This is a genomic window from Pseudomonas arcuscaelestis (assembly GCF_016881005.1).
GTDB lineage: Bacteria > Pseudomonadota > Gammaproteobacteria > Pseudomonadales > Pseudomonadaceae > Aquipseudomonas > Aquipseudomonas arcuscaelestis.
In genome coordinates this window covers 1-461,373 of the sequence record NZ_JACOPV010000002.1, presented here as the reverse complement: position 1 = coordinate 461,373, position 461,373 = coordinate 1, and the positions used below count along the sequence as shown (strand labels likewise).

Genomic DNA, 461,373 nt, shown 5'->3' with positions numbered 1-461,373 from the left:
CCCCATTCTGGCCTGGATAAACGTGATCAGCGTGGCCATGTATGTGAGCGCCTATCGTGCGCTTACCCAGCGGCGCAATCGGCTTGGCTTCGTGTTGATTCAAACCGAAGTGCTTGTGCATGCAGGCCTGGGCACGGTGCTGATTGGTTGGGAAAGTGGCTTTCACTATTATTTGCTGATGTTCATTCCAGCGCTGTTCGTCAGCACGCGCGCCCGCATCGCATGGATCCTCGCTGGATGTTTGTGGGTCTACTACGCGGGACTGCATGTACTCATGTGGTATGTGCAACCGTTGCAACCCATCCCCTCGAACGCCTTGTTGGGTGTGAATATTTTCAACCTGACCGTGGTGTTCTTCATGTTCAGCTATCTTGCGTTGTTCTATGTGATCACGGTAAATCGCGCGCACACAAAACTGTCGCGGATGGCAACGACAGACTCGTTGACCGGCTTGCTCAATCGCCGGCAGATCATTGCCCTGACCGAGAAGGTGCTGGCACGCCACCATAGGCACCCCACAGACCTCACCTTGATGTTGTTGGATATTGATCACTTCAAACAGATCAATGATGAGCACGGACACGATATCGGTGATCGAGTACTCATCGCTGTAAGCCAACACTTGCAAAGCGCAATGCGCGAACAGGACTTTATTGGTCGCTGGGGCGGTGAAGAGTTTCTTGGGGTGCTGCCGGACACTGATCTTGAGCAGGCGGCGGAAAGCGCTGAGCGCCTGCGCAAGGCAATCCAGGTGCTGGAGATTGACAGCCACGGCAAGAAAATCCAGGTGACACTGTCTATCGGCATCACCCAATACCGTGCAGACGAGGCGCTGAGCAATACCATTGCACGGGCCGATCACGCGCTTTACAAAGGCAAGTCGTCGGGGCGAAACAGGGTAGAAGCAATTCATGTTTGAACGCTCACTTTTGGCCGCGTCCGACTCATAGCGACCTATCGTGGAGGGGCGCTAATGGCCAGCGACAGTCGCTCGGTAGGTCTGCACGGCTGACTGCTCGGGACTAAAGTGGATTACTGATAGGGACCTGAGGGCTATTGTGTATGTCCGATGTGAGCGAGTTTATCAATGACAGTGAGGTGTACAGAGCCTTGCTGGAGTCGACCAAGGCGATTCCGTGGAAGATTGATTGGGCCTCGATGAAATTCGCTTATATCGGCCCTCAGATCGAAACGTTGCTGGGCTGGAGTCCTGAAAGTTGGGTGAGCGTGGAAGACTGGGCTATGCGCATGCATCCAGAAGATCGCGAATATGTGGTGAATTTCTGCGTGACACAATCCCAGGCTGGTATTGACCATGAGGCAGACTACCGAGCGCTGACCAAGGACAATGGCTATGTGTGGATTCGCGACGTTGTGCACGTGGTACGCAATGACAGGGGCGAGGTCGAAGCACTGATCGGTTTTATGTTCGACATCAGCGAACGCAAGAAGACCGAGGACCAATTGCTGAGCTTGCAGAAAGAGCTAGAGGTACTTTCGTTCAAGGACGGGTTGACCAACATTGCCAACCGCCGCCGCTTCGATAGCTGTTTCGAATTGGAGTGGGAGCGTGCGCGTCGCGAGCGCCAACCACTGTCTCTGCTGTTGTTGGACGTCGATTTTTTCAAGCAGTACAACGATTTGTACGGGCATATTCAAGGCGACAAATGTTTGATAGCGATTGCCCAGACGCTGAGTTTGGCATTGGACGGCCCTCGCGATTTAGTGGCTCGCTTTGGCGGCGAAGAGTTTATCGTGCTGCTGCCCGAAGCCGATGCCGAGGTGGCGCGTAAAGTGGCTGACCGCTGCCAGCGGTTGATTCAGAAGCAGTCCATCGTGCATGCGCTATCTCCACATGGCCACCGCGTCACTGTCAGCATAGGCGCGGGCTCGGTCGTGCCAGGAGAGCGGGAAAAGCCTACAGACTTCATCAAAGCCGTAGACCAGCAGCTTTATGCCGCTAAAAACAATGGACGGCACCGCATTGAATATGTGGAGTTGGAGGGGTTGGCGGGTCTGCAGTTGTAATATGAGATTAAGTTATAACGTTATTGTGTACTGATTGTAATAAAGTTAAATTAAAAAACATGCGTTGGATTGATTCATGAAAAGTATTTTGATTGCAGCTGTCTTGTTTGGTTCTGCGCTTTCCTTGAAGGTTTCCGCGAACGCATTGGAAGTCGAGCATACGCTAATTGAGCAGCGCTGGTATGCTTTCAATGAAGTGGTAGAAAAGCGAAATAGATATGAGCGGGTAGATCTTTCCCGCGGGTACATCGAATATTACTTCGAGGGTGATAAGTACGACCGAAAATATCCAGAAGAGAACGTGTCGTCGCGTGCAAAGTTTTATGCTAATCATGGGGCCGTTGGAACCTATGCGGCTGCTGATTATGAGACTGCATTAGACAAGGCGTGCGTGGATGTTGTGTCTGGCTCTCTAGAATCATTTAGAGGTAGCTACGAAAACTCCAAAAGATCTGACAGGCAACAATATAAGCGTATGGTTGTGGGCATAAGGTCTTTAACGTATAAAGGCCCTGAGTATAATTTCAAGAGCCCTTCGTCCTGGTCGCCCGTAGCGTTGCCGAAGGACAAAAGAAGCCTTCTGTGTGAGATTTATGAAGTCAAGAGTGAAGCGAGCGATGTGAAATACATTGTTTATGCGGCTTCAGTAGCAACCGCTATGTTTGACGAGATTCATACGGCGCCACTGCCCGATAAAAAGCTCAAGTAATAAACGTTTTTTGCGCTGCTGCTGCGGCAATCATTGCTGTGGCATTAGCTGAATCAACCCTGAGGCTGTGAGCTGCATAGTGGAAGCCTTTCTGGCGATAGCCCTTGGCGCTGATCCTTCCTTCGATCATGAACGCGTCTAATGTTCCGTTGAAATCAATTCGTTTTTGTTCATGCAGGTACACCCCATAAAATACGGGCTGCTCTTCACGATAGGTAACCTAAAGGCTGCCACGGGAGAAAACAGAACGTTGGCCACATCTGAAATGCAACCGGCTCATTCAGATCTGGCACGAAGAATAGGGTGGCGCACACGATGAACAAGGAATTCACCTTCTCTATCAAGAGCATCTGCTTTGATGAGAACTACGCTCCCTCGGACAGTACCCGAATCACGACTAACTTTGCCAATTTGGCCAGAGGGGCGAGCCGTGAAAATAATCTGCGCAATACGCTGAAGATGATAGACAACCGCTTCAATGCTCTGGCGCACTGGGACAACCCCAAAGGTGATCGTTACACGGTCGAGCTGGACATCATTTCCGCTGAAATGAAAATCGATGCGCAAAGCCGAGGCCATGCTATCCCTCTGATCGAAGTGTTGAAGACAACGGTTGTTGATCGAAAAACCGGGGAGCGTATCAACGGCATCGTTGGTAATAATTTCTCTTCCTACGTACGAGACTATGATTTCAGTGTGCGGTTGATGGAGCACAACAAGAACCAGGCCGGGTTCAGCACGCCAGACGACTTTGGCGATTTGCACGGGAAGCTATTCAAGTGCTTTGTCAATTCAAGTGCCTACAAGGCGCACTTTAACAAACCGGCTGTTATCTGCCTGAGCGTTTCGAGCGCCAGAACTTACCATCGAACCGAGAATCAGCATCCTGTGTTGGGCTTTGAGTACCAGCAGGACGCGTACTCGTTGACGGATGAGTATTTCAAGAAGATGGGTTTGAAGGTTCGCTATTTCATGCCGCCGAACAGCGCTGCGCCGCTGGCCTTTTATTTTTCAGGCGATCTGCTGGGTGACTACTCCAACCTAGAGCTGATTGGCACCATCAGCACGATGGATACCTTCCAGAAGATCTACCGGCCGGAGATCTATAACGCTAACTCGGCGGCTGGAAAAGTCTATCAGCCGAGCTTGAAGAACCAGGACTACTCGTTGACGCTGATCGTGTATGACCGAGAGGAGCGTAGTCGGCTGGCTACAGAGCAAGGAAAGTTTGCGGAAGAACAATTTATTAAGCCCTATCAAGCCGCACTTGAGCAGTGGTCTGTTAGCTGCGCTCATTGATTAATTGAAAGCTAAGGTCATCCTTCATGAAGAAACTGTTGCCCACTTCTACCGCTGGCAGCTTGCCCAAGTCGTCCTGGCTTGCTCAACCTGAGACCCTTTGGTCACCTTGGAAATTACAAGGTGATGAGCTGGTTGAGGGCAAGCAAGATGCACTGCGCCTGTCGCTGCATGAACAACAGCTGGCCGGAATCGATATCGTCAGCGACGGTGAGCAGACTCGTCAGCATTTCGTAACGACCTTTATCGAACACCTGGACGGCGTTGATTTCGAAAAACGTGAGACGGTAAGGATTCGTGATCGTTACGATGCGAGCGTGCCGACTGTGGTGGGTGCCGTCGCTCGGAAAAAGCCGGTCTTTGTTGAAGACGCCAAATTTTTGCGGCAGCAAACCGGACAGCCTATCAAGTGGGCCCTACCAGGGCCGATGACGATGATCGATACCCTTTACGATGCGCATTACAAGAGCCGTGAAAAACTGGCCTGGGAGTTTGCCAAGGTTCTCAACCAGGAAGCCAAAGAGCTGGAGGCTGCCGGGGTCGACATCATTCAGTTCGATGAGCCTGCATTTAACGTGTTTTTCGATGAGGTCAATGACTGGGGTGTTGCCACGCTGGAAAGAGCGATTGAAGGGCTTAAATGCGAAACCGCTGTGCATATCTGCTACGGCTATGGCATCAAAGCAAATACCGACTGGAAGAAGTCGCTGGGCTCGGAGTGGCGGCAGTATGAAGAAGCCTTTCCCAAGCTGCAAAAATCCAACATCGACATCGTCTCGCTGGAGTGTCACAACTCCCATGTTCCCATGGATCTGATCGAACTCATTCGAGGTAAGAAGGTGATGGTCGGTGCCATTGACGTGGCCAACCATGCCATCGAAACGCCCGAAGAAGTCGCCAATACCCTGCGAAAAGCACTTCAGTTCGTGGACGCCGACAAGCTCTACCCATGCACCAACTGCGGTATGGCGCCTCTGCCTCGTCGAGTCGCCAGCGGCAAGCTGAACGCCTTGAGTGCCGGCGCAGAGATCATTCGCCAAGAGCTTCTGAACGGGCGCTGAGCCGCTTTCACAATTGGAGAAGGCTGCAGACAGCCAGGTTGAATATTGGGCGGCTTCCAGCCTTTCTTCACGTTATCCGTACTTTTTAGGATCTGTCATGTCACTCCCTAGTAATGCCATCGAGCCTTTGAGCTTTCGCGAAGCGCTCGGGCACTACGCATCCGGTATTACAGTCATCTCGTCACACGTTGATGGCGAGGCGATAGGCTTCACCTGCCAATCGTTCTTTAGCGTGTCGATGAATCCGCCATTGGTGTCATTCAGCGTGATGTCCACCTCGGCCAGCTACCCCAAAATTCGCCAGGCAGGTCGATTCGCGGTCAATATCCTGTCGGGCGAGCAGGTCAATATCTCCAATCAGTTCGCTCGGCGAGGCACGGACAAATGGCACGGCGTCGACTGGCAGGAATCACCGCTGGGTAATCCGGTCATTGTTGGCAGTCTGCACTGGCTGGATTGCGAAATTCACGCCGAGCACGCTGCAGGTGATCACTTGATCGTGATTGGGGAAGTCAAGGCGTTAAAACTGCAAACAGCAGCTGCAAGGCAGCCATTGTTGTATTTCAAAGGGCAGTATCGAAACCTCGCCGTACTTGATGCGGTGTGAGCGTTAAATTTCGTGAGCTCAGGGATAGCAACCCCTTCGACATTGTCGCTTCGAGGGCGCTTCCCAACTTAGAAGCGGTCGCGGGCGCGATAAAAGCCCTTCGTATTCCTGCTATTCATTTGCCTTGTTGGTTAGACCTCCAGCCACTTCCTTGGCCAGCGCCATAAACGCCCGCGCAGCCGCGGATTGATAGACATTCTTGCGCTGCATCAGTACCGCTGTGCGTTCTAACCGATGCGGCCCTAACTCAACAGACACCAACTCTGGGTGCTCTCGCGCTATGGCGGCCGGCAGCAAGGTCGACAGCGTGGTTCTGCGAACCACCTCAATCAACGCACCAATCACATTGGCCTCCATCACCACCCGCGGGCGGATGCCGTGTTGGTTACAGTAACGGTCGATCTGCTCGCGGGTGGCGAACGCGTTGCTGAGTAGAATCAGCGATTGCGCATTCAGCGTCTCCAGATCGATAGCCCGCGCGCCGGCCAACGGATGTTGGCTACCAACGACCAAGGCAAGCGTTTCAACCAGCAGGGGATAGGCCTCGATGTCTGGCGCATGCCCCTCATCAAACGCAATCCCCACATCCAGTTCGTCTTTCAGCAGTAGGCTCTCCATGAGTTCCTGGGCGAGTTCATGCACGTTCAGCGTGATGTTGGGGTAGCGGCAGTGAAAGGCTTCCACCAACGGCCCAATCAGGTAGGTCGTGAAGGTTGGCGTCACCGCTATACGCAGCGTTCCTCGACTTAAATCGCCCACATCATGGATCGCGCGCTTGCCTTCGCGCAGCTCCTGCGCCGCCCGCAATGCATAACGCAGGTAAACCTCCCCAGCATCAGTCAGGCGTGTTTTGCGCCCTGAGCGATCAAACAACTGCGCGCCGAGGCTTTCCTCCAGCTGGCGTACTTGCTGCGACAGCGCCGGCTGCGAAACATGCAGTGCCGCCGCCGCACTGGTAAAGCCCTGATGTTCCGCGACCGCTAGAAAATACTGAATATGGCGCGCAAGCATGGTTGTGCCTATAAGATTATCTAATGTGCTTGATCATATATCAGACTTTTACCTTATTACACGCACTCCGTAACCTTTGCCTCATCGCAAAGCGAGCCAACGGAGTCAACCATGCAAGACATCATCGACGGTTTCCTTAAATTTCAGCGCAAAGCCTTTCCTGAACGCGCCGGTCTGTTCAAAGACCTGGCCAACCAGCAGAGCCCACGGGCGTTATTCATCTCTTGCTCTGACAGCCGGTTGGTGCCGGAGCTGGTCACGCAGCGTGAACCGGGCGACCTGTTCGTCATCCGCAACGCGGGCAACATCGTGCCGTCCTACGGCCCTGAGCCGGGCGGTGTGTCCGCTTCGGTGGAGTACGCCGTCGCAGCCTTGAAAGTCAGCGACATCGTGATCTGCGGGCATTCCGACTGCGGCGCCATGACCGCCATCGCCACTTGTAATTGCCTGGATCACATGCCCGCCGTGGCCGGCTGGTTGCGCTACGCCGATTCCGGTCGGGTGGTCAACGAGGCCCGTAATCATGTTGACCAGCAGGCCAGAGTCGCCTCGATGGTGCGTGAAAACGTCATCGCGCAGTTAGCCAATATTCAAACACATCCCTCGGTACGCCTCGCACTGGAAGAAAAACGCGTGACGTTACATGGCTGGGTCTACGACATCGAAAGCGGCTGCATCCAGGCCTTCGATAGCCGCACCAAAAAATTCGTGCCGCTGGCCGAAAACCCTATCGCTTGCGCTACTGCGCACTAACCCTGATTTCTACCCACGGAGATATCACCATGATCCAGTCACAAAATAGTCAAAACGCTCGCCTTGCCCTGACCGAAGTCATCCTTTTGGCCAAGGCCCGCAAAGACCTGTCGTTCGCTCAGATTGCCGAAGGCACCGGCCTGCACGAAGCCTTTGTCACCGCCGCCTTGCTCGGCCAACACCCACTGCCGGCCAACGCTGCCCACGTGGTTGCCGAAATCCTGGGTCTCGACGCAGATGCCGCGCTCCTGCTGCAGAGCATCCCGCTACGCGGCAGCATCGGCAACGGCATTCCCACCGACCCTACCGTTTACCGCTTCTACGAAATGATTCAGGTATACGGCACCACGCTCAAGGCTCTGGTTCACGAGAAATTTGGCGACGGCATCATCAGCGCCATCAACTTCAAACTGGATGTCAAGAAGGTCGATGATCCAGATGGCGGCTCCCGCGCGGTGATCACCTTGGATGGCAAGTACTTGCCGACCAAACCGTTCTGATCGCTCGCCCCATGGGCCCGGCGCTGCATAGCTGCCGGGCTTCATCTTAGAAGTCTGGAAGAAGGCATCTGAACTTGAAAGCGTTACTTGTAATGATATTCGGCGTTTTTTGTGCTGCGGCGATGGCCGATGAGCCGCTACCGATTGAGCAATACAGCTATTCCCAGCATCTGGACATCGACCACGTCATTTCCATCAGTGAAGTCCCGAACGTCTGCGCCGTGGTACCCGTGCGTATGACCTATGAAGACTCCAAGGGCCAGAAGCACATTCTTGAATACCGAGTGATGGGTAACGGCTGTTCCAACGGTTGAGCTGCCCATAGTTTTTTTTCGATGCGCCTGAGGGCAACAATATAGAGAGCTAACGTCATGGATTTAATCTTTCGCAATGTACGCATCGACGATACAAAACCACTGATGGACGTAGCGGTGCACAACGGCAAAATTATTGAAGTTGCGCCGACAATTTCAGCGCAAGCTAAGCAGGAAATCCAGGGGCACGGCAAGGTGCTGATCCCGGGTTTTGTCGAAGGGCACCTGCACCTGGAAAAAGCCAATATCATGCACCGCAAGGCCAATCGCTCCGGCACATTGAAAGAGGCGATAGCGGTTACCGCCCAGCTTAAACCCACTTTGACTCGCGACGACATTTTCGAGCGTTCGACTCAAGCACTACGTGCATTGGTGCAGGCCGGCACCACCCACGTCCGAGCCCACGCTGAATTCGATCCGGTACAAGGCTTCACTGGCTTTGATGTGGTACTGGAGTTGCGCGATAAGCTGCGTGATGTAATCGACATCCAAGTGGTGGCTTTCCCGCAGGAAGGGATTCTGAAACTACCGGGCATGCAAGCAATGATGGTTGAGGCCATGGAGAAAGGCGCAGATGTAGTGGGCGGTATTCCTTACAACGATGACTCGGCCCATGAACACATCGACTACGTATTCAACCTGGCCAAGCGCTACGGCAAGGACATCGACTTCCATCAGGATTTCGCCGACAACGCCGAGCACATGACCATTGAATACCTCGCGCGCAAGACTATCGAGGAAGGCTATCAAGGGCGTGTGTGTGTTGGTCACCTGACTAGCCTCAGCGCAGTGCCACCGCCCAAACAGCGGGAGATTATTGCCTTGATTCGTGAGGCCGGCATCAGCGTCATGTGCCTGCCCGCCACCGACTTGCACCTCGGTGCGCGCGGCGACGGCCACAACGTACGCCGCACCCTGACGCCGGTGCGGGCACTGCGTGACGGCGGCGTGAATGTGTGCCTTGCCACCAACAATATCCGCAATGCGTTTACCCCGTTTGGCACCGGTGATTTGCTCAACATCGCGCAATTGGCGATACCGGCCTGCCACCTTGGCGGGGCGGATGACCAGGCCACGGTGTTGTCGATGCTCACCACCCATCCGGCGAAAGCGCTGAGGCTAAAGGATTATGGATTGGAGCCGGGTGCCTTTGCTGACTTGGTGTTGCTGGATACACATTCGGTTAGTGATGTAATTCTCGACCTGCCCACACGGTTGATGGTGCTTAAGCACGGGAAGATCGTGGCGACGTCGGTCTGTCAGCGCTCGGTGGTTTTCTGATCACGCGTGCTTGCCTGAAGCAGTGGATACAACGTCAACGTGCGCACCTTCGTTCGCCAGCTTGCTCAAATTGTGCTGGGCCGCTATGGGGCCATCGCGGCCGACCCGTACAGGTCGTAAATTGAATATCTGCGACCTGAGCACCCGCTCCTGGGCGCATGCTCAGGCCTGTTACGCCGGGTTTAACGGAATTCGAAAAGTTCGAAGTGCAGGTTTTCTTTCGGGATCCGGTTGATATCCATTAGCTCCTGTACCTTTTCCAGTAAACCTTTGGGGCCGCAAAAACTTACGTGAAGCTTGTGTGGTTTGGTTTGAGCTACCGCTTGGCGCAGCGTTTCGGCCAACTGTTCGACACCCCCGGCATTACCAACAAATTGAGCCCCACGCATCTCTGCCATGGCTTGCAACTCTTCGGGCGGAGGGAAGGCGCGTGAAGGCGTGAAGCAATAAACCAGCGTCGCTTTTTCGAAGTCTGTTGCGTCTGGGTCTTGCAACCAGGAAATGAAGGGCGAAATGCCCACACCTGCGCCGACCCATATTTCCCGCTCGGCTTGAAAGGCGCGCTTAAAACGACCGTAAGGGGCGTAAATAGTGGCGCACATGCCGACTTTGGCGCACTCGCAGAGCTTTTTGGTGTAATCCCCCAGCCCTCTGATCACGAACGAAATTTGCCCATTCGGACCGTTGGCGCTAGCGATCGTGAAGGGGTGTGGCTCGCGCAGGCCCTTTTGCTGCATGGCCAGAAATGCGAACTGCCCAGCGTTGAAGTCAAATCCTTTATGGATCGGCTCCAGCGTCAAATGCAGTGCATTTTTTTCTCTCTTTACAGCGGTCACCCGGTACTCGCCCGCGCGCGCAACAAATGGGTATAGCACCAGCTTGTAGAGGGCGGCGAGCACACCCAGCCCGCAGAGCAGCGTCAACCAGATACCCGAAGGGCTGAGCAGGGTGATCGGTGATTTGAAACTGAGCCAATGCAAAATCACAATCAGGAACAATGGGCCGGAAAGCTTGTGCCACCACCGCCATACGCGGTAAGGAATGTTGCGGTTCAGCGCCAGCAGCACGATTAGGCCCAGTGCAACATAGCTCAACTGGCGTACCAGTCGCGTCCAATATTTGGGTAGTTCCAGGATAGGCACACTGTTCCAAACATCCAGATTCGCTTTGAACACGAAATGATACGAGGCAAACACGAGCGCCCATATACCGAGCCACTTGTGGGACTCATAGACGCGATCCAGGCCACCAAAGAGACTCTCAACTACTCCCCAGCGACTGGCAAGTACGCAGGAAGCTGCCATGTAAACCAGGGCGGTAGCCCCGAGTACCAGGCTAAGGGTTGCTGACGTTAGCCAAGTATCGACAGGTACTTCTATCAGCACCGTGAGTGCCGTAATCAGTAAAATTCCGAGTATGCAATGCGAGGTTCTCAACGCGAATACTCCAACTACAAAACCGTTGTTACAAGACTGAAGTCTCACCCTACTTGGACGTTTCGGGAGCTTCAAACCTAGCAGCGCGCTGAAATTGTGATATGACCTCAGTCATAGCCTGGGCAAAAAATCGAGAAATACGTTTCTACACGCCAGGCTCCTGCACGGCGTACCAGCTTTTTTCCTGCGTACCTAAACCTGCATGTCCTCGTTGCTTTTGGCTAGACAATTGCGATGCCTCGAATATCCCAGTGGCTCCTGTTGGCCGATTGATACTCGTTACGAATGGCTGCTAATGGTCGATAGTGGTCAATTGCGGCGGGCGCCTTAGCCGAGTTGCCATAGGCAAGCTCAGGAGCTCTTTAGCGGGAGATGATGGTAAGTGCTCGGTTACAGTCACCATAATCTCCTGATGATTACATGACCCGTGTCTGGCGTTCCGCAGCACGCCACTAGCGGTCCGACGACCAACTCTCAAGTATGCTTCCACTCTTTCATCCGTAATTTTTTATTGACGCCCCAAATGCCTCCCCGTATTGTCCTTCCTCCCTCCTTTGCGGCTACCTCTGCCGTGAACCGCTCAGGCGTTAACTCGCGAAGCGGTCATACAAGTTGCCGACACTTATACGGTCGCTATCTACTGGCGTGCCTCATTTCCGATATCAAGTGTAAAGGGTGATTCTATGATCATTCGTCAGGCTACTCATGCCGACCATCCGCAACTGCTTAACATTTGGCTGCGCTCCGTTCGCGCCACTCATCACTTCCTGCAAGAATCCGATATTGAGGCACTGCTTCCGCAGCTTCGCGATATCTACCTGCCTGCTGTTGAATTATGGGTTGCAGTAGATGCCGAGGACTGCCCGCTAGGGTTTATTGGGCTCAATGAAAACCACGTTGAGATGCTCTTCATCGAACCCGATCTGCGAGGGAAAGGGATTGGCCGCGCGCTGCTGGATCATGCCCGCAGTTCGCGCAGTCAGATGAGTGTTGATGTGAATGAACAGAACCCCGACGCGGTAGGGTTCTATTTACATTACGGGTTTGTTCAAACAGGTCGCTCTCCGCTGGATGGCGAGGGCCGCCCATTCCCCTTGCTCCACCTGAGTCTACCCGGCTAGAGCTATAGTCGTGAGTCGCTCCTAAGCTTCTGCTTCGGGGCGATTCAAAATCAGCTAGCCCGCTGTTTGCGACCGGTAGTTATCGACCCAAAGCGGACAATCACCAGAGGCTTCACTCAAGCTCCGAATCACAAGCAACTGTCTGCCCCAATCAATCGCAAGCTCATGAAATGGAAGTCACGCAAATGGATATACGTTGCACCTCCCTGGAGGAAGTCCGTCAAGGGATTGATGAAATCGACCGCAGCCTGGTTTCGCTTCTCGCCAAACGGGGGCGGCTGGTGACGCAAGCGGCAGCCTTCAAGAAAACCACCGATGATGTGCGTGCACCGGCCCGGGTCGAGCAGGTGATCAGGAAGGTGCGTGAATTGGCTAACGAAGCCGGTGGCTCGGCTGAGGTGGTGGAGCAGGTCTACCGGGCGATGATTTCGGCGTTCATTACGGAAGAACTGGCCACCCATGCGAAGCTGGCCAACGCACCTTCAGCCCCTTGAAGACAACGCGGGGGTTCATCCGAGGCCCCGCCGCTTTCCCCCACCCACTACCTCTGACTCAAAGCTGCAATCGAAACACCGGATGCCAAGAAGGTGAACCCTGCGCCTACATTTAGCCCATTTACCAGCCGTGGCCGCTGGTATAGGTAGCAAGGAGATTGAGCCATGGACACGGCGTTGGTGCTAATCGCTATTTTGCTTTGGACATGGATGAGCGGGTTGTACTACCTGAAGGTGTCCCTACAAGAGCGGCGCCGTAGACAGGTTCTTTACAAAACCTTCCTTCGGACAGGAACAGCAAAGGGCCGGCTTCGGGAAGTCAGGACTCAGGATGCCCCTTAGCGATCTTACCCTGCGTACACGGATTATAAATCTCGTTGATACTCGCGCTGGTTCCTACATAGCTGTGGGTACCTGGGACCGCCACAGCCGAGTAATTTTTACGATCGGTGGGCCGAATAAAACTTCCTTGCGCAGCCGTGAAGCTTTCAGTGCCTGGGGGCACCAGCACGCTCAGGAACTGGGCTTTCTTGTCGAGGGCCAGGGCGCCCCCCACGGTAACTGGCACGAGCATGGCGGACCAATGTTCGCTGAACACGTAAAAGGTATCGGCTGCATCTCTGCCACTTTGCAGGTGGGCACATTGCACATCGCTTGATTTGATAACTCCGGCTTGCTGATAGACGCCGCTCTTGTACAAGGCCAGCACTAGCGTGCTTTTGGTCAGCACACCCAGGCCTTGCGTGGCTCTGCACAGGTGCAAGTCACCATAGGGAAATATGCACCAGTTGGTTTCGGTGATAGTGACGATTTCGTCTTCGCTGAGCTTCAGATCGCGTTCAATGTTGGCACGGGCTTCAGGGGTCTCGTAAGGGATGGCGCATGCGCTCAGTAACGATGCGAGGGTCAGGGCGAGTAGTGGGGTTCTCATCAAGCATCCTTTGCTTATGGAGGGTATAGGTAAATGACGTACATCTTCTGCTAGAGCAGGAGAAAATTGCCGTCGTTGAGATTGGGATTTAAGACAAGAACATCAAAGCGGACGATGCTATCTACAAACGCTGACCGCCTGATGACGACTTGGCAAATGCTCCACCGGTCTACGCACCGGGAGAATTATACAGATCGCGCTGTGAGAGTCTGCTTTGGGTCGAAACCAGTCACTCGCGAACGGCTGCTTTCGACCCAAAGCAGCCCTTTAACACAACGCATTCAGAGCGAAGGGATAGCCAGTTACATATTTTTCTTGATGGCACTAATGGCTGCCAAATAAGCGTCATTGCCGATTCCAACCTGACCCCATACCTCGCGGGTCTCCCCTCCTTGGCGGTCATACTGTTCATCAGCGTCCCACAGTGTGAGGATCTGGTTTGGAAAGCAGTATTCATATGAAGTGAAACCATGTGGGCCGGAATCGTCCGAAGCAGCCATCAGGGAAAACACTTCGGTTGCAGAGAGCGCGAAAACATCGACCCCGTTAAACATGAACGTGAAATGCAGGTTTCCGGAGACACCAATGAACCAGACATCATCGCTTGGTCCGCAAGAAAGCTGCATGCAGGATTCGCAGAAATAATCAACGCCATCATGGGAATGCTCGAGTGGGAATCCAATCGCAGACATTGCTTGTCTTGCCATAGTGCGAGATACGCCAAGCCGCACAGGGCCAATTGCTTCGAGCGGTGAGATTTCAAAAACAGGCATCTACAGTGCTCCATGAAATCGAACAGCGTAGCTGCTAGCTAAGCGCCGGTACAAACTGTTAAAGCGACATTCTCAATGACTGCTTCTGGCCGGATTCTGCCTTACGTTACCGGCCAAAATTAGTTCGGTTCCCGCCGTGGATTGACGCGTGGCAAGCGTCGGCGATTGAGGAACTAAACGGTTCGGGCTGCCAAAGTTTTTTGCCGACGATACAGAATGGTCGTCGCCGTGAACCCGCACATCGCCGCGAACATCAGCCAGTAGGCAGGTGATGCCTTGTCGCCCGTGGCCTGGACAAGCAGCGTCGAGATTGCTGGGGTAAAACCGCCAAAAACTGCAGTGGCCAAACTGAAGGCCAGAGAAAACCCGACTACCCGCACGTTTTGTGGCATGACTTCGGTCAATGCCGCGACCATGGCGCCGTTGTAAATGCCAAAGAAGAATGAGAAGTACAGGAGAACAGCGAGCAGTCGTTCGAAACTCGCCGCCTCTGCTAGCCAGTGCATAGCGGGATAGGCGGTGAAGATGCACAGCAACGATATCGCCAGCAACAGTGGCCGACGGCCAATGCGGTCGGAGAGGGCGCCGCCGATAGGCAGCCAGATAAAGTTACTGATACCGACCAGCAGTGTGACCACCAGGCTGTCGGTGGTGCTCAGGTTCAGTACTGTCCTGCCAAACGTAGGTGTGTAGACCGTAATCAGGTAGAACGTGGTGGTGGTCATGGACGCCAGCAAGCCGCCCGCCAGGACGGTGCGCCAGTTGTCACTCATCGAGCGAAAAACTTCGCGAGTGGTTGGACGATGGCTGCGAGCAGTGAAGGCGGCGGTTTCTTCCAGTGAGCGGCGAATAATGAAAATGAACGGGATGATCACGCAGCCAATGAAGAACGGAATACGCCAGCCCCAATCGGCGATTTCAGCGGCTTGCATCGTGGCATTGATCGTGTAGCCCAACGCGGCCGCGACGACGATCGCCACCTGTTGGCTAGCCGATTGCCAACTGGTGTAGAAACCGGTGTGGCCGGGGGTGGAAATTTCCGCCAGATACACGGAAACACCGCCCATTTCCGCGCCGGCGGAGAAGCCCTGGAGCAGCCTGCCCAACAACACCAGAGTCGGTGCTGCCACGCCGATGGCGGCATAGCCCGGAACCAGGGCGATTAAGACGGTACCGGCGGCCATGATCGACAGCGTCACGATCAGCCCCTTGCGACGGCCCACCTTGTCGATGTACGCCCCCAGCACAATGGCGCCTAACGGACGCATCAGGAATCCGGAGCCGAATACCGCGAAGGTCATCATCAGCGAGGCAAACTCGCTGGTGGCTGGAAAGAAAGTTTGGGAGATGTAGGTCGCGTAGAACCCGAACAGAAAGAAGTCGAACTGCTCGAGAAAGTTACCGCTGGTGACCCGCAAAATGGCGCCCAATTTGGACCCCTTGGCTCGGGTTGTTGCCGTTGTCGTTTTCATCATGGCTACCGTTCTGCTCACTATTGTTTTTGGAATGAGTGTTTTAACCGTCAGTCGCTGCCAGCGTTGATCGGGTTGGGTTGACGCTTCTCGATGGCGTGTTTGAGCAGCGCTGCGCTGCGGAATATTCCGTGGGCGAATTTGCTGTAGGGCATGGTCAGGAAAAACGCCATGACTAGGCCGAGATGGATAGCCAACATCAAGCCCAAGGTGCTGGTTTCACGCAAAGCCAGTAGCGCCAGGCCGCTTGCGCTGACCAGAAACAGCAGCGCGATGAAGCCGCGATCCATGGGTTTTTGGTTCTCATCGCCGTGCGCAGGGTTGCGGCGCAGGTTCAGCCAAAGAAGCCCCGCCGGGCCGATCAGCAGGCCGATGCCACCGGCAATACCCAGCATCACCGGCAAGCTGATGATCGGATAAGGCGCCGACCACTTCAGCAGATAGTGAAAGAGCGTGGCGACGCCGGTGGCGGCGAAGCACAGCATGAAGCCGTAGAAGGTGAGGTGGTGGAATCGGCGTCGCCACAAGGTGAATTGATCGTCGGCGTTGTTGCAGCCTTCGCCATGGCCGCCGTCCAGGTACTTAAGCTTGGCGACGTTGGCCGTAGCCTCCAATGCAGCGGACGTTTTCAACGGCAGCGGCGCTGCGACCGGTGAAACGTTGCGCCAGAAGCGCCGTACACCCAGGGTCAGCGCAAGTACCGCCAAGCCGAACACTGAGCCGAACATCAGCGCCAGGGTGTTATGCGGGAAAATCTTGTAGAAGTTGCCCCCGGGAATGGCCGTGAACAAGTTGCCCATGAGCATCAGTGTTAGGCATAAAAACAACGCCAGTCCCCCACCGGAAGCCAGCGCCAGGGTCAGGCCGTTGCGCTGATACAACTTGCCCATCACTTGCGGCCAGGCATATTCGGCGTAAGTATCCAGGCGCACTTTGGCCATGGCTTTGGGTATGTTGACGTCGAATTCGTGTGGGGCGGCGTACTGACAGGCGTGCAGGCACGCGCCGCAGTTATGGCACAAGTTCGCCAGGTAATGGATGTCGGCCTGAGTGAATTCCAAGCGCCGGGTCATCGCCGGAAATACCGCGCAAAAGCCTTCGCAATAACGGCAGGCATTGCAGATGGTCATCTGCCGCTGGACTTCACTTTCGTCAAGATTCAACACCGGGATCAACCCGCCCGACGCTTGGGGATCAAACAGTTGCATGTCGTGACTCCGTGTTTGCAGATGAAACGCCAAAGCCCACCGAAGCGGCCGCCTGCACACCGGCGATGCGGCCAAACGCGGTACCGATGGCCATGCCGATGCCGGCGGTGTAGCCCTTGCCCAGAACATTGCCGGCCATCATTTCTCCCGCGACGAACAGGTTGGGGCTTGCTTTGCCGTTGAAATGCACGGCAGCGGTTTCGTCGGTGGCGAGGCCGAGGTAGGTGAACGTGACACCCGGTTTAAGCGGGTAGGCGTAGAAAGGTGGTTTCACCAATGGCCGCGCCCAATGGGTTTTGGCGGGCAACAGTCCTTGGGTGTGGCAGTCGTCCAACGCCGTGTGATCGAACGTGCCAACGCGGCAGGCGCTGTTGTAGTCCTCGACAGTCTTGACAAATTTTTCTTGAGGCAGCTTCAACTGGCGGGCGAGGTCTTGCAGAGTATTTGCGGTGGTTCCGGGAAAGACCGGCGGCATGAAGCGGCCGATGGCTTGTTGATCGATGATCGAATACGCCTGCTGACCGGGTTGTCCGGCCACCAGACGCCCCCAGATCGCATAACGTTTTGGCCAGAAATCCTCACCTTCGTCGTAGAAGCGTTCGCCATCACGATTGACCACCACACCCAGCGATACGCAGTCGATTCGGGTGCAGATGCCGCCGTCGTAGAGTGGCGCGCGGGCATCAATCGCGACCATGTGTGCTTGCGTCGGATCGCCGATCACATCTGCGCCAAGGTCGAGCATGCGCCGTAGCAAAATGCCAGTGTTGAATCGGGTGCCCCGGATCAGGAAATTGTCCGATGGCCATTCACCGCGTTCGTTCTGGCCCCAGGCTTCGCGCAGCCATTCACGGTTGGATTCAAAGCCGCCGGCTGCCAACACGCAGGCCCGGGCTTCAATGCGTTCGGCGGCGAAACGCTGACCATCGACCTCATGTTCACCCACATGGGCGGCGACGAATTTCCCCTCATCCAACTCAATGTCGGTCACTTGCGTGTTGTAGCGAACTTTTACACCCAGTCGCTCGGCGCTGCGAAAATACGCATTGACCAGCGCTTTGCCGCCGCCCATGAAAAAAGCGTTGGTCCGCGCCACGTGCAGCGCGCCGGACAGCGGTGGCTGGAAATGCACGCCGTGCGAACGCATCCAATCGCGGCAAGAGGACGATGCCCGAATGGCAATGCGTGCAAGCTTTTCATTCGTAAGGCCACCGGTGACCTTCAGCAGATCTTGCCAGTATTCTTCTTCCGGATAGGCATCGATCAGCACGTCCTGCGGTTCGTCGTGCATGCACCGCAGGTTACGGGTGTGTTGGGAGTTGCCACCGCGCCAGATTTTCGGAGAGGCTTCCAGCAGCATCACGCTGGCGCCCGCTTCTCGCGCCATCAGAGCGGCGCACAAGGCAGCGTTGCCACCCCCTATGATTAAGACATCGATCATTATCGCTCCTCGATTTGCAAGGAAGCGGGAACGAAGTGCTCCTTGCGAGTGGGGAGAACGATAGAGCGACGAAGGAATGGCCGAAAGGCTGCGTTTGACGGGGGGTGTTTAGTTTTTCTAAACGCTTTGTCTTGTCGTCAGGAGAGACTTACGTGTCCGGGGTGAAGGAGGATTACGCGTCTACCCTTCTATCCATGTAGCTCCAGGCCACTGTTTGTCAACGACCAACTGTCGCGCCACATCGACGATGACCAACCGCGTTGCCAGCGCCGCCGGAGAGAGTTCGTCGTCAGCCAGCGTCGCCAGTAGATTACGCCGGCCCACATGGGGATCGGCAATCCTGATCAGTGAAAGTCCGGAGCCGTCTTTCAATGCAGCGGCCGCCCCCGGTTGTATCGTTGCCGCATGACCTGCCCGAACGGCGTTCATTAAAACAGCGAGACCGTCGACTTCCATAATGACATTGGGTGTTAGCCCAACCCGCTCGAACGCGCTCATCAATGCCGAGCGCAATCCATGTTGCGCGCTGGGCATCACCAGCGGCAGACCGCCGAGGTCGGCTAACTGCACGCTGTCACCAGAAGGCGCTTGAGGCAGGCTGGGCGAGGCAATGACAAACAGCTTTTCATCCAGCAGCGGAGTCACGCTCCAGCGTTTACCCCCTTCGAGCTGAAACAGGATGGCCAGATCAATTTGCCGTGCGTTGAGCTGCGCCGCCAAGTGGCCAGAAAGCATTTCCACCAAATGCAGTTGTATGTCCGGATAACGCGCACGCATTGCGTTGATCAACGGTAACGCCAGCACCGTCGCGGTAGTCGGCGGTAAGCCGACGCTGACATAACCGCTCATTCGCCCGCGATGGGCGGCCATGATTGCGTTTTCCGCCTGGCGTAGCGTCAATTGGGCATGGTGTAAAAACGCAAATCCGGCGCTAGTGGGCGTCACCCCGGTGGAGGTTCGATTCAGGAGGCGGGTGCACAGTTCGCTTTCCAACTTGGAGATTTGCTGACTGAGGGCTGACACACCAACGTCCAGTTCAAGTGCCGCACGCCCCAGGCTGCCAAGCTCGATGATTTTTACGAAATAGCGCAGTTGTCTCAATTCCAATGTGGCTGCTCCCCGCAAATTTGTTATTCAAATACCTGAACGTTTGCCACGCAAGTTACGAAGCCCGAAGAGGCAGCATTGTTGCAGGTTTGGGTTGACCGTTGAGCGCGTGCGCTTTGTCGAGGACTGGTAGCAGTTGAACCGAAGGCTTCGCGACCAGAACAGCGACGAATCGCACTGGTCGCAGAACTGACGAAGCACTGATTCGGAAGAGCGGTAAGTCCTGATGCACTCCGCGCCCTGGATGATATGCAGGTCAGTTCGCAGCACGCTGCCATAGCGGGCAAACGCGGCCCCATGACTTTTACGGCATTGGTTGCAATGGCGATGTGAAAGCGCTTTGGGGCGTGATTTGATTTCGTAACTGACGGCGCCACAGAGATAGCTGCCTTGGAAAGTGCCGATCATTTTTTTAGGCAACCTGGTAACTAAATGGGTCAAATTATACGGTTGGCACGAGGAGTGTCGAATGACTGCTTCTGGCCGCTAGCTGCCGTCCATGAAGGGCAGCTATGGGTCGAGAGCAGCCACCCGGCTTCCTTCGACCCATAACAGCCAGCTTGTCGCAACTCGCAGCTTTAGAACGTCTTGCTGGCCGAGACCACCACTGTGGCCGAGCAGATATCCTTGAAGCCGAGGTAACTGGCGCATTCGCTCTTGGAGAGGTCAGTGTCGATGTAGCTGACCGACCAGTCGAGCGACAGCATCGTGCGGGTTAGCTTCACTTCCCATTCGTGGTAGTCGTCGCGGCTGGCGCCATCATTGGCAAACCAGCTCGGGTCCTTATAGTCGTTGCGCCCGTAGCGCACCAGCAAGCCGGTGTCGTACGGCAGCAGCGTGGTGTAGCCCACGTAGCTATAGAACATCAATTGGTCGCCGTTGAAGTTGTCCGAATAGTTGCCGCCCAGCAGCACGCCCCAGGCGCGCAGTTCGGCATGATACTCGCCGTAGTTGAAGTCGCCCTGGCGCGGGTACGCGTACTTGATGTACGAGGTGTCGAGGGTGACGTCGTCGTTGATCTGCCACAAGTAGCCGGCGTAGTAGTCCAGCTCCTGGCGCGTACTGCTGCCGAAGCCGAAGTCGACGTTCGAGCTCCATACGCCTGCGTATAGGCCGCTGGCGTGAGTCAGGGTCAACGAGCCCTGTAGGGCGGGATCGTTCTGGGTCTGGGAGATGCCGCGGGTGCGGTAGTCGCTGAAAATGCCAGCCTTAGCCTCGAGGCTGAAATCGTCGTTGAGGTCGATGGCATGGGCCAGCGGGGCGCAGGCGAGCAGGCCACCTGCGATTAGGTTGCGTACGGTCATTCGGTGCTTTTTCCATTTATTGTTGTTGTGCACGGTGCAACGGGGGGGCGTTTAGCGGCTGCAGCTGCTCCCACAGGGACTCGTGTCGAGTCCGTGCAAGCGGGTTTCTCTGCGATGCGATCAGCGCTGGTAGATCTGCTTGCCGGCGAACCATGTCTGCAGCACCTGGGTGTCACGTAGCCCGTCGGGATCGACGTTGAACACGTCTCGGTCGAGGACGATCATGTCGGCCTGCTTGCCCACCTTCAGTGAGCCGACCTGCTGCTCTAGGCGCATGGCGCGGGCGGCATTGAGGGTGTAGGCCTGGAACATGGTTTCGCGGGCGATGGCTTCGTCGGCATTGAGCACGCCTTTGGCGCCCTTGCGGCTGACGGCTTGGTAGATCGCCTTCCACGGCTCCGGGGTCGTGATCGGCCAGTCGCTTGCGCCGGCGATGGTCGCACCGGCCTTGTAAAGCGAGTGGGCCGGGTAGCTGTGGGCGAAGGCATGCTCATCGACATACGGCTTGACCAGGTCGACGTTAGTTTCGTCGGCACTGGCCCAGTACAATTGCATGGAAGCAATCACATCGAGCTGTTTGAAGCGCGGATAGTCCTGGGCACTGACCATCTGCAAGTGTGTGATCGAGTGCGGGACACCACTGAGTCGCGCGCGTCGGGCCTGTTCCACGCCGTTGAGTGCCTCGCGCACGGCACGATCGCCGATGGCATGCACATGAACCAGCCAGCCACGGGCATCGGCGGCATCGACCAGTTCACCGAAGTGCTTCGGGTCCAGCAGCAGTTCACCGCGTTGGCCGGAGTTTTTGTAGGGCTCAAGCATCGCCGCGCTTTGCGCTGGCATTTCGGCAACGCCGTCGGCGAACACTTTGATGCCGGGCAGGGTGAGATTGCGTACACCAAAGAACTGCTGGCGTACCTTGTCCAGCTCATCCAGGTCGGCTGGGCGGGCCTTGGAGTCAGCCATCAGCAGTGCGGCGATGTGCGCTGTCAGCTCACCTCGTTCGGAGAGATCCTTGTAGACCGGCAGCACGCCCAGCGAGTCGTTCTTCACATCCGCGCCGGGCAGCTCGTTGGCCAGCGGGTCCATCCAGCCGGTGATGCCCAGCTGCTTGGAGTAATCCAGGGCCATGCGCCCGGCGGTCATTAGGGTGCCGTGGGACAGCGGCGGCAGCAGGTCGGTCACCGGGTAGTAGCTGGCGTCGGCCAGAAACCCGTTGGGCGTGCCGTCCTGATGCTGGCCAATGGTGCTGCGTGCTTCGGCGGGCAACGCCGCGATGGTCTTGGCGTCGATCTTGGCGCGCTTGAGCAGGGCCTGGTTGGCCCAGCCGGTGTGCATGTCGTTGGCGGCCAGCAGGATCGGCTGGTCAGCCCATTCGCCATGGTTGAAACGCTGCTCCAGGGCCGGGATGTCATCCCAGTAGGTGCTCGGTACGCCACCGACGGCCAGGAACTCGCCACGCACGGCTTTGCCATCTTTGTGCCACTCGCGCAGGCGTTGCTCCAGTTCCTCGAGGGGGATCTGCTCGCCCATCAGGTTGGCCAGCTCCAGTTGCAGGCCACCTTTGATGGCATGGGAGTGGGAGTCGAGCATGCCTGGCATCAGCACCTTGCCGCCCAGGTCGATGACCTGAGTGCCCTTGGCCTTCAGGCCCAGAACGGCCTGGTCGGATCCCACGGCAACGATCTTCTCGCCCTCGACCGCCACCGCTTGCTGCAGCGGTTGGCCTGGCTCGGCGGTGTAGACCTTGGCGTTGTGAAAGATCACGTCCACTGCCGCGAAGCTGTGCAGGGAGGTGCAGGCCAGGCCCGCGCCGATCGCCATCTTCAGGAGGTGCTTCATTCGGTGCCTCGTTCTTGTTGTGATTGTGCCGCAGCCTAGCCAACGCGCAAGGCCGGTTAAATGCGGCGACAGGCACAACTTTTTTCGCGATCGGGAAACAATCCCTTGCCTATGATTGCCATGGTGCAAGCCACACGCCTTCTCGACGCCTATTCAAATCCGCGCTGTTTGCGGGCTTGATGGAAAGGCGTGGATACTTGCGCGCTTTCTCCATTGCCTCGCTTTGCCGAACAGGAAGAAACCATGGACAAAATGACGGCCCTGACCATCTTCGTGGCCGCCGCCGAACACGGCAGCTTCAGTCGTGCGGCCGAGCAGTTGGGCAAGACGCCTTCGGCCATCACCAAGGCCGTCGCCCACCTGGAGGCCGAGCTTGGGGTGCGCCTGTTCGAGCGCACCACCCGGCGCATGGCGCTCACCGAGGCCGGCAGCCTGTACCTGGAAGGAGCGCGCCAGGCCTTGATGCACCTGCAACTGGTGACCGAGGAAGTGGAGCAGTTGCAGCACGAACTACGTGGCACCTTGCGCATCACCGCGCCGCCGTCGTTCGGCCCGGCGTTTCTCAACCAGGTGTGCTTTCGCTTCATGCGCGAACACCCGCAGGTGCGCCTGGAGGTGAACCTCAACGACGCCAACGAAGACCTGATCGACGGCGGTTACGACCTGTCGCTGCGCGACGGCCCCACAGACCAGCCCGAGCTGATCGCCCAGCCGCTGATCGAAAACCGTGTGATCCTCTGCGCCAGCCCCGACTATCTGGCCCAGCGTGGCGAGGCCATCACCTTGGAGAATTACGCCCAGCACGACTGGTTGCTGCTGCGCCATCCTCTGCTCAATCGCAGCTTCTGGTGGGTCGAGCACGAGGGCCAGACCTTGCGCGTGCGCCAGCCCACGCCTCGACTGGTGAGCGACAACTTCGACTTCCTGCTTGCCTGCCTGCTCGATGGTCATGGCCTGCAGTTCGTGCCCACGTGGTGCGCCGCGCCCTATTTGGCCAAGGGGCAACTGGTGGAAGTGCTGCCCGACTACTGGCGGGCGTTGAGTGCCTTCGGGCCCTGGGTGCACGTGCTGTACCTGCCCCATCGGCGCAACACGCGCAAGGTGCAGGCCTTCATCGCCTTGCTGCACGAGCAACTGCGCAGCCAAGGGCTGTAACCAGACTGCGGGGTTCAATTGTTCCACTCAGGCACAAAAGTTGTGCGGGTTGTAGCGATGATCGGCCGGGCGTGGCTCGCTAGGCTAGCGGTGGTTGCTTGAACACAGCTGCCACTTCGTGCCCGGTCCATTACCCTGTCACTCTCACGGCAGGTACATGCAACAGGGGGGCGAGGCGGCCTCACTCTTTCCAGAACAGCAACGATGCCTCGAGCCTGCTGTACCAGGAGTTCCCCGCAGTGAAGATCCACACCCTAGTCACCGATATCCGCACGCCCGCCGAACGTGGTCGTCAGATCGGCGAGCGCTTCGCCGAGCAGATCCGCCATACCACCCAGCTGTACCTGGACTTCTTCCCGCGGGTGGGCGTGTCCCTGCGCGAGACGCAGCGCATCGGTGAAAACAGCCTGGCCGCCCTGGAAGCCTGGAGCCCGAACCTGGCGGCCGAGGTGATCGGTATGGCCAGCGGCGCCGACCTGCCGTTGTGGCAGCTGGCAAGCCTGAACGCCCGTACCGAGGTGCTGGCGGCGCGCACCCGTCACAGCGAATGTTCCACCACTGTGCATGCGCCGCGCGGCCCGCGTGCGCCGCAGACCCTGCAGACCTGGGACTGGCACGACAGCCTCTGCCCCCACGGCCTGATGCTGGCGCTGCACACCGAGCGTGGCATGACCGTCAAGCTGTTCTGCGAATTCGGCATGCTCGCCAAGCTGGGGGTGAACAGCGCAGGTCTGGGCCTGCATTTCAACATCCTCCATCACACCAGCGACAACGACAGCGGGGGTGTGCCAGTGCACGCGATTGCCCGCCGTCTGCTCGAAGACGCCAGCAGTGTCGAGGAAGCCATCGAACTGGCCCGTTCGGCGCGGGTCAGCGCCTCCACCGTGCTCACCGTGTTCTCCCGCGAGGACAGCAGCCCGCGCGCCGTCAGCATTGAGCTAAGCCCTGCGTGCACGGCGCTGGTGCTGCCGCGTGAAGACGGCTGGTTGCTGCACACCAACCACTTCCTCGACCCGCAGCTGAGCCTGGGCGAACAGGTCGCCGACCGCGCCGACACTCAGTGTCGTCTGGGGCACCTGGAGCAGGTGATCGGCCAGATGGGCCGCGCCGATCTGCGCGCCCGTGCCGAAGCCATGTGTGGCGCGCAAGGCGACAGCGCACCGATCTGCTTCCACCCGGACTTGGCCATGCCCGATACCGAGCGTTGGGAAACCCTGCTGAGCGTCGGGATCGATACCGAGCGCTGCGCGCTGGACTACGTAGCGGGCACGCCGCTGCAACTGGCCAAGGCTGGCTTCGAACGTTTCTGAGCCCACCCGGTGCCGCTTGAACAGGGCGGCACCCGCTGACAACGAGAATAACAACAATGCATGCGGAATATTCCAACCCTGCGTCGTCCCGGTCTGCGCTGCGGACCTTCTGCGTCTCCGGCATGGGCACTGCGCTGGAGTTCTATGACTTCATCATCTATGGCACCGCGGCTGCGCTGGTGTTTCCCCAAGTGTTCTTCCCGCAAATGGACCACCTGACCGCGACCTTGGTGGCCTTCAGCGCTTTTGGCGCCGGCTTCTTCGCCCGTCCGCTGGGCGGTTTGGTGTTCGGCCACTACGGTGACCGAATCGGTCGCCAAAAGGTGCTGGTCGCGACCTTGCTGCTCATGGGCCTGAGTACCTTCCTCATCGGTTGCTTGCCAAGCCATGCCAGTATCGGCGTCGCTGCCCCGATCCTTCTTGTGCTGTTGCGCCTGATCCAAGGCTTTGCCGCCGGTGGTGAATGGGGCGGTGCCGCGCTGTTCGGCGTCGAGTCGGCGCCGCCGGGCAGGCGAGGGTTGTGGGGCAGCTTCACGAGCATGGGCATCGGCGTCGGTGGCATCCTCGGCGCTGCGGTGTTCGCCATCGTCAGTGCCGCCTTCAACGACAACCTGGTGGACTTTGCCTGGCGCATCCCGTTCTGGCTCGGTGGCACGCTGGTGCTGATCGGCCTGTATGCGCGCCTGAAAGCTGCGGTACCGGTCGCCGCCCCCACGCTGAAGGGGGGCCGCGCACCGTTGGCCGATGCCTTGCGGCAGCGTCCACGCCAGCTGCTGCTGTGCACTGGGATCGCCTTCGGCTACTGCACCATCGCCTATATCGGCAGCACCTTCTTCCTGACCTACGCTACCCAGGTGGGCTTCGGCAGCACCCAGGCGTTGATGTTCGACCTTAGCTTGTCGATCGCAATCGTGTTCTCCGCGCCGATGTTCGGCTACCTGTCTGACCGACTGGGCCGGCGCACGGTGATGGTGTTCGGTGCTGTGGTTATGGCGCTCGGGCTGTTCATCTTCTTCGAACTGGTAGGCATGATGAGCTTCGGTATTGCCCTGTTCGCCTACAGCTTGATCGGTCTGCTGATGGGCGCAACTCAAGGTCCCATACCATCATTTCTGGGGGAGCAGTTCCCGCGCAATATGCGGTACTCCGGAATCTCGGCCAGCTATCAGATTGGTGCAGCACTGGGCGGCGGCACGGCATCTAGCATCGCCACTGCAATCCTTATCTTTACTAACCACAATCCGCTAGGCGTGGCGTTGTATGGAGCTGGCGCGCTGGCATTAGTCGCGTTGTGCTCGTTGTTGTTGCCCGAAACATCGCGACTGAGCATGGCGGAAATCGACGATGAACCTGATAGTGTTGCAAGGGAAGCGAGCTGGAGCGGAACCAGTACGCGTTGGCGAAAAAATAGTTGAATGTGTATTTCTGGATAGGAGGTGTCCGAGTTGAAGTTGATCGTGAGCTACAGAAGCTGCCTTCGCCCTTTACTCGCGTAATGCTTAAGGCAGCCCTCCCGACATGCGTGCCGGCCAGGTGTAAGCTTGGTCTACCCATCGTCCTGGCTCTGCGAGTGTCCGCAATGGGTCGAAAGCGGCCTGTCGTGTAGGATGGCAACCGGCCCAAAGCTGCCGATCGCGGAAGACAACAAGCGGTCAATAGCAGTCAGTCGACTGATTGGATGAGGGCGATTAAGCTGGCGTTATTTTGCGTGCATGGATGGGATATGGCTGGGATTTATCAGGGAAGTTGCTTGTGCGCGGCGGTCAGGTATGCGCTAACTCAGCCACCTAAAGCAGTCAGTCACTGCCACTGCAGTCAGTGTCGCAAAGGGCACGGGGCATTGTTCGCGTCCTACGGCAGTGTTCCTCGCAGCGCGCTTCGCATACTAGCGGGTTCGAGCTGCATCAAAGCCTATGCCTCATCAGAGACGGTTGTGCGCGAGTTCTGCATGGAGTGTGGTTCGACCTTGTTCTGGTCACGATCACAAGGGGCGTTTGCCGACTGGGTTTCGATAGCCTTGGGCACGCTCGACACTCCGTTCATAGCGGATACGCAAAAACATGTTCATGCTGATGCCGCAGTCCAATGGTACACGCCAGCAGGCGACTGACAGTGTTTGCTCGAACAGACCGCTGACCCATAATTGCCTTGGAGATGAGAGACTCATTCATTTCAATCACGGAAGATGGCCATGCAGATACGCAAAATGACTCACGACGACTTGCCTAGCGTTAATGCCCTTTGCCTGGAGTCTTTCACGTTGGCGGTTGCGCCTTCACTGTCGGCGCAGGGCGTGGAGACGTTCGCCAAGGTGGCTGCACAGCAGGCGTTTGCCGAGCGAATGATGGGCGACAACCTGATGCTGGTGTGTGTGGCAGACGGAGCCCTGACGGGGCTGATTGAACTCAAGGAAGGGCGCCATGTGGCGATGCTGTTCGTTGCGCCTGGCTGGCAACGTCGCGGCGTCGGGAAGCGTCTGGTGAATGCGGCGCTGGAGCAGGCCAGCGCCCATGTGGTGACGGTCAGGGCGTCGTTGCCCTCAGTGCCCGCTTATGAACGTTACGGGTTTGCGATGGCGGGGGAGGTGGGCGAGTTTGCCGGGCTGGTCTATCAACCGATGGAGAGGCAGTTGACTGATTGAGGGGCTAACGTCGCGACAGTTCGATATCCGCTTCTGGCCGGTTTCTGCTTGCCGTCGAGGGCTGCAATCGGCCGAAAACAGCCAGTTGTGAGTAACCCTATAGCCTTCCATCCGGCGTTACCGCACCGAGAACAAAAGAACGTTCAGCTTCGGTACCTCAGCGCCTCTACCAATGCAGAAAATGCGGGAGAGGACTGGCGCCTGTTGGGGTAATACAAATGGTAGCCCTGAAATTCGGGACACCAATCGGCCAGGACTTCTTTGAGTTGGCCGTCGGCCAGGTACGGTGCGACCAGTTCCTCTGGTACGTAGGCCAGGCCAATGCCATCAACGGCAGCATTGAGAACATGCATGATGCTGTTGAAAACGAGTTGGCCATCTGCCTTAACCGTAAACGCCTGGCCATCGCGTTCAAACTCCCAGGCGTAAATCGCCCCTGACGGTCTGTGTCGAATATTGACGCAGTCGTGGGCCGTCAGCTCATGGGGTGTCGAGGGTGCAGGTTTGCGCTCGAAATACGCCGCAGAGCCCACTACCGCCAACCGCCAATCCGGTCCTATGCGAACTGCAATCATGTCCTTGCTGATTGATTCGCCCATGCGAATTCCAGCATCGAAGCGTTCCTCGACTACGTTGGTGAATCCATAGTCGACGTAGAACTCCAATGTGATATCTGGGTAGTTCTTCAGGAAGTCTGCAAGCATCGGCCGAATGCACAACTCGATCTGATCGTCAGTGCAGGAAATACGGATCGTGCCGCTGGGCTTGTCCCGCAATTCGCTCAAGGCATCCAGCTCAATGGCGATCTGATCAAAAAGCGGAGCGATCGAGCGCATCAACCTTTCTCCAGCCTCTGTTGGTGACACATTTCGTGTCGTGCGGGCCAGCAGGCGTATGCCCAGTCTTTGCTCAAGTGCCCGGATTGTATGACTTAGCGCAGAAGGCGTAACACCCAGTTTGGCGGCCGCTTTTGTGAAACTTTGATCGCGCGCCACAGCGAGAAAAGCCTGTAGGTCATTGACTTTGGTGGTGGCCATTAATGAATTTTTCTCAAAACCGCATGAAGATTATGCCTACTAATCAGAGTATCTCTAATCCGTCAAGCTCTGCCACCTATCTGCAACGGAGTACCGATGATGAGCGAGACACCTGTAACTCTGCCTGTACCTACGGAAGCCTCGGTCTGTGCGGGGCTTGACCGACGCGAGTTCTTAAAGGTTACCGGCGTCGGTATTGCGGCTCTGGGCGTCATTTCGGCCGCGGGCGGGTCAGCCTTCGCAGCTGAAGTGAAAAACGCTGTAGGCGCGCCGAAAGATGCCGACAATTTCTATAAAAGCGACAAGGTCACTGTGAGCAAGGTGACCTTCAAGAACTCATACAATCTTCAGATCGTGGGTAATCTTGTTACCCCCTTAAGTCTGGCCCGAAACGCTAACGTGGCTGCAATTATCGTCGGTCATCCCATGGGCGCTGTTAAAGAGCAAAGCTCCATGCTCTATGCGCAAAAGCTGGCAGAGCAAGGCTTCATCACGCTAGCGATTGACTTGCCTTTCTGGGGTGAGAGTGAGGGCCAGCCTCGTAACCAGGTGGCCCCCGAAATATATGCCGATGCATTCAGTGCCGCTGTTGACTACTTGGGCTCGCAGGACTTTATCGACCGCAACCGTATAGGCGTGCTGGGTATCTGTGGCAGCGGTGGCTTTGCCATCAGTGCGGCCAAGATGGATCCGCGTCTAAAAGCCGTGGCCACCGTCAGCCTTTATGACATGGGCGCCGTCACCCGTAATGGCCTGGGGCACTCGGTGACTATCGCGCAGCGCCAGGCCATGCTCGCAAAAGCCGCCGAGCAACGCCACGACGAGTTCCCTGGCGGGCAACTGCAATTTCTGAACTATCTGCCGTTGCAGCTTGCTAAAGACGCAGACCCGGTAACGCGTGAGTTCTGGGACTTCTACCGCACGCCTCGTGGCATTCATATCCCTCCTGGCAGAACACTGGAACTGACGCAAAACCGCGCGTTGAGCAGTGAAGTCAGGTTCGTGAATTTCTATCCATTTAACGATATTGAGACGATTTCCCCGCGTCCCCTGCTGTTCATCGCGGGCACTCAGGCGCACTCCAGAGAATTCAGCGAGGACGCCTATCAGCGCGCCGCCGAACCCAAGGAGCTGGCCTGGGTTTCAGGCGCGGGTCATGTGGATCTGTACGACCGCGTGAACTTGATTCCCTGGGCCAAACTCACCGCCTTTTTTAACCGGCACCTGGCGGTGTTTAGTTAAAAGGCCAGTGCTCCAGTCAACAACGATAGGAATAGAGGTTTATTTATGACGGCTCAAGTGCACGATGTCTCGGATGTCTCGGATGTCTCGGATGTCTCGGATGTCTCGGATGTCCTCGGTACGCTGGAGGCTGGGGAGATGCCGGCTTACTGGAGTAGCATCTTTGCGATGTCACTGTGTGTATTCGCGCTGATCGCCTCGGAATTCATGCCGGTCAGCTTGCTCACGCCGATTGCGTCGGATCTGCACGTCAGTGAAGGGCTGGCCGGGTACGGGATCGCCATCTCCGGCAGCTTCGCGGTGCTGACAAGCCTGGCGATTTCCAGACTTGCGGGCTCAATGGATCGCAAGTTGCTGCTGCTGATGCTTACCGGGATTATGTGCGTATCCGGCCTGGTGGTCGGTGTGGCGCCAAACTATACGGTGTACATGATTGGGCGGGCGTTGATCGGCGTGGTGATCGGCGGATTCTGGTCGATGTCGGCGGCAATGGCCGTTCGCCTGGTACCGCCGCACAGCGTGCCCAAGGCGTTGGCGATCTTCAACGGCGGCAACGCTTTGGCAACCGTAGTGGCCGCACCACTGGGGAGTTATCTGGGGAGTGTCATCGGTTGGCGGGGCGCGTTTTTTTGCCTGATCCCGGTAGCGATCATTGCCTTGATCTGGCAGTGGGTCAGCTTGCCAGCCATGCCCGCTGCGCCGCGTAAAGCGGGCGCTGGCAATGTCTTTCGATTGCTCAAGAGCCCATTGATCGGTTTCGGCATGTTGAGTGTGGGCATTTTCTTCATGGGGCAGTTTGTCTTGTTCACTTTTCTGCGCCCGTTCCTGGAAACCGTCACGGGTGTAGATGTGTCCATGTTGTCGATGATTCTGCTGGTCATCGGTGTGGCGGGTTTTGTCGGGACCATCCTGATCGGCACTGTGCTGAAAACCGGCATGTACCGCGTCCTGATTGGTATTCCTCTGCTGATGGCCGCCCTTGCACTTTCCTTGATCGTCCTTGGCGGCGAAGTTGTGGCGGCTTTTGTGCTGCTGGGGTTGTGGGGCCTGATCGCGACGGCGGCACCGGTGGGCTGGTGGTCATGGTTGGCCAAGTCGGTGCCAAGGGATGCTGAAGCCGGTGGTGGCCTGATGGTGGCAGTCATTCAACTGTCCATAGCGTTGGGATCTACTCTCGGTGGATTGCTGTTCGACGGGAGCGGCTATCGCATCACATTTCTTGCAAGCGCCATTTTGCTGACACTCGCCGCAGTAATGGCCTTTTTTACGTCCCGAAACCAGATGGGCAGGCTGGAGGCTGCGACCTAACCGCCACGCGATCTCAATACATCGACAACACCAGCGCTGCCGACGTCGCGAGATTTGTGGATTTGGGCGTGAAGTTGCACCAGCGCTACGCCGGCCAAGATAAGCCCCGCCGCAATCCAGGAGCCCGTCGTTATGGGCTCACCAATCGCTGCGCCAATCAGCAGCGCCACAACGGGTGGGATATAGGTCACGGCTGAGGCGGTCAATGCGCCAAATGCCTCGACAATGTAGTAATAGGCAAGGTAGGCAGCGCCGGTGCCCAGCAGTCCTAAACCGACCACCAGGCCAACCCCGGCACGCGGGTTCAAGAAGACCACTTCGATGCCATCAAGAGGCGTAACGAGCAACAGCAGGAAAAGCGCAACGCCAATCTGGTAGGTGGTGAGGGCTGCAGCGGGTAGGCCCAGCGGGCTCAAGAACCGTTTCGCGTAGACGAAAGAGCCACCCACGCTCAACGCACCGAAAATCATGTAGCAAATGCCAGCCGGACTAATCACCCCTTGTGAGGACCACGGCCTGGCCACGATTAGAATGCCAGCAAAGCCTAGCGCGATGCCCAGTGTCTTCACTGTATTGATCTGCTCGCTGCGCAGAAACAACCAGGCGCACAGGAAAGTGAACAGGGGTATCGCACCCCCCAACATCCCGGCAATGCCCGTATCGAGTAATGCGGTGCCTTTGGCGAAAGCAAAGTAGTACACAGCGGTTGCCAGCAGTGACATCGCTAGAAAATGGTGAGCATGCCGCCAGTGACTGCGCTTCAGGGCTCCGGTGCTGACGGCATAAGCCAGCACGGGCAAGAAGCCGAACAACACCCGCAACAAGGTGATTTGCAATGGCGAAATAAGCTGCGCAGCCCATTTGACGAAGATGAAATTACTGCCCCACACCACGCCGAGGAAGATGAAGGCAGCGACAGCGGTCTTTTTCATGAGAGAACCCGTTAGTGGATATCGGTTTTCTACTGGCACGGGTTTTTTTAATTATTCTCAGAGGGTAGCCTCGGCACAGTGACTCTTTTGAGCCCGGTCAGGTTAACAACCTTGCCCAGGCGTGAGAGAGGCATGAAAATTTTCATAACCCGATAGAAATTCCATTGCCATGTCAGACGGTTTTCCTCAATTGCCATCGCTTAACGCGCTGCGTGTTTTTGAAGTAGTGGCTCGCCATTTGAACTTCCGCCTAGCGGCCGAGGAGCTGGGCGTTACCCAGGCAGCGGTTGCTCAGCAGATACGCGGGCTGGAGGCGAGTCTGGATCTGCGTTTGTTTGAACGTATGCCCCGGGGCCTTGCGTTGACCGACGCGGGCCTGGGCTACAGCGGCAACATTCGCAGTGCGTTGGCCATGATCAATGAGGCAACACGCCTGCTCAGGCCCCAGGCGGCTCACCTGACGGTTAGCGTGACACCTACCTTTGCTTCTAAATGGCTCATTCCCAGGCTTGGCAGTTTTGCACTGAGTTATCCGGATATCGACTTGCGCGTGCTGGCTACCGATCGTCTTTCCCACTTCAGCACCGATGGCGTAGATATTGCCGTGCGCTATGGCAATTCAGCATTCGGGGCGGGCCTCAATAGCGAGTTGCTGATGGAGCAGCGCATCGTTGCGGTAGCCAGCCCAACGTTGTTTGAAGGCGTCGCAGCCACCGTCAGCTTTGAGCAGCTTCAAGATTTCATCATGCTTCATGATGCCCATAACTTCTGGCCGCAGTTCCTTGCAGAACTATTCCCGCAACATGCACAGCCAACGGCCAAAAACCTGCGATTCAACCAGACCTCGTTAGCCATTGAAGCGGCCATTAGTGGGCAGGGCATCGCGTTGGCCAGTGCGGCCTTCGTCCACGATGACATCGTCGCCGGCAGGCTTGTGCAGGTGTTTGCCCAGCAACTCACCGTCGAGAAGTCGTTTTATCTGGTCCGGCCACGGAAGATTCAGCAGCCCGAATCATTAAGTATTGTGAAGGATTGGCTCAAGATCCAAGCTGGCGATAGTTAATCTACTGAAAGCGTAAAGTTTCGCTGTCTCCCTCCTGGTGAAGGCTGCTGCTAAGGTTAAGGCACTTAAGCAATCAGCATTTCAATATCTGGAGGCAGTATGTCAGTAGAAAAAGTTGCGATCATCACGGCCGGCGGCAGCGGTATGGGCGCGGCAGCAGCACGACGTTTGGCCGCCGATGGTTTCAAGGTCGGCATTCTGTCTTCTTCGGGCAAGGGTGAGGCGTTGGCTGCCGAACTCGGCGGCATTGGTGTAACCGGCAGCAACCAGTCAATTGCAGACCTGCAACGCCTTGTCGATGCTGTGGTGGATAAGTGGGGCCGTATCGATGTGCTGGTCAACAGCGCCGGCCATGGCCCGCGCGCACCGATTCTGGAAATCAGCGACGAAGACTGGCACAAAGGCATGGACACGTATCTGCTCAATGTCATTCGTCCAACGCGCCTGGTGACCCCCTACATGCAACGTCAGAAGGGCGGAGTGATCATCAACATTTCCACCGCCTGGGCGTTCGAACCCAGTGAGCTGTTCCCGACGTCCGCTGTATTGCGCGCAGGCTTGGCCGCGTTCAGCAAAATTTTCGCCGATACCTTCGCTGGGGATAATGTACGTATCAATAATGTGCTCCCTGGATGGATCGATAGCCTGCCGGGCACTGAGCAACGTCGCGACAGCGTGCCGCTCAAGCGCTATGGCACCAGCGAGGAAATCGCGGCCACCATTGCGTTTCTCGCCAGTGACGGCGCTGCCTACATCACTGGGCAGAACATCAAGGTCGATGGCGGCGTGACCCGCAGCGTTTGATCCGCCGTGGCCGCAGCACGTCCCGCAGCCAAGTTACAAGGCCGGTTACAAGGGGTATAACTACCAGAACATAAGGTGGGCCAGCCGGCATGGGCCATCCCAAGATAGCCCCCGGGCGTGGTGCCCAGGGCTGAGCACCACCTGTGGTGTGGAGCGATGTGATGAGTTGCAGGGCATGGCGATGGGTTCGCAGGAGCGTTGTGGGCTGCATCCAGCTGACATTGGTGGTTGCTCCACTCTGCGCCAGCGCCATGTTCAAGTGCCAAACCACGGACGGCGCCATCCACTACACCCGCCAAGCCATTGCCAGCGCTCATTGTACCCAGGTCAATGACGCTGCCGGCACCAAGGTCCCAGTCTTGCCACGCCAGGTGCGGGCCGACGACTCCGGTGCGGTGCGGGTCAGGGTGTTCACCTTCATCCACAGGGGCGTTCGACAATATGTGAGCCGGCGCCCTGTCGGGATCTCCGCACGGGTCGATGTTCTTGAGCTTTATTACATCAAGGACTGCTATCTGTGCATGGCGCCGAAGGACTTCAAGGTGGCTTCACTGCGCCTGGACACCCAATCCTATCGGCGGGAAATCGAAGCTGCTGCGGGTCAGTATGGGGTCGACACGGCGCTGGTCCGCGCAGTGATACACGCCGAGTCAGCGTTTCGTCCCAACGCCATTTCAGTCGCCGGTGCCCAGGGACTGATGCAATTGATGCCCGCCACCGCCGCGCGCTTCGCTGTGGGCGATCCGTTCGATGCACAACAGAATATTCATGGCGGCGTGCGCTACTTGGCCTGGCTGCTCAAGCGCTTCAACGGCAACCAAATGCTGGCGTTGGCGGGTTACAACGCAGGCGAGGCGTCCGTGGTCGAGTACAACGGGATACCGCCCTATGCCGAGACGCAATCCTACGTCACCCTCGTGCAGTCCTTGGCCGAACGCTATCGCCAGCGGCGCTAGCCGCATAAGGCGGGTTCAGGCGATGGAGCACAAGTCGGTCTCCTCATTACCGCATTGCTGCGGCACAGCGGAAAGATCGCGCCCAAGCGCCCGGGCAGTGTCCATATGACGGCTAGGGTCCTGGGTTTCTGAGTCGAGCAGGAGTTGGGACGTTACAACGTGTGCGCCGCAATAATCGAATATACCGTGGTCAATTTGCGTCTTCATGGCGTCGGCATAGCGGTGTCGCTCATAGGTTTTGCCATCGGCGCCGCCGACACCGACAAGATGAACCTGCAAGTGGCCAAGCTTCTTCACAAGCTTTGCATCCAGACTGAAATCGAATGCCCAGCCATTGGCAAACACGCGATCGATCCATCCTTTGAGGAGCGCAGGCATTGTCCACCAGTACACCGGGTAAACCAACACCAGGGTATCGGCTCGATCGATCCGAGCTTGTTCGGCGGCAACATCTGCAGGCGCAGGGGCTTCCCTGTGATGCACCGCTAGATCATCTGTGGTGAACCTCGGATCGAACCCTTGCGCCGAGAGATCCACGATTTCGAAAGAATTGCTTGGATCTGCCAGGCATAAGCCCTGGGCGATTTGCCCTGCGAGGCTATGGGTGAGGGAGCGGGGGTCAGGATGGGCGACAACGATGAGTGCGTGCATATTGAAAGCTCCTGCTGCGGATTGAACGCGCAAAGGCGAATCTTATATACTCTTGGTAAGTTACGATCAGTAAGTTACCTTTGGTATATAGCCATGTCAAGCATCGACAAAAGCGAGCAAGATCCGCGTCCACGGCGACGCATGTCCAGAGAGGAACGGCAGCGCCAATTGCTCGACGTCGCCTGGCGGATCATCCGCGAGGACGGCACCGAAGCTTTGACGCTTGGACGCCTTGCCGAGCAAGCGGGGGTGACGAAGCCGGTGGTGTATGACCACTTCAGCACGCGGCCCGGCTTATTGGCGGCGCTGTATCAAGACTTCGATGCACGACAGACTGCCCTGATGGACGCCGCGCTTCGGACCAGCGCGCGCACCTTGCAGAGCACGGCGGCGGTTATTGCATCGTCTTATGTGGACTGTGTGCTTCTCCAGGGAAACGAAATTCCCGGCGTCATCGCGGCGTTGGCCAGTTCCCCTGAACTGGAAAAGATCAAGCGCGAATACGAAGCTATCTTCATGAACAAGTGCCTGATGGCGCTCTCCCCATTCACAAGAGGGGCTACTGTTTCCCCGGCCAGCCTACGGGCGATGCTCGGCGCGGCCGAGGCGCTGTCCCATGCGGCAGCTATCGGAGAAATCACAGCCAGGCAGGCGCAGGACGAATTGTTCGAGACGATTATCGCAATGGTCGAGCGCAGTGCGCGGGGCGGCACATAGTGCCCAGAAGGGGCGGTGTTACTGATTAACAAAGGCTTTACTGGAGCGGGTGAAGGAAACCATTTTCGGATAAACAGCCTTTGCGAGGTTTCCTAAAGACTCTCAGGATCGCCAAAAAACATCTGAATCCTCGACCGCAACCAGCGCTCACCTGGATCATTATCCTGAGACCCACGCCACGCCATGTGCAGCTCAAAGCTCTGCACCTCAAGTGGCGGATCCTCCGCTCTTAGCCCACCCGCTGCAGTCAGCGCTTCGGCGGTGTAGTCGGGCACGGTGGCGAGGATGTCGGTGCCCGACAGCAGGCTGCCCAGGCCATTGAATTGGGGCACGGCCAGCACGACATGGCGCTTGCGGCCGAGTTTTTCCAGGATTTCGTCCATGAAGCCACCCAGGTCGCCCGCGAACGACACCAAGGCGTGGGGGCGGGCGCAGAAGTCGTCCAGGCTCAGGCTGCCAGGCATGCTGTCGGCGCGCAGTACTTTGGGTTTGCTACGGCGCAGTACTTTGCGCTTGGCGTTGGCAGGCAGGTCGTTGGTCCAGCTCACGCCCACCGAAATTTCACCGCTGGCAAGCAAGGCCGGCATCAGCAGGTAATTAACCCGGCGTACCACCAGAACGATGCCCGGGGCTTCGGCACGTATGCGCTTGAGTAGCTGCGGCAGCAGGGCGAACTCGGCGTCGTCCGACAGGCCGATGCGAAACACAGTGGTGCTGGTGGCTGGGTCGAAGTCGGCCGCGCGGCTGACGGCGGTAGAGATCGAGTCCAGGGCGGGCGAAAGCAGGGCGAAAATTTCTACCGCGCGCGCCGATGGCTCCATGCTGCGGCCGGTGCGCACGAACAATGGGTCGTCGAACAGGCTGCGCAAGCGTGACAATGCTGCACTGATCGCCGGCTGGCCGAGAAACAGTTTTTCGGCTGCGCGGGTTACGCTGCGTTCATGCATCAGCGTCTCGAAGACGATCAGCAGGTTCAGGTCGACGCGACGCAAGTCGTTACGGTTCATCGGCTCGGCTTCACTGGACGGTTGGGGCAGGGGTGAATCTTAAGGGTAAAGGCTGCTACCCTGCACCGCATAATTTGCCCAAAGCGGCATATCCTTAATCAATGACAAGCATGTCGACTATTAATGGCCACAGATGGTCTAACCGTGAAAGCCCGGATAGAGTTCAGGGTATTAGAGGTTCACTAGGCGAGGTTTGCGATGTCCCGCATGATCCGTTTCCACAAGTTCGGCCCGGCCGAGGTGCTCAAGATCGAAGAGCAGGTCGCGGCGCAGCCAGCTGCCGGCGAGGTGCAGATCCGCGTTGAAGCGATCGGTATCAGTTGGTACGACGTGCTCTGGCGGCAGAACCTGGCACCATCCCAGGCACGCTTGCCCGCAGGTATCGGGCATGAGATGGCGGGTGTGGTTGTGGCCGTGGGTGAGGGCGTCGATGACCTGGAAGTGGGCGACAAGGTCGCCAGTTTTCCGGCCTGCAGTGCCAACGAGCATCCGGTGTACGGCGAGGTCATCGTGCTGCCACGCACGGCGTTGACCCGCTACCCAGAGATACTTTCGCCCATTGAGGCCAGTGTCCACTACACGCCGTTGCTGATGGCCTATTTTGCCTACGTCGATCTGGCCCGTGCCAAGGCCGGGCAAACCGCGTTGGTTACAGATGCCAGCCATTGCGCCGGTCCTGCCTTTGTGCAACTGGGCAAGGCACTGGGGCTCAAGGTATTTGCCGCCACCAAGGACGCGGATCAACGCGACAACCTGGTCAAGCTGGGTGCCGACAAGGTGATCGTCACCGAAGAACAAGACCTGCTCATGCAGATCAACAAGTACACCGACAACCGCGGCGTCGACATGGTTCTCGATGGCCTGGGTGGCCCGCAAATGTCGTTGCTGGGTGATGTGCTGGCGCCGCGTGGCAGCTTGGTGCTCTACGGTTTGCAGGGTGGCAACCAGACGCCTTTCCCGGCCTGCGCCGCGTTTCAGAAGAACATCCAGTTCTTTGTGCATTGCATCGGCAATTTCACTGGCAAGCCGGAGCTTGGCATTACTCAGGACCAGGTGGCGTTGCACCGGGCCCTGCGGGACATCAACCAGTTCACCGCTGACAAGCTGCTGACGCCGCAGATCATCAAGGTTTACCCTTTCGAACGAGTTGTCGAGGCCCATCGCTACATGGACGAATGCCCATGTGGTGGACGCCTGGTGTTGGAGATAGCTGAAGCCTGAGGCCTTGCTTGAGGTTTTTATCAGTAAAAAGCCCGAGCATTGCTTGGGTTTTTTTTGGAATGTTATTCTGTATTTCGCCTTGGTCGACAACTACGCTGACGACTTAGTTGAGTCGAACCGTTGTAGTCTTGCTGGGGCCATATTCAATGGCTTGTCACAGGGTTGCTATCAAATCGCTGTTCGGTGCTGAACGGTTTTTTTTGCTTATTCTGTATCTTTTATTCATTGGCCAACACCCGATAATGAGCTGTACTTATTACACTCAGGGAGTGAGTCGATATGAATGAGAATTCCATGATTCAGGCTGCTTTTCAGGTGGCGGCGGGGGCTGCTGCCTGGGTTGGTTGGCGCGTGTTTAAATTGCTATAAGTGCTTGTAGGAACTTGTGGGAAGTTTCCTAGGAAGTTGCATGGCTTTTTGTTTCTGCTGCTGGGGTTGTGTGCAGAGGCGTAATTTGGATGGCCGGAATTGATATTCAGGTGGGCGTAATGGGCAGTATTCACGATCAAGCCATGCAGTATATATATCAGCAAGTATTGCAGCGTGTGCTTGAGCATTTGTCGCAAGCGCAAAAGGCTTCGCTACAGTTATTGATTCAACGATTGATTGTGGCAGCTGGCGGCCTGGAACGGATCAAGGGATTGCGCTTGATGTTCGTGTTTGATGCCAGCCTGCGCTGCGCTCAAGCCTTGGCCTGTGTGCGCGCTGCGCAGTTGAGCATTGCTGCTCGCGCCCCTCATACCTTTCACCTGCGTATTGCCACGGCGTGGCAAGCAGGGATGAGTACCACCACGCAAGCGAATATCGATAACACCTTCTCAAGATTGTTCATGCACGACGATCCGCGCATCGAGTTATTGGTGCTCGATGCCGACGAACTGCTGCCCTACGATATCCGTCGCGCTCCATCTGAAGCGCAACAGCTGGCGGAGCGACAGGAGTGGCTGTTGTGTGGGCACCTTGGCGGCGGTTCGCCGCGGATGGCGAACTTCGCCAGCCACGGTTATTTGCACCTGGCTGAGCTGGCCCGCCAGGCGATTACCTGGCAGGGGCGAGTGGATGCTGTGATCAATGCGGACTCACTGGCCGATCGCAAGCGTTATCTGGCCTGGAGTAGACGTTCGCTGCGTTACGCCGACTTGCTCGGTGTACGGCCTATTCATAGCTGCGCTGCGGCGCTGCTCGAAGGAATGAGTGAGCTGCGCAGGCGCTACGTGGACTTACTGCAAGGGCGGGAGCAAGCATACCTGCCGACGCCTGCCAACCCCGACCTTGGCGAGCAACCGGCACTGCGGTTTATCACAATTCACGATCTGGTGGCTGACCATGAATCGCTCCATGCCGAACGGCTGAGCCGCTTTCTGGGCTTCAACTACGACCAGCAGGCGGACCCCTGTGGCCACAGCGGAATTGCCAACCCTATGCTTCTGGCACATCTACAAGGGTTGAAAGCCGAGTTTGTCGACAATACTCACTACTGCCATGGCATCGAACTGTATCTGCAGCAAACCCGTGAGCAAATGCAGCGCAGCAATATTTTTGCCGCCGTCGAAACGTGCATCTTCGACTATTGGCAGTCCGGTGAGCTGGAGCAACGGCGTGCCGAGGCTAATGATTTTGCCTTGCAGGCCTATGGTCTGAGCGAAGCTCAGTTGGTTTGCCAGTTATTCAGTCCTTTCGTGGGGCGCGGCGCGCAGCTTGAGACATTCCTGTGCCGCTGCCATCCCGGCATGCTGGTGGCCATGCCTTACTTGCACAAGGCATTGCAGGGACAGTCGGCTCCAGAACCCGTAGTGCAGTGGTTGGTTGACACCGGTGGTTTGCCAATGCCGATACTACAGAAGTTGTATGGCCGTGATGCGTTGGCTGGCGCCTCGGAACAATGCCTGTTGACCCGCTTGCGCGTGCGCGGTGCCGACCTGCGACATCTCAATTATCGTGCTGCCAATAGCGTGCTGGGCAAGGGCGAGCAGGCTGGCAGTTGCTGATGAAGGACAAAACAAATAACAACAGGTTTGCCTATCAGGCGGTGCATCGCTACCTGATTGAACTGATTACCCAACTGGCTCCAGGGACCTGCAACAAGTTGCCCTCGTTGCGAGATCTGGCACGCCGATTGGATGTTTCAATCTCGACCATCCAGCATGCCTACTCGATGCTTGAACATGAAGGGCGTGTGCAGTCGGTGCCCAAATCCGGTTACTTCGCCAGAGGCAGCGAGATCATCCTGCAAGCACACGATGGCGAAGATCTGTTGCAAGACTTGCAGGCGCACGCCAGTAGTTCGCAGATGCTGGTGTTCAATGGCGCGCAGTCACTGTCTTCACTCGAGGCCAATCTGCTGGGTATCGAGCGCCAGTTGCTTCGCCAGCATCCCAAGTTCACGGGGCTTGTGCACAGCAATGGCGATCTGGAGCTGCGAACTGCACTGGCGGCGCACTACACCCAGTCGGTGCAACTGTATTGGAGTGCCGACGATGTCTATTTGTCGTCGGACCTGTACTCGCTGTTCGAAACTTTGCTGGCAGCATTGGAACTGCAGGGTTGTACGATTCTGGTGACATCCCCCTGTTCCTGGCGATTGCTGCGTATTTTGCAAGCGTGCGGGCTACGGGTAATCGAAATGCCGCTGAACAGTGATGGCAGCTTGAACCTTGAGCATTTCGCCTACCTGCTTCAGCGTGAGCCGGTGCGTATTGTCATGCTGGCCTCACGCTTGAACAGCCCGCATGGTAGCCTGGTGTCTCCCGCGCAGTACCAGGCCATTAGTGAACTGCTAGACCAATACGGTGTGTGGCTGCTGGAAAACGACCTGGATGCCGAGTACTGCTTCGCCGCACATCCTCAGGTTTGCTTGCGAGAAATGGTCGATCCGCAGCGCCTGCTGGTGTTCTCCTCGCTGGAGCGCACTGTGGGGGCCGAAGCGCCTTTCGCCTATCTGTTGTCGCGCCATTGCCCACAGCAACTCCAGCGCCAGTTCCTGGCCAGGGGCTTTCACTTGCCGCCGTTGCGCCAACAAGCAGTAGCACGGCTGTATGGCAAGGGGCGCATCGATATTCATTTGCAAAAGGTACGCCTTCATCTGTTCGAGCGAGTTACCCATCTTTATCAGCAAATGCAGATTTACCTGGGCGCGCACATGCACTTCAAGATGCCTGCCGGCGGCACAACAATCTGGGCGCACACGCGGGCACTGGTGGACATGCGGGAGCTATTCCAGCGCCTGCTCAAGCAGGGCCTGGTAATCGCCCCGGGTGAGTTGTTCAGCTTGCAGGGTGACTACCGTCAGCACCTGCGCCTGGGCTGTCCGTCCAGACAGCCACAAGACTTGCAGGTCGGGTTGAAAGTGTTGCGCGAGGAACTGCAGCGGGCTCAAAAGGCCAAGAAGTAGCCCACGTTCAATTGGTCACCCTCGCTTCGATTGCGCGCCTTGGAATCGCTGTGATAGTGGATGAGCGCGGCTTGGGTCTGCACCCTGTGAGAATAGGGTTGTTGTTATCCACGCAACCGCCGATCGACTCTACTTGCCGATCAGTGGCGCTTCAGCAGGTTGCCAAAGGTGATGGTCTGTATGTATAACCAGTGTCATTGATGCCTGCCAGTAGCCTTGCCGTGATTGCTCATTCTGTCGATGACCCGTTTTACTACCTGTACAACTTCCAGCAAGTGCTGCACTGGATCGGTCTGCGCTACGCCGATTTGCTGAACGAAACCGAGCAAACCTTCATTGGCCAGTTCGCCGAGCAGCCGCGTCCCTCCCAGGCGTTGCTGGTGCGCATGGTAATGCGCAAGGGTGAACTGTTTCGTCCAAGTAAGCTCGCCTACGCAGAAATCGGTGAACCCTTGCCGGCACTGCAACCTTTGCTGGAACACGGCTGGGTTACCGATGACAGCCCTTTGAGTCTCGAGCAGCTGTTTCAAGTGTTGCGCAAGGATGAAATCGCCAGCGGATTTTGCGCCCACCTGCCTCGTCCGCGGGCGGCCAAGACTGAGCTTTTTGCCCAATTGCAGGCGCTTGAGCTTACGCCGCGACCTTTGCACGACTGGTTGCCAGACTTTGCCGAACCCATCCTTACGTTGCAGTTGCAAGCGCTGTGCGACCGTTTTCGCCTGTTGTTCTTCGGCAATCTCTATCAGGATTGGTCGGAGTTCGTTCTCGCGGACTTGGGGTTGATGCGTTATGAACAGGTGGCGTTCAGTGAGCAATCAAGGGCGTTGAGGCACCGCGGGGATGTTGACCTGGCCCTGGCCTTGCACCGCTGCGCCGAGATGCTGGAACAGGGCTTTACGGCGCAGCAAGTGCTGACTCAACTAGAGACCTTGCAGAGCGACAATCCATGGCTGCTACGGCGACGTTCCCGGCTGCTGTACCAGTTGGGCCAGTACAGCGAACGCCTGGGCGACTGGAACCTGGCTTTGCAGATCTACCCGCGCAGCCAGCACCTCCAGGCGCGAATTCGCCGTATCCGAGTATTTGAACGCTGTGAGCAATGGTCAGAGGCGCATGTGTTGGCCATGCAAGTTGCCGCGCAACCGGCAGGCCCAATCGAGGTTCAAGCGCTGGCGCGGATTCTGCCGCGATTGCAGCGCAAACTCGGTGGTCCGCCGCAGCCGCGACGAGCAAAGCCCTCAACCGCTTTGATCGAGCTGCAATTACCGGTCGAGCAGGCATTGTTGGGCGTCGAGCGGGCAGTGCAAGTGCACCTGGAGCAGGAGGGTGGCCAGGTGCATTACGTCGAAAACACGCTGTTCAACAGCCTGTTCGGCCTGCTGTGTTGGGAAGCCATTTTTGCGCCGCTGCCCGGCGCCTTCTTTCACCCGTTCCAGAGTGCACCGCAGGACTTGCACGACCCTGAATTTCAGGTGCGTCGCATGGCTTTGTTCAGCGATTGCCTGGAGCAACTGGACGATGGCCGCTACCGGCAGACCATCCGCCGGAACTTTATTGCCAAGCAGGGTTTGCAATCGCCTTTTGTGTTTTGGCAGGGACTTGACCAGGTCTTGCTCGATCAGGCGCTGGCTTGCCTGCCGGCACTGCATTTGAAGCGCTGTTTCGAACGTTTGCTGGAGGATATTCAGGCCAATCGTGCCGGCATGCCCGACCTGATCCAGTTCTGGCCCGAGCAGCAGCGCTACCGCATGATCGAAGTAAAGGGGCCGGGTGATCGCCTTCAGGACAACCAACTGCGCTGGATCGATTTCTGCACTGAACATGGCTTGCCCATCGAGGTATGCCATGTGCGCTGGATTGCGCAGACACCATGAGTTATCGCGTGGCGGTAAGGGCGCTGTGTGAGTTCAGCGCCAAGGTTGGCGACCTCGACCTGCGCTTCACCCCTTCACCCACCGCGCAGGAGGGGATCAGCGGCCATCAACGCGTCGTGGCGCGACGCGGGCCGGACTATGAGGCTGAGGTCAGTCTGCAAGGGCAGTTCGGTGCGTTGCAGGTGCGTGGCCGGGCAGATGGTTATGATCCGCAGCTCAACCGTCTGGAGGAGATAAAAACCTACCGCGGTGAGCTGGCGCGCCAGCCGGACAACCATCGTCAGTTGCATTGGGCCCAGGCAAAGATCTATGCCTGGTTGCTCTGTCAGCAACGTCAGCTTGGCGAAATCAATGTGGCCCTGGTGTACCTGAATGTCGACAGCGACAGCCAGACGCTGATCGAACAGCATTGCACAGCCCCTGAACTTGAACAGTTCTTCAATGCCCAGTGCGAGTTGTTTTTGCAATGGGCCGAGCAACAACTGCAGCGTCTGGCGTTGCGTGATACTGGCCTGCACAACCTGGGGTTTCCCCATGGTCAATTCCGTCGAGGCCAGCGTGAACTCGCTGAAACCGTCTACAAGGCAGTCAGTACCGGACGCTGCCTGATGGCGCAGGCGACCACCGGCATCGGCAAGACCCTTGGCACCTTGTTCCCGTTGCTCAAGGCCATGGTCCCGCAGCAGTTGGATAAAATCTTCTTCCTGACCGCCAAAACCCCCGGCCGCGCGCTCGCTCTGGAAGCCTTGCATCAGGTCCATGACAGCGCGCCTGGTATTGCCCTGCGCAGCCTGGAACTGGTGGCTCGCGACAAGGCGTGCGAATACCCCGGCACTGCATGCCACGGTGAGGCCTGCCCGCTGGCCAAGGGTTTCTACGACCGCTTGCCGGCTGCTCGACAGGCTGCCCTGGCGCTGTCCATTCTCGACAAGGCTGCACTGCGCGAAGTCGCCTTGGCGCATCAGGTCTGCCCCTATTACCTGGGACAGGAAATGGCACGATGGGTTGACGTGGTGGTGGCCGACTACAACTACTACTTCGACCAAAGCGCCTTGCTGCACGGCCTTGCCCAGGTCAATCAGTGGCGCGTGGCGTTGCTGGTGGATGAAGCGCACAACCTGGTGGAGCGTGCGCGGCAGATGTACAGCGCCAGCTTCGACCAGTGGCAATTGCAGGCCTTGCGTAAAAGCAAACCCGCCGGCATGGGCAGCGCCCTGGATCGTCTCAATCGTCAATGGAACGCCTTGCACAATACACAGCTGATGCCGTATCGGGTGGTCGATGAACTACCAGAGGCGTTCCTCAAGGTGCTGCAGCATTGTGTCGGTTTGATTCAGGAGCAACTGAATCAGCAACCCACTGGGGTCGATCCGGCGCTGTTGCAGTTTCTCTTCGATGCCTTGCAGTTCATCCGCATCAGCGAGCTGTACGACGGCCATTTCATTTTTGATATCAGTAAGCGCCAAGGGCCGGGCAAGCGCAGCCTTTCGACCTTGTGCCTGCGCAATGTGGTCCCCGCGGCACAGATAGGCCCGCGTATGGCCAGCGCTCGCAGTGCAACGTTGTTTTCCGCAACCCTGAGCCCCAGACATTACTACACCGACTTGCTCGGTATGCCGGTAGACACCGCCTGGCTGGACGTAGCGTCGCCCTTTGCCGCCGAGCAATTGCGCGTGCAGGTGGTAAGCAATGTTTCTACCCGCTATCAGCATCGCGCCGCCTCGATTGCGCCGATCGTCGAGCTGATTGCGGCGCAATATGCCTTGGAACCCGGCAATTACCTGGCATTTTTCAGCAGTTTCGAATACCTGCAACAGGTAGCCGCGCTGCTCGCTGCCGAGCATCCGCAGATTGTCCAGTGGCGTCAGGCACCGGGCATGGATGAAAGCCAGCGCCAGGGTTTCCTGCAACGTTTCCAGGCCCAAGGGCGCGGGGTCGGCTTTGCCGTGCTCGGCGGAGCCTTCGGTGAGGGGGTGGACTTGCCGGGTACGCGGTTGATCGGGGCGTTTGTCGCCACCCTTGGATTGCCCCAGGTGAATCCAGTCAATGAGCAAATCAAACAGCGTATGGCTCGATTGTTCGACGCAGGCTTCGACTACACCTACCTGTATCCCGGCGTACAGAAAGTCATTCAAGCGGCGGGTCGGGTGATCCGCGGTACTGACGATAAGGGCATGGTCATGCTCATCGATGACCGCTTCGCCGAACCCCGTGTGCAAGGCATGTTTCCGACCTGGTGGGCGCCGCAACATAAATAATCATGGGGTAGGGGAGCATTGCCATCGCGTGCTTGTCAAAGTGCCAGTAAACTCTGCATTTTTGACCCCCGAACATCTTTCTTGAGGTTTTGCATGAAGCTCAGTCCTTTGGCAGGCAAACCGGCTCCAGCGTCCGTGCTGGTAGATATCCCGCGCCTGTTGACCGCCTACTATACCGGCCAGCCCGATGCCAGCATCGCTACTCAGCGCGTTGCATTCGGCACCTCCGGGCACCGGGGCAGCTCGTTGGACCTGAGCTTCAACGAACACCATGTGTTGGCCATCAGCCAGGCTATTTGCCTGTACCGTCAGGCCAAGGGTATCGATGGCCCATTGTTCGTAGGCGCCGATACGCATGCGCTGTCGACCCCGGCAACGGCCAGTGCCTTGCAGGTGCTGGCAGCCAATGGGGTTGAAGTCATGTTGTCCAAGGATGACGAGTACACGCCGACCCCGGCAGTGTCCCACGCCATCATCTGCTACAACCGTGGGCGCAGCAGTGGCCTTGCCGATGGCATCGTCATCACGCCTTCGCACAACCCGCCACAAAGCGGTGGTTTCAAATACAACCCACCCAACGGTGGCCCGGCCGACAGCGACGTGACCAAATGGATTGAATCCAAGGCCAATGAGTTGCTCGCCGCCGGCCTCAAAGACATTAAGTGCATCGACCACGAACAGGCGCTGCAGGCGAGCACCACACATCGTCACGATTACGTCAGCAGCTATGTCGCCGACTTGGAAAACGTGATCGATTTCGACGTTATCCGCAACGCCAACCTGCGACTGGGCGTCGATCCGCTGGGCGGTGCTGGTGTGCGCTACTGGTCGGCGATTGCCGAGCACTACAAGCTGAATCTGGAAGTGGTCAACACCGAAGTCGACCCAACCTTCCGCTTCATGTGCGTGGATTGGGATGGTCAGATCCGCATGGACCCTTCCTCACCTCACGCCATGCAAGGCCTGATCGGCCTGCGTGAGCGCTTTGATGTCGCGTTTGCCTGCGACCCGGACCATGACCGCCACGGCATCGTGACGCCGAACGGCCTATTGGCGCCGAACAATTACCTGGCGGTGGCCATCGACTACCTGTATCAGCATCGTCCGCAGTGGCGCCCGGATGCTGCAGTCGGCAAAACCGTGGTGAGCAGCGGCCTTATCGACCGCGTTACTGCGCGCCTGGGCCGTCGCTTGTACGAAGTGCCAGTAGGGTTCAAGTTCTTTGCCGACGGCCTGTTCGACGGCAGCCTGGGCTTTGGCGGTGAAGAAAGTGCGGGTGCCTCGTTCCTGCGCAAAGATGGCAGCGTCTGGACCACCGATAAGGACGGCCTGATCCCGGCGCTGCTGGCCGCGGAAATCACTGCACGTACCGGGCGCGATCCGAGCCAGGCGTATGCTGAATTGACCGCTGAACTGGGTGAGCCCTTCGCCACCCGCGTTGAAGCCAAGGCCAACCCACAGCAGAAGGCGCTGCTGAGCAAACTGGCACCGGAGCAGGTGAAGTCGACAGTGCTTGCCGGTGAGCCAATCGAGCAGATTCTCAGCCATGCGCCAGGCAACAATCAGGCTATTGGTGGCTTGAAGGTAATGACCGCCAATGGCTGGTTTGCGGCGCGCCCATCGGGTACTGAAGACATCTACAAGATCTATGCAGAAAGCTTCATCGACGAAGCGCATCTGCAGCGCCTGGTAGCCGAAGCCCAGGAGCTGGTAGACGCTGCCATCGCTTGATATCTGCTTCATTCGACTGGCGGGGCGGGTAGATCAAAATCAAAAGTAGGCTGAACTCCCGCTCTAGAAGGCTTGCCGCGGGTAATAACTACTGCAGTTCAAGTTGCAGTTGCAGGCCTCCATCATCGCACTGTCGATGGTAGTGGACGATCCCGCGATACGTGCGCCCCTCCCAGATAAACGCAACACTGTGCGAGCGTTCGAGCTTGGCTGGGACCGGGGCGCGCACCTGCATTTGCAAGCCGGGTTGGCCATTGAGGTTCAGTGGCGCCAGTTGCACTTCGCACTCCGCGCTATGGGCGATCGGGCCGAACAGCGTGTCCTGGACGAAATCGATCTGCAGGCAGGTCTGACACGCCCGGCTTACGTTTCTCATACCGAAGCTCTCCGTGTATCCAAAACAATGTGGGGGGATTAGTTTTTCGAGGGGAAAGCGCCAGTAGAGTTCAGCTTTTTTACACCCACGACCACTGGTCGGACATCGCCGAAGATTTAGCAAACCTTGGCGCTGGAGTTACTTCCAAAGATAAGCAGCGCCACGCTGGCGCTGAATGCGATTTGGGAGTTAAACAATGGCCAGCGACAAGTCCCGCAATCAGTACCAGATGCAGAATCCGCTTACCCAGTACCCGCAACCGCCGTTTCCGGCGCAGTCGCAAGCAGCGCCGGGCCTGGATCAGCACATGAAGCCCAAGCCCGACCATGGTGAGCAAAGCTATCAGGGCTTCGGTCGACTCAAGGGGCGCAAGGCTTTGATCACTGGCGCCGACTCCGGTATCGGCCGCGCGGTAGCAATCGCGTTTGCCCGCGAAGGCGCCGATATCGTTCTCAACTACTTACCGGTCGAACAACCAGATGCCCGCGAGGTGATTGCGCTCATCGAGGCCGAGGGCCGTCACGCGATTGCCCTGCCCGGTGATTTGAAAGACGAGGCATTTTGCCGTGAACTGGTCGATCAGGCCCATGAACAGCTTGGCGGATTGGATATTCTGGTCAACGTCGCTGGCAAACAGGTCGCGCGCAAGGAGGTAGGGCAGATCAGCAGCGAGCAATTTGACGCGACCATGAAGACCAACGTCTATGCGCTGTTCTGGCTTTGCCAGGCGGCAGTGCCGCTGATGCCGGCGGGGGCGACCATTATCATTACCGCCTCGATCCAGTCCTACGATCCTTCGGCGACCTTGCTCGACTACGCCACCACCAAAGCGGCCATCGTCGCCTTTACCAAGGCGCTGGCCAAGCAGGTTATCGAGCGCGGAATTCGCGTTAACGCCGTAGCACCAGGACCGATCTGGACCGTGCTGCAGCCCAGTGGTGGCCAACCGGACGAGAAAATCCCCAAGTTTGGTGGCCATACGCCGATGAAGCGTCCTGGGCAACCGGCGGAATGCGCACCGCTTTATGTGCTGTTGGCGTGCCAGGAGTCGAGCTACATCACCGGTGAAATATTCGGGGTCACAGGGGGCAATCCGCTGCCCTGATCGTCGGCGCAGAAAAACCTTCACGCAGCGTCGTAGTCAGACAGACAAGCACTATTCAATTGCCGGAGGGAGAACATCATGGCCAGAGCTATCTGGAAAGGCGCGATCAGTTTTGGTCTGGTGCATATCCCGGTGTCATTGAGCACGGCGATCAGTAGCGACCGGGTCGATTTCGACTGGCTCGACGAGCGCAGTATGGACCCGGTTGGCTATAAGCGGGTGAACAAGGTGACAGGCAAGGAAATTTCCCGCGAGCATATCGTCAAGGGCGTGGAGTACGAGAAAGGGCGCTACGTGGTGATCAGTGAAGACGAAATCCGTAAGGCGCGCCCGGAGGCTACCCAGACCATTGATATCTTCTCGTTTGTCGACAGTGCCGAGATTCCCTTGCAGCAGTTCGATACACCTTACTACCTGAGCCCGGATCGGCGCGGTGGCAAGGTGTATGCATTGTTGCGCGAAACCTTGCAGAGTACGGGCAAAGTCGCTTTGGCCAAGGTCGTGCTGCACACCCAGCAGCATCTGGCGCTGTTGCGCCCGCTCGAAGATGCACTGGTCATGATCACGCTGCGTTGGCCGCAGGAAGTGCGCAGCCTGGACAGCCTGGAGTTGGACGCCAGCGTACGTGACTCAAGCCTCGACAAACGCGAGTTACAAATGGCTAAACGCTTGGTCGAGGACATGAGCGGTACCTGGAGCCCGGACGAATACCGCAACGACTTCAAGGAAACCATCATGGCCCTGGTCGAAGAGAAAGCCAATCAGGGCAAGATCGCCACGGTGGCCCCATTGGAAGGCGAAGGCGAGCAGAAAAGCGCAGATATCATCGATCTTACCGAACTGCTCAAACGCAGCCTGGGCGGGCGCAAGGCTCCGGCAAAAAAAGCCCCCGCAAGTAAGAAGACTTCACCCCCAAGCAAACCACGGAAAAAAGCCTGATCAGTTGGCCCACGCCGTCTCATGCCGAGGCCGCCAGCGCAGCACGCCATTGGTGTCGGTGAACACTGTTTCTTAAATGTCTGGCTGGCTACACCGCAGGCGCATTGCCCAGGCTGTTGAGAAAGTCGCCAAAGCCACCACGGACCTTGCAATCACGTCGGCTGCTGGTCGCCACACTGTTACGGGCGGTCCAGACGATGTGGGCGCCGCTCTGTTGCAGGTCGCTGACCAGTTGCACGTCTTCATCGAGTGCCATAGCTTGAAAGCCGCCCACTCGTTGGTAGGCGCGAGCGCAGATACCGAGGTTGGCGCCGTGGATGTGGCGGTGACCCTCGCGCGCCTGATAGTGGGCCAGATAGCGCTCGCGCAGCAGCATGTCCTGGTGCGGTTGCCAGGTGTCGACATGTACGGTGCCGCACACAGCGTCGGCGGAAAATGCCAACTGACACAGCAGCCAGTGCGCGGGCACGCAGCTGTCGGCATCGGTGAAGGACAGCCAGCGGGCGCCTCTCTCTAGCATCAATGCTGCGCCCGCGCGGCGGGCGTGACCAACATTGCGCGCAGTCACCTTGAGACTTTCTACGCCATGGCGGAGCACGATGGTTTCACTGGCGTCGCTGCAATCGTCCAGCACCACCAGTATTTGTACCGGCTCTCCCAGCGCCGAAACCGCCCGGGCGGCCTGGGTCAGCGCCTGTAGACAGGCCCCGAGCAGTTGTTCTTCGTTATGGGCGGGAACGATCACGGCAATCATTGGCAAGGCTCGTCGAGGTCGATGATGTGGGGGGTTACGCACCAGAGTTCGAGTAGAAAGTCTGCCTCTTCATGGCGCAACTGACGGTGCAGGGTCAGGTGTTCGGCCAGCGGCTCATGCGCCTGCCGGCCGGTTTGAGGACAGCCCTCGATTGGGTGTAGCCAGTGGCACAGCAACAGGACGCCATCGCTGCTCAAGCTCGCCCGCGCTCGCTGCAATACTTCCAGCCACTGATGCGAATCGAGGTAGTAGCCGATCTCGCTAAGTACGATGAGATCGAACTCACCACTCGGCCAGTCCTCAGGCAGGCAGCCTTTGCTTACATGTGCATTGCGCCATGGGCGCAAGCGTTCGCTCGCCAAGTGGACGGCGGTGCTATCAAGGTCCTGGCACAGCAGGCTTGTCGTGCGCTCGGCCAATGCGGCACTGAGTTCACCATTGGCGCATGCCGGTTCGAATATTCGTCGGTAATGCTGGCGTGGCAGACTCGCGAGCAGCACCTCGCGTTTGCGCTTCTCGTACCAGCGGGTGCGGAATGCCCATGGGTCATCGTTGCCGGCAAATAATTGTTCGAAGTAGCTCGCAGGTACGCTCATGTGAACACCAGTTCAAAAGGTTGCAGAAGACGCGCTAAAGCCTCGCTATCCAAAATGGGGGGATGTTCGCCATCTGCTTGCAGTTGGCTGGTGTGAGCGGCGATAGCCTGGCGCTTGAGCGCCAGCACGGCCGGGTCGAGAAACAGCTTTTGTGCGCGCTGCCAGGGCAGGCGTGGGTCGTTTGGTCGCGCCCAGTGCCAGGCCCAGATCGGCATTTCAATCAACTGCGCCCCCACGTGTTCGCAAGCCCTGGCACATGCCCGTCCCACCGCTTCGTGATCGCAGTGGCCATCAAGGCGCCAGGTGGTCAGCACCCGATCGCCAGGGCGCAACAGCTGAACCAGCCGTTGGGCCAGGCCCCGTTCATGGTTGGCTACAGCGCTGTCTGCCAGGCCCAGGCGCAGCCAGGTCAGGTTTTCCATGACCAACCCGAGGCGTCGCAGCGCTTCGGCGCTTTCTCGGGGACGCTGCTGGCGCAAGCGTTCGCTGGTCCAGTGTCGGGAGCGCGGGTGACTGGCTTCGCCATCGCTGACCGATACCACTACCAGGTCATGTTCCCGACCACGCAGGCCCGCCAGCACGCCACCACAACCCAATACTTCGTCATCCGGGTGGGGCGCAACCACTACCAGCCGCGAGCCGACAGGAACCAGTTGGTCGAGATGGATGGCCGGGACCGCCTGAAGGGTAGGCGAGGCTTGCCATTGTGACAGCGGGGTCCCGGGTGCCTGGATCGGGTTTTCGGGGGGACGCAGCGTCATAGTTGCCATCCTCCGTCGCCATCGTTGCCCAGTTGCCGACCTAATTCGGCAAGGTCGCGTTCGGCATGACTTTGGCGCATGAACACCGGGAGATCGGCGCTCAAGCGAGCAAAGTGACTGTCGCGACAGAACGGCGTGGCGCCTAGCGCGCGACCGACGTGATGCAGCACAGCGGCCGCGGCTGACTCGACCTGGGCGCGCAGACGCCGCACCTCACGCTCGGCATTGCTGCCAGGGTGGCTGTCGATCCAGTGCGCGGTTTCTCGCAGCGCCGCCCGTGCGCCCACGAGCGCGGCGTCGACTGCGCCCAGGTGAGCCAGGGCGTGAGGATCTTCACGGCTGTTACAATGCTCCAGCAAGAATCCGCCAAGGGCCTGGGCGGCACCGTACCAGCAGGCTGCAATACCGCCACCGCCGTGCCAGAAACCCGGGCGTGAAAGGTACTGGCCGCTGCTGCCAACCCTATGCGCCGGGGTGTCGGTGAACTCCACATCGACACTGGCAGTGTTGGCCATGCCTACCGCGTGCCAACCCTCGTTGAAGATCCTCAATGAAGGTTGATTCAAATCTACTGCCACCAGGTAAGGTCGTTGCTGTTCGTCCCAAGCTGTTAGCAGCGCACGATCTATCTGCAGCGCCCCGGAGCACCACGCCTTGCGGCCATGCAAACGCACTTCGTTGCCGCTGCGCTCGCTGATTCGCACGCGCGCCGTTGGCGGCTCGGCAGCCCAGACACCCCAGGCGCCGGAGGTGTCCAGATAACTGGCGCCGCACTCGTGAATGATTGCCAGCGCGTCGGTGTGCCCTTCGAACAATTTGGCCAGGCCCAGGTCGGCGCCAGCAACCTGGGCCAGGATTTGCCAGCGTTGCAGGGTGCGGCCTTGGCCCGGCAGGGGCAGTTGGTCCAGGCCATTATCGCGGCATTGCTGCAGGCAGTGCTGCAGTTGCCGGTCAATGCTCAAGGCCTGCGGCCGCTGGGCAAACTGCTGCAGAAAAGCGGCAGGGACAGGTGCGTTCATCACGTCGACTCCCGTGCAGTTTGGTGGTTGTCTGCGCTGTTCTTTTTCAGCCCACGCAGGTTCATTGCGCAAAGACAAAACTGCAGCACGATCAGCGCCCAGGCCTGGGTATGCCAGCCCCAGATTGCCCATAACAGGTTGCTGGCAATGAAACAGGCAAAACCGACTCGACGCCGACGTGGCTGCCGGGAACCGATCCACCAGGCGGCGAGCACTGTCGCCAGCATTGCCGGCCATTGCAGCCAGTCGATCACATCCAGGTCGGCCATCAATCAAGTCCTATGCGACGGCGCACGTCTTTACTGATCGATTGACGGACCTGGTCATAGCCGGCCCAAGGGTCTGAGCCTTCTGCCAGGCGTTCGCCGAGGTTAAGCAGATTCCACTGATTGGCGCCTTTGAGTTCGGTCAGTTCACCACGGGCAATGGGCACGGACACCGGCAAACCTTCGCGCGCGCGGATCGAATAGGCGCACACGGTAGTAGCGCCTTTGCTGTTGCGCAGGTAGTCGATGAAGATCCGGCCGACGCGATTTTTTGGCCCGGACACTGCCGACAGCCGTTCCGGGAACAGCCCGGCCAAGTGCTGGACGATGGCCTGGCTGAAGCTTTTCACCGCGTCCCAGCCGGCACGGCGAGTCAACGGCACGACGATGTGCATACCCTTGCCGCCACTGGTTTTCAAAAATGATTGCAGGCCCAGTTCATCAAGCAGCGCCAGGGTCAATTGGGTGGCTTCAAGCATGGCTTTCCACGGCAGGGCCGGGTCTGGGTCCAGATCGAGCACGAAGCGGTCAGGCTTGTCGAAGTTCTTTGCCGTAGCGTTCCAGGTATGCAATTCGAGGGTGTTCATCTGCACCGCCCCAAGCAGCGTTTGCGCCTTGTCGATGATCATCAGCGCTTGGCCGGCTTCGGCCTTGTCGTGGCTTTCCAGGTCGGGAATGTTCAATTGCGCGGCGTTTTTCTGGAAAAACAGCTCACCGGACAAACCCTCCGGGGCGCGCACCAGCGCCACCGGCCGGCGCTGCAGATGCGGCAGCATCCAGGGCGCTACCTGCGCGTAGTACTCCGCCACCTGGCGCTTGGTAATACCCGTGCTGGCATCGATGATGCGCTCAGGATGGGTGAGGTGCAGGGTGCCGGGTAGGGCTGGGTGTTTCGACGGGTGTTTCGACGGTTTTTTCACAGGTTGCTCCAGGGCAATGTCGCGCGCTGGTTTGTCATCGCGCAGGCCATGGAACACCGAATGGCGGACCACGCCGTCGCGGGTCATTTGCGCGAAGGCTACTTCGGCCAATAGCTGTGGCTTGAGCCAGTGCACGCCCCTGGCCTCGGCGCCGGTGGGCGCCCTGACAAATTGCGCCTTGCTGGTGTGCAGCGGCACCAGGCGCTGGTGAATATGGGTGAGGGTCTGACTGTTGAAACCGGTGCCGACTTTACCGGCGTAGCGCAGTTCGCCGCTGTCGGCATCGTGCAGGGCCAGCAGCAGGGCACCGAAGGCCTGGCGTGAACCTTTCGGATCGGTGTAACCGACAATCACGAACTCTTGGCGCTGCTTGCATTTGAGTTTGATCCAGTCGCTGCTGCGGCGGCTCATGTACGTGCTGCCCAGGCGTTTGCCAATCAGGCCTTCGATCTCCATCTTGCAGGCGCTGTCGAGTAGCGATTGCACCGGTTCGGTAAAGGCGGCGCTAAAGCGCAGGCGCTGTTCGTCGGCATCTTCCAGTGCTGCGGCAAGCGCCGCTCGGCGTTGCTCCAATGGGCATTGGCGCAGGTCCATGCCATTGAGAAATGGTGCATCGAACAAGTAGTAGATGATCTGCTCGTCTTGAGCGTCGTCAAAGGCATTTTGCAAGGCTTGAAAGTCGGCAATACCTTCAGCGTTGTTCACCACCATTTCGCCATCGAGCCAGGCTGATTGCAGCCCGAGCTTGGCCAGGGCCTTGGCTTGCCTGGGCAGTTTGCGGGTCCAGTCGTGGCCGTTACGGGTAAACAGGTGCACCTCGTCGCCGTCGATACGGGCGAGGATTCGGTAGCCGTCGAATTTCACCTCGTAGCACCAGTCACCCTGCGGGGGGGACTCAACCAGCGTCGCCAATTGAGGTTTGAGTTCAGCCGGCAGGGCGCTTACCTTCGCGGCTGTGAGTACTGTGTTCGCAGGCTTGGTCTGTGTCTTTTTTCGGGTTCTGGTCTTGGTGACTGGCTTGGGCGTGCGATCGATCAGGGTGCGCTCACTGAGCACACTGTCCGGTTCGGCGGCGAGAATGTCATAGTCTGCTTGCGAGCGTGCCTGGGCGTCGTTGGACTTGACCAGCAGCCACTGCTCTTTCTTGCCGGCCAGGTGAGTGCGAAAAAGATTCCAGATGCCCGAGAGCTTTTCGCCTTGCAGACGAAAGCGCAGCTTGCCTTTGGCATAGGCCTTGTGCGGATCCTCTTGCGGGATCCACACCCCGCGATCCCAGACGATGACATCCCCGGCGCCATAGTGGCCTTCGGGGATACTGCCCTCGAAGTCGGCATAGTCCAGCGGATGGTCTTCGACGTGTACCGCCAGGCGCCGGACCTTGGGGTCCAGCGACGGACCCTTGGGGATCGCCCAGCTTTTCAGGGTGCCGTCAAGCTCCAGGCGAAAGTCGTAATGCAGATGGCTGGCATCGTGTTTTTGAATGCAGTACTGCAAGGCATGCGCAGGCTTTTTACTCGCAGTACGCTTGCCGGCGGGTTCCGGGGTGGCGTCGAAATTACGCTTGCGCGCGTACTCCTGCAGCGGTTTGGCCATGTCGGTGTCCTGCGACTTTTGTGCATTCACATAGCATTGGGAAAGGCCGCGGGGATGGGAGTTCAATCGGCGTGCACCGGCAAGGTCAATGCTGAGGCAAATCCGCCAGGCGCCACCGTGGCGTCGCTCTGCTTTAATCAGTCAGACCTTTGTTGCCGTCTCACGGAGTACGCGCCCATGGAACGTCTAAGTGCCAAAGACTTTGCCCCGGAACTGCTGGAACTCTACGACTTTTACGCCCATGGCCAAATCAACCGTCGTGAGTTCCTTGATCGTGCCGCGGCCTTTACCCTGGCCGGGATGACAGCCAGTGCGCTGCTGGCATCCTTGAGTCCCGACTATGCGCTGGCCGATCAGGTTTCTTTCACCGACCCGCAGATCGTCGCCGAGTACGTCAGCTACCCGTCGCCCAACGGTCATGGCCAGGTGCGTGGCTATCTGGTGCGTCCCGCCAATGCCGAGGGCAAGGTGCCCGGCGTTGTGGTGGTGCATGAGAATCGTGGCTTGAACCCTTATATCGAAGACGTCGCCAGGCGTTTGGCCAAGGCCGGCTTCGTTGCCCTGGCACCTGACGGCCTGAGCTCGGTGGGTGGCTATCCGGGGAATGACGACAAAGGACGCGAGTTACAGGCCAAGGTCGACCCGCAAAAGCTCATGAACGACTTCTTCGCGGCTGTCGACTGGTTGATCAATAACGACAGCACCACCGGCAAGGTCGGCATTACCGGCTTTTGCTATGGCGGTGGCGTGGCGAACGCGGCGGCCGTGGCGTATCCGGAGTTGGGTGCGGCCGTGCCGTTCTACGGCCGTCAAGCCGATGCCAAGGACGTACCGAAAATCAAAGCGCCGTTGCTCCTGCATTATGGTGAACTCGATACTCGCATCAATGAGGGATGGCCGGCTTATGAGCAAGCCTTGAAGGCAGCCGGCAAGACCTATGAAGCGTATTTTTATCCCGGCGCCAATCACGGCTTTCACAACGACACCACCCCGCGTTATGACGAAGCAGCAGCCAATCTGGCGTGGGAGCGTACGCTGGCGTGGTTCCGGCGCTACCTGGCTTAGCGGCCAGGACTGCTCCATACACATCTGGAAATGGCGCCCCGGCTCGGGGTCTGTGCCCCTGAGCAACCGCTGATCTGCAGCGGCGCCATGCATTTTGATCATGACATAGACTAATCCGTTGCAATGCAACCGCAGAGCAGGCCGAAATCCGCCCGATGTTGCAGTCTTCCGTAGGCGTATGACCCGCTCATCGCCCCTTTTCGGGAGACTCAGTCATGAAAATCGTCGTGATCGGTGGTACGGGCCTGATCGGTGCACAGCTGTGTGCGATCTTGCGAACCAAGGGCCACAAAGTGCTAGCCGCCTCGCCAAGCACCGGGGTCAATGCCCTGACCGCAGAGGGATTGGAGCAGGCATTGGAAGGCGCGGCGGTGGTCGTTGATGTAGCGAACTCGCCGTCCTTTGAAGACGCTGCGGCGCTGGCATTCTTCGAAACCAGTGGGCGCAATCTGTTTGCCGCCGAGAAGGCCTGTGGGGTTGGCCATCACATTGCGCTTTCGGTAGTGGGCACTGAGCGCATGCTCGAAAGCGGCTACTTTCGCGCCAAGATGGCGCAGGAGCACCTGATCAAGCAATCGGGAGAGCCCTATACCATTTTGCGTGCCACCCAGTTTTACGAATTCATGGGCGCCATTGCCTATTCAGGCATCGATGGCAATCGTGTGTGCCTGACCACCGCTGCGTTGCAGCCGGTCGCTTCAGCCGATGTCGCGCAGGCGCTGGCTGACCTTGTCGAGCAGGCGCCAGGCAACCGCACGGTGGAGGTCGCCGGCCCTGAGCGCAAACCGTTGGTGGAGTTTGTGCGCAGCTACCTGGAACACAACCACGATTCTCGTGAAGTGATCGCCGACCCGCAGGCTACCTACTTCGGGGCGCCGATCGATGATCGCTCATTGACCCCGGAGGACGGCGCTCGAATCGGTGCCATCCGCTTCCAGTCATGGCTTCAGCGTGTGCCTGTTCAAGGCTGAAAAAGGCGTCGAGGAGATCAACATGCGCACCCGCTATCTGTTTGGCTTTTTTACCTTGGCGTGCACTACACCTGTTCACGCCCAGTCTCCGAGTGTAAACGCACCGCCGCCCGATGTTACGCCAGTAATGACCCAGGCGTTGCCTGAGTATCCTGGCAAGGAGGTGCTGATTCTGGAGGTGCAATATCCTCCTGGAGGTGCTGACCCGGTACACCGCCATGATGCCCACGGCTTTGTTTATGTGCTCGAAGGCTCGGTGGTGATGGGAGTAAAGGGCGGGAAGGAGGTGACTTTAGTGCCTGGCCAGAGCTTTTATGAAGGACCGCAGGATGTGCACACCGTCGGTCGCAACGCGAGCCAGGAGAAACCGGCCAAATTTGTGGTGTTCCTGCTCAAAGATGCCGATAAGCCAGCGCTGTTGCCTGCGCAGTGAAGCAGTGGGGCAGTTGCTGGCGCACCGGCACGCAGCAACTGCTCGGTGAAACCACCTGGCGATCAGGACAGGAAGCCACCGTCCACATTCAGCGCTACGCCTGTGGTGTAGCTTGAGGCATCGCTGGCCAGGTACAGCACGGCACCTGCCATTTCTTTCGGATCGGCGACGCGCTTGAGCGGGATTTGCTGCAGGGCAGTGTTGAGGATGGCGTCGTTCTTGACCAGTGCCGAGGCGAACTTGGTGTCGGTCAGGCCCGGCAGCAAGGCGTTGCAGCGAATACCGAAGGGCGCGCACTCTTTGGCGAACACCTTGGTCATGTTGATCACCGCCGCCTTGGTTACCGAGTAGATGCCCTGGAATACCCCAGGCGACACACCATTGATCGACGCGACGTTGATGATGCTGCCGCCGCCGTTCTTACGCATCAATTTGCCAGCCTCGACCGACATGAAGAAATACCCGCGAATGTTCACATCGACGGTTTTCTGAAAGGCGCCAAGATCAGTGTCCAGCACGTTGCAGAATTGCGGGTTGGTTGCAGCGTTGTTGACCAGAATATCCAAGCGACCGAACTGCTCGCCAATTGCGCCGAACACAGCGTTGATCTGTTCCATTTCACCAATATGGCAAGCCACCGCAGTGGCTTTGCCCCCAGCCGCCACGATGGCATCGGCGACTTGCTGGCAGCCGTCGAGCTTGCGGCTGGAAACAATCACATGGGCGCCTTGTTGCGCCAGCAGGTGGGCAATCGCTTCGCCGATGCCACGACTGGCGCCGGAAACAAATGCAATCTTGCCGTCGAGGTCGAACAGTTGGGTCTTGGACATGGTGTTTTCCTTGTTGTAGTCGTCAAAGGCTGGACTTGGCAATGACCTGCAGGCTCATGTGTTCCAGTAACGTGTTCATATGGATGAACTGGGCAAAGCGCTTGTCCTGGGTCTGGCCATGGAAGTAGCGGAAGTAGATCTGTTGAACGATGCCGGCAAGTCGGAACAGGCCATAGGTGTAGTAGAAGTCGTAGTTGTCGATGCTGATTCCGGCGCGCTGGGCGTAGTAGTCGACGAACTGCTGGCGGGTAAGCATGCCTGGCGCGTTGCTCGGCTGGCGTCGCATCAGTTGCACAGGTGCCGGATCATCGGCTTCGATCCAGTAAGCCAGGGTGTTGCCCAGGTCCATCAAGGGGTCGCCGAGGGTGGTCATTTCCCAGTCGAGCACACCAATGATGCGCATAGGGTTTTCGGCGTCGAGAATGACGTTATCGAAGCGGTAGTCGTTATGCACGATGGCAGGCTGGGGGTGATCGGCCGGCATCTTCTCGCGCAGCCAGGCGATGACTTTTTCCCAACGCGGCGCATCCGGGGTCAGGGCCTTCTCGTAACGGCTGCTCCAGCCTTCGATCTGGCGTTGCACGTAGCCTTCGGGCTTGCCCAGATCGCCCAGGCCGCAAGCGTTGTAGTCCACCTGATGGAGTTCGACCAGACGATCGATGAAGCTCTTGCACAGCATTGCGCTGCGCTCGGCATCAAGGCCCAGCTCCGGCGGCAGGTCTGAGCGCAGGATGATGCCCTTGACCCGATCCATGACGTAGAACTCGCCACCAATCAAGGCTTCGTCGGTGCAGTGCACGTAGGCTTTAGGGCAGTAGGGAAAACCGCTGTTGAGTTGATTGAGGATGCGAAATTCGCGGCCCATGTCATGGGCCGATTTGGCCTTGTGGCCGAACGGCGGGCGGCGCAGGACGAACTCACGCTCGGGGTATTGCACCAGGTAGGTAAGGTTCGAGGCGCCGCCGGGAAACTGGCTGACCTGCGGGGTGCCGGTCAAACCTGCAATGTGGGCCTTCAGATAAGGGTCGATGATTGCAGCATCGAGTTCTTCGCCGGGGCGGACCTGGGTGGACTGGTCGGTGAGCGTCATACTTTTCCCTTATGATTGAAGCCAGTGACTATTGGCTAATCTAATTCTCGCGACAGACCTGGACAAGTCTGGCGCGGCCTTATAGGTCAGCGTGTTGCTGGTCGATCAACGCCCCTGATGGCGGCGGTGAAACCATCAGGCGAAAAAAAACCGAAGCCGTTCAAGGCTTCGGTTTGCTTGGCATCAGCGCAGGGCTCAGGCTGGGAACAGCTCGCTCAGTTTCATCGACAGCATCATGTCGCCTTCGACGCGCAGCTTGCCGCCCATGAACGCTTGCATGCCATCGGTTTCACCGCTGACGATGTCCTTGAGGGTTTCACTGTCCAGCACCAGGGTGCAGTTGGCATCGGCATTTTCGCCTTCCTGGATTTCGCAGGTGCCATCCTTGACGATCAGGGCGTAGTGCTTGTCTTCGTCGGTGATGTTGAAACCGAACACCAGGTCAAGACCGGCAGCAGCGGCTGGGTTGAACTTGGCTTTCATCGCTTCGACGGCTTTTGCTACATCGCTCATGGTGCGTTCCTTATTAAGTGATTACGGCAACCGGTAAAGATTGCCACGGGCCGGCGCTCAACGGTAGGTAATGAGCTCCGGCACCTTCAACAACTGCACATGGGCTTGGTTATTGAAGGAAGCCAGGGCCACCTCGCTGCCACGAAACTTCAATTGGCTGAGCGAGGTGTTGATGATCTGCCAGTTCAGCTCGAAAGCCTGGCTGGCAGTAATACGGATAACCCGGTGGAGCAGGGCGGTGATGGTGCCGCCAGAGGTGAAAATTGCAATGTTGTCGCCGTGGCTGGCCTGACTCAGTACGCGCTGCAGGCCGGCCTCGACACGCTGGACGAACACTTGCCAGGACTCACAGCCTTCGCACGCATGTTCGCCACCGTGCCAGCGCTGGATCAGCAGCGCAAACAAGCGCTGGAACTCTCTGCGATTCTGCGCACCGTTGCGCAGAATGTGGCGGGCTTCAGGTTCGTCCGGCAACAGGCCCGGCAGCAGGCTGCGAATGACCGCGTCAGCGTCGAATTCATTGAAGGCACCGTCGGTTTCCAGCTGGGGTACCTGAACGCCGCTATCGTGCATGCTTTGCAGGGTCAGGCGAGCGGTGTCCTGTTGACGGCGCAAGTTACCCGCCAGGCAGCGATCAAGGCGTACACCCAACTGGGCCAGATGCTGACCCAGCGCTTCGCTCTGGCGCATGCCCACGGGGGAGAGGACGTCATAGTCGTCTGCACCGAATGAGGCCTGGCCATGTCGAATAAGGTAAATACTGCCCACGTCGTACGCCTGCGGTAAGAATGAGCCCGAGGTTAGGTTGCCTCCGGCAGGCTGTCAACGAAAAAACATACAAGCGTTTGAAAAGAGCGTTTGAACTGCGTTGCTGGACGTTTCCTACGCTGGTAGGGGCAAGGCGGCGCCGGTATGCTTGACTATCGGTTCGCGCCGTTCGGGCGCTGGCATGTTAAGGAGTTACTGTGGAGTTTCTTGCAGAGTACGCAAGCTTTCTCGCCAAGACCGCGACCTTGGTGATCGCGATTCTTATTGTCCTCTCGGCGATTGCCGGGCTGCGCGGCAAAGGCCGGCGCAAAGCGGGCGGGCAATTGCAGGTCAACAAGCTCAACGAGTTCTACAAGGACTTGCGGGATCGCCTGGAAAGCAGCCTGTTGGATAAAGCCCAGCTCAAGGCGCTGCGCAAGCAGCAGGCCAAGGCGCAAAAGCAGCAGAAGAAAACACCGGAAGATAAACCGCGGGTGTTCGTGCTCGATTTTGATGGCGATATCAAGGCATCGGCCACCGAAAGCCTGCGTCATGAAATCACCGCCGTGCTCAGCCTCGCCACCCCGCGCGACGAAGTGGTGCTGCGCCTGGAAAGCGGCGGCGGCATGGTTCACAGTTACGGTCTGGCCTCTTCGCAGTTGGCGCGCATTCGCCAGGCAGGCGTTCCGTTGACGATATGTATCGACAAGGTCGCTGCCAGCGGCGGCTACATGATGGCGTGCATTGGGGACAAGATCATCAGCGCCCCGTTTGCCATCCTCGGCTCGATCGGGGTGGTCGCGCAGCTACCCAACGTCAACCGTTTGTTAAAAAAACACGACGTGGATTTTGAGGTGTTTACGGCGGGTGAATACAAACGTACGGTGACAGTGTTCGGTGAAAATACCGAAAAGGGCCGGGAGAAGTTCCAGGAAGATCTGGACGTTACCCACCAACTGTTCAAGGACTTTGTATCGCGCTATCGCCCGCAGTTGCACATTGACGATGTGGCCACCGGCGAAGTCTGGCTGGGTGTGGCTGCGCTCAATAAGCAACTTGTCGACGAGCTCAAAACCAGTGATGAATACCTGGGTGAGCGTGCTCGGGATTCGAATCTCTACCATCTGCATTATGCCGAGCGTAAAAGCCTGCAAGAGCGGGTAGGCCTGGCTGCGAGTGGTTCGATCGAAAACACCCTGCTCGGGCTGTGGAGCAAGCTTGGGCAATGGCGCTGAGCAATATGTAACGCCAATGCATGCATACTTTGGCTTTTCCTGTGGTGCCACTCTCCACAGGAAAAGCCAACATGCTCAACTCCCCAAGTGCTTCTATTTCAGGTCTCCATGACCGCTTTCTGAAAGAGCGTTTGCCTGACTGGCTCAAGCACGCTACGCCTACCGATCTGAAGCGCTGGCGCAACGGTCTGCTTCCCGCCCAATTTACCTCGAACGGTCCAGCCTTGTGGTTCACACAGGCAAGTGAGGCGGAACGTAGGGCGCTGCTCAACGCGCAAAAACTTGCCCGAACCTCCAGCCAGGCCCTGGCCCTTGCACTTAAAAACCTCCAGCCGTTGAGTGCTTTCGCTGAGCCTTTGCTGGTGGACAAACTGACGGCTGAGTTGGACGAGGTGTTTGATGTAAACACCACGCAGTTGGTGGAGATCCACTACGAGGCTGTCCTGCTCGGTTCCATGCTTCGACTCAAGCCGCGCCGACAAACCCTTTTACAGGCCGCCTTGCAGAACTTTGCCGCTGATACCGAGTTTGAAAAAGGCAGTGCATTGGCACCCCAAGGAGCCTTCGAACTGGAACTGAAGCCCGACTCCACAGGTGCCAAGCCTGAATTCCATTACCGTTACACCAGTAAGCTGAAAACCGAGCCTGAGTTATTTGCCAAGTGGTGCCATGAGCTGGATCTGGGGGGCAAATATCAAGCGCATCTGAGCGAGGTGTTCGAGTCTGCGGCGACTGCCGAAGCAGTGCGAACTCTGTCGATGAATGCCTACAAGGATAATTTGCGTCTACTGGCCCAGACGGCGTTCATGAAGGGCGAGATTACGTCCTCGGCGCGACAGATGTTCAACGAATTGCTCGAAGGAAATCAGGCAGCGCTTTTCCATGGAAAACCTGTCAGCTGTCAAACCCTGACGATGTATCAATCGTCCTTGGGTGGTGTGTTGACGTTCAGTGCCAATCGTATTACCAGCAATCGCCAAGAGCCTATTGTCGTGTATTTCCCAGGTGCACCCTTGTACCCGCTCAAGGAGTACGCTTCGGTGAGGGCGCTCAAGCAAGACCTTCGGATAAACCTGCTTTCACCGACCTATCGACAGTTGTTTCGCAGCTTCGTACCTAAGCATGAGCAAGCCCGTTTCTTCAAATTGCTCGACGAAAAACTGCTCGACAATAGCGCAGAGCTCGACCCAGGCGCCAACCTTCACCTGCGGGATGAGGTGATCGAAGGTGAGCTGTTTGGCTATGTCCAGGACCAGCAACTGGCGCGCCTCAAGGCCAGCGCCCTTGAACTGGCTGTGCCCAGTGCGCAGGTCGATGAGGAGGCCAGAAACAAACGCTTGGCATACTGGGAAAGCATTGGCTTCAACGCGCTCAATGCCGCTGCGTTCATTGTGCCGGGTCTGGGTGGAGTAATGGCTGTTGTCGCCGGCTATCAGCTGCTAAACGAGGTCGTCGATGGCGCTCATGCTTGGGAGGCGGGTGATATCGATGAAGCGGTAGCCCATTTCGAGTCGGTTGCATTGAACCTTTCATTGGCGATAGCAGGGGGTGTTGCCGGCAGCTCAGGCAGGCTGATAAACGCGAGTGAGCGTGTGGATGGGTTGCTGCGCGTTACGCTGCCGGGAGGGGAGGTGCGTTTGTGGAAGCCTGACCTTGAGCCCTACGCTCGCGACATAGTGTTGACGGGTAATGCTGCCGATGCCGAGGGTGTCCATCATCTTGCCGGCAAGCAATACATACGCATCGATGAGCGGGTGTTCGAAGTGTCCAAGGACGCAGAGGGCCAATGGTCGATACGTCACCCTGAAGATGATCAAGCCTATCAGCCCGCACTCAAGCACAACGGTGAGGGCGCCTGGCAGGCGGTTGGCGAGCAACCCTTGCTATGGTCCCATGAGCAACTGCTCAAACGTATCGGTTTTGCTGTGCATGGCTTGACTGAGGAAGAGCTTGAACAGGCGGTGAAAATCAGCGGCGTTAATGATGATGTACTACGCCGTATGCATCAGGATCACTTGAAGGTTGCGCCGCTGCTCAAGGAAGCCTTGCGTCGTTATCAGATCGATCGCCGGGTAAGCAAGCTGATCAAATGTCTACAGGAGGGGGCGCCCAATGCGGAAGGGTTGGGGTTGGAGCCAACCCTGACTCAGGACTTGACGCGCTGGCCACAGCGAGTGTTTGAAGTCTATGACGAGACCAACTTGAATCGCCAGCCCATACGCTACGGGGTGCACCGCTGGCCCAGCGGGCGCATCATTCGATTATCAGTGCAGGAAATCTTTGCCAACAAACTGGCCGAAAAAGTACTCGCAGACCTGACTGAAAGCGAAGCCCTGGACCTGTTCGGCTCAAGTGTCGAAACCGACAAGCGCCTGGAAGTACTGCGCGCCAGGGTGGCCGAGCGAGCGACAGCGCGCCGTGGCGAAATTTTCAAGGTGATGTATGAGCATGGCGGGCAGTCGCATTCCCCTGAGCAGCTGCGCCTTATACGCGACTTCCCAGCGCTGACCGATGCCGCTGCCCTGGAAATAGCACACGCTGCTGACGCTGCCGAGCTTAAGCAGTTGCAGGCAAATGAAGGTCGCGTCCCGATGCGCCTGGCTGAAGAGGCGCGTATCTATCAACGCCAGATTGTCCTGGGTCGAGCGATACAAGGTTTGCATCGCCCAACGCTGGCCAGCTTAGACAGCGACCGGCTGGCATTGGGCTTATTGGGCACGTTGCCAGGCTGGTCCGATACGGTACGTGTGGAAATGCGTGAGAACGGCTTGTCTGGTCGCTTGCTGGCCAGCGTAGGCAGCGCCGGGGGCGAACTCAAGTCGTTGGTGCGTCAAGAGCGGCTTTTTAGCGTGTTTGATGCCCAGGGGTTGGAGCTGGCCAGAGGCGAAGAGATTGGCGCTTCATTACTCAAGGCCTTACCCGACAGTGAGCGCCAAGCCATGGGCCTGGAAGTAAATGATAGCCACAGACTGTGTCAGGCCTTGTATGCGCAGGCAATCGGCGACCAGGCGGTGGCGGCAAAATTGCTTGGTCAGCAATCGATAAAACCTTGGTTTCGAGCACCTATGCGCCTTGCCGATGGCCGCGTCGGTTATCCCCTTGGCGGAACCGTAGGTAGTCTGGCAGTCAGCGCCAAGCTCCAGGCGCTGTATCCAGAGTTGACCGCTGGCGAGCTTGAGGCGATGAAAGCGCGGCTGTTGGTCGAGAATCAGACCTTGGGCGATGCTCTGTTCAAGTTGGACGCCGAGCGTACAGCACTGAACCAAACGCTTGCGCAGTGGGTCCGGGCGGGCACTAGCGACTTTCAGCGCAGTGCGCGCATGCGGCTAAGAGAGCGGCTGGTAAACGCCTGGCATCGAAAAGGCAGGCGCCGCCGCGCAGATCTGATTCTCGATGAACCGGACGCCGGTGCGCTGCCTGTTCTATCGGCGCGCTACGAACATATTCGCAGGTTGATCGTGCAACCTATGCACCAACAACAGCTCCCGGACGGCTTCTTGCGCTGTTTCCCCAAGCTTCAGGTGTTGTCGTTGACGGGCAACCCGCTTGGCGCCATTCCTGCGGATGTCGCTGCATTGACCGAATTGCGACATTTGACTGTGACTGAGGCCAGGTTGGAAAGCAATGACGGCATGTTCGAGGTGTTCAAGTCTTTACTCAGGCTGCAAACGCTGGAACTGCAGAACAATCATCTGGAGAGTATGCCCGTCTTGGCAGCGCAAGCCTTGGCAGCATTGCCGGTGCTGGGGAGGTTGAACCTGAGTGGCAACGCGATGGCCCTGAGCAGTGCAGCATTAGAGGTACTGAGTGCATTACCTCTGCGTGTTCTGGACTTGAGCAACACTGAGCTGGTGCTCGACGAAGTCAGCGTCCACGCTTTCGCGAGTTTTACCCACCTGCAGCGCTTGAATTTGAACGGTAACCCGCTGGGCCGCGTGGTGGAGCTGTCAGGTTTGTCGCACCTGCAGCATCTGAACCTCAGCAATTGTCAGTTGACTGAGTGGCCAGAGGGACTGACCACGCTGATGAATCAGGACCCCTATGCGTTGCGTACGATTGACTTGAGCCGCAACCAGTTGACGCAAATTCCCGATCTGTCAGGGACTCATTTTGGTGCTGGCCTGGCACGCAACGCTGATGGTCTGCACGAGCTGGATGTGTATTTCAATCCGCTCAATGCACAGAGCATCGCGCATTTGAGCACTGTTGTAGCGGCGTTTCACCCGGAGGTGGAAGTGCGCGTGCAGCCAGGGTTTTCCTGGGTGGAGGGAGCAAGCCAAAGCCAGCGTGACCTGTGGCATGAGCTGTTTCAGGGGCAGCGGCACCGGGCGCTGAACGATGTGCTTTCCCGACTTGCCTTGTCCAGTGAGTTCGAGCGCAACGCCGCCGACCTGCGTGCCCGGGTCTGGTCGATGCTGCAACTGGCCTCTGAACACACTCAGCTCAGGGAGGATCTGGTCGATATCGCTGGGGCGTTCCCTGTTACGTGCGGCGATGCCGGAGCCGACGCCTTCAGCGCCTTGGAAATTGCGGTGCTGGTATTTCAGCGCAGTCTCGAGGCCAATACCGGCGAGCGGGCAGGGGAGTTGCTCAAACTGTACGCCCAGCTGTTTCGCCGTCATGAGGTTGAGCGTATGGCCGATGCGCTGTCGCTGGCGCGTACGTTGCGACGCCAGGCGCTGGTGGCCGAAAGCACACTCCCGGCATTGGATCCGCTGGATGATATCAGCGATACCTTACTGCGTCGCCAAGGTGTCGATGACATCGAGATACGGCTGGCGCTGCGCCAGGCGCTGGCTGGGGAACTGGACTATCCGGAGCCTTCGAACGGCATGCTTTTTCAGGCCACTGCCAACGTCTCGCCACAGATGATCACAAGGGTCGCGGTGGCCGTCAGGTTGCGCGATACGGTTGCCAATTGCCAGGCGTGGATGGTGGATGAAAGCAGTTGGCAGCGTTACCTCAAACAGCGCTATGGCGATCAGTTTGATCAGGTGTCGACGGTCTGGGCTGAAGGATTGGAATACTTGGGTTACTGCGATGAATCATCCACGGAGGTGCCAGACTCGCTCGATAGTGAGGTGCTGGCGGTGCTGCGCACAGTGCTCGAGGGAGAACCCCTGGATGAGGGGGGTACCTTGCGCCGACTTGACATCGGCGTTGGGTATCTAGCAGCTGTCGATACCTTGGCTAGCGCCCGTAACCGTGCCGAGGAAGCTCTGATCAAGCGATTGACTCAGGCGTTGTATGCGTCGTAACAAACCGATGGTGTAAAAAGTGGGAGCGAATTCATTCGTACATGAACTCGCTCCCACCGATCAGCGCCGAGGCTTAACGGCGACGGAACAACGGTTGCGGTTCGTCAGTGGAAGCCTGGTAGGTCACCGAGAAGTCCTTGAGGCTTTCCAGTGCTTCTACCGGGTCCTTGTCGGCACGCAGGGCGAAGGCGTCGAAGCCGCAGCGCTTCATGTAGAACAATTGGTCGCGCAGCACATCGCCAATGGCGCGCAGCTCGCCGGTGAACTTGTAGCGATCACGAAGCAGGCGCGCATTGGAGTAGTTGCGCCCGTCAGTGAACGCCGGAAAGTTCAGTGCGATGACCTGGAAGTTGTCGACGAACTCGCCGATTTCCTCGGCCTCTTCGTCCGCGTCCAGCCATACACCCAGGCCGCCATCACGGGCTTTGAGGGCATGGCCGTGATCACGCCACAGCTGCAGCGGCACAATGTAGTCGTCGCAATTGGTCAGCTCGTCAAAATTGGCGTCCTTGGGCAGCAGGTGCCAGGTTTCATCGACGATCTCGTTGTTTTTAATTATTCGCTGCATAGACGCGCTCCTTGAAAGGGTCGATGCCAATACGTTGGTAGGTGTCGATGAAGCGCTCGTCTTCGGTACGTTTTTCAACGTAGACGTCGATCAGCTTCTCGATCACATCTGCCATGGCGTCCTGGGCGAAAGACGGGCCGAGAATCTTGCCCAGGCTGGCGTCGCGGCTGGCGCTGCCACCGAGGGAGACCTGATAGAACTCTTCACCTTTCTTGTCCACCCCAAGAATGCCGATGTGGCCGACGTGGTGGTGACCACAGGCGTTCATGCAGCCAGAGATGTTCAGGTCCAGTTCGCCGATATCGAACAGATAGTCCAGGTCGTCGAAGCGGCGCTGGATGGACTCGGCAATCGGAATCGACTTCGCGTTGGCCAGGGAGCAGAAGTCACCCCCGGGGCAGCAGATGATGTCGGTCAGCAGACCTATGTTCGGTGTGGCGAAGCCACCTTCACGCAATTCCAGCCACAGGGCGTGCAGTTGGCTCTGCTCGACATCGGCAAGAATGATGTTCTGCTCGTGGGAGGTGCGCAATTGACCGAAGCTGTAGCGATCGGCCAGATCGGCAACCGCATCGAGCTGCTTGTCGGTCAGGTCGCCAGGCGCTACACCGGTGGGCTTGAGCGACAAGGTCACGGCAACGTAGCCCGGCTTCTTGTGCGCCAGCACGTTGCGAGTGCGCCAGCGCGCAAAGCCTGGGTTCTGCTGTTCGAGTTCGCTGAAGTCGAGGTTGTCGAGCAGCTTGTAGTCCGGGTCGACGAAGTGCTTGGCCACACGGTGCACTTCGGCTTCGGTCAGCGTGGTGCTGCCGCCGCGCAGGTGAACCATTTCGGCATCGACTTTCTCGGCAAAGACTTCAGGGGTCAGTGCTTTGACCAGGATCTTGATCCGCGCCTTGTACTTGTTGTCGCGACGGCCGTAGCGGTTGTAGACCCGCAGGATCGCATCCAAGTAGCTGAGCAGGTCCTGCCAGGGCAGGAACTCGTTGATGAAGGCGCCAACTACCGGGGTACGGCCCAGGCCGCCACCGACCAATACGCGGAAGCCCAGCTCACCGGCAGCGTTGTACACCGGCTCCAGGCCGATGTCGTGCACTTCGATGGCGGCGCGGTCGCTGCTCGAGCCGTTGATCGCGATTTTGAATTTGCGCGGCAGGTAGGCGAACTCGGGGTGGAACGTGGTCCATTGACGGACGATTTCACACCATGGGCGTGGATCGATCACTTCGTCGGCGGCGACACCAGCAAACTGGTCGGTGGTGACGTTGCGCAGGCAGTTGCCGCTGGTCTGGATCGCGTGCATCTGCACGGTAGCCAGTTCGGCCAGAATTTCCGGGATGTCTTCCAGGGCTGGCCAGTTGTACTGCACGTTCTGCCGGGTGCTGATGTGGGCATAGCCCTTGTCGTAGTCGCGCGCGATTTTCGCCAGCATCCGAGTTTGTCGCGACGTCAGTTGGCCATAAGGCACGGCGACCCGCAACATCGGGGCAAAACGTTGAATATAGAGGCCATTTTGCAGGCGCAATGGGCGGAACTCTTCTTCGCTCAGCTCTCCGGCCAGGTAGCGGCGGGTCTGATCACGGAACTGCTTGACGCGGTCCTCGATGATCCGCTGATCGTACTCGTCATATACGTACATAGGGGTCCTGTTCTCAAGCTGCTTGCAGCTAATCGCGCGCACGGCCGCGCACTCCCAAAGCGGAGCGGGAGGAACGATAGCAGTTTGCGGTTATACGCAAAAGTGATGTTTTAGCATATGAAAAGAACCATTTGGACTAAGTGAGATTGACTGCCATTTGGCCGTTTGACCCGTCACGGTGTTTATAATTGACGGTTTTGAATAGCAGGAGAGCTCCACATGCTCAAGGCCTTGTGCCAAAGCCTTTGCCTGAGTCTGCCGCTGGCAGCCGGGGCACAGGCTGCATCGGTGGTTTTTCTCAATCCGGGCTATTCCAATGAAACCTTTTGGGTCAGCTATTCGAACTTCATGCAGGCTGCGGCAAAAGACCTGGGCATGCAGTTGCGCATCGAATACAGCGAGCGACAGCCGGAACTAGCCCTTATTCAGGCACGCCAGGTGCTTGAGGGTAAGCAGCGTCCAGACTATCTGGTGCTGGTCAATGAGCAGTATGTGGCCCCGGAAATAATTCGGCTTTCGCGCGACAGTGGGGTCAAGCTGTTTCTGGTCAACAACGGCCTCAGCGCCGACCAGGCGCGCTTGATTGAGCAAAATCCTGACAAGTACCCGCCACTGCTCGGCACCCTGGTGAGCAATGATGAGCAGGCCGGGTATCAGATGCTCAAGGAGTTGATAGCCCTGCACACGCGCAAGGCTGGTAAGCAGCCCGTGGAGTTGCTGGCGTTTTCCGGCCTGAAGACGACCCCGGCCGCGTATTTGCGCGAGCAGGGTATGCGCCGGGCCTTGGCCGAACACCCGGAGATTCGCTTGCGTCATGTGGTGCGCAGTGGTTGGGGCCAGCAGCGCGCTTACGAGCAGGCGCAGCAACTGCTCAAGCGCTATCCGAACATTGATCTGGTCTGGTCGGCGAATGACGAAATGGCCTTTGGTGTCATGCAGGCATTTGTCGAAACAGGTCGCACGCCAGGCAAGGATGTCTTGTTCAGTGCCGTCAATAGCTCCGTGGAAGCGTTGCAGGCGCGCATTGACGGCACCCTCAGCGTGTTGATGGGCGGGCACTTTTCCATGGGCGGTTGGGCAATGGTATTACTGCACGATGATGCGCTGAATCTGCCAATCGATCGAGACGGCAAAAGGTTTCACCAAGTGCCAGTGTTGCAGATGATCGACCCCATGCAGGCCAGGCGTTGGCTGAAATTGCAGGGCCAGGCCGACTACGGGCTGGACTTCAATCGCTTCAGTGCCCAGAACCGCCCCCAGGACTATAGGTATCCGTTCCTCAACGCGCCGGTCAACTATTGAAAAGTCCCTGCTTGAGCAAAGGTCATTACTGAACTTAACTGCTACGGGTGACATGCATTCCCATAACCACTACAAGAGGCGATGCAATGGGAAACTCGACCAAAGCGGGTAAGGCAGACAGTAGTGTGGATGCCTGGGCAATTCTCTGTCTGATCATCCTGGTTGTTGTGACCGCCGTGTATTGGGTCAGCCACCAGTGACAACACGCCAAGCGTAAGCATTGACCGCCCGCAGAATGGACATCTGTGGGCGGATTGCATTGTCAGTGGGTCAGCGCGCGGTCAAGTGCATGGCCAGTTGTACCAACCCCACCAATACCAGAATGAAGATCAAGGTGAAGACGGTGCCCAGCGCAATAAAATGGCTGGCCTTGCCGTAGGTAAAATCGCGGGCGCGATTCTTGCCGCTCTGCACGCCGAACGCCGCTGCCAGAATGCTCTGCAGCATCTGCCAGAGGGTGGGTGGTTTGCCTTGCACTGGATCGTCCATGAGAGGCTCCTCGGAATAGGCATCCCCCTCATTGTAGGTGACAGCTACAGGCTTTCAATTTCAAGCTGCAAGAAGCTACCGGGCTTCTTGCAGCTTGCAGCTTTTAGTTTTCATATCCCAGGTTAGGTGCCAGCCAGCGCTCGGTCACGCTCAGGTCCTGGGCTTTGCGGACGGTGTAGCTTTCAATCTGGTCCTTGTCGACTTTACCGACCGCGAAGTATTGCGCCTGTGGGTGAGCGAAGTACCAGCCGCTTACTGCCGCAGCCGGGAACATGGCGAAGTGTTCGGTAAGGAACACGCCGCTAGGGCCCGTCTCGCCAATCGCGGTGCCGTCGAGCAGCTTGAACAGGGTTTCTTTTTCGGTGTGATCCGGGCAGGCCGGGTAGCCCGGGGCAGGGCGGATACCGGAGTACTGTTCCTTGATCAGCGCTTCGTTGTCCAGGTGCTCGTCCTTGGCGTAACCCCAATAGTCTTTGCGCACTTGCTCGTGTAGCCACTCGGCACAGGCTTCGGCCAGGCGGTCGGCAAGCGCCTTGACCATGATCGAGTTGTAGTCGTCGCCTTTATCCTGATATGCCTTGGCCACTTCCTCGGCACCGATACCTGCGGTGGTGATGAAGCCGCCGACGTAGTCGGTGATACCGGATTCTTTCGGGGCGACGAAGTCGGCCAGGGAGAAGTTCGGCTTGTTGTCCGGTTTGATGGTCTGTTGGCGCAGGTGGTGGAGTTTGGCCAACGGTTGGCCGTCTTCGCCATACACTTCGATGTCGTCGTGATCGACCTGGTTGGCCGGCCAGAAGCCGAACACCGCACGGGCGCTGATCAGCTTCTCGTCGATCAGCTTGGCGAGCATCTCCTGGGCATCCTTGAACAGCGCAGTGGCCGCTTCACCGACCACTTCGTCGGTGAGAATGCGTGGGTACTTGCCTGCCAGGTCCCAGGAAATGAAGAACGGCGTCCAGTCGATGTACTCGGCGAGCACGTTGAGATCGATATTCTCCAGCACTTTGACACCGGTGAAGCTTGGCTTCGCGGGTGTGTAGCCTGCCCAGTCGTATGCCGGCTTGGCAGCGATCGATTTCTCGTAGCTCAAGCGTTCGGTGCGGGCACTGCGGTTGGCGGTACGCTCGCGTACTTCGATGTAGTCCAGGCGGGTCTTTTCGACGAAACCGGGCTTGAGTTCTTTGGACAGCAGTTGCGTGGCGACGCCCACGGCACGCGAGGCGTCGGTCACGTAGACCACCGCATCGTTGCTGTACTTGGGTTCGATCTTCACTGCCGTGTGCGCCTTGGAGGTGGTCGCACCACCGATCATCAGCGGCAGGTGGAAGTCCTGGCGCTGCATTTCCCGGGCGACATGGACCATTTCATCCAGCGACGGGGTGATCAAGCCGGAAAGACCGATGATGTCGCACTTCTGCTCGCGGGCAGTCTGCAGAATCTTTTCGGCCGGAACCATTACGCCCAGGTCTACGATGTCGTAGCCGTTGCAGCCGAGGACCACGCCGACGATGTTCTTGCCAATGTCGTGTACGTCACCCTTGACTGTGGCCATGAGGATCTTGCCCTTGGCTTCAGGTTTGTCGCCTTTTTCCAGTTCGATGAACGGGATCAGGTGGGCTACCGCCTGTTTCATCACCCGCGCCGATTTAACGACCTGCGGCAGGAACATCTTGCCCGCGCCAAACAAGTCACCCACCACGTTCATGCCACTCATCAGAGGGCCTTCGATGACCTCGATAGGCCGTGCGCATTGCTGGCGGCACAGTTCGGTGTCTTCGACGATAAAGGCAGTGATGCCTTTGACCAGCGCGTGTTCAAGGCGCTTGTCGACGGGCAGCGAACGCCATTCTTCATTCTCGACTTCCTTGACCGCGCCGCCACCTTTGTAGTCGTCGGCGATGGCCAGCAGGGCGTCGGTGCCTTCCGGGGTGCGGTTGAGCACCACGTCTTCGACTTTCTCGCGCAGCACCGCCGGAATCTCGTCGTAGATCTCCAACTGGCCGGCGTTGACGATCCCCATGGTCAGGCCGTTCTGGATCGCATGGTAGAGGAACACCGAGTGGATCGCCTCGCGCACCGGGTTGTTGCCGCGGAACGAGAACGACACGTTGGACACTCCGCCGCTGGTCAGGGCGTAGGGCAGGTGATCGCGAATGTAGGCGCAGGCTTCAATGAAGTCGACGGCATAGTTGTTGTGCTCTTCGATGCCGGTGGCCACGGCAAAGATGTTCGGGTCGAAGATGATGTCTTCTGGGGGGAAGCCCACCTCATTGACCAGGATGTCGTAGCTGCGTTTACAGATTTCACGCTTGCGCGCGGCGGTATCGGCCTGGCCAACCTCGTCGAACGCCATCACTACCACGGCTGCGCCGTAGCGTTTGCACAGTTTGGCGTGATGCTTGAAGGCCTCGACGCCTTCTTTCATCGAGATCGAGTTGACGATGCCCTTGCCCTGGATGCACTTGAGACCCGCCTCGATCACCTCCCACTTGGAGGAGTCGATCATGATCGGTACACGGGAGATGTCGGGTTCACCGGCGATCAGGTTGAGGAACTTGACCATGGCCGCCTGGGAATCAAGCATCCCTTCGTCCATGTTGATGTCAATTACCTGGGCGCCAGCCTCGACCTGCTGCAGCGCGACTTCCAGGGCTTCGGTGTAGTTCTCTTCACGAATCAGGCGGGCGAACTTGGCAGAACCGGTGATGTTGGTCCGTTCGCCGACGTTGACGAACAGCGAGCTGCGATCAATGGTGAACGGCTCCAGGCCCGACAGCCGACAAGCCTTGGGAATGTCTGGAATGGCGCGTGGTGGGTACTTGGCCACTGCCTCGGCAATCGCCTGGATATGGCCTGGCGTGGTACCGCAGCAACCGCCAATGATGTTGAGGAAACCACTGGCAGCGAATTCTTCAACCACTGCGGCCATTTCGGCCGGTGTTTCGTCGTATTCACCAAAAGCGTTGGGCAGGCCGGCATTAGGGTGCGCGGACACATGGGTGCCAGCCTTGGTCGACAGCTCTTCCAGGTACGGACGCAGGTCCTTGGCACCCAGTGCGCAGTTCAGGCCTACCGAGATCGGGTTGGCGTGCCGCACCGAGTTCCAGAAGGCTTCGGTGGTCTGTCCCGACAGCGTGCGCCCGGAGGCGTCGGTAATGGTTCCGGAAATCATGATCGGCAGTTCCAGGCCGTCTTCTTCGAACACCTGCTGCACGGCGAAGATTGCCGCCTTGGCGTTAAGGGTGTCAAAGATCGTCTCGATCAGGATCAGGTCGGCGCCGCCTTCGATCAGGCCGCGGGTCGCTTCGGTGTAGTTCTCTACCAACAGGTCGAAGGTAACGTTGCGATAGCCTGGGTCGTTGACGTCTGGAGAAATCGAGCAGGTGCGGCTGGTAGGGCCGAGCACCCCGGCAACGAAGCGCGGCTTTTCCGGTGTTTCCAGTGTTTTCGCATCGGCAACCTGACGCGCGATGCGGGCGCCCTCGACGTTCAATTCGTAGACCAGCGATTCCATGCCGTAGTCAGCCTGGGAAACCTGCGTGGCGTTGAAGGTGTTGGTCTCGAGAATATCGGCGCCCGCGTCCAGGTACGCCTTCTCGATCGCCGCAATTACATCGGGGCGCGAGAGCAACAACAGGTCGTTGTTGCCTTTGACATCGCTTGGCCAATCGGCGAAGCGCGTGCCACGATAGTCGTGTTCCTCCAGGCGGTAGCTTTGGATCATAGTACCCATGCCGCCATCGAGAATCAGAATGCGCTCTTTGAGTGCTTGCTGGAGTGCTTGGAGACGAGCGCTGCGGTCAGACATTAGGACTACCTGGTCGGGCAAAGACAAAAGTTGCGGAATAATAACAAAGCTGCGCGGTTTTTAGACGTGTCGAGGATTTACATGAATTTCATTCATGTTGGCACGCCGCCAGCACCGGTAGAATCGTGAAGCTTTCAATACCCAGGACTCTTGGCACATGGTGCATCGTTTACTTGCCGGCGCATTCGCCCTGCTCATCAGCGGCGTAGCGTTTGGGCAAGCCCCACAATCGAGCTCGGCTATTTCATATACCCGGGATGTTCAACCGATCTTCACGCAAAAGTGCGTTGCCTGCCATGCCTGCAACGATGCGGCCTGCCAACTGAACCTGGGCAGTGCCGAAGGCGCTTCGCGCGGCGCTTCAAAGGTGCCGGTCTATCAGGGCGATCGCAGTACCGCCGTCGCGCCAACACGGCTGTTCTACGACGCCCATAACACCGAGGCCTGGCAACGCAAGGGTTTCTATTCGGTGCTCGACAATCAGGGCAGCCAGGCTGCGCTGATGGCGCGAATGCTCGAATTGGGCCACAAGACCCCGTTGACGCCCAATGCCAAGCTGCCCGAAGACATTGTGTTAGGCCTTAACCGCAACAATATGTGCCCGCAGCCCGGTGAATTCGACGCTTATGCTGGCGCCCATCCAAAAGAAGGTATGCCGCTGGCCGTCACAGGCCTCACCGACGCCGAGTACCAGACCCTCCAGCGTTGGTTGGCAGCCGGTGCGCCAGTGGAGAGCAACCCGATTCAAGCCAGTGGCACTGAAGCTGCGCAGATCGCGGATTGGGAAGCACTGCTCAACCGTCCGGGGTCTACCGAGGCGCTGGTTGGGCGCTGGCTATACGAACATTTGTTCCTTGCCCACATCTATTTTGTTGGTGGGGAGCCGGGGCATTTCTTTCAGTGGGTGCGTTCGCGTACGCCTAGTGGCCAGCCGATCGACTTGATTGCAACGCGCCGTCCCAATGATCCGCCGGGCACCGATTTTTATTACCGGCTGATGCCGGTGCAGGGTGTGATTGTGCACAAGACTCACATCACCTACCCGATGGGCCCGCAAAAGCTCAAACGCGTCAAACAGCTGTTTTATAGCGGCGACTGGCATGCCACCGCGCTGCCAGGCTACGGCCCGCGCCACCGCGCCAACCCGTTTGAAACCTTCGAAGCGATCCCGGCCGTGGCGCGCTACCAGTTCATGCTCGATAACGCCGAGTATTTCGTCCGAACGTTCATCCGCGGCCCGGTTTGCCGTGGCCAGATTGCCACCGACGTTATCCGCGACCAATTCTGGGCCCTGTTCCAGGAGCCGGTGCATGATCGCTACGTAACTGATGCCGAGTACCGGGGCCAGGCGACACCATTGCTGGCCATGCCGGGCCAGATTGACGACGTAGGCAGCATCATCAGCCTGTGGCATGCCTACCGCGACAAGCGCAACGAGTACGAGAAGTTACGTCGCGACACCTACGCGGATATGCCTGCGCCAAGCTGGTCGACGTTGTGGGCCGGTAACGACAATGCCTTATTGACGATTTTCCGCCACTTCGACAGCGCTTCGGTTACCAAGGGCCTGATCGGCGATGTTCCGAAGACTATCTGGCTGTTCGACTATCCGTTGCTTGAGCGCACCTACTATCAATTGGCGGTCAATTTCGACGTCTATGGCAACGTCTCGCATCAAGCCCAGACGCGCTTGTACTTCGATTTGATCCGCAACGGTGCCGAGGTCAACTTCCTGCGCCTGATGCCCGCCGACGCGCGTAGCGCGATTCTCGGCGATTGGTACCAGAACAGTGGCAAGGTGAAGATGTGGATGGACTATGAGGACATCGATACCGACACCCCAACTGCATTAAAGCTTGACGCAACCGATCCCAAGCGTGATTTCGGCTTGAAGCTGATCCAGCGCACCGGCAGCCTCAACGCTGCGCCTGATCCGATCAACCGTTGTCAGGGCGCGTATTGCTCACGGCCACAGATGAACGAAGAGTTTCGTGGCGTCGAGCAAACCCTGAGTCGCCTGGTGTCACGTCCGGCAGCCGGGCTCAAGGTCATTGGCCAACTGCCCGAGGCGACCCTGTTGCGCATCGAAGGCAAGGATGGTCAGCGTCTGGTCTACAGCCTGCTGCGCAACCGTGCGCACAGCAACGTTGCCTTCATGCTGGGTGAGGCTTACCGCTATCAACCGGGCCTCGATACCTTGACGCTGTACCCCGGTGTGCTTAGCAGCTATCCGAATTTTATGTTCAACGTGCCAGCCGCCGACGTGCCGGAGTTTGTCGAGGACCTGGAAGCCGCTCGTGACGACACTGGCAAATTCGAGCGCGTGGTCATGCGCTGGGGGGTGCGTCGTAGCCACCCGCAGTTCTGGCAATACTTTCACGACCTCAGCCGTTACATCAAAGAGACTGATGCGGTGGAAGAGGGCGTTCTGGATATGAACCGCTACGAGAACCTCTGAAAGCGACCGCCGGGAAGGTCACCTGACCTTTCCCGGCTGCCTGCGGTCCGAACCCTTACACGGCCCCGCCCTCAAGCGGGGCTTGAGTAGGATTCAGGCGCAGGTATCCGGATGTTGTTTTCGCTTCAGGCCTTAAGGGCACTTGCTGCCTGGGTGGTGGTTTGCCATCACTTCATGCAAATCTTTTTCGACTTCCACGCCAGTGGGCCGATCGGTCGCTTTCTGGTAGAGCGCGGCGCGGTGGGGGTGGATGTTTTCTTTGTTATCAGCGGGCTGGTGATCTACCTCTCGACCTGCGACAAAGCCATTGAACCCACGCGATTTTTGCTCAATAGAGCATTGCGCATTGTCCCGGCCTATTGGTTTTACACGGCATTGATGGGCTTGCTGTTGCTCACTGCCCGGCAGTGGATGCCGCACCAGGCCCTTGATCTTGAGCATTTTATCTTGTCGCTGTTGTTCATTCCTGCGCAAAACCCCGGAGGGTATGGGCAGTACCCAACCTTGAACGTCGGCTGGACGCTGAACTACGAGATGTTCTTCTACTTGCTGTTCTCACTGGTGTTTCTGGTGCGTCAGCAGCACCGGTTGTTGCTGGTGGCAGCTGCGCTATTGCTGGTCAGTGAAGTGCTGACCCGTGTCGGTTTGCTCAATCACTTCTACCGCAACAACATTGTCTATGAGTTTCTGCTGGGCATCGGTGTTGGCGTGCTCTATCGCCGGGGCTGGATCGCCCAGGGGGTGTGGTTGCCAATGGCAATCCTGTTGGCGGCGGGCGTGGCGATTCACTTTCTCGACGCCTCGCAGCGCTTGCTGCATTGGGGCTTGCCGAGTGCGTTGATAGTGCTGGCGTGTGTATCGCTGGAACCTTATTTCAAGGACAACCGCGTGCTCAAGGCCCTGGGCGATTGCTCGTATTCGGTGTACCTGGTGCATGTGCTGGTGCTTTACGCCGGTTGGTTTGCCAGCCAACGGTTGCACTTGAATCCCTACGCGGTATTCAGCGTGTGCGTGCCGTTGATTGCGCTGTGGTCCTGGGCCAGCTATCAGTTGCTGGAAAAGCGCCTTTATCGGCGTATGCGCGACTGGTTTGCGCCGTCGACCGGGACGCAGGCCCCTGTATTGCTTTCCCGACATAATTACTAGGACTTTGTTCGGCGGCCAGGTTGGCGTAAACTGCTGGCAAGTCTGTGAGGAACTTCCATGAGCGCCATAACTATTACCGACGCCGCGCATGATTACCTGGCCGATCTGCTCTCAAAGCAGAACACTCCAGGTATTGGCATTCGCATTTTTATCACCCAGCCAGGCACCACTTACGCTGAAACTTGCATTGCCTACTGCAAGCCAGGCGAAGAAAAGCCAGAAGATACTGCCGTGGGTCTGGCCAGTTTTACGGCTTACCTCGATGCGGTCAGCGTGCCGTTTCTTGAAGATGCAGTAGTCGACTACGCGACTGATCGCATGGGTGGCCAACTGACCATCAAGGCGCCAAACGCCAAGGTGCCGATGGTCAACGAAGACAGCCCGATCAACGAGCGAATCAACTACTACCTGCAAACCGAGATCAATCCGGGGCTGGCCAGTCACGGCGGTCAGGTGAGCCTGATCGAAGTGGTTGAAGACGGCATTGCCGTGCTGCAGTTTGGCGGCGGCTGCCAGGGTTGTGGCCAGGCTGATGTGACCTTGAAGGAAGGCATCGAACGTACCTTGCTTGAGCGTATTCCAGAGCTCAAGGGCGTACGTGACGTCACCGACCACAGCCAGAAAGAGAACGCCTACTACTAAGGCTGTCTGTCTCTGCTCCTACCGCGAAGATGCATTCCCGGTAGGAGCGGGCTAACGGCAGGCGCGCCAGGGTGCACCATTGGCAAACTTGCTCTCGATCCATTGCTTGAACGCAGTGGTTGCGGCAGTGTTGAAGCGTGCACCAGGGCGAACCAGATAGACGCCAGCGTCATCGTCCAGTTGCCACTGCGGCAGTACCCGCTGCAGCGTGCCGCCGTCCAAATCCTTCTTCATCAGCCAGTCGCCACCGGCGAAAATCCCGACCCCTGCTCGCGCCACGCCAAGCAGCGCTTCGTTGTCGTTGCTGTGCATCGAGCCCTGCACTTTTACGCTTTGCAATTCACCCCGGCGATAAAGGTGCCACTGTGGGTAGGAGCGTAGTTCGGTGAATCCCAGACAGTTGTGGCTCACCAGATCAGCGGGTGACTGCGGCTGCCCGTGGCGCTCCAGGTAGGCGGGTGAGGCGCAGAGGATGCGCTGGTGATCGCAGAGCTTGCGGGCCACCAGTCGGCTGTCAGTCAGCTCGCCAATGCGGATCGCTGCATCAAAACCTTCGCCGATCAGATCGACAAAACGCTCCGAGTAGAAGGTTTCGACGGTGACCTGAGGAAAGGCCAGGGCAAATTCGGCCAGCATTGGACTGAGCCAGATTCTTCCCATGGATGACGGCAGTGCCAGGCGCAAGCGTCCCCTGACTTCGGTGGCACCCTTGGCGGCTTCTCGTTCAGCATCACTGATCAGGCTGGCTGCGTGTTGCAAGCGCTCCACCAGTCGCAGCCCTTCATCGGTAAAGCGCAACTGGCGGGTAGTGCGCTCCACCAGGCGTATGCCCAGGCGCTGTTCCATTGCGCCCAGGCGTTTGGACAACACCGATGGGTGGCGCTGCAGTTGTCGGCCAGCGGCAGCAAAGGAGCCTTGGGCGAAGAGCGCCAGAAGCGTACTGAGTTCGTCGGCGTGGCGGCTGTCGAACGGGTCCATGTCGGTGCTGTGCCTCGCTCAATTTACGCTCAGGTAGTAAGAATGATCGCGCCTTGGCTGCGCCCCTGTTGCAGATCGTCGTGAGCCGCGGCCACGTCGGCCAGCGGGTAGCGCTTCCAGATCCGCGGCTTGATGATACCTGCGGCCACCGCTGCCAGCACGTCTTGCGCACGGTCTTGATATTCCTGCGCCGTAGCGGTGTGCGCAGCCAGGGAAGGGCGGGTTACGTACAGCGAGCCCTTGCTGTTCAGCGTACTCATGGCCAGCGGCTCCGGGGCACCTGAAGTCGCGCCAAACGACACCAGTACACCGCGTGGGCGCAGGCTGTCGAGCGAAGCTTGAAGCGATGCCCGGCCAACCGAGTCGTAGACAACGTCGACCTTGTGTCCGTGGGTCAGGTCCAGTATCTGCGCGGCCAGTGTCGGGGCGTCGAATACCAGTACTTGGTCACATCCAGCAGCCTTGGCCCTGTCGAGGCTTTGAGCCTTGGACACCACGCCAATGACAAAGGCCCCAAGATGCTTGGCCCATGGCACCAGCAATTGGCCCAGTGCTCCAGCCGCACCATAGACCAACACCCGTGTGCCGGGGCCTACCGGGTAAGTGCTTTTGAGCAGGTATTGGGCGGTAATCCCTTTGAATAATACGGCTGCGGCCTCTTCGAAACTTATGTTGTCCGCCAGCTTGACCAGGCGCTCGGCTGGAAACAACCGAGCGCTGGCGTAGGCGCCGACTGGGCCAGTGGCATAGCCCACACGGTCACCCACTTGTAGCGTGGTCACGCCGGGACCCAGTGCGGTGACCGTTCCTGCGCCTTCCAGGCCCAGACCCGAGGGCAGGGCAAGCGGGGCGTCGCCGTTGCGCTGGAGCAGGTCCAGAGGGTTGACGCCGATAGCTGCCTGTTCCAGCCAGACTTGCCCGGCACCTGGCGCTTGCGCTGGCGATGAACGCAGCTGCATTACCTGTGGGTCGCCCGGTTGTTCAAGATAAACGTGCATGACCATGACGCAGTTCCTCGCGGTAGTAAGTGCTGCGTATGAGGATATTTATTGATTGCATCATCAGCAATTACCTGAAAATGCATTTCAATGCTGCATGTCATGCAGCAATCGAGACTGTTTTTCCGCGCTCTGCGATCGAGTCACCAGGTGCAGGAACGACGAAATTACCTGGCTGTTACAGCGCTCGGCGAGGCAGTACAAATAGGTTTCGGTGTTCACCGGACTCCCACGAAAGCGGATCGCCTTGAGTCGCGGATCGGCAATGAACTCCGCCTCCGACACCACGCCAACACCGATCCCGCGAATTACCGCTTCGCGCAATGCCTCGCGGCTGCCTATCTCCATCACCACCCGTGGCGTAACGTCCTGTGCGTTCAAGGCTTTTTCCAGCGCCAGGCGGGTGGTGGAGCCGCTTTCGCGGTGCAGCAGGGGCTGGCCTTGCAGGGCCTGCAAGGGAATTTCATCGAAGCGCGCCAATGGATGCTCGGTGTGCGCGAACAGCAGTACCGGATGACGTGCATACAACTGCGCGCTGAAGGCAGGGTCGTCGTGCAGGCCGGCGAGTACGCCCACATCGGTAACGTAGTTTTCAAGGTCCGCCAACACCGAGGCTGAGTTGCCGACCTTGATCGACAGGTCGATCTGCGGGTACTGGTGACGATAGGCATCAACCATTTCAATGACATGGAAAGGCCCCACTGCGCCGATTTTCAATTGCCCGCGATTGAGCTTGCCGGAATCGCGCAGCAGGTTGAACGCTTCAAGCTCCAGCACACCCAGTTGCTGGGCAATCGGCAGCAATTGCCGCCCGACCATTGTCAATTCGATGCGCCGCCCGCGGCGATGAAACAGTTCGACGTTGTAATCGCGCTCCAGGGCCTGGATTTGCGTGGTCACGGTCGGCTGGCTCAGGCCCAGGGCGCGAGCGCCGGCGCTGAAGCTGCCCTGGCGGGCGACGGCAAGGAAGGTGCGCAATTTGGTGGTAGACATCCATAGCTTCCATCAATGGTTTTGCAGGAAAACGCATAGTGATTTGAAGCTGTGACTGTCACGTGACAGCCCTAGTGTGGAGCGACCTAAACAACACCTGCAGGAAGTCCTCCATGAACCCGTTTGCCAAACTGTTACGTTTGACCGGCTTTGGTCTTTTGCCCTTGTTGGCCTGTACCCAGGTTTCTGCACAGTCGTCACTGAGCATCGGCCTTATTCCCTCTGAAGACTCCCAGGCCATGATCGAGAGCAGCAAGCAGGTGCTGGCAGATCTGGAGCGTCAGTTGGGCATGCCGGTCAAGCCGTTCGTGGCTACTGACTACAACGGTGTGATCGAAGCATTGCGCGCCGGCAAGCTTGATGTCGCCTACCTGGGGCCGTTCTCCTATGTGCTTGCCCATCAAGTGGCGGGTGTCGACGCTTTCGCCGTGGCCGTCACCAAAAAAGCCGGCAAGAGCGCCTATCGCAGTCAGATCGTGGCGCGCAAGGACAGTGGTATCAAGCAATTGAGCGACCTCAAGGGGCATACCTTCGCCTTTGTCGACCCAAGCTCCGCCTCTGGCCATTTGTTCCCCAAGGCAGGCCTGGAAGCCGCCGGCTATCCACCGGAAGAGCTGTTTTCACGGGTGATTTTCTCCGGCTCTCACGATGCCAGTCTTCTTGCCGTCGCCAATCGCAAGGTCGACGCCGCTGCGGTAGCCGACCGTATCTATGCTTCTGCCGTGGCCCAGGGGCAGGTCAAGGCGGACGACCTGCAGGTTGTCTGGTCGTCGGCGGACATTCCCGAATCACCCATGGTCTGGCGCCAAGACCTGGACCCGGCGTTGAAGCAGAAGCTGGCGGCCGCCATGGCCAATATCAAGGATGTGCCTTGGGGTGACCAGGGCCAGCTCAATGGCTTTCAACCGACCACCGACGCCGCTTATGACGTGGTGCGCGATACCGCCAAGGTGCTCGATCTCGACTTGCGGAGCATGAAATGATCCGCATCCGCGCACTACGCAAAGACTACGGCGACAACCCGGTGCTCAAAGGTATTGACCTGGACATCGGGGCGGGCGAGTTCGTCGTGGTGCTCGGCCAGTCCGGCGCAGGCAAGTCGACCCTGCTGCGGTGCATGAATCGCCTGGTACAGGCTGACAGCGGTGAGTTGCAGATTGGCGCAATCGACGCCATGGGCGGGGACCGTCCACGCGAGCTGCGCCGGCAGGTGGCAATGATCTTCCAGCATCACAATGTGGTGCCGCGCTTGTCGGTGCTCAAGAACGTGTTGACCGGGCGCCTGGGGTCACTGTCGACCCTGGCTTCGGTGTTGCAGTTGTTCAGTCGCAGCGACGTGGCACTGGCGTTGAACTGCCTGCAACACGTCGACCTGCAGCACAAGGCCCAGGCGCGTACCGATTCGCTTTCGGGTGGGCAGCGTCAGCGCGTGGGGATTGCCCGAGCGCTGGCACAACGGCCACAGGTGATTCTCGCCGATGAGCCGGTCGCCAGCCTCGACCCCAAGACGGCTCGCCGGGTGATGCAGTACTTGCGCGATGCGACGCGAGAGTTGGGCATCACCGTGGTGTGCAATCTTCATCAAGTGGACCTGGCCGAAGAGTTTGGTGATCGCATTGTCGGCCTGGCGCATGGCCGACTGGTGTTCGACAGCCAGCATGAACGCCTCGATGAGGCCAGCCTGCAGCGAATCTACCCGCAGCCCGAAGCTATTGACGATGAGCAGCCTTTACCGGCAATGGCGCGGTTGCAACTGCAGGGAGGGCTTGCACGATGAACAATTTGCCGTCGACATACCGTTGGATGGTCAGCACCCCCGATACCGCACGCGGCTGGCTGGTCACCGGCGCCTGGGTACTGCTGGCGGTGCTGGTGCTGCACTGGAGTGCCCAAGGCACACAATTGAGCTGGTCGGAGTTGAGCAACGGCTTGCCGCAGATCGGCGACTTTCTGGCGCGCTCCATGCCACCGGACCTGAGCATCGTGCCGCGCCTGTGGCAGCCAGCGGTAGAGACGTTGCAAATCGCCTTGTGGGGGACACTGCTGGGGATTGTCTTCGCCATTCCCCTGGCTTTTCTCGCCGCGCGCAATCTGCAAGGCAATCGCTGGCTGTATGCCGGTACCCGGCAACTGCTCAATGTGATTCGCAGCATCAACGAGTTGATCCTGGCCCTGGTGTTCGTTTCGGCAGTAGGCCTTGGGCCGTTTCCCGGTGTATTGGCGCTGGCGCTCCACGGGGTCGGCATGCTCGGCAAGTTCTTCGCCGACAGCATCGAAGAAATCGATCAGGGGCCAATTGAAGCGCTGCAAGCCACCGGTGCCAGGCCCTTGCAGGTGATCGTCTTCGGCGTGATCCCGCAAGTGATCACGGCCTGGATTGCGGTGGTGCTGTACCGCTTCGAAGTCAATCTGCGTTCGGCAACCGTGCTGGGAATGGTCGGGGCAGGGGGGCTGGGGTTCGAGTTGGTCAGCAGTCTTAAACTGTTCAAATACCAGGAAACTGCCACCTGCATCATTGTAATCACCCTGATGGTAGTGGCTGCCGATTTGGTTTCCAGCCGCCTGCGTCGCCGTATTCAAGGCGATAGCCGCCACTAGCCATGCGCCGTTATCGGTGCAACCAATGCAAGCCATGAATCAATCGATTTTAGCGAATGTTGTTCGGCCACGACTATGTCCCCAGCCAGAGCAACAATAAAGGAAACCGCTATGCCTGCCTTTTTCCATAACCCGGTGGCTACCTGCTTCGGCAGCGGCAGCCTTAACCAGATCTGTACCTTGACCGAAAACCACAAGGTCGCCCTGGTGACGTTTGCGCAAGCGCGCGGGCTGGGTTTGATTGACCGCGTCCAGGCGCTGCTGGGCGAGCGTCTGGTGTACATCGTCGAAGACGTGCAACCCAATCCGGATGTGGCTCAACTGCGCAGTACCTACGAACGCTTCTGGGTAGAAGCAGAACATTGCCAGACGGTGATCGCGCTGGGGGGTGGCAGTGCCATCGACACCGCCAAGGCGTTGATCGTCGGCACCGAATCCGGGCAGTTTGATGAGCTGCTCGGTCTTCTGGCCCTGGGCAAACCCTTCACTCCGGTGCGCAGCAAAGCGCTGATTGCCGCCCCTACCACCGCCGGCACCGGCAGCGAGGTAACACCCTGGGCGACGATCTGGGATAGCGCCGCGCAGAAGAAGTATTCGCTGCACCTGGAGTGCACCTGGCCGAAGGCGGCGATCGTCGACCCGGAACTGATGCTCACGGTGCCTGCCGATGTCACGGTGTCTACCGGGCTGGATGCGCTGTCCCACGCGCTGGAGGCGATCTGGAACGTCAACGCCAACCCGCTCTCCGATACCTTCGCAATATCGGCCATCGAAGATATCCTCGACTGCCTGCCGCAACTGCAGCGTGACCTGGGCAATCGTGACCTGCGCGCCCGCATGGCGCTGGCAGCACTCAAGGCTGGCATGGCGTTTTCCAACACCAAGACGGCGCTGGCACACTCCATTTCCTACGAAATGACCCTTCGTCATGGCGTGCCCCACGGCATCGCCTGTTCGTTCTCATTGCCGCTGGTACTGGAATTGGCCTGGGGCCGCGACAGTGCCCGCGACTGCACCTTGCAGCGCATTTTCGGGCCGGACCTGGCCCAGGCCAGCACCCGCCTGCGCGCGTTCCTCCATAACCTTGGGGTCAAGACCGACTTCGCCGACTACGGCGTCGATGCCGACGAGGCCCAGGCCATGATCGCCCATGCCTTGCAGGGCGCCCGGGGCAAGAACTTTATCGGCGCCTCCGCCGCCTGACGTTCGCTGCTGTTTCCTGTTGCACCAATCAAGAGGCATTGCCTGCGTCAGCTGGTTTAACGTGATTGCGCGCGGCCAGGGAGGGCCGCGTGACAACTTCTGGCCCGTTATGTGCTTTGTCCCCTGCATCGATTGCTGATCGATTGGTCAAGCCTGCAACCTGGCAACTGCGCCGGTTGGAGTAAGACCTGTCCTTGAAAGCGTCGGAATTGGCATATACAGGGATCAGACTCATGACGCATGCCCAACCCCTCGACCTTGCAGCGTGCGCTACCGGCTGGAGTGCCGAGTTGTCGCTGCGCTTTGTTCGACGCGGGGAAAAGACCTGTATTGGTGCGCGACGTCATTTTGGTCCTCTTTTGGTGCAGCGGCCGTTCTACCCCGAGGGCGCGCCGTGCCACGTCTACGTGCTGCACCCTCCCGGCGGCGTGGTGGGCGGCGACAAACTGGTGCTCGATGTGCACCTGGAGGCGGGCAGCCATGCGCTGATGACCATGCCCGGGGCAACCAAGTTTTACCGCAGCAACGGCAATACCTCGACCCTCAACCAGCATTTTCACTTGGCACCCGACAGCGTGCTGGAGTGGTTGCCGCAGGGCAATATCTGTTTTTCCGGTGCCCGTGTGCGCCTGGAAAATCGCTTTAGTCTCTCTCCAGGGGCACGTCTTTTGGCGTGGGAAACCCTGTGCCTGGGCCGACCGGTGATGCACGAGACGTTCAGCCACGGTGCCCTGGACAACCGCCTACAGATCGATGTACCCGACGACCCCGGCCTGCACGAGCGCCTGCGTATCGAAGGTGGTCAATTGCACAAGCTTGGCGGTTACCCCTTGCAGGCAACTTTTTGCGCCTATCCGGCCGACGAGAACCTGCTTGAGCAGAGCCGCACCCTCATTGATGACCTGAACGTACCTGCTGGCGCGACGTTGCTCGGCCAACTGCTGGTAGTACGCCTGCTTGATCACGACAACCAATGCCTGCAACTCACCCTGCAACGCCTGTGGCATGCCTTGCGACCCGCCGTGGTCGGTCTGCAGCCATGCCCGCCGCGCATCTGGGCCACTTGAGAGAATGCCATGGAGCTGACCCCGCGAGAGAAAGACAAATTGCTGCTGTTCACCGCGGCGCTGCTTGCCGAGCGCCGGCTGGCCCGTGGCCTGAAACTCAACTACCCGGAAGCGGTAGCGTTGATCAGCGCCACGGTGATGGAAGGCGCTCGCGATGGACGCACGGTCGCCGAGTTGATGAATCTGGGGCGTGATGTGCTCAACCGTGAGCAAGTGATGGAGGGCGTAGGCGAAATGATTACCGACGTGCAGGTCGAGGCGACGTTCCCCGACGGCACCAAGCTTGTGACCGTACATGACCCGATTGTCTAGGAGCGCAGGATGATTCCCGGAGAAGTACAGGTCGCCCAGGGCGACATTGAACTCAACCTTGGCTGCCAGACCGTTAGTGTGACGGTGGCCAACCATGGGGACCGGCCGGTGCAGGTCGGCTCGCATTACCACTTTTATGAGGTTAACAACGCCCTGGTTTTCGAGCGCGAGCCCACCCGTGGTTTTCGCCTGGACATTGCCGCAGGCACCGCCGTGCGCTTTGAGCCGGGGCAGGCGCGCACGGTGACACTGGTGCCCTACGCGGGCAAACGCGAGGTCTACGGTTTTCAAGGGCGGGTAATGGGCAAACTGGAGGCGCTGGCATGAGCCGAATCTCGCGTCGTGCCTACGCCGACATGTTTGGCCCGACCGTCGGTGACCGGGTACGCCTGGCCGACACCGAATTGTGGGTCGAGGTGGAGAAGGACTTCACCACCTACGGTGAAGAGGTCAAGTTTGGCGGTGGCAAGGTCATCCGTGACGGCATGGGCCAGGGCCAGATGCTCGCCAACGAGGCCATGGACCTGGTGCTGACCAACGCCTTGATTATTGACCACTGGGGCATCGTCAAAGCGGACATCGGTGTGAAGAACGGACGCATCTTCGGCGTCGGCAAGGCCGGCAACCCGGATGTGCAGCCCGGGGTTACCTTGCCGATTGGTGCAGGCACCGAAGTGATTGCCGCCGAAGGCAAGATCGTCACCGCAGGCGGCATCGACTCACACATCCACTTTATCTGCCCGCAGCAGGTGGAAGAGGCGCTCACCTCGGGCATCACCACGTTTATTGGCGGCGGCACCGGGCCGGCCACGGGCACCAATGCCACCACCTGCACCTCCGGGCCCTGGTACCTGGCGCGCATGCTTCAGGCAGCCGATGAGCTGCCGATCAATATCGGCCTGCTCGGCAAGGGCAATGCCTCGCAGCCTGAGGCGTTGCGCGAGCAGATTCACGCCGGGGCGGTGGGTTTGAAACTGCATGAGGATTGGGGCTCGACTCCGGCCGCCATCGACTGTTGCCTGAACGTGGCTGAAGAACTGGATGTGCAGGTGGCCATTCACACCGACACCCTCAACGAATCCGGCTGTGTCGAAGACACCCTGGCGGCAATCGGTGATCGCACCATCCACACCTTTCACACCGAAGGGGCCGGTGGTGGTCATGCGCCGGATATCATCCGCGCGGCGGCGTTTGCCAATGTGCTGCCGTCCTCGACTAATCCAACCTTGCCCTACACGATCAATACCGTGGACGAGCACCTGGACATGCTGATGGTCTGCCATCACCTGGACCCGAGCATTGCCGAGGACGTGGCGTTCGCCGAGTCGCGCATTCGTCGCGAGACCATTGCCGCCGAAGACATCTTGCATGACATCGGCGCGTTTTCGATGACCTCATCCGACTCCCAGGCCATGGGCCGGGTAGGGGAAGTGGTGTTGCGTACCTGGCAGGTCGCCGACCAGATGAAGCGTCGCCGCGGACCCCTTGCTCCAGACAGCAGCTACAGCGACAACGCTCGAGTGAAGCGCTACATCGCCAAGTACACGATCAATCCGGCACTCACCCATGGCATTGCCCATGAAGTGGGCTCAGTGGAGGCCGGCAAGCTGGCTGACCTGGTGCTCTGGGCACCGGCCTTCTTCGGGGTGAAACCTGCGTTGGTGATCAAGGGCGGGATGATTGCCATGGCGCCGATGGGCGATATAAACGGCTCGATTCCCACGCCGCAACCGGTGCACTACCGGCCAATGTTCGGTGCCCTGGGCGCGGCACGCAACGCTACCCGAATGACCTTCCTATCGCGCTCGGCGCATGAGCGTGGTGTCCATCAGCAACTGGGTTTACGCAGCCTGATTGGCGTCGTCAATGGCTGCCGGACTGTGCGCAAGGGCGACATGGTGCACAACGGCCTGCTGCCGCTGATTGAGGTGGACTCACAAACCTACGAGGTGCGCGCCAACGGTGAATTGCTGGTGTGTGAGCCGGCCACGGTATTGCCGATGGCGCAACGTTATTTTCTGTTTTGAAGGAGCACGCATGATTTTGCTGACACGACGGCTCAAAGAAGCCAACCAGGTAAGCGCCACGGTGACCCTCACCCTGGACACCCGCATCAAGAGCCGGGTAAGGGTCACCCTCGATGATGGGCGCGAGGCTGGACTGATGCTTGAACGCGGCCAACTGCTGCGCGGTGGCCAATTGTTGAGCGATGAGCAGGGCATCGAGGCGATACGTGTGGTCGCGGCAGCGGAGCCGGTATCCACGGTGCGTTGCGCCGATCCCTTGTTGCTGGCACGTGCCAGCTATCACCTGGGCAACCGACATGTGCCGCTGCAGATCGATAGTGGCCTGCTGCGCTATCAACACGACCACGTCCTCGACGAGATGGTTCGCGGCCTGGGCTTGCAGGTGACGCTGGAGCAGGCGCCGTTCGAACCTGAAGCCGGGGCCTATCAGAGCGCACCGCACAGCCACTCCCATAACGATCACCCCTTTGTTCGCGTTGCTCACCACTGAAGTCGATAAGGAATACCCATGAACAAGACTGTTGCTCTCGCGTTGCTGCTGGTGGCCGTACCGGCCTTCGCTCACCCAGGTCATGACGCCAACCCCCTGCAGGATGGCCTGCTGCACCCGCTGACCGGCATTGATCACTTACTCATGCTGCTCGGTACCGGCGTGCTCGCGGCATTGACCGGCCGTAACTTGGCACTGCCGCTGCTGACGCTCTGTGCCATGTTTGGTGGTGCCTTGTTGGGGCAGTTGTTCGGCGGTGTTATTGGCATGGAAACGATGATCATCGGTTCGTTGCTGGTGGCTGCTGCCGCCATGTTGCTGCCTGGCCGGCAAATGGTTCTGGCCCTGGCAATGCCGGCGTTCGCCTTGTTCCATGGTTGGGCCCACGGCGTTGAAGCCAGCCCAGGGGCATTCTGGTTGTTCAGTGCAGGCTTTGTCGCGGTCAGCGGCGTGCTGTTGCTCGCAGGCTTTGCCGGCGGGTGCCTGCTGCGCCGCCATAGCGCCTTGCAGAAAGCCTTCGGTGGAGGCTTGCTGGCGGGCGCTGCAGTGGTGCTGGCTGGCTGATGAGTACCGAGCTGAAGCTGCTGCGACTGCTGCAGTTGGCCAGTCCAAGCCTGCCAGTAGGCGGATTTACCTATTCCCAAGGGCTGGAGTGGGCGGTGGAGGCCGGCTGGGTGCAAGGCGCCGAAGGTTTTCGCAGCTGGCAACGCCAGCAGTTGCACGACACCCTGGGCTATCTCGACTGGCCGCTACTTTCGCGCCTGTATCACGCCTGTTGCGACGACGACGCCGGGGCATTCCTGCACTGGAGTCAGTTCTTGCTGGCCAATCGTGAAACGGCCGAGTTACGCCTGGAAGAGCGCCAGCGGGGGATGGCCTTTGCCCGCCTGCTCGACGGCTGGCAGCTGTGCCAGGCGGAGCAATGGCGACCAAGCGTGGCGTTGAGCCAGTTGGGTGGGATGGCCTGGCTTGGCGCGCACTGGGACATTCCTTTGCCCGATCTGGCCTTGGGTCATGGCTTTGCCTGGCTCGAAGGTGCAGTGATGGCGGGCGTCAAGCTGGTGCCCTTTGGCCAACAGGCAGCACAAAGTCTGCTGCGTGACCTGTGTGAAGAACTGCCTGGCGTGCTCGAGCATGCCCTGCAGGTGCCCGACGATCAGTTGGGTGGGGGATTGCCATTGCTGGCAATTGCTTCGGCCCGACATGAAACCCAATACACCCGATTATTTCGTTCTTGAGGACAACCCCATGCAAAGCTATCAGCAACCCCTGCGCGTTGGTGTCGGCGGTCCGGTCGGTTCAGGCAAGACCGCGCTGCTTGAGGCCTTGTGCAAGGCCATGCGCGATCACTATGAGATTGCTGTGGTGACCAACGATATCTATACCAAGGAAGACCAGCGAATTCTCACCGAAGCTGGCGCGTTGGCGCCGGAGCGTATTGTCGGGGTGGAAACCGGTGGTTGCCCGCACACCGCCATTCGCGAAGATGCTTCGATGAATTTGGCCGCGGTGGAGGAACTGGCACGTAGATTCGGTAATCTTGAAGTGATTTTTGTCGAGAGTGGTGGCGACAATCTCAGTGCAACCTTCAGTCCGGAGCTTGCCGATCTGACGGTCTATGTGATTGACGTTGCTGAAGGTGAAAAGATCCCGCGCAAGGGGGGGCCGGGGATTACCAAGTCGGATTTTCTGGTGATCAACAAAATCGACCTGGCGCCTTATGTAGGTGCTTCGCTGGAGGTGATGGAGAAGGATACGCAACGGATGCGGCCCGAGCGGCCGTGGGCGTTCACCAATCTCAAAACCGGGCAGGGCTTGCAGCAGGTTATCGACTTTATCGTTGAGCGAGGGATGCTTGGCGCTGCGCGAGCGTCCCGGTCGATGGCTTGAACCACGGACCTGGATAACACGGTCCGGTGCTTCAGGTCCTGGGCGCGGCGGTGTGCACGTAGATCCATTTTCCAGGGCGGCGCTGTCATCATTGCCTCCCTTGAACGGATAGGCGCATCGCGCCCAGGGCTACCCAGGCGCGGAAAGGTTCTACCTGTGGGCTCAGCCTTTGAGCGTTGCCATGTCAATTACAAAACGGTATTTCACATCGCCGGCAATCATTCGGCTGTAAGCCTCGTTGATATGACGGATATCCAGCATTTCGATATCGCAGCGAATACCGTGCTCGGCACAGTATTCCAGCACTTCCTGGGTTTCTGCGATGCCGCCGATCAACGAGCCACCCAATACCCGCCGTTTCAACACCAGGTTGGCAGCATGCAGGGCAGGGTCCACGGGTTCGATCAGGCCGACGAGAATGTGTACACCGTCGAACTTCAGGGTCTGCAGGTAAGGGTTCAGGTCATGCTGAACCGGGATCGTGTCGAGAAGGAAGTCGAAATGTTCGCTGGCAGCCTGCATTTGCGCAGGGTCGGTGGACACGATGACATGGTCGGCGCCCTGTTTGCGGGCTTCTTCGGCCTTGCTCGGGGAGCGGGTGAATAGGGTCACTTCTGCGCCCATGGCTTTGGCGAATTTGATGCCCATGTGGCCCAGGCCACCCATGCCAAGAATGCCGACACGGTCACCGGCCTTGACCCCATAGTGCTTGAGCGGCGAGTAGGTGGTGATTCCCGCGCACAGGATCGGCGCCGCGCCTGGTAGGTCGAGGCTGGCCGGAATGCGCAGAACGAACCGTTCGCTGACGACAATGCTGTTGGAGTAACCGCCCATGGTGTTGCTGCCGTCGATTCTGTCTGCAGTGGCGTAGGTCATGGTCGGGCCTTCCTGGCAGTACTGCTCCAGGTCGCTACGGCAGGCTTCGCAGTGCTGGCAGGAATCGACCATGCACCCGACACCGACATTATCGCCCACGTTGTAGCGGCTGACATTGGCACCCACCGCAGTCACACGGCCGACGATCTCGTGACCAGGCATCAATGGGTAGACGGCAATGCCCCATTCGTTACGGGCCTGATGGATGTCCGAGTGGCAAACGCCGCAGTAGAGAATCTCGATGGCCACATCGTCAGGGCGCAGGGCGCGTCGCTCGAAGGTCATGGGCGCAAGTGGCGCGGTGGCAGACTGGGCGGCGTATCCGATGGCTGTGTACATGGCTGACCTCTGTAAATCGATGAACAGTAATGGCCGCCATTGTCCGCAGTGGCCGGCAGGCTGCCCATTGTCATTCCTCCGCCTGTCATGCCTAAAACTCCGGATCTGCACCTGATCAGCACACACCAGGCTGCCAAGCTGCGATGATGGCAGTGTCTATTCCTCCGTCCTGGTCCCCCATGCAACTGACACGTCACGTTGATGCCAATGCCACGCTGTGTTCCCTGATACGCGCCCTGACGGTGCGGCCCGGGTTTGTCGATACGCATCTGGCTCAGGTGCAGGTACTGTCGGCGTATAACTATGTGGCGAGCAGCCCGCAGATCTATGAGCCGAGCCTGATGATTCTCGCCCAGGGCAGCAAACTGGCGCGTCTTGGTGCACGAACCCTGGAGTACGGTGCCGGGCATTACTTGGTTCAGGCGTTGTCGGTGCCTTTCATGTGCGAGACTTTTGCCACCGCGGACGAGCCATTGCTGGGGGTGTCGGTGGCCATCGATCGCGTGGTAGTGGGGGAGTTGGTACAGAATATGGGGTTGCCAGCCAACGATCCCATCAAGGCGCAAACACCTGAATCGATGGCCTCGGCTGCACTCGACGATGCCATGCGCGACAGTGTCGAACGCCTGTTACGTTGCCTGCAGGACCCAATGGACAGTCAGGTGATGGGTGCCGCCCGTGTGCGCGAGGTGTTGTATGTGGCGTTGCGCGGACCGCAAGCTGGCGTCTTGCGCGCGCTGGTTGAGCAACAAGGGCATTTTTCGCGTATTGCATCGGCCCTCAGCCATTTGCGCGACCACTATGCCGAACCCTTGAGTGTCGAGGCGTTGGCAAGCTGCGCCAACATGAGCGCCTCGACCTTTCACGAACACTTCAAACGCAGCACGCTGCTTTCGCCAATGCAGTACCTCAAGCGCCTGCGGTTGCTCAAGGCTCAACAAATGCTGATCGGCGAAGGCCAGGGGGTGGCGCAGGTGGCGCATCGGGTCGGCTATCAGAGCACCTCGCAGTTCAGTCGCGAATACAAACGTCACTTTCAGCGTAGCCCTGGGGAAGAGCAGCCATACGGGTGAGTCACCACGTGGGGCAAGCTCGATAACAGCGCTCAAACATCGCCAAAATGCACCGCCAGCCACACGGTGGCACGCGTGCTGTCGGTCCACTCCACACGGTGTCGGCTATGAGCAGGAATCTCGACAAAGTCGCCTGGTTTCAGTGCCCGGGCACTAGATTCGTGCTCCAGCCGCAAGCCCGCTGAACCAGCCAGGAGCAACACCCATTCACTCTGCGGCTGGTCGTACCAGAAGCCCGCGGGGCTTGCCTGGCCATTGGAGACGATGCGTTCGATGCGCAAGCCTGGGCGGGCCAGCAGTTCATCGAAGTGTTCCTGCTCGGTGACAGGGGGGAGGGGGTTGAGTAGATTGTCGAGCATCGTTGCAAGGCCCTCGTCTGGCACCACATTGTGGTTTAAGGTGGCGTCTGCCACTCATGATAGGGAATCATCATGAAACACTCGCTTTTGCAGCCGTTCAGTGTCGCAATGCTGTTGAGCACCTGCCTGCCTGCGCTGGCGGCTTTGCCTGGCGCGCCTGCCTACATAGACGATAGTGTCTATCCAGACGCCGCCAAGCAACGCATTTTGCCGCCGATGTTCGAGCAGACCCTGGCCAGTACCCGCTACGTCGCCAAGGCGGACAACCCGCTGGTCACCACGGCCGAAGCCAGTGGTTTCAATCAGACCAGCGATTACACCGAGACACGCGCTTACCTGAACAAACTGGTGGCGGCCTCCGGCGGCAGTATCGTGCTGCACGATTTGCCGGAAAAAAGCGCTGAAGGCCACCCGATGGTCATGGCGATCGCTTCACTGGAGGTCGACAAATCGCCAGCCGGGCTGAACGAGTCGGGCAAGCCGACGGTTTTCGTGGAAGCTGAGATTCACCCCGGCGAGGCCAACGGCAAGGACGCCATGTTCATGCTGCTGCGCGACATGACGACCGGTGACAAGCCGCTGGCAGGCGTGCTGGAAAAGGTCAATATTCTGTTCATTCCCACCATCAATATCGACGGTGACTTGCGTCGCAGCGCTTATGGGCGGATCAACCAGAACGGCCCGCAGGAAACCGGCTGGCGGGTCAATGGCCTGAATTACAACCTCAATCGCGACTTCACCAAGCTCGACAGTGCCGAGATTCGCAACGTCGCCTGGGTGTTCAACACCTACGACTTGAGCTTTTTCGCCGACACCCACTCCACCGATGGCGCCATGTACCCTTATGACAGCTCTTACTGTCACAACGGCAACGGCTGGTCGCCGGCCAGTAGCGCGTGGATGGACAACGTCATGCGCGCGCCGGTGTACAAGGCCCTGCAAGCAGACGGGCATGTGGTACATGAGTGCATCAGCCTCAACGACAATCAGGACCCGACTCAGGGCTATTACCCGTACCGAACCGACTACGCGCGGTTCTCCAACCAGTACGGTGATATTCGCAACGTCCCATCGATCCTGATTGAACAGCACGCCCTGCATCCCTATCAGACTCAAGTACTGGGCAACTATGTGATGCTCAAGAGCATGCTTGAGGTCATTGGCGAGCAATCGGCGTCGCTCAAGGAAGCCATCCGCCAGGACCGCGAGCGACTCGAGGCACAGCAGGACGTCATTCTGACCTGGAAGCCGGGCAAGGCCGAGACTACCCCATTCACGGTTGGCGACTATCGCTACGAGCAGTCACCGATCACGGGCGCCAAGACCATCGTCTGGAGCAACAAGCCCAAGCAACTGACGGTGCCGGTAACCGGCAACACCGAGCCGGACCTGGTGACCAAGCGGCCTCGCCAGTACGTGGTGCCGGTGCAGTGGCGCGAGGTAATCGTTCGGCTCAAGGCCCATGGCATTCAAATGACCACACTGGACAAACCCACGGCAATACCGGTCACCCTGTATCGCATGGATGAGGTCAAGATAGCCGGCGGCTTTGAGCCCGATCGCGCCCAGGTCAACCAGATTCCGGGTTATGAAGGGCGCCTGCCGGTCAGCGGTGTGGCCAAGCCCTTCGAGCGGTTGCAGACATTCGCGCCGGGCTCGGTGGTGATCGATCTTGATCAGCCACTGGGCGTACTGGCGGTAAACTTGCTGTACCCGCAAAGCCCCGATTCGTTTTGGGCCTGGGGCTTCTTCAACTCGACGCTGGTCGTTGCCGAAGAGCCCGAGGAGTACGTGATGGAGCCCATGGCGCGCAAGATGCTGGCGCAGAGCCCCGAGCTCAAGGCCGAATTCGACAAGAAGCTTAAAAGCGACAAAACCTTCGCTGCCAGCCCCAGTGCACGGTTGCAATGGTTTTATCAGCGCACGCCGTTTTATGACGTAAATGCCTTCGTCTATCCCGTGGGTGCGGTGTTCTGAAGTGCATCGCCGGGCAGACAGGAGAGGGCCTGCCCGGCGATGGCCATAATAATTAGAGAGGAAATGATGGTGGCGGTCCAAGCAAGTGCTTCCCCGATGTCGATGGCAACCCTGGAAGCGTTCAACCGGTGTGTTCTGCAATTGGCCCGTCTTGCCCGCGAGGAGGGCGGTTCGCATTTCATTGCCGACGGCCTGCAGGCCTTTCGCCAACTGGTACCGTTTGCCTCGGCATGGTGGGGAGAGATGTCCGCAGACACCAGTGCCCCGATCCAGAGTTGGATGCATGGGCGCATCGATCTGCCGGCCTCGTTTGCCGGTGAGTGGCATGATGTGGCCGGCCTGGACAGCTTTGCCATCGACACCTTGTCCAGCCTCGGTCGGGTGGTGCGCGACAGTGAGTTCACCGATCCTGTCGAGGCGGTCAACGACTTTGCCCGTCGTTACGATCTCTACCATTTGATGAACATCACCTTCGAGCTGCCCGAGAGCGGGCTGAACTTCTTTGTCTGCTTGTATCGAGGCGCAGAAGAGGAGGCATTTGATGCCACCGAGGACGGCTTGTTTGCGGCGTTCTGCGCGCATTTGCTGCAACAGTGGCGTTTCCAGGTGCAGGACATGATTCGTGTCGACACCGGCAACGGTGCCAGTGATTTCGGCGTGGCGCGCCTGGACGGCAGCCTGCTGTATATCGGTGCACGTCTGTGTGCAGCGGTTCAGCGCGAGGTGCCAGGCTGGGACGGATCGGTATTGCCGGCGCCCGTCATTGCGCAGTTGCACCAAGTACCCTGTGTAATGCGTCTAGGGCGTTGCACACTGACCCTGAGCCCCAATGCAGATCATGTGATTCTGTCACTCGAAGCCCCAGCGCCCGGCGTGGTGTTAGCGCCCCGTGAACGTACCGCGGCAATGCTTTTCGCCGCTGGCCACTCCTACAAGGAAATCGCCCGGATCCTCTCACTGAGCCCGGCGACTGTGCGCACCTACCTGCGCAATTGCTATGTGCAGTTGGGGGTCAAGAGCAAGGTGGAGCTGGGGTCTGCCTTGCGTTTGGCCGCACCGCTTGCGGAAAAAATCGCCTGACCCTCCTCATTTGCAGAGGTCCGTTCTTTTGTCCCGCGCTATAGGGTGTACGCATAGCCGTTAAAACAAGAGAGCGTTCCAATGCAACGACTGATTCCCAACCTGATGGCCGCTACGTTGGCCTTTTCATCAATTCAGGCAATGGCCGCCGCTGACCTAGTACTGGTCAATGGCAAGGTGTACACCGCAGAGCCCGGACAAGCGCTGATGCAAGCGGTGGCAGTCAAGGACGGCAAGATCCTGCAAGTGGGCAGCGATGCCCAGATCAACGCGTTGGCCGACGCCAATACCCAGCGCATCGATTTGGCCGGCAAGGTACTGATGCCGGGCATGATCGACACCCACAGTCATCCGATTGCAGGGGGGGCTGCAAGCCTGGGCGCGAACCTTGAAGATGAGGTCAAGCCGCTGCCCGAGCTTGAGCAATGGATACTTGCCGAGGTCAAGGCGGGCCGCGGGCGGGCGGGGGATGTCATCAGTGTTGCCGGCACCAGTTCAGCCTACTGGGAAAAAAGCCGCGAACTGGGCCAGGTGTTCAATCAGGGGCGCTGGGCTGATCAACCCCTGGTACTCAACGGCATCGACGGCCACACCGGCTGGGCCAACAACGCCATGCTCAAACGCCTGAAGATCGATGCGGCACTGGTCAAGGGAATGTCCGAGCAGGACCGCAGCTATGTGGGGCACGACGCGGACTTTACCCCTAATGGGTACTTCTCCGAGTCGCGCTGGGACCAGGTACGCAGTCAGATTCCCGCCGCCGACGAAGCATTCATGCTCAAGGCTGCCCGTGAAGCGGTGCGGATCAACAACCAGTATGGCGTTACTGCCTGGATGGACGCCGCTGCCAACGCTGGCAGCGACGATTCGTTGTTCGACTTCAAGGCGACCGAACAGAGCTACGGTGTATTGCCGCTGTACCGCACGCTGGCAGAGAAGGGCGAACTCAGTGCCCATGTCGCGGCGCTGATGATTGCCAACCCGAAAAGCCGACCTGCCGACCTTGAAGTGTTGGCCACGGTGGCGAAGAAGTTCGAAGGTGTGCCCAACCTGAGCTTTCCGGGCATCAAGGTGTTCGTCGATGGTGTGCTGGAGTATCCAGGGCAGACGGCGGCGATGCTCGAGCCGTACAAAAACAGCAACAAAAAGGGCCAGTTGCTGATCGAGCCAGCGCATTTCGGTGAGCTGGTCGCCGCGGCGGAAAAGCGTGATTGGATCGTGCATATGCACGCTGTAGGCGACCGTGCAGTGCGCGAGTCTCTCAATGGCGTCGAGTATGCGCGCAAGGTCAGCAACACGCCCAAGACCCACAGCATCAGCCACCTGCAAGTGGTAGACCCGAAGGACTTCCCGCGCTTCAAGCAACTGGGTGTGATCGCCTCGATGCAACTGCTCTGGGCAACTGGCGAGAGCTACACCGTGGAGTTGGTGAAACCCTACATTACCCCTTCAGCCTATAGCCATCAGTACCCGGCCAAATCCCTGCAACAGGCTGGAGCGACAATTTCCGGTGCCAGCGACTGGCCGGTGTCCAGCCCCAACCCATGGAACGCTATCGCCCAGGCTGCCACGCGCAACGGGCCGCTGGGGGTACTCAACGCCCAGGAAAGCGTCGATCGCCAACTCATGTTCCAGGCCTACACCCTCAATGCCGCCAAAACCCTGCGCCTGGAGCAGCAGATCGGTTCACTGGCGCCTGGCAAGCAGGCTGACCTGATCGTGCTGGACCGCGATGTATTCAAGGTCAGCGACGATGAACTGTTCGAGACTCAAGTACTGAAGACCTTCTTCGCCGGCAAGCAGGTCTACGCCCCCGCCTCCTGAGGCCCCCCTCTGATGATGCCTGGCTCCTTGCTCTGCGAGGGGCGCGGCTTCGTCTGCAGGAATCTGCCCGCACACCAATAAAAACAAGGGTTTTTGTATGAACGTACGTACCGTTATCTCCCTCGCCGGCTTGCTGCTGGCGCCACTGACCAGTCAAGCGCTGACCCTGAGTGACGATTTCCTCCTGGAGGTGGAGCTCACCGCTGCCAGTGATTATCGCAGCCGTGGTATTTCGCAAACCCTTGGCGACCCAGCACTGCAGGGGGGCGCGACGCTGATCCACAGCAGTGGTCTGTACCTGGGGGCCTGGACCTCGAACGTTGACTTCGGCAGTGAGTTCAAGACGCGCCAGGAGTTGGAGTACTACGCCGGTTGGTACTGGCAAGCCACCGATTCGATCAGTCTGGACCTTGGCTACATCAAGTACGACTATCCCAAGGAAGCGCAATTCAATCTGAGCGAGGTGTACGCGATTCTCGATGTTTATGGGGTGAAACTCGGTGCCTATTACTCAGATGACACACCGAATTTCTTCGGCGAAGATCAGGACACGCTTTACACCTATCTTGGCTATAGCTTTGCCTTGCCCGGTGAGGTTGGCCTGGAGCTGCGCGCCGGTCGCAACGATGTAAAAGACCCGGCCTTCTGGTCTGCCAGTGGTGACGACCGAAACACTTACTACGAGTGGGAAGTGAAATTCACCCGTGAGTTTGTGGGGGTTACCTGGGGCTTGAGTTACATCGACACCGACCTGTCGAAAAGCGAGTGCACCGGTTGGTATGGATTCGACGACCTGTGCTCGGCCACCGTTGTGGCAAGCGCCAACAAAACCTTCTAACGCCCCGCGATTCGGTCACAGGTCGAGCAGGCGCTCGATCTGGGCCAGCTCCCAGGTGCTCAACAGGCTGACCGGGTCGGTGCCATAGCGCTGCCAGGTTTCCAGTGAGCCGTGGCGACCATCAGGGTGCTGGCAGCGCTCGCAGTGGTGCAGGCGCTTGCCTTCAACGTCCAGCAACAGTTGCCAGCCTTCTATCTCTACCCGTACCAGGTTGTTCGAAAGGGCAGGCGCCAGACGCGTCATTGGGCGTATCCCGAGGGCGGCGTCGCGCAGTTGCTGGTAAACCTCACGCGGGGTCAAGGCAAGCATCGGTCATGTGTTCCTACGAAGGGATTGTATATTCATCGTGCTATCACGATAATGATAGTAATTACCATTAGCGTGTGATTCCTGTCAGTGAACCGTTCCGTCGACACCAATACAATCGTGGCCGATCTCTACAGCGACCATCACCGCTGGCTGCGCGCCTGGCTGTATCGTCGGCTGAACTGCCCTGATGATGCTGCCGATCTGGCTCAGGATACCTTCGTCCGGGCCATGGGCAGTAGTGCCTTGCCAGCCCTGGAAGAACCTCGTGCCTTTCTGGCTACCGTTGCCCGGCGTCTATTGAGCAACCTGTTTCGCCGGCGAGCCCTGGAGCAGGCCTATTTGGAGGCGCTTGGGCGGCTGCCGGAGTGCTGTATGCCTTCAGTTGAGGATGTGTTGCTGGTACGCGAGGCATTGGCACAGATCGACCGGTTGCTCGACGGCTTGCCCACACGGGCGCGCCACGCTTTTATCCTGCATCGTCTCGAAGGTATGAGCCAGCCCATGATCGCAACGCAGTTGGGCGTTTCGCTGGCAACGGTGGAGAGGGATTTGCGTCGGGCGTTCCTGCATTGCCTGAGCGTGGAGGCCGAATGAGCAACGCGCCGGTAGATCGCGCTACCCACGAGGCTGTGGACTGGCTACTCAAACTCGAAAACGCGCCAGCGCATGACAAGACGCATCACGCTTTCGAGTGTTGGTTAAAACACTGCCCGACCCATCAAACCGCCTGGCAACGGGTCAACGCGCTGATGCAAGAGCCTTTGGCCGGTTTGCATCAAGCCGAACAACGCTCACCTGGGCAACTGGCGATCGCCAGTCGCAGCCTGCGCGTGCAACCTGTGCCATCGCGACGCAAGGTGCTGGGGGGTGGTCTGGCCATGCTGTTGCTGGGATTGGGCTGTGCCGGCCTGGCTCACCGGCGAACGCCGTTAGGCGATTTGCTCGCTGACGTGCACACCGCTACCGGTGAGCGTCGCAGTCTCACCCTCAGCGATGGCTCGCGCTTGCGTCTTAACGCGCGTACGGCTGTGGACCTGCAGTTCAACGCCAAGCAGCGCCTGGTGCTGCTGCGCGAGGGTGAGTTACAGGTGGATGTTGCTGTCGAGGCCGGTCGCCCGTTCATTGTTGCCACGCGCCAAGGCCAGGTACAAGCCCAGGGCACGCGCTTTACCGTAAGCCAGGACGATCAACAAAGCCTGGTGGCGGTGCAGGCACATACTGTCTTGCTAACCACCGGCAATGTCGCTGCACAGCGCGTCGAGGAAGGGCAGGCTTATGCGTTCGATGGTCTGCGCAGTGTTGCCCTGGCGCCTTCGCTGCGGACCCGGGCCGGTTGGACTGATGGTCGCGTGGATGTGCGCGACGAACCCCTGGGCGATCTGATCGAGGCCTTGCGACCGTATCGAGCAGGCTTGCTGCGCATCAGCCCAGCAGCAGCGCGCATCCGCGTGTATGGCAGTTTTCCGCTGGATGACAGTGACCGCACCTTGATTTCGCTCAGCGAAACCCTGCCGATCAGCGTTGACAGCTTCGGCGGCTGGCTGACGCGCATCGATGTGAGCTGAGGGGCAAAAAAAATCTGCGGCCGTGAGGGGATCCGGCCACTGGCGTGTCCTCGTTATGGACAACAACTTCAAACGAGCCCCTACACACAATGCCAGACTCCATGATCCGCCCCAGCCTGCTGGCCCTTGCCATCGCCTTGGGCAGCAGTGCGCCGTTGTACGCGTTGGCGCAGAACGGTAGCAGCGTCAGTACCACCCAGGCTTTCGACCTCCCGGCCGGTGACCTGGGCGAAAGCCTTAGCCGCATCGCCCGCCAGTCCGGACGTGTGCTGTCGGTCAGCCCCGCGTTGGTGCAGGGTAAGCAGGCAGCCCGGGTCAGTGGCCAGCTCACACCCGAGCAAGCAGCCATGCAGGCACTGCGCGGCAGCGGTCTGGACCTGAACATCACGGCAGGCGGAACCTGGAACCTGGTGCCGACGGTGCAGAGCGATGCGCTGGAACTGGGGGCCACGCAGATCACCGGGCAAGGGACCGAGGACGCCTGGGGGCCGGTAGTGGGTTATGTGGCCAAGCGCACTGGCACCGCGACCAAGACCGATACCTCGGTGCTTGAATTGCCGCAGACCATCAACATTATCACCCAGGACGAAATCAAGACCCTGGGGTCGCAAACGGTCACTCAAGCCCTGCGCTATACCCCCGGAATTACCGGTGGTGGCTTCTCCGACCGTGTCGGCATCTTTGACGAGCCCACTTCACGCGGTTTCAGTCCTACGCCGTTGTACCTGGACGGCCTGCACTTGCCCTACGGCGGCGGCAGCACAGGCGGCGCGCTACAGATCGACCCGTATCTGCTGGAGCGGATTGAAGTCATGAAGGGCCCGGCCTCGGTGCTTTATGGTCAGAACCAGCCGGGAGGCCTGGTCAACATGGTTTCCAAGCGCCCGACCGCTACGCCGCAGCGTGAACTGGTACTGGGTGGCGGCAGCCAGGATCGGCGCTATGCGGCCTTCGATTTCGCCGGGCCCATGGATGATCAAGGTGAGTTCCTGTACCGCCTGACGGGCAATGGCCTGGATAAAAACGGCGAGATCGATTACGTCGAACAGCAGCGCTTCATGCTTGCACCGAGCATGACCTGGGTGCCTAACGAGCAAACCCGTCTGACGATTTATGGCCATTACCAGAAAGACAACGGCGTTCCAGAAGCTCAAGGCTTGCCCGCCATCGGAACGGTATTTTCCAGCCCCAATGGCCGGATCAAACGCAGCCGGTTTATCGGTGAGCCCGATATCAACGCCTATGACCGCGAGCAGTACACGTTCGGTTATGAGTTAAGTCACGAACTGAACGATGTCTGGACCTTTAAGCAGAATGCCCGCTATGCCTATGTCGACGATCGCTTTCGCGCGCAGTTGCACGGCTACACGTTTGTCACCAACCCGCAGACGGGTGTTGACGACCAGCGCTACATGACCCGCTTCGGAGTCGATTGGAAACAGCGCAATAAAGTGTTTGGCGTCGATAACATTGCCCAGGCCAAGTTCAATACGTACGAGGTGGCGCATACGCTGCTGGTGGGGGTCGATTATTACCACTCCAATTCCAAGTTCCTTGGCCTCTACGACCGAACCCCCCCGATCATCGACCTGTACTCGCCGGTCTACGGTCAGGCGCTGAACTTCGGCCAACCGTTCAACTGGGACAACACTGTGACCCAGACGGGCTTGTATGTGCAGGACCAACTCAAATGGAACAATTGGTTCCTGACTCTGGGCGGTCGTTACGACTGGGCCGAAACCGAAACCCGGGAACCTATCGCACAGAACTTCGCCACCCTCAAGGACGAGAAGTTCACCGGTCGCGCAGGCATCGGCTACAGCTTCGAAAGCGGTGTTACCCCCTACGTCAGCTACACCGAGTCGTTCCTGCCGGTGACGGGGGCGGACATCCACCACAAGCCGTTCGAGCCCTCCACCGGCAAGCAGGTTGAAGCCGGGGTCAAATACCAGCCGCCTGGGCAGGAGAGTTTTATGCAGCTGTCGGTGTATGAGATCAAACAGCAGAACATCCTCACCACCGACCCCACCGATTGGACCCGCAGCGTCCAGGTCGGCGCATTGCGCTCGCGTGGCGTGGAGCTTGAGGGCAAGGCCAGCCTGAGTGACAACCTCGAGGTGATTGCCTCGGTTTCGCGTAACGATGTGGTCTACACCAAGGACAACGATGGCCGTGAAGGCCGGCACCCATCAGGTACGCCACCGATGACGGCGTCGCTGTGGCTGGACTACCACTTTACCGGCGATACGCTGTTGGCTGGCCTGGGCATGGGGCTGGGCGCACGGTATGTGCGTGGCAGTGACGGAAGTGACTTTGCTTATGATCACTTCAGTATCCCGTCGTACACCGTCTACGACGGCATGCTTTCGTATGACTTTCAGCAGTCGCCGCTGCGTTTGAAAGGGGTGAAGTTGCAGGTCAACCTGCAAAACCTCGAAGACAAAGTGTATGTCAGCCGTTGTACCAGTGATGTCGATTGCTATTACGGTGAAGGCCGCACCCTGACCACCGATCTGACTTACAACTGGTAGGTTTCAGGCGTCACGCAACAAGTCCTGGGCGTCCAGTAGCCGGTAGGCAATCTCCGGTTGACGCTCCAGGGCGCGGCGAATGGCGGCGGGGATGCTTTGGCGGGTCTTGCGGCACAGCCCCGGCAGTTCTGCTATCTGGATGTTGAAGCCGCGCATGGTGCGCACCTCGTTGTCGCTGGGACTGATCTGCAGGCGAATGCCCAGGTTGTCGTAGAGCTTGCGCTGCATGTGCTCCAGGTCGGCCAGGCTCTGCAGGTTTTCCAGGCGTTCGATCAGGCGCTTTTCCTCCTGGCGCGTCAGCAGCAGGATGCGCAGGTCCTGCAGCGTTTCACGGCCACAATCACAGGCGCCAGGTGGGCAGGGTGTGCGGGTTGGCAAGGTGGCATTCATGACCACCAGCATAGCGATGAGTGCAGGCTTTTGCCCAGAGGCGAGCCGCTGTCTGTCGTCGGGCGGCTCGCCTGGGCAGGTTGCTTACTCCTGCTTGAGCTTCCAGGTGCCCGGCAGCGACAGTTCACCCGAGCTGATGTCCCAGACGCTGCTGACGCACAGCAGCGGGTTGTGCAGATCGGCATTGACCTTCAGTGCTGCGGTTACGCCGTCGTAGTTGAAGCTTTGCGGGAAGCCTACGGCGGCCAGGGGCACACTGATCTGCGCCGCGTTCTTGTCCACGCTGAGATCGTAACCAGGAGAGTCGATGTAGATCGGCGCCCCTGGCCAAGTAGCAGGCAGCTTGGGCTTGGCGCCTTTGGGGATATCGCGCACCTTCAGCCCACTGGGTCCGCAGCTTTCATCCTTGCTCAACACCACCCAGTGGGAGTGCCACAGGCCACCGTCGTTATCGGTCTTGCCGTCGCGGTTTTCATCGAGTTGCGGGGTGTCATCAAAATCCGGGTGCGAGGTCAGCGCCAGGGCGAGGATCCCCGCCTTGGCTTCAAAGCCGACACTGCTGCTGTCCAGGCTGGTAGGCCACACGTAGCTATACACCTCGGCACCCGCGAAGGCGCCTTTGGCGCTGGGCAGTCGACTGCCTGCCTTGCCATCGACCAGTTGTTCAAACACCAGGTTTTCACCTTGTTTGAAAACCCGGGTCTGAACCAGGTCGAAAGCGGCGTCGGCGTTGCCCTTGGCGCTTTTGATGCCAGGGTTGTCATGGGCCCAGACTTGGGTGGCAAGCAGGCTTAAAGCGAAGGCGAGGGTACGTTTCATGGGGTGGCTCCTGGGTGGGATATGGTTTCGAATCGATACCAAGTTGCCTAAGCTTAAACGCACCTTTGTCAATATAGTTTTTATTCGATACTATCTATCGACGCTATCAATCGGGACTGCCCAACGTGCTATTCGACCTGCTGGAAAGGTTATCGAGCCTCACGCGTGTCTGGTTCCGCCAGCACCCGCTGCTGGCCGACATCCAGCCGATTCAACTGAGTGCGTTGCTCTATCTGGCGCGCTGCAACCGCTATTCCAATACACCGCTGGCGGTTACTGAATACCTGGGCCTGACCAAGGGTACGGTTTCGCAGTCGCTCAAGGCGTTGGAAGGCAAAGGCCTGATCGTCAAAACCCAGGATGTTGCAGACAAGCGCAGCGTTCATCTGAGTCTCACCGAGCCAGCACGAGCCTTGCTGGCGGCAGTAATGCCCCCGGATTTTTTGCTGACCGCGACTGAACGCATGGGGGCGCGGGCTGAAGATTTGCAAGGCTTGCTGGCTGATTTGCTGCGCAGTGTCCAGCAACACGAAAACGTACCGAGTTTTGGACTGTGCAAGACCTGCCGCTTTCACCGCAAGACGGCGTCCGGTGGTTTTTGCGAGCTGACCCAGGAGCCACTGGCAGCGGCCGAACGTGAACTGATTTGCCGCGAGCACCAGCTCGCGGAACTTACGGAGTAATGCCGATGAAGCTTGATACTGTCCTGACCGGCAAGGCTGTGGCCTTCACCCGGCCAGGGTCTTGCAGTGCGATCGCCAAAGAGGCCCGTAGCGGTGAGCTGGCAGTGACCGAGCTGGGGCTTGCGGGTGACGAGCAGGGCGACTTGCGCGTTCATGGCGGCAAGGACAAAGCCATTCACCATTACCCGCGCGAGCACTACGCGATATGGGCGGCTGAACTCGGTGAGCTCCCGTTGCTGCAGGCTGCCGGGGCCTTTGGTGAAAACCTCAGCACCTATGGTTGGACCGAGCAGACAGTCTGTCTTGGGGATCGCGTGCGAGTGGGTAGCGCAGTGCTGGAAGTTTCACAGGGGCGTATGCCGTGCTGGAAACTCAATGATCGCTTTGGGGTAAAGGACATGTCGTTGCGGGTCCAGCAGAGCGGCCGTACCGGATGGTATTACCGGGTGCTGGAGGAGGGTGTGCTGGCTGCAGGCGACACGCTACAGATGATCGAGCGCCCTCACCCCCAATGGTCGGTGGCGCGGTTGTCGTCGGTGCTGTTTGACCAGCAGGTGGACGCAGATGTGATTCGCCAATGCCTGCAATTGCCGTTGGCGCCCTCTTGGCGGCGAACCCTGGATCGGCGCCTGGAGCGGGCCGAGGTCGAAGACTGGGCCCCGCGGTTGCAGGGGCCACAGCTTTAAGGCTCGCGCTAGGCAAGATTCAAGGCGTGATAGCGACCTTCATAACGCCATCACGTTGATGCGCAAACAGCTCATAGGCTGCTTCGATATCGTCGAGTTTGAAGCGGTGGGTGACCAGGGGCTTGAGGTCAACAGCGCCGCTGCCAACCACTTCCATCAGCCTGCGCATGCGCTCCTTGCCGCCGGGGCAAAGGGTGCTGACGATGCTGTAGTCGCCTAACCCGGCGCCAAACGCCGACAACGGGATTGTCAGGTCGGATGAGTACACACCCAGGCTCGACAAGGTGCCACCCGGGCGCAGAATACGCAGCGCCGACTCGAACGTGGACTGGGTGCCCAGTGCTTCAATGGAGACATCCACCCCGCGGCCATTGGTCAGGGCCATGATTTGTTCTACGACATTGCCTTGCTTGAAATCCACCACATGGGTGGCGCCCAATTGGCGCGCAACGGTCAGGCGAGCGGCAACAGTGTCGACGCCGATAATAGTGGTAGCGCCCATCAAGCGTGCGCCCGCTACCGCGCACAGGCCAATTGGGCCAAGGGCAAACACTGCGACCGTGTCGCCGATTCGCACGCCACCGCGTTCGGCGCCGGAGAAACCGGTGGACATGATGTCCGGGCACATCAGTACCTGTTCATCGCTCAGGCCGTCGGGAATGGGTGAGAGGTTGGCCATGGCATCGGGTACCAGTACATATTCGGCCTGGCAGCCGTCGATGGTATTGCCGAACTTCCAGCCGCCTGCAGGGCGAAAGCCATGGGGGGTGCCAGGACCGTCCTGGGAAGCGCAGCCGCATAGACAGGCGTAACTGTGGCCGCTGGGTGTGATAGCGCCGGCGATGACGCGCTGGCCTTCGGTGAAGCCCTGGACCTGGCTGCCGAGCTTTTCAATGATGCCTACCGGCTCATGACCGATGGTCAGGCCTTTGGCCACGGGGTACTCGCCACGCAGGATGTGCACATCAGTTCCGCACAGCGTGGTGGTGGTGATACGCAGCAGCGCATCGGAAGGGCCCACCTCGGGGATCGGTTTCTCATCCAGAACAATGCGATTCTTTTCGACGAAGATTGCCGCTTTCATGCGGGACATGGCCAATTCTCCTGAACAGGTTTACAGGCGTGGGTCGTGCAGTCTTCGTTCAGGGTGCGCGTTTGCGCCGCGTATGGCTATGATCGGGATCAATGGGGGAGGGGAAATGCACCGCGGGGCAAGCCTGCCCCCACAGGTTTATTCCTGTAGGAGTGGGCTTGCCCCGCGATTGCTCAATCAGGCAGCGGAGCTAAGTTTGCCGCTGCCTTGAGCCTTTACCACTTGCTTGCGGCAGGCGTCGCCAAAGGCCTGGAACATCTTGATCGAGTCCGGGTTCTTGGCCGCTTGCCATTCCGGGTGCCATTGCACGGCAAACAGGAATGGAGACAAGCTAGGTGCGTGGATAGCCTCTACCAGGCCATCTTCGGCGCGAGCCAGAGGCTCGATCCCTTTGCCGAGGTTTTTCAGACCCTGGCCGTGCAGCGAGTTGACGCGGATCTCGTCGCTTTGCAGGAGCTTTTGCAACCAGCTGCCTTGCTCCAGACGCACGCTGTGAACAGCGCTGTACTGCACGTCGACAGGATCGTCCGAGTTTTCCCGGTGATCGTTGAAGCCGGCTTCTGCGTAGACCTTCTGGTAGATATCACCACCCAGCGCTACGTTGATTTCCTGCATGCCACGGCAGATGCCGAAAATCGGCAAGCCACGGGCAATGGCAGCCTTGACCAGCGGCATGTCAAACAGGTCGCGGTCACGGTCCTGGGTTTTGCCTGGGGTTTCGTTTTCCTGGCCGTAGAGCGCTGGGTCAATGTTGCTGCCAGCACCGGTCAGGTAAACACCATCCGCCATGTCCAGGTAGGTTTCGAGGTCTTCGGTGCCGCAGCAGGTCGGAACCAGAACGGGTATGCAACCCGAATGCTCGACCAGTGGCACGATGTATTTGTGAGTCATGACCTGATAATCGTGACCTTTGCGCTCCTGGGCGCCCATGGTCATCAGCACGACGGGTTTACGAAGGGTTTGTTTCTTATTGCCAATGTTGCTGTTGGGCATATGTCACCTTGGGACAGGCGCGGCCTGTCATTATTGTGCAGGCGCGCAGCTGAAACCTTTGCGCTACCTGAGGTTTCGAGCACTGCCGGAAGGGCGCAGAGGGCCAATATTTCCGGTCGAAACCTGTCATACAGCTTGCCAGAGCCGTTTAATATGTCAAACGACTTCAGATTGCGCGGCCGAAGGCTATCATTGCCTTGGTGCAATTATGGGTACGCAAGCCTTGCCGGCCGGCGCCGCGAGCGATTATCGCGGTTAATTATATTTAACAGTTTGTTGCAAGTCGGTGGGTGTCGCGGGGCAGGGCCCCGCGCTTGTCTCAGTGCAGGATCTGGGCAAGAAAACCCTTGGCTCGCGCGGTCTGCGGATTGTTGAAGAATGCTTGCGGGCTGGCGTCTTCGATTATTTGCCCGCCATCGAGAAACAGCACTCGTTCGGCGACCTGGCGGGCAAAGCCCATCTCGTGGGTGACACAGAGCATGGTCATGCCGGTGTCTGCCAGTTTTACCAGTACGTCCAGCACCTCAGCGACCATTTCCGGATCGAGTGCCGAGGTGGGCTCGTCGAACAGCATGATTTTCGGCTTCATGCACAGCGCCCTGGCAATGGCCACGCGTTGTTGTTGGCCACCCGAGAGCTGACTGGGGTATTTATTGGCCTGGCTCTCGATACCCACCTTGTTCAAATAAAAGCGTGCACGCTCTTCCGCTTCCTTGCGTGACAGGCCACGCACGCTCATCGGGGCCAGGGTGCAATTGTCCAGCACGCTCATGTGCGGGAACAGGTTGAAGTGCTGGAACACCATGCCAATTTCACTGCGAACATCGGCGGCCTGGCGAGTGGTCAGGGCAAGGTCGGTATCGTTGACACGAATGTGACCTTTCTCGGCGATTTCCAGGCGGTTGATGCAGCGGATCAAGGTCGACTTGCCCGAGCCCGAAGGCCCGCACAGAACAATGCGTTCGCCCTCGCGCACGCTCAGGTTGATGTCACGCAACACATGGTAGGCGCCGTAGTGTTTGTTCAAACCCTCAATGCTCACCACGACATTGCGCGAGTCGGTTTGAGGGGACGTGTGGGTGGCTGCAAGGCTTAGTGAAGCGGTCATGTTGTTATTCTCCCGCGATCAATTAAAGCGTGCCGCGCTGTACGGCGCAGGGTCGGTAAAGGTGGCTTCGCCGGTGATCATTTCGGCCAGCAAGCGACCGCTTACCGGGCCAAGGGTCAGGCCGTGATGCGCGTGACCGAAGTTGAACCACAGGCCTTTGTGCCGGGCAGCCGGGCCAATCACCGGGCGCATGTCCGGTAGGCACGGACGCCGTCCCAGCCAAGGCTGGGCGTCAAGGCGCTGGCCGAGGGGGAAGATCTTGCGTGCAAGGGCTTCGCAGCGCTTGAGTTGGATCTCGTTGGCCGCATCGCTACTGGCAGCGAATTCGATGCCGGTGGTCAGGCGAATACCCTGGGCCATCGGGGCCAGCACGTAGCCGCCCTGACCATCGCAAATCGAGTGCTTGAGTTCGGCGCCGTCGCGGCCTTGGTAATGCATGTGGTAGCCGCGTTTGATTTCCAGCGGAATGCGATAACCCAGCGGCTTGAACAGGTCTGTCGATTGCGGGCCAAGGGCGATGACCACCTCGGATGCAGTGATCGGACCCTGGCGGCTGTCTACCTGCCACTCGCTGTCGATTTGGCGCAGGGTGCGCGCATCACCATGGATGAACTGGCCGCCGCGTTGCACGAACAAGGCGGCGTAACCGCGGGTCAGGCCGCCGGGGTTGGTGACGGTCTTGGGGTCGAGCCAGTGGATACCACCGACCACGTTTTCGCTCAGGTCCGCTTCCCGGGCATGCAGTTGCTGACGGTCAAGAACCTCGTAACTCAAACCGTAGGGTGCAAGCGCCTGGGCATCGTCCTTGGCCTTGCTGAAGGCGGCGTCGTTGCGAAACACCTCGATCCAGCCGTTGGCTTTGACCAGATCGCCAAGGCCGGCGGCGCCGATCAAGGCGTCGTGTTCTTCGACGCAGCGTTGCACCAGTGGCAGCATGGCGCGGGTGGCGACGCTCAGGCCGGCAACTGAAGAGTTCTGCCAGTACTTGAACAGCCAAGGTGCTACTTTAGGGATATGAGTGAGGCTGTAGCGCACATCCGACTGCCGGTTCAGGCCGTAGCGCAGCAGGCTCGACAGCTCCCGCGGAAAGGCATAAGGGATGACGCTGGAACGCTCGATCAGGCCAGCGTTGCCATGACTGGTGCCGCTGCCGGGCTCCTCGCGATCAATAAGAATCACCTTGCGCCCGCGAGCCTGCAAGTGAAGGGCCGTGCTGACGCCGACGATACCGGCGCCCAGAACGATGGTTTGACAATGCATTGGAACGGTCCTCACAGCAGGCTATCAGTGCAGATGGCGGCCCAGTCGGGCTTCTATATGTTTCAGGCTGCGCCGCACGATTTCCACGATCAGCAGGTAGAGCACGGCGGCCCACAGGTAGATCTGGAAGTCGAAACTGCGCGAGAAGGCCAGTTTGGTCACGCCCATCAGGTCGTAGATGGTCACCAGCGAGGCGATGGCGCTGGCCTTGATCATCAAAATCAACTCGTTGCCCAGCGGGCCAATGGCGACAATCATCGATTGCGGCAGGATGACCTTGAAGAAGGTGGTCGAACGCTTCAGGCTCAGCGCCTTGGCCGCTTCATATTGTCCCGGCGCGACAGCCAGCAGGGCGCCGCGGAAGATTTCCGCCTGGTAGGCGGCGGTGTTCAGGACAAAGGCCAGCAAGGTGCAATACCAGGCTTCGCGGAAAAACCACCACATCCCCACGTCTTGCCAGAAGCCCTTTAATGAACCCAGGCCGTAGTACAGCAAGAACAATTGGGCCAGCAGCGGCGAGCCACGGAAGAAGTAGATGTAGCCGGCGCTCAAGCGCTGCAACAGCAAGCTGTTGGACAGTCGTGCCAACGCCAGCAGCATGCCGAGCACGGCACCAAGGGTGAAGGAAATCGCCACCAACTTGCCGGTGACCAGTAGCCCGTCGACAAAACGTGGGCCGTAGCGCTCCAGCAGGTCCGGGTCGAGCACGGTAGCCAGCAGTTGTTCGAAACTCATGTCCGGGCGCTCCGCAGGTGGCGACTGAAGTATTGCTCGATGAACACAAACACCCGTCCCGACAAGGCCGAGAACAGCAGGTAGCCAAGGCAGGCCACACCGTAGAAGAACATCGGTTCCTTGGTCACGCTCACGGCCAGGTTGGTCTGGCGCATCAGGTCGACCAGGGAAATGGTCGACACCAGCGAGGTGTCCTTGAGCAGTGACAGCCAGTTGTTCGACAGGCCCGGCATGGCGATGCGTACCAGCTGCGGGAAAATCACCTTGCGAAAGGTGGTGGCCTTGCTCAGGCCCAGCGCCTGGGACGCTTCGTATTGTCCTTTGGCAACCGTCTTGAACGCGCCGAGCCAGATCTCACTGGAGAACGCGGCAAATACCAGACTGAAGGCGATCATGGCGGCGAGGAAGGTGTTGATCAGCACCTCGCCTTCGTAGCCCATGGCGGCGAGAATTTTCTGCGCGGCGATCTGGCAGCCGTAGTAAATGATCAACAGCGTGAGCAGCTCCGGCAAACCGCGAAACACGGTGGAGAAGACGGTAGCCACGGCACGCGGGAACCGCTTGGGCGATCGTGCCATCAGCGCTACACCCAGGCCCAGGGGCAGCCCGATGGGCAGGCAGGCCAGCGCCAGGGAAATGGTCACCAGGGCGCCGGCGAGCAAGGCCTGACCCCAGCCGCCGCTGGCGAAAGATAACAGCGAAAGTTGTTCGAGCATGGGCGAACCCTCTCGGTAATAGAGTGTGGGTGCTTGGCGGGTATATCGCGGAGCAAGTTCGCCCCCACAACATCAATGGATTGCTGTGGAGACGAACTGCCGTGCGATCAATTACTGATAGATGTCGAAGTCGAAGTAACGGCTGGCGATCTTCTGGTAGGTGCCGTTAGCGACGATTTCATCGAGGGCCTTGTTCAGGCGCTCGCGCAGGGCCTCATCTTCCTTGCGCACGGCAATCGAGGCATCGGCCTTGGTGCCATTGACGTCGCCAAGGATTTTGCAGCAATCCTTGCCTGCCTTGCCGAGCCAGTCGGTCAGCGGGAATTTATCGGCGATCACGCCATCCAGGCGCCCGGCGGCCAGGTCTGCGTTGGCTTCATCGAGGGTAGGATAGAGCTTGACGTCGGCACCGGCCTTGCCATAGACGTCTTCGGCGTAAATGGCCTGGGTCGAGGAGGATTGTGCGCCAACGGTGTAGCCTTTGAAGCGGGTCTGGGCGTCGGTGATCTCGCTGTCCTTGGGCACAGCGACCGACAACGGCGTCTTGTAGTAGTGGTTGGTGAAGGCGATTTTCTTGCGCCGCTCTTCGGTGTTGATCATCGACGCCACTACTGCGTCATATTTCTTGGCCATCAGTGCCGGAATAATGCCTTCCCAATCCTGGGCGACGATGGTGCAGTCCACTTTCATCTGCTCGCACAACGCCTTGGTGATGTCGACGTCAAAACCGTGCAGTTGATTGTTTGAATCAACATAGTTGAACGGCGGGTAGGCGCCTTCGGTCGCAATTTTCAGGGTTTCGGCCTGGGCCATGGTTGCGCCAGCGAGCAGCAGGGCGCACGCGCCTGCAAAGCGGATAACGGGTTTCATGTAACACCTCGATCTGTTGTTTGCACTCTTGCTATTGTTTGCTCGCTGACGTGTAGCCAACGAATTCATTGTGTAGAGCGGCAGTTGCTTCCAAGCGTTTTTCAACATCCGGTCCGAGCTTCTTGCAGACCTCGTTGACCATCAGGTGTACCCACGACAACATCGTCGCAGTGGACTCCCAGAACAGATTGAATTCGGTGGGGATGCGAAACACCTCATCGGCGTTGGCATCGGCCCAGTCACAGAAGGTGTCGGTAACCAGGGTTACCGGGATGCCTGTCTCGTGCGCTTTGCGGCACAGGTTCAGGGCATGACGTGAATAGCGGCGCGCCTCGAACACCACCAGGGCGCAATCGGCCGGGTCGCTCAGCAACACCTCACCGAAGTGCCCAGCGCTGCCATCGACGACCTGCACGCCGTCACGCAGGTACTGCAGTAAGTGGACCATGCACTGGGCGATACCGCGCTCGGTCTGAAACCCCGCGACAAAAACCTTGCGGCGCTGCGCCAGGCGTTGGCTGACCGTTTCCCAGGCAGAGGTGCGGCTGTATTCATAGACCCGTACCAGTGCCCCGACTTCCTGTTCGAGACTGCGGGCAAGACCGGCATCATCCTTGCCGTGCTGTTGGCGAAACTCTTGCAACCGATCACCGACCAGCCAGGGACCATCGCCCAGATCGTCCTTGAGATCGTGTTTGAGCGCCTTGAGGTGCTCATAGCCCAGGGCCCGGCAAAAACGACCGACACTGGATTCACTGACACCGACCTTTGTCGCCAGGCTTGCGGAAGTTTCGAACGGCAGGTCGTTGAGGTTGGCGAGCATGTAGCTGGCGATCTTGCGACCTGAAGCCGCAGCACTGTGCAGGCTGTTTTCCAGACGTTGCTTGATCGGTTGGCTCATGGATGATTCTCAAAGACGGTTGCACGTGGAAACAGAAAATGAATGTTTTCTGTCATCAAGTCAACATTTGACAGTTTGCTGTCACAAGAGGAAAGTTTCGCCATTGCTCATCGCTGTTGCCCATTCCAAATCCAATAAGGGAGCTTCAGATGCCCGCACGTCCCGACACTGCTGTCGCGCAGATTCAATTTGCCGATCTGCAAGCCTTGTTGCAGCGCGTTTTTGTACGTCATGGCACCAGTGAGGCGGTCGCTCGCGCACTGGCTTTCAACTGCGCCAGCGCCCAGCGCGACGGTGCCCACAGCCATGGCGTGTTCCGAATTCCGGGATATGTTTCAACCTTGGCCAGTGGCTGGGTCGATGGTCAGGCCGTACCCGAAGTGACAGATGTCGCCAGTGGTTTTGTGCGTGTCGATGCCAGGGGTGGCTTTGCCCAGCCGGCGCTGGCAGCGGCGCGTGAGTTGCTGTTGGAAAAGGCCCGTAGCGCCGGCATCGCCGTATTGGCAATCCATAACTCGCACCATTTCGCTGCGCTGTGGCCGGATGTCGAGCCTTTCGCCGATGAAGGGCTGGTTGCCCTCAGCGTGGTCAACAGCATGACCTGTGTAGTGCCTCATGGTGCGCGTCGGCCGTTGTTTGGTACCAACCCGATTGCCTTTGCCGCCCCCTGCGCTGGCAGCGACCCGATTGTTTTCGACATGGCCACCAGCGCCATGGCCCATGGCGATGTGCAGATTGCCGCACGCAAGGGCGAGCAACTGCCCGATGGCATCGGTGTCGACAGCGAAGGGCAGCCCACCTGCGATCCGCAGAAAATCCTCGAAGGGGGCGCCTTGTTGCCGTTCGGCGAGCACAAGGGTTCGGCTTTGTCGATGATGGTCGAGTTGCTGGCCGCAGCACTGACCGGCGGGAATTTTTCCTGGGAGTTCGACTGGTCGCAGCACCCGGGTGCGAAAACGCCGTGGACCGGGCAGTTGATTATCGTCATCGACCCAAGCAAGGCCGAAGGTAATCACTTTGCTGCGCGCAGCCGCCAGTTGGTGGAGCAGATGCAGGCTGTAGGGGTGAGCCGGATGCCTGGCGAGCGGCGCTTTCGTGAGCGTGAAGCTTCGGCGCGTGAGGGTGTAAGCCTAACCGTGCAGGAGCTTGAACAACTGCAGGCGCTGGCATAGCTCTAAGGGTACCGAGCCAAGGCATGCATGGCTGCACAGATAAGTTGCATCAAGGGACATGTTGCTTCGGCGCCGCTACAGGTATCCTCGCTAGATTCTTGTTGTATTTGCCCAGACCCAAGGAGCTTCACGCTGTGTTCAAACATGTCGATGCCTACGCCGGCGATCCGATTCTGTCCCTGATGGAGACCTTCAAGGCCGACCCGCGCGCCAACAAGGTCAACTTGAGTATCGGTCTCTACTACGATGCCGCAGGCGTGGTGCCGCAACTGGCCGCTGTTGGCGAAGCGGAAAAGCGCATGGCCGACCAGCCGCATGAAGCTTCGCTGTATTTGCCGATGGAAGGCCTGGGCAGTTATCGCCAGGCCATCCAGGCGCTGTTGTTTGGCGCAGATCACCCTGCCGTGCAGGGCGCGCGCGTTGCTACCGTGCAAACCGTCGGCGGCTCCGGTGCGCTGAAAGTCGGTGCCGACTTCCTCAAGCGCTATTTCCCCGACTCGCAGGTGTGGGTCAGCAATCCAACCTGGGACAACCACCGGGCGATTTTTGAAGGCGCAGGGTTCAAGGTCAATACCTACCCGTACTTCGACGCTGATACCCGCGGTCTCGATTTCGACAGCATGCTCGCAGCACTGCAGGGCCTGCCCGCCAACAGCATCGTGCTGTTGCACCCGTGCTGCCACAACCCAACCGGCGTCGATCTGAGCCAAGCGCAATGGCAACAGGTCATTGAAGTGGTCAAGGCGCGCAACCTGATTCCATTCCTTGATATCGCTTATCAGGGCTTCGGTGAAGGCCTGGTCGAAGATGCCTATGCCATCCGCGAGTTCGCCCGTGCTGGCGTACCTTGCCTGGTGAGCAACTCGTTCTCGAAGATTTTCTCGCTGTACGGTGAGCGGGTAGGGGGCTTGTCGGTGGTCTGCGACGATGCCGACACTGCGCAAAGCGTATTGGGCCAACTCAAGGCTACTGTTCGCCGCAACTACTCCAGTCCACCGAACTTCGGTGCGCAACTGGTAGCCGCGGTGCTTGCCGACGCTTCGCTCAATGCGAAGTGGGCTGCTGAAGTGGAGCAGATGCGCCTGCGGATCCTGGACATGCGCCAGGGGCTGGTCGATGCCTTGGCAGTCTTGTTGCCGGGTCAGGACTTCCAGTTCTTCCTCAGCCAACGCGGCATGTTCAGCTACACCGGCCTGAGCGTCGATCAGGTTCGTCGCCTGCGCGACGAGTTCGGCGTGTACCTGATCGACAGCGGCCGGGTCTGCATGTCCGGTCTGCGCCCAGACAACCTGCAGCAAGTCGCCGAGGCTATTGCGGCGGTTCAGTAACCTCCGCTGATCGCGGGACACGCCCGTTTGTGCAGGGGTGATACCTGTGCGAAGGGCTTGTCCCGCGATGTCGCTGTAAAAGGTGCAACCGCTCCTCGGTCGGGGCTTTGCAAGTGCAACCAATGCGCGCACAATCGCGCCCCTCTTTGTATGGTTGAGGGGCGGTGATGCCTCTGCTTCGCCACTCTCAGCCCTGTTGCAGTTTTGCGAGTGGAGTTGCACCCGGATGAACGAGCAGGCCCAAAGCGTTGATCAACGCTTCGAATCGACCCCAGCTGCCCTCAGCAGTTGGTCCCGTCAGGACACCACCTGGATGCTGGGCCTGTTTGGCACGGCCATCGGTGCCGGAACCTTGTTCCTGCCGATCAACGCCGGGGTAGGGGGCTTCTGGCCTCTGTTGATCCTGGCGCTGCTGGCGTTCCCGATGACCTACTATGCTCACCGTGGCCTGACCCGCTTTGTATTGTCCGGACGCGATGGCACCGACATCACCGATGTTGTCGAAGAGCACTTCGGCCTCAGTGCAGGTGCCTTGATCACCCTGCTGTACTTCCTGGCAATCTTCCCGATTCTGCTGATCTACAGCGTGGCCCTGACCAACACGGTCGGCAGCTTCATGGAACACCAGCTGCACATCCAGCCACCGCCACGCATTGTCTTGTCATTGGTGCTGATCCTCGGCCTGCTGGCCATTGTGAGGTGTGGCGAGCAGGCCACCGTCAAGGTCATGAGCCTGCTGGTCTATCCCTTCATTGTTGCCCTGGCGTTTCTCGCGGTATTTCTGATTCCGCACTGGAGCGGCGGCATTCTGAGCACCGCCAGCGAGATGCCGTCAGGATCGGCGTTCCTGCACACCTTGTGGCTGGCCATTCCGGTGATGGTGTTCTCTTTCAACCATTCGCCGATCATTTCCGCCTTCGCGGTTGATCAGAAACGTCGTTATGGCGACCACGCCGATGAGCGCAGCGGGCAGATCCTGTGCCGTGCACACCTGCTGATGGTGGCGATGGTGATGTTCTTCGTGTTCAGTTGCGTGCTGACCCTGACCCCTGCGCAGTTGGCTGAAGCCAAGCAACAGAACCTGTCGATTCTTTCCTACCTGGCCAACCATTTCAGCAACCCGACCATCGCCTTTGCTGCGCCGATCATTGCTTTTATTGCCATTGCCAAGTCGTTCCTGGGGCACTACATCGGCGCCAGTGAAGGCCTCAAGGGGCTGGTAGCGAAAACTGGCAAACGCCCGGGTGCCAAGGCGCTGGATCGCGTAACAGCTGCTTTCATGCTGGTGATCTGCTGGATCGTTGCCACGCTCAACCCGAGCATCCTGGGCATGATCGAGAGCTTCGGTGGCCCGGTCATTGCGGCGATCCTGTTCTTGATGCCGATGTACGCTATCCGTAAGGTACCGGCCATGCGCAAGTACAGTGGCCACCTCTCCAACGTATTTGTGACCGTTGTAGGTCTGGTGGCCATCTCGGCGCTGGTCTACTCGTTGATGGGCTGAGCCACGGTTGCCGGGGCGCTGGATTGTCAGCGCCCAGGTAAATATTTTGTCCACAATGTGCGCGTGGAAATAAAACAATTTATTGCTCGGCCATAGGTGGCGAGTCACTTTCATGATTAACTCTGGTCCTTTACTCACCCCGCATAAGGACTCAGCTCATGGCTCAAGTGACACTCAAAGGCAACCCGGTTCAGGTCAAGGGCGACCTGCCGAAGGTTGGCACCCAGGCACCCGCATTTTCCCTGGTTGGTGCAGGTCTGGCTGACGTAACCCTGGCCAGCCTGGCCGGCAAGCGCAAAGTGCTGAACATCTTCCCAAGCGTTGACACCCCTACCTGCGCCACTTCGGTTCGCACCTTCAATAAGAAGGCCGGTGAGCTGAACAATACCGTGGTGTTGTGCATCTCGGCTGACCTGCCGTTCGCCCAGGCACGCTTCTGCGGCGCTGAAGGCCTGGAAAATGTGCAGAACCTGTCGACCCTGCGTGGCCGTGAATTCATCGAAAACTACGGTGTTGCCATCGCCGACGGCCCTCTGGCTGGCCTGACTGCTCGTGCAGTGGTCGTGCTGGACGAGAACGACAAGGTGCTGCATGCCGAGCTGGTTGGCGAGATCGCTGACGAGCCTAACTATGATGCAGCGCTGGCAGTGTTGAAGTGATTTGATTTGCAGCAGTAGGAGCGGGCTTGCCCGCGATTGCGAGCTCATCCAAGGGTAGCCCGCTCCTGCAGGTGTGAATAATTGTTACGGCCTGGTCCTCGACCAGGCCGTTTTTATTTATAGTTCATTGTCTTAGCAACGTAAGCGCTAGGTAAATTGCCGGTAAAGGCGCTTTGCTTATCCTGCTGCAGTGCTTATCGTTCAGCCTTCTCAAAAGAATTCTTTCCAGCCCAATGGTCGATCAACCGATGCTTTCTCGTTCCCGTTCCTCCCGTCGCTGGCTTGTCGGCCTGCTGATCCTGCTGCTGGTTGCCGGCCTTTGCTGGTGGCTGTGGCCGTCTCCGGCGGCGGATAAGGCGGCCGGCGCTCCCGGCGGCAAGGGCGGGCGACCTGGTTTCGGTGCCTTCGGCGGGCCAGTTCCGGTGCGTGTCGAGCCTGCGACCGTGGGCAATTTCCCGGTCTACCTCAAGGCCCTGGGTACGGTGACGGCAACCAATACGGTTAATGTGCGCAGCCGGGTAGGGGGTGAGTTGGTCAAGATCAACTTCCAGGAAGGGCAGCAGGTCAAGGCTGGCGACCTGCTGGCAGAAATCGACCCGCGCAGTTACCAGATCGCCCTGCAGCAAGCCGAAGGCACCCTGGCCCAGAACCAGGCGCAGCTGAAAAACGCCCAGATCGACCTGGAGCGCTACAAAGGCTTGTACGCCGAGGACAGTATTGCCAAGCAGACCCTCGACACGCAGGTGGCGTTGGTCGGTCAGTACCAAGGCACCATCAAGACCAATATGGCCGCTGTCGGCGATGCCAAGTTGAACCTTGATTTCACCCGAATCCGTGCACCGATCAGCGGGCGCCTTGGCCTGCGCCAACTCGATGTCGGTAACCTGGTTGCTGCCAACGATACCGCGGCGCTGGTAGTGATTACCCAGACCCATCCAATAACCGTCGCCTTTACCTTGCCCGAGTCGCAATTGAACACCGTGCTTGCGCGCTATCGCAGTGGCGCCAAACTGCCGGTCGAAGCCTGGGACAGGGGTGACCTCAAGCAGCAGGCGGTGGGCGTACTGCGCAGCCTCGACAACCAGATTGACACAACCACGGGCACCCTGAAATTCAAAGCCTTCTTCGAAAACCAGGATGAAGCGCTGTTCCCTAACCAGTTCGTCAACGTGCGCCTGCTCGCCGACACCTTGCAGAATGTAGTGCTGGCTCCCTCGGCGGCCATTCAGTTCGGTACTGATGGGTCCTTCGTGTATGTCATGGAGGGCGACAAAAAGGTACGGATCCGCAAGCTGACCCTGGGCGCCAGTGACGGTGACCACACGGTTATCACTGAAGGCCTGGCCAAGGGCGAGCGGGTCGTGCTCGAAGGCACCGATCGCCTGCGTGACGGTAGCGAGGTGGAGGTTGTCAACGACAGCTCCGAGGTACCGGTTACGCCCGGCCAGCATCTGCAGGGCCAGGACAGTAAAGACGCTTCGGCTGTCACAGATCGCAAGAACAAGGCTGGCGCATGAACATCTCGCGGCTGTTCATCCTGCGCCCGGTGGCCACCACCCTGAGCATGCTGGCCATCGTCCTGGCCGGTCTGATCGCCTACACCATGCTGCCGGTAGCAGCGCTGCCGCAGGTCGACTATCCGACCATCAGGGTCACGACCCTGTACCCGGGTGCCAGCCCGCAAGTGATGACCAGCGCGGTTACGGCGCCGTTGGAGCGCCAGTTCGGGCAAATGCCGGGGCTGACCCAGATGGCCTCGACCAGCTCTGGCGGTGCCTCGGTACTGACCCTGCGCTTTAGCCTCGACATGAACATGGACGTTGCCGAACAGCAGGTGCAGGCAGCGATCAACGCCGCCAGCAATCTACTGCCGAGCGATCTGCCGGCGCCGCCGGTGTACAACAAGGTCAACCCGGCGGATACCCCGGTGCTGACCCTGGCCATCTCATCGAAAACCATGCCGTTGCCCAAGCTCAACGACCTGGTCGATACCCGCGTAGCACAGAAAATTGCCCAGATCGGCGGCGTCGGCATGGTCAGCATCGCGGGTGGCCAGCGTCAGGCGGTGCGAATCAAGGTCAATCCCGATGCCCTGGCAGCGGCCGGGCTCAACCTTGCAGACGTGCGTACGTTGATCGGTGCTTCCAACGTCAATCAGCCCAAGGGCAACTTCGATGGCCCAACCCGCGTATCGATGCTCGATGCCAACGATCAGCTGCGTTCGCCCGAGGAATACGCCAACCTGATCCTGGCCTACAACAATGGCGCGCCGTTGCGCTTGAAAGACGTTGCCGAAATCGTCGACGGTGCCGAGAACGAGCGCCTCGCCGCCTGGGCCAACCAGAACCAGGCGGTGCTGCTGAACATTCAGCGCCAGCCCGGTGCCAACGTTATCGAGGTGGTTGACCGCATCAAGACCCTACTGCCATCGATTACCGACAACTTGCCTGCCGGCCTCGATGTCAGCGTGCTCACCGACCGCACCCAGACCATCCGTGCCTCGGTCAAGGATGTGCAGCATGAACTGCTGCTGGCCATCGCCCTGGTGGTGATGGTGACCTTCGTGTTCCTGCGCCGCTTCAGCGCCACGATCATCCCTTCGGTGGCGGTGCCGCTGTCGTTGATCGGCACCTTTGCGGTGATGCACCTGGCAGGCTTCTCGATCAATAACCTGACCTTGATGGCGCTGACCATCGCCACCGGCTTCGTGGTGGACGATGCGATTGTCATGCTGGAGAACATTTCCCGGCATATCGAGGAGGGTGAAACGCCCATGCAGGCGGCGCTCAAGGGAGCCCGGCAGATTGGCTTCACACTGATCTCGCTGACCTTCTCATTAATTGCGGTATTAATCCCGTTGCTGTTCATGGCTGATGTGGTCGGCCGTCTGTTCCGCGAGTTCGCCATTACCCTGGCGGTGGCGATCCTGATTTCCCTTGTGGTGTCCCTGACCTTGACGCCGATGATGTGCGCGCGGTTGCTCAAGCGTGAACCAACGGAGGCCGAGCAGGGGCGCTTCTATCGCGCCAGTGGCGCCTCGATCGACTGGATGATCGCCTGGTACGGACGAGGCCTGCAGTGGGTGCTCAAGCACCAGCCGCTGACCTTGCTGGTGGCCGTGGCGACCCTGGGGCTGACTGTGCTGTTGTACCTGGTGGTGCCCAAGGGCTTCTTCCCGCTGCAGGACACCGGGGTTATCCAGGGTATTTCCGAAGCGCCGCAGTCGGTGTCCTTCGCCGCCATGAGCGAGCGCCAGCAGCAGCTCAGCGCGGTGATTCTCAAGGATCCAGCAGTACAGAGTCTGTCGTCCTATATCGGTGTCGATGGTGACAATGCCACGCTCAACAGCGGCCGCTTGCTGATCAACCTCAAGCCTCACGGCGAGCGCGACCTTACCGCCGCTCAGGTCATTGCACGCCTTCAACCCGAGGTCGACAAACTGGCTGGGATCCGTCTGTTCATGCAGCCGGTGCAGGACTTGAGCATCGAGGACCGGGTCAGCCGTACCCAGTACCAGTTCAGCCTGTCGTCGCCGGATGCCGATTTGCTCGCGTTGTGGAGCGGCAGGCTGGTCGATGCCCTGCAACAACGCCCCGAGCTTACCGACGTCGCCAGTGACCTGCAGGACAAGGGCCTGCAGGTATTTCTGGTGATTGACCGCGATGCTGCCAGTCGCTTGGGCATCAATGTTGCCGACATCACCAATGCCTTGTACGACGCGTTTGGCCAGCGCCAGATCTCGACCATCTACACCCAGGCCAGCCAGTACCGCGTAGTGTTGCAGGCTGAAGCTGCTTCCAGCCTGGGCCCGCAGGTACTTGAGCAGATCCACGTCAAGGCCACGGATGGCGGCCAGGTGCGTTTGTCGAGCCTGGCCCGCATCGAGCAACGCCAGGCGCAACTGGCAATCGCCCATATTGGTCAGTTCCCGGCGGTGATGATGTCGTTCAACCTCGCCCAAGGCGTGGCGCTGGGCGATGCGGTCAAGGCGATCGAGCAGGTGCAACAGGACATTGGTATGCCGGTGGGTGTGCAAACCCGCTTCCAGGGCGCAGCCGAGGCATTCCAGGCATCGTTGTCGAGCACCTTGCTGCTGATTCTGGCTGCCGTGGTAACCATGTACATCGTGCTCGGCGTGCTCTATGAGAGTTACATTCACCCGGTGACCATTCTCTCGACCCTGCCTTCGGCAGCGGTGGGCGCCTTGTTGGCGCTGATTCTTTCCGGTAACGACCTTGGCATGATCGCCATCATCGGCATCATCCTGTTGATTGGTATCGTCAAGAAGAACGCGATCATGATGATCGACTTCGCCCTGGAGGCTGAGCGCAATCAGGGCATGACCCCGGAAGCGGCGATCTATCAGGCGGCGTTGCTGCGCTTCAGGCCGATTCTGATGACCACGCTGGCCGCCTTGTTCGGCGCCATTCCATTGATGCTTGCTACCGGTTCCGGGGCCGAATTGCGTCAACCCCTGGGCCTGGTGATGGTCGGGGGGCTGTTGGTCAGCCAGGTGCTGACGTTGTTTACAACGCCTGTCATCTATTTGTACTTCGACCGACTGGCACGGCGCTTTCGCCAGCCGCACTTGGCCGGAGAATCGGTATGACCGGTGTCGCCAGCACGAAGCAGGCGGGGATTGCGGCGGTTGAGAACAGTGCTTGCAGCGTGACACTCCAAGCGTGGAGTGGCCGCCCATGAACCTGTCGGCCCCCTTTATTCGCCGTCCGGTAGCAACCATGCTGTTGAGCCTGGCGATCATGTTGCTCGGTGGTGTCAGTTTCGGTCTCCTGCCGGTGGCGCCGCTGCCGCAGATCGAGTTTCCGGTGATTGTGGTGCAGGCCAACTTGCCAGGTGCCAGCCCTGAGGTAATGGCCGCCACGGTGGCTACGCCGCTGGAGCGTTCCATGGGCGCGATTTCCGGGGTTACTACGCTGACCAGTAGTTCCACTCAGGGCTCGACCCGGGTGATTCTCGGTTTTGACCAAGGGCGCGATATCGATGCGGCTGCCCGGGAAGTGCAGGCGGCTATCAACGCGTCGCGCAACCTGTTGCCCAGCGGTATGCGCAGCATGCCGACCTACAAGAAGTACAACCCTTCCCAGGCACCCATCATGGTGCTCGCACTGACCTCCAGCGTGCTGCAGAAGGGCCAGCTCTATGACCTGGCCTCGACCATCCTGTCCCAGAGCCTGTCCCAGGTCCCGGGGGTAGGGGAGGTGCAGATTGGCGGCAGCTCGTTGCCGGCAGTACGGGTGGAACTCGAGCCACACTTGCTCAACCAGTACGGTGTTGCCCTGGATGAGGTGCGCGAGACGATCGCCAACGCCAATCAGCGTCGGCCCAAGGGTTTTATCGAAGACGGCCAGCGCAGTTGGCAGGTGCAAGCCAACGACCAGTTGGAGAAGGCCAAGGACTACGAGCCGTTGGTGATTCGTTACCAGGACGGCGCGGTGCTGCGCCTTGGGCATGTAGCCAAGGTTACCGATGCGGTGGAAAACCGCTACAACAGTGGTTTTTTCAATGATCAGGAGGCCGTGCTGCTGGTGATCAATCGCCAGACCGGTGCCAACATCATCGAGACGGTGAACAAGATCAAGGAGCAACTGCCGGTACTGGAGTCGCTGATGCCGGCCAGTGTGAAGCTGGATGTGGCAATGGACCGCTCACCGGTCATCAAGGCCACCCTGAGCGAAGCCGAGCACACCCTGATCATCGCCGTGGTGCTGGTCATCCTGGTGGTGTTCCTGTTCCTGGGCAACCTGCGCGCTTCGTTGATTCCGACCCTGGCGGTGCCGGTGTCGTTGGTCGGCACGTTTGCGGCGATGTATCTGTTTGGGTTCTCGCTGAACAATATGTCGCTGATGGCCTTGATTCTTGCCACCGGCCTTGTGGTGGACGATGCCATTGTGGTGCTGGAAAACATCTCCCGGCATATCGATGACGGCGTTCCGCCTATGCGCGCTGCCTATCTAGGGTCCAAGGAAGTCGGTTTCACCCTGTTGTCGATGAACCTGTCGTTGGTGGTGGTGTTCGTGTCGATCCTGTTCATGGGCGGCATTGTCGGCTCGTTGTTCCGTGAGTTTTCCATCACCCTGGCCGTGGCGATCATTGTTTCGCTGGTGGTTTCCCTGACCCTGACGCCGATGCTCTGCGCTCGCTGGCTCAAGCCCCAGGCGCACGAGGGGCAAACGCGCCTGCAGCGTTGGAGCGAGCAGATTCATCAACGCATGATGGCAAGTTACGGGCGCAGTCTTGACTGGGTGCTGCGTCATCGCCGTCTGACGCTGCTCAGCCTGCTGGTCACCATTGCGGTGAACATCGCTTTGTATGTGGTGGTACCGAAGACCTTCCTGCCGCAACAGGATACCGGCCAGTTGATGGGCTTTGTCCGCGGCGATGATGGTTTGTCGTTCCAGGTCATGCAGCCAAAAATGGAAATCTACCGCCGGGCATTGCTCAAGGATCCTGCGGTGGAGAGTGTCGCGGGCTTTATTGGCGGCAACAGCGGTACCAACAACGCCATGGTGCTGGTGCGCCTCAAGCCGATCAGCGAGCGCAAAGTGTCGGCGCAGAAAATCATCGAGCGGATGCGCAAGGAAATGCCCAAAGTACCGGGCGGGCGCTTGTTCCTCATGGCCGACCAGGACTTGCAGTTCGGCGGTGGCCGCGACCAGAGTTCTTCGCAGTTCCTCTATACCCTGCAAAGTAGCGAGCTGTCGGCCTTGCGTGAGTGGTATCCAAAAGTAGTGGCCGCCTTCAAGGCCCTGCCAGAGCTTACCGCCATCGATGCGCGTGAAGGCGGTGGCACCCAACAGATAACCCTGATTGTCGACCGTGAACAGGCCAAGCGCCTGGGCATCGACATGAGCATGGTTACCTCGGTGCTCAACAACGCCTATAGCCAGCGGCAGATCTCGACCATCTATGACAGCCTCAACCAGTACCAGGTGGTGATGGAGATCAACCCCAAGTACGCCCAGGACCCTCGCAGCCTGGAGCAAGTGCAGGTGATCACGGCTGACGGTGCCCGGGTGCCACTGTCGACCTTCGCTCATTACGAGAACAGCTTGGCCGATGATCGTGTCAGTCACGAAGGCCAGTTCGCCGCCGACAGCATCAACTTCGACATCGCCGAAGGCTACAGCCAGGATCAGGCCATGGCTGCCGTTGAGCGGGCTGTGGCCAAGGTTGGTTTGCCAGAAGATGTGATTGCCAAGGTTGGGGGAACCGGTGATGCCTTTGCCGAAAGCCAGAAAGGGCAGCCTTTGATGATTCTCGGGGCGTTGCTGGCGGTGTATCTGGTGCTGGGGATTCTTTATGAAAGCTACATTCATCCGCTGACGATTTTGTCCACCTTGCCGTCGGCCGGGGTAGGGGCCTTGCTTACCCTGTATGTAGTGGGTAGCGAGTTCAGCCTGATTTCGCTGCTGGGCCTGTTCCTGCTGATCGGCGTGGTGAAGAAGAACGCCATCATGATGATCGACCTGGCCTTGCAACTGGAACGCCACGAACACTTGAGCCCGGAACAGTCCATTCGTCGCGCTTGCCTGCTGCGCCTGCGCCCCATCCTGATGACCACCGTGGCCGCGATCCTCGGCGCCTTGCCGCTGTTGCTCAGCCATGCCGAAGGATCGGAAATGCGCCAGCCACTGGGTCTGACCATTATTGGCGGGTTGGTTTTCAGCCAGGTGCTTACGCTTTACACCACTCCGGTGGTTTACCTTTATCTGGACCGCTTGCGCCATCGCTTCAACCACTGGCGCGGCGTGCGCACCGATGCTGCTTTGGAAACTCCGCTATGACTCGACGTCCGCTTCTCTCCAACCGCCCGCTGCAGTTGCTGCTCGGTGCCCGTGGTTCGCGCCTGCTGGCTTCTGGCTTGTGTCTGGCGTTGCTTAGCGCCTGCACCCTGAGCCCCGACTATCAGCGTCCCGAAGCCGCTGCGCCAGTGGCGTTCAAGCATGCTGCGGGCTGGACCCAGGCCAATCCTTCCGATGCGCTTGCGCGCGGCGCCTGGTGGGAGCTGTATGGCGACGCCCAGCTCAACGGCCTGGTCGAGCAGCTCAATGCTGCCAACCAGACGGTGGCCCAGTACGAAGCCCAGTACCGCCAGGCCCAGGCATTGGTCCGCAGCTCGCGTGGGGCGTTGTTCCCAAGCCTCGATCTGAAAGCGGGCAAGACCCGCTCAAGTCAGGGCACCGGCAGTTCCAGTTCCAGCTTGAGTAACAACAGCAGTGGTATTCGCGACACCTACAGCACCACCCTGGGCGTCAGCTGGGAAGCGGACCTGTGGGGCAAATTGCGCGACGGCTTGGCTGCTAACGAAGCCAGCGCCCAGGCAAGTCTGGCAGACATGGCCGCGATTCGCCTGAGCCTGCAGTCGGAGCTGGTGCAGAACTACCTGCAACTGCGGGTGATGGATGAACAGAAGCGCTTGCTTGAGGCTACCGTCCAGGCCTACCAACGCTCGCTGACCATGACCGAGAACCAATACCGCGCCGGTGTGTCGGGCAAGGATGCAGTGGCCCAGGCGCAAACCCAACTCAAAAGCACCCAGGCCGACCTGATCGACCTGGTCTGGCAGCGTGCCCAGCTGGAAAATGCCATTGCCGTTTTGCTGGGCAAGGCGCCCGCAGACTTCGCCCTGGCGGACAGCAAGGACATTCCGGCGCTGCCGCAGGTGCCGGTGGCGCTGCCCTCGCAATTGCTTGAGCGCCGCCCGGACATCGCCTCGGCCGAGCGCAAGGTGATGTCCGCCAATGCCAGTATTGGCGTTGCCAGGGCCGCCTATTTCCCCGACCTGACCCTGAGCATGAGTGGTGGCTATAGCAGCAGTAGCTTTAGCGACTGGATCAGCCTGCCTAACCGTTTCTGGTCGGTGGGCCCACAGTTGGCGATGACACTGTTCGATGGCGGTCAGCGTTCTGCTGAGGTTGACCGTACCGAAGCGGTCTATGACCAGACCGTGGCCCAGTACCGTCAGGCCGTGCTCGATGGCTTCAAGGAAGTGGAAAATTATCTGGTGCAGTTGGATGTCTATGAAGACGAAGCGGCCGTGCGCGGCGAGGCCCTCGATGCGGCACGCGAGTCGTTGCGCCTGACCAGCAATCAGTACAAGGCCGGGCTGATCGCCTATCTGGACGTGGTCAATGTGCAGACCACTGCGCTGAGCAACGAGCGTAGTGTGTTGACGCTGCTGCAGAGCAGGCTGGTGGCCAGTGTGCAGCTCATCGCGGCGCTCGGTGGTGGATGGGACGTACAGACGGCACTTGCCGATTCCCCATGATTTAAGTTCAATAAAATCAAGGCATTAAAAGTGGTTATTAATGCTTTATGTCATGATTGGTATGAATTGTTGCAATTTGCCATCTAACGTCTTAAATGGCTTTAGATTTGGAAGGTAAGTTATTGTTTTGTAACAAATAAGCCTATTGAAAAAATACGAAATTGGCACGGAGTGGATCATTGCAAAATGCCAGCGAAAACTCCGTGCGTTTCGCTAAAGGTTGAGTACAATCATCGGCTTTTCCCCGGGCCATTCAGTGCCTGATCCCAAGGGTTGTGAAAGGCCAAATGCTGATCGGTAGTTACTCTTCCTCGCTGGTGTTGATTTCGCTTTGCGTTGCCATTCTTGCCTCCTATACAGCACTCGATTTGACCGGACGCATTGCCACTGCCAAGGGCCGAGCGGTGTACCTGTGGATCGGGGGTGGCGCGTTTGCGATGGGGTTCGGTATCTGGTCCATGCACTTTATCGGCATGCTCGCCTTCAGCCTGCCGATAGCCCTGGGATACGACCTGACCCTGACCTTGCTTTCGCTATTGATCGCCGGGCTGTCTTCAGGCTTTGCCCTGTGGCTGGTCAGCCAACCGACCTTGCCGTGGCTGCAGCTTGGCCTGGGAGCGCTGATCATGGGCACCGGCATCAGCAGCATGCACTACACCGGCATGGCCGCGCTGCTAATGCAACCGGGCATCGACTACGACCCGGCACTGTTCGCGCTGTCCTTGGTGATCGCGGTAGGGGCTTCGACAGCGGCGTTGTGGATTGCCTTTCGGCTGCGTCATCAAACCCTGTACGTCCGGCAATTGCGTGGCGCTGCTGCAGTGGTCATGGGGTTGGCCATCGTCGGCATGCATTACACCGGCATGGCTGCGGCAAACTTTGCCGATGGCAGTTTCTGTGGCGCACTGGGCACCGGCCTCAGTGGCAATGGCCTGGATTACCTGGTACTGATCACCACCCTGGCGGTGCTGGCCGTGGCCTTGCTGACTTCGGTGCTCGATGCTCGCCTTGAGGCGCGAACCGCTGAACTGGCGCGCTCCTTGACCCGGGCCAATCAGGAACTGACCCAGCTCGCCCTGCACGATACCCTGACCGGCTTGCCCAATCGCACGTTGCTGGCCGATCGCATCGAGCTGGCAATCAGCAAGGCCAGTGAGCAAGGAGGGTGTTTTGCCCTGATGTTCATTGATCTGGATGGTTTCAAACCGGTCAACGACGCCTTTGGCCATCACATGGGCGACTTGCTGCTAAAGGAGGTTGCCTTGCGCCTTCGCGGCCATTTGCACAGCCAGGACACCCTGGCGCGCATTGGCGGCGACGAATTTGTCCTGCTCGTGGATTTGCAGGAGCCTGATGACGCAATGGGCGTTGCTTCCAAGCAGGTTAATCTGATCTCCCGTAGCTTCCGGGTTGCCGAGCAGAACCTGCAGATTTCAGCCAGCATCGGCATCGTCCTTTACCCCGGTAACGGCGTCGATCAGCATGAACTGCTGCGCAACGCCGATGCAGCGATGTATCACGCCAAGAGCGCGGGCAAAAATGGCTACAGCTTCTTTGACGTATCGATGAACAGCAACGCACGCCTGCAACTGCAACTGCTTCAGGATTTGCGCTTGGCACTGGATCAAAAGCAATTCCGGCTGTTCTACCAGCCCAAGTTCGACGCCCAGGCCTGCCAACCGATTGGTGCCGAAGCGCTGCTGCGCTGGGAGCACCCGGAGCAGGGTCTGATGTTGCCTGATCGCTTTATCGCGCTGGCAGAGAAGACCGGCCTGATCATTCCGATTGGTGAATGGGTGCTTGATGAAGCCTGTCGCCAGATGCGCGAGTGGATTGGCCTGGGCTATACAGATTGGCGCATCGCCGTGAACCTCTCGGCAATCCAGTTCTGCCATACCGGCTTGGTCGACAGTGTCGCCAAGGTGCTCGCACGTCATCAATTGCCGGCCAACAGCCTGACCCTGGAAATAACCGAAACCACCGCCATGCACGATGCCGATGCAAGCATGGCGGTGTTGCAGAGGCTTGCGGATATGGGCGTGGACTTGTCCATCGACGACTTTGGTACCGGCTATTCGAGCTTGATGTACCTCAAGCGCTTGCCGGCCAACGAGTTGAAGATTGACCGCGGCTTTGTCCGTGACCTGGAACAAGACAGCGATGACGCCGCGATCGTTTCGGCAATTGTGGCGTTGGGACAAGCGCTGGGCTTGAGGATTGTGGCAGAAGGCGTAGAAACCGATCGCCAACAGAGTTTCCTGACCCGCCTTGGTTGCGATTCGTTACAGGGTTATCTGCTTGGCCAGCCGCTACCTCCCGAGCGTTTCATTGCCGACATCGAGCGCGCTGGCCACGCATTGGCAAGCCACTGAGATCAGCCAGTAGCCCGTAGGTTGCAGGAAGGCTCGAAGGCGTCCATCTCGGCCTCGACCGCCTCGATGATGCGTTCGACATCGGCGGCCGCCATCAGCCTGGCGCAGGGAATGCCGGCGATCGCCAGCAGGGTCTCGCCCGTGGCCCGGTCAAACAGGCGGGCGACCATGCTGCGCGGTGCATCCATACTGGCTTCGAAGCCCAGTGGATGAAAATACCAGCGCATCACCTGACAGGCGTTTGGAAACGTCAGTTTGTTCATTCCGGCCTCCGTGTAGGGGTGAACAACAGGGTGAGCGGATCAACGTGCGTTTCAGGTCATGGCGACCTGGCAAGAACCTAAACATAGCATTGCTGGCGCCAGTGTCTGCCCATCACCATGACCGTTTTGTGGCCTTTTTGAAGCACGTCAGAACCACCCTGAAAACCCTTGTGTTCAAAGGCCGTTGCGGCAAACGTTTGCCTTGAATCTTTCGCCGTTGCAGGCATTGCTGTTCTGCTATTTTTACCGACAGTCGGCTGGGATGCTTACCTGGGGTTTTCAGACCAATGGCACCCCAAGGTTCATTCAAGGAGACTGTCATGCGTTATTCAACGCTCACCCAACGTATCGTGCGGGTGCGCGGGCAACTGCTCGAAGAGCAACCCTCAGTTGATCAGCGCCGCTGCCATGTTGATGGTGAAACCGAGAATGGCGGTGTTGAACACAAACGCCACCAGTGAGTGAGCGAGCACCACCCGGCGCATTTCGCGACCGGCCACGCCGACATCCGAGGTTTGTACTGCCACACTCAACGTGAAGGAAAAATAGTGGAAGTCCCAATAGTCGGGGTTACGCTCATCGTCGGTAAAACGCAGCAGCGGCGCGTGCGCGTGGGCGGTGTAGAACAGGTGGGCATAATGCAGGCTGAAAATGGCACCGACCAGCAGCCATGACCCGGCGACGGTAAAGCCAGTGAAGGCCAGTTGCAGGGCGGTAGGCCCATCGGCAAGTTTGGCCCCGGCGGCCAGTTGCAGAATCACCGCTACCAGGCTTGCGATGGCAGCGATGCTTACGGTGAACAGCACCAGGCCCGCGTTTTCGTCCTCGATGCTGGCGACTTTGCGTACTTTCTCGGTGCTGGCCCCGAGGGTCAGGCACAGGATTAGCACCAAGTAGAGCCAGACACCGGTATTCCAGCCGATCAGCACGTGCTCGACCCAGCCATTGGCCGGCACCAGCCAGCCGCTCAGGACACCGACAAGCGCTGCAATACTCAGGCGAGGGTGGCTGCGGGTTAGTCGATGGAAAGCCATGCTACCTCGGGCTTGAAGGGACGTGAGCTACTGTAGCGGTAAAACCCGCTGCCGGGCAGGTGATTGGCACTGCTATTCGGCCTGGATGAGGTGGCCATGATATTGCCCTCAATCGATTCCGGTAGCACTGATGAGGTACTATCGGCGCCCGTGGTGAGCACAATTTGCTTACCAATCAATGGCCTGGTGATGATCTGGGTCATCTGCCACTGCGCTGGCACATATCACAATGACAGGGTGCGGTCATTCTGACCGCAACTCAGCTCTACAGGATTTCTGGTTTGTCCGATTCACTGCAAAATCCGTTGCTGCAATACCTCGCTCGCCTGGCGCCTTCCAGTCAATTGACCATGAAGTACATCCTTCAGGATGCCGCTGATCGCCTGGGCTTTGAGGATTGCGACATCAGCGATGTGCCTTGGTACCAGCTCGAGCCGGGGCATGTCACGGCGCTGGTAGCGGCTTTGCGTACCGATGGCTACGCCCCCAATACCTCATCGTTGTATGTCAATGCGGTACGTGGGGTGATGAACGAAGCCTGGCGGCTGGGGCTGATCAGTCAGGATCAGCTGTTGCGCATTCGTACCGTCAAGCCGGCGCAAGGTACACGCCTGCCCAGCGGGCGCAACCTCAAGCGCAGCCTGATCCGGGAGCTGATGGATGCCTGTGCGGCAGACCCACGACCGCAAGGGCTGCGCGATGCGGCGGTAATCGCTTTGCTTTATGGCACCGGCATGCGCAAGTCCGAGTCAGTGAACCTGGATTTGAATCAGGTCGACTTCAGCGAACGCAGCCTGCAGGTGCTGGGCAAGGGCAATAAGCAGTTGATCAAATATGCGCCAACCTGGGCGTTCGAGAAACTCAATGCCTGGCTGGCCTTTCGTCGTGACCATCTGCCTGAAGGCCAGGCCGACGATGACTTCCTGTTCAATCGCATTCGCCGGGGCAGTCACATTACCCGCGAGCGCATCACCAAACATGCGATCTACTACATTGCCCGCCAGCGTGGCACCCAGGTCGGGGTAAAGATCATGCCGCACGATTTTCGTCGCTCGTTCATCACCCGGGTCATCGAAGAGCACGACCTGTCGATTGCGCAGAAGCTTGCGCATCACACCAACATCCAGACCACCGCCAACTACGACATGCGTGATGACAACGAGCGGCGCCGAGCGGTCGATCGGTACGACTACTGAGCGGTCTCACTCGCTCGGACCCTGCTGGCACTCAATGGTAAGTCATTGGCATACCCTGACAATTGTTCCCCCCTTTCTTTTGGCATGTTAGCTGGAGGTTGCCGCCAGGCAGGATGACAATGGGAAGGGTGGGGTATGGCTAACAAGCAAGGGCATGGCGTAAGCCGTCGCAAGTTTCTCAGGAATGCCGGTGTAGTGGGTGCAGCCGGTGCTGCGGTTTCGGCCGGTGCAGTGTCTATCGGTATGGCGACGGCCGGCGAAGGCCGCATGGCCAAATGTGACGACTGCGATTACGACGTGGTGGTCATCGGTGCCGGTTTCGCGGGGGTGACCGCTGCACGCGACAGCATGAAAAATGGCTACAAGACCTTGGTCCTGGAGGCGCGCAATCGTCTCGGCGGGCGAACGTTCAGCAGTGAGTTCCAGGGCCACAAGATCGAGCTCGGAGGCACCTGGATCCACTGGACCCAACCCTTTGTCTGGGCTGAAGTACAGCGCTACGGCTTGAAGCTCAAAGAAACCCCAGAGCCGTTTTCAGAAGAAAGCCAGACGATTCGTATCATTCACGAAGGCAAGGCGGTCGAGCCCAAGCTTGAGGAATTGATCGGTATCTCTAAGGCGCTCAAGGACTATTTTGCCCAGGCGCCCAAACTCTGGGAACGCCCCTACGACGCCAAGCACACGTGGCAGCAGCTGCTCGCCGTCGATGCCATGAGCGGTGCCGATCGCTTCAAGCAGTTGAAGCTCACCCCGCTGGAGCACAGCTTCATCGACGCCTATGTCGCCGGTATTGCCCACACCACCAGCGATCGCACGTCCTATGCCGAGATCGCACGCTGGTGGTCGCTGCCTGGTGGCAACATGACCGCGTTCGTCGATGCTTGCGGGCGCTACAGCTTCAAGGATGGCAGCATCAGCCTGATCAACGCGATGATCGACGAGGGCAAGCCAGAGGTTCGTTTGTCTACCGTGGTTGCCAAGGTCCAAGAGCAGGGTGACCGGGTGCTGGTGACGACTGAGGGGGGGAGGTAATCCGTGCCGCTTCAGTTATTGTCACCGTGCCGATGAACGTGTTGCCGCGTATCGCCTTCAGCCCGGCCCTGGACCCGGCGCTGGTTGAAGCGGCAAAGGAAAAGCACACCGGCAGCGGTATCAAGGTGTTTATCCGCACCAAGGGCAAACTGCCCGAAGACGGCAAGCGCCTGGGGGTGGCAGGTTCGGATCACCCACTGAATTTACTCGCGACGTATGCCAAGGCGCAGGATCACACTATTTTTGTCGCCTTCGGTGCCGATCCACAGAAGCTCGACATTCAGGATCGCGATGCTGTGCAAGCGGTTGTTAGCACCTTCTATCCGGACCTGGAAGTCGAAGCGTGCTACGGCTACGAGTGGACCCTGGACCCTTATGCGCGTGGCACCTACTGCAGCTACAAGCCCAAGTGGCTGGGCAAGTATTACGACCACTTCCAGAAGGATCGCGGGCGGGTGATATTCGGCCAGGGCGACCATGGCGAGGGCTGGCGCGGCTTCATCGACGGCGCCATCAGCGCCGGCAGCCTGGCTGCATTGCGCACCAAAGCATTGCTGGGTTGAGTCATACGGCCTGCGGGCGCTGCGTCGCCCACTCTGCCGGTCATCGATTGGCGCCCAAAGACAAATCACTGGCATGGCCTAACGATTAGTCAAACGCGCTCCGTGGCACCTTAGGTTCTCCACGAATACCACTGGGGAACCTCAAGATGCATCACCTGATTCAACCGCTGGTTGGTGTCTGCCTGTTGGCACTCAGTCAGGCCATTCTGGCTGCTGATTGCGATGTCGGTTCCGGACAACAGGCCTTCCAGACCAAATGCGCGGCTTGCCATGCACTCGATTCCGATCATGTCGGACCGCGCCTGGCCGGTGTCGTGGGTCGTGCGATCGGTACGACGCCGGGTTTCAAGTATTCCACCGATCTTGCTGGGGCAAACAGTACCTGGACCGTTGAACAGCTCGACCGCTGGCTGACCTCTCCCGCAGCGATGTTCCCTGACACAGCAATGGCCTTTGGTGGCTTGCGCAACGCCGGTGAGCGTCGTGACGTGCTCTGTTTCCTGCAAGCAAACGAGTGACCTGCCAGGGCGGGATGCTAGCGCCCGCCGATAGGTGACACGCCAATAATAAGGAAAACAAACTGTGCATATCACCCCCCTCAAACGCTCTGTGCTCGCAGTCGCTGTGGCACTGGCGACAGTGCCGGCTGCTGCCGCTGACTTCGAAATCGGCGGGCTTCGTGGCCAGTTCGACTCCTCGCTGTCGATTGGTGCCAGTTGGGCCATGTCCGATGCCGCCTCCAAGCTGATCGGCGCCGAAAACGGTGGTACTGGGTTCTCGACTTCAGGTGACGACGGTCGGCAGAACTTCAAGAAAGGCGAAACCTATTCAAAGATTTTCAAGGGCGTGCATGACCTTGAACTGTCGTACGGGGACACCCGTGCGTTCGTGCGCGGTAAATACTGGTACGACTTCGAGCTGCAGGATGAGCATCGCCCGTTCAAGCAAATAAGTGACGATGGACGCGTCATGTCATCGCGTTCATCGGGGACGCAATTGCTCGATGCATTCATTGCCCAACGCTATGAAATTGCCGATCGTCCTGGTGAGGTTCGTGTCGGCAAGCAGGTGGTGAGCTGGGGTGAAAGCCTGTTCATCGGCAACTCGATCAACGCCATCAACCCGCTTGATGTTTCTGCACTGCAGCGCCCGGGGTCCGAGCTCAAGGAGGGCCTGATTCCGGTGAGTATGCTGTATTTCTCCCAAAGTCTGACCGAGAGCCTGAGTGTCGAGGGGTTTTACCAGTTGCAGTGGAAACCCTACGCGCTGCCCAACTGTGGCACGTTTTTCGGTGTCGATCCGGTGCCCAAGGGGTGCGACCGCAATCTCAATGCCGGTTTGGCCGACATTGCCCCGCTGCAGCCGATCGCCGCCAACGCCGGCCTCGGTTTCGGCATTCTCGATCGCAGCATCAGCAACGAGGGCGTGATCCTGCCGCGCGACAAGGACAATGAGGCGCGCGACAGTGGGCAGTTCGGCCTGGCCTTGCGCTGGCTGGGTGATGGGGTGGAGTACGGCGCCTACTACATCAATTATCACTCGCGTAAACCCAAGTTCGCGCTGCGCACCGAGGAAGGCGTGGTTGATTTCATCCAGAATGACCCGGCCTTCGGCGCCTTGTCGCCGGACCAGCAGTTCGCCCTGGGCTTGGCTACCGGTGCAGGCAACACCCATTACTCCATTGATTACCCTGAAGACATCCACCTGTACGGCTTGAGTTTTGCGACCGAGTTGCCTACCGGCACCGCATGGAGCGGCGAGTTGAGCTACCGCCCCAATGAGCCTTTGTCGATCAACACCGCGGACCTCTCGGGCGGCGTGCTAAACCCGGTATTCGAGGCGCTCACTGGCAGCATCGTCGAGCCCACCGTGCTGACCGAGGAAGGACAACGGGTCCAGGGTTGGAAACGCAAGGAAGTGACGCAGGTGCAGACCACCTTCCTGCACCTGTTCGACCCGATGCTCGGTGCCGACTCACTCAGCCTGGCAGTGGAGATCGGCCTGACTCACATCGGTGGCCTGGAAGGGCTGGATAAACAGCGCTATGGCCGGGACTCGGTTTTCGGTGACCTGTCCCAAGGCGGCCGTCATGGCTACTACACCGAAAATTCATGGGGTTATCGCGCCTACAGTGCCATCAAGTACACCAACGTATTTGCCGGTATCAACCTTACGCCCAACCTTGCCTGGTCGCACGACGTCGATGGTTACGGCCCGACCTTCAACGAGGGTGCCAAGGCAGTAAGCCTTGGCCTGGATGCCGACTATCGCAATACCTACACCGTCAGCCTGAGTTACACCGACTACTTCGGTGGCGACTTCAACACCGACATTGATCGCGACAACCTGTCGCTCAGTGTTGGTGTGTCCTTCTGATCCTGGAGCCTTGTCATGAAAGCACACGCATTGATCACCTGCGCCTCGATAACATTGATGGTGCTGGCCTCCAGCGCCATGGCTGAAGTATCGCCACAGCAGGCCGAGCAACTCGGCACCACATTGACCCCCCTTGGCGCGCAAAAGGAAGGCAACGCCGACGGCACGATTCCGGCCTGGACCGGCGGGCTATCGAAGGACACCGGCAAGGTGGATGCCAATGGCTTCATGAGCGATCCGTTCGCCAGTGAAAAGCCGCTATTGGTCATTACTGCGGCCAATGCCGAGCAATACAAGGACAGGCTCAGCACCGGCCAGTTGGCACTGTTCAAACGCTACCCACAAACTTACCGGATCCCGGTGTATCCCAGCCATCGTTCGGCGGCGATTCCAGCCGAGATCGCCAAGCGCGCCAAGGACAGCGCGCTGCATGTCACCGCAACCAATAACGGCAGTGGCCTGGCCAATTTCTCTGCCAGTGGTTACTACGCTTTTCCGATTCCTCGCAATGGGGTGGAGGTCATCTGGAACCACATAACCCGCTACTTGGGTGGCAGCTACCAGCGCAGCTTTATCCAGGCCACGCCACAGGTGAACGGCGACTACACGCCGGTGCGCTTTGAGGAGCAACTGGTGTTCCCGGGGCAGGTGGTCGATCTGCCTGCCGGCGATGGCGACAACCTGCTGTATTACTACAAGCAGCGAGTGACATCGCCGGCACGCATGGCCGGAACCGTAGCGCTGGTGCATGAAACCATCGACCAAGTGGTCGAGCCACGACGTGCCTGGGTCTATAACGCCGGCCAGCGTCGTGTGCGGCGTGCCCCGCAATTGGCCTACGATGGGCCGGGAACTGCCTCCGACGGCTTGCGCACAGCAGACAACCTCGACATGTTCAACGGTGCGCCAGATCGTTATGACTGGAAACTGATCGGCAAGAAGGAGATGTATATCCCGTACAACAGCTACCGCCTGGAGTCGCCGACGTTGAAGTATGACGACATTATCAGGCCTGGACACATCAATCCGGAGCACACGCGTTACGAGCTGCATCGGGTATGGGAAGTGGAGGCCACGCTCAAGCCGGGACAGCGTCATGTTTATGCCAAGCGGCATTTGTATTTTGATGAGGACACTTGGCAGCTCGCTGAGGTGGATCATTATGACCAGAAGGGTCAGTTGTGGCGAGTTGCTGAAGGGCATGCGTTGTACCGGTACGACCAGCAGGCCAGCTATATTGCTGCCGAGACGCTCTACGATTTGATTTCGGGGCGGTATATGGTGATCGGGCTGCGTAACGAGGAGTCGCGTAGTACTGAATATAATTTGACCGCGAAGAACTTTGAGTTCACGCCGGCGGCGCTGCGTAGTGATGGTCTTCGTTGATGCGATAGTACAGCGGAGATTGGGGTGGCTCCGGATGGGGCCCTTCAATTGAGTGCTGATCCATTTGCTTTGGCGGCGCTGAGTCACCTTTGCGCCCTTACGGCGCCTTACTTTGGCAGTCGCCCCAAAGTAAGCAAAGGGCTTGCCCCACCAGGGGCCCTACGCTGCGCTCCGGGTCCCCTCGCTACGGTGTCGCTTCAGGGCATTGCGATCTACGCGTTGCAAGCAACACTACGATTCGCAACTTCGGCTGGGGCCGAAGGCGCTACGCGCTAGCCCTTTCGCAACACCTTCACTCGGCCCTTCTGGTTAACGGGGCAGGTGGATCAAGATCAAAAACAGATCAAAAGCAGATCGAAAGCAGATCAAGTGCGGATCGACTGCAGGGGAAAGCCGGGTGTTTTTTTACTCGCGGCCGCGCATGAAGAAGCCGGCTACGTATTTGCGGAAGGTGTCGAGGCTTTTGAAGTCGGCGTAGCGTTTGAAGGTTTCTTCTTCAGGCTCCGGCCCTGAAGGACGGTCGGTCAGCGATATCGATAGTACGCGGTCCTGGTCGGAGCTCAGGACCAATGCGTCCATCCCTTGGCCACCAATCACCGGACGGCGCATGATCACTCGCACGTTCTTGCTGGCCATCCAGTCGATCAGGGAGATGATCATCTTCAGCGGTTCCCGCTCTTCATCGCGATACACCGGGAACAGGTGTGCGCGCGAAAGCACAGGCACGCTGGCGATGTGAATCAATTCGTAGAAGTGGCTGCCCGCGCTGGCAGGGGAGTAGATAGCCAGGGCCAGTAGGGGGCCGGGTGTCTTGCTCCCACCCCATAACAAGTGGTGCCCTTGAAAGTCGAAGCCGTCTTCGCTGCGTTCGTTGTAGACCTTGCGCGCTTTTATCTGGCTGACACAGTCGAGGATCAGCCCATAGCGACGATGGTTGCCGAAGGCCTTGGCGTCTCGCAGCCGCGCCTTGAGCATCATCATGTGCTTCATGTCCAGGCGCGTTTCCAGGTAGTTACTGGCCGGCACGCGTTCGATCAGCGGGTAGCGGCTGGCAACGCTGCGCAATTCGGCGAATTGTCCGGTGAGGTCTTTCTTCAGGTGGGTGGCGTAGACATTCAAGCCACTGGATTCGATCAGTGTCAGTAGCAATGACAGCAATCGATGCTGCTCGCGTTTGTCGTTACTCTCGCTACTTTCACCCGTGCCGGCGGAGGTTGCACGGCGAAAATCACCGATCAGGCGCAGCGCTGTATCCGGTGGCAACCAGGCCGCCGGCAACATGTCAGGGTTCTGCTCGCGGTTAGCGTCACGCTCATCCTTGATGAATGCACAGTCGAGGGCGTGTTCGACAGTACCGGGGTTGTTCTTGAGAAACAACGTGCCGGTATTGCCGTTGAGGTTAACGTTGAGAATCGGCATTGAACGTGGCTGACAGTCACACGCTAGCCATTGGCCTGCAGCGCGAATCTTGAGCAGCAATTGGTTGGCCTGAAGCAGGCGCGGCCCGCTCAGGCTGCCCTGAACGAAATCACTCAGCAGTTCGTCTTCGCCAGGGGTAAGCGTGCGCACCAGCGCAGCGTTTTTCTCGATGATTCGCATAACATTCCTTGGTCAGCGGCGACAAGTTACAAGCTATAAGCTGCAAGTAAAAGCGCGGCACGCTTTTGCTTGCAGCTTAGCGTTGCTCACTTGCAACGGCTGCCTATGCCCCGAACAGCTTGGCGGCGCGGGCACGGATCTCTTCCACCGAGACATCCTCGACGTGGGAGGAGACGAACCAGAGATTGCCAAACGGGTCTTTCAAGGTGCCGCTGCGGTCACCGTAGAATTGGTTTTCCACGGCTCTGACCTGTGTGGCGCCGGCCTTGAGGGCCTGGGCAAAGCGGGTATCGACATCCTCGACATACAGGTGCAGGCCAATCGCTGCACCATTGAGCGATTGACTGTTGGTCAAGCCACCGTCCATGTCGCAAGGGTCAGCCAGCATCAGGGAAGAGTCGCCGATCTTGAGTTCGGCATGACCGATGCGGCCATCCGGGCTTTCCAGACGGAACATTTCGACCGCACCAAATGCAGCCTTGTAGAACTCGATGGCCTTGCCGGCATCCTTGATGCCCAGGTAAGGGGTGATGCTGTGTTGTCCTTCAGGGATTGGTTTGACGGCCATTTTGTAGATCCTCCTTAGCGCGCCGCAGGATGAATGACGCGAACCTGTATGTTTGTACAGTTTTGCTCATTCGGCAAATTGAAACCTGCGGCGCTGGACGGACGGCTATCAGAAAATGTAATCGGTGGTCAGGAAGCTCGAGTCGCGGTTGCGGATGATGTCGCTGATCAGTTGCTTGTTGCTCTCCTGGAACTTGGTGGCTACCAGGGTCCGGATCGAGAACACGCGCAGGGCATCATGTACCGAAAGCGTCCCTTCGGCAGAATTCTTGCGCCCGTTGAATGGGTAGGTATCGGGGCCGCGCTGACATTGGGCATTGAGGTTGATGCGTCCGACCTGGTTGGCGAAGGTGTCTACCAGGCGCCCGACTTCATGCGGGTTGGTACCAAAAATGCTCAGTTGCTGACCAAAGTCCGAATCGAGAACGTAGTCGATCACGGTCTGCACGTCGCGGTATGGCACAACCGGCACAACCGGGCCGAATTGCTCCTCCTGGTATACACGCATCTGCGCACTGACCGGGTACAGCAAGGCTGGATAAAAGAACGAACCCCGGCTGGCACCACCACCCTCATTGATGACCTTTGCTCCTTTTTCTACCGCATCGGCCACCAAGCCATTGAGGTAGTCGATTTTGCCCGCTTCCGGCAGCGGTGTCAGGCTGACGCCTGGTTCCCACGGCATGCCCGGTCTGAGTGCGGCCAGCTTGTACTGGAACTTCTCGAGGAAGCTCTCCACCACGTCCTCGTGTACGAACAAAATCTTCAACGCCGTGCAACGCTGGCCATTGAACGACAGGGCACCGGTGACGGCTTCGTTGACCGCGTTATCCAGGTCAACTTCAGGCAATACGATTCCCGGATTCTTGGCGTCCAGGCCCAGCGCTGCCCGCAGGCGGTGCGGGCGAGGGTGTAGCTTTTTCAGGTCGCTGGCGGCCTTGTTGGTACCGATGAAGGCGAATATATCGATCTTGCCGCTGGCCATCAGGGCGCTGACGGTTTCACGGCCGCGGCCGTAGATGACGTTGATCACACCGGCCGGGAAACTGTCGCGGAAGGCTTCGAGCAGCGGTCGTATCAGCAACACACCAAACTTTGCCGGTTTGAACACCACGGTGTTGCCCATGATCAGGGCTGGAATCAGTGTGGTGAAGGTTTCATTCAGTGGATAGTTATAGGGCCCCATGCACAGTGCCACGCCTAGTGGCGCGCGACGGATCTGGCCAAGAGTGTCCTGTTCCAGTTCAAAGCGGCTGGAACGGCGATCCAGTTCTTTGAGTGCATTGATGGTATCGACGATGTAGTCGCAGGTGCGGTCGAACTCTTTTTCCGAGTCCTTGAGGTTCTTGCCGATTTCCCACATCAGCAGTTTGACCACCGCCTCGCGCTGCGCGCGCATCTTGCCCAGGAAGGTTTCGACGTGCTGGATTCGCTCGGCCACACGCAGGGTAGGCCAGGTGCCACGGCCCTTGTCGTAGGCGCGAACAGCGGCGTCCAGGGCGGTGAGGGCGGTGTCGGCATCGAGCAGCGGCGCGCTGCCGAGGATCACTTGCTGCTCTTGATCGTCTTGCTTGAGCCATACCGGGCTTCGTACTGTTGCCAGAGGCCCATCCCAGCGTTGCAACTGGCCATCGACCAGGTACTCGCGTTGTACCAGCGGCTCACCCAGGCGATAGGCCTCGGGGATCTCGTTGGCGGCGGGAAACAGCGAATCGAGCAGACGGTCCATGGGCGCAGCACCTCTTTTTCTGTAATGGGTGAAACGTTTCAGTCCGAGCATAACGCCAGCGCATTAAAAAAAGCCAGCCTTGCTCAACATTGCGCGCAAAGCGCCGATAAAGCATTAATCCGATATGAATAACGGACCTATGAGCACAAGAATCCTAGCCCTTGATGACACCGTGGTTCTGCCTGCCCGCCTGGGGAAAACCCTCAATCGCTTGCTGCCTATCGGTTTTGCGCTGATTGGTATCAGTTTGTCTATAGCGTTAGGTCACTTGGATGTGCAGCGCCAGGAAAGTGAACTGGTGGCCAATGCCGGTGCGCGTCTCTCCGGGGTTCGCGCCGCGCTGGAAGCCCAGCTGCGCTCGGCTTTTGGTGAGACCGAGGGCATTGCGCAACTGATCAGCGCCGATGGCACGATCAGTCCCGAGCACTTTCGCGACATGGCTCGTCAGGCGATTGCCTCGGTACCGCACATTCGCCATATCTCCGTGGCACCCAACGATGTGGTCGCCGATGTCTATCCGCTCAAGGGCAACATGGGCATTATCGGCGTCGACTATCGACGCTTGCCCGATCAGTACCCGATGCTGCAACGTGCCCGTGATCACTACAGTCCAGTGCTGGCCGGCCCGGTGCAGCTGTATCAGGGAGGACGAGGGCTGATCTATCGGCGCCCGGTATTTATCAAAGGCCACAAGGGCGTAAAGATCTACTGGGGCAACGTGTCGATTGTGGCCGACATCGATCGCTTGCTCAGTGCTGCAGGGCTGGACCTTGATCCAGGCTATGAACTGGCCTTGCGTGGAGCCGATGGCCAGGGTTCGGCGGGTGGCATGATCTGGGGCGACCCTTCGCTGTTCAACCAGCACGCGGTGACGGTCAATGTCGATGTTCCGGGAGGCCTCTGGCAGTTGGCGGCAAGCCCTTTGGGTGGCTGGCCGTCGATGAGCCTGTTTTCTTCACCTTTATTCCTGTTCGCGTTGACCTGTACCGGGCTGTTCAGTGTGTTCGTTGCCCAGCTCAACCGCAGCAATTATCTGATCAACCTGCGCAACCAGGAACTCAAGCAATCCCAGGCACAACTGGAACGTCTGGCCCACTATGACGCCATTACCGGCTTGCCCAATCGCGTGCTGTTCAACAAGCGCTTGCACGAGGCCATCGATGGCGGTGAACGTCTGGCAGTGCTGGTCCTGGATATAGATGGCTTCAAGCAGGTCAATGACAGCCTTGGGCATCCGATGGGTGACCTGTTGTTGCAACAGGCAACCGCGCGCTTCGCCCAGATCCTCGATGGCCACGACTGTCTTTGCCGTCTGGGAGGTGATGAGTTCGCATTTTTCCTGCTGGGCACCGAGCAAGCGTGTGTTGAGCAGGTGCAAGCGCTGTTGCAGACCCTGCAGTTGCCGTTTGATCTGAACGGTAACGCTGCGCTGGTCACCGGGAGTATCGGCCTGGCCTGGTGCCCGGAGCATGGACAGAGCAGCAACCGTCTGCTGCGCCATGCCGACACGGCCATGTACGCGGCCAAGGAGGGCGGTCGTAATGCCTGGCGACTGTATCACCCGGACATGACCGAACGCCTGCAGGAACGACTGTGCCTGGAGCGCAACCTGCGCCGCGCCATGAAGAACAATGAGTTCGAGCTTTGGTATCAGCCCAAGATCGACCTGTTCAGCGGCCGTGTCAAAGGTGCCGAAGCACTGTTGCGCTGGCGCGATCCGGAACATGGCCTGGTGTCGCCTGCGCAATTCATTCCCTTGGCCGAGCGCACGGGTCTGATCATCCCGCTAGGTGAGAAAGTGCTGGAGCTTGCTTGCGCGCAGATCGCCGCCTGGCGTGCTGCCGATTGCCTGCCAGGCCCGCTGGCGATCAACGTAGCAGCGCTGCAGATCGAACGCAGCGACTATGTGGCGAGCCTGTCGCGCATTCTTAAACGCTACGACTTGCCGCCGACGCTTCTGGAGGTGGAAATCACTGAAAGCCTGCTGATGGAAAGCCAGCAGCAGGCTTGTGATGTACTGGCCGAACTTCAGGCCATGGGCGTGGCGACAGCGGTGGATGACTTTGGCACCGGCTATTCGTCCCTGGCGTACCTCAAGTCCCTGCCCATCGACCACCTTAAAATCGACCGTGCCTTCATCAAGGACTTGCCCATGGATGAAGATGCAGTGGCCATCACCCGAGCGATCATCGACCTTGGGCATGCCCTGGGCTTTCGCATCACTGCAGAGGGCATCGAAACCCAAGCCCAGTACCAATTCCTGCGCAATGCCGGCTGTGACCAGGGCCAGGGCTTCCTGATGGCCCGGCCAATGCCGGCAGCGGCACTGCAGGGATGGCTTGCAGATCACCCCACCTGGCAGCACCAGCCTTGTAGCTGAGTGCCGGCAGGTGGTGTTGGCTACAGCGGCAATCGCAGCAGGTGTTCAGCGCCAAGCTCAATGGCCAGGAGGCGGTATTGAGGGTCCTGATCCATGCGTTCCAGGCGTGCCCATATTCCCTCGTGACTGCCCTGCGGATCTGCCATGTACGCATCCTCCTGCAGTATCAGGCGCAGGTCGCGACGAAAATCCAGAGGTACGCGTTCCCAAAGCGCGCGTTCATCAGCGCTGATGTTGTCGAGCAGATCGTCGTAGTCACTGTCGGTCAGTAACAGGTCGATGCCATGTTGCTGGTAATACGTTCTTATCTGGTCCTGCAATGTGTCACTCAAGGCATCGCTTTCCAGGCGCATTGCAGCAGCATGGGCAGGGGGTAGATTGAAACCCTCGGGGAGCGACTCGAACTGATTGTCCTCCAGGTCGATAATCATCGGTTGCTCCATCGCCTGCAGGCCTTGCGGAAGTTGGCTAAGGCTGCAGTTGGCGAGGTGGACGGCACGAAGATTCCTCATTTCGTGGAAGCTGGGTGCGTCGAGCAGGGGATTCTCCGAAAGGTCGAGCATGTCCAGTGCTTGCAATCTGTCCAGGGCGGCCTGGGCCTGCACGTCCCAGGTGATGCGATTGGCTTCCAGATCCAGCCAGTTGAGCATCAATGGATTGGCGATGCGTGGAACGGTAGCAAAGCGACAACCGCGCAGGTACAGGGAGCGCAGCCTGGGGAAGCGCTCCAGGAACTCGGCCGGCAGCTCGCTGAGCATGCGATTGCCGCCCAGGTCGATGACTTGTACATGGGTGAATGTATTCGGCAGGGCGAGTTCGGCGATGTCCAGGTTTTCCAGGTCAAGGCAACCCAGTTCGAGCACCGGCATTGACTCGCCATTGAACACCGCCCGGTTGGAGAGCCGCCGCCAGGCGTTGACAATCGGCCTGATTGCCCGTTGCCGATTCGGCAGGTCGTTGGCCCATCGACGTAGGTCGTTGTGAAGTTCGGCCAGGCGGTCTTCCAATCTCTGTAGTTCTACCGAGGCAAAGCGCCTTTGGCTTTGCCAGCGAGCCAGTGTCTGTTCGACTTCATGCTCGCTGGCCACCGGAAATAGCCGCCGGTAGCGCGCCGCAAGGGTACTGTGCAGTCGTGGCGAGGGTGTGTAGATCTCAGTCGGGTCCAATGGCGCACCGCCGCGCAGCGCAACATTGCTGGGCCAGCCCTCGGTTGCTCTCCATAATTGGCGCGCCCAGCGTGCGCGCTGTTGGTTGACGGTATCGATCAGGCGAACCTGCAGCGCATCGCCAGTCATTTGTTCGAGCGACATGCGCTGGCGAATTGATGCGGGCAGAGACCGAACGATTGCAGTGCAAAGGTCGGTTGGTGTTCCGGGGCGAGGCGTGTCCTGAACGAAGGCTTCATAGCCATCGGCGCTTTTGATAACCACGCGACGCAGCGGGGCGTCTTCGGCGCCGGCCCTGGCCAGCAATATACCGTCGGCACTGCCAGCATGAAGTTCCAGACGCAGGCTTGATGTCCAGCCAGGCAAGCGCTGCACAGCGAGTAGGGCAAGTCGCTCGCTGTCAGCGTTGCCCAGGCGTGCACGGCATAAGCCTTCGAGTGCACGCGTCATCGGTAGGTCGCTATTGGTTTGTTCGGCGCTCCGTTGCAGCCACGCCGGGAGTGTCGCTTCGCCATCCAGGGCCTGCACTTCGCTGGGTTGCAAGGTGGCGAGCAGTCGCCTGGCGAGCGGCGCACTGAGGCGTGGGTATTGCTCGATCAGCCGCGCTTGCAACGGGCTGGCCACTGCTGGGCCGTGGTACAGCTGTTCGAACAGCGCTTGTGCATCGAGTTCGGGGGCGGCTAGTTGTTGCTGCGCTATCTCATCGACGATGGACAGGCGTGTAAGCGTGTCCGCCAGTAGAAGCGGTGTGCGCTCACCACCCAGGTGCACAGTGCGCAATTGGCCCGCATCGACACCTGCGATGCGGGCGGCTTGTTCCAGCCGCTCGTCACTCAGACCCTGCAGGCGTGCATCGAGGCGCCGCACCAGGGTCGCAAGTGACCATTGGTGGGGCTGTTCGTGCTCAGCGCGCCACGCACCCTCGCCATTGTGTTCCAGGTGTGGTTGGTATGCTTTTGCGTCGCTTGGATGAGCGATTCGCCAGACGTGCTGATCGGGATCCAGCATGTGTTCGTAGAGTTGGCCATCCATGCGGATGTAGTGCCTGCCTTGGTAGGCGTACTGTCCAATAGTGTTCGGCTGGAGTGTTTCGGGTAACTGCACGGTGCTGCGGTAAGAGGTTAAATCCGGCCGCCACAAGCGCGAACTTCCGTCTGTCAGAGTGACAGCATCGAGGCTCTCCATGAGCGGGCTATTGAATAGTTTCGGCACCCATTTACCGGCCACATGCAACCCGCCGATCAAGGCCAGGTTCAAACCCACTGCCTGCAGATGACGCACGGCCAGGTCGCGATCGCCTACACGCCACGACTGGTAGCCCTCATACACTTCGTCGAGAAGTTGGTAGCCCATTACCGCAGTCATCAGGCTACCGACACCGGGCACTATAAAGCCCGCCAGCATCATGGTATTCATGCCAATTGCTTCCCACTGTGCAAGGCGTCGCTGGCGCGCCTGCTCGTCGGCATCGGCGGTGGGCACTGCAATCTGACGCGCCTCGGATTTGAGGCGAGTAACATGCGCCAGGAACAGAAAGCCGAACAGCTCAGCTTCGACAGCAATGCGCTCAATATGCAGATCGGCATCTTCGCGCAATGGCCAGGTCTGGTCTTTGCTTGAACTACCGTTTGCGTCGAGGTTCTGTCGCAAGCGGCTGAGGAATATCGATTGTTGATCGCGCTCGGCATAATCGAGAAAACGCTGGCGAAAGTCCGCCTGTAGCAAGGCATCACGTAAATGGTCATGTAGCGCTGCCATGTTCGGGAATTGCTGCAAGGTGTCGTTATGACCGGGCAAGTACAGAAGCAGGCCTAGGTTATCCAGGTCGTAAATCAAAACTTCGTGAACGGTGATGCCAAACATCCGCAGTTGGCTGCTGGCCAGCGTTGCATCCTGATCGAGGAACGCCTGTACCCTATCCAGTGCGGTACCGTTAATGCGCTGACGTAAAAAAGCCAGGTCAGCAGCCAGGCGCAAGCGGTCCCGATAGACCCCGATGGCCTGGGTGGCGATGCGATCAGGCGCGTGCAGGCTTGTCAGGTGTTCCTGGTACAGACGGCCAAGATCCAGGGCGCGGCAGGCGTCGGCGAATGCTGCTGGCGTCACAGCGAGTGATTCGATGCGGTAGCTTTCGGAGGTTAGTTCGATATCGACCAGGGTTTCGCTATCGCCCAACGTGGTCTTGCCAATCACAAGGGTGTTCTCGATGTGCGTTTTACCTGCCAGGGCCAAGGCGCTTTCGCGGCTGAATTCGACCCCGTCCTCGAAGTTGTGCAAGGCCGCTTCAAGCAAGCTTCGGCGTTCGTGTTGGCTGACGTAGGTCTCCCAAGTGAAGAGGTGGCGGATGTGGATCAACTCGGTTGTGTCCACAGGCACCTGCAGTTGAAACTGGGCCAGCAGATGTTGCGCGAGCAGAGGTTCGGCGAACTCGCTGATATTCTTCAGCCCTTTGAGCTCTCGTGCCATGGTCTGTTGCGATCGTGCCAACCGAGCCTGGCTGGCCTGTACCGCTTCGCGCCGGTCTGGGGGTGCATTGGCGAACCAGTCTGCCAAGTCGTCTGGCAGGCCCTGTGCTGGCAGAAGTGACTGCTGCAGGGCTTGCCATTGATCGACAGTCGAGGCCCTACTCCAGCTAGGTAGTTGATGCTGAATCAGAAGTTGGTGGGGGTTTTCCTGCGGGATAGAAGACATCATTGCTGCTCCTGTTTGTGAGGAACACAGGAGGCCGCAGGGGGTGGAGACGATGGTGGTAGATAATGTTATGCGTCGAACGCAGGACAAGCCCACTCCCAGAGCATGCAGGTGTGTCAGCAGCGGGTGGGAGGGGCTTGCCGAGCAATGAGGTAGCAGCTATTGAATGGACATGATGTTGACCGTTCGGTTAGGCCCCGCGATTGCTACCACGCGCGCAGTGACTGTCAGGCCCGTGGTGATGTCGTGGGTATTATGGTTAGTGTTGAGCGCCCAACCGTTTGCTGCGCCCGTCACCCAGTTGTTGGTGTGATTGATTACAAAGGTCTGACCGGCCGGGGTCAAATGCAACGCGTGCAGTTGCGTCAGCGCGTGCGGGGTCCAGGCGACATGCGGGAACATGAGGTTCTCGGCCGTCTGGTAATGACTGACTGCTGCTGCGCCTCCAAACGCCAGTACCAAGACGTGAACGTAGGAAGCTGTCACCCCTTTTTCGCGGCATCTGCTGATCAGCGAAGCTAACGCCTGGTCAATGTCGGCATCGCCCGAAAAGACCAGGAAGCCGGCATTGTGCAGACCGTTCTGGCCTGTGCTGACAGCGTCCAGAAGCAAGTCGAGGTTGCGTGGGTTGTTGTTGACCAACAGATCGACCAAGCGAAACTCGATGCTGTCCAGTTCGGCAAAAGCCCATTGCACTTCCTCGGCGCTGAAGCCGCTGCTGTGTAGACACTGCTTCAACTGATCGCGCAAAGCACCCGGTTTACTGGCTTGAGCCAGAAAATCATCAAGTGGCGTGCCCAGCGTCGGCAGTAAATCGTGCACGATCGATCGCAAGTTGGAAACCAGGCTCTTGGCCTTTGCTGCAGCGTTGCCAGTGGCCTCTGCGTCGAGGCTTACGTGGCCCGACTGCAGCGGCTGGCGCAGGGCCATGATGCTGGCTACGCCTTTGCCGATGTTGTCGAACCTGGCGCTGAGGTTACCGGCATCGAGTGTGCTGGCCTGGCTGCCGAAAGGCATGAGAATGGCGTGAGCCAGATGTTCCTGGCTACTGACAGTTGCGTTCATGTCGACTTCCTTGAGTGTGAGTGAAGTATCAACGTGATGCATAAACGCGTGGACTGGGCTTAATAATCCGTCCAGACGGTCACGGGGTTGAAACCGGTATTCGACACGGTCATAAGTGCGCCGGCGCCTTCGGAAACATCAATGGTAGTTGGCTGTCCCGCTTCAAGAGATACATCATGGTTGCTCTGGCAACACAACTCGATGTGCCAACTTATTTTCGAATCGCCCACATCACTGCATTTGGCTGATAGTTGTGTACGCAAGCCAACCGGACGAGTGGAATAAACAACAGAGCCGCCGGGATTGAGCGTGGTTTGCTGGGTCATGGCTAATGCTCCTTGCGTGGTAGTTAGAGTGTGGGGGGCGGTGCAGGTTTCATCAGTACGCGGTCGTTGTACGTGGTGGCGGTATTGGCCGGGACCGAACTAACCAATTGCTTTTTGATATCACCGCTTACAGGCACACGGTAGAGTTCAATCGCTTCGCAAATCTGCCAGTTCAAATATTGGTAATCCGCCAGGAATTCAGTCGTGGTCATCACGTCGTGGCGAACCTCATAGGAACTGGTGTCCTCTTGGCGATACTCCAGGGTGCGGGACAGTTCGGCGCTCAAGTTGAAGGTTGAAGCACCCAGCGGCGCAGCGGCCAAGGCGCCTTGCATGGCCATCACCGGCGGTATCGGTGGCAGGTCCCCTCCAGCGAACAGATCGCCCCCAGACAGGTCCAGGCCAAGGTCCATGCTGATTCGCTGGGTGATTGAGCTGGTGTGACCAACCGTATGCGAATAGGTGGCACCGACGGTGTTGGTGACCTGCTCCGTGACGGTGTTGGCGTAGGTCTTACGGCTAACGCGGTGCCAGTAACGTGTCCTCGACACCAGATAATGGTCGACATTGGCCTTTTTGTCGGCCTTGGTTTTTTTCCACTTTTCCCAATCGGACGGAGAATTGTGATTCATCGTTTGCCAAGGCTAGAGAGGGTCTGTAACCAGGTCGAAATGATCCTTGGATAGCGAATAACTGGCAACAACAAAAGCACCGGAGTTGTCGGGCGGCAGAATATCAGGATCGGTCATCAAAGGAGGGTGCGCCGGGTTGAAGGCGCTGTCATTATCATTCATTGATAGTGATTCCTTTAACGTGCAGTAACGGAGTGAGCGGCTGTATAAGTCGTTCGTTAGTGTATTTATCAGTGCGCGGCATAACGGCCTGTCTGTGACACGCACGCATAAGCGGAGTAGGATGGGGCGTGATGAGTTAGTCTGCTTCTTAATAGTCTCCTTGGAATAAATCTGAATGTTTGCCGTTGCAGATAATATGTCAGCAGAAAGCCCAGGGTTATATTTTTTTGAAGCTAAAGAACTACGCGTTACCGCGGATAAAGTGCATGGGTTATAAAGCCACCTCGACGCCAGCAATCAGGGTCAGCAGCACAGATTTCCCGCCGCTCAAGGGTGGGCGGGCGCGGCGAGAAAACCTGTGCTGCGAAATATCCCTGGAAGGCGTCGATGTGGGCCTTGCGAAATTCTGGCCTTGGATCTTTAATTGTTACTGAATGTGAAATCACTGCTACGTTAGTTATTGATTCAATTACGTTTAAGAATAGTTATTTGATTGCTGCTGGATTTTTCGATCTGCCACTGAACTACAACGCACAGGAAGTCAGGAAGGATATGAAAGAGAGAATGGTGGCAGTTGCTCGAAAATTCGTATCTCCTTCAATGCGCTACGCGTTGCGCTCGTCGTTGAGCCGGTGCAAGGACATCCTCGGGTGTGCCTGTCTGTGGCGTTGGGAGGTGGCCAGGTTCAAACTGCAGCAGCAAAGCCCATACGAAATCCTCTACATCGGTAGAAAGCAGCGCCGGGAGATGGCCAAGCTATTGATCGGGGGCAAGAATCCCAACGCTACTGCGCCGCTGGTCCCAGCCCCAGGGGCTGGCGAGTCGAACCATGTGGTCGTGGTCAGCGAGATGCCGACAGCTGGGGCGCTCAATGTTCCCCATTACCTCAGCGCGGTGGTGCCGCTGGGGCGCTCGCTCGAAGAGATCACCGCACGCTACGACAGCGAGCTGCGCCGAAGCATCCGCAAGAACCGCCCTTTGTACTGGATCAAGCAGGCTGTGACGGATGCCGAGATTGCAATGGCTGACAAAGAAATGCTCAGACCATACGCCACGGCAAGGCAGGGTATTCATGCCGCGCAGTTTCCCACTGAAGAAGTCTTTCGCATTGCCAAGACAGTTGGCCGCCTGGACCTGATCATGCTCGGCGACGAGGTGGTGGCGTGTCATCTTGGCTGCGAGATTACCCGCGATTCGAAGCGGTACTGGAGCACACTGCGATTCGGCTATCGCGAAGCGATTTTCTCCGATGCGAAAAAACTCAGGGACGTTAACTCGATTACCACTTACATGGCGCTCGAGTGGGCAATAGAACAGGGGTTTGACTTTTACGACATCGGGCTTTGTCTGGCCCGCCCCGATGATGGGCTGTTGAAATGGAAGCGAAGACGTGGCGGTGATATCGATTCTTTAGGTAACCACGCCTATATGTTTATTCGCTTGCCCAAAACCGGAACTGCGCAGTTCCTTTGGGACACCCCGCTGTTTGCTGTCGAAGGAGACAAGTTGACCCTCCACCTTGGCCTGCCAGAGGGGCCAAGCGCTGATGAAGTTGCCAGTCGTTATCACGAAATGGTCTTCGGCGGGCTGCACAAGATTTATCTCTATGGCGCGAAGAGTTCCGCCGAGGCGTTCCTTGAGACGTTGCGAAGTCGCTACGCCACTGTGAACGCGCCGCCCTTGATGGAAACGGTGCCGGCCAACTAATTCAATAGCTGATCCCGCCTAAAACAAATCCAGCGCCTGTGTCTGGGAATTGATCGTGCCCCGAAGGGAGTGCACTTCATGGAAACTGATGCCTCGAATTTCAGTGTTTCTGCTGCTGAGAAACACAAAAGAATTTCACTTGCCGCCTACACGTTCATGGCAAGAAAGCGGTTGGCTCGAAAAACTCAAATCGACTTGAAAAACATAGCGACGAAAAGCTGGGATATTGCCCCCGGTGAAACGTCGATCTCGCCCCCGGCCTATTTTCTTCCCAACCAACTGGAGCGAGTAACAGGGTGGGAGGCGCGGTTTTTTCCCTATGTTCACCCCGCTCGCACCATGCAAGGGCGACAGCCTGTCGAGGAGGGCCCTACCCGAGGCCACTTGATCAAGGATGTCTGGCTGATTGACGGCGCGCTGTACAAGCACAACGCAAGTCACTGGCTATCGCTCAAGCCCAACAAGTTTCCGCGTATTGTCGTGGAGAATGAAATCGACCGCGGCGCGGCCTACTGCACGCAAAACGGCAACACCTGGTTTGGCACCTGGCTGATGGAAGACTGTGTGACCTATGCACTGGCGTGCGATGAAGGTATTCCGGTAACCACCGCACCCTCTGCCAAGTTTCCGCTGTTTACCCAGGCCCCGGCGTATGAAGACTGGCTCGGCATGCAGCCACTGCGACTACGGGGCGCGTTTTTCCGTGAGCTGGTTCTGTTTGATGATTTGAGCAACAACCGCAGCAGGCACTTACGCTACCAGGCGATGGGGGAAAAACTGCTGTCGCATGTTCGCTACTCCTCCCACCCTGGTGTGTTCATTCTTCGCGGAGGTGACGGCGACTTGCGTTTGTTGCGCAACGAACTTGAGCTCGCCGAGCATTTACGCAAGACCCGTGGTTTTCGCGTTCTGGATCCTTTGAAGACAGATGTCCCAACGATAGTGGCCACCTGTGCAGGGGCCAGGGTAGTAATCGGTGTCGAGGGCAGCCAACTGGTACATGGGGTGAATGTGCTGCCACCGGGTGGATCGCTGCTGACACTGCAGCCACCCAATCGTTTTGTCAGCTATTACAAGTTCCTCACCGATCGCGATTATCAACACTTTGGCTTTGTGGTTGGAACGCCCGAAGGCAACGGCTTCAAGATCAGCCTGGAAGAAGTGGAGCGAACACTGGATCTGTTTCCTGACTAAAAGCACAATAAATCGACTCTTAAGCTAAAAGATTCGTATTTAACTTCTCACCGATGAAACACAGCAGTCGGTTGAATGCCCGGTTAAGCGACCGTTCGTCGTCGCTAGGCGCGAATTAGCCAAGGGGTTTACGCCGAAATTTTGCTTCGACGGTTAGCCGTCGCCGCTTGCAGATACCGTTATCCAACTTGCTACCTTTCGCAAACCCGCGAGTTTGAGCGTTTGGCTTTAATTGGCGCGGTGAAGTTTAATTTGCTGACGGCAATTTGACGCAAGAGGCCGGCGCCCATTGAGATTTATTATGGTGTCGGATCGTTGACGTGATGTCATTGTGCTCATAAGCTCAATTTACAAACAGAGAGTCTTCCTGCCCGCACGCTGTACATCTTTTTCTCTACCGGTTTTTTGCTGGAGGGGTTATGCGTTCGACATTGTTGATAAAGTCCATTTTTTTGTTGGTGCTCATGAGCGGTGCGGCAGGGGCGGCAGATTCTTATATGAATGATACAAGTGTGGTGCCCGTGGCAACGGCGGGGTGGATTTTTTGTTTTGCGGTGATTGGTTTTATTGCCGTCGCCAATCGACAAAAAATTTAAAACGCGGTGGCCGGCAGTTACTGCAGTTATTGCCTTAAAGCAAGTCGAACGTCTGGAACTGATACGCGGTATTCAATATAGCGGGGACTTCGGATAGCACCTTGTGTATTCCCGGACCATTGCTATATTCCATTGGTCAACCGCCCTCGGGCAGCCTGTGAAGCGCGGTTGTGCAGCGTCGCAGTACCGGACCTCGGAGTAGGTCGACGCTTTCGCGGCAGGTGTATCGCTGCGAACAGAGCGAGAGATTGTATGTTGTTCTCATTCAGTGCTCATTGCATGGCCATACGGCCGGAGGGATCCTCATGGTGCGTTTGATGTCTTGCGTACTCTGCGTGCTGGTGGTGTGGTCTGGCCCTGGCATGGCTGTCGAAAGAAGCGCCGCTTACTTGCTCAACCCAGGTGATGTGGTGGAGATTTCCGTTTGGCAGGAAGATAACCTGCGGCGGGAAGTCAGTGTTCTACCCGATGGCAGTATTACGTTCCCCTTGGTCGGTCAAATCCAGGTCGCAGGATTGGACACGGCTGAAGTCGAGAAAAAAGTTGCGACCAAGCTCGAACAATTCCTCCCCGATCCGAATGTCAGCGTGGTTGTCAAAAGCACCACCGGCAACCTGCTTTATGTCCAAGGCAAGGTGATCAAACCTGGCCCGGTGCAGATGGCAGGCCCGACTGCAGTGCTACAGGCCTTGAGTATGTCTGGTGGCCTGGACAAGTTCGCGGATGAAAGCGCCATCAAGGTGATCCGTCTCAAGGGCAATTCGCAACAGGTATTGCCCGTGCACTACAAGGATTTGATTTCCGGCCGTGACATGTCTACCAATATCCAACTCCAGGCCGGCGATACGCTGGTCGTGCCTTAACTTGTCGGGCCTGAAAAGACCTCTAGTGCCTCTACTGCGAACAACCGGCGTTGCTACAGCAATTCTTGTCTTGCCGGTTCCGGGCATGGTCCAAGCCGCAATATGGCAGTCCTCTGCAGTACTGCCGACAACTGTCGAGTACGACAGCAACCCATTACTCTTGACGTCTGAGGAGAAGGGTGTGACGCGTACCTACATTGCACCCACTTACAGTCTTGTCGGTACGTTCGACCAGGATCAGTTGCGCATGGATCTTGGCGTGAACGTTTTGCGCTCCTCCGACACCTCGATAGTCGACAACCGTGAAGACCCTAATGTCAGCCTGGGCTGGCAGCGAGAAACCGAACGTGGTGGTTATGGTCTGGTAGCGCAATACAGCGAGAGCTCGACGTTGTCGGGCGCCGTTCAGGATACGGGGGTGGTTACCACCGATGGTACGCAGAAGCTGTATTCGCTGGCGGCGAATTGGAGCAGGGCTATTACCGAGCGCAACACACTGTCCAACGAAACCCGCTACAGCAACGCGCGGTACGACATCAATTCGCTGACCGGTTACGACGAGATTGCCAACGTGGTGACCTGGACTTACGCCTGGAGTGAACGTACCCAACTGTTTACTGACTTCGGTGCAAGGCGCTATGAACCTGAAGACGACAACAGTGCGGCGGCCTCGAACAGCTATACCCCAAGCGTCGGGGTGAAGTACCAGCTCACCGAGCGCCTTGAAAGCACGGTGCACGTAGGTGTCAACAAGGTCTCTGGATCCGATGGCGGTCGCCGCGGGGAAGGGGGGCTTTTACTTCGCTACACGGGGGAGCGATCTGATGCGAGCCTTAACGCCGAACGGACTACGTTCGCCAGTGCAGAAGGGGGGTTCACCGAACAGGATTCGGTACGCGGGGTGTGGAGTTACGCCGTTGACGATCTCAGTCGCGTGGGCCTCGACGCTGCCTGGCAAGACAGCAAGGGCCAGACCCCGAACACCTTGCAGACCTATGGGGCCTGGGCCAGTCGCGAGCTTTCGCCTTTTTGCGATCTGCGCCTATCGTTGATGTACAAGGAACGCCAGCAAGACGACTTGCCAGATGCTACAGGTACGATCATTGGATTGACTCTGACCTATAGATTTCCCGACCTCTGAACTTCGGCAGCGTGGCCACTATGAAATCTGAATACGAGATGTCTCTTAACGATTACATAGCCATTATCAAAGACCGGGCGCTGCTGCTGGGGGTGAGCATCGTGGTCATCCTGGCGGTGACGGTGGCGGTCGCCCTCACGGTCCCTCCCATCTATCAATCGACAGGCACCATCCTGGTGGAATCGCAGCAGATTTCACCGGAACTGGTTTCTGCGAACAACAACAGTTTTGCTGACGAGCGTATCGAGGTCATTCGCCAACGGGTGATGACCCGCGAAAACCTCCTGCGGATCATCAACAAGTACGATCTGTATGCCGACAAGGGTCGCCAGTTCAGCGACATCGACAAGATCGACTTGATGCGCAATTCGATTGTCGTCGCAAGCTTAAGTACCTATATAAAAGGGCGGGGCGAGGCGACTGTCGCCTTCAACGTTTCGTTCGAGCACAAGCGCCCGGAAGTTGCCAAGGAAGTGGCCAGCGAATTGGTCACGCTGTTTCTTGACGAGAACATGAAGCAGCGTACTGAACGTGCCAATGAAACAACCGTGTTCCTGACGCAGGAAGCGAACAAGCTCGGTGCCGAGCTCGCCAGCCTGGAAAACCAGTTAGCCGACTTCAAACAGGCGCATGCCAATGCCTTGCCTGAGCATCAGGCATTGCGCATGAGCATGTTGTCGCGCGCCGAACTGGAGTTCAGGGAAGTGGATCGCGACTACAAGACGGCCCAGGAAGAATTGCGTTATCTGGAGCTGGAGCTGTCGGCTGCCAACGCCGGGTTGACCACCAAGGCAGAGAGCGCTCGAGGCGCAGTGGAGCAGCCACAGGACCTGCCTAGCCTCAAGGCCGAGTACGCCAGGCTGCAGACTAAATATAAGGACGCGCATCCAGATGTGATCGCCGTGAAACGCAAGATCGAGGCGCTGCAGGCGTCCGGTGGCCGGGGTGCCGCCAATGCTTCGGTAAGCCTGGATGTTGCCCGGGTGCGTACCCGCATCGGTGCTGCCCAGGAGCGTATCGCTTCACTGGCCGAGCAAAAGCGCCAGTTGGTGAAAAAAATGGAAGGCTACGAGGCGGAGATTCTTGAGACGCCGCAAGTTGAGCGCGGCCTGGTCACCCTCATGCGCGACCATGACAACGCGCGCAAGAAGTACGAAGAAATCCGTGCCAAGGAAATGGGTGCGAAAATTACTGAAAGCCTCGAGCAGGAGAACAAGGCCGAACGCTTCGTGCTTCTTGAACCTCCGCTGATGCCAGAGAAACCCATCAAGCCGAACCGTAAAAAAATTGCCGCCTTGGGCCTGGTGTTGGCACCGGCCGGTGGTGCGGCACTGGTCATGCTCCTGGAGTTGTTGAACCAGCGTGTTCGCGGGATGGGGGCGTTGGAGAGTGTAGTGGGCAGACGCGTGCTGGTGGCCATTCCCTACATTCCGACTCAAGCGGACACGGCGCGGCGCAAACAGTTGCTGAAGTGGTTGGTCATCGCCGCAGCTGCGTTGATGGCTATCATGTTATTGATCGTGCATGTGTTCTATATGCCTTTGGATGCACTGCTCTTTAAAGCTATGGCTCGGTTTGAATAGGGAAAAGCAGCGATGGATAGGATTACGCCGGCTTTTGGAAAAAACATTCTTCAGGTCGCTCCCGCCTCTGGCGAGGCGCCGCAGGCAGCGCCAGCGGCTGAACAGCCTGAAGCCCTCGGTCAGTTCGATTATGTCCAAACCAAGGTGGTGCCGTTGCGCGCAGATCACCTTGAGCGCAATCGTATTGTGGCGTTCAACAAGAACTCGAACATGAGTTCATCGTTTGACCTGCTGCGAACGCAAGTACTGCAGGCCATGGAAGAGAATGGCTGGCGCACCCTTGCCATTACCTCGCCAACGCCGGAGGCGGGCAAGACGGTACTGGCAATCAACCTGGCGATGAGCATCGCCCACCACACCACCAAGACTGCCTTACTGGTGGACTTCGACCTGCGCCGTCCCCGAGTGGGGGCGAGCCTGGGACTGCCGATGGAGAAGTCGCTCAATGAGCTGCTTGCTCATGAAGCGTGGTTGGAAGAGGTGATGGTCAACCCGACATTGCCACGCTTTGTGGTGCTGCCAACGCGTGAGCCCATTGCGCATTCCACCGAGATGCTGTCATCGCCCAAGGTGAGCAATCTGATCAGCGAACTGCGCGACCGGTACGAGTCGCGTATTTGCATTTTCGATCTGCCACCGCTGTTGAGCTCCGATGACGCGATCACCATTTTGCCCAAGTTCGACTGTGTGTTGCTGGTGGTTGCCAACGGTGACAACAGCAAGAAAGAGATCGAGGACTGTATGTACCATCTGGCGACGGCCAACCTGATCGGAGCGGTCCTGAACAAGGCTGACACCCAGGTTCGTTCCTACTACTGAGGTATGGGCTGCCTTGGCACTGACACCGTCAGTGCCAAGGGTATTTCTGTTCCCAGTTCCAGGCATGGCTGACGATTTGCTCAAGCGCCGCGAATTGCGGCTGCCAGCCGAGTATCGCCTTGGCTTTACTAGCGTCAGCCACCAACCGCGGCGGGTCGCCAGCCCGACGTGGTGCATCGCTGACAGTGATCGTGCGGCCGGTTACGGCGCGTGCGGTGTCGATGACTTCCTGCACCGAGAAGCCCAGGCCGTTGCCGAGGTTGAACGCCGCGCTGGCACCGCCTGCCATCAGGTAATCCACCGCCAGCGAATGAGCTGATACCAGGTCGGCGACGTGGACATAGTCACGGATGCAAGTACCGTCTGGTGTGCTGTAATCGCGACCGAAGACGGTTATCGCTGCTCGCCGTCCGGCCGCTGCCTGGAGGATGAGAGGGATCAGGTGGGTTTCCGGTTCATGGCATTCGCCAATCTGCGCTTGGGGGTCGGCACCCGCGGCGTTGAAGTAGCGAAGGCAGACCGACTTCAACCCGTAGGCATGATCGAAGTCTTCGAGTATCTGCTCCACCATCCATTTGCTGCGACCATAGGGATTGATGGATGCCTTGGGGTGCGCCTCGTCGATCGGCACGTATCGTGGGTCGCCATAGACGGCGGCAGTCGAGGAAAACACCAGCTTGCTGATGCCGGCCCGGACCATGGCCTGAAGCAGCGTCAGCGTCGCCGCTACGTTGTTCTGGTAATACTTGCCAGGGTCGCTAACCGACTCACCCACCTGGATGAACGAGGCGAAGTGGAAGACCGCCTCAAATTGATACTCGGCAAACAGTGCATCCAGCGCGCGCGCATCGGCGATGTCCAATTCCACCCATTTGATTCCGGGGCCCGCGGGGGCGATGTCTGCCACAACGACTTCATGTCCTGCCAGCAGCAGGTGCTTGACCATGTGCGAACCGATATAACCTGCGCCGCCGACAACTAAAAACTTCATCCAAGCCTCCTGGAATCTGTTGTTGCACAGGCGCAGAGAGTGGTATCTGCGCATTCGCCGCGGGAAAGAAACGCGTGGCATATCCGCTTGCCAACCTGCTTGAAGCTGCGTCGGCGGTGCAAGTCTCCTGAGACTGTAGAAGGCCAAATGGGCTATTTCAAGAACAGCCAGTTAGACATTTGCTGAGCGTCGAGTTTGATCCTGTAGCGGCCGTTCTCGTAGGTCGCTGGCAGTTCTTTCAGAGGCGCCTGGGCCTGGTAGCTGAACAGCTTCAGGCCTGCAGGGGCCTTGATCGCCAACGTGCCCTCCAGGGGTTCGACGTAGAACGGTGTGCGGTCGTTGTCCCTGGGCACCGCACGGGCTCCCAGGGAAATCATCAACTGCCGTGACTGGCTCAACGGCTTGGCATCTAGACTTTGCACCACGACACTGGCATACAGCGTTTTCACCCTGACCTGAATATCGCCAAGATCGACGCTGGTGCCGCCGAGCCAGCCGGTCGCGGCCTGGGTTAGGGGCGTATTGATGGTATAGATGCCCTGCTGCCAATTGCGCTTGAGTTCACCGGTATCGGTAGTCGACTCAGTGGCATCGGCCTCGAGCAGCGACTGCTCAGGATTGTTCAGTACCTTGGCCCCGTCGGCAATTACGCTGGGTTTGAGCCAGGGTAACTCCGAGGTTTGCGGCATGGCGATCTGCAGTTTGCCTTTCTCCATCGCGGTGCGCAGGGCAACGGCGTTGCTCGGGGTGATCGACTGATTGAACAGGGTGGCTGGGGTCGGGGCGAAGACATACATAGTCGTTGCCTCGCGCACGTCGGCGCGACGATAGAGCAGGGCTGCCGCAGGAAGTGTGGCGAGCATCGCCGGGTCGTTATAGGCGTGCCAGTTGCCTGCCGACACCCACTCGCTGAACAGCCCTTCCTGGCTGTAGGCATATTGCATCATTGCATCCCAGCCCTGATGACTGGCGGTGCCGGCAACATAGAGTGGCAACGAATGACGATCAGGGGTGGGGAAGGGCTCGGTGTTCCACTCGGTTACGGTCAGGGGCATGCCCGACACTTGCCCTGCTGCGAGCCAGTTGACCATGTTGTCGCTGGTCAGCGGGTTTTTCTCCAACTGGCCGATGCCGCCATAGCTGTGCACATCGATTACGTCGCCGGCGGTAAGGGCCGGCAACGAGCTCAGGCCATTGCCTCCCCAGGTACTGGTGGTGGCGATGGGCACTTGCACCCCCAGTGCGCGCAGGTGGGCGATCATATCGACGTTGAAACGGCGCTCCAGATCGTTGAGAAACAGCTTCGACGGACCATGCTCCCAGGCGCGCCAGGTTTGGTCGGCAGGCAAGTTGTGACGCAAGGCAAATGCCTTGGCTTCATCCATGTACAGGCGGCTGTGCTTGGGTACATCCTTGTCCGGTAGCAGGGCATTGCCGTAGTGGTGGGTGATGTCGTTTTCGTTGGTGATCAGTACCGCAGCAATTGCCGGGTCGTCCTTATAGGCAAGACCTGTGTAGGGGTTCACATGGGTCACGTAGCGCTCGGTAAAGCGCTTCATTGCCTGGGCAATGGTGACGTTCACATAGGCGTAGCCCTTGAGGTCGGCCCTGCCTCGATCTTCGGGTAGCTCGTTGAAGGCATAGATATTGTCGTTGGCGGTAAGGATGCGCTGCACATGCATGTCCAGCCATACATAGATGCCTTCGTCCTTCAGGCACTTGATCCACCAATCGATCTTGCGTAACGATTCGGCGCTTAGCTGCTGGGTGTCGCGCACCACGGTGCCATCGCCAAAAATATTCGGGAACACCCACGGCGAATCATGGTGGTGAATCCGCACCAGATTGAAACCCAGCTTCGACAGGCGCTTGGCTTGCCGCTTGATCTCATCGTCTGGCGTTTTGAATATCGCGTACGCCGACATATTGGTACCCCAGAAGCGCGCCGGGGTGTTGTCGGCAAACAGCAGTTGTTCACCAGAGGCCTTGACGAAGCCGCGCTTGCCTGCCGGCTTTTCCGGGGCGTTGAGAAACGACAGATCGACCGGCGAGGTTTGCCAGTCCACCTGGTCCTTGGGCCAGGTGCTGGGGTCGGCGAGGCCGAAACGTTCACTTGCTGTTTGCCCCAGTGAAACATCACCAGACACTCTCAGTGCCGCTTTGACCTTCAGGCTGCCGGGGGTGATCGTGTCCTTGTAGAAAAACGCCCGCACTTCGGAAGAATCGCCGCGCTCGAAGTACACCTTGGCCAGCGCTGGCTCGAAACGCATCTCGATATACGGGCCTTGTCCTTCCTTGCCCCAGGACCAGCCGCGATTATCCCCAAGCAGCACCGGGTCGCCCATTTCCCCAGCGATCAGCGTCGGGTCGAAGAGAAACATCATGCCGCCACCCTCGACGTTCCTCTGCGTGCTGTGTGCCTGTAGGTCGAAGTTCCAGGTCAAGGTCTGCGCGGAGGGCTGGTGGATAGCGGCCGTCAGATCGAAGTCCAGCGCTTTGTTGTTGGCGGTGAGGCTGTAGCGATAGGGTCCGTCTACCTTGAACGAGCCGCTAAGCCCGGTCCACGACCAGTCCGGCCCCCAGAAATTGAATTTCGACATCATTGCCGGGCCGCCGCCACGGGTCAGGGTTGGCAAGCCATTCTGCTCATCTACGGTGACGGTCCATGCCGCAGCCTGGCTGGCCAACGGCAGTATTGCCAGGCCAAGGAATACCGCAGCCCGAATGACGGGGCGCAAGGAAAATGAGGTCATCGACATTACCTGGGTTGAAGGCGAACACTGGCACCGGCAATGCCTGCGGTCTGGGTATGTTGGAGCCTGCGCACCATCTGGACGTACGCCACGCCCAGGCCTGCGACCGTCCAGTAGACCACGGGTATCAAGGTGATACTGCTGACGGTAAAAATGATCACCAGGATCCCTGTCAACGTCGCAAACAGCGCTCGCCCGAGCCGTCGTTGCTCGCTGTCGCGGTCGGGAAACAAGCGCATGGCCTTGCGTAGACTCAACAGCACCGCGGCGAAAAACGCCACGAAAAGTCCCAGACCAACCAGGCCGGTCCGCAGCGCCAGACCCAGGTAGGTATTGACGACGTCGATGATGCCGTCACCCTGGATCATCTCCTGCATTTCGGGCGTGTTGCGAAAGTCGTAGGTGCCGAGCAGCGGATTGCGCTGGATGACGATCCACGAGTTGTCGATCAAGCGCTCCCTGTAGGTGATGTTCTCTTTTTCGAGGTTGCCAATGAAGGGCAGCATGTCGACGATCTTTTCCCCTCCCGGCATCACGCTTAGCAGTGGCAGGGCCAGAACGCCTGCCAGTGCAAGCAGCGTCAGACGCTTGACTGCGCCCCGGCCGGTGGCGATGAATACGCCGATAATGATTGCCGCACCGATCCAAGGTCCGCGTGACAGCGGCGCAAACAGCCCGGCAGCCAGGAGCAGGGCGCCGAGGCACCGCTGCAGCTTGCTGCCGACATAGCGCTGCACAAACAGGAACAAGCCGATCCCGACGCTGATCACGTAACCCAGCACGATTGCTTGTCCGGTAGTGGCGCTGGCGCGCAATGAACCACCTCGGCTCAAGTAGCTGGACATTTCCCATTGTGTGCCCAAGGCATCGAGCAGGGCGTTGTACAGCAGCCAATGGCGGGCCGTTTCAGCGACGCCGATCAGTGCCAGCAAGAAAGCTGCGAGCACGAAGGCCAGCATGGCGTCCTTGAAGTCGCTCAGGTCTTTGAGTGCGCGGCTGGCGACGTAATAGGGCAGGAACATATCGATATACAGGTAGAACGCCTGGCGCAAGGCGTCGGTGAATGTGGTTTCACGCAGGTTGAGCGCAGTGATCAGCACGAGGCTGGCGGCCAGGAATCGATCGGGCCAGGTTCGACCAAAAGAGAGCGTATCGCTCTGTTTGCTCAAGGCCAGGGCAACCGGCAGCAATAGGCACAGTGACAGCAGGCGCGCGTGGTTCAGGTCGAACAGGTAGTTGACCGCGCCAAATGCGGGAACCCGTACCGCCGCCTGGGGCATTAGAAATAGCAGCAGGAAGAACAATGCCATGGGGTTGCGTTCGCGACGCCTGGCCAGGGTCAGGACAATCGCCGCCACGCCGGCATACACCCAAAAGCTATGGGAAAAAAACGCCAACAGGGTCAGCGCGAACCATAAATTACGGCGCCGCTTGAAGTCGGCAACAGGAATCAGGTCTGACGCTGGCCGGCGCGCGAGGGTAAAGACAACGACTGCCAGAAACAGAATGACGATCAGCGCGCGAAAATGTTCAGGCATTGGCTATGGCACCTATCCCTTGGTGGACGACGGCTAGCATCATGGCTAAATGAAACTATAGTGACTTCTAGCGATTCAGTCAGAGATTGATGTCATGCCGTCGATTGATTTGTCTGCACCCCTGAGCTTTATTTATTGCACGGCGTGGGTCGATGCCTGGAACGGGCTGAAAATGACGGGCGCGCCGGCAATCTTCTGCGCATACCAATCGACAAAGATAGATGTCGTTGCACTGACTTTCCAATGATTAGCCGGTGTCAGCCGTCGGCAGCGGTAGTGAGTGCGAATAAAAAAATGCTGAAAACTTCAATGGCATAGGTCTTTGAATCATGGGGAAGCTTCAGTTTTGTACGCCGTTGTGGGGTCGCCGGGGCTTTCTGGGAAGTTGCGTGTTGTTGGGCGTCGGTGCCGCAGTGTTCGGCGTCCCAACCCAGGCAGCGCGCAGACCTGTTGAAAAAGGCGGGTTTGTCCTGATCAATGGCTGGGTGTTGCCTTCGCAGGTCTTCAAGGACGAGCAAGCATGATCAAGGACTATGAGACGCAAAAGACCCTGCGCGAGGCCTATGATTTTTGCATTGTTGGCGCCGGCCCTGCCGGTATCACCCTGGCGTTGCAACTGGTTGGCGCCGGTAGGAGCGTGGTGCTTATCGAGGGTGGCGGGCACGAGTTTTCATCGCGCTCGCAGGATTTTTACCAATGCACCTCGACCGGGCTTGAGCTGTACCCCGACGGAACTCGGTTGCGCTATCTAGGTGGCACCTCCAACCACTGGGCGGGTCGATGCCGTCCTTTCGAACCTTCCGATTTTGTTGTCGCCCCAGCGGGCGGGTTGCCGGGCTGGCCGATCCCCTTTGAGCAGATCGACCGCTACCTGCCCGCGGCCATGAGCATCGTCGACCTTCCCCAAGGGGCACAGTTTCGGGCTGAAAATATGGGCTTGAAAGGCGGCGAGTTTGACGCTGATCGCTTCCTGCTCAGCCCACCGACGCGCTTTGCGCAAAAGTATGCACAGGCGCTCAATGAAACCGAGGGGCTGGATGTCTTCATCAACTGCAACTGCGTTGACCTGGAGTTCGAACAGGATTCGGGACGCTTGGCAGCGGTGGTGGTGTCTGACTACCAACTCAATCGCGAACGCCTGGTGGCGAGCAACTTTGTCCTGGCGATGGGCGCCATTGAAAACGCCCGGCAATTGCTCAACAGCGAGTCGCTGTCGGTCGCGGGTGTAGTGAACAAAGGAGGGCTGGTGGGGCGGTGTTTCATGGAACACCTGAACATCGACATGGGTACCTTCATCTTGAAAGAGGGCCAAGGCACCGAGCCTCGTGAGTACTACACCACCGATGCTTTCATTGCTGAATATCATTCCGGCAAGGGCAATGTCTCCACCACGGTTCTGTCGGAAGTCAGAACCTACGGTCGAACCGCTGAAGTGAAACGCTTTCTCGAAACGCTCGCCTGTGAAATGGGGGTAGCCAGCAAAATCGAATTCATTGCCAAATTCAGCTGCCCAGGGGACGGCGTGATTACCACGATGATCGAACAGTTTCCCAATGCCCAGAGCCGCATCTCGCTGCTCGACGAAAAAGACCGATTGGGTGTGGCCAAGGTTAATGTCAATTGGGTACTGAGTGACGATGACCGACGCACAATCAAGTGCATTGGCGGTGAAATGGCAAAGAAGTTTGCCGAGGTCGGGCTCGGTTTCGTCAAGCTCAACAGCTATGTGTACGACACCGCGGTGGACTTGAAGTTGTCGCCGCACGCCCACCACATGGGCACCACGCGGATGGCAGCGACGCCGGAATTCGGTGTTGTCGATGAAAACTGCAAGGTCTTTGGCACTGACAATCTGTACGTCGCAGGAAGCAGCATTTTTGCTACCGGTGGTGCATCCAACCCGACCATGCCGCTGCTGCAATTCGCGCTCAGGCTGGCGGATCACCTGAATGACAAAATGAGCTTGGCGAGCAGTGGAGTTTCTTGAACGAGAGCAAATCAGCTAGGGCTGAAGGCAACAAAGCAGTAGCAAGTAGGTGAGCGCAGTTCGGTCAGTACCAACAAGAACGAGACCGAATTCGACTCAGGGACGGTCCAAAATCGCTTCATTTGCGAGGGTCGCAGAATGTTCAGATGGGTAAGGAAGGCTTTGACGCATTATGTCATTTCAACCGGGCGAGGAGGCTCAACGTACAAAAAGTTCTGCAAACCGAATGGGCGAGAATGGGGAGAGTTCCTGACTCGATGGGGGAAATTTCACTCAGTCGGTACCAACGTACATATCAATTGTGGCTGCAACGTGACCGACCCGACGCTTGTGCGAATTGGCAGTAACGTCGGCCTCTCGGACTGTACCCTGATCGGTCACGACGGTGTGGTTGCACTGATTGAGGTCTGCTACGGCAAGCAACTCGATTCGGTCGGCTATATTGATATTCATGACAACTGCTTTATCGGGCACGGTGCGATTGTCATGCCACGGGTGACCATCGGGCCTGATTCAATCGTTGCAGCAGGAGCCGTGGTTACCAAGGATGTGCCACCGGGCACGGTCGTTGGCGGCAACCCGGCAAAGGTCATCTGCTCGACCGAGGAGCTGATCAGGCGGGTTGAAGAACGCTGCGCTGCCTATCCGTGGATCGATCTGGTGAAGCAACGCCAAGGTGCCTACGACCCAGCGCTTGAACCGACACTGGCGGCTCAGCGCAGGCAGTACTTTTTCGGGGAAGGTAGTAATGGATAAAAAGCCCGTCGATGTGCTGGTAGTCAACTTCAATACCGCGGGGTTGCTGCAGCCCATGTTTGACGCGCTGCGCCGGGCTGATAGTGAGCAGCTGGCGAGTTATCTGGTGGTGGACAACGCCTCGGTCGACAACTCGCTTGAGTGCCTGGCCAAGGTATGCCCGGAGGCATTGGTGCTCAGCAATGAGAAAAATGTCGGTTTCGGGCGTGCCAACAACCAACTGCTCGAGCACCTGCAGGGCAAATATGCCCTGCTGCTCAACACCGATGCTTTCGTTGCATCCGACACACTGCGCAAAACCGTCGAGTACATGGACGCCCACCCGGAGTGCGGCGTTCTTGGCGTGCGCCTGGAGGGGCGCGAGGGAGACCTGCAACCCAGTTGTCGCTACTTTCCGACACCGTTGAACATCTTCGTCTCGCGGACCGGCCTCGGGCGCTTTTTCCCAGGGCTGAAAATGGTCGATGAGATGAGCTGGGAACATGATTCGGTCCGGGAGTGCGACTGGCTGCCGGGCTGCTTCTACCTGGTTCGCCGGGAAGTGCTCGAGCAGGTGGGTCTATTCGATCCCCGCTACTTTCTGTACTTCGAGGAAGTCGACCACTGCAAGCGAGTCAAGGAAGCGGGTTGGAAGGTGGTGTTCTACCCGCATACCACGGTCGTGCATATAGGCGGTGAAAGCTCAAAGTCGGTTGCTGAGCTTGAGGCTGCCAGTCGCCAGCTATCGACCTATCAGATCGAAAGCGAGCTTCTGTATTTTCGCAAGCATCACGGCGTGCTCGGGCTGGCCTTGCACATGTTCCTGGTAAACCTGGGCGATCTGCTCCTGGCGCTCAAGGCGTTGTTGAAAGGACGGGGTTGGGCGGCCATCAAGTCGTGCTGGCGGCATACCCGCGCCACCTGGTCGCTGCTGTTCGATACCCGGTTTGCGAGCCAACCCACACGGTAGGTGAAGTCATGTTTGAAAATATACGTGCGGACTTGCGTGCACATGGAGGTGACTGGGGGGCTCAGGGATTCTGGGTGCTGTTGGTGTACCGGTTTGGACGCTGGCGCTACAGCCTGCGTCCGGCGTTACTGAGAAAGCTCTGCTCCTTTGTCTACAAGGTGCTCTTCAAGTTTGTACAAATACTTACTGGGGTAGAGCTGCCGTGCGAAGCGGTCATCGGGCGCAATTTTGTCATCGACCATTTCGGCGGAATCATCATCAGCGGCTACGCCCAATTTGGCGATGATTGCCGTATCCGAAACGGTGTGGTGGTCGGCTTGAAGAATGTAAACGAGCCGACGGCGCCGGTGTTCGGTAACAACGTGGATATTGGCGCGGGTGCCAAAGTGCTCGGCAACATACGCATTGGCAATAACGTGGTGATTGGCTCGAACGCAGTAGTGTTGATGGATGTACCGGATAACTCCCTGGCTGTGGGAGTACCGGCAACTATAAAAAGTAGAAAACACGCAGAAGACATGGAATACACATGATTCAACCGATGTGCAGCACGCTAGAACGGTTGTTTTGTTGAAGTCCTTAGGTGGGGCGCATGCTGACAGGTATTGGTGTTGTAGTTATCGGTCGCAACGAAGGCCAGCGCCTTGAGCGTTGCCTGGCGTCGTTGCGGGGAGGGGCGGACAAAATTGTCTATGTCGACTCCGGTTCGACCGATGGCTCGGTGCAAATGGCGCTGGCGCGCGGGGTGCAGGTGCTGTCGCTGGACCTGAGCGTTCCTTTCACTGCCGCACGCGCTCGCAACGAAGGATTTGCCTGCTTGCAACGGCTGTTGCCAGCGATGCGCCATGTGCAATTTGTCGATGGCGATTGCGAGGTCGATGCCGGCTGGCTGGCCAATGCCCAGGCCTTTCTCGACGCTCACCCCGAGGTAGCGGTGGTGTGTGGGCGCCGTCGCGAGCGTTTCCCGCAACGTTCGGTGTACAACTTGCTGTGCGACCTGGAATGGGACACGCCCACCGGGCAGGCCAAGGCCTGCGGTGGTGACGCGCTGATGCGTGCCGATGCCTTCGCCGCGATGGGTGGGTATCGTCCGGACTTGATCGCCGGGGAAGAGCCGGAGTTGTGCGTACGCCTGCGCGCAAACGGCTGGAAAATCTGGCGGCTGGCCGCTGAGATGACCCTGCACGATGCCGCCATGACTCGTTTCAGCCAGTGGTGGCGACGTAGCATGCGCACCGGCTATGCCTTTGCCGAGGGCACTTTCCTGCATGGGGCAGCACCAGAACTGCATTGGCAGCGCGAATCGCGCCGTGCCTGGATCTGGGGGCTCGGTGTACCGCTGGCTATCATCCTGGCGAGTGTACTGCTCGGCGGCTGGGGGCTGCTTCTACTGTTGATCTACCCACTACAGGCTGTACGGCTGGCACGCCGCGGCAGTCGATCTGCACGGGAAAATTGGCTGCAGGCAGTGTTCCTGGTGCTTGGAAAGTTTCCCGAGGTGCTCGGCCAACTCAAGTTCCTGTTGAACAGATACAGTAGCGCCAAGCCGGCATTGATTGAGTACAAGTGAGTTCTGTCCCTAACGCGAGCATTTATTCGGGTACCTAATGCGCATTGCATATTTCATCAATCAGTATCCCAAAGTCAGCCATAGCTTCATTCGACGCGAAATCCTGGCGTTGGAACGCCTGGAAGTCGAGGTTCAACGCATTGCCTTGCGTGGTTGGGACGCTGACCTGCAGGACGCCGAAGATATCAGTGAGCGCGATAAAACCCGTTACGTTCTGCAAGAAGGCGTCAAAGGGCTGCTAAAGCCAGTACTGCAGGTGTTGCGCAGTCGACCGCAACGATTTTTTTTGACCTTGTGGCTGGCCCTGCGCATGGGCCTGCGTGCCGATCGCGCCTGGCCTTATCATCTGGTCTACCTGGCCGAGGCGTGTCGCCTGCTGCAATGGTTGCAGGCTGATGGCGTCGAACACGTGCATGCGCATTTCGGCACCAACTCCACCGAGGTGGTCATGTTGGCAAATGCGCTTGGCGGGCCTGCCTACAGTTTTACCGTGCATGGGCCGGAGGAGTTCGACAAACCGCAGTTCCTCCACTTGGGCGAGAAGGTTCGACGCGCAGCCTTTGTAGCCGCCGTAAGCTCATTCGGGCGCAGCCAGCTGTTTCGCTGGGTAGCGCACCGGCACTGGGAAAAAGTGAAGGTGGTGCATTGCGGTCTTGAGCCCGCGTTTCACCAGATTTCTGCGGTTGCGGCGCCGTCAGTGCCGCGCCTGGTTTGCGTAGGCCGCTTGTGCGAACAGAAGGGCCAGCTTTTTCTACTGGAGGCTGCGCGGATACTGGCTGCACAGTCGTTGGCATTCGAGATCGTTCTGGCTGGCGATGGGGAAATGCGTGGGCAGATCGAAGCCCTGATCGCTGAACATGATTTGCAGGCGCATATACGCATAACCGGGTGGATCAGTAGCGCTCAGGTCCGCGAAGAAATGCTTGCCGCCCGTGCCTTGGTGCTGCCCAGCTTCGCCGAGGGCTTGCCGGTGGTGATCATGGAGGCCATGGCGTTACGCCGGCCGGTACTCACTACCTATGTCGCCGGGATTCCCGAACTGGTTCGCCACGGCGAGAATGGCTGGCTGTTTCCTGCAGGCGCTGTAGACGAATTGGCTGCTGCGATGGCGGACTGCATTGCGCAACCTGTCGAGGTATTGCAACGAATGGGTGACGCGGCTTATCAGCGCGTGCTGCAGCGGCATGATATCGATACCGAAGCGGCAAAGTTGCTCAGTTACTTCAAGGCTTATGCATGATTACGTTATTGACTGGGTTGCTTGGCGGGTTCTTGGGGGCATTGGCGATTCTTGCTCTGTTGCCGGTGTTGGTGCTGTTCGCGCAGGTTCTGCTCGCCTGTCTGCCTGGGCCACCTGCCGCGCAATTGAGCCGTTCACGGCCGCGTATAGCGGTTTTGGTGCCTGCGCACAACGAGTCGGCAATCATACTCAAGGCCCTTGAAAGCATTCACGGTCAGTTGCAGGAAGGCGATCAATTGCTGGTGGTTGCCGACAACTGCACGGATGACACCGCCGCGCTGGCCCGTTCAGCGGGAGCGCAGGTGGTTGAGCGTCAGGACGCACTGCGTCGGGGCAAGGGGTATGCGTTGGATTTTGGCGTGCGCCATTTGGCCGAGACGCCGCCGCAGGTGGTGATCATAGTCGATGCCGATTGTGAGGTAGGTGAAGGTGCCATCGATCTTCTGGCCCGCAGTTGCGCCGGCACTGGTCGGCCGACGCAGGCGCTGTATCTGACCCGCGCGCCGGCGGGCGCCAGTCTTAAGGTTCAGGTTGCCGAGTTTGCCTGGAGGGTGAAAAACCTGGTGCGGCCGCGTGGTTCGGCGCGCGTTGGCTTGCCCTGTCAACTGATGGGCGCGGGAATGGCGATCGCCTGGGAGGATCTGGCGCTGATCGACTTGGCCAACGGTCATCTGGTGGAGGACATAAAAATGGGCGTAGATTTTTGCCAGAACGGCAAGCCGCCGTTGTTTTGTCCTGCCGCACAGGTAACCAGCTACTTTCCAGGCAGCGATGAAGGCCTGACCTCTCAGCGTACGCGTTGGGAGCATGGCCACCTGGGTATGCTTCTGGGCGATGCGCCAAGATTGATCCTGCAGTCTATTGCCCGGCGCAATTGGAACCTGCTGGCCATGACCGTCGACCTGATGGTGCCGCCGCTCGCGTTGTTGGTGCTGGCGTTGGTGGCTATCTTCAGCGTCTCGTGGTTGGCATTCGCGCTTTTCGATGTACTGGCCCCGGCGCTTATCGCGACGGCCGCGATAGTCATGCTGGGTGCTGCGGTTCTGTTGGCGTGGAGCCGGTTTTCTCGCGAAGTCATCGCCTTTTCAGTGCTGTTGTATGCGCCGTTCTATGCGGCAAGAAAAATACCGTTGTACCTGGGCTTTCTGATCAAGCGCCAAGTTGAATGGGTGCGCTCAAAACGGGATGACAGCTAATGACCGAGACCGCGCAGAAAAGCTGGAAAAGGATTATCGGTAAGCTTCGGGTGGTCCGTGATCCTGGAGACAAGCAAGGACTGCTTCAAGCCCTGGCCGACCCCGAGGTGCCGACAGTGCTTGGCTTCGTCAATGCCCATGCCATGAACCTGGTAGCAGATCATGCCGACTACACCAACGTTCTTTCAGCCGCCGATGTGTTGTTACGCGATGGTATCGGCATGGCAATACTGTTCAGGCGCCTGGGCCTGGACCCCGGCTTGAACATGAACGGCACCGACTTCATCCCAGAATTACTCACGGCATTCAAGGGCCGACGTGTCGCGTTCTGGGGCACGGAAGAGCCATTTTTGAACCAGGCAGTGCAGCGCTGCGAAAGCCAATTCGGCGTGGAGGTTGTATCGGTTCATCATGGGTTTGCCGAGGTGGACACCTACCTCTATCTGGCTCGGCACCTGCAGCCGCAGTTGATTGTATTGGGCATGGGCATGCCCCGGCAGGAAGTCGTTGCGGCGCGGTTGACGGCGGTAGGTGTGCCTTGCTTGATCGTGTGTGGCGGCGCGATTCTGGATTTTCTTGGTGGCAAGGTCACCCGGGCACCGCATTGGCTTCGTAAAGTGGGCGGCGAGTGGGTCTTCCGTTTGTTGCGCGAGCCCAAGCGTTTGTTCATGCGCTATGTGGTCGGCAACCCAGTGTTTCTGCTGCGTATGCTTTTTTGCACAAAAGCGGCGATGAAGGATGATCGACGCGCACCCAGGCTTTTCTAGGGCGGCTGGTTATCTACGATTGCGGGACTGGATAAAAGCGCTTGGCAAGGCAGAATCAGCCCGCGAGATCAGCAATGTGCTGCTACAGTGATATCAAACGCTCCTTCATGGTCGAGAAAGGTTTGGCGGCGAAAGAGCAGTTTTATAATTATTAATTTTTCTAATAAAACCGCACTTGGTTTTTAGTATTTCTTTGGTTGTTGAAAAGCGTTAGGCATCTCACGTCATTGAGGTTTGATAATGGTTTTCGAGCCCAGAAGTAGCCGCTCATTGCTCCAACGAAGAAGCAGTGTCAGTAACGCCATTCAAGCGGGCCTCGACGGCGTGGCGGTGACCGGTGTGGCCTGGTACCTGATCTATGACCAGATCGGATATATAACCTCTGACTACGTCATCATGCTGCTGTTGTTGATTGGCGCATTGGCCGTCATCTATGACCATTACGCCATTTATCGCAGCAATGTCGGGCTTTCCATTAAAGCCTTCAGGCTTTTCAAGGCATGGTCGGCAACCTTTTGTTTTCTTGTGGTCATGGCCTTTCTTACCAAGCAAAGTGAGAAGTATTCACGAATGCTGGTGGGTGAGTTGTTTGTCATTGGCTATTTTGTTCAGCTGCTTCTGCACTTTGTTGTACGTGAGGTGCAAAAGAAGTTTTTGGCGCATTCCTATCGGCAGGAGAACGCGCTGATTATTGGCGCTGGCGATTTGGCGAATTTTCTGCACTTAAAAATAAGTAATAATCCCTGGTTTGGTGAACGCGTTGTTGGCTGTGTTCTGGTGGGTGAGGGCGAAGATAATACAAAGATGAATGCGGAGGGAAAGCAGCGATTGTCGGTATTGGGGCATATTGCTGATCTTGATGACATTGTCGTCCAACATGCGATTAGAACCGTGTACCTGGTAACGCCGTTAAGTGGCTCGGCAGTTATCAATGACGTTTATCTGAAACTGCTCGACAAATGCATCGCAGTCAATTGGGTGCCCGACATCTTTTCGCTGCGCTTGATCAATCACAGCGTGCGTGAAATCTCCGGAATACCGGTGCTGACGTTGTCCGAAACGCCGCTGACGGGCACCAGCCTGTTTTTGAAGAACCTCGAGGACAAGGTGCTGGCGGCACTCATCCTGCTGATGGCATCGCCTGTGCTGCTGGCCATTGCCGCGTGTATCAAACTCGATAGCCCGGGGCCGGTGTTCTTCCGCCAGGAACGCATGGGCTGGACAGGGGAATCCTTCCGTATCTGGAAGTTCAGAAGCATGTTTGTCCATCAGGAAAATGGAGAGGTCAAACAGGCGCAGAAGAATGATTCGCGGCTGACCAGGGTTGGAGCTTTTATTCGCCGCACCAGCCTTGACGAGCTACCCCAGCTGTTCAACGTACTGATGGGTGAAATGTCACTGGTAGGGCCGCGCCCCCACGCGCTGCAGCACGATACCCAGTACTCCCAGGACATCGTTGACTACTTTGCCCGGCACAACATCAAGCCGGGCATGACCGGGCTCGCCCAGGTTCGTGGGTTCAGAGGCGAAACCAAGGAAATCGAGCAGATGATCCAGCGGGTCGACTCGGATATCGAGTACATCAACAACTGGTCGTTGTGGCTGGATTTCGTGATTCTGGTACGGACCCTGAACGCCTTCACCGGCAAGCAGGCTTACTAGTGCGTCGATGATTCCTACCGGCCCTCTGCGCGTCCAGGCGCAGGGCCTGGATAAGATCCACAATGGGGTGGACCTTATCGTCACAGTGCAGGGCCATGTCATTCAGGTTGCTCAGGCGCCTTTTCAAACATCGATTTCTGGTACAGGTTGTACGATAGCAAGCGGTTTTTGATCGCGGTGAACTCGTCGCCTACCACCGGGTGTGGGACCTTTTCGTGCGGATCGACCTCGATGTTGTACTTGGTGATGGTGTCTGAGCTGTACTCGTAGATGTATTTGTACGGATGCTCGACCAGCGCGGAGGACAGCTGGTCGAAGAACGTGGACATGAAGTACGCGCGCTTCTCTTGCGCCCTCAGCAAGCTGACGCCTTGGACATTGATAGCAGCATCGGTCAGGCCAAAAAAGTCGGCAATGGTCGGGGCGATATCCACCTGGTGACTGGTGCTCGAAGTGTTCTTGGGCAGGACATTGCCTTTGGCCCAGAAGATCAACGGTACGGTAACTTCTTCTTCATGCATTGAAGAGTTGTGAATGAATACGCCGTGTTCGCCAAACGACTCGCCGTGGTCACCGACTAGCACAAACAGGGTCGAGTCGAGAATACCAGCCTGATCGAAGGTATCCAGCATGTCACCCAACAGGGTGTCTGTTTTTGCTATGCAGGTTTCGTATTGGCCAATCGCTGCCTGGGGCGTTGGGTCGTTGCTGCAGTTGTATGGGTAGTGGGCTGCCATCGGGAAATAAAGTGCGACAAAACCTTTGCCTTGCTTGTTGATATCAGCCAGGTGCGCAGCACTGGGGGAGAACAGATATTCGTCGCTTTCACCGAAGCTGTTGTTGTTTTGTGCGTCGGTTTTGTTCGGAATCATGTCGGCGACCGCATGGGCGTTCGGAACACCGATCGATGACAGAAAGCCATCCATGTTCTCAAACTGAAGAAACAGGGAGCTGAAGGCAACGGACTCCATGTTTTTTTGCTTTTTCAGTTCGTGGATGATGCTCGGTTGATAGAGGTGCATGGCCTCTTTGATCTCAATGTCCGGGTAGGCGTGGAGTCCGGTGAAGATCGAATAATAGCCCTTGGAGGAGTGAGGCACTGATACATATGATTTAAACAGCATCCCTTCCTGAGAGAGTTTTTCGAAGGTCGGGTATTGTTCAGCGGTTTTAACGCCCGGGCCAAAAATGCTGTTCCAGCGCACTGACTCCAGCACGATATACACGAGGTTCTTGAATTCTGGCATGGGCTGGGTATGCAGTTTTTGCACTGCATTAATTGCGGATAACGGGTACGCGGGCTGTTCGAACGCGGGCAGGGTTTTATGCGGGTTGGCAGTCAGGGATATGCTGCTTCTGAGTGTCGCAACCAACGGGTTGACCAGAATATTCTTGTTCAGGTCGTAGCGCACATCACCGGCATAAATTGACCACAAGAACAGGCTGACCAGAAGCGCTGCAAAAGCAGTTGCGTAGTGACCTTTCTTCGCGGGGGTAGCGCTCGAGTTCCGTTGTAGCTTATACGTCGCAAGGCCGACGAGACTCCAGCTGCCGAGGTAGGCAAGAAAAACAACGAACAGGATGAATCGGAAGGTATAGCCAAAGCCTGAAGACTGTTTGAAGAATATTTCAGCACCCGAGAGTAGGTTGCTCGAGTTTTCCAGACTGTATTGTATAAGCTGCAGGTCTAGAGGTTTAAGCCAAAGCTGGCGCACGCGCATGTCCACTAACAGGCCCAAGAGTACGACGCCCGTGAAAAGGCTGACTGCAAAGAAATAGTATTTGTTTCTTTTTATCAAGGTGACGGCGGCAACGTAAATGACCGCCGCCAACAGCACATCTTGCAATAGGAATAAAAAGATACTGGCCGCCCCAGTATCAATCCAGCGATAAGAGAAAAATTCTATCAGGATGATTTTCGGAACAAGTAAAAGCGAAACAGCAAGAAGGACAGTGATATGTAATAAGTATGGTCTCTTCCACATCGTGTTTAGCCCCTGGATTCTTAGAGTAAGTGTGGCAGTCGAGGCGCAAGACAAGCACGCGCCCTCGATCGACAGCGCCTCGACTTAATCAACTTAAGCATCCAGTCTCTGTTTGGGCAAGCACACCCAGGGCTTGAGTGAGCAGGGTAGAGCTCACGACTGGCTACAGCACCTGAGCATGCAGGGCACGGAAGTTTGCGGATTCCTCAACCAGCCAGTCATGTACCGCCCGGGCGCTTGGATGCGCCAGGCCACCGGGCGGATACAGCAATACATAGCGCTTGTGATTGGCCACCGGCAGGCCGAACGGTACGATCAATGTGCCGCGCTCCAGTTCGTCATTGAGCAGCGTACGCCGGGCGATGGCCACGCCGATTCCGGCAATGGCGGCTTCAATGGTCAGGTGATTACGGTTGAACGTATGCCCACGGCGTACGTCCAGACCACTTGCGCCAATACCCTCCAGGTAAAATTCCCACTCGGCGTACTCCGAACTGCCGCGCCAGGCGGTGATGTCGTGCAGCAATGGATAATGCACCAGATCGTTCGGGCCATGCAGGGGCGGGCGGCCCCGCAGCAGTGCCGGCGAGCAGACCGGGAAGATCTGCTCATCGAGCAGCGGCGTTGAATGCATGCCGGGGTAGCTACCGTCATTGAGGTCGATGGCCAGGTCGAAATCGCCTTCATGCAAGGCCTGGCTACTGTCCTCGGCAACCAGGCGCAGTTGAATATCTGGATAGCGTTGCTGCAGGCGTGGCAGGCGCGGCGTCAGCCACTTGGCCAGAAACGATGGGATCGAGCGCAGGCGCAAAGTGCCACGGATTTCGCCAGCGTCCAAGCGCACCAGTTCCGCGTCGATGCTGCCATAGGCTTCGCGGACCGTCAGCGCCAGGCGCTGGCCTTCGGCACTTAGCTCAACACCGCGGGCCCGACGCAGAAACAAACGAAAGCCCAGGCGCTCCTCCAATTGACGAATCTGCTGGCTGACCGCCCCCGGCGTGATGTGCAGCTCTTCGGCGCAGCGGGTGAACGACAGGTGGCGCGCGGCACAGGAAAACACGTTCAGCCAGACATACATCTGGCCATTCATTTGTCGTCTCATCGTTTAGTTCTGCTAAAGGCTTGCTTAGGAATTTTCGTTGGTCAATGCCATCGAGTCCGGGCAGTATCGCGCAACTTCGCGACACCCTTCAATTTTTTCACACCACCTCAGCATGGCATTCGTCGCTTGAGCGTGCAGGCATTAGTATGGCTATCAGTGTTTTCGATCTTTTCAAGGTGGGTATCGGGCCATCGAGCTCTCATACCGTGGGCCCGATGCGGGCGGCGGCGACCTTCGCACAAACGTTGCGCGAGCAGGGGCTGTTGGAGCAGGTCAGTCGCGTAGAGGTTCGTTTGTACGGCTCGCTTTCGGCTACCGGGGTGGGCCACGCTACCGACCGCGCTACTTTGCTTGGCTTGATGGGTGAGTGGCCCGACCAGATCGAACCGCAGCGCATTGAGCCGCTGATCAAGCAGTTGCTCGACACTCAGGTACTGCAACTCGATGGCCGTCACCCGGTTGCCTTCGCGTGTGATCGTGACTTGTTGCTGCTCGATGAAAGCCTGCCATACCACCCCAATGCCATGACCCTGGAAGCCAGCAGTGCAAGCAAACTGTTGCTGCAGCAAACCTATTACTCGGTGGGCGGTGGATTTATTGTCGAAGCGGGGCAGTTGGCCAGCGGTGATGGCAATGTAGATCAGTCGGTGCAGTTGCCCTATGACTTCAGCAGCGCAGCACAGCTGCTGGCGTTATGTAAACAGCACAAGTTGCGCGTCAGTGAACTGATGATGGCCAATGAACGAGCCTGGCGTACGGAGGCTGACGTTCGCAGCGGCCTGCTCGAACTCTGGCGGGTTATGCGCGAGTGCGTCGACAATGGCCTGCGCAACGAGGGCGTTCTGCCGGGTGGGCTTAAGGTCAAGCGTCGCGCTGCCAAGCTGCACCGTAGCCTGCAGGAGTTGGGCAAGCCGAATGTGATCGGTTCGACGTTGGGGGCGCTGGAGTGGGTCAACCTGTTTGCCTTGGCGGTCAACGAAGAGAACGCTGCCGGCGGGCGGATGGTGACTGCACCTACCAATGGTGCGGCCGGGATCATTCCGGCGGTGCTGCACTATTACATGAAGTTCAACCCCGATGCCTGCGACAGCGATGTGGTCGACTTCCTGCTCAGTGCTGCTGCCGTGGGGATCCTGTGCAAAAAGAATGCATCGATATCCGGTGCTGAAGTGGGTTGTCAGGGGGAGGTGGGGTCTGCGTGCTCCATGGCTGCAGCAGGGCTTGCCGAGGTGCTGGGGGCCACGCCGATGCAGCTGGAAAACGCAGCGGAAATCGCGCTGGAGCATAATTTGGGTCTGACCTGTGACCCAGTCGGCGGGCTGGTTCAGGTGCCGTGTATCGAGCGTAATGCGATTGCTGCGGTCAAGGCCATCAACGCTGTGCAGATGGCGTTGCGCGGTGATGGTGAGCACTTCATTTCCTTGGACCGGGTTATTCGAACCATGCGTGATACAGGGGCGGATATGCATGCCAACTACAAGGAAACCTCGCGTGGTGGCTTGGCCGTGGCTTTTGTCGAATGCTGAAGCCAGTCTGCGCCGCGATTGACCAGTGCCTGTTCTGAGTCATGTTTGGACTGAAACGGCCCTTCCCATGCTTACGCTGCGACGCTAGTGTTAACACTCTCGCGCCAGGCCCTTTTGGCTTGGGCACCGCAAAGGAAGCTGCTGCAGATGAGCGATTCGACCGTCCACGCCGAGCTGGGTGAGATTCCCTACACCGTCAACCTGTCTGCTGGTGCCCATCAGTGGCTGGCGGATGAAAATCAGGCGCTTGGTGGCCACGATACTGGCCCCAACCCTCATCAGTTGCTCCTCTCGGCGCTGGGTGCATGCACTGCGATTACACTGTCGATGTATGCCAAGCGCAAGGAGTGGCCGCTGCAGCATGTGCATGTGCAACTGGATATTGTCAAAGAAGAGAAAACCACGCCCATGCGCACCGAAATCAAACGTGTCATTGAGCTACACGGTGATCTCGATGCGGCGCAGCGTGAGCGTTTGCTGGGAATCGCCAATGCCTGTCCAGTGCACAAGCTGCTCAGTGGCAGCATTGTCATAGACAGTAAGTTGAGTGACTAGCGCACTTCGTTGTTGAACTTGACGAAGCTGTGGCGCATGTCGGTGGCCCAACTGTCGAGTACCGGCTTGACGTCCTCCGTGCTCAGTTTGGTGGCGTCGTTTTCCAGCTCCCTGCCAGCGCCTTTGCGTACCACTTGGGCGACCACGGTGTTGCTGCCACCGTCGAGAAACGCCGCTTCGGTGGCGATTTCCACATCTTGGTCGCGGCCCCCTCGTCTATAACCGCTGCGCCGAGGTCGGCCAGTTTGATGGCAGTTATGACGAGGTGCGGTTGGTGGTCGAGGTGCCTGTGAAACGCTGCTGAGTGCGGGGCAAGCGAACTTCCACCTCTAGACCGGCAGGCTCAGTCCTTGACCAGCGCACGCAGTGCAGCCTGGGCTTGCGGGGTGTGCAAACGCTCGATGAACAGCAGGCCTTCGCGGCGTACGCAGGCATCCAGTTCTTGGCGGTGTGTGTCCTTGAGTAAGCGTTTGCTGACCCGCAACGCTTCCTGCGGCAGGCTTTGCAGGCGCTGGGCCAATTGTACGGCAGCGTTCAGGCATTGCTCGCCGTCGTCATGCAGCTCATTGGCCAGCCCCCATTGCAGCGCTTGCTCACCATTGAGCAACTCATTGCACAACAACAACCGCGCAGCGCGGGCATGGCCAAGCAGTCGTGGCAGCAACAGGCTGGAACCGAATTCCGGGCATAATCCCAGGGGTACAAACGGCATGCGCAGTTTGGCTGTACGGCTGACCAGCACCTGGTCGCAATGCAGCAGCAGGGTAGTGCCGATACCAATGGCAGCCCCGGAAACTGCGGCAATCAACGGCTTGTCCAGTGCCATGACAATGCGCATCAGGCGAAACACCGGGCTGTCCATGTCGCTGGGTGGGTTGTCGAGAAAGTCCTTGAGGTCATTGCCTGCGCTGAAGCACTGGGCACCACCGGTGATGATGATGACGTCTACCCGTGGGTCTTCATCCGCCGCCAACAGCAGGTCGGCCAGTTGGGTATACATTGCACTGTTCATGGCATTGAGCTTGTCTGGCCGATTGAAGGTCAGGGTCAACAAGCCGTTGTTCAGGTCGTGAATTATCAGGTTGTTCATGGCAAGCCTTTGTTGTTCTTGTCGTTGGATTCAGAAAGTGGGTGGTGTGATCACCCAGATCACCACAGCATCGACTTCGCCTGGGTTGCCGTAACGGTGCGGCTCCTGGCTGGAGTAGCTGAAACTGTCGCCTTCGTTGAGCTGGAAGTAACGCTCACCCACCCAAAGCTCGAAACTGCCGGACAGCAGGTAGCCGGCTTCTTCGCCATCATGGCTGTAGCTTTGTTGGCTGTAGGTGCCAGGCGGGAAGCGCGAGTGGAGCATTTCCAGCTCGCGGTTGGGCTGCGGGGTCAGCAACTGATCAACAATGCCATCTTCATAATGCACGCTCAGGCGGCTGTTTTTGCGCACGACATAGCCGTTGTCCTGCGGGTCGGTGCTGGTCTCGCTGGCAAAAAACCACTGAATGGTCACGCCCAGGCTGCGGGCGATGTTGAACAGCGCCGGAATCGAAGGGTAGGACAAATTGCGTTCAAGCTGGCTGATGTAGCCTGCGGTCAACTCGCTCTGCCGGGCCAACTCTGCCAGGGTCATGCCCCGGCGTTTACGCAGGCCGCGAATGCGGGTGCCGAGAAACTGCGGGGCACCAGTGCCATCCTGATGGGGGACGGCGCTGGCGTGCGGCATCTTGCTGCTGTTGCTCATGGGGTGCTCCGAACCGCACGCTGCAAAGCCCCGGAGTATAAACAGGCTCAGAGCGTCCAGGCGACCTTCAATCCTTCGTAAATGGCCTCTTCGGCAGTGCGCGGGGCCAGGCAGTCACCGATACGCTTCACTTCCACCAGACCTTCAAGCTCGTCGACCAAGGTATCGACCGGCTGATGACCCTGGCACAGCACCAGGGTATCGATGTTCTCGAAGATCATCGGCTCGCCGCTGGCGGTGTGTTGCAGGTACACAGTGTTGTCATCGCATCCGTAGAGGCGGGCGTAAGGGGTGATGGCAATGCCGAGTTTATGTAGCTCTCCGGCCATCTGGTCGCGCACGTACAGCGGCAGGCTTTCGCCGCAGTGCGTGCCATTGACGGCCAACTGCACCTGATGCCCGGCACGTACCAGGCGTTCGGCGATGCCAGGGCCGATCCAGTCACAGCGCCAGTCCACCACCAGCACTGAGCGGCCAAGGCTGACTTCATCACGCAGCACCTGCCAGGCGTCGACCACCTGCAGTTCACCACCGCGCTCGAAGGCCGGCCAGTAGGGTTCGGCACCGGTAGCAACGATTACCACATCCGGTTTTTCACGCTCAACCAGGGCACGATCCACGCGGGTGTTGCGTAGCACCTCGACACCGGCCAGTTGCATCTCCCGTTGCAGGTTGGTGCTGGCGCCGCCGAATTCGGCGCGTCGCGGCAGCAATTGCGCCAATTGCACCTGGCCGCCCAATTGCGCACTGGCTTCGTACAGGGTGACTGCATGCCCACGGGCGGCGGCCACCGCGGCGGCCTTCATGCCAGCCGGGCCACCCCCGGCAACCATCACGCGTTTGCGCATTGGCGCAGTTTGCAGTTGACCGAATTGCTGTTCCCGCCCGGTTTCCGGGTGCTGAATGCAGGAAATCGGCAGGCCGCGGTGAAAGTGGCCGATACAGGCCTGGTTGCAGGCAATGCAGGCGCGAACATCCTCGGCATGGCCGCTGTCGGTCTTGTTCGGCATCTGCGGGTCGCAGATGAGTGCGCGGGTCATGCCGCAGACATCGGCCTGGCCACGGGCAAGAATCAGTTCAGCTTCCTGGGGCTGGTTGATACGCCCGGTGACGAACAGGGGAATTGCCAGGCTGGCCTTGAAGGTGCCGGCTTCACGGGCCAGGTACGCAGCTTCGATGGCCATCGGCGGGACGATATGCACGGCGCCCCCGAGCGAGGCCGAAGTGCCCGCGACGATATGCACATAGTCCAACGCCGTTTGCAGTGCCTGCACCGCGGCCAAGGATTCGTCTTCGTTCAGGCCTTCGGCATCACGCTCGTCGGCGCTGATACGCAGGCCGATGATGAAGTCAGGCGAGGTCGCGGCGCGCACTGCAGCAATCACTTCACGGACAAAGCGCAAGCGCTGTTCAAGCTCGCCGTTATAGCCATCGGTGCGACGGTTGACCCGAGGGTTGATGAACTGCGCGGGCAGATAACCGTGGCTGGCGACCACTTCCACGCCATCGAGCCCGGCCTGGTGCAGGCGGTGGGCGGCATCGGCGTAGCCCTGGACGATTTCGTCGATCATCGCCTGATCCAGGGCGCGCGGCATGACCCGGAAGCGTTCATTGGGCACCGCCGAAGCGGAGTAGGCCACTGCCAGCAGGCCATCGCTGGACTCCATGATTTCCCGGCCGGGGTGAAAAATCTGCGACAGCACCACGGTGCCATGGGCATGGCAGGTGTCGGCGAGGCGACGGTAACCCTCGATGCAGGCATCGTCGGTGGCCATCAACACATGGGAGGTGTAGCGCGCACTGTCGTGCACTCCGGCCACTTGCAGCACAATCAGGCCTACACCGCCTTCGGCGCGGGCCTTGTGGTAGGCGATCAGGCGTTCGTTGACCAGGTTATCGGTGGGGATCGAGGTGTCGTGTCCGCTGGACATAATGCGATTCTTCAGGCGTTTGCCACGGATGTGCAGCGGTTCGAACAGGTGCTTGAAGGTCGACATGGCGTACAGGCTCCAGCGGGTTGTAGTTTTTATTTTTCTATAAAAGTGTACCAGCAGTAAAAAATCAACTTGTTTTTTTACTGGCCATTGACTAGTTTTCGATGCACCCCGAGTCCTGGGGCGAACCTCACCAACAACAAGAAAAAGGACCGCGCCCAGCGCGGTACCAGCATGAGGAATCACCGATGACATCGAATCTGCTCAAACTGTCACCCTGGCTGCTCGCCTTTGGCCTTGGCAGCGCCCAGGCGGCGCCGGACATGGTCGTGGTCGCCTACGGCGGTGCCGGCCAAAAAGCCCAGGATGCGGCGATCTTCCAGCCATTCAGTGCCCAGGACGGCAGCAAACTGATCCAGAGTGAATACAACGGTGAAATGGCCCGGATCAAAGTGATGGTCGATACCGGCAACGTCGACTGGGACCTGGTGCAGATCGAAGGCCCGGACCTGATGCGCGGCTGCGAGGAGGGCATGTACGAACACCTCGATTGGGCAAAGATGGGTCGTGCCGAGCAACTGATTCCCGATGCCGCCCAGGAATGTGGCTCGGCGGTACTGGTGTGGAGCGTGGCGATTGCCTACGACCGCAATAAACTCGCTCAGGCGCCCACCTCATGGGCCGACTTCTGGGACGTGCAGAAAACTCCCGGCAAGCGCGGCCTGCGCAAGCGTGCGGTGTATAACCTGGAATTTGCCCTAATGGCCGACGGGGTCAAGGTCGAGGATGTCTACAAGGTGCTGGCGACCAAGCAAGGTGTCGACCGCGCCTTTGCCAAGCTCACTGAGCTCAAGCCTTATATCCAGTGGTGGGAAGCCGGTGCGCAGCCGGCGCAGTGGCTCAGCGCTGGTGACGTGGTAATGACCTCGACCTACAGCGGCCGGGTTGCGGTCGCGGCCCAGCAGGGCAGCCCCATGGCGCTGGTCTGGCCGGGTAGCCTGTATGGCATGGACTACTGGGCGATCATCAAGGGCTCCAAGCATGTCGATCAGGCCAAACGCTTGATTGCCTTCGCCAACCAGCCTGATACCCAAGTGCGTTACGTAAATGAAATCCCCTATGGGCCGACCAATACGGTTGCAGCCGCGGAGCTGGATCCGAAGCTGGCCAACTGGGTGCCCACCTCCAAGCAAAACCTTGAGGGGGCCCTGGCGATGAACGTCGAGTTCTGGGTCGACCACGGTGACGAATTGGAAGAGCGCTTCAACGCCTGGGCCAGCAAGTAAATGCCGATGGCTGGACACCGGCAGGTGTCCAGCCCTATTGTCTGGCCAGCCCTTACCTGAGAACAACAACAATGACGCCGACTGAAAACGAATTGCGCCTGCGCGAAGAACTGGCGGCCTGCTACCGGCTGATCGCGCACTTTCGCATGACCGATTTGATCTTCACCCATATCTCGGTACGCATTCCCGGCCCCGAGCATCATTTCTTGATCAACCCCTATGGCTTGATGTTCGATGAAATCAGCGCCTCCAACCTGGTCAAGATCGACCTGCAGGGCAATGCCGTAGAGCCTTCGGCCTATCCGGTCAATCCGGCCGGCTTCGTCATCCACAGCGCCATACATGGTGCCCGGGAAGATGCCCAGTGCGTGCTGCACACGCACACCAAGGCAGGTTGCGCGGTAGCAGCGCTCAAATGCGGGCTGCTGCCGGTCAACCAGATCTCCATGGAGTTCTATGGCAGGGTCGCGTATCACGACTACGAGGGCGTAGCCCTGGACATGGACGAGCAGCAGCGCCTGGTTCACGACCTTGGCGACAAGTCGGTACTGATGCTGCGCAATCACGGCCTGCTCACCGTGGGTGAGAGCGTCAGCCAGGCGTTCCTGCGCATGTACTACCTTGAAAAAGCCTGCGAAATCCAGCTCGCGGCGCAAGCTGCGGGTGAGATTATGTTGCCCTCGGACGCGGTCTGCGCCCATACCGAGCGCCAGTTCAACGAGCCGGCCCGGGTGCTCAAACAAGGGGAGTTGAGCGATCCGGATGGCATGCAACTGGCGTGGGCGGCGTTGCTCAGGCTGCTCGATAGAGTGGCACCCGGCTATCGCGACTGAGTGGGAGTTGTTGTACAGTTGTTCAACAGTGTCGAGGGGCACCCGCAGGAGCGGACCTGCCTTGCGATCACACCCATTCCCACGAGACCTGCCCATGTCCCAGGAAGCCCGTTACAGCCGTATGGTGCCGGAGTTGCGCAAGGCCAATCTGGTCGAAGCAACCCTGGTATGTTTGAAACGCCATGGCTTCCAGGGCGCGTCCATTCGCAAGATATCGGCCGAGGCGGGTGTGTCGGTGGGGCTGATCAGTCACCACTATTCGGGTAAGGATGAGTTGGTAGCGGAGGCCTACATGGCCGTTACCGGACGCGTCATGGGGCTGATCCGCGAAGCAATGGCCCAAGCCGCACCCAATGCTCGCGAGCGCCTGTCGGCGTTCTTTCGCGCATCGTTCTGCGCCGAATTGCTCGACCCGCAACTGCTCGATGCCTGGCTGGCATTCTGGGGCGCGGTGAAAACCGCCGAGGCCATCAACCAGGTGCACGACCACTCCTACGGTGAATACCGCAACGAACTCGGTCGCCTGTTGGCTGACCTTGGAGCACAGGAGGGTTGGCAGGCCTTCAATGCCGAACTGGCTGCCATTAGCCTGAGCGCCTTGCTCGACGGCCTATGGCTGGAATCCGGGCTCAATCCCGGCACCTTCACGCCCGAACAAGGCGTGCAGATTTGCGAGGCTTGGGTCGATGGTCTGCAAGCGGGCGGCCGTAAGCGCTTCACCCTGACAGAGGGCTGTTGATCGATTGTTCAGTAATGGGTACGCTGCTGTCGCGAGTTAAATAACAACGACTATAAAAGAGACAACACGCAATGACGCCTCGGGTACTGGTCGTCGACGACGATCCGCTTATTCGCGACTTGCTGCACGCCTACCTGTCCCAGGAAGGCTACGACGTTCACTGCGCCGACACCGCCGAGCAAGCCGACAGTTTTCTCGCCAGCCACAGTGTTGACCTGGTGATGCTCGATATCCGCCTGCCGGGAAAAGACGGCCTGACCCTGACCCGCGAACTGCGCGTGCGCTCGGAAGTCGGCATCATCCTCATCACCGGACGCAACGACGACATCGATCGTATTGTCGGCCTGGAATGTGGTGCCGATGATTATGTGATCAAGCCGCTGAACCCCCGTGAACTGGTATCACGGGCCAAGAACCTGGTACGCAGAGTGCGTCATGCCCAGGCTTCAAAACCGCTGGCTGCCAGCAGCCATGCACTCAAACAGTTCGCCGATTGGGCGCTAGACACCGATCGCCGCCGGCTGATCGATCCGCAGGGCGGCGAAACGCTGCTCACCCATGGCGAGTTCCAGTTGCTCAGCGTGTTCCTGCGCAACAGTGGCCACACCCTGAGCCGCGACCAGTTGATGGACCAGATCCGCAACCGTGAATGGGTCCCCAACGACCGCTCCATCGACGTGCTGGTCGGGCGCCTGCGGCGTAAGCTGCATGATGACCCGGCCGAGCCACAGCTGATCATTACTATTCACGGCGCCGGCTACCTGTTCACCGCCAGCGTCGCGGCCTGAGCACCATGCTGCGCTGGTGGGGCCTGGCAGCCCTGTTGCTGGCACCGCTACTGCAGGCTGGCGAACGTATTCGTTATTGCGACTACCCGGTGTATCCACCGATTTCCTGGAGCGACGGCAAGCAAGTGCGTGGGCTGGCGCCTACCGTGGTGCGCGAGTTGTTCGGGCGCCTGGGCTACGAGGTCGAGATGGTCGTGCTGGGTAATTGGAAGCGCTGTCTGCTGGACGCCGCCGAAGGCCGCGTGGATGTGGTGCTGGCCTACAACAGTGAGCAACGCGACCAGAGCATGCGCTTTTCCAGGGTGGCGGTGCTACGCGAAGAAGTCGCGGTGTTCGTCAACCGTCAGCGGCCGGTAAAATTCCAACGCCTGCAGGACCTGGCAGGCTACCGTGGCGGCTTGTTGTTTGGCGAAAGCTACGGTCCTGAGTTCGACCAGTTTATTGCACGGCAGCAGAACATCGAATGGGTGTCGTCCAGCCAGCAGAACTTCGGCAAATTGATTCGCGGGCGAATCGATTTTGTCATTCAGGAACGTCGCACCGGGCAACTGTTCATCGAACACCTGGCCGGTGCCGAGGACATTCAGGCGCTGCCAGCAGCCCTGAGCGTGGATTACCTGCGCGTTGCGGTGTCGCGCCATTCTCCCTTGAGTCAGCACATGGCACAGATTGATGAGCAATTGCAACGCATGACTGACGCGGGCGAGATTGAGCGCTGGCTGCACCAGAGCGAAGTAACCTACCGTGACATGATCAACTTGCCGGCAGATGCGCGATGATCCGCTTGCAGCCTGATGGCCTGCTGCGTCGGCTCCTGCTGTTTATTCTGTTGTTCAGTCTGTGCTTTACCGTCGTGGCCAGTACGGTTCAGTTGTATTTCGAATACCGCCGCGAGATGCGTGATATCGATGCACGCATGGCGTTGATTCGCGTCGGCTACCTGGCCAGCCTGGAGCGCAGCCTGTGGGACCTCAACCAGGAACAGATCAGTGTGCAGCTGCGTGGTCTGGTGGACTTCTCCGACGTGGCCCGGGTGCGTCTGATCAGCACCGATTTCAACCTGCTCCAAGGTGAAGCCAATCCGCCGGGGCCGCTGCGTGTTGAACGATTCCCGCTCGACTTCCAGCCACCCTCGGGGCCTTTGCGTCACCTGGGCGAGCTTGAAGTCAGCATCGACCTGGGCGCTGTGCATCGGCGCTTGTTCGCCACCGGTCTCATCAGCCTGTTATGGATGAGTGTGTTTCTGTGCGGCCTGGCGGTGGCCTTGTCGTGGCTGTTCTATCGTTTGGTCACCCGTCATCTGCAGGTCATGGCCGAGTTTGCCCGGCGCGTGGGGGCCGGCGACTGGCAGGAACCGTTGCGCCTGGACAAGCGTCGCTCGACGCGTTTCGATGAAATCGACACCGTGGCGCATGCGCTGGACGATATGCGTCGAGCCATTCTCAGTGATATCGAACGGCGCGAAGTTGACCGCCTGGCGTTGCAGGACAAGCGCGATGAACTGCAAAAAATGGTCGAACGTCGTACCGCCAGCCTCATGCACGCCAAGGACGAGGCAGAAGCTGCGAACCTGGCCAAGTCGCGCTTTCTGGCGACCATGAGCCACGAACTGCGCACACCCCTCAATGGCATTCTTGGCATGGCTGAACTGCTGCGGGGCGCCGAGTTGAAGAGTCAGGACAGTAAACGTTTGGATGCCTTGTACAAAGCCGGTGAAGGGTTACTCACCATTCTTAACGAGGTGCTGTACTTCGCGCGCCTGGAAGAAGGCGAAAGCCATCCTGAGCCTGTCGATTTCTCCCTGCGCCAGCTGTGCGACGAAGTTCTGACCCTGCTCGAACCCAGGGCGCTTGCCAACGCCAGCACGCTTGAATATGACATCGATCCGGGGCTGGCCGCACGTCAACATGGCGCCGAGCAATTCCTGCGTCAGGTATTGAGTAACCTGCTGGCCAACGCGATCAAGTTTACCGAGCAAGGCAAGGTCAGCCTTGCGGTCGAAGTTATCGGCGAGCAAGACGGCAAGCAACAGCTGCGGGTGAGTGTCACCGACAACGGTATAGGGATTGCCGAGGCCATGCAGGCGAAGATCTTCGACCGTTTCACCCAGGCCAGCGAAGCCGTGGCACGGCGCTATGGCGGTACCGGCCTGGGGTTGGCGATCAGCAAACACCTGATAGAGCAGTTGGGCGGCAAGATCGGTTTGCGCAGTACTGAGGGGAAGGGCAGCTGCTTCTGGTTCGAACTCAGCCTTGCCCCCGGACAGCAACAGGTGCTGGCGCCGCCAGCGACGCCAGTGGTTGCGGCCCTGGATGTGCTGGTGGTCGAGGATGTGGCGTTGAACCGTGACGTGGTTCAGGGATTGCTCAAGCGCGATGGTCATCGAGTCTGGCTGGCAGAAGATGCCGAGCAGGGCATGGCATCGTGCAGCCAGCAGCGATTCGATCTGATTCTTCTCGATGTGCATTTGCCCGGTATCAGCGGTGTCGAGCTTTGTCGCAGGCTTCGTGCGGCGCCGGGGCCGAACCGTCACTCACGCATACTGGCGCTGACCGCCAGTGTACAGCCAGCGTTGGTGCAGGAGTTCCTTGAGGCGGGCATGCAGGGGGTGCTGGCCAAACCACTGAAACTGGAAAATCTTCGCCAGGCATTGGCTGCCGAAAGACCAGTTCCTGTGGCTGATGTCGAGGACCTGGACCTCGACCAGTCGCTGTTGCAGACCCATCGAGAACTGCTCGGGGAGCAAAAGCTGCAGGGATTGCTGGCGGTGTTGCAGGGCTTGATTACCCAGCATCAAAGCGCGCTGGCCGAGGCGCTGGCCGCGCAGGACTGCACCGAGGTTGGGCACTTGGCCCATCGCCTGGCGGGCAGTAGCGACTCGCTGGGGTTCTGTGGCCTGGCGCGGGTGTTGCGCGCCCTGGAAGAGGCGGCAATGGCACGCGATGCAACCGCGCTGGAGCGCTTGCAGGGATCGCTAAACGCGCAGATTCAGCGAGCCCTGGAGGTGCTTGCGCAGTTGATTGAACGCTGATGTACAAAAAACTTACGACTTTTTACATCTTCGATCTTTACGTACAACCGCACCTTACATTGCTTTCCAATAATCGACGCTAACCGCTGCACGCGGTCTTCGAAGCTTATTGGAGATAATAATAATGAACTGCCGTAAAGCTGATCCGTCCCCGCGCCATCGTATTTCCCTTTCGCTTTTGCGCCACTGCTGAGGTGCCGACATGAGCGAATCAACCGATCGTAAAGGCATACACCTGACGCGGGCTCTGAAGAGTCGGCACATATTCATGCTGTCGCTGGGCGGCGTGATCGGCACAGGCCTGTTCATGGGCTCGGGGGTGACGATTAACCAGGGCGGGCCCGTGGGGGCGATCCTGGCCTATCTGGTGGCAGGTTTTCTCATGTATCTGGTGATGGTCTGCCTGGGCGAACTGTCGGTACAGATGCCGGTATCTGGCTCGTTCCAGGCCCACGCCACAAAATACATCGGCCCAGCCACCGGCTTTATGATCGGCTGGGTCTACTGGATGAGCTGGGCAACCACGGTCGGCCTGGAATTCACCGCGGCTGGCATGTTGATGGTGCGCTGGTTCCCCGAGGTGCCGATCTGGTACTGGTCGGCATTGTTCGTGGTGGTTCTATTCGGCCTCAACGCCCTGGCTACGCGCGCCTTTGGTGAGGCGGAGTACTGGTTCTCGGGCATCAAGGTGGCGGCAATCCTGGGCTTCATCATCGTCGGTGTGCTGGTGATTTTCGGTGCCATCCCGCTGACCAGCGGCGAGCCGGCACCGATGATGAACAACCTGATTGGCGATGCACTGTTCCCCAACGGCTTGTCGGCGGTGTTCGCGGTGATGATGACCGTGGTCTATGCCTTCCAGGGTTGCGAGATCATGGGTGTGGCGGCCGGTGAAACCGACCAGCCGGAAAAAAGCATTCCGCGGGCAGTGCGCAACGTGGTGTTCCGCGTGTTGATCTTCTACGTGCTGGCCATTGTGGTGCTCTCGGCCATCGTCCCGTGGCAGCAGGCTGGCCTGATGGAAAGTCCGTTCGTGCAGGTGTTCGACATGGTCGGCATTCCTTATGCGGCTGACCTGATGAACTTCGTGATCCTCACGGCGATCCTCTCGGTGGGCAACTCCGGCTTGTATGCCTCGACGCGTATTCTCTGGGCGATGTCCAAGACCGGCATGGCACCCAAGAGTCTGTCGCCGCTGAGCAAGCGTGGCGTACCGCTGCGGGCGTTGAGCATCACCCTGTGCTTTGCCCTGGTGTCGCTGATGACCAGCTTCATCGCTGCCGACACGCTGTTCATGGTGTTGATGGCGGTAAGCGGAATGTCGGGTACCGTCACCTGGATTGTCATTGCCCTGGCGCAATATCGGTTCCGTCGGGCGTTTCTGGCTGAGGGCGGCAAACTGAGCGACCTCAAGTACCGGGCGCCGTTGTACCCGCTGGTACCCTTGCTGTGCATCACGTTGTGCAGTTCGCTGTTCGTGTTTCTGGCTATGGATGAGACGCAGCGGCCGTCACTGTATTGGGGCTTTGGCTTTATCGCCGTGTGCTACGCGGCGTATTTCATCATCAATCGCAAGCGTCAGGTGGTGTTGGCGCCTTCGGTGTAGGGCGGGTAGGACGGCGGTGCCCGGTGAAAAGGGCTCCGCCGTCGACGCTGTGTTGGCATCCGTTAGCCATTTTTCTGGTCTTCGGTCAGTCCGTTGAACCAGTCTATATAGGGTGTGTTTTCGATTTTGTGGCGATTGTAGTCAGGGGCGCCGTCGGTCCACCACGCGGGGCCTCGCTCTCCCAAGGCTACTTTGGTGGCCTGTACTTGTTTTCGTGCGTTGGTGAGTAGGTGGTCGTCGTGGGTTGCCTTGGCTTGTCTGATTTGGCGACGGGCGTTCATCAGGCTGTCGACCAGTTGCTGGCGCTGCTCCGGGGACAGGGCAGGGTTGCTGCATCGCCATAGCTGCCCCTGGATGACGAGGTAGCGGCGGTCGGGGGTGATCGGGAACATCGCTGGGTACTCGCAATGGGCTACCTGGCATCAGAACTGGTTAGGCGAAGATTAATTCCATTTTTGGTGGGGGGACTTGTTGCCGTGTGGGGGCGCTTGGTATGAGTGCTGATCCGTTTGCCTGGGCGGCGCTTAGGCACCTTTGCGCCCTTACGGCGCCTTACTTTGGCAGTCGCCCCAAAGTAAGCAAAGGGCTCGCCCCACCAGGGGCCCTACGCTGCGCTTCGGGTCCCCTCACTACGGTGTCGCTTCAGGGCATTGCGATCTACGTGTTGCAAGCAACACTACGATTCGCAACTTCGGCCAAGCCGAAGGCGCTTCGCGCTAGCCCTTTCGCAACACCTTCACTCGGCCCTTCTGGTTAACGGGGCAGGTAGATCAAGATCAAGAGCAAGATCAAGATCAAAAGCGGATCCAGATCTGATCCGGACCAGCGGGAGGGGGCGGGTGGAGTGTTGGGCGTTGTGGCAGGTTGTTCAATGTCCTTCGAACTGCGCCGGGCGTTTTTCGATGAAGGCTTGCATGCCTTCTTTCTGGTCACGGGAGGCGAATAGTAGGGCGTTGGCCTTGCGTTCAAGGGCCAATCCGGCCTCCAGGGGGGCATCCATGCCAGCGAGGATGACTTCTTTGATTTGTTCGGCGGCCAGCGCCGGCATGGCGGCGATGACTGCGGCCAGTTCCAGGGCTTTGGTGTGTACCTGGTCGTCGTCCACCAGGTCGCTGACCAGGCCCGCTACCCAGGCTTCTTCGGCGCTGATCGGTTGTCCGCTCAGGGCCATGCGCATGGCTTTGACCTTGCCCACCGCCCGGACCAGGCGTTGGGTGCCACCGATGCCAGGCATGATGCCAATGCGAATTTCCGGCTGGCAGAAGCGCGCGCTGCGTCCGGCAACGATCAGGTCGGCGTGCATCGCCAGCTCGCAGCCGCCGCCATAGGCATAGCCGCATACCGCCGCAATCACCGGTTTTGGGCAATGCTGGATCGGCGCCCAGAGCCGCTCGGTATGGCGTTTGTAGATGTCGATAGGGCCCACGCCCGCCAAGCTGTTGATGTCGCCACCGGCAGCGAAGACCTTATCGCCACCAGTCAGCAGAATGCAGCGAATCTGCGGGTCTTGCGCCAGCTCGGTGAAGTACCTGGAGAGCAGTGCTTGCAACTCAAGGCTCAGGGCATTGGTAGCCTGGGGGCGGTTCAGGCGCAGTAACGCCACGCCGGGCAGGGGATGTTCAAGCAGAACCGGTGGTGGGGTTGAGTCGTCCATGGGCATCCTCGTGGGCGCAAGTCTTTGGCCGCCAGTGTCATCAAGCATCCGTTGAACTGCATCGTCCATTCAGACGAAGCTCGGCGATTGGCCGGCAGCCGCTGCGCTGTTTGCCGGCCTTTTCGTTTAGGCTGTGAGCTGGTCCCTGCATTGATTCAAGGATGTTCATGAATAGCCCGCGTTCGGCAGGCCTCGATTTGCTCAAGTGGCTGGCGATGGTCACGATGGTCGCCGATCACCTGCGTTTTATCTGGCCGAGCGCCAATTGGCTGTTCGTCATCGGTCGCCTGGCGTTCCCACTGTTCTGTCTGGCCATTGCCGTAAATGTGGCGCGCTCGCGGCCAGGGCAGTTGTTCAGCGGTGGCAATGGCCGCTATCTGGGCTGGATGCTGGCCTTCTCTGTGCTCTCGGAATGGCCTTATCGGGCACTGGATGTGAGTACCGGAACGTTCAGCATCATGCCGACGTTGACCCTGGGGTTGCTCCTGGCATGGGGTGTACAGCACCAGCGCTGGCTTGCCGTGACGGTATTGCCGCTGTCTTTGCTGGTCAGTGATGTGCTGATGTACGGCTGGCCGGGGGTGGTGTTGCCGTCGGCGTTCCTGCTGGCGCTGCGCGGCGGGCGCGGAACCTCGGTCTTTCCCGGGTTTGTCGCTGCGGCGGCCAACCTGACCAACGCCTGGTTGCGCAGCCATCCGACCGAGCCGATCACCCTTATGGCGTTGGCGGTTGCGGTGTTGTCGGCGCCGGTTGGCCTGGCTGTGCTGCACGGGCGCTACGGCACGGGTATCTGGCGCGTGGGCCGGTGGGGCTACTGGTTTTACCCGCTGCACCTGCTACTTATCAAGTTGTTGGCCCGCTAGGCGCGCTTTTCACGCTGTTTGCCCAACAGATCAACTGCTTAGTCTCAACGGACGATGAGCCGGGTGCTCGCCCTCATCACAATGAAGACCACACACAGGTCCATTCATTGAGGAGCAGGGCATGATGGATATCCGCGGGCTGAGCTACTTCGTCGCTCAAGTCGAAAACCTCAGCCAGTGGCAACGTTACGCCGAAGACGTGCTGGGCATGATGGTAGTACCCGCACCCGGTGGCGGGCTGTACGTGAAGATGGACCAGCGGCCGTTTCGCATGCTCATCGTCGAAGGCAGCCAAGCCGGCTACCTGGCCTCGGGTTGGGAGTTGGCCAGCGAAGGTGCCTTCAACGCCGCGCTGCAGCTGCTGGAGCAAAAGGGTGTGCGCTGGCAGGTGGGCAGCGCTGCCCAGATCGAGCAGCGGGGCGTGCAGGCGCTGGTGAGTGTGCTCGATCCTTCCGGCAACCGTCACGAGCTGAGTTGGGGCCATCGCTCCGATTGCCAGCCGTTTGTTTCCCCGCAAGGTGTGCCGCGTTTTGTTACCGGGGATATGGGCCTGGGTCACACCGTGCTGCCGGCCCCGGAGTTTGCCGCCACCCTGGCATTTGCCAAGGACGTCCTGGGTTTCGAGCTCTCGGATATCTTCAATTTTCGTCCCGATCCCCTGGCGCCGCCCATCCGCATTCATTTCCTGCATTGCCGTAACAGCCGCCACCACTCTCTGGCGCTGGCTGAGTTTGCGGTGCCCTCAGGCTGCGTGCACGTGATGGTGGAAGTCGACTCGATGACCGAAGTGGGCCGCGCCCACGACCGCCGCCTGGCCCACAAGGTGCCGCTTTCGGCGACCCTCGGCCAGCACCTCAATGACCTGATGACCTCGTTTTACATGAAGACCCCGTCCGGCTTCGACCTGGAGTTCGGTTACGGCGGCCTGCAAGTGGACTGGGCTGAACACTCGGCCTTCGAATTTACCCGCGTAAGCCTGTGGGGGCATGACTTTTCAGTCGGCCAACAACAAGGAGATGAGCAATGAACAAGCAAATGACAGCGGCCGATGCGGTCGCGCAACTGCGCGATGGCATGACCATCGGTTTCGGCGGTTGGGGGCCACGGCGCAAGCCGATGGCGGTGGTCCGCGAGATTCTGCGTTCGCCGGTCAAGGACCTTACCGTTGTCGCCTATGGTGGCCCGGAAGTGGGCATGTTGTGCGCGGCGGGCAAGGTCAAGAAGCTGGTGTTCGGTTTTGCCACCCTCGATGCCATCCCTTTGGAACCCTACTACCGCAAGGCGCGCGAAGCCGGTGGCCTGGAATTGCTGGAGGTGGATGAAGGCATGTTCCAGTGGGGCCTGCGGGCGGCGGCCATGCGCCTGCCGTTTCTGCCCACCCGCTGCGGCCTGGCCACTGATGTGACGCGGCTCAACCCGGCGCTAAAAACCATTGCGTCGCCCTATGACGATGGTGAAGTGCTGCTGGCCATGCCGGCGTTGAACCTCGATGTGGCGTTTGTTCATGTCAACGTAGCCGACCGTCTGGGCAACACCCTGGTGACCGGCCCGGATCCGTACTTCGACCATCTGTTCGCCCGCGCTGCCCAGCAGTGCTTCGTGTCTTGCGAGCAACTGCACGAGCGCCTGGAACTGACGGCTGAGCAGGCTCGCTGCAACACCTTTGAACGTTACCTGGTCAGCGGCGTTATCCATGCCCCCTTCGGCGCCCATCCAACGGCTTGCCAACCTGAGTACGGCTGGGATCTCAGCCACCTCAAGCACTACGCCGCCAGTGCGGGTGAGGAGGGCGGCTGGCAAGCCTATGTAGAAGCATACGTGGTGGCTGGGGAACTGGCTTACCAGGATAAAAACGGCGGTGCCGAACGCATGGGCTCCCTGGCCCTGCCAGTGTTCTGAGGAGGACGAAAATGTCGACTACCTGTGAGTTTACCCTCGCTGAACTGATGATCGTCGCCGCCAGCGAAGCCTGGCGCGGCAACGGTGAATTGATCGCCTCGGGCCTGGGGGTTATCCCGCGCCTGGGCGCGAGCCTGGCCAAGCTCAGCCACAGTCCGCACTTGTTGATGACCGACAGCGAAGCCTACCTGGTCGAAGAGCCGATTCCGTTGGGGCCGCGTGGCGACTACGTGCCCAAGTATTCCGGTTCGTTGAACTTCGAGCGCGTGTTCGAGTGTGTCTGGGGTGGCCGTCGCCACGCCATGATCGGGCCAACCCAGATCGACCGCTGGGGCCAGAGCAACCTCTCTTGCGTGGGTGACTACCACAAGCCCAAGGCCGCCATGCTCGGTGTGCGTGGCTTGCCCGGCAACAGCATCAACCACATCAACTCGTTCTTCGTGCCCAACCATAACCCTCGCGTGTTTGTCAGCGGCGAAGTGGACATGGTCTCCGGGGTTGGTTTCAAGGCCGACCGTTGGCCACAAGGGGTACGTCGCGACCTGATGGACATTCGCTTGATCGTCACCGACCTCTGTGTGATGGACTTCGATGGCCCGGAGCGTGCGGTCCAGGTGCGCAGCCTGCACCCCGGAGTGAGTTTCGAGCAGGTGCAGGAAAGCACCGGCTTCCCGCTGCTCAAGTACCCGTCGCTCAAGGAAACCGCGCACCCGACGCCCGAGCAGTTGGCAATTATCCGCCGACTTGATCCCCACGATTACCGCAGCTCGGCAATCAAGGGCAACCCAGCCGGCATTCGCCAGGCGTAAGGCAGGGGACATGAGCATGAACAGCCCAGACAATGAGTTCGTCCAGCGTGAAGATCACTCGGTGTACGAAACGCAGGAGCCGGTGTTGTACAGCGCAGCAGAGGGTATCGCCACCCTGACCATGAACCGGGCAAGCTTCAACAACGCGCAGAACTCGCAGATGACCTATGCGCTGGATGCCGCGTTGCGCCAGGCCGTCGACGATGACGCGGTTAAAGTCATCGTCTTGCGCGGGGCAGGCAAGCACTTTTCTGCCGGCCACGACATTGGTACTCCGGGTCGGGACATCAACAAACCGTTCGAGCGCGCCCATTTGTGGTGGGACCACACCAACAAACCGGGCGCTGAGCAACTGTATGCCCGGGAGCAGGAAGTGTACCTGGGCATGTGCCGGCGCTGGCGCGAGTTGCCCAAGCCGACCATTGCCATGGTCCACGGTGCATGCGTGGCCGGCGGCCTGATGCTGGCCTGGGTCTGTGACTTGATCGTGGCCAGCGATGATGCGTTTTTCCAGGACCCGGTGGTGCGCATGGGTATTCCGGGGGTGGAGTATTTTGCCCACCCCTATGAACTGAACCCGCGTATCGCCAAGGAGTTTCTCTTTACCGGCGACCGCATGAGTGCCGAGCGTGCCTACCAGATGGGCATGGTCAATCGAGTGCTGCCGCGCGATGAGCTGGAGCAGGCAACCTATGCGCTTGCGGCCAACATCGCGCGCCAGCCCCGCATGGGGCTGGCCCTGACCAAGCAGGCGATCAACCATGTTGAAGACCTGCAGGGCAAGCGCACAGCGATGGATGCTGCATTTGCCTGGCACCACTTTGCCCATGCGCACAACGAATTGCTGTCGGGCGACAAGCTCGGCGGTTTCGATGCCAAGGCCATGGCCAAGGCCAACAAAGTCGCCGCCAGTGGTGAGCAGGCATGAGCCGCTGGATGAATACAGCGCTGACTGAAGCCCTGGGTTGTCGCTACCCCATTGTGCAGACCGCCATGGGCTGGGTCGCCGACGCCAACCTGGTGATTGCCACGACGCGGGCGGGTGGTTTCGGCTTTCTGGCCGGGGCAACCATTGCCGCCGACGCGCTGGAAGGTGAGATCAACAAGGTCATTGCCGCCACCGGTGGCAGCAACTTCGGCCTGAACTTTCACATGTTCCAGGAAAACGCCGGGCAGTGCGTTGACCTCGCAATCCGCTACCGCCTGCGTGCGGTCAGTTATGGCCGTGGTCCGGACAAACAGACGATTGCCCGTTTCAAGGCCGCCGGGGTGCTGTGCATTCCTACCGTCGGAGCCCTCAAGCACGCCCTCAAGGCGGTGGAGCTGGGCGCCGACATGATCACCATTCAGGGCGGTGAGGGCGGAGGGCATACCGGTGGTGTACCCAGCTCGATTTTGTTGCCGCAGGTGCTGGACGCCGTGTCGGTGCCGGTGATTGCCGCCGGCGGTTATTCCACCGGCCGCGGCCTGGCCGGCGCGCTGGCGGCCGGCGCTGCGGGCATCGCCATGGGCACGCGCTTCTTGATGACCCGCGAATCTCCGACACCCTCGGCCACCCTGGTGCACTACCTCAAGGTCAACGACCCGCAGTTGGTACGGGTGAGCACCGCCGTCGACGGCATGCGCCACCGCATGATCGAAAACCCGTTCATCAATCGCCTGGAACAGGCCAGCGCCTTCGGGCGCCTGCGAATTGCCCTGCGAAGCGCATGGAAATGGAAACAGCAAACCGGCATGAGCCTCGGCCATTTGTTCGCGGTGCTGCGCCAGGCCCTCAAGGAAGACCCCGGAACCCTGTCGCAAACGGTCATGGCAGCCAATCAGCCGGTATTGCTGCAGCGCTCGATGATCGATGGCGTACCGGACGAGGGCATCTTGCCCAGTGGCCAGGTGGCTGCAGCCATCGCCGAGCTTAAAAGTTGCCAGCAAGTGATCGAGGAAATTGCCGAGCAGGCCGAGCGCTGCCTGGATGCCTTAACCGCTCGCCACCGCGAGCAGCAGCCTGCACAGGTGCAGGAAAGCTGAAGACCAACGCGTACTGAACACGCCCGCTGAGCATTGGAGAAGACCATCGTGAGTCAAGCATTTACTACACAGATCGACGCGGGCATTGCTGAACTGGTGCTCGCTAAACCGCCGGTCAATGCCCTGGATAGCCAGGAATGGATGGACTTGGCCCTGCAAGTGGAAGCCCTGGGCGCCAACCCCGAAGTGCGGGTGATCGTCATCCGCGCCGAAGGCCGTGGTTTTTGTGCCGGGGTCGATATCAAGGAACTGGACGCCCACCCGGAGCGGATCATTGCGGTCAACGCCGGCAACTACGCCGCGTTCAAGGCCGTACACCGCTCGCCGGTGCCGGTGATCGTTGCCGTGCATGGCTTTGTCCTGGGCGGTGGCATCGGTATTACCGGCGCTGCCGACATTGTCGTGGCCTCTGAATGCGCCACCTTCGCCTTGCCGGAAGTCGATCGCGGCGCCATGGGCGGCGGTGCACACCTGCAACGGCTGTTCCCGGTGCAGAAGGTTCGCTACCTGTTCTTTACCGGCGACAAGATCGGCGCCGCCGAGGCTGCGCAGTACGGCTTTATCGAACGTGTGGTCGTCAAGGAGCAACTGCGCGAGACCGCGTTGGAGATCGCCGCCAAGATCGCCGCCAAGAGCCCGGCAATGATTCGCCTGGCCAAGGAAGCCCTCAACGGTATCGAAGACGGCAACCTGGAAGACAAATACCGCTGGGAACAGGGTTTCACCTTGCAGGCCTACACCAGCCCCGATTCTGCCGAAACCCGCCGCGCCTTCGTCGAAAAACGCGACGCCAAGTTCTGAGAGGCAGCCATGGAACTCGCATATACCCCGAAACAAAAGGCCTTCCGCGAGGAAGTGCGTGAATGGTTGGCGGCCAATCAACCGACCGAACCGCTGGCGAACTACGACACCCGTGAAGGTTTCGAGCAGCACCGTGCCTGGGAGGCGAAGCTGTTCGAGCAGCGCCTGTCGATGGTCATGTGGCCCAAGGAGTACGGCGGCCGAGGTTGCGACCTGATCGAGTGGCTGATTTTTGAAGAAGAGTACTACGGGGCCGATGCGCCGATGCGCGTCAACCAGAATGGCCAGTTGCTGCTCGGGCCGACCCTGATGGAGTTCGGCACCGAGGCGCAAAAGAAGCGCTTCTTGCCGCGCATGGCTTCCAGTGTCGACATGTGGGCCCAGGGTTGGTCGGAGCCGAACGCAGGCTCGGACATGGCTGCGATTACCAGCAAGGCCACCCGTGATGGCGACCACTATGTGCTCAACGGGCAGAAAACCTGGTCCAGCCGCGCGCTGTACGCCGATTGGTTGTTTGGTCTGTTTCGCAGCGACCCCGGGTCAACGCGACACAACGGCTTGTCGTTCCTGATGGTGCCCCTCGATACGCCAGGGGTGACCATTCGCCCGATCCGCGCACTCAACGGCAAGAACACCTTCGCTGAAGTGTTCTTCGACGATGTGCGGGTGCCGGCGGAAAACTGCATCGGTGCCGAAGGGCAGGGTTGGCACGTAGCAATGGCCACCGCAGGTTTCGAGCGCGGTTTGCTGTTGCGTTCGCCTGCCCGTTTTCAGGCCACGGCCCGCAAGCTGGTGCAACTGTACAAGGCGCACCAGCAGATCGCCGACCGCGATCCGAGCATTCGTGAGGCGGTGGTCGAGGCCTGGCTTGGCGCCGAAGGCTACGCATTGTCGTCCTATCACACCGTCGGCCGCCTCAGCCGTGGCGCGCAGATCGGCGCCGAGTCGAGTATCAACAAGATCATCTGGTCGGAACTCGACCTGAAGATGCATGACACCGCCATGCGCATTCTCGGTGCCCACGGCGAGTTGCTCGGCAGCGCCCCGCAAGCGCTGGGTGGCGCCTGGCTCGACGGCTTCCTGTTCGCCCAGGCCGGGCCGATTTACGCCGGCACCAACGAAATCCAGCGCAACATCATTGCCGAGCGCATGCTCGGCCTGCCGAAATAGGAGCCGGCCATGGACTTTACTTTTAGCGATGACCAGCTCACGTTTCGTGAAGCCATCAGCCGCTTCCTGATGACCGAAGCGGCGCCGGAAATGCTCCGTGAAATCTGGGAAACCGATGTCGGTCGCTCGGCAGAGCTGCGCGCCAAGATCGCCGAACAGGGCCTTACCGCCTTGTCGGTGCCCGAGCAGTTCGGCGGCCTGGGCATGGACGACATTGCCTGGTCGCTGATGACGCAGGAGCTGGGCTACTACGCGATTCCCGATTCGCTGGCCGACACCGCCTACGTGGCTACCGGCCTGCTCAACGGCTTGCCGGACGACAGCCCGGTCAAGGCCAGCCTGCTGCCACGCATTGCCAATGGCAGCGTGCGCCTGGCGATCGGCCACCCGATCAACCCATTGGTGCCCGATGCACCGCTGGCCGAGTGGCTGATCCTGGCCCACGGCGACGAAGTGCACGCCGTGCCACGCTCGCAAGTGGACGTGCAGGCCAATGCCAGCATCGATTCGTCGCGGCGCCTGGGTCAGGTGAGCTGGCAGCCCAGTGGCGAAACCTTGTTGCTCGACGGTGAACAAGGCCGCGCACTGTGGGCCGAAACCCTCAACCGCGGCGCTTTGTCCGTTGCCGGTCAACTGCTGGGCCTGGCCCAGCGGATTCTCGACCTGTCGGTGGATTACGTCGCCCAGCGCAAGCAGTTCGGCAAGCCGATCGGCAGCTTCCAGGCGGTCAAGCACCACTTGGCCGATATCGCCAGCAAGATCGAGTTCGCCAAACCGGTGCTGTATCGCGCCGCCCACGCCCTGGCCAAGGGTGAGCGCGGCGCCGACGTGTATGTCTCGCAAGCCAAGCTGGCCTGCTGCGATGCCAGCTGGTTGGCAGCTCGCCATGGCATTCAGGTGCACGGCGCCATGGGATACACCTGGGAAGTCGACCTGCAGATGTTCATGAAGCGTGCCTGGTCGCTGGACCCCTCCTGGGGTGACCGCGCCACCCATAAATCCCGCGTCGCTGCTTATGTGCTCAGCGACGAAGCCCGGCTTGGGCCGGGCGCCACCTTCGAGGATTGAGCCATGCCCCAAGCTTATATAGTCGACGCCCTGCGCAGCCCAACGGGCAAGCGCAAGGGCAGCCTGGCCCATGTACATGCCATCGACCTTGGCGCCCACGTGTTGAGCGCGCTGGTCGAGCGCAATGCCATTCCTGCCGAAGACTATGACGATGTGATCTTCGGCTGCGTCGATACCATCGGCTCGCAAGCCGGTGATATTGCCCGCACCAGTTGGCTGGCCGCAGGCTTGCCGCTGAATGTACCTGGCACCACCGTTGACCGTCAGTGCGGCTCGTCGCAGCAGGCGCTGCACTTTGCCGCCCAGGCGGTGATGAGCGGCATGCAGGATGTGGTGGCGGTGGGCGGCGTGCAGACCATGACCCAGATCCCGATTTCGTCGGCGATGATCGCGGGTCAAGCGCTGGGCTTCAGCGACCCGTTTTCCGGCAGCAAGGGCTGGCAGGCGCGCTTTGGCAATCAACCGGTCAACCAGTTCTATGCCGCCCAGCGGATCGCCGATCACTGGCAGCTCAGCCGCGCGGACATGGAAGTGTTCGCCCTGGAAAGCCATCGCCGCGCCCTGGCCGCGACAGAGGCGGGCTATTTCTCCCGGGAGATCGTTGCCTGCGAAGGCTTGACCCACGACGAAACGCCGCGGGTCAGCAGCCTGGAGAAAATGGCCGGCCTGGAGCCAGTGAGCGCCGAGTTTGCCTCGATCACCGCTGCCGTTTCCAGTCAGACCTGCGATGCCTCGGCGGCCTTGCTGGTGGTCTCGGAAGCGGCGCTCAAGCGCTACAACTTGACCCCCAGGGCGCGTATTCATCACCTGTCGGTGCTTGGCGATGACCCGATCTGGCACCTGACCGCACCCATTGCGGCCACTCGAGCGGCGCTGAAAAAAGCCGGCATGCGCATGGCCGATATCGACCTGGTGGAGATCAACGAAGCCTTTGCCTCGGTGGTCATGGCCTGGTCCAAGGAACTCGACTACAACCCGGCCACCACCAACATCAACGGTGGCGCGATTGCCCTTGGCCACCCGCTGGGCGCTACCGGTGCCCGCTTGATGACGACCTTGTTGCACGCGCTGGAGCGTACGGGCGGGCGCTATGGCCTGCAAACCATGTGCGAAGGCGGCGGCCAGGCCAACGTCAGCATTATCGAGCGGCTTTGACGCCGCCCATCCACAAGCACAGGAACAAACCCTATGGGAATCTGTACAGATCGTACCGTGATCATCACCGGTGCCGGTGGCGGACTGGGCCGCGCTTATGCGTTGGCATTCGCTGCCGAGGGCGCCAATGTGGTGGTCAATGATATTCGCCGCGAAGCCGCCGAAGCGGTGGTCGATGAGATTTGCTCCAGCGGTGGCCGGGCAATTGCCAGCGATGGTGACATTACCACCCTGGCCAGCGCCCAGGGCATCGTCGATGCCGCACTCGAGGCCTTTGGTGAGGTCCACGTACTGGTCAACAATGCCGGGGTCTTGCGTGATCGCATGTTCATCAGCCTCTCGGAAGAGGACTGGGACATGGTCATGCGTGTGCACCTCAAGGGGCATTTTTGCCTGGCTAATATCCTCGGTCGGCGCTGGCGTGACCAGGCCAAGGCGGGTAAGCCGGTGGCCGCGCGTATTATCAATACCAGTTCCGGGGCCGGTTTGCAGGGCTCCATCGGCCAGTCCAACTACAGCGCGGCTAAAGGTGGCATTGCCTCTCTGACCCTGGTGCAGGCAGCTGAACTTGCCCGCTACGGCGTGACTGCCAACGCCCTGGCACCGGCAGCGCGCACGGCGATGACCGAAAGCGCCATGCCCGATATGGTTAAAAAGCCCGATGACGACAGCTTCGACGCCTGGGCGGCGGAAAACGTCGCGCCGCTGGTGGTGTGGCTGGGCAGCGAGGCCTCGGCGCATGTCAGTGGCCAGTTGTTCGAAAGCCAGGGCGGGCGCATTTCCCTGGGCGACGGTTGGCGCACCGGGGTCACCCGTGACAAGGGCGCTCGCTGGCAAGTTGCAGAAGTAGGCGCAGCCGTCGATGCGATCCTCAGCGAAGCGCCCAAGGCGCAGAAGGTCTGGGGTAGCTAGCTGCGGCGTGAATGTCAGGCGTCGGCCGCGTCGGCGCCTGTTCTGCTTTGCCTTCCTTCGCCTATCACGTCCGTTTTGACGATGTGCCCGAATCCCTCGGCCTTTATACCTATGGACAACCTGTATCCCGTCTGAGGTATTCATCGTGAAACAAGTCCCACCTTATGTACCCGGCCACCAACTGCTGGCTGGCAAGTCGGTACTGATCACTGCGGCCGCAGGCGCCGGCATCGGTTTTGCCGCTGCCAAGCGCTGTGCCGAAGAAGGCTGCCGTGCCCTGATGATCTCCGATGTTCATCCGCGTCGCCTGGAGCAGGCAGTCGAGCAGCTCAAGGCCGAAACCGGCTTGCAGGCTGTGTATGGGCAGTTGTGCAATGTCACCCTCGAGGACGAAGTACAAGCCTTGGTCAGCAGCGCCGAGCAGACCCTTGGCGGCGTTGATGTGCTGATCAACAACGCAGGCCTGGGGGGTTCCAGGCGCGTCACCGAGATGACCGATGAAGAATGGCAGCGCGTTATTGACGTGACCCTCACCGGCACTTTTCGCATGACCCGCGCGATGCTCCCGCACATGGAGCGCCGCGGTGCCGGCGCCATCGTCAACAACGCCTCGGTCCTTGGCTGGCGTGCGCAGAAAGAGCAGGCGCACTATGCCGCGGCCAAGGCCGGCGTCATGGCCCTGACCCGATGCAGCGCAGTGGAAGCCGCCGAGAGCGGGGTGCGCATCAATGCCGTGTCGCCGTCGATTGCCTTGCACGACTTTCTCAAGAAAGCCTCCAGCGAAGAACTGCTGGCAAAGCTCGCCGACCGCGAAGCCTTCGGCCGTGCCGCCGAGGTTTGGGAAGTGGCCAACGTCATGATTTTCCTGGCCAGCGACTACGCCTCCTACATGGTCGGCGAAGTGCTCTCGGTCAGCTCACAACAGGCTTGAGGAACAACTCATGAGTATCCGATTCAGCAGTGCCGAACAAATGCTCAAGGCCGAGGGCCTGGACCTTGGCGTCACCGACTGGCTGCAACTGACTCAGGAGCGGATCAACCTGTTCGCCGAGGCGACCGGTGATCAGCAATGGATACATGTCGACCCCGAGCGCGCTGCCAATGGCCCGTTCGGGGCTTGCATCGCCCATGGCTACCTGACCCTGGCCCTGGCCAACCTGTTCATGCCGCAACTGATAGGCATCGACAACTTGGCCATGGGCGTGAACTACGGCACCGACCGGGTGCGCTTTCCGGCTGCGGTGAAGGTCGGCTCGCGGGTACGCGGCCGCGGCCAGGTCATCAGTGCCGAGATGATCGGCAACGCCGTACAACTGGTAGTGCGCATGAGCGTTGAAATCGAAGGCGCCGAGCGCCCCGGCTGCGTGGTCGACACCATCAGTCGCTACACCTTTAACCCGATCAGTGAGTGAGCCTGTGCATGGACAAGAATGACGTTGTAATTGTTGCTACCGCGCGTACTGCGCTGACCAAATCCTTTCGCGGCTCGTTCAACGACACCGAAGCCCCGGTGCTTGGCGGTCACGTGGTACGGGCGGTGCTTGAACGCTCAGGTGTAGAGCCTGGCGCGGTCGACGATGTGATCATGGGCGCGGCGGTTCAGCAGGGCACCCAGGGCTATAACATCGGCAGGCTGTGCGCCTACACCGGCGGTTTGCCTGCAAGCGTCGCGGGCATGGCCCTGGACCGCATGTGTGCATCAGGGCTGATCAGCATCGGCATGGCGGCAAAAAATATTCTGGCCGGTGAAATGAACATTGCCATCGCCGGTGGCGTGGAGTCGTTGTCACTTACCCAGAACAAGTACAAAAATACCTACCGCAACCAGTCAGAGGCGGTGCTTGCCTGTATGCCCAGCGCATACATCCCGATGATCGAAACCGCCGAGATCGTCTCACGTCGCTACGGCATCAGCCGCGCGGCACAGGATGACTACGCACTGCAAAGTCAGCAGCGCACGGCCGCCGCCCAGCGCGACGGTCTGTTCGATGAGGAAATCGTGCCGTTGCAGGCGCGCAAGCAGCTGTTCGACAAGGAAGGTCAGCCAGCGGGTCACGAACAGGTACTGGCCGATCGCGACGAGTGCAACCGGCCTTCGACCCAGCGCGAAGACTTGGCCGCGCTCAAGCCTGTGTGGAAGAACGGCACCTGGGTAGAGCAGGGCGAGTTCATCACCGCTGGCAACGCCTCGCAGTTCTCCGATGGTGCTTCGGCAAGCTTGCTGATGAGTCGCGCCCAGGCGGCTGAACGCGGGCTGCGCCCACTGGGTACTTATCGCGGGATCGCCGTGGCGGGCTGCGCCCCCGAAGAGATGGGCATCGGCCCGGTGGTGGCGGTGCCGAAACTGCTCAAGCGCTTTGGTTTGAGCGTGGCCGATATCGGCCTGTGGGAAATCAACGAAGCGTTCGCCTGCCAGGTGCTGCATTGCCGCGATGTTCTGGGCATTGCGCCTGATCGGCTGAACGTCAATGGCGGGGCGATTTCCATCGGTCACCCGTTCGGCATGTCGGGTGCGCGCATGGTCGGGCACAGCCTGCTTGAAGGACGTCGACGCGGCGTGCGTTACGTGGTGGTGACCATGTGCATTGGTGGTGGCATGGGTGCAGCGGGGCTGTTTGAACTGGACTGATCGAAGGCGCTGGACGGCACCGGGGTAGGCCATATGGACGATGCCCCGGGAGCCGATCAAGGGTATTGCTATCGTCAATGTTTATGGTCAATGTACGCCGGGCGGCCCTGACAGGCTGCACAGTGCACCCGCAAGTGTTCGAAACATAACAATAAAAACGGGCATGGCCTGGGCTGTGTCCCGCGAGGAGACTGGCGATGGAGAGTTCCAGCTTGAGTGTTCAAGCCCTTGCAGACATGGGCTTGGAGCTGGCGGAGTACGACAGGCTCATCGGCGAGTTTTACGATGGCTCGCTGGATCAAAAGCTGATGGCCAAGACCTTGCGCCATGTCCGCAGCTTGTACCAGGCAAACTATGTCACCTTGATTCTGCGCGTGCCCGAGCAACCTGACCTGGGCCTGATGATTGTCGTTGGCGATATCGAAGGCGAGGGCGAGGTCAGTTACTGGGCCTACCCACAAGCGGTCACGCCGTTCAATAACCCGCCAATGGACCAGGTGTTTACCGTAGACGACCTGATGACCGAGGCGCAGTGGACCAATTCGGTGTACTTCAAGACCTACGGCATTGTCCACGACACTTTCCACATCATGGGCGCCGATATTTCTACGCCCGACGGTGGCAAGCTGCGTTTTCGTATTACCCGCCCCAGATCCGCCCCTCGCTTCACTGACTCCGAACGCCAGCTGTGCGGGATGTTCCTGCCGCATTTGCGCCGTGCGATGCATGTGCACAACCTGCTCGACCGCAGCGAGTCGATCAGTGAGTTGTACTCCCAGGCCATCAGTCGTTTATCGGTAGCCACCATCGTCCTCGACCAGAATGGCAGCGTGCTGCGCATGAACCCGATGGCCAGCGAGTTGCTGGAACTGGCTGATGGCTTGAAGCTGGTGGGCGGGCACCTTGAAGCCACCTACCCCAGCGATAACCGCGAGTTGCAGCGCCTGGTGCGCAATGCCTTCGCCCGCGACGCAGACAGTCCGCAGGTCGGCGCAGCGTCTGAAGCGATGTCGGTGTCCAGGCCATCGGGAAACATCAACCTCGGTGTGGTCGTCGAGGCGATACCGACCCAGGACTGGGCCGAGGGCAAGAGCAAGCCGGTGGTAGTGGTGTACATCCGCGACGCCGTCGGTCGCTCCATGGCCAGCGAAACCCTGACCAAGCAACTGTTCAACTTGACCCGGGCCGAAACCGCATTGGCCATGGAGCTGGTCAATGGCCTTTCGCTCGAAGAAGCCGCTGAAGTATTGAATGTGCGCCGCAACACGGCCAGGGCACACTTGCGCTCGATTTTTTCCAAGACCGGGGTGCGCCGTCAGACCGAGTTGGTGCGCATCATCCTCAACAGCGTGGTTGCCCTGGGAAAGCCCAAGTTGACCGTACTGGGCGCCGATAAGCTCAGCAAACCGGCACTGAAGCTGGCTCACCCGGTGCGTAGCAGCGCGTGACGGTGGCCGTTGTTCACTGACGCCCCGGTCTTGCTTTCACGGTCGGGGCGTTTTAGTCCGTGCGGACGATGTTAGCGAGCGTGTCCGCCACCAATACTGATCACCTCCGTTACATCATGAGGATCAAGGTTATGCCCATTACAGCGGTCAGCGGTTCTGCGTCGGGTATCGGCGCAGCAGTCTGCCAGGCGCTACGCGCCGCAGGACATCGAGTCATTGGCATCGACCGGGCAGACGCCGAGGTGATTGCCGACCTGTCCAGCGCAACCGGGCGTCAGGCGGCCATCAGCGCGGTGCTCGAGCAAAGTGCAGGTGTGCTCGATGGTCTGGTGTGCTGCGCCGGGGTGGGCTCCAGCGCGGTGTCCGACACCATTATTTCGGTCAACTACTTTGGTGTGACCGAGCTGCTCGACGGCCTGGCCGACGCCTTGGCCAAAGGTAAACAACCTGCCGCCACGGTGATCGGCTCGATTGCTGCCACCCACACCAAACCAGACCAGCAAGCGATGGTCGAGGCCATGCTGGCCGGCAACGAGGCGCTGGCGCTGGAACACGCCAATAGCCTGGGGCTGTCGCATGTGGCGTATGCCAGCTCCAAGTATGCGGTGACCTGCAATGCTCGCGGCAAGGCGGTTGCCTGGGCCAGGCAGGGCATTCGCCTCAACGTGGTGGCGCCCGGCGCGGTCGAGACACCGTTGCATCAGGCATCGCTGAATGACCCACGTTTCGCCAAGGCCGTTCGAGAGTTCGTGGCCCCGCTGGGGCGCGCTGGCCACCCGCAGGAAATTGCCCAGGCGGTGGCGTTCCTGCAGTCAGAACAGGCCAGCTTTGTTCATGGCAGCGTGATGTTTGTCGATGGCGGCATGGATGCCATGGTGCGTCCGACACGGTTCTAAGCGGCAAAGCAATCAGCGCGCGGTGCTCAACTAGTCCATGCGAGGGATGAGCATTTGCGCCTGCTCGGTGAGAATTGACCTGGCATGTAACCGGGGATTTTCACACGAGGAACAATAACAATGACCAAGCTCGCAGCAATCAACGTCGAAACTGCACTGGCCCCTCGCTTTGGTCGAGGCTGGCACTGTGTGGGGGAGGCGGCAGACTTTCGTGATGGCCAACTGCACACATTGAACATCTTCGGCACGCGTTTGCTGGCCTTTGCCACTTCCAGCGGCCAGATCAGCGTGATCGATGCGCATTGCCCGCACATGGGCGCCGACCTTTCCCGCGGTACCCTGGTCAACGACCGTGTGGTCTGCCCCTTTCATCATTGGCAGTACGATGCCAGTGGCAAATGTGTCGAAATCCCTTACTGCAAGCGCATTCCGCCAAAAGCCAAGACCCGCAGTTGGCTGACCTGTGAAGAGAACAAGCTGCTGTTCGTCTGGAACAACCCCGAGGGCAACGCCCCGGCACAGACCGTGGTGATTCCGCATCTGCCGGAGCAGGACAGCGACGACTGGCTGCAGGACTGGCACATGGACAAGCTGGTCATCGAGACCAACCCCCGCGAACTGGTCGACAACCTGGCGGACGCCCAGCATTTTGGGCCGGTGCACTTCACCCCAACCAAGTACTTCGCCAACGTCTTCGAAGGCCACATTGCCCAGCAGATTTTCCATGGTGACTCAGAACAGCTGGGCGGCGATTTGGTAGCAGAATCTGCCTACTACGGGCCAGCAACACATTTCACCCGCATGCGTGCGATGTTCGAGGGCATGGAGATTCACTCGATCCTGCTCAACTGCCACGTACCGATCAGTGGCAACAGCTTTGAACTGCGCTTTGGCTGCATGGTGAAGAAGATCGAGGGCTGGAGCGAGGAGCAGAACCGGGCCCTGGCTCAGGATTATGTGATGCGCACCCGCGACTCGTTCTACCAGGACGTGGACATCTGGGCGCACAAGATCCGCGTCAACAAGCCCGTACTGGCCGAAGGTGATGGCCCGGTCTACCAGCTGCGCGAGTGGTACGAGCAGTTCTTCATGGACGAAGCCAACGTGCCGGCGGCAATCGCGGAACGCAAAGAAATCATCACGGTCGATCACCGCTGATAAGCACCCGAGCAGGAATGCATGATGACCACGAGTGGGCAAAAAACATTGGCGATAATGCTCGCCGCCAGCTTCGCTTCGACAATTGGTGGCTTGCCGTTCAACACCTTGCCCATCCTGCTTGGCTCAATGGTCGACAGCCTAGGCTTCAGCGTCGAGCAGGTCGGCCTACTGGGTTCGGTGTGTTTCGCCGGCTACCTGCTCGGCACGCTGGTGGCGGTGGTACTGATCGACCGCTTGAACTGGCGTTTGCTGACCCTGGGCTGCGCCATCGGGGCAGCGCTGGCGTATTGGCTGTCGTCGCGGCTGCCGGCGATTGCCCAGCTGCCGTTGTGGGCGTTGATTGGCTTCTTCGCCGCGCTAATGACGTGCCTGGGCATGCGCATCATGGGCGAAATGGCCAACAAGGAACGTGCCCTGGGTTTACGCCTGGGCATTGAGCTGGGGGTGGTGGCTGCGGTGCTGTTTGCCTTGCCGTCGCTGGTGATCGCTTATTTTCACTACGCCGGTGCGGCCTGGATGCTCGCTTCGATCATTCTGCTGTTGAGCCTGAGCGCCTTTGCATTGCCGCGTCGCCAGGATTTCATCGGCAAAGGTCAAGCGCAGCAGGCGGGCTCTGTATTGTCACGTTTTCAATTTCCGCCGGCGGCCTATGCGGCGCTGGCGTTTTTCTTCCTGTTTGGTGCCGGGCAGATCGGCCTGTGGGCGTTTCTTGAGCGCCTGGGGCATGGTCTGGCGCTGCAACCGACCGAATTGGGCATTGTCTTCGCTGTGCTCAAGCTGCTCGGTGGTGCGGCGGCGCTGACGCTGGCTGCAGTTGGCGATCGCCTGGGCGTGCGCGTGCCGCACGTCATTGTGTTGCTGGTGCTCGGTACGGGTCTGTTGTTGCTGGGCAACGCCGATGGTTTCTTGATGTACGCCGCGGGTGCCTGGGTCTGGGAGGTGGGCTTCACGTGGGGGTGCATCTATCAGACGGCCGCCATTGCTCGCCTGGACCATAGCGGCCGCTCGATCATGCTGATTCCGGGAGCCTTTGCCTTGAGTTCGATAGCCGGGCCGGCGCTGGCCGGGCAACTGCTGGGCGAGGGCTATGGCACGTTGCTGTGGATTGCCGGTGGCTGCGCAGTGATTCCGGTACTGGCGTTTACCTGCTTGCTGGCACGCCGCCTCGACGCTGGCGCTGCCGGGCCTGCACAGGTTGTGGTGCAGGCCTGACAGGCTCAGGCGTAGGCAGATTGCTCGGTGACTACGGTGAGGTGACGGTAGGTGCGCCAGAGCAGGATGACGGCGATGAAGATGGTGCAAGTGACCAGCAGCAAGGCGTAGCGCAACGACTCTGCACCGAACGTGGGTATCAGGGCGTCGCTGAGCAGCCCGGTTACCAATGGACCAATACCCACGCCGCACAACGTCGTGACGATAGTCTGCAGGGCCACGGCAGTCGCGCGGCGCTGGGCGGGTATCAGTTGGGTCAACAGCGAGAACGATGGGCCTACCCACCAGACCGAGAAGAAACTGGCGAGTGCGCACCAGAGCATGGCGCTGGGCACCGGAACGGCGCCAACATACAGGAGAATCTCCTGCGGCCAGAGCAGGTAAGTGACCAGTGCACTTGTTCCCAGTACATGGCCGATGACCGGAATACCGATTTGCCAATGCGGGTTCTTCACCGCCAGGTGATCGGTCAGCCAGCCGCTGAACAAGGCGCCGAGCCCGGCGCAGGTGCCGCCCACCACGCCAGCAAGGATGCCGGCATATTGCAGGGGCAGATCATGCGAGCGCACGAGGAAACTGGCATTCCACATGGCATAGGCGTAGGCGCTGAAGGTGGTGATCCCACAGGCCAGCACCAGGCAACGATAGGCGGGCAGGGCCAGCAGTTCACGGGCGTTGTCGAGCAAGCGCTGCTTGGCTGGGGCCGCGTGGCTGTGAGTGAGGTCGAAGCGTCCGCGTGGCGGTTCGCGCATCACCAGGGCAAATACGGCACTGATGACCAGGGCAGGCACGGCGACGGCGAAAAATGCGCTGCGCCAGCCGTATTGATCAACGGCCCAGGCGCCGACACTAAGGGCGATAATCGTCGAAAACGTCGGCGCGGCGGTGTAGCAACTGATGGCAAACGAGCGCCGATGGGGTGGGTAGATGTCGGCGATGATCGACATCGATGCCGACGTAGTGGGCGACTCGAATACCGCCACCGCCATACGCGCGATGACCAGCATGGCAAAGCTGGTAGACAAGCCGCAAGCCACCGTGGCCAAGGCCCACAGCAAGCTGGTGACAGCCAGCAGGCGCGTGCGTGACAGGTGATCGGCCATGCGTCCGGCCTGCAGGCCGAGCAATACATAGACAGCGGCGAAGGCCAGGCCTGAAACCAGGCCCATTTCCGTATCGCTGGCGCCGAACTCCTGCTTGATCGGTTCGATCATAACCGCAATGATCTGCCGGCCGACAAAGCTGTCGGCGTACATCATTGCCAATAGAAACAACAAGCCGTGGCCGCGCCAGCCTGTAGGTTGAGCGTGCGTATTACTCATGGATGACTCCTGATAAAGCGGGCAGACTGCAAGCGCCTTTGGCGTATGCGCCAGTATTCCCAGCGCCAGGTGGCTTCACATCGTCTTAACGGACTAACGTTTTTGCGTCACTCGTCCACATGGACGACGCGGCCGCCGGAGCGCGAGGCTAGTTTCCGGTACAGGGCGTTGTGCAATGACGGCCATGGTGGGTACCGCGCAGTGGCGCTGGCCCTTGTTCAGTTGAGGAGGCATCAATGAGTTGTGCAATTTCTTCTGTCGACGATCTGTCGGCGCTGTTGCTTGAACAAAAAGCCGCATTCAACGCCCAGGGCGCCGTCCCGGCAGCGCTGCGTCGTGCGCGTATCCAGCGCGTGATCGATATGCTCGTGGCCCATCATCAGGCACTTGCCCAAGCCATGGACGCCGACTTTGGCGGTCGTCCCCAGGGTTTCTCGTTGATGAATGATGTGCTCGGCTCGCTAGGTTCGCTAAAGCACGCGCGCGATCACCTCGAAGGTTGGATGCAGGATGAGCCGCGGCCGGTCTTCAGCCCCTACGACCAGCTTGGCGCCGAGGCCTGGGTGATGTATCAGCCCAAGGGCACGGTGGGCATCCTGGGCACCTGGAACGCACCGCTGTACACCTTGCTCAGCCCGCTGGGCTCGGCGCTGGCGGCGGGCAACCGGGCAATTCTCAAACCATCGGAGGTGGTGCCACGTACCGCCGCGCTGGTGGCGCAGCTGATAACCGAGTGGTTCGACCCGCTTGAGGTGGGCGTGGTCACCGGCGGGGTAGAGCTGGCCCAGGCCTTTAGCGCGCAACCTTTCGATCACCTGGTGTTTACCGGCAGCACCGCGGTGGCCAAGTCGGTCATGCGCAACGCAGCACAAAACCTGGTGCCGGTCACCCTGGAACTGGGTGGCAAGTCTCCGGTCATCGTCGCCCGCAGCGCCGACCTGGCGACTGCCGCCTTTCGCATTGCGCTGTCGAAAACCACCAACAGTGGCCAAGTGTGTATCAACCCCGATGTGGTCTACGTGCCGCGTGAGCAACTGGAAAACTTTATCGATGCGTTCGCCAGCGCTTACCGCACCTTCATTCCAGAGGTGAGTGACAACCCCGATGTGGTCGCGGTGGTCAATCCCCAGCACCTGGCCCGGGTTGAAACCCTGGTTACCCAGGCAGAGCAAGCCGGTGCGCGGGTGTTGAGCGTGCCCTATGCGCAACCGGTCGATGCGCAAAACCGCCGGCGGCCGCTACAACTGGTGATCGACCCGGCGCCGGATAGCCTGATCATGCACGAGGAAATCTTCGGCCCGGCCATGGTGCTGCTGCCCTTTGATGAGGTCGACCAGGTCATTGCCCAGATCAACGGCCGCCCGCGGCCGCTGGCGCTTTATTACTTTGGCAACGACGCCGAGGAACAGCGCCATGTGCTGGAGCACACCCTGTCGGGTGGGGTAACGCTCAATGATGTGATGATGCACGCCGCGTTGCATGATGCACCGTTCGGCGGTATCGGCGGCTCGGGAATGGGCCACTACCACGGGCGCGAAGGGTTTCTCGAGTTCAGCCACATGCGCACCGTGCTCAGGGCACCCGAGCATGATCCGCGTGGCGAGTGGGGCTTGTTGCCGCCCTACAGCGAGCACTTCCTGGCAGCGATGGTGGCGCAGATCACCCCGGACTGACCGCGAGCGCGTTCGCAGGTCGAACGTGTCGAGATCACTATTACAATTAAAACGGAATTCAGTTCATGGAAAATAAAGCAGTGCCAGCAAATGATGCGGCGCCAGCCCCTGGCGCCGATGCTGCCGATGGCTGGCCGCGACGTCAGGTGCTCAAGGCGGGCGCGGTAGCGTTAGGGGTAGGGCTGTTGGGGCGCTTTACCGATGCGCACGCGGCGGGCGGGTTATCAGCCAGTGATTATCTGAGCCTGGATGCCTGGGCCATGGCCAAGGGGCTGCAAGCCGGTGATTTCAGTGCCGAAGACTTGCTGGCTGCGGCATTTGCCCGTTGCGACCTGGTCAACCCGAAGATCAATGCGGTCAACATGCGCCATGATGACTACGCCAGGGCGTTGCTGGCAGCCAGGCAAAAAGCGGGAACCCTGGCCCAGGGCACGCTGGCCGGGGTGCCGATCTTACTCAAGGACCTTAATACCTACCTGCAAGGCACCACTACCAGCAATGGCAGTCGGCTGTTCAAGGACGCGCCGCCTTCAAGCGTAACCAGCACCTTGATCCGCCGCTACGAAGCAGCCGGAGCGGTACCTTTCGGCAAGGCCACCAGCCCGGAGTTCGGCCTGACCACCACTACCGAGTCGCTGGCCTGGGGGCAAACACGCAATCCCTGGAACCTGGCGCTGAGCAGCGGTGGCTCGTCGGGAGGCTCTGCGGCGGCAGTGGCTGGCGGTATCGTGCCGGTTGCCCATGCCACTGACGGTGGCGGCTCGATTCGAATCCCGGCGTCCTATTGTGGTTTGGTCGGGCTCAAGCCGACACGCTACCGCACCCCGAGCGGGCCCGCGCGCCTGGAAGGCTCGTTTGGCGCCAGCGTGGCCAACGTGGTTTCGCACAGTGTGCGCGATACGGCGTTGTTCCTCGATGCCGGCCAGGGCCACGAGCCTGGAAGCCCCTACTGGACTAAGCCGCTGCTGCGGCCCTATGCCGAGGAACTGGGCCGCGATCCAGGTCGACTGCGGGTCGGCCTGGTGCGCGAGTCGCTGACCGGTGCTGCGCTGGACCCGGCGATTGCCAAGGTCCTCGACGAAACCGTCAAGCAGTTGCTCGGCCTGGGTCACGAGGTGGATGAACTGCGCCTGCCGATTCAGGCCCAGCAGTTGTTCGGCGCCCACGGTGTGGCAATCGGCAACTCGCTGCTGGTCACGGTCAATGATCGGGAAAAGGCCCTGGGCCGCACGTTGGCACCGCAGGACCTGGAGATCATCACCTTCGGTGTGCTGGAGCGCGCCGCCAAGGCCACGGGCGAGGGTGTGGTTCGTGCGCGACATGCCTTTGAAGACATCAGCATGGTGATGGAGCAGCAGTTCGAGCGCTTCGATGTGATCCTCTCACCGGTCACCGCCACGCTGACCCCGGCGCTGGGTGAGCTGTCGCTCAACCAGCCGTATGAGAACTATGCACGCAAGGCCATGGGCAGCGCGGCCTTCACTGTACTGGCTAACGTCAGTGGGCAGCCGGCGATTTCCTTGCCGCTGGGCATGAGTGACAACGGCCTGCCGGTGGGGATGATGTTCACCGCGCCCATGGGTGCAGAAGACGTGCTGCTGCGCCTGGCTTCGCAATTGGAGCAGGACCGTCCCTGGGCCGCCCGGCGCGCATCGATTTAAGCCTGTAACGGCGCCAGGGAAGGCGCCGTAGCGGTGTTCTCTAGTCCGCTTTGACGATGAATAATCGCCTGCCGCGTTCGATCATCAAGCCAGCCTCGCGCAACCGCGCAACGAGATTGGGAGAACGAACGGATGGACAGCATGCGAGTAAAAACACCGGAAGAAATCGAACTGCTTGAACATGCCCGGCGCCTGGTGCCAGCCCTTAAAAGCCGCACTGCGCGCGCTGATCGTGATTTCCGCGTGCCGGACGAAACGATCTGCGAGTTGCAAGAGACCGGCTTGTTGCGCGCCCTGCAGCCGCGTGCGTTTGGCGGCTACGAGGTAGACCCACGAACCTTCTTCGAAATCCAGACGATCCTCGCCGAAGGCTGTATGTCCACGGCGTGGATCTATGGCGTGATGGGTGTGCATCCCTGGCAGTTGGCGCGCTACCCGATCGAAGCCCAGCGCGATGTTTGGGGCCCGGACAACGCCACGCTGATTTCCTCCACCTACATGCCTGTGGCCAAGGTTACCGTGGTCGAAGGTGGCTATCGCATCAGTGGCCGCTGGGGCTTTTCCAGCGGCAGCGAACACTGCCAATGGTGCTTCCTCGGCGGTGTGCTGCCGGCCGATGACGAGTTTGCAGCCGAGCATGGCACCTTCCTGATCCCGCGCAGCGACTACCGTATCGAACACAACTGGGACGTGCTGGGCTTGCGAGGCACCGGCAGCCACGACATTGTCGTCGAGGATGTGTTTGTGCCGGCGCACCGCGTGCAGCGCACCAACAACCCCATGCCTGAAGCCACTCCGGGGCGCCTGGTCAACACCAACCCAATCTATGCCATTCCCTTTGCCCAGGTGTTTACCCGTGCCGTTTCCACCTCGGCCATCGGTGCCTTGCAGGGCGCGATCAACGAATTTCGCGCCAACGCTGCGGCGCACGTCGGCAAGCACGGGATGAAAACTGCAGATGATCCGGTGGCACAGATCACCGTGGCAGAGGCAACCATCATCGTCGACAGCTTGAAGCTTGTGCTCGAGCGCAACTACGCGCACCTGATGGAACTGGCCACGGCGGGCGAGTACCCGGATGTTGAAACACGCCTGTTGTACCGCTACCAGTCCTCGTATGTGACCAACGTCTGCGCCGAGAAAGTCAGCGAACTGCTGCGCTGCATGGCCGCTTCCGGGCTCTACAGCAGCAACCCGGTTGCGCGCCTGTTCCGTGACCTGCACCAGGCGCGTGGGCATATCGCCAACAACTTCATGGCGTTCGGTCGCAGCCTTGGCGCTGTGCAGTTGGGCCTGCCTAACCCTGATCCGTACGTCTGAGCCATGCCCGGGCCTGTCTGAAGGCCCGGGGTTGCTTACCTCGCGCGGCATGCCGGGGTACTTTCGATCACAGCCAAGGCACAATAACAATGACAGCTAAAGCTCAGTCAACTTCCCACTACGACGTGATTGTGGTCGGCTCCGGCGCAGGTGCAATGACCTCGGCGCTGTTTGCTGCCGAGCAGGGTCTATCAGTACTGGTTGTCGAGAAAAGCGACAAATTCGGCGGCACGTCGGCGATTTCCGGTGGTGGTATCTGGATTCCCAACAACCACTATTTTGCCGCCAAGGGCGGGCGTGACAGCTTCGAGCTGGCCCTGCAGTACCTCAAGGCGGCGACCGGTGAACATGGCGATGAACCACGCTTGCGCGCCTACCTTGAACACGCGCCGCAGATGATCCGGGCCCTGGAAGAGAACAGTCACGTACGTTATGCCGTGGCGCACAAGTACCCCGACTACTACCCGCAACTGCCAGGCTCTCTGGCGGGCGGACGCACCCTGGACCCGGAGCTGTTCGACACCGGCCTGCTCGGTGATGAACTCGCCAATCTGCGCACGCCGTCGCCATCGACCCTGTTGATGGGGCGTATCGCCTGGACCGCCCGCCATGCGCACAAAGCCATGTCGCGCTCGTTCGGCTGGCGCCTGCTGATTCTCGGCCTGATGTTGCGTTACAAACTGGATTTCAAATGGCGCCGCAAGGGCCGCCGTGACCGTCGTGCCGCCCTGGGCAGTGCCTTGGTCGCGTCGCTGCGTCGCTCGTTGATGGACCGCAAGGTGCCGCTGTGGTTGAACACCGATTTTCAGGCGCTGCTGACTGATAACGGCCGCGTCACCGGGGTGCAGGTCAGCCGTGACGGGCAGCCCCAGCAACTGCATGCTCGTCGCGCGGTGATCTTCGGCTCCGGGGGCTTTGAGCAGAACCAGGCCTTGCGCGAGCGCTTTTTGCCGCAGCCGACGGCGCGCGACTGGAGCGCCACGCCACCGGGCAACAACACTGGTGCCGCGCTGCAGGCCGGGATGGAGCTGGGGGCAGCCACCGCCCTGATGGATTGGGCCTGGTGGGCGCCGACCATTGCCGTGCCCGGCGAAGAGAAACCGCGCGGGGTGTTTGCCGAGCGGGCGTTCCCCGGCGCCATCGTGGTCAACAGCCTGGGACGGCGTTTCGTCAACGAGGCGGCGCCGTACCTGGAATTTGTCGATGCTATGTACCGCGATAACCACGGCAGCGGTGGCCAGTCGATTCCGGCCTGGGTGATCTTCGACGCGCGCTTTCGCTTCAACTACGCCATGGGTCCATTGATGCCGGCCCAGGTCATGCCAGACAGCCGCCTGCGCAAGGAATGGCTCAATACCCTGTACTTCAAGGCTGACAGCCTGCCGGCGCTGGCCGCGCAGATCGGCGTCGACAGTGCCGGGCTGGAGCAGACCGTCAAGCGCATGAACGAATACGCCCGTACCGGTATCGATACCGAATTCGGCAGGGGCGGCAATGTGTTCGACCGTTACTACGGCGACAGCAACGTCAAACCCAACCCCTGCCTGGCGCCGCTCGGCAAGGGACCGTTCTATGCGATGCGCCTGGACGCCGGCGACATCGGCACCAAGGGCGGGCTGTTGACCAACGAACATGCCCAGGTGGTCAGCGAAACCGGCGAGGCCATCCCAGGCCTGTATGCCATCGGCAACTGCTCGGCATCGGTGATGGGCACCAGTTATCCCGGTGCGGGCGGGACCCTTGGCCCGGCCATGACGTTCGGGTACATCGCGGCCAATCACATTGCCGCCAATCGGTGAGGATCTGTCATGTCAGCCGCTGCCACTGCAAGCCTGGATTACCTGACCCTGCGCGTGACCCGCGTGATCGAAGAAACCGCCGACAGCCGCTCGCTGGAATTTGAAGTGCCCGATGCGCTGGTTGAGCGCTTTCGCTATCGACCCGGGCAGTTCCTGACCCTGCGCGTGCCGCACCAGGAGGCCTGGTTGCCGCGCTGCTACTCGCTGTCGAGTACGCCACTGCTCGACGAGCCGTTGCGGGTCACGATCAAACGGGTCCGTGATGGCCGTGCCTCTAACTGGTTGTGCGACGCCGTGCAGGCGGGGGACAACCTGCAAGTGTTGGTGCCGGCCGGGGTGTTTGTGCCGCGCCAATTGGACACCGACTTGCTGCTGTTCGGGGGTGGCAGCGGTGTTACCCCGGTGCTGTCGATTCTGCGTTCGGCGCTGCTGGCCGGAAGCGGGCGAATTCTGCTGATCTACGCCAACCGCGATGAAGCGTCGGTGATCTTTCGCGATCAACTCAAGGCCCTGGCCGCGGCGCATCCGCAGCGCCTGCAAGTGATTCATTGGCTCGACTCGGTCCAGGGCATCCCGACGGTGAGTCAGTTGGCCGAACTGGCGCGTCCATTCGCCAGCGCCGAGGCGTTTATCTGCGGCCCGGGGCCGTTTATGGAGGCTGCCGTTGACGCGCTGCAAACCCTGGGCATGCCCGGTAAGCAGGTACACGTCGAGCGCTTCGTTTCCCTGCCCGAAGAGGGCGAGGTCAAGGCGCTGCCGGCCGTCGACACCAGCGGCCCTGGCAGCCAGCTTTCGGTGCGCCTGGATGGTGAAGAGTTCGAGGTGCCGTGCGCCAAAGGCGAAACGCTGCTCGATGCCATGCGCCGAGCGGGCCTGCAACCCCCCAGCTCATGCCTGGTGGGGTCATGCGCCACCTGCATGTGCACGGTCGAAAGCGGCGAGGTGCAGATGCTGCGCAACGAAGCCCTCGATCAGCAGGAAATTGACCAGGGCTGGACGCTGGCTTGCCAGTCGCTGGCCCGTAGCGAGCACCTGCGCGTGCTCTTTCCCGAATAATCCGATTGCCGAGTTTGTCACTATGACTGCATGTACCGCTTCACTGGGCACCTTGCATGCCTGGAACCCGCTGCCGTTGTCGATTCCCGCTTTGTTGTTCGCCAGTGCCGAACGCTTTGCCGGTCGGGCCGCTATCGAACAAGACGGCATTGTCACTGATTACCAGGCGTTGCCAGGGTTGGCGCTGGGGGTATGCCGTAGCCTGATGGCACTGGGGATCGAGGCGGGCGACCGGGTGGCGATCTGGGCACCGAACTGCCGTGACTGGGTGATAGCTGCGTTGGGCGTGCATTGCGCCGGAGCGGTGCTGGTACCGATCAACACGCGCATGAAAGGCGCCGAAGTGGCCGATATTCTCACGCGCAGCCAGGCCCGTGTACTGCTGATGCAGGGCGCGTTTCTGGGCTTGGACTATCAGGCGATGTTGGCGCCGTTGCGCCCGGCGAGCCTCGAACAGTTGGTGCTGTTCGGCCAGGGGCAGCCACAACAGGCAACGGACCTGGACTGGGCGACGTTCCTGGCCAAGGGCGGGGCGGTCAGTGAGGTATACGCCCGCCAGCGCGCAGAGGAGGTTAGCGCCGAGGACCTGTCCGATCTGCTGTTTACCTCCGGTACCACCGGCAAGCCCAAGGGGGTGATGAGCGCCCACGGCCAGAACCTGCGCGCCTTCAACGAATATGTGCGGGTGATTGGCCTGCAGCCCGGTGATCGCTACCTGATCATCAACCCGTTTTTCCATGCCTTTGGCTACAAGGCCGGCTGGCTGACCTGCCTGCTGGCGGGCGCTACCATCCTGCCGCATGCGGTGTTCGATGCCGAGGCGGTGTTCCAGCGCATTGCCGCCGAGCGTATCAGTGTGCTGCCGGGCCCGCCGACCCTGTACCTATCGATGCTGGCGCACCCGCGCCTGGCTGAAACCGACCTGTCGAGTCTGCGTATTGCCGTAACCGGCTCATCGACCATTCCTCCCGTGCTGATCGAGCGCATGCGCCGCGAGCTGGGCCTGAAAGTCGTTACCACCGCCTACGGCCTGACCGAGTGTGGTGGCCTGGCGACCATCTGCAACCCGGATGACCCTGCCGATATCATCGCTGCGACCAGTGGCCGGGCCATCGCCGGTACCGAGGTGTGCATCCGCACCCGCGACAACCAGCCTGTCGCCGCGGGTGAATCCGGAGAAATCTGCCTGCGTGGCTTTCACGTCATGCGCGGTTATTTCAATGACCCCGAGGCCACGGCGCAGGCCATCGATGCCGAGGGTTGGCTGCACACCGGCGACATCGGCAACCTGGATGCACAGGGCAACCTGAAGATCACCGACCGGCTCAAGGACATGTTCATCGTCGGTGGTTTCAACTGTTACCCGGCAGAAATCGAGGCGGGCCTGATAGAACACCCAGCCATTGCCCAGGTGGCGGTGATCGGTGTTGCCGATGAGCGCATGGGCGAGGTGGGCTGTGCCTGCGTGGTCCTGCGCAGCGGCCAACAACTGGACGAGCCGGCACTGATCGCCTGGGCCCGGGAACGCATGGCCAATTACAAAGTGCCGCGCCACGTACGGTTTTTCCAGGCGTTGCCGGTGAATGCTTCGAACAAAGTGGTGAAAAGTGAATTGCGTCAGGCCGTTTTCATCGTCCATTCAGACGAAGTTGCCGAGCGCGTTTCTCCTTAGAGTGACCCCAATACAAGCATGAGGAACGTGCCATGAGTGGTCATTCGCAGCTGGATTACAACGGCAAGGTAGTACTGGTCACCGGCGGCACTAAAGGGATCGGCGCAGGAATTGCCCGCAGCTTTCTTGCAGCCGGCGCCACGGTGATCGTGTGTGGGCGCAACGCGCCAGAGCAATTGCCAGGTGTTGGCGCTGCGCAGGCGGCGTTTATCGCCGCCGATGTGCGCGACCCGGACTCCTTGCAAGGCCTGTTTGACAGCATCCAACACGAGTACGGCCGCCTTGATGTACTGATCAACAATGCCGGTGGTAGCCCGTCGGCCGACGCCGGCAGTGCCTCGCCACGGTTTCACGAAGGCATTATCCGCCTCAACCTGATTGCCCCGCTCAACGTTGCCCAGCACGCCAATCGGCTGATGCAGGCGCAGGCCGGCGGCGGTTGCATTGTCTTTATCGGCAGCATCAGCGCGCTGCGCGCCTCGCCCGGCACCGCAGCCTACGGCGCGGCCAAAGCCGGGGTACTGGCCCTGGTGCAGTCGCTGGCGGTCGAATGGGCGCCGAAGGTGCGGGTGGTGGCCGTCAGCCCTGGCCTGGTGCGCACCGAGCTTGCCCATCTGCACTACGGCGACGAAGCCGGTATCGCCGCAGTCAGCGCGGGTATTCCGGCCGGGCGCATGGCCACCCCTGAAGACATCGGCAATGCCTGTTTATACATCGCTTCCTCACAGGCGTCCTACGCCAGCGGTTGCAACCTGTTGCTCCATGGTGGCGGTGAACGCCCGGCTTATCTCAGCGCAGCGCAGGTTGCGCCGCACTGATCGACCCACGTTGGCGTTGCTACCGCGGGCGCCACTTTGAACACGCAGGAGACTCTCTTGGCTGATCCAGAATTGCTATCCAAAGTACGCGCCCTGGTTGGGCGCCAATACGGTCGCGTGAACGCCTGGGACGAAGTCAACGCGCCAATGATTCGCCAGTGGTGCGAAGTCATCGGCCTTGAAAACCCGCTATACACCGATCCCTTGGCAGCCGCCAACAGCTGTAACGACGGCATCATTGCACCGCCGCCAATGCTGCAGATCTGGTGCATGGAAGGCTTTCACATCAACAACTATGCACCGGGCTCGACCACCGAGAACCCTTATGAAGTGCTCACGCTGATCGAAAGCTACGGCTATCCGTCGGTGGTGGCGGTGAACTCGGAGCTGACCTTCGAACGCAACCTGCGCCTGGGCGAGAAGCTTTACTACACCACGCGCCTGGAATCGGTCGGCGATGAGAAGACCACGGGCCTGGGCACTGGCTTCTTCGTCACCCTGGTCATGAGCTACTTCTCGCAACTGGCGAGCGGCGACGAGAAGGTCGGCGAGCTGTTGTTCCGGGTGTTCAAGTTCAAACCGGCCAACGTCGAGAAACGCGAGGCCACGCCGCAAGCCGAAGCCGGCGCAGCCCCGGTGGCCAAGCGTCCAGCCCCGGGTATCAGCGATGACACGCGTTTTTTCTGGGAAGGCTGCCAGCAGGGCAAGTTGTTGATCCAGCGCTGCACCGAGTGCGCCACGTTGCGTCATCCACCGGCGCCAGTGTGCATGGAATGTCATTCGTTCGACTGGGACACCCTGCAAGCCAGCGGCAAGGGCAAGCTGTATTCCTTTGTGGTGATGCATTACCCGCAGGTGGCGCCGTTCGACCATCCCAACCCGATCGGTTTGATCGAGCTCGATGAAGGTGTGCGCCTGATTGCAGGCCTGGCCGGGGTCAAGCGTGAAGACATAAACATTGGTCAGCGGGTGCAGGTCGAGTTCCAGACCTTCGACGACGACCTGGCGTTGCCGTTGTTTCGGCCGTCGGCAGAGTAGGGGGCGGTTATGGACTTTGAACTCAATGAAGATCAGCGCGCCATTGCCGAAATGGCCGGCAGCCTGATGAGCGACTTTTGCACCGACGAGTACCTGCGCGACTGGGATCTTTCCGGGCAGGCCTATATGCAGCAATTGTGGGCCAGCTGTGTGGAGACCGGGCTGCACGCCCTGGCCATTCCCGAGGCGGCGGGTGGCAGCGGCCTGGGCATGATCGAGCTGATGCAGATCCTTGATGCCCAAGGCGGCGCTCTGGCGCAAGTACCGCTGTGGCGTCACCAATTGGCGGCAGCAACCTTGGCGCAGTTTGGTGGTGCGGCAGTGGCCCCGTGGGTTGAACGGGCCGTCGCGGCGACGGGGTTGTTGACCCTTTCCCTCGATGGCTTGACCAACGTGCGCGGCATCGAACTGCACGCCAGCCCCGAGGCGGACGGTTGGCGCCTGAACGGACGTATCGCAGCGTTGGCCCTGGCCGAACAGTCAAACGCTGCACTGGTATTGGCCCAGGTCGCAGGACAGCCACGGCTGGTACTGGTCGATTTGCAGCAGGCCGGTATCAGTAGCGTGCCTGGGGTCATGACCCATGGCGAAGCGCTTGCAGACCTGCGTGTGGAGGGGATCATGCTCAGCAGCGATCACGTGCTGCCTGGCACGGCGCTGGACTGGTTGGCTCCGCGTGCGATTGCAGCCCTGGCGTCGTTGCAGTTGGGCGTCAGTGCCGAGCAGGTGCACCGCACGGTTGCTTACGTGAGTGAGCGCCAGCAGTTCAACCGCAGTATCGGCAGCTTCCAGGCCGTGCAAATGAGCATGGCCGACACCCATGTGCAGCTTGAAGTACTGCGCAGTGCCCTGTGGCAACTGTGCTATCGCCTCGACGCCGGGCTGCCAGCGCCTTCCGAGGCCCTGGCCACTGCGTACCTGGCGTGCGAAGCCGGCCACCGCATTGGTCACACCGCACAGCATGTGCACGGCGGTATTGGCGTTGACCTTTCATACCCAATCCATCGGTTCCTGTATTGGAGCCGGGCACTGAGCAGTGCATTGGGAGGATCGTCGGCGATCCTGGAACGTCTCGGCGACTGGCTGAGCGATAACGACACCTTGGGATGGAAATATGACCTCGATGAACACCAAGCGCTTTGAAGACGTACGCTCTGGCGAACAACTGCCCGAGCTGACCATTGCGATCACTGTCGGCTTGATCGCTGGTGGCGCGATTGCCACCCGCGACTACTTCCCCGGCCACCATGACCTGGAGGCTGCACGGGAACTGGGTTCGCCGCATATTTTCATGAACATCCTCACCACCAATGGTCTGGTACAGCGCTTCATCGAGCAATGGAGCGGCCCGCAGGTGCAGTTCCGTGCGCTGAAAATCAAGCTGGGCGCACCGAACTACCCCGGTGACAGCATGACGTTCAGTGGCGAAGTTACCCATCAGGATGCCGCTACGCGCAGCCTGGAAGTGGCCCTGAAGGGCAAAAATTCCATGGGCAACCACGTGACCGGCACGGTCACGCTGGTTCTGCCCTGACCCGCGGGAGACAGCATAAATGACGAATTCGTCGATTTCCGGGCGCGCCGCCATTGTCGGCTTGGGCGCGACCGAGTTTTCCAAGAACTCCGGGCGCACCGAATTGCGCCTGGCCATGGAAGCGACCCTGGCAGCGCTCAAGGACGCCGGGATCGATCCCTCCGAGGTCGAGGGATTCAGTTCCTATTCGGTCGACAAAGTCCCCGAGTATGAAATTGCCCGTCTGTTGGGCTGCAAGGACGTCAAGTTCTTCTCCCAGGTGCCGCACGGTGGCGGCGCCGCCTGCGGGCCGGTCATGCACGCGGCAATGGCAGTGGCCACCGGCGTTGCCAAGGTGGTGGTGGTTTATCGGGCCATGAACGAACGCTCCTGGTACCGCTTTGGCACCGGCAGCTATGGTTTTGCCTCGACGCCGACCTTTGAGAACGTCAACTACGGCTGGTACATGCCCCACGGCTTTCACACACCGGCAGCCTGGGTCGGCATGTTCGCCCAGCGCTACATGCACACCTACGGTGCAACCTCGGAAGACTTCGGTCGGGTCGCGGTAGCGGTTCGCGACTTTGCCGCCACCAACCCCCAGGCCTTTTTCTACGGCAAGCCGATCACCCTTGAAGAGCACCAGGCGTCACGCTGGATCTGTGAGCCCCTGCACTTGCTCGACTGCTGCCAGGAATCCGATGGCGCGGTAGCGATGGTTATTACCTCGGCAGAACGTGCCAGGGACTTGCGGCAAAAGCCGGTGATCATCAAGGCTGGCGCCCAGGGCATTGCGGCCGGGCAGCAGGTGATGACCTCGTTCTACCGTGACGACATCACCGGGCTGCCGGAGATGGGTGTGGTCGCCAAAGAGCTGTACAGTCAGTCGCGTCTGGGCCCGGATGACTTGCAGACCGCAATTATCTACGACCACTTCACGCCCTTTGTACTGCCGCAACTCGAAGAGTTCGGCTTTGCCAAACGCGGCGAAGCCAAGGACTTCATTCGTGCCGGGCACCATGCCCGTGGCGGCAAGCTGCCGATCAACACCCATGGCGGCCAGTTGGGCGAAGCCTACATCCACGGGATGAACGGCATCGCCGAAGCTGTCCGCCAGGTGCGGGGTACGGCGGTCAACCAGGTGCAGAGTGTGGAAAACGTGCTGGTCACTGCCGGAACCGGCGTGCCTACCAGCGGCCTGATTCTCGGCGCGGTATAAGGAGCGTCCAATGTTCGTCGATCTTACCCCCGAACAGCGTGCGCTCAGGCTCAAGGTCCGGGATTACTTCCAGAACCTGATGACCCCTGAGCTACGCGAGAAAATGCGTGGCACCGAAGACGGTGAACTGTTTCGCCGTACCATCGCCCAGATCGGTCGCGATGGCTGGCTGGCGGTTGGCTGGCCCAAGGCCTATGGCGGTCAGGGCTATGCCGCCACCGAGCAACTGATCTTCTTCGAAGAAGCCAACATTGCCGGCGCGCCGCTGCCGTTCGTGACAATCAGCACCGTGGGTCCGGCGTTGATGGCGCACGGCTCGACCCTGCAGAAAGAGAAGTTCTTGCCCGGGATTGCTGCCGGTGAGATCAACTTTGCCATCGGTTACTCCGAAGCCAGCGCCGGTAGCGACCTGGCAGTGCTGAAAACCAGTGCCCGTGAAGATGCCGATGGTTTCCTGGTCAACGGCAGCAAGCTGTGGACGTCGGGTGCCGATTCGGCCGATTACATCTGGCTGGCAGCGCGTACCGACCCCGAACAGGCGCGGCACAAGGGCATTTCGATCCTGATTCTCGATACCCAGGCCGAAGGCTTTTCCAGCACCCTGATTCCGACCTCCGGAAACCCCACTGCCGCGACGTATTACGATAATGTGCGTGTGCCACGGGATATGCTGGTGGGCGAACTGCACGGTGGCTGGAAACTCATCACCGCGCAGCTCAACCATGAGCGCCTGGGCTTGGGTGCCTGGTCTGACAAAGTGGTGAGTCTGTTCAGCAGGGTGTATTTGTGGGCACGCTGCGCCGATGAGCAGGGTCATCGCGCCACTGACCATGCCTGGGTGCGCCGCGACCTGGCCGAATGTTACGCCCGGCTTGAAGCCATGCGCCTGATCAACTTTCGCATCGCCGCCGACCTGGAACGTGACCGTGTCGACGTGGCGCTGGCCTCGACGACCAAGGTCTACGGCTCGGAATCGGCGATCGAGATCCTGCGCAAGCTGTCGGCCATTCTGGGCGCCAGCGGCTTGACCCGCGCAGGTTCCGCAGCCGCTTATTTGCTTGGCGAGCTGGAGTATGAAGTACGGGCGTCGGTAAACCTGACCTTTGGCGGCGGCACCAACGAAATCCAGCGCGAATTGATCGCCCAGTTTGGCCTGGGTATGCCGCGCACGCAGCGCTGAGTCACCTTGTACCCTTGAAGCGAATAACAATAACGTCCCTTTCAGGTGAACGAATGAGTGCAATCGAGCAATTCAGGCAAGCGACGCGTGATTGGCTGGAGGCCAATTGCCCGCCGTCACTGCGCAGCGCCACTCCCGACGGCGAGATGGTCTGGGGTGGCCGCCATGTAGAGTTTCCCAGCGATGACGCTCGCCTGTGGTTCGAGCGCCTGCGCGACAAAGGTTGGTTCTGCCCGCAATGGCCCAGCGAGTACGGCGGTGGCGGGCTGAGCGCCGAGTACAACGCGGTGCTGGAAAGCGAGTTGCGCCGGCTCAAGTGTCGGCCGGCGCAGATCAACCTGGGTATCTGGATGTTGGGCCCGGTGCTGCTCGAATTTGGTAGCGAAGCGCAGAAGCAAACGCTGTTGCCGCCAATGTGCCGGGGAGAGATACGCTGGTGCCAGGGCTTTTCCGAGCCCAACGCTGGTTCCGACCTTGCCAGCCTCAAGACCTCGGCGGTTATCGATGGCGACGATTTCGTGGTCAACGGCACCAAGATCTGGACCTCCTACGGCGACAAGTCCGACTGGATGTACGCCTTGGTGCGCACCGACCCCAGCGCACCCAAGCACCTGGGCATCAGCCTGATCGTGCTGGACATGAAAAGCCCGGGCATCAGCGTCTCGCCGATCGACTTGATCAGCGGCAAGTCGGCCTTTTGCCAAGTGTTCTTCGATAACGTGCGCGTTCCGCAAAGCCAGTTGATCGGCCCCCTCAACGGTGGCTGGAACCTGGGCAAGAGCCTGCTGCAGCATGAACGCAAGGCCATGTCCAAGTTTGGCGAATTCAGCCTGCCGTCGCACTTTCACCTGTTGCCGCTGATCGAGCGCTACCTGCCAGACAGCCAGTCGCCTTGCGACGTGGCCTTGCGCGCCCGCGCCCAGGCCTGCGCAATGAATGAACATGCCTACAACCTTACCGTTCAGCGCATGGGCGAGGAGGCCAGGGCCGGGCTCGATACCAGTGCGATCATGGCGATCATGAAACTGGTGCACACCGAGCAGGAGCGCGACAAGTTCGAGATTCTCCTCGATGCCCTGGGCTATCGCGCTCTGGGCCTTGAAGGCGAGCCGTTCAGCAGCCAGGAACTGGCAATTACCCGTGGCTGGCTCAACAGCTATGCCCTGACCATTTCCGGCGGTTCATCGGAAGTGCAGTTGAATGTCATCGCCAAGCGGGTCTTGAACCTGCCGAGTGTGTAAGGGGAGTTTGATCATGAGTCTTGTGTATAGCGAAGAGCAGCGCCTGTTGGCGGACAGCGCCCGTGAGTTTTTGGCCGCGCGCAGCCCTGTAGCGGCGCAGCGGCGCCTGCGAGACGAAGCCTGCGCTGGTGGTTACGACACCTCGTTGTGGCAGGAAGCGGTGGGCCTGGGTTGGAGCGCTATTCCATTTCCCGAAGCGTTCGGCGGGCTGGATTTCGGTTGCATGGGCCTGGGGCCGATTTTCGAAGCCATGGGCAGAAACCTGTCGGCGTCACCCTTGTTATCCAGTGTGGTGCTCGGTGGTTCGCTGATGCACCTGGCAGGCTCGCAGGCGCAGCAGGATCAGTGGCTGACGGCTCTGATCAGTGGCGAACAGCGCCTGGCCCTGGCCGTGGATGAAAAGCCGCGACATGCACCGCTGCAAACGGCATTGACGGCCAAAGCCGAAGCCGGTGGTTATCGTCTGGACGGCGAAAAGTTCTTCGTCGTTGATGGCTTGGAGGCCAATGCCTATCTGGTGGCTGCGCGTACCAGCGGTAGCGCCGGGGACGAACAAGGCATCAGCTTGTTCCTGGTACCGGCGAATACGCCCGGTCTTGAAGTCAATGCGTTGTCGTTGATCGACTCACGTAACTGCGCGCGGCTGCGCTTGAATGCGCTGCAGGTGGGCAGTGAAGCCCTGCTGGGCACTGTGGGTGCGGCCTGGGCCGCCCTGGACGAGGCGCTGGACCGTGGCCGCGCCTGCCTGGCCGCAGAGTTGCTTGGCGCCGGCGAGAAGCTGTTCGCCATGACCCTGGAATACCTCAAGACCCGCGTGCAGTTCGACGTACCGATTGGCTCGTTCCAGACCCTGCAACACCGCGCCGCGCGCTTGCACGTGGAATTGCAACTGGCGCGCAGCGCTGTCATGGCCGCATTGGCGGCGCTCGACGACAGCACCCTGAGCGCCGCCGAACGTGGGCGTAGGGTCAGCCTGGGTAAATGGAAAGCGGGTGAGGTGGCTGCTCAGATCAGCAATGAAGCGGTGCAGATGCATGGCGGTATCGGCGTAACCGATGAGCTGGATGTCGGTCTGTACCTCAAGCGAATTCGCGTGGCCCAGGCGTGCCTTGGCGACAGTGACTTCCACTGCGCGCGCTATGGCGCTTTCGCGTCTTTGGAGAAATGAACAATGAAGCTGGAACAGTGGCGCAATGCCTGGCAGCAGTTGATTGGCCCCGGATCGCCTTTTGAAGTGGTTACGCCTCCCGACAGTAGCCCGCGCTACTTTCGCCATGCCTGCGCGAACCTGCTCGAGGCCATCGATGCAGGCCGCGTGCATGGCGAGCGCGAGTTCCTGATCTGGGAGCAGCAACGGCTGACGTTTGCTGACTTTTTTGATCAGGTCGACCGTCTGGCCGGGCAACTGTCACAACGCTTTGGCGTGAAACAGGGCGACCGGGTTGCAATCGCCATGCGCAATCAGCCCGCCTGGCTGGTGGCTTTTGTCGCCGTGCAACGCTGCGGTGCGGTGTGTGTGCCGCTCAACAGCTGGGGCCTGCGTGATGAATTGTTTCATGGCCTGCAGGACAGCGGCGCGCAGGTGCTGGTCTGCGACCAGCAGCGCTTGCAGTTGTTGGCGGACGATTTGCTCGGTGAGCGCTTGCTCAGTATCGTGGTCGGCGCGCAAGCCGGGCTGATGCTGGCGTCCAACTGCCAGCGTTTCGAAACCCTGGTCGAGGCGCCGGCATTGGCGCTGCCTGCCATTTCCATCGGCCCTGACGACCCGGCACTGATTCTCTACACCTCGGGCACCACCAGCCGTGCCAAGGGTGTGTTGTCCAGCCACCGGGCCATTTGCCAGGCCCTGACAGCGCTGGAGTTCCAGTCGGCGTTTTGCGCTGTCAGCTCCCCGGAGCGTATCCAGGCGGTGATCGACAGCGGGCTGGCGCCGACCAACCTGATGGCGGTGCCGCTGTTTCATGTCAGCGGTCTACACGCGCAGTTCTTGCTGGCCTTGCGCAGCGGCCGGCGTTTGCTGTTGATGTACAAGTGGGACGTGGACAAGGCCTTCGACCTGATTCGCGATGAGCGCTGCACCCAGTTCAACGGTGCACCGGTGATGATGCAGCAATTGCTGGGTTCGCCACGCTTTGACAGCGCCGACAGCGACAGCCTTTACGGACTGGGACTGGGCGGTGCATTGGCGTCCAGCCGCCTGCTGGCACAAATCAGCAAGCGCAAACCCAAGGCAATTGGAGGCAGTGGCTACGGATTGACAGAAAGCAACGGCATCGGTGCGGCGGTGGGTGGCGATCAGTTCGTCTACAAGCCCGACTCGGTGGGCTGGCCGCTGCCGATCGTCGATGTGTGTATTGGGCCGGACCCCAAGTCCCCGTTACCAGTTGGGCACAGTGGCTTGATCTGGTTGCGCTCGTCAACCCTGATGAACGCCTATTGGCGCTTGCCTCAGGCCAGTGCTGAAACCTTGCAGGACGGTTGGCTGGACACCGGCGACATTGGCATGCTCGACGACGAGGGCTTTCTCTATATCACCGACCGAGCCAAGGATCTGATCAACCGGGCGGGAGAAAAGATATCGGCCAGCGAAGTGGAGTCGTGTATTTGCGAAATGCCTGGCGTGATCGAGGCTGCCGCGTTTGCCCTGGAAGATGAGGAACTGGGTGAACGCATGGTGCTGGTGTTGCGCAGCGAGCAGCATCCGGCACCCACGCAGGAGCAGGTCTGTGCCTTCATTGGCCAGCGTCTGGCGGCCTACAAGGTGCCGGCCGATGTTCACACCCGTCGCGAACCATTGCCGCGCAATGCCTCGGGCAAATTGATCAAGGCTCAGCTTAAAGATTTGTTGATCACAATCTGACTGATTAGTCTTTCCGGACGATGTTCTCCCCAGCAGATCAGGAACAATGGAGTACCCCAGTAGTCCTGGTCTGCGAAGGAGCCAATCGATGAGAACAACAACAAAAGGCGTGATGTTCGTAGCTGCAGTGGCCGTCAATGTCGGCCTGCAAGGCAGCGCATTTGCGCAAGTTTCGCCTGAAGAGGCTGCCAAACTCGGCAAGGAACTTACCTGCGTCGGTGCCGAGAGAGCCGGCAACGCCGAGGGCACTATCCCGCCGTTCACCGGCAAGTACTTGGGTGAAGTGCCGGGTTGGAATCATGTGAAGTTTTCTGGCGATCAGCCGGTTGACCCGTACGCTGACGAGAAGCCGATTCTGGTCATTACCGCGCAGAACATGAGCCAATATGAAAAGCACCTGACCGATGGTCAGAAGGCATTGCTCAAGCGCTATCCGACCACATACAAAATGAACATCTACCCCGGCCATCGTGATTTCCGTTACCCGGACTATGTCTGCGAGCGGGCGATGAAAAACGCCTTGAGCGCCAAGCTGGTAGACGACGGCATGGGTGTCGAAGGGATCGGCCAGGTGCCGTTCCCGATTCCGAAGAACGGCATGGAACTGCTGTGGAACCATCAACTGCCTGCGCGTGCCTACACCGAAGAAAAAATCAGCGACCTGGCGTCGGTACTGCCTAACGGCAGCATTGGCTGGGGCAGGGCGCATGCGCGCAACCTGTCGCAAGCCAACTCCCCGACAGTCGAGCCCAAGACCGAAAACTCGATCCAGGCCATGAGCTGGAACACCACCCTCAAGCCGGTGCGTGACAACGGTGTGGTGAGTATTTCACAGGAACCTTACAACTTTCTCACCAACCCACGTCAGGCCTGGAGCTACAGCCCCTCTACCCGGCGTGTGCGGCAGTTGCCGGGCTACGGCTATGATCAGCCGATGATTGGTACCAACGGCACCATGACCGTGGATGAAGACCGGCTTTACAATGGCTCGCCGGAGCGCTTTGACTGGACCTTGATCGGCAAGCGTGAAGTCTACGTACCGGCCAACGCCTTCAAGCCCAACAGCGGTGATCTCAAGTACGCGGCCATCCTCACCCCCAACCATCCCAACCCTGACTACATGCGCTATGAACTGCGTCGGGTGTGGGTGCTGGAGGCGAAGTTGAAAGAGGGCTACCGCCATGTCTACGGCAAGCGTGTGCTGTTCATTGACGAAGACACCTGGAACGCGGTGGCTGCTGACAACTACGACAGCCGTGGGGCGTTGTGGAAGCATGCGATGATCAACTACTACTACCACCCGGACATGAGCGGCTGGCAGGCCGGTTCGCAGTTCTTCATGGACTTGAACTCGGGGCAGTACACCGGCTATGCAATGACCAACGAATCGAAGAAGGGGCCGATTCTCAACGAATCGAAATTCACCCCGGACATGTACACCGCCGATGCGGCCCGGGCGATGGGGCGTTAACCCTGGCAGCAGCCTGAAGCTAAAAAACCCCAGATGAGAATCTGGGTTTTTTTTTGTCCGCGGTTTTGCGCTCAGGCTTCGCGAGCGGCGCGATTGCCAGCGGCGATGGCGCCTTCGATGTAACCCAGGCTCTGGCAGTCACCGATGCTGACAACCTTGAGCCCGGCACTGCTCAGCGCATCGGCCAGGGTGGTGTCCGGTGTTGCGCCGCTGGCCAGTACCACTGAGTCGCCCTGCACATCGCCAGCCTCACCTTCAGCGGTTTGGTAGCGGACGCGGTTGCCCTCGATGGCGGTGACGGTGACGCCAGTCAGCAGTTGTCCGCCATGCACGCGAATGCCATGCAGCACACGCCAGCGGCGCACAATTGCCAGTTCCCCGCCCAGGTGGCTGGAGCTCTCCAGCACACATACCTGGCGCCCGCGAGCGATCAAAAATTCGGCCAGTTCCAGCCCCACCAGCCCGCCGCCGACAATGGTCACACGCTTGCCCAACGGCATCCACACGCGCGACAGCTTCTGGATGGCTTCGGTGCTGTCGGTAACGCCGATCAAATTGCCGGCCTTCATCATGGTGCGCTGGGTCAGCGACAGTTTGCGCTTGGCGATTTCCTCGGCGCGGTCACCGGTCATCAGGCGCCGCAGTTCATCGCCACTCCAGACGTGGTTCTGCTCGGCGCCGGGGATGTTCGGTGCAGCGCGTTGCGCGCCCGTGGCAACGATTACCTGGTCGACGTCAAGGTCACGCAACAAGGCTGCGTCTACGCTCGTCTGCAGGCGGACATCGATGGGCAGTTGTTCTACCTGGTAGAGCAGGTTGTCGAGCAGACGACCGTTTTCGGGGTAGGCCAGAGCGGCAAAGAACAAGGTGCCGCCCAAACGATCACTGCGTTCAAACAGGGTCACCCGATGGCCACGCAGGACGGCGACGCGCGCCGCTTCAAGACCTGCCGGGCCACCGCCGATCACCGCCACATGCTGCGCAGCCACCACTGGCGTGATGACGCGTTCGCTCTCATGGCCGGTTTGAGGGTTGACCGCGCATTTGACGCGCTGGTTGATGAATATCTGGCTGACGCACACGTAGCAATAAATACACGGGCGGATCGCCTGCAATTGACCGGATGCCAGCTTGTTCGGCAATTGCGGGTCGGCCAGCAGTTTGCGTCCCATGGCGATGAAGTCGCAGTGGTTGGCGGCAATCGCGTTTTCGCCCGCTTGCGGTTCGATACGTCCGACGGCAATCACCGGAATGCTTACGCACTGTTTGATCGCCCCAGTCCACTCGAGAAAGGCGCCCGGCTTTTGCACCAGTGGCGCCTCAGTGAAGGCCACGCCACTGGTGATAGCGGCGTAGGCCGAAACGCTGACCGCGTCGGCCCCGGCCGTTTCGGCCAGGCGGGCTACAGCTTTGGCATCCTCAAGGGTAATGCCGCCGGGGGTAAACAGCTCTTCGGCATCCAGGCGCAGCCACACGCCAAAACCTGGACCTACGCGCGCGCGAACCGCAGCCAATACCTCCAGCAACAAGCGCGCACGGTTTTCCAGTGAGCCGCCGTAGGCATCGTCACGCTTGTTGTAATACGACGAGAGAAATCCGGCGATGATGTAGTTGTGCGCGGCATGGATCTCGACTCCATCGAAACCGGCGCGCTGCGCCCGCTCGGCGGCCGCGGCAAACCATTCGATCATCTGGGCGATGTCGTCCTGGTCCATGACGCGCATTTCGATTCCGCCTTTGCGCCCGCGCACTGCACTGACGAAAGAGCTGAGTTCTTCGGGGGTCAAGGCCTGCATCATGTCCGAACTGCTGGCGGGTGGAATCGACGGCACCCACAGCGGTCGGCCTGCGGCCATGTCGCGGATGGCATTTTTGCCAGCATGCTGCAATTGCATGGCGATCTTCGCACCGTGCTTGTGCACGCGCTCGGCCAGGCGGCTCAGGCCGGGGATGAACTCGTCGGATGAGACCCCTACCTGGTAGGGTTCGGCGGTACCGGAGGGAAAGGCGATGGCGCACACACCCATGATCAACATGCCGGCGCCACCTTCGGCGCGCGCTTCATAGTAGGCCTGGATACGTTCGCCACAATGGCCATCGGCCTCGGCAAAGTTGGAGCCCATGGGCGCCATGATGATGCGATTGCGCAGTTGGATCGGGCCAATGCGGCCAGGGGCAAGCAAGTGGGACAGTTTTGTCATTGTTATGTCAGCCCGTAAAGGTGGCCGGTCGATGCGACAGCAGCAGGGCTGCCGCTGTCGCAGGGTACCTAGGCTTGGTTCAGGAACTCGAGGCAGGAACGGTTGAACAACTCGCTGTGTTCCACCTGCACCCAATGCCCACAACGATTTAGCATAATAAAGCGCGCGTCAGGAGCGTTATCGAGCACTTTCATTGCGCCGCCGACCGGGTTGAAGTTGTCGTTGGTGCCCCAGAAACCAAGGATCGGCACCTTCAGCTCATGCAGGCGCTCGGTCATGTTCGGCACCATCATGGTCGAGAACAGGCAGTGCGGCTGGTGCCGGGCAACCGCGACACGCTCGGCCAGCAGGCTGTCGGGCAGCTGCGAGGTGTCGAACAGTTGCAGGCTCATGATCTGGCGCATCTTGTCGATGTCCAACGGACCGGCATTGAACAGTTCGACCATGCGCTGAATGCCGATCTTGGCGAAGTAGGTTTCGCGCTCTTCGACACCGCCGGGTGCCATCAGGATCAGTTTTTCGAGGAGCTGTGGCTGTTCCAGGCCCAGGCCGATGGCGATCGCGCCGCCGAGGGAATTGCCCAGCAGGGTACAGCGTTGTATTTCCAGGGCCTGGAGCAAACCGGAGACGGCGCCGACGAAGAAGTCCAGGTCGTAGTTGATGTTGTCCGGCTTGTCCGAGCGGCCGAAGCCTGGCAGGTCGATCACCAGGTTACGAAAGCCTGCAGCGACGAAGGCGGGGAAGTTACCCTTGAAGTTGCTGTAGCCACTGGCACCCGGGCCACTGCCATGCAACCACACCACGACGGGGCCGCTGCCTTCATCGAGGTAGTGCAGGCGCAGGCCGGTGTCGAGGGTGACGAAATGGCCAATGGGCAACGGTAGGTCTTGTTCTGACATCTTTGAGTCTCCATTCATCAGGCGGTTACTGCAGTTTCAGGGTCGGCAATCGGCGCTGCCGGCTGCATCAGTTGCGCGCGATAGCGCGGCAAGGCCATGCCCAAAAATACCGTCGAGAGCATCAGCATCGAGATCGAGGCGGCCAGGGCGTAGCGCAGGGCCTCAGTGCCCAGTGAGGGGGCGAACAAGTCACTGAGTACACCGATCAACAGCGGGCCAACGCCAACCCCCAGCAGGGTCATGGCCATGACAAAGATCGACGTGGCCTGGGCCAGGCGCGCTGCCGGAAATAAATGGGTTACGGCGCTAAGGCACGGCGTTGCCCACCAGGTGCCGAAGAAGGCGAAGCCTGCATAGAACACGAATGCAGTCGGCACCGGGGTGCTGCCCAGGTGAAACAGCGTGCCGGTCGGCCAGAGGAAGTACGCCAGCGCGAAGGGGATGCTGACCAACGTCGCGAGCAACGGCACGCCAATCTGCCAACCGGGGTCGCGGCGGGCCATGCGGTCGGAAACGATGCCGCAGGCCAGGGTGCCGAAGGTAGCACCAGTGCCACCCACCACACCAACCAGAAAGCCTGCGTCCTGCAGGTTCAATCCGTGGGAACGGATGAGAAAACTCGGGCTCCAGGTACCAATTGCATAGCCGGCAATGGCGCTCGATGCGCCGGTCAGCACCAGCCACAAAAACGATGGGGTTTCCATCAACTTGGCCATGGTCTTGGCCCAGCCTTCCTGGACCACTTCAACCGTGTGCTGTGCTTCGCTCGCCACTTTCGGCGCACGCACCGTGAGCCACAGCACCAGACCGAGCAGGATGCCAGGTACGCCGATGATCAGGAACGCCGAACGCCAGCCGTAGTGCTGGGCAATCCAGCCGCCGAAGCCAAGGCCGAAAATAGCGCCGAAGCTTGAACCGAGCATGAGTATCGACAACGCGGTGGAGCGGTTCTTGGCCGGGTACAGCTGCGAAATCATCGCCACCGACGGCGCCGTTCCGCCTGCTTCACCAACCGCCACCCCGATCCGCGCCATGACCAGCATCCAGAAGCTGGTCGCCAGACCGCAGGCCATGGTCATGACGCTCCAGGCAACGCAGCAGGCAGCGATCACAGGCTTAGGCCCGATGCGGTCGGAGAGCCGCCCGAGAGGGAAGCCGAACAGGGTGTAGAACACCGCGAAGGTGACCCCGGAGAGCATGCCGATACCGGTGTCGGAAATGCCGAACTCGGCTTTCACTGGCTCGATCAGGATCGCCATCAACTGCCGGTCGATGTAATTGAAGATGTAGATCACGGCCAGTACGAACAGTGCGTAATGACTACGCCAGGTAACAGGGATGGATGAATTCACTGCGGGTGCTCCCGGTTTTGTTCTAGTGAGGCGGAGCGTGGACCGGATCGAGGCTGGGCACATCGTCCGTTCAGACCACTCGTTGGTGCGGCGCAAGGCAATCGCTGCTGCTTAGTCTTATCGGACGATGTTGCGCTTCTCTGCAGGGTGAATGATGCGTTCCGTGCTCGATCACCTGGCCGCTCGATGGCGGTGATCGCAATAGCAAAGGCGTGCGGGATAACCACGTTGACCCCTAGCGCCCGGCCGCGTGTTTTATCGGAGAAAAGGATGAACAATTTCAACAACGCAAGCCTGCTGTCCGCTGACGAGCGTGGGGTTGTGCCACGCGAGCAGACGCAGGCCATCCTCGATCGCCGTGCTGAAGCCAGTGCGCGAATCAAGCCGGCAGATCGTTATACCCTGGCCGATCGCCTGGAAGAACAAGCGCAGCGCCATGGCGAGCGGCCCTTCATCATCTACGGTGAGCAGCGCCTGAGTTTCGCCCAGATAAATGCCCAGGCCGATCGCCTGGCGCATGTCTTTCATGCCCGTGGCCTGCGCCCAGGTGATGTCTGTGCACTGGCGATGGAAAACCGCCCGGCGTTTTTCTGCTGTTGGTACGCACTGGCCAAGCTTGGGGTGGTGGTGGGCTTCGTCAATACCCAGCTCAGCGGCCGAACACTGACGCACTCGCTGGAAGCGATCGATGCCAAGGCAATCATTGTTGGTGAAGAGATTCTGGGCAACTTTCTCATCACCGAAAACTTGCCGCCGTTGCCGCTCTGGCTGGTAGAAGATACCGAGCAGCCGTGGTCGGGTGAGGTGCCGGATCAGGTTGATACGCGCTTGAACGAAGCCCTGGCCGCGGCGCCGAGTGCGCCATTTCCGCGCGACCTGCGCGCAGACCTGAGCGCCGAAACGCCCAGCCTGCTGATCTTTACCTCCGGTACCACGGGCCTTCCGAAAGCGGCGCGCTACAGCCATATGCGCTGGATGTCGACCGGCGACATCATGGAAATCACCCTGCAGACGACGGTGCAGGACGTGTTTTATTGCTGCTTGCCGCTGTACCACGGTGCAGCCGCCACGTCGGTAACCTCTACCGCGCTGAAGACGGGTGCGGCGATAGTGGTGCGACGCAAATTCAGTGTTCGCGAGTTCTGGAACGACATCCGCAAGCATCAGGTCACGGTGTTCCAGTACATCGGCGAGATCTGTCGCTACCTGCTCAACCAGCCTGAGGTTGCCGGGGAGCGCGAGCACAGTTTGCGTTGCATGCTCGGTGCCGGGCTGACGCGAGAAACCTGGCAGAACTGGGTCCAGCGCTTCGGGCCGATTCAAGTGTTTGAGGGCTGGGGTTCCACCGAGTCCAATACCAACGTGGTCAACGTCGACAATTATGTGGGCGCCTGCGGTCGTGTGCCGTTCTGGGAGAAGAGCAATCTGCGCCTGGTGCGCTATGACGTTGAAACCGACAGCCATCCACGCGACCAGCACGGTTTTCATCAACTGTGCGAAGTGGGAGAGGTGGGCGAGGCCCTGGGTTTCATCATCAATCATCCCAACATCGGCGGCGGGCGCTTCGAGGGCTACACCTCGGCCGAGGCAACCAATAGCAAAATCCGCCGCAACGTGTTCGTCGACGGCGATTCGTACTGGAGCTCAGGAGACCTGCTGCGCTTCGACGAGGATGGTTACCTCTATTTCATCGACCGCATCGGCGACACCTTCCGCTGGAAGAGCGAGAACGTCTCGACCCTGGAAGTGGCTTGTGCACTGGGTGATTTTGCCGGGCTTGAGCTGATCAATATCTATGGCGTGCAGGTGCCTGGGCAGGAAGGCCGCGCCGGCATGGCGGCGGTACTCATGCAGCCGGGGCAGTCCTTCGACCCGCAAGCGTTTTATGCGCTGACCGAGGCGCGCCTGCCGCGCTATGCCGCGCCGATGTTTGTGCGGGTTTCGGCCGCCGCCGATCTGACCAGTACATTCAAGCTGCGCAAGGTCGACCTGCAGCGCCAGGGTTACGCACCCACTGCATTTAGCGACCCACTGTTCATTCGCGACGAAAGCAGCCGCAGCTATGTTGCCTACAGCACAGAGGTGCTGGAGCGCGTTGGCCTGGCGGCCTTTGCCGGTGATGCCAGTGAGTAGCCTCGACGCGCAGGGACATGAATGGCGCGCCGGACTGCGCTTTCCCTGGCCGCAACCACCCGCCAACGGCGCCGTGCAGGAAGTCGCCGAGGGGCTTTTGTGGCTGCGTATGCCACTGCCATTCGGGCTCGACCACATCAACCTGTACTTGCTGCGCCACGGCGAGGGCTGGGTGGCGGTCGATACCGGGCTGAACAATGCGCAAACCCGTGAAGTCTGGGAAGCGCTGTTTGATACCGCGCTAGCAGGCTTGCCGCTGGTAGCGGTGATCTGTACGCACTTTCACTCCGATCATGTCGGAGTGCTCGGCTGGTTGAGTGACCGCTTTCACTGCCCGGTGTTCATGAGTGCCAGTGAATACCAGGCCATGCATCAGTTGGGCAGGCAGGGCGATGGCAGCAGCGATTGGGCATTCGGCCAACATTATCAGCGCGCAGGTTTCAGCCCCGAGCAAACCCAGGCGCTGTTCCCGATACTCGGGTCAGCGCACTTTCGACCACAGGTGCCGAGCAGTTTTCACCGCTTGAGCGAAGGCACTGAGCTGAACATCGGTGGGCGTCGCTGGCAGATCCGTATCGGCCGTGGCCATTCGCCCGAGCATGCCTGCCTGTACTGCGCCGAAGACGGCCTGCTGATTTCCGGTGACCAGGTACTGCCGCGCATTACCTCAAGCGTCTGCGTCCAGGTCACCGAGCCGGATGCCGACCCACTGCGTGACTGGCTCGACTCGATCCATGACCTGCGCACGGTGCCCGACAGCGTGCTGGTGCTACCGGCGCATGAGCGACCGTTTTTCAATCTGCATGAGCGCCTTGATCAGTTGCATGCCCATCACCAGACGCACCTGCAGCAGTTGCTGGACGCCTGCACCGCGCCGCGCACGGCCATGCAGTTGATGGCGGTGCTGTTTCCAGCGGTGAAAGGGCGCTTCGATGAATTGATGGCCATCGGCGAAACCCTGGCCCATGCCAATTACCTCATCGCTCAAGGGCGGTTGGTACGAGAAGAACTAGCCGGTGTGTTCCGTTACTCGCGCCCGGATGAAGGTGTCATTGCTCGGTCTGCGCTAGGGCAGCTCTGAGCAGGCAGTGGGAAGTAGTGGTGTTCTTGCACATTTGCGCGGCCATCAGGTCGTTTATCGGGAGAGGCAGTGTGACTAATAAAAACAAAAAATATGGTGCTGGCCCAAGGGTATCGGGCTTCGAGTTATCTGGTCTGGTGGTGGCGATTGCGTTGGTGTCTACACCCGCATGGTCCGGTGAAACCATCGAGTTCGACGACGGAACGACGATCGACTGGACCGTAACAACCAGCTACGGCATTGGTGTGCGTTTGTCCGATCCGGACAAGGACCTGCTGACCCTCAACGGTGATGACGGCGACCGCAACTTCGACAAAGGCAGCCTGGTGACCAATCGCATTGGTGCCCTGGCGGAAATGATCGTGCGCAAGGACAACTACGGCGCAGTATTGCGCGCCAGTACGTTCTACGATGACGTTTACCATCGTTCCAACGACAACGATTCACCGGGCACCGTCAACAAGAACGGCGACCACAACGAGTTCACCAGCGATACCAAGTATTACGCCGGTGGCCGCAGCAAGTTCCTCGACGCCTATGTGTTCGGGGGCTGGCGCTTCGAGAACGATTCGATGCTCGACGTCAAGGCCGGGCGCCACATCGAGTCGTGGGGTGAGAGCCTCTTCTACCCAGGGGTCAGTGGCGTGCAAAGCCCGTCCGATGCGGTCAAGGCAGCGCAGCCGGGGGTCGAGGTCAAGGAAGTGCTGTTGCCGGTCGGACAAGTTTCGGCGTCGTATCGACTGAACCCGCAACTGACCTTCGGCGCCTATGTGCAATATGAATGGATGGGCACCGAACTGCCGCCGGTGGGCAGCTACTTGTCTACCAGTGACGTGGTGGGGCCGGGGCGGGAATTCATCCTCGGCGCCAATGGCTCGCGGATCGACTATCGCGGTACCGATGAGCCCCGTGACAGTGGCCAATGGGGCGCGCAGGTTCGCTTTCGCCCGGTGCCAGCCCTGGAGTTGTCACTGTTTCATGTCAATTATCACGACAAGAACCCTGCCACTGCACTGGTGGGCTACCAGGCAGTCCCGGCAGGCCCGGGCGTGTTCTTCGGCGCCCCGGATGGCTACCGCGTTACCTACTTTGAAGACATCAAGCTGACGGGTATCAGCGCCTCGACGAAAATTGGTGAAACCCAGATCGGCGGCGAATGGTCTTACCGCGATGGTGCGCCGGTCATGGTCAACACCGGCCTGGGCCCGACTCCGGCCCGTGGCAAGGGCCAGCAGATGCAGCTTTCGGCCATCCGCATCCTCGGCGATCGTCCGTGGGCGAGCCAGACCTCATTGACCGCCGAAATTGTTCATGTGCGGGTCGACAGCGTCGACGAGGCTTCGGCGGCGCCGAACCTGCAGGCGCTGGGCAACAGCCTGATTGCGCCGATGCGCCCCCTGGTGCAGCCGTCCGATGACTACACCTACAAGACCGCCACGGCCTGGCGCAGCAAGACTGCCAGCGCCTACACCCTGGGCGCATCCTTCAGTTACCCGGGTGTGTTCGAAGGTTGGGACCTGGAAGTACCGGTCAACTTCTCCAACGTGTTCAGCGGCGCCACACCAATGGCCGGGACCATTTCCGGTCTGCAGGGCGACCGCCGTTTGAGCCTTGGCACCACTTTCAAGTACCTGGGCAACCTGGAAGTCGCCCTGCGGGTCACCGGCTACCTGGGTGAAGCGGATCCGGTCAAGCGTTTGCTGGCAGACCGTGACTATGGCACGTTCTCGGTGAAGTACAGCTTCTGATCCCGGTGTCGGCGCCAGGCCTGTATCAGTCCTGGCGCCGGCCGTGGCCTAGTCAAAATGGACGATCACTCGCTGCAGCAGTTGTGGCATGGTCACCACACAACAAAAATCCGAAGCACACAGCTTTCGAGTGGGGGATACATGGGTCTTAAAGGTCATGCGGCGATTGTAGGCGCCGCGCAATACAAGCCGGAAAAGTATGCCACTGCACCGCGCATGTTCCACCTCGAACAAGTCGCCGACCTGGCTGCGCAAGCGCTGCGCGACGCCGGGCTGCGTGCCGAAGACCTCGATGGTCTGGTGATCAACGGCCCGCACTTTCATGAAGCTTCGGTGTTCGTGCCGGCCATGGCCGCCGAGTACCTGGGCTTGACCGTCAATTTTGCCGAAGTGGTCGACCTGGGCGGCTGCACGGCGGTGGGCATGGTCTGGCGCGCCGCTGCCGCCATCGAGCTGGGCTTGTGCCAGGCCGTGCTCTGTGTAATGCCAGCGCGGATGGCGCCGATGGGCCCCGATGAAGACCCCAGCGCAATGATTCGCGCCATGCGTTACGGCGGCCACAGCACCGCCTTTGGTGCTCCGGAGGCAGAGTTCGACCTGCCTTACGGGCACATGGGGCAGAATACCGGCTACGCCATGATCGCCCAGCGCTATGCCGCGCAGTACGGTTACGACCCGATGGCGATGGCCAAGATTGCCGTTGACCAGCGCACCAACGCCCTGGCCAACCCCCAGGCGATGTTCTACGGCCAGCCGTTGACCATCGAGCAGGTATTGGCGAGCAAGCGCGTCGCCGACCCGTTGCATGTACTGGAAATTGTCATGCCGGTGGCCGGTGGTGCGGCACTGATCATTGCCTCCAAGGAAGTCGCTGCGCGTGCCCGTAAACGCCCTGCGTTCATTACCGGTTTTGGCGAACACCTGGCATTCAAATCGCCGTCCTACGCCAAGGACATGATCCACACCCCGGTGGGGCCAGCCTCGCGCCGTGCGTTCGAGATGGCCGGGGTGAAACCGAGCGATGTCGATGCCGCACAAATTTACGACTGCTACACCATTACCGCCTTGCTCACCCTCGAAGACGCCGGCTTCTGCGCCAAGGGCGAGGGCATGCAGTTTGTCCGTGAGCACGACCTGACCTGGCGCGGCGACTTTCCGATGAATACCCACGGTGGCCAGCTCAGCTTCGGCCAGGCCGGTGCGGCCGGGGGCATGTCCCAGGTGATCGAAGCGGTCACGCAGATCAGTGGAGAAGCGGGCGAACGCCAGCTTGAGCGCTGTGATGCGGTTTACGTCTCCGGAACCGGTGGCGTGATGAGTGAGCAAGCTGCATTGATTCTTCAGGGAGCATGACCTGCATGTCGAACAATAAGCCAATGCCGGTGCCGACCGAAATTTCCGCACCGTTCTGGGAAGGCCTCAAGGCCCAGCGCCTGTTGATCCAGCAGTGCAACGCCTGTGAACACTGGGTGTTCTACCCGCGTCGCCACTGCCCAAAATGCCTGGCCCATGACCTGACCTGGCGTGAAGTCAGTGGCGGCGCCAGCCTCTACAGCTTCACCATCGCGCGGATAGCCACGCTCCCGGATTTCGCCGACGAGATGCCGCAGAAGCTGGCGGTGATCGAGCTGGATGAAGGTGTGCGCATCAACACCACGTTGGTGGGCCTGGAGGAGGAGCAGATTCACATCGGTATGCGTTTGCAACCGGTGTTCGCCGAGGTCGATGCGAAGGGTTCACGCTTGCTGCGCTTTACCGGTTTGCAGCAGGACAGCGCCGCACTGCAAACCTGGAGCGGTGCAGCCCAGGCCCCAGCGCCCGAAGCCGCTACGCCAGCACCTTCACGCCAGGTGGCAATGGATGACGAGGCGGCGTTGCAGAGCCTGGTCAGCGAAACCTTCAGTGCCTGGAGCAACGAAGTGGAGGTTGATCAGGAACTGATCGATGCCTTTGCCAAGCTCTCGGGTGACAACTACTGGATTCACACCGATCCTGAGCGCGCGCGCAAGGACAGCCCGTTTGGCGGCACCATTGCCCACGGTGCGCTGGTGCAGGTCCTGCAGTCGCGACTGCAACTGGCGCTGGGCTACGAAATCACCGGCTTTAGCACCATGGTCAACTACGGCTCCGATCGCTTGCGTTTCCCGGCACCCGTGCCTGCCGGTTCGCGTATCCATGCACGGGCCCGGGTCAAGCAGGTGGCGCGGGTCAAGCGCGGCACCCAACTGACCCTGGAAGTGAACACCCACGTGGTTGGCAGTGATCGTCCTTCAGTCATCAATGACCTGGTGATCTTGTACATGTAAGCCGGCAAACAGCGGCCAGGTCGGCAGCCACGCTGCACGCGCTGCCGACCCGCTGCGTGATTGAGTCGCGGTCGGGAATTTCCAAGAAGTGAAGGAGCTGAGATGAGTATCTTGTTCGAGCCGCTGCGCCTGGGTGAACTGCAATTGGCCAACCGTATTGTCATGGCGCCAATGACCCGCAGCCGTGCCAGTGCCGAGGCGCTGCCAGGGGCCGAGATGGTCGACTACTATCGCCAGCGCGCCAGTGCCGGACTGATCATTGCCGAAGGTACTGCGCCGTCGGCCAACGGCCTGGGTTATTGCCGCACCCCGGCCATCTACACCGCTGCACAGATTGCCGGCTGGCGGCGGGTGACCGACGCGGTGCATGAGCGCGGTGGCCGTATCGTCCTGCAATTGATGCACGTGGGACGCGCCGCGAGTCGCTACAACAAGCCCGAAGCGGCGACGACCGTAGCGCCTTCGGCGCTAAGGGCACAGACCCGGCTGTTCAGCGACATTGCCGGTATGGTGGACACCGACGAACCTCAGGCCCTGAGCCTGGAAGGTATTGAGGCGACTATCGGCGAGTACCGCCAGGCGGCGATCAACGCCCGCGAAGCAGGCTTTGACGGCGTCGAGTTGCATTGCACCAGTGGCTACCTGCCCATGCAGTTTATGGCCTCGGGCAGTAACCGGCGTACCGATGCCTATGGCGGGAGTGCTGACAATCGAGTGCGCTTTGCCAAGAACGTACTGCAGGCCATGGCGGGCGCTATCGGCGCCGGTCGGGTTGGCTATCGCCAATGCCCCGGCAACAGCTACAACGACATCGAGGATGCCGATCCGCTGGCTACGGCTACAGCGTTGTGCGCAGCAGTGGCGCCGCTGGGTCTGGCTTACCTGCACATCATGCGCTCGCCGGTGCCTGCCATCGACGCCTTCGCCCTGGCGCGCCAGCACAGCAACAGCGGCGTAATCCTCAATGATGGCTTTGATGGGCCGATGGCGCGGGCAGCGCTTGAAGCAGGCGAGGGCGATGCGGTGTCGTTCGGCCGGCATTTCATTGCCAATCCGGACCTGGTCGAGCGCCTGCAAGCGGGCTTGCCGCTGGCAGGCTTCGACCGTCATACCCTCTATACCCCGGGGGCACGCGGTTATTCGGACTACCCCACCTATCAGGCGGCAAGCCTTGAAGTAGCACCATGAGCATTGAATCGCCACACCCCTGAAGCTACCGCGAGCGTCTGCGCGATACCCACCCATTCGGGTTATGGTCTGCGCCCGCGAATCACCTGATAGTAACGCCATCGGCTCACCCTGAGCAGTCACACGACGGAGTTGCTATGCGCAAGGCACTGAAGGTGATGTGCAGTTTGTTGCTGGCGTCCACCGCCACGGCCACCCTGGCCGCCGAGGTGGATACCGGCAACACACTCAGGTTGTACAACTGGACGGACTACATTGGCGAAACCACCCTGGCCGATTTTGAAAAGGCCACCGGCATCAAGGTGATCTACGACACCTTCGATGGCTACGAAACCGTACAGACCAAATTGCTCACCGGTCGCTCCGGCTATGACCTGGTGATGCTCAATGCCTCGCTCGTGCCGCCTTTGATCAAGGCGGGCGTATTCCAAGCGCTGGACAAGCAGCAACTGCCCAGTTGGCATAACCTCGATGCTCAGGTGGTGCAGAACCTCCAGGATTACGACCCCGACCTCAAGTACTCGGCGCCCTACACCTGGGGCAGCTCTGGAGTGACCTACAACGTCGACAAAATCAAGGCGCGCATGCCGGATGCGCCGATTGGCTCGCTGGCGATGTTGTTTGATCCCAAGATCGTCTCACGCTTCGCCGATTGCGGGGTAACGCTGATGGATGCACCGACCGAGGTGATTCCGCTGGCGCTCAAATACCTGGGTAAGGACCCGCGCAGCGCGGCGCCCGCCGATCTCAAGGCGGCCGAGAAACTGTTGCTGGACATCCGCCCCTACATCAAGAAATTCGACTCGGTGAATTACCTCACCAGCCTGCCCAACGGCGATGTGTGCATGGCCCTGACCTGGTCGGGCGACTACGCTACCGCCCAGGCTCGCGCCGCAGAGGCGAAAAAGGACATCCAGCTGGCGTTCTTCATTCCCAAGGAAGGCTCACTGATCTGGTTCGACAACCTTTACCTGCCCAAGGATGCGCCGCACACCGCCAACGCCCACCGCTTCATCGAATTCCTGCTGCAGCCGCAGAACATGGCGAAGGTTACCAACTACATCCACTACGCCAACAGTAACGCCGCGGCCACCGAGCAGGTGCTGGCAGACATACGCGACAACCCGGCGATCTACCCCGATGCCAGTACCCGCGAACGGCTGTTTGCGCAAAAAACCCAGGAACCCCGGGATATGCGCGCGATCACTCGCGTGTGGAGCACGGTCAAGACCGGCTTCTGAGTAAGCGCTCTCTTATTACCTACGCCAAGGAACTGACCATGGCCACGCCAACGAACGCAGTTGCACCTGTTTTTGCCCAAGACCCGCTGGTGGAGGCCGACAAGGCCCACTATATGCACGGCTACCATGTGTTCGACGAGCACCGTGAGCAGGGTGCGCTGAACATCGTTGCGGGGGAGGGTGCCTATATTCGCGACACCGACGGCAACCGCTTTCTGGATGCCGTCGGCGGCATGTGGTGCACCAACATTGGCCTGGGCCGCGAAGAAATGGCCCTGGCCATTGCCGATCAGGTACGCAAGCTGGCGTACTCCAACCCGTTTTCCGATATGGCCAACCCGGTTGCCATTGAACTGTGCGAAAAGCTGGCGCAACTGGCGCCGGGTGATCTGGATCACGTCTTTCTGACCACGGGTGGTTCGACGGCGGTCGACACCGCGTACCGCCTGATCCAGTACTACCAGAACTGCCGGGGCAAAGCGGACAAAAAACACGTCATCGCCCGCTACAACGCCTATCACGGCTCTACCACCTTGACCATGTCGATCGGCAACAAGGCGGCCGACCGGGTGCCGGAGTTCGATTACGCCAACGAACTGATCCATCATGTGTCCAATCCCAACCCGTACCGGGCGCCGGACGATATGGACGAAGGCGAATTTCTCGACTTCCTGGTGGCCGAATTCGAAGACAAGATCCTCTCGCTGGGCGCCGACAATGTCGCGGCATTCTTTGCCGAGCCGATCATGGGTTCAGGCGGTGTGATCATCCCGCCGAAGGACTATTTCCTGCGGATGTGGCAGGTGTGCCAGACCTACGACATCCTCTTCGTCGCCGATGAAGTGGTAACGTCATTTGGTCGCCTGGGTACCTTCTTTGCCAGTGAAGAATTGTTCGGCGTGCAGCCAGACATCATCACCACTGCCAAGGGCCTGACCTCGGCTTATCTGCCGCTGGGGGCGTGTATTTTCTCCGAGCGGATCTGGAAGGTGATTGCCGAACCGGGCAAGGGCCGTTGTTTCACCCACGGCTTTACCTACAGTGGTCACCCGGTGTGCTGCACGGCGGCACTGAAAAACATCGAGATCATCGAGCGCGAGAAGCTGCTCGATCACGTCAAGGATGTGGGGGGGTACCTTGAACAGCGCCTGCAAAGCTTGCGTGAACTGCCGCTAGTGGGTGATGTGCGCTGCATGAAGTTGATGGCATGCGTAGAGTTTGTCGCCGACAAGCGCAGCAAGGCATTGTTTGCCGATGCGGTGAACATCGGTGAGCGTATCCATCGCCGCGCCCAGGCCAAGGGCCTGTTGGTACGCCCGATCATGCACCTGAACGTGATGTCACCGCCGCTGATCATTACTCATGCGCAGGTCGACGAAATCGTCGAGACCTTGCGCCAATGCATCGTCGAGACCGCCCACGAGCTCCGCCGCGAAGGCTTGTACAGCGGCACATGAGGGTCAGGCTTGACGCCATTGCCCAGGTGCAGGCTCGTGGCCCAGCAGGTAGACTGCGGGGCATGAGCCATGCACCCCTGGAAACTCCCGTCTGCCTGTCCCTGGGCGCCTTGCAGCAATGGCATGCGGCGCTGCAGAACGCCTGCGCCCATATTGAAACCGCCGGGGCCCTTGAGCACCTGGCGGCGGCCATCAGTCAATTGGTGGCGGTTGAATCGATGATGGTCAGTCTGGAATGCCAGGGCCAGGCGCCACAATTGCTGTATCAGCACGGGATTCCCGAACAGCACCGCGACGCCATCCTCAATCGCTATTTCGCTGCCGGCTACCTGCTCGATCCATTCTGCCTGGCCGTGGAGAGCGGGCTGGCCCAAGGCTTCTATCACCTGGAAGACATCGCACCGGACCACTTTTTCGACAGCGACTACTACAAAACCTACTACCTGGGCACCGGCTGCAGTGAAGACAGCTATTTCATTGCCGATGTCGGCGCTGCGCGCAAGATTTCCCTGAGTCTGTTCCAGGGCTGCAGCGGCTCGCGCCTGGCCCCGGAGCAGGTCAATCTGTTGCGTGCGGTCGAACCGATGATTCGCGACCTGCTGGCCCGCTTTGCCCGGCACAGCATGGTACAAACGTCTGCTGATACCGAGCACAACAGCATTCAGGCAGCCTTTGACAGTTTCGGCTGCCAGGTGCTGACGGATCGTGAGCGCGAAGTTGCCCACATGATTCTGCGCGGTCACTCGGTGAAATCCACGGCAAGCGAACTCGGTATTTCCCCTGAGACCGTGCGCATGCACCGCAAGAACCTCTACCTCAAGCTTGAAATAAATTCGCAGTCCGAGCTGTTTGCGCTGTTTATCGATTGGCTTGGACACCGCTGAGCCGCGCGCCCTGCCGCAGGCCCGCGGCTACAACCTGCAGATTACCCTGTCGCGCTGGCGCGCGTAATCTACGGCATGGACGATCACGCGCGGTTGAATCTTGGCTGGCGTGCGCTTCCGTCAGCCTGCGGCCTTGACCGCCAGCACATTGCACAACGTGTGATCGAGCACGTGCTCGGTGGTGCTGCCGGTCAGGCGTTCGAGCAGTTTGCGAGGATGATTGCCCATCACCAGCACGTCGGTACGGCTATGGGCGACAAACTCGGCAATGCTGCGGGTGATCGGCGCAGAGAGAAAATGCTGGCGCTCCACGGGTACCCCATGGCGTTCAGCAAGGCGTTCGAAAACCTTGTGAATGGATGTGCGCACGTTGCTGTCGAAGCCCGGCACGGTCACAGTACCGGCACCAAAGTCGGACAGGTGGGTATGGGCGCTATCGCACACATGCAGCAAGTGCAGTTCGGCATTGCATTGACGTGCCAGGTCACTGGCGGCCTGAATGACAGTTTCGTTGAGGTCGTTGTGCGGGTGTTCCGGATGGGTCGGGTCGACGGCTGCCACCACCACACGGGGCAGGGGACAATGCACTGCCGAAACCAGATGCACCGGGCAGTTGCACTCGCGTAGCAATTGCCAATCCAGCGGTGTGAACAACAGGTGTTTGTACGCCGGTTCATGCTGCACATCCTTGATCAGCAGGTCCGCTTCGACTTCTTGCACCTGGGCCAATGCAGCGCCCAGCACGTCGCGGGTCAGCAGCGCTTCGGTGCTGACACGGATGCCGTTTTCATGCAGCAAGGTGGCTTCGTCGGCAAGCCACTGCAGGTTGTCCTCCAGGCGGGTCTGGTTGCGGTGTTCGTCGCCGCTGATCAGGCCAAGGGTGTCGAGCTCTTCGATGATGGCACAGATATGCAGCGTGGCCCCGGTCGCGTGTGCCAGGGCGGCAGCACGCTCCAGTGCGGGCGTGTGGCGCATCTGGGCGTCGACCATCAGGAACAGACGTTGGTACTGGCTCATGATGCACCTCCGGTGGCGTTGTGTTGCCAGACCCCGAGCTTGAGTTTAGCCCATTGCCCACAACGCCCCCGTAAGCCTTGCCAATGCCACCTGACCGTTGGTCACTCAGCCACGGCGGTCCAGCCAGACGGTCTGGGCATTGCAGAACTCGCGAACACCGAAGTGCGAAAGCTCACGGCCAAAACCACTCTTCTTGATCCCGCCGAACGTAACCCGCGGATCGGAAGCACAGACGCCGTTGATGAACACGGCGCCGGTGTCCAGTGCTTCTGTCAGTTGTGCTGCCAGCTCCAGGTCCTGAGTGTAAATGGTCGATGCCAGGCCGAACTCGCTGTCGTTTGCCAGCGCCAGGGCATGGCGGGCGTCACGGGCGGTGATGATCGAGGCTACTGGCCCGAACAGTTCCTGGCGGAACGAGGTCATTTGGTCGGTTACATCGGTCAGTACGGTCGGGGCGTAGAAGTTGCCAGCGCCGTCGACCTTATGGCCACCGAGCAGCAGGGTAGCGCCTTCGGCCAGGGTAGCCTGGACCTGCTCGTCCAGTTCGTCACGCAGATCGAAGCGCGCCATTGGGCCCAGGTAGGTCTGCTCCGACAGCGGGTCACCCATGACTAGCTTGCGTGTGGCTTCGAGGAATTTTTCAGTGAAGGCTTCGACCACACCCTGTTCAACGATCAGGCGCTTGGCAGCGGCGCAAACCTGCCCGGTGTTGGCGTAGCGGCCGATCACGGCGGCCCTGACCGCTTCATCAAGGTTGGCGTCGTTGAGGACGATGAACGGGTCGCTGCCGCCCAGTTCCAGTACACATTTTTTCAACGCCGCCCCGGCCTGGGCGCCGATGGCCATGCCGGCGCGCACGCTGCCGGTCAAGGTGACGGCAGCGATGCGCGGATCCTTGATGGCCTGGGAAACACCTTCGGGGGTGACGTTGATGACTTCAAACACACCGTCTGGCAGACCGGATTGTTTGATGACATCGAGCAGCAGGTAGGCGCTGCCCATCACATTCGGGGCGTGCTTGAGTACGTAGGTGTTGCCGGCGATGAGCGCTGGTACTGCGCCACGCAGCACCTGCCAGACCGGGAAGTTCCACGGCATTACCGCCAGAATCGGGCCCAGTGGCCGGTATTCGATGCGTGCCTGGCCGTTGTCCACCAGGGTCGATTCGGCGTTGAGCATGGCCGGACCTTGTGCTGCGTACCACTCGCACAGTTGCGCGCATTTCTCCACTTCGCCTCGGGCCTGGGCCAGCGGCTTGCCCATTTCCAGGGTGATCATTTTCGCCATGGCTTCGGCGTTGTCGCGGATTGCAGTGGCGAGCGCCAGCACCCGCTGCGCACGTTCGGCCACCGGGGTACGGCGCCATTGGCTGAAGCCGCCCGCGGCACGGTTCAGTGCGGCGTCGAGGTCTGCTTCGCAGGCGTAGGGATAGTGACCGATGGCTTCACCATTGGCGGGATTGATCGACACGGCATGGGTATGGCTGGAGAACACGGTCATGGCACTGTCCTGCAAGAAATAGGGAACACTGCCAGCGTAGAGCGCTAGGCATGTTTTGAAAACTGAATAATAATGAGTCTTTCGTTCACGATTGGAGAATGATGTGGACCTGGTACAGCTGGAAATTTTCAAAGCCGTGGCCGAGCACGGCAGCATCAGCGTCGCCGCCCAGCACATTCACCGGGTACCGTCGAACTTGACCACGCGTATCAAACAATTGGAGAGCGATCTTGGCGTCGAGTTGTTTATCCGCGAAAAAAGCCGGCTGCGCCTGTCGCCAGCGGGCTGGACCTTTCTTGATTACACCTGGCGCATCCTCACCCTGGTGGAAGAGGCGCGCATGACCGTGGCAGGCGAGGAGCCTCGCGGGCCGTTTTCCCTCGGTTCGCTCGAAAGCACGGCGGCGGTGCGTATTCCGGCATTGCTGGCCGCCTACAACCAGCAATACAGCAAGGTTGAGCTGGATCTTTCCACCGGGCCTTCCGGGGCGATGATTGACGGTGTGGTGTCCGGGCGCCTGGTGGCGGCTTTCGTCGACGGTCCGGTGCTGCATCCAGCGCTGGATGGGGTGCCGGTGTTCGAGGAAGAAATGGTGCTGATTGCGCCGCTCAACCATGGTCCGATCAAGCGTGCCCAGAACGTCAACGGCGAGAACATCTACGCCTTTCGCTCCAACTGCTCCTATCGCCATCATTTTGAGCGTTGGTTCAATACCGACGAGGCAATGCCGGGCAAGATCTTCGAGATCGAGTCGTACCACGGGATGCTCGCCTGCGTCAGCGCGGGTGCGGGCCTGGCGCTGATGCCGCGGAGCATGCTGGAGAGCATGCCGGGCTGCGCCACGGTCAGTGTCTGGCCGTTGTCCGAGGAATTTCGTTACCTCAATACCTGGCTGGTATGGCGACGCGGCACGGTGTCCCAGAGCCTGTCGAGCTTCGTCGCGCTGCTTGAATCACGGCGGCGTAAAAGCGGCGAAGATAACGGTGAATTTCGCGGTAAAAAAGCAATGATTGATTAGACTCTAACTAGCACTTTCGCTTTATTGCGTTTCGGAGCAGCCATGCTTGATTACTTTGCATTAGGTGTGTTGATTTTTGCTGGGTTGGTGTTGTTCTACGGCATTATCGTCCTTCATGACATTCCTTACGAAATCGCTGTTCATCGCAATCATCCGCATCAGGATGCCATTCATGCGACCGGGTGGGTCAGTCTGTTCACGTTGCATGCGCTTTGGCCGTTCCTGTGGATCTGGGCCATGCTCTACCGTGAGGATCGCGGTTGGGGGCTAGGCGCCGGCAACCAATCCCCGGCGGCCGACCTGCAGCGCCAGTTGCTGGAGTTGCAGCAGCGCGTGGCACATCTGGAGGCAAACCAGGCACAGACTGGCAATACCTCGATTGAAACCGGCGGGGGTAACTAGCCTATGGACCTGTTACTTATCCTCACCTACGCCGCCATATGCGTTGCCATCTTCAAACTGTTTCGCATTCCCCTGAACAAATGGACCGTGCCTACTGCAGTGCTCGGCGGCGTATTGATTGTCGGTGCGCTGATTTTCACCATGAACTACAACCATCCTTATTCAGAGGTGGCGCGGTCTTATTTTGTGTCGGTGCCGGTGGTACCGGTGGTCACCGGCAAAGTGATCGAGGTACCGGTAAAAGGTAACGAAGTGCTGGCCAAGGGTGATGTGTTGTTTCGCATCGACCCGGCGCCGTTCCAGTACCGGCTCAAGTCGCTCAAGGCCCAGCATTTGGCCGCCAAGGGTGATTTGTCGCGGATGAGCGAGTTGATCAAGCGCAACTTTGGCACGCGCCGTGAGCTGGAGGCTGCGATTGCTCGGGTTGATGACTTGCAGGCGCAGATCGACAATGCTCAGTTCGAGCTGGATAATACGGTGGTGCGGGCACCGAGCAAGGGCTTTGTGACGCATGTGTCGTTGCGCCCGGGGATGATGGCGACCCGGCTGCCGTTGCGGCCGTCGATGGTGTTCATTCCTCAGGAGGGGCAGTATTTCGCCGCCTGGATGCGGCAGAACAGTTTGTTGCGTCTGGTCGCGGGTGATGAGGCGGAGGTCGCCTTCGATGGTATTCCTGGCAAGGTGTTCAAGGGTCAGGTGACGAATGTGATTACGGTGATTGCCGAGGGTCAGGTGCAGCCTTCGGGGACGTTGATCGGTTATACCGGGTCGCCGCCTGCCGGGCGGGTGCCGGTGATTATCGAGATTACTGATCCGGCGTTTGCGCCGTACAGGGATCAGATGCCCGGCGGGGCTTATGGGCAGGCGGCGATCTACAGTAAGCATTTCGAGCATATTGGGACGATGCGCAAGATTCTTTTGCGGATGGCGGCTTGGATGAACTATATCTTTCCGTTCCATTGATAGGCGGGTTGTGGGAGCCCTCCGGTGGGGGGCTTTTGGTCGATAAGGCGCAAAGCATGCTTGCGCCAGTGAGAGTTGGCTTGGTTTTTGCGATGAGGCTCTTTGATTCGGTGCTGATCCATTTGCAAGGGTGGCGCTGAGTCACCTTTGCGCCCTTACGGCGCCTTACTTTGGCAGTCGCCCCAAAGTAAGCAAAGGGCTCGCCCCTCCAGGGGCCCTACGCTGCGCTTCGGGTCCCCTCGCTACGGTGTCGCTACAGGGCATTGCGATCTACGCGTTGCAAGCAACACTACGATTCGCAACTTCGGCTGGGGCCGAAGGCGCTGCGCGCTAGCCCTTTCGCAACACCTTCACTCGGCCCTTCTGGTTAACGGGGCAGGTAGATCAAGATCAAGATCAAGATCAAAAGCAGTTCGAGATCGAGATCGAAGGCAACGCCCGCGTTTAGCTTTGTTTTTCCTCGATGGGTGTAGGCTCGCTCAGCGGCTGGGCAACCCAGCTCATGAACAGTTCATAGCCCACTGCCAGTAATACCGGGCCTATGAATAGGCCGATGATGCCGTTGGTGAGCATGCCGCCCAAGGCGCCGATGAGGACCACCGGCATGGGCACGGCTACGCCCCGGCCCAATAGCAGGGGTTTGAGGACGTTGTCGGAGAGGCCGGCGAGGATGGTCCAGATGGCGAAGAGGACGGTGCTGACGCCGACGCCATCGTGGGCGAAGACGTAGATGACCACCGGCAGGGTGATCAGCAAAGTTGGCAGTTGGGTAATACCCAGCAGCAGTACCAGTAAGGCCAGTACCCCCGCTGCAGGTACGCCCATGACAACCAGGCCGACGCCCACCAACAGCATTTGAATAAAGGCGATGCCGACCACGCCTTGGGCGACGGCGCGGATGGTGGCGGTGCACAGCGCTGCCAGTTGCGGGCCGCGCTGTGGGCCGGAGATGCGCGTGGCGATGGCGACGCCGGTGCGATGGCCCGTTTCGCCCTTGGCCATTATTATTCCGCCAACGATCAGGGCCAGTACAAATACCAGGATTCCCGAGCCGACCCCGGCCAGTTGCGTCAGTACTGTTTTGCTCACGCCTTTGAGGTGCGGGGCTACCTGTGACAACGCCCAACTCAGGTCGCCGCTGGCATGCTCCCAGATGCGGTAGAGCGGCGCGCCGATCAGCGGCCAGTCACGGACGTTCAAGGGCGGTGGCGGTATTTCGATGACCTGGTCTTCGAAGCCCTGGATGCCCAGCCTGACCGACTCGGCCACCGAGGTGCCGAGCAGGCTCAAGGGGCCGATCAGGCACGCCAGGCCGATAATCACCAGAACAGTCGCCGCCCAGCCGGGGCGGTTGCCAAGGATGCTGGCCAGGCGCTGGTTCAAGGGGTAGAGGGTGATCGCCAGGATTACCGCCCAGAGCATCAGGCTCAGGAATGGCTTGAAGATCTCGAAGCAGAACATCACCAGTACCGCAATCAATCCTGCTCTGATCAGAACATCCAGCAGTTCTCTGCCGTTTCCAAACTGTATCGGGCGTTGCTCAGTCATGGCAGCTTCCTTGTGTAGGCGATGTTAGCGTACGGACGGACAGCGGTTGGCGCCGCCGCTGGCAGCCTGGCTTACCAGTTCGGTAAAGCGTTTGATGTTCTGTTGGTGGGCAACTACCAGGTCTTCGATGCTGGCCCCGGCCGGGGTCTGGATGACGCTGCGACAGTTGAGCGCGCTGGCTTCGCTGCCCCCTGCTGCGCGCAGGCGCCAGCGCGCATCGAACAGCGCGTACTGGCCCGGTACCGAGTCAAAACGCTGCACATCCACGCGCAACCCCAGGCGTGGCTGGTTGCTACCGGTGAACTGGTTGGTCAGGGCGTTTTGCAACTCGTCGGCTAGGCTTGCGCCCCACCATTCGGTCTCAAGGATTGCCAGGCTGCTGTTGCTCTGGCGCACCACCACTTGTGGCCGGTCGACCTGTGGCGGCACGCTGATGCGCTCTAACTGGATGTCGGCGTTGCTGGCCGATGCAGGTTGTTGCGGGGTCAGGGTGTGGTAGTGAATGGGGTCGCTGCGACAGGCAGACAGCAGCACAATCAGACCCAGCACTGCGAATTTTGTGGCGTTCGCCATGATCGGTGCTCCTGCGTCAGTTGCTGGATGAGGGTTTCAAGTGGTCAGCCGGGGCATCCTTGGGTCTGCCGCGCAGCAAGGACTCGGGGTTGCGCCCCAGGTAATCAGCCAGCTCGCGCATCGAGCGCGACATACGGCCCAGTTCATCGAGGGTCTGGGTCAGTTGTTCGCGCTGCGGCGAGTCGTCGGCCAAGGTCGAGTTGGCCGACTGCAGGGTTTTGCTGACCTCCTGCAAGGTGCCCTGGACCCCTGGCAAGGTACGCGAGTTGAACTGCGCAAGGCCCTTGCGCAATTCCACCAGGTTGGCGTCGAGGTTGTTGGCGATACGCTCGATGGGCAGGCGGTTGATACGTTCGACCATGGCCTGGAACTGCTCCTGAAGCTGCTCAAGACTGCCCGGCACCGTAGGGATGGTGATTGGCCGCGCCGTCGGGTCGAACGCCACTTTCGCAGCCTTGGGGTCGAAATCCAGGGCGATATACAACTGCCCGGTGAGCAGGTTGCCGCTACGCGCCTGGGCGCGCAGGCCGTTCTCGACAAAGGTACCCAGCACCTGCGCGGCGGCTTTTTCATCATCAGGGTCATGATGCAGCGCCTTGAGCAGTTTGGTGTGCGCTCTTCCCAGGCGTTGCGGATAAATCACGATACCGACGTTGACCGGAAAGGAGCGCTGCTCGACATCAAAGTCCAGGTTCACCGAGACCACTCGGCCAATCTCTACACCGAGGAACTCCACCGGCGCACCCACTCTCAAGCCGCGCAGGGCCTGGTCGAAACGCAGGACCAAGTATTGCGGTTTACCGTTGGGTGGGGCGAGCGCGGTCTTTTCGTCTTCGAACAGTTCGAACACCTTGTCTTCGGCGGCTACCTGGTCTTCGGGGTTGTACTGCGGGGCACGGAAGGCGATCCCGCCCACCAGCAGCGACGACAGCGACTCCGTACGTACCGCAAAACCGTTGGCGCCAGCTTCGACATCGATGCCACTGGCGTTCCAGAAGCGGGTGTTGTCAGTAATGAATGTATCGTTGGGGGAGTGGACGAAAACTTCGATATCGACGCCTTTGCCGTCCTTGGACAGTTCATAGGCCACCACCTGGCCTACGGGAATCTTGCGGTAGTACACCGGTGAGCCCACCCCCAGCGAGCCCAGGTCGTCGGTATGCAGGGTAAAACGCTTGCCAGGCTCGCCGTAGGTAATCGGCGGTGGCATCTCCAGGCCCTTGAATGCCTTGGCGCGGGTGCTGGACTGGCCGAAGTCGGCACCAATGAAATCGCCGGAAAACAGCGTGTCGATCCCGGAAACGCCGCCGGCACCAATGCGTGGGCGCACCACCCAGAACTTGGAGTCTTCGCGGGTGAAGTTGTCAGCCTGCTTGACCAGACTGACGGTGGCGGTAACGCTTTTTTGATCCTGACTCAGCTCCACCGTGGTGACATGACCAATAACCACGTTGCGGTACTTGACCTCGGTCTTGTTGGCGGTCAGCCCTTCGCCGGTCTTGAAGGTAATGTGAATAGTCGGCCCTTGCTGCAGCCAATTGTGAACGACCAATGAAACACCGATCAACACAGCAATGATCGGCACGATCCATACCAGCGACACACTGAAGCGTCGGGTCTTAACCGTCGATGAGCCTGGCACTGGCGGCTCCTCAGTGACTGCTGACTTCATCCGTGTGCTCCTCAGGTTGGCGGCTTTCCCAGATCATTCGGGGATCGAAACTCATGGCGGCGAGCATGGTGAACACCACCACGAGGCCGAAAAACAGAATGCCCGGGCGCGGTTCTATGTCGCCCAACGCCTGGAATTTCACCAGCGCTGCAACCAGCGCCACGACGATAACGTCGAGCATTGACCAGTAACCGATCAACTCGACGAAGCGATAAAGCTTGGAGCGCTCTTTCTGCGCCCAATTGCTGCCGCGTTGCACGGTTATCAGCAGCAAGCCGAGGGCGACGAACTTGGTCGCCGGCACGGCGATACTGGCGATAAAAATGATCAGGGCGATATCCCAGGCACCATGGGACCAGAATTCGATAACCCCGCTCATGATGGTGCTGTCCTCACCACTGCCGAGCATTTTGGTGTTCATCACCGGTAGCAGGTTGGCGGGTACATAGAACACCAGCGCCGCGATCAGGTACGCCCAGGTGCGGGTCAGCGAATTAGGCTTGCGCGCATGTACCGGCGCGCCGCAGCGCTCGCAGTGGTGCGCAGAGCGACCCGTATCGCAGGCCTTGCCGCAGGCGTGGCACAGCACCAGCTTCAGTTCGCAGGCGAGCGGCGGGCGGCTCATGGCAGGGTGTCCCACAGTTCGCGGATGTCACGGCCGGCAATGCGGATCATGAACAGGCTCAGCGCCGCCAGCGCAATCAGGCCGATACCGGGAAGCACATCGAGCAACCCGGCCAGCTTGAAGACCGCGACCAACGCACCCAACAGACAGACCTCGAGCATGCTCCATGGGCGCAGGGTTTCCAGCCAGCGCATGCACAGGTGAAAGGCCGGCGAGCGTTGCCCGGCCATGGCAAAGCACAGCACCCAGATCAGCAGCAGCAACTGGAACATGGGCGCGATGATGATCGAGATGGCCGCCACCAGGGCAATAAAGGTAATGGGGCCGGTGGCCAGGGCGCGCACCGAATCCCACAGCGTCGCACTGTTGGAAAAACCCTGCAGGCTGATACTCATCACCGGGTAGAAGTTGGCCAGCACCCACAGCACCCCGGCGGTGACGCTCAAGGCCAGACGCTGTTGCAGGGTCAGGCCGTTATAGCGCTGCAGGACCGCGCCGCAACGCAGGCACAAGGCCTTCTGGTGCTTGCCGAGGGGGACCTTGTGATAAACGCAATCGCAATGTTCGCAGATGATCAGGTGATCGGTATCGAGCATAGTGCGCGCTCAGGCTACGGGCGGGGACAAGCTCAATATAGTCGGCGTATGCGCAAGGTCGCGGTTTTTTGCGCAATCAGCCACTTTGAAAGTGGGCATTGAGGAAAACGCTGGTGTGGGCGCCATGCCTGTCAATGCGCAAGAGTACAAATGTACTCCAATCGAAAACAACACATACGGTAACGATTGAGGGGGCGGGGTAAATTTCACAAGGCTAAGCTTTTCCTTTGGCCCAGCCATTAGCCAGGAAGCCCGCCATGCCCAGCCGTCGTGATTTTCTAGCCGCCAGTGCCACGCTTGCCGTGGGCCTGAGTTGCCTGGGGCTGTCGGGCCCAGGTTTTGCCAGCAGCCATCTGATGCTGACGCGCAAGGTCCCCGCCAGTGGCGAGGCGCTGGCGGTGATTGGAGCGGGTACCTCCGGCAGTTTCGAAGTCGAGGCGGATTCGGCGCAGTACCAGCAGCTCAAGCAGGTTCTGAAGGTGTTTTTCGACGGCGGTGGCCAGGTTATCGATACCTCGCCCAACTACGGTGGCGCCGATGCAGTGCTGGGCCAGTTGCTTGAGGAAGGTGGCTGGCGCGGCCAAACCTTTCTGGCCACCAAGATCGCCGCAGACAGCCGCGCTGCGGCCGAGGCGCAGTGGGCCGCCACCTTGCGAAACCTGCGCACCGACAAGGTCGATCTGCTGCAAATCCACAACCTGCGCGACTGGCAGCGCCAGCTGCCATATGCCCGTGAGTTGAAGGCGCAGGGCCTCACCCGCTATGTGGGTGTAACCCATTATGTAGACAGTGGCCTGGATGCACTTGAAGGCATCCTGCGCAACGAGCAGCTGGATTTCATTCAGATTCACTATTCGGTCAATTCCCCGGCGGCTGCCCGTACCGTGCTGCCACTGGCGCAGGACAAAGGCGTAGCAGTATTGATCAATCGCGCCTTCGATGACGGCCGACTGTTTGCCAAGGTCAAGGGCCAGGCGTTGCCGGCCTGGGCGGCGGAGGCAGGCATTGGCAGTTGGGCGCAGCTGTTTCTCAAATTTGCCATCAGCCATCCGGCGGTGACGGCAGTGATTCCGGCCACCGGTCGTCCAGACCGCCAACTCGATCAGCTCAAGGCCGGTAGCGGCCCTTTACTGAGTGACGCACAGCGCAAGCAACTGATCGAACAGTTCGGCTGAACGCCATGGTCGTATCGAAAACGGGCCTGTTCAATGTGCGCAAAGGCGAAGGCCCCCTCGTAGTTGCCGGGTTGAGCCTGTTTTTCCTGTTGTTTGTCGGTTATTTCATGCTGCGCCCGGTGCGCGAAACCATGGGGGTGGCCGGTGGCGTGGAGAATCTGCAGTGGCTGTTTACCGGCACTTTTGTACTGACCCTGATCGCCTTGCCGCTGTTTGGCTGGCTGGCCACGAACGTGCAGCGGCGCCGCATCCTGCCCTGGACCTACGGTTTTTTGGCCAGCAATCTGCTGGTGTTTGCCGCGCTGTTTGCCCATTTGCCAGACAACCTGTGGAGTGCGCGGGCGTTCTACATCTGGTTGTCGATGTTCAATCTGCTGAGTATTTCCCTGGCCTGGAGTGTGCTGGCCGATGTCTTGTCCAGCGAGCAGGCCAAGCGTTTGTTCGGCCTGTTGGCGGGCGGCGCCAGTGTTGGCGGGTTGGTGGGGCCGTTGCTGGGTACAGTGCTGGTCGCGGTCATCGGCCACAGCGGGCTGGTAGTGCTGGCCACTGCCTGCCTACTGGGGTGCATAATCGCTGCGGCCTATCTACACCAGTACCGCGACCGCCATCCGCTGCCTGCTGACACCCAATTGCCGCGCTCCCGGCCGCTTGGCGGCAATCCCTTCGCCGGTGCCAGTGAAGTGTTGCGTTCGCCGTACTTGTTGGCGATTGCGTTGTTCGTGGTGTTGCTGGCGAGCGTCAGCACCTTCCTTTACTTCGAGCAGGCACGCCTGGTAGCTGAGCAGTTCACCAGCCGAACCGAACAGACACAGGTATTTGGCCTGATCGACAGCGCCGTGCAATTCTTGTCGATCCTTACCCAGGTGTTTGTTACCGGGCACCTGGCACGCAAGCTGGGGGTGGGCATTTTGCTGGTCGCAGTACCGCTGCTAATGGTCGTCGGCTTCCTCTGGTTGGCGATGGCGCCGTTGTTTGCGGTGTTCGTGGTGGTGATGGTGGTGCGGCGGGTAGGGGAATATGCGCTGGTCAGGCCCGGGCGGGAAATGCTCTATACCGTGGTGGCGCCGGAGCACAAGTACAAGGCCAAGAACTTCACCGATACCGTGGTCTATCGCGGTGGCGATGCGCTGAGCGGCTGGGTCAAGCGAGGGCTGGACTTGCTCGGCGAACATCCCGGGTTGGCGATGCTTATCGGCGCAGGGATCGCGTTGATCTGGGCACTTACCGGCGGGTGGCTTGGACGTGAGCAGCGCCGACGCGACACTGAGCAATAGAAGGGCGTCAACGGCTCGAAAAGGCCTCTTTGAAGTGCGCAACGAAGGCTGCTACCAGCGCCGATGCGGGCTCCCGGTAGGCTAGCACCACCTCGCTTTCACAACCCTCGTCGGTGATTTCAATTGCATGCAGGGAAGAGGCGCGAGCGGTCGAGGCGGGGAGTAGCGCAATGCCAAAACCTGCCTGAACCAGCAACGACTGTGTGCGCTTCACCGAATAGACCTGTGCAGGCTTGGGTGAAAATCCGGCTTTGGCACAAAGTTCAAACGACAGGTAGCTGAGCCCACCACGTTGCGGGTGCGGCACAGACACGAAAGACTCGTCACGAAGCTGCGCAAGCGCAATCCTGGATTCGCTCGCCAGGTGATGGGTGGGGCCCACGGCAACCACGACTTGCTCCTTGAACAGCGAAAGCAAGATCAGGTCATCGGGCTGGTGCAGTACCGGCAGGCGCAGCAGGCCGATATCCATGCGATGGTGCAGCAGATCCTGCAGTTGGATTGCAGACGACTCTACACAAACCTCAATGCTCACCGCGGGGGCCAGGCGCAGGTAGTGGCTGAGCACCTCTTGCAACTTGCCAACCAGCGGCACCGTACTGGCATGACACAGGCGCAGGGTACCGCTTTGACCCTGGCCCACCGAGTTTGCCAAACGGCCCGCGCTTTCCACATCAATCAGAATACCTTTGGCTCTGGGTAGAAAAGCCAAGCCGGCCTGGGTCAGGTTTGGCTGACGCGCCGTGCGCTCGAACAACGGTGTGCCCAGATGGCTTTCCAGCTCCTTGATCTGTCGGCTCAAGGCCGATTGCGCAACGAACAGTCTTTGCGCCGCGCCACTGAAACTCCCGCTTTCAGCAATTTCGACAAAGTAACGCAGTTGTTTCATTGAAATCATTTGTGTCATGCCGAAATGTGATCGCTTAAGGGTTTTTTTCATATTAGTCGGATTTCAACGGCCTCGGCTAGGATGTGCCGCACATGCCACGGAGGCGATGAAATGCTTGAGGTTCTACTCCAACCACCGGTTGCCGGCGCAAGCCTTTTGGTGATGCTCCTGACTATTAGCGCGGCCTATGTCATTTTCGGCATCGCCGGGTTTGGCACTGCACTGGTGGCCGGACCGGTGTTGCTGCTCTACATGCCTTTATCCCAAGTCATTCCTTTATTGGTGGTGCTCGATCTGCTCGCGTCGTCGGGAAAGTTGCTGCGCGGCCATCGACATGTGGTGCGTGCAGAACTGGTTCGATTGCTGCCGTTCATGGCCATTGGCAGCGTGCTGGGCATTACCGTGTTGCTCAAGACCAATGCCGACGCGCTATTGCTGATGATGGGCTGTTTTGTCAGTGCGTATGCGCTGTACATGTTGATTCGGCCGCTGCGCATGTTCGACTTGCCGCCTGCCTGGGCCATGCCGCTGGGGGTTTTGGGCGGATTGTTTGGCTCCTTGTTTGGCAGCGGTGGATTCCTCTATGCGATTTACCTGAACGGTCGGATCGTCGCCAAGGAGCAGGTCAGCGCCACGCAAAGCACCCTGATCGGCATCAGCACGGTGCTGCGCCTGAGCATGCTGGTGATTGCCGGAGCCTATGCAGATACCTCGTTGCTGGTGATGGCCGTGTACTTGCTCCCTGCTATGGTGATCGGGCTCTGGGCGGGCGGCCATATCAATCTGAAAATGTCTCGTGAGGCGTTTGTCAGGCTGATCAACATCATCATTCTGGCAAGCGGGGTAACCCTGGTCAGTCGCGCTTTGTTGAGTTGAGTCGCCCGGCGCAACCCCTGCAATCCGTTGTTTCGGCCATGGCCGTTGAATAATTGGAACGTATCCGCCCTGCAGCTTTTCTACTGAGGACAGGCATTGCAGGGGAGCTGCGCATGATGAAGCAGAGCAAGCAGTCGGCCTTGGCCCAATGGCGGCAGGATCTGCAGCTGGCCTATCAGCAATTGGAGCCCGAAGAGCGCTATGACAAGGCGCTCAAGGCTGCCGATACTTTGCTTGAGGCGCAGATGATCGACAGCCGTGAATGGCGTGATCTGGTCAAGGCCGCCAACGCCTATCTGTTCCACTAAAGCGAACCGCGAGGCGTTCAACCATGTCCATAGAACGTTCGATTCCAGAACTTGAAGCCTGGTATGCCCAGTACGACGACGAGAGCTATCGGCGAGAATCCCCCGATTTGTATCACAAGGCCCTGATTCGCACAGCCGAGGCGTTGCGCGATGACGGGGCCATTGACTGGGATGACTGGCTGGCACTGCAGGCATTGGCCGATGGCGCCCAGGTCAACGCCTTGGAAAGGGCGGTTGAGGAAAAACTGGCCGACCCCGACACCTGATGGCCGTGCTGATTTCAGCGTGCGCCCTCATAACGGGCGAGCAATGGTTGGGTGCTTAGCCCGTGCACGATGATGCTCAGGGCGACCACTGAAAGAGTCAGGTCGATACAGGCGCCAGAAAGTTCAGGCCCGATGCCCTGGTTCAAGCTATAGAACAAGTAGTAAAGGCTGCCAATACCACGAATGCCGAACCAGCCTACCAGCAACCGTTGCTGGCGATCGAGCAGTGTGCCCCAGGGGATTGCCAGCGCACCGGCCGGGCGCACGAGTACAAACAGCATCAGACCCACGCCCAGCGCGTGCCAATCCCAATGGGCGGCCAGCACGACCCCGAGCAGGGTCACCAGGAATACCTCCATCGCCCGCTCGATCAGACCGCCAAACGCCAGCATATCGCCCATCATTACTCCGGCCGCCACCTGTTGGTCTTGTAGTTGCGAGGTGTCGCCGTGCACCTGCCGTCCGGCCTGGGCCTGCTGAATATCGAGCCCTGGCTGTACCAGGTGCTCGGCCGGTACCGATGTTTGCGCTGCCGAGGTCATTTCGGCACGGCGCAGGCCAAGCCCGGCAGCAAACACGGCGAGAAAACCATAGGCGCTGATGAGCTCGGCACCGACATACGCCAGAGCGATCAGCGCCAATGCCAGGTAGTCATTGGGCGACATCAGCGAGTGTGTATTGCCGCTGCGCAAGGCGAGGATCAAACGCCCGACGCCGTGGCCCATGGCGTAGCCCAGGGCCAGCCCGGCCAGCACTGCCCAGATCAATTCCTGCAGGCTCCACATCAGCAACCCGTGGCCGGAGAGCGTGGGGTCGCGGATCAACAGCAAACCAAGCAGTACAAATGGAAACGCCACGCCATCGTTCAGCCCGGCCTCACCTGAAAGTCCAAAGCGCACCGCATCCTGATCCTGGGCATCATTGACCTGTACCAGGGAGGCCAACACCGGATCGGTGGGCGCCAGTATTGCCGCAACCAACAGCGACAGCCCCCATGACCACTGCAACCACAGGTGCAATACCAGGCACAGGCCGGCGATGCTGATCAACATCAACGGCCCCGCCAGCCCGAGGACCACCCGCCACATACGTCGGCTGAACGCCAGGCGCAGTTTGAGCCCGCAGACAAACAGCGAAAACAATAGGGCAACTTGAGTCAGATGTTCCATCCACGGCGCAGCCTGAGCCACGTTCAGTTGCAACAGACCAAGCCCGGCAGGGCCGATGGCGATACCCAGAATCAGGCACACCGCCGACGTGGTAACCGGCATCCAGCGCAAGTAGGAGGAGGTCAGTGCCAGCACCAGCAGCACCGCACCCAGTACCGCCATCCAGAGCAAAAAACTCATCACGCCACCCCACATGGCCGGGTACAGGTATTTGTCTATTCGAGCGGGAGGGGTGAACGGGGGTTCAACGCATTGGGCAGGTCGGTGTGAAAAAAGCTGAACCTCTGCCGACCGACGTGGCTCAGAACTGATAGCGGTAACCGAAGTGTTTCAGGAATCCCTTCAATGAGGAACGTTTCATGATGAATACTTGCTTGCGTACCGGGGCCTTTGCATTGGCCCTCACTCTGGCTGGCGCCGTGCATGCGGCCCAGGATGCCGACGACTTTGTCGAGGATGCCTCGGCCAAAGGCGTTGCCGAAGTCGAAGCTGGCAAACTGGCCCAGGAAAAGGGCACCACCAGTGACGTCAAAGCGTTCGCGGACATGATGGTCAAGGACCACCGCGCCGCCAACGAGAAACTCAGGACGCTGGCCACCAGCAAGGATATCGAGGTTTCTACCGAGGCTGACCTGATCGACAAGGCCAAGGCGATGATCCTTGAACTGCGCGGAGCCAAGTCGTTCGATCAGGCGTACGCCAATAACCAGGTCAAGGCGCACGAATCGGCCATCGAGTTGTTTGAGGAATACGCCAAGGACGGTAAGGATGCTGAACTGAAGGCCTTCGCAACCGAGGCCTTGCCAACCTTGCAGGCCCACCTGCAAAAAGCCAAGGCCCTGGCAGCCGCGCATGGCGGTGATGCAGCCAAGCCATAACCAGCACTGACAGTGGGTCGCCCGCTGGGCGGCCCGCTTCAGCGCAGCTTGCAGGTGCACCGTGATGAATAGCCAAGCAATTTTTTTAAGCACGCTGATGTTGGTCAGCGGTGCAAGTTTTGGTTCAGCCTGCGAGGTACGCACCCGCTCGCAAAGCGAGGCGATACCCAGCATTGAATCGCATAGCTGTTATCGGTTCACCAAGGTTGCCGATGATGCCATTGATTGGTCGTGCAGCAACGAAAGCAAGGAGATGCTCACCAGTGACAAGCGTCGAGTAGAGCAATGCGCGGATCATTCCGTTGCCACCTGCACCGCGACCCTTACCCAAGAGAGTCTGGCCAATCCCCATGCCACCAGCAAGGCGCCAGGGCACGATAGCCCGGCGATTCCGCAGGGGGCGCAAGTGGTGACCTACTATTACGACTCGGCCCAGTTATCGCAGTTACGCAAGGACTGCGAGAGTGCGGGTGGGCGCTGGCAAGCGCCGTGAGCGGCACTTTTCAGGATTTGCGGGCTCTATTCATCGCAAGGCGGCGCTGATTCCCGATGCTGCCAGTGAGTCCGGGCCCGGTGCCGATGGTTGAGAGTTACCCCGTTCGATCCCCACCATTGTGGCGTCATGCGCTACTGTTTGCGCTGCTGGCAGGGTGTGCCAGTGGTTGCAGTCAGCAGCAGGGGCGCGATATTGCCGCCCAGCTCAGTAAAGGCTCGCCCCAGGAGTTGTTTCAGACCAGCGTAGACCGCATGGCCACCCTGACCATGCGTGACAACCTGCAAAGTCTCTATCTGTTGATGAACAAGCTCTATCGGCGAAACCCCAGCCAGTGGCGTCTGTCCGGTTATGTCGATGCCTCGACCGCCGAGCGTCAGATTCGCCAGGCCATCGAGCAGCGTCAGGCGCTGCCGCAATTGGGTGAGCGCCGCGACCTTGCCGCCCTGAGCTATGCCTTGGGTCCTGAGTTCAAGGGCGACCGCGTCGGTGCATTTATTTATGCTATCGGTAGCATGCTGGTGACTGCACATGGCGGGCGCACCGAATTTTTCATCACCGACACCATCGACCCGCTGTTCGTGAACAACGCCGCGCGCAACATAGAGAAAGCCACCTGGATGCTCAGCCAGCGCCAAGACGCCAACGGCGTGTTATTGCTATTTTCCAATGAGATATCCGAGGAGGGCAGCAACCTGAGTTTCGCCGTAGAGTTCGGCAAGGTCGTGGCGCGCTTGGACCTTTTAGCGCAAATGCTGGACGAACGGTATCGGCGAATTGGCCTCAATTACGCGCAAAGCCTGCTGTTGATGAACTTTCTGCCGGTGCAGTGACAGGGAACTCCAAGGCCATGGCAAGCATCCTAGTTGTTGTAGGAACCCATAACCGGAGGCACCATCATGCGCCGTTTACTGATCGCTTCTTCGCTCATTCTTTGCTTGCCGCTGGGCAGTGCCCTGGCCGGTGTCGACGCCGGTGATGTGGCTACCTCGGCAGGCGTTTCTGCATCGTTGTATTCGACCTTCAAGGATGACAAACGCATTATCCCGGCGCGTGACGATGCTTCGTCGTTCATTGCCAGTGGCGGCACCATTCGGGGCGTGTACCTGGAGTCGATGATGCAGCGCGTTCGTCAGGAAAACCCCGATTTACGCGCCAGCGACGAAGAAATAGCCCGGGCAATCCTGCTTCAGGACGAACCTGGCGGCGAGCGCTGAACTATTCTTCTATGAGCCGCCGTTCACCCAGGAATCGGAGCTCATCATGTACAGAATATCGCCGCTCGGCCTTTGCTTGGTCGCCTCCCTTATCAGCCTCCAGGCATCGGCCGAAACCGTTGTTCCCCTCAACGGCCAAAGCTCACAGCAGATCCAGATGGATACCAGTGAATGCCAGAATACCGCCAACAGTGCCTCGACTTCGGCTCCTGTTACCGGTGGTCGGGTGAAAGGCGCCGCAGTAGGCGCCGCTGCCGGAGCGGTGGGCGCTCAGGTGCGCGGCAACCAGCATGACGAGGTCTATGACCGCGTCGACGATGATGTGAAGCAAGACTATCGGCAGAACCGCGCCAAGGAAACTGCAGCCGCCGGCGCAGTGGTCGGTGGCTCGCGCCAACGCCAGGAGCGCCGGGCTCAGCGCAACAACAGTGAGTCGACCCATGCCTCGGCATACACCAGTTGCCTGCAAGGTAAAGGCTACCAAGTCACGCCCTGATTGATGCTGGCGCGTTGCGTTACCAGCCTTTTACTCCGTGCATGTCGGGCAGTTTGTGGGCGATGCCCTTGTGGCAGTCGATACACGTGGCTTCGCCCTTGGCCAGCGAGGTGGAGTGCATGGCGGCGGCACGCTTGCTTTGGCGCGTGAAGTCCATGAACTCGAAGTTGTGGCAGTTGCGGCATTCGCGCGAGTCGTTGGCCTTGAGCCTGGCCCACTCGTGCTCGGCCAGCTCACGACGCATGGCTACGAATTTGTCGCGGGTATCGATGGTGCCGAAGATTTTCCCCCACACTTCCTTGGACGCCTGCATCTTGCGCGCGATTTTATGTGTCCATTCATGCGGTACATGGCAATCCGGGCAACTGGCGCGCACACCGGAGCGGTTGCTGTAGTGAATGGTGTCCTTGAGCTCGACAAACACGTTGTCGCGCATTTCATGACATGACACGCAGAATTTTTCGGTGTTGGTCAATTCCAGCGCAGTGTTGAAGCCACCCCAGAAAATGATCCCGGCAATAAAGCCACCCAAGGTCAGGAAGCCGAGGCTGAAATACACGCTCGGTCGACAAAGGATGCCCCAGTACTCCTTAAGCAGGGCGAACAGTGTTTTCATGGCGCCTCCTTAAGGTTTTTTAGCGGCGTTGGCGTCGTCTTGCAGAATTTTGTCGATGTTTTCGAAGGTATTGCCCACCAGCGGCTGTATTTCTTTCTGCGGCACATGGCACTGGTTGCAGAAGTAGCGCCGAGGCGACACGGCTGCCAGCGGCTGGCCATCGCGGTCCATGTAGTGGGTGATGCTGATCATGGTCGCCTGACTCTTGGCACTGTTGGCGCGACTGTGGCAGGACAGGCACTTGTTGCTGTTCTTGTCGATCTGATAGCCGCGAATGGTGTGTGGAATGGTCGGCGGTTGATCCGGGTAGTTACGCTCGCGTTTAAGGTCCTTGTTTTCATCATTGGCAATCGGCGCTGCCGGCATGCTCTGGGTCAGCGTGCCGCCTGGGCGACGACCGTCCGGCCCGGGTGCATCGAGCGGGTAGTCGATATCGCCAGCGATGGCCACGCCAATCACGGCTAGCAGGCACAACGGCAAGATTCGAACGGTCATGACGATGCTCCTCAGGCCACGCTGATCAACTCGATTCGTATGGCGCATTTCTTGTAGTCGGTCTGCTTGGAGATTGGATCGGTGGCATCGAGCGTGACCTTGTTGATCAGCTTGTTGGCATCGAAGAACGGCACGAACACCAGGCCTTGTGGTGGCTTGTTGCGCCCGCGGGTTTCGATCCGCGCGCGGATTTCGCCGCGCCGACTGATCAGCTTCACTTCACTGCCGCGTCGTGCATTCAGGGCTTTGGCGTCATCCGGGTGCATGTATACCAAGGCCGCTGGAACGGCCCTATACAGCTCTTCTACCCGCTGGGTCATGCTGCCGGTATGCCAGTGCTCAAGCACGCGGCCGGTACTGAGCCAGAACGGGTATTCGGCATCCGGGGCTTCGGCGGGTGGCTCGTAGGGCAGGGCAAAGATGATCGCTTTTTTGTCCGGGTAGCCGTAGAACTGCACGCCGCTGCCCGCTTCGACGTAAGGGTCGGTGCCCTCGCGGTAGCGCCAGCGCGTTTCCTTGCCATCCACCACCGGCCAGCGCAGGCCGCGCTCGCGGTGATACAGGTCGAACGGTGCCAGGTCATGACCATGGCCGCGGCCAAACTGGGCGTATTCTTCAAACAGACCTTTTTGCAGGTAGAAGCCAAAGGCCTTGGCTTCATCGTTCTTGTACCCGGCTTCAAGTTGCTCGACGGGGAACTGATCTACCTGACCGTTCTTGTACAGCACCTCATAGAGGGTTTTGCCCTTGTACGCCGGTGCCTTGGCCAGCAGCTCGGCAGGCCAGACTTCATCGGTGGTGAAGCGCTTGGAGAACTCGACCAGTTGCCACAAGTCGGATTTGGCCTCACCGGGCGCGCTGACCAATTGGTGCCAGAATTGGGTGCGGCGCTCGGCATTGCCAAAGGCACCTTCCTTTTCCACCCACATGGCGCTGGGCAGAATGAGGTCGGCGGCCTGGGCCGATACCGTGGGGTATACATCGGAGACGATGACGAAATTTTCCGGCTTGCGCCAACCGGGCAGTACCTCCTGCATGATGTTCGGACCGGCGTGCATATTGTTGCTGCACTGGGTCCAGTACACGTTGAGCACCCCGTCCTTGAGCATGCGGCTCTGTTGCACGGCATGAAAGCCGACTTTTTCCTCAATGGTGCCGGCAGGCAGCTTCCAGATTTTTTCCGCGGTCGCCCGGTGCTTGGGGTTCGTGACAACAAGGTCGGCAGGCAAACGGTGGGAGAAGGTGCCGACTTCGCGCGCGGTGCCGCAGGCAGAGGGTTGGCCGGTGAGCGAGAAGGGACTGTTGCCCGGCTCGCTGATCTTGCCGGTGAGCAGGTGGATGTTATAGATCAGGTTATTGGCCCACACCCCACGGGTGTGTTGGTTGAAGCCCATGGTCCAGAACGACACTACTTTGCGCTTGGGGTCGGCATACAACTCGGCTAGGGCCTTGAGCCGTTCGGCCGGTACGCCAGACTCCTGGGCCGTGCGCTCAAGGGTGTAGGGGCGAACGAAGGCGGCGAACTGCTCGAAGTCGATATCACTCCAGGTGTTGGCCTTGTCGGCGTTCTTGGCCTTGGTCTCCAGCGGGTTGTCGGGGCGCAGGCCGTAGCCGATGTCATCGGCACCCTTGGCGAAGCGCGTGTGCTTGCTGACGAAGTCCTTGTTGACCGCGCCGCTTTCAATAATGTGGTTGGCGATGTAGTTGAGAATCAGCAGGTCGGTCTGTGGCTTGAACACCATGGGAATGTCGGCCAGTTCGAAACTGCGGTGCTCGAATGTAGACAGCACCGCGACTTTTACCTGCGGCTGGCTCAGGCGCCGGTCGGTTACCCGACTCCACAGAATCGGGTGCATCTCGGCCATGTTCGAGCCCCACAGCACAAACGCATCGGTGGCCTCGATATCGTCGTAGCAGCCCATCGGCTCATCCATGCCGAAGGTGCGCATGAAGCCCATGACGGCCGAGGCCATGCAGTGACGTGCATTGGGGTCGATGTTGTTGCTGCGAAAGCCCGCTTTCATCAGCTTGTTGGCGGCGTAGCCTTCCCACACCGTCCATTGCCCCGAGCCGAACATGCCGACCGAGCTTGGGCCTTTGTTTTTCAGGGCTTCCTTGAACTTCGCCGCCATTATGTCGAAGGCTTTTTCCCAACTGATCGGCTGAAACTCGCCCTGTTTGTCGTACTGCCCGTCCTTCATGCGCAGCAGCGGTTGGGTCAGGCGATCATTGCCATACATGATCTTCGACAGGAAGTAGCCTTTGACGCAGTTCAAACCACGGTTGACCTCGGCTTTGACATCACCGTGGGTAGCAACCACGCGGTTGTCACGGGTGGCGACCATTACGCTGCAGCCGGTGCCGCAAAAACGACAGGGTGCCTTGTTCCACTCCAGGGTGACCATGTCGGCTTCAGTGATCAGGTTGCTGGCGGTGCTGTAGATGGGCAGGCCAGCCGCTGCCGCAGCAATGGCGGCGGCCTGGGCCTTGGCGAACTCACGGCGGGTCATGCTCATTCGGCTTCTCCTGCAGGGTCGAGGAGTTCGTGATAGATCAACGCCGCATTGAGCACGCCGGGTAAATTGTTGATCTGCTCTATGCGTTGCAGAATCTGATGTTCATCCGCTGTTTCAAGCACCACCACCAACTTTCCGGCGGCACTTTCCTGATGCAATTCAAGGCCCTCAAGCAGGCGCAAGTTAGCCTTTACCGCTTCCAGCAATTGCGGGCGGGCAAGTACAACAAGGCTGGCAATATGTAGCGTTTCGTCCATGCACTGGCTCCAACAGACATTAAAAAATGCCAATCAGTTAGGCGGACCAGGCGGTCCGTAGAGCATTTGTAAAAACCAGATGATGAAACCGTAGCCACCGACGATAGCCACCGATAGCAAGGGGAACAGGCAGGCGACGAGGAAGATGAACAGCAACGCCTCTTTGCGACGCACAGGTTTTTGTTCTTCAGCCGATGGCATGGAACGCGCTCCAGGCAGACCTGGATGTAGAGTAGACCTACTCACTTGAAGGGGCTAACCGCGGACCTTTAAATCGACAAAAGGCTCTAAGCGTCAAAGCTCGCAACATGCAATAAGGGGCGGTGTATTCGATGGATGCAAATGCTAGTTATTTGTATAGATTTTAGCGTTCAGAATAGTTCCGCAGAAATTAGAAATGCACAGGACCCGAACGTGTCGGGCCCTGATAAGCGAAGTTAAGTAGTACATGCGTCAGAACTTTACCTTGATGCCAAGGATGCCTTCATAGCCGTGGCTGTCGCTGTCCAGGCCTTTCTCGTAACCGCCAGACAAATGGATGGTGGTTTTTTCGCTGACCTTGTAATCCACGCCCAGGTTCAGTTCGGTCCAGGTTCCGCCCATGTCGGTGGTGAAGGGGATAAAACCATCGTTTGAAGAAAACTCGGTTTTCGGCTGGCTCTTGAACTCGTGCCAGACACTGGGGCGAATCCACACGTTGGTACGGTGCAATTTACCCTTGTCGTCTTCACGGAACAGGTCCTTGTCGAGGCGTACCCCGAGGCGCCCGGTCAGGGAGTCGACGTCTTCAAAGCGCACATCGGCGGCGGCGTCGTGGCTGTCGTTGATTTTGATCTTGCTGACAATCACCTGGGCTTGCGGCTCGATCTTCAGCGATTCGTCCTTGTTCAGCTTGAACGGGTAACCGGCTTCCAGCGAGGCGGTAATGCCCTTGCCCTTGGTTTTCAACCGCGGCAGGTCATCAGGGTGGGCCTGGATATCAAAGTGGTTAAAATGCATTACGCCATCCAGGTACCAACCTGCCGCCCCGTAGTGGGTCCAGTAGCCACCGAGGCCAGTGGCGCGCACCTTGGCATCGCCGGCTGCACTGCCGTCGGTGTGTTCGACATCTCCGGCGATCTTGCCGGCGGACAGCGACAGGCCTGCCTGATTGGAACTGCCGTCGGTGTCTTCACTGTGGTACAGGTCGATACCCACCTGAAAAGCTTGCTGGCTGTAGTCGACGCGGCTGCCATTGCCCAGGCTCTGATCACCCTGGCCATAGATCAGTCGGCCCCAGCCCAGCGACGGACCGTAGTCGCTCTGCGCCTCACTTGGCAATGGATCGACGGCGCTGCGCACCTCTTCGCCCATGCGCTCATGCAGGGTATCAACCAGCATGCGGCTATAGCGCAGGGTCATCCCGGGAATGGCGCTGTACAACGAGGTTTCCGGGCGGTAGTTGGGCACTTGGCGTGCAGGTTGTGGGGCAGGGGGCGCTACCACCGGTGGCTCCACGACGGGAGGCACTACTACGGGAGGCACTACTACAGGAGGCTTTACTACAGGAGGGATTACCACGGGAGGTTTAACAATGGGCTTGTCGATGGGGTCTACAGGTTTCGGATCGTCATCATCATCGTCGGGGTCAGGTTGTGGTTTTGGATCGACAGGCACCGCGTCCTGGGTTGAGCGCAGATACCAGGCCTGGGCGTTGCTGTCGTCGAGACTGGCGCGGTGCAAGGTGTACTCATATGGGCCCGCCTTGACCCGGCTGAGCAATCTGAACGCTTGCGCCTGGGTGGTACCGCCATTGATGGCATCGACCACCTGAATACCATTGCCGCTGGTCAAGGCACCGGGGCCACCGGCGTTCTTGATCTGCAGATTGCTGCTACCACTGGCCTGGCCGCCATCGATCACCAGTTTGTCCGACGGCGACTGGTCGTCGTAGAGGTAGGTATTGAGGGCGATGGTGCCGTTGTTGCCTTGGTACTGGTTGACGGTGAGGGTCTTGTAGCTGCTGCCGCCCGGTGCGCTGAAGTCGATCAGGCTGTGGTCGTTGCCAAGGCTGCTCAGGTTCGAGTTGCCGGTGAGTTTCCACAGGCTGGTATTGCTCATGCTCAGGGTCGAGTTGCTGTCCTGGGCGGTGGTTGCGGCGCCGTTGACCTGGGAACTGCTCAGTTTGATGGTGGCAAGGCCTGGCGCTGTTGCCCCGGCGTCGACATGCAGCCAATGGCCGCTACCACCAGCGATTACATCCTCAAGGTCAGCCTCGGCAACGCCGTCAATCGCGAGGGTTGCCCCTTGCTGGTTGTGCAGCACGCTGCTGCGCACCTCGGCCTTGCTCACGGCCATGTCGCTGCCTTGCAGGTACAGCGCCGATGCAGTGCTGCCGGCGGCGCTGACCGTGGTTTGCTCGGCGCTTAACTGGCCGCCGTCCTTGACCAGCATCCCGTGCGCATCAGCACCCTGGGTAATAACGCTGGCCTGCGACAGGATCGCCGCGCTGGGTGCGCTGCTCACCAGCACACCGTGGGCGCCCGAACCGCTGGTACTGGCAACTGTGTTCGCGGCATTCAATTGGCCACCGCGCTCGGCGTGCAGGGCTGCAGAATTGTCGCCCGAGGTTCGGATGCTGGAGTCCTTAAGGTCCAGGGTTGCGGTCTGGCTGTCCTTGAAGTTACGACTCACTCGAGCACCGCTGGCATTGGCGCCCAGGGTCTGGACGGTGACGCTGTTGGCCTCGAGTACAACGTTACCGGGTTTGATACCGCCGACACCTGCATATAGGCCAATGGAGCGGTCGCCTTCGGTTTTTACTGAAACGCCGTTGAGCTGCATGCTACCGCCGTCATCCACGGCGGCGCCGTAGGCTTGTGAGCCTTGGGTGAGCAAGCGCGTGCCGTTGGCAATCAGCAGGGCGCCTTCGTTGCGCGAAACCAGGGCATGGGGAAAGGTCAGGTTCGATTGCACTGGCGAGCCATTGCCGCGGGTGGTCACCGTGCCGCCGTTCAGGGTCACCTTGGCGTTCTGGTTGGCGACTACACCGATGGCGTTGTCGTCGCCGGCGGTATAAACGTTGACGTTGTCAGCGCTGACCGTGGCATTGCCTGCGCTGATCCCGGTGGCGTAGTTGCCTTGGGTGCTGACGCTGGAGTTGCTGATCTGAATGTCGGCGCCGTCGCCTGCGCTGATGCCAAAACTCGATTTAGGCGAGGTGCGTACCTGGCTGTCGGTAAGCACCAGGCGCGACCCCGAACCCTCGACCAGGACTCCGGGGGACCAGGGGCCGGTGGCATTGAGGGCGTCAACGGCAATCTGGCTGTTTTCTACCTGTGCCTGGGCGCCGGAGACAATATTCAGGCCGATAGCACGCGCACCGAGCACCGATAGGCTGCTGTTGGAGACCAGTGCCTGGCTGTCGGCGCCTTCGACCGACACCCCGTGACCGAAGATGCCCTGCGTTTGCAGAACGCTGTTATCGATAACCAGACTGCCGCCGGCCATTGCCCTGGCTGCTGCGCTGGGGTTGGCCGTGTTGCCGCCACCGCTGACCGAGATGTGGCTGTCCTTGAGCGAAATGCTGCTGGCCTCGGCCCGGGTGCCGGCAACGTGGGTGCCGGTGGAACTGATTTCAAGACCGCTGCCGCTGATCTGCGAGCCACCCAGGGCGTGCAATACCGCAGTGGTGGTCGTGCTGGTTGCGGCGTTGGTGGCGTTGAAAGTGCTGTCACGCAGTACAATTTCGCTATTACCCTCGGCACGGGCACCACTGGCTGCCGTAGCGCTGGTGTTGACGGTGATGTCGCTGGCGTTGATACGGCTGCCGGATTCGGCCTTCAGGCCATGACTGATGTTGGTACCGAGCACGGCACCGCTGCTTGTTATCGTGGTGCCTTTGCTCAGCATGATGCTGCCGCCATCCTGAGCCAGCACGGCGGTGGAGCCTTTGGCTATCGTGCTGATCGAGCCGCCGCTGAAGTCAATGGCGCTGCTCACACCGTTGGCCAGCAGTGCCACGTTATTGTTGCCGGTGGTGCTGCCCATGCTCACCTGACTGTTGTCGAGGCTGATCACGCCGCCGCTCTGCACCGTGACGCCGGTCATGTTGCTGGCGGTAAACGGCACGCCCAAGGCAGTTTGCGGGTGCATTTCGATACGTACTCCAGTGCCGCTGATCCTACCACCATCCACGGCCAATAGGGCTTTCTGGCCATTGGCAGTAGCGCCGGTTACCGCACTGTTGACGACGCTGCCTTGCTCGAAGCTGATTTGTATCGCGGCGCCGGCCTTCACGCCGGTAGCATTGGCCGCACGCAGGTAGACGCTGGAACTGTCGGCGGCGCCGCTAACAATACCCACGCCGTTGGCCACGGTAACCGTAATCGGGGCTGGTACGCCGAGTAGCCCAAGCAAGGGGCCCAGTTGCAATGCAGCAGCAGAAGGCGGGTGGTCGTCCAGGCGCTCGATGGTTACCACGGCTTCTTCTGCCTCAACGTCCTTTACCGAGAGGTAACACATGCTTCCCAGAATGAGACTGATAGCCAGGGCCAGGCGGTTGTGCGCCAAGTGGTCCAGAGGCAGTGCAATTTCGCTGACATTTTTCATGACGACCTCCAATAATTCTTGAGCACAAGTCTCTGCCTAGGCAGGGAGTTGCTCTGTAGGAGTCGCCTTAGTCGTGTGTAGGAGCTTCGCTGAAGGCAGCGCTGGTCTAGGCTTGTTCTTCCGGTCCTGGGTGACCGGGAGGGAGTCGTCTGATGAGCCGGGTGATGATTGTCGAGCCATTACCGCTGTTGCGTTTGGCGCTGCGCCAGGTGCTGGAGCGGCTTGGGTATCAACTGGTCGCCGAGGCGGACAACGGCCAGGATGCGTTGCTGCAGGCACGTAGCGAATCACCGCAGTTGGTGGTGCTGGAACTGGCAATTACCGGGCTCGGCGGCCTGGATCTGATGCGCCGCTTGAAGCTGCGTGATTCGAGCTTGCAGGTATTGGTGTACACCACGCAAAGTCCCCATCAGTTTGCCCGGTTGTGTGGGCAGGCGGGAGCCGACGGTTTTGTCAGTAAACACGACGACCTGCTGGAGCTTGAGCGCGCCCTGGGCGCCGTGTCTCATGGGCGGCGTTATTTTCCTCGTGACGCGCGTGGCGCGGCGGTTGCGGGGGGAGGCAACGAACTGGACGCGCTCTCAGCACGGGAATTGACCGTGCTGGGGCTGATCAGCGAAGGCTGCTCGAACCAGGCGATCGCCGAGCAATTGGCGATCAGCTACAAGACCGTCAGCACTTACAAGACTCGATTGCAGGACAAACTGCAGGTCGACTCGCGCCTGGCCCTGGCCAACATAGCGCAGCGCAACGGTATCGGCACACCAAGCCTGCTGGCGCTGACGGTTCCCGCCGAGCAGAACAACAGCCATCCTGACGCAAACCGGCAAGCCTTGTTGCGGGCCATGCTCGAAGCATCGGCCAAGCCAATGTTCGTGCGTGACCGAGAAGGTCGCTTGCTGATGTGCAACCAACCCTTCCTGACCTTGCACCACACTTCGTTGGAGCGAGTTTTGGGACAGCGGTTGGACGATGCGTTCTGGTTTACACCGGAACAAGGGCGTTGGTACCAGTCGCGCTATGAAGCCTGTATCGAAAAGGGCGAGTCGTTCAACGCGCAGGTCGCCGTTGAATTCCTGGGCGAACCGCACTACCTGCAGTTCTGGGCCGAGCCCTGGCTTGATGGAAATGACGTGGTTCAAGGCATGGTTGGCAGTTTCGAGGATTTGACCGACCGGCATGTGCTGCTCGGTCAACTGCGTGATGCCCATGAACAGGCTGAGTCGCGCTATCGAGAGGTCACCCGCTTTGCCCGCGTGGTTTATGAGGACCTGAATGAACCGCTGCAGCGTTTGCTGACAGGCCTTGGCAAAGCGATTCTGCCTCCAGTAGGGCAGGCTGCCCTGCAAAAACTCAGTGGTCGCCTCCATCAACTGGAGCAACTGCTTAGCCTGGAGCAACAGCATCCTGCACAGGTGCCGACTCAGTTGGACATCGTCGCGTGGTTGGAGGCACGCCTTGCCACCCTCGCGGTGGCGCCGGCACTGGATTGCACAGGCGTGAGTGCACGGCAGCTGTGGATCGATGGCGATCGCTTCGGTGAGTTGCTCGGCACATTGCTGCAGTACCTGAATGAGGCGGTGCCGCAAACACCGCTCACCATCAGCCTGACCACTCGCATGCAGCTCAACGGTATGGTCACCCTGAACCTGGCCGTTGGGCTTAGCCAGCCGCTGGTGCATCGCCAGGGGCTGGCCTTGCAGCTGTGTCGCCACCTGAGCCAGTCGATGGAGGGTAGCTTTCGTGATGTGCGTGAAAACGGCGAAACGACATTTCTCATCGAACTCGAGTCGCCAGCGGCGTTGGCGGGTTCCAGGCGCGGCTATTGATTTGAGACAGAGGGCATCGGCACAAGGGCATTAGACTCCTCGCGGTCGTTTGATAATTTTGAGCACAAATGACGTGTACGTTTCACCACTGGCGCTACGCTAGGTTGGTTACGCTGCGATCTGCGGGCTGATGGCGTCCTTGGCAGGTTTGGTCTATCAGTAGTCGGTTACTTACGTGTGTGAGGTCTGGACATGGCAAAAGAGAAAAAGCACGCCCCCAAGGGCAATCCCGAAGAACGCGGGAAGTTGAAAAACAAGGTTTACCTCGAGCAGCTGCGTCAATTGCATGTCGAGCTGGTCAAGATGCAGGAGTGGGTAAAAGAGAAGGGCATCAAAGTTTGCGTCATTTTCGAAGGCCGTGACGGGGCAGGCAAAGGCGGCACGATCAAGGCGCTTACCGAACGGGTCAGCCCGCGGGTGTTCCGGGTCGTGGCATTGCCGGCGCCCAACGACCGGGAAAAGAGCCAGATGTACCTGCAACGCTACCTGCCGCACTTGCCTGCCGCGGGTGAAGTGGTGATTTTCGACCGCAGTTGGTACAACCGCGCAGGTGTCGAGCGGGTAATGGGGTTCTGCAGCCAGGAGCAGGTTGAAGGGTTTCTTGATGCCGTGCCTGCCGTGGAACGGGCGATCATCGATTCCGGGGTCATTCTGCTCAAGTACTGGCTGGAAGTCAGCGAAGAGGAGCAGACCCGGCGCCTTGAGGCGCGCATCGAAGACGGGCGTAAAATCTGGAAACTGTCGCCTATGGACCTCAAGTCGTATAGCCGCTGGTATGACTATTCCCGCGCCCGCGACGACATGTTCAAGGCTACCGACACCGGCCATGCGCCCTGGTTTGTGGCTGACTCCAACGACAAGCGCCGTGCACGCCTGAACATCATTTCCGATTTACTCAGCCGTATTCCCTACAAGGAAGTGCCGCGCGAGAAGGTCAAGCTGCCCAAGCGTCAGAAGAAGGGCGACTATCGAGAGCCTAACTACCAGTTCAAACGCGTTATCGAACGCTTCTAAACCCGGTAGGAGCGGGATAAATCCCGCTCCTACCTGCTGTTGTACCGCTACAGGCTCCCGACCAGTTGCCCACCATCCACGGCGAGGACGGCGCCTGACATATAGGCACCGGCCTGGCTGGCCAGCAGCAGGAATGGGCCATCGAGTTCTTCCAGGCGTCCGAGGCGACGCATGGGGACGGCGTTGCGGATGTAAGCCTGGCCTTTTTCGCTGTCAAAATAGCCATCGGTCATTTCGGTCTGAAAGTAGCCCGGCGCAATGGCGTTGACGCGAATGTCGTAGCGGGCCAGTTCCAGTGCCAGGGACTTGGTCAGTTGCACGACACCGGCCTTGGCGGTGCAGTAATGGCTGTAGCCAATGCCCACGCGCAGGCCAAGCATGGAGGCGATGTTGACGATACTGCCGCTGCGCTCGGCGCGAGCCAGACGTTGCGCGGCGCATTGGGCCACGCGCCAGACGCCGTCAAGATTGGTAGACAGCATATGGCTCCAATCGAGTTCGCTGATCTCCAGCACCCGCTGACCGCTGCCAATTCCAGCATTGTTAAGCACCAGATCAACCGGCCCGAAGGCGGCTTGTGCGGCATCAAAGGCCGCTTCGACACTGGCGCGATCGGTGACATCCATCGCCACTGGCAGCGCCTGGCCACCGTCCTGGCGGATAACCTCGGCCAGTGCCTGCAAGCGTTCCACGCGCCGTGCTGCGAGCACCACACGAGCACCCGCGCGACCTGCAACACGGGCCAGGTGAGCACCAATCCCGCTGGAGGCGCCGGTGACCATCAAGGTATGGCCGCTCAGGGAAAACGCAGAATTGCACAACGATGAGGTTTCATTCATGTCAGGTGTCCTGGAGGTATGACGGGCATGGCTCGCGGTTGAGACGATCCATGCCCTGCTTTTTCAGAGGCGCTCTATGGTAGTTTTGCCGGCTGCCACCAGGCGTTCGAGCAACGGCGCCGGGGTGAACCACATCCGCCCGTATTCGCCCAGCGTATCGCGATAGTGCTGGATGCCGGCCAGTACTTTGTCCAGGCCGTACTGCTGGGCGTAGAACATCGGGCCACCGAGGTGCGCCGGGAAACCGTAGCCATTGATCCACACCAGATCGATATCTCCGGCGCGCAGGGCGATGCCCTCATCGAGCAACTGAATGCCTTCGTTGATTAGCATGAACAAGCAGCGCGCATGGATCTCGGCATCTTCGATTGGACGTCGGGAGACATGCAGCTCACCCGCCAGGCGTTCGGACAGGGCAACCACTTCGTAGTCGTTGTGGCGCTCGCGCCCTTCATACTGGTAGAAGCCACGAGCGGTTTTCTGTCCGTAGCGGCCCAGGCTGTAGAGTTCATCACCCAGACGGCAGTAGCTGTCGTCGTGGGCGATGGCGGCGCGGTTGGCATCGCGCACGAGAAAGTTCACGTCGATACCCGCAAGGTCGAGCATGCTGAAGACCCCCATGTTCAGGTCCAGGCCGGTCAGAACGCCGTCGACCTGGGCCGGGGTGGCGCCTTCAAGCACCAGGCGATGGGCTTCGCGGGCATAGGGTTCAAGCATGCGGTTTCCGATAAAACCGAAGCAGACGCCGGACACGACCGGGATCTTGCCGATGGTGCGGCCCATCTTGAGGGTGGTGGCCAGCACCTGCGCAGAAGTTTCCCGGGCTTTGACCACTTCCAGCAGACGCATGACGTTTGCCGGACTGAAAAAGTGCAGGCCGATCACATCCTGCGGGCGCGCGGTTACTGCGGCAATCTGGTCTACATCCAGTGACGAGGTGTTGGTGGCGAGAATCGCGCCAGGCTTGCATACGCTATCGAGTTGGCGAAACACCTCCTGCTTGATCGAGAGCTGCTCGAATACCGCCTCGATCACCAGGTCGGCGTCGGCCAGATCAGCGTACTCAAGGGTGCCGCTGAGCAGCGACATGCGTTGCTCCAACTGTGCCTCTGTCAATTTGCCGCGTTTAAGGCTGATTGCATAGGTTTTGCGGATGTGTGCCAGGCCGCGGTCGAGCGCATCGCCCTGACGCTCCAGCAACACCACTGGAATGCCGGCATTGGCGAAGTTCATGGCGATGCCGCCGCCCATGGTGCCGGCACCGATTACTGCAACTTTGGCAATCGGGCGCAACGCAGTGCTGGGGTCGATGCCAGGTATCTTGCCGGCCTCGCGTTCGGCAAAGAACACATGGCGCAACGCTTCAGACTGGCGGGAGGCCTCGGCCTGCTTGAACAGGGCCAACTCACGCTCCAGGCCCTGTTGCAGGGGCAGCAGGCAAGCAGCCTGGACTGCCGAGAATACCAGGCGTGGGGCCAGGCGGCTTTTCCAGCGGGGTTCTTGCTCCAGACAATAGCGCTCGAAGAAATCCGCTGGCAGCCCTTTGGCGGGATCGGCAAACGGCTCGCTCGGGCGCGCGGGTGCGTGGTTGGCAATTAGCTCGTGGGCATAGCCGCAGGCGCTTTGCAGCAACTGCTCGGCGCTGTCGGCCAGACGGTCGAGAATGCCCAGTTCCAGCGCTCTATTGGCGGCCATTGGCGCACCGCTGATCATCATCTCCAGCGCCGCTTGCACGCCGACAAGGCGCGGCAGGCGCTGGGTGCCGCCAGCACCGGGAAGCAGTCCAAGGTTGATTTCCGGCAAGCCGACACGGGTTTTCGGCTCGCCAATGCGGTAACCGCAAGCAAGGGCAAGTTCCAGGCCGCCACCCAGGGCGAGTTTGCCGATCGCAGCCACCAGTGGTTTGTCGATAGCCGTGAGACGCACCAGCAGGCCTGGAAGGTCGGGGGCCGCGAAGGAGGCCGGGCTGCCGAATTCGGTGATATCAGCACCGGCGCAGAACAGGCCGTTGGTACCGTAAATAACGATAGCGCGTACCGACGGATCGGCGTCTGCCTGTTCGCAGGCCTGGAGCAGGGCCGCGCGCAGAGGCTGGCCGAGCGCGTTGACCGGAGGGCGAGCCAGGCCAATCAGTGCCAGGCTGTCTTGCACCTGATAGGTGACCAGTGAATTCATGATGACTCCTTGCACAACACAATTGATAGGGACGGGCTCAGAACCATTGATCCTGCATGTCCAGGCTGGTGCGATTGGCGCTGGCGAGCAGCCGCGCCTGGGCGTCGATGCCGGCCAGTTCCCAGTCCATGAAGTAACGCGCTGCCTGTAGTTTGCCGTTGTAGAAATCCGCTTCGCTGCCGTTTGCCCCGGCGCTCAGGGCGCGGCTGGCAACCAGCGCCATGCGCAGCCAGAGCCAGCCCACCAGCACTCGGCCGAACAGATCCAGGTAGGGCGTGGCGTTACTCAAGCCACTGTGGGCGTCGGCAGCAACCTGGCCGAGCAGGCTTTCGGTGACCTCCTGCAAACGGTCCAGGGCGCCGCTCAACAGATAGGCGAGGGCGGCGCAATTGTCGTCGCGCCCAGCCTGCTCAAGGCCAAGACGCACCTGCTGGCAGAACAGACGATAGCCTGCACCACCGTTCTGCTGCAGCTTGCGCCCGAGCAAATCAAGGCCGTGAATACCTTCAGTGCCTTCATGGATAGGGTTCAAACGGTTATCCCGGTAGAACTGCTCCAGCGGGTATTCGCGGATATAGCCCGAACCTCCAAGAATCTGCACGCCAATGTCCGAGGCAATCACGCCGTACTTTGACGGATAGGACTTGACCATGGGGATCAGCAGGTCGAGCAGTTCGCTGGCATCACTGCGCGCCTGTGGTTCGGGCGCGGTATGGGCGTCTTCGTAGAGGCTGCTGGCGTACAGGCACAGCGCCAGGCTCCCTTCGGCATAGGTTTTTTGCTGCAGCAGCATACGGCGGACGTCGGCGTGCTCGACGATACGCACCTGTGCCGACAACGGGTCTTTACTACCCGGTAGCCGGCCCTGGGGGCGTTCGCGAGCGTAGTCCAAGGCATGAATAAAGCTCTGGTACGCCAGTGCCGAGGCGCCCAGCGCCACGCCAATGCGCGCTTCATTCATCATCTGGAACATGTACGACAGGCCTTTGTTGGCCTCACCGACCAGATAACCGATGGCACCGGTGTCTTCACCGAAGTTGAGTACGGTCGAGGTGGTATTGCGGTAGCCAAGCTTGTGCAGCAGGCCGGCCAGCGCCACATCGTTGCGCGCCCCGATCTGGCCATCATCATCGACGAGGATCTTGGGCACCAGGAACAGCGAGATGCCGCGGGTACCGGCGGGCGCGCCTTCGATACGGGCCAGGACCATATGCACAATGTTGTCGGTGAGTTCGTGATCGCCACCGGAAATGAACATCTTTTGCCCGAACAGGCGGTAGCTGCCGTCTTCGTGAGGGCGGGCAAGGGTACGCAGATCGCCCAGGGCCGAACCCTGGCCAGGTTCGGTCAGGGCCATGGTGCCGCTGAAGCGGCCATCGAGCATCGCCGGCAGGAAACGTTGGCGCAGGCTATCGCTGGCAAAGCTCTTGACCAGGTTGGCGGCACCGATGGTCAAGAACGAATACGCCACCGTGGCGATGTTGGCAGCGTTGAAATACGCCATGCTGGCCCGCAGGATCACTTCCGGCAACTGGAGGCCGCCGTCTTCGGCGTTATGGTGAGCGGCAAGAAAGCCGGCCTCGGCGAAGGCATCCCAGGCCGCTTTGGTTTCCGGGATCAGCTTGACCTTTTCGCCATCGAAGGTCGGCTCATGCGCGTCGGCTTTTTGATTGTGCGGCGCGAAGTACTCGGCAGCGATCGTGCGCGCGGTTTGCAAGGTGGCATCGAATACCGGCCGGTCGTGCTCGGCGTAACGAGGGCGTTGCAACAGGACTTCGGTGTCGAGCAGTTCGTAGAGTTGGAAGCTTAGTTCGCGTTCGTTGAGCAATGCATCAGTCATGGGGGTCTCTCGCTCAGGGCCTGGCGCAGTGAAAGCCAGGATGCGCCTGGAGGCAGTTCAGCCGTGCCGGCGGCTGGCCGGCACACTCGGTTCAGAATGCGGGTTGAAAATGCGCGTTCAAAATTGCTGGTCGTCCATCTGTAACAGCGCGTCGCCGCCCTGGACCACCACGCGCGACAGGCTTTCTACCTGCGGCAACAGATGATCGGCATAGAAGCGGGCGGTAAGCAGTTTGCCCCCATAGAACGCCTGGTCGTTGTCACCCGCCTTGAGTTGGCGCTGGGCGGCCAGTGCCGAGCGCGCCATCTGCCAGCCGCCTGCGACCAGGCCAAGCAGTTCCAGGAACGGCACGGCGCCGGCAGCCACTCGGGCTGGCTGGCTGGTGTAATGGCCGACGATGAACTCGACGCTGGTGTTCAGTGCCACCAATGCTCTGGCCAGGGCACTGGCATTCGCCTGCAGTTGTGGGTCATCTACCCAGGCCAGTTCCTCCAGCACCTGTTGGATTCGCGTGCTCAGTTGGCCGATGGCCAGGCCGCCGTCGCGAGCGATCTTGCGCCCGATCAGGTCGGCTGCCTGAATGCCGGTTGTTCCTTCATACAGCGTCGTTATGCGTGCATCGCGCAGGTGTTGGGCTGCCCCGGTTTCTTCGATGAAACCCATGCCACCGTGAATCTGGATACCCAGGGAGGCGATATCCACCGCGTTCTCGGTGCTCCAGCCCTTGATCACGGGAATCATCAAATCGACCAGTGCCTGGGATTCTTGCCGCGCAGCCTGGCTTGGATGGCGTTCGGCGCAGTCCATCGCCAGGGCAATTTCACAGGCCAGGGCGCGCATTGCTTCGGTGCGTGCTTTCATCGACATCAGCATGCGCCGGACATCCGGGTGGCGGATGATTGCGACATTGCTGCGCGTGGCGGCGCCGATCTCGGTGCCCTGGATTCGCTCGCGGGCATAGCCGCGTGCCCTTTGATAGGCGCGCTCGCTAAGGCCTACGCCTTCAATGCCGACGCTGAAGCGTGCCGCGTTCATCATGATGAACATGTACTCGAGCCCGCGGTTTTCTTCGCCTACCAACCAACCGAGCGCGCCTTGGTTGTCACCGAATGCCAGTACGGCAGTGGGGCTGGCATGAATGCCAAGCTTGTGTTCTATGGAGGCGCAGCGCACATCGTTGCGTGCGCCGAGGCTGCCATCTGCTTGCACGAGGAACTTCGGTACCACGAACAGCGAGATGCCCTTGACGCCGGCTGGCGCGCCCGGTGTGCGCGCCAGTACCAGGTGCACGATGTTATCGGTGAGGTCGTGCTCACCATAGGTGATGAAGATTTTCTGGCCCTTGATGCGGAAGGTGCCATCGCCCACCGGCTCGGCTCGGGTTCGCACTGCTGCCAGGTCCGAACCTGCCTGGGGCTCGGTGAGGTTCATGGTGCCGGTCCACTGGCCGCTGATCATCTTCGTCAGGTAGGTGCTTTTCAGGTAGGCAGACCCGCGCAGCTCGATGGCTTCGATAGCGCCACGGGTGAGCATCGGGCACAGGCCGAACGCAAGGTTGGCGCCGTTCCACATCTCTTCCACCAGCGCCGACACCACTCTGGGCAGGCCCTGTCCCTCAAATTCCGGGTCGCAGGACAATGAGTTCCAGCCGCCATCGACGAATCGCTGGTAGGCCTCACGCCAGCCTTTGCTGGTGGTCACTTCGCCGTTTTCCCAGCGGGCGCCCTGGCGGTCACCGGAAACGTTCAGCGGCGACAGTACGCCGTGGGCAAACTTGCCGGCCTCACCCAGAATGGCATCGACTAGATCGGCATCGAGATGGGCACAGTCAGGCAGTGCCCTTACCCGGTCCAGATAGCCCAATTCATTGAGAACGAACTGCATGTCGCGCAGAGGTGCCTGGTACTCACTCATGACTCAATCCTGGCCCGATGTTGTTGTGGCTCATGAAGACTCCTGATGGGTTTTTGCCTGTGAAAGCGATATCCCGCAGTTCAACAGATTCAACCCGTCCTGGTGCCCACCCCGGTGGGGTGGGCGGACGCCAGCATCAGGGTTTCCAGGGCGTGACGCAGGGCCGGTGGCAGCGGCACGGGTCGGCGCGTCGTGCGATCAACGTAGACGTGAACGAAGTGACCCTGGGCCGAGGCCTCGGTGCTGTCGTTGGCGAACAGGCCAACTTCGTAGCACACACTGGAGCCGCCCAGCCGCGAGACACGCAAGCCGGCACGAACCCGATCGGGGAAGGCAATTGAAGAGAAGTAGCTGCAGTGGGTATCGACCACCAGGCCCACGGTTGGGCACTGTTCGAAGTCGAGCAGGCCCTGTTCCAGCAACCAGCCGTTGACCACCGTGTCGAACCAGCTGTAGTAGATGACGTTGTTGACGTGACCGTAGACGTCGTTGTCCATCCAGCGTGTGGTGATATCGCGCAGATAACGGTAGGCGCTGCGCGCATTGGGGACGGGCTTGCTCACGGTTCAAACCTCCTGTTGCGTATTGAGTCCGGCGGTACATCGTTGCCCGCATCCTAACGACGCTGCCGCCTTGCGTCCCCTCTCTTGTGGAGGGGGCGCAAGGCCGCGCTGTCAGCCGGATCTACCCTCGCACAACGGTCGATACCACCCTTCACGGGAGGGGTGCGATTGATCTTCATTGCATAAGCTGGCCCGACCCGGTGCTTGCCAGGGCATGCGCCAGGCCGTCCGGTCTAGTCCTGCCGGACGATCAGGCCAGTGAACGGTTGGGTGTAGGCTGGATTTATAACAAGAACGCTTAACAGGAGTGCTCTATGAAAGTGATGGCCGCGGTAAAGCGTGTGGTCGACTACAACGTCAAGGTCCGCGTCAAGGCGGATGGTTCAGGCGTTGACCTCGCCAACGTAAAAATGGCGCTGAACCCCTTCTGCGAAATTGCCGTGGAAGAAGCGGTACGCCTCAAGGAGCAAGGCATAGCCACGGAAGTGGTGGTGGTGTCTGTGGGCCCGCCCTTGGCCCAGGAGCAATTGCGCACCGCCCTGGCATTGGGTGCCGACCGCGCTGTGTTGATCGAGTCCAGCGAAGAACTCAGCGCCCTGGCAGTGGCCAAGTTGCTCAAGGCGGTGGTCGATAAAGAGCAGCCGCAACTGGTGATTCTGGGCAAACAGGCCATCGACAGCGACAACAACCAGACCGGGCAGATGCTGGCGGCGCTCAGTGGTTACGCCCAAGGCACCTTTGCGTCCAAGCTTGAAGTGGCAAATGACTCACTCAAGGTCACCCGTGAAATCGACGGTGGCCTGCAGACCGTTGCACTGAGCCTGCCAGCCATCGTCACCACTGACTTACGCCTGAACGAGCCGCGCTATGCGTCGCTGCCAAACATCATGAAGGCCAAGAAAAAGCCGCTGGAGACCATCACTCCGGCGGCCCTGGGCGTGTCCACGGTCTCCACCAACACGCTCCTCAAGGTTGAGGCGCCGGCTGCCCGTAGTGCCGGCATCAAGGTCAAGTCGGTGGCTGAACTGGTCGAAAAACTCAAGAACGAGGCGAAGGTGATCTAAATGACAATCCTGGTTATTGCAGAACACAGCAACCAGCAGCTCGGCGCTGCAACCCTGAACACGGTTGCGGCAGCGCAACAACTGGGCGGGGATATTCACCTGTTGGTGGCCGGTGCCGATATCGGCGGCGTCGTAGCCGCGGCGCAAGGTGTCGCAGGGGTGAGCAAGGTACTGGCGGCCGACCATGCCGCCTACGCCCACCAACTGCCGGAGAACGTTGCTGCGCTGGTAACGGGGCTGGTGATCGACCAAAGTGTGATCTACAGCCATGTTCTGGGGGCGGCCACTGCCAACGGCAAGAACATTTTGCCTCGGGTGGCGGCGACACTGGATGTTGACCAGATCTCCGAAATTATCGCGGTGGAGTCGGCCGATACCTTCAAGCGCCCGATTTACGCCGGTAATGCCATCGCCACTGTGCAATCGAACGCCGCCGTCAAAGTCATTACTGTGCGTGCCACCGGCTTTGACGCGGTTGCCGCTGAAGGTGGCGCGGCTACTGTTGAAACTGTCGCGTCGGTGTTCGACAGTGGCATTTCGGCGTTCGTCGGCGAGGCCCTGGCCACGTCAGATCGTCCTGAGTTGACCGCGGCCAAGGTTGTTGTGTCCGGTGGTCGCGGGATGCAGAACGGTGACAACTTCAAGCACCTGTACAGTCTTGCCGATAAGTTGGGTGCGGGCGTGGGGGCATCACGTGCGGCGGTTGACGCCGGTTTTGTCGCCAATGATATGCAGGTCGGGCAGACGGGCAAGATCGTTGCGCCACAGTTGTATATTGCCGTGGGTATTTCCGGGGCCATTCAGCATTTGGCGGGTATGAAGGATTCCAAGGTTATCGTTGCGATTAACAAGGATGAAGAGGCACCGATCTTTCAGGTAGCGGATTACGGTCTGGTAGCGGATCTGTTTGAGGCCGTTCCCGAGTTGGAGCAACTGGTGTCCTGATTTTGGCAAGCGGTGGGGGCTGGGTTTGCGATGGGGCGCTTGAGTTGCTTGCTGATCCATTTGCGATGGTGGCGACGAGTCACCTTTGCGCCCTTACGGCGCCTTACTTTGGCAGTCGCCCCAAAGTAAGCAAAGGGCTCGCCCCACCAGGGGCCCTACGCTGCGCTTCGGGTCCCCTCGCTACGGTGTCGCTTCAGGGCATTGCGATCTACGCGTTGCAAGCAACACTACGATTCGCAACTTCGGCTGGGGCCGAAGGCGCTGCGCGCTAGCCCTTTCGCAACACCTTCACTCGGCCCTTCTGGTTAACGGGGCAGGTAGATCAAGATCAAGATCAAAAGCAGATCGAGGTCGAGTTCAACAGCGGATCAAGACCAGGTTGAGATGCCTCTGTGCTTCTACTGATTGGCTGAGCGGTCCGGAAGGTAGGGGTCAGGTGTGCCGCTGGCTATCGGTGGATGCTGCTGCAGGCTGGCTTTGAAACGGCCGACCAGTGCCATCATCGGTGGCAACGCCCAGGTGTTTTCGATTGCGATGTTGTGCTCTTCACGCAAGTCGGTCAGCAGGTTGTGCAGGCGCGGTAGACCCAATGGTATGGGTGGGTCGAACATTTGCTCTTGCTCGATGAGGTGGAGTTTCCAGTTGCGCCATTTGACCGCGCTGAGTCGATCGGCAACATAGGCAACAAAGCCTTCACGATTCGAGCCGGCTTGCTTGCCGGTAAAGAAGTCCATTTGATCGACTCCGTCGATCACCCGGTCGTTGGGCACCTGTGCGCCTGCAGCGTGAACAAGGGTGGTAAACAGGTCGGTAATGTGGATGATTTCATTGCTGACCTTGCCCGCAGGCACGTTGCCCGGCCAGCGCAGGATGAACGGCGCCCGCAGGCTGGCTTCCATTGCGGTGAAGTAGGTGCCGCGCCAAGGGCCATTGGCGCCTTGCCAGGGATAGGTGGCTTCACCACCATTGTCACTGGCGAGGATGACCAGTGTGTTGTTTTCAACACCCGCGTCTTTGATCGCATCCAGTACCTGGCCTGCGCGAGCGTCTATTTCGGCCAGCGAGTCAGCCCATGAGCCATTGCCGGTCTTGCCGGCAAACGCGGGATTGGGCTGGGTCGGCATATGCGGTAATGAGAAAGCCACGTAGGCAAAGAACGGTTTGCCGGCTTCGGCATTGCGTTTGATGAACCGCGTTGCCTTGTCGGTCAGTTCACCGTCCAGGGTACGTTTGCTTGCCAGGTCGAGTTTCTTGACCTTGACCGGCGGGTTGTCGCGGGTGGATGAGTAGATGTATTGCACTGGCGTCAGGCCCTCGTCCCAGCCCGCGCGGCTGCCCATCGCCGGGGTCAAGCCGCTGGCTTCGTCGCTGGCCGACCACATGACTTCGTCATAGGTACGTGCCACGCCATACCATTCATCAAAGCCTTGCTGGGTAGGAAAGCGGCTGGCTTCACTGCCCAGGTGCCACTTGCCCCACATACCGGTGGCATAACCACGGGTCGAGAGCACTTCGGCCAGGGTTTCCTCCCACAGGGTAAGCCCGTCCGGGGCACCGGCCGTGGGCACCTTGTAGGTGCCCGAGCGGATCGAAAAACGCCCGGTCATCAGTGCTGAGCGAGACGGCGTGCACTGTGCTTCAACGTTAAAATTGGTCAGTCGCAGGCCCTGGTCGGCCAAACGGTCGATCCGCGGGGTTTCGGCGCCGCGCAAGGCACCGCCGCCATAACTGCCAAGTTCACCATACGCCAGGTTGTCATACAGCAGCACGACAACGTTCGGTGGCGCCTGCTGGGCCTGAACCATGAATGAGGTTGTCAATAACATCAGTATCGGCAGTGTTGATAGATAGACATTCATGGCTTCTCCTTGAGCGCTACCGGCCGTCTGGGATATATGCGGCAGCGTGTAGGCAACGTTGGCCGAAAAGGGGGGGCACTGTATCGTCAACAAGCGCCATGCTCTTGCCAACAGGTGCCATTCGCCGCGGCGGCGAGCTAACAACAAGAAAAGCCCGGCCAGGAGCCATTTTTGATATGTCCAGCCTCAAGCACACCGTTTTTGCCGAGTCGCTTCTGCACTACCACGCTGCAATTTTTCAACCGCATCTGGCCACCGTCGGCTTGCCCGAGGATGTGCTTGAACGTCCGGATCGGAAAATTCCGCTCAACCAGTACAATCAGTTGCTGGAAGTTGCCGCCAGCCAGACCGACAACAATCTCGGGTTGAAACTTGGGTTGGGCATGCTGGGTGAGCCGCGCAATTTAAGCCTGCTGGGTGGCGTTGGCTACGCCGTACGCAGCGCGGCCAATGTTCAGGCGATGCTGGACTGCGCAAGCCGTTATATTGTTGTCCACGCCCAGGCCAATGAACTGAGTTGGCGATTGCAGGGTGCGCACCTTGAAATTACCTATCGCCTTACCGATCCCAGCGTTCTGGACCGTCGACAAGACACGGAGTATGCGCTGGGCACGTTGTATGCGCGCCTGCGTGAGTACACGGGCGAAAAATACGCGCCGCTGCGCGTCGATTTCGAGCATTCACGACCGATCGATACTGGCCTTCATAAGCAGGTATTCCAATGCCCGTTGAAGTTCGATCAACCCACCAATCGGATACTCTGGCCGGCGCAGATGCTTGAAGAGCCGCTGCTCACTGCTGATCCACGCTTGCACCAGTCGTTGTTGCCCGGGCTTGAAGCAGAGCGGCGCAGTCGACTTGCCGACACCGATCTGACCGCACGCATCGGCCTAGTTATCGAGGCCAACCTTGCCGTTGGACAGATTGGCCTGGATCAGGTCGCGGCGCACCTGCACCTGAGTAAACGCACGCTTCAGCGCAGGCTCGGTGAACTTGGCCTGGAGTTCGCGCAGTTGGTCGAGCAGATCCGCCAGGCCCTGGCCATCGAGCTGGTCAGCCAGTCAGTGGCGAGCCTTACCGAGATCGCACAACAATTGGGCTATAACGAGGCCAGCTCGTTTACGCGGGCATTTCGTCGCTGGACCGGCTACAGCCCACGGCAATTTCGTCAACAGGCCGCCGAAGGGGCCAGCCGCCTTGCCGGTATAGCCACCAGCACCAGCAAGGTGCCCAGTACAAGCAACAGGGCAATCATGTCCAATGCCAGATAAAGGCTCCCGGTGGCGGTTTTTATCGCGCCCACGGCGCTCTGGCTGAGCACCCCGGCGACGTTGCCAATGCTGCTGATAAGGGCAATCCCGCCTGCGGCACCGGACTTGCTCAACAGGGCAGGGGGAATGGTCCAGAACAGAGGCATCGCCGACAACGCTGCGGCGGCGCCCAAGCTGACCAACACCATCGACAGCAGCGTGTTGCCTTGAGCGACGCTCAAGAGGCTGAAGCTTGCCGCAGCGGTCAACAAGGTCAGTCCCAGGTGCCAGCGGCGCTCCATATAGCGATCGGAGCTGCGTCCGAGCAGGTACATGGCGCACAAGGCGGTGAGAAACGGCAGGCTGCTGGCGACACCGATATGTTGCAGGTCTTCCAGGCCGAAGCTACGGATCAGCGTCGGCAACCAGTACGAGACCGTGTTGGCGGCGCTGTAGATGCAGAAACAGACCAATCCCGCTACATACAGCAGCGGGTCACGCAGGGCGCCTGCCAAACCGTTGCGTGCAGCACTGGAACGTGGCTCGCTGTCGAGGGCCGCCTGAATCTGTTGCTGTTGCTCGGCATTGAGCCAGCGTGCCTGTTCAGGTCGGTCAGTCAACCAGTAACGCCCGATGATCCCTAGCAACACGGCTGGCAAACCCGTCAGAACGAACAACACCTGCCAGTCGCGCAACCCCAGCCAACCATGCAGGTGGGTCATGATGGTGCCCGATAACGGTCCGCAGATCATGCCAGCGACCATTGCTGCCATAAAAAACGAGGCCGTGATTCGTCCACGGATTGCGGCGGGAAACCAAAAGGTGAGGTAAAGGATGAGGCCGGGGAAAAAGCCCGCCTCGGCAACGCCCAGGAAGAAGCGCGCAACGATCAGTTGGCCGGGACTGGTAACAAAGGCTGTCGCCACCGTGACCAGGCCCCAGAGAATCATGATGCGGGTCAACGTGGCCCGGGCGCCGACGCGTTGCATGTACAGATTGCTGGGCACCTCGAACAGAATGTAGCCCAGGTAGAAAACCCCGGCTCCGATGCCATAGGCAGCTTCGCTTAGGAGGATGTCTTCAGCCATGCGCAGCTTGGCAAACGACAGGTTCAGGCGGTCAATGGCGTTGATGATGAACGCCAGCATCAGGTATGGCATCAATCGCCAGATTACTTTCGAGTAGGTGCGTTTCAAGTCGGCTGGAACGGCGAAGGATGGCGAATCGGTAGGGATGGCATCGCTCATTGAAGCGCTCCTGGGTTGCCCAGTTTTTGTTGTTGTGAGGCCGCGGTAGGCTGTTCAGGCGAGTATAGGGACGAGCAACGTCGGCAATGTTCCGGATTCAGAGTCTTGTTTAAGGCATTGAAATCCGAAGAAAAGCGCGTGATCCAGGCGCGCATTGATAACGGGGTTCCGGGTTTACTGGATCACGCTGGCTGGCTGGAAGTCAGAAAACCTGGCGATAAAGCGCGAGGATGTCGTCCAGGTTCAGTTCTCTGGGGTTGTTGGCAAGCAGCCGAGTCTGCTGCATTGCATCCCGGGCCAGGGCTTCAAGGTCCTCCTCACTGACACCTACTTCGCGCAGGCGTGTCGGCAAACCCAGCCGCGCGGGCAACGCCTGCAGGTGGGCGATCAGCGCCAACGCTCGTTCAAACACCGCGCCACGGCCGTAGGGCAGAAGAATATCCGCCAGTTCTGCATACAGGGGCGCGGCAGCTTCCAGGTTGAAGCGCATCACCGCTGCAAGTACCAATGCGTTGGAAAGCCCGTGCGGCACGTGAAAGCGCGCGCCCAATGGATAGGCCAGGGCATGTACCGCTGCGACCGGGGCGTTAGCAAAGGCCATGCCGGCGAGGCAGGCGCCGAGCAGCATGTTTTCTCGTGCCTGAGCGTCGCTGCCGTTTTCACAGACCCGCTCAAGGTTATCGCCAAGCAGGCGCAGCGCCTCTCGGGCCAGGCAGTCGGAGATGGGGTTCTTGAGGTGCCGGGAGGTATAGGCTTCGATCGCGTGAACCATAGAATCGATACCGGTGGCGGCAGTGACGGCCTTGGGCAGCCCCAGGGTCAGGTCTGCATCCAATAGCGCTACATCAGGCAGCAGAGCAGGGGAAATCACCACGTTTTTCTGCCCTTCACCGGTGGTGATTACCGATACGCCAGTGACTTCCGAGCCGGTTCCGGCCGTGGTCGGCACCAGAATCAGTGGCAAGCGCCTGCCGTTGGTACGTTCGATGCCGTAGATGTCAGCCAGCGACTCTTCGCTGCGTGCCAGCAGTGCAGTCAACTTCGCCGCATCCAGAGAACTGCCACCGCCAAAACCGATGACACAATCAGCGCGGCATTCCCTGGCCGCTTGCACTGCTTCTAGAATGACCGATTCGGGCGGGTCAGCCTGCACCTTACTGAACACCTGCAGGGCGACACCCTGGTGGACGAAGCTTGTTTGCACCGGCACCAGCAGACCTGTGGCCAATACCCCAGGATCGGTAACCAGCAACACGGAGCGGTGGCCCATGCTCTGCACCTGTTCGGCCAGGCGGGCAGCGGCGCCCCGTTCGATGATGATGGAGCGGGTGGTGTTGAACAGCAGGCGGCGCGTCATGTCGTGGTCCTCGAGGATTGGCCGATGGTTCGGCAGCGTTGCTTGAGGTAGGCGCCATCAATTGCGGCTTCCCCCTCCCGATGGAGGGGGGGGGGGCGCAAGCGGATCCCGTCATAACCTGCGGTTAAAGCAGCGGCCCAACCGCCGCCACCAAAAACAACAATCAATGGACTTGATCCACACCCAAGGAATTCGTATGCGCCACTCGCTCGTTGCACTCGCCATTGCGGTTGGATTGACCAACAGTGCCTCATGGGCTGCAGAGGTCGCTGCCCAGAGCCTGGCGAAAGCCGCCAGCCCGACAACAGCCGCTACTAATCAGGCGGTGCTGAAAACATTGCCGTTCCAGGACCAGGCCGACTACGAAGCTGCACGCCGCGGGCTGGTGGCAGCTTTTGCGGGTGAGATCAAGAACGCCGATGGCAAGCCGGTGTGGAACACCCATCAGTACGATTTCCTTGCTCAGGGCGACTCTCCTGACACCGTCAACCCCAGCCTGTGGCGTATGGCGCAACTCAACGCCAATGCCGGTCTGTTCCAGGTCACAGACAAGATTTACCAGATTCGCGGCATCGATCTGGCAAACATGACCATTATTGAGGGCGATAACGGGGTGATCATCATCGATCCGCTCTACGCGACCGAAACTGCCAGGGCCGGCCTCGAACTCTATTACCAGAATCGGCCGCGCAAGCCGGTAGTGGCGGTGATCTACAGTCACAGCCATGCCGACCATTTCGGCGGGGTGCGGGGGGTGGTCGATGAAGCGGACGTCAAGGCCGGTAATGTGCGTATTTATGCCCCGAATGGCTTCATGGAGCACGCCATCCAGGAAAACGTGCTGGCCGGTACCGCAATGTTTCGCCGGGGCATGTTCCAAAGTGGCGGCAGCGTTGCCAAGGGCCCGCGCGGGCAACTCGATGCAGGCATCGGCAAGGGCGTGCCGATAGGGGGTACCATGAGCCTGATCGCACCGACTCACCTGATTGTGCAACCGCTGGAAAGCCATGACATCGCTGGCGTGCAGTTTGAATTCCAGCTCACCCCGGGTACCGAGGCACCCGCAGAGATGAACCTGTACTTGCCGCAAATGAAGGCGTTGTGCATGTCCGAAAACGCGGTGATGTCGATGCACAACGTTCTCACCCCGCGTGGTGCCGAGGTTCGAGACGCCAAGACCTGGTCGCGGTTCATCGATGACAGCCTGGTACGTTATGGTGACCAGGCGCAGGTGATGTTTGCCCAGCACAACTGGCCCACCTGGGGCGGCGAGGGTATTCGTACGCTGCTGGCTGATCAGCGCGACATGTATGCCTTCATCAACAATCGCACCCTGCACCTGCTCAACCAGGGTATGACTCCGCTGGAAATTGCCGCTGCAGTGAAAAAACTGCCCGGCCAGCTCGACCAGAAGTGGTACGCCCGGGGCTACTACGGGACCTTGAGTTTCAACACTCGTGCAGTCTACCAGCGCTACCTCGGCTTTTATGACGGCAACCCGTCCAACCTCGACCCTTTGCCGCCGGTAGAGGCCGGGCAGCGCTACGTTCAGGCGCTGGGCGGCGCCGACAAGGTACTGGCGCTGATGCGCACGGCCATGCAACAGGGGGATTACCGCTGGGCGGCGCAATTGGGCAATCACCTGGTGTTTGCCGAGCCCGACAATAAAGCGGCGCGTGAAGCCCAGGCCGACGTACTGGAACAGTTGGGCTACCGCAGTGAATCGGCGATCTGGCGCAACATGTACCTGACCGCGACCCAGGAATTGCGCCAGGTCGCCGCGCAACAGGGGCCGCGGGCTACTGCCGACCTGGTGCGTGCGGCGACGCCGGCGATGTTCATGGACATCCTTTCGGTGCGCTTGGATTCGGACAAGGCCCAGGGTCATGACATGACCCTCAACTGGGACTTCGACGACCTTGACCAGCATTTTGCCGTAACCCTGCGCAACGGCGTACTCACTTATCGTGAGGGCATCCGCCATACCCAGGCCGATGCCACGGTGAAAATGAGCAAGGCCATACTGGACAAAATCAGCCTTCGCCAGTTGGATTTTCCAACGGCAATCAAGCAGGGAGACATCACCCTGGAAGGCGACAGCGCACGCTTCAAGGCAATGCTGGGTATGCTTGCCAGCTTCCAGCCAACGTTCAACGTAGTGACCCCTTGAACATGGCCGGGCGCGGTGAGCGAGGCAAGGGCGGCCAGGATAATGTCACGGTGCAATTACCGGCCAAACCACGCAAGCAGCCGAAACAGGCGCGTTCGGTGGCGCTGGTCGAGGCGCTGAAAACCGCCGGTCGGGAAATTCTCGAGAAGGAAGGGCGGGAGGCGCTGTCGATCTACCGCCTTTGCGACTACTCAGGCGTGGCAATCAGTTCGATCTATGAGTATTTCCCAACCATCGAGTCGTTGATTGGCGCCATTTTCGAAGATTACCGCGCCGACATGCGCCTGCAAGTCATCGCTAACATTCATGCGCTGCCAGCCACGGCCACGCTCTACGACGGTATCGAAGTTATTCTGCGCACCGGTCTGGGTGGCTTGCACCGTTGGCTGCAGGTCGACTCGCAGCTCAGCATCAAGGCCGTCTATTACGGTGAGCTGGTGCGTCTGGAGATCGTCAAGCCGGAGCGCTTCTGGATCGCGATGGTCATTCCGGCTCTGGTGCAACGTTTTTCCGAGCAGATTCAGGTGAGCGATCGCGAGAAAGCCGGCTTCCTGGCCTATCAGGCAGTCACTGCCTTGCCGCGGGCGTTGTTGATTGAAAAGCCCGAGTACCTGTTGCAAGAGGATACGGTTCGCATGCTTGCGCGCATGATCCACGCGTTGCTGACCACACCAGACCCGGAGTAAATCGTCCCCGATCAACTTGTGCCTGAAAAAATCCCTGTAAAACAATTGGTTATGGCTATTTAGTTGTGCGCTGAATCCGGAAATGAATTCGTCCACCTGGCCCCTACACTGGCAGTTCAGCGCCCTGGTCATGCCAGTTGTGCATTGCCTACTCAGCATTTGGAGAACCCCATGAGCACTTGTATCGGCTACGGCGTCCATGAAGCCAACGCGCCGCTAGAACCCATCAGTTTTGAGCGCCGTGCGCTACGCGAAGACGATGTTGCCATCGATATCGACTACTGCGGCGTGTGCCACTCCGACATGCACTACGTACACAACGATTGGAAAAGCACGCGTTTTCCCTGTGTGCCGGGCCATGAAATCGTCGGCCGTGTGCGCGCTGTGGGCGCGGCGGTCAACTGTTATCGGGTGGGCGATGTCGTAGCGGTGGGCTGCCTGGTTGACAGCTGTCAGCACTGCCAGGCCTGTGAGCAGCACCAGGAACCGCATTGCATCCATGGCATGACGCCCACCTACAATGGCCTGGACCGCATCAGCGGCGAGGTGACCCGTGGTGGTTACGCCGAGCACATTGTGGTGCGCGAGAAGTTCGTGTTGCGCGTGCCGCCAGCGCTGGACCCGCGTTTCACCGGTCCGCTGTTGTGCGCCGGTATCACCGTCTGGTCGCCAATGCGCGAGCATGGCGTCAAGGCCGGCACGCGCCTGGCAGTCATCGGCCTGGGTGGCTTGGGTCACATGGCGGTCAAGCTGGGGGTGGCCCTGGGGGCGCAAGTCACGGTGATCACCACATCGCCGAACAAGGCTGAAGATGCGCGGGCATTGGGTGCACACCATGTTTTGTTGTCCAGCGACCCACAGGCGATGAAAGCTGCAGCCAGCAGTTTTGACCTGGTGCTCGACACCATTCCCCGTGGGCACAACGTCAACCCTTACCTAATGCTGCTGGCTCGCCAGGGGACCTTGGTGCTGGTGGGTGCGCTGGAGCCATTGGAACCCATTCACGGAGCCCTCCTGGCGGTCAATAACCGCTCGATTGCAGGTTCCCTGATCGGTGGCCTGGAGCAGACCCAGGAACTCCTGGACTTCTGCGCCGAACACCAGCTGTTGCCCACCTGCGAAATGATCAACATCCAGGACATCAACGAAGCCTTCACGCGCATGCACAACAACGACGTGAAATATCGATTCGTGATCGACATGGCGTCACTGAAAACCCCCTGATGGCCCCATCTTGGTAGGCGCGGGCTTGCCTCGCAATCCAGGCCAAGCCCACCGCCCTCAACCCCTTCATCAAGAAACGCGACAGGCAACTGTCGCGTTTTTTTGTCTGTCTGCAGTTGTACAAAGTTGTAACAGACCTGCATAGAAGCTAATCAGTACTTTGATTAAAACTCAATTAATCAATCAGATACGGTACGTATGTAATCTGTTACATCAAGTTAGCTGCCCGATTGTCTCCTTGCTGAACACTCGTTTAGTATGGCCTCAAGTCCTACCCCTCACGCCAACCACAATAATTCGAGGCCTCCCATGACTACTCCTTCGTCGCTGTTGAGCAAAGTCGAAGCCGGCGTTGCCTGGATCACCCTGAATCGCCCCGAGCAACGCAACGCCCTGGATATCCCCAGCCTGAAAAAGCTGCATGCCTTGCTCGATGAGCACAATGCCGACCCTGCTGTGCGCGTGGTCGTGCTGACCGGCAGTGGCCGCAGCTTCTGTGCCGGTGCGGACCTGGCCGAATGGGCAGAGGCCGAAGCCCGCGGTGCGCTGGAAAGCTATGGCTGGACCGAAACCGCCCATGCCTTGATGCAACGCCTGCACAGCCTCGACAAACCCACCATCGCCGCAATCAACGGCACCGCCGTGGGTGCCGGGATGGACCTGACCCTGTGCTGCGACATGCGCGTGGCAGCAGCATCGGCCCGTTTCAAGGCCGGCTATACCAGCATGGCGTATAGCCCTGACGCGGGCGCCAGCTGGCATTTGCCCAGGTTGATCGGCACCGAACAGGCCAAGCGCCTGTTGTTTCTAGACGAGCTTTGGGGCGCTGAGCGGGCGTTGGCAGCCGGCTTGGTCGGTGAGGTCTGCGCAGATGACCAGTTGCTGGCCGTCAGCGCCGAACTGGCCGGGCGCCTGGCGGCCGGCCCGACATTCGCTTTTGCCCAGACCAAGCGCCTGATCCGTGAGGGCGCCCAGCGCACCCTCGCAGAACAGTTGCAAGCCGAACTTGGCGCAGGCCTGCTGTGTGGACGCAGCGAGGATGGCGCCGAAGCGTTACGTGCAAGTGTCGAGAGACGCGCAGCAAAATTCGTTGGCAAATAATTACTTACAACACCTTCTTCAGGAACATTCCATGAATTTCCAACTGACCCAAGAACAAGAAATGTTGGTGGAAGCCGTACGCAGTTTTGTTGCCAAAGAGTTGTTGCCGCACGAGGAAGCAGTCGATCGCGCCGACGAGGTCTCGCCGGAGTTGGCCGCGCAAATTCGTGGCAAAGCGATTGCTGCCGGCTTCTACGCCTTCAACATGCCCGAGGAAGTAGGTGGTGGCGGTCTGGATTACGTCTCCCAGGCCCTGATCGAACGCGAATTGTCCAAAGTGTCGTGGGCGGTGCATGTGTTTGTCGCGCGCCCGTCGAAAATCCTCATGGCCTGCAAGGACGAGCAGATCAACGACTACCTGTTGCCTTGCATTCAAGGTGAGAAGGTCGACTGCTTTGCCTTGACCGAGCCGGGTGCAGGCTCCGACGCCAACGCCATCAAGACCCGCGCGGTGCGTGAGGGCGACGATTTCGTCCTCAACGGCAGCAAGCATTTCATCAGCCATGCCGGGCATGCCGATTTCGCCATTGTCTTCGCCGTGACTGACACCTACGAACACAATGGCCGCAAACGCAACGCGGTCACCGCCTTCCTGGTGGACCGTGGTACCCCCGGCATGACCATTCGCCGCGGCCCCAAGTGCGTAAGTAACCGCGGTTATCACACCTACGAGATGTTCTTTGACGATTGTCGGGTACCTGCCAACAAGGTGCTGGGCGAAGTCGGCAAAGGCTGGGAAGTGGCCAATGCCTGGTTGACCGCCGGGCGGGTGATGGTTGCCGCCAACTGCGTCGGCCAAGCTCAGCGGGCCTTGGATGTGTCGTTGCAATGGGCCGCGGATCGCAAGCAGTTCGGCCAGCCAATTGGTACTTATCAGGGGGTGTCGTTCAAGCTTGCCGACATGGCCACGCAAATCCGCGCCGCTGAGCTGCTGACCTTGCACACGGCCTGGAAGATGGATCAGGGCAGCATGACCGATGGTGAAGCCGGCATGGCTAAGTTGTTTGCCAGTGAGGTACTGGGCAAGGTCGCTGACGAAGCCGTGCAAATCTTCGGCGGCATGGGCCTGATGGATGAAGGCCCGGTAGAGCGGATCTGGCGTAACGCGCGGATCGAACGGATCTGGGAGGGCACTTCGGAGATCCAGCGGCACATTATTTCCCGTGAACTGTTGCGCCCCCTGTTGCGTTGATCGGGCCGGAGAATTCCTATGTCGCAATCGATTCGTGACAACCTCAAGCGTTTGCTCGCACCGCGTCACTTGGCATTCGTGGGAGGCCGCAGCATGGCTCGGGCGCTCAAGCGCTGTGCCGAGGGCGGTTACCAAGGCCAGATGTGGCTGGTCAATCCGCAGCACGAGCAGCTTGAAGGCGTGCCCTGTGTTCGCAGCGTGTCCGAGCTGCCGTGCGGTCCGGACGCCGTATTCATCGCCACCAATCGCGAGCTGACGCTCAGTTGCGTGGCCGAACTGGCAGCTATCGATGCCGGCGGGGCTATCTGTTACGCCTCGGGCTTTGCCGAGGCGGGCGCCGAAGGCCAGGCGTTGCAACAGCAACTGCTCAAGGCTGCGGGGACCATGGCGTTGCTCGGCCCCAACTGTTATGGCCTGCTTGATTACTTGCACAGCAGTGCGCTGTGGCCGGTAGCGCACGGCGGCAAAACGGTAGAGAAGGGCGTAGCGATCCTGACCCAGAGTGGCAACTTCGCATACAACCTGTCCATGAGTGACCGTTCCTTGCCGGTGGCCTACATGGCGTCGGTCGGCAATCAGGCGCAACTGGGCATCGCCGAACTGATGGATGTTTTACTTGATGAGCCTCGGGTGACTGCTATTGGTCTGCACCTGGAGGGGCTGAAAAACGTTCCCGGCTTCGCTCGTGCAGCCCACAAGGCACTGGAGAAGGGTATTCCGATCATCGCCTTGAAAACCGGGGTGTCACAAATCGGCGCCGAGCTGGCCCTGAGTCATACCAGCTCGCTGTCTGGCTCTGACGCCCTGTACGACAGCTTGTTCCAGCGATTGGGGGTTATTCGTGTCAGTGGCCCGGTAAGCTTCGCCGAAACCCTGAAGGCCGCTGCCTGTGGGACGCTGCCTGAAGGTCGCAGCCTGATTGCCCTGGCCTGCTCCGGTGGTGACGCCGGCTTGATCGCCGACTATGCCGAACGCAACGAGCTGACCTTACCCAAGCTCGCCAGCAGCCAGGTCGATGAGTTGGTCGAGGTACTGCCAGCCTATGCTAACCTGGTCAACCCGCTGGATTTCACCACCGCGATCTGGGGCGATGGCGTCGCGCTTGAGCGCATGCTCGACAGCGCCCTGCGCAGCGAGGCCGACGCGGCCATGCTGGTGCTCGATTATCCGGCGCAATTTACCGGCGAGCGCAAGGAGTGCGACCTGTTGCTGGAGCTCTACAGCGCCGCGCTCAAGCGCCACGGCAAAATCGGCTTCGTCACCTCGGCCTTCCCTGAGTTGCTGCCGGCCAGTGCCCGCGAGCGTTTGCATGGCCACGGTATTGCCGCGCTGCAAGGTGTCGAAGACGGCTTGGCGGCTTGGGGGCGAATTGCCGCCTATCGGCGCCGCCGCCAGGCCTTGCTCGAGCTGGGCGAGTCAGCCCTGGTGCCATTGTGCCCTCAAGCGTTGAGCGCAGACGGCCAACTGCTCAATGAATGGGATTCCAAACAGGCCCTACACGCGTTCGGCCTGCCCATTCCCGCCGGCGTGTTGAGTGGCGTGGATCAAGCGCTCAAGGCTGGCGCAACGGTTGGCTACCCATTAGTGCTCAAGGCGGTCAGCGCGCAGTTGCCGCACAAGACCGAAGCAGGCGCCGTCGCACTCAACCTGACGGATGATCAGGCCCTGGCTGCCGCGCTGCAGAAGATGCGCGAAAACATTGCCGCCTATGCCCCCACCGTGCCATTCGATCAGGTCCTGCTTGAGCCGATGGCGCGCGCACCCTTGGCCGAGTTGATCGTCGGCATCAAGCGCGAAGACGACTTCGGTCTGGCCTTGGTGATCGGCGCCGGCGGCATTCTGGTGGAGCTGCTCAAAGACAGTAGAACCTTGTTGCTGCCAACCACCGACGGCGCCATTCGCGCCGCCGTGCTCGGGCTTCGCAGCGCCAGCCTGCTGCAGGGCTTTCGCGGTCGCCAAAGCGCAGATCTGGATGCACTCGTTGCGGCGATCCGCGCCGTGGCGGATTACGCCTGCGAGAACGCCGGCCAATTGCTGGAGCTGGATGTGAACCCATTAATGGTCGGTGCTCAGGGCACTACCGCGGTCGATGCGTTGATTCGCCTCGGCCAGGCGTAAGGAGAACAACATGCACAATAGCCCATTGACCGGTGGCCAGGCCTTGGTCCGCTTGTTGGCCAACTATGGCGTCGATACCGTATTCGGCATTCCCGGCGTGCACACGCTTGAGCTGTATCGCGGCCTGCCCGGAAGCGGTATCCGCCATGTGCTTACCCGCCATGAGCAGGGCGCAGGTTTCATGGCCGACGGCTATGCCCGGGTCAGCGGTAAGCCTGGGGTGTGTTTTGTCATTACCGGCCCCGGCGTCACCAACGCTGCCACCGCTATCGGCCAAGCGTATGCCGACTCCATTGCGATGCTGGTGATATCCAGCGTCAACCACAGCGCAAGCCTGGGCAAGGGCTGGGGCTGCCTGCACGAAACCCAGGATCAGCGTGCGATGACCGCGCCGATTACGGCGTTTTCCGCCGTAGCGCTGAGTGCCGAGGACTTGCCCGAGCTTATCGCCCGCGCCTATGCGGTGTTTGACAGTGAACGGCCGCGCCCGGTGCACATTTCGGTTCCATTAGATGTGTTGTCGGCACCGGTCAAGCGTGACTGGAGCACGGAGGTGGTCCGTCGTCCTGGCCGTGGCCTGCCTGCTGGCAGTCTGCTGGAGCAGGCCGCAGCCACACTTGCCGCGGCCAAACGGCCGATGATCATTGCCGGCGGCGGGGCGCTGCAGGCCGCCGATGTGCTGCAGCAGTTAAGCACCAGGCTGGCAGCCCCGCTGTTCACCAGCGTCGCCGGCAAAGGCCTGCTGGCCCCGGACGCCCCCCTCAATGCCGGTGCAAGCCTGTGTGTAGAGCCGGGCTGGACGCTGATCGGCGAAGCCGATGTGGTACTGGCGGTGGGCACCGAGATGGCCGACACCGATTTCTGGCGCGAGCGCCTGCCGCTCAATGGTCAGTTGCTACGGGTCGACATCGACGCACGCAAGTTCAACGATTTCTATCCTTGCGCCCTGGCTTTGCAGGGAGATGCGCAACTGACCGTTGCTGCCCTGCTGGAGCACCTGCCAGGCAACGATCGCAATCCCGAGGCCGCCATTGCTTCGGTCGCGGCGCTGCGCCAAGCGGTGAAGGCCGGGCATGGCCCGCTGCAGGCGATTCATCAGGCGATTCTTGATCGGATAGCTGCCGAGCTACCCGACAATGCTTTTATCAGTACCGACATGACGCAACTGGCGTACACCGGCAATTACGCTTTCAGCAGCCGCGCGCCGCGTAGTTGGTTGCATCCAACCGGCTACGGCACCTTGGGCTACGGCCTGCCCGCAGGCATCGGCGGCATGTTTGCCAGCAATGATCGCCCTGGCCTGGTGCTGGTGGGTGATGGCGGTTTCCTCTACACCGCCCAGGAATTGGCCACGGCCGTCGAAGAGCTGGATCGCCCGCTGGTGGTGCTGCTGTGGAACAACGACGCCCTGGGGCAGATCCGCGACGACATGCTCAGCCTCGATATCGAGCCCATTGGCGTACTGCCGCGCAACCCGGACTTTGTCGGACTGGGCCGTGCGTTCGGTTGCACCGTGGCCCAGCCACGCAGCCTCGACGAACTGCAGCAGGAACTGCGCGCAGGCTTTGCCCGCAATGCAGTGACCCTGATTGAGCTCAAACACGCCTGCGCTCGCTGACGTCCAACCCTACTCAGGAAGATTGCCATGCGCTTTTCCGATCTAACTCAACGTATTGCCGGTGACGGTGCCGCCGCCTGGGACATTCACTACCGCGCCCTGGACCTGCAGGCCCAAGGTCAGGACATTCTCTTGCTGTCGGTGGGAGACCCGGATTTCGACACCCCGACGCCGATCGTGCAGGCTGCCATCGACAGTTTGCGCAGCGGCCACACCCATTATGCGGACGTGCGCGGCAAACTTGCCCTGCGCCAGGCCATTGCCAATCGCCATCAGCAGCGCAGCGGCCAAACGGTGCACGCCGACCAGGTGACCGTGCTGGCCGGTGCGCAGTGCGCTTTGTTCTGTGTCGCCCAGTGTGTGCTCAATCCCGGTGACGAGGTGATTGTTGCCGAACCGATGTATGTCACCTATGAGGCGGTATTCGGCGCTTGCGGCGCGACTGTGATCCCGGTGCCGGTGCGACCGGAGAACGGCTTTCGGGTGTGCCCCGAGGATGTTGCCGCACGGATCACTCCTCGCACCCGTGCGCTGGCGCTGAACAGCCCACACAACCCGTCAGGTGCGAGCCTGCCACGCGCGACCTGGCAAGCCCTGGCCGAGCTGTGCATTAGCCATGATCTATGGCTGATCTCCGACGAGGTCTACAGCGAACTGCTGTATGAAGGCGAGCACATCAGTCCGGGCAGCCTGCCGGGCATGGCGCAGCGTACGGCAACCCTGAACAGCTTGTCCAAGTCCCATGCCATGACCGGGTGGCGGGTGGGTTGGGTGGTCGGTTCGCAGGCCCTGGCCACGCACCTGGAAAACCTCGCCTTGTGCATGCTCTATGGCTCGCCGGAATTCATCCAGGATGCTGCCGTTGTGGCACTGGAACAACCACTGCCGCAGCTTGAGGCGATGCGTGAAGCCTACCGCCAGCGCCGCGACCTGGTGTGCCAGACCCTGGCCGATTGCCCGGGCCTGAAGGCGCTCAAGCCTGACGGTGGCATGTTCGTGATGGTCGACATTCGCGAAACAGGCCTCAGCGCCCAGGCGTTTTCCAATCGTCTGCTGGATCGCCATGGCGTCTCGGTGCTGGCGGGTGAAGCCTTTGGGCCGAGCGCTGCCGGCCATATCCGCCTGGGCCTGGTGCTGGCGGACGCGAAACTGCTCGACGCTTGCCAGCGTATCGCCCGCTGCGCCGCGCAATTGATGGAGAGCAAGGTCAATGCGTGAATATTCCCGCTTGTTTATCGATGGCAGCTGGCAGGTGCCATCGGGGCGAGGCCTGGCCGAGGTGATCGATCCGGCCAGCGAAACCGTCGCCGGCCGTGTGCCATTGGGTGATGAGCACGACGTCAATCGCGCCGTGGCTGCAGCGCGGCAGGCCTTCGCCGATTGGTCTCGGTCGCCCTCGCGTGTACGCGCAGCCTTCATTCAGGCCCTGGTTGCACAACTGAACATGCGCGCCGAGGAAATGGCCAGTGTCATTACCACCGAGCTGGGAATGCCGGTTCAATGGTGCCGTAGCGTACAGGTAGACGGGCCGATTGCCGGCCTTGAACAGTACATCGAACTGGCCGGCTTGATGGACGAGGTACGCGAGGTTGGCAACTCACGGGTGTATCGCGAGGCCGTCGGCGTCTGCGCGTTCATCAATCCCTGGAACTACCCGCTGCACCAATTGATCGGCAAATTGGCCCCGGCGCTGGCTGCAGGCTGTACGGTGGTGGTCAAGCCAAGCCAGGAAACCCCGCTGCATGCCTTCCTCCTGGCAGAAATGATTGAAGCGATCGGCCTGCCACCAGGGGTGTTCAACCTGGTCAGTGGGCCGGGCGCGAAGGTTGGCGAAGCGCTGGCCCGGCATCCACAGGTCGACATGGTGTCATTTACCGGCTCAACCGGTGCCGGTGTGCGCGTAGCCCAGGCCGCTGCGCCGACGGTAAAGCGTGTATGCCTGGAACTGGGTGGCAAGTCGCCGCTGCTGATTACCGCTGACGCTGATCTTCAAGCCGCTGTGCGCTACGGCGTGCAGGACGTGATGATCAACTCGGGCCAAACCTGCACCGCGTTGACGCGCATGCTGCTGCCCACCAGTCGCTATGCCGAAGCAGTAGAGATCGCCCTGGCCGAAACCCGTAGCCTGACCATGGGGCACCCGCTGGACCCAGCGAGTTTTCTGGGCCCGATGTGTTCGGCGAGTCAACGGCGCACCGTGCTGGACTATGTACGTGTTGGCCAGGAGGAAGGTGCCCGCTTGCTCTGTGGTGGCCAGGCCCCGACTGACCTTGAGCGCGGTTTCTACGTGCAGCCGACGCTGTTCGCAGACGTCGACAACCGCATGCGTATCGCCCAGGAAGAAATCTTCGGCCCGGTGTTGTGCCTGATTCCCTACCAGGACGAAGCCCAGGCGATTGCCTTGGCCAACGATTCGCCGTTTGGTTTGTCCAGCGCCGTGTGGGCGGCAGATCGCCAACACGCCATGGCACTGGCCCGGCAACTGCGCGCCGGGCAGTGTTTCCTCAACGGTGCGGCATTCAACTACCAGGCGCCGTTTGGTGGTTACAAACAGTCAGGCAATGGCCGTGAATGGGGCGAGGAAGGCTTGGCCGAGTTTGTCGAGATCAAGGCGGTCCAGCTTTGAGGGGGCATGCGCTACGTGTCATGTGCGAGGCGCCAGTGGCAATAACAGGTGCAAGGTGGTTGTCACGCTGTTCTCGGCACCGCGGGTAATGTGAAGTTCAGCGCCCAGTTGCAGGGCTAAGTGTCGGGCGATGTTCAAGTCCAGGCTGTTGCGCTTGGCCCCTGCTGCGTCGGATTCGTGTGTCAGCTCCGACAGCGAATAGGAGCGCCGGGCTTGCACATTGTTCAGGGGGATCCCTTCAATGCTGAGCCTGGCACCCAGGTTCATGTCTTTGACCGTGGCCACGACTTTCCAACGGACTTCGCCATCGCAGGTCAAATCAATGACATAGCGGCCCAGATGAAGCAGCAGATCGAACAAGCGTTTCCTGTGTACCGTGACACTCAAGTGCGATGGCTCGTTGACTTCAATGTACTGCTTCAGGCGCTTTGTATCGGCAGAGGTGCGCAGTTTGCCGGTTACCACGGCCAGCACCTGGGCGATATCAATCGGGCCTATCTGCGCGTCATCATCGCTTGGCTGGGTCAGCGCATCGTGCAAGCAGTTCAAGTGCTGTTGCAATTGCTGCACCTGGAGTCGCGCGGCCACCTGTGCAGCATCTTCAGCCACCAGGGTATCTGCCAGGGAAGTCAGCCCGTCACCCAGTTGCTGGCTGATGCTGGCCAGCAGTTCGGTCAGTTGTTGCTGGGCCAACTCGGCTTTTTCGGCACGCACGCGCAGGCCATCGAGTTGTTCATAGCGCTGGGTAATATCCGTGCTGCAGCAGACCATGCCAAGCAGATTGCCTTCCTGGTCACGGTAGGGCGTTCCCCAGTGATGGAGGACGCGACGATCGCCGTGGATGTTCAGCTCGATATCCTTGTCGAACGAACGTTGCTCCGCAATTTCCCGCTGCAGGAACACCAACATGTTGGTTGCATCTTTGGGTGTGTACCAGTCCACTTCCGTGGTGCGGGTGCCCAGAACGCTTTCCAGGTTGGCGTTATACATCTGCAGATGCGCGGGGTTGGCATACAACAACCGGGCTTGGGTGTCGCGCACATAGAAGGCCCCGGGCAGGCTTTCAACCATGGAGCGCCACATGGAGCTTTGCGCATCGGTTTCGTTGGTTGGCGCTGCGAGCAATTTGGTCGACGATGCAAGACGGTTGCGTCGGGCAAAATCGATCAGCTCGATCATGCTGTGCAGATTGAGCTTTACCCGCATTCGCGCGCGGTATGTGCTTACCGATTTCTCACTGATGGTCAGCTCGCTGGCAATCTCCTGGTTACTATGACCACTGGCGAGCAAGCCAAGCACGCTCAGTTCACGGTTGGAAAGCGCGGCGATTCGCTCGGCATCGTTTTCCTTCAGATTACCTTTATGAACGCTACCCAACATCGTACTTGGGAAGTAGGTTTGGCCGCGTAGCAGCACGGCGACGGCCTCTTTGAGTACCTCGCTTTGCTGATGCTTGCTGACGAAGCCAGAAGCGCCTGCCTGCAGAAAGCGGCTGACCAAGTGCTCTGAGTCCTGGGTGCTGAAGCCAAGAATCGGCTGAGTGATGCCCCTTGCCCGCAGGCGCCTGATGACGTCCAGGCCGGTGACCCGGGAAAGATCGACATCAATGATCAGCAGGTCGGGCCTGAGGCTGGTGACCATGCCCAGTGCTTCCAGGCCATCCACTGCCTCGCCAATAATGGTATGGCGTTCTTCCTCCAGCAGCAGTCGAACCGCATGCCGGGTTATCGGATGCTCATCGGCTATGAGAACGCGTGACATGCTGAAATTCCTCGGTGCTTTGACCTACTGTAGGGCACGGTTGAGTCGAGCGTGTAGTCATTTTCCTACAGAGTGTGACTGACTTTCTTATCCTCGCCATGACGGCCTTTGAGAAGAATGCTGCCAATAGCAACTACTTCTCCAGGATGAAAGCCATGAACACCCACGTTGGCTCTTCGATCAGCAACAAAGATCGCTGTCCGCCATTCCATCCTTTGCCCATCGCCACGTTAATCGCTGCATTGTTTACTGGACCTGCGCTCGCTGCCGACTACAACTTCCCGCTGCTTTTCACTAATTCCAGCCCGCTGGTCGCCAGCCTCGTTCAGAAGCAAGTGGACGTTTCCAGCCCGGCTCCCGCGGTAGCCCTGCAGCACGTGGGTTTCTCTTTACGCGACGTGGTTTTGCGCAATTCCGTGGGCGGCGGCGTCGATGTGCTGTCAGGCGCCAGGCTACTCGCCCAGGGGGTGGACGCGGTGACCTCGGGTACGGCGCTGCAGGTCAATTCGCAATCGCTGGCCGACCTGAGCGGCCCCAGTGCCTTGCACACAACTGGCGGAAAAAGCCCGGCTGCCTCAGTGACCAACGCAGAACTGCGCCTTCACGACGTCAGCTTGCAGACCACCGGTATCCTCAGTCCGGGTATCGACGTCGGCGCCAATGCGCTGCTGCAGGTTGAACGCAGCCAGATCGTAACCTTTGACATGAGCAGTGCTGGCATTCGAGAGCAAGGAAATCTGTTGGCCAATGTGGTACGTGATAGTCAAATTCACACCCACCAGGCCGAAAGTGCAGGGGTACAGGTTTCGGCTTCTGCTGGGCAACTCTCCCTGATCAATACCCAGATCATCACCGACGCCGCCGCCAGTGATGGCGTTTCTGCTCGTCAAGACAGTAACGTCACCCTCAGCCGCGCCAGCAGCGCGCACACCCTAGGCGCCTCAGCCTCGGCGGTACGTGCTGACCTGGGGGCTAACATCGATGTTGTCGACAGCGCGCTGCTGACCGAAGGCACAGGTGCTTTTGGCGCCACAGCCAACAGGTTGAGCAACATCAACTTAGTGCGTAGCCAGGTACTGACAACGGGGGCCCAGGCTGCGGCACTGGCTATTCATGGCGAAGCGCACATCAGCGCGAGCGACAGCGCTGTATCCAGCGTCGACGCAAGCACTGTGGTATTTAGCGCGTTCTCGCCGCTTGGCAGTACGGGGACGCTGACACTGTTGCGCACCCGGCTTAGTGGGCCGAGTGCGTTGATTGAGGCGCAGCCAGGCAGTCATGGAGTTGCCAGCATCACTGACAGTCAATGGTGGGCGCCGACGGCAACTGCCTTTTTGGCGGCAGCAGGCAGCTCGCTGAAAGTTGACCTGGAATCGAGTCAGGTAAGCGCCGCAGACTTTGCCCAGACCAACGGCGATGGCCAGCTCGCAATCACCACCGTTGCCAGTCAAGTAACAGGCGACACCAGATTATTGTCCCCCGCCAGCGGCCGCCTGGACCTTGATCTGCACAACAGCAGTTGGGTTTTCAGCGGCAATTCGTCTGCAAGCAACCTTAACCTGAGCGATTCGAAGGTCATGTTCGGTGGGCACGGCTTCCAGGTACTGACCTTGAATGGCGACTTGAGTGGCACTGGGCGCTTTCAAATGAAATCCGACCTTGCTTCTTCGCAGGGTGACCTTCTCTCGGTTACAGGACAGGTGAGCGGTCAGCACGAACTTCTTGTCGCTGACAGTGGCCATGCCGCAACGGGCCAACCGCTTAAATTGGTAGGAAGTGGAGGGGGGGCAGGGCAATTCACACTGTACGGCGGACACGTCGACGCCGGTGCCTTTCGCTATGCCCTGACACGCCAGGGTAATGATTGGTATCTGGCACAAACAGGCCAAGTAGCGCCAATGCAGACGCTGGTGCCGCCGCTTCAAAAGCCCGCGATTCCAACACCACTTGCCAGCAATGTTGCAATGACCCCGCTTAACCCTGCGATGAAGCCGCAAGCGATACCGCAGCCCATTACCAGCAACGTTGCAATGACTCCGCTCAATCCTGCGATGAAACCGCAGGCGATACCGCAGCCCATTACCAGCAATGTTGCGATGACCCCGCTTAACCCTGCGATGAAACCGCAGGCGATACCGCAGCCCATTACCAGCAATGTTGCAATGACCCCGCTTAACCCTGCGATGAAGCCGCAGGCGATACCGCAGCCCATTACCAGCAATGTTGCAATGACCCCGCTTAACCCTGCGATGAAACCGCAGGCGATACCGCAGCCCAATACCAGCAACGTTGCGATGACCCCGCTCAATCCTGCGATGAAGCCGCAAGCCATACCTAAACCTGTTGTCAGTAATGTGGCGATGACCACGCTGACGCCAGCGCAACCCCCTCAGCCGCGCGTTTCCCGAGCCTTGCCGACCCAATTGCCGCAAGCCCAGCGTTTGTCCAAGGGCGCCAATGCCGCCCTGGGCATGCAGACTGCCGCCGCCAATTTGTGGCAGAACGAGATGGGCACCTTGAGCCGACGCTTGGGTGAGTTGCGTTTGGGCAAGGACCAAGGAGGGCTCTGGACCCGGGCCATGGACGCAAGGCTGAACGTCGACAGCGGTGACAGCCGTGCGTTCGACCAACGGCTTAGCGGTATCGAAGTGGGCGCTGACCGCGCCATTGAATTCAATGATGCAACGCTCTACCTCGGCGGCATGTTGGGCATCGGCCACGCCGACCAGGACTTTGCCGAGCACAGCAGTGGTGATATCGACAGCCGTTCAGTGGGGCTATACGCCACGTACCTGCAAGACAACGGCGTCTATCTGGACACCGTGCTGAAATACGATCACCTCAAAGGCGATGTGAAGGTGTCGCAAAACCTGGGCGATCAAGTGAGTGGCCATTATGACGCAAACGCTTACGGGGCCAGTGTTGAGCTTGGCCGCCAGATTGCGCTGGCAGATGGTTGGTTCATAGAGCCCCAGGCGCAACTGTCCGCTGCCCATCTGCAAGGGCCTCGCTACACCAGCAGCGACTCGCTGGAAGTGAAAGCACAGGACCAGGACACAGTCCAGGCCCGGGTAGGGGCGCGCGCAGGTCGCAACTTCATGCTGGCTTCAGGTACCCAGGTACAGGGATACCTCAGCGTTTCGCAAATTGAAGAGCTGGCAGGTGACAGCCACGTATCGGTGGATGGGCATACCCTGGACAATTCACTGCCAGGCACGCGCACCGACTATGGCGCAGGCACCGCTTTGCAACTCAGCGCCCGGCAAAAGCTGATGGTCGAGACCCACTACGTGCACGGCAGTGAAATCGAACAACCTCTGCAGGTTACCGTCGGCTATCGAATCCTCTGGTGACAGCAGGCTGCAAGCAGCTACCCAGCGATAAAACAAAGAATCAATGCTGTTGGAGGTTTCATGAAACGCTCACGGATACGTGTATTCGGAGTCTTGGCCGGTGCTTTGTGTGTAGTGGTGTGCTTAACCAGCAGCGCGTACCTCGGCTGGTTGCTGGTGCTGCATGACACGGAGGCGCAGTTGGACGATCTGGCCGAACTGGCGGTACGCAGGGCGGATAGCACCGTGGCCCAGGCAGGCGAGGCACTCAGGCAACTGGCGGACTCAGGGTTGCCGGCCTGTTCGCCGTCGGGCATTGAACAGATGCGCCTGATTGCATTGAACACCTTGTTGGTGAAATCGGTCGGCTATACCGAAGAAGATGTCTACGCCTGTAGCTCCAGCGGGGCATGGGCGCCGGAGGGGCCAACCTTCGCGGAAGATTTCCAGACATCCGAAGGGGTCTACGTATCGTTGAACGGGCATACAGACGTTAATGCCGTTAATGGCAAGCTTACCCTGCAGTACGCCGCGTTTCGGCTACTGGTAGACCCCGAACCGCTCCAGGACACCTCGTTGAAACCGGGTTTTCGCCTGGCGTTGGGTGCCGGTGCCGGTCGTTGGATGGAGCAGCGCCACGCCGACGGTTTCACCCAGTTGCTGACGCTGGTCCATGAAGGCCGCCGGCCGATGTTGGTCGGCGACTACATCTACAAGTGGGTGACGCACGGCAATTGGCAGGCAGTGGTGGCCCTGTCCAGGGATGCGCTACTTGCCAATCTATGGCGCAAGCAACTTATCGCGCTGCCGATCGGAGCGGCAGTGGCACTCTACGGATTGCGGGAAATAGCACGCTATACCAACGCTCGTCTGTCACCGATGGCCGAACTTCGAGGCGCCATTGGACAAGGCAATATTCATGCGTTTTATCAACCCATCATTGACCTGCATAGCGGTCGTTGCGTGGGGGCTGAAGCGCTGGTGCGATTGAAACAAACCGATGGCACCTGGGCGACGCCCGAACGCTTCCTGACGCTGGCAGAAGAGAGTGACCTGATCGAGGACATCACCGAGAAAGTCCTCCTCGCTGTGTGTGACGACTTAGGCGAGTACCTGCGTTCGGACCCAAGCAAGCATGTCTCGATAAACCTTGCGGCCAGGGATATCTGCAGCGGTCGATACCTTGACGTGCTGAGTAACGCGATTGCCCGCGCAGGCATCAATGCGCATCAAGTCTGGCTAGAAGTTACCGAGAGCAGCCTGTTGGACTTTGAACCTGCGTGTCAGCACCTGACAGTCAGCCGCCAGCGCGGCCACCCGATAGCCCTGGATGACTTCGGCACCGGTTATTCCAGCTTGCAGTACGTGCAGCATCTGCCCATCGACCTGCTGAAAATCGACCGCACCTTCGTGGCGCGAATTGACGACGGCAAAGCGTGCCCAGTGCTGGAACTGACTATCGCCCTGGCTCAGGAAATGGGCCTGGTCATGGTAGCCGAGGGCATAGAGACACAGCAGCAACTGGCCTTTTTGCGCACCCGAGGCATTGAATTTGGCCAGGGCTGGCTATTTGGCAAACCCATGCCGGTCGCTGAGTTCATCGCCTACAGCGAACACAGGGCGGCTATTCGGCAACTAATCAACGTTTAAACCCACCGAAAATGCTCGTCGATCAGACGAGTCAGGAGAGCAGTATGAAAACGGCACTACTACCACTGGTTCTGCTTGCAGCATCCGGCATTGCCAACGCGGGCATCCCGCAATTGAACGCCACCTGCCCAGGCAATCTGGAAATCCATGCCGATGAAGGTGGACCTGTCTACATAAATGGCAAGGAAGGAAAGTTGAAAAAAATCAATGACGAGAACTTTGAAATCAAAGGTGCTGGCGTAACCATCAGCCTGGGCATCAACCCGGACGGTACGCCGTGGATGTCCTATACGGGCAAACACAGGGCCAATGGTATTTGCACGATAAAGACCAGCTGAGTTCAGGGCATCTGGATGCTTGGGCCGTGTCGGTCACGATTCGCAAGAAGGCGAGGCCGGCTGCCCGAGCAGGCGCTCGAGATCGAAATTGGCATGCTCGCTGACCAGTTCGATGCGAATCGCGTACAAGCTGCTGATGGCTTCGGTGCCCTCGAATGCCCGCACCTTGAAGTCGTTGCGAACAGAGGGAATGAGCAGTTCAAACTGCGCGGTGTTGGCCGAGGCGAACATAGGCTAGTCCTTAAGCGGGGAGTGCAGGTCATCGACGCCCACCCTGGGAAGCGCCATACCCGCAGCACCCTAATAAGGACTGCAATAAAATGATGTAGGACCGCTCCTAAAGCCAGATCAGAAGTTTCAATTTCTCCATGAACTGGCTGAAAACCAGCACCGAAAACCGATGTAAACGCGCCCCAGAGACAACTTCAAGCCTGCTCGGCTTTTTCCAATGGCGGGTCGAAGGCAACGAACAGCTGGTCGGCGCTGATTGCACCGAGGTCCAGGCGCATGTTGGCTTCGAGCATGGCAAACAGGCGGGTGAACACCTCGAACACCTTGCAGTGGTCCTCCATGCCGGAGAATGGGTTGTCGATTTTCTCGGCGATCAACGAGCTTTCCTGCACGGCGTCATACACCTCGCGCAGGGTGATTTCGCTCGCCGGACGCGCCAGGGTCAAGCCGCCGTGCGCGCCGCGCCAGGATCTGAGGATGTTGGCCTTGACCATCAGCGAGACCAGGCTGCGCACGCGGGTAGGGTGAGTCTTGACCCATTTGGCAATGGTCTCGGTACGTAGTTTCTGCGGGGCGTTGGCGGCCACGAACGACAGAATGTACGAGGCGGTTATCAAGCGGGTCGACTGGCTCATGGCTTGCTCAATCCTGTGAAAGTGTTCACTCAAACTCAGTAGCAACGGGGGTGTAGCTGGCCGCATTAGGCCCCTGCAAAAAGGTGCTTGGCAACCGTGTGCTGATGAGTCTAATGTAATTGTCACGATGACAAATACAAATATTTGCAGCATCGATGCGTGCGAGGTCGGCAAAATCCTTTTCTCTGCGGTTCAACAGGGGCAATGCCATGAGCGATAACAACAACAAAATTACTCAAGCGATGCACGACAGCGGCTTGCCGCGTCGCGATTTTCTGAAATACAGCGCCGCTGCCGCGGCGGTGGCCGGGGCGTTTTCCCTGGGGTTGCCAATGCAAGGGTGGGCCGAGGAGGCCACACCCAAGGCCGGTGGTGTACTGCGCATGGGCTTGGCCGGTGGCAGTACCACCGATTCGCGCGATCCCGGCACTTGGAGCGATACCTTCACCTTTGTCGGTTTTTCTGCAGTGTACAACACCCTCAGCGAAATCGACGTGGACGGTAGCGTCATTCCTGAGCTGGCCGAGCGCTGGGCGTTGAGTCCCGACGCGCGGATCTGGACGTTCACCCTGCGCAAGGGTGTTACCTTTCACAACGGCAAAACCCTCGATGCCGATGACGTGGTGGCTTCTATCCAGCATCACTTAGGCGACACATCTACCTCGGCGGCCAAGACCGTGCTGGGTGACGTCGCCCAGGTGCGTGCCGAAGGTACCGATACTGTGGTGTTCGAATTGCATTCGGGCAACGTCGACTTTGCCTATGTGGTTGCCGACTATCACTTGGCGATCATGCCGGCCAAGGACGGTGTGGTTGACTGGCAGTCTGGCGTTGGAACCGGCGGCTATCGTCTCAAGGGTTTTGAGCCCGGTGTGCGCATGGACCTGGAGCGCAGCCCGGATTACTGGAAAGCAGGCAGGGCGCATTTCGCCAGTGCCGAACTGCTGGCCATTGCCGACGGCGCTGCGCGGGTCAACGCGCTGGTTACCGGCCAGGTTGACGTGATCAACAAGGTCGACCTGAAGACGGTGGCCCTGCTCAAGCGCAACCCGAATCTGGCCATCGAGGAAACCAAAGGCGCCCAGCACTACACCTTTCCGATGCTCACCGACAGCGCGCAGTTTCAGGACAACAACGTTCGCCTTGCGCTCAAGCATGCGATCAACCGTGAAACCTTGCTGGCCACGGTGCTCTATGGTTATGGCCAGATCGGCAACGATCACCCGATCCAGCCCGGCAGTCGTTTTATCAATACTGCGCTGGAACAGCGCAGCTATGACCCGGACAAGGCGCGTTTCTACCTGCGTCAGGCGGGGCTCGACTCGCTCAAAGTACGCCTGCAAGCCTCCGATGCTGCCTATACCGGTGCGGTAGACGCCTCCGTGCTGTTCAAGGAACAGGCACGCCAGGCCGGTATCGACATTGATGTCGTGCGCGAACCGGCTGACGGCTTTTTCACCAACGTCTGGATGAAACAACCGTTCACTACCTCATTCTTCTACAGCAGCCTGACCGCCGACCGCATGTTCAGCATCGGCTACGCCAAAGGCGCGGCGTGGAACGAGACACACTGGGACAACCCGCGTTTCAACCAACTGCTCAATGCCGCCCGTGGCGAGATGAACGCGCCACTGCGCCAGGAAATGTACAACGAAATGCAGGCACTGTGCCGCGATGACGGCGGCGCCATCGTGCCGCTGTTCGCAAGCTCAGTGGCGGCACGCTCCAAGCGTGTGGCCCACGGCGGGCTTACTGCGCCCTATGGCGAGCTCGATGGCCTGCGCCTGATCGAGCGTTGGTGGCAGGCCTGAGTTCGGGCCCGAGCCATCACCTTTCGTTGTGCCTGTTGGAGGAGCTGTTCGGTGAATAGTCTTTATAAACTGCTTGTGCAGCGCCTGGCCCTGGGGTTGTTGTCGCTGTTTGCGGTATCGGTAACCATTTTTCTCGCGGTGGGGATGCTGCCCGGCGATGTCGCCCAGGCCATGCTTGGCCAGGCCGCGACGCCAGAAACCGTAGCGGCGCTGCGTGCACAACTGGGCATGGATGTACCGGCGTTGACCCGCTTCGGCCATTGGGCCTGGCAATTGCTGCAGGGCGATCTGGGCGTGTCGCTTGCCAACCAGCGGCCGATTGCCGATCTGATCGGTGCGCGCCTGGCCAACACCTTCAGCCTCGCCGCGCTTGCCGCGTTGATTTCGGTGCCGCTGGCGTTGCTGCTGGGGATGCTTTGCGCGTTGTATCGCAACAGCTGGTTTGATCGGCTGCTCAATACCAGTGCCTTGAGTGCGGTGTCGTTTCCGGAATTCTTCGTTGCCTACATTTTGATTCTGGTCTTTGCAGTCAAGCTCAACTGGTTGCCGAGCATTTCCAATTTGAGCCCAGGGGCGAGCTTCGGCGAAGTCCTGGAGCGTTCGCTGCTGCCAGTGCTGACCTTGAGCCTGGTGGTGGTCGCGCAGATGATGCGCATGACCCGTGCGGCGCTCATCAACCTGTTGGCCAGCCCGTACATCGAGATGGCCCGGCTCAAGGGCATCAGCCCGGCACGCATCATCTTCTACCACGCCTTGCCCAACGCCCTGGCACCGATCATCAACGTCGTCGCCCTGAACCTTGCTTACCTGGTGGTTGGCGTGGTGGTGGTCGAAGTGGTGTTCGTTTACCCAGGCCTGGGCCAGTTGCTGGTCGATTCGGTGGCCAAGCGTGACATTCCGGTGGTGCAGGCCTGCAGCCTGATCTTTGCCGCCACCTACATCGTGCTCAATACCACGGCCGATGTGCTGTCGATTGCCAGCAATCCACGCCTGATGCATCCGAAGGGGTAACGCATGAGCATGATCAAACAACTGTCGCGTGCGCCCTTGAGCGCCAAGTTCGGCCTGCTGGTGATTGTCGTGTATGTGCTGGTGGCCGTGTTTGCCCCAGTGTTGGCGCCCTATGGCGAAACCCAGGTGGTGGGCGAGGGCTTTGCGCCTTGGGGCGGCGAATTCCTACTGGGCACCGACAACCTCGGGCGGGACATGTTCAGCCGCCTGGTGTACGGCGCACGCAATACCTTGGGTATCGCCTTTCTGACCACGGTGCTGGCCTTTGCTCTCGGTGGCTTTTGCGGTCTGGTGGCCGCGATCAAAGGCGGCTGGATCGACCAGGGCCTGTCGCGGGTGGTGGATGTTCTGATGGCCATCCCGCAACTGATTTTTGCCTTGTTGATTCTCAGCGTGGTGGGCACCACGGCCACCTCGCTGGTTCTGGTGATTGCGCTGCTCGATGCTACCCGCGTATTTCGCCTGTCGCGGGCCGTGGCCATGAACGTGGTGGTCCAGGACTTTGTCGAGGCTGCGCGGTTGCGAGGTGAAGGGCTGTGGTGGCTGGTGAGCCGCGAGGTGCTGCCCAATGCTGCAGCGCCGCTGATTGCTGAGTTCGGCCTGCGTTTTTGCTTTGTGTTCTTGTTCATCAGTGCGCTGTCGTTTCTGGGCCTGGGCATTCAGCCGCCAACGGCGGACTGGGGCAGCATGGTGCGTGACAACGCGGTGCTGATCACCTTTGGTGACATCAGCCCGCTGTTGCCAGCACTGGCGGTGGCGTTGATCACGGTCAGCGTCAACTTTGTCGTGGATTGGGTCCTGCACGCATCCAGCGGCCTCAAGGAGTGCTGAAAATGACTGACATCACGAATCAAGCGCCGTTGCTGGAAATCCGCGATCTGCGTATCGAAGGGCACTACGAAGATGCCTGGCATCCCTTGATCAAGGGCATCGACTTGACGCTGCAACGGGGTGAGGTATTGGGCCTGATTGGCGAGTCGGGGGCGGGCAAGTCGACCCTTGGCCTGGCCGCAATGGGGTATGTGCGTGACGGTTGCCGGATCACGGGCGGCTCGGTACGTTTCGATGGCATGGAGTTGGTCGGTGCCCGTGCCGAAACCTTGCGACGCTTGCGCGGACTACGCATTGCTTACGTCGCGCAAAGCGCTGCGGCTTCATTCAACCCGGCCCATCGCCTGATTGACCAGCATGTTGAAAGCGCAGTGAAAAATGGCGGGATCAGCCGCACCCAGGCCGAAGCCGAAGCGGTACAGCTGTACCGGGTGTTGGGTTTGCCCAACCCCGAGCAGATCGGCCAGCGCTACCCGCATCAGGTGTCTGGCGGTCAGTTGCAGCGGGTGATGACTGCCATGGCCATGGCCTGCCACCCCGACCTGATTGTATTTGATGAGCCCACCACGGCACTCGACGTCACCACCCAGATTGAAGTGCTGTCGGCGATTCGCGATGCGGTCAAGACCTACGGCAGTGCTGCGCTGTACATCAGTCATGACCTGGCCGTGGTCGCGCAGATGGCCGACCGCATCATGGTGCTGCGCCACGGCAAACGGGTTGAAGAAGCCGACACCCGCAGCATGCTCGACGCACCTACGCAGGAATACACCAAGTCGTTGTGGGCGGTCCGCAGCTTCCACACCGAGCCCAAGCCACGTCCAGCCCAGGGCGAGCCCTTGCTTGAGGTTCGCCAGGCCTGTGCCAGTTACGGCCAGCAGCCGGTGCTGCATGATGTCTCGTTGAGACTGCACCGTGGCCAGACGCTGGCGGTGATCGGTGAGTCGGGCAGCGGCAAAAGCTCCACGGCCCGCTTGATCACTGGCCTGTTGCCGCCCACCGCTGGACAGGTGTTGTACGCAGGCCAGGCTTTGCCGGCTGACTTTCGTCAACGGAGCAAGGAGCAACTGCGCCGCGTGCAGATGATCTATCAGATTCCCGACACCGCGCTCAATCCGCGCCAGCGCATCGTCGACATCATCGGCCGGCCATTGACGTTCTACCTCGGACTCAAGGGCCAGGCTATGCGCAAGCGGGTCGCCGAGTTGCTGGAGATGATCGAACTTGACCCGGCGCTGTACATGGAGCGTCAGCCGCGAGAGCTGTCTGGCGGACAAAAGCAGCGAATCTGTATTGCCCGGGCGCTGGCTGCCGAGCCTGAGCTGATCATTTGCGATGAAGTGACCTCTGCCCTGGATCAGTTGGTGGCCGAAGGCGTGTTGAAGTTGCTCAATCGCATCCAGCAGCAGTTGGGCGTTGCGTATCTGTTTATCACTCACGATGTTGCCACGGTGCGTGCCATCGCCGATGAAGTGCTGGTCATGCAGCGCGGACGGGTGGTCGATCACGGCAGCCGCGAACACATCTTCACTCCGCCCCATCAGAACTACACCGGCCTGCTGTTCTCTTCCGAGCCAGAAATGGATCCGGACTGGCTGGACCGACTGCTGGCTTCACGTGCGGCGCCTTCTACTGTGCAACCTGCTTAAAGGAATGTTTTCATGAAAGTATTGATCGTCCATGCCCATCCAGAACCGCAATCGTTCACTGCTGCCTTGCGCGATCAGGCGGTGCAGACGTTCGAGGCCCAAGGGCATCAGGTTCAGGTCAGTGATCTGTATGCGATGAACTGGAACCCGGTGGCCAGTGCCGAAGACTTCAACGCTCGAGAAAACCCCGAGTACCTGGTTTATGCGCTGGAACAGCGCCTTGGGGTTAAAAGTGGATCGATTGCCGCTGATATCCAGCAGGAACTGGACAAGTTGCTCTGGGCCGATCTTGTCGTGTTCAACTTTCCGATCTTCTGGTTTTCGACGCCGGCGATCCTCAAGGGCTGGTTCGATCGGGTACTGGTGTCCGGGGTTTGCTATGGCGGCAAGCGTTTCTATGACCAGGGTGGCCTGGTGGGCAAAAAAGCCCTGGTGACCGTCACCCTTGGCGGGCGCGAGCACATGTTTGGCGAAGGTGCGATTCACGGTCCGCTGGAAGACCTGTTGCGCCCGCTGTTGCGCGGCACCCTGGCGTATGTCGGCTTTGAGGTACTTGAGCCGTTCGTGGCCTGGCACGTGCCGTACATCAGTGAAGACGCCCGCACGGCGTTTTTGCACAGCTACCAGCAGCGTCTGGAGCATTTGTCGGATGACCTGCCGCTGACGTTCCCGCGCCTGTCGCAATTCGATGAGGCGTTGTACCCCTTGGCCTGACGCGTTTTCAGGCACTGTTCGCGGGGCAGCGTCCGCTAGCCCCCAGCACTCGATACCCCCCATCTTCTGCCGCAACCGCGTTACGCGTTGCGGCACGCTCATGATCAGAGTTGGCAAACAATCGCCACAGGACAAAAGCGACTTTTTGTAAGCCATATGGACGATGCTGCCAGGCTATCCAGGCGTGATTATTCAGTGCAGGCAATGCCCCCTTTACGTTTCGCGCAACCCGCGTGAAGCGCAGCAGAACAAGAGGATTGGCCGCATGAATGTCCTTGTGTACCTGAGTCATGCCACAACGGAGCGACCACTATGCGCTCGTTGATCGGATATCTGGTTTGCCTGGTGGTGGCGGCAACCATCGTCTTCGCTTTCGCCCCAAGGTCGGCGCCTGAACCAGGGGACGAACCCTTGCGCACTGATCGCATGCAAATCAACGCGCTGCTCAAGCTGAACGATCGGGTGCTGGCGGTAGGCGAGCGCGGCAGCATTCTGTTCAGCGATGACCAGGGTGTCAGTTGGCAGCCGGCCGAGCTTACGCCACAACGCAATGTCGCACTGACCGGTTTGGTCGACCTGGGCCAGCAACGGCTGTTGGCGGTGGGCCATGACGGCTGGATTCTGCGCTCTACCGACGGCGGTAGCCATTGGCAGGAAGTGCGCCATGACCAGAACCTTGGCGAGCCGCTGCTGGGCGCCTGGGCTGCAGGTGCTGAGCGGGTGTTGGCCTATGGCAGCTTTGGCAAGTTCTACCAGTCTGACGATGCCGGCCTGAGCTGGCGCACCCTGGAACTGGAAGTCGACAGCGCACATTTGAACAGCATGGATGGCGGCGCAGACGGGCGGCGCATGCTGGTTGGCGAGCAGGGGCTGGTGTTGCGCAGCAACGATGCGGGCCAGCATTGGCAGGCGCTGCCGGCGTTCTACAACGGCTCGCTGTTTGGCGTTGTGCGGTTGAGTGCCGATCGCTGGGTCAGCTACGGCATGCGCGGCCACGTGTTTGTCAGTCATGACTTCGGCAGCAGTTGGACGCAGCTCAAAGTGGGCAACACCTTGCCGCTGTATGGCCATGTGCGCCTGCCCGAACAGGGTGGCTTGCTGATCGTCGGCGCCGGGGGCTCGTTGGTGCGCCTTGATGAGCGCGGCCAGTTGGTGGGTGTCGGTCGCCTGGCCGGGCTTGGCACCTTGACCTCTGCGGTAATGCTCGGCTCGCGCTTGTTGGTCGGTGGCGAGCGTGGCGTATTCCAGGATTCCGGTGGCAGCGTTGCCGCCCTTGGCAAGTGAGAGGCGGCAATGAATCAAGCTAAAAGCTGGGTAGCGTGCGGAGTCGAACGTATTGCCGACTACCTGATGGCATGGCGCAAGGGCCTTCTGCTGCTGTTCGTGTTATTGACCCTGGGCCTGGGTTACAGCGCCACGCACACCCATCTGGATCCAGGCTTCAGCAAGCAGATTCCGGTGCGCCATGAGTACATGGTCAACTTTCTGCGCTTCAGCCAGTATTTTACCGGCGCCAACCGCTTTCTGGTCAGTGTGCGCTGGAAGGGTGAAGGCGACATTTATAACGCGCAGTTCCTCGATACCTTGCGCAAAGTCAGCGACGAGGTGTTCTTCATTTCTGGAGTCAACCGCGCCAGCGTGACGTCGCTGTTTACCGCTAACGTGCGCTACATCGAAATCACTGAAGAAGGGTTCTTTGGTGATGTGGTGGTACCGCCACGCTTCGACGGTTCACCCCAGGACTTGGCCCAGGTGCGCAGCAATGCCGCAACTTCCGGGCAGATCGGACGGCTGGTGGCCAATGACCTGAAGTCGGCGATGGTTCGTGCCGACCTGCAGGACCTGGATCCGCAGACCGGTAAACCAGTGGATTACGCCCAGGTCGCGCAGCACCTGGAGGAGATTCGCGCCAAATACGGCAACGAGCAGATTGAAATCAACATCGTCGGCTTTGCCAAGCTGGTCGGTGATGTTGTGGAAGGGCTGAACACGGTCATCGGCTTCTTTGTCATTGCCTTTCTGATCACCGCTGCCTTGCTGTGGCTGTACGCTCGCTCCTGGCGCCTGACCGTGGTAGCGCTGGTGGTGGCACTGCTGCCAGTGGTCTGGTTACTGGGCCTGCTGCCGTTGCTGGGCCTGGGCATCGACCCGATGTCGATTCTGGTGCCGTTCCTGATTTTCTCCATTGGTGTATCCCATGCGGTGCAAATGACCAACGCGTGGAAGCAGGAGGTGCTGGCCGGCCGCAGTTCAGTGCAGGCCGCCCACGGTGCATTCTGCAAAATCTTCATTCCCGGCTCCCTGGCGCTGTTGATGAATGCCCTGGGGTTTGCCGTGATCATGCTCATTGATATTCCCATCGTGCACGAGCTGGGGGTCACCGCCTGTATCGGCGTGATGCTGATGATCATTACCAACAAATTGATGTTGCCGGTGATCATCGCCGATCTGCGTCTGGAGCCGTCGGTATTGCGCCGTGCCAAGGCCGAGAGTGGCAGTCGCCATCGGTTGTGGTGGAAGTTGTCGGCGCTGGCCGAGCCCAAGCCTGCATTGAGCGTGTTTGCCTTGAGCCTGTTGCTGCTGGCAGCGGGGGCCTACAAGGCGCGCGACCTGGCGGTGGGTGATATCGGCGCCGGTGCGCCGGAACTGCGCGCCGATTCACGCTACAACCTCGATAACGAGAAGATCGTCGGCAGCTACTCCATCGGTCTGGATGTGCTCTCGGTGTTCGTCGAGGTCAAGGGTATTGAGGAAGGCTGCCTGTCACCTGAGGTGATGCGCGCGGTTGAAGCCTTCGACTTTCGCATGCGCGCGGTCAAGGGCGTGCAGTCAGTACAGAGCGTAGCGGGCATGGGCAAGGTGATCATTGCCGGCAACAACGAAGGCAACCCGCGCTGGGCAGCCATTCCGGGTTCGGCCCGAGGCTTGAGCCAGGGCGCCCGCGCCTACATGCCGGACGACGGATTGGTCACGGATGGCTGTCAGCAGATGCAGATTCTAGTGTTTCTCGCCGATCACGAGGGCGCTACGGTCAGCCATGTGCTTGCCGAGGCCCGGCGTATCATTGATCAGGTCGGCACGCCTGAGCTGACTTTCTACCTGGCCGGCGGCAACGTCGGGGTTATGGCAGCCTCCAACGAGGCGGTCAAACATGCCGAGATTTTCATGCTCGCGGCATTGTTTGGTTCGGTCGCGCTGTTCTGCTGGCTGACGTTCCGCTCTATTCGCGCGGTGTTGTGCATCCTCGTGCCGCTGGCAATTGTCGCCATCCTCTGCAATGCGCTGATGGCGCTGCTGGGCATCGGTCTGAAAGTGGCCACCTTGCCGGTAATGGCGTTGGGGGTTGGGGTTGGGGTCGACTACGGCATCTACTTGTACGAACGTATCCAGCATGAAATGGCTGCCGGTGCGAGTCTGCGTGAAGCCTTTTATCAAGCGATGTGCCAGCGTGGTACGGCGGCTGTGTTCACGGCCCTGACCATGTCCATCGGGGTCATCACCTGGGCCTTCGCACCGTTGAAATTCCAGGCCGACATGGGCGTGCTGCTGTCGTTCATGTTCCTGGTCAACGTACTTGGGGCAATTTTTCTTTTGCCGGCGCTGGCCGCCTGGTTCAACCGTGGCCGCCGACTGGTGGCCAGCAAGCCCGCAGCACCTGCGCCACAAGGGGAATACCCGTTGAAATCGAGCCCGGCTGCACGTGATTCACAGTGACCTGAAAATAAACTTGCGCGGCATATTGTCGCGGCAAGCGCCAACGTGCAATTTGTACACGCGTTACCGCGGGCTTGCCCCGCTGCCAAAACAATAAAAATAACAAGGGGAGGCCAGTGGGCCTTACCCGAGCAAGGAGACGACAGTGGAAAATTCTGTGTTGACTCACGATGCACTGGCCCAATTGGGCCTGGACCTTGCTGGCTACGACCGTCTGGTTGGCGACATCTACGATGGCGCACTCGATCCCAAGCCGATGGCCCGTACCCTGGAAAACCTGCGTACAGCATTCAAGGCCAACTACGTCACCTTGATTCTGCGGGTTCCCGATCAGCCCGACATGGGTGTGATGATCATCGCCGGAGATATCGAAGGCGAGGGCGAAGTCATCTACATGGCCTACCCGCAAACCCATACACCCTTTACCAACCAGGCGCCGGACCAGGTGTTCACCGTCGATGACATCATGTCCTCGGCGCAGTGGGAGCAAAACGCCTACTTCAAGATGTATTGCAGCCAGCAGAACGTCTATCACGTGATGGGCGCTGACATTTCCACGCCAGATGGCGGCAAGTTGCGCTTTCGTATCACCCGGCCCAAGTCCTCGCCCAACTTCTGCGCCAAGGAGCGTGCCCTGTGCAGCATGTTCGTGCCGCACCTGCGCCGAGCCCTGAACATTCACAACCTGCTCGATCGCAGCGAGTCGCTCAGCGAACTGTACGCCCAGGCTATCAGTCGTCTGTCGGTGGCTACCCTGGTGCTGGATGAATGCGGCAGTGTGCTGCGGGTCAATCCGGTGGCGCAGGGCATTCTTGCCAGTGGCGATGGCCTGAAACTGGTAGGCGGACGCCTGGAGGCGACGTACCCAAGCGATAATCGCGAGCTGCAGCGTCTTATTCGTGCCGCCTTTGCCGAGGGCACTGCAAAAAGTGCCGATGCGATGTCGGTGAGCCGCCCATCCGGGCAAGTCAATCTGGGGTTGGTGGTCGAGCCGATACCCTCACTGGATTGGGCTGACGAGAAGGGCAAGCCGGCTGCTCTGGTGTACATCCGCGATGCGGCGAGCAAATCCCTGGCCAGCGATGTGGTGACCAAGCAACTGTTCAACCTGACCAAGGCCGAGACGGCCCTGGCGATGGAACTGGCCAACGGTTTGTCGCTGGAAGAGGCTGCCGAGTCGTTGAATATCCGGCGCAACACGGCACGGGCGCACCTGCGTTCGATCTTCTCCAAGACTGGCGTACGCCGCCAAACCGAACTGGTGCGCATTCTGCTCAACAGTGTGGTGGCCCTGGGTAAGCCGCAGGCGACCCTCAAGGTCGCGGCTAAAGCCACGCTTCAAGTACCCCCCTTGACCTTGGCAACGCGCCGACAGGCCTAGGCGGCACCTACGATTCGCAACGTTCCTAGAAGGAAGCCCCATGAACAAAGTGGCATTCATCACCGGCGCCAGCCGTGGCATCGGCCGTGAGGCGGCGCTGGCATTTGCCCGCGCCGGTTTCGATCTGGCGATCAGCGCCCGTACTGTCGATGAAGGCGAGCAGCACGAGCATGCCTTGCGTGATGCATCGGGCGCGCCGCTGACCGGCAGTTTGAACAGCACCGCCGCCGAAATCCGGGCCCTGGGTCGCAAAGTGCTGGTGGTGCCGATGGACCTGCTTGACAGTGCTTCTGCACTGGATGCTTGTGCGCGCGTGATCGCCGAATTTGGCCGCATCGATGTGCTGGTCAACAATGCGATCTATCAGGGGCGCGACCTCAACAGCGGCTTTCTGGCGTTGCAAGCCGAGACCCTTGAGCGCGTTTTCCACGGCTACCTGCTCACACCCTTCCTGTTGACCCGGGCGGTGGCGGAGCAAATGTTGCAGCAAGGTGGCGGAGTGGTTATCAACGTGACCTCCGGCGCTGGCGAGAGCGACCCTCCGGTGGCGGCAGACAAAGGTGGCTGGGGCTATGCCTATGGCGCTGGCAAGGCTGCGGTGTCGCGGTTGGCAGGCGTACTGGCGACGGAACTGGGCGAGCGCGGTATTCGCGCCTATACCCTCAACCCAGGTGTGGTGAGTACCGAGGCGCTCAAGGCGACTATCGGTGACCAGGGCGTGATTGCCTTGCGCGCGGGCATTGCCCCGCCAGAAGTACCGGCCCAAGTCATGCTGTGGCTGGCCACTGCACCCGAGGCACCCAACTATCAACGCCGCACCATCGCCGCGCAGTCACTGGCGCTGGAGCAGGGGATTGTTGCGGATTGGCGCTGATCGGCCAGCGCACATTACAGTTGAAGTAAAAACGCCGGCTGTCAACAGCCGGCGTTTTTGACGACCCAGCAGGTCAAGCCCGCAGCCGCGCCAATGTCATCGCGGTATCCTCGATCATGTCCTCTTGCCCACCGACCATTCCGCGGCGTCCCATCTCCACCAGAATCTCCCGTGCCGGCACGCCGTATTTCTGCTCGGCACGCTTGGCAAACAGCAGGAACGATCCATAAACCCCGGCGTAGCCCATGGTCAATGCATCGCGGTCGCTGCGAATCGGGAAGTCCATGATCGGCACCACCAGATCTTCGGCCACGTCCTGAATGCCAAACACGCTGACGCCGGTCTCGATGCCCATGCGGTCACACACCGCCACCAGCACTTCCATCGGTGTATTGCCCGCACCGGCACCCAGCCCGGCACAGGCGGCGTCGATTCGCCGAGCGCCTGCTGCAATCGCTGCGATGGAGTTGGCGACGCCCATGGACAGGTTATGGTGACCATGAAAACCGATCTCGGTCTGCGGTTTGAGCGCTGCGCGCATGGCGGCTACCCGTGAGCTGACATCATGGGGCAGCAGGTAGCCGGCCGAGTCGGTGAGGTAGATGCAGTTGGCGCCGTAGCTTTCCATCAGCAATCCTTGCTTGACCAGGCCCTCGGGGCTGTTCATGTGCGCCATCATGAGAAAGCCGACGGTATCCATGCCCAGCTTGCGGGCATGGGAAATGTGCTGCTCGCTGACATCCGCCTCGGTACAGTGGGTGGCCACACGGATGGTGTTGACGCCCAGTTCGTAGGCCATTTTCAAGTGATCGACGGTGCCGATACCGGGCAGAAGCAGCGCCGACACCTTGGCGTTCTTCATCAACGGAATCACCGCCGACAGGTATTCCTCATCGCTGTGCGCCGGAAACCCGTAGTTCACCGAGCTGCCACCCAGGCCGTCGCCATGGGTCACTTCAATCAGGGGCACACCGGCCTGGTCCAGGCCGCAGGCGATGTCTTTCATCTGCTGCAAACTGATGCGGTGACGTTTGGGGTGCATGCCGTCACGCAGGCACATGTCATGAACGGTGATTTGCTTGCCGCTAAGTTCCATGAGCGTTTTCCTTATGCAGTGGCGGGTTCGGCGCTGGCGCGCAGCACCAGTTCACCCTTGATGATTTCTTCTGCAAACATCTCGGCCGTGCGTGCTGCTGCGGCAGTCATGATGTCGAGGTTGCCGGCGTACTTGGGCAGGTAGTCGCCCAAGCCCTCGACTTCCATGAAGATCGATACCCGGTTGCCATCGAACACCGGGCCGTTGACCAGCTTGTAGCCAGGCACATAGCCCTGAACCTGTTCGATCATTGCCGCGATGGCGGCGCGAATGGCTGCCTCGTCCGGGGTGTCGGCGGTCAGGCAATGCACGGTATCGCGCATGATCAGTGGCGGCTCGGCCGGGTTGACGATGATGATTGCCTTGCCTTGTTTCGCGCCGCCAACCTGCTCGACGGCACGCGCGGTAGTGCGGGTGAACTCATCGATGTTCTTGCGCGTGCCTGGGCCGACCGATTTAGAGGCGGCGGTGGCGATGATTTCGGCATAGTCCACCGGCTGCACACTGGACACCGCCGCGACCAGCGGAATCGTCGCCTGGCCACCACAGGTGACCATGTTGACGTTCATCTCGCCACGGGCAAGGTTGGCCTTGAGGTTGACCGGCGGTACGCAGTAGGGGCCGATGGCGCACGGGGTCAGGTCGATCATCAACACACCGAGGGCGTTGAGCTTGCGCGAGTTTTCGGCATGAACGTAGGCGGAGGTGGCATCGAAGGCAATCTGCACCTGGTCTTCCAGCACATGGGGCAACAGCCCGTCGACGCCATCGGCGGTGGTTTTCAGGCCCAGCTCACGAGCGCGCTGCAGACCTTCCGAGCCGGCTTCGATACCCACCATCCAGACCGGCTCCAGCACCTCGCTGCGCATCAGTTTGTAGAGCAGGTCGGTGCCGATATTGCCCGGCCCGATCAGCGCGCATTTGATCTTTTTGCTCATGGTTTATCGCTCCTGGAATGAGGAAAGGAGGGTTGCCTGTCAGGCGACAAAGCGCAGGCTGGCGTTACCCAGGCCGCTCATCGACAGGTTGATGCGATCACCGGGGATCAACGGCACCAGTGGTGCCAGAGCGCCGGAGAGAATGATTTCGCCTTTGCGAAATGGAATGCCCAGCTCACCAAGGGTATTGGCGAGCCATGCCACGGCTTCGCATGGGTGCCCCTGGACCGCCGAACCGAGGCCGCTACCGGCAGGTTGACCGTTCTTGAGCATGTGCATCTCGACCCGGGCCAAGTCCAGGCCACGCGGATCGATGCGCTGTTCACCCAGTGCGAACACGCCGCACGAGGCGTTATCGGCCACGGTGTCCTGGATGCGGATCTGCCAGTTGTCGATGCGTGAATCAACAATCTCGAAGCACGGCGCCACCGACTGGCTTGCGGCCAGAACGTCCGCGGCGCGAATGCCGGGGCCTTTGAGGTCTTCGCCGAGAATGAACGCTATCTCACCTTCGGCCCTTGGCTGGATCAGCTGATAGCGGGCAAAACTGATTTCGCTGCCATCGTCCACTTGCATGGCATCGGTAAGAAAGCCGAAGTCGGGTTGGTGCACATCGAGCATCTGTTGCACGGCGCGGCTGGTAACGCCGATTTTCTTGCCGATAACCCGTTCACCCAGGGCTTCACGCCGCTGCAGAAAACGCAGCGAAATGCGGTAGGCCTGGTCCAGGCTGATGGCCGGGTGGCGCTGAGTAAGCGGCGCGAGGGTGGTGCGCCCACGCAAGGCATTGAACAGTTCATCGCCCAGGGCGGTGATCAGGGAGGCATCCATGGCGGCTTCGCTCTGTGGAAGGAATAAAAAAGCCGGTCCCAAGGGGCCAGGGCACCGGCACAAAAAGGGTTCTCAGGCAGGCCAGACGCTACTGTCGGCGCCGCCATCGACATCAATGATTTTGCCGGTGACCCAGGCCGAAGCCGGGCTGGCCAGGTAGAGGGCAGCGGCAGCGATGTCTTGCGGGCTGCCCAGGCATTTGAGCGGGGTGTTGGTTTCCATCGCCTCACGCATGGCTGCCGGCATGACCTTGTTCAAGGCTTCAGTCATGGTTGGCCCCGGGGCGACGGCGTTGACGCGCACCTGGGGGGCGAAATCCTGGGCCAGCAGGCGGGTCAGGTGGCTCAAAGCCGCTTTGGCAGTGCCATAGGCGCTGAACTGGCGTTGGGCATAGCGCGCCGCCACCGAGCTTACGTTGATGATGTTGCCGCCCCCGGCTTCACGCATCAGCGGCACACACAGTTGGCACAAGGCATAGGTACTGGTGACGTTGAAGCGCAGGATCTGCTCGAACTGCTCCGGGCTCATCTGCAGGGCATCGTTGGGGCCACCGCCGCCGGCATTGTTGACCAGGTGGGTGATGCGCCCGAACTGTTCCTGGCTCTGACGCACCAAGGCCAGGCGTTGCTCGCTGTCGTTGACGTCGCAAGCAATGGCCAGGGCGCGGCGGCCAAGGCTGCGCACCTCGTCGGCAACCCGCTCGATGTCCTCGGCGCTTCGCGCACTGCAGATCACATCGGCGCCGGCTTCGGCATACGCCAGGGCAATGGCACGACCGATGCCGCGACCACTGCCGGTGACAATGGCAACACTGCCGGGCAGTTGAAAGCGTTGCAGGATACTCATGGACTGTTCTCCCGTTGGACGATGACGGGAGTATTCCCCGCGCCTCGGGCAGGCGGCATCGTCTCAACGGACTAACGCCGGGCGGGTCGGCGGGTCAGTTGGCCTAGGCCAAATGGATGATGCTCACCCCGATACGGCGTTTCACTCTGCGCAGGTCACCCTAAAACAACAAAAAAGGATTGTTGCATGTCTAGGTACAACGCAACGCATGGTGGGCTGCTGCTGACATTGACCGTAGTCTGTTGCCAGGCCAATGCCGGGCCACGCCTGGAGCTGGGTGAAAACACCACCCTGGACTCATCGCTGACGGTCAACTACACGGCGTCAATGCGTACCGCCAAGCCCGCCCACGAATATCTCAACGACCTCAACAATGATGACGGTACACGTAACTTCGACCGTGGTGCGCTGATCACCAACCGCGTCAGCCTGTTCGGTGAGCTGCTGCTCAAGCACGACAACCTCGGTGCGGTGCTGCGCGGTAGTCATTTCTACGATGACGTTTATCACAACCGCAACGACAACGACTCGCCCGACACCGTGAACAAGATCGGTCGACATGACGGCTTTGTCGAAGACACCCGACGCCTGAGCGGCAGCAAGGCGCGCTTGCTTGATGCCTATGTGTACGGCAACTTCGATGTCGCCCAGAACCAGTACCTGTCGATCAAGGCCGGCCGGCATCTGGTGGCCTGGGGCGAGAGCCTGTTCTGGGCCAACATCAGCCAAGGCCAGGCACCGGTTGATGCGACCAAATTCAACGTGCCCGGCACCGAGGCCAAGGACGCGTACCTGCCCGTCGGGCAAATCTCGGCGTCCTGGTCGCTCAACGAAGACCTCGCGCTGGTGGGCTTCTACCAGTACGAATGGGAAAAAACCCAACTCAACCCGGTTGGCGATTATTTTGGCAGCGATACGTTCGGGCCAGGCGCCGAGTTCTACCGGCTTGGCGCCGGGGTGATCAACAGTTTGCCAGACACCAGCTTCACGGCAGTCAATTACGCCGGCGATGTCGAACCGCGCGACAGCGGCCAATGGGGCCTGGGTGTGCGGTATCGGTTAACCGAGAACACCGAGGTCGGGCTGTTTCACTACCGTTATCACGAGCGCGTCGGCGCGCTGTTCTTCGACTTCAGCGGCCAGACGCAATATTCCTCGCTCAGCGGTGTAGGCAAGTATGCCCGTGCCGGCAGCGGCCCGGCCTATCGCATCGGATACTTCGACGACGTCGAACTGACCGGCGTGAGCTTCAGCTCCAAGGTGGGTGACTCGGTGCAGTTTGCCGGCGACCTGAGCTACCGCGATGGCGCTGCGGTGTACCTGGATAACGGCGCGCCGGCCCGTGGCCAGTTGTGGCAGGGCAACCTCAATGGCAGCTACATCCTTGGCCCCAGCCTTCTTGCGCAGCAGACCACGGTCATGGCCGAGGTGGTGCACCAGCGTATCGATGGCGTCGACACCCTGCACATCAGCGGTGGCGGAGCGGGTGTCGATGGCAGTTTCGACAACTTCGAGTCGAAAACCCAGACCCGCGGCCAGACCCTGCTCGGTATAGGTACTTATATGGATTACCTGGGCATTGCCGATGGCCTGGACCTGACCACACGCCTGGTGTGGACGCAAAACATCGATGGCAGTGCCTATCAGGGCCTGGGTCGAGATGAAAAGCGCCTTACCGTCGGTGGCGACTTCAAGTACCTGGGCAACTTCCAGGTTGGCCTGACCTACGTCGCCTACCTCAGCTCACCCGACATCGCCCAAGGCCGAATGCTGGCTGACCGCGACTACCTGTCGTTCAACGCTAAATACACTTTCTGAGGAAACGGCCCGCCATGCACACATCTCCCTTCAGCCCGATCGATATCGGGCCACTGACGTTGAAAAACCGCTTCATCAAGGCGGCGACCAACGAAGGCATGAGCACCCAGGGTCTGCCTTCCAAACTGCTCGTCAAGCTGCATGCCGGGCTTGCCCGCGGCGCGGTAGCAATGACGACTGTGGCCTATTGTGCGGTCAGCAAGGATGGGCGCACCTTGCCCAACCAGTTGACGTTGACCCGCGAAAGCCTTCCTCACTTCAAAGCGCTGACCGATGCCGTGCACCAGCAGGGCGGCCTGGTCAGTGCGCAGATCACCCACGGTGGCTGCTTTACCTTCCTGCACGAGCGCAGCAGCCGTTACCCGCTGTCTGCCAGCGGTGGCTTCAACAAAATCGGCATGATGAGCGGCATGTTCTTCAAGCAGGCCATGACCGAGGCCGACATGCGCGAGGTGATAGAAGACTTTGCCAACGGTGCGCGCCTGGCCCGGGAAGCCGGTTTTGACGCCGTGGAAATCCACATGGGCCATGGCTACTTGCTCAGCCAGTTCATCTCGCCGATGTACAACAAGCGCCGGGACCATTACGGCGGCTGCCTGGAAAACCGCCTGCGCTTTCCCTGTCGAGTGCTACGGGCGGTACTCGACGCGGTCGGACGTGACCTTGCGGTTATCTGCAAATACAGCGTTACCGAAGGCGTACGGGCCGGCAACAGCGCCGAGGACGGGGCACAGATAGCGCGGATGCTGGAGCGCGAGGGCGCCCACCTGTTGGTACTCAGTGCCGGAATGAACGCCGAGTCGATCACCACCATGTTTGGTTCTTCATTCCCCAAGGAGAATCGAGTGCAGCAGAAAAACCCGCTGATTGCCCTGGCCATGAAGATTCAGCGCCTGCGCGACCCCACGGTGGAGTTTCGCGAACTGTACTTGCTTGAACATGCACGCAAGGTGCGCGCGGCGGTGAGAATGCCCCTGGCCTACCTGGGCGGCGCCAAGAGCCTTGCCAGTATCGAGCAGGTCATGGCCGAGGGTTTTGATCTGGTGGCCATGGGGCGGGTGCTTCTGGCCGAGCCGGACTATGTTGAGAAGCTTGCTACCGGCGCCAGCAAAAACTCGATTTGTACCGCCTGCAACCGCTGCGTGGCAATGATGTACACACCGGGCGGCACGTCCTGTGTGTTGGGCCAACCTGGCAATGCCGAGCTCAACCGCCAGCCGGCTTGAGCAGTAGGCGTAAAAGTGTGTGTTGGTTGTGTGCGGGCGCTAGTCCTATCGGACGATGTTTGCAGCGAGTCGGCACCCAATCATGCAGGTGACCGGCCTGCTGGGTGTTCAGCGGGCTTCTAAGCACGGTACTGCAGGAGAACGCTATGAAGTTGCTGAACAAAGTCGCCTTTGTCACAGGCGCGGGACAAGGAATGGGCCAGGCCATGGTTCGCCGTTTTGTCGCTGAAGGCGCCAAGGTGGTTGCGGTAGACCTGAATCAGGCGGCGCTGCTCGACAGCCTGGCGGACTTGACCGACCTCGATGACCGCGTGCTGGCCCTGGCATGCAACGTGGCTGACGCAGCCTCGGTGGCAGATGCCATGGGCCAGGTCGAGGCGCGTTTCGGCGGACTCGATATTCTCGTCAACAATGCCGGTGTCGGCGCCTTCGACAGCTTCCTCGAAACTCCGGACGAGAGCTGGGCCCGCGTGATCGGGGTGAACCTCGGCGGGACCTTTCTGTGCTGCCGCGAGGGCGCGAAGTTGATGGTCAAGGGCGCGCGCAAAGGGGTGATCATCAACCTTTCCAGCACCGCCGCACTTACCGGTGAGGGCCCCAGCCACTACTGCGCTTCCAAGGCAGGCGTCATGGGCCTGACCCGATCGATCGCGCGCGAACTGGCGCCCAGCGGTATTCGTGTCAACAGCCTGGTACCGGGCCCAACCAACACACCGATGATGGCCGGTGTTGCTGAAGAACACATGCAGGCGATGCTTAAAAACGTGCCACTGGGGCGTTTGTGCGAAACCGACGAGATCGCCGGGGTTGCGGTGTTCCTGGCGGGTGATGATGCCAGCTTCATCACCGGACAGAACATCGCGGTCAACGGCGGCATGGCCTTTATCTGAGGGGATATCAATGAGCAAGCGACTAGCAGGCAAAATCGCGTTTATCACCGGTGCCGGCTCCGGCATCGGTCAGGCCACGGCGTTGCGCTTTGCCGTAGAAGGCGCCACGGTTGTGCTGTGTGGGCGGCGTGAGCAACCTTTGCAAGACGTGCTGGAACAGATCCAGGCTGCGGGCGGGCAGGGCGATATCGCCGTGGCTGATGTCAGTGACGAACACGCCTATGTTGGCGCCCTGGAAGCTGCAGCCCGGCGCCACGGGCGCCTGGATATCCTCGTTAACAACGCCATGGCCTACACCTGGGGCGGCGTCGATACACTGTCGACCGCCGACTGGCATGCCAATTTCAGCACCACGGTTGATGGCACCTTCTGGGGTACCCGCACGGCCATGCGCCTGATGAAGGACCAGGGTGGCGGCGCTATCGTCAATATCGCCTCGATCTGCGGCCTGTTCGGCACCGCCTGGATGGCAGGCTACTCGGCCGCCAAAGCGGCGGTGATCAACTTCAGTCGCGCAGTGGCCAGCGAAGGTGCAGCGCACAACATTCGTTGCAACGTGGTAATCCCCGGGGTTGTCGATACCCCGGCCACCGCCGGCATGCTCACGGACGAAAAAACGCGCCGCAATACCGAGAAAGTCATTCCAATGAAGCGCGTCGGGCTGCCGCTGGAGCTGGCCAATGCGATCCTGTTTCTGGCCAGTGATGAGGCGTCCTACGTTACCGGTGCCAGCCTTGCGGTGGATGGCGGTCGCAGTTCGGATCTGTACACGGTGCTGGATTGATGACTATGGACACGACCTCGCTGCACGAGCGCATCGACCGCCTGGAGTCGCTGGATGCGATCCGCCAACTGGCCGGCAAGTACGCCCTGGCCCTGGACATGCGCGACATGGACGCCATGGCTAACTGTTTTGTCCCGGACGTCAAGGTTGGTCGCGACAAGCAGGGCCGTGGGCACTTCAAGGCCTGGCTGGACGAAACCATGCGCCGCCAGTTTCACGGCACCTCGCATCACTTGGGCCAGCACATCATCGAGTTCAGCGATGCCGACCATGCCACGGGTGTGGTCTATTCCAAGAATGAGCATGAGACCGGGGCTGAGTGGGTGATCATGCAGATGTTGTACTGGGATGATTATGAGCGGGTAGACGGGCGTTGGTGTTTCCGTCGTCGCTTGCCGTGCTACTGGTACGCTACCGATCTCAACAAGCCGCCGATTGGGGGGATGAAAATGCGTTGGCCAGGGCGGGAGCCCTATGCCGGTAGTTTTCATGAGTTGTTTCCGTCCTGGGATGCGTTCTGGGCTCAGCGGCCGGATAAGGATGCGTTGCCGCAAATTGCCGAACCTGCTCCGTTGGAGGCGTTTCTGTTGACGATGCGGCGTGACGCTTCGGAGCCGAAGATTCGGGTGAGGTAGTTGGGGTCGCCTGCGGTTTTGATTTTTTTCGCTCTGGCTTTTTAGCAGGGCGAATTTAATTTTCAACTCAGCTTGGGGGCGGGTTTGTCTGGCGATGTGGCGCTTCAATTGGGTGCTGATCCATTTGCTTTGGTGGCGTTGAGTCACCTTTGCGCCCTTACGGCGCCTTACTTTGGCAGTCGCCCCAAAGTAAGCAAAGGGCTTGCCCCACCAGGGGCCCTACGCTGCGCTTCGGGTACCCTCGCTACGGTGTCGCTTCAGGGCATTGCGATCTACGCGTTGCAAGCAACACTACGATTCGCAACTTCGGCTGGGGCCGAAGGCGCTGCGCGCTCGCCCTTTCGCAACACCTTCACTCGGCCCTTCTGGTTAACGGGGCGGGTAGATCAAGGTCAAAAGCAGATCAAAAGCAGATCAAAAACAGGTCAAAAACAGGTCAAAAGCAGGTCAACAGCGGATCAGGTGCAGATCCGGCGCGCCTCTAGTGTGGGTTGAGATGTCCCTCTCCGGGGGGAGAGGGCTGCGCGGGGGTCAGGCTCGGGGTTCGCGGGGCATGTTCAGGGCGCGTTCGGCGATGATGTTGCGCTGGATTTCGTTGCTGCCGCCATACACGGTGTCGGCCCGGCTGAACAGGAACAGGGCCTGCAATCGGCTCAGTTGATACGGTGCAGCTTCAAGCACTTCGGCTTCTTCGCCCAGTACATCCATTGCCAGTTTGCCCAGCGCTGCATGCCAGTTGGACCAAGCCAGTTTGTAGATCATCGCTTCGCGCCGCAGGCTACCGTCCTGGGCTCCGGAAAGCATGCGCAACGAGTTGTAGCGCAGTACTTTCAATCCGGCCCAGGCCTGGGCGATACGCTGGCGCATCAGCGGGTCTTGCGCTGCGCCATTGCGTTTGGCCACGGCGATGATTTCTTCCAGTTCGTTGTGAAACTGCATTTGCTGGCCCAGCGTCGAAGCGCCACGCTCGAAACCCAGCAGGGCCATGGCTATCTTCCAGCCTTCGCCCGGCAGGCCAATCATGTTGTCGCTGGCGGTGCGCGCCTGGTCGAAGAACACTTCGTTGAACTCACTGGTACCGGTCAGTTGCTGGATTGGCTGTACGCGAATCTGCGCCTGATCCATCGGTACCAGCAAGAACGACAACCCGTGATGACCCTGGCTACCCGCTTGGGTACGGGCCAATACGAAGCACCAATCGGCTTCGTGAGCGAGTGAGGTCCAGACTTTTTGCCCGCTGATCAGCCAATGCTCGCCACTGTCATCCAGCCGTGCACGGGTTTGAACGTTGGCCAGGTCCGAGCCCGCGCCCGGTTCCGAATAGCCCTGGCACCAGAACTGCGTACCACTGAGGATGCCTGGCAGAAAACGCTGCTTTTGCGCCGCGCTGCCGAACGCAGCCAAGGTTGGGCCAACCAGGCCTTCACCTATGTGGCCCATGCGCCCTGGTCCACCAGCTCGGGCGTACTCTTCGTGGAAGATTACCTGACGGCTCAGGCTTAACCCGCGACCACCGTCGGCCTCGGTCCAACCCACGCCGATCCAGCCACCGGCTGCCAACGCACGCTCCCAGGCTTTGCGTTGTTCGGGAAAACTGTGCTCATCCCCCGGTCCGCCGCGAAAGCGCAGGGCGGCAAATTCGCCTTGCAGGTGTTCGGCCAGCCACTGGGCGACCTCTGTGCGGAACGCTTCATCAGCGGCGCTGAATGCGATCTTCATTGCAATTCTCCCAATAACTGCGCCGCCAGGCGTTCACGGTGCAAGGCAGGGCTGCCCAGCAGCTGCTCGCTGGCGCGGGCGCGTTTGAAATACAGGTGCGGGTCGTATTCCCAGGTAAAGCCGACACCGCCGTGTAGCTGGATCGACTCGGCCGCGCAGTTGAAGAAGGCTTCACTGGCGTGTATCTGTGCGGTGGCCGCGGCCTCCAGAAGTTCACTGGCAACGCTGCTATCGCCATTGCGGTCAAGACGTTCCTGGGCGACGCAGGCGGCATACCACGCCGCAGATCGGGCGCATTCAAGCTGCAGCATGAGATCGGCGCAACGGTGCTTGATGGCCTGAAAACTGGCGATGGTCCGACCGAACTGGCGCCGCTCGCCGATGTAGTCCAGGGTCAGTTCCAGCACCTGCTGTGCGCCACCGCTTTGCTCGGCGGCCAGACCGATTGCGCCGATCTGCAGTACGTCACGCAACAGCGGCCAGCCTTGGCCTGCATCGCTGAGCAACTGCGCAGGACTGACGCTGACGTCGTGCAGCTCGATGCGCGCCAGGCGGCGGGTCTGGTCGAGGGTTGGCAGCGCGTGACGTTGAACGCCAGTGCTGTCGGCGGGCAGGGCAAATAAGCTGATGCCAGCTTCGCCCGCGCTGCCGGGGGTGCGCGCCGCAACGATCAGTAGCTGAGCCTGGTTGCCGTCGATGACCTGCAGGTAACTGCCGTTCAAACGGTACCCCTGCACATCGGCAACGGCTTGCACCTGCACGCTGTCGGCACCGAGGCCAGGCGTACTGGCGAACGCCAGGGTGGCACTGGCGCCGGCGGCAATCGCGCCGAGCCAGCGATCTTGCAACGCCGGGTTGCTGGCCAGCAGCAGCGCTGGCGTCGCCAGGCAGGTAGTCGCCAACAAGGGTGCACACAGCAGGTGACGACCGCTCTGTTCCAGCAGGATCGCCAGCTCGGCAAAGCCCAGCCCTAAACCACCGAAGCGCTCGGGAATGATCAACGCAGGCCAGTAGAGCTCTTCGCCAATGCGCTGCCATAACGTGGGGTCATAACCTTCAGGCCGGGACATGGCGGCGCGCACCGCATGGGAGTCGCTGACCTGGGCGAGAAAGCGCGCAGCGCTGTCCTGAATCATCAGTTGTTCTTGGTTGAATGCGAACTCCATGGGTGTCGACTCGGTGCGGCGGATAGAAGCTTGAGTCTAGGAGCGGTGCTTTTAGTGGCGAATCATTGAAACGGACTAGTCTGCGCTACTACACGGCAAGTAGTCTCAACGGACGATGAGGGCCCACTGCCGCGCTTCGCAGAATGACCGCCACTACCGAATTTGCCCTATAAGGAGCAGCGGCATGATCGAGATTCGCGGTTTGAGCTATTTCGTCGCCATGAGCAACAACCTCAGCCAGTGGCAACGCTACGCCGAGGATGTTCTCGGCATGCAGGTCAGCGAGGCGCCAGCAGGTGGCCTGTACGTGAAAATGGACGCGCGTCCGTTTCGTATGCTGGTGGTCGAGGGCAGCGAGGCACGCTACGTGGCTTCAGGTTGGGAACTGGCCTCGGAATCGGCTTATAAGGCTGCCTTGGCGCATCTCGATGCGCAGGGTATCGAGTGGCAACCCGGTAGCGCCGAGCAGATCGAGCAACGAGGTGTCCAGGCGCTGGTCAGCCTTAGCGACCCTTCGGGTAATTGCCATGAATTGAGTTGGGGGCATCGCTCCGACTGTCAGCCCTTTGTCTCACCTCAGGGCGTGCCGCGTTTTGTTACTGGCGACATGGGCCTGGGCCATACCGTGCTTCCGGCCCCGAATTTTGACGCAACCCTGGCCTTTGCCAAGCAGGTACTGGGCTTTGAACTGTCGGATATTTTCAACTTCCGCCCGGACCCTTCGGCGCCGCCGATCCGCATCCACTTTCTGCATTGTCGCAACGCCCGTCACCACAGCCTGGCATTGGCAGAGTATCCGGTGCCGTCTGGCTGCGTGCATGTGATGGTCGAAGTCGACTCGATGACCGAGGTCGGGCGTGCCCACGACCGCCTGCTGGCCCATGACGTGCCGTTGTCGGCGACACTCGGCCAGCACCTGAACGACCACATGACCAGCTTCTATATGAAAACGCCGTCGGGCTTTGACCTGGAGTATGGCTGTGGGGGCCTACAGGTTGACTGGGCGGAGCATGCGGCGTTCGAGTTCACCCGCGTGAGCATCTGGGGGCATGACTTCTCGGTCGGCCAACAGTAATAGCACGCACAACACACTTCAATCACCGCCGCCAGGCCCTGGCCGGCTAAGCCGTTTGGACGATGTAGGGCCGGCGGGGCGAGCTGATGATCCTGGTAACAATAACAACAGGATCGACGCCCCATGTGCCTACTTCCACGACGTTCCCGGAGGACTGCGCAATGCGCCAGCTGATTGGATACGCCGTCAGCGGCGTGGTGTTGGCAGCAGTGGCTTTCGCCTTCGCTCCGCGCAACCCGGCACCGCTACTGGCCACGCAGTTGCAGGTGGACCGCGTGCAGGTCAACACCTTGCTGGTCAATGGCCAGCAGCTATTGGCCGCAGGTGAGCGCGGCACCTTGCTGACCAGCCTCGACAGTGGACGCTCCTGGCATTCGACGCGAGTCTCCCTTGAGCGTGAGGCGACACTCACCGGCCTGATTGCCTTGAACCCGCAGACGTTGATAGCCGTCGGCCACGACGGCTTGATTGCGCGCTCGCAAGACCGTGGCGTCACCTGGCAGGAAGCCCATTATGACGCCGACCTCGGCGAGCCCTTGCTCGGTGTGTGGAGCGGGGATGGTCAGCAGGTGGCGGCTTACGGCAGCTACGGCAAGTACCTGGAGTCCAGCGACGCCGGCGAGCATTGGCACGCACGGGAGTTGCCCGGTGATGGTGCGCATTTCAACGGCATGGATGGTGATCGCCAGGGCCGGCGCATGCTGGTTGGCGAGCAAGGCCTGGTGCTGCGCTCGGATGACGCGGGGCGCAACTGGCAACAGCTTGCGCCGTTCTATAACGGCTCGTTGTTCGGTGTGGTCAGCCTCTCGGCCTCGCACTGGGTGGCCTACGGCATGCGCGGACAGGTATTTCGCAGCGTGGACTTCGGCGACAGCTGGCAGCGTGTTGCCCTCGACAGCAGTCAGCCCATTTATGGGCATGCACGGTTGCCGGGCGAAGCAGGCGTTGTATTGGTGGGCGCGGGCAGTCAGCTGATCCATCTCGATGGACAAGGGCAGCTTGTTGAACGTAGCCGGCGCAGTGGCCTGGGCACGCTGACCTCAGCGGTGGCCCTCAATGCCAGGCATTTGCTCGTGGCCGGTGAGCGCGGTGTTTCCCAGGGCCCGGACGGCGGCTTGGCCGCTCATGCACAGTGAGTTTCTCATGACCTCGAACCTTCCTTGGCTGCAACGCTGCGTACGTGGCTGCGCCGACCTTTTGCTTGATAACCGCCGCCGCTGGCTGGCGCTGTTTCTGTTGCTCAGTCTGGGCCTTGGTTTCAGCGCTACCCAGGTGCGCCTGGACCCTGGTTTTAACAAGCAGATTCCGGTGCGGCATGAATACATGCTCAATTTCCTCGATTTCAGTCGCGTGTTCACCGGGGCTAATCGGCTGTTGGTGAACGTGCACTGGAAAGGTGAGGGCGACATTTACAACCAGCAGTTTCTCGAGGTGCTGCAGAAGGTCACTGACGATGTTTTTTTCATCTCCGGGGTCAGCCGCCCGAGCGTGACGTCGCTGTTCACCCCCAACGTGCGCTACGTGGAGATCACCGAGGAGGGCTATGTCGGTGATCTGGTGGTGCCGCCACAATATGCCGGTACTGCAGAAGACCTGGCCAAGGTCCGCAGCAATGCGGCCCGCGCCGGGCAAATCGGTCGACTGCTGGCCAATGATCAACGCTCGGCCCTGGTACGTGCCGACCTGCAGGATACCGACCCGAAGACCGGCAAGCCGGTGTCGTATGTCGACATTGCCCAGCGTCTGGAAGACATTCGCAGCCGGTACAGCAATGACGATATCGAAATCAACGTCGTGGGTTTTGCCAAGCTGGTCGGGGATGTAGTCGAAGGGTTGAACACGGTGCTGATGTTCTTTGCCGTGGCGTTCGCGATCACCGCCTTGCTGCTGTGGCTGTACACCCGCTCGCTGGTGCTGACGCTGGTGGCGTTGCTGGTGGCCTTGTTGCCGGTAGTCTGGCTACTGGGATTGTTGCCGCTGCTGGGCCTGGGTATCGATCCAATGTCGGTGCTGGTGCCGTTCCTGATTTTCTCCATTGGTGTGTCGCACGCCGTGCAGATGAGCAACGCCTGGCGCCAGGAAGTGCTGGCTGGCGCGAATGCACGTCAGGCTGCGCACTCAGCCTTCTGTGCGATCTTCATTCCCGGAGCCTTGGCGTTGCTGATGAATGCCCTGGGTTTCGCCGTGATCATGCTCATCGACATCCCCATCGTTCATGAGCTGGGCGTAACGGCCTGTGTTGGGGTGATGCTGATGATCATCACCAATAAAATGTTGTTGCCGCTGATTTTGGCCGGCTTGGCGCTTCCCGCGCGGGCTGCGCTGCCGAAAGCGCGAGCCACACGGCATCGATTGTGGTGGCGCCTATCCGCCCTGGCTGAGCCGGGCCCGGCACTGGCAGTGTTTGCCATCAGCCTGGCGCTGCTGGGCGCCGGCGTGCTCAAGGCGCGGCAGTTGCAGGTCGGTGATATTGGCGTCGGCGCGCCAGAGTTGCGTGCCGACTCGCGTTACAACCAAGACAACCAGCGCATCACCGACAGCTACTCCATCGGCCTGGACGTGCTCGCGGTGTTCCTGCAAGCCCGGGCGGGAGACGAAGCCTGCCTGAACCCCAAGGTTATGCGTGCGGTCGAGTCATTCGACTTTCAGATGCGCGCAGTGGCGGGCGTGCAATCGGTACAAAGCGTGGCGGGCATGGGCAAGGAGATGATTGCCGGGAACAATGAAGGCAACCCGCGCTGGGCGGCCATTCCAGGTTCTTCCCGGGGATTGCAACAGGGCTCGCTGGCTTACTCGGCAGACTCAGGTCTAGTGACCGAAGGCTGCAAGCGCATGCAGATCCTGGTGTTTCTCAACGATCACGAAGGCGCGACAGTCTTTCATGTGGTCAACGAGGCCAAGCGCATCATCGCCTCCATTCACGCCTCTGAAGTGGAATTCAAACTGGCGGGCGGCAACGTCGGCGTCATGGCGGCCTCGAACGAGGCTGTGAAGCATGCCGAAGTGATCATGCTCGCAGCGTTGTTCTGTTCGGTGGCGTTGTTTTGCCTGCTGACGTTCCGCTCACTGCGCGCGGTGCTGTGCATTCTGGTGCCGTTGGCAGTGGTGGCGATTCTATGCAACGCATTGATGGCGATGCTCGGTATTGGCCTGAAGGTTGCCACGCTGCCGGTGATGGCGCTGGGGGTCGGGGTGGGGGTCGACTACGGCATTTATCTGTACGAGCGCATCCAGCACGAGATGGCCGCGGGCGTGGATCTGCGCGGAGCGTTCTACCGCGCCATGTGCCAACGCGGCACCGCTGCAGTGTTTACTGCCCTGACCATGGCCATCGGGGTTGGGACCTGGGCCTTTGCCCCGCTCAAATTGCAGGCCGACATGGGCATCCTGCTGGCGTTCATGTTCCTGGTTAACGTGCTCGGCGCGATCTTCCTGCTGCCAGCCCTGGCTGCATGGTTCAACCAGGGGCGCCCACTTGTAGCGCAGGCAAAGGTAGTTACTGCCTGAAGCAGGGGCTGTCCTGGCCGGTGATGTGGGTGACCAAGCGCATCACCGGCCAAGCCCGCTGCCACTGAGATTATTACCGGGGGGGGTTATGCACAATTCACAGGTTCTGGCGCTGATGGGGCTGGAGGTCGAAGACTATGAACAGCTTATCGGCAACCTCTACGACGGCGCATTGGACACCCGGCGCGTGGCCGAATCATTGCGTCAGCTGCAGGGGGTTTTTCAGGCCAACATCGTGACCTTGATCTTGCGAGCAGTGGAGGAGCCTTACCTGTCGCCGATGCTTGCCGTGGGCGATGTCAACGGCGCTGGCGAGATCCAGCACTATGCCTATTACAGTAAATCCACGCCGTTCAACAGCCTGCCGCTGGATCAGGTGTTCACCATTGAAGACCTGATGAGCGAAAGCGAGTGGCTGGGTTCATCGTTCTACCTGTTGTACTGCCAGCCATATGGCTGCCACCAGATGCTCGGTGCCGATATCAGCATGCCGGATGGCGGCAAATTGCGTATTCGCATCAACCGCCGTCGCGACCAGCCGATGTTCAACGAAACTGAGCGTGCGCTGTGCGCCATGCTCGTGCCGCATTTGCGTCGCGCCCTGCACCTGCACGCATTGCTCGATCGCAGTGAGTCGTTGGGCAGCCTGTATTTCCAGGCCATCAGTCGGCTGTCGGTCGCCACCATCGTGCTCGATGAAAGTGCCAACGTGCTGCAGTTGAACCCGGTGGCCCGCGAAATCCTCGACAGCAACGACGGCCTGAAGCTGGTGGGTGGCCGGTTGGAGGCCACTTATCCCAGCGATAACCGCGAGTTGTCGCGGCTGCTGCGCGATGCGTTCCAGCGCGCGCGGCAGGGCAGCAATGGCCCAGGCCATGCGGCTGCGTTGTCGGTTTCACGACCCTCTGGGCAGGTCAATCTTGGCGTAGTGGTGGAACTGATCCCGTTCCAGGACCGGGTCGAGGGCAAAGGTCAGCCGACCGTGGTGGTGTATGTACGCGATGCAGTGGGCAAATCGCTGGTCAGCAACCTCGCTACTGCGCAGTTGTACAACCTGACCCCGGCTGAAAGTGCGCTGGCGCTGGAGTTGGCCAACGGCTTGTCGCTCGAGGAAGCCTCGGAGGCCCTCAACATTCGCCGCAATACGGCGCGGGCGCATTTGCGTGCAATCTTTTCCAAGACCGGGGTGCGGCGCCAGACCGAGCTGGTGCGCATTCTGCTCAACAGCGTGGTTGCCCTTGGGCCGCCGACGATGGCGCGGGTGACGGGGTAAAAATGCGCTAGTCCGAGCAGACGATGCTCGGGCTTTGTCGCGCTGTCGATACTGGGCCACCGCCATCGGAAACCAAGGAGAACAACAATGACCGAGCGTAATTCCTTCGCCCCCAAGGTACTGGCCGAGCGCCGCACCTGGCTGCTACTCCTGCTGCTGGGGTGCGCCGGTGCAAGCCCTGTTTACGCTGCTCCCGAGGATGCCGCGCGGCTGGGCACCGAGCTGACCTGTGTGGGCGCAGACAAGAGCGGCAACACCGACAGCAGCATTCCGCCCTACAGTGGCCAGTGGCTGGGGGTGCCGCCGCATGTCCAGTTCAAGGGCACCGGCAACCATCCGGTCGACCCTTATCCTGATGAGAAGCCGCTGTTCGTCATAACGGCAGAAAACCTTGGGCAGTACAACGACTACCTGTCTGATGGGCAGAAAGCCTTGTTTAAGCTGTATCCGACCAGCTTCAAGATCCCGGTGTATCCCACCCACCGCGACTTTCGCTTCGCCGACTCGGTTTGCGCGGCCACCCGTGAAAACGCCAGCGTGGCGCGCCTGGTAGACGATGGCGAAGGGGTTGTAGGCAAGACCGGTGGCACGCCGTTTCCGGTGCCGCGCAGTGGCCTGGAGCTGCTGAAAAATGCCTCGACTTTTACCTTGCGCGCCTGGACCGAGGAATACGTGTCCGACAATGCCTATGTGCTCAAGGACGGCAATATCAACTGGGGCCGGGTGCACTCTCGCAACCTCGCGCCCGCGCTGCAGCCGGGCAAAATCGGCGAAACCGTGGGCAACTCATCGTTCTACCTCAACGAAACCCTGCTGCCACAGCGTGACAAAGGTGAAATCAATACCGGCACCGAGTTCTGGAACGACAAGACCGAGCCGCGTCAAAGCTGGCGCTACGATCCCGGTACCCGCCGGGTGCGTCAGTCGCCAGGCTACGGTTTCGACATGGCCTTTCCGGGCTCTGGCGGCTCGATCACCGTGGATGAAGTGCGGCTTTTCAACGGGTCCGGCCAGCGCTATGACTGGAAGATCGTCGGTAAACGCGAAATGTTCATCCCCTACAACACCTACCGTTTGCACGCAGCCAACCTCAAGTACGCCGATCTGTTGACGCCAGGGCACATCAACCCTGATGCCATGCGTTACGAGCGCCATCGTGTCTGGGAGCTCGAGGGCACGCTGAAACCGGGTTATCGCCACCTGTACGGTAAGCGCAAGCTGTACATCGATGAAGACACCTGGTTCCCGATGCTGGCCGATAACTACGACAACCGTGGCGAGCTGTGGCGCACCTCGATGGTCAACTATTTCTATGCCTATGAATCCCAGGTACCGCAGGCCGGGGTTGGCCTTTATCACGACCTCAACGCCGGCAGCTACCTGGCGTTCAACCTGATCAATGAACAGCGTAATGGTTACGTGCTCAATAAAGGCGGCTTCAGCCCGCGTGATTTCGGCCCGGAAGCGGCGCGCAGGGCAGGGCAGTAACGCCCGCTCATCGATCTAGTCCGTTTGAACGATGAGCAGCCCGCAAAGGCTGCTCAATGATGTCGGGTAGGGGGCGAACCGGCTGAACGCCTGGGCCATGCTCGACCCGGAGTTTCCACCAGAGGAAGAATAAGAACATGACGAAACTCGCTGAACTCAGCATCGAAAACAGCCAGCGCACCCACCGCTATGCGCGTGGCTGGCACTGCCTGGGCGATGCCGCCGACTACCGTGACGGCAAGCTGCACACGCTGAACATCTTCGGCACCCGCCTGGTGGCCTTCGCCAACAGCCAAGGCGCAATCAGCATTCTCGATGCCCATTGCCCGCACATGGGCGCCGACCTGTCTCAGGGCACCATCGAAAACGACACCGTAGTGTGCCCGTTTCACCACTGGAAGTACGACAGCAGCGGCAAATGCGTGGACATTCCGTACTGCAAGCGTATTCCACCCAAGGCCAAGACACGCAGCTGGTTGACCTGCGAAGAAAATAACCTGCTGTTCGTCTGGAACAACCCGGAAGGCCGTCTGCCAAAAGACGGCGTTGTGATTCCGCACCTGGAGGAAATGGACGACAGCGAGTGGATTCATGAGTGGAACATCGACACCATGCTCATCGAAACCAACCCGCGCGAACTGGTCGACAACCTGGTCGATGCCCAGCATTTCGGCCCTGTCCACGGCACCCCGACGAAATACTTCGCCAACGTCTTCGAAGGTCATATCGGCCGACAGATTTTCCATGGCGACTCCGAGCGCCTTGGGGGCGACTTGATTGCACCGTCGGCGTATTACGGTCCGGCTACGCACTTTACCCACCTGAGTTCGATGTTCGGTGAGGCGCGGGTACACGCCATCCTGCTCAATAGCCATGTACCGGTAACCCCCGACAGTTTCCAACTGCGCTTTGGTTGCATGGTCAAGCGTGTGCCGGGTTGGAGTGAGGAACAGAACCGCGAAGTGGCGCAGGCCTATGTCATGGGCAACCGCGCTTCGTTCTATCAGGACGTGGATATCTGGAAGCACAAGATTCGTATCGACAAACCGGTACTGGCTGAAAACGACGGTCCGGTTTACCAGTTGCGCGAGTGGTACGAGCAGTTTTTCACCGATGAAGACCTGGTGCCGGCAAGCATGGCCGAGCGTCGCGAGATTGTAACCGTCGACGAGCGTTGAACGAGTAACGACAACCGGCCCGGAAAACGGGCCGGTTAATCGCGGTTCACTGGTTGAGGAGAGCAGACAATGAAAATAAAAAGCCTTCGAGCCTATGCAATACCGGTATTGACGTTGGCTGTCCTGGCCTACGCCGGTCTGGCTCCAGTACCACCCAAACCAGCTATTGTCGCGGCCTGCATTCAGTTCCCGGGATGCGTGGTACAGGTCGCCAGCTTTCAGAAGTTGCCAAGTTTGCGCTGAGCCTGGGCAACCCCCACTGCTGCTGATCGCTGTCGCGTTCGCTAAACATCGTCTGTGGCGGCCAGATAAGGCTGGATATCCACCTCGTCGAGTTGGTCGCGGTGGAGGAATTTTTCGCCATACGTGCGGTACACGCCACTGGTGAGGAACAAGCGGAACAGCTGTGCGTCGATATGCTGGTCGCGGGCCATGAAGCCTAGAATCTTTATTGACTCGGACAATGTCTTGGCGGGTTTGTAAGGGCGATCGGCGGCGCTCAGGGCCTCGAAAATGTCGGCAATCGCCATCACCCGTTCAGCAATGCTCATGTCGTCCCGGTTCAACCGACGTGGGTAGCCGCTGCCATCCATCTTTTCATGGTGATTGCCAGCAATGGTTGGCACGCGCTTGAGGTGACGGGGTAAGGGCAACGTGTTGAGCATGATGATCGTCTGCACGATGTGCTCGTTGATTTTGAAACGCTCCTCCTCGGTCAGGGTGCCCCGGCGAATGCTCAGGTTGTACAGCTCGCCATAGTTGTAGGCTTGCGCCGGCAGGCGCATGTCGAAACCCCAGATGTTGCGCGGATCGTGTTTGTCCACCGGTGGCTTGCGCTCACCCCAGGGCACAATGTGCTCGGGACGGTCGTCCAGCAGCTGTTCCGGTGCTGGCAAGCTAGAAAGCGGCGCTGATTTCAGCCGTTCGGCTTCATCACGAGAGACACCCAGGCGGTTATCGAAATGCCGCAGCCATTGGCGACTGCCGATTTGCTCGAGGCGTTGAATGTCTTCATCGCTCATGAACTCGCCACCGATGTTGGCGTTGGCAACGAAGGCAAACTCCTGCTGCAGCTCGGCCCTGCGGTTGTCGAGCGAGAGTTGCAGGCGTTGTTTATCACCGCCAGCGGCCAGGGCTTGCCAATAATCCAGCTCGGCGTCGCGCCAGAGTACTTCAAAGCGTGTGCGAATCTCGTGGATACGGTTGTACAAGGTTTCCAGCTTGGTGGCTTTATCGACCACGTACTCGGGGCTGGTGACCTTGCCGCAGTCATGGAGCCAGGCCGCGATCTTGAACTCGTAGCGCTCCAGTTCATTCATGTGAAACTGCGCATAAGGGCCGCTGCGAGCCGCGATAACCTCGTTCATGAGCATTTCTGCCAGTTGCGGCACACGTTCGCAGTGACCGCCGGTGTAGGGGCTCTTGGCATCGGTGGCGTCGGCCAGAAGCTTGATGATGGCGTCGAGCAGGCGTTGCTGGTTTTCGATCAACTGGCGCGTTTCAATGGCCACCGCAGCGGCGCCTGAGGATTCCTCGACGAATCGGCGAAAGGCCTGGGGCACGCCACCGGGTTGTTGCTGCGCAGCGGCGAGTTGCAGTACCAGAATGCCCAGCAAACGTTCGCCGCGATCGTTCAGTACCACAGTCAGGTACTCAGCCTGGCTGCGCAGTGCCAGCGCCACGGCGGCGCTTAGGTCTTCCTGGCCATGCACGCGCAAGCTCAGTTCGGGCGGATACTGATCGCCGCGGCAATGCGCTGCCAGGCGTAAATTGTCGGAGTCATCGTCAAGCAAATAGATCGCACCACCCTCAACAGCGGTGGCTTGCACCAATTGCCTGAGTACACCGTTGAGCATGTTATCCAGGTCGGTTTCGCGGCTGAGGGTCAGGTTGATGGCCTGGAAGTTGTTGATGGTGCGCGACATGTTGCCCAGCACATGGCTGAGCTCACTGACTTCGCTGATCTTCGACTCGACCCCTACGGCCTGATTGAAATCGAAACTGTCCAGTGCACGCACTTGCCGGGTCAATGCGCGCAAAGGCTTGCCGATACGTCGCGCCAGCGCCCAGCCCACCAGCATCAACAGGGCAATCAACGCAGTGGCCCATACAGCTTGCTTGATCAGCAGGTGGCGGGCCTCGCCGAGCAGTTCGGATGCAGGGATAGCGATGAGCAAGCGCAGATCGTGTTGGGTAAACGACGACAGCGGCACCTGAAAGCCGTACCAACGCTTGCCTCCGGCCTGGAAGCGGCGCGCATTGACACCTTTAAAGTCGCTGGCGAATAACCAATTGAGGCTTTCTTCGCCCAGTTCGTGAAGGCGCGACAAGCGCAGTTGGTCACCGTCCTTGACCACTACGCGTTGCGGGTCCTGATAAATGATCACGCTGCCCGAGCTGTCGACCACCGCCATTTCGGTGCCGGGGGTCATGCGCAGATCCTCGACTTCGCCGCCCAGGTCATTCACCGACGCATCCATGCCCAGCACGGTTGAACCGTCGATACTGCGCTGGGCCACGGTCAGGCCTATTTCGCGGGTGGTAAAGAACACATAGGGCTTGGTCAGCACCGAGCTTGGCGAACCCATGCCTGCGACAAACCAGGAGCGTGTGCGCGGATCGAAGTGGTAGTCAGGTCTAACTGTCGTTTCGAGCAGGGCCAGTTGCCGGTCATAGAATCGCCACTCGCCAACGAGCTGCCCGACGCCGTCCAGGCTGATGCTTTGCACTAGATAGGTGGCGCCTGGGGGCGCCTGCAGGTGTTGCTGGACTTGCTCGCTGCGCAGTTCCCGTACCAACAGGAACTCGCCGTTGGGATAGCCCACATACACCGCGCTGAGCATCTTGTTGGTTTCCAGGCTTGCCACCAGCAAGGGCAAGCGTTCAAGACGCTTTGGCAGGGTGTCGGCTTGCGAGATCGGGTCGTACGCCAGCAAGTGAATCGAACTGATCACCGGATCGATCAAGCGCTGGGCGCGCTCATTGATGGTCAGGCCAAGCTGGTGGGTGGCATTCGCCGAGGCCGCCAGCGATGCCTGCTCGATCCCCCGATAACCCAGATAGGCGAGAACACCCCCTAGCACCAGGGTACTCAACATGATTGCCAGGCCGATGAGCACCTGCAGTGGGAACCCGCGACTGTGGGGGCTGTTCAAGGCTTTGATCCTTCATCGGCACGCGTTGGGGTAGCTGCTGTTTATAGCGTGTCCGCCAGGGAGAGCGCTACGTACGTGAATGCTAGACCAGCTCCGGTACAGGCGCCAAAAGGCCTTTTCTCGGCGCAAAACCTCCTTCAAATGCGATAAGCCGTGATTATTTCATCTTATATTCAAGATTTTTAAGCGGTATTTTATCGGGTCAGATACCATGTAAACACGTAGTACATACCACAATACGAAATAGTAGGAGTACCCATGGCCCGTGGCGGTATAAACAAGGCGGTAGTGCAGAAGGCCCGCCAGACATTGCTGGCCCGTGGTGTACACCCCAGTATCGATGCGGTACGCATCGAACTCGGCAATACCGGCTCGAAAACCACGATTCACCGCTATTTGAAGGAGCTGAACAGCCAATACCCAGCGGCACCGGCCAGTACACCTGACCTGAGTGACGCACTGGCAAACCTGGTCGAGCAATTGGCCGAGCAGCTCCGCGAGGAAGGGGAAGCGCGCATCGTGCAGGCGCAGGCTGGGTTCGAGAGCGAGCGAGAAAAACTCTTGGCCCAGGTGCAGATCAGCCAGCAGGCGCTGGTAGCGCTGCAACAGCAGCATCAGATCCAGGCTGCCGCCCTGGCGGCAGAGTCTGCCGAGCTGGCCACTGCACGCAGTACCTTGCAAACCGAACAGACCCGAAATGCCACGCTGAATCAATCAGTGGGAGAGTTGCAGCTGCGTCTGGCCGACAAGGATGAACAGATCGCCTCCCTTGAAGACAAGCACCAGCACGCCCGCGATGCGCTCGAGCACTACCGCAGTGCCAGCCGCGAACAACGCGAGCAGGAGCAGCGCCGGCATGAAGGGCAGGTACAGCAGCTTCAAATCGAGTTGCGCCAGTTGCAGCAGACGCTGATCGTCAAGCAGGACGAGTTGACACGTTTGAACCGCGACAACGAAGGCCTGCTGGTACAGATCCGTACCCTCAAAGAGGGTCAGCGTACGCTCAAGACCCAGGCTGACCGGCGCCAGGCGCAGATCCAGGGGCTGGAGATAAATCTGGCACAGCTCAATGGCTCGCGGGATGAACTTGAAAAACAGAATCAGAACCTGGCCCTGAGCCTGGCGGAGCGGGTCACTGAACTGCGTCAGCAATTGCAATTGATCGGCAAGCTGGAGGCGCAGTTGCGTCAGGCCGAAAAGCTTGCCCAGCCAGTCAGCGCTGAAGATTCAAGCGCATAGCGCAGCGGTCGTTGAGGCCATGGCGCTGCTCGGCAGCCAACTGTTGTTGCAGAAAGACGCCCAGGCTGTGCTCATCAATCACTACGCAGGCATGGCCATTACCAATAAAGGTCTGATGCTGCGAGGCATTGAGCTCGTCGCCACTGGCGAGCCATTGCACACCTTCTTAGGCCGTAAAAGCCTGAGCAGCAGAGCGTTCCAGCACCGCAAGCAGGTGTGCATCCTGGTCATGGGCCACACGGATGGCGAGAGGAATAGAGACAGCGTCCAATAGAAAACCGTAGCTATTCAAGGTCACGGCGAAATAATCGGCACGGCTTCGCACCGCCACCCAAGGGCATTTAAGACCCACAAAGCTTTTTACTCTCTAGCAACAACAAAAATCATAATTTCGCCTTTTCAAGCCTTTGCACAGAATGCGTCCTACACCCACCCACGGCCATCCGCGTGGGAAACCTCAGTAGGGCGCAGAGATGACAAATAATAAGACAGCAGTAGATACGCTCGTGGTTGGCGCTGGCCAAGCCGGTATTGCCATGAGCGAACATTTGAGCCGCCTGGGCGTGTCGCACCTGGTCCTTGAACGTAATCGCATTGCCGAAGCCTGGCGGACCGGACGCTGGGACTCGCTGGTTGCCAACGGTCCTGCCTGGCACGATCGCTTCCCTGGCCTTGAGTTCGAGGGGCTGGATCCTGATGCTTTCGCCCCCAAGGATCAGGTCGCCGATTACTTCGAAGCCTATGCGCGCAAATTCAATGCGCCGGTGCGTACCGGCGTGGAAGTGACCAAGGTCGAGCGTAACGTCGGCCGTCCAGGCTTTACTATTGAAACCTCCGACGGTGTGATCGAAGCCAACAATGTGGTGGTCGCTACCGGCCCGTTTCAGCGTCCGGTGATTCCCGCCATCGCACCCGTCGACAGCAAGGTCGTACAGATCCATTCCGCCCAATACCGCAACCCGCAGCAACTGGCCGATGGCGCTGTGTTGGTGGTGGGTGCCGGCTCTTCCGGGGTGCAGATCGCCGATGAACTGCAGCGTGCCGGCAAGCAGGTGTACCTTTCGGTGGGCGCCCATGACCGTCCACCACGCGCTTACCGCAACCGCGACTTCTGCTGGTGGCTGGGTGTGCTCGGCTTGTGGGATGCCGAAGGCGTACAGCCGGGCAAAGAGCACGTCACTATTGCTGTAAGCGGTGCGCGCGGTGGTCATACCGTGGATTTTCGTCGCCTGGCCCAGCAAGGCATGACCCTGGTCGGCTTGACCAAGGCCTTTGACAACGGCGTAGTGAGCTTCGAGGCGAACCTGGCCGAGAACATCGCTCGCGGTGACGAAAACTACCTGGCCTTGCTGGATGCCGCCGACGCCTATATCGCCGCCAATGGCCTGGACCTGCCGCAGGAGCCGGAAGCGCGAATCATGCTGCCTGATCCTGGGTGCCTGACCCAGCCGATCCTCGAGCTGGACCTGGCCAAGGCCGGGGTGACCACGGTTATCTGGGCCACTGGCTATTCGGTCGATTACGACTGGCTGAAGGTCAATGCCTTCAAGGCAGATGGTAAGCCACAGCACCAGCGCGGCGTTTCCAGCGAGCCGGGCATCTATTTTGTCGGCCTGCCGTGGCTGGCCCGTCGTGGCTCGGCCTTTATCTGGGGCGTGTGGCACGACGCCCGGCACATCGGCGAGCACATCATCAAGCAGCGCGCCTATTTCGACTATCGGGATGCCTCGCAACGCCAGGCTGCAAGCCCTGAGTCCACCCTTCAATCCGCCCGCCTTATGGAAGTTCGTTGATGCCTACTCATACCCGCATTCGCATGTTCAACACCAAAGACACTTACCCCAACCAGACCCTGGACAACGATCTGTGCCAGGCAGTGCGTGCCGGCAACACCGTGTATGTGCGCGGCCAGGTGGGCACCGATTTCAACGGTCAACTGGTGGGCCTGGGTGATCCGCGGGCGCAGGCCGAGCAAGCCATGCGCAACGTCAAGCAACTGCTCGAAGAGGCTGGCAGCGATCTCAGCCACATCGTCAAGACCACCACGTACCTGATCGATCCACGTTACCGCGAGCCGGTTTACCAAGAGGTTGGCAAGTGGCTCAAGGGTGTGTTCCCGATCTCCACAGGTCTGGTGGTCAGCGCCCTCGGCCAGCCGCAGTGGCTGATGGAAATCGATGTGATTGCAGTCATTCCCGAATAAGGAGCGTGCGCCATGACCTTTTCCATCGTCGGCCGTTGTGCTGAAACCGGGCAGCTCGGCATCGCGATCAGTTCATCGAGTATTGCCGTGGGTGCGCGTTGTCCCTGGATGCGCTCCGGGGTAGGCGCGGTCTCGAGCCAGAACATCACCCTGCCAGCCCTTGGCCCACAAGTACTGGACGCGCTGGGCGAAGGCTTGACGCCTCAGCAGGCGCTCGATCATGCGCTGACCCGCAACGGTTACAGCCAATATCGTCAGGTTGCGGTTGTCGATGCCCAGGGCCGCACGGCTGTATTCAGCGGCAACCACACCCTCGGCACCCACAATGCCCTGGCGGGTGAGCAGTGTGTCGCGGCCGGCAACTTGCTGGCCAATCGTGGCGTGATCGAACGCATGGTTGCAGTGTTCGAAAGCAGTGAAGGCTGCCTGGCGGCGCGTTTGCTAGCAGCGTTGCAAGCCGGTCAGGACGCCGGTGGCGAAGCCGGAGCGGTGCATTCGGCAGCCATGTCGGTGGTGGACGAGTTGGTATGGCCCATCGTCGATCTGCGCGTGGACTGGGCCGAGGAAAATCCCATTGGCGAACTGCACGCGCTCTGGGCTGCCTATCAACCGCAACTGCAGGACTACCTGACCCGCGCCCTCAATCCGACCTTGGCACCGAGTTACGGAGTGCCGGGCGATGAGTGAGCTGCGCAGTCGCGCCTTGCTGGCCAAGCTCATCGGCTTTGCCACGGTCAGTCGTGATTCGAACCTTGCCTTGATCGAGTTCGTGCGTGACTACCTGCAAGGCCTGGGGGTCAGCTGCGAGCTGATCTACAACGCCGAGCGCAGCAAAGCCAACCTGCTGGCCAGCATCGGGCCGGCAGTGGAAGGTGGCGTGGTGCTGTCAGGACACACCGATGTGGTGCCGGTGGAGGGTCAGGCCTGGACGGTCGAGCCGTTCGCCATGACTGAACAGCACGGCAAGCTTTACGGCCGGGGTGCGGCAGACATGAAAGGCTATCTGGCCTCGGTGCTGGCTGCCGTCCCGGTGTTTCTCGCCAGCCCGCTGCGCCGTCCGGTGCACCTGGCTTTTTCTTATGACGAAGAGGTGGGTTGCCTGGGCGTGCGTAGCCTGCTGGACGCATTGCCACAGCGCATCGCCCAACCGGCGTTGTGCCTGATCGGCGAGCCTACCGAGCTCAAACCGGTACTAGGGCACAAGGGCAAGTTGGCCATGCGTTGCCATGTGCATGGCGCACCGTGCCATTCGGCCTACGCGCCATACGGCGTCAATGCCATCGAGCAGGCTGCGCGGCTGATCGGGCGCCTGGGCGAAATCGGTCAGCGCCTGGCTGCGCCAGAACACCACGATGAACGTTTTGACCCGGCGTACTCCACGGTCCAGGTCGGGGTGATTCAGGGCGGTACAGCCTTGAACATTGTTCCAGCTGACTGCCGCTTCGACTTTGAGGTGCGCGCCTTGCCTGCTTTCGAGCCGCAAGGGGTGCTGGATGAACTGCAAACCTATGCCGAGCAGGCGCTGTTGCCTGCCATGCAGGCGGTCAATGCCGATACCTCCATCCGTTTTGAAGCCATCTCGGCCTATCCGGGCCTGGCGACCGCGCCGCAAAGCGCCGCAGCCCAGCTCATTGCCCAACTGTGCGGCAGCGATGCATTCAGCACCGTGGCCTTTGGCACGGAGGGCGGCTTGTTCGATCAGGCCGGTATTCCTGCCGTGGTGTGCGGTCCAGGCAGCATGGAGCAAGGACACAAGCCCGACGAGTTTGTCAGCGTCGAGCAAATGGCAGCCTGCGACCGGCTGATGGACCGATTGGCAGCCTACCTCTGCAACACCCGATAACGATAAGGAGTTTGCGGTGAACGATTTCAATCAATGGACAACGCTGGCAGGACAACAACGTTTGATCGACACAGCGTTGATTGACGGCCAGCCTTGTCAGGCGCAAAGCGGCGAGCGCTTCGAGGTCATCAACCCGGCTACTAATGCGGTGCTGGCGCGTGTAGTTGCCTGCGGTCAGACGGAAGTGGACCTGGCGGTTTCATGCGCCCGTCGTGCGTTCGAGCAGGGACCCTGGGCAAGAATGGCGCCCGGTGAGCGTAAGGCGGTATTGCTTAAGCTGTCGCAACTGATGCTCGAACACCGTGACGAACTGGCCTTGCTCGACTCATTGAGCATGGGCAAGCCGGTAATGGATGCGTGGAACATCGACGTACCCGGTGCCGCCCATGTATTCGCCTGGTACGGCGAAAGCCTCGATAAGCTCTACGATCAGGTCGCGCCAACCGCCAGTAACGCCCTGGCGACCATCACCCGCGTACCGCTGGGCGTGATCGCTGCCGTGGTGCCGTGGAACTTCCCGCTGGACATGGCCGCCTGGAAGCTGGCCCCAGCCTTGGCTGCCGGCAACAGTGTGGTGCTCAAGCCGGCAGAACAGTCGCCGTTCTCGGCCTTGCGCCTGGCCGAACTGGCGCTTGAGGCGGGTATCCCTGCGGGGGTACTCAACGTTATACCCGGTTTGGGCGAGGAGGCCGGTCGCGCCCTTGGCCTGCACATGGATGTCGATGCGCTGGTGTTTACCGGCTCGACCGAGGTCGGCAAGTACTTCATGCAGTATGCCGCGCAGTCGAACCTCAAGCAGGTATGGCTGGAGTGCGGTGGCAAAAGTGCAAACCTGGTGTTTGCCGATTGCCAGGACCTGGATCTGGCGGCGGAAAAGGCGGCATTCGGGATTTTCTTCAACCAGGGTGAAGTGTGCTCGGCCAACTCGCGCCTGCTGGTACAGCGCTCGATTGCCGATGCGTTCATTCAGCGTTTGATCGACAAAGCTGGCAAGTGGCAACCCGGTAACCCATTGAACCCGGCCAGCAGCGCGGGGGCGATTGTCGATGCCAAGCAGGCGCAACGCATCATGCAGTACATCGAGCAAGCTCAAGGAGAGGGTGCGCAACTGGTCTGCGGCGGCCACCAGTTGAGTGTTGACGGCTCGGACAACTTCATCGTGCCAACGATTTTCACCGGCGTGACGGCCGACATGACCCTGGCCCGCGAAGAGGTGTTTGGCCCGGTACTGGCGGTTAGCGTGTTTGACGACGAAGACCAGGCCGTCGCGCTGGCCAACGACCACATTTACGCGCTGGCAGCCTCGGTGTGGAGCGATGACCTTAACCGCGCGCTTCGCGTAGCGCGGCGCTTGAATGCCGGCACCGTCTCGGTCAATACCGTCGATGCCCTGGATGTGACCGTGCCCTTCGGGGGCGGCAAGCAGTCGGGCTTTGGCCGCGACCTGTCACTGCATTCATTCGACAAGTACACCCAATTGAAAACCACCTGGATTCAACTGCGCGGCTGAGGACCTGTGTGTGCCGCCTTGCGCTGCGAAATATCTCCAAATAAAACTAAAAACGGAGCAATCGATGAATACCCATGCAAGCGTGTCCGCAGGCGCCCTGGCGCCGCCTGCGAGTAGAAAGAAACTTGGCCTGACCGCCTTGTTGGCCGTAGCCATCGGCCTGGTCGTTTCGCAAGGGGTGATGGTGCTGATGCTGCAGGGCGTCGGCATCGCCGGGGCGGGCTTCATCATTCCCCTGGCGCTGGCCTGGCTGTTGGCCCTGAGCTACGCCTGCTCATTCTCGGAGCTGGCCTTGATGATTCCCCGCGCAGGCAGCCTGAGTAGCTACACAGAAGTCGCCATCGGCCAGTTTCCGGCAATCCTCGCGACGTTTTCGGGGTACGTGGTGGTGGCAATGTTCGCGCTGTCGGCAGAGCTGCTGCTGATGGAGTTCATCATCGACAAGGTGTATCCGCACTCGATGCCACCGCTGACCGTAGCCCTTGGCGTGCTGGCGCTGTTCACCGTGCTCAACCTGTTCAACATCGATATCTTCGCCCGACTGCAAACGGTGTTGGCGGTGGTCATGGTCGTGGTGTTGCTGGTCATGGGCCTGAGCGCGATGAACAGCGATATCGTCCCACCCAACCCAAGCCTGTTCGAAAGCGCCGGCTGGAACCCGATGGGCCTGGGTGTGATCGCCTTGACGGCAATGGCTGTGTGGGGGTTTGTCGGCGCCGAGTTCGTCTGCCCGCTGGTGGAAGAAACACGTCGCCCGGAGCGCAATATTCCCGGGTCGATGATGCTCGGCCTGACCGTTATCTTCGTGATCATTGCCTTGTATGCGTTGGGCGCGTTGCTCACCGTGCCGCAGGCAGAACTCGCCAGCAACGGCTTGCCGCATTATCTGTTCGCCACCACGGTGTTCGGTGAAACCGGCAAGGTATTTCTGGTCACCGCAGCCATCACGGCAACCTGCAGTACCTTGAACAGCTCACTGGCAGCCATTCCGCGCATGCTGTTCGGCATGGCGTGCAACGGCCAGGCCTTCGGCATTCTCAAGCGCCAGGGCAAACGCACCGGTGCGCCTTGGGTCGCGGTGCTGTTCGTCGCGGCAATCACCGGCTTGCCGCTGTTGCTGATGCACGACCATCCAGACGCAATCAATCAGCTGCTGCTGGCCGCGGCTCTAGCGTGGTTGTTGGCCTACATCGTTACCCACATCAACGTCATCGCCTTGCGCCGCCGCTATCCGCAGGTGCATCGGCCGTTCCGCACGCCGTTCTACCCGTTGCCGCAGTTGTTCGGTATCGCCGGCATGCTCTTTGCGATCTGGAACGTTTCGCCAAGCCCGGAAATGACCTTCTCGATCTTCGCCTACGCTGGCCTGGTGCTGCTGATCGTTTCGATCATCGCGGTGCTGTGGATCAAGTGTGTGATGGGCAAACCCCTGTTCAAGCCAGAACCGCTGCAAAGCGCGCTTGTGGCTGGCAACGATAAAAATCAATAAGGAGACACGCAATGACCACTCAAGTGAAAACCGACCGTAGCACCAGCGACTACCAGGCCCTGGATGCGGCGCACCACATTCATGCGTTTCTCGACCAGAAAGCCCTGAACGAAGAAGGTCCGCGGGTAATCGTTCGCGGCGAAGGCCTGGCACTTTGGGACAACGACGGCAAGCGCTACCTGGACGGCATGTCGGGCCTGTGGTGCACCAACCTCGGCTATGGCCGCAAGGACCTGGCTGCTGCAGCCACCCAGCAACTTGAACAACTGCCGTACTACAACATGTTCTTCCACACCACACACCCGGCGGTGGTCGAACTCTCTGAGCTGTTGTTCAGCCTGTTGCCGGACCACTACAGCCATGCCATCTACACCAACTCCGGCTCCGAGGCCAACGAGGTGTTGATCCGCACGGTACGCCGCTACTGGCAGATTCTTGGCAAGCCACAGAAGAAAATCATGATTGGCCGCTGGAACGGCTACCACGGCTCGACCCTGGGCGCCACTGCACTGGGCGGGATGAAATTCATGCACGACATGGGCGGGGTCATCCCGGATGTTGCGCACATCGACGAGCCGTACTGGTTCGCCCACGAAGGCGACCTCACCCCAGCAGAATTCGGCCTGCGGGCAGCGCGTCAACTGGAAGAAAAGATTCTCGAACTGGGTGCCGAAAACGTTGCCGCCTTTGTCGCTGAACCCTTCCAGGGGGCCGGCGGGATGATCTTCCCGCCAGAAAGCTACTGGCCAGAAATCCAACGCATCTGCCGTCAATACGACGTGCTGCTGTGCGCCGACGAAGTGATCGGTGGTTTTGGCCGAACCGGTGAGTGGTTCGCCCATGAATACTTCGGTTTCGAGCCCGACACCCTGTCGATCGCCAAGGGCTTGACCAGCGGCTACATCCCCATGGGCGGCCTGATCCTGTCCAAACGCATGGCCCAGGTACTGGTAGAGCAGGGCGGGGTATTCGCCCACGGCCTGACCTATTCCGGGCACCCGGTGGCTGCGGCGGTAGCGATCGCCAACCTCAAGGCCCTGCGCGACGAGGGCATTGTTACCCGGGTCAAGCAGCAAACCGGTCCGTACCTGCAGAGCTGCCTGCGCGAAGTGTTCGGTAATCACCCAATGATTGGCGAAGTTCAGGGCGCCGGTCTGGTGGCGGCGCTGCAGTTCGCCGAAGACAAAGCCAGCCGCAAACGTTTTGCCAATGAGAACGACATGGCCTGGCGCTGCCGCACCATCGGCTTCGAAGAGGGCCTGATCATTCGCTCGACCCTGGGCCGCATGATCATGGCCCCGGCGCTGGTCGCTGGCAAAGCCGAAATCGATGAGCTGGTCGACAAAACCCGAATAGCCGTAGACCGCACCGCACGCGAATACGGTTTGCTGTAGAGCCCCGTGCGCCGGCTCGTACGGGCGAGCCGGCATCTAATAAGAGGAACAGATCCATGTCCAGATCCTTGCGTTGCAGTGTTCCCTTTGCCCTGGTTCTGCTGTGCGGTGCTGTCCAGGCCGCGCCACAGAACCTGACGGTCATTTCTTTTGGTGGTGCTACCAAACAGGCCCAGGACAAAGCCTACTTCCAACCCTTCAACGCCAGCGGTGCAGGACGCGTCGTAGCGGGTGAATACAACGGTGAGCTGTCGAAAATCAAAGCCATGGTCGATGTCGGCCATACCAGTTGGGACGTGGTCGAGGTGGAAAGTCCAGAGTTGCTGCGCGGTTGCGACGAAGGGCTGTTCGAGCGCCTGGACCCGGCACGTTTTGGCGACCCTGCGCAGTTCGTACCGGGCACCCTGAGCGAGTGTGGGGTGGCCACCTATGTATGGTCGATGGTGATGGCCTACGATCACGACAAACTGGCCAAGGCGCCGACATCCTGGGCGGACTTCTGGAATGTCAGTGAGTTTCCCGGCAAACGCGGCTTGCGCAAGGGCGCCAAATACACGCTGGAAATCGCCTTGCTTGCTGATGGCGTAAAGCGCGAGCAGTTATATGAAGTGCTGGCAACGCCTGAAGGGGTAAGCCGCGCCTTTGCCAAACTCGATCAGATCAAAGGCAATATCCAGTGGTGGGAGGCAGGAGCGCAACCTGCGCAGTGGTTGATCGCCGGCGACGTCGTCATGAGCGCAGCCTACAACGGGCGTATCGCCTCGGCGCAGAAGGAAGGCATGAAGCTCGGTATCGTCTGGCCGCAAAGCCTCTACGATCCGGAATATTGGGCAGTGGTTAAAGGCACACCGAACAAGGCGTTGGCCGAAGACTTCATTGCCTTCGCCAGCCAGCCGCAGGCACAAAAGGTGTTCTCGCAAGAGATCCCCTATGGGCCGGTGCATCGCGATGCGCTGAAACTGTTGCCGGAGGCTGTCCAGCAACAGCTGCCGACGGCCCAGGCCAACCTGGCCCAGGCGCAGGCGGTCGATGCAGCGTTTTGGGTCGACCATGGCGAGGAACTGGAACAGCGCTTCAATGCCTGGGCGGCGCGCTGATCTCAGCTTAGCCAGGCGGCGAACTGTTCCTTGCAGTAATCGACAAACAACTGCGCAGGCTTGGTCAGCTGCGCACGTTTCAACCAGCCTGCAACCAGGCCGGAGCCGGTGACATCTTCAACCAGTTCCACACAGACCAGCGCTTGCCCGTCGTAGGTGCTGGTCGTGTGCGGGCGGGTTACCAGCACCGCAAAGCCGAAGCCCTGGCCGACCATACCGCGGACCATTTCAATCGAAGGTGAGCTGAAGACGATGTTCGGGGTCAGGCCCAATTCTTCGAAGATGCTGACGAAATAGGTGCGGCTGGGCTGTACATCCAAAAGAATCATGGGTTCCAGTGCCAAGTCGCGTAGCGACACCTGCGCCTGTTCGGCGAAGCGGTGACCAACCGGCAGCAGCGCGTAGGGGCGTTGCGGCGCCATCAATGCTTCGGTTTCGATGGTGCTGTCCAGGTCGTGGTCGTAGAAGATCGCCAGGTCGAAGCGCCCTCCGGTCAGGCCTTGCACCAGTTCCTGTTGCTCGCCGTCCTGCAAGCGGATCTCGACGCCGGGGAAGCGCTGGTGAAAGCCTTTGATCAAGCGCGGCAGGTAGAGCGGGGCGACTGTCTCGAAACAACCGATGTCGATTTGGCCGCAGACCACATCGTTGTCGGCTAGGGCGTTTTGCTCGAACTCCCGGGCCATGCGCAGCAGTTCCTGGGCCTTGCGGTAGAAGCGCGCGCCACCGGGCGTAAGCGAAACACCCTGGGCATGATGGCGGATGAACAACTGCACACCAAAACTGTCTTCCAGGCCTTTGATTGCCGTTGAAATCGACGGCTGTGCGATGTAAAGCTTGCGCGATGCTTCAGCAACGCTGCCGCACTCCACGGTAGTGACGAAATACTTCAACTGACGCAAGGTATAGGACGCCACAGTGCACCTCTGGCTGATTATTTTGCTACAGGGTACCGCGTCGGGTCCGGGCCTCTGCAGCGGATTTTACTGGGCACTGAGGATATTTTCGCTGGGCAACCGTTGATCGCCTCGAAGGCACGCGGTGAAGCGAGCACCCTCCAACGCTTACGGTTCGGCTTTTTTCCGGGCCGTATTCATGAGGTATCTGCCATGAGCCAGCAACGCCCTGAAGATGATCCACTGTGGAAAGACCCGCTGAACAATCCACAACGTGAACACGACCCGGTTACCGACCCCAACGTCGAGGGTGACCGGCAGCGCCAGGAGCATCCACAAGACATCGAGCGCCTGCCCGATGCTCCGGATGGTGAAACCAATCTGCCGGACCCTGACCAGCCCACTCCGTTGTCGGATGAACGTCGCTAGTCGACAGTCAGCTCTTGCACCTGCCAGCGCACAGAGCTGACACCTTTTTCCAGGCTGACCCGGCTGACCAGACGTTCCAGCTGGGTCGGTGCATCAGGGCTGCCCAGCAGTTCGGCGCGAACCTCCAGCTTGGCGGGGTTGGCCAAGTCTTCACTGTGCAACGACTGCAACCGCAGACCATCACTGCCGAAGCTGTGCAGCATCAGGCTGCGCACCTGGATTTCGTCTTCGGCGCGGCAGGTAATGCGCACTTCAAATCGCTGCTCAGCTTCATTGGCCGGCAGCACTTCCTGATGGTTCAGACGTTGGGAGATGTCACGCAGCAAGATGTTGGCACACAGCACCACACAACTGCCAAGCGCTGCCTCCAGTAGCAGGCCCATGCTGCAGAGCACGCCAATAGCCGCCGTGCACCACAGGGTTGCGGCGGTATTAAGGCCGCGTACGTTCAGGCCATCACGCATGATCACCCCACCCCCCAGAAAGCCGATACCCGACACCACGTAAGCGGCGATGCGTGAGGCATCGGTTGCGGCCATGCCCGGCACGGCCTGGGTCATCAGCACGAACAGGCAGGCACCGGTACTGACCAGGGCGTTGGTGCGCAGGCCGGTGAGGCGCTGGCGCAGTTGACGTTCAGCGCCGATCAGGGCGCCCAATACCAGCGCGACGGTTACGCGCAGAAGAAATACTTTCCAATCCATGACAAACCTCGAATTCACGGCACAGCGCCGCAAAGCATCGAATTCTTCGACGCGGGTGTGAACGAATGGATTGCGAAGGGTCACTAACCACAGCCACACATCGGCGTGGCGGGTAAGCAGGGAGGGAAAATGAAGCGTCGTCATCCACACAGGATGCGAGGCGCCACTGACCACCATGAACGGCAGGGCAGTGGCAGAAAGAGTCTGCTGAACTAGCGCGCCGTGTGAACCTGTCGCAATCGACCAGGGCAACTGTCCAATGCAGGACTCCTGTATAGGCATGCAAAAATGCGGGCGAGAAACTAACGTTCAAAAGGGGTGGGGTCAAGGCTGTTTTCATGACAATTGTTTTAGAGCGCCCGGCGTGTCGCTGTTCCAGATTTGCAACTCTGCAACGTGCCATTGTGTCTTTTCCCGGCCCGCGGCAGTGGCTAAGGTATCCAGCACGGCGAGGCGAGGGCGCGGTATGCAGCCACTGATCAACTATTTCAAGATGGTGCTGCACCCAAGCGCGGAGACCTTCCGCTTTGCGTTGCGAACCATCGTAGCCTGCCTGCTGACGCTATACCTGGCCTTCATTTTCGACCTCGACCAACCCAAATGGTCGATCATGGCGGTGTTCATCGTCAGCCAGCCGCTGGGTGGCATGACCTTGCAACGCAGCTTTGCCCAAGTGGTGGGTACCACGGTAGGGGCGGCCGTGGCGGTGCTGATCATGGCACTGTTCCCCCAGGCGCCGCTGCCATTCTTAGTGACCCTGGCGCTGTGGCTGGCGCTGTGTACGGCCGGCGGTACCTTGCTGCGCTATACAAGCTCCCATGCCTTTGTACTCAGCGGTTTTACCGCCGTAGTGGTGGCCATGCTGGCAATTCCCGAGCAAGGCAACACCCTGATGCTGGCCATTACCCGGGTGACCGAAACCTTGCTGGCGGTGGCCTGCGTGTGTGTCGTCAGCCTGATCAGTGCCCGGCCCCAGGCGGTCACCGCCGGCTATTTTGCCAAGGTCGACAATCTCATCAAGCTGATGGCTGCGCATGCCGCAGCAGCCATTCGCGGCGAGGAAGGCGCAGAGGCTTTCAGCCAGCGACAAATGCAGATCCTCGGTGAAATCAGCGCCCTGGAAGGGCTGCGTCGGCACCTCTATTTCGATGCGCCGCACCTGCGTGGCGCTAACGGCCTGGTGCAGTTACTCGGCAACCAACTGGTACTGCTGAGCTCGCGCCTGACCGTGTTGCGCAACCAGAAAATGATGATCGCCGAACGCTGGCAGGGCGCTTACCCCGACTTCATCAACCAGTTACTCGACGACGAACTGGCCTTTCTCGACCTGTTGGCGCAACAGGGCAGGGCCATGCCGGCCATTGCCCGCCAGCACTTCAGCGCGCTGCAACGGCGCTTTGACCAGGCAGCCCTGCAAGCCGAGCAGTTGCAGCAGGACCTGCCGGCAACGTTGCGCTCCCTGGCCTGGGCACTGCGCTGGGAGCAGGCGCGTCTGCTCGAACAGTTGGGCGAAATGCTTGAGCTGAGTGACGCGATCCAGGAAGGCCGTACCGGCGATTGCCTGTACCGTCAGCCGCGCACCAACCCTTTGCACCTGGACTTTCGCCTGGCGGCAATGAACGCCAGCCGCGCCTTTTGCGCGCTGGTCGTCGCCGGGTTGATCTGGATCGAAACAGCATGGGACGGGGCGCGCGCCGGAATGATTCTGGTCGGTATTCTTTGCTCGTTGATGGCGACATTCCCGCGCCCGTTGATGGCTGCGCAAAACTACATGCGCGGCCTGGGCCTGGCGCTGCTGGTGTCGGCGTTGTACCAGTTCTGGCTGATACCGCAGGTGGTCGATTTCGAGATGCTTGCGCTGTTGCTGCTGCCATTGCTGTACGTGGTTGCGGTGGGCCTGTCGACGCCAATGACGGCGGGCATCGGCATGGGCCTGGGCTTGTCGAGTTTTCTCCTGTTCGGCCCGCAGAATATCGGGGTCTGGCAGAACACTGCTATTGAGTGGTTCGAGTTTGCCGGCGCCTATATCTGTGGCGGCGTGGCGTCGTTGCTGGTCTACGCCTGGTTGTTCCCGTTCAATCCTACCCTGCGTATAGAACGACTGTTTCGTGAAACCCGCGAGCAGGTCTACGCCTTGCTCAAGGGGCCTAATTCCGACGAGCGCCAGTTTGCCTTCGAAAGCCGCATGGTCGACCGCCTGACGCTGATTCTTGGGTTGTTGCCGGCAACGCAGGATGCCCGTTCCAAAGCTTTGTTCGAGGTCAACCTGGCCTGTATGGCCCTGGGGGTTGCCCTGCGTCAGTTGCAGGAGCAGAGCCAGGCTAACCTACTGCTAGCGGACGACACCCGCGCACGCCTGGCGCACGTGTTGCGCAATACCGGTCGCTACGTTGCCGGACGAACCCAAGGGCAACTGTCGGTGCTGCTCGATACCCTGCAGACGCTGGGAGAGGAATTGGATGCCCTGCACAACGAGCAGTTTCACGCAGCGCCCGAGCAGTTGCGTTCACTGTTTCGCATTCGCGTCGCACTGTTGGTGATCGGCGGATTTCTGCGTCACTACAGCACTTATCTGGATCCTGCTGCCGAAGGAGAGCCTGCCCTTGCCCATTGATTTCGAAGTGGGTGGTGTCTATCTGCCGCCGATCGCCCAGGCCCTGATTCTAGCCATGCCGCTGTTATTCGCTTTGCTGTGGCTGCTGCAGCGTCTTGGCATGATGCAGAGGGTGTGGCATCCGGCGTTGTTCGAGGGGGCTTTGTACAGCTGTATTTGTGCCTTGATCATCCTGTTCATGGGGAGCTGAACCAGTGAAAAAACTTGTCGCCCAGGCGTCGACCCTGGCAATCGTGGTGCTGGCGCTGGTATTGGGCTGGTTCGCCTGGGAGCACTACACCCGCGCACCCTGGACCCGCGATGCACGGGTGCGGGCCGACGTGGTGACGCTCTCGGCCGATGTTTCCGGGCGCATCGTCGCGCTGCGCGTGGCAGATAACCAGCACGTGGAAAAAGGCGAGCTGCTGCTGGAGATCGATCCAGAGCGTTATGCCCTGGCGGTGGAACACGCCCGCCGTGCCATCGAGGTTAATCGGGCCAGCGAGGGCTTGGCCCAGGCGGCGATCATTGCCAACCAGGCGTTGCTCAAGCAGCGCCAGAGCGAGGAACTGCGTCGGCGTACCTTGAAGCAGAGCGCTGCGATCTCCGGTGAGGAGTGGGAAAAGGCCAGTACTGACGTCGCGGTTGCCCAGGCTGAACTGCTGCGCGGCCAGGCCAACTTGAGCCTGGCCAGTGCCAACGTGCAGTTGGCAACCGCGGCATTGACCCAGGCCGAACTGGATTTGCAGCGTACCCGAATCTATGCGCCGGTCAGTGGCTACGTGACCAACCTGCTGACCCGCCAGGGTGATTACGCCAGTGCCGGGAGCCCGTTGATGGCGTTGGTGGACAGTGCTTCGTTTTACGTCAGCGGCTATTTCGAGGAAACCAAGCTGCCGCGTATTCAGATTGGCAATACGGTGCAGATTGCCCTGATGAGTGGCGAGCAATTCGACGGCAAGGTGCAGAGCATTGCCTATGCCATTACCGACCGAGAGAACGTCCCTGGCAGCCGCTTGCTGGCCAACGTCAACCCGAGCTACACCTGGGTCAAGTTGGCACAGCGGATTCCGGTGCGAATTGAAATCGACCCCGGCTATGCCGGTAAGGGCAACCTGCGGGCCGGCACCACAGCCACCGTCACCGTTCGCCAATAGCATCACGAAAAACCTGCTGTCGGGTTGGGCAAAATGGTAGGCTGCTGGCCGCTTGTGCCCACCCGCCGATAGATATACCCATGATCCTCAACCTTGCTGTTTTTCTCTTCACCCTGACGGCCATGGAAGCTATCGGTTACCTGGCGCATCGCTACATCATGCATGGCTGGGGCTGGTTCCTGCACCGTTCGCACCACGAGCCCCATCTTGGCGTACTGGAAACCAACGACATCTACTTGCTGGCACTGGCGCTGATCGCCTTTGCCCTGGTGGCTGTGGGCCGGGCCGGGCATGCACCGTTGCAGTGGGTGGGGGCTGGGGTGGCGGCGTTCGGGGTGATCTATGTGATTGTCCATGACGGCATCGTGCATCGGCACTGGCCATTCAAGCCGCTGCCTCGCAACCGTTACCTCAAGCGCCTGTACAAGGCGCACCTATTGCACCACGCGCTCAAGGGGCGGGACAACAGCGTGTCGTTTGGCTTCCTCTATGCACCGCCCATGCACAGACTCAAGCGTCAGTTGCGCAAGCGCCGTAGCGCTGTACACGATTACCCTGCGCTTTGAGCGTAGGCTGGAACTGTTCCCTACATGGAGTACGTGCATGAGCCTGCATATCGAAACCCCGCTGTTGGCATCGCGGCCGCTGAGCCTGGCCAGTGGCCTGGACATCTGGTTGAAACTGGACGCCTTGCAGCCCAGTGGTTCGTTCAAATTGCGTGGCATTGGCCTGGCCTGCGAGACCTATGCCAAACAGGGCAAGCGCCGTTTCGTTTCATCTTCGGGCGGCAACGCCGGTATCGCCGTAGCTTACGCCGGGCGCAGCCTGGGTCTTGCTGTAACCGTGGTAGTGCCGGAAACCACCACCGAGCGCGCCAAACAGCTGATTCGCCAGGAAGAGGCTGAGGTCATCGTGCACGGCAAGGCCTGGCATGAGGCCAACGCGTTGGCGTTGTCGCTGCTGGGTGAAGACGATGCCTATATCCATCCTTTCGATGATCCGTTGTTGTGGCAAGGTCATGCGAGCATGATCGATGAAGTCGCCGCCAGCGCCTTCAAACCCGATGCCGTCGTGGTTGCCGTTGGCGGTGGAGGTCTACTTTCCGGGGTGTGCGAAGGCCTGGCCCGCAATGGTTGGAATGATGTACCGGTATTTGCGGTGGAAACCGCAGGGGCCGCATCACTGGCGGCGGCCATGGCGCACAAAGCCTGGGTGGCGTTGGACAGTGTCCAGACCGTTGCCACTTCGCTTGCAGCGAAACAGGTGTGTAAGCGCGCCTTTGAATGGAGTCAGGAACGCCCGGTGTATAGCCATGTGGTCAGTGACCAGGATGCGCTTGATGCGTGCGAACGTTTCCTTTCAGACCAGCGCATTCTGGTGGAGCCCGCCTGTGGCGCAGCTCTGGCACTGGCCTACGCGCCGAGCGACACACTCAAGCGCTATCAGCGGGTATTGGTAGTGGTGTGCGGGGGTGTGACCGCGACGATCGACCAGATCCGCCAGTGGCGCACGACCGCGTAGTTGCGTGGCAGGCGCGGGTATCAATCACGGGACAAACCCGCCACCGCCGCCGGTTCCGGACTGCGGCTCACCCACCAGCCAAACGTTGCTGCCGTGAAGAACATGATCAAACTGTAGATCGCCGCCGGAATGGCCATGGTTGAGTTGTTGAGCAGGGAAGGGGCCAGCGCCAGGGCGATGGCCAGGGTGCCGTTGTGAATGCCAATCTCCATGCCGATGGCAATTGCCTGGCGCTTGGGGATTTTCAGCAGGCGCGGCAGCCAATAACCGATGCCCAGGCTCAACACGTTGAACAGCAAGGCTGCGCCTCCCACTACGGGGGCGTAGTCGAGGACTGTTTGCCAGTCTTTGACCAGCGCCAGAATCACGGTGAACAGCAAGAACAAAGCGGCAACGATCTTCATGGGTCGTTCCATGCGCGCAGCGAACCCAGGTGCCAGGCGGCGAATCAGCATCCCCACAGCTACTGGCACCAGCACGATGGCAAACACCTGCAGCACCTTGGCAAATTGCAGGGGGATGGCCTGGTCTGCGGTCATGAAGTGCGCCAGTGCCAGGTTGACCAACAGTGGCATGGTCAGGATCGCAATCAGTGAGTTGACCGCAGTCAGGGTCACGTTCAAGGCGACATCACCGTGAGCCAGGTGGCTGAACAGGTTGGCGGTGGTACCGCCCGGCGAGGCGGCCAGCAGCATCAGGCCCACTGCCAGGGCCGGGGCCAAGCCGAAACCTTTGGCAATCAAAAAGCAGATAAAAGGCAACAGCAAGATCTGGCAGGCCAGGCCGATCACCACGGGTTTAGGGAATTTAACCACCCGAGCGAAGTCGGCCAGGGTCAAGGTCAGCCCCAACCCCAGCATGATGAAGCCCAGGGCGAGCGGTAGAAATGCGCTGAGCAATGGCGATGCAGTCATGTCGAAGGCTCTAAAAAAGGGGATGAACGGCAGTGTAGGCGAGGAATCCAGCCTGTGTTGTTTACCCTGTCCTGCGTCAAGCCGCCGCGCTTGTGGACCCCGCGCCCAAGCAGTAGCATTCGCGCTTTACTCAAGGATCATATCTGCGATGCAGTTTCAGCCAGGCATTCTTGCCGCCCCCGTTCCCGCTCAAGCCCGACATCTGTTTTTCACACTGCACACGCCGGCCGCACTGGCGGGCGCCCTCGATGCGCTGCAGCAGCATGTGGATGGCAGCCGTGTGGTGGCGGGTTTCGGTGCGCCGCTGGTGCAAGCGCTGGGCCGCTCCATCGAGGGCTTGCGTGCGTTTCCGCAATTGACCGCAGCAGTAGACAACCCGTGTACCCAGCATGACCTGTGGTTGTGGGTACGAGGCGAAGACCGCGGTGAACTGTGGTTGCTCAGCCAGGCGCTGGAAAAGCTGCTGGCGCCGGCCTTGACGCTGGTTGAGGCTACCGATGCCTTCCGCCACAAGAGCGGTTTTGACTTGACCGGTTATGAGGACGGTACCGAAAACCCGGTGGAAGACGCCGCGGTCGATGCGGCCATTCTGGCGACAGACATTGCGGGCATGAGCGGATCGAGCTTTGCCGCCTTCCAGCTGTGGCGCCATGACCTGGATTGCTTCAAGGCACTGCCACAAGCCGAGCAGGACGACATTATTGGCCGCCGCAAAGCCGATAACGAAGAACTGGAAGAAGCGCCGGAATCGGCGCACGTCAAACGTACCGCGCAGGAAAGCTTCGATCCCGAAGCGTTTATCGTTCGTCGTTCGATGCCATGGGCCGATGAGCGTGGGGCGGGCCTGGCGTTTCTTGCCTTTGGCCATTCCTTCGACGCCTTTGAGGTTCAATTGCGACGCATGAGCGGCCTGGAAGATGGCGTGGTCGATGCCTTGTACCGCTTCAGCCGACCACTTACCGGCGGCTACTACTGGTGCCCACCGCTGGCTGCTCACGGGCTCGACCTGAGCGCTTTGCTCAGCTAATCCCTGTTGAGGCCGAAGGAGGCCGGAAGTCCGTTTGTAAGAAAATTTTACGGACTTTTTACGAAGCGCCCGCGCCGCTGTAGCGATACTGGCCGGGTACTTTGTTCCGAGACGTCCTGCCGTGAGCCAAGCCCTATCTTGCGCAACAGTCCATTCCCCCGTAAAAACCTCTTCACTTAGCCTGCTGGTCGCCGCTGTCGGTGTGGTCTATGGCGATATTGGCACCAGCCCGTTGTACACCCTCAAGGAGGTCTTCGCCGGCCATTACGGCGTGCAGGCCAACCATGACGGTGTGCTGGGCGTTCTGTCGCTGGTGTTCTGGTCGCTGATCTGGGTGGTGACCATCAAATATGTGTTGTTCGTGTTGCGCGCCGACAACCAGGGCGAGGGCGGCATCATGGCGCTGACGGCGCTGGCCCGACGCGCGGCGGCCCCATACCCGCGTTTGAGTCGGGTGCTGGTACTGCTGGGTTTGTTCGGTGCTGCGTTGTTTTACGGCGACAGTATGATCACCCCCGCGATCTCGGTGCTCTCGGCAGTCGAAGGCTTGCAACTGGCCTTCGAGGGTATCGAACATTGGGTGGTGCCTATTGCGCTGGTGGTACTGGTGGGCCTGTTTCTGATCCAGAAGCACGGGACCGCGCGCTTGGGCATATTGTTCGGTCCGATCATGGTGCTGTGGTTCAGTGTGCTGGGCGCACTGGGTGTCTATGGCATTGTCCAGCGCCCGGAAGTGCTGTTGGCGCTCAATCCGGCGTGGGCGGTGCAGTTTTTTGTGGTACATCCGGGTATCGGCGTGGCCATACTGGGGGCCGTGGTTCTGGCCTTGACCGGGGCCGAGGCGCTTTACGCCGACATGGGCCACTTTGGCCGCAAGCCTATTGCCCGTGCCTGGATACTGCTGGTGTTGCCCGGATTGGTGCTCAACTACTTCGGTCAGGGCGCACTGATTCTTGGCGATCCGCACGCGGTGCGCAACCCGTTTTATCTACTGGCGCCGAGCTGGGCCTTGCTGCCCATGGTTGGACTGGCCACCCTGGCGACCATCATTGCCTCCCAGGCAGTGATCTCCGGGGCATTCTCGCTTACCCGCCAGGCCATCCAGCTCGGCTACGTGCCGCGCATGTTCATCCAGCACACTTCAAGCCAGGAGCAGGGGCAGATCTATATCGGCACGGTGAACTGGGCGTTGATGGTCGGTGTGGTGCTGCTGGTCATCGGCTTCGAGTCTTCCGGCGCCCTGGCCGCCGCTTATGGTGTTGCAGTGACCGGGACCATGCTGATCACCACGTTGCTCTCGGCCTCGGTGGTGCTGTTGTTGTGGAAAGCGCCGCGCTGGCTGGCGGTGCCGCTGCTGCTGAGTTTCCTTGTGGTCGACAGTCTGTACTTTGCCGCCAACGCGCCGAAAATTTTCCAGGGAGGGGCGTTCCCGGTCATTGCCGGTATCGCCTTGTTCATCCTCATGACTACCTGGAAACGTGGACGCAAGATTATTGTCGAGCGCCTGGATGAGTCTGCCTTGCCGCTGCCGCTGTTCATCAGCAGCATCCGCTCCCAGCCACCCCACCGGGTGCAAGGTACGGCGGTGTTCCTTACCGCCCGTGCCGACGCCGTGCCGCATGCCTTGTTGCACAACTTACTGCATAACCAGGTGCTGCATGAGCGCGTGGTGCTGTTGACGGTGGTGTCGCAGGATCGTCCGCGTGTGCCGGTGTCCGAGCGCTTTGAAGTGCAGGACTTCGGTGACGGCTTCTATCGGGTCAACCTCAACTTCGGATTTATCGAGGAGCCTGATGTACCGGCCGCTCTGCAGCTGTGCCATGTGCCTGAGCTGGATTTCAGCCCGATGGCGACCACCTATTTTCTCAGCCGCGAGACGGTGATACCGACCAAACGCATGGGCATGGCACGCTGGCGCGAGGGGCTGTTTGCGTTCTTGTTGAAAAACGCCAACAGCAATCTGAAGTATTTCAACCTGCCACTCAACCGCGTGATTGAACTGGGGACGCAGGTGGAGATGTGATTTATCGCGGGGCAAGCCGCTCCTACAATGGTAGAAGCGGCTTGCCCCGCGCTCGCTTACACCACCGCGTGTGCCTGCACCCCGACACGTTGTGCATTGCTGCGCACCAATCGGTGCATCAAGCCGGCAACCACGAAGCCCACTGCCGCCAGGCCCATCATGGTCATGAACACGTAGTTGTAACCCTGCTGCCCGGGGAAGTGATCAAGAATGGCGCCGTAACCCACGTAGGCAAACATGCCGGGGGCATAGCCGATCAGGCAGCCAATACCGAAGGCCGATCCGGTAATGTGCGAAGGGATCCCCACCTCGCCCATGGGGGCCCAGAACACGCCACGCATCGAGAAAACGATAAAGGCAAAGGACAGCGTCGCGGCCATGCCGGCGTAGATGTAGCCGGGGCTCTTGGGCACCATGAGAATGATCGCCATCATTGGCAGCAGCGCCAGGAAGGCCCATTTCAGATAGCGGCTAGGGCTTCTGAACTGTTTGTCGGCAAGAAAACCACCCGCTGGCCCGCCAAGAATCTTCAGCATGTACTGGTTGATGATGCCGTAGGCACCGACCAGCGCTACCGGCAACCCGTAGACTTCCTTGAGGTAGGGAATGAAGTAGGTCAGGCCGCAATAAACGATGTAGACCATGAACACGTTGCAACTGACCAACCAGATCGCCGGCACCTTGATGGCTTCAAGCAGATTGGACAGTGGGTTTTTCTTTGCAACGACGGGGGTTGTGCTCTGCGTGCCCTTGAGCAAGAACCAGGTGAGCACGCCAGCACCGATGTCGATCAGCGAATAGAAGACAATCGCCGCTTTCAGGCCCGCTTCAGCGGCGCCCATGGCAATGAACACACCCAGCGCCGAGAACGCTACAAGGGTATCTACCACGCCGCGCCCGCCTTCAAGCAGGCCGAACAGTCGCCCCTGTTCCTTGTCATTGCCCAGGCCACGAATGGCCTTGAGCAGCGCCGGCCAATAGATGCAGTCGGCGCACACCGCCAGCAGGCAAAACACAATCATCAAGCCGCTGTACGGCGGGAACGTCGCCAGGTAAAGGCCCAGCGCGCCGGTACCGAGCAGGCCTAGCGGGATCAGTTTACGGGTGTCGAAACGGTCGGCCAGTAAGCCACCCACCACAAACAGGCCAGTGGCGATGATGGCGTTGGCACTGAGCAGCAAGCCAATTTCTGTATGGGACAAGCCCATGAAGGTCTGCATCGGAACGTAGAACGCGTCTTTAAGGTTGGCGAGCTTGTAAATGGTGCCGCCACCGAGGATCAGTATGAGGAATTTGAACCATTTGGCCTTGTCTTGCGTAGTCATTGTTATTCTCCAGGCGTAGTGGGATCGCGGTGTCAGCCACGCGTGTCCAGGCTCAGTTCGGCCAGAGTGCGAAGTTCAGCGAGCAGGCCCTTGACGTAGCTGACCTGGTTGTTGGCCCAGCGCTGTTCGCCGGCCAGCATCTGCTCGAGGGTGAAGCCGGCGGGCAGGGGCGTATCGCTCATTTCGCGGTAGGCGATGAAGGGGTCGGCAGGTTCGTTGACGTGGCGGAACGCCGGAGCGATGTAGTGGTTTTCCTGCTCGAGAATGAAGGCGATCACCTGGGGGTGCTGTTCACCGAGCATCAACAGTTCGTACACCATGCGCGGGCTGGGCAGGTCGTCTTCGGCGCTGCCCTGGAGCACGCCGTAGTGGCCAAAGCCGTTTGCTTCGGGGACGACACGCACGCCTTTGAGGTGCACCTGGCGTATGTGCGGTGCCAGGTTCGCCAGGGCCTGCAGCGGTTGCTCGCAGGCATTGATCATGTTGCCGAAGTCGAACAACGCATGCAGGCGCGGGTGATTGGCCTGCTTGAGCAAACGGGCGATTTCATCGCTCTTGAGCTCTTCATGCTGTTCGAAGTCGAAATACAGGTTGTGCGCGTCAGCCTGCTGGCCAAGATAGTGCAGGTCCCCGGCGATGGTGTCCATGACCTGCGACAGCGTGCCCTCATAGCGTGAGTACACGCGAATGTTGCGGGTGCCGATGGCGTTGGCCACGGCAATCACCGCGTCGACGTCCGCTTTCAGCGTGCTGCTAATTTCCACATGAACCTCAAGTTCGAGCTGGCGAGCCTTGTCGGCGAAGGCGCGCAATTGCTCGGCATTCATCTGCGAGAGGCTGTTGTGCTCGCCGTCGAGCATGTGCAGGCTCAAACCCTTGAGCTCATGGCGGTAGGCGAAATCGAGCAGGTCCAAAGGCGTCAGGCGCCCGTGGGTGAGGTTGGTAAGCAATGGATAGGCATGGGCGAACAGACGAACCTGATCGATTCGCTCGATCAGTCGCAGGCTCAGGTCACGGGTCAACAGCACCGGCGCTGCAGCGCCTTTAGTCTTGTTATCGAGCAACCGGGTGAAGCGTTCTTGGATAGCATTCATTCGAGTCGTTCCTGGTGCGGGCACCGGTTCTACCGGCGCGTTCTTTATCGCGCCGGTGGGGAACACTCGATAGATCCATTAAAAACTAATTGTTAAGACCACTGGCCGTGGATCACAGCGCCTGGCCCACGGTTTTGAGCGCGTTTACCAGCGCATCGACCTTGGCGTGCGCCTGGTCTTGCGCGGTACCGGCAAAACCGATCAACAGGGCAGGGGGAAGGTAGCGCTGCAAGCAGTAGTCGCTCAGGGCATAGGTATGCACCCCTTGCTGGGCCAGTTGGCGGGCGATTTCCTGGTCATCCAGGTGCGTCGGTAACCAGGCAATCAAATGCATGCCGGCGTCTACCGGTGCAATCTTGAAGAAGTGCCCGAGCCTGCGCTCAAGCACCTCAACCAGGCACTGCTGACGCGCCTGATAGAGTGTGCGCATGCGCCGAATATGACCGATAAAGTGGCCTTCGCTCATGAAGTCGGCCGTAACGGCCTGCAGCAAGGTGGGTGGGCTGCGGTCCATGACCGCGCGAATGGTGCAGAACGGCTCGACCAGCGCCTGGGGAAGAATCACGTACCCCAGGCGCAACGAGGGGAACAGCACTTTGCTGAACGTGCCGACGTAAATCACCCGATCGCTGTGGTCCATGGCGAACAGCGCCGGCAGCGGCCGACCGCTGTAGCGCAGTTCGCTGTCGCAATCGTCTTCGATGACCCAGCGCTGGTTGCGCGCGGCCCAATCGATCAGCTCCAGACGTCGGTTGTGGCTGAGGGTCACTCCCAACGGATGTTGGCGCGAAGGGGTGGTGAACACCAGGCGCGCATCGGGGCCATCAGCGATGCCCTGTTGCACATCGATTCCCTGCTCATCGATACGCACCGGTACCACCTGGCACCCGTGGGCCTGGAAGGCGATACGCGCAGCGATATGCCCTGGGTCCTCCATCCACACCGAATCATTGGGGTTGAGCAAGAGCATCGCCAACAGATTGAAGGCTTGCTGCGCGCCGGAGACGATGACCACCTGCTGCGCGCTGCAGTCGATGCCGCGGGCGTCGAACACATACTCGGCAATCGCTTGGCGCAACCCCTCAAGGCCCAGCAGTTCACCGTAGCCGAGCAGGGCCTTGCTCGGTTTTTGCAAATGACGGTTGATCAGGCGCTTCCAGATAGGTTGCGGGAAGGCCTCGAATGCACCGTGGCTGGGCAGAAATGAAGTGGGTGTATCGGAGCTGTAGTGGGCATACGACACGCCGCGAAAATGATGACTGCGTAACGACAGCATCGACTGACTGAGCTCGGACAGCTGCGGCGGCAAGGGTGGTGGCGCAGTGTCGGCCTGTTCCGAGCGATCCCATTCATTACCGACATAGGTTCCGGCACCGGTGCGCGAAACCAGAAAACCCTCCGCAATCAGTTGATCGAATGCGTTGAGCAGGGTGATGCGCGAAAGGCTCAGTTCCTGGCTCAGGGTACGCGTTGACGGTAAGCGAATGCCGCCCTGCAGGCGTCCGGTGAGAATCTGTTTGCGTATCTGCAGGTAAAGCTGGCGGTAAAGCGGGGTAGTACTTTCCCGATCCAGCTCAATACCCGACAGCAATAAACCGGCAGGGGACTTCATTCGACGCTCACTGGCAAGGTGACAGGGGGGCAGGGTGACAGGCACACGCCTGGCCATCCTACGAGAAAGCCCTGTAAGCGGCCAGCGGTGCAGGCCGTGTCATGAAATGAAAAACCCTTGTCGCCGGATGAGAAGCACCCTGCAGACGTTGCGCATAGAGTCCAATCAACAAGAATTGACGCACTGCGTCCAGATCGATGATTGGAGTGACAAGAATGTCCAAAGTCGTACGCTTCTATGAGCCCGGCGGTCCCGAAGTATTGCGCTACGAGGATGCCGAGGTGGGCGAACCTGGCCCAGGCGAAGTCCGCCTGCGCCAGGTCGCCGTTGGCCTCAACTATGCAGACACCTATTTTCGCAATGGCACCTACCCGATCCCGATGCCCAACGGCATGGGTGTGGAGGCAGCCGGCGTGGTGCAAGCAGTCGGTGAGGGTGTCAGCAACGTAGCGGTCGGCGACCGTGTGACCTATACCGGATTTCTCAATACCCTCGGAGCCTATTGCACCGAACGCCTGATCGGCGCCGCGGCACTGATCAAACTGCCCGAAACCATCGCCTTCGAAACCGCAGCGGCCATGACCATGCGGGGCCTGACGTCGGCCTACTTGATGCGCCGCATGTATGACTTCAAGCCAGGTGACACGATTTTGCTGCACGCTGCCGCCGGTGGCGTCGGCCTGATCGTATCGCAGTGGGCACGCCTGCTCGGCATCAACGTGATCGGCACCGTGTCTACCGATGCCAAGGCTGAAGTAGCCAAGGCCCACGGTTGCACCCACACCATCAACTACAGCCACGAAGACGTCGCCAAGCGGGTGCGTGAGCTGACCGACGGGGTGGGCGCCAACGTGGTGTTCGATAGCGTCGGCAAAACCACTTTCGATGCATCCCTGGACTCGCTCAAGCGTCGCGGCCTGATGGTGTGCGTGGGTACAGCGTCTGGCCCGATCCCACCGTTCAACCCGCAGATTCTGGCGATGAAGGGCTCGTTGCACCTGACCCGTCCGGCATTGGCCGACTACATCGCCGACCCGGCGGAAAAAGCCGACCTTGCCGGTGAGCTGTTCGATCACGTCAGCAGCGGCCGGATCAAGATCGAAATCAATCAGCACTACGCATTGCAGGATGCCGTCCAGGCCCACCGTGACCTGGAAGCGCGCAAGACCACCGGTTCGTCGATCTTCGTCATCTGAAGAGGGCAGCAGCATGCACATCGAACAACTGACCTGCGCCATCGGCGCAGAAGTATCCGGGGTCAACCTGGCTGATGCGGTGCACGATGATGACCTCTTCGAACAACTGCGCGCGCAGTTGCTCAAGCACCGGGTGCTGTTTTTGCGCGACCAGAACATCAGTCGCGCCGAGCATGTGGCCTTTGCCCGGCGCTTTGGCGACCTGGAAGACCACCCGGTAGCCGGCAGCGACCCGCAACACCCTGGCCTGGTGCAGATCTACAAGCGCCCAGACCAGCCTGCCGACCGCTACGAGAACGCCTGGCACACCGATGCCACCTGGCGCGAGGCGCCGCCCATGGGCTGCGTGCTGCGCTGTGTGGAGTGCCCACCCGTAGGCGGTGACACCATGTGGGCCAACATGGTGTTGGCTTACCAGAACCTGCCCGAGGATGTGAAGCAGAAAATCGAAGGCCTGCGCGCACGGCACAGTATTGAGTCGAGCTTCGGCGCGGCAATGCCCCTGGAAAAGCGCTTGGCACTCAAGGCGCAATTCCCCGACGCCGAACACCCGGTGGTGCGGACTCACCCGGAAACCGGCGAGCAGGTGTTGTTCGTCAACGCGTTCACCACGCACTTCAGTAACTACCACACCCCGCAACGGGTGCGCTTTGGCCAGGACGCCAACCCTGGCGCCTCCGATCTGCTGCGTTACCTGATCAGTCAGGCGTACCTGCCCGAGTATCAGGTGCGCTGGCGCTGGAAGCCCAACAGCATAGCGATCTGGGACAACCGCAGCACCCAGCACTACGCAGTCATGGACTATCCCGCTTGCCATCGCAAGATGGAGCGCGCCGGGATCAAGGGCGACCGCACTTTCTAAGCACTACCGATCCGCTGCACAGCGGGCACAAGACAATAACAAGACCGAGGACTACAGCATGCAATTCTTCGACGATTCGTTGCACCCGGAAAACATGGAAAAGGTGGTTATCACCGTCGCCCCCTATGGACCGGAATGGATGCCAGAGGACTTTCCCGAAGACATTCCGCTGACCATGGACGAACAGGTCCAGAAGGCCGTCGACTGCTATGAAGCCGGTGCCACCGTGCTCCACCTGCACGTGCGTGAACTCGATGGCAAAGGCTCCAAGCGCCTGTCGAAATTCAATGAACTGATTGCCGGTGTACGTGAAGCCGTTCCGGACATGATTATCCAGGTGGGCGGCTCGATTTCCTTCGCACCGGAAAGCGATGGCGAAGCAGCCAAGTGGTTGTCCGACGATACCCGGCACATGCTTGCCGACCTGACGCCCAAGCCCGATCAAGTCACCGTGGCGATCAACACCACGCAAATGAACATCATGGAGCTGCTGTATCCGCAATACCTGGAAGGCACCTCCCTGGCGCACCCTGCGATTCAGGCCGCCTACAGCGAAATGACTGTGCCTGCCGGACCTGCCTGGGTTCGTGAACACCTGCGCCGCCTGCAGGCGAGCAATATTCAGCCGCACTTCCAACTGACCGGCATGCATGCCCTGGAAACCCTCGAGCGCATCGTGCGTCGTGGCGACTACATGGGCCCGATGAACCTGACCTGGATTGGCATCGGCGGCGGTTTTGACGGTCCTAATCCGTTCAACTTCTTCAACTTCATTCACCGCGCGCCCGATGGCTGCACCTTGACTGCCGAATCGCTGCTCAAGAACGTGCTGCCATTCAATACCATGGCCTTGGCTATGGGCCTGCACCCGCGTTGCGGCAACGAAGACACCATCATCGATCACCAGGGCAAGCGCTTCACCTCGGTGCAGCAGATTCAGCAAACCGTGCGTGTTGCCCATGAACTGGGCCGCGAAATCGCGAGCGGTAAAGAAGCCCGTGCCATTTATCGCATCGGCCAGCAGTACAGCAGCATCGAAGAAACACTCAAAGCTAACGGAATGGCGCCAAACCGCCTGCCGGGTCACAAGGGTGTGCCACAGCGCGGCTGACCGGAGAGGGTCGGCCCGCCACCCCGGCGTCGACCCGCCACAGTCCACAGCGCTGTTAGTCAGGCTTCCATAACAACAAGATTTAGCCCAGACAACAGAGGAGCCAGCATGGCCGCCTATATCGCCAGCGCCACAGATGATGGTGCCGACACTTCACGTGGCATTCCACGGCGCTATGCCTGGATTGTCTTTGCCTTGACCTTTGGCCTGCTGATTTCCGACTACATGTCGCGCCAAGTGCTCAACGCCGTATTTCCGCTGCTCAAGGGCGAATGGGCCTTGAGCGACAGCCAGCTCGGATTGCTCAGTGGCATCGTCGCCCTGATGGTCGGACTGCTAACTTTCCCCTTGTCATTGATGGCCGACCGTTTCGGGCGGGTGAGAAGCCTGGTGTTGATGGCCGTGCTCTGGAGCCTGGCAACCCTGGGCTGCGCCCTGGCAGAAAACTACCAGCAAATGTTCATCGCCCGTTTTCTGGTCGGTGTCGGTGAAGCCGCTTATGGCAGCGTCGGTATCGCCGTTGTCGTCGCGGTATTTCCTCGTGACATGCGCGCAACCCTGGCCGGCGCCTTCATGGCCGGCGGCATGTTCGGCTCGGTGCTGGGCATGGCGCTGGGTGGGGTGATGGCCCAGCATTTTGGCTGGCGGTGGGCGTTCGCCGGCATGGCGCTATTTGGCCTGTTGCTGGCGCTGCTGTATCCGCTGATCGTCAAAGAGGAAAAAATCGCCCCCAAGCGCGCCAATGCCACGCCATGCAAGATCGCACGGCCATTGCACACCCTTTACGGCAGTCGTTCGGTGATTGCAGCCTACGTTGCCAGCGGCCTGCAACTGTTCGTCGGTGGCACGGTGATTGTGTGGATGCCCAGCTACCTGAACCGCTATTACGAGATGGGCACGGATAAAGCCGGTGTGGTAGCTGCCATCATCGTCCTGTGCAGCGGTATTGGCATGATCCTCTGCGCCATGCTGTGCGACCGCCTGGGCCGGCAGCGCCCGGATCGTAAGATCAGCCTGGCGATCGGCTACTGCCTGGGCAGTTGCCTGTTGTTGTCGCTGGCGTTTGCCTTGCCTTCGGGCACCGCGCAACTGGTGCTAATCTGCCTGGGCATGATGATTGCGGCGGGCACCAACGGGCCTTCCAGTGCCATGGTCGCCAACCTTACCCATTATTCGGTTCACGGCACCGCCTTTGCCACCCTGACCCTGGCCAACAACCTGCTGGGACTGGCTACCGGACCTTTGATTACCGGGCGGGTTTCCGACGTGATCGGCTTGCACGCTGCCTTCCAGCTAGTGCCCCTGATCAGTATCGGTGCTGCTGCCGTGTTCTTTATTGCCAAGCGTCACTATCACAGCGACATGGCCCGTCTGGAGGGGCTGCAACAGACAGCGCCTGACGCGGCGCCGATTCAGGAGGTAAAACCGTGAAACAAGCGTTGTCCATTGAAGTATTTATCGATTTTATTTGCCCCTGGTGCCTGATTGGTCAACGCAACCTGCAGGTTGCGCTCGAACAATTGCGCCTGGAGCAGCCAGACGTTGAGGTCACCTTGCACTGGCGAGGCGTGCAACTGCTGCCTGACATGGCCAGGACCGGCCAGCCGTTCGAGGCGTTCTACCGAAAACGCCTGGGCAGTGATGAGGCTGTGCGCCAGCGTCAGGCCCAGGTGCGCGCGGCGGCCGAGGCCGTTGGCGTTAGCATTGATTTTTCCCGAATTTGCCGCATGCCCAACACCGGTGATGCGCACCGCTTGTTGCAGCGCGCGGTAGCGCTGGGGCAACCGCAGCGTGCCGAGCAACTGCTAGCGCAGTTGTTCGCAGCCTACTTCCAGCATGGCAAGGACCTGGGTGATCCCTTTACCTTGCTGAAAATTGCCCGCAGCTGTGGCCTGGAACCGGGCCAGGTTGCGGACTGCCTGCGCGGTGACGCCAGCCCGTTCATGAGCAGCAACCACCGTGCCAGCGCGGGTGTTCCATTTTTCCGTTTCAACCAGCAGTTGGAAGTGAGTGGCGCGCAACCTGCCGAAGTCTTGTTTGACGTCATGCTGGAAGCACTGGCAATGGAGCAGGTGGCGCTGGCATGAGCTACCGATATCCAGTGCCAACGGCCAAGGTGCCCGCGCGGGGTGGCCGAGCGCTGCTGACGTTCGAAGACAAAAGCCTGGCGCTGTTCAATGTCGCTGACCATTTTTATGCCATCGATGACAGCTGCCCACACCAAGGCGCCTCGCTCTGTGGCGGACGCCTGGACGGGCGGGTCATTCAGTGTTGTGCCCATGGCCTGCGCTTCGATCTGGCCAGCGGCTACCTGCTCAACTCCACGCAACTGAAGGTTGCCAGCTACCCGGTGGAGTGCGAAGGGGAACAGCTGTTTATCGTTGTCGATACCGAGGAGGCCGGCCAATGACCGCTGTCGCAATTGCCGCCGTTAACCATCGCGTGCGCGAGCTTGCACCGGGTATTGTTGTCAGCCTGATCGCCGCTGCCGCCGCCAGCTTTCTCAGCGAACACTATGGCGCGCCCGTCATGCTGTTTGCCCTATTGCTGGGCATGGCGTTGAATTTTCTCTCTGCCGATGGACGTTGCAAGGCGGGGATTGAATTTACCGCACGCACGGTATTGCGCGTCGGTGTGGCGCTGCTGGGCATGCGCATTACCCTCGAGCAGATTGCCAGCCTTGGCTGGAAGCCGGTGGCATTGGTGGTAATCATTGTGGTGGTGACCATCGGTGTGTCGATGGTGGTGGCCAAGGCAATGGGCTTCAATCGCTTGTTCGGCATGCTTACCGGTGGCGCTACCGCCATTTGTGGTGCTTCGGCCGCACTGGCACTGGCTGCCGCCTTGCCTGCGCACAAACAGAAAGAACACGCCACGCTGTTCACCGTGATCGGTGTGTCGGCACTGTCGACCCTGGCGATGATTGTCTACCCGATGATTGCAGGCTGGCTGCAGCTGTCGCCGTCTCAGGCCGGGGTGTTTCTCGGTGCCACGATTCATGACGTGGCGCAGGTCGTCGGCGCAGGCTATAGCATGTCCACCGAAACCGGCGACATTGCCACCGTGGTCAAGTTGATGCGGGTTGCGATGCTGCTGCCGGTCATTGTCGTGGCGGCAATGATCACCCGCCGCGCAGGTGACGCCGACACCGGCAAGCGGCCGCCGCTGTTGCCATGGTTTGCCGTAGGTTTTGTCTTGCTGGCCTGCGTTAACAGCACCGGCTGGATTTCTACCGCAGTACAGGGCGGGGTCAACGAACTGTCACGCTGGTGCCTGGTGATCGCAATCAGCGCCCTGGGCATGAAGACCCAGCTCAAGGAGCTTGCCTCTGTGGGTATCAAGCCCATCGCATTGATGGTGGGTGAAACGGTATTCCTCGTGCTTCTGGTACTCGCACTGATGCACTGGGGCCTGTAACGGGCTCAGCGCTGCTGCACGCCATGTTGTGAACGCCAAGAAGCCGGTGGCATGCCGAACTGGGCAATGAACCAGCGGGTAAAGGAGCTGGGCATCGAATAGCCAAGCATGTCGGCGATTCGCCCCAATGAATAATTGGGGTTTTCCAGGTAACGGATTACCAAATCCCGGCGCACGCCGTTGATCAAGTCGCTGAACGTCACGCCACATTCCTCAAGGCGCCTTTGCAGGGTGCGCACATTCATACCCTGGGTCTGGGCAACCTGCTCGATGGTTGCCCGCCCCATGGGCAGCAGCAAGTAGATGGTCTTGCGCATCTCCAGCTCCAACGACAGCTTGCCGCCAGCCAGGGTATCCAGGTAACGCTGGGCCAGACGGGCCATCGCTTCGTTGGCCAACGGGTTGGCAGTGTCCAGGTCGGCTGCCGGGCAAACGATACCGTTGAATTCGCTGCCAAACACCAGCTTGCAACCAAAAATTCTTCGGTGAATGGCCAGGTCGGCGGGCGCTGCGTGGGTGAAGTTGGCGCTGATCGGGTGCCAATGCGCGCCGAGCAGCGCCGCACAAAGGCGCAGCATTACACCAATGGCAAGCTCGGTTGCCTGCCGACCGCGATGGGGTAAATCGCTGACCACTTCCTCGCGGATGATCACGGTTTTTCCCGCTTCTTCGATATGGATGGCCAGGGCGTCATTGAGCAGATGTCGATACTGCACAATCACTTGCAAGGCATCGCGCAGGGTGCGCTGGTGACTGAGCAACAGGCTGATCTCGCCAAAGTCCGACAGTTGTCGAAGCTCGGCCATGCGCAGACCAAAGGTTTCACAGCCACTGACCCGTGCAGACTCTTCCAGCAGGGTAATCACGCTGGTGACTGCCAAGCGCTGGTTGGGGTCATCGAGCAAGGCGGCACTCAGGCCAACCTGGGCCAACAGCGCATGGGGGTTGAGCCCCAAGTGACGGGACACTTCAAGGTAATTGGTAAGGCTTGCGGCACGAACAAGGGCTGTCATTTTATTGTTTTCCACGCATTGTCATCAGACGACCCGCTTCTGCGGCGGATTACCTTTTATAGCCTGTGTGTCGCCAATTGAGAAGTCGTTTACCACCAAGGCTAAAGCCTTGAAACCCCGGCAGGCCGGCGCTTCGGTCGCCTGGGCAAAACCCTGTCATCAAATGAAAAGTCACTGACGCTCAATGTAAAGCGCCCGGGAGGAGGGGTGATTACTGTGACACTCGAACCGTTCGGGGATATCTGCGAGCGGACTGTCATGAGCATAGGTGTCGACGTGGAAAAACTGCATACCGCCGCTACTGTCCTGATCGTTCCCGGCTTGCGTGATCATGTTGCCGAACATTGGCAGACGTTGCTGCAAAACCGCCTGGCCAACGTTCGCTCGGTGCCACCGTTGCAGGTAAATGGCCTTGACTGCCAGGCGCGGGTCGAGGCGATCCAGCGCGAACTCGAACAGATCGATGGCGACGTTGTGCTGGTAGCCCACAGCGCCGGTGTGCTCATGGTGGCGCACTGGGCCGCACGCTATCAGCGACCGATCAAGGGCGCGCTGTTGGCTGCACCACCTGACCTTGAGGCGCAGTGGCCTGCGGCTTACCCAAGCCCGGACAGCCTGCGTGCCAATGGCTGGGCGCCGCTGCCGATCACCGAGTTGCCGTTCCCAAGCATCGTTGCTGCAAGCAGCAACGACCACCTGGCCAGCCTTGAGGCAGTAAGCGCAATGGCCCGCGGTTGGGGCAGCGAACTGGTCGAACTGGGCGCCGTCGGTCATCTCAACCCCGCGGCAGGATTCGGCCACTGGCCGCAGGCCGAAACTTTCATTCAGACGCTGGACCGCTGAGCCCGTTGTACCGCAGGGACGCTTGACCAACGCTCGCAGACGACGAGCGGTAAAAAACAATAACAATAACCGGAGTCATCGTAATGCCGAACCATCGCACTCACTGTGCTGTGTACCCACAGCGCTGTCTGCTGGCCTGCGCCATCAGTCTGCTCGCTTTGCCTGGCGCCCAGGCCTTTGAACTCGACACCGGCAGCGAAGACTGGGCCGTGCGTCTGGATAACACCGTCAAGTACAACTACGGCGTTCGCACGGAAAGTGCCGATAAACGTATGTTGGCAACACCCAACAACAACGACGGCGACTACAACTTCCGCAAGGCCGGCACCAACATCACCAACCGTGTTGACCTGCTGACCGAGCTGGACGTGATCTACCAGGGCAACATGGGCTTTCGGGTCAGCGCCGCCAGTTGGTATGACAAGGCTTACGACAACACCGGCTCCAACTCCAACCCGTTCGTCAACGGCAATGGCGACACATCCGGCATCAACCCAAGCCTCAACGGCTTGCCCGGCACTGGCACGCCCTTGGGCAGCCCGCACCTGAGCAATTACGCCCAGCGCTACTACAGTGGCCCGTCTGGTGAGGTGCTGGACGCCTTCGTGTTCATGCGCACCGAAGTCGGCGAAAGCTCGGAGCTGAGCGGCAAACTGGGCCAGCACAACCTGTTCTGGGGTGAAACCCTGCTCAACCCAGTCCACTCGCTGAGCTACGGCCAGTCGGGTCTGGACCTGGCCAAACTGGCTGCCTCGCCCGGAACCGAAGCCAAAGAACTGTTCGTGCCCCGTAACCAGCTCTCAGGCTCCTTCCTGGTAAACCCGGAACTGACCATCGGCGCCCAGTATTTCCTCGATTGGGATGCTGCCAGGTTGCCGGAAGCCGGTACGTATTACGGTGGCTCGGACCTGGTGGGTGAGGGCGCCCAGAGCTTCCTGCTCGGCCATACCGGCACTCCAGGCCTGATCCCTGTTCAAGGAGCATTGACCAGCATTCGACGTGGTCACGACCTGACCCCGGACAAGCGTGGCGACTGGGGGGTAATGGCCAAGTGGTCTCCGGAGTGGCTGGGCGGAACCCTGGGCTTCTACTACCGCAAGACCTCGGAAATTCTGCCACAGGCATGGTTGGACGCCCGTGGACTGACCGTGTCCCGTGGCCCATTCGGTACGCCACCGGCAAGCCTGCAGGGTGCCGTCGGTAACCTCTACAACTCGCTGCAAACCCCGACTTACCAGTTCGCCTACGCCGACAACATCGACGTCTATGGCCTGAGCCTTTCCAAAGACGTAGGCGGCATCAGTGTGGGTAGCGACCTGAACATTCGCCACAACATGCCGCTGGCCAGCATTCCGGCAATCGTCAGCGCACCTGGGCAAGGCGGCCTGGGGGGCGGCTTCGGTTTGTTGCCACCGCGTTCGCCAAGCAGCGGGGTGGTCTATGACGTGCCCAGTGACGGCGACGGCTTGAGTGCCACCGGCCAGACACTGCACTGGACCCTCAACGGCCTGATGAGCATCGGTGATACACCATTTTTCGATAGCGCCAGCCTGTTGGGCGAACTGTTCTACAGCAACCTGCTCAAGCTCGATGGCCACAACGAAGCCTTGTACAAGGGCAAGAGCAGCTACCGCGGTATCGACAAACCCACCCGCGACAACTGGGGCATAGCCGTGAACTTCACACCGACCTGGTACCAGGTGATGCCGGGTGTCGACATGAGCATGCCGTTGTCGATCAACGTCGGTATCGACGGTATATCGCCGGTACAAGGTGGCGGCGCCGAGGACACTGGCAACTACGCCGTCGGCGTGGGTGCTGCGATCTACAACCAATATTTCGTCGACCTCAAGTACGTCGACAGCTTCGGCAAGTCCCAGTCGTGCAAAAACGGCCAGACCGATGGCACGACACCCAATGCCCTGGACGGTGAGCAGGATTACACCTGCTACGGCGGTGGTTACGCCTCTTTCTCTGGCGGCGGTGCAACCACCGAGGACCGTGGTGCGCTTTACCTCACCGTCAAAACCACCTTTTAAGTTACGTCTTCCTCCAGACATCACGCAGGAAAACATCATCATGAACTACGTGCATACGCTTTTAGCCACGTGCCTGTCACTGGCCGCCATCAACTCGGCCCAGGCAGCTGTCTCCACCGAACAAGCCGCGCAACTGGGTACCAGCCTGACCCACATCGGCGCGCAAACCGCCGCCAATGCCGACGGTTCGATCCCCGCTTACAAGGGCGGCCTGGTCACGCCACCGGCCAGCTACAAGAGCGGCGACAGCATGCGTCCGGACCCGTTCGCCGGTGAAAAGCCGCTGCTGGTCATCGACGGCAAGAACGCCGATCAATTCAAAGGCCAGTTGACTGCGACCACCCAGGAACTGCTCAAGCGCTTCCCGACGTTCCGCGTCGATGTCTATCCCACCCACCGTACCGTGGCGCTGCCGCAGCCGGTGCTGGACAACACCGTCAAGAACGCCGTCGGCGCTCAAAGCAAAGAGGGTGGCACCGCAGTCGAGAACGTGTTGCCAGGCATTCCATTTCCGATCCCGCAGAGCGGCGCCGAGGCCATGTGGAACTTTCTCCTGCGCTATCAGGGCGTGAGCATGGCGGCCAAGTATGACTCATGGAACGTTGACTCTGCCGGTGTGCCAACCCTGTCGACCACAGGCCAGGCGAACATCAGCTACCCGATCTACGAGGACATGAACAAGCCGATCGGTTCCAAAGACACCTACTACCAGATGAAGCTGATGTACACCGCGCCTGCCCGCCGTGCCGGTGAAGCGATGATGCTGCGCGACGCCGCCAACCCGCTGGTGCAGCCACGCAGCGCCTGGGTGTACCTGCCAGGCCAACGTCGAGTCAAGCTGGCGCCGAACCTTGCCTACGACACGCCGAACCCAGGCACCTCGGGTTCGGGCACCTATGACGATGTATTCGTCTTCAACGGCGCCTTGGACCGTTACGACTGGACCCTGGTCGGCAAGCAGGAAATGTATGTGCCTTACAACACCTACCAGCTGACCTACAACACCGACATCAAGAGCCTGACCACGCCTAACCACCTGGCACCGCAATTCGTGCGTTGGGAAAAACACCGCGTTTGGGTAGTCGAGGGCAAGCTCAAGGATGGCGCACGCCACATCTATCACAAGCGCCGCTTCTACCTCGACGAGGACAGCTGGATCGCTCTGGCCTCCGACCAGTATGACGCCCGTGGACAGCTGTACCGGGGCTCGTTCGCCTTCCTCAGCCAGAGCTACGACAAACAAACGCCGGATGCCACGCCGTTCATGATCTATGACCTGATTGGCGGCACCTACAACCTCAACGGTGTGGTGGGTGCCTATGGCGGCATTCGCTACATCGAGCCGCTGACCCGTACCCAGTGGTCGCCCGAGTCCCTGGCCGGTGCCGGCATTCGTTAAGCCGGCATGAATGACCGGGCGCCGTAGATCGGTGCCCGGTCCCTGGTTGAGCTATCCGGAGGATCGGGTATGTACTGTTTCAAGCGATGGACGACGCTGACCCTGGCGCTGCTCGCCCTGCAAGGCACTGCGCAGGCAGCACCCTATGTCGATGTGCTGGACTTGCCGGCCATGCCTAGCGCATTGGCGATGAAAAGCGCGTTGCGTGACGTCACCTCGGCGGGCGAGCGGCAGATTGCCGTGGGTCCACGCGGGCACATCCTCTATTCCAATGATCGCGGTACGCACTGGCAACAGGCACAGGTGCCGGTCAGTGCCGATCTCAATGCGGTGAGTTTTCCAACGCCGCAGCTTGGCTGGGCGGTGGGCAATGACGGCGTGATTTTGCACAGCCGTGATGGTGGCCAAAACTGGGAAAAGCAGCTAGATGGCCGCGTGCTGGGCGAACAGGTGCTGGCGTGGTACCGCAGCCGGGCGCAGGCGGCGCCGGATGATCAGCGCTGGGCCGCGCTGGTGGCAGAGGGCGAGCGCCTGCAAGCCGAAGGCGCCGACAAGCCGTTTCTGGATGTGCTGTTCACCGATGCCAGCCACGGCTATGCCGTAGGTGTCTTCAACCTGCTGCTGTACACCGCCGATGGCGGCCAGCATTGGACACCGTGGCTTGAGCGCAGCGACAACCCCCAGGCCCTGCACCTGACCAGCCTGGCACTGGTCGACAACACCTTGTACATCACCGGTGAACAAGGCCTGTTGCTCAAACTCAGTGCCGACGGACAGCAGTTCACTCGGGTAAACACGCCCTATAGCGGCACCTTCTTCGGCGCAATCGGTAAACCGGGTGCACTGCTGGTGTATGGGCTGCGCGGGCATGTGTACCGCAGTGTCGATGGCGGTCAGCAATGGCAACAAGTCAGTACCGCCTTGACCACCAGTATTACTGCCGCAAGTCAGGACAACCGTGGCCAGCTATGGCTGTTGAGCCAGGCCGGCGACCTGCTAATGAGCAAGGACGACGGCGCCAGTTTTGTCGCGGTCAAGCAAACCTCGCGCACGCCGGTCAGTGCGGCGACATTCGACGCCGGTACCGACCTGGTGCTGGTAGGGGACCGTGGTGTGCGTACGCAGTCCTTCGACCAACCGCTGCAGCCATAATAAGAGAACAACCTGATGGCCAATATCCAACAAGACACCTTGCCGGTGGTCCGTAACCTTGGCGACTTCGATGCACGCTCCGGCAATCTGCTCGAACGTCTGGTGTTCAATCATCGTCTGCCGTTTATGGTGTGCATGCTGCTGGCTACCCTGGTGCTGGGGTACATGGCCGTGACGCGCCTGGAATTGCGCCCAAGTTTCGAAAAGATGATTCCCCAGAGTCATCCGTACATTCAGAACTACCTGGAAAATCGCCAGTCACTGCGCGGTCTGGGCAACTCGCTGCGCGTGGTGGTGGAAAACACCCAGGGCGACATCTTTGACCCGGCGTATCTGCAGACCCTGCGCCATATCAACGATGAACTGTTCCTCAGCCAGGGCGTGGACCGCGCCTGGATGAAGTCACTGTGGAGCCCGGCGGTGCGCTGGACCGAAGTGACTGAAGAAGGCTTCCAGGGCGGCCCGGTGATGCCCGACGGCTACCAGGGCTCGCAAGCCGATATCCAACAGCTGCGACAGAACATCGAACGCGCAAACATCGTGGGTAGCCTGGTTGCCCGCGACTTCAAGTCGAGCATGTTGATCGTGCCGCTGCTCGACCAGGACTCGGCCACCGGCCGTGGCGTCGACTACCATGCGTTCTCGCAGAAACTTGAGCAAATACGCAGCCAGTACGAGGCGCAAGGCACCTACAAGATCCATGTGATCGGCTTCGCCAAACTGATGGGCGACCTCATCGACGGTTTGATCCAGGTGATGTTGTTCTTTGCCCTGGCGGTGGTGACCACCCTGGTGATCATCTACCTCTATACCCGGTGTGTGCGCAGTACCTTGCTGGTGGTGCTGTGTTCATTGACCGCGGTAGTCTGGCAACTGGGCATTGTTGCCTGGCTGGGATATGCCATCGACCCTTACTCGATTCTGGTACCGTTCCTGATTTTCGCCATTGGCGTGTCGCATGCCGCGCAGAAAATGAACGGCATCATGCAGGACATTGGCCGCGGTACCCACCGCCAGGTTGCCGCACGCTATACCTTCCGCCGCCTGTTTGTTGCCGGCGTTACGGCGTTGCTGGCCGATGCGGTAGGTTTTGCCGTGCTGATGCTGATCGACATTCCGGTCATTCAAGACCTGGCGATCACCGCCAGTATCGGTGTGGCGGTATTGATCTTTACCTCGCTGCTGTTGATGCCGGTGGCGCTGTCGTATGTCGGGGTAGGGCGCAAAGCCGCCGAGCGCGCCCTGCGTATCGACTCGCGGGCAGCAGAGCATCGCGGCTTCGGCAAACTCTGGGACCTGCTCGATCGCTTTACCACCCGCAAATGGGCGACGGCCGCCTTGTTGGTCGCTGGCGTATTGGGAGCAGGGGGCTTTGCCCTGAGCCTGCAACTGAAAATCGGCGACCTCGACAGCGGTGCGCCCGAGTTGCACGCCGATTCACGCTATAACCGTGACAACGCCTACATCACCGATCATTACGCGCTTTCCAGCGACACGTTCGCGGTGATGATCAAGACCGCCCCGGAAGGCTGCCTGCGCTACCAGACGCTGGTACTCGCCGATCGACTGGCTTGGGAGCTGCAACAGCATGCCGGGGTGCAGACCACCTTGTCGTTGACCAATGCGGTACGCCAGATAACGGCCGGCACCTATGAAGGCAACCCGAAACTCAACAGTATCCAGCGCAACCAGGACGTCCTCAACTACGCCGCGCAACAGGCTTCGGTCAATGCGCCCGAGCTGTTCAACAACGACTGCTCGCTGATGCCAGTGATTGCCTACCTGACCGATCACAAGGCCGACACCCTGGATGAAGTGGTGGCCGTTGCCGAGCGCTTTGCCCAGGCCAACAGCAGTGAAGATCGCCAATTCCTCCTGGCTGCCGGCAGTGCCGGGATCGAAGCGGCAACCAACATTGTCGTGCGCGATGCCAACCGCACCATGCTGCTGCTGGTGTACCTGGCGGTCACGCTGTTCTGCCTGATCACGTTCCGCAGTTGGCGGGCCACGTTGGTCGCCGTGCTGCCGCTGATTCTCACCTCAGTGCTGTGTGAGGCGCTGATGGTGATGATGGGGATTGGTGTGAAAGTCGCGACCTTGCCGGTCATTGCCCTGGGCGTGGGCATTGGCGTGGACTACGCGCTGTACCTGCTCAGCGTGCAACTGCACTACCAGCGCAAGGGCTTGCCGTTGTCCGAGGCGTATCAAAATGCCGTGGCCTTCACCGGTCGAGTGGTCGGCCTGGTCGGCATCACTTTGGCTGCCGGCGTGGTCGCCTGGGCCTGGTCGCCGATCAAGTTCCAGGCCGACATGGGCATCCTGCTGACCTTCATGTTCCTCTGGAACATGCTCGGCGCGCTCATCCTGATTCCGGCGCTGTCGTATTTCCTTCTGCCTGGCAACAAGGCCCAGGTACCCGCTTCCAGCACCGTCGCTGCCGACGGGCTGCAACAAACAACCAAAGAAGTCGAGTGCTCGCATCATGTCTGATTACCTTCCACCGCTGCGCGACATGGATTTTCTGTTCAACGAGGTGTTTGACCTTCCGGCTGTATGGTCACGGATTCCAGCACTGGCAGAGCACATTGATGCCGATACCGCCAAGGCCATCCTTGAGCAGGCGGGCAAGGTCATCGCTCAGGTCATTGCGCCGCTCAATCGCAGTGGCGATGAACAAGGTTGCCGCTGGGAGGACGGTCGAGTTATCACCCCGGATGGTTTCGCCGAGGCCTATCGCACCTACGCCGACGATGGCTGGGTCGGCGTTGCAGGCGCGACGCAATACGGCGGCATGGGCATGCCTAAGGTTATCGGTGCCCAGGTCGAAGAAATGCTCAACGCTGCCAACCTCTCGTTCGGCCTGTATCCGATGCTCACTGCTGGCGCCTGCTTGTCGCTGCTCAATCACGCCAGCGACGCACTAAAGGCCCAGTACCTACCCGCCATGTATGAAGGGCGCTGGACCGGTTCGATGTGCCTGACCGAACCGCATGCCGGTACTGACCTTGGCTTGATTCGCACCCGCGCCGAACCTCAGGTCGACGGCAGCTACCGGATCAGCGGCACCAAGATCTTCATTACCGGCGGTGAGCAGGACCTGAGCGAGAACATCATTCATCTGGTACTGGCGAAGCTGCCGGATGCACCGGCAGGGGCCAGGGGTATCTCGCTGTTCCTGGTGCCCAAGGTGATGGTCAACGACGATGGTTCGCTTGGAGATGCCAATGCCCTGGGGTGTGGCTCGATCGAGCACAAGATGGGCATCAAGGCATCGGCCACCTGCGTGATGAACTTCGACGGTGCCACTGGCTACCTGGTGGGCGAGCTGAACAAAGGCTTGAATGCCATGTTCACCATGATGAACTACGAACGCCTGGGTGTAGGCATCCAGGGCCTGGCCCTGGGTGAACGCTCTTATCAGAACGCCATCGAATACGCCCGCGAGCGGTTGCAGAGCCGTGCTCCAACCGGACCTGTGGCCAGCGAACAGGCTGCCGACCCGATCATCGTGCACCCCGACGTGCGCCGCATGCTCTTGACCATGAAAGCCTTGAACGAAGGCGGGCGGGCGTTTTCCACCTATGTGGCCCTGCAACTGGACCTGGCCAAGTACAGCGAAGACGAGCAAGAGCGCAACCGCGCACAGGCCCAGGTGGCGCTGCTGACCCCGGTGGCCAAAGCTTTCCTCACGGACATGGGGTTGGAAACCACGGTACATGGTCAGCAAGTGTTCGGTGGCCATGGCTACATTCGCGAATGGGGCCAGGAGCAATTGATCCGCGATTGCCGGATTACCCAGATCTACGAAGGCACCAACGGTATCCAGGCCATGGACCTGGTGGGGCGCAAATTGGTCGCCGATGGTGGCAAGGCCTACAGCCAGTTGTCTGCGCAAATGAAAGCATTCGCGCAGCGTCTGGCCCCATCGCGGAACGAGTTTAGTGAGCCGTTGCTGGCCGCCATCGACAATCTGGATGAATTGACCGCGTGGTTGCTCGACCGAGCCCAGGGCAACGCCCGCGAAATCGGTGCGGCGGCAGTGGAGTACCTGCATGTGTTCGGCTACACGCTGTACGCCTACATGTGGGCGCAAATGGCCGATGTCGCCCTGGCGCAGGATGAGCAGGCTGCTTTCTACACCAGCAAGCTGGGTACTGCGCGCTTCTATTTTGCCCGCCTACTGCCGCGCATCCAGTCGCTCAGCGCCACTGTCAAGGCCGGCAGCGCCACCCTGTACCTGCTCGACGCTGAACAACTGTGAAGGATCCAGCAATGATCGAAACTCGCGTGATTGCCCCGGCGCCCGGGGCCTACAGCTATCCGCTGCTGATCAAGCGCCTGCTGCTTTCCGGTGTGCGCTACCAGCCTGGCCAGGAAATCGTCTACGCCGACAAGTTGCGCTACAACTACATCACCTTGCAGGAGCGCATCCAGCGTCTGGCCAACGTGCTGGTCGCGGCGGGGGTCAAGGCGGGGGATACCGTGGCCTTGCTCGATTGGGACAGCCATCGTGCACTCGAATGCTTCTTCGCCGTACCGATGCTCGGTGCAGTGCTGCACACCGTGAACGTGCGCCTGTCTGCCGAACAGATTCGCTACACCATGAACCACGCCGACGACAAACTGGTGCTGGTCCACGATGATTTCTTGCCATTGATGGAGCAATTGCAGGGCGAACTGGAGACAGTCGAAGGGTTTATCCGCTTCAGTGATGCACAACCCTGTGCCACCGCACTACCGGTACTGGGCGAGTACGAAGCGCTGCTGGTTGCCGCGGCTACGGCGTACGAATTCCCGGACTTTGACGAAAATTCGCTGGCAACCCTGTTCTACACCACCGGCACGACGGGCAACCCCAAGGGCGTCTACTTCACCCACCGCCAATTGGTGCTGCACACCCTCAATGAATTGGGGACGTTGGCGGCCTGTGGTGCCGAGCCGTTGCTGCGTTCCGGCGATGTGTACATGCCCATCACGCCGATGTTCCATGTACACGCCTGGGGCGTGCCTTATGTCGCAACGGCGCTGGGTATCAAGCAGGTGTACCCCGGGCGCTACGAACCCAACCAACTGGTACGCCTGTTCCGCGAAGAGCAGGTGACCTTTTCGCACTGCGTCCCGACCCTGCTGCAGATGATGCTCGACAGCGAGGAGGGCCGTAATACCGACCTTACCGGCTGGAAAATGCTACTGGGCGGCAGTGCTTTGACACAAGGCCTGGCAGCACGGGCGAGCAACCGTGGTATTCGCGTGCACTGTGGCTATGGCATGTCCGAAACTTGCCCGCTGTTGAGCCTGACCAACCTCACCCCAGAAGACCTGGCGCTGCCCATGGACCAGCAGATACCCCTGCGCATCAACGCTGGCGTGCCCATTCCACTGGTGGACTTGCGTATCGTCGATGAGCAAGGCAATCAGGTCGCACACGACGGTGAAAGCCTCGGCGAGATCGTGGTACGCGCGCCCTGGCTGACCCAGGGCTACCTGAAAGAACCTGAGCAAGGCGCAGCATTGTGGGCTGATGGCTGGATGCACACCGGTGACATGGCCTGCATCAATGCACGCGGCGTGGTGCAGATTCGCGACCGGATCAAGGACGTGATCAAGACCGGCGGTGAGTGGATCAGCTCGGTAGCGCTGGAAAGCCTGATCAGCCAGCACCCTGGCGTCGACTCAGTGGCAGTCGTTGGCATTGCCGATGCGCAATGGGGGGAACAGCCCCTGGCACTGGTGGTTTGTGTGGCAGGTATGCAGCTGGATCAACAATCGCTGGCACAGCACCTGCAACAGTTCGTCGACAGCGGTAGCCTGAACAAATGGGCCGTGCCACGGCAGGTGCGATTTGTTGATGAGATTCCGAAAACCAGTGTCGGCAAGATCAACAAGAAGCTGATTCGCGAGCTGCATGCCTGCCAGGCGTAGGCTAGGGTCGCAAGGCAAGCCAGCACCTACCGGAAGGTAGGCGCTGGCGCAATCTGGTAAAGTCTGCGCCGAACCCTACAGCAGACCTTGCCAGGTGCGCACATGACAATCGATTGGGCCCATTTCACACCGTGGTCGGCGTTGCTCGGCGGTGCCTTGATTGGTCTGGGCGTGAGCATGTTCGCCCTGTTGAACGGCCGCGTCGCCGGCATCAGTGGCCTGCTGGGCAGTCTGTTGCGCAAGCAGGATGAGGGCAGAGGCGAGAAGGGGCTATTCGTTCTCGGGATTCTAATAGCACCGTTGCTCTGGTGGGTGTTTGCCGGGCGCCCGCTTGCCAAGTTTGAGGCCGGGCCATTGACCCTGATTGTTGCAGGTTTGCTGGTAGGCCTGGGTGCCCGCTACGGCTCGGGATGCACCAGCGGCCATGGCGTGTGTGGCCTGGCCCGGCTATCGCCGCGTTCGCTGGTGGCAACCCTGTCGTTCATGGCCGGCGGCATCGGCGTGGTGTTCATTGCCCGTCACCTGATGGGGGGCTGAGCATGAGAGGAATAGTCGCTTTGCTGGCAGGTGTGGTATTCGGTCTTGGCCTTTTGCTGGCCGGCATGGCCAACCCGGCCAAGGTCCTTGGTTTTCTCGATGTGGCCGGGCTTTGGGACCCATCACTGGCGCTGGTGATGGTCGCTGCAATCGCGGTTGCGTTCGTACCGCTGCAATGGAGTCGCAAACAGTCGCGCTCACTGCTGGGTTCCCCTATGCGTATGCCCGCAGCCCGCGATGTGGACTCCAGGCTGATTCTCGGCAGCCTGGTATTTGGTGCGGGCTGGGGCATTGCCGGCATCTGCCCCGGCCCTGGCTTGGTGCTGCTATTGACCGGCTACTGGCAAAGTATTCTCTTCGTTGGCGCCATGTTGCTGGGCATGGCCTTGTTCAGCGTCATCGAACGCTGGCGTGGCCGCTGAGATCACGCCGCCTGTAAAGCCTGGGCAATTGCCTTGTTGAACGCTGGCAGATCGTCTGGGGTGCGCGAAGTGATCAAGCGCCAGCCTTTGGCGGTGCACTCCTTGACCTCGGCATCCACCCATTGGGCCTTGGCGTTGACCAGGTCGGTACGAACGCTGGGGTAAGAGGTCAGGGTTTTGCCGGCGATCACCTCGGCATCGATCAGCGCCCAAGGGCCATGGCAAATTGCGGCTATAGTTTTACCGCAGAGGCTGAATGCCTGGATCAGCCTCGCCGCATCGGCATCCTGGCGCAGGGTGTCGGCGTTGACCGTGCCGCCCGGGATGATCAGGGCATCGAAGTCGTCGCCGTTGAGGTCGGCAAGCCTGGCGTTGGATTCGACCGTGCGGTCCTTGTCGGTGTCATGCAAGAAGGTCTGCACGGTGCCGCCTTTGATCGAGCCATGGGTAATGCTTGCGCCTTGCTCGCGTAGGGCTTGCAGGGGACTGAGCAGTTCATCGCGTTCGATGCCCGTGTTGGCGGTGATGATCAGGACGCGTTTGCCGTTAAGTGGTGTGTTCATGGTTTCTCCACATTCAGTGTCCCACCCTCCGTTGGCGGGACGTGAGGATGATGTTTGAAGAAGGTGTTTTGTTGGCGCGACACCGACTCCGCCCACTGTTGAGCCTGGTGCCACGCAAAAGGTTTAGATTTTTTCCAGGCTCCGGACTTCGCAACTGCTGCAGGACCGCCATCCGATGAAAACCTTGAAGATCGCTACCTTCAACGTCAATGGCATTCGCGCCCGGTTGCCGAACCTGTTGGCCTGGCTCGAACGTGAACGCCCTGACATCGCGTGTTTGCAGGAACTCAAGGCCGTAGACCGGTACTTTCCCAAGGCCGACCTCGAGGCAATCGGTTATGCCAGCCTGTTCATGGGCCAGGCTTCCTGGAATGGCGTGGCCATCCTCGCTCGCGATGCCGAACCGCTTGAGGTACGCCGCGGCTTGCCCGGCACCGAAGGCGATCCACAAAGCCGCTATCTGGAGGCGGCAGTGCACGGGATACTGGTCGGCTGCTTGTATCTACCTAACGGCAATCCGCAACCGGGCCCGAAGTTCGATTACAAACTGGCCTGGTTCGAACGATTGATCGAGCATGCTGCTACCTTGCAAGGCAGCGATCATCCTGTGGTGCTGGCCGGCGATTACAACGTGGTGCCGACCGACTTCGACATCTACAACACCCGTTCATGGCTCAAAGATGCCTTGCTGCAACCGCAGAGCCGCGAGTGCTACCAGCGCCTCTTGCAGCAGGGCTGGACCGATGCGCTGCGCCATCTGTACGCCAACGACAGGATCTACACTTTCTGGGACTACTTCCGCCAGCATTGGCAGAAGAACGCTGGCTTGCGCATTGATCACTTGCTGCTCAATCCAACGCTAAAACCTTGCCTGAAAAACGCCGGCGTAGATGCCTGGGTGCGTAATGAGGCACATGCCAGCGACCATGCGCCGACCTGGATAGAACTGGATACGCGCAAACTCAAATAGATCGCCTATACGCTGCAGACTACCGTTCGTCCGCTGCCCGGCACCTTGGCCTGCTTACAGCTTTCCACATGGCTATGGCGCGTGATGATGCGCCTTATGCCTGCGGAGAACTTCATGACCTTGCTGAAACCCATGAGCGGCGATCTTGCCGAATTACACCGCCATGGTTCACTGCGTGAGCTGTATCAGCACCTGCTGTCCAGCGAGAAAGAGGAGGCCGCGCAAGCGGCGGCCACGTTTTTGCAGCAACAACTGGCCGCAGTCGAAGACGTGGCCACCGGGCTACCGCCAGATGCGCAACAACTGGCGCATTGGGTCGAGCAAAACTGCGTGGCGGTGGCGGCCGAATACGCCGACTACCTGGAGCAGCGCAAGCAAGGGGCCGTGCGCAGATATTTTCACAACAAGGCGCACGCGCTGCACACATTGCGCAGCGTGGCGCCCACCAAACTGGTCGATGGTGCATGGCTGTATGGTGTGCTGGAACACTGGCAGGACTATCGCTACAACGGCCTGATAACTACGTACCTGGAAGAGCTCGGTGATGGACAGGGTGCCCAGAACCATGTCGCCATCTACCGACGCCTGTTGGCCGAACATGATTGCGAGAGCGACCAGGGGCTTGCCGACGAACACTTTCACCAAGGCGCGATCCAGTTGGCGCTAGGCTGTTGCGCCAGTGACTTCATGCCCGAAGTGCTGGGCTATAACCTTGGTTACGAGCAATTGCCATTGCATTTGCTGGTCTGTGCCTACGAACTCATTGAGCTGGGCATCGACCCTTATTATTTCAGCCTTCATGTCACCATCGACAACGCCAGCACCGGGCATGCCCGCCGGGCGGTAGTGGCCGTAAGCGAATTGATGCCGGTGGGCATGGACCCGCAGTTGTACTGGAAGCGGGTCGCACGGGGTTACGCGCTCAATGATCTGGGCACAAGCACCACTGCGGTCATCCAAGCTTTCGATCTGGAGCAGGAGTTGTTGGCGATGCTCGAACGCAAGCGTCCTTTCGGCCAGCACATGCACTCCGACTACGCCAGTTTCGAGGGCAAGACCGTTAACCAATGGCTCAGTGAACCTGGGCAAATGCCCGACTTCCTACGCGCCCTCCAAGGCAAGGGCTGGATCCAACGTCATCAGGACCCGACAAACAGCCGTTTCTGGCAGCTGATCGACGGGCCTGGAGCGGCCATGTTTGGGGTGTTCAGCGGCTTCGAAAAGCAGCTGATACATGATTGGATTGCTGGTGACTGGCACGATGGTCGTCGTCGGTGTGCGCGACGGCGTATTTCCAACGTAGCCGCTGTTGAGTTGCCCGAAGATGCGGAAACCGAGGCACTCAGTGCATCACTCAAAGGCCAGCCCGCCGATGCGCAGATTGCCCTGTTGTTGCCTTGGCTCGGCCCACAGCGTCACAGCCGTCCTGCCGGCTTGTTCGCTACGCGCCGCTTTATCGAGCTACGAACCCGTTTGCGCTGACCCGCCAAGGATGCCGTCATGGTTGATTTCGTCAAATGTCCCGAACGCCCTGTATACCCGCACCAGCCTTTGGCCGACCAGGCTCTGCTTGGGCTGGGGCGACGCTTGCAGGCTGACGGTTACCGCTTCATCACCCCGACACCCTTGACCCACCAACGCGTCAACAATCGCCCCAACAACCCTCGCAACGAAGACCTACGCGGTGTTTTTGGCTGGTCGAGGCCATTTGAAGCCAACCTGTTCAAGGCAAACGACCTGGCCATGCTGGAGGAGGCCGGTATTGTTCAGAGGTGCGCCGGGCTGTATCGCAGCACCGTCCGTTGGTCCAGCCTTGGCCCCTTGTTGCTGGCCCATTCGGCGTTTCCGACGACTGAGGCCGATGCGGTATTTTTCGGGCCTGACAGCTATCGCTTCGCCAGTTTGATCGAAGAACACCTGCTACAGCATTTCACACCCGTCCACCGTGCAGTGGACATTGGCTGCGGTGCCGGCGTAGGTGCCCTGGTGGTGGCGCGGGCACGCAGGGACGCTGAAGTACTTGCGCTGGATATCAATCCACGGGCCCTGCGCCTGTGCGCAGTGAATGCTGAACTGGCCGAGGCCACTAACGTCAGCGTCTACCACAGCGATGTGCTCAGCAGTGTCGAAGGACGCTTCGATCTGATTCTGGCCAACCCGCCTTACATGAACGACGTGCAACAACGGGCTTACCGGCATGGCGGCGGTGCCCTGGGTGAACACTTGTCGTTACGCATTCTCGAGGAGTCACTGCCGCGCCTGCAAGTGCATGGCACTTTGCTGTTGTACACCGGCGTGGCGATGGTGGCAGGCAGCGACCCGTTCCTGGCTGCTGCACAGCGCCTGCTGACCGATGCCACTTTCGCTTGGACTTACCGCGAACTTGACCCCGATGTCTTCGGAGAAGAGTTGGAAAAACCCGGCTACGAGCAGGTCGAGCGGATCGCGGTGGTAGCCCTGACCGTGTCGCGGCTGCGCTGATGAGTGCCAATGGTGTTGTTCAGCGGTTTGGGATCGAAGAGGAATACTTCATCACTGACCTCAAGACCCGACGTATGCTGGCAGCACCGGATGAACCTGTGCTTGCGGCTTGTCGCGAAGCATTGGGCGCCGGTTTTGCCTACGAGATGTTCCAGGGCCAAGTCGAGCTGGCTTCGCCGGTGTTCACCCAAACCGATCAAGCCGCCGAATACATGGGAAAGGCGCGCGCGCGGCTCGGTCAAGCATTGGCCGAGCACGGCCTAGGGTTCATCTGCGCCGGCGCCCATCCGCTTGCCGACTGGCGTGAACAACAGCAAACACCGCAAAGTCACTTTCGTGAACTGTTCGCCGAGTTTGCCCTGGTTGCACGGCGCAGCGTGTTGTCTGGGCTGCATGTTCACGCTGAAATCCCCGCAGGGGTCGACCGTATCGCGGTGATGAACGAAGTACTGCCCTGGACGCCGCTGTTGCTGGCCATGAGCACGTCTTCGCCGTTCTGGGATGGCGTGAACAGCGGTTACATGAGCTATCGCCAGGCGGTGTGCGATGAATGGCCACGCATGGGCATCCCCGAACATCTGGCCAATGAAACGGCATTCGCTCAGTACCTCGACACACTCCGGCAAGCGGGCGCCATCGCCGCCAAGGCCAATGTGTGGTGGGCGATCAGACCTTCTTTGAGCTTTCCCACCCTGGAACTGCGCATTACCGATGCTTGTCCTCGGTTGGCTGACGCGCTACTCCTGGCAGGGCTGTTTCGGCTAATGGTCCGCCACGCCTGTTGTCAGGCGAAACCGGGTAGTGGCTACACCGCGCCGATAGGTTGGTTACTCAAAGAGAATCGTGCCCAGGCTCGCCGCTGGGGACGCCATGGTCGCTATGTGCTCGCACCTGCCGGCGATACGCTGACACTCGAGCAGTGGCTGGATCAGGCCAACGACACCTTCGGTTCGACCGCTCAAGCGTTGGGCGAGGAGGGGTTGTTCGACCAAGCCCGACGGCTGTTGCGCGCAGGTACCAGCGCCGAGCGGCAACTGCGTTTCTTTGATGCTGCTGCCCACACCCCGTCGCCGTTAATGGCAGTGGCCGAGCAATTACTTGAGGAAAGTCGCCAAGCCCTTTGATGCCAGCAATCGCCCCGACCTCCGGCAGAGGAGGGTGGGGCGATAGCCTGACGCTTTTGAGCGTTACAGCGATACCAGCACGTCGCCTTGGGATTCACTGAGTACGTGCTTGGTGATGCTGCCTACCAGCAGCTCTTCCAGTGCACTTTCACCTTGCTTGCCTATCACGATCAGGTCGCAGTCCAACTCCTGCTCCTGCTCGACGATTCGCCAGGCAGCGTCACCATGCACCACCACCTGCCGCGCATCGGGCACCCCAGCCGCTTCGCTCAAGGCAGCAAGCTGCTGTATCGCGTCCTTCTTGATCACGTTGCGGTAGTGGGTGAGGGTGTCATGGTCTACATGGGCGAAACGCATACTGCCCTCGAAGGGCGCTTCGAACACGTGCAGAAGAATGATTTCGGCCTGCGGTGCAACGGCCATGGCCAGCTTGATGGCGCGTAGGGACGACGGCGAGAAATCAACCGGCACCAGCAAGGTACGGTACTCGCGACGTGGCGCCTGTTTGACTACCAGTAGCGGGCAGAGCATGCGGTTGAGCATGCGCTGGACGGTCGAGCCCAGCAGCAAGTGACGAACCACGCTCTGGCCCTTGGCGCCACAGACCAGCAGGTTGATGCGTTTGTCCTGCACCACACGGGTGACTTCGGTGATGACCGAACCTGGCACAACATGGCTGCCCGCGCTCACGTCGTAGCGCTGGAACAGGCTGTCAGCCTGCTCGTGGGCTTTTTCTTTGGCACTGGCAAGGGCCTTGGCCAGCAGGTCGTCATCAGGCGCGACAATCTGCTTGAGACGCTCGAACGGGGCAGGATTGGCAACATAGAGCAAATCCAGAGAAGCCGCCAACTCCTTGCTCAATAGTGCCGCGCGCTCTGCCGCGTGACGGGCCGAGGCGGACAGGTCGGTGGCAACCAGTATATGGCTCAACTGGGACATTTCGGTCTCCTTATGCAGTACTGCGTTCCTGAATCCACGAAGTCGCCTACGCTGGCGCGTTGGCTGGAGTTCGCTGCGATTCGTGCTTGCAGCCATCCTCGCGCGATTGGCACTCAACGTCGTGACCTGAGTCAACGATAGGACAGCGACGTCGCAGACAAGTAAAGCCGATATCCACAATTGCGCCTGAGCAGGGGAACTCGAAGCACCGCTTACGGTGCCTAACGCGTGGCTGACTGTACAAGGGCCTTCAACGGAATATGTTTTGCCAGGCAATCAACACCGTACAGACCACCGCCAGCACCGCAATGGCAGTGAAGTATTCGATCCCCACCAGATAACTGATTTGCTGGTTAACTTGTTGGCCGACATAAATCAGAGCCATTTTCCCGGCCTGTGCACTCTCGTGGTTTTGACCAAAATGCCGGGCCAGGATATCGACATAGCTGCCAAAGGCCGCATCGGCATGGGTCAAGCGCAGGTTGAGCAGGTTATATTGCTCAGTGCTTCGCCATTGGGAAAACAACGTGGCCAGGCAGGTGCCCAGGGCCGTGAAGATTTCGCGCAGCATGTTCTTGACCTGCTGCGCATGGGCAAACAACTTGTCGTCGTGGGCCACGTCGGCGAAGGCCTGGATTGCTGTAGTGGGAATCACCAACATAATGAAACAGCCGTTAAGCGCCAGTGCAGGCAGAATGTGTCCGACGAGATCGGTGTCGGGCGCGACATGCGCCAATAGCCACGCGAAGCTGCCCAGAGCGATGAAGCCGGCAATGTGGAATTTCTTCGACCCGGGATGGGTATTGATGATGCGTAGCATCACTGCCCACGTTACTACCGTCATCGCCAGGCCCAACGACTGCTGCTTGCCGATAGTTTCCCAGGCATAGCCCATGCCGGTTTGCAGGAAGGCCGGCAGTATGAAGTTGTTCGCACCTTGCACGACATAGGCGAAGCTGAATACAGCCACACCGAACACAAACCGAGGCCTCTGCCACAACTCCCGCACCATAAGCAGTGGCTTTTCATTGCGGTGCTCGGCATGAAAATAGCTGTAAAGGGCAAAACCCGCTAAAGCGCAAAAGATCCCGAATATCGCGCGGTCGTCATAAAAGTTGTAATACGAACGCTGGAGTAGATACAGCAGAAAGAACGACGCCACCGCCAACAACAAGATGCGCCCAAGATTAGATGGGCTGCGCGCGTCGTCGGCATGGGCATCTGCTGGCAAACACCGGCAAGCCAATATTGCCACCGTAACGGTAACCGCAATGAGCAGCCAGAACATTGTTTGCCAATGGTCCTCGGTGACTGCCAGAGACGCCAGCAGCGGCGCCAATCCGGTGCCTACGGCGAGCCCTGCGAAGAACGCCTTGACCCCACCAAAGCGCACCGATCCAGCGGGCAACTGGTGTACCAGCACTCGAGCGGTAGTCATGAATGCTGCGCCGCCCAGGGCCATGATCACCCGCCCCGCGGTGAACATCCCAAGGTCATGACTTGCCGCACACATCAGGCAGCCCGCGATGTGCACCACAATCGAAGCGTGAACATAATGGCGCAGCCCCATGCGTTCGATGAACCAGTGCTTCTTGGCAATCATGACCACGGCAACGCACGCATACAGCGCAGCAATGAAGCTGTACTCCTCGGGACTGGCATCGATTTCGCCACGAATCGGCGCAGCAGCGAATGACACCATACCGATCTGGAGAAACTCGACAAGGTTGAGCAAAAAGATGATCGCTAACAGGGCGTACCGACGGCTCATAACATTACCGGCCCGCCAAAGCGGCCTGAGTGGTGGTGTTGGCATGAATGACCTGCGCGACGCGGCGATCGGCCTCACGCATTTCTTGGTCAAAGACATGGGTCTGATAAGAGTCGTCCAGGGCAATTGCGCTGCTCACTTGCGTACCCCGGTGATCGCGGGTATCGACCTTGGCGTGCATGGTCATGCCAATGCGTAGCGGCTGTCGCAGCAGTTCGGCGCCTTGCAGGGTAATGCGCACCGGTACGCGCTGGGTGACCTTGATCCAATTCCCTGTCGCATTCTGTGCAGGCAGCAGCGAGAAAGCACTGCCGGTACCAGCATCGAGGCCGGCGACGCTGCCGTGATATTCAACATTGGTGCCGTAGACTTCTGACGTCAGTATTACCGGCTGGCCAATGCGCAGGTGTTCAAGCTGGGACTCCTTGAAGTTGGCGTTGACCCACAATGAATCCAGTGGAACCACCGACATCAAGGCCAAACCCGGGCTGATGTGCTGGCCTGCCTGCACCCCGCGCTGGGTTACTGTGCCCGTGACCGGTGCGGCTATGGTCGTGCGCAACAGGGCGATATAGGCGTCGCGCAAGTCGGCAGCTGCCGCGAGCACTTCGGGGTGGCTTTCCAAGTGGGTGCCATCAACCAGAGCACGGCGCTGGGCCAGTACCTGCTGAGAAACAACCAGGGCAGACCGAGCGTTCTGGGCGATGACCTCGGCATGACGGATCTCTTCCTTTGAAACGGCGCCAATGCCTACCAGCTGTTGACGCCGGGCGAGGTCAGCGCGGGCCTTGGCCAGGTCATTGCGGCGCTGATCAAGCTCCGCATCGAGTTGCTGCACCTGCAGGTACTGAGTTCGGGCCTGGCGGGTGGCACGCGCCAATGCGGCTTCAGCACGCTTGTAGCGGATCTGGGCATCCACGGGATTAAGGCGTACCAACACCCGGCCAGATTCGACATGGTCGGTGGTATCAGCTTCGATACCGATCACCGTACCGCCTACCTGACTGGTTACCTGTACCACGTTACCCTGCACATAGGCATCCTCGGTACTTACAACGTCGGAGTCTAATACGATCCACGATAACGCAGCGATCAGCAGCACAAGGGCGGCAACGAAAATGGATAGGTCGTGTCTGTTGAGCGACAGGGAAAGCTTGGGCATAAATGCACTCGGCAATTAGCAAGGAAAGAAGAGGGCGGGGCAACTTCGCAGCGGGGATTTCAACCACGGGGAGGCGAGTCCAAATCACGACACAGGAACGCATGTAGTGCGGTAAGCGACTGAATCTCCGGCCATTTTGCGACCAGCTGCAGCACCTTCACCAATTCAAATTAATGCGCATTGCCTGCACTTTTTTTGATATCAGTGTGACTTCACTCATATTGATAAGAGAGTTCAATAATTTGCATTTAATCTATTTCCGGCATCGGCCTACCATGCCCTCTGCATCGCATTGACTGCGAAAAGGAGTTGGTCATGTCTTACCCGTCGCTGCAAACCCCGCTGGCAAAATCCCTCGGTTGCCGCTACCCGATCATTTGCCTGGCAGGGCCGCAGGTCGACCAAGCCGAGTTTGCAGCTGCCATCGGCAATGCCGGTGGTTTGGGCTGCATACAGACGGCGAGAGTAACGAGCGCTCAGCTACAGCAGCAGGTTTTTGCCTACCAAGCCCTCAGCCAACGTCCATTTGCGGCGATCCTCGACTGCACGTGTACCGCACGATCGCTACATAACGAACAGATCCAGGCGTGCCTAACGTTGCAGGTACCCATCGTGATACTCGCGTCAACTGTGCAGAGCAGTGTGATCGAGCAGTTCAAACGCGCAGGCGTGCAGGTACTGCAGCAGGTCAAGCAATCCAGACAAGCCATACATGCGATGGAGGCGGGTGCCGATGCGCTTATCGCCCAAGCAGATCGAAGCAGTCCCAACCTCGCTTATGAACTGGCCCTGTTGAATAACGCTCCGGTCATCGCCGCAGGCGGAATACGGACCGGTAACGCAGTGGTCGCGGCATTGGGCCGTGGCGCGCAAGGGGTGCTGTGCCAGTTGACCGGATACGCCATCGACAACTTCCAGGCGCGAGAGCATTACGCGGGGCGGCTGGCGCAACTGGTGGATGAAGCGAAGGTGTGCATGGCGCTGGAGCGCGGAGAGTGTGATGGCCGCTTCAAACGATCGATGGAAATGGCGATGGCGTACCGTGCGCGCAAGGGGGCGGTGGCGGCGCAGGTGGGGCTGGGAGATGGTGGAATTGTGTAAACGTGCGAGACCTTCTTCGGATTGGTGCGCATGTAAAGCAACTACCAGTTGAACAGCCGAGGCTTGCAATTTCTTGCGAATTAAACATAACTCAACTAAATGACTATTTAGTTGAGTTATGACTCTAACGTTTTCAATAAGTAGATAGCCGCAAGAAAGAGGGGCGAAAAGAGACCGCTTTGTACGACATTACAGGTTCTCGCTTGGGACGACCAGAATGAAAAACTTACTCCAGCAGCCATCCATTCAACAAAACTCAGAAATAGATAATTTCATCACTTGCTGTTTTTCCAGTTTGGTACCCCGTAAGGGATAACTCACCACCTGAGCTAGGTAATGATTTAAATATTTTCAGGAAAATGAACTCATTGGATGAATTGTTAGTCGCTACCGAAAAAAAATAATTCACCCCTGCAACCGTTTGTGTCCTATAAGCAACCGCGCGAAATTCACTGTAGGAGACGTTTACTCCGTCCTCAAACGTAGGCTTTACGCGATCAACATACTCTTGTATTTCAGATGTAGCTTTTCTAGGTTCACTGAGTCCGCCAGCTCTCATTTTATCAACTCCAGTTTGCGATGGGTTTGGTACAAGTCATGAAATAGCAACCCGGCAACCGCGTCTACTGGTAAAAATGACAGGTGCTGCGCTGGAGATTGATACGCGTCTTCTCAATGAGTATGCGTAGGATCCGAACTCTTTTCCACAGCGCCATGTAATTGGACGCTCTGAGTCTCGAGCTTGAGATTCGGTAGCCGAACATACTTTGCGCAGGGATGGACGTAGGCGCATTTCAAAAGGCCTGGGGAGATAAAACGTTCTTGTGTGCAAGGTTCGAAATTTCATCACACGTGGGCTGGTGCGTCTGTGGATGAGTACGCATAATGTATATTATGTTAAATCATGTGCTATGTCACAAATGTTCATGTGTTGTCCAATCCCACATACCTCCGGTCAAACTGTGTGTGAGGATCGAGGGAAAAATGGAAAGCGCCTAGACGGAAGAAAATCTTCTGAGATTCAGTAGCTTGCACCAAGCGCCATGGTCAGCTTTTTGAGTTCATTGGAATCGACTCGATTTACCTCTCCGCTATGCCATTGATCTAGCTGTATATTTTTTTGTGAGACTAGCAAAGTTTTTTGGGGCGAAAGTGGAAAACTTCGAGAGCGCATTGGAAAATCCATAGCATTTTTTTAGACTTTAGTTGGAAACTCCTAAGAAGAATCGCTCAACGCTCCCCGGTGTTTTGTGGCCCCCTGGTTAACCCTGCTGAAGGTATGGGGCAACATGAGGTGCGATGCAAGGAGTTCCACCGTGGAACTCGAGCACTTTACGCCTACCCGGAATCCATCGCCTGTTGTCAGGCCTACAACTCAAATGATAAGTAAAACTCTGCGTTTCCCCGCGCTGGCGAATCTGCTTGCTGTATTCACCGGTACACAGACGAGCACCTCGAACATCTGGCATTCGTGGGCGTAGCCTGCCATGCTTCCTTGACGTGCTCTGGCTGCAGTGAGACCGAACATCGTCCGTATCTAGCTGAGAGTGCTTGTCCGGAGCTATAAAAAATTATCAAGTGCTTTCACGCGCTTTTCGCACTCATTGAGAAGGAAGCTCTCCGGTGGCGAGCGCCCTTATGCGTTTCGCGCACTCCTCTAAGGAAACCAGGGAGCCGTCAGCGATTCTCTCAATAGGAGACATTCCAAGAAAGTAATGATTGTGGTTTTTCATGGTCATGAATCCTTCTGCGTTCTTTGGATTCTCAAATATCATTTGCAGCGCCCTCGATATTTCCATAATTAAGCCTGCCCGATATAGCACCTCCGAATCACTACAATCTTCGCTCCCGAGGATGCCGTTAGCTAACGGCCCATTAACTCCCCATGCATTTAGTATAGAGAATGCCGCTTCTGCGGCTGTATGGTTTCCTATGCTTTTGTCATTAGCCACTGAAAAATACCCCCGCTTTCTTTAGGCTATAAGCCTCGTTGATCAGTTGTACCAATATTTTCGCTAGCCACAATTGATATGCCTGTAGTTCCAGGTCCTCGGCCTCTGTGTTTGAGGCTTTGTATATGCTCCTGGCGCTTATGACCTGCTCATCGGGGATCTTTAGATTGTCTGAAAATGTACGGCCCGACAGCGTCTCGTAGCCGTATAGGTCAGATTCGTCTCCCTTTAGTATTGCCGATATCCTCTTGAAATCGAGAACCGGCTCAACCTCCCACTGCCCCGTATTGTTTAAGTTTGGGGCGATTGCAAGTTGGAGTCCAACTATTACCTGCGTGGACTGAGGCCTGTCCATCTCATGGAAAAAGTCTAGAGCACTCTGTCCTGTGTTAAATACTCTAATCTCAACGACTTCCTCTTGCCCATGTAAATCCATCATGCACACGATTAAAAAAGTGGAATTATCTGTGGTTCCGAGGACTTCCGAGAAGGCTTGGAGAGTTACCCGTAGACTGGGCATGTGATGTCCTCCGAGAGAAAAATGAACACTATAGATTGTAGCGCTATAGGGCTCAAAAAGGCTTCATCATTCCTTTTGTGGACTAGAAACGCAAATGGATCTCAAGCAAGCCCTCGCACAGGCGCTACGCAAGACCAGAACGAGCCGAGGCCTCACGCAGGAGGATTTCGGAGATGTCAGTAGCCGTACCTACGTGAGCACTCTCGAGCGCGGCCTTAAGAGTCCCACGTTAGAAAAGCTCGTCGAGCTGGCTGCTCGCATGGACGTCCATCCTCTCAGCCTGCTCGCCGAGGTTTTCCTTCTCACTGATGATGAGGCCGACATCGAGGTTCTGTTTGCCAGGATCCGACAAGACCTAGATATGACGTAGCCGATTGCTACAGAGGTGAGGTTACAGGCGCCTGTAATATCCGATAACTGCCAGACCCGGATATTGCATTATTTCCCGCAGGTACGCATGCTAAAGCCATCCTGTACGTATTGGTCAAGTCATGCCTTGCATCCCTCAGCCGCTGTTCGACACTTTCGAGCGCTTCCACGAGCTCAACTTTCTTAATCTTAGCAACGAGCACCCGAGTGTCCGGCAATATCTCAACAGCTTCGAGGACAGATGCCGCGCCGTTGATAGCTATCTGGTTGTACGGAGCTTTTTGAAGTCCTACGCCGGTAACCAGTCAACTTTCAACTCATTCAGAACACACATCGAACGCTTGCTGCTCTGGACGCTGAATGTTGCTCGTAAACCACTTCTGGATCTGCGTCGCACCGATGCTGAGCAATTCATGGAGTTCTGTCTTAATCCACCTGTGGACTGGATCGGCTCGGTGATTAAGTCTCGTTTCATACGCATCGGTGGTCGTAAGCGGCTTGAAACTGATGAGTACGTTGTGAATTCTAATTGGCGGCCATTTAGTTACACAGTTTCTAAGCGCGAGCGCAAGTTGGCAGCTGAGGCGATGACCGAGCACTCCGATGTTACATACCATATGGCGCAAGGATCGGTGGCTCAGGTCTTCGCTGTCTGCGGCAGTTTTTTTCAACACGCTATGGATGAAGGACTCACGGAAGCCAATCCGTTTCGTGCGATCAAGCAAAAGTCGATCTATAAGCAACGAAATACACTGGAGGTGGCGTCTCGGTCCTTGACTGAGTTGCAATGGAGTTTCGTAATTGATACTGCAGAGAAAATGGCTGACGAAGACCCAACCCATGAGCGCACGCTGTTTATCGTAGCGACGCTTTTCGCCATGTACCTCCGTATCTCTGACTTGATCGGCCGTGACAACTGGCGGCCAACAATGGGAGATTTACGACGGGATACGACGGGCAACTGGTGGTTTCACGTCGTTGGTAAAGGTAACAAAGCGGCCAAGATAAGTGTGAGAGACGAGTATGTCGAGTGCTATCTCGTACGATATCGTCACTTCATAGGCCTCTCCCCCCTACCCTCACCACAAGAAAAGACACCGCTGATTAGTACATTGAAAGGTCGTGCAGGGCTTTCGGATCGACACGTACGACTACTTCTTCAAACAGTGTTCGATCACTCTTTGCAACGTATGCAGAGTGAAGGGTGGAGTGATGATCAAATCGACCAGCTCCGCTCTGCCTCCCTCCATTGGTTGCGCCATACAGCCGCGACGTTCGATGCACCGCTTCGTGATATGAAAGACCTCCAAGCGGATTTACGCCATAACAGCCTAAGCACCACTCAAAACACCTACTACAATAGCCTGGACGAACAACGAGCCAAGTCAGTAAAAGGTTTAAAGATGCGAAAGTAGTTCATCGGTTTGACATGACGCAGACGATAAGACACTCAAATTCATCATGTAAATTCTCAAGCGAAACTCCAGAGCCGCTGATCTAAGGGTGCCGTTCTGGCGGGGAAGAATTCACTTTGCTCTGCCTGACACATCGCTACATGAAGCAACCGCCATCGTAGAGCGGATCCGGGAATGGGTGTCCGGAATCATTAGACCACTACATAAATGAGCCTCACCTTCAGATTTCGTTAAGAAATACCTTGGATACTCCTCCCCAACCTATACAGGGAGGCAATCTGCCCATGCCCCATTTCGACTGGAACACCCCCCTGCCCCTGCGCTTCGGCCAAGCCGAGACGCCGCAGCTGACATTGACCGGTGCCATGCCAGGCGACAGCCTGCGACCCGCATTCGAAGCGTTTATTCAGCAACGCTTTCGCAAGGCTCACGGCGCCGACATCCGTCATTTCATGCCACAGCTGTTTGGCATGAGCAAAGCCTATGGCGAGTTATGTGCGGTCGCCGGGGTGCGCCTTGCACATGACGAACCACTGTTCCTGGAACGTTACCTGGACGAGCCCATCGATCCGCTGATCAGTGCTACTGCCGGATACCCGGTGGGTCGGGCCAGCATTGTCGAGGTCGGTAACCTGGCTGCCTGCGATACCGGCAGTGCACGACTGAGCATCATCGCCATCACCTGGCTACTGGCCATGGGCGGCCTGGAATGGGTGGCATTTACCGGCAACATCGGCTTGGTCAATAGCTTCCATCGCCTCGGTCTGAAACCGGTGACGTTGTGTGCAGCCGACCCGGGCCGACTGGGTGACGATCGCTACAGTTGGGGCAGCTATTACGAGAGCAAACCCTGGGTACACGTCGGTAACATTCGCGCGGGATTCATCCATTTGCGCAACAGTGGTCTGTTCACTCGGCTGGGTCTGCCGTCATCCATTGAGGGCACTAGCCATGTCGCTTGAGTTACAACGTTTCCAGAAGATCCTGCATAGCCATATGCAGCGCAACCCACACGCGATTGCACTTTGGGATGATCGGGTGAGACTCGATTACGCCACTCTTTACGCCGAAATGTCGTACCGCCAGCAACGCCTACGCGACGAACACGCTCAGGTTATAGCCCTGGCACTGGATAACGGCGTTGAAGCAATACTCTGGGATCTTGCCGCGCTGTTCGAGGGCTTGACTTGCGTAACCTTGCCGCCCTTCTTTAGCCCAACACAGCGCGCCCATTGCCTGGAGCAAAGTCAGGCGGCAAGGGTGATTTCGGAACCGGAGCTGGATGCTGAATTGCTTACCTTGGGCTATGAAAAAAACGGCGAGTTCTGGCGCCGTACATTCGCCGGCCCGAACCGGATGCCCCCAGGCACGGCCAAACTGACCTTTACCTCCGGTACCACCGGTACCCCTAAAGGCGTGTGCCTGAGTGCGGAAAACCTACTACAAGTAGCAAGAGAGCTGGATCAAGCCAGTAAACCTGCTGACCCGCAGCATCACTTGGCATTGTTGCCACTAGCAATCCTGCTGGAAAACCTCGGTTGCTACGCCGCACTGTACGCTGGCGCAACCTTGAGCTTACCGAGTCAGAAAGCTTTGGGCATTCAAGGCGCCAGCGGCGTCAACTTACCCCGGCTACTCGAGTACCTTACCAAGCGCGCACCCGAGAGTCTGATTTTGGTGCCGCAGTTGCTGCAGATGTTGGTCAGCGCCACTGAGCAGAAAGCCTTCGACCCACAAAAATTGCGCTTTGCTGCTGTAGGAGGAGCGCGCGTCTCTGAGGACTTGTTGCTCCGAGCTGAGCGCGTCGGTCTGCCGGTTTACGAAGGTTACGGATTATCTGAGTGCGCCTCGGTGGTGTGCCTAAATCGTCCCGGTGCCCAGCGACCGGGAAGCGTTGGTAAACCCTTGCCTCACATCCAGGTGAAGTTGGCAGAAGATGGTGAAGTACTGATCAAGGGCTCGGCACTGCTCGGCTATCTGGGCGATGCACCTTACGCCGAGGATTGGTGGCCCAGCGGCGACCTGGGAGAGCTAGATCCGGAAGGCTTCCTTTACCTCAAAGGTCGCAAGAAGCATCAGTTTGTCACCAGTTTCGGACGCAACGTCAACCCGGATTGGGTAGAGGCCGAACTCACCCAACGCCGCCACATTGCCCAAGCCTTTGTGTACGGGGAATCGCTTCCACGCAATCACGCTCTGTTGTGGCCCCATCGTACCGATTGTACTGATGCAGAACTTGCTGAGGCTGTAGCGGAAGCTAACGACGCATTGCCCGACTACGCCCAAGTTCATAGCTGGACGCGCCTGCCCTATCCCTTCACGTCAGCCAACGGCCTGCTGACTGCCAATGGCCGACCGCGCCGCGACGCTATTGTCGAGACGTTTCACGCGCAACTTACCGAATCTGCCGTATCTGAGGAGTCTGCATCATGAGTTTTTTCGACACGCTTCAAGAAGCTTCACATCAGGAGCGCCACGAATTGTTCAACCTGCCGATAATCCTCGACGCACTTGAAGGTAAGGTCAGCCTTGAGAGCTATCGGGCATTTCTTGCGCAAGCCTACTACCACGTCCGCCACACTGTGCCACTGATGATGGCCTGCGGCGCGCGACTACCAAGCCACCTCGAATGGCTACGTAAAGCGGTATGCGAGTACATCGAAGAAGAATACGGCCATGAACAGTGGGTGCTTAATGATATAGCCGCCTGCGGCGGTGACCGTGACGCCGTGCGTGACGGCCAACCCTCAATGCCGATTGAACTGATGGTCAGCTTTCTGTACGACTTGATTGCCCGAGGCAACCCGGTAGGCCTGTTCGGCATGGTCAATGTGCTGGAAGGCACAAGCATTGCCCTCGCCACCCATGCAGCAGGCAGCATCCGCGAGCATCTGGGTCTTCCAGAAAGCGCCTTCAGCTATCTCAGTTCCCACGGTTCACTGGATATCGAGCATATGCAGACCTACCGCCGGCTGATGAACAGGCTGGAAGACCCCGCAGACCAGGCGGCTGTCATCCATGCGTCAAAAGTGGTGTATCGGCTGTACATCGATATGTTTCGGGGCTTGCCCCGGGCTGCGGAGGTTCATCATGCAGCTGCATGATGCCCGGGTAGTTTTGACTGGCGCCAGCGGTGGGATCGGCCAGGAAATTGCCAGGGATCTGTGCGCCGCCGGCGCCCAGGTGCTGGCGGTAGCTCGACATCAAGAATCCCTGATGCCGTTGCTTGAGCGCTATCCGCAAAACTTGTTCTGGATAGCCGCCGACCTCACGCTCCTCAATGATCGTCGCAAAGTACTGGCCGCCGCCGAAGCCATTGATGGCATCAACTTGTTGATCAATGCTGCCGGCGTCAACCACTTCGCCATGCTCGAACAGCTGGATGACAATGAAATCAACGCGATGTTGAGCGTGAACGTCAGCGCCCCAATTTGCCTGACCAAACTGCTTCTACCGTTGCTCAAGCAGGCCGACAGCGCCATGGTGGTCAACGTCGGTTCAACCTATGGCTCGATTGGCTACCCTGGATATGCCAGTTACTGTGCCAGCAAGTTTGCACTTCGCGGCTTTTCCGAAGCCCTGCGCCGGGAGCTTGCCGACACCCGGGTCGGCGTCCTCTATGTTGCACCACGCGCCACCCGTACCTCGATGAACAGCTCTGCCGCCCAAGCGCTCAACGATGCACTCAAGGCAAGCGTCGATGATCCACAGGCGGTGGCAGCGGCGGTGATCCACGCCATTGCTGGTGACCGTCGCGATCTCTATCTGGGGTGGCCGGAGCGATTTTTTGTGCGGTTGAACAGCCTGTTGCCCAACTTGGTGGATCGTGGCCTGCGCAAGCAATTGCCGCTGATCCGGCGTCTTAGTCACACCCACGAAAATGAGCATCTCAAACCATGAAAAAGACCGTTGCCTGCCTGCTGCTCGGCATGTTGAGCCAAGGCGTCTGGGCGCTCGACAACGCGGATCAGCAACGCCTTAATGGCATTCAGCAAAGCTGGGCGCACATACAATATGAACTGCCAGAGCAACAGCGCGTAGCGGCGTTCGCGCAATTGGCGGCACAAACATCGTCGTTCACGCGAGATCGCCCAGTGTTAGCCGAAGCGTGGATCTGGTCAGGAATCGTCACCAGCAGTTGGGCGGGTGCTCAAGGCGGGCTGGGCGCCCTAGGCAAGGTCAAAGATGCCAAGGCCGATCTGGAAAAAGCCCTGACTCTAGACGCCGACGCCTTGCAAGGCTCGGCCTATACCAGCCTTGCTGCACTCTACGACAGAGTGCCCGGCTGGCCGATCGGTTTCGGTGATGCTGACAAGGCAGAGCAACTGCTTCAGAAAGCGTTGCAACTCAATCCTGCCGGCATCGATAGCCTATATTTCTGGGGCGATCACCTCTACCGCCAGAAGCGCTACGCTGAAGCGAAGGTTGCCCTGCAAAAAGCACTACAAGCGCCTCCAAGGCAGGGCCGGGAAAGTGCTGACGTTGGACGGCGCAAAGAAATCGCCGCACTACTGGAAGACGTTAACAAGAAACTCGATTGACTGGAGTTTGCGTGCGTTTATTACTGATCGAAGATGATGTCGCCCTGGGCGAGGGTATTCATCAAGCGCTAGGGCGTGAAGGTTACACTGTCGATTGGCTCAAGGACGGGAGTAGTGCTCTGCACGCCATGCTCAGTGAGACCTTCGACTTGGCAGTGCTTGACCTTGGTTTGCCACGTATGGACGGACTAGAAGTACTCAGGCGCCTGCGCGATAGCGGTTCCAACCTGCCGGTGCTGATCCTCACGGCCCGTGATGCAACAGAAGACCGTATCGCCGGGCTGGACGCAGGCGCCGACGACTATCTGATCAAACCGTTCGACCTGGCCGAACTGAAGGCCCGTCTACGTGCGTTGTTACGCCGCAGTGCCGGACGAGCACAGATGTTGATCGAGCATGCGGGCATCTGTCTGAACCCTGGCACCCAGCAAGTCAGCTACCAGGGCCTGCCTGTAGCCCTGACACCCAAGGAATATCAGTTGCTGCATGAATTGCTGTCACCTCCTGGTCGCGTGATGACCCGAGATCAACTGATGCAATTGTTGTACGGCTGGAACGAAGAAGCCGAAAGCAACACGCTGGAAGTACACATCCATCACCTGCGCAAGAAGTTCTCGACTGATCTGATTCGCACAGTTCGCGGCGTGGGATATCTGGTGGAGGAGCGTCGATGACGTCAATCCGACGTCGCACACTCACCCTGATAATCGGCTTGATGCTCTTGGGGTTTGCGGTGATCAGTGCGCTTAATTTTCACGACAGTAATCACGAAATCACGGAAGTCTACGACGCTCAGCTCGCACAAAACGCACGGCTTCTACAGGGTGTCATGCGCATGCCGCTACAGAGAAAGGAGTACGCCGAGCTCTATAAGGCCTTCAATACAGCATTAGGCGAAGCCGTACCCAGAGTCGACGGACATCCTTACGAAAGCAAAATCGCGTTCCAAGTCTGGAACAGCCAAGGTGAGCTCCTTGTGCATACGGCGAGCGCCCCCTCTTTCCACACCCTGCCTGGCAAGCCCGGTTTCAGCGATGTCGTGGATCTGAACAATCGGAATTGGCGCGCTTTCATGTTGGAAGACAAGCGCAACGGTATGCGGATTTGGGTGGGCGAGCGCGATGATGTGCGAGCTGACCTCGTTGAGCGTATTGTGCGCCACACTTTGTGGCCCAACGTTTTGGGCAGCTTGATTCTTGCGGCAATGGTTTGGCTTGCCATTGGATGGGGTCTCAGGCCGCTCGCGAATATGGCTTCTACCCTTCGTGCTAGACACAGCGGGTCACTGGAGCCACTTCAATTGACCCCCCTTCCGAGCGAGCTGGAGCCAATGCAGGCAGCGCTCAACCGTATGCTGGCGCAAATTCAGGAAGTGCTTGGGCGTGAGCGACGTTTCATTGCCGACGCTGCGCATGAAATGCGCACCCCCCTGGCGGTGCTAAAGGTACATGCCCAGAACTTGTTGGAAACACAGAGTGAAGAAAGTCGGCGCGAGTCACTAGAGCATTTGATTGCGGGTGTGGATCGTACCAGTCGATTGGTCAACCAGTTGCTGACGATGGCTCGCATCGAGCCGCAATCAGTATCCACTACGCCATCAACCATTGATCTTGCAGCCACCGTCCGCGATAGCCTGGTTCAATTGACGCCTTGGCTGCTGAGCCAGGGACTTGAACTGGTATTCGATGTCAGCGACGACACCTACAACGTCAGAGTTGATCCGACTGCCATCAATATTGCGTTAAACAATCTGGTAACCAATGCGGCAAATTTTTCTCCGGCACACGGCCTGATCACGGTGCGTCTTGGAAGAAAAGGCGATCACTACGAACTGTCTGTCGAAGACGACGGCCCGGGTATCGATGAGTCCGAGTATGGCCGGCTCCTTGAACGTTTCTATAGTCGAGGTAATGACCAGGGAGCAGGACTGGGGCTCGCTATCGTGAAAACAATTGCAGATCGTATGGGAGGGCAGATAACGCTAGAAAATCGTAGTCAGGGAGGTATGCGTGCAACGTTAGACCTACCCTTCAAATAATACTCTCGGTTTCGCGTTCAGTCTCCCTTCGGTCGGCCCAGTGGCTGGGCTCTCGTCGGACAAAGCCTTGAAAGTAGCCATCCGTAAATTGGTTGGGAGGACTCATGTTTGACATACATCAAACGGGGGCGCCCCGACAGGTGTAGATAAGAATGGTGATTTATGAACCTCTCCATCCCTTCGGAGTAAATCCCATGGCACCTGTTCAATCTAACGCGCAAACACCATCTACTCCCGCCTTTCCTCCTGAAAAAGGCGAACACTGGATCGAGCCGCTAAAGGATGGTGGGCACGTCCTCATCAGACCACTGCGTGCAGAGGATCGCGAGCGAGAAAGGGCCTTCATCATGCGTCTATCACCAGAGTCGCGACACTTTCGCTTTTTGTGCCAAATCAAAGAGCCAGGAGAAGCCATGCTTGATCAGTTGATGACCGTCGATCAGCGGGAGAAAATGGCATATGTGGCTTTGGCACACGTCAAAGGCGAACTCCTAGAGGTCGGTATCAGTCGTTATGCAGCAGGCGCCCAGCCAGATGAATGTGAGTGTGCGGTTACCGTTGATGATCAATGGAAGCATCGCGGCCTAGGAGCGCTGTTACTTAGCCACCTGATCGATAAGGCTCGGGCGAATGGGTACAAAGAGATGTACTCAATCGACTCGGCGGCCAATACGGCGATGCATGATCTAGCTCGTGATTTCGGCTTTTCGACTGCGCGTGATCCCAGCGATGCCTGCCAGGTTATCCATCGCCTTTCATTGACTTGATGAGCGCTGCGAAGCTGCAGACTGCTCACCAGAAATCACACGGTTCAAACATTGCTGCTCGTCCTCCTCAGTGATGCCTTGGAAATCACTTACTTCAAAGACTGAAGTGTTGAACAGGGCGAGCCGCAATACACCATTTCTGTCCAGAAATACCTCAGACAAACACAAGCAGATGGGCGAAGAAATAGATACCGACCTCCCATCCTCCCCCGGGAACGCAAGCTGATCGTTGAGGTTCGTTTCACAGGCAGCAACGATGGTACGAATTGATCGAGCCGCGTAGTACAACGTTGTGGGATACCCCACCCCTATGGTTATCAGAAAACACAAAACCAAGTTCGATTCCTTAGCGTAGGTCGAGATACGATCAACCTTATGCCGCCACCCTGTTGAGCCAGGATTGAAAATAGCTTTACCAACAAACAGGGTGTAACGATGTTGCACAATGACCCCAACGCACAGACTGATCGCAACAAAGCCCAATAAGATCCAGGGCTTGGCCGTAAGCAACTCAACAGCACCATCGAACCAGCCTGCAATAGATACCAACACTACGAAGCTCACCACTCCAGCAATTATGCCGAAGCTAGCTCGTGGCCTTTTCAACCAGGCTTTAAGCTTCTCTTTACTGGTTGCGTTCATGGTCAATACCCTCACATTAGTCCGTGCCAAAGTAGGCTATACGGTGCTGGGCAACTAAAGCTCTACGGTTTCAAGGTGCTCTGGCACTGACACCGACCAACCAAGCTCAAGGCTGATTCGGCGCCGCAGCGTATCAGCTGCATGGGGTTCACCATGCACCACAAAGGTATGCCGAGGGGGCCTCTTGAAGCCCCGCAACCACTGCATGATTTCATCAGCATCGGCATGCGCCGACAGACTCTCCATGGCAGAAACCTGAGCGCGTATCGGGACATCCTCACCGTGCATACGGATTGTCCTAACTCCAGCAATGATGTCCGCTCCGCGAGTACCACCGGCCTGAAACCCAGAAAACAACAACGTATTGCGGGGGTTGGGAGCCAGCGCCTTCAGGTGATGCAGTACCCTACCCCCGGTTGCCATGCCACTGGCTGCGATGATCACCGCAGGGTCGCGAAGCTGGTCAAGGTGTTTTGATTCGTCGACTGTACGAATGATATGGGTGCTACGGCACATCGCTGCGCACTCCTCGGCAGATAGGCGATGCTCTTGGTGAAAGCGCTGATACAGCGCGGTGGTATCTGATGCCATTGGACTATTGAGGTAAACCGGAATGTCTGGGATTCGGTGCTCTCTTTTGAGCGCATACAGGTAGTACATCAATAATTGCGCACGCCCAACGGCAAATGACGGAACCAGGGTGATGCCGTGCCTTAGCAGTGTTTGATTAATGACATTGGCGAGATACGTCTCTGGAGCCTCCTTCGGGTGCTGTCGGTCACCATACGTAGATTCGACCAAAAGAATGTCTGCGTTCTCGATCAGCTCCGGGGTTCGCATGATAGGGTCGTTGGGGCGCCCTAGGTCACCAGAAAACACTATGGTTTGGCCTCCTGCATTTATTTCGACAGTCGCGGCACCTAAAATGTGACCTGCAGAACGAAGATAGACCTGCAGACCGTCGACGATTTCAACCGAGTGATGTAGTTCCAGTGGGCGGAGATGTGCAAGTGCTCGCTTCGCCTCCTCTTCCGTGTACAGCGCCTGGGCGGGGTGGTGTTTAGAGTAGCCACGTCGGTTTGCATAGTCGGCTTCCTCTTCCTGTAGGCGGCCACTGTCGAGCAACAGGATCCTCACCAGCTCACAAGTGGCCGCAGTCGCATAAATCGGCCCACGAAACCCATTCCGAACCAGAACTGGAAGGTAACCGCTGTGATCGAGGTGCGCATGGGTAAGGACTACCGCATCGATTTCATCCACTGGTATAGGCAAAGATTGCCAGTTGCGTAAGCGCAACTGCTTGTATCCTTGGAACAGTCCACAATCGACAAGCACCTGCGTCGAGTTGTGCTGGAGTAGATACTTGCTTCCGGTAACCGTACCCGTCGCACCAAGAAATGTGAGCTGCATGATTCTGACCTCGAAAGCTGGCCGGAGGGCTCTAGTTGCCGGAATTAACAGCCAGTACGCTGCAATGTGCCGAGTTCACTATCCGGTCTGTCGTATCACCGAGCAGTTTGCCCAAGCCTTTAGGTTGCACTATCCCCATAACCACAACATCAACAGCCAAATCGCGCACCATATCGCTGATAGCGGTCACTGGCGGCCCTTGGACAAAATGTCGACATTCAGTAGCAACGCCGCAGAAGTCGGCCAGTTCATCATAAGGTTCGCGTAATACAGCAATTAGCTCCTCAACCCAGTCCAAAGCCGCATTCGAATCGGCAACAAAGATTGGTGAAATGTCATAGGCAGAAAGTAGGTGCAACTGAGCATTGCATTGCAGCGCCATGGCCGTGGCTGCGCGGATTATTTTGTGATTGAAGTCGTTTCCTTGCTCCGAATTGGCCGTATCGACGGCTGCAAGGATTACGTTGGGAAGAGGCACATTGCCATGCTGGACAAAATGTACAGGTACCGGACTGGCGCGCATCAGCTCGCTATCGAAAGAGACCCCAAACACCCGCTTGAGCGCTGAAACCTCATCAATGTCCTTGATGACCATGTCGGGACGAAGCGTGTGAATGCAGTCAACCACGTCCTTGACGGGATCGTCGGTCAATGCTGCCTGGCTGGTAGCGCACGCATCGTCTATATGTATTGCCCCAACCGTTTCCGTTAAACGATCACGATATTGTGAGAACTGCTCGGCGATTTGCTGTTCAACCTCTACTTCTTCTCGCCAGTTGCTAAGCCCATGAGGTTCAAATAAACCCAAGACATGCAACCCTGCCCCCGTCGTTTTAGCCAAAGCCTTGGCGCGTTGTGCCGCTGGCGAGGTCAAATCGGCATCCAGGGCAAGCAGCAACAATTGTTGGTACTGACTCATCGCAAACCTCCAATCATGTCATCGCCTACCGGGAATCGAAGCTCAGGTACTAAATTCTGTGCCTTGACCCCGCTTCAGACTTGATTCAGATCAGAAAGGCTGCGACATGCAACGAACTTGATTCAAGTCAGAACGAGGATGCTGGTGAGCAGTACAACAGTAATCGGCAAGCTCCCTTTGATGACTGTAAGCCCGGAGAGCGCGATGAATAACGATATCGATTTCGGCGATCTGTCCAAGGAGCACTGGATAGAGTCGTTGAACGACGGTACTCCTGTACTGATTCGACCACTGCGTGAGCCCGACCGTGAGAGGGATCATGAGTTTGTAGGGCATGTGTCATACGAGTTGAGACGCTTTCGCTTCCTAGCAGGGTTTAGCGGGGAGGCATCATCGTTTTTCGAACGGTTGATGGATGTGGACTACCACCACCGCATGGCTTACGTCGCGTTGATGTATGACGGTGGCCAACTGCGTGAAATCGGCGAAAGCCGCTATGCGGCAGTCCCCGACAGCAAGAACTGCGAGTGTGCGGTTGCCGTGAGCGAGCAATGGCAGCGCAAAGGCTTGGGTAGACTGTTAATGAATCACCTGATCAGCGCCGCACGCAGCAATGGCTATGAGCACATGATTTCACGTGATCTCTCAAACAACTACGGGATGCATCGACTTGCGAAAACACTCGGTTTTTCCTCACGCTACCTGGCTGGAGATGTAACTGAGATCATCCATGAGCTCGACCTACATGGATGATCATTTACCTCAGCGCGGCATTATCCGAGCTCCGAAACCGCGCTGAGGCAGGTTCTTTATCAGACCACCGGAGTTTCTGGGGTGATGACCAGGACACTGCTAGGCATTTTGTAAAGTACCCTTTCAACCGTGCTGCCGATGTACTTGGCTAAACCACGGTGGTGCACCCGCCCCATCACTACGATATCGGTACCTTGGGCTTCGCAGAGGATGCTCAAGACTTTTGCTGGGTCGCCCATGATCATATGGCAACTCTCCGGATCAATGCCGTTGCGCTCAGCCAGCTCGCGAAAGGCATCGCTTTGGGCTTCATGCAAACTTTCGGCAACATTTGAGCCAAACAAAAATGATTTACGCCCGAGGTTCTCCGCATCCGTTTGCATAGAGGTCAGATCATAGGCATACAAGATCTCCACCTGCGCCTTACATTGCATGGCCAATTTCAACGCTTCATTGATGATGCGGTCATTGAACCCTTGGTACTGATCCTCTGGACGCGATAGGTCAACGGCAGCGAGGACTTTGCGAGGCATAGCATGGCTGGCCTTGTCGACAAAATGCAGTGGCTCCGAACACTCCCGTAACAGCCGGATATCAAGTGTCGTGAACATCGCCCGCATCAGGCGCGACTCATGCTCTATGTCCTTGACCACCATTGCAAACGGCTGCTCCCTTAGATGGGTCAGGATTTCATCCAGGACATCGTTCACCCAGACAACCTCTGTGGTTACCGTAAGCCCGTTCCTACGCAGGGGTACGGCTTGGGTTTCAAGCCACTGGCGGTGCTTTTCGACATAGGCCTGGCGCATCGCTGCCAGTGCCTGTTCATTGACCAGCCCTGCGGTGGCAAGCCCCTCAAGGTAATCAAAAGCCACTATATGTAATGCAATGCCTTTGGCTTTTGCCAAAGCAGCAGCACGGTCAAAGGCGTCAGTGCGCTGCATCAAAGGGGGGGCGATGAACAACAAGCGTTGATAGTCGGACATGACACACCTCGCACTAAGCGATGAGTAGGTACGCACCATCCTGCATCCGTCCAAGGCTGTGTGTTTGACTTGCATCAAAATCGGATGCACACCACTTCAAAAGGACACGGCGATTGGGTGTAGCACACGACCATCGGCGCAGTCCGACGCACGGTAACCTAACTACAAAAAATGGATTTGATTCCTTGATCCCAGTCAATTGATTCGATGATTTTCAGCGCACGCTAAGCAGAAGTGAATGCCACGATCCCAAAGAGGAACCGCTGCCATGGCTACCATGAAAGCTGCAATTTTTGTGGAGAAAAACCGGATAGTACTGGACGAAAAGCCAATTCCGGACATTGGCCCCGCCGATGCGTTGGTGCGGCTCACAACCACGACGATCTGCGGAACCGACATCCACATCCTTCGTGGTGAATACCCTGTCGCCAAAGGGCTGACCATAGGTCATGAACCCGTTGGTATCATTGAAAAGCTCGGCGCCCAGGTTCAAGGCTTTAGCGAAGGACAGCGGGTCATTGCTGGCGCAATAACCCCAAGCGGCCACAGTAATGCGTGCCTGTGTGGATGCTCATCTCAGGATGGGCCGGGCACCCTTCATGGATTCAAAGCTATTGGTGGTTGGAAGTTCGGCAACACGATTGATGGCTGCCAGGCCGAGTATGTTCGGGTGCCTGACGCCATGGCCAACCTTTCACTGATCCCCGATAATCTTAGTGACGAACAAGTTTTGATGTGCCCAGACATCATGTCAACCGGGTTCAGCGGTGCAGAACGGGGTGATGTAAAAATCGGTGATACGGTCGCCGTATTTGCGCTAGGGCCTATTGGTCTTTGCGCGGTGGCCGGTGCCCGCTTGAAAGGTGCAGGCACGATCATCGGTGTCGACACCGTAAATGCGCGTATGACCGTTGCCCGTCAGCTAGGTGCTACTCACGTAATCGACTTCACACAAGGCAACATCGTCGAGCAGATCATGGCGATTACCATAGGCCGTGGGGTCGATGTTGCGATTGAAGCACTCGGAACCCAATCGACATTTGAATCAGCGCTGCGGGTGCTACGTCCCGGAGGAACCTTATCCAGCCTTGGCGTTTACTCTTCAGACTTGCGCATTCCACTTGATGCCTTTGCTGCTGGCCTAGGCGACTACAACATCGTGACCACACTGTGCCCCGGTGGCAAAGAGCGTATGCGACGCTTGATGGAAGTCATCGCCAGCGGGCGCATTGATCTGGCGCCACTGGTGACGCACCGGTTCAAGTTGGACGACATTGAAGCCGCCTACGAACTATTTGGACATCAACGGGACGGTGTCATGAAAGTAGCCATTACGCCCTGAATTAGACGTGCTTTTAGCAGCTTGAACACCTGATGGCATGGACGCCGTTCCTGATTCGATCGAATGTGGAGCGCGTCAAATGTTCAAATCACTCTTTCTGTCCATCCTGCCGCGACTAGCCCCTGGTTTAATGCTTAACCAGACTAGAAAACGCTTGCTTGGTCTCGTCGGTGGCAAGCGGAGCTACCGCGCCCCAGACTTAGAACTCATGTTGCGCCGCGAAGTGGGATTGCCCTACCAACCTGTCCTGTTCGCCAGGAACATCGGGGATCAGTTCATCGTCACCGCGGACTTGCAGTCTGTAGGTATCGACAGCTTGCAGATTGGGATTACAACGCAGCAATTCACCTTAAGCGGTTGGGTGGTGCCGGATGCTGCCGACGCCTCGACGACAGCTATCTCATCTGAGTGTGGATGGTTTAGTTCTTCACGAACCATTCCGCCGTCAATGGATCTTGACCATTTCACTCTCAATTACCATCAGGGTTTGTTGGTATTCAGCGTACCTAGAAAGCACTCACTAAACCGGCGTCCTTTGCATTCCACTGCATCGATTACGGAGTAGCATCAATGAACGTCTACATTGAAAATCATCCGCGTCAAAACCGTTGGTGGGTTCACCTGGACGTATGGATGGTGAGTTTTCGCAGTATTGACGAAGCGACAGCCTTCGTTGATCGACTTAATACTCGATTGAACGCCCCACACTCCCTGGCGATGATTGCTAGCTATCCTCTGGTACCTGGCAAGCTCATAAATCGCGACCTGCATGACCCTATTGCCCCATCAGGATCTGCTACCCCGGTATCGGAGGTGAGAAATGCATAGCCTCCTGAACGTTGCCACTGACCTAGAGGAACGTAATCCCATAGTGGTGGTACCCCCCATCAATGTAAACCCATACAGGGCGGCTTGCGTGGATTGCAGGGTCAGTTCGTTGTGTCTTCCAACTGGCTTGTGCAAACACGGAAACGACCGTTTCAGTGAGCTGATCAGACAGCGCATACGGATCAAGAAAGGTTACGGCTTGTATCACGCTAACGACCCGTTGGAATACCTCTATGCAGTACGCCTCGGAAGTTTTAAGACCTGCTTTGCAAATGCGGAAGGACAAGGGCTGGTAACCAACTTCTGGATGCCAGGAGACACAATGGGGTGCGATGCGATCAGCACCAACCGGCATGTATGCAGTGCGTTTGCTCTTGAGGACAGTGAAGTTTGCCTTATTCCTTATCAACGCCTGGAGTCGTTAGCCCATGAGTTCCCGTTCCTACAACAAAGCCTCAATAGGCTGCTCAGCAGTGAAATTGTTCGAGAGCATAAGCGGCTGTTAATGATGTGCAACCTCACCGCAGAAGAACGAATGGCCAGCTTTCTACTAGGCTTGTCCAAACGATACGTAGAACGCGGGTTTTCCGCCCATAGCTTTGTTCTGCGCATGTCGAGAGATGACATTGCGTCCTATCTGGGGTTGAGACTTGAAACCGTCTGTAGATGCATAGCACACCTGCGCCACCTGGACGTAGTGCAGTTCAGCGGACGTACAGTGGAAATTTTGAATTTGCCTGGCTTGAAGGCTCTAGAACATGGCTACAGTAAAGGCTCAGCGGCAAATCAATAAGCTGGGATGTATTTCAGCCCGTCCCAAGCAGCCTCGACAACTGCCCTCCCCCGCGCATCGATGCGGCAGTCATGCTTGAAACCCTGGACATTACCCATCTCGCTGCTGCCTTGGGTATAGGTATGCTCGTAGGCCTGGAGCGTGAACGCAAAAAAGGTACCGGGGAGCATCGTGCGTTTGCCGGACTTAGAACCTTTGCCATCACGTCTGTACTGGGTTACGTATGCATGGCCGTAGCGGGTACGATGTTGGTCGCCATCATGAGTATTGCCTTGGCAATCATCGTTGCAGTCGCCTACTGGAAACACTCTGGCAAGGATCCAGGCATCACCAGTGAAATTGCTCTGCTTTTCGTCTTGCTACTCGGCGCCTTGAGTTATGACCAGCCCGAACTGGCTGTCGCTGTCGGGGTTGTGCTTACGGTTGTTCTCGCATTCAGGCAAGAACTGCATCGATTTGTCCGCAATCAACTGACTGAAAGCGAAGTCCGCGATGGGTTGGTACTGCTGATAGCCGTGTTGGTCATTCTCCCCTTGGCACCCGATCGCTTCGTCGGCCCATTTGGTGCCATCAATCCCCGCACAATCTGTACCCTGACCGTACTGCTGATGGGGGCTGGGGCATTGGGTCATATTGCCTTACGTGTGGTAGGCAAGCGCTATGGCTATACCCTCAGTGCCATCGCATCTGGGTTTGCTTCAGGCTCGGCGACCATCGCCCTGATGGGACATCTGGCCCGAAGTGAACAGTCGTCTGTCAAAGCGTTCAGCGCCGCAGCGATATTCTCTAACCTAGCGACTATCGCGATGTTGGGTCTGGTGCTGGGTACAGTCGATCCGGCTTTTTTGGGGGAATTATGGGCTTCTATTTTGCTGGCTGCGTTCACAACAGTGGCATATGGTTCGCTGCTCCTCGCCCCATGGAACCCTGCGCTTGTGCAGGCCGCAACCCAAGTCGGCGACAGTGCTTTCAATCTCAAGGTCGCCCTCGTTGTGACTGTGGCCGTAACGGGCATCACGTTGCTGTCCTCGGCACTGCTGCATGCCTTTGGACACAATGGTGTACTGATTGCGTCGGTATTTAGCGGCCTGGCTGATGCTCACGCAACGGCAGCATCTATCGCGTCGGTGGTAAAGTCCGGGCAACTATCAATGGCCGACATTGCGGTGCCCGCGCTGACCGCAATGAGCAGCAATACACTTACCAAATGTGTTCTAGCCTGGATCAGCGGGGGCGCAAAATTTGCCGCTTATGTCATAGTCGGTCAGTTGGCGATCATTACTTCGATGTGGGCTGGATTGCTGCTCCAGTAAAGGATCCGCCCCCTTCTCTCAAGGCTGAGACACGATGGCACTCATGGATCTTTAACGAGCACGCCAGCTTTCAAGCAGGCTGAAGAGCGCCATTCCCACCAACATCGCAAGTACGAATACTAGTATTTGCCAGTGGCCACTTAACACCAGGGCGAGTGCAGGCCCCGGGCAGATACCGGCAATACCCCAACCGACACCAAATACCAGGCTGCCCACCACCAACTGCCGATCTAGTGCCCGCATCCGAGGCATTTGCATCGGCAAACCAAGCATCGAGCGTGTTTGTTTGCTGCTCCACTGCATGGGCAAAAGTGCCACCCCGATAGCACCCACCATTACCAACCCGAGTGATGGATCCCAGCTTCCTGCCAGATCCAGAAAGCCGATTACCTTGGCTGGATTAACCATGCCCGCCAAAAACAAGCCAAGGCCAAACACCACACCGCAGATAAAAGCCATTACCCATCGCATGCTCATACTCCTGCCAGGTGACGGCTAACGAATACAACTGCAAATCCCGCGCACATAAAGCACAGTGTTGCGACAAGTGAACGAGGCGACAGACGCGCCAGTCCACAGACACCATGCCCACTGGTGCAACCTGCCGCGTAACGTGTTCCCAGGCCAACCAGCAAACCGGCCACAAGCAACCCTACCCAGTCTGTCTGAAACTGTACGACCGGCCGACCCGCAAATAACCACCACACTAGGGGGGCGACCAACACCCCCAGGAGAAACAGTGCTTTCTCGCCTCTGCCCTCGCCCTTCTTTTGCAGCAAACTGCCCAGCAGCCCGCTAATACCGGCAATACGGCCATTCACAAGTGCAAACAGGCTCACGGCAAGCCCGATTAACGCACCGCCGAGCAAGGCCGACCAAGGTGTGAAATTGACCCAGTCGATAGTCATTTCGGCTCCTTCGCACAGAACCATTGATACAAGGTTTTAATCACCGCCAGGGCAGCTGGACTATCGATGCGATAGAAAATCTGCTTACCTTCACGCCTTGTCGCCACCAGATCTTCGCGCCTCAAAACCCCTAATTGCTGAGACAAGGTGGGCTGCTGAATGCCAAGCAGGGACTCCAGCTCACTTACACTGCGCTCACCTTCAGACAACTGGCATAGCAACAGCAGTCGCTCTGGATTTCCCAGGGTTTTAAGCAACTGAGCTGCTGCTTCGGTGTTGCCGCGTAACTGCTGAACATCCATCGCCAGTCCTTCTATGACTGTAATCTCGCTCACATGATACATCTAAATATATTATATAAAATAATATAATATAATACAAAACCTGCAAGTACCACGACCGATCAGGTTCCGACGATATGCCCCGGCGACGTTGGTGCCGAAGGTCTCAAAGGGCCTGCCCATGCCTTGGAAGGCCAATAGAAATTAGCGCAGCCAACAGCACGAATGCCGAGGAAACCAACCTTCCGAGGCACCGGGTATCGAGCGTGTCCTCGCCGGCTTGAGAGAGTGCATCGGCGATGACGATCAACTGACAACTGACGATGGATGGCTTAATAGCAAATCAGGAGCCCTGAGGGCATTTTTTAGTACCCCGGAATTCAGTCCTTGGCACCCTAGATGCACTGCAGTTACGTTAAAAATGGCTTATCTACGGACAGTCCCCAACGCACCCAAGACGTTTGTCAAGACCCATCAGACCCGCTGGGAGCAGGTTCCTGCCCTTGACCTCCTACTCGCCTCGCCCTGCAGCCGGGGCCACTCTAACGCCCGCGGCAAAAAGTCGAGAACACTGAGCACGATGCCTCGCGCTCGACGGCCTGGGCCCCGGCGTCGTAGCTGGAGTTCCACCGGCCACATGCGGCACTAATTGACGACGTGTCGGAGTTCACCGACTGAGTGCTGTACCTGGGATGGTGCAGGCTGCACAGGCATTGGGATATCAAGCCTCGCCGCACATTGTGGACTGCGCCGTCCTCGACGTACCGGAGAACCAGGTACGCATGGTCATGGTGCTGACGCGCGCCAAGGCACCGCTGATGCAGCAATTCTCGCAGATACCAGATCAATAGACCGAAGATGAGCGACTCTTTCCCCGCTCACACTACACTCCGACAATCCGCTATGTTCAACGCGCGAGCACTAAACAGTCGAACGGGTTGAAGAACATAGTCAGGCAACAGGCAGCGCAACGTCTAAGGCCCTTGAGCGCTCAGTCAAAGCTCCAAAGCGCCCCTGAGCAATGCATCCAGTTTCAAACTAGCTCCAACGTTTCGCTGATCCAGAAGCGCGATCGGAATATCGTGCAGAACTGCAATCGAGTCAGGCAACCCGTCCCCAATCAATGCAAGTGGACAGGCAATGTCCATCTGTAAGGAACATAGCTTCTTCGCCAGTGCCGTGTTTACGGGCCCCTGGAGTGCGAGCACAAGTGCTGCAGGCTGGAGGGTCGCGCACAACAATGGCAGTTCCTCGAGCGGCTGCCCACTGCCTAACACCTCGATACGCCACCGCTCACTACTGAGAAGTAAGCCGTTGCTCAGCAAATCCAGCTCAGCGCTTCCTTCAATGCCGGCCAGTAACACACATGGGGCACCGAGTTGATTTAGTTGCAGACGTAGCAATAGGCGAGCTCGCAGAAAAGTATCGAGGAACAGCCATTGGCTACGCTGACCGAAAGCGCTGCCAGACAACAGACTGCGCCAGACCGGCATCAGCACATCGAGCAACACCGTAGCCTTGGGGTACAAGGTGAAAAGCTGACCATGAATGCCCTCGAGCGCCTGCCGGTCGAATGCTTTCGTCGCTCGTAGTACAGCAGCGCGCCAATGCTCAATGGAATCGGTCTGCGGCCCGGGCGGGCGGGCGACTTCGTCGTGCTGGCGTGCGAGCAACTCACCCACCTTGCTGATCGGCAAGCCACTACCGGTCCAGTGCAGTATGTCGCGTATGCGCTGTACATCCTGGGCCGTGTACAGGCGGTGCCCGCCTTCGGTGCGTTGGGGGCGAATCAAACCATGACGACGTTCCCAGGCGCGCAGGGTCACTGGATTTATGCCAGTCAAGTTGACGACATCGCGCATGGGCAGCAAATCGGTGGAGGTCGCTTCAGTCATCGCAAGTGATCATCAGGGCGGTTGCACATTCTAAACCCATACCAACCTTCTACGGCGATCGTTCTTCCATCATGATATCGACAACCGCACCTTAGCCTTCCAGCACAAAGGTCTACGCTGCGCATACCGAAAACGCTACTTGAGTGGGTGGGCCACATGATCGACGCAAAACTCTTGCAATTAATGGTCGAGAGCTCCAACGATGGCATCGTCGTCGCCGAGCAGGAAGGCGACGACAGCATCCTGATCTACACCAACCCTGCCTTCGAGCGCCTCACCGGCTACGCCACGGACGACATCCTCTATCAGGATTGCCGCTTCCTCCAGGGCCAGGACCACAACCAACCAGGTATCGCAGCCATCCGCGAGGCAATTCGCGAAGGGCGCCCGTGTTGCCAAGTGCTGCGCAACTATCGCAAGGATGGCAGCCTGTTCTGGAATGAGCTGTCTATCACCCCCGTACACAACGATGCCGATGAACTGACTTACTACATCGGCATCCAGCGTGATGTTACGGCACAGGTCTTCGCCGAAGAGCGGGTCCGCGAACTGGAGGCAGAGATAGTCGATTTGCGTCGACAACTCGCATCAGGCAACGGCTGACCTTGCAACAAATCTATACAGGGCCGTTGACTTGTATAGATTTAGACGTAAGCTCCTCTTATATCTGTACAGAATTTCACTGTTGTACAGGATTTTCGGGAGCCTTGCATGTCCACTTATCTGCAGTATTTCGCGGAGCGCTTCTCCAGCCTTGATGGGCGGAGCCTCGATAGCCTCGAAAAACTGTATAGCGATAACGTAACGTTCCGTGATCCGTTGCATCAGATCGATGGCCTGGCAGCGCTTCGTCGCTACTTCACCGAGCTTTACGCCAACGCACAGGACATTCGTTACGTTATCGCCGGCGCGGACGAAGTTCAGCCGGGCCAGGGCTACCTGCGCTGGACGCTAGAGTTCCGCCACCCCCGACTCGCCAATGGCAGGCTGATCAGTCTGCAGGGCTGCAGTTTTCTCAAGTGGCAAGAGCGTGTTCACTTCCACCAGGACTACTTTGACGCAGGTGCACTGCTTTACGAGCACGTACCAGTCATGGGCGGCGCTATCCGCTTGCTCAAGGGCCGGCTGGTATGAGCCGTTGCTGGCTGACGGGGGCAAGTAGCGGAATCGGCGCTGCCCTTGCCGTCCAATTGCTGGACCAAGGGCACCGGGTTGCCTTGGGTACACGTGATGCCAACCGCTTATTGCACTTGATGCAACGATATCCGGGGCAGGTATTGGCGGCCGTCGGCGATGTCGATTGCCTTGAGCAGGTCTCCAGGATCACCGCACAGATCGAGCACACCTGGGGGGCGCTAGACCTGGTCATCCTCAATGCCGGAACGTGCGAATACCTCGAACCAGGACTCTTCGACCCGGCACTGGTCGAACGTGTGGTGCGCACCAACCTGTTTGGTGTAAGCCACTGTATTGCAGCGGCCCTCCCTTTGCTGCATCGCGGTGAGCGCCCGCACCTGGTCGTAATGGGCAGTGCGGTGACCTGGTTGTCGCTCCCTCGTGCCGGAGCCTATGGCGCCTCCAAGGCGGCCGTGCGCTACCTGGTGGAATCGCTTCGCCTCGACCTGATCAATGAAGGTATTGCCGTAACGCTGGTCAGCCCTGGATTCGTCGATACGCCGTTGACCCGTCGCAACGACTTCCCCATGCCTCAGTTGTGGACCACCGAGCGTGCCGCCGCACATATCACTGCACGCCTGCCGCGACGCCCGCTGGAAATTAACTTCCCCACTGCATTTACGCTGGGCCTGCGCGTGATCGGCGCCCTGCCGGTGCGCTGGCGACTGAAGCTTTGCCAGCGCCTGGTGCGTGCCCCAAAGGACTAAAACTCATGCGTATCGCCATCATCGGCACCGGCATCGCTGGACTAACCTGCAGCTACCTGCTGTCCCGCCGGCACGAGGTGACGGTATTTGAGGCCGCCGATTGGATCGGCGGCCATACCCATACAGTCGATGTGCAATGGCAAGGCCAGCGGTACGCGGTGGATACCGGGTTCATCGTGTTCAACGACTGGACCTACCCAAACTTCATCCGCTTGCTCGACCATCTAAAGGTTGCCTCGCAGCCCACGCAGATGAGCTTTTCAGTGCATGACCCACGTAGAGGTTTCGAATACAACGGCCATGGCTTGGACACGTTGTTCGCGCAGCGTCGTAACCTGGTGTCCCCCGGATTCTGGGGCATGCTGAAGGATATCCTGCGTTTTAACCGCGAGGTTCTGGCCGATCTGGACAACCAGCGCATTGATAGTGAAACGACCCTCGGTATCTACCTTAAGACACAGGGCTATGGGCAACGCTTCATCGACCATTACATCGTGCCCATGGGCTCGGCAATCTGGTCTATGTCACTTGCCGACATGCTCGCTTTTCCCTTGAAGTTCTTTGTGCGCTTCTGCCGAAATCACGGCCTGTTATCGGTGAGCCACCGTCCGCAGTGGCGGGTGATCGAGGGCGGCTCACGCAGCTATGTGGCGCCGTTGTGCCGGCCCTTTGCCGAGCGCATCCGCTTGAACTGTCCGGTCAAGCGGGTCGAGCGTGACGAAGGCGGCGTAACCCTCTTCAGCGCGGCGGGCATGGAGCGTTTCGACAGCATTGTGTTTGCCTGCCATAGCGACCAGGCCCTGGCCCTGCTGGGAAGACCCAGCGTGGCCGAACGCTCGGTGTTGAGCGCCATCACCTATGCCAGCAATGACGTAGTGCTTCACACCGACACCCGACTGCTGCCGCGCCGGCGCAAGGCCTGGGCCAGTTGGAACTACCGCCTGGGCGGCGAGGAACAGGCACCCGCGGCTCTGACCTACAACATGAGCATCCTTCAAGCAATCGAAGCGCCGGTAACGTTCTGCGTGAGCCTCAATCAGACCGCGCTGGTGGATCCCGCGCAGATTCTGGCCCGCTTCAAATACGCCCACCCCCAATACAGCCTCGCAGCATTGATAGCCCAGGCCCGCCACGGCGAACTACAGGGCAGGCAAAACAGTTACTACTGCGGAGCCTACTGGGGCAATGGCTTTCACGAGGACGGGGTGCTCAGCGCACTTAAAGTGGCCGAGCACTTTGGAGAGCGCCTGTGAACAGCAGTTTGTGCCAGGGCTGGGTCAGCCACCGCCGGATGGCCCCGCACCACCATGCATTCCGCTACCGGATCGGCTTGTTCTACCTCGATCTGGATGAGCAGGCCTGGCTAACAGGTCTCTCTCCCTGGCTGGGCCGGTCGCGGTTTGCGCCCCTGAGCTGGCGCGAAACCGATTACCTGCCGGGGCTGACCCGTGATGGAGAATCATTGGCGCAGGCCGCGCGTCTATTAGTGGAGCAAGCCACCGGACAGCGCCCCGAAGGTGCCGTGCAATTGCTCGCCCAACCACGCTGCTGGGGGTTGTCGTTCAACCCTGTGAGCTTCTATTTTTGCCATGACGTTGACGGGCACCTGGCAGCAATCCTGCTGGAGGTGCGTAACACACCTTGGCGCGAACGCTTTCACTACGTGCTGCCGGTACAGGAGGGTCAGGGACGCTCATTCGCCATGGCCAAAGCGTTCCACGTCTCGCCGTTCATGCCGCTGGATATGGATTATCGCCTGCATTTCTTCCTCGATGAGCAACGCGTGCGCATCCATATGGAGAACTGGCGTGCGGGGCACAAAGTGTTCGAGGCCGATCTGGCATTGCAACGCCAGCCGCTCAATCGCGCCACCTTGCATCGGCACATTTTGGCTTTTCCGTGGATGAGCCTACGCACTGTTTCATCCATCTATTGGCAAGCCTTGCGCCTCTTGCTCAAGCGCACCCCCATTCACGACCACACTGCCGGCCAGGGCAACCTAGTGCTCGGTAAACCTTGCAAGGACCCCGATCATGTCCAATCCCACTCTGAGCGTTAGCAAGTCAACAGGCATCACCCCATTCCTGGGCGGTCTCACCCGAAACACCGTGCTCGCTCAGTTACGGCGGTTGAGCCAAGGACATCTACGCGTGCTCAGCAAGGGTCAGCAGTGGAGCTTCGGCGACCCGGCGAGTCAGTTGCAAGCCGAGGTGGAGATCCTCGAAGACGCGACCTGGAACCTGATCGCCGGTAATGGCTCGATTGGTGCTGGGGAAGCGTATATCCACGGCTATTGGCGCAGTCCTGACCTAGCGGCTGTGACCCGTCTGTTCGTTGCCAACCTCGATGTCCTCGACGCCATGGAGGCAGGCCTGGCTCGACTCGGGCGCCCGGTCCTGCGCTTGCTGCACCGGCTCAACCGGAACAGCCGACGAGGCGCTCGACGCAACATTCTCGCCCATTACGACATGGGCAACGCCCTGTTCGAGCGATTGCTCGACCCGACTATGATGTACTCCGCCGCACAGTTCGACAGTGCCGAACAGACCCTTGAAGCGGCCCAGCTGAATAAGCTGGAACGCATCTGCAAGAAGCTTGAGCTCAAACCCCACGAGCATCTTCTGGAGATTGGCAGCGGCTGGGGCAGCCTGGCCATCCATGCCGCTACCCGCCACGGCTGCCGCGTTACCACCACGACACTCTCCGACGCGCAGTACGCTTATACGTGCCAACGTGTGAAGGCGCTGGGCCTGGAGCAACGTATTACGGTGTTGCGCGAGGATTACCGTGATCTGCGCGGACGTTTCGATAAACTGGTATCGATCGAGATGATCGAGGCCGTCGGACACCGCTATCTACCCACCTATTTTCGCCAGTGTGAGTCGTTGCTCAAAGACGATGGCCTGATGCTGTTACAGGCCATCACCATTCGCGACCAGCGCTATGCACTGGCCCGCCGCTCGGTGGACTTCATCCAACGTTACATCTTCCCCGGAGGCGCGCTACCTTCGCTGAGCGTGATGCTCGAAACCGCTAGCCGCCAGACCGCGCTGAACCTGGTACACCTCGAAGACTTCGGTCTGGACTACGCGCGTACCCTACGTCATTGGCATGACAACTTGCGTCAAGCGCGGACGGTGCTGACGGAACTGGGCTACGACGACACCTTCCAGCGCTTGTGGGAGTTCTACCTGTGCTACTGCCAAGGCGGCTTTGAAGAGCGCGCGATCGGCGTGGCGCAGTTACTGTGGGCTACGCCGCGGGCTCGCCGGGCGCCATTGCCGGGCACGTAAAATTGGGCCGCGGGTGGATGATCGGCAATGCCCTTTGGCTTCAGGTCGGCTGGTGGGCATGCGTCTTGGGTGCTCACGTTCAATGGCTTCTGCTCATTGTGCCGATCGGACTAGCTTTACACCTGCGCCTTTGTCAGGAGCGTAGCGCCGAAGTGCGTGCGCTTTTGCGCGTGGCACTTGCAGGGTGCTTGCTGGACACTCTGTTGGGCTCTGTGGGGGTGTTCAGCTTTGACCAGCGGCCCTTGCCTGTGTGGCTGGCATTACTGTGGCTGGTGTTAGCCAGCGGCTTGCGCCATAGCCTGGCTTGGACAGGACGCCCCTACTGGCGGGCGGCTCTGGTGGGCATGTTCAGTGGCCCGCTGGCATATCTGGCCGGTGCCAGGCTCACAGGTGTTGATCTGCCGATGGGGCACGTCGGCACAGGCCTGCTGCTAGCGCCGATCTGGGCGCTGGTCTTGCCCCTCGCCGTGCGGGTCGCGTCGTGGCGCTGAGCGGCGACAGCGCTCAGAACAGTAGCGAACGTGCTCCCAGCAGCGTGCCCAACGCTTGCGCCAGGTGAACGTCAAGCCACACACGACGCAGAACTTGCTCGGCAACAATCGCTTGTTCATATCGACTCCCCCGCATCCAGGTGTGCCAACAGCCTCTGGCCACGTAGCCACACCGCATCGCGCCGGGTCGACGACATGCCATCCAGACTGCGATAGACCAATGCGAGTCGAGGGTTTTTCGACAGTAACTGGCGATGACGGATGAGGAAATGCCAATAGAGTGCATTAAACGGACAAGCGTCCTCCTCCACGGCGTGTTCGACTTTGTAGCTGCAAGATTTGCAATGGTCGGACATGCGCTGAATATAACGGCCGCTGGCGCAATAGGGCTTCGAGCCAAGGTAACCACCATCTGCATGCATCACCATGCCCAGTGTATTGGGCAGCTCGACCCAGTCGAAGGCATCCATGTACACGGCCAGGTACCATTCGCATATCGCGGGCGGCGCGATGCCGGCCAGTAACGCGAAATTACCGGTGACCATCAGTCGCTGGATATGATGCGCGTAGCCCAACTCCAGGGTCTGATCAATCACCTGGGCCATGCAGCGCATGCGGGTCTGCCCCGTCCAATAAAATTCGGGCAGCGATCGGTCGTTGCCCAAGTAATTCAGCGCCGCGTATTCGGGCATGCGTAGCCAGTAGATACCCCGCACAAACTCGCGCCAACCGATCAACTGGCGGATAAAGCCTTCGGCGGCGTTGAGCGGTACCCTCCCCTCGCGCCAGGCTCGGTCGACATCGTCACACAGCCGGCGCACATCCAGCAGGCCGATATTCAGTGCTGCACTGATGCGTGCATGAAAAAGGTATGGTTCGCCCTCAGCCATCGCATCCTGATAGTCACCGAAGGCCGCAAGACTGAACTCAAGAAAGTGCTCCCAGAGCTGCTGTGCTTGGTCATGAGTGACCGGGTAGTCAAAGGTATCGACTGCACCATAATGGTCGGCAAAACGCTCACGTACTAATGTCACCACCGCCGCTGTGATCGCATCATGAGCAAATTGTGCGGGAATTGGCCCGCGCAGACCACGCGGCAGTGGCTTACGGTTGTCGCCATCAAAATTCCAGGCACCTCCGGCAGGGCTTCCTTCAGGTTCCAGCAGCAGGCCACAACGCTTGCGCATTCCCCGATAGAAGTGCTCCATTCGCAAGTGCTTGCGGCCAGCGGACCAACGCGCGAAGGCTTCGCGCGAACATAGAAAGCGGGTGTCACGATGCCACACAAGCGGCAACCCGGCATCACGTAACGCCTGTTCTAGCCGCCACTCGCCACATTCGGTTACATGCACCTCGTCTGCATGCAGTAACGCCTGCCACCGCTGTAGCTCCCCGGCGATACTACCGCTGTTGCCCGGCGTATCCAGTTGCTGGTAGTGCACATTCCAGCCTCGCTCGCGCAGGGCCTGAGCGAAATGGCGCATTGCGCTGAGTATCAGCACAATCTTCTGCGGATGATGCGGCACATAGCGTGCTTCACCCTCGACCTCAGCCATCAGCAGAACGTCGCGTGCCGGGTCCAGGGCGCGCAGCACCGCCAGGTCAAAAGACAGCTGATCGCCCAGCACCAAACCCAGGCGCCTCCCCTGCGCTACCACTGGCTGGTTAGCGTAAACGGCACCCGCAGCGGGGCAACAGGACCGCCGCGCTGGCCGCATATTTCCTCGTGCACCAAATACTGCACCAGCATGCACGGCACTGGAGGCACATCGGCCAGAAATTGCCGCAGCTCGGTGGTCGAGCGCAGGCGCAAAACTTCGCCGTTCGCGTCGCACAAGGAATAGGGCCCGGTGTCGGTCAACACGCGCAACACGTTAAAGCCCCCTTCAAGTAACAGAACTTCAAGCTCATTGATATCGCGAGCGCTCGCCGACTTGATCAGCTGCTTCAGGTTCATGGTGTGCCCTCCGGCAAGCGGCGGAAGAACAAGGTTATCTGCCCAATCTCCACACCGAGTTTGCTCATGCTCGAGCGGTTTAGGAGGGTGTCATCGTCCATCAGGTACATCCAGTCATCCAGGTCCACCTCCCAGTGCCGCCCATCAACAGGCAGGTCCAGGCGGTAGCGCCAGCGCAACGTATTACCCGCTACTTCACCGATGGCCTCGCCAATCACGTCACCAGCGGTGCCGCGCCAGCGACTGGGGCCGTCCGGGGTTAGGGTCCAGGTTCTCTGCTGGCGCGTACCGTCGCTGTACAGAAAATGCTCGTCGAGGATCAGTCGTTCGCCCTCGCGGCGGCTGTCGATACGCACATGGAAGCGCTTGACTACCTCCCCCGAGCGCTTTTGGAACATGCCCCAGGCCTGCACCGGCCGCGAGAAAAACTCCACCAGGTTGAGGCGTGGATGCTCCCCAGCGTAGCGCTCAACGCCGACGTTTCCGCAACTACCTAGTAGCAAGCAGCCGATCAACAGAAGCACTTTGTACATATTTCAGTCTCCTCGGTCGCTCCCGGCCAGCCCGAGCAGGCGCTGGCGCAATTGTGGATCACGGGCCCGCGGATCAACCCAAATGGCGAAGAAAGCACGGGCGAAGGCCGGGTCGGTCACTTCAAGGCTGAGTTGGCCATCGACATAGAATCGGCAACCTTGCCCCGGTAGGTACAGACCGGTGATGCGCATGCCCGGGCGCACATCCACAAACGCTTCCTGCATCGCTTTTGACCATCGCTTCACGGTTTCCCTCGCCATTGGACGGTCAGCTAGGCGCTGCATTTCATCAATGCTGGCCTGCACCAACGTTTCCCGGGTCAATGCCCGGTGGTAGATCAGCTCGAGGGCGAACGGCTCATTCCAGCTCCATGCAGCACCGGCGCTCCACAGGCGGGCGGTGTAAAGACGCAGGCCGAACCAGGTGAATTCGCCGCTGCCGACCACGCGCGCCTCTGAAAGCGAAGGCCTCCAGTCTGACAATGCAGGCTGTGTGATCGTCATAAGAAAGGCCAAGGCGAATAGGCTGAGTGCTGAGGTTCTGCTTGCCATGTGCGGGACACCGGGAAGAGAAAATACTGTACAAGTATATTTTAATGTACAGTTTTGAGTACAGATATCGAAGGTGATGATCAATTTCGTATGACCCGGGGGTTAATACCGCGGCAACATCTTGCCGGGAGAGCAATATGACGCTGATCACCAATCTAGCTGTGGCAGCAAACACTCTTGTCTGCGGCGCCAGCGAAGGCATCGGTCTTGCGCTTTGCTCACAATTGCTAGCGCGTGATGACGTTAGGCAGGTGTTTGCTGTCTCGCGTCAGGCTAACCACAGCGCGGGTCTGGAGGCGTTGGCCCGGCACCATGGCCGGCGTTTGATACGCATCAATTGCGACGCCCGCTACGAAAAGTCGCTGGAGAAACTGACTCGTCATATCGGCGCAACTTGCGAGTGTTTGCATCTAGTGATCAGCACACTGGGCGTGCTGCACGACGCTCCAGCACGGGCGGAAAAAAACTTGCGCAGTTAGACTTAGCAAGCCTGCAGGCCAGTTTCGTCACCAACAGCTTTGCCCCCATCTTACTGCTTAAACACCTCTTCCCGCTGCTGCTGCATCAGCCTACGACCTTCGCCGCGCTTTCGGCGAGAGTCGGCTCAATCAGCGACAACCGTCTGGGTGGCTGGTACAGCTACCGGGCCAGCAAGGCGGCGCTCAACCAACTGTTGCGCACCGCCAGTATCGAACTGAAGCGGCTGAACCCCGCGTCGACGGTGCTGGCGCTACACCCCGGCACGACGGCTACCCGCCTTTCTCAACCGTTCCAGGCCAATGTACCGCCAGACAAACTGTTCGCGCCTGCGTTTGCCGCGCAGTGCATCCTCGAACTAATCGCTCGGCACGGGCCAGCTCACAGCGGCACTTTCTGGGCATGGGACCATCAGCCGGTCGCCTGGTGAACCTCCCTGCCTTTGTCACAGCAGAAAGCGTTGCATGAAACCTACCAGCATCCAGTTTGCCAACAGGGCCTGAAATTAGAGTAGGAGCGCGATTTAGGTTGCAGTTATGACTATCAATCTCGCTCTAACGTTTCATCCAGCTTGGACCCGGAGCAGACAACTACAACCAAGCCTGGAGGGACCATCAGATTACTTTCACGGCACGGCCGATGAATTGCACCGGTCCTGTGGGTTTGCCAGTCTTCGATCCAGTGGGACTTTCCAGCGTCAGTTCAAAGAGCTGGTTGGGCTCCAGCGGTGGCAGTTTATCTAGAGGGACAGAAAGTGTTTGTCCAGGTGTGACCAATCCAAGAGATACCGGTCCTTGCCAGCCGTCGGCTTTGGTCCAGAACTCAAGTGCTTTGTCGGCAGGGACTTGCGTGCCCCCCAAAGGTATCAGTTGGATTTCCCGTGGACTGCTCGCCTGAATCACCCAGCCGGGCGTCTGATTTTGTGGCGCCACCAGAACGACCAGGTAGGTGATCGGTTTCATCTGAGCGGTTTGGGTCAGGAGTGCGGTTGCGAGCAACAGCGATGCGACAAGACCTGTCGCCGCCAGCCCACGCCATAGTGCAAGGCGGTTCCACCATGAGTTCGGCTGTGCGGCGGCCGTTGCTCGTGGTGCTTGTCGCTCAATGCTGTTCACGCTGCGCTCGATACGCTCCCAGAGGCGTGGCGTAGGCGATTGCGCTTCAACCAGTTCAGTCAACGGGTATAAGCGCTGCTCCCAAGCATCTACAGCGGATCGTAGTTCAGTGTCTTGGGCCAGACGCTTTTGTACTTCGATGCGCTGCTCGGCCTGCAGCGTGCCCAGAACATACTCACTGGCCAGCGCGTCGATGTCGTCCGGGCTTTCATCTTGAGGGGTCTCGGTCATCCCATGCACTCCCGCAATGCCACCAGACTGCGTTTGATCCAGGCTTTGACCGTCCCCAGTGGTGTACCCAGTTTCTGTGCGATTTGTGCATGCGAATAGCCGTCGACATACGCATGAAGTATGCAGGTGCGCCGCGCCGGCTCCAGTTGCTCAAGGCAGGTATAAATGCGCCCTGAATGGCCGTGATAATCGAAGGTTTGCGCAGTCTCTAGCGATGCCTCCATGGAGGCTGAAGCGTGCAACGCCGTTTCGCTCTGCTCACTGACCTGTACTTCCCTGGCGCCATTACGCATGAAATTAAGCGCCAGGTGCCGCGTCACGCTGAAAATCCAGCCACGTGCTGAGCCTCTTGCCGGGTTGAAACTGGCGGCACGGGTCCAGATCCTGATAAAGGCATCGTGCACGATGTCTTCGGCCAGAACGTTGTCACGCGCAATGCGCCTGGCGACACCCAAAAGTCGAGGACTTTCCTGCTCATATAAATCCCGTAGTGCCTGCTGGTCGCCTCTGGCGCAGGCAATCAGGCAGGATTCATAGTCAAAACCGGGCTCGGGCAAGGACAATTTTTCCGCTGTCAGCAAGGGGTAGCCCCCAGCCGTATAGCTGGAGTTCGATCAGAGCAGCGTAGACGACTTTGTGCGCTGTCAGGCTGCTCTGAATCGCTGGCTTAATTGGCTGTCCAGAAAATATAGTCAGCCTGATATTTGACCATCTCTTGTTTGCCCTTGTTTGCGGCGGAGCATTCGCTACTGGGGGCTACGCCGCCTTTGACGGCCACCCGCTGGATATAGCTGACACCGTTCATCGCGCCTTTGCCTTCAGCTGGGTTGGCCTTGACCAACTGATAAGGGAGGTCACCGGTGCTTGAAGGGGCAACAGACAGTTGCGTCCCGGTGACTTTGGAGCCGTCTTTGGCTTGCCAGGTGGCAGGCGGTCCAAAGTAGGTGCCGATCTGTTTGCCGCTACGATCATTGAGCACCGCCTTGGGCCCGACAAACACCCATTCGGTCTGGCCGGCGGCGTTGGCTTTGTCGCGGCATTCATAAGTGATTTCGCCCACGCCTACGGCTTCCAGTACGGTCTTGTGGCCGTCCGGAACCTTGATGCTGTCGGGCAGATTTGCCTGTCCATAGGCCGCAGGGATCATGAGTGACAAACAGGTGACAGCGAGCGTAGTACTGGTCATGCAGAGGAATCGTATGGCGTTCATGTAAGCCTCTCCAGAAGGATAATCAGCTCAGCAGCGCGATGGCTACTACCTGTACTACCCGCTGGAGGTCGATCTGGATGCAGTTACATTAGAAATATCAGTACAACTAACGCCGTAGAGCAAGTCCTTGATCGCTTGCCGGTGTGAGTGTCAGCTCTTGGATTGGGGGCAGCAGATTCTGACCGGATACAGGATCGCGTGGTCTTCACGTTTGCCCTCTCCAGTACCCCAATTTCCCGCTGCTGCAAAGCGGGCTTGAATATCTTGCCCACGGCAGTCAGTGGCAACGCTTCGAGGAATTCAATTCGTTTGGGAACTGCTGCCCGCTCGCTGATGTTGACCCAGACACCGCCAGCAATCAAAGCGCCGGCTTTAAGCAGGTCCCGCCGGCCAAACCGGGTTGAGGTGTACGACATGGCGGCAGCTCTAGGGGCACATTGCAATACGTCTCGCCGTCGCCCCGCCAGAGTTCAGATCTGGCGGGGCGACGCTGACAGGTGAGGCGAGCGGCCCTTGCTCAGGTGACTAAGCAATCGGGGCATCAGGTAACAGGCGTCTGCACCCACGCCCCTGAGTGTTGCCGAAGCGAAGTTCCTTTGTTTAGGCAAGCCCACGAAGTACAGGCCTGGCACCTGGCTGGCCACACCGTTATGCTGCAGCACACGCCCACTCCGGTCTGCGACCGGGAGGCCCGTCAGGAAATCTAGGTTTGGCTGGAAGCCCGTCGCAAAAATCAGCGCATCGACCTGAGTAGTGCTTCTGTCCGGCCAGACAACAGAATCGGGTAGCACTTGCTGGAACATGGCCCTGCGCTGGAATAGACCGGCGTTGAGAGCCTTCCGGTACTTACCGGTATCGAGCACGGGCGTGCTCTGGTCACTCAACCATCGTGTTTGCTCCAGCTTGGTGAATTTCAGCCAGGTATGAAAATCGAGTCCGAGGATTCGCTGCGGGAAGAAACGGATTTTCTCGCGGGTTGCCAGCACTACCTCGGCGACGCCTGCAAGCTCATAAGCGATCTGGACAGCTGAGTTCGCGGCTCCAACCACTACGACGCGCTGGCCAGTAAAGGGCTCTGGCGTTCGATATGCTGAGCTATGCAGACATGTCCCTGAGAAGCCCTCCAACCCAGGAACGCTGGGCGTGAACGGCCGGCTAAATCCTCCCGATGCTACGACCACAGAACGTGCGGTGAGGATCGCTCCGGTGTCGCAGCGAACCTCAAACACCTTTTCCTTCTGCGCTACGCCCACCACTCGGATGCCGCCCTGAAAAGGCAGTCGAAACTCGGCAGCATAGGCTTCCAGGTACTGCACCACCTCGTCTCGTAGCGGATAGCTCTTGGGGTCACCAGGAAACGGCAGCCCTGGCAACGCCGAGTATTCCGCCGGGGAGAACAGCTGCAGGCTGTCGTAGTAGTTCCGCCAGTTCCCGCCAGGAGATGCCTGCTCATCCAAGATGAGGAATTCCAAGCCGCGCTGCTGCAAGTGCCAGCCAGTCGCCAAACCTGCTTGCCCACCACCGATGACAACCACATCCAAAGTACGACTCAATTCATTCATATGTGCACACTCATGCATATATCAGGAGAAAAAAAGCCACGCTACGGGCAGCACAGCGAAACCAGACCCTTGGTTCGCTGGAGGAGGCCCTCCAAACGCTCGACGATCGCCCCGCCATTCACTTCATAGAAAACCTGTCTGCCCACTTTGGTGGCTTTCACGATGTGAGCGTCGTGCAGCACCTGTAAGTGCCTTGAGATCACAGAGCGCTCCTGCGGCAAAGCTTTGGCGATTTCGCCGACATCCGCCCTCCCTAACTGAAGCACGCGCTTGAACACCGCGACCCTAGAGGGTTCGCAGAGGGCTTTGAAGAAGGCTTCATCCAGCGACTCAATGGCAGCATCGATGGCTTGGGCGCGGAGATTGTCGGTAGTCGTCATGAGAGCAATATATGTGCATGAAGACGCACATGTAAAGCCATCCATCATCACAAGCTTGCGATACATTCGGAAAAGCGTATATTCGTAAAACCATATACGCGCAGAGTATCTAGTGATGACTGGCAAGATCCGCGTCCTGTTTGTTTGCACCGCCAACGCTGCTCGCTCCCAGCTCGCCGAAGCATTGCTCCGGCACACAGCCCCTGTGCACTTCGAGGCTTTCAGCGCAGGTACTCAGCCTGGCGAAGTCGACCCGCGAACCTATGCCGCCCTTGAGCACCTTGCCATCGACTCCAGCGCCCTGCGTAGCAAATCCATCGACGAGTTCGCCGGTGAACACTTCGACTATGTCATTACCCTCTGTGACAAGGCCGTCCAGGAATGCCAAGCGCTTCCGGCTTTCGGTGAACAGCTGGTATGGAGCTTCGAAGACCCTGTCACCAGCGACAAACACGACGCCTTCCGCCAAACGCTTCACGAGATTCATGAGCGCATCAAGATGTTCGTCCTCGTGAAAACCAAACACTGAGAATCCCTATGACTGACTCGCTGACCCCTACCAAGGTTTTCAAATGCCTCGCCGATGAGAACCGCATTCGGATGATGCTGATGATCGCCCGCGAGGAAGAACTCTGCGTCTGTGAATTGACCTGTGCGCTGGAAGAAAGCCAGCCCAAGGTTTCCCGCCACCTGGCGCAATTGCGCACGTGTGACCTGCTGGAAGACCGCCGCCAGGGTCAATGGGTGTACTACCGGCTACATCCCGAGCTGCCCGCCTGGGTACGCGAGGTCCTGGCAACGACGCTGGAGGCCAATCGCGAATGGCTGAGCACCAGCACCAAACGACTGGACAACATGGGTGACCGTCCACAGCGCGTCGCCTCCTGCTGCTGATTACTGCCGAGAAAAGCCGATGAAAGTTCTGTTCCTCTGCACCGCCAATAGCTGCCGCAGCATCCTGTCTGAAGCTGTTTTCAACCACCTGGCCCCGGCCGTTATGAACGCCTTCAGCGCCGGCAGCCAGCCCAAGGGCGAGGTGCATCCGTTGTCCATCGCCGCGCTGCAGCGCGCCGGTATTTCCACCGATGGTCTCAGCAGCAAGTCCAGTGATTCACACGCCGAGCTCGCCCCGGACTTTGTCATCACCGTCTGCGACAAGGCCGCTGGCGAAGCATGCCCCGTGTTCTTCGGGCCGGCAGTGAAGGCTCACTGGGGCCTTTCTGATCCTTCGGACCTGCAAGGTAGCGCCGCCGAACTGGATGAGGCTTTCGACACCACGCTTGAACACATCAAGCGCCGCATCACGGCATTCCTCGCATTGCCTATTGAACAACTGGATGCCGCCCAGCTCAAGGCCGAGCTGGCACGCATCGGAACGCTCTGACGTTAAGGGAGATTCACATGAGCAAAAGCCGCCTTTCATTCCTCGATCGCTACCTAACGGTCTGGATCTTTTTGGCCATGGGTCTTGGCATCGGCTTGGGCAGCCTTTTCCAAGGATTGCCGGCCTGGCTGAATAGCCTGTCGGTTGGCACGACGAACATTCCTATCGCCATCGGCCTGATCGTCATGATGTACCCACCACTGGCGAAGGTGAAATATGAGGAGTTGCCACAGGTCTTCAAAGACAAGCGCATCCTCGCCTTGTCGCTGATTCAGAACTGGGTGATTGGCCCGGTGCTGATGTTCGGGCTGGCTGTCGTATTCCTCTCCGACAAGCCCGAGTACATGACCGGCCTGATCCTCATCGGCTTGGCACGCTGCATCGCCATGGTTCTGGTGTGGAACCAGATCGCGGGCGGCAACAACCAGTACGTTGCGGGCTTGGTCGCCTTCAACAGCATTTTCCAAATTCTGTTCTTCAGCGTGTATGCCTGGATCTTCCTAGGCCTTCTGCCGCCGCTGTTCGGCCTGGAAGGTAGCATCATCGAAACCAGCTTCATCGAAATTGCCCAATCGGTATTGATCTATCTGGGTATCCCATTCCTGGCTGGCTTCCTGACTCGCAAGATCCTGATCAGCCGTAAGGGCTCCGCGTGGTACGAGGAACGCTTCATTCCGAAGATCAGCCCGCTGACGCTCGTAGCGTTGCTGCTGACCATCGTCGCTATGTTCAGCCTGAAAGGCGACATGGTGCTGCAACTGCCTCTGGATGTGCTGCGAATCGCCATCCCACTGACCATCTACTTCGTGGTGATGTTCTTCATCAGCTTCTGGATGGGCAAGCTGCTGGAGGCCGACTATCCACGCACCACCGCGCTGGCATTTACCGCTGCCAGTAACAACTTCGAACTGGCGATTGCCGTGGCCATTGCCACTTTCGGCCTTGCCTCGCCGGTAGCCTTTGCCACCGTCATCGGGCCTTTGGTGGAAGTACCGGTACTGATCTCCCTGGTCGGCGTTGCCTTGTGGCTCAAGCGTCGCTGGTTCGATCAGCCATCTGGTGCCTTGTCCCAGGAGTGAAATCATGACCGAACACCATATCCCCAACATCGACAGTGATCTGATCGATCTGCCGTCTTCCGAAAAGCTGGCGATCGAGCAGCAGTCCACTCACAAACCGCGCATCCTGCTGTTGTATGGATCGACCCGTGAACGCTCTTTCAGCCGCCTTCTGACCGAGGAAGCGGCTCGCCTGCTGGAGCACTTCGGCGCCGAGACGCGGATCTTCAATCCGTCCGGCCTGCCGCTGCCGGATGACGTACCCGACGACCACCCCATGGTCAAAGAGCTGCGCGACCTGGTGCTCTGGTCGGAAGGCATGGTCTGGTGTTCGCCAGAACGCCACGGTGCGATGACCGGCGTGTTCAAGTCGCAGATCGACTGGATTCCGCTGAGCATGGGGGCTGTGCGCCCGACGCAGGGCAAGACCCTCGCGGTGATGCAGGTCTGCGGTGGCTCGCAGTCGTTCAACGTGGTCAACCAGCTGCGCGTGCTCGGCCGCTGGATGCGCATGTTCACCATCCCTAACCAGTCGTCAGTGCCGAAGGCCTATCTGGAGTTCGACGAAGCGGGCCGCATGAAGCCTTCTGCGTACTATGACCGCGTCGTCGACGTGATGGAGGAGTTGGTGAAGTTCACCCTGCTTCTGCGTGATCGTGCCGACTACATGGTTGATCGCTATTCCGAACGTAAAGAGTCCGCTGAAGAACTGTCGAAGCGCGTCAATCAACGCTCCATCTGAGGCTTTTGAGCATGCAACTGCACCCGTATTCCGTGCTGACTACTCCACAGTTGATCGGCCAACTGATCTTCACCCGTGCCCTGGTACCAAGGACACGTCGGTCTTCCAGGCTCTGGCGACACTGCGCGATGCCGGTGCGAGCGCACTGGTAACCCTGATGCCGGATGAAGAGCTGTTGCAGAACGAGGTCGATCTACTGCCTGAGGAATGCCAGCTGTTGGGCCTCGAATGGTTCCACCTGCCGGTGGAGGATGATCAGGCTCCCGGCGAGCCCTTTGCTGCCGCCTGGGAAACCCATCGGGAGCGCCTAAAAGAGCTGGTGATGGCTGGCAAATCGATCGCTATTCACTGCAAGGGTGGCTCGGGCCGTACCGGCTTGTTCGCAGCCCGCCTGATGATCGAGTGCGGTATCCCTGTGCACGAGGCCATCGCTCAGGTTCAAGCCCTGCGCCCGCGAGCCATTCAAAACCCTGCACACGTCAGCTACATCAATCAGTTCACCAATACCCTCTGACCGCTCGCGAACCGCGACTCGAGAACAAGAACATGGCAATCAAAGTAGGCATCAATGGGTTTGGGCGTATCGGTCGCTTGGCGCTGCGCGCATCCTGGGACTGGCCGGAATTCGAATTCGTACAAATCAATGACCCGGCCGGGGACGCTGAGACCCACGCCCACCTGATCAACTTTGACTCGATCCACGGACGCTGGCACCGCGAAGCAGGTGCAGAAGGCGACTCGGTGGTGATCGAGGGCAAACGCATCAAGGTCACAGCGAACAAGACCATCGCCGACACCGACTGGTCGGGCTGCGACCTGGTCATCGAAGCCAGCGGCAAGATGAAATCGGTAGCCGTGCTCCAGGCCTACCTGGATCAGGGCGTCAAACGCGTGGTGGTCTGTGCCCCGGTGAAGGAAAAAGGCGCGCTGAACGTGGTGATGGGCGTAAACCAGCACCTGTTCGACCCGGCCCAGCACCGCATTGTCACCGCCGCCTCCTGCACCACCAACTGCCTGGCTCCGGTGGTCAAAGTGATTCACGAGAACTTGGGCATCCGCCACGGCTCGATCACCACCATCCATGACCTGACCAATACCCAGAGCATCCTTGATACACCGCACAAGGACCTGCGCCGCGCCCGTGCCTCGGGCATGAGCCTGATCCCGACCACCACCGGTTCGGCCACAGCGATCGCCGAGATCTTCCCCGAACTGCGCGGCAAGCTGAATGGTCACGCCGTGCGTGTACCGCTGGCCAACGCCTCGCTGACCGACTGCGTGTTCGAGGTGGCGCTTGAAACCACGGCTGAAGAGGTCAACTTGCTGCTGAAGGCGGCTGCCGAAGGCCCGCTGAAGGACATCCTGGGTTACGAAGAACGCCCACTGGTGTCCATCGACTACCGCACCGATCCGCGGTCTTCGATTATCGATGCGCTGTCGACCCTGGTGGTCAACGGTACCCAGGTGAAGATCTACGCCTGGTACGACAACGAGTGGGGCTACGCCAATCGTGCAGCGGAGCTGGCCCGACTGGTCGGCACGGCGGAGTAAACGGCGATCATGAAGGCGTTGTCAGCCCTGTCTACGGAAGTGCGTCAGTACCTGCTGGTTTCCGGCAATTACTGGGCCTTCACCCTCACCGACGGCGCGTTGCGCATGTTGGTGGTTTTGCACTTCCATACACTTGGCTACACGCCGCTGCAGATCGCGGCGCTGTTCCTGTTTTACGAAATTTTCGGCGTGATCACCAACCTGGTGGGCGGCTACCTCGGCGCCCGCCTGGGTCTCAATCGCACCATGAACATCGGCCTGGGCATGCAGGTCCTGGCCTTGCTGATGCTCACGGTACCAGCGGCCTGGCTGACGGTGCCTTGGGTGATGGGAGCCCAAGCGTTGTCCGGCATCGCCAAGGACCTCAACAAGATGAGTGCCAAGAGCTCGATCAAGCTCCTGGTTCCGGATAGCCAGCAAGGTACCCTCTACAAGTGGGTAGCCATCCTCACAGGCTCGAAAAACGCGCTCAAAGGGGTGGGCTTTTTCCTTGGCGGTGCGCTGCTTGCGCTGCTCGGCTTCACCATTGCGGTACTGGCGATGGCGGCGGCGCTGGCATTGATCTGGATAGGCAGCTTGCTGCTGCTGAAAAAGGACCTGGGCAAGGCCAAAGCCAAACCGAAATTCCGCGACATGCTGTCCAAGAGCCGGGCAATCAACACTCTCTCGGCCGCACGCCTGTTTCTCTTCGGTGCCCGTGACCTCTGGTTCGTCGTCGCGCTGCCGGTGTACCTGAGCAGCGTATTTGGCTGGGACTTCTGGCTGGTCGGTGGCTTTCTTGCCGCCTGGATCATCGGCTATGGCATCGTGCAGTCTTTTGCCCCCAGCATCACCGGCAAGCAGCGTGGCCATGTGCCAGACGGCCGAGCAGCCTTCACCTGGGCTATCGCGCTAGCCGGACTGCCCGCACTCATTGCTCTGGGGCTGAGCGCAGGCTGGTCGGGTCAGGTGGTATTGCTTGGTGGGCTGATGCTGTTCGGCGTGCTGTTTGCCGTGAATTCATCGCTGCACAGCTACCTGATCGTTAGCTATGCCAAGGAAGACGGGGTCTCACTGGACGTGGGCTTCTACTACATGTCCAACGCTCTGGGACGACTGCTCGGCACACTGCTTTCCGGCTGGGTGTTCCAAACTTATGGCCTGGAGGCTTGCTTGTGGGTATCGAGCGGTTTTGTACTGGCTGCCGCTCTCATCTCAATCGCCTTGCCCAGGCACGGCGACACCACACAGCAGCCAAGCTGACCAGCGACCATCAGGCGGGAGCTCTCGTACCTCCGCCTTTACCAGCAATTGCTCAATCTCAGCGACAGTACTGCGGGCTGTACGGGTAACCCCTACCAAAATCGCCGACACCGAACCCGCCCACTCGCCATAGCCCACCAGCCATAGTCTGTGTTCGTTCACAGCGCGAGCCCCCTCGACGGCCACTCGCCCTTCCTCGGTAATCATCCGAAGGCTGGCTAGGTGCCCTAAAGCCGGTTTAAATCTGGTGCACCAGATCACCGCATCGACTGCCGTCTCCGAACCATCGGCACAGACCACACTGTTGTCCACGGAATAACTCGGCAACAGGATACGCGGGAATATGGGGGGCGCACCAGGTGCCCGTGTCACTGACCACGGCTTTGGCATCCCATTGCCCCTGCCCTCTGCTATCTGATCAAGGCAGTATAGGACTCAACCAATTGGGGAGCCCATTCCCTGCTGCGGAACAGTCAAATCAGCTCCAACCTCCAGCGGCTGCTATCGGTTGTGGATTCAACCGGTCGATGCAACAGATTGACTAAATCGTTCAGCGGGCGTTTCGTAGTTTAGTGTTTTTCGAGGGCGACTATTTAGCTGCCTTGCTACTTCATTGAGTGTGGCTTGCGAGTGTTCCGCTAGGTCGGTTCCTTTCGGGAAGTACTGCCTTAACAACCCGTTGGTGTTCTCATTCGATCCCCGTTGCCAAGGACGATGAGGATCGCAGAAGTAAACCTTGATGTCGGTAGCCACCGTAAAGCGCTTATGCTCAGCCATCTCTTTGCCGCGATCCCAGGTCAGCGATTTGTAGAGTTCTTGGGGTAAGTTACGGGCGTTTTCGATCAGGGCGCTGATGACCGTCTCGCTATCCTTTCCGTCCAATTTCACCAACATTACGTAGCGGGTATGACGCTCCACAAGAGTGGCAATTTGGCTGTTCCTGCTACCGCACAGCAGGTCACCTTCCCAGTGACCTGGCACCGCCCGATCCTGAGCCGCGGCCGGGCGTTCGCGGATCGATACCGCGTCTGTGATTCGACCGTGATTTTCTTTCTTCTGCGTGTGATGGCGCGAGCGACGCATGGCTCGCGTTCGCCGTAAATGCTCAAGCAACTCCTTCTTCAGAGCCCCGCGAGCCTGTATGAAGAGGGTGCGATAGATCGTCTCGTGTGACACCTGATAGCTCGTATCGTCCGGATAGGTGCGCTTCAGCCAGCCGGCAATTTGTTCCGGTGACCACTGCAATTGAAGCTTGTCTGCAACAATTTGCGCCACCGCTCGGTGCTCAACAAGCTTGCAGATCTTGGGTCGATGGGCGCGATCCCAGGCAGCCTGATCCGCTCGATTAGCCCGGTAGCCTCCTTGGCCACCGTTACGCCTGATCTCACGACTGATCGTAGAGGCTGCTCGTCCTAGCAGCGCGGCTATGGAACGGATCGAGTTACCTGCCACCACTGCACGCGAAATCTCTTCGCGTTCAGCCAACGTCAGCGCCAATCTGGACCTGCGACGTACAGCGGGTCTGATCCCCCCGGTCTCCGCCAAGATGCGCTGTATCGATGAGTGGTTCCGATCAAATAGTTGGGCGATGTGCTGGAGAGAGTCGCCTTTTTGCCAGTGATCCCACATCAGTTTTTTCTGGCTTTCGGTGTAATAGATCCGAGGTCTCTGCTTCATCTGCAACACTCCTTCTGCTTACACAGAATTTAGTTGTGTTGCATCGACCGGTTGAATCCACAGCCAAAAACGGCCATTGGGGGTCTATAAAAACCGCAGGCGAGCCAGTGAGGTCTTCCAGGTCGTACACGTGCGGGACAAGGGCGCGCAGCCTGCCCTGCGCCAAGTCGCTCCATGAGCCGTGAGATCAATGCTCCTAAGACGCCGGAGTCTCGATTAGTACGCTCTCCGCCTTCATGCGGTCTCAAGACCGCGTAGGACACCAACCGGCATGGGTAAGCCACAGAGTAGAACTGGCAACCGCCTCATGAGAGCAAGCACCGCTGGCCGCTCGCGAAAAACTTCGAAATAGTATTTCAAGCAACGGTTTCTGTTTATCTGTACAACCGGTCTGCTTATCACTTTGCATCAACCTTTCCGAGCACTAGTCATTGCAGACTCCTTTAGAACTGCCCCGCGCCATTGCCCAATTTATTGGCGGTAATCAACTTGTCACCGACGAGGTTGGCGAGTCTCCCGCAAGCGTTTACGCTTTCACCCGAGGGAATGAACGCTTTTTCCTGAAGACCTGCGCAGCGGTCTACACACCCACGACTTACAGCGTCTTGCGTGAAGCCCGCGTATTGCAATGGCTCAATGGTCGGCTGAACGTGCCCGAGGTGGCCGTTGTTGCCCAAAGCACAGCCGGGGAGTTCATGATCACCCGTTGTGTGCCTGGGGAACCGATACAAGCACGCTGCGATGATCCGGACGCCATGTTGGCGTTGTTACGCGAGGCGCTGCGGCAACTGCAGGCTGTACCGATCACCGATTGCCCTTTTGACTCGAGTGCTTCGGAGCGCCTAAATGAGCTGGAGTATCTGATTGCCCACGATCTGTGCGCCGATGATGTCGACCTGGAGCAATGGCCGAACCTTGACACCCCGGCGAAGTTGCTGGCCCACCTGCACGCCACGCAACCGACCGAAGAGAAAGTGTTCAGTCATGGCGACCTGGGTGACAGCAATGTTTTCGTCGATACTCATGACCAGCTGTATTTCATCGACCTGGGCCGTGGCGGTATAGCGGATCGCTGGCTGGACATTGCGTTTGCTCACCGAAACCTGCGCGAAGACGTTTCAGCCCGTGCAGCAAAAGACTTGCTCCGGGGGCTTGGCGAGCCCGACCAGTCAGCGAAGCGTGTGTTTTTCGAGCAGCTGGATGAGTTGTTCTAGGAGACGCGAGCACGGAGCCCCCTCCGTAGGACAACCATTTGTGGATCATCGACATTCCGGCCCACTTGAGAGATGCGTTTCTCGCATCTACTGAAGACGCTCTTACATCCACCGTGATGGATTGGGCGGCTACTCCCTAAAAGCCAGCGCTCATGGGCCTCACTAGCTACAGCTTGGGTTGTCAAAGACTCGCAATTGAGCAAGTCTTTGATCGTCAAACAATGGCTAGTCAATTCAAGTGGCGATTATCACCATTTAACTCTCCACATTCCTCCCCCCTTACACGTTCCGCAATGATGTATTACATCCCAATTGCTGACACCTTCAAGTTTCTCCACTCCTTTCTTCGCTTTTTCAGCTTTGTGGGCAGCTTGCCAACTCGTATGCTTACAATCAGCGACGTGCGTTAGAAGGTCATGAGAAGGAGTGTTACGGACTTTCTTGTAGTATCTTATCTCTCCTGGCACGGGTGGAGAGAGGTCTTGTTCCTCTTGCTCATCATCACCATTTTCTGTGGGGGCTTCGGTGTCAAACTCTTGCAGTGGTCTTGAAATGTTTTCAGCGATTGCTTCCGCATTCTCTGCGCGAGTTATCGCTAAAGATAGTTTTTCTTGAAGCTCTGTGTTCTCAGATCGGAGCGTATCGGCATCATCGAGATATGATTGAGCCAATTCCACTAAGTCGTCGGTGGATGATGCTTTACCTTCTAAATCGGTTAACCGCTTACGAGCACTAGCGCTCTGAATTTCATGAATTTCTTTTGGTGGCAAAATAGTAAGTGCAGATACGCTCATGACACGTCGGCGGATTTGTCTACGAAATCTAGCTTCTGCTTCCCCGTCCTTATCATTAGATAATAATTTGTATGGCGTCCACAAGGTTCCATGGAACTGCTCAACTGAGCTGGATCCATTGCTCGGCCAATAAAGCCTTATAGCGCCGCTATAACAAGAGTTTTGCTTTTCAATTACATCTGTAATAGCCCAAGAGGCTTTGTCATCCACTTCGTAAATTTGAGCTAGGCCAGCAAGGTCATGGGCGATCTTTCGACCAAGCCCTCTCCAAATTTGCTCTCCTTCGTATTCGGAAACAACCACAACTGGGAAAATTCGCGTGCTTGACTTTAAATAGTGCGCAAGTTCGAGGCCTTTTTCATCGCCTTTTATTTGTACGCGATCACCGTGAGGCACTAGGTAATTACCTACTTTCCACTGAGTACCGTTTCTTAAGATATCACGCAGAATTGATGGGCATCGAGCATCAATTGATATAGGGGAGATAATGCTGGTTTTGGTCGTGGCTGAAAGTGTAATGTATACAAAAAATCTTGTTTTGGATGTGGCGAACGCTACATTTGTAAAAAATATTTGATTGTTTCTAGGCGACTCCTCAAGTCTTATTTGCTCCAGTATTTCATCGTTGCTTACTGCGGTCTCGCGCTTATAGTGGCCGGTTTCAGATGAGCTTATGGATTTGAATTCTCCTGAACTGCCAGCAGGATCTGCAACTCCTTTTTCTTTAAGCCAATTACTTAAGTGCTTTCTAGTTTCGGCTATTAATGATATTTTTTCATCTTCAGAGTTTACAGTTCGTTCAAGTAAATAGGCCGCTAGAGATTGCATAAGTTAACCTTGAGTCCATTGAGTGATATCAAAGCATCCATTGAGGAATTGCACTGGTGCCAAGCAGTGCGTAAAGAGTTGGCCGAGTTTCTGCGCAACCTCACGAGTATGGCTCAACGCTACTACAGGTGCGTCGCATTTTCTATTGAAAGTGGGCGAATCAAGAAGGGACGGAGCCAATCGTAGGTTTTTACGCGAGGGGAGAATGAATAGGGCGTGGCCTTGGAGTCACCGAGAGTCCGCTTTTGGCCGATTGCAGCCCTACGTGAAAGGCAGCAATCGACCCAACGCGGTCCCTTGAGAAAGGGGCTGATGTCTCGTTGCAAGCAGCAGTAGCAGGCCAAAAAACAGGCCATAGACATGCTGCTAGCGACATCGTATCTTCGTGAGATTTAAAGACGCACTTATTTAACTGGAGAGGCAATCGCTTTGTCTATATCAGGGGCCTACAAGGACACCTCCAATAGTACGCCCGGCCATCGCTCGATTCGGACACCGGATAACATAGAACTGCAAGTATTTACTGCGAGTTGGCATTTTTTATTGGAGGATTTAATCTGTGAGTCATATTGAAGATTTTCGAAAAAAATTCCATATCGCCCCCCATGCTGACCTTCAAAACTCATTGATTGCTGTTGACGCAATTTATAATACAAATAATATTGTCACCGAGTACCTGTCTGAAGTTAAACTTTCCAATGCTAAAGAAAGCTTCAGAATTCACAGTTTGATAAACCTGCTTGGGCGTATTCACGAGCACTCTGAAGGTATGTTGGTTGCCATATCTACAGGCTCCCCTGCCAGCGCTGAAGCACTCGCAAGGGTAGTTGTAGAGGGAGCCATGAATATCATGTATTTAGCGACAATCGGAAACTCTAGCACTTTGATTCAATTTTTTAGGTCTTGGTTGCATGAGCACGGACGAAAACTTTCTGAGTGGAAGGAAACGATCAGAGATGAAAGTTATGCGGAAAAAGTTTTGGCAATGATTGATGAGAGGAGTGACTTCATTCAATCTCTAGAAAAATATGTAGGTCATGTTGAGACGCAAGCTTTAATCGAGCCTGTGGATAAAAGCACAGAGTGGCCAAAGTCGCTATTTAAGCGTTTCGAAGCGATGGGGCGTAAGACCGATTACTACGAAAGCTACCATCGTTTAAGTGGCGCAAGCCATCTCACTGGGGAAGACACTATTTTGTGGCTTATTTCGCTTGAAATACCCATCGAACAAAAGGTCAATATGGCTAAAGAAGCATGGGCCTATTCTACAATGATGACCCGTATCGCAAGTACCTTTTTTGTTGATGCTGCGGCAGCCTGTGTTATTGGATTTGGGAGAAAAAATAATGACGACTTACAACAAATTAAGCAGTCTCTAGCGCGATCCGTTCATGAAATTGCGAAAGAGGCAGGTGTTCCCCAGTAAGCCTTGCAAATGCTGTTGGATGGTTCAAACCGTTCGCTTCGCCTATTCGGAACCGGCTAAATCAGGCTCCTTATCGAAAATTTAGGAAATGACTGCTATTTGCAGTTAGCTGCCCTGCACCAATGGCAGCTTTGGGGTCGGTTACCTTCCGCCGAAAGCGTATGCTTTGCTGCCATTTAAGCAAAGCTCAAAGGCGACCTAAATAACGCCTGCATGGAAAGATAGCAAGCACTGCAAATGTGATCTGCGATATCGGGAGCAGACCACCGTTTGTAAGTTTAGTCTGAACTCTTTTTTTTCTTGGTTTAAGGGTGATAGCTGCTCATAGGAATAAGCCTCAAGGCCAGAGATGAGTCTCTGCATATGTCTTCATTAGGAAAAGTACGTCTGGCCCACCTATGTCTTGATACTCGAATCTTTTCGTGCCAACATCTGTCAGGTTTATGTGTATTCCGCCAAATTCGTAGGGCCTAGCATAACGGGCTCTGTTAATGTTCCAGCGTGGCTCGGCAATATCGTGAGCGAACGCGTTGCGTATTTGATACGTAACTGCGATGAACTGATCGTTTTCAGTAATAATTTCAGCGGAAAGCGCATACCCCGCTTCTTCTCGGCAACGGTTAAGCGTGATCGCTGCCGCGCCAAATGTAATGACCAAATTGTTCTGCAGAGCCAATATTAAGTCGTCAGGAGTATCTAAAACTTTATCCGGAAGCACTAGAACCATACCGCCACCTTGGAATGTCAAGGGGGGATCTAGCTCATCTAAATTGATTTTTCCATCAAGCGCATAGTCGTATAGCTTCCACGCAAGAGAAAGTTGTCTAAATGCAGTGTCAACGTAATTCATAATTATTCCATGATTGATGAGGCCTTCAGCTTCACTTGAAAAGTTGAGCACGTAAACTGGGTTAGGCCTCCATGGTTATAAATGTAGCCTGCTCCTGTTTTACAGCAGCTGTTGGAAGTTCTCCCTTGACCAAATGCGACTATGCCGCCATGGCTAAGGTGTTCAGAAGCAACCGATAAAAATACGTATATATTAGCTATGCACCAGCGCCTTCGCTAGTTTTAGCCCACGCGCTATACAGTCAGGAGAATAGCCTGGAAGCGTCGAAATCTAAACCCGCCTCTTTCATCTCCATAACAAGCCGCTTTTGCCATCCCTCGTGCGAATCAAGCTCCGTGTAGACAACGCCGAAAAGGTCAGATGGAATCTCCACATTGCCTTTTCTCAGGAGGCATACACGACCTCGGCCAAGCTTACCAGCAAAATATCCTAGCTCGAAAATCACATTCTGCCGTGCGCGTGCTGAGGGCGCATCTGCCTTTACAGCCCCGCCTACATCATCTGGGGTTAGTAGTACAACGGCGTAACCGACCTCTGCGGACTGCTCGAATTTTTCGATGATAGTTCTGCCGCGATCAGGTTGCTCTTGAAGAATGATTGATTCTAATCCTAATCTGTCAATAAACCTGGCTAGCATATGTTTAGCCCCATCATCATGACCGTGCACAATGAAGACCTTATTGGACCGAACAATAGACCTGACCAATGCTGCATTGCTAATCTTGACGTGAGACTTATAATCTCTCGCGAACGGAATAATTACTTGAGCGACAAAAGCGTGAAGGCCGGAAATCATCTTCTTGCTACCATTGCTGAAGAAGTGATATCCAAAGTTTAATGCGTAGTTCGGATCGGTGGAAAGTTTCTGGATTAGCAATATAGTCAAGCCAAGCTTGAGTTCGTCGTCATCTGGCCACGCTAACCGATGGCTGCCTGCAAAGCTTCCACCAGTAGCTTCGCTTTCAGATAAAAAAGCTTCGAGGTCTGCATTTTGCGTTAAGTTAGCATTGACGGATTCGAGTTCGGGGCTAGATAAAAGTCGTGCTAGTTTCTTCAATGGCACTGCATATGTTTGGTGCTGGGAAGACTGCAGGTCCAATACGCAATTATTAATCTGAGTAAAAATATCAGAGGAGCTCACTTGCTTTCCCCTGTTAGGCGCTTTTCGGCTGCCTGCTCAATTATCCGCGAGCGATAATTTTCTTTCATGCCTTCAATTAGAGGTCCTACAAAGGGATTGCCAGCATAAACTCCAACGCGCTGATCAATAGTGTTGCTGACTTCCTGTATTGCATGCTCAATGCTTGCGGGATCGAAGGGATCGAAATTAATCGTACAAAGAGTGCCATCTAGTTCTTTAAGCGCAATCTGCGCCTGTTTTAAATCGCGTTGCAACTGATCCAACCCTTTGATCATAACGCTCACCTTATCCGTAATAATGGCATTTTGTCACAGCTGATCGTGCCACAATGTACAGGGGTATGGAAGATCCCGAGATCTAAACCGATGAGTGGCGATGGCGCGCACGGATTAAAAGAACCATATCTTCGTTGGAGGCCTGTGCCGCCTGTGTTTATGGCCAGAATCTGCCGTCTCTGGCGTCCGCTGTTGGCCGGATAGCGACGGTCTAGAATCGACCGTCGCGATGGATGGTTAGACTTCCGTCTGTTCCGCCATTTCCAGGGCATCATCAACCTCGATTCCCAGGTATCTGACGGTGCTTTCAAGCTTCGTATGACCGAGCAGGAGTTGGACAGCTCTCAGGTTCTTCGTCCTGCGATAGATCAGTGATGCCTTGGTTCGCCGTAGCGTGTGGGTACCGTACATAGTTGGGTCAAGGGCAATGGCTGTCACCCAGGCTTTGACTATTCGAGCGTATTGCCTGGTGGAGAGATGATCTGAGTCGTGCAACCGGGTCGGAAACAAGAAGTCCTCACTGCGGAGTTGGGCCTGATGCATCCAAGCCTCCAGAACCGTTCGGGTTTGCTCAGTGATTTCAAATTGCACTGAGTGCTGAGTTTTCTGCTGCATCACCATGGCCCGTGACGACACATGTTCCCCATGGGCTATGTCTCGTACTCGCAGCTTGGTTAAGTCGCAGGCACGCAGTTTGCTGTCGATGGCTAGGTTGAAGAGAGCCAGATCCCGTGTCTTCTCCGCAAGCTGGAGCCTGACCCGGATGGCCCAAATATCTCTGACTCGGAGCGGGGTTTTCTGCCCGACAAGCTTTCCCTTGTTCCAAGGCTGATGGCTGCATGTAGCAATAGTGTTCATGGTTTGTCCTCCACGTTGAGGGAGGACAAGGATGGATCAGTCACACAGCGTGGGGGGCGCTATCCGGCCAGAAGCGGACATTTGAGAGACATCCAAACTCACCTCTTGTAAGCTATCGCTCATCATCTTTATGGTTTATAGGTATCCGTTTATGATTAGTCCAAAAGAAATAATGGATCACTATGTCATCGATCCTCAGGATAGCTATTTTGTTAAT

The 461,373-nt window shown here is 59.2% G+C and carries 406 protein-coding genes and 8 pseudogenes; 267 read left to right on the top strand and 147 right to left on the bottom strand.

The window, feature by feature from the left end:
* The first annotated feature begins 22 nt into the window (after positions 1 to 22).
* The 3 genes from H8F21_RS04355 (at position 23) to H8F21_RS04345 (ending at position 2,737) form a co-directional block, all read left to right on the top strand.
* Positions 23 to 919, top strand: a complete 897-nt coding sequence (locus tag H8F21_RS04355; protein ID WP_203584076.1) for a GGDEF domain-containing protein — start codon at positions 23 to 25, stop codon at positions 917 to 919.
* A 143-nt stretch (positions 920 to 1,062) separates the two neighbouring features.
* Entirely contained in the window at positions 1,063 to 2,028 is a 966-nt protein-coding gene (locus H8F21_RS04350) for a sensor domain-containing diguanylate cyclase (RefSeq protein WP_203478339.1), read from the top strand.
* A gap of 76 nt (positions 2,029 to 2,104) precedes the next feature.
* On the top strand, positions 2,105 to 2,737 hold the full coding sequence (locus tag H8F21_RS04345; RefSeq protein WP_203478337.1) for a hypothetical protein: 633 nt from the start codon (positions 2,105 to 2,107) through the stop codon (positions 2,735 to 2,737).
* On the opposite strand, the gene H8F21_RS04340 is transcribed toward H8F21_RS04345, so the two are convergent.
* Entirely contained in the window at positions 2,730 to 2,921 is a 192-nt protein-coding gene (locus tag H8F21_RS04340; protein ID WP_136475773.1) for a hypothetical protein, read from the bottom strand. The genes H8F21_RS04345 and H8F21_RS04340 overlap by 8 nt on opposite strands.
* A gap of 131 nt (positions 2,922 to 3,052) precedes the next feature.
* Here H8F21_RS04340 and H8F21_RS04335 point away from each other — a divergent pair, with 131 nt between their 5' ends.
* From H8F21_RS04335 to H8F21_RS04325, 3 genes are all read left to right on the top strand, one after another.
* On the top strand, positions 3,053 to 4,036 hold the full coding sequence (locus H8F21_RS04335; protein ID WP_203584075.1) for a DUF1852 domain-containing protein: 984 nt from the start codon (positions 3,053 to 3,055) through the stop codon (positions 4,034 to 4,036).
* Positions 4,037 to 4,062: 26 nt separating this feature from the next.
* Positions 4,063 to 5,097, top strand: coding sequence for a methionine synthase (locus H8F21_RS04330; RefSeq protein ID WP_203584074.1), 1,035 nt, complete (start codon positions 4,063 to 4,065; stop codon positions 5,095 to 5,097).
* 97 nt (positions 5,098 to 5,194) lie between these two features.
* On the top strand, positions 5,195 to 5,704 hold the full coding sequence (locus H8F21_RS04325) for a flavin reductase family protein (protein WP_203478620.1): 510 nt from the start codon (positions 5,195 to 5,197) through the stop codon (positions 5,702 to 5,704).
* A 111-nt stretch (positions 5,705 to 5,815) separates the two neighbouring features.
* Here H8F21_RS04325 and cynR read toward each other — a convergent pair whose 3' ends face one another.
* Entirely contained in the window at positions 5,816 to 6,715 is a 900-nt protein-coding gene (gene cynR / locus H8F21_RS04320; RefSeq protein ID WP_203478331.1) for a transcriptional regulator CynR, read from the bottom strand.
* Positions 6,716 to 6,826: 111 nt separating this feature from the next.
* Here cynR and H8F21_RS04315 point away from each other — a divergent pair, with 111 nt between their 5' ends.
* The 4 genes from H8F21_RS04315 (at position 6,827) to H8F21_RS04300 (ending at position 9,563) form a co-directional block, all read left to right on the top strand.
* Positions 6,827 to 7,468: a carbonic anhydrase gene (locus H8F21_RS04315; RefSeq protein ID WP_203478329.1), complete on the top strand. Its 642-nt coding sequence runs from the start codon at positions 6,827 to 6,829 to the stop codon at positions 7,466 to 7,468.
* Between the two features lie 29 nt (positions 7,469 to 7,497).
* A complete protein-coding gene (gene cynS / locus H8F21_RS04310; RefSeq protein WP_203478327.1) occupies positions 7,498 to 7,968 on the top strand; it encodes a cyanase in 471 nt (156 codons plus the stop codon).
* A 74-nt stretch (positions 7,969 to 8,042) separates the two neighbouring features.
* On the top strand, positions 8,043 to 8,282 hold the full coding sequence (locus H8F21_RS04305; RefSeq protein ID WP_203478326.1) for a DUF2790 domain-containing protein: 240 nt from the start codon (positions 8,043 to 8,045) through the stop codon (positions 8,280 to 8,282).
* Between the two features lie 57 nt (positions 8,283 to 8,339).
* A complete protein-coding gene (locus tag H8F21_RS04300; protein WP_203478325.1) occupies positions 8,340 to 9,563 on the top strand; it encodes an amidohydrolase family protein in 1,224 nt (407 codons plus the stop codon).
* Positions 9,564 to 9,745: 182 nt separating this feature from the next.
* On the opposite strand, the gene H8F21_RS04295 is transcribed toward H8F21_RS04300, so the two are convergent.
* The gene (locus H8F21_RS04295) at positions 9,746 to 10,999 is read right to left on the bottom strand and encodes a ferredoxin reductase family protein (protein ID WP_203478324.1); all 1,254 of its coding nucleotides are present in this window, start codon (positions 10,997 to 10,999) and stop codon (positions 9,746 to 9,748) included.
* Positions 11,000 to 11,682: 683 nt separating this feature from the next.
* Between H8F21_RS04295 and H8F21_RS04290 the strand changes: the two genes are divergently transcribed.
* Both H8F21_RS04290 and H8F21_RS04285 read left to right on the top strand, forming a co-directional pair.
* Positions 11,683 to 12,120, top strand: coding sequence for an acetyltransferase (locus tag H8F21_RS04290; RefSeq protein ID WP_203478323.1), 438 nt, complete (start codon positions 11,683 to 11,685; stop codon positions 12,118 to 12,120).
* A 185-nt stretch (positions 12,121 to 12,305) separates the two neighbouring features.
* Positions 12,306 to 12,614, top strand: a complete 309-nt coding sequence (locus H8F21_RS04285; protein WP_203482302.1) for a chorismate mutase — start codon at positions 12,306 to 12,308, stop codon at positions 12,612 to 12,614.
* Between the two features lie 47 nt (positions 12,615 to 12,661).
* On the opposite strand, the pseudogene H8F21_RS29480 reads toward H8F21_RS04285, so the two are convergent.
* From H8F21_RS29480 to H8F21_RS04240, 10 genes and pseudogenes are all read right to left on the bottom strand, one after another.
* Positions 12,662 to 12,763: pseudogene (locus H8F21_RS29480) on the bottom strand (LysE family translocator); the annotation flags it as partial.
* Positions 12,764 to 12,933: 170 nt separating this feature from the next.
* Complete coding sequence (locus tag H8F21_RS04280) at positions 12,934 to 13,545, bottom strand: hypothetical protein (RefSeq protein WP_203482301.1); 612 nt, start codon at positions 13,543 to 13,545, stop codon at positions 12,934 to 12,936.
* 302 nt (positions 13,546 to 13,847) lie between these two features.
* On the bottom strand, positions 13,848 to 14,318 hold the full coding sequence (locus H8F21_RS04275) for a hypothetical protein (RefSeq protein WP_203482300.1): 471 nt from the start codon (positions 14,316 to 14,318) through the stop codon (positions 13,848 to 13,850).
* Between the two features lie 173 nt (positions 14,319 to 14,491).
* Entirely contained in the window at positions 14,492 to 15,793 is a 1,302-nt protein-coding gene (gene tcuC, locus H8F21_RS04270) for an MFS transporter (RefSeq protein WP_203482299.1), read from the bottom strand.
* Positions 15,794 to 15,840: 47 nt separating this feature from the next.
* Positions 15,841 to 16,998: a tricarballylate utilization 4Fe-4S protein TcuB gene (gene tcuB, locus H8F21_RS04265; protein WP_203584073.1), complete on the bottom strand. Its 1,158-nt coding sequence runs from the start codon at positions 16,996 to 16,998 to the stop codon at positions 15,841 to 15,843.
* Complete coding sequence (tcuA, locus tag H8F21_RS04260; protein ID WP_203482290.1) at positions 16,985 to 18,439, bottom strand: FAD-dependent tricarballylate dehydrogenase TcuA; 1,455 nt, start codon at positions 18,437 to 18,439, stop codon at positions 16,985 to 16,987. Before tcuA ends, tcuB begins: the two co-directional genes overlap by 14 nt.
* Positions 18,440 to 18,619: 180 nt before the next feature.
* On the bottom strand, positions 18,620 to 19,546 hold the full coding sequence (locus H8F21_RS04255) for a LysR family transcriptional regulator (RefSeq protein ID WP_203482305.1): 927 nt from the start codon (positions 19,544 to 19,546) through the stop codon (positions 18,620 to 18,622).
* A gap of 27 nt (positions 19,547 to 19,573) precedes the next feature.
* Complete coding sequence (locus H8F21_RS04250; RefSeq protein WP_203482289.1) at positions 19,574 to 19,954, bottom strand: GFA family protein; 381 nt, start codon at positions 19,952 to 19,954, stop codon at positions 19,574 to 19,576.
* A gap of 170 nt (positions 19,955 to 20,124) precedes the next feature.
* Complete coding sequence (locus H8F21_RS04245; RefSeq protein ID WP_203482287.1) at positions 20,125 to 20,850, bottom strand: TorF family putative porin; 726 nt, start codon at positions 20,848 to 20,850, stop codon at positions 20,125 to 20,127.
* Between the two features lie 120 nt (positions 20,851 to 20,970).
* Positions 20,971 to 22,692, bottom strand: coding sequence for an amidohydrolase (locus H8F21_RS04240; protein WP_203482285.1), 1,722 nt, complete (start codon positions 22,690 to 22,692; stop codon positions 20,971 to 20,973).
* Between the two features lie 243 nt (positions 22,693 to 22,935).
* On the opposite strand from H8F21_RS04240, the gene H8F21_RS04235 reads away from it, so the two are divergent.
* From H8F21_RS04235 to H8F21_RS04215, 5 genes are all read left to right on the top strand, one after another.
* Positions 22,936 to 23,847 (top strand): LysR family transcriptional regulator, encoded by a 912-nt coding sequence (locus tag H8F21_RS04235; protein ID WP_203482283.1) that lies wholly within the window; start codon positions 22,936 to 22,938, stop codon positions 23,845 to 23,847.
* A 239-nt stretch (positions 23,848 to 24,086) separates the two neighbouring features.
* Positions 24,087 to 25,157: a C45 family autoproteolytic acyltransferase/hydolase gene (locus tag H8F21_RS04230; protein ID WP_203482281.1), complete on the top strand. Its 1,071-nt coding sequence runs from the start codon at positions 24,087 to 24,089 to the stop codon at positions 25,155 to 25,157.
* 56 nt (positions 25,158 to 25,213) lie between these two features.
* Positions 25,214 to 26,572, top strand: a complete 1,359-nt coding sequence (locus H8F21_RS04225) for an MFS transporter (RefSeq protein WP_203482279.1) — start codon at positions 25,214 to 25,216, stop codon at positions 26,570 to 26,572.
* Between the two features lie 308 nt (positions 26,573 to 26,880).
* Positions 26,881 to 27,267 (top strand): GFA family protein, encoded by a 387-nt coding sequence (locus H8F21_RS04220; protein WP_203482277.1) that lies wholly within the window; start codon positions 26,881 to 26,883, stop codon positions 27,265 to 27,267.
* An 81-nt stretch (positions 27,268 to 27,348) separates the two neighbouring features.
* The gene (locus H8F21_RS04215) at positions 27,349 to 27,798 is read left to right on the top strand and encodes a GNAT family N-acetyltransferase (RefSeq protein WP_203482275.1); all 450 of its coding nucleotides are present in this window, start codon (positions 27,349 to 27,351) and stop codon (positions 27,796 to 27,798) included.
* A 143-nt stretch (positions 27,799 to 27,941) separates the two neighbouring features.
* On the opposite strand, the gene H8F21_RS04210 is transcribed toward H8F21_RS04215, so the two are convergent.
* Complete coding sequence (locus H8F21_RS04210; RefSeq protein ID WP_203482273.1) at positions 27,942 to 28,835, bottom strand: LysR family transcriptional regulator; 894 nt, start codon at positions 28,833 to 28,835, stop codon at positions 27,942 to 27,944.
* Positions 28,836 to 28,931: 96 nt separating this feature from the next.
* Here H8F21_RS04210 and H8F21_RS04205 point away from each other — a divergent pair, with 96 nt between their 5' ends.
* Both H8F21_RS04205 and H8F21_RS04200 read left to right on the top strand, forming a co-directional pair.
* Positions 28,932 to 30,077: an alpha/beta hydrolase gene (locus H8F21_RS04205; RefSeq protein WP_236042868.1), complete on the top strand. Its 1,146-nt coding sequence runs from the start codon at positions 28,932 to 28,934 to the stop codon at positions 30,075 to 30,077.
* A 45-nt stretch (positions 30,078 to 30,122) separates the two neighbouring features.
* A complete protein-coding gene (locus H8F21_RS04200) occupies positions 30,123 to 31,385 on the top strand; it encodes an MFS transporter (protein ID WP_413243028.1) in 1,263 nt (420 codons plus the stop codon).
* Here H8F21_RS04200 and H8F21_RS04195 read toward each other — a convergent pair.
* Entirely contained in the window at positions 31,382 to 32,317 is a 936-nt protein-coding gene (locus H8F21_RS04195) for a DMT family transporter (protein ID WP_203482267.1), read from the bottom strand. The two genes, H8F21_RS04200 and H8F21_RS04195, sit on opposite strands and share 4 nt — an antisense overlap.
* A 169-nt stretch (positions 32,318 to 32,486) precedes the next feature.
* Here H8F21_RS04195 and H8F21_RS04190 point away from each other — a divergent pair, with 169 nt between their 5' ends.
* The 3 genes from H8F21_RS04190 (at position 32,487) to H8F21_RS04180 (ending at position 35,140) form a co-directional block, all read left to right on the top strand.
* Positions 32,487 to 33,380 carry a LysR substrate-binding domain-containing protein gene (locus H8F21_RS04190; RefSeq protein WP_203482265.1) on the top strand — a complete coding sequence of 298 codons (894 nt, stop codon included), beginning with the start codon at positions 32,487 to 32,489 and terminating at the stop codon, positions 33,378 to 33,380.
* Positions 33,381 to 33,479: 99 nt separating this feature from the next.
* Positions 33,480 to 34,184: an SDR family oxidoreductase gene (locus H8F21_RS04185; RefSeq protein WP_203482263.1), complete on the top strand. Its 705-nt coding sequence runs from the start codon at positions 33,480 to 33,482 to the stop codon at positions 34,182 to 34,184.
* Between the two features lie 161 nt (positions 34,185 to 34,345).
* Positions 34,346 to 35,140 (top strand): lytic transglycosylase domain-containing protein, encoded by a 795-nt coding sequence (locus H8F21_RS04180; protein WP_203482261.1) that lies wholly within the window; start codon positions 34,346 to 34,348, stop codon positions 35,138 to 35,140.
* 15 nt (positions 35,141 to 35,155) lie between these two features.
* On the opposite strand, the gene H8F21_RS04175 is transcribed toward H8F21_RS04180, so the two are convergent.
* Complete coding sequence (locus tag H8F21_RS04175; RefSeq protein ID WP_203482259.1) at positions 35,156 to 35,791, bottom strand: NAD(P)H-dependent oxidoreductase; 636 nt, start codon at positions 35,789 to 35,791, stop codon at positions 35,156 to 35,158.
* 93 nt (positions 35,792 to 35,884) lie between these two features.
* Here H8F21_RS04175 and H8F21_RS04170 point away from each other — a divergent pair, with 93 nt between their 5' ends.
* Positions 35,885 to 36,508, top strand: coding sequence for a TetR/AcrR family transcriptional regulator (locus H8F21_RS04170; RefSeq protein WP_203482257.1), 624 nt, complete (start codon positions 35,885 to 35,887; stop codon positions 36,506 to 36,508).
* A 92-nt stretch (positions 36,509 to 36,600) separates the two neighbouring features.
* On the opposite strand, the gene H8F21_RS04165 is transcribed toward H8F21_RS04170, so the two are convergent.
* On the bottom strand, positions 36,601 to 37,515 hold the full coding sequence (locus H8F21_RS04165) for a LysR family transcriptional regulator (RefSeq protein ID WP_236042867.1): 915 nt from the start codon (positions 37,513 to 37,515) through the stop codon (positions 36,601 to 36,603).
* 198 nt (positions 37,516 to 37,713) lie between these two features.
* Here H8F21_RS04165 and H8F21_RS04160 point away from each other — a divergent pair, with 198 nt between their 5' ends.
* The 6 genes from H8F21_RS04160 (at position 37,714) to pgm (ending at position 47,990) form a co-directional block, all read left to right on the top strand.
* Positions 37,714 to 38,736: a zinc-dependent alcohol dehydrogenase family protein gene (locus H8F21_RS04160; protein ID WP_203482255.1), complete on the top strand. Its 1,023-nt coding sequence runs from the start codon at positions 37,714 to 37,716 to the stop codon at positions 38,734 to 38,736.
* A 458-nt stretch (positions 38,737 to 39,194) separates the two neighbouring features.
* Positions 39,195 to 40,724 carry a hypothetical protein gene (locus tag H8F21_RS04155; protein WP_203482254.1) on the top strand — a complete coding sequence of 510 codons (1,530 nt, stop codon included), beginning with the start codon at positions 39,195 to 39,197 and terminating at the stop codon, positions 40,722 to 40,724.
* On the top strand, positions 40,724 to 42,127 hold the full coding sequence (locus H8F21_RS04150) for an aminotransferase-like domain-containing protein (RefSeq protein ID WP_203584072.1): 1,404 nt from the start codon (positions 40,724 to 40,726) through the stop codon (positions 42,125 to 42,127). The genes H8F21_RS04155 and H8F21_RS04150 overlap by 1 nt, the downstream gene beginning before the upstream one ends.
* A gap of 221 nt (positions 42,128 to 42,348) precedes the next feature.
* Positions 42,349 to 44,001 (top strand): VRR-NUC domain-containing protein, encoded by a 1,653-nt coding sequence (locus tag H8F21_RS04145; protein ID WP_203482304.1) that lies wholly within the window; start codon positions 42,349 to 42,351, stop codon positions 43,999 to 44,001.
* Complete coding sequence (locus H8F21_RS04140; protein ID WP_203482250.1) at positions 43,998 to 46,259, top strand: ATP-dependent DNA helicase; 2,262 nt, start codon at positions 43,998 to 44,000, stop codon at positions 46,257 to 46,259. Before H8F21_RS04145 ends, H8F21_RS04140 begins: the two co-directional genes overlap by 4 nt.
* 93 nt (positions 46,260 to 46,352) lie before the next feature.
* Positions 46,353 to 47,990: a phosphoglucomutase (alpha-D-glucose-1,6-bisphosphate-dependent) gene (pgm, locus tag H8F21_RS04135; RefSeq protein WP_203482248.1), complete on the top strand. Its 1,638-nt coding sequence runs from the start codon at positions 46,353 to 46,355 to the stop codon at positions 47,988 to 47,990.
* Between the two features lie 88 nt (positions 47,991 to 48,078).
* Here the strand turns inward: pgm and H8F21_RS04130 are convergent, their stop codons facing one another.
* A complete protein-coding gene (locus H8F21_RS04130; RefSeq protein WP_203482246.1) occupies positions 48,079 to 48,366 on the bottom strand; it encodes a hypothetical protein in 288 nt (95 codons plus the stop codon).
* 196 nt (positions 48,367 to 48,562) lie between these two features.
* Between H8F21_RS04130 and H8F21_RS04125 the strand changes: the two genes are divergently transcribed.
* Together H8F21_RS04125 and ku are read left to right on the top strand one after the other, a co-directional pair.
* Entirely contained in the window at positions 48,563 to 49,471 is a 909-nt protein-coding gene (locus H8F21_RS04125; protein WP_203482244.1) for an SDR family oxidoreductase, read from the top strand.
* Between the two features lie 78 nt (positions 49,472 to 49,549).
* Positions 49,550 to 50,410, top strand: coding sequence for a non-homologous end joining protein Ku (gene ku / locus H8F21_RS04120; RefSeq protein WP_203482242.1), 861 nt, complete (start codon positions 49,550 to 49,552; stop codon positions 50,408 to 50,410).
* An 88-nt stretch (positions 50,411 to 50,498) separates the two neighbouring features.
* Here the strand turns inward: ku and H8F21_RS04115 are convergent, their stop codons facing one another.
* Genes H8F21_RS04115 through ligD form a run of 6 tightly spaced genes read right to left on the bottom strand, consistent with a single transcriptional unit; the run spans position 50,499 to position 56,319 of the window.
* Positions 50,499 to 51,164: a glycosyltransferase family 2 protein gene (locus H8F21_RS04115; RefSeq protein ID WP_203482240.1), complete on the bottom strand. Its 666-nt coding sequence runs from the start codon at positions 51,162 to 51,164 to the stop codon at positions 50,499 to 50,501.
* Entirely contained in the window at positions 51,161 to 51,760 is a 600-nt protein-coding gene (locus tag H8F21_RS04110) for an SAM-dependent methyltransferase (RefSeq protein ID WP_203482238.1), read from the bottom strand. The genes H8F21_RS04115 and H8F21_RS04110 overlap by 4 nt, the downstream gene beginning before the upstream one ends.
* The gene (locus tag H8F21_RS04105; RefSeq protein WP_203482236.1) at positions 51,757 to 52,521 is read right to left on the bottom strand and encodes a PIG-L deacetylase family protein; all 765 of its coding nucleotides are present in this window, start codon (positions 52,519 to 52,521) and stop codon (positions 51,757 to 51,759) included. Before H8F21_RS04105 ends, H8F21_RS04110 begins: the two co-directional genes overlap by 4 nt.
* On the bottom strand, positions 52,518 to 53,540 hold the full coding sequence (locus H8F21_RS04100) for an acyl-CoA dehydrogenase family protein (RefSeq protein WP_203482234.1): 1,023 nt from the start codon (positions 53,538 to 53,540) through the stop codon (positions 52,518 to 52,520). The genes H8F21_RS04105 and H8F21_RS04100 overlap by 4 nt, the downstream gene beginning before the upstream one ends.
* The gene (locus H8F21_RS04095; RefSeq protein ID WP_408004402.1) at positions 53,540 to 53,809 is read right to left on the bottom strand and encodes a hypothetical protein; all 270 of its coding nucleotides are present in this window, start codon (positions 53,807 to 53,809) and stop codon (positions 53,540 to 53,542) included. Before H8F21_RS04095 ends, H8F21_RS04100 begins: the two co-directional genes overlap by 1 nt.
* The gene (ligD, locus tag H8F21_RS04090) at positions 53,809 to 56,319 is read right to left on the bottom strand and encodes a DNA ligase D (RefSeq protein WP_203584071.1); all 2,511 of its coding nucleotides are present in this window, start codon (positions 56,317 to 56,319) and stop codon (positions 53,809 to 53,811) included. Before ligD ends, H8F21_RS04095 begins: the two co-directional genes overlap by 1 nt.
* Before the next feature lie 177 nt (positions 56,320 to 56,496).
* Here ligD and yghX point away from each other — a divergent pair, with 177 nt between their 5' ends.
* From yghX to H8F21_RS04075, 3 genes are all read left to right on the top strand, one after another.
* Positions 56,497 to 57,384: a YghX family hydrolase gene (gene yghX / locus H8F21_RS04085; RefSeq protein WP_203479367.1), complete on the top strand. Its 888-nt coding sequence runs from the start codon at positions 56,497 to 56,499 to the stop codon at positions 57,382 to 57,384.
* A gap of 215 nt (positions 57,385 to 57,599) precedes the next feature.
* Positions 57,600 to 58,355 (top strand): SDR family oxidoreductase, encoded by a 756-nt coding sequence (locus H8F21_RS04080; protein ID WP_203479366.1) that lies wholly within the window; start codon positions 57,600 to 57,602, stop codon positions 58,353 to 58,355.
* A gap of 22 nt (positions 58,356 to 58,377) precedes the next feature.
* A complete protein-coding gene (locus H8F21_RS04075) occupies positions 58,378 to 58,788 on the top strand; it encodes a cupin domain-containing protein (protein WP_203479377.1) in 411 nt (136 codons plus the stop codon).
* A 62-nt stretch (positions 58,789 to 58,850) separates the two neighbouring features.
* Here H8F21_RS04075 and H8F21_RS04070 read toward each other — a convergent pair whose 3' ends face one another.
* From H8F21_RS04070 to H8F21_RS04055, 4 genes are all read right to left on the bottom strand, one after another.
* Positions 58,851 to 59,618 (bottom strand): SDR family oxidoreductase, encoded by a 768-nt coding sequence (locus H8F21_RS04070; protein ID WP_203479365.1) that lies wholly within the window; start codon positions 59,616 to 59,618, stop codon positions 58,851 to 58,853.
* Between the two features lie 22 nt (positions 59,619 to 59,640).
* Complete coding sequence (locus H8F21_RS04065; RefSeq protein ID WP_203479364.1) at positions 59,641 to 60,708, bottom strand: phosphotransferase family protein; 1,068 nt, start codon at positions 60,706 to 60,708, stop codon at positions 59,641 to 59,643.
* A gap of 195 nt (positions 60,709 to 60,903) precedes the next feature.
* Positions 60,904 to 61,221 (bottom strand): SCP2 sterol-binding domain-containing protein, encoded by a 318-nt coding sequence (locus tag H8F21_RS04060; protein WP_136475832.1) that lies wholly within the window; start codon positions 61,219 to 61,221, stop codon positions 60,904 to 60,906.
* Between the two features lie 57 nt (positions 61,222 to 61,278).
* Positions 61,279 to 61,989, bottom strand: a complete 711-nt coding sequence (locus H8F21_RS04055) for a histidine phosphatase family protein (RefSeq protein ID WP_203479363.1) — start codon at positions 61,987 to 61,989, stop codon at positions 61,279 to 61,281.
* 197 nt (positions 61,990 to 62,186) lie between these two features.
* Between H8F21_RS04055 and sohB the strand changes: the two genes are divergently transcribed.
* Positions 62,187 to 63,203 carry a protease SohB gene (gene sohB / locus H8F21_RS04050; protein WP_203479362.1) on the top strand — a complete coding sequence of 339 codons (1,017 nt, stop codon included), beginning with the start codon at positions 62,187 to 62,189 and terminating at the stop codon, positions 63,201 to 63,203.
* Between the two features lie 71 nt (positions 63,204 to 63,274).
* The gene (locus tag H8F21_RS04045) at positions 63,275 to 68,461 is read left to right on the top strand and encodes an NEL-type E3 ubiquitin ligase domain-containing protein (RefSeq protein WP_203584070.1); all 5,187 of its coding nucleotides are present in this window, start codon (positions 63,275 to 63,277) and stop codon (positions 68,459 to 68,461) included.
* A 73-nt stretch (positions 68,462 to 68,534) separates the two neighbouring features.
* Here H8F21_RS04045 and H8F21_RS04040 read toward each other — a convergent pair whose 3' ends face one another.
* Positions 68,535 to 69,029, bottom strand: coding sequence for a DUF934 domain-containing protein (locus H8F21_RS04040; RefSeq protein ID WP_203479360.1), 495 nt, complete (start codon positions 69,027 to 69,029; stop codon positions 68,535 to 68,537).
* Positions 69,013 to 70,665 carry a nitrite/sulfite reductase gene (locus tag H8F21_RS04035; protein WP_203479359.1) on the bottom strand — a complete coding sequence of 551 codons (1,653 nt, stop codon included), beginning with the start codon at positions 70,663 to 70,665 and terminating at the stop codon, positions 69,013 to 69,015. Before H8F21_RS04035 ends, H8F21_RS04040 begins: the two co-directional genes overlap by 17 nt.
* Before the next feature lie 219 nt (positions 70,666 to 70,884).
* Between H8F21_RS04035 and H8F21_RS04030 the strand changes: the two genes are divergently transcribed.
* Entirely contained in the window at positions 70,885 to 71,967 is a 1,083-nt protein-coding gene (locus H8F21_RS04030; protein ID WP_203479358.1) for an ABC transporter substrate-binding protein, read from the top strand.
* Between the two features lie 270 nt (positions 71,968 to 72,237).
* Here the strand turns inward: H8F21_RS04030 and H8F21_RS04025 are convergent, their stop codons facing one another.
* A complete protein-coding gene (locus H8F21_RS04025; protein ID WP_136475844.1) occupies positions 72,238 to 72,456 on the bottom strand; it encodes a DUF2970 domain-containing protein in 219 nt (72 codons plus the stop codon).
* Positions 72,457 to 72,559: 103 nt separating this feature from the next.
* The gene (gene metH / locus H8F21_RS04020; RefSeq protein WP_203479357.1) at positions 72,560 to 76,267 is read right to left on the bottom strand and encodes a methionine synthase; all 3,708 of its coding nucleotides are present in this window, start codon (positions 76,265 to 76,267) and stop codon (positions 72,560 to 72,562) included.
* A gap of 157 nt (positions 76,268 to 76,424) precedes the next feature.
* Here metH and H8F21_RS04015 point away from each other — a divergent pair, with 157 nt between their 5' ends.
* From H8F21_RS04015 to nfuA, 3 genes are all read left to right on the top strand, one after another.
* Complete coding sequence (locus H8F21_RS04015; protein ID WP_203479356.1) at positions 76,425 to 78,725, top strand: fatty acid cis/trans isomerase; 2,301 nt, start codon at positions 76,425 to 76,427, stop codon at positions 78,723 to 78,725.
* A gap of 111 nt (positions 78,726 to 78,836) precedes the next feature.
* Positions 78,837 to 79,871, top strand: coding sequence for an acyltransferase family protein (locus H8F21_RS04010; protein ID WP_203479355.1), 1,035 nt, complete (start codon positions 78,837 to 78,839; stop codon positions 79,869 to 79,871).
* 57 nt (positions 79,872 to 79,928) lie between these two features.
* Positions 79,929 to 80,513 (top strand): Fe-S biogenesis protein NfuA, encoded by a 585-nt coding sequence (gene nfuA / locus H8F21_RS04005; RefSeq protein WP_028941949.1) that lies wholly within the window; start codon positions 79,929 to 79,931, stop codon positions 80,511 to 80,513.
* A gap of 51 nt (positions 80,514 to 80,564) precedes the next feature.
* Here nfuA and H8F21_RS04000 read toward each other — a convergent pair whose 3' ends face one another.
* The 3 genes from H8F21_RS04000 to H8F21_RS03990 all read right to left on the bottom strand — a co-directional run bounded on the left by H8F21_RS04000 (position 80,565) and on the right by H8F21_RS03990 (position 83,482).
* Positions 80,565 to 81,491 (bottom strand): LysR family transcriptional regulator, encoded by a 927-nt coding sequence (locus H8F21_RS04000; RefSeq protein ID WP_203479354.1) that lies wholly within the window; start codon positions 81,489 to 81,491, stop codon positions 80,565 to 80,567.
* 29 nt (positions 81,492 to 81,520) lie between these two features.
* Positions 81,521 to 82,489 carry a quinone oxidoreductase family protein gene (locus H8F21_RS03995; RefSeq protein ID WP_413242986.1) on the bottom strand — a complete coding sequence of 323 codons (969 nt, stop codon included), beginning with the start codon at positions 82,487 to 82,489 and terminating at the stop codon, positions 81,521 to 81,523.
* 87 nt (positions 82,490 to 82,576) lie between these two features.
* Positions 82,577 to 83,482 carry a LysR substrate-binding domain-containing protein gene (locus H8F21_RS03990; protein WP_203479352.1) on the bottom strand — a complete coding sequence of 302 codons (906 nt, stop codon included), beginning with the start codon at positions 83,480 to 83,482 and terminating at the stop codon, positions 82,577 to 82,579.
* A gap of 113 nt (positions 83,483 to 83,595) precedes the next feature.
* Here H8F21_RS03990 and phnD point away from each other — a divergent pair, with 113 nt between their 5' ends.
* The 12 genes from phnD (at position 83,596) to ureG (ending at position 93,069) form a co-directional block, all read left to right on the top strand.
* On the top strand, positions 83,596 to 84,465 hold the full coding sequence (phnD, locus tag H8F21_RS03985) for a phosphonate ABC transporter substrate-binding protein (protein ID WP_203479351.1): 870 nt from the start codon (positions 83,596 to 83,598) through the stop codon (positions 84,463 to 84,465).
* On the top strand, positions 84,462 to 85,259 hold the full coding sequence (gene phnC, locus H8F21_RS03980; protein WP_203479350.1) for a phosphonate ABC transporter ATP-binding protein: 798 nt from the start codon (positions 84,462 to 84,464) through the stop codon (positions 85,257 to 85,259). Before phnD ends, phnC begins: the two co-directional genes overlap by 4 nt.
* Entirely contained in the window at positions 85,256 to 86,080 is an 825-nt protein-coding gene (gene phnE, locus H8F21_RS03975) for a phosphonate ABC transporter, permease protein PhnE (RefSeq protein ID WP_203479349.1), read from the top strand. The genes phnC and phnE overlap by 4 nt, the downstream gene beginning before the upstream one ends.
* Positions 86,081 to 86,191: 111 nt before the next feature.
* Positions 86,192 to 87,283, top strand: coding sequence for an iron-containing alcohol dehydrogenase PsrA (gene psrA, locus H8F21_RS03970; RefSeq protein ID WP_203479348.1), 1,092 nt, complete (start codon positions 86,192 to 86,194; stop codon positions 87,281 to 87,283).
* A gap of 233 nt (positions 87,284 to 87,516) precedes the next feature.
* Positions 87,517 to 88,350, top strand: coding sequence for an urease accessory protein UreD (locus H8F21_RS03965; protein ID WP_203479347.1), 834 nt, complete (start codon positions 87,517 to 87,519; stop codon positions 88,348 to 88,350).
* 9 nt (positions 88,351 to 88,359) lie between these two features.
* The gene (locus H8F21_RS03960) at positions 88,360 to 88,662 is read left to right on the top strand and encodes an urease subunit gamma (RefSeq protein WP_203479346.1); all 303 of its coding nucleotides are present in this window, start codon (positions 88,360 to 88,362) and stop codon (positions 88,660 to 88,662) included.
* A 9-nt stretch (positions 88,663 to 88,671) separates the two neighbouring features.
* The gene (locus H8F21_RS03955; RefSeq protein ID WP_136475867.1) at positions 88,672 to 88,989 is read left to right on the top strand and encodes an urease subunit beta; all 318 of its coding nucleotides are present in this window, start codon (positions 88,672 to 88,674) and stop codon (positions 88,987 to 88,989) included.
* On the top strand, positions 88,986 to 90,689 hold the full coding sequence (gene ureC / locus H8F21_RS03950; protein WP_203479345.1) for an urease subunit alpha: 1,704 nt from the start codon (positions 88,986 to 88,988) through the stop codon (positions 90,687 to 90,689). Before H8F21_RS03955 ends, ureC begins: the two co-directional genes overlap by 4 nt.
* 10 nt (positions 90,690 to 90,699) lie before the next feature.
* Positions 90,700 to 91,179, top strand: a complete 480-nt coding sequence (ureE, locus tag H8F21_RS03945; protein ID WP_203479344.1) for an urease accessory protein UreE — start codon at positions 90,700 to 90,702, stop codon at positions 91,177 to 91,179.
* A gap of 18 nt (positions 91,180 to 91,197) precedes the next feature.
* Entirely contained in the window at positions 91,198 to 91,743 is a 546-nt protein-coding gene (locus H8F21_RS03940) for a HupE/UreJ family protein (protein WP_203479343.1), read from the top strand.
* Complete coding sequence (locus H8F21_RS03935; protein ID WP_203584069.1) at positions 91,743 to 92,417, top strand: urease accessory protein UreF; 675 nt, start codon at positions 91,743 to 91,745, stop codon at positions 92,415 to 92,417. The genes H8F21_RS03940 and H8F21_RS03935 overlap by 1 nt, the downstream gene beginning before the upstream one ends.
* Positions 92,418 to 92,427: 10 nt before the next feature.
* Entirely contained in the window at positions 92,428 to 93,069 is a 642-nt protein-coding gene (gene ureG / locus H8F21_RS03930; RefSeq protein ID WP_203479341.1) for an urease accessory protein UreG, read from the top strand.
* Positions 93,070 to 93,231: 162 nt separating this feature from the next.
* Here the strand turns inward: ureG and H8F21_RS03925 are convergent, their stop codons facing one another.
* Positions 93,232 to 94,284 (bottom strand): NAD(P)-dependent alcohol dehydrogenase, encoded by a 1,053-nt coding sequence (locus H8F21_RS03925; protein ID WP_203479340.1) that lies wholly within the window; start codon positions 94,282 to 94,284, stop codon positions 93,232 to 93,234.
* 179 nt (positions 94,285 to 94,463) lie between these two features.
* Here H8F21_RS03925 and H8F21_RS03920 point away from each other — a divergent pair, with 179 nt between their 5' ends.
* A complete protein-coding gene (locus tag H8F21_RS03920; protein ID WP_203479339.1) occupies positions 94,464 to 95,357 on the top strand; it encodes an AraC family transcriptional regulator in 894 nt (297 codons plus the stop codon).
* Between the two features lie 32 nt (positions 95,358 to 95,389).
* On the opposite strand, the gene H8F21_RS03915 is transcribed toward H8F21_RS03920, so the two are convergent.
* Entirely contained in the window at positions 95,390 to 95,716 is a 327-nt protein-coding gene (locus H8F21_RS03915; protein ID WP_203479338.1) for a cupin domain-containing protein, read from the bottom strand.
* Between the two features lie 72 nt (positions 95,717 to 95,788).
* On the opposite strand from H8F21_RS03915, the gene H8F21_RS03910 reads away from it, so the two are divergent.
* The 4 genes from H8F21_RS03910 (at position 95,789) to H8F21_RS03895 (ending at position 101,435) form a co-directional block, all read left to right on the top strand.
* Positions 95,789 to 97,693, top strand: coding sequence for a M14 family metallopeptidase (locus tag H8F21_RS03910; protein ID WP_203479337.1), 1,905 nt, complete (start codon positions 95,789 to 95,791; stop codon positions 97,691 to 97,693).
* 63 nt (positions 97,694 to 97,756) lie between these two features.
* The gene (locus tag H8F21_RS03905; protein WP_408004403.1) at positions 97,757 to 98,773 is read left to right on the top strand and encodes a helix-turn-helix transcriptional regulator; all 1,017 of its coding nucleotides are present in this window, start codon (positions 97,757 to 97,759) and stop codon (positions 98,771 to 98,773) included.
* A gap of 81 nt (positions 98,774 to 98,854) precedes the next feature.
* The gene (locus H8F21_RS03900) at positions 98,855 to 100,597 is read left to right on the top strand and encodes an amidohydrolase (protein ID WP_203479336.1); all 1,743 of its coding nucleotides are present in this window, start codon (positions 98,855 to 98,857) and stop codon (positions 100,595 to 100,597) included.
* A gap of 97 nt (positions 100,598 to 100,694) precedes the next feature.
* Positions 100,695 to 101,435: a TorF family putative porin gene (locus H8F21_RS03895; protein WP_203479335.1), complete on the top strand. Its 741-nt coding sequence runs from the start codon at positions 100,695 to 100,697 to the stop codon at positions 101,433 to 101,435.
* A 15-nt stretch (positions 101,436 to 101,450) separates the two neighbouring features.
* On the opposite strand, the gene H8F21_RS03890 is transcribed toward H8F21_RS03895, so the two are convergent.
* Complete coding sequence (locus H8F21_RS03890; protein ID WP_203479334.1) at positions 101,451 to 101,744, bottom strand: DUF7693 family protein; 294 nt, start codon at positions 101,742 to 101,744, stop codon at positions 101,451 to 101,453.
* An 87-nt stretch (positions 101,745 to 101,831) separates the two neighbouring features.
* Between H8F21_RS03890 and H8F21_RS03885 the strand changes: the two genes are divergently transcribed.
* The 3 genes from H8F21_RS03885 to H8F21_RS03875 all read left to right on the top strand — a co-directional run bounded on the left by H8F21_RS03885 (position 101,832) and on the right by H8F21_RS03875 (position 105,840).
* Positions 101,832 to 102,338: a sigma-70 family RNA polymerase sigma factor gene (locus H8F21_RS03885; protein WP_203479333.1), complete on the top strand. Its 507-nt coding sequence runs from the start codon at positions 101,832 to 101,834 to the stop codon at positions 102,336 to 102,338.
* The gene (locus H8F21_RS03880; RefSeq protein WP_203479332.1) at positions 102,335 to 103,309 is read left to right on the top strand and encodes a FecR domain-containing protein; all 975 of its coding nucleotides are present in this window, start codon (positions 102,335 to 102,337) and stop codon (positions 103,307 to 103,309) included. The genes H8F21_RS03885 and H8F21_RS03880 overlap by 4 nt, the downstream gene beginning before the upstream one ends.
* An 89-nt stretch (positions 103,310 to 103,398) precedes the next feature.
* Positions 103,399 to 105,840: a TonB-dependent siderophore receptor gene (locus H8F21_RS03875; RefSeq protein ID WP_203584068.1), complete on the top strand. Its 2,442-nt coding sequence runs from the start codon at positions 103,399 to 103,401 to the stop codon at positions 105,838 to 105,840.
* A 3-nt stretch (positions 105,841 to 105,843) separates the two neighbouring features.
* Here H8F21_RS03875 and H8F21_RS03870 read toward each other — a convergent pair whose 3' ends face one another.
* The gene (locus H8F21_RS03870; RefSeq protein ID WP_136475883.1) at positions 105,844 to 106,230 is read right to left on the bottom strand and encodes a hypothetical protein; all 387 of its coding nucleotides are present in this window, start codon (positions 106,228 to 106,230) and stop codon (positions 105,844 to 105,846) included.
* 84 nt (positions 106,231 to 106,314) lie between these two features.
* On the bottom strand, positions 106,315 to 107,049 hold the full coding sequence (locus tag H8F21_RS03865; RefSeq protein WP_203479331.1) for a hypothetical protein: 735 nt from the start codon (positions 107,047 to 107,049) through the stop codon (positions 106,315 to 106,317).
* Between the two features lie 125 nt (positions 107,050 to 107,174).
* Between H8F21_RS03865 and H8F21_RS03860 the strand changes: the two genes are divergently transcribed.
* Both H8F21_RS03860 and H8F21_RS03855 read left to right on the top strand, forming a co-directional pair.
* Positions 107,175 to 107,732: a MarR family winged helix-turn-helix transcriptional regulator gene (locus tag H8F21_RS03860; protein ID WP_203479330.1), complete on the top strand. Its 558-nt coding sequence runs from the start codon at positions 107,175 to 107,177 to the stop codon at positions 107,730 to 107,732.
* Complete coding sequence (locus H8F21_RS03855) at positions 107,732 to 108,418, top strand: MOSC domain-containing protein (RefSeq protein WP_203479329.1); 687 nt, start codon at positions 107,732 to 107,734, stop codon at positions 108,416 to 108,418. The genes H8F21_RS03860 and H8F21_RS03855 overlap by 1 nt, the downstream gene beginning before the upstream one ends.
* Positions 108,419 to 108,437: 19 nt before the next feature.
* Here the strand turns inward: H8F21_RS03855 and H8F21_RS03850 are convergent, their stop codons facing one another.
* The 8 genes from H8F21_RS03850 to H8F21_RS03815 form a co-directional block, all read right to left on the bottom strand.
* Complete coding sequence (locus tag H8F21_RS03850) at positions 108,438 to 109,511, bottom strand: NAD(P)-dependent alcohol dehydrogenase (RefSeq protein ID WP_203479328.1); 1,074 nt, start codon at positions 109,509 to 109,511, stop codon at positions 108,438 to 108,440.
* Positions 109,512 to 109,688: 177 nt separating this feature from the next.
* Positions 109,689 to 110,504 (bottom strand): gamma-glutamyl-gamma-aminobutyrate hydrolase family protein, encoded by an 816-nt coding sequence (locus H8F21_RS03845; RefSeq protein ID WP_203479327.1) that lies wholly within the window; start codon positions 110,502 to 110,504, stop codon positions 109,689 to 109,691.
* Positions 110,505 to 110,823: 319 nt separating this feature from the next.
* Positions 110,824 to 111,612 (bottom strand): amino acid ABC transporter ATP-binding protein, encoded by a 789-nt coding sequence (locus H8F21_RS03840; RefSeq protein WP_236042865.1) that lies wholly within the window; start codon positions 111,610 to 111,612, stop codon positions 110,824 to 110,826.
* Positions 111,613 to 111,630: 18 nt separating this feature from the next.
* Positions 111,631 to 112,872 (bottom strand): NAD(P)/FAD-dependent oxidoreductase, encoded by a 1,242-nt coding sequence (locus tag H8F21_RS03835; protein ID WP_203479326.1) that lies wholly within the window; start codon positions 112,870 to 112,872, stop codon positions 111,631 to 111,633.
* A gap of 24 nt (positions 112,873 to 112,896) precedes the next feature.
* Complete coding sequence (locus H8F21_RS03830; protein ID WP_136475890.1) at positions 112,897 to 113,607, bottom strand: ABC transporter permease; 711 nt, start codon at positions 113,605 to 113,607, stop codon at positions 112,897 to 112,899.
* Entirely contained in the window at positions 113,604 to 114,323 is a 720-nt protein-coding gene (locus tag H8F21_RS03825; RefSeq protein WP_136475891.1) for an ABC transporter permease, read from the bottom strand. Before H8F21_RS03825 ends, H8F21_RS03830 begins: the two co-directional genes overlap by 4 nt.
* A 111-nt stretch (positions 114,324 to 114,434) precedes the next feature.
* On the bottom strand, positions 114,435 to 115,193 hold the full coding sequence (locus H8F21_RS03820; RefSeq protein WP_203479325.1) for a transporter substrate-binding domain-containing protein: 759 nt from the start codon (positions 115,191 to 115,193) through the stop codon (positions 114,435 to 114,437).
* Positions 115,194 to 115,224: 31 nt separating this feature from the next.
* Positions 115,225 to 116,094 carry a MurR/RpiR family transcriptional regulator gene (locus H8F21_RS03815; RefSeq protein WP_203479324.1) on the bottom strand — a complete coding sequence of 290 codons (870 nt, stop codon included), beginning with the start codon at positions 116,092 to 116,094 and terminating at the stop codon, positions 115,225 to 115,227.
* 149 nt (positions 116,095 to 116,243) lie between these two features.
* On the opposite strand from H8F21_RS03815, the gene H8F21_RS03810 reads away from it, so the two are divergent.
* The 9 genes from H8F21_RS03810 (at position 116,244) to H8F21_RS03770 (ending at position 132,418) form a co-directional block, all read left to right on the top strand.
* Positions 116,244 to 117,266 (top strand): Ldh family oxidoreductase, encoded by a 1,023-nt coding sequence (locus tag H8F21_RS03810; protein ID WP_203479323.1) that lies wholly within the window; start codon positions 116,244 to 116,246, stop codon positions 117,264 to 117,266.
* Positions 117,267 to 117,400: 134 nt separating this feature from the next.
* Positions 117,401 to 118,594, top strand: a complete 1,194-nt coding sequence (locus H8F21_RS03805) for an amino acid aminotransferase (protein WP_203479322.1) — start codon at positions 117,401 to 117,403, stop codon at positions 118,592 to 118,594.
* Positions 118,595 to 118,820: 226 nt separating this feature from the next.
* On the top strand, positions 118,821 to 120,098 hold the full coding sequence (locus tag H8F21_RS03800; RefSeq protein WP_203541119.1) for a serine/threonine transporter: 1,278 nt from the start codon (positions 118,821 to 118,823) through the stop codon (positions 120,096 to 120,098).
* Between the two features lie 158 nt (positions 120,099 to 120,256).
* Complete coding sequence (tpx, locus tag H8F21_RS03795) at positions 120,257 to 120,757, top strand: thiol peroxidase (RefSeq protein ID WP_203479320.1); 501 nt, start codon at positions 120,257 to 120,259, stop codon at positions 120,755 to 120,757.
* Between the two features lie 233 nt (positions 120,758 to 120,990).
* Positions 120,991 to 122,274: an MdtA/MuxA family multidrug efflux RND transporter periplasmic adaptor subunit gene (locus H8F21_RS03790; protein ID WP_203479319.1), complete on the top strand. Its 1,284-nt coding sequence runs from the start codon at positions 120,991 to 120,993 to the stop codon at positions 122,272 to 122,274.
* Positions 122,271 to 125,366: an MdtB/MuxB family multidrug efflux RND transporter permease subunit gene (locus tag H8F21_RS03785; RefSeq protein WP_203479318.1), complete on the top strand. Its 3,096-nt coding sequence runs from the start codon at positions 122,271 to 122,273 to the stop codon at positions 125,364 to 125,366. Before H8F21_RS03790 ends, H8F21_RS03785 begins: the two co-directional genes overlap by 4 nt.
* Before the next feature lie 88 nt (positions 125,367 to 125,454).
* On the top strand, positions 125,455 to 128,562 hold the full coding sequence (locus H8F21_RS03780; protein WP_203479317.1) for an efflux RND transporter permease subunit: 3,108 nt from the start codon (positions 125,455 to 125,457) through the stop codon (positions 128,560 to 128,562).
* A complete protein-coding gene (locus tag H8F21_RS03775) occupies positions 128,559 to 130,046 on the top strand; it encodes an efflux transporter outer membrane subunit (RefSeq protein ID WP_203479316.1) in 1,488 nt (495 codons plus the stop codon). Before H8F21_RS03780 ends, H8F21_RS03775 begins: the two co-directional genes overlap by 4 nt.
* Positions 130,047 to 130,333: 287 nt before the next feature.
* Complete coding sequence (locus H8F21_RS03770) at positions 130,334 to 132,418, top strand: putative bifunctional diguanylate cyclase/phosphodiesterase (protein WP_203479315.1); 2,085 nt, start codon at positions 130,334 to 130,336, stop codon at positions 132,416 to 132,418.
* Positions 132,419 to 132,420: 2 nt separating this feature from the next.
* On the opposite strand, the gene H8F21_RS03765 is transcribed toward H8F21_RS03770, so the two are convergent.
* The 3 genes from H8F21_RS03765 to H8F21_RS03755 form a co-directional block, all read right to left on the bottom strand.
* Positions 132,421 to 132,681 carry a DUF1652 domain-containing protein gene (locus tag H8F21_RS03765; RefSeq protein WP_203479314.1) on the bottom strand — a complete coding sequence of 87 codons (261 nt, stop codon included), beginning with the start codon at positions 132,679 to 132,681 and terminating at the stop codon, positions 132,421 to 132,423.
* A 386-nt stretch (positions 132,682 to 133,067) separates the two neighbouring features.
* Complete coding sequence (locus H8F21_RS03760; RefSeq protein ID WP_203479313.1) at positions 133,068 to 133,715, bottom strand: DUF1345 domain-containing protein; 648 nt, start codon at positions 133,713 to 133,715, stop codon at positions 133,068 to 133,070.
* Positions 133,697 to 133,918, bottom strand: coding sequence for a hypothetical protein (locus H8F21_RS03755; protein ID WP_203479312.1), 222 nt, complete (start codon positions 133,916 to 133,918; stop codon positions 133,697 to 133,699). Before H8F21_RS03755 ends, H8F21_RS03760 begins: the two co-directional genes overlap by 19 nt.
* Positions 133,919 to 133,996: 78 nt before the next feature.
* Here H8F21_RS03755 and H8F21_RS03750 point away from each other — a divergent pair, with 78 nt between their 5' ends.
* The 5 genes and pseudogenes from H8F21_RS03750 (at position 133,997) to H8F21_RS03730 (ending at position 140,268) form a co-directional block, all read left to right on the top strand.
* Positions 133,997 to 134,911, top strand: coding sequence for a site-specific integrase (locus H8F21_RS03750; RefSeq protein ID WP_203479311.1), 915 nt, complete (start codon positions 133,997 to 133,999; stop codon positions 134,909 to 134,911).
* A gap of 135 nt (positions 134,912 to 135,046) precedes the next feature.
* A pseudogene (locus tag H8F21_RS29925) lies at positions 135,047 to 136,506 on the top strand (flavin monoamine oxidase family protein).
* A 146-nt stretch (positions 136,507 to 136,652) separates the two neighbouring features.
* Entirely contained in the window at positions 136,653 to 137,024 is a 372-nt protein-coding gene (locus H8F21_RS03740) for a c-type cytochrome (protein WP_203479310.1), read from the top strand.
* A gap of 64 nt (positions 137,025 to 137,088) precedes the next feature.
* A complete protein-coding gene (locus tag H8F21_RS03735; RefSeq protein WP_203479309.1) occupies positions 137,089 to 138,882 on the top strand; it encodes a DUF1302 domain-containing protein in 1,794 nt (597 codons plus the stop codon).
* A 15-nt stretch (positions 138,883 to 138,897) separates the two neighbouring features.
* A complete protein-coding gene (locus tag H8F21_RS03730; protein ID WP_203479308.1) occupies positions 138,898 to 140,268 on the top strand; it encodes a DUF1329 domain-containing protein in 1,371 nt (456 codons plus the stop codon).
* A 405-nt stretch (positions 140,269 to 140,673) separates the two neighbouring features.
* Here H8F21_RS03730 and H8F21_RS03725 read toward each other — a convergent pair whose 3' ends face one another.
* The 3 genes from H8F21_RS03725 to H8F21_RS03715 all read right to left on the bottom strand — a co-directional run bounded on the left by H8F21_RS03725 (position 140,674) and on the right by H8F21_RS03715 (position 144,163).
* On the bottom strand, positions 140,674 to 141,867 hold the full coding sequence (locus H8F21_RS03725) for a hypothetical protein (RefSeq protein WP_203479307.1): 1,194 nt from the start codon (positions 141,865 to 141,867) through the stop codon (positions 140,674 to 140,676).
* Between the two features lie 103 nt (positions 141,868 to 141,970).
* Complete coding sequence (locus tag H8F21_RS03720) at positions 141,971 to 142,435, bottom strand: VOC family protein (RefSeq protein WP_203479306.1); 465 nt, start codon at positions 142,433 to 142,435, stop codon at positions 141,971 to 141,973.
* Between the two features lie 108 nt (positions 142,436 to 142,543).
* Complete coding sequence (locus H8F21_RS03715; RefSeq protein WP_203479305.1) at positions 142,544 to 144,163, bottom strand: NADP-dependent glyceraldehyde-3-phosphate dehydrogenase; 1,620 nt, start codon at positions 144,161 to 144,163, stop codon at positions 142,544 to 142,546.
* Between the two features lie 139 nt (positions 144,164 to 144,302).
* Between H8F21_RS03715 and H8F21_RS03710 the strand changes: the two genes are divergently transcribed.
* Positions 144,303 to 146,543 carry a putative bifunctional diguanylate cyclase/phosphodiesterase gene (locus tag H8F21_RS03710; RefSeq protein WP_203479304.1) on the top strand — a complete coding sequence of 747 codons (2,241 nt, stop codon included), beginning with the start codon at positions 144,303 to 144,305 and terminating at the stop codon, positions 146,541 to 146,543.
* A 20-nt stretch (positions 146,544 to 146,563) separates the two neighbouring features.
* Here the strand turns inward: H8F21_RS03710 and H8F21_RS03705 are convergent, their stop codons facing one another.
* The 5 genes from H8F21_RS03705 to H8F21_RS03685 all read right to left on the bottom strand — a co-directional run bounded on the left by H8F21_RS03705 (position 146,564) and on the right by H8F21_RS03685 (position 152,585).
* Positions 146,564 to 150,403, bottom strand: coding sequence for a dermonecrotic toxin domain-containing protein (locus H8F21_RS03705; protein WP_236042859.1), 3,840 nt, complete (start codon positions 150,401 to 150,403; stop codon positions 146,564 to 146,566).
* A 156-nt stretch (positions 150,404 to 150,559) separates the two neighbouring features.
* A complete protein-coding gene (locus H8F21_RS03700) occupies positions 150,560 to 151,465 on the bottom strand; it encodes a hypothetical protein (RefSeq protein ID WP_203479303.1) in 906 nt (301 codons plus the stop codon).
* Positions 151,466 to 151,524: 59 nt separating this feature from the next.
* Positions 151,525 to 151,791, bottom strand: a complete 267-nt coding sequence (locus H8F21_RS03695) for a hypothetical protein (RefSeq protein ID WP_136475913.1) — start codon at positions 151,789 to 151,791, stop codon at positions 151,525 to 151,527.
* Positions 151,792 to 151,814: 23 nt separating this feature from the next.
* Complete coding sequence (locus tag H8F21_RS03690) at positions 151,815 to 152,423, bottom strand: hypothetical protein (RefSeq protein WP_203584067.1); 609 nt, start codon at positions 152,421 to 152,423, stop codon at positions 151,815 to 151,817.
* Positions 152,424 to 152,435: 12 nt separating this feature from the next.
* Positions 152,436 to 152,585, bottom strand: coding sequence for a hypothetical protein (locus tag H8F21_RS03685; protein WP_203479301.1), 150 nt, complete (start codon positions 152,583 to 152,585; stop codon positions 152,436 to 152,438).
* Positions 152,586 to 153,137: 552 nt separating this feature from the next.
* Between H8F21_RS03685 and H8F21_RS03680 the strand changes: the two genes are divergently transcribed.
* From H8F21_RS03680 to H8F21_RS03650, 7 genes are all read left to right on the top strand, one after another.
* The gene (locus tag H8F21_RS03680; protein ID WP_203479373.1) at positions 153,138 to 154,292 is read left to right on the top strand and encodes a GNAT family protein; all 1,155 of its coding nucleotides are present in this window, start codon (positions 153,138 to 153,140) and stop codon (positions 154,290 to 154,292) included.
* A 78-nt stretch (positions 154,293 to 154,370) separates the two neighbouring features.
* Positions 154,371 to 155,486, top strand: coding sequence for a glycosyltransferase 61 family protein (locus H8F21_RS03675; protein ID WP_203479300.1), 1,116 nt, complete (start codon positions 154,371 to 154,373; stop codon positions 155,484 to 155,486).
* A 419-nt stretch (positions 155,487 to 155,905) separates the two neighbouring features.
* Positions 155,906 to 156,082 carry an EPS-associated small membrane protein EppA gene (gene eppA, locus H8F21_RS03670; protein ID WP_168198461.1) on the top strand — a complete coding sequence of 59 codons (177 nt, stop codon included), beginning with the start codon at positions 155,906 to 155,908 and terminating at the stop codon, positions 156,080 to 156,082.
* Positions 156,083 to 156,387: 305 nt separating this feature from the next.
* Positions 156,388 to 156,945, top strand: coding sequence for a polysaccharide biosynthesis/export family protein (locus H8F21_RS03665; protein ID WP_203479299.1), 558 nt, complete (start codon positions 156,388 to 156,390; stop codon positions 156,943 to 156,945).
* Between the two features lie 25 nt (positions 156,946 to 156,970).
* Positions 156,971 to 158,086, top strand: coding sequence for a hypothetical protein (locus H8F21_RS03660; protein WP_203479298.1), 1,116 nt, complete (start codon positions 156,971 to 156,973; stop codon positions 158,084 to 158,086).
* Between the two features lie 20 nt (positions 158,087 to 158,106).
* Positions 158,107 to 159,669, top strand: coding sequence for a GumC family protein (locus H8F21_RS03655; protein ID WP_203479297.1), 1,563 nt, complete (start codon positions 158,107 to 158,109; stop codon positions 159,667 to 159,669).
* Positions 159,670 to 159,681: 12 nt separating this feature from the next.
* The gene (locus H8F21_RS03650; protein WP_203479296.1) at positions 159,682 to 160,488 is read left to right on the top strand and encodes a CpsD/CapB family tyrosine-protein kinase; all 807 of its coding nucleotides are present in this window, start codon (positions 159,682 to 159,684) and stop codon (positions 160,486 to 160,488) included.
* A gap of 28 nt (positions 160,489 to 160,516) precedes the next feature.
* Here the strand turns inward: H8F21_RS03650 and galE are convergent, their stop codons facing one another.
* The 3 genes from galE to H8F21_RS03635 form a co-directional block, all read right to left on the bottom strand.
* The gene (gene galE, locus H8F21_RS03645; RefSeq protein WP_203479295.1) at positions 160,517 to 161,479 is read right to left on the bottom strand and encodes a UDP-glucose 4-epimerase GalE; all 963 of its coding nucleotides are present in this window, start codon (positions 161,477 to 161,479) and stop codon (positions 160,517 to 160,519) included.
* Positions 161,480 to 161,631: 152 nt separating this feature from the next.
* Positions 161,632 to 164,232, bottom strand: coding sequence for a glycoside hydrolase 5 family protein (locus tag H8F21_RS03640; protein WP_203479294.1), 2,601 nt, complete (start codon positions 164,230 to 164,232; stop codon positions 161,632 to 161,634).
* Between the two features lie 5 nt (positions 164,233 to 164,237).
* On the bottom strand, positions 164,238 to 165,770 hold the full coding sequence (locus H8F21_RS03635; RefSeq protein ID WP_203479293.1) for an O-antigen ligase family protein: 1,533 nt from the start codon (positions 165,768 to 165,770) through the stop codon (positions 164,238 to 164,240).
* Positions 165,771 to 166,290: 520 nt separating this feature from the next.
* On the opposite strand from H8F21_RS03635, the gene H8F21_RS03630 reads away from it, so the two are divergent.
* The 9 genes from H8F21_RS03630 (at position 166,291) to H8F21_RS03590 (ending at position 175,897) form a co-directional block, all read left to right on the top strand.
* Positions 166,291 to 167,757 carry an FAD-dependent oxidoreductase gene (locus tag H8F21_RS03630; RefSeq protein WP_203479291.1) on the top strand — a complete coding sequence of 489 codons (1,467 nt, stop codon included), beginning with the start codon at positions 166,291 to 166,293 and terminating at the stop codon, positions 167,755 to 167,757.
* Between the two features lie 138 nt (positions 167,758 to 167,895).
* Positions 167,896 to 168,513 carry an acyltransferase gene (locus H8F21_RS03625; protein WP_136475924.1) on the top strand — a complete coding sequence of 206 codons (618 nt, stop codon included), beginning with the start codon at positions 167,896 to 167,898 and terminating at the stop codon, positions 168,511 to 168,513.
* Entirely contained in the window at positions 168,506 to 169,462 is a 957-nt protein-coding gene (locus tag H8F21_RS03620) for a glycosyltransferase family 2 protein (protein WP_203479290.1), read from the top strand. The genes H8F21_RS03625 and H8F21_RS03620 overlap by 8 nt, the downstream gene beginning before the upstream one ends.
* Positions 169,463 to 169,470: 8 nt before the next feature.
* On the top strand, positions 169,471 to 169,995 hold the full coding sequence (locus H8F21_RS03615; RefSeq protein ID WP_203479289.1) for a serine O-acetyltransferase: 525 nt from the start codon (positions 169,471 to 169,473) through the stop codon (positions 169,993 to 169,995).
* Between the two features lie 59 nt (positions 169,996 to 170,054).
* Positions 170,055 to 171,032, top strand: coding sequence for a glycosyltransferase family 2 protein (locus tag H8F21_RS03610; RefSeq protein WP_203479288.1), 978 nt, complete (start codon positions 170,055 to 170,057; stop codon positions 171,030 to 171,032).
* Between the two features lie 37 nt (positions 171,033 to 171,069).
* On the top strand, positions 171,070 to 172,272 hold the full coding sequence (locus H8F21_RS03605; RefSeq protein WP_203479287.1) for a glycosyltransferase: 1,203 nt from the start codon (positions 171,070 to 171,072) through the stop codon (positions 172,270 to 172,272).
* Between the two features lie 8 nt (positions 172,273 to 172,280).
* Positions 172,281 to 173,468: a glycosyltransferase family 2 protein gene (locus H8F21_RS03600; RefSeq protein WP_413243029.1), complete on the top strand. Its 1,188-nt coding sequence runs from the start codon at positions 172,281 to 172,283 to the stop codon at positions 173,466 to 173,468.
* On the top strand, positions 173,468 to 174,235 hold the full coding sequence (locus H8F21_RS03595) for a WecB/TagA/CpsF family glycosyltransferase (RefSeq protein WP_203479285.1): 768 nt from the start codon (positions 173,468 to 173,470) through the stop codon (positions 174,233 to 174,235). The genes H8F21_RS03600 and H8F21_RS03595 overlap by 1 nt, the downstream gene beginning before the upstream one ends.
* A gap of 240 nt (positions 174,236 to 174,475) precedes the next feature.
* Positions 174,476 to 175,897: an undecaprenyl-phosphate glucose phosphotransferase gene (locus H8F21_RS03590; protein ID WP_203479284.1), complete on the top strand. Its 1,422-nt coding sequence runs from the start codon at positions 174,476 to 174,478 to the stop codon at positions 175,895 to 175,897.
* Positions 175,898 to 175,995: 98 nt separating this feature from the next.
* Here H8F21_RS03590 and H8F21_RS03585 read toward each other — a convergent pair whose 3' ends face one another.
* On the bottom strand, positions 175,996 to 177,882 hold the full coding sequence (locus H8F21_RS03585; protein ID WP_203584065.1) for an LTA synthase family protein: 1,887 nt from the start codon (positions 177,880 to 177,882) through the stop codon (positions 175,996 to 175,998).
* A gap of 163 nt (positions 177,883 to 178,045) precedes the next feature.
* Positions 178,046 to 178,984, bottom strand: a complete 939-nt coding sequence (locus H8F21_RS03580; RefSeq protein ID WP_203479282.1) for a LysR substrate-binding domain-containing protein — start codon at positions 178,982 to 178,984, stop codon at positions 178,046 to 178,048.
* Between the two features lie 146 nt (positions 178,985 to 179,130).
* On the opposite strand from H8F21_RS03580, the gene H8F21_RS03575 reads away from it, so the two are divergent.
* Both H8F21_RS03575 and H8F21_RS03570 read left to right on the top strand, forming a co-directional pair.
* A complete protein-coding gene (locus tag H8F21_RS03575; protein ID WP_203479281.1) occupies positions 179,131 to 180,510 on the top strand; it encodes an L-serine ammonia-lyase in 1,380 nt (459 codons plus the stop codon).
* Between the two features lie 147 nt (positions 180,511 to 180,657).
* A complete protein-coding gene (locus tag H8F21_RS03570) occupies positions 180,658 to 181,065 on the top strand; it encodes an OsmC family protein (RefSeq protein WP_203479280.1) in 408 nt (135 codons plus the stop codon).
* Here the strand turns inward: H8F21_RS03570 and H8F21_RS03565 are convergent.
* From H8F21_RS03565 to H8F21_RS03550, 4 genes and pseudogenes are all read right to left on the bottom strand, one after another.
* Positions 181,062 to 181,277: pseudogene (locus H8F21_RS03565) on the bottom strand (DUF3313 family protein); the annotation flags it as partial. The gene H8F21_RS03570 and the pseudogene H8F21_RS03565 overlap by 4 nt on opposite strands.
* Positions 181,278 to 181,408: 131 nt before the next feature.
* Positions 181,409 to 182,155: an enoyl-CoA hydratase gene (locus H8F21_RS03560; RefSeq protein ID WP_203479278.1), complete on the bottom strand. Its 747-nt coding sequence runs from the start codon at positions 182,153 to 182,155 to the stop codon at positions 181,409 to 181,411.
* A 30-nt stretch (positions 182,156 to 182,185) separates the two neighbouring features.
* Positions 182,186 to 182,775 (bottom strand): annotated as a pseudogene (locus H8F21_RS03555) (cupin domain-containing protein); the annotation flags it as partial.
* Between the two features lie 72 nt (positions 182,776 to 182,847).
* Positions 182,848 to 184,797: an oxidoreductase gene (locus tag H8F21_RS03550; RefSeq protein WP_203479277.1), complete on the bottom strand. Its 1,950-nt coding sequence runs from the start codon at positions 184,795 to 184,797 to the stop codon at positions 182,848 to 182,850.
* A gap of 185 nt (positions 184,798 to 184,982) precedes the next feature.
* Here H8F21_RS03550 and H8F21_RS03545 point away from each other — a divergent pair, with 185 nt between their 5' ends.
* The 7 genes and pseudogenes from H8F21_RS03545 to H8F21_RS03515 all read left to right on the top strand — a co-directional run.
* Positions 184,983 to 186,020, top strand: coding sequence for an ABC transporter substrate-binding protein (locus H8F21_RS03545; protein ID WP_203479276.1), 1,038 nt, complete (start codon positions 184,983 to 184,985; stop codon positions 186,018 to 186,020).
* A gap of 71 nt (positions 186,021 to 186,091) precedes the next feature.
* The gene (locus H8F21_RS03540; RefSeq protein ID WP_203479275.1) at positions 186,092 to 186,853 is read left to right on the top strand and encodes a class II aldolase/adducin family protein; all 762 of its coding nucleotides are present in this window, start codon (positions 186,092 to 186,094) and stop codon (positions 186,851 to 186,853) included.
* 94 nt (positions 186,854 to 186,947) lie between these two features.
* Positions 186,948 to 187,592 (top strand): TetR family transcriptional regulator C-terminal domain-containing protein, encoded by a 645-nt coding sequence (locus H8F21_RS03535; protein ID WP_203479274.1) that lies wholly within the window; start codon positions 186,948 to 186,950, stop codon positions 187,590 to 187,592.
* Positions 187,593 to 187,663: 71 nt separating this feature from the next.
* Positions 187,664 to 188,380 (top strand): response regulator, encoded by a 717-nt coding sequence (locus H8F21_RS03530; RefSeq protein ID WP_203479273.1) that lies wholly within the window; start codon positions 187,664 to 187,666, stop codon positions 188,378 to 188,380.
* Between the two features lie 5 nt (positions 188,381 to 188,385).
* Complete coding sequence (locus tag H8F21_RS03525) at positions 188,386 to 189,159, top strand: substrate-binding periplasmic protein (protein ID WP_203479272.1); 774 nt, start codon at positions 188,386 to 188,388, stop codon at positions 189,157 to 189,159.
* A complete protein-coding gene (locus H8F21_RS03520) occupies positions 189,156 to 191,411 on the top strand; it encodes an ATP-binding protein (RefSeq protein WP_203479271.1) in 2,256 nt (751 codons plus the stop codon). The genes H8F21_RS03525 and H8F21_RS03520 overlap by 4 nt, the downstream gene beginning before the upstream one ends.
* Before the next feature lie 202 nt (positions 191,412 to 191,613).
* Positions 191,614 to 193,028, top strand: a pseudogene (locus H8F21_RS03515) (amino acid permease); the annotation flags it as partial.
* A 51-nt stretch (positions 193,029 to 193,079) separates the two neighbouring features.
* On the opposite strand, the gene H8F21_RS03510 reads toward H8F21_RS03515, so the two are convergent.
* Entirely contained in the window at positions 193,080 to 193,409 is a 330-nt protein-coding gene (locus H8F21_RS03510; protein WP_203479269.1) for a hypothetical protein, read from the bottom strand.
* A gap of 476 nt (positions 193,410 to 193,885) precedes the next feature.
* Entirely contained in the window at positions 193,886 to 194,671 is a 786-nt protein-coding gene (locus H8F21_RS03505; RefSeq protein WP_203479268.1) for an enoyl-CoA hydratase, read from the bottom strand.
* Positions 194,672 to 194,838: 167 nt separating this feature from the next.
* Between H8F21_RS03505 and H8F21_RS03500 the strand changes: the two genes are divergently transcribed.
* The 18 genes from H8F21_RS03500 (at position 194,839) to H8F21_RS03415 (ending at position 212,719) form a co-directional block, all read left to right on the top strand.
* Complete coding sequence (locus H8F21_RS03500) at positions 194,839 to 195,534, top strand: TraX family protein (RefSeq protein ID WP_203584063.1); 696 nt, start codon at positions 194,839 to 194,841, stop codon at positions 195,532 to 195,534.
* Between the two features lie 121 nt (positions 195,535 to 195,655).
* Positions 195,656 to 196,561: a VOC family protein gene (locus H8F21_RS03495; protein ID WP_203479266.1), complete on the top strand. Its 906-nt coding sequence runs from the start codon at positions 195,656 to 195,658 to the stop codon at positions 196,559 to 196,561.
* Positions 196,558 to 197,433 (top strand): CoA transferase subunit A, encoded by an 876-nt coding sequence (locus tag H8F21_RS03490; protein WP_203479265.1) that lies wholly within the window; start codon positions 196,558 to 196,560, stop codon positions 197,431 to 197,433. The genes H8F21_RS03495 and H8F21_RS03490 overlap by 4 nt, the downstream gene beginning before the upstream one ends.
* An 11-nt stretch (positions 197,434 to 197,444) precedes the next feature.
* Positions 197,445 to 198,242, top strand: a complete 798-nt coding sequence (locus H8F21_RS03485; protein ID WP_203479264.1) for a CoA-transferase subunit beta — start codon at positions 197,445 to 197,447, stop codon at positions 198,240 to 198,242.
* A 16-nt stretch (positions 198,243 to 198,258) separates the two neighbouring features.
* A complete protein-coding gene (locus H8F21_RS03480) occupies positions 198,259 to 199,170 on the top strand; it encodes an enoyl-CoA hydratase (protein ID WP_203479371.1) in 912 nt (303 codons plus the stop codon).
* A complete protein-coding gene (locus tag H8F21_RS03475) occupies positions 199,167 to 200,267 on the top strand; it encodes an NAD(P)H-dependent flavin oxidoreductase (protein ID WP_203479263.1) in 1,101 nt (366 codons plus the stop codon). Before H8F21_RS03480 ends, H8F21_RS03475 begins: the two co-directional genes overlap by 4 nt.
* A 48-nt stretch (positions 200,268 to 200,315) precedes the next feature.
* Positions 200,316 to 201,068 carry an enoyl-CoA hydratase family protein gene (locus H8F21_RS03470; protein WP_203479262.1) on the top strand — a complete coding sequence of 251 codons (753 nt, stop codon included), beginning with the start codon at positions 200,316 to 200,318 and terminating at the stop codon, positions 201,066 to 201,068.
* A gap of 9 nt (positions 201,069 to 201,077) precedes the next feature.
* Positions 201,078 to 202,238: an acyl-CoA dehydrogenase family protein gene (locus H8F21_RS03465; RefSeq protein ID WP_203479261.1), complete on the top strand. Its 1,161-nt coding sequence runs from the start codon at positions 201,078 to 201,080 to the stop codon at positions 202,236 to 202,238.
* A gap of 9 nt (positions 202,239 to 202,247) precedes the next feature.
* Positions 202,248 to 203,306: an acyl-CoA dehydrogenase family protein gene (locus H8F21_RS03460; protein WP_203479260.1), complete on the top strand. Its 1,059-nt coding sequence runs from the start codon at positions 202,248 to 202,250 to the stop codon at positions 203,304 to 203,306.
* Between the two features lie 3 nt (positions 203,307 to 203,309).
* Complete coding sequence (locus tag H8F21_RS03455; RefSeq protein ID WP_203541165.1) at positions 203,310 to 204,461, top strand: acetyl-CoA C-acetyltransferase; 1,152 nt, start codon at positions 203,310 to 203,312, stop codon at positions 204,459 to 204,461.
* 33 nt (positions 204,462 to 204,494) lie between these two features.
* Positions 204,495 to 205,373: an SDR family oxidoreductase gene (locus H8F21_RS03450; protein WP_203479258.1), complete on the top strand. Its 879-nt coding sequence runs from the start codon at positions 204,495 to 204,497 to the stop codon at positions 205,371 to 205,373.
* Between the two features lie 145 nt (positions 205,374 to 205,518).
* Entirely contained in the window at positions 205,519 to 206,304 is a 786-nt protein-coding gene (locus tag H8F21_RS03445) for an SDR family oxidoreductase (RefSeq protein ID WP_203479257.1), read from the top strand.
* A 10-nt stretch (positions 206,305 to 206,314) separates the two neighbouring features.
* The gene (locus tag H8F21_RS03440; protein WP_203584062.1) at positions 206,315 to 206,785 is read left to right on the top strand and encodes a MaoC family dehydratase; all 471 of its coding nucleotides are present in this window, start codon (positions 206,315 to 206,317) and stop codon (positions 206,783 to 206,785) included.
* 8 nt (positions 206,786 to 206,793) lie between these two features.
* Complete coding sequence (locus H8F21_RS03435) at positions 206,794 to 208,002, top strand: acetyl-CoA C-acyltransferase (protein WP_203479255.1); 1,209 nt, start codon at positions 206,794 to 206,796, stop codon at positions 208,000 to 208,002.
* A gap of 197 nt (positions 208,003 to 208,199) precedes the next feature.
* Complete coding sequence (locus H8F21_RS03430; protein WP_203584061.1) at positions 208,200 to 209,450, top strand: helix-turn-helix transcriptional regulator; 1,251 nt, start codon at positions 208,200 to 208,202, stop codon at positions 209,448 to 209,450.
* A gap of 131 nt (positions 209,451 to 209,581) precedes the next feature.
* On the top strand, positions 209,582 to 210,346 hold the full coding sequence (locus tag H8F21_RS03425; RefSeq protein ID WP_203479253.1) for an SDR family oxidoreductase: 765 nt from the start codon (positions 209,582 to 209,584) through the stop codon (positions 210,344 to 210,346).
* Positions 210,347 to 210,466: 120 nt separating this feature from the next.
* Entirely contained in the window at positions 210,467 to 211,504 is a 1,038-nt protein-coding gene (locus H8F21_RS03420; protein ID WP_203541170.1) for a Rieske 2Fe-2S domain-containing protein, read from the top strand.
* Between the two features lie 24 nt (positions 211,505 to 211,528).
* Entirely contained in the window at positions 211,529 to 212,719 is a 1,191-nt protein-coding gene (locus H8F21_RS03415; RefSeq protein ID WP_203479370.1) for an MFS transporter, read from the top strand.
* Positions 212,720 to 212,724: 5 nt separating this feature from the next.
* Here H8F21_RS03415 and H8F21_RS03410 read toward each other — a convergent pair whose 3' ends face one another.
* On the bottom strand, positions 212,725 to 214,041 hold the full coding sequence (locus tag H8F21_RS03410) for a spinster family MFS transporter (RefSeq protein ID WP_203584060.1): 1,317 nt from the start codon (positions 214,039 to 214,041) through the stop codon (positions 212,725 to 212,727).
* Between the two features lie 236 nt (positions 214,042 to 214,277).
* Between H8F21_RS03410 and H8F21_RS03405 the strand changes: the two genes are divergently transcribed.
* The 16 genes from H8F21_RS03405 (at position 214,278) to H8F21_RS03330 (ending at position 234,562) form a co-directional block, all read left to right on the top strand.
* Positions 214,278 to 215,714: a coniferyl aldehyde dehydrogenase gene (locus tag H8F21_RS03405; protein WP_203584059.1), complete on the top strand. Its 1,437-nt coding sequence runs from the start codon at positions 214,278 to 214,280 to the stop codon at positions 215,712 to 215,714.
* A 65-nt stretch (positions 215,715 to 215,779) separates the two neighbouring features.
* Positions 215,780 to 217,375 carry an amidase gene (locus H8F21_RS03400; RefSeq protein ID WP_203584058.1) on the top strand — a complete coding sequence of 532 codons (1,596 nt, stop codon included), beginning with the start codon at positions 215,780 to 215,782 and terminating at the stop codon, positions 217,373 to 217,375.
* A 132-nt stretch (positions 217,376 to 217,507) separates the two neighbouring features.
* The gene (locus H8F21_RS03395) at positions 217,508 to 218,695 is read left to right on the top strand and encodes an acyl-CoA dehydrogenase family protein (RefSeq protein WP_203541174.1); all 1,188 of its coding nucleotides are present in this window, start codon (positions 217,508 to 217,510) and stop codon (positions 218,693 to 218,695) included.
* Between the two features lie 89 nt (positions 218,696 to 218,784).
* On the top strand, positions 218,785 to 220,494 hold the full coding sequence (locus H8F21_RS03390; RefSeq protein ID WP_203479247.1) for an FAD-dependent oxidoreductase: 1,710 nt from the start codon (positions 218,785 to 218,787) through the stop codon (positions 220,492 to 220,494).
* Between the two features lie 9 nt (positions 220,495 to 220,503).
* Positions 220,504 to 221,550: a ferredoxin--NADP reductase gene (locus H8F21_RS03385; protein ID WP_203541176.1), complete on the top strand. Its 1,047-nt coding sequence runs from the start codon at positions 220,504 to 220,506 to the stop codon at positions 221,548 to 221,550.
* Positions 221,551 to 221,572: 22 nt separating this feature from the next.
* The gene (locus tag H8F21_RS03380; RefSeq protein WP_203584057.1) at positions 221,573 to 223,222 is read left to right on the top strand and encodes a FadD3 family acyl-CoA ligase; all 1,650 of its coding nucleotides are present in this window, start codon (positions 221,573 to 221,575) and stop codon (positions 223,220 to 223,222) included.
* Positions 223,223 to 223,254: 32 nt separating this feature from the next.
* On the top strand, positions 223,255 to 224,040 hold the full coding sequence (locus tag H8F21_RS03375) for an SDR family oxidoreductase (protein ID WP_203584056.1): 786 nt from the start codon (positions 223,255 to 223,257) through the stop codon (positions 224,038 to 224,040).
* A gap of 57 nt (positions 224,041 to 224,097) precedes the next feature.
* On the top strand, positions 224,098 to 225,078 hold the full coding sequence (locus H8F21_RS03370; RefSeq protein ID WP_203584055.1) for a bifunctional MaoC family dehydratase N-terminal/OB-fold nucleic acid binding domain-containing protein: 981 nt from the start codon (positions 224,098 to 224,100) through the stop codon (positions 225,076 to 225,078).
* 9 nt (positions 225,079 to 225,087) lie between these two features.
* On the top strand, positions 225,088 to 226,221 hold the full coding sequence (locus H8F21_RS03365; RefSeq protein WP_203584054.1) for an acyl-CoA dehydrogenase family protein: 1,134 nt from the start codon (positions 225,088 to 225,090) through the stop codon (positions 226,219 to 226,221).
* Positions 226,193 to 226,612: a MaoC family dehydratase gene (locus H8F21_RS03360; protein ID WP_136476225.1), complete on the top strand. Its 420-nt coding sequence runs from the start codon at positions 226,193 to 226,195 to the stop codon at positions 226,610 to 226,612. The genes H8F21_RS03365 and H8F21_RS03360 overlap by 29 nt, the downstream gene beginning before the upstream one ends.
* Positions 226,613 to 226,631: 19 nt before the next feature.
* Positions 226,632 to 227,810, top strand: coding sequence for a lipid-transfer protein (locus tag H8F21_RS03355; protein WP_203584053.1), 1,179 nt, complete (start codon positions 226,632 to 226,634; stop codon positions 227,808 to 227,810).
* 10 nt (positions 227,811 to 227,820) lie between these two features.
* The gene (locus H8F21_RS03350; RefSeq protein WP_203584052.1) at positions 227,821 to 228,990 is read left to right on the top strand and encodes an acyl-CoA dehydrogenase family protein; all 1,170 of its coding nucleotides are present in this window, start codon (positions 227,821 to 227,823) and stop codon (positions 228,988 to 228,990) included.
* 53 nt (positions 228,991 to 229,043) lie between these two features.
* Positions 229,044 to 230,231 (top strand): acyl-CoA dehydrogenase family protein, encoded by a 1,188-nt coding sequence (locus H8F21_RS03345; protein WP_203584051.1) that lies wholly within the window; start codon positions 229,044 to 229,046, stop codon positions 230,229 to 230,231.
* Between the two features lie 13 nt (positions 230,232 to 230,244).
* Positions 230,245 to 231,399 (top strand): acyl-CoA dehydrogenase family protein, encoded by a 1,155-nt coding sequence (locus H8F21_RS03340; RefSeq protein ID WP_203584050.1) that lies wholly within the window; start codon positions 230,245 to 230,247, stop codon positions 231,397 to 231,399.
* 3 nt (positions 231,400 to 231,402) lie between these two features.
* Positions 231,403 to 233,091 (top strand): class I adenylate-forming enzyme family protein, encoded by a 1,689-nt coding sequence (locus H8F21_RS03335; RefSeq protein WP_203584049.1) that lies wholly within the window; start codon positions 231,403 to 231,405, stop codon positions 233,089 to 233,091.
* A 112-nt stretch (positions 233,092 to 233,203) separates the two neighbouring features.
* Positions 233,204 to 234,562 carry a DUF1329 domain-containing protein gene (locus tag H8F21_RS03330; RefSeq protein WP_203584078.1) on the top strand — a complete coding sequence of 453 codons (1,359 nt, stop codon included), beginning with the start codon at positions 233,204 to 233,206 and terminating at the stop codon, positions 234,560 to 234,562.
* A gap of 71 nt (positions 234,563 to 234,633) precedes the next feature.
* Here the strand turns inward: H8F21_RS03330 and H8F21_RS03325 are convergent, their stop codons facing one another.
* The 3 genes from H8F21_RS03325 to H8F21_RS03315 all read right to left on the bottom strand — a co-directional run bounded on the left by H8F21_RS03325 (position 234,634) and on the right by H8F21_RS03315 (position 239,014).
* Positions 234,634 to 236,763: an oxidoreductase gene (locus H8F21_RS03325; protein ID WP_203584048.1), complete on the bottom strand. Its 2,130-nt coding sequence runs from the start codon at positions 236,761 to 236,763 to the stop codon at positions 234,634 to 234,636.
* A 68-nt stretch (positions 236,764 to 236,831) separates the two neighbouring features.
* The gene (locus tag H8F21_RS03320) at positions 236,832 to 237,662 is read right to left on the bottom strand and encodes an alpha/beta fold hydrolase (protein WP_203584047.1); all 831 of its coding nucleotides are present in this window, start codon (positions 237,660 to 237,662) and stop codon (positions 236,832 to 236,834) included.
* Between the two features lie 17 nt (positions 237,663 to 237,679).
* The gene (locus tag H8F21_RS03315; RefSeq protein WP_203584046.1) at positions 237,680 to 239,014 is read right to left on the bottom strand and encodes a spinster family MFS transporter; all 1,335 of its coding nucleotides are present in this window, start codon (positions 239,012 to 239,014) and stop codon (positions 237,680 to 237,682) included.
* A 270-nt stretch (positions 239,015 to 239,284) separates the two neighbouring features.
* On the opposite strand from H8F21_RS03315, the gene H8F21_RS03310 reads away from it, so the two are divergent.
* From H8F21_RS03310 to H8F21_RS03270, 9 genes are all read left to right on the top strand, one after another.
* A complete protein-coding gene (locus tag H8F21_RS03310; protein ID WP_203584045.1) occupies positions 239,285 to 241,147 on the top strand; it encodes a long-chain-acyl-CoA synthetase in 1,863 nt (620 codons plus the stop codon).
* The gene (locus H8F21_RS03305; RefSeq protein ID WP_203584044.1) at positions 241,140 to 242,228 is read left to right on the top strand and encodes an MBL fold metallo-hydrolase; all 1,089 of its coding nucleotides are present in this window, start codon (positions 241,140 to 241,142) and stop codon (positions 242,226 to 242,228) included. Before H8F21_RS03310 ends, H8F21_RS03305 begins: the two co-directional genes overlap by 8 nt.
* Before the next feature lie 71 nt (positions 242,229 to 242,299).
* Positions 242,300 to 243,976, top strand: coding sequence for a DUF1302 domain-containing protein (locus tag H8F21_RS03300; RefSeq protein WP_203584043.1), 1,677 nt, complete (start codon positions 242,300 to 242,302; stop codon positions 243,974 to 243,976).
* 141 nt (positions 243,977 to 244,117) lie between these two features.
* Positions 244,118 to 245,329, top strand: coding sequence for a thiolase family protein (locus tag H8F21_RS03295; RefSeq protein WP_203584042.1), 1,212 nt, complete (start codon positions 244,118 to 244,120; stop codon positions 245,327 to 245,329).
* Between the two features lie 5 nt (positions 245,330 to 245,334).
* A complete protein-coding gene (locus tag H8F21_RS03290) occupies positions 245,335 to 246,282 on the top strand; it encodes a bifunctional OB-fold nucleic acid binding domain-containing protein/MaoC family dehydratase (RefSeq protein WP_203481377.1) in 948 nt (315 codons plus the stop codon).
* Between the two features lie 102 nt (positions 246,283 to 246,384).
* Positions 246,385 to 247,470 (top strand): alkene reductase, encoded by a 1,086-nt coding sequence (locus H8F21_RS03285; protein ID WP_203584041.1) that lies wholly within the window; start codon positions 246,385 to 246,387, stop codon positions 247,468 to 247,470.
* 137 nt (positions 247,471 to 247,607) lie between these two features.
* On the top strand, positions 247,608 to 248,711 hold the full coding sequence (locus tag H8F21_RS03280) for a polyamine ABC transporter substrate-binding protein (protein WP_203584040.1): 1,104 nt from the start codon (positions 247,608 to 247,610) through the stop codon (positions 248,709 to 248,711).
* Between the two features lie 38 nt (positions 248,712 to 248,749).
* On the top strand, positions 248,750 to 250,168 hold the full coding sequence (locus H8F21_RS03275) for an aminotransferase (protein ID WP_203584039.1): 1,419 nt from the start codon (positions 248,750 to 248,752) through the stop codon (positions 250,166 to 250,168).
* A 62-nt stretch (positions 250,169 to 250,230) separates the two neighbouring features.
* Positions 250,231 to 251,052 (top strand): helix-turn-helix transcriptional regulator, encoded by an 822-nt coding sequence (locus tag H8F21_RS03270; RefSeq protein WP_203584038.1) that lies wholly within the window; start codon positions 250,231 to 250,233, stop codon positions 251,050 to 251,052.
* Positions 251,053 to 251,172: 120 nt separating this feature from the next.
* Here the strand turns inward: H8F21_RS03270 and H8F21_RS03265 are convergent, their stop codons facing one another.
* Together H8F21_RS03265 and H8F21_RS03260 are read right to left on the bottom strand one after the other, a co-directional pair.
* Positions 251,173 to 252,069 (bottom strand): universal stress protein, encoded by an 897-nt coding sequence (locus H8F21_RS03265; RefSeq protein WP_203584037.1) that lies wholly within the window; start codon positions 252,067 to 252,069, stop codon positions 251,173 to 251,175.
* A gap of 105 nt (positions 252,070 to 252,174) precedes the next feature.
* Positions 252,175 to 253,569, bottom strand: coding sequence for an aldehyde dehydrogenase family protein (locus H8F21_RS03260; RefSeq protein ID WP_203584036.1), 1,395 nt, complete (start codon positions 253,567 to 253,569; stop codon positions 252,175 to 252,177).
* A 103-nt stretch (positions 253,570 to 253,672) separates the two neighbouring features.
* Between H8F21_RS03260 and ptrR the strand changes: the two genes are divergently transcribed.
* The 3 genes from ptrR to H8F21_RS03245 are packed head-to-tail and all read left to right on the top strand — an operon-like array spanning position 253,673 to position 255,952.
* Positions 253,673 to 254,587: a putrescine utilization regulator PtrR gene (gene ptrR / locus H8F21_RS03255; RefSeq protein WP_203481392.1), complete on the top strand. Its 915-nt coding sequence runs from the start codon at positions 253,673 to 253,675 to the stop codon at positions 254,585 to 254,587.
* Positions 254,588 to 254,629: 42 nt separating this feature from the next.
* Entirely contained in the window at positions 254,630 to 254,989 is a 360-nt protein-coding gene (locus H8F21_RS03250; RefSeq protein WP_203481394.1) for a DUF3302 domain-containing protein, read from the top strand.
* 3 nt (positions 254,990 to 254,992) lie between these two features.
* Positions 254,993 to 255,952, top strand: coding sequence for an HlyD family secretion protein (locus tag H8F21_RS03245; RefSeq protein ID WP_203584035.1), 960 nt, complete (start codon positions 254,993 to 254,995; stop codon positions 255,950 to 255,952).
* 444 nt (positions 255,953 to 256,396) lie between these two features.
* On the opposite strand, the gene H8F21_RS03240 is transcribed toward H8F21_RS03245, so the two are convergent.
* Genes H8F21_RS03240 through H8F21_RS03220 form a run of 5 tightly spaced genes read right to left on the bottom strand, consistent with a single transcriptional unit; the run spans position 256,397 to position 260,966 of the window.
* Positions 256,397 to 257,500 carry an AI-2E family transporter gene (locus H8F21_RS03240; protein ID WP_203481398.1) on the bottom strand — a complete coding sequence of 368 codons (1,104 nt, stop codon included), beginning with the start codon at positions 257,498 to 257,500 and terminating at the stop codon, positions 256,397 to 256,399.
* A gap of 24 nt (positions 257,501 to 257,524) precedes the next feature.
* Positions 257,525 to 258,073 carry a PqiC family protein gene (locus H8F21_RS03235; protein WP_203584034.1) on the bottom strand — a complete coding sequence of 183 codons (549 nt, stop codon included), beginning with the start codon at positions 258,071 to 258,073 and terminating at the stop codon, positions 257,525 to 257,527.
* A gap of 16 nt (positions 258,074 to 258,089) precedes the next feature.
* On the bottom strand, positions 258,090 to 259,745 hold the full coding sequence (locus H8F21_RS03230) for a PqiB family protein (protein ID WP_203584033.1): 1,656 nt from the start codon (positions 259,743 to 259,745) through the stop codon (positions 258,090 to 258,092).
* Entirely contained in the window at positions 259,726 to 260,370 is a 645-nt protein-coding gene (locus H8F21_RS03225; protein ID WP_203584032.1) for a paraquat-inducible protein A, read from the bottom strand. Before H8F21_RS03225 ends, H8F21_RS03230 begins: the two co-directional genes overlap by 20 nt.
* A complete protein-coding gene (locus H8F21_RS03220; RefSeq protein ID WP_203584031.1) occupies positions 260,367 to 260,966 on the bottom strand; it encodes a paraquat-inducible protein A in 600 nt (199 codons plus the stop codon). Before H8F21_RS03220 ends, H8F21_RS03225 begins: the two co-directional genes overlap by 4 nt.
* Positions 260,967 to 261,223: 257 nt before the next feature.
* Here H8F21_RS03220 and H8F21_RS03215 point away from each other — a divergent pair, with 257 nt between their 5' ends.
* Together H8F21_RS03215 and H8F21_RS03210 are read left to right on the top strand one after the other, a co-directional pair.
* Complete coding sequence (locus tag H8F21_RS03215) at positions 261,224 to 262,141, top strand: aldo/keto reductase (RefSeq protein ID WP_203481402.1); 918 nt, start codon at positions 261,224 to 261,226, stop codon at positions 262,139 to 262,141.
* Positions 262,142 to 262,146: 5 nt separating this feature from the next.
* Positions 262,147 to 263,415: an NTP/NDP exchange transporter gene (locus H8F21_RS03210; protein WP_203584030.1), complete on the top strand. Its 1,269-nt coding sequence runs from the start codon at positions 262,147 to 262,149 to the stop codon at positions 263,413 to 263,415.
* Positions 263,416 to 263,422: 7 nt separating this feature from the next.
* On the opposite strand, the gene H8F21_RS03205 is transcribed toward H8F21_RS03210, so the two are convergent.
* Positions 263,423 to 264,313, bottom strand: a complete 891-nt coding sequence (locus H8F21_RS03205) for a LysR family transcriptional regulator (protein ID WP_203584029.1) — start codon at positions 264,311 to 264,313, stop codon at positions 263,423 to 263,425.
* Positions 264,314 to 264,415: 102 nt separating this feature from the next.
* On the opposite strand from H8F21_RS03205, the gene H8F21_RS03200 reads away from it, so the two are divergent.
* The 3 genes from H8F21_RS03200 to H8F21_RS03190 all read left to right on the top strand — a co-directional run bounded on the left by H8F21_RS03200 (position 264,416) and on the right by H8F21_RS03190 (position 265,754).
* A complete protein-coding gene (locus H8F21_RS03200; RefSeq protein WP_203541195.1) occupies positions 264,416 to 265,180 on the top strand; it encodes a sulfite exporter TauE/SafE family protein in 765 nt (254 codons plus the stop codon).
* A gap of 113 nt (positions 265,181 to 265,293) precedes the next feature.
* Entirely contained in the window at positions 265,294 to 265,488 is a 195-nt protein-coding gene (locus tag H8F21_RS03195; protein ID WP_203481409.1) for a hypothetical protein, read from the top strand.
* A 23-nt stretch (positions 265,489 to 265,511) separates the two neighbouring features.
* Positions 265,512 to 265,754 carry a hypothetical protein gene (locus H8F21_RS03190; protein ID WP_136475976.1) on the top strand — a complete coding sequence of 81 codons (243 nt, stop codon included), beginning with the start codon at positions 265,512 to 265,514 and terminating at the stop codon, positions 265,752 to 265,754.
* Between the two features lie 14 nt (positions 265,755 to 265,768).
* Here H8F21_RS03190 and H8F21_RS03185 read toward each other — a convergent pair whose 3' ends face one another.
* Complete coding sequence (locus tag H8F21_RS03185) at positions 265,769 to 267,103, bottom strand: cation:proton antiporter (RefSeq protein ID WP_203584028.1); 1,335 nt, start codon at positions 267,101 to 267,103, stop codon at positions 265,769 to 265,771.
* A 182-nt stretch (positions 267,104 to 267,285) separates the two neighbouring features.
* Between H8F21_RS03185 and H8F21_RS03180 the strand changes: the two genes are divergently transcribed.
* The 5 genes from H8F21_RS03180 to H8F21_RS03160 all read left to right on the top strand — a co-directional run bounded on the left by H8F21_RS03180 (position 267,286) and on the right by H8F21_RS03160 (position 270,007).
* On the top strand, positions 267,286 to 267,801 hold the full coding sequence (locus H8F21_RS03180) for a DUF4142 domain-containing protein (RefSeq protein ID WP_203481476.1): 516 nt from the start codon (positions 267,286 to 267,288) through the stop codon (positions 267,799 to 267,801).
* A gap of 64 nt (positions 267,802 to 267,865) precedes the next feature.
* Positions 267,866 to 268,294 carry a hypothetical protein gene (locus H8F21_RS03175; RefSeq protein ID WP_203584027.1) on the top strand — a complete coding sequence of 143 codons (429 nt, stop codon included), beginning with the start codon at positions 267,866 to 267,868 and terminating at the stop codon, positions 268,292 to 268,294.
* 86 nt (positions 268,295 to 268,380) lie between these two features.
* Entirely contained in the window at positions 268,381 to 269,127 is a 747-nt protein-coding gene (locus H8F21_RS03170) for a hypothetical protein (protein ID WP_236042890.1), read from the top strand.
* Between the two features lie 66 nt (positions 269,128 to 269,193).
* Positions 269,194 to 269,511, top strand: a complete 318-nt coding sequence (locus H8F21_RS03165; RefSeq protein WP_136475979.1) for a DUF2388 domain-containing protein — start codon at positions 269,194 to 269,196, stop codon at positions 269,509 to 269,511.
* Positions 269,512 to 269,557: 46 nt separating this feature from the next.
* On the top strand, positions 269,558 to 270,007 hold the full coding sequence (locus tag H8F21_RS03160; protein WP_203584026.1) for a YMGG-like glycine zipper-containing protein: 450 nt from the start codon (positions 269,558 to 269,560) through the stop codon (positions 270,005 to 270,007).
* A 19-nt stretch (positions 270,008 to 270,026) separates the two neighbouring features.
* On the opposite strand, the gene H8F21_RS03155 is transcribed toward H8F21_RS03160, so the two are convergent.
* The 6 genes from H8F21_RS03155 to H8F21_RS03130 all read right to left on the bottom strand — a co-directional run bounded on the left by H8F21_RS03155 (position 270,027) and on the right by H8F21_RS03130 (position 278,481).
* Positions 270,027 to 270,623 (bottom strand): cytochrome c3 family protein, encoded by a 597-nt coding sequence (locus H8F21_RS03155; RefSeq protein WP_203584025.1) that lies wholly within the window; start codon positions 270,621 to 270,623, stop codon positions 270,027 to 270,029.
* Between the two features lie 9 nt (positions 270,624 to 270,632).
* Positions 270,633 to 271,118, bottom strand: a complete 486-nt coding sequence (locus tag H8F21_RS03150; RefSeq protein WP_203481415.1) for a nitrate reductase cytochrome c-type subunit — start codon at positions 271,116 to 271,118, stop codon at positions 270,633 to 270,635.
* Positions 271,119 to 271,129: 11 nt separating this feature from the next.
* Complete coding sequence (gene napA / locus H8F21_RS03145; RefSeq protein WP_203584024.1) at positions 271,130 to 273,634, bottom strand: nitrate reductase catalytic subunit NapA; 2,505 nt, start codon at positions 273,632 to 273,634, stop codon at positions 271,130 to 271,132.
* Positions 273,631 to 273,891, bottom strand: a complete 261-nt coding sequence (locus tag H8F21_RS03140) for a chaperone NapD (protein WP_203584023.1) — start codon at positions 273,889 to 273,891, stop codon at positions 273,631 to 273,633. The genes napA and H8F21_RS03140 overlap by 4 nt, the downstream gene beginning before the upstream one ends.
* Before the next feature lie 33 nt (positions 273,892 to 273,924).
* Complete coding sequence (gene napE, locus H8F21_RS03135; protein WP_038610650.1) at positions 273,925 to 274,092, bottom strand: periplasmic nitrate reductase, NapE protein; 168 nt, start codon at positions 274,090 to 274,092, stop codon at positions 273,925 to 273,927.
* Between the two features lie 252 nt (positions 274,093 to 274,344).
* Entirely contained in the window at positions 274,345 to 278,481 is a 4,137-nt protein-coding gene (locus tag H8F21_RS03130; RefSeq protein ID WP_203584022.1) for an autotransporter outer membrane beta-barrel domain-containing protein, read from the bottom strand.
* A 152-nt stretch (positions 278,482 to 278,633) separates the two neighbouring features.
* On the opposite strand from H8F21_RS03130, the gene H8F21_RS03125 reads away from it, so the two are divergent.
* Both H8F21_RS03125 and ppk2 read left to right on the top strand, forming a co-directional pair.
* A complete protein-coding gene (locus tag H8F21_RS03125) occupies positions 278,634 to 280,310 on the top strand; it encodes a response regulator (protein ID WP_203584021.1) in 1,677 nt (558 codons plus the stop codon).
* A gap of 192 nt (positions 280,311 to 280,502) precedes the next feature.
* Positions 280,503 to 281,324 carry a polyphosphate kinase 2 gene (gene ppk2, locus H8F21_RS03120; RefSeq protein ID WP_203481424.1) on the top strand — a complete coding sequence of 274 codons (822 nt, stop codon included), beginning with the start codon at positions 280,503 to 280,505 and terminating at the stop codon, positions 281,322 to 281,324.
* Positions 281,325 to 281,371: 47 nt separating this feature from the next.
* On the opposite strand, the gene H8F21_RS03115 is transcribed toward ppk2, so the two are convergent.
* From H8F21_RS03115 to H8F21_RS03095, 5 genes are all read right to left on the bottom strand, one after another.
* Positions 281,372 to 282,163 (bottom strand): SDR family NAD(P)-dependent oxidoreductase, encoded by a 792-nt coding sequence (locus H8F21_RS03115; RefSeq protein WP_203584020.1) that lies wholly within the window; start codon positions 282,161 to 282,163, stop codon positions 281,372 to 281,374.
* Positions 282,164 to 282,226: 63 nt separating this feature from the next.
* Positions 282,227 to 284,338, bottom strand: coding sequence for a 3-hydroxyacyl-CoA dehydrogenase NAD-binding domain-containing protein (locus tag H8F21_RS03110; protein ID WP_203584019.1), 2,112 nt, complete (start codon positions 284,336 to 284,338; stop codon positions 282,227 to 282,229).
* Positions 284,339 to 284,375: 37 nt separating this feature from the next.
* Positions 284,376 to 286,178 (bottom strand): acyl-CoA dehydrogenase, encoded by a 1,803-nt coding sequence (locus tag H8F21_RS03105; RefSeq protein ID WP_203584018.1) that lies wholly within the window; start codon positions 286,176 to 286,178, stop codon positions 284,376 to 284,378.
* 117 nt (positions 286,179 to 286,295) lie between these two features.
* Positions 286,296 to 288,092, bottom strand: a complete 1,797-nt coding sequence (locus H8F21_RS03100) for an acyl-CoA dehydrogenase (RefSeq protein ID WP_203584017.1) — start codon at positions 288,090 to 288,092, stop codon at positions 286,296 to 286,298.
* An 89-nt stretch (positions 288,093 to 288,181) separates the two neighbouring features.
* Complete coding sequence (locus tag H8F21_RS03095) at positions 288,182 to 288,655, bottom strand: acyl-CoA thioesterase (protein WP_203584016.1); 474 nt, start codon at positions 288,653 to 288,655, stop codon at positions 288,182 to 288,184.
* 314 nt (positions 288,656 to 288,969) lie between these two features.
* On the opposite strand from H8F21_RS03095, the gene H8F21_RS03090 reads away from it, so the two are divergent.
* Together H8F21_RS03090 and H8F21_RS03085 are read left to right on the top strand one after the other, a co-directional pair.
* Complete coding sequence (locus H8F21_RS03090; RefSeq protein ID WP_203584015.1) at positions 288,970 to 289,719, top strand: electron transfer flavoprotein subunit beta/FixA family protein; 750 nt, start codon at positions 288,970 to 288,972, stop codon at positions 289,717 to 289,719.
* The gene (locus H8F21_RS03085; protein ID WP_203584014.1) at positions 289,720 to 290,664 is read left to right on the top strand and encodes an electron transfer flavoprotein subunit alpha/FixB family protein; all 945 of its coding nucleotides are present in this window, start codon (positions 289,720 to 289,722) and stop codon (positions 290,662 to 290,664) included.
* Positions 290,665 to 291,062: 398 nt separating this feature from the next.
* On the opposite strand, the gene H8F21_RS03080 is transcribed toward H8F21_RS03085, so the two are convergent.
* Positions 291,063 to 292,523 (bottom strand): arylsulfatase, encoded by a 1,461-nt coding sequence (locus H8F21_RS03080; RefSeq protein WP_203584013.1) that lies wholly within the window; start codon positions 292,521 to 292,523, stop codon positions 291,063 to 291,065.
* Positions 292,524 to 292,699: 176 nt separating this feature from the next.
* On the opposite strand from H8F21_RS03080, the gene qhpR reads away from it, so the two are divergent.
* Positions 292,700 to 293,794, top strand: a complete 1,095-nt coding sequence (gene qhpR, locus H8F21_RS03075; RefSeq protein ID WP_203584012.1) for an AraC-like transcriptional regulator QhpR — start codon at positions 292,700 to 292,702, stop codon at positions 293,792 to 293,794.
* Here qhpR and H8F21_RS03070 read toward each other — a convergent pair.
* Together H8F21_RS03070 and H8F21_RS03065 are read right to left on the bottom strand one after the other, a co-directional pair.
* Complete coding sequence (locus tag H8F21_RS03070) at positions 293,692 to 295,020, bottom strand: MFS transporter (RefSeq protein ID WP_203481444.1); 1,329 nt, start codon at positions 295,018 to 295,020, stop codon at positions 293,692 to 293,694. The two genes, qhpR and H8F21_RS03070, sit on opposite strands and share 103 nt — an antisense overlap.
* A gap of 202 nt (positions 295,021 to 295,222) precedes the next feature.
* Positions 295,223 to 296,377, bottom strand: a complete 1,155-nt coding sequence (locus H8F21_RS03065; RefSeq protein ID WP_203481446.1) for an iron-containing alcohol dehydrogenase — start codon at positions 296,375 to 296,377, stop codon at positions 295,223 to 295,225.
* Positions 296,378 to 296,573: 196 nt separating this feature from the next.
* Here H8F21_RS03065 and H8F21_RS03060 point away from each other — a divergent pair, with 196 nt between their 5' ends.
* The 9 genes from H8F21_RS03060 (at position 296,574) to H8F21_RS03020 (ending at position 309,112) form a co-directional block, all read left to right on the top strand.
* A complete protein-coding gene (locus tag H8F21_RS03060) occupies positions 296,574 to 298,547 on the top strand; it encodes an alkyl/aryl-sulfatase (RefSeq protein WP_203481449.1) in 1,974 nt (657 codons plus the stop codon).
* Positions 298,548 to 298,549: 2 nt separating this feature from the next.
* A complete protein-coding gene (locus tag H8F21_RS03055; protein WP_203584011.1) occupies positions 298,550 to 299,233 on the top strand; it encodes a TetR/AcrR family transcriptional regulator in 684 nt (227 codons plus the stop codon).
* Positions 299,234 to 299,404: 171 nt separating this feature from the next.
* Entirely contained in the window at positions 299,405 to 300,457 is a 1,053-nt protein-coding gene (locus tag H8F21_RS03050) for an NAD(P)-dependent alcohol dehydrogenase (RefSeq protein ID WP_203584010.1), read from the top strand.
* A 309-nt stretch (positions 300,458 to 300,766) separates the two neighbouring features.
* The gene (locus H8F21_RS03045) at positions 300,767 to 301,558 is read left to right on the top strand and encodes an enoyl-CoA hydratase/isomerase family protein (RefSeq protein ID WP_203481454.1); all 792 of its coding nucleotides are present in this window, start codon (positions 300,767 to 300,769) and stop codon (positions 301,556 to 301,558) included.
* A gap of 31 nt (positions 301,559 to 301,589) precedes the next feature.
* A complete protein-coding gene (locus H8F21_RS03040) occupies positions 301,590 to 302,750 on the top strand; it encodes an acyl-CoA dehydrogenase family protein (protein WP_136475991.1) in 1,161 nt (386 codons plus the stop codon).
* A gap of 18 nt (positions 302,751 to 302,768) precedes the next feature.
* Positions 302,769 to 304,868, top strand: coding sequence for an acetate--CoA ligase family protein (locus H8F21_RS03035; protein ID WP_203481462.1), 2,100 nt, complete (start codon positions 302,769 to 302,771; stop codon positions 304,866 to 304,868).
* A gap of 10 nt (positions 304,869 to 304,878) precedes the next feature.
* Positions 304,879 to 306,486 carry a 5-guanidino-2-oxopentanoate decarboxylase gene (locus tag H8F21_RS03030; RefSeq protein WP_203481464.1) on the top strand — a complete coding sequence of 536 codons (1,608 nt, stop codon included), beginning with the start codon at positions 304,879 to 304,881 and terminating at the stop codon, positions 306,484 to 306,486.
* Between the two features lie 27 nt (positions 306,487 to 306,513).
* Entirely contained in the window at positions 306,514 to 307,704 is a 1,191-nt protein-coding gene (locus tag H8F21_RS03025; RefSeq protein ID WP_203481466.1) for a pyridoxal phosphate-dependent aminotransferase, read from the top strand.
* On the top strand, positions 307,697 to 309,112 hold the full coding sequence (locus H8F21_RS03020) for an aldehyde dehydrogenase family protein (RefSeq protein WP_203481468.1): 1,416 nt from the start codon (positions 307,697 to 307,699) through the stop codon (positions 309,110 to 309,112). Before H8F21_RS03025 ends, H8F21_RS03020 begins: the two co-directional genes overlap by 8 nt.
* A gap of 18 nt (positions 309,113 to 309,130) precedes the next feature.
* On the opposite strand, the gene H8F21_RS03015 is transcribed toward H8F21_RS03020, so the two are convergent.
* A complete protein-coding gene (locus H8F21_RS03015) occupies positions 309,131 to 310,873 on the bottom strand; it encodes a response regulator (protein ID WP_203584009.1) in 1,743 nt (580 codons plus the stop codon).
* Positions 310,874 to 311,028: 155 nt separating this feature from the next.
* On the opposite strand from H8F21_RS03015, the gene H8F21_RS03010 reads away from it, so the two are divergent.
* Genes H8F21_RS03010 through H8F21_RS03000 form a run of 3 tightly spaced genes read left to right on the top strand, consistent with a single transcriptional unit; the run spans position 311,029 to position 316,193 of the window.
* Positions 311,029 to 314,226, top strand: coding sequence for an autotransporter outer membrane beta-barrel domain-containing protein (locus tag H8F21_RS03010; RefSeq protein ID WP_203584008.1), 3,198 nt, complete (start codon positions 311,029 to 311,031; stop codon positions 314,224 to 314,226).
* A gap of 60 nt (positions 314,227 to 314,286) precedes the next feature.
* The gene (locus H8F21_RS03005) at positions 314,287 to 315,855 is read left to right on the top strand and encodes an EAL domain-containing protein (protein WP_203584007.1); all 1,569 of its coding nucleotides are present in this window, start codon (positions 314,287 to 314,289) and stop codon (positions 315,853 to 315,855) included.
* A 44-nt stretch (positions 315,856 to 315,899) separates the two neighbouring features.
* On the top strand, positions 315,900 to 316,193 hold the full coding sequence (locus H8F21_RS03000; RefSeq protein WP_203541224.1) for a hypothetical protein: 294 nt from the start codon (positions 315,900 to 315,902) through the stop codon (positions 316,191 to 316,193).
* Between the two features lie 33 nt (positions 316,194 to 316,226).
* On the opposite strand, the gene H8F21_RS02995 is transcribed toward H8F21_RS03000, so the two are convergent.
* Positions 316,227 to 316,424: a hypothetical protein gene (locus tag H8F21_RS02995; RefSeq protein ID WP_203541716.1), complete on the bottom strand. Its 198-nt coding sequence runs from the start codon at positions 316,422 to 316,424 to the stop codon at positions 316,227 to 316,229.
* A 194-nt stretch (positions 316,425 to 316,618) separates the two neighbouring features.
* On the bottom strand, positions 316,619 to 317,059 hold the full coding sequence (locus tag H8F21_RS02990; protein ID WP_203541225.1) for an Rrf2 family transcriptional regulator: 441 nt from the start codon (positions 317,057 to 317,059) through the stop codon (positions 316,619 to 316,621).
* A 209-nt stretch (positions 317,060 to 317,268) separates the two neighbouring features.
* Here H8F21_RS02990 and H8F21_RS02985 point away from each other — a divergent pair, with 209 nt between their 5' ends.
* The 9 genes from H8F21_RS02985 to H8F21_RS02945 all read left to right on the top strand — a co-directional run bounded on the left by H8F21_RS02985 (position 317,269) and on the right by H8F21_RS02945 (position 329,044).
* Entirely contained in the window at positions 317,269 to 318,870 is a 1,602-nt protein-coding gene (locus H8F21_RS02985) for an ABC transporter substrate-binding protein (RefSeq protein ID WP_203584006.1), read from the top strand.
* Positions 318,871 to 318,921: 51 nt separating this feature from the next.
* Positions 318,922 to 319,881 carry an ABC transporter permease gene (locus H8F21_RS02980; RefSeq protein WP_203584005.1) on the top strand — a complete coding sequence of 320 codons (960 nt, stop codon included), beginning with the start codon at positions 318,922 to 318,924 and terminating at the stop codon, positions 319,879 to 319,881.
* Positions 319,882 to 319,884: 3 nt separating this feature from the next.
* Positions 319,885 to 320,712 (top strand): ABC transporter permease, encoded by an 828-nt coding sequence (locus H8F21_RS02975; protein ID WP_203541227.1) that lies wholly within the window; start codon positions 319,885 to 319,887, stop codon positions 320,710 to 320,712.
* A gap of 2 nt (positions 320,713 to 320,714) precedes the next feature.
* Positions 320,715 to 322,361 (top strand): ABC transporter ATP-binding protein, encoded by a 1,647-nt coding sequence (locus H8F21_RS02970; protein WP_203584004.1) that lies wholly within the window; start codon positions 320,715 to 320,717, stop codon positions 322,359 to 322,361.
* 12 nt (positions 322,362 to 322,373) lie between these two features.
* Positions 322,374 to 323,075: an NAD(P)H-dependent oxidoreductase gene (locus H8F21_RS02965; protein ID WP_203584003.1), complete on the top strand. Its 702-nt coding sequence runs from the start codon at positions 322,374 to 322,376 to the stop codon at positions 323,073 to 323,075.
* A 312-nt stretch (positions 323,076 to 323,387) separates the two neighbouring features.
* Positions 323,388 to 324,359 (top strand): WD40/YVTN/BNR-like repeat-containing protein, encoded by a 972-nt coding sequence (locus tag H8F21_RS02960; protein ID WP_203541230.1) that lies wholly within the window; start codon positions 323,388 to 323,390, stop codon positions 324,357 to 324,359.
* 9 nt (positions 324,360 to 324,368) lie between these two features.
* Entirely contained in the window at positions 324,369 to 326,789 is a 2,421-nt protein-coding gene (locus H8F21_RS02955) for an efflux RND transporter permease subunit (RefSeq protein ID WP_203584002.1), read from the top strand.
* Between the two features lie 145 nt (positions 326,790 to 326,934).
* Positions 326,935 to 328,170 carry a helix-turn-helix transcriptional regulator gene (locus H8F21_RS02950; RefSeq protein ID WP_203584001.1) on the top strand — a complete coding sequence of 412 codons (1,236 nt, stop codon included), beginning with the start codon at positions 326,935 to 326,937 and terminating at the stop codon, positions 328,168 to 328,170.
* 40 nt (positions 328,171 to 328,210) lie between these two features.
* Positions 328,211 to 329,044: an SDR family NAD(P)-dependent oxidoreductase gene (locus H8F21_RS02945; RefSeq protein ID WP_203584000.1), complete on the top strand. Its 834-nt coding sequence runs from the start codon at positions 328,211 to 328,213 to the stop codon at positions 329,042 to 329,044.
* Positions 329,045 to 329,117: 73 nt separating this feature from the next.
* Here H8F21_RS02945 and dmpG read toward each other — a convergent pair whose 3' ends face one another.
* From dmpG to H8F21_RS02925, 4 genes are all read right to left on the bottom strand, one after another.
* Positions 329,118 to 330,140 (bottom strand): 4-hydroxy-2-oxovalerate aldolase, encoded by a 1,023-nt coding sequence (dmpG, locus tag H8F21_RS02940; RefSeq protein ID WP_203541234.1) that lies wholly within the window; start codon positions 330,138 to 330,140, stop codon positions 329,118 to 329,120.
* Positions 330,141 to 330,151: 11 nt separating this feature from the next.
* A complete protein-coding gene (locus tag H8F21_RS02935) occupies positions 330,152 to 331,078 on the bottom strand; it encodes an acetaldehyde dehydrogenase (acetylating) (protein ID WP_203541235.1) in 927 nt (308 codons plus the stop codon).
* A gap of 39 nt (positions 331,079 to 331,117) precedes the next feature.
* A complete protein-coding gene (locus H8F21_RS02930; protein ID WP_136476016.1) occupies positions 331,118 to 331,909 on the bottom strand; it encodes a fumarylacetoacetate hydrolase family protein in 792 nt (263 codons plus the stop codon).
* A gap of 72 nt (positions 331,910 to 331,981) precedes the next feature.
* Positions 331,982 to 332,755, bottom strand: coding sequence for a glucose 1-dehydrogenase (locus H8F21_RS02925; RefSeq protein WP_203541237.1), 774 nt, complete (start codon positions 332,753 to 332,755; stop codon positions 331,982 to 331,984).
* A gap of 186 nt (positions 332,756 to 332,941) precedes the next feature.
* Between H8F21_RS02925 and H8F21_RS02920 the strand changes: the two genes are divergently transcribed.
* From H8F21_RS02920 to H8F21_RS02900, 5 genes are all read left to right on the top strand, one after another.
* Positions 332,942 to 334,573: a DUF1302 domain-containing protein gene (locus H8F21_RS02920; RefSeq protein WP_203541238.1), complete on the top strand. Its 1,632-nt coding sequence runs from the start codon at positions 332,942 to 332,944 to the stop codon at positions 334,571 to 334,573.
* A gap of 14 nt (positions 334,574 to 334,587) precedes the next feature.
* Entirely contained in the window at positions 334,588 to 335,799 is a 1,212-nt protein-coding gene (locus tag H8F21_RS02915; RefSeq protein WP_203541239.1) for an NADH:flavin oxidoreductase, read from the top strand.
* Between the two features lie 146 nt (positions 335,800 to 335,945).
* Positions 335,946 to 336,689 (top strand): SDR family NAD(P)-dependent oxidoreductase, encoded by a 744-nt coding sequence (locus H8F21_RS02910; protein WP_203541240.1) that lies wholly within the window; start codon positions 335,946 to 335,948, stop codon positions 336,687 to 336,689.
* Positions 336,690 to 336,699: 10 nt separating this feature from the next.
* Positions 336,700 to 337,473, top strand: a complete 774-nt coding sequence (locus H8F21_RS02905; protein ID WP_203583999.1) for an SDR family NAD(P)-dependent oxidoreductase — start codon at positions 336,700 to 336,702, stop codon at positions 337,471 to 337,473.
* On the top strand, positions 337,473 to 338,108 hold the full coding sequence (locus tag H8F21_RS02900) for a nuclear transport factor 2 family protein (RefSeq protein ID WP_413243027.1): 636 nt from the start codon (positions 337,473 to 337,475) through the stop codon (positions 338,106 to 338,108). Before H8F21_RS02905 ends, H8F21_RS02900 begins: the two co-directional genes overlap by 1 nt.
* A gap of 531 nt (positions 338,109 to 338,639) precedes the next feature.
* On the opposite strand, the gene H8F21_RS02895 is transcribed toward H8F21_RS02900, so the two are convergent.
* Positions 338,640 to 339,827 (bottom strand): acyl-CoA dehydrogenase family protein, encoded by a 1,188-nt coding sequence (locus H8F21_RS02895; protein ID WP_203583997.1) that lies wholly within the window; start codon positions 339,825 to 339,827, stop codon positions 338,640 to 338,642.
* Positions 339,824 to 340,993, bottom strand: a complete 1,170-nt coding sequence (locus tag H8F21_RS02890) for an acyl-CoA dehydrogenase family protein (RefSeq protein ID WP_203583996.1) — start codon at positions 340,991 to 340,993, stop codon at positions 339,824 to 339,826. Before H8F21_RS02890 ends, H8F21_RS02895 begins: the two co-directional genes overlap by 4 nt.
* 184 nt (positions 340,994 to 341,177) lie before the next feature.
* Here H8F21_RS02890 and H8F21_RS02885 point away from each other — a divergent pair, with 184 nt between their 5' ends.
* From H8F21_RS02885 to H8F21_RS02860, 6 genes are all read left to right on the top strand, one after another.
* Positions 341,178 to 342,068 carry a VOC family protein gene (locus H8F21_RS02885; RefSeq protein ID WP_203541244.1) on the top strand — a complete coding sequence of 297 codons (891 nt, stop codon included), beginning with the start codon at positions 341,178 to 341,180 and terminating at the stop codon, positions 342,066 to 342,068.
* Between the two features lie 161 nt (positions 342,069 to 342,229).
* Positions 342,230 to 343,204, top strand: a complete 975-nt coding sequence (locus tag H8F21_RS02880) for a WD40/YVTN/BNR-like repeat-containing protein (protein WP_203583995.1) — start codon at positions 342,230 to 342,232, stop codon at positions 343,202 to 343,204.
* A 7-nt stretch (positions 343,205 to 343,211) separates the two neighbouring features.
* Positions 343,212 to 345,575 carry an efflux RND transporter permease subunit gene (locus H8F21_RS02875; RefSeq protein ID WP_203583994.1) on the top strand — a complete coding sequence of 788 codons (2,364 nt, stop codon included), beginning with the start codon at positions 343,212 to 343,214 and terminating at the stop codon, positions 345,573 to 345,575.
* Between the two features lie 88 nt (positions 345,576 to 345,663).
* On the top strand, positions 345,664 to 346,848 hold the full coding sequence (locus H8F21_RS02870) for a helix-turn-helix transcriptional regulator (protein ID WP_203583993.1): 1,185 nt from the start codon (positions 345,664 to 345,666) through the stop codon (positions 346,846 to 346,848).
* A gap of 87 nt (positions 346,849 to 346,935) precedes the next feature.
* Entirely contained in the window at positions 346,936 to 348,336 is a 1,401-nt protein-coding gene (locus H8F21_RS02865) for a DUF1329 domain-containing protein (RefSeq protein WP_203583992.1), read from the top strand.
* A 137-nt stretch (positions 348,337 to 348,473) separates the two neighbouring features.
* Positions 348,474 to 349,514 (top strand): Rieske 2Fe-2S domain-containing protein, encoded by a 1,041-nt coding sequence (locus H8F21_RS02860; RefSeq protein WP_203583991.1) that lies wholly within the window; start codon positions 348,474 to 348,476, stop codon positions 349,512 to 349,514.
* Between the two features lie 284 nt (positions 349,515 to 349,798).
* Here the strand turns inward: H8F21_RS02860 and H8F21_RS02855 are convergent, their stop codons facing one another.
* The gene (locus tag H8F21_RS02855; RefSeq protein ID WP_203584077.1) at positions 349,799 to 352,612 is read right to left on the bottom strand and encodes an HD domain-containing phosphohydrolase; all 2,814 of its coding nucleotides are present in this window, start codon (positions 352,610 to 352,612) and stop codon (positions 349,799 to 349,801) included.
* Positions 352,613 to 352,927: 315 nt separating this feature from the next.
* Between H8F21_RS02855 and H8F21_RS02850 the strand changes: the two genes are divergently transcribed.
* Entirely contained in the window at positions 352,928 to 353,908 is a 981-nt protein-coding gene (locus H8F21_RS02850) for a DNA-binding protein (protein ID WP_203583990.1), read from the top strand.
* Here H8F21_RS02850 and H8F21_RS02845 read toward each other — a convergent pair.
* The gene (locus tag H8F21_RS02845; protein ID WP_203583989.1) at positions 353,883 to 354,068 is read right to left on the bottom strand and encodes a hypothetical protein; all 186 of its coding nucleotides are present in this window, start codon (positions 354,066 to 354,068) and stop codon (positions 353,883 to 353,885) included. The genes H8F21_RS02850 and H8F21_RS02845 overlap by 26 nt on opposite strands.
* Before the next feature lie 313 nt (positions 354,069 to 354,381).
* On the opposite strand from H8F21_RS02845, the gene H8F21_RS02840 reads away from it, so the two are divergent.
* From H8F21_RS02840 to H8F21_RS02805, 8 genes are all read left to right on the top strand, one after another.
* Complete coding sequence (locus H8F21_RS02840; RefSeq protein ID WP_203583988.1) at positions 354,382 to 355,701, top strand: flavin-containing monooxygenase; 1,320 nt, start codon at positions 354,382 to 354,384, stop codon at positions 355,699 to 355,701.
* Entirely contained in the window at positions 355,701 to 356,111 is a 411-nt protein-coding gene (locus H8F21_RS02835; RefSeq protein WP_003201555.1) for a RidA family protein, read from the top strand. The genes H8F21_RS02840 and H8F21_RS02835 overlap by 1 nt, the downstream gene beginning before the upstream one ends.
* Positions 356,112 to 356,123: 12 nt before the next feature.
* A complete protein-coding gene (locus H8F21_RS02830; RefSeq protein WP_203583987.1) occupies positions 356,124 to 356,798 on the top strand; it encodes a DUF1028 domain-containing protein in 675 nt (224 codons plus the stop codon).
* Positions 356,791 to 357,954, top strand: coding sequence for an acetylornithine deacetylase (gene argE, locus H8F21_RS02825; RefSeq protein ID WP_203583986.1), 1,164 nt, complete (start codon positions 356,791 to 356,793; stop codon positions 357,952 to 357,954). Before H8F21_RS02830 ends, argE begins: the two co-directional genes overlap by 8 nt.
* A 16-nt stretch (positions 357,955 to 357,970) precedes the next feature.
* Positions 357,971 to 359,464, top strand: a complete 1,494-nt coding sequence (locus tag H8F21_RS02820) for an aldehyde dehydrogenase (protein ID WP_203583985.1) — start codon at positions 357,971 to 357,973, stop codon at positions 359,462 to 359,464.
* A gap of 64 nt (positions 359,465 to 359,528) precedes the next feature.
* Positions 359,529 to 360,953: an APC family permease gene (locus tag H8F21_RS02815; RefSeq protein ID WP_203583984.1), complete on the top strand. Its 1,425-nt coding sequence runs from the start codon at positions 359,529 to 359,531 to the stop codon at positions 360,951 to 360,953.
* An 11-nt stretch (positions 360,954 to 360,964) separates the two neighbouring features.
* Positions 360,965 to 362,347 (top strand): aspartate aminotransferase family protein, encoded by a 1,383-nt coding sequence (locus H8F21_RS02810; protein WP_203583983.1) that lies wholly within the window; start codon positions 360,965 to 360,967, stop codon positions 362,345 to 362,347.
* 56 nt (positions 362,348 to 362,403) lie between these two features.
* Entirely contained in the window at positions 362,404 to 363,444 is a 1,041-nt protein-coding gene (locus tag H8F21_RS02805; RefSeq protein ID WP_203541258.1) for an ABC transporter substrate-binding protein, read from the top strand.
* Positions 363,445 to 363,446: 2 nt separating this feature from the next.
* Here H8F21_RS02805 and H8F21_RS02800 read toward each other — a convergent pair whose 3' ends face one another.
* Positions 363,447 to 364,358, bottom strand: coding sequence for a LysR family transcriptional regulator (locus H8F21_RS02800; protein WP_203583982.1), 912 nt, complete (start codon positions 364,356 to 364,358; stop codon positions 363,447 to 363,449).
* Positions 364,359 to 364,550: 192 nt separating this feature from the next.
* Between H8F21_RS02800 and H8F21_RS02795 the strand changes: the two genes are divergently transcribed.
* Positions 364,551 to 364,766, top strand: coding sequence for a hypothetical protein (locus H8F21_RS02795; RefSeq protein WP_203541260.1), 216 nt, complete (start codon positions 364,551 to 364,553; stop codon positions 364,764 to 364,766).
* Here the strand turns inward: H8F21_RS02795 and H8F21_RS02790 are convergent.
* Positions 364,763 to 365,470, bottom strand: a complete 708-nt coding sequence (locus H8F21_RS02790; protein ID WP_203583981.1) for an MgtC/SapB family protein — start codon at positions 365,468 to 365,470, stop codon at positions 364,763 to 364,765. The two genes, H8F21_RS02795 and H8F21_RS02790, sit on opposite strands and share 4 nt — an antisense overlap.
* 466 nt (positions 365,471 to 365,936) lie before the next feature.
* On the opposite strand from H8F21_RS02790, the gene H8F21_RS02785 reads away from it, so the two are divergent.
* From H8F21_RS02785 to H8F21_RS02765, 5 genes are all read left to right on the top strand, one after another.
* Positions 365,937 to 368,084, top strand: coding sequence for an FUSC family protein (locus tag H8F21_RS02785; RefSeq protein WP_203583980.1), 2,148 nt, complete (start codon positions 365,937 to 365,939; stop codon positions 368,082 to 368,084).
* Positions 368,074 to 368,274 (top strand): DUF1656 domain-containing protein, encoded by a 201-nt coding sequence (locus H8F21_RS02780; protein WP_203583979.1) that lies wholly within the window; start codon positions 368,074 to 368,076, stop codon positions 368,272 to 368,274. Before H8F21_RS02785 ends, H8F21_RS02780 begins: the two co-directional genes overlap by 11 nt.
* Positions 368,275 to 368,278: 4 nt before the next feature.
* Entirely contained in the window at positions 368,279 to 369,220 is a 942-nt protein-coding gene (locus H8F21_RS02775) for an HlyD family efflux transporter periplasmic adaptor subunit (RefSeq protein WP_203541263.1), read from the top strand.
* An 80-nt stretch (positions 369,221 to 369,300) separates the two neighbouring features.
* On the top strand, positions 369,301 to 369,786 hold the full coding sequence (locus tag H8F21_RS02770) for a sterol desaturase family protein (RefSeq protein WP_203583978.1): 486 nt from the start codon (positions 369,301 to 369,303) through the stop codon (positions 369,784 to 369,786).
* Between the two features lie 37 nt (positions 369,787 to 369,823).
* Entirely contained in the window at positions 369,824 to 370,741 is a 918-nt protein-coding gene (locus tag H8F21_RS02765; protein ID WP_203480280.1) for a pyridoxal-phosphate dependent enzyme, read from the top strand.
* 20 nt (positions 370,742 to 370,761) lie between these two features.
* Here the strand turns inward: H8F21_RS02765 and H8F21_RS02760 are convergent, their stop codons facing one another.
* Positions 370,762 to 371,655 (bottom strand): bile acid:sodium symporter family protein, encoded by an 894-nt coding sequence (locus tag H8F21_RS02760; RefSeq protein WP_203480278.1) that lies wholly within the window; start codon positions 371,653 to 371,655, stop codon positions 370,762 to 370,764.
* 148 nt (positions 371,656 to 371,803) lie between these two features.
* On the opposite strand from H8F21_RS02760, the gene H8F21_RS02755 reads away from it, so the two are divergent.
* A complete protein-coding gene (locus H8F21_RS02755; RefSeq protein WP_203480277.1) occupies positions 371,804 to 372,682 on the top strand; it encodes a Dyp-type peroxidase in 879 nt (292 codons plus the stop codon).
* 121 nt (positions 372,683 to 372,803) lie between these two features.
* The gene (locus H8F21_RS02750; protein WP_203480275.1) at positions 372,804 to 374,705 is read left to right on the top strand and encodes a potassium transporter Kup; all 1,902 of its coding nucleotides are present in this window, start codon (positions 372,804 to 372,806) and stop codon (positions 374,703 to 374,705) included.
* 56 nt (positions 374,706 to 374,761) lie between these two features.
* On the opposite strand, the gene H8F21_RS02745 is transcribed toward H8F21_RS02750, so the two are convergent.
* The 3 genes from H8F21_RS02745 to pdxR form a co-directional block, all read right to left on the bottom strand.
* The gene (locus H8F21_RS02745) at positions 374,762 to 376,030 is read right to left on the bottom strand and encodes an MFS transporter (RefSeq protein ID WP_203583977.1); all 1,269 of its coding nucleotides are present in this window, start codon (positions 376,028 to 376,030) and stop codon (positions 374,762 to 374,764) included.
* A gap of 32 nt (positions 376,031 to 376,062) precedes the next feature.
* Positions 376,063 to 377,124, bottom strand: a complete 1,062-nt coding sequence (locus H8F21_RS02740; protein WP_203583976.1) for a sugar phosphate isomerase/epimerase family protein — start codon at positions 377,122 to 377,124, stop codon at positions 376,063 to 376,065.
* Between the two features lie 112 nt (positions 377,125 to 377,236).
* Positions 377,237 to 378,736 carry a MocR-like pyridoxine biosynthesis transcription factor PdxR gene (gene pdxR, locus H8F21_RS02735; protein ID WP_203480266.1) on the bottom strand — a complete coding sequence of 500 codons (1,500 nt, stop codon included), beginning with the start codon at positions 378,734 to 378,736 and terminating at the stop codon, positions 377,237 to 377,239.
* Between the two features lie 215 nt (positions 378,737 to 378,951).
* On the opposite strand from pdxR, the gene H8F21_RS02730 reads away from it, so the two are divergent.
* From H8F21_RS02730 to H8F21_RS02700, 7 genes are all read left to right on the top strand, one after another.
* Positions 378,952 to 379,932, top strand: a complete 981-nt coding sequence (locus tag H8F21_RS02730; RefSeq protein ID WP_203480263.1) for a quinone oxidoreductase family protein — start codon at positions 378,952 to 378,954, stop codon at positions 379,930 to 379,932.
* A 13-nt stretch (positions 379,933 to 379,945) separates the two neighbouring features.
* Positions 379,946 to 380,794 (top strand): TauD/TfdA dioxygenase family protein, encoded by an 849-nt coding sequence (locus H8F21_RS02725; RefSeq protein ID WP_203480260.1) that lies wholly within the window; start codon positions 379,946 to 379,948, stop codon positions 380,792 to 380,794.
* A 58-nt stretch (positions 380,795 to 380,852) separates the two neighbouring features.
* Entirely contained in the window at positions 380,853 to 381,905 is a 1,053-nt protein-coding gene (locus tag H8F21_RS02720) for a beta-keto acid cleavage family enzyme (RefSeq protein ID WP_203480247.1), read from the top strand.
* A gap of 108 nt (positions 381,906 to 382,013) precedes the next feature.
* Positions 382,014 to 383,336, top strand: a complete 1,323-nt coding sequence (locus tag H8F21_RS02715; protein WP_203583975.1) for an MFS transporter — start codon at positions 382,014 to 382,016, stop codon at positions 383,334 to 383,336.
* On the top strand, positions 383,333 to 383,992 hold the full coding sequence (locus H8F21_RS02710; RefSeq protein WP_203583974.1) for a DsbA family oxidoreductase: 660 nt from the start codon (positions 383,333 to 383,335) through the stop codon (positions 383,990 to 383,992). Before H8F21_RS02715 ends, H8F21_RS02710 begins: the two co-directional genes overlap by 4 nt.
* The gene (locus H8F21_RS02705; RefSeq protein ID WP_203480241.1) at positions 383,989 to 384,315 is read left to right on the top strand and encodes a Rieske (2Fe-2S) protein; all 327 of its coding nucleotides are present in this window, start codon (positions 383,989 to 383,991) and stop codon (positions 384,313 to 384,315) included. Before H8F21_RS02710 ends, H8F21_RS02705 begins: the two co-directional genes overlap by 4 nt.
* Positions 384,312 to 385,322, top strand: a complete 1,011-nt coding sequence (locus H8F21_RS02700; protein WP_203583973.1) for a YeiH family protein — start codon at positions 384,312 to 384,314, stop codon at positions 385,320 to 385,322. The genes H8F21_RS02705 and H8F21_RS02700 overlap by 4 nt, the downstream gene beginning before the upstream one ends.
* A 5-nt stretch (positions 385,323 to 385,327) precedes the next feature.
* Here H8F21_RS02700 and H8F21_RS02695 read toward each other — a convergent pair whose 3' ends face one another.
* Positions 385,328 to 386,335: an AraC family transcriptional regulator gene (locus H8F21_RS02695; RefSeq protein WP_203583972.1), complete on the bottom strand. Its 1,008-nt coding sequence runs from the start codon at positions 386,333 to 386,335 to the stop codon at positions 385,328 to 385,330.
* Positions 386,336 to 386,611: 276 nt separating this feature from the next.
* Here H8F21_RS02695 and H8F21_RS02690 point away from each other — a divergent pair, with 276 nt between their 5' ends.
* From H8F21_RS02690 to H8F21_RS02650, 9 genes are all read left to right on the top strand, one after another.
* Positions 386,612 to 387,178 (top strand): RBBP9/YdeN family alpha/beta hydrolase, encoded by a 567-nt coding sequence (locus tag H8F21_RS02690; RefSeq protein ID WP_136478937.1) that lies wholly within the window; start codon positions 386,612 to 386,614, stop codon positions 387,176 to 387,178.
* An 83-nt stretch (positions 387,179 to 387,261) separates the two neighbouring features.
* The gene (locus H8F21_RS02685; RefSeq protein WP_203480225.1) at positions 387,262 to 389,217 is read left to right on the top strand and encodes a DUF1302 domain-containing protein; all 1,956 of its coding nucleotides are present in this window, start codon (positions 387,262 to 387,264) and stop codon (positions 389,215 to 389,217) included.
* Between the two features lie 40 nt (positions 389,218 to 389,257).
* Positions 389,258 to 390,616, top strand: coding sequence for a DUF1329 domain-containing protein (locus H8F21_RS02680; protein WP_136476062.1), 1,359 nt, complete (start codon positions 389,258 to 389,260; stop codon positions 390,614 to 390,616).
* 69 nt (positions 390,617 to 390,685) lie between these two features.
* Positions 390,686 to 391,768, top strand: coding sequence for a WD40/YVTN/BNR-like repeat-containing protein (locus tag H8F21_RS02675; RefSeq protein WP_203480219.1), 1,083 nt, complete (start codon positions 390,686 to 390,688; stop codon positions 391,766 to 391,768).
* A 15-nt stretch (positions 391,769 to 391,783) separates the two neighbouring features.
* The gene (locus H8F21_RS02670; protein ID WP_203583971.1) at positions 391,784 to 394,258 is read left to right on the top strand and encodes an efflux RND transporter permease subunit; all 2,475 of its coding nucleotides are present in this window, start codon (positions 391,784 to 391,786) and stop codon (positions 394,256 to 394,258) included.
* Positions 394,251 to 396,029, top strand: coding sequence for an acyl-CoA dehydrogenase C-terminal domain-containing protein (locus H8F21_RS02665; RefSeq protein WP_203583970.1), 1,779 nt, complete (start codon positions 394,251 to 394,253; stop codon positions 396,027 to 396,029). Before H8F21_RS02670 ends, H8F21_RS02665 begins: the two co-directional genes overlap by 8 nt.
* Before the next feature lie 11 nt (positions 396,030 to 396,040).
* Positions 396,041 to 397,690, top strand: coding sequence for a fatty acid--CoA ligase (locus H8F21_RS02660; protein WP_203583969.1), 1,650 nt, complete (start codon positions 396,041 to 396,043; stop codon positions 397,688 to 397,690).
* A gap of 102 nt (positions 397,691 to 397,792) precedes the next feature.
* A complete protein-coding gene (locus H8F21_RS02655; RefSeq protein WP_203583968.1) occupies positions 397,793 to 398,227 on the top strand; it encodes a YeeE/YedE family protein in 435 nt (144 codons plus the stop codon).
* Between the two features lie 2 nt (positions 398,228 to 398,229).
* The gene (locus H8F21_RS02650; RefSeq protein WP_203541273.1) at positions 398,230 to 398,649 is read left to right on the top strand and encodes a DUF6691 family protein; all 420 of its coding nucleotides are present in this window, start codon (positions 398,230 to 398,232) and stop codon (positions 398,647 to 398,649) included.
* A 2-nt stretch (positions 398,650 to 398,651) separates the two neighbouring features.
* Here H8F21_RS02650 and H8F21_RS02645 read toward each other — a convergent pair whose 3' ends face one another.
* Positions 398,652 to 399,212 (bottom strand): type 1 glutamine amidotransferase domain-containing protein, encoded by a 561-nt coding sequence (locus H8F21_RS02645; protein WP_203480202.1) that lies wholly within the window; start codon positions 399,210 to 399,212, stop codon positions 398,652 to 398,654.
* A gap of 175 nt (positions 399,213 to 399,387) precedes the next feature.
* Here H8F21_RS02645 and xth point away from each other — a divergent pair, with 175 nt between their 5' ends.
* The 4 genes from xth (at position 399,388) to H8F21_RS02625 (ending at position 403,787) form a co-directional block, all read left to right on the top strand.
* Positions 399,388 to 400,182, top strand: coding sequence for an exodeoxyribonuclease III (gene xth / locus H8F21_RS02640; RefSeq protein WP_203480198.1), 795 nt, complete (start codon positions 399,388 to 399,390; stop codon positions 400,180 to 400,182).
* Between the two features lie 114 nt (positions 400,183 to 400,296).
* Positions 400,297 to 401,664 carry an iron-containing redox enzyme family protein gene (locus H8F21_RS02635; RefSeq protein ID WP_203480195.1) on the top strand — a complete coding sequence of 456 codons (1,368 nt, stop codon included), beginning with the start codon at positions 400,297 to 400,299 and terminating at the stop codon, positions 401,662 to 401,664.
* Positions 401,665 to 401,682: 18 nt separating this feature from the next.
* On the top strand, positions 401,683 to 402,663 hold the full coding sequence (locus H8F21_RS02630) for a methyltransferase (protein WP_203480192.1): 981 nt from the start codon (positions 401,683 to 401,685) through the stop codon (positions 402,661 to 402,663).
* On the top strand, positions 402,663 to 403,787 hold the full coding sequence (locus H8F21_RS02625; RefSeq protein ID WP_203480188.1) for a carboxylate-amine ligase: 1,125 nt from the start codon (positions 402,663 to 402,665) through the stop codon (positions 403,785 to 403,787). The genes H8F21_RS02630 and H8F21_RS02625 overlap by 1 nt, the downstream gene beginning before the upstream one ends.
* A gap of 63 nt (positions 403,788 to 403,850) precedes the next feature.
* On the opposite strand, the gene H8F21_RS02620 is transcribed toward H8F21_RS02625, so the two are convergent.
* The 3 genes from H8F21_RS02620 to H8F21_RS02610 all read right to left on the bottom strand — a co-directional run bounded on the left by H8F21_RS02620 (position 403,851) and on the right by H8F21_RS02610 (position 407,659).
* Positions 403,851 to 404,726, bottom strand: a complete 876-nt coding sequence (locus H8F21_RS02620) for a universal stress protein (protein ID WP_203480185.1) — start codon at positions 404,724 to 404,726, stop codon at positions 403,851 to 403,853.
* 250 nt (positions 404,727 to 404,976) lie between these two features.
* Positions 404,977 to 406,497: an MFS transporter gene (locus H8F21_RS02615; RefSeq protein ID WP_203480183.1), complete on the bottom strand. Its 1,521-nt coding sequence runs from the start codon at positions 406,495 to 406,497 to the stop codon at positions 404,977 to 404,979.
* Between the two features lie 4 nt (positions 406,498 to 406,501).
* On the bottom strand, positions 406,502 to 407,659 hold the full coding sequence (locus H8F21_RS02610; protein ID WP_203480180.1) for an HlyD family secretion protein: 1,158 nt from the start codon (positions 407,657 to 407,659) through the stop codon (positions 406,502 to 406,504).
* A gap of 315 nt (positions 407,660 to 407,974) precedes the next feature.
* On the opposite strand from H8F21_RS02610, the gene H8F21_RS02605 reads away from it, so the two are divergent.
* Positions 407,975 to 408,760 (top strand): nitronate monooxygenase, encoded by a 786-nt coding sequence (locus H8F21_RS02605; protein WP_203480178.1) that lies wholly within the window; start codon positions 407,975 to 407,977, stop codon positions 408,758 to 408,760.
* Between the two features lie 256 nt (positions 408,761 to 409,016).
* Here the strand turns inward: H8F21_RS02605 and H8F21_RS02600 are convergent, their stop codons facing one another.
* The 3 genes from H8F21_RS02600 to H8F21_RS02590 form a co-directional block, all read right to left on the bottom strand.
* On the bottom strand, positions 409,017 to 409,319 hold the full coding sequence (locus H8F21_RS02600) for a cystatin domain-containing protein (RefSeq protein ID WP_203583967.1): 303 nt from the start codon (positions 409,317 to 409,319) through the stop codon (positions 409,017 to 409,019).
* 1,042 nt (positions 409,320 to 410,361) lie between these two features.
* Complete coding sequence (locus H8F21_RS02595; RefSeq protein WP_203583966.1) at positions 410,362 to 410,712, bottom strand: hypothetical protein; 351 nt, start codon at positions 410,710 to 410,712, stop codon at positions 410,362 to 410,364.
* Positions 410,705 to 411,232, bottom strand: coding sequence for a hypothetical protein (locus H8F21_RS02590; RefSeq protein WP_203583965.1), 528 nt, complete (start codon positions 411,230 to 411,232; stop codon positions 410,705 to 410,707). The genes H8F21_RS02595 and H8F21_RS02590 overlap by 8 nt, the downstream gene beginning before the upstream one ends.
* A 94-nt stretch (positions 411,233 to 411,326) precedes the next feature.
* Between H8F21_RS02590 and H8F21_RS02585 the strand changes: the two genes are divergently transcribed.
* From H8F21_RS02585 to H8F21_RS02540, 10 genes are all read left to right on the top strand, one after another.
* Entirely contained in the window at positions 411,327 to 411,602 is a 276-nt protein-coding gene (locus H8F21_RS02585) for a helix-turn-helix domain-containing protein (RefSeq protein WP_203583964.1), read from the top strand.
* Between the two features lie 121 nt (positions 411,603 to 411,723).
* A complete protein-coding gene (locus H8F21_RS02580; protein WP_203583963.1) occupies positions 411,724 to 413,016 on the top strand; it encodes a tyrosine-type recombinase/integrase in 1,293 nt (430 codons plus the stop codon).
* A 284-nt stretch (positions 413,017 to 413,300) separates the two neighbouring features.
* Entirely contained in the window at positions 413,301 to 413,978 is a 678-nt protein-coding gene (locus H8F21_RS02575) for a thermostable hemolysin (RefSeq protein WP_203583962.1), read from the top strand.
* Positions 413,968 to 415,449: an AMP-binding protein gene (locus H8F21_RS02570; protein ID WP_203583961.1), complete on the top strand. Its 1,482-nt coding sequence runs from the start codon at positions 413,968 to 413,970 to the stop codon at positions 415,447 to 415,449. Before H8F21_RS02575 ends, H8F21_RS02570 begins: the two co-directional genes overlap by 11 nt.
* The gene (locus tag H8F21_RS02565; RefSeq protein ID WP_203583960.1) at positions 415,446 to 416,120 is read left to right on the top strand and encodes a TenA family transcriptional regulator; all 675 of its coding nucleotides are present in this window, start codon (positions 415,446 to 415,448) and stop codon (positions 416,118 to 416,120) included. Before H8F21_RS02570 ends, H8F21_RS02565 begins: the two co-directional genes overlap by 4 nt.
* Entirely contained in the window at positions 416,107 to 416,916 is an 810-nt protein-coding gene (locus tag H8F21_RS02560; RefSeq protein ID WP_203583959.1) for an SDR family oxidoreductase, read from the top strand. The genes H8F21_RS02565 and H8F21_RS02560 overlap by 14 nt, the downstream gene beginning before the upstream one ends.
* Positions 416,913 to 417,557, top strand: a complete 645-nt coding sequence (locus H8F21_RS02555) for a tetratricopeptide repeat protein (protein WP_195884057.1) — start codon at positions 416,913 to 416,915, stop codon at positions 417,555 to 417,557. Before H8F21_RS02560 ends, H8F21_RS02555 begins: the two co-directional genes overlap by 4 nt.
* Positions 417,558 to 417,568: 11 nt before the next feature.
* Positions 417,569 to 418,231 carry a response regulator gene (locus tag H8F21_RS02550; RefSeq protein ID WP_115086620.1) on the top strand — a complete coding sequence of 221 codons (663 nt, stop codon included), beginning with the start codon at positions 417,569 to 417,571 and terminating at the stop codon, positions 418,229 to 418,231.
* Entirely contained in the window at positions 418,228 to 419,595 is a 1,368-nt protein-coding gene (locus H8F21_RS02545) for a sensor histidine kinase (RefSeq protein WP_203583958.1), read from the top strand. Before H8F21_RS02550 ends, H8F21_RS02545 begins: the two co-directional genes overlap by 4 nt.
* A gap of 194 nt (positions 419,596 to 419,789) precedes the next feature.
* The gene (locus tag H8F21_RS02540; protein WP_203583957.1) at positions 419,790 to 420,362 is read left to right on the top strand and encodes a GNAT family N-acetyltransferase; all 573 of its coding nucleotides are present in this window, start codon (positions 419,790 to 419,792) and stop codon (positions 420,360 to 420,362) included.
* Here H8F21_RS02540 and H8F21_RS02535 read toward each other — a convergent pair.
* The 3 genes from H8F21_RS02535 to H8F21_RS02525 are packed head-to-tail and all read right to left on the bottom strand — an operon-like array spanning position 420,351 to position 423,333.
* On the bottom strand, positions 420,351 to 421,004 hold the full coding sequence (locus H8F21_RS02535; RefSeq protein ID WP_203583956.1) for a hypothetical protein: 654 nt from the start codon (positions 421,002 to 421,004) through the stop codon (positions 420,351 to 420,353). The genes H8F21_RS02540 and H8F21_RS02535 overlap by 12 nt on opposite strands.
* A gap of 54 nt (positions 421,005 to 421,058) precedes the next feature.
* Complete coding sequence (locus H8F21_RS02530) at positions 421,059 to 422,414, bottom strand: MBL fold metallo-hydrolase RNA specificity domain-containing protein (RefSeq protein WP_203583955.1); 1,356 nt, start codon at positions 422,412 to 422,414, stop codon at positions 421,059 to 421,061.
* Between the two features lie 31 nt (positions 422,415 to 422,445).
* Positions 422,446 to 423,333 carry a universal stress protein gene (locus H8F21_RS02525; protein WP_203583954.1) on the bottom strand — a complete coding sequence of 296 codons (888 nt, stop codon included), beginning with the start codon at positions 423,331 to 423,333 and terminating at the stop codon, positions 422,446 to 422,448.
* Between the two features lie 204 nt (positions 423,334 to 423,537).
* On the opposite strand from H8F21_RS02525, the gene H8F21_RS02520 reads away from it, so the two are divergent.
* The gene (locus H8F21_RS02520) at positions 423,538 to 424,086 is read left to right on the top strand and encodes a GNAT family N-acetyltransferase (protein WP_195884051.1); all 549 of its coding nucleotides are present in this window, start codon (positions 423,538 to 423,540) and stop codon (positions 424,084 to 424,086) included.
* A gap of 59 nt (positions 424,087 to 424,145) precedes the next feature.
* Here the strand turns inward: H8F21_RS02520 and H8F21_RS02515 are convergent, their stop codons facing one another.
* Positions 424,146 to 425,072, bottom strand: coding sequence for a universal stress protein (locus tag H8F21_RS02515; protein ID WP_203583953.1), 927 nt, complete (start codon positions 425,070 to 425,072; stop codon positions 424,146 to 424,148).
* A 268-nt stretch (positions 425,073 to 425,340) separates the two neighbouring features.
* Between H8F21_RS02515 and H8F21_RS02510 the strand changes: the two genes are divergently transcribed.
* The 5 genes from H8F21_RS02510 (at position 425,341) to H8F21_RS02490 (ending at position 429,348) form a co-directional block, all read left to right on the top strand.
* Positions 425,341 to 426,414 carry an NAD(P)-dependent alcohol dehydrogenase gene (locus H8F21_RS02510; RefSeq protein ID WP_203583952.1) on the top strand — a complete coding sequence of 358 codons (1,074 nt, stop codon included), beginning with the start codon at positions 425,341 to 425,343 and terminating at the stop codon, positions 426,412 to 426,414.
* Between the two features lie 79 nt (positions 426,415 to 426,493).
* A complete protein-coding gene (locus H8F21_RS02505; protein WP_203583951.1) occupies positions 426,494 to 426,979 on the top strand; it encodes an Hsp20/alpha crystallin family protein in 486 nt (161 codons plus the stop codon).
* Positions 426,980 to 426,984: 5 nt separating this feature from the next.
* Positions 426,985 to 427,242 (top strand): hypothetical protein, encoded by a 258-nt coding sequence (locus H8F21_RS02500; protein WP_115086611.1) that lies wholly within the window; start codon positions 426,985 to 426,987, stop codon positions 427,240 to 427,242.
* Positions 427,235 to 428,035 carry a helix-turn-helix domain-containing protein gene (locus tag H8F21_RS02495; protein WP_203583950.1) on the top strand — a complete coding sequence of 267 codons (801 nt, stop codon included), beginning with the start codon at positions 427,235 to 427,237 and terminating at the stop codon, positions 428,033 to 428,035. Before H8F21_RS02500 ends, H8F21_RS02495 begins: the two co-directional genes overlap by 8 nt.
* Before the next feature lie 71 nt (positions 428,036 to 428,106).
* A complete protein-coding gene (locus H8F21_RS02490; RefSeq protein WP_203583949.1) occupies positions 428,107 to 429,348 on the top strand; it encodes an MgtC/SapB family protein in 1,242 nt (413 codons plus the stop codon).
* A gap of 51 nt (positions 429,349 to 429,399) precedes the next feature.
* Here the strand turns inward: H8F21_RS02490 and H8F21_RS02485 are convergent, their stop codons facing one another.
* The 4 genes from H8F21_RS02485 to H8F21_RS02470 all read right to left on the bottom strand — a co-directional run bounded on the left by H8F21_RS02485 (position 429,400) and on the right by H8F21_RS02470 (position 432,432).
* On the bottom strand, positions 429,400 to 429,819 hold the full coding sequence (locus tag H8F21_RS02485; protein ID WP_203583948.1) for a DUF6691 family protein: 420 nt from the start codon (positions 429,817 to 429,819) through the stop codon (positions 429,400 to 429,402).
* A gap of 2 nt (positions 429,820 to 429,821) precedes the next feature.
* The gene (locus H8F21_RS02480; protein WP_115086607.1) at positions 429,822 to 430,256 is read right to left on the bottom strand and encodes a YeeE/YedE family protein; all 435 of its coding nucleotides are present in this window, start codon (positions 430,254 to 430,256) and stop codon (positions 429,822 to 429,824) included.
* The gene (locus tag H8F21_RS02475; RefSeq protein ID WP_115086606.1) at positions 430,253 to 430,558 is read right to left on the bottom strand and encodes an ArsR/SmtB family transcription factor; all 306 of its coding nucleotides are present in this window, start codon (positions 430,556 to 430,558) and stop codon (positions 430,253 to 430,255) included. Before H8F21_RS02475 ends, H8F21_RS02480 begins: the two co-directional genes overlap by 4 nt.
* Before the next feature lie 974 nt (positions 430,559 to 431,532).
* On the bottom strand, positions 431,533 to 432,432 hold the full coding sequence (locus H8F21_RS02470; RefSeq protein WP_203583947.1) for a MerR family transcriptional regulator: 900 nt from the start codon (positions 432,430 to 432,432) through the stop codon (positions 431,533 to 431,535).
* 156 nt (positions 432,433 to 432,588) lie between these two features.
* Between H8F21_RS02470 and H8F21_RS02465 the strand changes: the two genes are divergently transcribed.
* From H8F21_RS02465 to H8F21_RS02435, 7 genes are all read left to right on the top strand, one after another.
* A complete protein-coding gene (locus H8F21_RS02465; RefSeq protein ID WP_115089621.1) occupies positions 432,589 to 433,035 on the top strand; it encodes a PAS domain-containing protein in 447 nt (148 codons plus the stop codon).
* A gap of 108 nt (positions 433,036 to 433,143) precedes the next feature.
* Positions 433,144 to 433,566, top strand: a complete 423-nt coding sequence (locus tag H8F21_RS02460; protein ID WP_195884044.1) for a nuclear transport factor 2 family protein — start codon at positions 433,144 to 433,146, stop codon at positions 433,564 to 433,566.
* A complete protein-coding gene (locus H8F21_RS02455) occupies positions 433,563 to 434,315 on the top strand; it encodes an SDR family NAD(P)-dependent oxidoreductase (RefSeq protein WP_203583946.1) in 753 nt (250 codons plus the stop codon). The genes H8F21_RS02460 and H8F21_RS02455 overlap by 4 nt, the downstream gene beginning before the upstream one ends.
* 5 nt (positions 434,316 to 434,320) lie before the next feature.
* A complete protein-coding gene (locus H8F21_RS02450) occupies positions 434,321 to 435,568 on the top strand; it encodes an NAD(P)/FAD-dependent oxidoreductase (protein WP_203583945.1) in 1,248 nt (415 codons plus the stop codon).
* Positions 435,565 to 436,374, top strand: coding sequence for a DUF1365 domain-containing protein (locus H8F21_RS02445; protein WP_115089617.1), 810 nt, complete (start codon positions 435,565 to 435,567; stop codon positions 436,372 to 436,374). The genes H8F21_RS02450 and H8F21_RS02445 overlap by 4 nt, the downstream gene beginning before the upstream one ends.
* Positions 436,349 to 437,608, top strand: a complete 1,260-nt coding sequence (locus H8F21_RS02440; RefSeq protein WP_203583944.1) for an SAM-dependent methyltransferase — start codon at positions 436,349 to 436,351, stop codon at positions 437,606 to 437,608. Before H8F21_RS02445 ends, H8F21_RS02440 begins: the two co-directional genes overlap by 26 nt.
* Before the next feature lie 17 nt (positions 437,609 to 437,625).
* On the top strand, positions 437,626 to 438,099 hold the full coding sequence (locus H8F21_RS02435) for a DUF2878 domain-containing protein (protein ID WP_401293958.1): 474 nt from the start codon (positions 437,626 to 437,628) through the stop codon (positions 438,097 to 438,099).
* Here the strand turns inward: H8F21_RS02435 and H8F21_RS02430 are convergent.
* Genes H8F21_RS02430 through H8F21_RS02410 form a run of 5 tightly spaced genes read right to left on the bottom strand, consistent with a single transcriptional unit; the run spans position 438,040 to position 441,141 of the window.
* A complete protein-coding gene (locus H8F21_RS02430; RefSeq protein WP_203583943.1) occupies positions 438,040 to 438,219 on the bottom strand; it encodes a DUF2256 domain-containing protein in 180 nt (59 codons plus the stop codon). The genes H8F21_RS02435 and H8F21_RS02430 overlap by 60 nt on opposite strands.
* Complete coding sequence (locus H8F21_RS02425; protein ID WP_413243026.1) at positions 438,216 to 439,727, bottom strand: cryptochrome/photolyase family protein; 1,512 nt, start codon at positions 439,725 to 439,727, stop codon at positions 438,216 to 438,218. Before H8F21_RS02425 ends, H8F21_RS02430 begins: the two co-directional genes overlap by 4 nt.
* A 23-nt stretch (positions 439,728 to 439,750) precedes the next feature.
* Positions 439,751 to 440,056, bottom strand: a complete 306-nt coding sequence (locus H8F21_RS02420; protein ID WP_195884039.1) for a DUF6482 family protein — start codon at positions 440,054 to 440,056, stop codon at positions 439,751 to 439,753.
* Positions 440,053 to 440,589, bottom strand: coding sequence for a DUF3833 domain-containing protein (locus H8F21_RS02415; protein WP_203583942.1), 537 nt, complete (start codon positions 440,587 to 440,589; stop codon positions 440,053 to 440,055). Before H8F21_RS02415 ends, H8F21_RS02420 begins: the two co-directional genes overlap by 4 nt.
* Before the next feature lie 3 nt (positions 440,590 to 440,592).
* Entirely contained in the window at positions 440,593 to 441,141 is a 549-nt protein-coding gene (locus H8F21_RS02410) for a chalcone isomerase family protein (protein WP_115089612.1), read from the bottom strand.
* Positions 441,142 to 441,278: 137 nt separating this feature from the next.
* On the opposite strand from H8F21_RS02410, the pseudogene H8F21_RS02405 reads away from it, so the two are divergent.
* A pseudogene (locus H8F21_RS02405) lies at positions 441,279 to 442,048 on the top strand (SDR family NAD(P)-dependent oxidoreductase).
* Between the two features lie 184 nt (positions 442,049 to 442,232).
* Here H8F21_RS02405 and H8F21_RS02400 read toward each other — a convergent pair.
* The 6 genes and pseudogenes from H8F21_RS02400 to H8F21_RS02380 form a co-directional block, all read right to left on the bottom strand.
* A complete protein-coding gene (locus tag H8F21_RS02400; protein ID WP_203583941.1) occupies positions 442,233 to 442,964 on the bottom strand; it encodes an anti-sigma factor in 732 nt (243 codons plus the stop codon).
* Positions 442,961 to 443,521, bottom strand: coding sequence for a sigma-70 family RNA polymerase sigma factor (locus H8F21_RS02395; protein WP_195885995.1), 561 nt, complete (start codon positions 443,519 to 443,521; stop codon positions 442,961 to 442,963). The genes H8F21_RS02400 and H8F21_RS02395 overlap by 4 nt, the downstream gene beginning before the upstream one ends.
* A gap of 110 nt (positions 443,522 to 443,631) precedes the next feature.
* On the bottom strand, positions 443,632 to 444,174 hold the full coding sequence (locus tag H8F21_RS02390) for a DUF3455 domain-containing protein (RefSeq protein WP_203583940.1): 543 nt from the start codon (positions 444,172 to 444,174) through the stop codon (positions 443,632 to 443,634).
* Between the two features lie 203 nt (positions 444,175 to 444,377).
* Positions 444,378 to 444,515: pseudogene (locus tag H8F21_RS29920) on the bottom strand (hypothetical protein); the annotation flags it as partial.
* 129 nt (positions 444,516 to 444,644) lie between these two features.
* On the bottom strand, positions 444,645 to 445,736 hold the full coding sequence (locus H8F21_RS02385; protein ID WP_203583939.1) for a flavin-containing monooxygenase: 1,092 nt from the start codon (positions 445,734 to 445,736) through the stop codon (positions 444,645 to 444,647).
* Positions 445,737 to 445,777: 41 nt separating this feature from the next.
* Positions 445,778 to 446,116: an ArsR/SmtB family transcription factor gene (locus tag H8F21_RS02380; protein ID WP_191832403.1), complete on the bottom strand. Its 339-nt coding sequence runs from the start codon at positions 446,114 to 446,116 to the stop codon at positions 445,778 to 445,780.
* Between the two features lie 115 nt (positions 446,117 to 446,231).
* Between H8F21_RS02380 and H8F21_RS02375 the strand changes: the two genes are divergently transcribed.
* The 8 genes and pseudogenes from H8F21_RS02375 to arsJ all read left to right on the top strand — a co-directional run bounded on the left by H8F21_RS02375 (position 446,232) and on the right by arsJ (position 452,093).
* The gene (locus H8F21_RS02375; RefSeq protein ID WP_203583938.1) at positions 446,232 to 446,645 is read left to right on the top strand and encodes an arsenate reductase ArsC; all 414 of its coding nucleotides are present in this window, start codon (positions 446,232 to 446,234) and stop codon (positions 446,643 to 446,645) included.
* 8 nt (positions 446,646 to 446,653) lie between these two features.
* Complete coding sequence (locus H8F21_RS02370) at positions 446,654 to 447,010, top strand: metalloregulator ArsR/SmtB family transcription factor (RefSeq protein WP_203583937.1); 357 nt, start codon at positions 446,654 to 446,656, stop codon at positions 447,008 to 447,010.
* 19 nt (positions 447,011 to 447,029) lie between these two features.
* Positions 447,030 to 447,500, top strand: a complete 471-nt coding sequence (locus tag H8F21_RS02365) for an arsenate reductase ArsC (RefSeq protein WP_203583936.1) — start codon at positions 447,030 to 447,032, stop codon at positions 447,498 to 447,500.
* 17 nt (positions 447,501 to 447,517) lie between these two features.
* Positions 447,518 to 448,579: an ACR3 family arsenite efflux transporter gene (gene arsB / locus H8F21_RS02360; RefSeq protein WP_203583935.1), complete on the top strand. Its 1,062-nt coding sequence runs from the start codon at positions 447,518 to 447,520 to the stop codon at positions 448,577 to 448,579.
* A 4-nt stretch (positions 448,580 to 448,583) separates the two neighbouring features.
* On the top strand, positions 448,584 to 449,300 hold the full coding sequence (gene arsH / locus H8F21_RS02355) for an arsenical resistance protein ArsH (protein WP_203583934.1): 717 nt from the start codon (positions 448,584 to 448,586) through the stop codon (positions 449,298 to 449,300).
* A gap of 11 nt (positions 449,301 to 449,311) precedes the next feature.
* Positions 449,312 to 449,814 (top strand): annotated as a pseudogene (locus tag H8F21_RS02350) (cyclin-dependent kinase inhibitor 3 family protein).
* A 32-nt stretch (positions 449,815 to 449,846) separates the two neighbouring features.
* A complete protein-coding gene (locus tag H8F21_RS02345; RefSeq protein WP_203583933.1) occupies positions 449,847 to 450,851 on the top strand; it encodes an ArsJ-associated glyceraldehyde-3-phosphate dehydrogenase in 1,005 nt (334 codons plus the stop codon).
* A 9-nt stretch (positions 450,852 to 450,860) separates the two neighbouring features.
* Positions 450,861 to 452,093: an organoarsenical effux MFS transporter ArsJ gene (gene arsJ, locus H8F21_RS02340; protein WP_203583932.1), complete on the top strand. Its 1,233-nt coding sequence runs from the start codon at positions 450,861 to 450,863 to the stop codon at positions 452,091 to 452,093.
* 516 nt (positions 452,094 to 452,609) lie between these two features.
* Here arsJ and H8F21_RS02335 read toward each other — a convergent pair.
* Complete coding sequence (locus tag H8F21_RS02335) at positions 452,610 to 453,770, bottom strand: IS30 family transposase (RefSeq protein ID WP_203583931.1); 1,161 nt, start codon at positions 453,768 to 453,770, stop codon at positions 452,610 to 452,612.
* A 431-nt stretch (positions 453,771 to 454,201) separates the two neighbouring features.
* On the opposite strand from H8F21_RS02335, the gene H8F21_RS02330 reads away from it, so the two are divergent.
* Positions 454,202 to 454,984 (top strand): APH(3') family aminoglycoside O-phosphotransferase, encoded by a 783-nt coding sequence (locus tag H8F21_RS02330; protein ID WP_203583930.1) that lies wholly within the window; start codon positions 454,202 to 454,204, stop codon positions 454,982 to 454,984.
* Positions 454,985 to 455,232: 248 nt separating this feature from the next.
* On the opposite strand, the gene H8F21_RS02325 is transcribed toward H8F21_RS02330, so the two are convergent.
* Positions 455,233 to 456,606 carry a hypothetical protein gene (locus tag H8F21_RS02325; RefSeq protein WP_203583929.1) on the bottom strand — a complete coding sequence of 458 codons (1,374 nt, stop codon included), beginning with the start codon at positions 456,604 to 456,606 and terminating at the stop codon, positions 455,233 to 455,235.
* Positions 456,607 to 457,165: 559 nt separating this feature from the next.
* Here H8F21_RS02325 and H8F21_RS02320 point away from each other — a divergent pair.
* A complete protein-coding gene (locus tag H8F21_RS02320) occupies positions 457,166 to 458,032 on the top strand; it encodes a DUF5677 domain-containing protein (protein ID WP_203583928.1) in 867 nt (288 codons plus the stop codon).
* 337 nt (positions 458,033 to 458,369) lie between these two features.
* Here the strand turns inward: H8F21_RS02320 and H8F21_RS02315 are convergent, their stop codons facing one another.
* The 4 genes from H8F21_RS02315 to H8F21_RS02300 form a co-directional block, all read right to left on the bottom strand.
* Complete coding sequence (locus H8F21_RS02315; protein ID WP_203583927.1) at positions 458,370 to 458,882, bottom strand: hypothetical protein; 513 nt, start codon at positions 458,880 to 458,882, stop codon at positions 458,370 to 458,372.
* A gap of 241 nt (positions 458,883 to 459,123) precedes the next feature.
* The gene (locus tag H8F21_RS02310; protein WP_203583926.1) at positions 459,124 to 460,023 is read right to left on the bottom strand and encodes a TIR domain-containing protein; all 900 of its coding nucleotides are present in this window, start codon (positions 460,021 to 460,023) and stop codon (positions 459,124 to 459,126) included.
* The gene (locus H8F21_RS02305; RefSeq protein ID WP_203583925.1) at positions 460,020 to 460,298 is read right to left on the bottom strand and encodes a hypothetical protein; all 279 of its coding nucleotides are present in this window, start codon (positions 460,296 to 460,298) and stop codon (positions 460,020 to 460,022) included. The genes H8F21_RS02310 and H8F21_RS02305 overlap by 4 nt, the downstream gene beginning before the upstream one ends.
* A gap of 237 nt (positions 460,299 to 460,535) precedes the next feature.
* Entirely contained in the window at positions 460,536 to 461,156 is a 621-nt protein-coding gene (locus tag H8F21_RS02300; protein WP_203583924.1) for a tyrosine-type recombinase/integrase, read from the bottom strand.
* Positions 461,157 to 461,373 lie beyond the last annotated feature (217 nt).

Bases quoted from the DNA above. Each gene is read 5' to 3' on its own strand.
- H8F21_RS02720 (WP_203480247.1), top strand. From the start codon at position 380,853: ATGCAATTCTTCGACGATTCGTTGCACCCGGAAAACATGGAAAAGGTG.
- H8F21_RS03560 (WP_203479278.1), bottom strand. From the start codon at position 182,155: ATGAACAACCTGATAATTCACGACCTGAACAACGGCTTGTTGACCCTG.
- H8F21_RS02615 (WP_203480183.1), bottom strand. From the start codon at position 406,497: ATGAGCCGTCGGTACGCCCTGTTAGCGATCATCTTTTTGCTCAACCTT.
- dmpG (WP_203541234.1), bottom strand. From the start codon at position 330,140: ATGGAACTTAGCGGCAAGCAAATCACCGTTCATGACATGTGCCTGCGT.
- H8F21_RS03220 (WP_203584031.1), bottom strand. From the start codon at position 260,966: ATGCTCGATACCGATCACCTGATCATCTGCGAACATTGCGATTGCGTT.
- H8F21_RS02965 (WP_203584003.1), top strand. From the start codon at position 322,374: ATGAAAGTATTGATCGTCCATGCCCATCCAGAACCGCAATCGTTCACT.
- H8F21_RS03925 (WP_203479340.1), bottom strand. From the start codon at position 94,284: ATGTACACAGCCATCGGATACGCCGCCCAGTCTGCCACCGCGCCACTT.
- H8F21_RS03280 (WP_203584040.1), top strand. From the start codon at position 247,608: ATGCGCAAGGCACTGAAGGTGATGTGCAGTTTGTTGCTGGCGTCCACC.
- H8F21_RS03235 (WP_203584034.1), bottom strand. From the start codon at position 258,073: ATGGCGAACGCCACAAAATTCGCAGTGCTGGGTCTGATTGTGCTGCTG.
- H8F21_RS02840 (WP_203583988.1), top strand. From the start codon at position 354,382: ATGACAAATAATAAGACAGCAGTAGATACGCTCGTGGTTGGCGCTGGC.
- H8F21_RS02410 (WP_115089612.1), bottom strand. From the start codon at position 441,141: ATGGCAAGCAGAACCTCAGCACTCAGCCTATTCGCCTTGGCCTTTCTT.
- H8F21_RS02485 (WP_203583948.1), bottom strand. From the start codon at position 429,819: ATGCGATGGGTAATGGCTTTTATCTGCGGTGTGGTGTTTGGCCTTGGC.
- H8F21_RS03140 (WP_203584023.1), bottom strand. From the start codon at position 273,891: ATGGACGAAACGCTACATATTGCCAGCCTTGTTGTACTTGCCCGCCCG.
- H8F21_RS02855 (WP_203584077.1), bottom strand. From the start codon at position 352,612: ATGTTGAGTACCCTGGTGCTAGGGGGTGTTCTCGCCTATCTGGGTTAT.
- H8F21_RS03550 (WP_203479277.1), bottom strand. From the start codon at position 184,797: ATGTCGACCTTCAAGCACCTGTTCGAACCGCTGCACATCCGTGGCAAA.
- H8F21_RS02535 (WP_203583956.1), bottom strand. From the start codon at position 421,004: ATGAACGCAACCAGTAAAGAGAAGCTTAAAGCCTGGTTGAAAAGGCCA.
- H8F21_RS03635 (WP_203479293.1), bottom strand. From the start codon at position 165,770: ATGCCTGAACATTTTCGCGCGCTGATCGTCATTCTGTTTCTGGCAGTC.
- H8F21_RS02830 (WP_203583987.1), top strand. From the start codon at position 356,124: ATGACCTTTTCCATCGTCGGCCGTTGTGCTGAAACCGGGCAGCTCGGC.
- ku (WP_203482242.1), top strand. From the start codon at position 49,550: ATGGCCAGAGCTATCTGGAAAGGCGCGATCAGTTTTGGTCTGGTGCAT.
- H8F21_RS02385 (WP_203583939.1), bottom strand. From the start codon at position 445,736: ATGAATGAATTGAGTCGTACTTTGGATGTGGTTGTCATCGGTGGTGGG.
- H8F21_RS04045 (WP_203584070.1), top strand. From the start codon at position 63,275: ATGCTCAACTCCCCAAGTGCTTCTATTTCAGGTCTCCATGACCGCTTT.
- H8F21_RS03895 (WP_203479335.1), top strand. From the start codon at position 100,695: ATGAACGTACGTACCGTTATCTCCCTCGCCGGCTTGCTGCTGGCGCCA.
- H8F21_RS02725 (WP_203480260.1), top strand. From the start codon at position 379,946: ATGCACATCGAACAACTGACCTGCGCCATCGGCGCAGAAGTATCCGGG.
- H8F21_RS04180 (WP_203482261.1), top strand. From the start codon at position 34,346: ATGAGTTGCAGGGCATGGCGATGGGTTCGCAGGAGCGTTGTGGGCTGC.
- H8F21_RS03465 (WP_203479261.1), top strand. From the start codon at position 201,078: ATGGAACTCGCATATACCCCGAAACAAAAGGCCTTCCGCGAGGAAGTG.
- H8F21_RS03835 (WP_203479326.1), bottom strand. From the start codon at position 112,872: ATGCATTGTCAAACCATCGTTCTGGGCGCCGGTATCGTCGGCGTCAGC.
- H8F21_RS02630 (WP_203480192.1), top strand. From the start codon at position 401,683: ATGGTTGATTTCGTCAAATGTCCCGAACGCCCTGTATACCCGCACCAG.
- H8F21_RS03695 (WP_136475913.1), bottom strand. From the start codon at position 151,791: ATGACCCAGCAAACCACGCTCAATCCCGGCGGCTCTGTTGTTTATTCC.
- H8F21_RS02915 (WP_203541239.1), top strand. From the start codon at position 334,588: ATGCACACATCTCCCTTCAGCCCGATCGATATCGGGCCACTGACGTTG.
- H8F21_RS04240 (WP_203482285.1), bottom strand. From the start codon at position 22,692: ATGAAGCACCTCCTGAAGATGGCGATCGGCGCGGGCCTGGCCTGCACC.
- H8F21_RS03790 (WP_203479319.1), top strand. From the start codon at position 120,991: ATGGTCGATCAACCGATGCTTTCTCGTTCCCGTTCCTCCCGTCGCTGG.
- H8F21_RS03410 (WP_203584060.1), bottom strand. From the start codon at position 214,041: ATGAGTAATACGCACGCTCAACCTACAGGCTGGCGCGGCCACGGCTTG.
- H8F21_RS02570 (WP_203583961.1), top strand. From the start codon at position 413,968: ATGTCGCTTGAGTTACAACGTTTCCAGAAGATCCTGCATAGCCATATG.
- H8F21_RS03245 (WP_203584035.1), top strand. From the start codon at position 254,993: ATGGACCTGTTACTTATCCTCACCTACGCCGCCATATGCGTTGCCATC.
- H8F21_RS03870 (WP_136475883.1), bottom strand. From the start codon at position 106,230: ATGAATGCCACCTTGCCAACCCGCACACCCTGCCCACCTGGCGCCTGT.
- H8F21_RS03940 (WP_203479343.1), top strand. From the start codon at position 91,198: ATGAACAAGACTGTTGCTCTCGCGTTGCTGCTGGTGGCCGTACCGGCC.
- H8F21_RS02925 (WP_203541237.1), bottom strand. From the start codon at position 332,755: ATGAGTATCCTGCAACGCTTTCAACTGCCCGGCAGTGTTGCCATTGTC.
- H8F21_RS02790 (WP_203583981.1), bottom strand. From the start codon at position 365,470: ATGGATTGGAAAGTATTTCTTCTGCGCGTAACCGTCGCGCTGGTATTG.
- H8F21_RS04235 (WP_203482283.1), top strand. From the start codon at position 22,936: ATGGACAAAATGACGGCCCTGACCATCTTCGTGGCCGCCGCCGAACAC.
- H8F21_RS03845 (WP_203479327.1), bottom strand. From the start codon at position 110,504: ATGCCCAACAGCAACATTGGCAATAAGAAACAAACCCTTCGTAAACCC.
- H8F21_RS04140 (WP_203482250.1), top strand. From the start codon at position 43,998: ATGAGTTATCGCGTGGCGGTAAGGGCGCTGTGTGAGTTCAGCGCCAAG.
- H8F21_RS03880 (WP_203479332.1), top strand. From the start codon at position 102,335: ATGAGCAACGCGCCGGTAGATCGCGCTACCCACGAGGCTGTGGACTGG.
- H8F21_RS03385 (WP_203541176.1), top strand. From the start codon at position 220,504: ATGTCAGCCGCTGCCACTGCAAGCCTGGATTACCTGACCCTGCGCGTG.
- H8F21_RS02440 (WP_203583944.1), top strand. From the start codon at position 436,349: ATGTCCAATCCCACTCTGAGCGTTAGCAAGTCAACAGGCATCACCCCA.
- H8F21_RS03545 (WP_203479276.1), top strand. From the start codon at position 184,983: ATGACATCGAATCTGCTCAAACTGTCACCCTGGCTGCTCGCCTTTGGC.
- H8F21_RS03265 (WP_203584037.1), bottom strand. From the start codon at position 252,069: ATGAGCCAGTACCAACGTCTGTTCCTGATGGTCGACGCCCAGATGCGC.
- pdxR (WP_203480266.1), bottom strand. From the start codon at position 378,736: ATGAAGTCCCCTGCCGGTTTATTGCTGTCGGGTATTGAGCTGGATCGG.
- H8F21_RS03815 (WP_203479324.1), bottom strand. From the start codon at position 116,094: ATGAGCCAACCGATCAAGCAACGTCTGGAAAACAGCCTGCACAGTGCT.
- H8F21_RS03920 (WP_203479339.1), top strand. From the start codon at position 94,464: ATGCAACTGACACGTCACGTTGATGCCAATGCCACGCTGTGTTCCCTG.
- H8F21_RS03185 (WP_203584028.1), bottom strand. From the start codon at position 267,103: ATGAGTTTTTTGCTCTGGATGGCGGTACTGGGTGCGGTGCTGCTGGTG.
- H8F21_RS04285 (WP_203482302.1), top strand. From the start codon at position 12,306: ATGGATATACGTTGCACCTCCCTGGAGGAAGTCCGTCAAGGGATTGAT.
- H8F21_RS03110 (WP_203584019.1), bottom strand. From the start codon at position 284,338: ATGAATTCACTGGTCACCTATCAGGTGCAAGACAGCCTGGCACTGATT.
- H8F21_RS03995 (WP_413242986.1), bottom strand. From the start codon at position 82,489: ATGCACGTTTATCTTGAACAACCGGGCGACCCACAGGTAATGCAGCTG.
- H8F21_RS03340 (WP_203584050.1), top strand. From the start codon at position 230,245: ATGAGTCTTGTGTATAGCGAAGAGCAGCGCCTGTTGGCGGACAGCGCC.
- H8F21_RS03850 (WP_203479328.1), bottom strand. From the start codon at position 109,511: ATGTCCCGCATGAAAGCGGCAATCTTCGTCGAAAAGAATCGCATTGTT.
- H8F21_RS02380 (WP_191832403.1), bottom strand. From the start codon at position 446,116: ATGACGACTACCGACAATCTCCGCGCCCAAGCCATCGATGCTGCCATT.
- H8F21_RS04250 (WP_203482289.1), bottom strand. From the start codon at position 19,954: ATGATCGGCACTTTCCAAGGCAGCTATCTCTGTGGCGCCGTCAGTTAC.
- H8F21_RS04280 (WP_203482301.1), bottom strand. From the start codon at position 13,545: ATGAGAACCCCACTACTCGCCCTGACCCTCGCATCGTTACTGAGCGCA.
- H8F21_RS04015 (WP_203479356.1), top strand. From the start codon at position 76,425: ATGGTGCATCGTTTACTTGCCGGCGCATTCGCCCTGCTCATCAGCGGC.
- H8F21_RS03060 (WP_203481449.1), top strand. From the start codon at position 296,574: ATGCGCCACTCGCTCGTTGCACTCGCCATTGCGGTTGGATTGACCAAC.
- H8F21_RS02945 (WP_203584000.1), top strand. From the start codon at position 328,211: ATGAACAAAGTGGCATTCATCACCGGCGCCAGCCGTGGCATCGGCCGT.
- H8F21_RS02875 (WP_203583994.1), top strand. From the start codon at position 343,212: ATGACCTCGAACCTTCCTTGGCTGCAACGCTGCGTACGTGGCTGCGCC.
- H8F21_RS04100 (WP_203482234.1), bottom strand. From the start codon at position 53,540: ATGAACGCACCTGTCCCTGCCGCTTTTCTGCAGCAGTTTGCCCAGCGG.
- H8F21_RS02590 (WP_203583965.1), bottom strand. From the start codon at position 411,232: ATGCCCAGTCTACGGGTAACTCTCCAAGCCTTCTCGGAAGTCCTCGGA.
- H8F21_RS04160 (WP_203482255.1), top strand. From the start codon at position 37,714: ATGTCCCGCATGATCCGTTTCCACAAGTTCGGCCCGGCCGAGGTGCTC.
- H8F21_RS02985 (WP_203584006.1), top strand. From the start codon at position 317,269: ATGAGCGATAACAACAACAAAATTACTCAAGCGATGCACGACAGCGGC.
- H8F21_RS03015 (WP_203584009.1), bottom strand. From the start codon at position 310,873: ATGTCACGCGTTCTCATAGCCGATGAGCATCCGATAACCCGGCATGCG.
- H8F21_RS03490 (WP_203479265.1), top strand. From the start codon at position 196,558: ATGAACAAGCAAATGACAGCGGCCGATGCGGTCGCGCAACTGCGCGAT.
- H8F21_RS03855 (WP_203479329.1), top strand. From the start codon at position 107,732: ATGCCGATGAAGCTTGATACTGTCCTGACCGGCAAGGCTGTGGCCTTC.
- H8F21_RS04315 (WP_203478329.1), top strand. From the start codon at position 6,827: ATGCAAGACATCATCGACGGTTTCCTTAAATTTCAGCGCAAAGCCTTT.
- H8F21_RS02505 (WP_203583951.1), top strand. From the start codon at position 426,494: ATGTTCAAATCACTCTTTCTGTCCATCCTGCCGCGACTAGCCCCTGGT.
- H8F21_RS04210 (WP_203482273.1), bottom strand. From the start codon at position 28,835: ATGGCCACCACCAAAGTCAATGACCTACAGGCTTTTCTCGCTGTGGCG.
- H8F21_RS04175 (WP_203482259.1), bottom strand. From the start codon at position 35,791: ATGCACGCACTCATCGTTGTCGCCCATCCTGACCCCCGCTCCCTCACC.
- H8F21_RS03460 (WP_203479260.1), top strand. From the start codon at position 202,248: ATGGACTTTACTTTTAGCGATGACCAGCTCACGTTTCGTGAAGCCATC.
- H8F21_RS02655 (WP_203583968.1), top strand. From the start codon at position 397,793: ATGACAATCGATTGGGCCCATTTCACACCGTGGTCGGCGTTGCTCGGC.
- H8F21_RS02300 (WP_203583924.1), bottom strand. From the start codon at position 461,156: ATGAACACTATTGCTACATGCAGCCATCAGCCTTGGAACAAGGGAAAG.
- H8F21_RS03150 (WP_203481415.1), bottom strand. From the start codon at position 271,118: ATGACCGTTCGAATCTTGCCGTTGTGCCTGCTAGCCGTGATTGGCGTG.
- H8F21_RS03090 (WP_203584015.1), top strand. From the start codon at position 288,970: ATGAAAGTGATGGCCGCGGTAAAGCGTGTGGTCGACTACAACGTCAAG.
- H8F21_RS03215 (WP_203481402.1), top strand. From the start codon at position 261,224: ATGCCCAGCCGTCGTGATTTTCTAGCCGCCAGTGCCACGCTTGCCGTG.
- H8F21_RS04290 (WP_203478323.1), top strand. From the start codon at position 11,683: ATGATCATTCGTCAGGCTACTCATGCCGACCATCCGCAACTGCTTAAC.
- H8F21_RS03590 (WP_203479284.1), top strand. From the start codon at position 174,476: ATGGTTTTCGAGCCCAGAAGTAGCCGCTCATTGCTCCAACGAAGAAGC.
- H8F21_RS02480 (WP_115086607.1), bottom strand. From the start codon at position 430,256: ATGACTATCGACTGGGTCAATTTCACACCTTGGTCGGCCTTGCTCGGC.
- H8F21_RS02490 (WP_203583949.1), top strand. From the start codon at position 428,107: ATGCTTGAAACCCTGGACATTACCCATCTCGCTGCTGCCTTGGGTATA.
- H8F21_RS03990 (WP_203479352.1), bottom strand. From the start codon at position 83,482: ATGTCTACCACCAAATTGCGCACCTTCCTTGCCGTCGCCCGCCAGGGC.
- H8F21_RS02835 (WP_003201555.1), top strand. From the start codon at position 355,701: ATGCCTACTCATACCCGCATTCGCATGTTCAACACCAAAGACACTTAC.
- H8F21_RS02675 (WP_203480219.1), top strand. From the start codon at position 390,686: ATGTACTGTTTCAAGCGATGGACGACGCTGACCCTGGCGCTGCTCGCC.
- H8F21_RS02810 (WP_203583983.1), top strand. From the start codon at position 360,965: ATGACCACTCAAGTGAAAACCGACCGTAGCACCAGCGACTACCAGGCC.
- H8F21_RS02960 (WP_203541230.1), top strand. From the start codon at position 323,388: ATGCGCTCGTTGATCGGATATCTGGTTTGCCTGGTGGTGGCGGCAACC.
- H8F21_RS03240 (WP_203481398.1), bottom strand. From the start codon at position 257,500: ATGACTGAGCAACGCCCGATACAGTTTGGAAACGGCAGAGAACTGCTG.
- H8F21_RS02955 (WP_203584002.1), top strand. From the start codon at position 324,369: ATGAATCAAGCTAAAAGCTGGGTAGCGTGCGGAGTCGAACGTATTGCC.
- H8F21_RS02565 (WP_203583960.1), top strand. From the start codon at position 415,446: ATGAGTTTTTTCGACACGCTTCAAGAAGCTTCACATCAGGAGCGCCAC.
- H8F21_RS02975 (WP_203541227.1), top strand. From the start codon at position 319,885: ATGAGCATGATCAAACAACTGTCGCGTGCGCCCTTGAGCGCCAAGTTC.
- H8F21_RS02715 (WP_203583975.1), top strand. From the start codon at position 382,014: ATGGCCGCCTATATCGCCAGCGCCACAGATGATGGTGCCGACACTTCA.
- H8F21_RS03890 (WP_203479334.1), bottom strand. From the start codon at position 101,744: ATGCTTGCCTTGACCCCGCGTGAGGTTTACCAGCAACTGCGCGACGCC.
- H8F21_RS03510 (WP_203479269.1), bottom strand. From the start codon at position 193,409: ATGTTCCCGATCACCCCCGACCGCCGCTACCTCGTCATCCAGGGGCAG.
- H8F21_RS03175 (WP_203584027.1), top strand. From the start codon at position 267,866: ATGAATAGCCAAGCAATTTTTTTAAGCACGCTGATGTTGGTCAGCGGT.
- H8F21_RS02705 (WP_203480241.1), top strand. From the start codon at position 383,989: ATGAGCTACCGATATCCAGTGCCAACGGCCAAGGTGCCCGCGCGGGGT.
- H8F21_RS03115 (WP_203584020.1), bottom strand. From the start codon at position 282,163: ATGAATGAAACCTCATCGTTGTGCAATTCTGCGTTTTCCCTGAGCGGC.
- H8F21_RS03820 (WP_203479325.1), bottom strand. From the start codon at position 115,193: ATGAAACCCGTTATCCGCTTTGCAGGCGCGTGCGCCCTGCTGCTCGCT.
- H8F21_RS03760 (WP_203479313.1), bottom strand. From the start codon at position 133,715: ATGGCTTTCCATCGACTAACCCGCAGCCACCCTCGCCTGAGTATTGCA.
- H8F21_RS03650 (WP_203479296.1), top strand. From the start codon at position 159,682: ATGGATAGGATTACGCCGGCTTTTGGAAAAAACATTCTTCAGGTCGCT.
- H8F21_RS02645 (WP_203480202.1), bottom strand. From the start codon at position 399,212: ATGAACACACCACTTAACGGCAAACGCGTCCTGATCATCACCGCCAAC.
- H8F21_RS03435 (WP_203479255.1), top strand. From the start codon at position 206,794: ATGGACAAGAATGACGTTGTAATTGTTGCTACCGCGCGTACTGCGCTG.
- H8F21_RS03785 (WP_203479318.1), top strand. From the start codon at position 122,271: ATGAACATCTCGCGGCTGTTCATCCTGCGCCCGGTGGCCACCACCCTG.
- H8F21_RS02365 (WP_203583936.1), top strand. From the start codon at position 447,030: ATGAAAGTTCTGTTCCTCTGCACCGCCAATAGCTGCCGCAGCATCCTG.
- H8F21_RS03345 (WP_203584051.1), top strand. From the start codon at position 229,044: ATGAGTGCAATCGAGCAATTCAGGCAAGCGACGCGTGATTGGCTGGAG.
- H8F21_RS04130 (WP_203482246.1), bottom strand. From the start codon at position 48,366: ATGAGAAACGTAAGCCGGGCGTGTCAGACCTGCCTGCAGATCGATTTC.
- H8F21_RS02890 (WP_203583996.1), bottom strand. From the start codon at position 340,993: ATGGAGTTCGCATTCAACCAAGAACAACTGATGATTCAGGACAGCGCT.
- H8F21_RS03675 (WP_203479300.1), top strand. From the start codon at position 154,371: ATGGAAACTGATGCCTCGAATTTCAGTGTTTCTGCTGCTGAGAAACAC.
- H8F21_RS03295 (WP_203584042.1), top strand. From the start codon at position 244,118: ATGGGTCTTAAAGGTCATGCGGCGATTGTAGGCGCCGCGCAATACAAG.
- cynR (WP_203478331.1), bottom strand. From the start codon at position 6,715: ATGCTTGCGCGCCATATTCAGTATTTTCTAGCGGTCGCGGAACATCAG.
- ppk2 (WP_203481424.1), top strand. From the start codon at position 280,503: ATGGCAAAAGAGAAAAAGCACGCCCCCAAGGGCAATCCCGAAGAACGC.
- H8F21_RS02465 (WP_115089621.1), top strand. From the start codon at position 432,589: ATGATCGACGCAAAACTCTTGCAATTAATGGTCGAGAGCTCCAACGAT.
- H8F21_RS02970 (WP_203584004.1), top strand. From the start codon at position 320,715: ATGACTGACATCACGAATCAAGCGCCGTTGCTGGAAATCCGCGATCTG.
- H8F21_RS03190 (WP_136475976.1), top strand. From the start codon at position 265,512: ATGTCCATAGAACGTTCGATTCCAGAACTTGAAGCCTGGTATGCCCAG.
- H8F21_RS04225 (WP_203482279.1), top strand. From the start codon at position 25,214: ATGCATGCGGAATATTCCAACCCTGCGTCGTCCCGGTCTGCGCTGCGG.
- H8F21_RS03325 (WP_203584048.1), bottom strand. From the start codon at position 236,763: ATGACAAAACTGTCCCACTTGCTTGCCCCTGGCCGCATTGGCCCGATC.
- H8F21_RS03275 (WP_203584039.1), top strand. From the start codon at position 248,750: ATGGCCACGCCAACGAACGCAGTTGCACCTGTTTTTGCCCAAGACCCG.
- H8F21_RS02990 (WP_203541225.1), bottom strand. From the start codon at position 317,059: ATGAGCCAGTCGACCCGCTTGATAACCGCCTCGTACATTCTGTCGTTC.
- H8F21_RS03620 (WP_203479290.1), top strand. From the start codon at position 168,506: ATGGATAAAAAGCCCGTCGATGTGCTGGTAGTCAACTTCAATACCGCG.
- H8F21_RS02785 (WP_203583980.1), top strand. From the start codon at position 365,937: ATGCAGCCACTGATCAACTATTTCAAGATGGTGCTGCACCCAAGCGCG.
- H8F21_RS04350 (WP_203478339.1), top strand. From the start codon at position 1,063: ATGTCCGATGTGAGCGAGTTTATCAATGACAGTGAGGTGTACAGAGCC.
- metH (WP_203479357.1), bottom strand. From the start codon at position 76,267: ATGTCTGACCGCAGCGCTCGTCTCCAAGCACTCCAGCAAGCACTCAAA.
- qhpR (WP_203584012.1), top strand. From the start codon at position 292,700: ATGTCCAGCCTCAAGCACACCGTTTTTGCCGAGTCGCTTCTGCACTAC.
- H8F21_RS03525 (WP_203479272.1), top strand. From the start codon at position 188,386: ATGCTGCGCTGGTGGGGCCTGGCAGCCCTGTTGCTGGCACCGCTACTG.
- H8F21_RS04325 (WP_203478620.1), top strand. From the start codon at position 5,195: ATGTCACTCCCTAGTAATGCCATCGAGCCTTTGAGCTTTCGCGAAGCG.
- H8F21_RS03365 (WP_203584054.1), top strand. From the start codon at position 225,088: ATGGACTTTGAACTCAATGAAGATCAGCGCGCCATTGCCGAAATGGCC.
- tcuC (WP_203482299.1), bottom strand. From the start codon at position 15,793: ATGATGAAAACGACAACGGCAACAACCCGAGCCAAGGGGTCCAAATTG.
- H8F21_RS02895 (WP_203583997.1), bottom strand. From the start codon at position 339,827: ATGAAGATCGCATTCAGCGCCGCTGATGAAGCGTTCCGCACAGAGGTC.
- H8F21_RS02510 (WP_203583952.1), top strand. From the start codon at position 425,341: ATGGCTACCATGAAAGCTGCAATTTTTGTGGAGAAAAACCGGATAGTA.
- H8F21_RS04065 (WP_203479364.1), bottom strand. From the start codon at position 60,708: ATGACGCTCACCGACCAGTCCACCCAGGTCCGCCCCGGCGAAGAACTC.
- H8F21_RS02870 (WP_203583993.1), top strand. From the start codon at position 345,664: ATGCACAATTCACAGGTTCTGGCGCTGATGGGGCTGGAGGTCGAAGAC.
- ureG (WP_203479341.1), top strand. From the start codon at position 92,428: ATGCAAAGCTATCAGCAACCCCTGCGCGTTGGTGTCGGCGGTCCGGTC.
- H8F21_RS04000 (WP_203479354.1), bottom strand. From the start codon at position 81,491: ATGGACCCGTTCGACAGCCGCCACGCCGACGAACTCAGTACGCTTCTG.
- H8F21_RS04070 (WP_203479365.1), bottom strand. From the start codon at position 59,618: ATGTCCAAGACCCAACTGTTCGACCTCGACGGCAAGATTGCATTTGTT.
- H8F21_RS04010 (WP_203479355.1), top strand. From the start codon at position 78,837: ATGTTGTTTTCGCTTCAGGCCTTAAGGGCACTTGCTGCCTGGGTGGTG.
- H8F21_RS04205 (WP_236042868.1), top strand. From the start codon at position 28,932: ATGATGAGCGAGACACCTGTAACTCTGCCTGTACCTACGGAAGCCTCG.
- H8F21_RS03605 (WP_203479287.1), top strand. From the start codon at position 171,070: ATGCGCATTGCATATTTCATCAATCAGTATCCCAAAGTCAGCCATAGC.
- H8F21_RS03170 (WP_236042890.1), top strand. From the start codon at position 268,381: ATGGTTGAGAGTTACCCCGTTCGATCCCCACCATTGTGGCGTCATGCG.
- H8F21_RS03405 (WP_203584059.1), top strand. From the start codon at position 214,278: ATGAGTTGTGCAATTTCTTCTGTCGACGATCTGTCGGCGCTGTTGCTT.
- H8F21_RS03040 (WP_136475991.1), top strand. From the start codon at position 301,590: ATGAATTTCCAACTGACCCAAGAACAAGAAATGTTGGTGGAAGCCGTA.
- H8F21_RS02665 (WP_203583970.1), top strand. From the start codon at position 394,251: ATGTCTGATTACCTTCCACCGCTGCGCGACATGGATTTTCTGTTCAAC.
- arsB (WP_203583935.1), top strand. From the start codon at position 447,518: ATGAGCAAAAGCCGCCTTTCATTCCTCGATCGCTACCTAACGGTCTGG.
- H8F21_RS04075 (WP_203479377.1), top strand. From the start codon at position 58,378: ATGCGCACCCGCTATCTGTTTGGCTTTTTTACCTTGGCGTGCACTACA.
- eppA (WP_168198461.1), top strand. From the start codon at position 155,906: ATGCGTTCGACATTGTTGATAAAGTCCATTTTTTTGTTGGTGCTCATG.
- ureC (WP_203479345.1), top strand. From the start codon at position 88,986: ATGAGCCGAATCTCGCGTCGTGCCTACGCCGACATGTTTGGCCCGACC.
- ligD (WP_203584071.1), bottom strand. From the start codon at position 56,319: ATGGCCAAACCGCTGCAGGAGTACGCGCGCAAGCGTAATTTCGACGCC.
- H8F21_RS02650 (WP_203541273.1), top strand. From the start codon at position 398,230: ATGAGAGGAATAGTCGCTTTGCTGGCAGGTGTGGTATTCGGTCTTGGC.
- H8F21_RS03210 (WP_203584030.1), top strand. From the start codon at position 262,147: ATGGTCGTATCGAAAACGGGCCTGTTCAATGTGCGCAAAGGCGAAGGC.
- H8F21_RS03575 (WP_203479281.1), top strand. From the start codon at position 179,131: ATGGCTATCAGTGTTTTCGATCTTTTCAAGGTGGGTATCGGGCCATCG.
- H8F21_RS03505 (WP_203479268.1), bottom strand. From the start codon at position 194,671: ATGGACGACTCAACCCCACCACCGGTTCTGCTTGAACATCCCCTGCCC.
- H8F21_RS02420 (WP_195884039.1), bottom strand. From the start codon at position 440,056: ATGAACCTGAAGCAGCTGATCAAGTCGGCGAGCGCTCGCGATATCAAT.
- H8F21_RS03800 (WP_203541119.1), top strand. From the start codon at position 118,821: ATGAACGAGCAGGCCCAAAGCGTTGATCAACGCTTCGAATCGACCCCA.
- H8F21_RS02470 (WP_203583947.1), bottom strand. From the start codon at position 432,432: ATGACTGAAGCGACCTCCACCGATTTGCTGCCCATGCGCGATGTCGTC.
- H8F21_RS02860 (WP_203583991.1), top strand. From the start codon at position 348,474: ATGACGAAACTCGCTGAACTCAGCATCGAAAACAGCCAGCGCACCCAC.
- H8F21_RS02375 (WP_203583938.1), top strand. From the start codon at position 446,232: ATGACTGGCAAGATCCGCGTCCTGTTTGTTTGCACCGCCAACGCTGCT.
- H8F21_RS03830 (WP_136475890.1), bottom strand. From the start codon at position 113,607: ATGAGTTTCGAACAACTGCTGGCTACCGTGCTCGACCCGGACCTGCTG.
- H8F21_RS02620 (WP_203480185.1), bottom strand. From the start codon at position 404,726: ATGTCCCAGTTGAGCCATATACTGGTTGCCACCGACCTGTCCGCCTCG.
- H8F21_RS02625 (WP_203480188.1), top strand. From the start codon at position 402,663: ATGAGTGCCAATGGTGTTGTTCAGCGGTTTGGGATCGAAGAGGAATAC.
- H8F21_RS03415 (WP_203479370.1), top strand. From the start codon at position 211,529: ATGACCACGAGTGGGCAAAAAACATTGGCGATAATGCTCGCCGCCAGC.
- H8F21_RS04110 (WP_203482238.1), bottom strand. From the start codon at position 51,760: ATGAGCGTACCTGCGAGCTACTTCGAACAATTATTTGCCGGCAACGAT.
- H8F21_RS04155 (WP_203482254.1), top strand. From the start codon at position 39,195: ATGGCCGGAATTGATATTCAGGTGGGCGTAATGGGCAGTATTCACGAT.
- H8F21_RS02795 (WP_203541260.1), top strand. From the start codon at position 364,551: ATGAGCCAGCAACGCCCTGAAGATGATCCACTGTGGAAAGACCCGCTG.
- H8F21_RS03865 (WP_203479331.1), bottom strand. From the start codon at position 107,049: ATGAAACGTACCCTCGCCTTCGCTTTAAGCCTGCTTGCCACCCAAGTC.
- H8F21_RS02325 (WP_203583929.1), bottom strand. From the start codon at position 456,606: ATGCAATCTCTAGCGGCCTATTTACTTGAACGAACTGTAAACTCTGAA.
- H8F21_RS03520 (WP_203479271.1), top strand. From the start codon at position 189,156: ATGATCCGCTTGCAGCCTGATGGCCTGCTGCGTCGGCTCCTGCTGTTT.
- H8F21_RS02670 (WP_203583971.1), top strand. From the start codon at position 391,784: ATGGCCAATATCCAACAAGACACCTTGCCGGTGGTCCGTAACCTTGGC.
- H8F21_RS04150 (WP_203584072.1), top strand. From the start codon at position 40,724: ATGAAGGACAAAACAAATAACAACAGGTTTGCCTATCAGGCGGTGCAT.
- nfuA (WP_028941949.1), top strand. From the start codon at position 79,929: ATGAGCGCCATAACTATTACCGACGCCGCGCATGATTACCTGGCCGAT.
- H8F21_RS02885 (WP_203541244.1), top strand. From the start codon at position 341,178: ATGATCGAGATTCGCGGTTTGAGCTATTTCGTCGCCATGAGCAACAAC.
- H8F21_RS03195 (WP_203481409.1), top strand. From the start codon at position 265,294: ATGATGAAGCAGAGCAAGCAGTCGGCCTTGGCCCAATGGCGGCAGGAT.
- H8F21_RS04035 (WP_203479359.1), bottom strand. From the start codon at position 70,665: ATGTACGTATATGACGAGTACGATCAGCGGATCATCGAGGACCGCGTC.
- H8F21_RS03965 (WP_203479347.1), top strand. From the start codon at position 87,517: ATGACGCATGCCCAACCCCTCGACCTTGCAGCGTGCGCTACCGGCTGG.
- H8F21_RS02700 (WP_203583973.1), top strand. From the start codon at position 384,312: ATGACCGCTGTCGCAATTGCCGCCGTTAACCATCGCGTGCGCGAGCTT.
- H8F21_RS03035 (WP_203481462.1), top strand. From the start codon at position 302,769: ATGTCGCAATCGATTCGTGACAACCTCAAGCGTTTGCTCGCACCGCGT.
- H8F21_RS04300 (WP_203478325.1), top strand. From the start codon at position 8,340: ATGGATTTAATCTTTCGCAATGTACGCATCGACGATACAAAACCACTG.
- H8F21_RS02520 (WP_195884051.1), top strand. From the start codon at position 423,538: ATGAATAACGATATCGATTTCGGCGATCTGTCCAAGGAGCACTGGATA.
- phnD (WP_203479351.1), top strand. From the start codon at position 83,596: ATGAACCCGTTTGCCAAACTGTTACGTTTGACCGGCTTTGGTCTTTTG.
- ureE (WP_203479344.1), top strand. From the start codon at position 90,700: ATGATTTTGCTGACACGACGGCTCAAAGAAGCCAACCAGGTAAGCGCC.
- H8F21_RS03875 (WP_203584068.1), top strand. From the start codon at position 103,399: ATGCCAGACTCCATGATCCGCCCCAGCCTGCTGGCCCTTGCCATCGCC.
- H8F21_RS03320 (WP_203584047.1), bottom strand. From the start codon at position 237,662: ATGTCAGAACAAGACCTACCGTTGCCCATTGGCCATTTCGTCACCCTC.
- H8F21_RS03330 (WP_203584078.1), top strand. From the start codon at position 233,204: ATGTTCGTAGCTGCAGTGGCCGTCAATGTCGGCCTGCAAGGCAGCGCA.
- H8F21_RS02580 (WP_203583963.1), top strand. From the start codon at position 411,724: ATGCCTTGCATCCCTCAGCCGCTGTTCGACACTTTCGAGCGCTTCCAC.
- H8F21_RS03070 (WP_203481444.1), bottom strand. From the start codon at position 295,020: ATGAGCGATGCCATCCCTACCGATTCGCCATCCTTCGCCGTTCCAGCC.
- H8F21_RS04025 (WP_136475844.1), bottom strand. From the start codon at position 72,456: ATGGACGATCCAGTGCAAGGCAAACCACCCACCCTCTGGCAGATGCTG.
- H8F21_RS03665 (WP_203479299.1), top strand. From the start codon at position 156,388: ATGGTGCGTTTGATGTCTTGCGTACTCTGCGTGCTGGTGGTGTGGTCT.
- H8F21_RS03630 (WP_203479291.1), top strand. From the start codon at position 166,291: ATGATCAAGGACTATGAGACGCAAAAGACCCTGCGCGAGGCCTATGAT.
- H8F21_RS03780 (WP_203479317.1), top strand. From the start codon at position 125,455: ATGAACCTGTCGGCCCCCTTTATTCGCCGTCCGGTAGCAACCATGCTG.
- H8F21_RS02530 (WP_203583955.1), bottom strand. From the start codon at position 422,414: ATGCAGCTCACATTTCTTGGTGCGACGGGTACGGTTACCGGAAGCAAG.
- H8F21_RS04115 (WP_203482240.1), bottom strand. From the start codon at position 51,164: ATGATTGCCGTGATCGTTCCCGCCCATAACGAAGAACAACTGCTCGGG.
- phnE (WP_203479349.1), top strand. From the start codon at position 85,256: ATGAACAATTTGCCGTCGACATACCGTTGGATGGTCAGCACCCCCGAT.
- H8F21_RS02525 (WP_203583954.1), bottom strand. From the start codon at position 423,333: ATGAGTCAGTACCAACAATTGTTGCTGCTTGCCCTGGATGCCGATTTG.
- psrA (WP_203479348.1), top strand. From the start codon at position 86,192: ATGCCTGCCTTTTTCCATAACCCGGTGGCTACCTGCTTCGGCAGCGGC.
- H8F21_RS03100 (WP_203584017.1), bottom strand. From the start codon at position 288,092: ATGAGTGAGTACCAGGCACCTCTGCGCGACATGCAGTTCGTTCTCAAT.
- H8F21_RS02390 (WP_203583940.1), bottom strand. From the start codon at position 444,174: ATGAACGCCATACGATTCCTCTGCATGACCAGTACTACGCTCGCTGTC.
- H8F21_RS02740 (WP_203583976.1), bottom strand. From the start codon at position 377,124: ATGAATGCTATCCAAGAACGCTTCACCCGGTTGCTCGATAACAAGACT.
- H8F21_RS03595 (WP_203479285.1), top strand. From the start codon at position 173,468: ATGACCGAGACCGCGCAGAAAAGCTGGAAAAGGATTATCGGTAAGCTT.
- H8F21_RS02545 (WP_203583958.1), top strand. From the start codon at position 418,228: ATGACGTCAATCCGACGTCGCACACTCACCCTGATAATCGGCTTGATG.
- H8F21_RS03905 (WP_408004403.1), top strand. From the start codon at position 97,757: ATGATGGTGGCGGTCCAAGCAAGTGCTTCCCCGATGTCGATGGCAACC.
- H8F21_RS02435 (WP_401293958.1), top strand. From the start codon at position 437,626: ATGATCGGCAATGCCCTTTGGCTTCAGGTCGGCTGGTGGGCATGCGTC.
- H8F21_RS03700 (WP_203479303.1), bottom strand. From the start codon at position 151,465: ATGAACGCAACTGTCAGTAGCCAGGAACATCTGGCTCACGCCATTCTC.
- H8F21_RS03030 (WP_203481464.1), top strand. From the start codon at position 304,879: ATGCACAATAGCCCATTGACCGGTGGCCAGGCCTTGGTCCGCTTGTTG.
- H8F21_RS03725 (WP_203479307.1), bottom strand. From the start codon at position 141,867: ATGCGAATCATCGAGAAAAACGCTGCGCTGGTGCGCACGCTTACCCCT.
- H8F21_RS03705 (WP_236042859.1), bottom strand. From the start codon at position 150,403: ATGATGTCTTCTATCCCGCAGGAAAACCCCCACCAACTTCTGATTCAG.
- H8F21_RS02610 (WP_203480180.1), bottom strand. From the start codon at position 407,659: ATGCCCAAGCTTTCCCTGTCGCTCAACAGACACGACCTATCCATTTTC.
- napE (WP_038610650.1), bottom strand. From the start codon at position 274,092: ATGCCATCGGCTGAAGAACAAAAACCTGTGCGTCGCAAAGAGGCGTTG.
- H8F21_RS02635 (WP_203480195.1), top strand. From the start codon at position 400,297: ATGACCTTGCTGAAACCCATGAGCGGCGATCTTGCCGAATTACACCGC.
- napA (WP_203584024.1), bottom strand. From the start codon at position 273,634: ATGAGCATGACCCGCCGTGAGTTCGCCAAGGCCCAGGCCGCCGCCATT.
- H8F21_RS03050 (WP_203584010.1), top strand. From the start codon at position 299,405: ATGAGCACTTGTATCGGCTACGGCGTCCATGAAGCCAACGCGCCGCTA.
- H8F21_RS03540 (WP_203479275.1), top strand. From the start codon at position 186,092: ATGACGCCGACTGAAAACGAATTGCGCCTGCGCGAAGAACTGGCGGCC.
- yghX (WP_203479367.1), top strand. From the start codon at position 56,497: ATGGAACGTCTAAGTGCCAAAGACTTTGCCCCGGAACTGCTGGAACTC.
- H8F21_RS03250 (WP_203481394.1), top strand. From the start codon at position 254,630: ATGCTTGATTACTTTGCATTAGGTGTGTTGATTTTTGCTGGGTTGGTG.
- H8F21_RS03585 (WP_203584065.1), bottom strand. From the start codon at position 177,882: ATGTGGAAGAGACCATACTTATTACATATCACTGTCCTTCTTGCTGTT.
- H8F21_RS03285 (WP_203584041.1), top strand. From the start codon at position 246,385: ATGAGTATCTTGTTCGAGCCGCTGCGCCTGGGTGAACTGCAATTGGCC.
- arsJ (WP_203583932.1), top strand. From the start codon at position 450,861: ATGAAGGCGTTGTCAGCCCTGTCTACGGAAGTGCGTCAGTACCTGCTG.
- H8F21_RS03260 (WP_203584036.1), bottom strand. From the start codon at position 253,569: ATGACCGTGTTCTCCAGCCATACCCATGCCGTGTCGATCAATCCCGCC.
- H8F21_RS02920 (WP_203541238.1), top strand. From the start codon at position 332,942: ATGTCTAGGTACAACGCAACGCATGGTGGGCTGCTGCTGACATTGACC.
- H8F21_RS02345 (WP_203583933.1), top strand. From the start codon at position 449,847: ATGGCAATCAAAGTAGGCATCAATGGGTTTGGGCGTATCGGTCGCTTG.
- H8F21_RS03730 (WP_203479308.1), top strand. From the start codon at position 138,898: ATGAAAGCACACGCATTGATCACCTGCGCCTCGATAACATTGATGGTG.
- H8F21_RS03440 (WP_203584062.1), top strand. From the start codon at position 206,315: ATGAGTATCCGATTCAGCAGTGCCGAACAAATGCTCAAGGCCGAGGGC.
- H8F21_RS03900 (WP_203479336.1), top strand. From the start codon at position 98,855: ATGCAACGACTGATTCCCAACCTGATGGCCGCTACGTTGGCCTTTTCA.
- H8F21_RS02660 (WP_203583969.1), top strand. From the start codon at position 396,041: ATGATCGAAACTCGCGTGATTGCCCCGGCGCCCGGGGCCTACAGCTAT.
- cynS (WP_203478327.1), top strand. From the start codon at position 7,498: ATGATCCAGTCACAAAATAGTCAAAACGCTCGCCTTGCCCTGACCGAA.
- H8F21_RS03755 (WP_203479312.1), bottom strand. From the start codon at position 133,918: ATGACCCAGATCATCACCAGGCCATTGATTGGTAAGCAAATTGTGCTC.
- H8F21_RS03955 (WP_136475867.1), top strand. From the start codon at position 88,672: ATGATTCCCGGAGAAGTACAGGTCGCCCAGGGCGACATTGAACTCAAC.
- H8F21_RS03480 (WP_203479371.1), top strand. From the start codon at position 198,259: ATGAACAGCCCAGACAATGAGTTCGTCCAGCGTGAAGATCACTCGGTG.
- H8F21_RS02575 (WP_203583962.1), top strand. From the start codon at position 413,301: ATGCCCCATTTCGACTGGAACACCCCCCTGCCCCTGCGCTTCGGCCAA.
- H8F21_RS03010 (WP_203584008.1), top strand. From the start codon at position 311,029: ATGAACACCCACGTTGGCTCTTCGATCAGCAACAAAGATCGCTGTCCG.
- H8F21_RS02315 (WP_203583927.1), bottom strand. From the start codon at position 458,882: ATGAATTACGTTGACACTGCATTTAGACAACTTTCTCTTGCGTGGAAG.
- H8F21_RS02400 (WP_203583941.1), bottom strand. From the start codon at position 442,964: ATGACCGAGACCCCTCAAGATGAAAGCCCGGACGACATCGACGCGCTG.
- H8F21_RS03500 (WP_203584063.1), top strand. From the start codon at position 194,839: ATGAATAGCCCGCGTTCGGCAGGCCTCGATTTGCTCAAGTGGCTGGCG.
- H8F21_RS02335 (WP_203583931.1), bottom strand. From the start codon at position 453,770: ATGAAGCAGAGACCTCGGATCTATTACACCGAAAGCCAGAAAAAACTG.
- H8F21_RS03080 (WP_203584013.1), bottom strand. From the start codon at position 292,523: ATGAATGTCTATCTATCAACACTGCCGATACTGATGTTATTGACAACC.
- H8F21_RS02815 (WP_203583984.1), top strand. From the start codon at position 359,529: ATGAATACCCATGCAAGCGTGTCCGCAGGCGCCCTGGCGCCGCCTGCG.
- H8F21_RS02730 (WP_203480263.1), top strand. From the start codon at position 378,952: ATGTCCAAAGTCGTACGCTTCTATGAGCCCGGCGGTCCCGAAGTATTG.
- H8F21_RS03680 (WP_203479373.1), top strand. From the start codon at position 153,138: ATGAAAGAGAGAATGGTGGCAGTTGCTCGAAAATTCGTATCTCCTTCA.
- H8F21_RS02560 (WP_203583959.1), top strand. From the start codon at position 416,107: ATGCAGCTGCATGATGCCCGGGTAGTTTTGACTGGCGCCAGCGGTGGG.
- H8F21_RS03825 (WP_136475891.1), bottom strand. From the start codon at position 114,323: ATGCTCGAACAACTTTCGCTGTTATCTTTCGCCAGCGGCGGCTGGGGT.
- H8F21_RS03420 (WP_203541170.1), top strand. From the start codon at position 210,467: ATGACCAAGCTCGCAGCAATCAACGTCGAAACTGCACTGGCCCCTCGC.
- H8F21_RS03125 (WP_203584021.1), top strand. From the start codon at position 278,634: ATGAGCCGGGTGATGATTGTCGAGCCATTACCGCTGTTGCGTTTGGCG.
- phnC (WP_203479350.1), top strand. From the start codon at position 84,462: ATGATCCGCATCCGCGCACTACGCAAAGACTACGGCGACAACCCGGTG.
- H8F21_RS02685 (WP_203480225.1), top strand. From the start codon at position 387,262: ATGCCGAACCATCGCACTCACTGTGCTGTGTACCCACAGCGCTGTCTG.
- H8F21_RS03740 (WP_203479310.1), top strand. From the start codon at position 136,653: ATGCATCACCTGATTCAACCGCTGGTTGGTGTCTGCCTGTTGGCACTC.
- H8F21_RS04275 (WP_203482300.1), bottom strand. From the start codon at position 14,318: ATGCCTGTTTTTGAAATCTCACCGCTCGAAGCAATTGGCCCTGTGCGG.
- H8F21_RS03000 (WP_203541224.1), top strand. From the start codon at position 315,900: ATGAAAACGGCACTACTACCACTGGTTCTGCTTGCAGCATCCGGCATT.
- xth (WP_203480198.1), top strand. From the start codon at position 399,388: ATGAAAACCTTGAAGATCGCTACCTTCAACGTCAATGGCATTCGCGCC.
- H8F21_RS04245 (WP_203482287.1), bottom strand. From the start codon at position 20,850: ATGACCGTACGCAACCTAATCGCAGGTGGCCTGCTCGCCTGCGCCCCG.
- arsH (WP_203583934.1), top strand. From the start codon at position 448,584: ATGACCGAACACCATATCCCCAACATCGACAGTGATCTGATCGATCTG.
- H8F21_RS03655 (WP_203479297.1), top strand. From the start codon at position 158,107: ATGAAATCTGAATACGAGATGTCTCTTAACGATTACATAGCCATTATC.
- H8F21_RS04165 (WP_236042867.1), bottom strand. From the start codon at position 37,515: ATGAACCGTAACGACTTGCGTCGCGTCGACCTGAACCTGCTGATCGTC.
- H8F21_RS03475 (WP_203479263.1), top strand. From the start codon at position 199,167: ATGAGCCGCTGGATGAATACAGCGCTGACTGAAGCCCTGGGTTGTCGC.
- H8F21_RS03715 (WP_203479305.1), bottom strand. From the start codon at position 144,163: ATGGACCGTCTGCTCGATTCGCTGTTTCCCGCCGCCAACGAGATCCCC.
- H8F21_RS02540 (WP_203583957.1), top strand. From the start codon at position 419,790: ATGGCACCTGTTCAATCTAACGCGCAAACACCATCTACTCCCGCCTTT.
- H8F21_RS02850 (WP_203583990.1), top strand. From the start codon at position 352,928: ATGGCCCGTGGCGGTATAAACAAGGCGGTAGTGCAGAAGGCCCGCCAG.
- H8F21_RS02415 (WP_203583942.1), bottom strand. From the start codon at position 440,589: ATGTACAAAGTGCTTCTGTTGATCGGCTGCTTGCTACTAGGTAGTTGC.
- H8F21_RS02495 (WP_203583950.1), top strand. From the start codon at position 427,235: ATGCATAGCCTCCTGAACGTTGCCACTGACCTAGAGGAACGTAATCCC.
- H8F21_RS03535 (WP_203479274.1), top strand. From the start codon at position 186,948: ATGTCCCAGGAAGCCCGTTACAGCCGTATGGTGCCGGAGTTGCGCAAG.
- H8F21_RS03580 (WP_203479282.1), bottom strand. From the start codon at position 178,984: ATGAGACGACAAATGAATGGCCAGATGTATGTCTGGCTGAACGTGTTT.
- H8F21_RS02605 (WP_203480178.1), top strand. From the start codon at position 407,975: ATGTCTTACCCGTCGCTGCAAACCCCGCTGGCAAAATCCCTCGGTTGC.
- H8F21_RS02680 (WP_136476062.1), top strand. From the start codon at position 389,258: ATGAACTACGTGCATACGCTTTTAGCCACGTGCCTGTCACTGGCCGCC.
- H8F21_RS02745 (WP_203583977.1), bottom strand. From the start codon at position 376,030: ATGACTACGCAAGACAAGGCCAAATGGTTCAAATTCCTCATACTGATC.
- H8F21_RS03200 (WP_203541195.1), top strand. From the start codon at position 264,416: ATGCTTGAGGTTCTACTCCAACCACCGGTTGCCGGCGCAAGCCTTTTG.
- H8F21_RS03155 (WP_203584025.1), bottom strand. From the start codon at position 270,623: ATGAAAACACTGTTCGCCCTGCTTAAGGAGTACTGGGGCATCCTTTGT.
- H8F21_RS03915 (WP_203479338.1), bottom strand. From the start codon at position 95,716: ATGCTCGACAATCTACTCAACCCCCTCCCCCCTGTCACCGAGCAGGAA.
- H8F21_RS02475 (WP_115086606.1), bottom strand. From the start codon at position 430,558: ATGGATGTTCAGCAGTTACGCGGCAACACCGAAGCAGCAGCTCAGTTG.
- H8F21_RS03430 (WP_203584061.1), top strand. From the start codon at position 208,200: ATGGAGAGTTCCAGCTTGAGTGTTCAAGCCCTTGCAGACATGGGCTTG.
- H8F21_RS02305 (WP_203583925.1), bottom strand. From the start codon at position 460,298: ATGATCAAAGGGTTGGATCAGTTGCAACGCGATTTAAAACAGGCGCAG.
- H8F21_RS03710 (WP_203479304.1), top strand. From the start codon at position 144,303: ATGAGCACAAGAATCCTAGCCCTTGATGACACCGTGGTTCTGCCTGCC.
- tpx (WP_203479320.1), top strand. From the start codon at position 120,257: ATGGCTCAAGTGACACTCAAAGGCAACCCGGTTCAGGTCAAGGGCGAC.
- H8F21_RS03395 (WP_203541174.1), top strand. From the start codon at position 217,508: ATGGACAGCATGCGAGTAAAAACACCGGAAGAAATCGAACTGCTTGAA.
- H8F21_RS02905 (WP_203583999.1), top strand. From the start codon at position 336,700: ATGAGCAAGCGACTAGCAGGCAAAATCGCGTTTATCACCGGTGCCGGC.
- H8F21_RS02585 (WP_203583964.1), top strand. From the start codon at position 411,327: ATGGATCTCAAGCAAGCCCTCGCACAGGCGCTACGCAAGACCAGAACG.
- H8F21_RS04200 (WP_413243028.1), top strand. From the start codon at position 30,123: ATGACGGCTCAAGTGCACGATGTCTCGGATGTCTCGGATGTCTCGGAT.
- H8F21_RS03685 (WP_203479301.1), bottom strand. From the start codon at position 152,585: ATGAATGATAATGACAGCGCCTTCAACCCGGCGCACCCTCCTTTGATG.
- H8F21_RS02765 (WP_203480280.1), top strand. From the start codon at position 369,824: ATGAGCCTGCATATCGAAACCCCGCTGTTGGCATCGCGGCCGCTGAGC.
- H8F21_RS03290 (WP_203481377.1), top strand. From the start codon at position 245,335: ATGTCGAACAATAAGCCAATGCCGGTGCCGACCGAAATTTCCGCACCG.
- H8F21_RS03350 (WP_203584052.1), top strand. From the start codon at position 227,821: ATGTTCGTCGATCTTACCCCCGAACAGCGTGCGCTCAGGCTCAAGGTC.
- H8F21_RS03005 (WP_203584007.1), top strand. From the start codon at position 314,287: ATGAAACGCTCACGGATACGTGTATTCGGAGTCTTGGCCGGTGCTTTG.
- H8F21_RS04105 (WP_203482236.1), bottom strand. From the start codon at position 52,521: ATGACGCTGCGTCCCCCCGAAAACCCGATCCAGGCACCCGGGACCCCG.
- H8F21_RS03025 (WP_203481466.1), top strand. From the start codon at position 306,514: ATGCGCTTTTCCGATCTAACTCAACGTATTGCCGGTGACGGTGCCGCC.
- H8F21_RS02600 (WP_203583967.1), bottom strand. From the start codon at position 409,319: ATGAGAGCTGGCGGACTCAGTGAACCTAGAAAAGCTACATCTGAAATA.
- H8F21_RS03690 (WP_203584067.1), bottom strand. From the start codon at position 152,423: ATGAATCACAATTCTCCGTCCGATTGGGAAAAGTGGAAAAAAACCAAG.
- H8F21_RS03375 (WP_203584056.1), top strand. From the start codon at position 223,255: ATGAGTGGTCATTCGCAGCTGGATTACAACGGCAAGGTAGTACTGGTC.
- H8F21_RS03485 (WP_203479264.1), top strand. From the start codon at position 197,445: ATGTCGACTACCTGTGAGTTTACCCTCGCTGAACTGATGATCGTCGCC.
- H8F21_RS04095 (WP_408004402.1), bottom strand. From the start codon at position 53,809: ATGGCCGACCTGGATGTGATCGACTGGCTGCAATGGCCGGCAATGCTG.
- H8F21_RS03270 (WP_203584038.1), top strand. From the start codon at position 250,231: ATGAGCCATGCACCCCTGGAAACTCCCGTCTGCCTGTCCCTGGGCGCC.
- H8F21_RS03360 (WP_136476225.1), top strand. From the start codon at position 226,193: ATGACCTCGATGAACACCAAGCGCTTTGAAGACGTACGCTCTGGCGAA.
- H8F21_RS03765 (WP_203479314.1), bottom strand. From the start codon at position 132,681: ATGAACAAACTGACGTTTCCAAACGCCTGTCAGGTGATGCGCTGGTAT.
- H8F21_RS03640 (WP_203479294.1), bottom strand. From the start codon at position 164,232: ATGACCTCATTTTCCTTGCGCCCCGTCATTCGGGCTGCGGTATTCCTT.
- H8F21_RS04030 (WP_203479358.1), top strand. From the start codon at position 70,885: ATGCTCAAGGCCTTGTGCCAAAGCCTTTGCCTGAGTCTGCCGCTGGCA.
- H8F21_RS03335 (WP_203584049.1), top strand. From the start codon at position 231,403: ATGAAGCTGGAACAGTGGCGCAATGCCTGGCAGCAGTTGATTGGCCCC.
- H8F21_RS03840 (WP_236042865.1), bottom strand. From the start codon at position 111,612: ATGACCGCTTCACTAAGCCTTGCAGCCACCCACACGTCCCCTCAAACC.
- H8F21_RS03310 (WP_203584045.1), top strand. From the start codon at position 239,285: ATGAACAATTTCAACAACGCAAGCCTGCTGTCCGCTGACGAGCGTGGG.
- H8F21_RS02755 (WP_203480277.1), top strand. From the start codon at position 371,804: ATGCAGTTTCAGCCAGGCATTCTTGCCGCCCCCGTTCCCGCTCAAGCC.
- H8F21_RS03910 (WP_203479337.1), top strand. From the start codon at position 95,789: ATGAAACACTCGCTTTTGCAGCCGTTCAGTGTCGCAATGCTGTTGAGC.
- H8F21_RS03935 (WP_203584069.1), top strand. From the start codon at position 91,743: ATGAGTACCGAGCTGAAGCTGCTGCGACTGCTGCAGTTGGCCAGTCCA.
- H8F21_RS03625 (WP_136475924.1), top strand. From the start codon at position 167,896: ATGTTCAGATGGGTAAGGAAGGCTTTGACGCATTATGTCATTTCAACC.
- H8F21_RS02430 (WP_203583943.1), bottom strand. From the start codon at position 438,219: ATGAACAAGCGATTGTTGCCGAGCAAGTTCTGCGTCGTGTGTGGCTTG.
- H8F21_RS03105 (WP_203584018.1), bottom strand. From the start codon at position 286,178: ATGACTGATGCATTGCTCAACGAACGCGAACTAAGCTTCCAACTCTAC.
- H8F21_RS03055 (WP_203584011.1), top strand. From the start codon at position 298,550: ATGGCCGGGCGCGGTGAGCGAGGCAAGGGCGGCCAGGATAATGTCACG.
- H8F21_RS04220 (WP_203482277.1), top strand. From the start codon at position 26,881: ATGGCTGGGATTTATCAGGGAAGTTGCTTGTGCGCGGCGGTCAGGTAT.
- H8F21_RS04195 (WP_203482267.1), bottom strand. From the start codon at position 32,317: ATGAAAAAGACCGCTGTCGCTGCCTTCATCTTCCTCGGCGTGGTGTGG.
- H8F21_RS03570 (WP_203479280.1), top strand. From the start codon at position 180,658: ATGAGCGATTCGACCGTCCACGCCGAGCTGGGTGAGATTCCCTACACC.
- H8F21_RS03065 (WP_203481446.1), bottom strand. From the start codon at position 296,377: ATGACGCGCCGCCTGCTGTTCAACACCACCCGCTCCATCATCATCGAA.
- H8F21_RS02695 (WP_203583972.1), bottom strand. From the start codon at position 386,335: ATGACAGCCCTTGTTCGTGCCGCAAGCCTTACCAATTACCTTGAAGTG.
- H8F21_RS03160 (WP_203584026.1), top strand. From the start codon at position 269,558: ATGTACAGAATATCGCCGCTCGGCCTTTGCTTGGTCGCCTCCCTTATC.
- H8F21_RS02460 (WP_195884044.1), top strand. From the start codon at position 433,144: ATGTCCACTTATCTGCAGTATTTCGCGGAGCGCTTCTCCAGCCTTGAT.
- H8F21_RS02450 (WP_203583945.1), top strand. From the start codon at position 434,321: ATGCGTATCGCCATCATCGGCACCGGCATCGCTGGACTAACCTGCAGC.
- H8F21_RS03720 (WP_203479306.1), bottom strand. From the start codon at position 142,435: ATGGCCGTCAAACCAATCCCTGAAGGACAACACAGCATCACCCCTTAC.
- H8F21_RS02515 (WP_203583953.1), bottom strand. From the start codon at position 425,072: ATGTCCGACTATCAACGCTTGTTGTTCATCGCCCCCCCTTTGATGCAG.
- tcuA (WP_203482290.1), bottom strand. From the start codon at position 18,439: ATGATCGATGTCTTAATCATAGGGGGTGGCAACGCTGCCTTGTGCGCC.
- H8F21_RS04170 (WP_203482257.1), top strand. From the start codon at position 35,885: ATGTCAAGCATCGACAAAAGCGAGCAAGATCCGCGTCCACGGCGACGC.
- H8F21_RS03610 (WP_203479288.1), top strand. From the start codon at position 170,055: ATGCTGACAGGTATTGGTGTTGTAGTTATCGGTCGCAACGAAGGCCAG.
- H8F21_RS02805 (WP_203541258.1), top strand. From the start codon at position 362,404: ATGTCCAGATCCTTGCGTTGCAGTGTTCCCTTTGCCCTGGTTCTGCTG.
- H8F21_RS02910 (WP_203541240.1), top strand. From the start codon at position 335,946: ATGAAGTTGCTGAACAAAGTCGCCTTTGTCACAGGCGCGGGACAAGGA.
- H8F21_RS02900 (WP_413243027.1), top strand. From the start codon at position 337,473: ATGACTATGGACACGACCTCGCTGCACGAGCGCATCGACCGCCTGGAG.
- H8F21_RS03530 (WP_203479273.1), top strand. From the start codon at position 187,664: ATGACGCCTCGGGTACTGGTCGTCGACGACGATCCGCTTATTCGCGAC.
- H8F21_RS02995 (WP_203541716.1), bottom strand. From the start codon at position 316,424: ATGTTCGCCTCGGCCAACACCGCGCAGTTTGAACTGCTCATTCCCTCT.
- argE (WP_203583986.1), top strand. From the start codon at position 356,791: ATGAGTGAGCTGCGCAGTCGCGCCTTGCTGGCCAAGCTCATCGGCTTT.
- H8F21_RS04040 (WP_203479360.1), bottom strand. From the start codon at position 69,029: ATGCAGCGAATAATTAAAAACAACGAGATCGTCGATGAAACCTGGCAC.
- H8F21_RS02555 (WP_195884057.1), top strand. From the start codon at position 416,913: ATGAAAAAGACCGTTGCCTGCCTGCTGCTCGGCATGTTGAGCCAAGGC.
- H8F21_RS02455 (WP_203583946.1), top strand. From the start codon at position 433,563: ATGAGCCGTTGCTGGCTGACGGGGGCAAGTAGCGGAATCGGCGCTGCC.
- H8F21_RS04190 (WP_203482265.1), top strand. From the start codon at position 32,487: ATGTCAGACGGTTTTCCTCAATTGCCATCGCTTAACGCGCTGCGTGTT.
- H8F21_RS03165 (WP_136475979.1), top strand. From the start codon at position 269,194: ATGCGCCGTTTACTGATCGCTTCTTCGCTCATTCTTTGCTTGCCGCTG.
- H8F21_RS04080 (WP_203479366.1), top strand. From the start codon at position 57,600: ATGAAAATCGTCGTGATCGGTGGTACGGGCCTGATCGGTGCACAGCTG.
- H8F21_RS02770 (WP_203583978.1), top strand. From the start codon at position 369,301: ATGATCCTCAACCTTGCTGTTTTTCTCTTCACCCTGACGGCCATGGAA.
- H8F21_RS03225 (WP_203584032.1), bottom strand. From the start codon at position 260,370: ATGAGCCGCCCGCCGCTCGCCTGCGAACTGAAGCTGGTGCTGTGCCAC.
- H8F21_RS03450 (WP_203479258.1), top strand. From the start codon at position 204,495: ATGGGAATCTGTACAGATCGTACCGTGATCATCACCGGTGCCGGTGGC.
- H8F21_RS03960 (WP_203479346.1), top strand. From the start codon at position 88,360: ATGGAGCTGACCCCGCGAGAGAAAGACAAATTGCTGCTGTTCACCGCG.
- H8F21_RS02930 (WP_136476016.1), bottom strand. From the start codon at position 331,909: ATGGATGCCTCCCTGATCACCGCCCTGGGCGATGAACTGTTCAATGCC.
- H8F21_RS04330 (WP_203584074.1), top strand. From the start codon at position 4,063: ATGAAGAAACTGTTGCCCACTTCTACCGCTGGCAGCTTGCCCAAGTCG.
- H8F21_RS03355 (WP_203584053.1), top strand. From the start codon at position 226,632: ATGACGAATTCGTCGATTTCCGGGCGCGCCGCCATTGTCGGCTTGGGC.
- H8F21_RS04060 (WP_136475832.1), bottom strand. From the start codon at position 61,221: ATGAGCGATGTAGCAAAAGCCGTCGAAGCGATGAAAGCCAAGTTCAAC.
- H8F21_RS02865 (WP_203583992.1), top strand. From the start codon at position 346,936: ATGACCGAGCGTAATTCCTTCGCCCCCAAGGTACTGGCCGAGCGCCGC.
- H8F21_RS03425 (WP_203479253.1), top strand. From the start codon at position 209,582: ATGCCCATTACAGCGGTCAGCGGTTCTGCGTCGGGTATCGGCGCAGCA.
- H8F21_RS04125 (WP_203482244.1), top strand. From the start codon at position 48,563: ATGGCCAGCGACAAGTCCCGCAATCAGTACCAGATGCAGAATCCGCTT.
- H8F21_RS04345 (WP_203478337.1), top strand. From the start codon at position 2,105: ATGAAAAGTATTTTGATTGCAGCTGTCTTGTTTGGTTCTGCGCTTTCC.
- H8F21_RS03400 (WP_203584058.1), top strand. From the start codon at position 215,780: ATGGAAAATAAAGCAGTGCCAGCAAATGATGCGGCGCCAGCCCCTGGC.
- H8F21_RS04335 (WP_203584075.1), top strand. From the start codon at position 3,053: ATGAACAAGGAATTCACCTTCTCTATCAAGAGCATCTGCTTTGATGAG.
- H8F21_RS03390 (WP_203479247.1), top strand. From the start codon at position 218,785: ATGACAGCTAAAGCTCAGTCAACTTCCCACTACGACGTGATTGTGGTC.
- H8F21_RS03495 (WP_203479266.1), top strand. From the start codon at position 195,656: ATGATGGATATCCGCGGGCTGAGCTACTTCGTCGCTCAAGTCGAAAAC.
- H8F21_RS02760 (WP_203480278.1), bottom strand. From the start codon at position 371,655: ATGACTGCATCGCCATTGCTCAGCGCATTTCTACCGCTCGCCCTGGGC.
- H8F21_RS03810 (WP_203479323.1), top strand. From the start codon at position 116,244: ATGCCCGCACGTCCCGACACTGCTGTCGCGCAGATTCAATTTGCCGAT.
- H8F21_RS02880 (WP_203583995.1), top strand. From the start codon at position 342,230: ATGCGCCAGCTGATTGGATACGCCGTCAGCGGCGTGGTGTTGGCAGCA.
- H8F21_RS03020 (WP_203481468.1), top strand. From the start codon at position 307,697: ATGCGTGAATATTCCCGCTTGTTTATCGATGGCAGCTGGCAGGTGCCA.
- H8F21_RS03180 (WP_203481476.1), top strand. From the start codon at position 267,286: ATGAATACTTGCTTGCGTACCGGGGCCTTTGCATTGGCCCTCACTCTG.
- H8F21_RS03130 (WP_203584022.1), bottom strand. From the start codon at position 278,481: ATGAAAAATGTCAGCGAAATTGCACTGCCTCTGGACCACTTGGCGCAC.
- H8F21_RS03775 (WP_203479316.1), top strand. From the start codon at position 128,559: ATGACTCGACGTCCGCTTCTCTCCAACCGCCCGCTGCAGTTGCTGCTC.
- H8F21_RS03205 (WP_203584029.1), bottom strand. From the start codon at position 264,313: ATGATTTCAATGAAACAACTGCGTTACTTTGTCGAAATTGCTGAAAGC.
- H8F21_RS03455 (WP_203541165.1), top strand. From the start codon at position 203,310: ATGCCCCAAGCTTATATAGTCGACGCCCTGCGCAGCCCAACGGGCAAG.
- H8F21_RS03380 (WP_203584057.1), top strand. From the start codon at position 221,573: ATGACTGCATGTACCGCTTCACTGGGCACCTTGCATGCCTGGAACCCG.
- H8F21_RS03230 (WP_203584033.1), bottom strand. From the start codon at position 259,745: ATGAAGTCAGCAGTCACTGAGGAGCCGCCAGTGCCAGGCTCATCGACG.
- H8F21_RS02935 (WP_203541235.1), bottom strand. From the start codon at position 331,078: ATGAGCAAAAAGATCAAATGCGCGCTGATCGGGCCGGGCAATATCGGC.
- pgm (WP_203482248.1), top strand. From the start codon at position 46,353: ATGAAGCTCAGTCCTTTGGCAGGCAAACCGGCTCCAGCGTCCGTGCTG.
- H8F21_RS02500 (WP_115086611.1), top strand. From the start codon at position 426,985: ATGAACGTCTACATTGAAAATCATCCGCGTCAAAACCGTTGGTGGGTT.
- galE (WP_203479295.1), bottom strand. From the start codon at position 161,479: ATGAAGTTTTTAGTTGTCGGCGGCGCAGGTTATATCGGTTCGCACATG.
- tcuB (WP_203584073.1), bottom strand. From the start codon at position 16,998: ATGCAACTGTTTGATCCCCAAGCGTCGGGCGGGTTGATCCCGGTGTTG.
- H8F21_RS04185 (WP_203482263.1), top strand. From the start codon at position 33,480: ATGTCAGTAGAAAAAGTTGCGATCATCACGGCCGGCGGCAGCGGTATG.
- H8F21_RS03615 (WP_203479289.1), top strand. From the start codon at position 169,471: ATGTTTGAAAATATACGTGCGGACTTGCGTGCACATGGAGGTGACTGG.
- H8F21_RS02370 (WP_203583937.1), top strand. From the start codon at position 446,654: ATGACTGACTCGCTGACCCCTACCAAGGTTTTCAAATGCCTCGCCGAT.
- H8F21_RS03085 (WP_203584014.1), top strand. From the start codon at position 289,720: ATGACAATCCTGGTTATTGCAGAACACAGCAACCAGCAGCTCGGCGCT.
- H8F21_RS04215 (WP_203482275.1), top strand. From the start codon at position 27,349: ATGCAGATACGCAAAATGACTCACGACGACTTGCCTAGCGTTAATGCC.
- H8F21_RS03770 (WP_203479315.1), top strand. From the start codon at position 130,334: ATGCTGATCGGTAGTTACTCTTCCTCGCTGGTGTTGATTTCGCTTTGC.
- H8F21_RS03045 (WP_203481454.1), top strand. From the start codon at position 300,767: ATGACTACTCCTTCGTCGCTGTTGAGCAAAGTCGAAGCCGGCGTTGCC.